The sequence below is a fragment of the Mycobacterium kansasii ATCC 12478 genome (assembly GCF_000157895.3).
Taxonomy (GTDB): domain Bacteria; phylum Actinomycetota; class Actinomycetes; order Mycobacteriales; family Mycobacteriaceae; genus Mycobacterium; species Mycobacterium kansasii.
In genome coordinates this window covers 2,705,482-3,165,625 of record NC_022663.1, presented here as the reverse complement: position 1 = coordinate 3,165,625, position 460,144 = coordinate 2,705,482, and the positions used below count along the sequence as shown (strand labels likewise).

Annotated in this window: 421 protein-coding genes, 8 tRNA genes, 1 other RNA gene and 15 pseudogenes (2 of these 445 running past the window's edge); 222 read left to right on the top strand and 223 right to left on the bottom strand. The window is 67.0% G+C overall.

Features of this window, described 5'->3' with window-relative positions; translation table 11 throughout:
* The 6 genes from eccA to espM all read right to left on the bottom strand — a co-directional run.
* Positions 1–1,244 carry the 5' portion of a type VII secretion AAA-ATPase EccA gene (eccA, locus tag MKAN_RS13820; protein ID WP_023368923.1) on the bottom strand. It extends 478 nt beyond the left edge of the window, so 1,244 of the gene's 1,722 nt are visible here — the first part of the coding sequence; it begins with the start codon at positions 1,242–1,244; its stop codon lies beyond the left edge, outside the window.
* A 3-nt stretch (positions 1,245–1,247) separates the two neighbouring features.
* On the bottom strand, positions 1,248–1,790 hold the full coding sequence (locus tag MKAN_RS13815) for a secretion protein EspH (RefSeq protein WP_023368922.1): 543 nt from the start codon (positions 1,788–1,790) through the stop codon (positions 1,248–1,250).
* A gap of 38 nt (positions 1,791–1,828) precedes the next feature.
* Entirely contained in the window at positions 1,829–2,680 is an 852-nt protein-coding gene (locus MKAN_RS13810; protein ID WP_036395102.1) for an ESX secretion-associated protein EspG, read from the bottom strand.
* A gap of 1 nt (position 2,681) precedes the next feature.
* On the bottom strand, positions 2,682–2,993 hold the full coding sequence (locus tag MKAN_RS13805; RefSeq protein ID WP_023368918.1) for an ESX-1 secretion-associated protein: 312 nt from the start codon (positions 2,991–2,993) through the stop codon (positions 2,682–2,684).
* Between the two features lie 77 nt (positions 2,994–3,070).
* The gene (locus MKAN_RS13800) at positions 3,071–4,375 is read right to left on the bottom strand and encodes an EspA/EspE family type VII secretion system effector (RefSeq protein ID WP_023368917.1); all 1,305 of its coding nucleotides are present in this window, start codon (positions 4,373–4,375) and stop codon (positions 3,071–3,073) included.
* Between the two features lie 233 nt (positions 4,376–4,608).
* Complete coding sequence (gene espM, locus MKAN_RS13795; protein ID WP_023368916.1) at positions 4,609–5,712, bottom strand: ESX-1 type VII secretion system transcriptional regulator EspM; 1,104 nt, start codon at positions 5,710–5,712, stop codon at positions 4,609–4,611.
* Positions 5,713–6,179: 467 nt separating this feature from the next.
* On the opposite strand from espM, the gene MKAN_RS13790 reads away from it, so the two are divergent.
* Positions 6,180–6,467, top strand: a complete 288-nt coding sequence (locus tag MKAN_RS13790; protein WP_023368915.1) for a WhiB family transcriptional regulator — start codon at positions 6,180–6,182, stop codon at positions 6,465–6,467.
* A gap of 240 nt (positions 6,468–6,707) precedes the next feature.
* Positions 6,708–7,127: an SRPBCC family protein gene (locus tag MKAN_RS13785; protein ID WP_023368914.1), complete on the top strand. Its 420-nt coding sequence runs from the start codon at positions 6,708–6,710 to the stop codon at positions 7,125–7,127.
* Positions 7,128–7,139: 12 nt separating this feature from the next.
* Here the strand turns inward: MKAN_RS13785 and MKAN_RS13780 are convergent, their stop codons facing one another.
* Positions 7,140–8,183 carry a MinD/ParA family ATP-binding protein gene (locus MKAN_RS13780; protein ID WP_080674075.1) on the bottom strand — a complete coding sequence of 348 codons (1,044 nt, stop codon included), beginning with the start codon at positions 8,181–8,183 and terminating at the stop codon, positions 7,140–7,142.
* Positions 8,184–9,386: 1,203 nt separating this feature from the next.
* On the opposite strand from MKAN_RS13780, the gene gltB reads away from it, so the two are divergent.
* On the top strand, positions 9,387–13,982 hold the full coding sequence (gltB, locus tag MKAN_RS13770) for a glutamate synthase large subunit (protein ID WP_023368911.1): 4,596 nt from the start codon (positions 9,387–9,389) through the stop codon (positions 13,980–13,982).
* Positions 13,975–15,441 carry a glutamate synthase subunit beta gene (locus MKAN_RS13765; protein WP_023368910.1) on the top strand — a complete coding sequence of 489 codons (1,467 nt, stop codon included), beginning with the start codon at positions 13,975–13,977 and terminating at the stop codon, positions 15,439–15,441. Before gltB ends, MKAN_RS13765 begins: the two co-directional genes overlap by 8 nt.
* Before the next feature lie 350 nt (positions 15,442–15,791).
* Here the strand turns inward: MKAN_RS13765 and MKAN_RS13760 are convergent, their stop codons facing one another.
* Positions 15,792–16,655, bottom strand: a complete 864-nt coding sequence (locus tag MKAN_RS13760; protein WP_023368909.1) for an LLM class F420-dependent oxidoreductase — start codon at positions 16,653–16,655, stop codon at positions 15,792–15,794.
* Between the two features lie 51 nt (positions 16,656–16,706).
* On the opposite strand from MKAN_RS13760, the gene MKAN_RS13755 reads away from it, so the two are divergent.
* Positions 16,707–17,138: a hypothetical protein gene (locus MKAN_RS13755; protein WP_023368908.1), complete on the top strand. Its 432-nt coding sequence runs from the start codon at positions 16,707–16,709 to the stop codon at positions 17,136–17,138.
* A complete protein-coding gene (locus MKAN_RS13750) occupies positions 17,139–18,146 on the top strand; it encodes a PHP domain-containing protein (protein WP_023368907.1) in 1,008 nt (335 codons plus the stop codon).
* Here the strand turns inward: MKAN_RS13750 and dinB are convergent.
* Both dinB and MKAN_RS13740 read right to left on the bottom strand, forming a co-directional pair.
* Positions 18,135–19,337 (bottom strand): DNA polymerase IV, encoded by a 1,203-nt coding sequence (gene dinB, locus MKAN_RS13745; RefSeq protein ID WP_023368906.1) that lies wholly within the window; start codon positions 19,335–19,337, stop codon positions 18,135–18,137. The genes MKAN_RS13750 and dinB overlap by 12 nt on opposite strands.
* 148 nt (positions 19,338–19,485) lie before the next feature.
* Complete coding sequence (locus MKAN_RS13740) at positions 19,486–20,133, bottom strand: TetR/AcrR family transcriptional regulator (RefSeq protein WP_023368905.1); 648 nt, start codon at positions 20,131–20,133, stop codon at positions 19,486–19,488.
* Positions 20,134–20,209: 76 nt separating this feature from the next.
* Here MKAN_RS13740 and MKAN_RS13735 point away from each other — a divergent pair, with 76 nt between their 5' ends.
* A complete protein-coding gene (locus MKAN_RS13735) occupies positions 20,210–21,679 on the top strand; it encodes a flavin-containing monooxygenase (protein ID WP_023368904.1) in 1,470 nt (489 codons plus the stop codon).
* 4 nt (positions 21,680–21,683) lie between these two features.
* On the opposite strand, the gene rraA is transcribed toward MKAN_RS13735, so the two are convergent.
* From rraA to MKAN_RS31155, 9 genes are all read right to left on the bottom strand, one after another.
* On the bottom strand, positions 21,684–22,166 hold the full coding sequence (gene rraA, locus MKAN_RS13730) for a ribonuclease E activity regulator RraA (RefSeq protein WP_023368903.1): 483 nt from the start codon (positions 22,164–22,166) through the stop codon (positions 21,684–21,686).
* 4 nt (positions 22,167–22,170) lie between these two features.
* Positions 22,171–22,599, bottom strand: a complete 429-nt coding sequence (locus MKAN_RS32585) for an Rv3852 family protein (RefSeq protein WP_036395106.1) — start codon at positions 22,597–22,599, stop codon at positions 22,171–22,173.
* 123 nt (positions 22,600–22,722) lie between these two features.
* The gene (locus MKAN_RS32745) at positions 22,723–23,067 is read right to left on the bottom strand and encodes a hypothetical protein (RefSeq protein ID WP_023368901.1); all 345 of its coding nucleotides are present in this window, start codon (positions 23,065–23,067) and stop codon (positions 22,723–22,725) included.
* A gap of 15 nt (positions 23,068–23,082) precedes the next feature.
* Positions 23,083–23,739 (bottom strand): DUF6474 family protein, encoded by a 657-nt coding sequence (locus tag MKAN_RS13715; RefSeq protein WP_023368900.1) that lies wholly within the window; start codon positions 23,737–23,739, stop codon positions 23,083–23,085.
* A 111-nt stretch (positions 23,740–23,850) separates the two neighbouring features.
* On the bottom strand, positions 23,851–24,249 hold the full coding sequence (locus tag MKAN_RS13710) for a hypothetical protein (RefSeq protein WP_036395231.1): 399 nt from the start codon (positions 24,247–24,249) through the stop codon (positions 23,851–23,853).
* A gap of 471 nt (positions 24,250–24,720) precedes the next feature.
* Complete coding sequence (locus tag MKAN_RS13705; RefSeq protein WP_023368898.1) at positions 24,721–25,416, bottom strand: TMEM165/GDT1 family protein; 696 nt, start codon at positions 25,414–25,416, stop codon at positions 24,721–24,723.
* Positions 25,417–25,668: 252 nt separating this feature from the next.
* A complete protein-coding gene (locus MKAN_RS13700) occupies positions 25,669–26,202 on the bottom strand; it encodes a hypothetical protein (protein WP_023368897.1) in 534 nt (177 codons plus the stop codon).
* A gap of 224 nt (positions 26,203–26,426) precedes the next feature.
* Positions 26,427–27,050 (bottom strand): superoxide dismutase, encoded by a 624-nt coding sequence (locus MKAN_RS13695; protein WP_023368896.1) that lies wholly within the window; start codon positions 27,048–27,050, stop codon positions 26,427–26,429.
* Between the two features lie 189 nt (positions 27,051–27,239).
* A complete protein-coding gene (locus tag MKAN_RS31155) occupies positions 27,240–27,395 on the bottom strand; it encodes a hypothetical protein (protein WP_023368895.1) in 156 nt (51 codons plus the stop codon).
* Positions 27,396–28,014: 619 nt separating this feature from the next.
* On the opposite strand from MKAN_RS31155, the gene MKAN_RS13690 reads away from it, so the two are divergent.
* On the top strand, positions 28,015–29,061 hold the full coding sequence (locus MKAN_RS13690) for a DUF4328 domain-containing protein (protein WP_023368894.1): 1,047 nt from the start codon (positions 28,015–28,017) through the stop codon (positions 29,059–29,061).
* A 5-nt stretch (positions 29,062–29,066) separates the two neighbouring features.
* Positions 29,067–29,891, top strand: a complete 825-nt coding sequence (locus tag MKAN_RS13685) for a glycerophosphodiester phosphodiesterase (protein ID WP_036395233.1) — start codon at positions 29,067–29,069, stop codon at positions 29,889–29,891.
* On the opposite strand, the gene MKAN_RS13680 is transcribed toward MKAN_RS13685, so the two are convergent.
* From MKAN_RS13680 to MKAN_RS13670, 3 genes are all read right to left on the bottom strand, one after another.
* Entirely contained in the window at positions 29,888–30,433 is a 546-nt protein-coding gene (locus MKAN_RS13680) for a ferritin (RefSeq protein WP_023368892.1), read from the bottom strand. The genes MKAN_RS13685 and MKAN_RS13680 overlap by 4 nt on opposite strands.
* 201 nt (positions 30,434–30,634) lie before the next feature.
* Complete coding sequence (locus MKAN_RS13675; RefSeq protein WP_036395110.1) at positions 30,635–31,873, bottom strand: LCP family protein; 1,239 nt, start codon at positions 31,871–31,873, stop codon at positions 30,635–30,637.
* 52 nt (positions 31,874–31,925) lie between these two features.
* Entirely contained in the window at positions 31,926–32,732 is an 807-nt protein-coding gene (locus MKAN_RS13670; RefSeq protein ID WP_023368890.1) for a DUF2470 domain-containing protein, read from the bottom strand.
* An 89-nt stretch (positions 32,733–32,821) separates the two neighbouring features.
* Here MKAN_RS13670 and pheA point away from each other — a divergent pair, with 89 nt between their 5' ends.
* Both pheA and MKAN_RS13660 read left to right on the top strand, forming a co-directional pair.
* Entirely contained in the window at positions 32,822–33,778 is a 957-nt protein-coding gene (pheA, locus tag MKAN_RS13665; protein ID WP_023368889.1) for a prephenate dehydratase, read from the top strand.
* Positions 33,775–34,473 (top strand): histidine phosphatase family protein, encoded by a 699-nt coding sequence (locus MKAN_RS13660; RefSeq protein ID WP_023368888.1) that lies wholly within the window; start codon positions 33,775–33,777, stop codon positions 34,471–34,473. Before pheA ends, MKAN_RS13660 begins: the two co-directional genes overlap by 4 nt.
* Here the strand turns inward: MKAN_RS13660 and MKAN_RS32005 are convergent.
* The 3 genes and pseudogenes from MKAN_RS32005 to MKAN_RS13650 form a co-directional block, all read right to left on the bottom strand.
* Positions 34,450–34,665 carry a hypothetical protein gene (locus MKAN_RS32005; RefSeq protein WP_080674073.1) on the bottom strand — a complete coding sequence of 72 codons (216 nt, stop codon included), beginning with the start codon at positions 34,663–34,665 and terminating at the stop codon, positions 34,450–34,452. The two genes, MKAN_RS13660 and MKAN_RS32005, sit on opposite strands and share 24 nt — an antisense overlap.
* Positions 34,662–35,081: pseudogene (locus MKAN_RS13655) on the bottom strand (metallopeptidase family protein). The gene MKAN_RS32005 and the pseudogene MKAN_RS13655 overlap by 4 nt, the downstream one beginning before the upstream one ends.
* Positions 35,082–35,084: 3 nt before the next feature.
* The gene (locus MKAN_RS13650) at positions 35,085–36,473 is read right to left on the bottom strand and encodes a septum formation family protein (protein ID WP_099185024.1); all 1,389 of its coding nucleotides are present in this window, start codon (positions 36,471–36,473) and stop codon (positions 35,085–35,087) included.
* 119 nt (positions 36,474–36,592) lie between these two features.
* On the opposite strand from MKAN_RS13650, the gene serS reads away from it, so the two are divergent.
* Positions 36,593–37,855 (top strand): serine--tRNA ligase, encoded by a 1,263-nt coding sequence (gene serS, locus MKAN_RS13645; RefSeq protein WP_023368885.1) that lies wholly within the window; start codon positions 36,593–36,595, stop codon positions 37,853–37,855.
* A gap of 8 nt (positions 37,856–37,863) precedes the next feature.
* On the opposite strand, the gene MKAN_RS13640 is transcribed toward serS, so the two are convergent.
* A complete protein-coding gene (locus MKAN_RS13640; protein WP_023368884.1) occupies positions 37,864–38,343 on the bottom strand; it encodes a DUF2834 domain-containing protein in 480 nt (159 codons plus the stop codon).
* Positions 38,344–38,411: 68 nt separating this feature from the next.
* Here MKAN_RS13640 and MKAN_RS13635 point away from each other — a divergent pair, with 68 nt between their 5' ends.
* Positions 38,412–39,038 carry a TetR/AcrR family transcriptional regulator gene (locus tag MKAN_RS13635; protein ID WP_023368883.1) on the top strand — a complete coding sequence of 209 codons (627 nt, stop codon included), beginning with the start codon at positions 38,412–38,414 and terminating at the stop codon, positions 39,036–39,038.
* Positions 39,039–39,087: 49 nt separating this feature from the next.
* Positions 39,088–40,644 (top strand): phytoene desaturase family protein, encoded by a 1,557-nt coding sequence (locus MKAN_RS13630; RefSeq protein WP_023368882.1) that lies wholly within the window; start codon positions 39,088–39,090, stop codon positions 40,642–40,644.
* A gap of 69 nt (positions 40,645–40,713) precedes the next feature.
* On the opposite strand, the gene MKAN_RS13625 is transcribed toward MKAN_RS13630, so the two are convergent.
* From MKAN_RS13625 to MKAN_RS13615, 3 genes are all read right to left on the bottom strand, one after another.
* Positions 40,714–41,046, bottom strand: a complete 333-nt coding sequence (locus MKAN_RS13625; RefSeq protein ID WP_023368881.1) for a hypothetical protein — start codon at positions 41,044–41,046, stop codon at positions 40,714–40,716.
* The gene (locus tag MKAN_RS13620; protein WP_023368880.1) at positions 41,043–42,593 is read right to left on the bottom strand and encodes an MBL fold metallo-hydrolase; all 1,551 of its coding nucleotides are present in this window, start codon (positions 42,591–42,593) and stop codon (positions 41,043–41,045) included. Before MKAN_RS13620 ends, MKAN_RS13625 begins: the two co-directional genes overlap by 4 nt.
* 72 nt (positions 42,594–42,665) lie before the next feature.
* Positions 42,666–43,400: an aminoglycoside phosphotransferase APH(3') gene (locus tag MKAN_RS13615; RefSeq protein WP_023368879.1), complete on the bottom strand. Its 735-nt coding sequence runs from the start codon at positions 43,398–43,400 to the stop codon at positions 42,666–42,668.
* Between the two features lie 93 nt (positions 43,401–43,493).
* Between MKAN_RS13615 and MKAN_RS13610 the strand changes: the two genes are divergently transcribed.
* The 7 genes and pseudogenes from MKAN_RS13610 to MKAN_RS13580 all read left to right on the top strand — a co-directional run bounded on the left by MKAN_RS13610 (position 43,494) and on the right by MKAN_RS13580 (position 49,263).
* Positions 43,494–44,273, top strand: a complete 780-nt coding sequence (locus MKAN_RS13610; RefSeq protein ID WP_023368878.1) for a lysophospholipid acyltransferase family protein — start codon at positions 43,494–43,496, stop codon at positions 44,271–44,273.
* Positions 44,274–44,276: 3 nt separating this feature from the next.
* On the top strand, positions 44,277–45,032 hold the full coding sequence (locus MKAN_RS13605) for a lysophospholipid acyltransferase family protein (protein WP_023368877.1): 756 nt from the start codon (positions 44,277–44,279) through the stop codon (positions 45,030–45,032).
* A gap of 22 nt (positions 45,033–45,054) precedes the next feature.
* Positions 45,055–45,828, top strand: a pseudogene (locus MKAN_RS13600) (lysophospholipid acyltransferase family protein); the annotation flags it as partial.
* Between the two features lie 74 nt (positions 45,829–45,902).
* Positions 45,903–46,730, top strand: a complete 828-nt coding sequence (locus MKAN_RS13595) for a Cof-type HAD-IIB family hydrolase (RefSeq protein ID WP_036395118.1) — start codon at positions 45,903–45,905, stop codon at positions 46,728–46,730.
* Between the two features lie 121 nt (positions 46,731–46,851).
* Positions 46,852–47,610 (top strand): hypothetical protein, encoded by a 759-nt coding sequence (locus tag MKAN_RS13590; RefSeq protein WP_023368874.1) that lies wholly within the window; start codon positions 46,852–46,854, stop codon positions 47,608–47,610.
* Positions 47,607–48,773: a glutathionylspermidine synthase family protein gene (locus tag MKAN_RS13585; protein ID WP_023368873.1), complete on the top strand. Its 1,167-nt coding sequence runs from the start codon at positions 47,607–47,609 to the stop codon at positions 48,771–48,773. Before MKAN_RS13590 ends, MKAN_RS13585 begins: the two co-directional genes overlap by 4 nt.
* Positions 48,774–48,807: 34 nt before the next feature.
* A complete protein-coding gene (locus MKAN_RS13580) occupies positions 48,808–49,263 on the top strand; it encodes a DUF350 domain-containing protein (protein ID WP_023368872.1) in 456 nt (151 codons plus the stop codon).
* A 32-nt stretch (positions 49,264–49,295) separates the two neighbouring features.
* On the opposite strand, the gene MKAN_RS13575 is transcribed toward MKAN_RS13580, so the two are convergent.
* From MKAN_RS13575 to MKAN_RS13555, 4 genes are all read right to left on the bottom strand, one after another.
* A complete protein-coding gene (locus MKAN_RS13575) occupies positions 49,296–50,618 on the bottom strand; it encodes an MFS transporter (protein WP_023368871.1) in 1,323 nt (440 codons plus the stop codon).
* 26 nt (positions 50,619–50,644) lie between these two features.
* Positions 50,645–52,588, bottom strand: a complete 1,944-nt coding sequence (locus MKAN_RS32000; protein ID WP_063477161.1) for a spermine/spermidine synthase domain-containing protein — start codon at positions 52,586–52,588, stop codon at positions 50,645–50,647.
* Positions 52,589–52,609: 21 nt separating this feature from the next.
* Complete coding sequence (locus MKAN_RS13560) at positions 52,610–54,250, bottom strand: LGFP repeat-containing protein (RefSeq protein WP_178131776.1); 1,641 nt, start codon at positions 54,248–54,250, stop codon at positions 52,610–52,612.
* Between the two features lie 174 nt (positions 54,251–54,424).
* Entirely contained in the window at positions 54,425–55,372 is a 948-nt protein-coding gene (locus tag MKAN_RS13555) for an exported repetitive protein (RefSeq protein WP_023368869.1), read from the bottom strand.
* Between the two features lie 265 nt (positions 55,373–55,637).
* Here MKAN_RS13555 and glf point away from each other — a divergent pair, with 265 nt between their 5' ends.
* From glf to MKAN_RS13500, 11 genes are all read left to right on the top strand, one after another.
* Entirely contained in the window at positions 55,638–56,834 is a 1,197-nt protein-coding gene (glf, locus tag MKAN_RS13550) for a UDP-galactopyranose mutase (RefSeq protein WP_023368868.1), read from the top strand.
* Complete coding sequence (locus MKAN_RS13545; RefSeq protein WP_023368867.1) at positions 56,831–58,729, top strand: glycosyltransferase; 1,899 nt, start codon at positions 56,831–56,833, stop codon at positions 58,727–58,729. The genes glf and MKAN_RS13545 overlap by 4 nt, the downstream gene beginning before the upstream one ends.
* Positions 58,722–59,285 carry a phosphatase PAP2 family protein gene (locus MKAN_RS13540; protein ID WP_023368866.1) on the top strand — a complete coding sequence of 188 codons (564 nt, stop codon included), beginning with the start codon at positions 58,722–58,724 and terminating at the stop codon, positions 59,283–59,285. The genes MKAN_RS13545 and MKAN_RS13540 overlap by 8 nt, the downstream gene beginning before the upstream one ends.
* Positions 59,278–60,186 (top strand): decaprenyl-phosphate phosphoribosyltransferase, encoded by a 909-nt coding sequence (locus MKAN_RS13535; RefSeq protein WP_023368865.1) that lies wholly within the window; start codon positions 59,278–59,280, stop codon positions 60,184–60,186. The genes MKAN_RS13540 and MKAN_RS13535 overlap by 8 nt, the downstream gene beginning before the upstream one ends.
* On the top strand, positions 60,161–62,152 hold the full coding sequence (gene aftB / locus MKAN_RS13530) for a terminal beta-(1->2)-arabinofuranosyltransferase (RefSeq protein WP_036395121.1): 1,992 nt from the start codon (positions 60,161–60,163) through the stop codon (positions 62,150–62,152). Before MKAN_RS13535 ends, aftB begins: the two co-directional genes overlap by 26 nt.
* Positions 62,153–62,535: 383 nt before the next feature.
* The gene (gene ag85A, locus MKAN_RS13525; RefSeq protein WP_023368863.1) at positions 62,536–63,567 is read left to right on the top strand and encodes a diacylglycerol acyltransferase/mycolyltransferase Ag85A; all 1,032 of its coding nucleotides are present in this window, start codon (positions 62,536–62,538) and stop codon (positions 63,565–63,567) included.
* A gap of 207 nt (positions 63,568–63,774) precedes the next feature.
* Entirely contained in the window at positions 63,775–64,680 is a 906-nt protein-coding gene (locus MKAN_RS13520; protein ID WP_036395239.1) for an esterase family protein, read from the top strand.
* A 229-nt stretch (positions 64,681–64,909) separates the two neighbouring features.
* Positions 64,910–65,926: a carboxylesterase Culp6 gene (gene culp6 / locus MKAN_RS13515; protein WP_023368861.1), complete on the top strand. Its 1,017-nt coding sequence runs from the start codon at positions 64,910–64,912 to the stop codon at positions 65,924–65,926.
* Between the two features lie 350 nt (positions 65,927–66,276).
* The gene (gene fadD32, locus MKAN_RS13510; RefSeq protein WP_023368860.1) at positions 66,277–68,166 is read left to right on the top strand and encodes a long-chain-fatty-acid--AMP ligase FadD32; all 1,890 of its coding nucleotides are present in this window, start codon (positions 66,277–66,279) and stop codon (positions 68,164–68,166) included.
* Positions 68,167–68,189: 23 nt separating this feature from the next.
* Positions 68,190–73,523: a polyketide synthase Pks13 gene (pks13, locus tag MKAN_RS13505; protein ID WP_023368859.1), complete on the top strand. Its 5,334-nt coding sequence runs from the start codon at positions 68,190–68,192 to the stop codon at positions 73,521–73,523.
* The gene (locus MKAN_RS13500; RefSeq protein ID WP_023368858.1) at positions 73,524–75,077 is read left to right on the top strand and encodes an acyl-CoA carboxylase subunit beta; all 1,554 of its coding nucleotides are present in this window, start codon (positions 73,524–73,526) and stop codon (positions 75,075–75,077) included. It abuts the gene before it with no gap.
* A gap of 145 nt (positions 75,078–75,222) precedes the next feature.
* Here the strand turns inward: MKAN_RS13500 and MKAN_RS13495 are convergent, their stop codons facing one another.
* The 4 genes from MKAN_RS13495 to MKAN_RS13480 all read right to left on the bottom strand — a co-directional run bounded on the left by MKAN_RS13495 (position 75,223) and on the right by MKAN_RS13480 (position 78,468).
* Positions 75,223–77,001: an acyl-CoA dehydrogenase family protein gene (locus MKAN_RS13495; RefSeq protein ID WP_023368857.1), complete on the bottom strand. Its 1,779-nt coding sequence runs from the start codon at positions 76,999–77,001 to the stop codon at positions 75,223–75,225.
* 118 nt (positions 77,002–77,119) lie between these two features.
* Complete coding sequence (locus MKAN_RS13490; protein WP_133163483.1) at positions 77,120–77,461, bottom strand: hypothetical protein; 342 nt, start codon at positions 77,459–77,461, stop codon at positions 77,120–77,122.
* A 43-nt stretch (positions 77,462–77,504) separates the two neighbouring features.
* Positions 77,505–77,972 (bottom strand): hypothetical protein, encoded by a 468-nt coding sequence (locus MKAN_RS13485; protein WP_036395240.1) that lies wholly within the window; start codon positions 77,970–77,972, stop codon positions 77,505–77,507.
* A 109-nt stretch (positions 77,973–78,081) separates the two neighbouring features.
* Positions 78,082–78,468, bottom strand: coding sequence for a hypothetical protein (locus MKAN_RS13480; protein ID WP_230589289.1), 387 nt, complete (start codon positions 78,466–78,468; stop codon positions 78,082–78,084).
* On the opposite strand from MKAN_RS13480, the gene MKAN_RS31995 reads away from it, so the two are divergent.
* A complete protein-coding gene (locus MKAN_RS31995; RefSeq protein ID WP_023368853.1) occupies positions 78,467–78,706 on the top strand; it encodes a hypothetical protein in 240 nt (79 codons plus the stop codon). The genes MKAN_RS13480 and MKAN_RS31995 overlap by 2 nt on opposite strands.
* Positions 78,707–78,821: 115 nt before the next feature.
* On the top strand, positions 78,822–80,282 hold the full coding sequence (locus tag MKAN_RS13475; protein WP_023368852.1) for an arylsulfotransferase family protein: 1,461 nt from the start codon (positions 78,822–78,824) through the stop codon (positions 80,280–80,282).
* 124 nt (positions 80,283–80,406) lie between these two features.
* On the opposite strand, the gene embB is transcribed toward MKAN_RS13475, so the two are convergent.
* From embB to MKAN_RS13385, 18 genes are all read right to left on the bottom strand, one after another.
* Positions 80,407–83,634 carry an arabinosyltransferase EmbB gene (gene embB, locus MKAN_RS13470; protein WP_023368851.1) on the bottom strand — a complete coding sequence of 1,076 codons (3,228 nt, stop codon included), beginning with the start codon at positions 83,632–83,634 and terminating at the stop codon, positions 80,407–80,409.
* Complete coding sequence (locus MKAN_RS13465; RefSeq protein WP_023368850.1) at positions 83,631–86,900, bottom strand: arabinosyltransferase domain-containing protein; 3,270 nt, start codon at positions 86,898–86,900, stop codon at positions 83,631–83,633. The genes embB and MKAN_RS13465 overlap by 4 nt, the downstream gene beginning before the upstream one ends.
* Positions 86,901–87,088: 188 nt before the next feature.
* Positions 87,089–88,039 carry a glycosyltransferase family 2 protein gene (locus tag MKAN_RS13460; protein ID WP_023368849.1) on the bottom strand — a complete coding sequence of 317 codons (951 nt, stop codon included), beginning with the start codon at positions 88,037–88,039 and terminating at the stop codon, positions 87,089–87,091.
* A 570-nt stretch (positions 88,040–88,609) separates the two neighbouring features.
* Positions 88,610–91,882: an arabinosyltransferase domain-containing protein gene (locus MKAN_RS13455; RefSeq protein ID WP_023368848.1), complete on the bottom strand. Its 3,273-nt coding sequence runs from the start codon at positions 91,880–91,882 to the stop codon at positions 88,610–88,612.
* Positions 91,882–93,837, bottom strand: coding sequence for a galactan 5-O-arabinofuranosyltransferase (locus MKAN_RS13450; protein WP_023368847.1), 1,956 nt, complete (start codon positions 93,835–93,837; stop codon positions 91,882–91,884). Before MKAN_RS13450 ends, MKAN_RS13455 begins: the two co-directional genes overlap by 1 nt.
* Before the next feature lie 2 nt (positions 93,838–93,839).
* On the bottom strand, positions 93,840–94,604 hold the full coding sequence (locus MKAN_RS13445; protein ID WP_023368846.1) for a decaprenylphospho-beta-D-erythro-pentofuranosid-2-ulose 2-reductase: 765 nt from the start codon (positions 94,602–94,604) through the stop codon (positions 93,840–93,842).
* Entirely contained in the window at positions 94,605–95,987 is a 1,383-nt protein-coding gene (locus MKAN_RS13440) for a decaprenylphosphoryl-beta-D-ribose oxidase (protein WP_023368845.1), read from the bottom strand.
* Between the two features lie 138 nt (positions 95,988–96,125).
* Complete coding sequence (locus MKAN_RS13435; RefSeq protein ID WP_089025174.1) at positions 96,126–96,491, bottom strand: GtrA family protein; 366 nt, start codon at positions 96,489–96,491, stop codon at positions 96,126–96,128.
* Positions 96,492–96,627: 136 nt separating this feature from the next.
* The gene (locus tag MKAN_RS13430) at positions 96,628–97,113 is read right to left on the bottom strand and encodes a GreA/GreB family elongation factor (RefSeq protein WP_023368843.1); all 486 of its coding nucleotides are present in this window, start codon (positions 97,111–97,113) and stop codon (positions 96,628–96,630) included.
* A 190-nt stretch (positions 97,114–97,303) separates the two neighbouring features.
* Complete coding sequence (locus MKAN_RS13425; RefSeq protein WP_023368842.1) at positions 97,304–98,440, bottom strand: SPFH domain-containing protein; 1,137 nt, start codon at positions 98,438–98,440, stop codon at positions 97,304–97,306.
* Positions 98,441–98,472: 32 nt separating this feature from the next.
* The gene (locus MKAN_RS13420; RefSeq protein WP_036395243.1) at positions 98,473–98,706 is read right to left on the bottom strand and encodes an NfeD family protein; all 234 of its coding nucleotides are present in this window, start codon (positions 98,704–98,706) and stop codon (positions 98,473–98,475) included.
* Positions 98,707–99,028: 322 nt separating this feature from the next.
* Positions 99,029–99,574: a hypothetical protein gene (locus tag MKAN_RS13415; RefSeq protein WP_023368840.1), complete on the bottom strand. Its 546-nt coding sequence runs from the start codon at positions 99,572–99,574 to the stop codon at positions 99,029–99,031.
* A 193-nt stretch (positions 99,575–99,767) separates the two neighbouring features.
* The gene (locus MKAN_RS13410) at positions 99,768–101,819 is read right to left on the bottom strand and encodes a spermidine synthase (RefSeq protein WP_023368839.1); all 2,052 of its coding nucleotides are present in this window, start codon (positions 101,817–101,819) and stop codon (positions 99,768–99,770) included.
* 78 nt (positions 101,820–101,897) lie between these two features.
* Positions 101,898–102,740 carry a galactan export ABC transporter permease subunit Wzm/RfbD gene (wzm, locus tag MKAN_RS13405; RefSeq protein WP_023368838.1) on the bottom strand — a complete coding sequence of 281 codons (843 nt, stop codon included), beginning with the start codon at positions 102,738–102,740 and terminating at the stop codon, positions 101,898–101,900.
* Positions 102,737–103,645 carry a galactofuranosyltransferase GlfT1 gene (gene glfT1, locus MKAN_RS13400; RefSeq protein ID WP_023368837.1) on the bottom strand — a complete coding sequence of 303 codons (909 nt, stop codon included), beginning with the start codon at positions 103,643–103,645 and terminating at the stop codon, positions 102,737–102,739. Before glfT1 ends, wzm begins: the two co-directional genes overlap by 4 nt.
* Entirely contained in the window at positions 103,638–104,480 is an 843-nt protein-coding gene (gene wzt, locus MKAN_RS13395) for a galactan export ABC transporter ATP-binding subunit Wzt/RfbE (protein WP_023368836.1), read from the bottom strand. Before wzt ends, glfT1 begins: the two co-directional genes overlap by 8 nt.
* A 3-nt stretch (positions 104,481–104,483) precedes the next feature.
* Positions 104,484–105,005: a bacterial proteasome activator family protein gene (locus MKAN_RS13390; RefSeq protein WP_023368835.1), complete on the bottom strand. Its 522-nt coding sequence runs from the start codon at positions 105,003–105,005 to the stop codon at positions 104,484–104,486.
* 16 nt (positions 105,006–105,021) lie between these two features.
* On the bottom strand, positions 105,022–106,992 hold the full coding sequence (locus MKAN_RS13385) for a DUF6541 family protein (protein ID WP_023368834.1): 1,971 nt from the start codon (positions 106,990–106,992) through the stop codon (positions 105,022–105,024).
* A gap of 119 nt (positions 106,993–107,111) precedes the next feature.
* On the opposite strand from MKAN_RS13385, the gene MKAN_RS13380 reads away from it, so the two are divergent.
* Positions 107,112–108,308, top strand: a complete 1,197-nt coding sequence (locus tag MKAN_RS13380) for a cysteine desulfurase-like protein (protein ID WP_023368833.1) — start codon at positions 107,112–107,114, stop codon at positions 108,306–108,308.
* Between the two features lie 79 nt (positions 108,309–108,387).
* On the opposite strand, the gene MKAN_RS13375 is transcribed toward MKAN_RS13380, so the two are convergent.
* Positions 108,388–109,359, bottom strand: a complete 972-nt coding sequence (locus MKAN_RS13375) for an NAD(P)H-quinone oxidoreductase (RefSeq protein WP_036445773.1) — start codon at positions 109,357–109,359, stop codon at positions 108,388–108,390.
* Between the two features lie 33 nt (positions 109,360–109,392).
* On the opposite strand from MKAN_RS13375, the gene MKAN_RS13370 reads away from it, so the two are divergent.
* Positions 109,393–109,479, top strand: a tRNA-Ser gene (locus MKAN_RS13370).
* 78 nt (positions 109,480–109,557) lie between these two features.
* On the opposite strand, the gene MKAN_RS13365 is transcribed toward MKAN_RS13370, so the two are convergent.
* Together MKAN_RS13365 and MKAN_RS13360 are read right to left on the bottom strand one after the other, a co-directional pair.
* Positions 109,558–110,343: an enoyl-CoA hydratase/isomerase family protein gene (locus MKAN_RS13365; protein ID WP_023368831.1), complete on the bottom strand. Its 786-nt coding sequence runs from the start codon at positions 110,341–110,343 to the stop codon at positions 109,558–109,560.
* Positions 110,340–111,605, bottom strand: coding sequence for a CaiB/BaiF CoA transferase family protein (locus MKAN_RS13360; protein WP_023368830.1), 1,266 nt, complete (start codon positions 111,603–111,605; stop codon positions 110,340–110,342). Before MKAN_RS13360 ends, MKAN_RS13365 begins: the two co-directional genes overlap by 4 nt.
* A gap of 82 nt (positions 111,606–111,687) precedes the next feature.
* Between MKAN_RS13360 and MKAN_RS13355 the strand changes: the two genes are divergently transcribed.
* Entirely contained in the window at positions 111,688–113,580 is a 1,893-nt protein-coding gene (locus MKAN_RS13355; protein WP_023368829.1) for a helix-turn-helix domain-containing protein, read from the top strand.
* Positions 113,581–113,605: 25 nt separating this feature from the next.
* On the opposite strand, the gene MKAN_RS13350 is transcribed toward MKAN_RS13355, so the two are convergent.
* The 4 genes from MKAN_RS13350 to MKAN_RS13335 are packed head-to-tail and all read right to left on the bottom strand — an operon-like array spanning position 113,606 to position 117,109.
* Positions 113,606–114,712, bottom strand: a complete 1,107-nt coding sequence (locus MKAN_RS13350) for an Rv2629 family ribosome hibernation factor (protein ID WP_036445783.1) — start codon at positions 114,710–114,712, stop codon at positions 113,606–113,608.
* Positions 114,713–114,759: 47 nt separating this feature from the next.
* A complete protein-coding gene (locus MKAN_RS13345; RefSeq protein ID WP_023368827.1) occupies positions 114,760–114,960 on the bottom strand; it encodes a hypothetical protein in 201 nt (66 codons plus the stop codon).
* 29 nt (positions 114,961–114,989) lie between these two features.
* Positions 114,990–116,225 (bottom strand): lipase LipE, encoded by a 1,236-nt coding sequence (gene lipE / locus MKAN_RS13340; protein WP_023368826.1) that lies wholly within the window; start codon positions 116,223–116,225, stop codon positions 114,990–114,992.
* A 59-nt stretch (positions 116,226–116,284) separates the two neighbouring features.
* Entirely contained in the window at positions 116,285–117,109 is an 825-nt protein-coding gene (locus tag MKAN_RS13335) for a crotonase/enoyl-CoA hydratase family protein (protein WP_023368825.1), read from the bottom strand.
* Positions 117,110–117,132: 23 nt separating this feature from the next.
* Here MKAN_RS13335 and MKAN_RS13330 point away from each other — a divergent pair, with 23 nt between their 5' ends.
* On the top strand, positions 117,133–117,717 hold the full coding sequence (locus MKAN_RS13330) for a TIGR03086 family metal-binding protein (RefSeq protein WP_023368824.1): 585 nt from the start codon (positions 117,133–117,135) through the stop codon (positions 117,715–117,717).
* A 3-nt stretch (positions 117,718–117,720) separates the two neighbouring features.
* Here the strand turns inward: MKAN_RS13330 and MKAN_RS13325 are convergent, their stop codons facing one another.
* Complete coding sequence (locus MKAN_RS13325; protein ID WP_042312308.1) at positions 117,721–118,833, bottom strand: pyridoxal phosphate-dependent aminotransferase; 1,113 nt, start codon at positions 118,831–118,833, stop codon at positions 117,721–117,723.
* Between the two features lie 83 nt (positions 118,834–118,916).
* Between MKAN_RS13325 and MKAN_RS13320 the strand changes: the two genes are divergently transcribed.
* Together MKAN_RS13320 and MKAN_RS13315 are read left to right on the top strand one after the other, a co-directional pair.
* Positions 118,917–119,005, top strand: a tRNA-Ser gene (locus MKAN_RS13320).
* Between the two features lie 33 nt (positions 119,006–119,038).
* Positions 119,039–119,111: transfer RNA gene (locus MKAN_RS13315), tRNA-Arg, on the top strand.
* A 123-nt stretch (positions 119,112–119,234) separates the two neighbouring features.
* Here the strand turns inward: MKAN_RS13315 and MKAN_RS13310 are convergent.
* From MKAN_RS13310 to MKAN_RS13300, 3 genes are all read right to left on the bottom strand, one after another.
* Complete coding sequence (locus MKAN_RS13310; protein WP_023368822.1) at positions 119,235–120,554, bottom strand: serpin family protein; 1,320 nt, start codon at positions 120,552–120,554, stop codon at positions 119,235–119,237.
* A 311-nt stretch (positions 120,555–120,865) separates the two neighbouring features.
* Complete coding sequence (locus tag MKAN_RS13305) at positions 120,866–121,381, bottom strand: ester cyclase (RefSeq protein WP_023368821.1); 516 nt, start codon at positions 121,379–121,381, stop codon at positions 120,866–120,868.
* A gap of 511 nt (positions 121,382–121,892) precedes the next feature.
* Positions 121,893–122,891: a phosphotransferase family protein gene (locus tag MKAN_RS13300; RefSeq protein WP_042313646.1), complete on the bottom strand. Its 999-nt coding sequence runs from the start codon at positions 122,889–122,891 to the stop codon at positions 121,893–121,895.
* Positions 122,892–122,941: 50 nt separating this feature from the next.
* Between MKAN_RS13300 and MKAN_RS13295 the strand changes: the two genes are divergently transcribed.
* Positions 122,942–123,328 carry a nuclear transport factor 2 family protein gene (locus tag MKAN_RS13295; protein WP_023368819.1) on the top strand — a complete coding sequence of 129 codons (387 nt, stop codon included), beginning with the start codon at positions 122,942–122,944 and terminating at the stop codon, positions 123,326–123,328.
* Here MKAN_RS13295 and MKAN_RS13290 read toward each other — a convergent pair.
* Positions 123,325–123,672 (bottom strand): nuclear transport factor 2 family protein, encoded by a 348-nt coding sequence (locus tag MKAN_RS13290; RefSeq protein ID WP_023368818.1) that lies wholly within the window; start codon positions 123,670–123,672, stop codon positions 123,325–123,327. The two genes, MKAN_RS13295 and MKAN_RS13290, sit on opposite strands and share 4 nt — an antisense overlap.
* 107 nt (positions 123,673–123,779) lie before the next feature.
* Between MKAN_RS13290 and MKAN_RS13285 the strand changes: the two genes are divergently transcribed.
* The gene (locus tag MKAN_RS13285) at positions 123,780–124,724 is read left to right on the top strand and encodes a class I SAM-dependent methyltransferase (protein ID WP_023368817.1); all 945 of its coding nucleotides are present in this window, start codon (positions 123,780–123,782) and stop codon (positions 124,722–124,724) included.
* A 291-nt stretch (positions 124,725–125,015) separates the two neighbouring features.
* Here MKAN_RS13285 and MKAN_RS13280 read toward each other — a convergent pair whose 3' ends face one another.
* The gene (locus MKAN_RS13280; protein ID WP_023368816.1) at positions 125,016–125,840 is read right to left on the bottom strand and encodes a glycoside hydrolase family 25 domain-containing protein; all 825 of its coding nucleotides are present in this window, start codon (positions 125,838–125,840) and stop codon (positions 125,016–125,018) included.
* Positions 125,841–125,914: 74 nt separating this feature from the next.
* On the opposite strand from MKAN_RS13280, the gene MKAN_RS13275 reads away from it, so the two are divergent.
* The 5 genes from MKAN_RS13275 to MKAN_RS13265 all read left to right on the top strand — a co-directional run bounded on the left by MKAN_RS13275 (position 125,915) and on the right by MKAN_RS13265 (position 129,202).
* Complete coding sequence (locus tag MKAN_RS13275) at positions 125,915–126,328, top strand: MmcQ/YjbR family DNA-binding protein (protein WP_023368815.1); 414 nt, start codon at positions 125,915–125,917, stop codon at positions 126,326–126,328.
* Positions 126,329–126,442: 114 nt separating this feature from the next.
* The gene (locus MKAN_RS29670; protein ID WP_063473083.1) at positions 126,443–126,694 is read left to right on the top strand and encodes a hypothetical protein; all 252 of its coding nucleotides are present in this window, start codon (positions 126,443–126,445) and stop codon (positions 126,692–126,694) included.
* An 11-nt stretch (positions 126,695–126,705) separates the two neighbouring features.
* Positions 126,706–126,861 (top strand): DUF6131 family protein, encoded by a 156-nt coding sequence (locus MKAN_RS31140; RefSeq protein ID WP_023368814.1) that lies wholly within the window; start codon positions 126,706–126,708, stop codon positions 126,859–126,861.
* A 153-nt stretch (positions 126,862–127,014) separates the two neighbouring features.
* Positions 127,015–127,719 carry a two-component system response regulator TcrX gene (gene tcrX, locus MKAN_RS13270; RefSeq protein ID WP_023368813.1) on the top strand — a complete coding sequence of 235 codons (705 nt, stop codon included), beginning with the start codon at positions 127,015–127,017 and terminating at the stop codon, positions 127,717–127,719.
* Complete coding sequence (locus MKAN_RS13265; protein WP_036445768.1) at positions 127,697–129,202, top strand: sensor histidine kinase; 1,506 nt, start codon at positions 127,697–127,699, stop codon at positions 129,200–129,202. Before tcrX ends, MKAN_RS13265 begins: the two co-directional genes overlap by 23 nt.
* A gap of 21 nt (positions 129,203–129,223) precedes the next feature.
* Here the strand turns inward: MKAN_RS13265 and MKAN_RS13260 are convergent, their stop codons facing one another.
* Complete coding sequence (locus MKAN_RS13260; RefSeq protein WP_036445780.1) at positions 129,224–129,709, bottom strand: lipoprotein LpqH; 486 nt, start codon at positions 129,707–129,709, stop codon at positions 129,224–129,226.
* Positions 129,710–129,878: 169 nt separating this feature from the next.
* Between MKAN_RS13260 and MKAN_RS13255 the strand changes: the two genes are divergently transcribed.
* A complete protein-coding gene (locus tag MKAN_RS13255; RefSeq protein WP_036445766.1) occupies positions 129,879–131,759 on the top strand; it encodes an alkyl/aryl-sulfatase in 1,881 nt (626 codons plus the stop codon).
* 483 nt (positions 131,760–132,242) lie between these two features.
* Here MKAN_RS13255 and MKAN_RS13250 read toward each other — a convergent pair whose 3' ends face one another.
* Genes MKAN_RS13250 through MKAN_RS13235 form a run of 4 tightly spaced genes read right to left on the bottom strand, consistent with a single transcriptional unit; the run spans position 132,243 to position 136,356 of the window.
* A complete protein-coding gene (locus tag MKAN_RS13250) occupies positions 132,243–133,214 on the bottom strand; it encodes an NADPH:quinone oxidoreductase family protein (RefSeq protein WP_023368809.1) in 972 nt (323 codons plus the stop codon).
* 13 nt (positions 133,215–133,227) lie between these two features.
* On the bottom strand, positions 133,228–134,535 hold the full coding sequence (locus tag MKAN_RS13245; RefSeq protein ID WP_023368808.1) for an acyl-CoA dehydrogenase family protein: 1,308 nt from the start codon (positions 134,533–134,535) through the stop codon (positions 133,228–133,230).
* A gap of 17 nt (positions 134,536–134,552) precedes the next feature.
* Positions 134,553–135,317: an SDR family NAD(P)-dependent oxidoreductase gene (locus tag MKAN_RS13240; protein ID WP_023368807.1), complete on the bottom strand. Its 765-nt coding sequence runs from the start codon at positions 135,315–135,317 to the stop codon at positions 134,553–134,555.
* Between the two features lies 1 nt (position 135,318).
* Positions 135,319–136,356: a phosphotransferase family protein gene (locus tag MKAN_RS13235; protein ID WP_023368806.1), complete on the bottom strand. Its 1,038-nt coding sequence runs from the start codon at positions 136,354–136,356 to the stop codon at positions 135,319–135,321.
* Positions 136,357–136,441: 85 nt separating this feature from the next.
* On the opposite strand from MKAN_RS13235, the gene MKAN_RS13230 reads away from it, so the two are divergent.
* Both MKAN_RS13230 and MKAN_RS13225 read left to right on the top strand, forming a co-directional pair.
* The gene (locus MKAN_RS13230) at positions 136,442–137,080 is read left to right on the top strand and encodes a histidine phosphatase family protein (protein ID WP_023368805.1); all 639 of its coding nucleotides are present in this window, start codon (positions 136,442–136,444) and stop codon (positions 137,078–137,080) included.
* Positions 137,081–137,117: 37 nt separating this feature from the next.
* Positions 137,118–138,170, top strand: coding sequence for a phosphotransferase family protein (locus MKAN_RS13225; protein ID WP_023368804.1), 1,053 nt, complete (start codon positions 137,118–137,120; stop codon positions 138,168–138,170).
* A gap of 105 nt (positions 138,171–138,275) precedes the next feature.
* On the opposite strand, the gene MKAN_RS13220 is transcribed toward MKAN_RS13225, so the two are convergent.
* The gene (locus tag MKAN_RS13220; RefSeq protein ID WP_036445764.1) at positions 138,276–138,635 is read right to left on the bottom strand and encodes a LapA family protein; all 360 of its coding nucleotides are present in this window, start codon (positions 138,633–138,635) and stop codon (positions 138,276–138,278) included.
* A 107-nt stretch (positions 138,636–138,742) separates the two neighbouring features.
* Here MKAN_RS13220 and MKAN_RS13215 point away from each other — a divergent pair, with 107 nt between their 5' ends.
* From MKAN_RS13215 to MKAN_RS13195, 5 genes are read left to right on the top strand one after another with little or no spacing between them, the layout of a single operon-like run.
* The gene (locus MKAN_RS13215) at positions 138,743–139,690 is read left to right on the top strand and encodes an ABC transporter substrate-binding protein (protein WP_023368802.1); all 948 of its coding nucleotides are present in this window, start codon (positions 138,743–138,745) and stop codon (positions 139,688–139,690) included.
* Positions 139,687–140,781, top strand: a complete 1,095-nt coding sequence (locus MKAN_RS13210; RefSeq protein WP_023368801.1) for an ABC transporter ATP-binding protein — start codon at positions 139,687–139,689, stop codon at positions 140,779–140,781. The genes MKAN_RS13215 and MKAN_RS13210 overlap by 4 nt, the downstream gene beginning before the upstream one ends.
* Before the next feature lie 3 nt (positions 140,782–140,784).
* Positions 140,785–141,465: an ABC transporter permease gene (locus tag MKAN_RS13205; protein ID WP_023368800.1), complete on the top strand. Its 681-nt coding sequence runs from the start codon at positions 140,785–140,787 to the stop codon at positions 141,463–141,465.
* Positions 141,462–142,217: an ABC transporter permease gene (locus tag MKAN_RS13200; RefSeq protein ID WP_023368799.1), complete on the top strand. Its 756-nt coding sequence runs from the start codon at positions 141,462–141,464 to the stop codon at positions 142,215–142,217. The genes MKAN_RS13205 and MKAN_RS13200 overlap by 4 nt, the downstream gene beginning before the upstream one ends.
* Before the next feature lie 4 nt (positions 142,218–142,221).
* Positions 142,222–142,821 (top strand): putative glycolipid-binding domain-containing protein, encoded by a 600-nt coding sequence (locus MKAN_RS13195; RefSeq protein WP_023368798.1) that lies wholly within the window; start codon positions 142,222–142,224, stop codon positions 142,819–142,821.
* Here the strand turns inward: MKAN_RS13195 and MKAN_RS13190 are convergent.
* On the bottom strand, positions 142,784–143,728 hold the full coding sequence (locus MKAN_RS13190; protein WP_036445779.1) for a prephenate dehydrogenase: 945 nt from the start codon (positions 143,726–143,728) through the stop codon (positions 142,784–142,786). The genes MKAN_RS13195 and MKAN_RS13190 overlap by 38 nt on opposite strands.
* 131 nt (positions 143,729–143,859) lie before the next feature.
* Here MKAN_RS13190 and MKAN_RS13185 point away from each other — a divergent pair, with 131 nt between their 5' ends.
* The 3 genes from MKAN_RS13185 (at position 143,860) to MKAN_RS13175 (ending at position 144,971) form a co-directional block, all read left to right on the top strand.
* Positions 143,860–144,381: a tRNA adenosine deaminase-associated protein gene (locus MKAN_RS13185; protein ID WP_023368796.1), complete on the top strand. Its 522-nt coding sequence runs from the start codon at positions 143,860–143,862 to the stop codon at positions 144,379–144,381.
* Between the two features lie 15 nt (positions 144,382–144,396).
* Positions 144,397–144,855, top strand: coding sequence for a nucleoside deaminase (locus tag MKAN_RS13180; protein ID WP_023368795.1), 459 nt, complete (start codon positions 144,397–144,399; stop codon positions 144,853–144,855).
* 29 nt (positions 144,856–144,884) lie between these two features.
* Positions 144,885–144,971, top strand: a tRNA-Ser gene (locus MKAN_RS13175).
* A gap of 243 nt (positions 144,972–145,214) precedes the next feature.
* On the opposite strand, the gene MKAN_RS13170 is transcribed toward MKAN_RS13175, so the two are convergent.
* The 3 genes from MKAN_RS13170 to MKAN_RS13160 form a co-directional block, all read right to left on the bottom strand.
* On the bottom strand, positions 145,215–145,577 hold the full coding sequence (locus MKAN_RS13170; RefSeq protein ID WP_023368794.1) for a hypothetical protein: 363 nt from the start codon (positions 145,575–145,577) through the stop codon (positions 145,215–145,217).
* A 34-nt stretch (positions 145,578–145,611) separates the two neighbouring features.
* Positions 145,612–146,019 carry a YbjQ family protein gene (locus MKAN_RS13165; RefSeq protein ID WP_023368793.1) on the bottom strand — a complete coding sequence of 136 codons (408 nt, stop codon included), beginning with the start codon at positions 146,017–146,019 and terminating at the stop codon, positions 145,612–145,614.
* A gap of 78 nt (positions 146,020–146,097) precedes the next feature.
* A complete protein-coding gene (locus MKAN_RS13160; RefSeq protein WP_225722896.1) occupies positions 146,098–146,634 on the bottom strand; it encodes an NINE protein in 537 nt (178 codons plus the stop codon).
* A 104-nt stretch (positions 146,635–146,738) separates the two neighbouring features.
* On the opposite strand from MKAN_RS13160, the gene MKAN_RS13155 reads away from it, so the two are divergent.
* From MKAN_RS13155 to MKAN_RS13145, 3 genes are read left to right on the top strand one after another with little or no spacing between them, the layout of a single operon-like run.
* Entirely contained in the window at positions 146,739–148,010 is a 1,272-nt protein-coding gene (locus MKAN_RS13155; protein ID WP_023368791.1) for a sulfotransferase family protein, read from the top strand.
* Positions 148,011–148,032: 22 nt separating this feature from the next.
* Positions 148,033–149,265: an MBL fold metallo-hydrolase gene (locus tag MKAN_RS13150; RefSeq protein WP_023368790.1), complete on the top strand. Its 1,233-nt coding sequence runs from the start codon at positions 148,033–148,035 to the stop codon at positions 149,263–149,265.
* Positions 149,262–150,011 (top strand): SDR family NAD(P)-dependent oxidoreductase, encoded by a 750-nt coding sequence (locus MKAN_RS13145; RefSeq protein ID WP_023368789.1) that lies wholly within the window; start codon positions 149,262–149,264, stop codon positions 150,009–150,011. Before MKAN_RS13150 ends, MKAN_RS13145 begins: the two co-directional genes overlap by 4 nt.
* A gap of 84 nt (positions 150,012–150,095) precedes the next feature.
* Here MKAN_RS13145 and MKAN_RS13140 read toward each other — a convergent pair whose 3' ends face one another.
* Positions 150,096–150,482: a hypothetical protein gene (locus MKAN_RS13140; RefSeq protein WP_023368788.1), complete on the bottom strand. Its 387-nt coding sequence runs from the start codon at positions 150,480–150,482 to the stop codon at positions 150,096–150,098.
* A gap of 413 nt (positions 150,483–150,895) precedes the next feature.
* Between MKAN_RS13140 and MKAN_RS13135 the strand changes: the two genes are divergently transcribed.
* The 9 genes and pseudogenes from MKAN_RS13135 to eccE form a co-directional block, all read left to right on the top strand.
* Positions 150,896–151,231 (top strand): PE family protein, encoded by a 336-nt coding sequence (locus tag MKAN_RS13135; protein WP_023368787.1) that lies wholly within the window; start codon positions 150,896–150,898, stop codon positions 151,229–151,231.
* A gap of 91 nt (positions 151,232–151,322) precedes the next feature.
* The gene (locus tag MKAN_RS13130; protein ID WP_036445778.1) at positions 151,323–151,694 is read left to right on the top strand and encodes a DUF2237 family protein; all 372 of its coding nucleotides are present in this window, start codon (positions 151,323–151,325) and stop codon (positions 151,692–151,694) included.
* 284 nt (positions 151,695–151,978) lie between these two features.
* Positions 151,979–153,490, top strand: coding sequence for a flavin-containing monooxygenase (locus MKAN_RS13125; RefSeq protein ID WP_036445777.1), 1,512 nt, complete (start codon positions 151,979–151,981; stop codon positions 153,488–153,490).
* Positions 153,491–153,541: 51 nt separating this feature from the next.
* Positions 153,542–154,891 carry a WS/DGAT/MGAT family O-acyltransferase gene (locus MKAN_RS13120; RefSeq protein WP_099185022.1) on the top strand — a complete coding sequence of 450 codons (1,350 nt, stop codon included), beginning with the start codon at positions 153,542–153,544 and terminating at the stop codon, positions 154,889–154,891.
* 282 nt (positions 154,892–155,173) lie between these two features.
* Entirely contained in the window at positions 155,174–155,488 is a 315-nt protein-coding gene (locus tag MKAN_RS13115; protein ID WP_023368783.1) for a PE family protein, read from the top strand.
* A complete protein-coding gene (locus MKAN_RS13110; protein ID WP_023368782.1) occupies positions 155,485–156,747 on the top strand; it encodes a PPE family protein in 1,263 nt (420 codons plus the stop codon). The genes MKAN_RS13115 and MKAN_RS13110 overlap by 4 nt, the downstream gene beginning before the upstream one ends.
* A 59-nt stretch (positions 156,748–156,806) precedes the next feature.
* Positions 156,807–157,100: a type VII secretion system protein EsxG gene (gene esxG, locus MKAN_RS13105; RefSeq protein WP_036448340.1), complete on the top strand. Its 294-nt coding sequence runs from the start codon at positions 156,807–156,809 to the stop codon at positions 157,098–157,100.
* A 39-nt stretch (positions 157,101–157,139) separates the two neighbouring features.
* A complete protein-coding gene (locus MKAN_RS13100) occupies positions 157,140–157,427 on the top strand; it encodes a WXG100 family type VII secretion target (protein ID WP_023368780.1) in 288 nt (95 codons plus the stop codon).
* A 22-nt stretch (positions 157,428–157,449) separates the two neighbouring features.
* Positions 157,450–158,436, top strand: a pseudogene (gene eccE / locus MKAN_RS29665) (type VII secretion protein EccE); the annotation flags it as partial.
* 22 nt (positions 158,437–158,458) lie between these two features.
* On the opposite strand, the gene MKAN_RS31990 reads toward eccE, so the two are convergent.
* Entirely contained in the window at positions 158,459–159,475 is a 1,017-nt protein-coding gene (locus tag MKAN_RS31990; protein WP_023368778.1) for an AraC family transcriptional regulator, read from the bottom strand.
* A gap of 257 nt (positions 159,476–159,732) precedes the next feature.
* Between MKAN_RS31990 and MKAN_RS13085 the strand changes: the two genes are divergently transcribed.
* On the top strand, positions 159,733–161,535 hold the full coding sequence (locus MKAN_RS13085) for an AMP-dependent synthetase/ligase (RefSeq protein WP_023368777.1): 1,803 nt from the start codon (positions 159,733–159,735) through the stop codon (positions 161,533–161,535).
* A 28-nt stretch (positions 161,536–161,563) separates the two neighbouring features.
* Here MKAN_RS13085 and MKAN_RS13080 read toward each other — a convergent pair whose 3' ends face one another.
* From MKAN_RS13080 to MKAN_RS13065, 4 genes are all read right to left on the bottom strand, one after another.
* A complete protein-coding gene (locus tag MKAN_RS13080; protein WP_023368776.1) occupies positions 161,564–162,073 on the bottom strand; it encodes an adenosine-specific kinase in 510 nt (169 codons plus the stop codon).
* Entirely contained in the window at positions 162,070–163,986 is a 1,917-nt protein-coding gene (locus tag MKAN_RS13075; protein WP_023368775.1) for an ABC transporter ATP-binding protein/permease, read from the bottom strand. Before MKAN_RS13075 ends, MKAN_RS13080 begins: the two co-directional genes overlap by 4 nt.
* Positions 163,987–164,060: 74 nt before the next feature.
* Positions 164,061–165,974: an ABC transporter ATP-binding protein/permease gene (locus MKAN_RS13070; protein ID WP_023368774.1), complete on the bottom strand. Its 1,914-nt coding sequence runs from the start codon at positions 165,972–165,974 to the stop codon at positions 164,061–164,063.
* Positions 165,975–166,014: 40 nt separating this feature from the next.
* The gene (locus MKAN_RS13065; RefSeq protein WP_023368773.1) at positions 166,015–167,085 is read right to left on the bottom strand and encodes a serine hydrolase domain-containing protein; all 1,071 of its coding nucleotides are present in this window, start codon (positions 167,083–167,085) and stop codon (positions 166,015–166,017) included.
* 275 nt (positions 167,086–167,360) lie between these two features.
* On the opposite strand from MKAN_RS13065, the gene MKAN_RS13060 reads away from it, so the two are divergent.
* Positions 167,361–168,932 (top strand): succinic semialdehyde dehydrogenase, encoded by a 1,572-nt coding sequence (locus tag MKAN_RS13060; RefSeq protein WP_023368772.1) that lies wholly within the window; start codon positions 167,361–167,363, stop codon positions 168,930–168,932.
* A gap of 263 nt (positions 168,933–169,195) precedes the next feature.
* Positions 169,196–169,534, top strand: a complete 339-nt coding sequence (locus MKAN_RS13055; RefSeq protein ID WP_160937888.1) for a DUF732 domain-containing protein — start codon at positions 169,196–169,198, stop codon at positions 169,532–169,534.
* A gap of 219 nt (positions 169,535–169,753) precedes the next feature.
* On the opposite strand, the gene MKAN_RS13050 is transcribed toward MKAN_RS13055, so the two are convergent.
* Positions 169,754–170,101, bottom strand: a complete 348-nt coding sequence (locus MKAN_RS13050) for a hypothetical protein (RefSeq protein ID WP_023368770.1) — start codon at positions 170,099–170,101, stop codon at positions 169,754–169,756.
* A gap of 198 nt (positions 170,102–170,299) precedes the next feature.
* On the bottom strand, positions 170,300–171,106 hold the full coding sequence (locus MKAN_RS13045; protein WP_023368769.1) for a lysophospholipid acyltransferase family protein: 807 nt from the start codon (positions 171,104–171,106) through the stop codon (positions 170,300–170,302).
* 176 nt (positions 171,107–171,282) lie between these two features.
* On the opposite strand from MKAN_RS13045, the gene MKAN_RS13040 reads away from it, so the two are divergent.
* Positions 171,283–172,359 carry an SDR family oxidoreductase gene (locus tag MKAN_RS13040; protein WP_023368768.1) on the top strand — a complete coding sequence of 359 codons (1,077 nt, stop codon included), beginning with the start codon at positions 171,283–171,285 and terminating at the stop codon, positions 172,357–172,359.
* 91 nt (positions 172,360–172,450) lie between these two features.
* Here MKAN_RS13040 and MKAN_RS13035 read toward each other — a convergent pair whose 3' ends face one another.
* Positions 172,451–173,212, bottom strand: coding sequence for a cysteine hydrolase family protein (locus MKAN_RS13035; RefSeq protein WP_198036511.1), 762 nt, complete (start codon positions 173,210–173,212; stop codon positions 172,451–172,453).
* A gap of 208 nt (positions 173,213–173,420) precedes the next feature.
* On the opposite strand from MKAN_RS13035, the gene MKAN_RS13030 reads away from it, so the two are divergent.
* From MKAN_RS13030 to MKAN_RS13020, 3 genes are read left to right on the top strand one after another with little or no spacing between them, the layout of a single operon-like run.
* On the top strand, positions 173,421–174,782 hold the full coding sequence (locus tag MKAN_RS13030; protein WP_023368766.1) for a WS/DGAT/MGAT family O-acyltransferase: 1,362 nt from the start codon (positions 173,421–173,423) through the stop codon (positions 174,780–174,782).
* Positions 174,783–174,793: 11 nt separating this feature from the next.
* On the top strand, positions 174,794–175,279 hold the full coding sequence (locus tag MKAN_RS13025; RefSeq protein ID WP_023368765.1) for an NUDIX hydrolase: 486 nt from the start codon (positions 174,794–174,796) through the stop codon (positions 175,277–175,279).
* Positions 175,280–175,296: 17 nt separating this feature from the next.
* A complete protein-coding gene (locus tag MKAN_RS13020) occupies positions 175,297–176,202 on the top strand; it encodes a haloalkane dehalogenase (protein ID WP_036445753.1) in 906 nt (301 codons plus the stop codon).
* On the opposite strand, the gene MKAN_RS13015 is transcribed toward MKAN_RS13020, so the two are convergent.
* Positions 176,175–177,257: a DUF2330 domain-containing protein gene (locus tag MKAN_RS13015; protein WP_042313638.1), complete on the bottom strand. Its 1,083-nt coding sequence runs from the start codon at positions 177,255–177,257 to the stop codon at positions 176,175–176,177. The genes MKAN_RS13020 and MKAN_RS13015 overlap by 28 nt on opposite strands.
* 80 nt (positions 177,258–177,337) lie before the next feature.
* On the opposite strand from MKAN_RS13015, the gene MKAN_RS13010 reads away from it, so the two are divergent.
* Both MKAN_RS13010 and MKAN_RS13005 read left to right on the top strand, forming a co-directional pair.
* Positions 177,338–178,582: a cytochrome P450 gene (locus tag MKAN_RS13010; RefSeq protein WP_036445746.1), complete on the top strand. Its 1,245-nt coding sequence runs from the start codon at positions 177,338–177,340 to the stop codon at positions 178,580–178,582.
* 173 nt (positions 178,583–178,755) lie between these two features.
* Positions 178,756–180,075: pseudogene (locus MKAN_RS13005) on the top strand (13E12 repeat family protein).
* A 48-nt stretch (positions 180,076–180,123) separates the two neighbouring features.
* Here the strand turns inward: MKAN_RS13005 and MKAN_RS13000 are convergent.
* From MKAN_RS13000 to MKAN_RS12990, 3 genes are all read right to left on the bottom strand, one after another.
* Positions 180,124–180,579, bottom strand: a complete 456-nt coding sequence (locus MKAN_RS13000) for a hypothetical protein (RefSeq protein WP_023368758.1) — start codon at positions 180,577–180,579, stop codon at positions 180,124–180,126.
* 469 nt (positions 180,580–181,048) lie between these two features.
* The gene (locus MKAN_RS12995) at positions 181,049–182,614 is read right to left on the bottom strand and encodes an FAD-dependent monooxygenase (RefSeq protein WP_023368757.1); all 1,566 of its coding nucleotides are present in this window, start codon (positions 182,612–182,614) and stop codon (positions 181,049–181,051) included.
* A 17-nt stretch (positions 182,615–182,631) separates the two neighbouring features.
* A complete protein-coding gene (locus MKAN_RS12990; RefSeq protein WP_023368756.1) occupies positions 182,632–183,747 on the bottom strand; it encodes an ATP-dependent DNA ligase in 1,116 nt (371 codons plus the stop codon).
* Positions 183,748–183,784: 37 nt separating this feature from the next.
* Between MKAN_RS12990 and ligD the strand changes: the two genes are divergently transcribed.
* Positions 183,785–184,822, top strand: coding sequence for a non-homologous end-joining DNA ligase (gene ligD, locus MKAN_RS12985; RefSeq protein WP_023368755.1), 1,038 nt, complete (start codon positions 183,785–183,787; stop codon positions 184,820–184,822).
* Between the two features lie 82 nt (positions 184,823–184,904).
* Here ligD and MKAN_RS12980 read toward each other — a convergent pair whose 3' ends face one another.
* From MKAN_RS12980 to MKAN_RS12965, 5 genes are all read right to left on the bottom strand, one after another.
* Entirely contained in the window at positions 184,905–185,759 is an 855-nt protein-coding gene (locus MKAN_RS12980) for a hypothetical protein (protein ID WP_129111827.1), read from the bottom strand.
* Between the two features lie 146 nt (positions 185,760–185,905).
* The gene (locus MKAN_RS30470; protein WP_129111826.1) at positions 185,906–186,574 is read right to left on the bottom strand and encodes a hypothetical protein; all 669 of its coding nucleotides are present in this window, start codon (positions 186,572–186,574) and stop codon (positions 185,906–185,908) included.
* Positions 186,574–187,389, bottom strand: coding sequence for a TIGR04255 family protein (locus tag MKAN_RS12975; RefSeq protein ID WP_023368753.1), 816 nt, complete (start codon positions 187,387–187,389; stop codon positions 186,574–186,576). The genes MKAN_RS30470 and MKAN_RS12975 overlap by 1 nt, the downstream gene beginning before the upstream one ends.
* Before the next feature lie 158 nt (positions 187,390–187,547).
* Complete coding sequence (locus MKAN_RS12970) at positions 187,548–188,720, bottom strand: zinc-binding dehydrogenase (protein WP_023368752.1); 1,173 nt, start codon at positions 188,718–188,720, stop codon at positions 187,548–187,550.
* A 101-nt stretch (positions 188,721–188,821) separates the two neighbouring features.
* Positions 188,822–191,161, bottom strand: a complete 2,340-nt coding sequence (locus MKAN_RS12965) for a radical SAM protein (RefSeq protein ID WP_225722893.1) — start codon at positions 191,159–191,161, stop codon at positions 188,822–188,824.
* 156 nt (positions 191,162–191,317) lie between these two features.
* Here MKAN_RS12965 and MKAN_RS31305 point away from each other — a divergent pair.
* Positions 191,318–191,608 (top strand): annotated as a pseudogene (locus MKAN_RS31305) (DUF427 domain-containing protein); the annotation flags it as partial.
* Complete coding sequence (locus MKAN_RS32740; protein WP_042313632.1) at positions 191,585–191,977, top strand: hypothetical protein; 393 nt, start codon at positions 191,585–191,587, stop codon at positions 191,975–191,977. The pseudogene MKAN_RS31305 and the gene MKAN_RS32740, both read left to right, overlap by 24 nt.
* Positions 191,978–191,986: 9 nt before the next feature.
* Here the strand turns inward: MKAN_RS32740 and MKAN_RS12950 are convergent, their stop codons facing one another.
* Together MKAN_RS12950 and MKAN_RS12945 are read right to left on the bottom strand one after the other, a co-directional pair.
* Complete coding sequence (locus MKAN_RS12950) at positions 191,987–192,865, bottom strand: cytochrome c biogenesis CcdA family protein (protein ID WP_023368750.1); 879 nt, start codon at positions 192,863–192,865, stop codon at positions 191,987–191,989.
* On the bottom strand, positions 192,862–193,398 hold the full coding sequence (locus tag MKAN_RS12945) for a protein disulfide oxidoreductase (protein ID WP_023368749.1): 537 nt from the start codon (positions 193,396–193,398) through the stop codon (positions 192,862–192,864). The genes MKAN_RS12950 and MKAN_RS12945 overlap by 4 nt, the downstream gene beginning before the upstream one ends.
* Positions 193,399–193,666: 268 nt before the next feature.
* Between MKAN_RS12945 and MKAN_RS12940 the strand changes: the two genes are divergently transcribed.
* Complete coding sequence (locus tag MKAN_RS12940; protein WP_036394409.1) at positions 193,667–194,512, top strand: patatin-like phospholipase family protein; 846 nt, start codon at positions 193,667–193,669, stop codon at positions 194,510–194,512.
* 111 nt (positions 194,513–194,623) lie between these two features.
* Here MKAN_RS12940 and MKAN_RS12935 read toward each other — a convergent pair whose 3' ends face one another.
* Entirely contained in the window at positions 194,624–195,208 is a 585-nt protein-coding gene (locus MKAN_RS12935) for a hypothetical protein (RefSeq protein ID WP_023368747.1), read from the bottom strand.
* A 238-nt stretch (positions 195,209–195,446) separates the two neighbouring features.
* On the opposite strand from MKAN_RS12935, the gene MKAN_RS12930 reads away from it, so the two are divergent.
* On the top strand, positions 195,447–197,114 hold the full coding sequence (locus MKAN_RS12930; RefSeq protein WP_225722892.1) for a multicopper oxidase family protein: 1,668 nt from the start codon (positions 195,447–195,449) through the stop codon (positions 197,112–197,114).
* 2 nt (positions 197,115–197,116) lie between these two features.
* Positions 197,117–197,854, top strand: coding sequence for a hypothetical protein (locus MKAN_RS12925; protein WP_225722891.1), 738 nt, complete (start codon positions 197,117–197,119; stop codon positions 197,852–197,854).
* A 159-nt stretch (positions 197,855–198,013) separates the two neighbouring features.
* Here the strand turns inward: MKAN_RS12925 and MKAN_RS12920 are convergent, their stop codons facing one another.
* Entirely contained in the window at positions 198,014–198,454 is a 441-nt protein-coding gene (locus MKAN_RS12920) for an MPT63 family protein (RefSeq protein ID WP_232336971.1), read from the bottom strand.
* Between MKAN_RS12920 and MKAN_RS32580 the strand changes: the two genes are divergently transcribed.
* Positions 198,405–198,536 (top strand): hypothetical protein, encoded by a 132-nt coding sequence (locus MKAN_RS32580; RefSeq protein ID WP_257789002.1) that lies wholly within the window; start codon positions 198,405–198,407, stop codon positions 198,534–198,536. The genes MKAN_RS12920 and MKAN_RS32580 overlap by 50 nt on opposite strands.
* A 109-nt stretch (positions 198,537–198,645) precedes the next feature.
* On the opposite strand, the gene MKAN_RS12915 is transcribed toward MKAN_RS32580, so the two are convergent.
* The 3 genes from MKAN_RS12915 to MKAN_RS12905 form a co-directional block, all read right to left on the bottom strand.
* On the bottom strand, positions 198,646–199,380 hold the full coding sequence (locus MKAN_RS12915) for a Crp/Fnr family transcriptional regulator (RefSeq protein WP_023368743.1): 735 nt from the start codon (positions 199,378–199,380) through the stop codon (positions 198,646–198,648).
* 247 nt (positions 199,381–199,627) lie between these two features.
* On the bottom strand, positions 199,628–200,206 hold the full coding sequence (locus tag MKAN_RS12910; RefSeq protein ID WP_023368742.1) for a peroxidase-related enzyme: 579 nt from the start codon (positions 200,204–200,206) through the stop codon (positions 199,628–199,630).
* The gene (locus MKAN_RS12905; protein ID WP_023368741.1) at positions 200,203–200,514 is read right to left on the bottom strand and encodes a hypothetical protein; all 312 of its coding nucleotides are present in this window, start codon (positions 200,512–200,514) and stop codon (positions 200,203–200,205) included. Before MKAN_RS12905 ends, MKAN_RS12910 begins: the two co-directional genes overlap by 4 nt.
* A gap of 132 nt (positions 200,515–200,646) precedes the next feature.
* Here MKAN_RS12905 and MKAN_RS31135 point away from each other — a divergent pair, with 132 nt between their 5' ends.
* On the top strand, positions 200,647–200,790 hold the full coding sequence (locus MKAN_RS31135; protein WP_165800753.1) for a hypothetical protein: 144 nt from the start codon (positions 200,647–200,649) through the stop codon (positions 200,788–200,790).
* A 74-nt stretch (positions 200,791–200,864) separates the two neighbouring features.
* On the opposite strand, the gene MKAN_RS12900 is transcribed toward MKAN_RS31135, so the two are convergent.
* The 9 genes from MKAN_RS12900 to MKAN_RS12860 all read right to left on the bottom strand — a co-directional run bounded on the left by MKAN_RS12900 (position 200,865) and on the right by MKAN_RS12860 (position 211,937).
* Entirely contained in the window at positions 200,865–201,842 is a 978-nt protein-coding gene (locus MKAN_RS12900; RefSeq protein ID WP_036394411.1) for an SDR family NAD(P)-dependent oxidoreductase, read from the bottom strand.
* 57 nt (positions 201,843–201,899) lie between these two features.
* A complete protein-coding gene (locus MKAN_RS12895) occupies positions 201,900–202,619 on the bottom strand; it encodes a cutinase family protein (protein ID WP_023368738.1) in 720 nt (239 codons plus the stop codon).
* 65 nt (positions 202,620–202,684) lie between these two features.
* Positions 202,685–202,858 carry a CsbD family protein gene (locus MKAN_RS12890; protein WP_023368737.1) on the bottom strand — a complete coding sequence of 58 codons (174 nt, stop codon included), beginning with the start codon at positions 202,856–202,858 and terminating at the stop codon, positions 202,685–202,687.
* A gap of 105 nt (positions 202,859–202,963) precedes the next feature.
* A complete protein-coding gene (locus MKAN_RS12885) occupies positions 202,964–204,577 on the bottom strand; it encodes a PPE family protein (protein ID WP_023368736.1) in 1,614 nt (537 codons plus the stop codon).
* Positions 204,578–204,604: 27 nt separating this feature from the next.
* Positions 204,605–206,407 carry a PPE family protein gene (locus tag MKAN_RS12880; RefSeq protein ID WP_023368735.1) on the bottom strand — a complete coding sequence of 601 codons (1,803 nt, stop codon included), beginning with the start codon at positions 206,405–206,407 and terminating at the stop codon, positions 204,605–204,607.
* Between the two features lie 28 nt (positions 206,408–206,435).
* Positions 206,436–208,265, bottom strand: coding sequence for a PPE family protein (locus MKAN_RS12875; RefSeq protein WP_023368734.1), 1,830 nt, complete (start codon positions 208,263–208,265; stop codon positions 206,436–206,438).
* A 69-nt stretch (positions 208,266–208,334) separates the two neighbouring features.
* Positions 208,335–209,396, bottom strand: coding sequence for an NAD(P)H-dependent amine dehydrogenase family protein (locus MKAN_RS12870; protein ID WP_036394414.1), 1,062 nt, complete (start codon positions 209,394–209,396; stop codon positions 208,335–208,337).
* A 94-nt stretch (positions 209,397–209,490) separates the two neighbouring features.
* Positions 209,491–210,621: a hypothetical protein gene (locus MKAN_RS12865; RefSeq protein WP_023368732.1), complete on the bottom strand. Its 1,131-nt coding sequence runs from the start codon at positions 210,619–210,621 to the stop codon at positions 209,491–209,493.
* Positions 210,618–211,937, bottom strand: coding sequence for a hypothetical protein (locus MKAN_RS12860; protein WP_023368731.1), 1,320 nt, complete (start codon positions 211,935–211,937; stop codon positions 210,618–210,620). The genes MKAN_RS12865 and MKAN_RS12860 overlap by 4 nt, the downstream gene beginning before the upstream one ends.
* An 84-nt stretch (positions 211,938–212,021) precedes the next feature.
* Here MKAN_RS12860 and MKAN_RS12855 point away from each other — a divergent pair, with 84 nt between their 5' ends.
* Complete coding sequence (locus MKAN_RS12855; protein WP_023368730.1) at positions 212,022–212,441, top strand: hypothetical protein; 420 nt, start codon at positions 212,022–212,024, stop codon at positions 212,439–212,441.
* 3 nt (positions 212,442–212,444) lie between these two features.
* On the opposite strand, the gene MKAN_RS12850 is transcribed toward MKAN_RS12855, so the two are convergent.
* The 3 genes from MKAN_RS12850 to MKAN_RS12840 all read right to left on the bottom strand — a co-directional run bounded on the left by MKAN_RS12850 (position 212,445) and on the right by MKAN_RS12840 (position 216,069).
* Positions 212,445–213,830: a CHAT domain-containing protein gene (locus MKAN_RS12850; RefSeq protein WP_023368729.1), complete on the bottom strand. Its 1,386-nt coding sequence runs from the start codon at positions 213,828–213,830 to the stop codon at positions 212,445–212,447.
* Positions 213,827–215,569: a hypothetical protein gene (locus MKAN_RS12845; RefSeq protein WP_036394516.1), complete on the bottom strand. Its 1,743-nt coding sequence runs from the start codon at positions 215,567–215,569 to the stop codon at positions 213,827–213,829. Before MKAN_RS12845 ends, MKAN_RS12850 begins: the two co-directional genes overlap by 4 nt.
* Positions 215,570–215,631: 62 nt before the next feature.
* A complete protein-coding gene (locus MKAN_RS12840; RefSeq protein ID WP_080674234.1) occupies positions 215,632–216,069 on the bottom strand; it encodes a lipoprotein LpqH in 438 nt (145 codons plus the stop codon).
* Positions 216,070–216,248: 179 nt separating this feature from the next.
* Here MKAN_RS12840 and MKAN_RS12835 point away from each other — a divergent pair, with 179 nt between their 5' ends.
* Positions 216,249–216,977, top strand: coding sequence for an enoyl-CoA hydratase/isomerase family protein (locus tag MKAN_RS12835; RefSeq protein ID WP_023368726.1), 729 nt, complete (start codon positions 216,249–216,251; stop codon positions 216,975–216,977).
* 1 nt (position 216,978) lies between these two features.
* On the opposite strand, the gene lucA is transcribed toward MKAN_RS12835, so the two are convergent.
* Together lucA and MKAN_RS12825 are read right to left on the bottom strand one after the other, a co-directional pair.
* Positions 216,979–217,839 (bottom strand): lipid uptake coordinator LucA, encoded by an 861-nt coding sequence (lucA, locus tag MKAN_RS12830; RefSeq protein ID WP_023368725.1) that lies wholly within the window; start codon positions 217,837–217,839, stop codon positions 216,979–216,981.
* A 90-nt stretch (positions 217,840–217,929) separates the two neighbouring features.
* A tRNA-Ser gene (locus MKAN_RS12825) sits at positions 217,930–218,018 on the bottom strand.
* A gap of 77 nt (positions 218,019–218,095) precedes the next feature.
* Between MKAN_RS12825 and ffs the strand changes: the two genes are divergently transcribed.
* The 3 genes from ffs (at position 218,096) to MKAN_RS12815 (ending at position 221,508) form a co-directional block, all read left to right on the top strand.
* An RNA gene (gene ffs / locus MKAN_RS29660) (signal recognition particle sRNA small type) lies at positions 218,096–218,192 on the top strand.
* 87 nt (positions 218,193–218,279) lie between these two features.
* Positions 218,280–219,557 (top strand): aspartate aminotransferase type Ic, encoded by a 1,278-nt coding sequence (locus tag MKAN_RS12820; protein ID WP_099185017.1) that lies wholly within the window; start codon positions 218,280–218,282, stop codon positions 219,555–219,557.
* Positions 219,558–219,711: 154 nt separating this feature from the next.
* Positions 219,712–221,508 (top strand): DNA polymerase III subunits gamma/tau, encoded by a 1,797-nt coding sequence (locus MKAN_RS12815; protein WP_023368723.1) that lies wholly within the window; start codon positions 219,712–219,714, stop codon positions 221,506–221,508.
* Positions 221,509–221,520: 12 nt separating this feature from the next.
* Here MKAN_RS12815 and MKAN_RS12810 read toward each other — a convergent pair whose 3' ends face one another.
* Together MKAN_RS12810 and MKAN_RS12805 are read right to left on the bottom strand one after the other, a co-directional pair.
* Entirely contained in the window at positions 221,521–222,834 is a 1,314-nt protein-coding gene (locus MKAN_RS12810) for a class I SAM-dependent methyltransferase (protein ID WP_023368722.1), read from the bottom strand.
* Positions 222,831–224,207, bottom strand: a complete 1,377-nt coding sequence (locus MKAN_RS12805; RefSeq protein ID WP_178131775.1) for an FAD-binding oxidoreductase — start codon at positions 224,205–224,207, stop codon at positions 222,831–222,833. Before MKAN_RS12805 ends, MKAN_RS12810 begins: the two co-directional genes overlap by 4 nt.
* Positions 224,208–224,288: 81 nt before the next feature.
* On the opposite strand from MKAN_RS12805, the gene MKAN_RS12800 reads away from it, so the two are divergent.
* The gene (locus MKAN_RS12800; protein WP_036394416.1) at positions 224,289–224,726 is read left to right on the top strand and encodes an SRPBCC family protein; all 438 of its coding nucleotides are present in this window, start codon (positions 224,289–224,291) and stop codon (positions 224,724–224,726) included.
* On the opposite strand, the gene MKAN_RS12795 is transcribed toward MKAN_RS12800, so the two are convergent.
* Positions 224,723–225,490 (bottom strand): Rv3717 family N-acetylmuramoyl-L-alanine amidase, encoded by a 768-nt coding sequence (locus MKAN_RS12795; protein WP_023368719.1) that lies wholly within the window; start codon positions 225,488–225,490, stop codon positions 224,723–224,725. The genes MKAN_RS12800 and MKAN_RS12795 overlap by 4 nt on opposite strands.
* Before the next feature lie 98 nt (positions 225,491–225,588).
* On the opposite strand from MKAN_RS12795, the gene MKAN_RS12790 reads away from it, so the two are divergent.
* The 3 genes from MKAN_RS12790 to MKAN_RS12780 all read left to right on the top strand — a co-directional run bounded on the left by MKAN_RS12790 (position 225,589) and on the right by MKAN_RS12780 (position 227,611).
* On the top strand, positions 225,589–226,032 hold the full coding sequence (locus tag MKAN_RS12790) for a YbaB/EbfC family nucleoid-associated protein (protein ID WP_023368718.1): 444 nt from the start codon (positions 225,589–225,591) through the stop codon (positions 226,030–226,032).
* A gap of 11 nt (positions 226,033–226,043) precedes the next feature.
* Positions 226,044–226,655, top strand: coding sequence for a recombination mediator RecR (gene recR / locus MKAN_RS12785; RefSeq protein WP_023368717.1), 612 nt, complete (start codon positions 226,044–226,046; stop codon positions 226,653–226,655).
* 110 nt (positions 226,656–226,765) lie between these two features.
* Positions 226,766–227,611 (top strand): hypothetical protein, encoded by an 846-nt coding sequence (locus MKAN_RS12780; RefSeq protein WP_023368716.1) that lies wholly within the window; start codon positions 226,766–226,768, stop codon positions 227,609–227,611.
* Here MKAN_RS12780 and MKAN_RS12775 read toward each other — a convergent pair.
* Entirely contained in the window at positions 227,608–228,315 is a 708-nt protein-coding gene (locus tag MKAN_RS12775; RefSeq protein ID WP_023368715.1) for a type 1 glutamine amidotransferase, read from the bottom strand. The genes MKAN_RS12780 and MKAN_RS12775 overlap by 4 nt on opposite strands.
* Positions 228,308–229,537 carry a Mur ligase family protein gene (locus MKAN_RS12770; protein WP_023368714.1) on the bottom strand — a complete coding sequence of 410 codons (1,230 nt, stop codon included), beginning with the start codon at positions 229,535–229,537 and terminating at the stop codon, positions 228,308–228,310. The genes MKAN_RS12775 and MKAN_RS12770 overlap by 8 nt, the downstream gene beginning before the upstream one ends.
* 72 nt (positions 229,538–229,609) lie before the next feature.
* Between MKAN_RS12770 and MKAN_RS12765 the strand changes: the two genes are divergently transcribed.
* The 4 genes from MKAN_RS12765 to MKAN_RS12750 all read left to right on the top strand — a co-directional run bounded on the left by MKAN_RS12765 (position 229,610) and on the right by MKAN_RS12750 (position 233,177).
* Complete coding sequence (locus MKAN_RS12765; RefSeq protein ID WP_023368713.1) at positions 229,610–230,599, top strand: DEDDh family exonuclease; 990 nt, start codon at positions 229,610–229,612, stop codon at positions 230,597–230,599.
* Between the two features lie 42 nt (positions 230,600–230,641).
* On the top strand, positions 230,642–231,091 hold the full coding sequence (locus MKAN_RS12760; protein ID WP_036394418.1) for a hypothetical protein: 450 nt from the start codon (positions 230,642–230,644) through the stop codon (positions 231,089–231,091).
* The gene (locus MKAN_RS12755) at positions 231,092–231,655 is read left to right on the top strand and encodes a TetR/AcrR family transcriptional regulator (protein ID WP_023368711.1); all 564 of its coding nucleotides are present in this window, start codon (positions 231,092–231,094) and stop codon (positions 231,653–231,655) included.
* A 154-nt stretch (positions 231,656–231,809) separates the two neighbouring features.
* Complete coding sequence (locus MKAN_RS12750) at positions 231,810–233,177, top strand: PE family protein (protein WP_023368710.1); 1,368 nt, start codon at positions 231,810–231,812, stop codon at positions 233,175–233,177.
* Between the two features lie 42 nt (positions 233,178–233,219).
* Here the strand turns inward: MKAN_RS12750 and leuA are convergent, their stop codons facing one another.
* Positions 233,220–235,022: a 2-isopropylmalate synthase gene (leuA, locus tag MKAN_RS12745; RefSeq protein ID WP_036394421.1), complete on the bottom strand. Its 1,803-nt coding sequence runs from the start codon at positions 235,020–235,022 to the stop codon at positions 233,220–233,222.
* A gap of 437 nt (positions 235,023–235,459) precedes the next feature.
* On the opposite strand from leuA, the gene MKAN_RS12740 reads away from it, so the two are divergent.
* The 12 genes from MKAN_RS12740 (at position 235,460) to egtE (ending at position 247,956) form a co-directional block, all read left to right on the top strand.
* On the top strand, positions 235,460–236,725 hold the full coding sequence (locus tag MKAN_RS12740; RefSeq protein WP_023368708.1) for an aspartate kinase: 1,266 nt from the start codon (positions 235,460–235,462) through the stop codon (positions 236,723–236,725).
* A complete protein-coding gene (locus tag MKAN_RS12735) occupies positions 236,726–237,769 on the top strand; it encodes an aspartate-semialdehyde dehydrogenase (protein WP_023368707.1) in 1,044 nt (347 codons plus the stop codon).
* 1 nt (position 237,770) lies between these two features.
* On the top strand, positions 237,771–238,928 hold the full coding sequence (locus MKAN_RS12730; RefSeq protein WP_023368706.1) for a DUF4185 domain-containing protein: 1,158 nt from the start codon (positions 237,771–237,773) through the stop codon (positions 238,926–238,928).
* Positions 238,929–239,101: 173 nt separating this feature from the next.
* Entirely contained in the window at positions 239,102–239,470 is a 369-nt protein-coding gene (locus MKAN_RS12725; RefSeq protein ID WP_307726942.1) for a hypothetical protein, read from the top strand.
* 120 nt (positions 239,471–239,590) lie between these two features.
* The gene (locus MKAN_RS12720; protein WP_036445721.1) at positions 239,591–240,094 is read left to right on the top strand and encodes a hypothetical protein; all 504 of its coding nucleotides are present in this window, start codon (positions 239,591–239,593) and stop codon (positions 240,092–240,094) included.
* A 212-nt stretch (positions 240,095–240,306) separates the two neighbouring features.
* A complete protein-coding gene (locus tag MKAN_RS12715; RefSeq protein WP_023368703.1) occupies positions 240,307–241,764 on the top strand; it encodes a catalase in 1,458 nt (485 codons plus the stop codon).
* A 4-nt stretch (positions 241,765–241,768) separates the two neighbouring features.
* Complete coding sequence (locus MKAN_RS12710) at positions 241,769–242,434, top strand: sensor domain-containing protein (RefSeq protein ID WP_023368702.1); 666 nt, start codon at positions 241,769–241,771, stop codon at positions 242,432–242,434.
* 132 nt (positions 242,435–242,566) lie between these two features.
* Entirely contained in the window at positions 242,567–243,856 is a 1,290-nt protein-coding gene (gene egtA, locus MKAN_RS12705) for an ergothioneine biosynthesis glutamate--cysteine ligase EgtA (RefSeq protein WP_023368701.1), read from the top strand.
* Positions 243,853–245,160: an ergothioneine biosynthesis protein EgtB gene (gene egtB / locus MKAN_RS12700; RefSeq protein ID WP_023368700.1), complete on the top strand. Its 1,308-nt coding sequence runs from the start codon at positions 243,853–243,855 to the stop codon at positions 245,158–245,160. Before egtA ends, egtB begins: the two co-directional genes overlap by 4 nt.
* On the top strand, positions 245,160–245,858 hold the full coding sequence (gene egtC, locus MKAN_RS12695; protein WP_023368699.1) for an ergothioneine biosynthesis protein EgtC: 699 nt from the start codon (positions 245,160–245,162) through the stop codon (positions 245,856–245,858). The genes egtB and egtC overlap by 1 nt, the downstream gene beginning before the upstream one ends.
* Positions 245,858–246,823 (top strand): L-histidine N(alpha)-methyltransferase, encoded by a 966-nt coding sequence (gene egtD / locus MKAN_RS12690; protein WP_023368698.1) that lies wholly within the window; start codon positions 245,858–245,860, stop codon positions 246,821–246,823. Before egtC ends, egtD begins: the two co-directional genes overlap by 1 nt.
* Entirely contained in the window at positions 246,820–247,956 is a 1,137-nt protein-coding gene (gene egtE, locus MKAN_RS12685) for an ergothioneine biosynthesis PLP-dependent enzyme EgtE (RefSeq protein ID WP_023368697.1), read from the top strand. Before egtD ends, egtE begins: the two co-directional genes overlap by 4 nt.
* A 78-nt stretch (positions 247,957–248,034) precedes the next feature.
* Here egtE and MKAN_RS12680 read toward each other — a convergent pair whose 3' ends face one another.
* The 3 genes from MKAN_RS12680 to MKAN_RS12670 all read right to left on the bottom strand — a co-directional run bounded on the left by MKAN_RS12680 (position 248,035) and on the right by MKAN_RS12670 (position 252,151).
* Positions 248,035–249,810, bottom strand: a complete 1,776-nt coding sequence (locus MKAN_RS12680) for an IS1634 family transposase (protein WP_225722800.1) — start codon at positions 249,808–249,810, stop codon at positions 248,035–248,037.
* Positions 249,811–249,966: 156 nt separating this feature from the next.
* Positions 249,967–250,656 (bottom strand): class I SAM-dependent methyltransferase, encoded by a 690-nt coding sequence (locus MKAN_RS12675; protein WP_023368696.1) that lies wholly within the window; start codon positions 250,654–250,656, stop codon positions 249,967–249,969.
* Between the two features lie 10 nt (positions 250,657–250,666).
* On the bottom strand, positions 250,667–252,151 hold the full coding sequence (locus MKAN_RS12670) for a glutamate-cysteine ligase family protein (protein WP_023368695.1): 1,485 nt from the start codon (positions 252,149–252,151) through the stop codon (positions 250,667–250,669).
* A gap of 126 nt (positions 252,152–252,277) precedes the next feature.
* Between MKAN_RS12670 and glpK the strand changes: the two genes are divergently transcribed.
* Complete coding sequence (glpK, locus tag MKAN_RS12665) at positions 252,278–253,804, top strand: glycerol kinase GlpK (RefSeq protein ID WP_036394523.1); 1,527 nt, start codon at positions 252,278–252,280, stop codon at positions 253,802–253,804.
* A gap of 75 nt (positions 253,805–253,879) precedes the next feature.
* On the opposite strand, the gene MKAN_RS12660 is transcribed toward glpK, so the two are convergent.
* Positions 253,880–254,590, bottom strand: coding sequence for a PadR family transcriptional regulator (locus MKAN_RS12660; RefSeq protein ID WP_023368693.1), 711 nt, complete (start codon positions 254,588–254,590; stop codon positions 253,880–253,882).
* A 134-nt stretch (positions 254,591–254,724) separates the two neighbouring features.
* On the opposite strand from MKAN_RS12660, the gene MKAN_RS12655 reads away from it, so the two are divergent.
* On the top strand, positions 254,725–255,096 hold the full coding sequence (locus tag MKAN_RS12655) for a hypothetical protein (protein WP_023368692.1): 372 nt from the start codon (positions 254,725–254,727) through the stop codon (positions 255,094–255,096).
* Here the strand turns inward: MKAN_RS12655 and MKAN_RS12650 are convergent, their stop codons facing one another.
* Entirely contained in the window at positions 255,097–256,074 is a 978-nt protein-coding gene (locus MKAN_RS12650) for an RDD family protein (RefSeq protein WP_023368691.1), read from the bottom strand.
* A gap of 63 nt (positions 256,075–256,137) precedes the next feature.
* Here MKAN_RS12650 and MKAN_RS12645 point away from each other — a divergent pair, with 63 nt between their 5' ends.
* The gene (locus tag MKAN_RS12645) at positions 256,138–257,130 is read left to right on the top strand and encodes a stage II sporulation protein M (RefSeq protein ID WP_023368690.1); all 993 of its coding nucleotides are present in this window, start codon (positions 256,138–256,140) and stop codon (positions 257,128–257,130) included.
* Between the two features lie 75 nt (positions 257,131–257,205).
* Here MKAN_RS12645 and MKAN_RS12640 read toward each other — a convergent pair whose 3' ends face one another.
* From MKAN_RS12640 to MKAN_RS12620, 5 genes are all read right to left on the bottom strand, one after another.
* Positions 257,206–258,528 carry a DUF58 domain-containing protein gene (locus tag MKAN_RS12640; RefSeq protein ID WP_023368689.1) on the bottom strand — a complete coding sequence of 441 codons (1,323 nt, stop codon included), beginning with the start codon at positions 258,526–258,528 and terminating at the stop codon, positions 257,206–257,208.
* Positions 258,529–258,589: 61 nt separating this feature from the next.
* Complete coding sequence (locus MKAN_RS12635) at positions 258,590–259,663, bottom strand: AAA family ATPase (protein WP_371877845.1); 1,074 nt, start codon at positions 259,661–259,663, stop codon at positions 258,590–258,592.
* Positions 259,567–260,691 (bottom strand): DUF4350 domain-containing protein, encoded by a 1,125-nt coding sequence (locus MKAN_RS12630; RefSeq protein WP_036394424.1) that lies wholly within the window; start codon positions 260,689–260,691, stop codon positions 259,567–259,569. The genes MKAN_RS12635 and MKAN_RS12630 overlap by 97 nt, the downstream gene beginning before the upstream one ends.
* On the bottom strand, positions 260,691–261,341 hold the full coding sequence (locus MKAN_RS12625; RefSeq protein ID WP_023368686.1) for a DUF4129 domain-containing protein: 651 nt from the start codon (positions 261,339–261,341) through the stop codon (positions 260,691–260,693). The genes MKAN_RS12630 and MKAN_RS12625 overlap by 1 nt, the downstream gene beginning before the upstream one ends.
* 24 nt (positions 261,342–261,365) lie before the next feature.
* Positions 261,366–262,799: a DUF3824 domain-containing protein gene (locus tag MKAN_RS12620; protein ID WP_023368685.1), complete on the bottom strand. Its 1,434-nt coding sequence runs from the start codon at positions 262,797–262,799 to the stop codon at positions 261,366–261,368.
* On the opposite strand from MKAN_RS12620, the gene MKAN_RS12615 reads away from it, so the two are divergent.
* Entirely contained in the window at positions 262,798–263,262 is a 465-nt protein-coding gene (locus MKAN_RS12615) for a GatB/YqeY domain-containing protein (protein ID WP_023368684.1), read from the top strand. The two genes, MKAN_RS12620 and MKAN_RS12615, sit on opposite strands and share 2 nt — an antisense overlap.
* A 60-nt stretch (positions 263,263–263,322) precedes the next feature.
* On the opposite strand, the gene nrfD is transcribed toward MKAN_RS12615, so the two are convergent.
* From nrfD to MKAN_RS12580, 6 genes are all read right to left on the bottom strand, one after another.
* Complete coding sequence (gene nrfD, locus MKAN_RS12610) at positions 263,323–264,279, bottom strand: NrfD/PsrC family molybdoenzyme membrane anchor subunit (protein WP_023368683.1); 957 nt, start codon at positions 264,277–264,279, stop codon at positions 263,323–263,325.
* Entirely contained in the window at positions 264,276–265,157 is an 882-nt protein-coding gene (locus tag MKAN_RS12605; protein WP_023368682.1) for a 4Fe-4S dicluster domain-containing protein, read from the bottom strand. The genes nrfD and MKAN_RS12605 overlap by 4 nt, the downstream gene beginning before the upstream one ends.
* The gene (fdh, locus tag MKAN_RS12600) at positions 265,154–268,411 is read right to left on the bottom strand and encodes a formate dehydrogenase (protein ID WP_103799528.1); all 3,258 of its coding nucleotides are present in this window, start codon (positions 268,409–268,411) and stop codon (positions 265,154–265,156) included. Before fdh ends, MKAN_RS12605 begins: the two co-directional genes overlap by 4 nt.
* A 68-nt stretch (positions 268,412–268,479) precedes the next feature.
* Entirely contained in the window at positions 268,480–270,159 is a 1,680-nt protein-coding gene (locus MKAN_RS12590; RefSeq protein WP_023368679.1) for a selenocysteine-specific translation elongation factor, read from the bottom strand.
* Complete coding sequence (gene selA / locus MKAN_RS12585; RefSeq protein WP_023368678.1) at positions 270,147–271,436, bottom strand: L-seryl-tRNA(Sec) selenium transferase; 1,290 nt, start codon at positions 271,434–271,436, stop codon at positions 270,147–270,149. Before selA ends, MKAN_RS12590 begins: the two co-directional genes overlap by 13 nt.
* A gap of 17 nt (positions 271,437–271,453) precedes the next feature.
* A tRNA-Sec gene (locus MKAN_RS12580) sits at positions 271,454–271,548 on the bottom strand.
* A 28-nt stretch (positions 271,549–271,576) separates the two neighbouring features.
* Between MKAN_RS12580 and selD the strand changes: the two genes are divergently transcribed.
* On the top strand, positions 271,577–272,578 hold the full coding sequence (selD, locus tag MKAN_RS12575) for a selenide, water dikinase SelD (protein ID WP_036394527.1): 1,002 nt from the start codon (positions 271,577–271,579) through the stop codon (positions 272,576–272,578).
* Positions 272,579–272,658: 80 nt separating this feature from the next.
* Here the strand turns inward: selD and MKAN_RS12570 are convergent, their stop codons facing one another.
* Positions 272,659–272,931, bottom strand: coding sequence for a WhiB family transcriptional regulator (locus tag MKAN_RS12570; RefSeq protein WP_036394428.1), 273 nt, complete (start codon positions 272,929–272,931; stop codon positions 272,659–272,661).
* A gap of 96 nt (positions 272,932–273,027) precedes the next feature.
* Between MKAN_RS12570 and MKAN_RS12565 the strand changes: the two genes are divergently transcribed.
* Positions 273,028–273,222 (top strand): hypothetical protein, encoded by a 195-nt coding sequence (locus MKAN_RS12565; protein WP_122503183.1) that lies wholly within the window; start codon positions 273,028–273,030, stop codon positions 273,220–273,222.
* 151 nt (positions 273,223–273,373) lie between these two features.
* Here the strand turns inward: MKAN_RS12565 and MKAN_RS12560 are convergent, their stop codons facing one another.
* The 3 genes from MKAN_RS12560 to MKAN_RS12550 all read right to left on the bottom strand — a co-directional run bounded on the left by MKAN_RS12560 (position 273,374) and on the right by MKAN_RS12550 (position 275,909).
* On the bottom strand, positions 273,374–274,228 hold the full coding sequence (locus MKAN_RS12560; RefSeq protein WP_042312272.1) for a metal-dependent hydrolase: 855 nt from the start codon (positions 274,226–274,228) through the stop codon (positions 273,374–273,376).
* 247 nt (positions 274,229–274,475) lie between these two features.
* A complete protein-coding gene (locus MKAN_RS12555; protein WP_129111823.1) occupies positions 274,476–275,135 on the bottom strand; it encodes a hypothetical protein in 660 nt (219 codons plus the stop codon).
* Positions 275,136–275,609: 474 nt separating this feature from the next.
* Positions 275,610–275,909 (bottom strand): GlsB/YeaQ/YmgE family stress response membrane protein, encoded by a 300-nt coding sequence (locus tag MKAN_RS12550; RefSeq protein ID WP_023368672.1) that lies wholly within the window; start codon positions 275,907–275,909, stop codon positions 275,610–275,612.
* Between the two features lie 164 nt (positions 275,910–276,073).
* On the opposite strand from MKAN_RS12550, the gene MKAN_RS12545 reads away from it, so the two are divergent.
* The 10 genes from MKAN_RS12545 to MKAN_RS12505 all read left to right on the top strand — a co-directional run bounded on the left by MKAN_RS12545 (position 276,074) and on the right by MKAN_RS12505 (position 283,729).
* A complete protein-coding gene (locus MKAN_RS12545) occupies positions 276,074–277,060 on the top strand; it encodes an LLM class F420-dependent oxidoreductase (RefSeq protein ID WP_023368671.1) in 987 nt (328 codons plus the stop codon).
* 33 nt (positions 277,061–277,093) lie between these two features.
* On the top strand, positions 277,094–278,026 hold the full coding sequence (locus tag MKAN_RS12540) for an SRPBCC family protein (RefSeq protein WP_042313625.1): 933 nt from the start codon (positions 277,094–277,096) through the stop codon (positions 278,024–278,026).
* A complete protein-coding gene (locus MKAN_RS12535) occupies positions 278,026–279,195 on the top strand; it encodes a zinc-dependent alcohol dehydrogenase (protein WP_023368669.1) in 1,170 nt (389 codons plus the stop codon). Before MKAN_RS12540 ends, MKAN_RS12535 begins: the two co-directional genes overlap by 1 nt.
* 12 nt (positions 279,196–279,207) lie before the next feature.
* Positions 279,208–279,759: a type 1 glutamine amidotransferase domain-containing protein gene (locus MKAN_RS12530; RefSeq protein WP_023368668.1), complete on the top strand. Its 552-nt coding sequence runs from the start codon at positions 279,208–279,210 to the stop codon at positions 279,757–279,759.
* 111 nt (positions 279,760–279,870) lie between these two features.
* Positions 279,871–280,563 (top strand): HemK2/MTQ2 family protein methyltransferase, encoded by a 693-nt coding sequence (locus MKAN_RS12525; RefSeq protein WP_023368667.1) that lies wholly within the window; start codon positions 279,871–279,873, stop codon positions 280,561–280,563.
* An 83-nt stretch (positions 280,564–280,646) separates the two neighbouring features.
* Positions 280,647–280,850, top strand: a complete 204-nt coding sequence (locus MKAN_RS29655; RefSeq protein ID WP_225722940.1) for a CDGSH iron-sulfur domain-containing protein — start codon at positions 280,647–280,649, stop codon at positions 280,848–280,850.
* A gap of 162 nt (positions 280,851–281,012) precedes the next feature.
* The gene (locus MKAN_RS12520) at positions 281,013–282,389 is read left to right on the top strand and encodes an HNH endonuclease signature motif containing protein (protein ID WP_080674232.1); all 1,377 of its coding nucleotides are present in this window, start codon (positions 281,013–281,015) and stop codon (positions 282,387–282,389) included.
* Positions 282,373–282,552 carry a hypothetical protein gene (locus tag MKAN_RS12515; protein ID WP_023368664.1) on the top strand — a complete coding sequence of 60 codons (180 nt, stop codon included), beginning with the start codon at positions 282,373–282,375 and terminating at the stop codon, positions 282,550–282,552. Before MKAN_RS12520 ends, MKAN_RS12515 begins: the two co-directional genes overlap by 17 nt.
* Complete coding sequence (locus MKAN_RS12510) at positions 282,549–282,737, top strand: hypothetical protein (protein ID WP_023368663.1); 189 nt, start codon at positions 282,549–282,551, stop codon at positions 282,735–282,737. Before MKAN_RS12515 ends, MKAN_RS12510 begins: the two co-directional genes overlap by 4 nt.
* A complete protein-coding gene (locus MKAN_RS12505) occupies positions 282,734–283,729 on the top strand; it encodes a tyrosine-type recombinase/integrase (protein ID WP_023368662.1) in 996 nt (331 codons plus the stop codon). The genes MKAN_RS12510 and MKAN_RS12505 overlap by 4 nt, the downstream gene beginning before the upstream one ends.
* A gap of 305 nt (positions 283,730–284,034) precedes the next feature.
* On the opposite strand, the gene MKAN_RS12500 is transcribed toward MKAN_RS12505, so the two are convergent.
* The 10 genes and pseudogenes from MKAN_RS12500 to MKAN_RS12455 all read right to left on the bottom strand — a co-directional run bounded on the left by MKAN_RS12500 (position 284,035) and on the right by MKAN_RS12455 (position 291,473).
* On the bottom strand, positions 284,035–285,486 hold the full coding sequence (locus MKAN_RS12500; RefSeq protein ID WP_036394533.1) for a phage major capsid protein: 1,452 nt from the start codon (positions 285,484–285,486) through the stop codon (positions 284,035–284,037).
* Between the two features lie 5 nt (positions 285,487–285,491).
* A complete protein-coding gene (locus MKAN_RS12495; RefSeq protein ID WP_023368660.1) occupies positions 285,492–286,022 on the bottom strand; it encodes an HK97 family phage prohead protease in 531 nt (176 codons plus the stop codon).
* 285 nt (positions 286,023–286,307) lie between these two features.
* Positions 286,308–286,832 (bottom strand): hypothetical protein, encoded by a 525-nt coding sequence (locus MKAN_RS12490; protein ID WP_023368659.1) that lies wholly within the window; start codon positions 286,830–286,832, stop codon positions 286,308–286,310.
* Complete coding sequence (locus tag MKAN_RS12485; RefSeq protein ID WP_023368658.1) at positions 286,829–287,071, bottom strand: hypothetical protein; 243 nt, start codon at positions 287,069–287,071, stop codon at positions 286,829–286,831. The genes MKAN_RS12490 and MKAN_RS12485 overlap by 4 nt, the downstream gene beginning before the upstream one ends.
* A complete protein-coding gene (locus MKAN_RS12480; RefSeq protein ID WP_023368657.1) occupies positions 287,068–287,439 on the bottom strand; it encodes a hypothetical protein in 372 nt (123 codons plus the stop codon). The genes MKAN_RS12485 and MKAN_RS12480 overlap by 4 nt, the downstream gene beginning before the upstream one ends.
* Complete coding sequence (locus MKAN_RS31985) at positions 287,436–288,842, bottom strand: hypothetical protein (RefSeq protein WP_023368656.1); 1,407 nt, start codon at positions 288,840–288,842, stop codon at positions 287,436–287,438. The genes MKAN_RS12480 and MKAN_RS31985 overlap by 4 nt, the downstream gene beginning before the upstream one ends.
* Positions 288,842–289,225 carry a hypothetical protein gene (locus MKAN_RS30465; RefSeq protein WP_080692191.1) on the bottom strand — a complete coding sequence of 128 codons (384 nt, stop codon included), beginning with the start codon at positions 289,223–289,225 and terminating at the stop codon, positions 288,842–288,844. Before MKAN_RS30465 ends, MKAN_RS31985 begins: the two co-directional genes overlap by 1 nt.
* 67 nt (positions 289,226–289,292) lie before the next feature.
* Positions 289,293–289,493, bottom strand: a pseudogene (locus tag MKAN_RS12465) (hypothetical protein); the annotation flags it as partial.
* Positions 289,494–289,557: 64 nt separating this feature from the next.
* Positions 289,558–290,070, bottom strand: a complete 513-nt coding sequence (locus MKAN_RS12460) for a hypothetical protein (protein ID WP_023368653.1) — start codon at positions 290,068–290,070, stop codon at positions 289,558–289,560.
* Complete coding sequence (locus MKAN_RS12455) at positions 290,067–291,473, bottom strand: recombinase family protein (protein WP_023368652.1); 1,407 nt, start codon at positions 291,471–291,473, stop codon at positions 290,067–290,069. Before MKAN_RS12455 ends, MKAN_RS12460 begins: the two co-directional genes overlap by 4 nt.
* 18 nt (positions 291,474–291,491) lie before the next feature.
* Here MKAN_RS12455 and MKAN_RS12450 point away from each other — a divergent pair.
* Positions 291,492–291,857 (top strand): annotated as a pseudogene (locus tag MKAN_RS12450) (hypothetical protein); the annotation flags it as partial.
* Between the two features lie 10 nt (positions 291,858–291,867).
* Here the strand turns inward: MKAN_RS12450 and MKAN_RS12445 are convergent.
* Positions 291,868–292,920, bottom strand: a complete 1,053-nt coding sequence (locus MKAN_RS12445; RefSeq protein ID WP_023368650.1) for an iron-containing redox enzyme family protein — start codon at positions 292,918–292,920, stop codon at positions 291,868–291,870.
* A gap of 317 nt (positions 292,921–293,237) precedes the next feature.
* Here MKAN_RS12445 and MKAN_RS12440 point away from each other — a divergent pair, with 317 nt between their 5' ends.
* Positions 293,238–294,299, top strand: coding sequence for a lysophospholipid acyltransferase family protein (locus MKAN_RS12440; RefSeq protein WP_023368649.1), 1,062 nt, complete (start codon positions 293,238–293,240; stop codon positions 294,297–294,299).
* Positions 294,300–294,307: 8 nt separating this feature from the next.
* Here MKAN_RS12440 and MKAN_RS12435 read toward each other — a convergent pair whose 3' ends face one another.
* Genes MKAN_RS12435 through MKAN_RS12415 form a run of 5 tightly spaced genes read right to left on the bottom strand, consistent with a single transcriptional unit; the run spans position 294,308 to position 298,886 of the window.
* Positions 294,308–296,512 carry a SpoIIE family protein phosphatase gene (locus MKAN_RS12435; protein ID WP_023368648.1) on the bottom strand — a complete coding sequence of 735 codons (2,205 nt, stop codon included), beginning with the start codon at positions 296,510–296,512 and terminating at the stop codon, positions 294,308–294,310.
* Positions 296,509–297,135, bottom strand: coding sequence for a SpoIIE family protein phosphatase (locus MKAN_RS12430; RefSeq protein ID WP_023368647.1), 627 nt, complete (start codon positions 297,133–297,135; stop codon positions 296,509–296,511). Before MKAN_RS12430 ends, MKAN_RS12435 begins: the two co-directional genes overlap by 4 nt.
* Complete coding sequence (locus MKAN_RS12425; protein WP_023368646.1) at positions 297,125–297,538, bottom strand: anti-sigma regulatory factor; 414 nt, start codon at positions 297,536–297,538, stop codon at positions 297,125–297,127. The genes MKAN_RS12430 and MKAN_RS12425 overlap by 11 nt, the downstream gene beginning before the upstream one ends.
* Positions 297,528–297,917: an STAS domain-containing protein gene (locus tag MKAN_RS12420; RefSeq protein WP_023368645.1), complete on the bottom strand. Its 390-nt coding sequence runs from the start codon at positions 297,915–297,917 to the stop codon at positions 297,528–297,530. Before MKAN_RS12420 ends, MKAN_RS12425 begins: the two co-directional genes overlap by 11 nt.
* Positions 297,918–297,947: 30 nt before the next feature.
* Complete coding sequence (locus MKAN_RS12415) at positions 297,948–298,886, bottom strand: STAS domain-containing protein (RefSeq protein WP_080674068.1); 939 nt, start codon at positions 298,884–298,886, stop codon at positions 297,948–297,950.
* Between the two features lie 161 nt (positions 298,887–299,047).
* Between MKAN_RS12415 and MKAN_RS12410 the strand changes: the two genes are divergently transcribed.
* From MKAN_RS12410 to MKAN_RS12395, 4 genes are all read left to right on the top strand, one after another.
* Complete coding sequence (locus MKAN_RS12410; RefSeq protein WP_036394434.1) at positions 299,048–299,416, top strand: STAS domain-containing protein; 369 nt, start codon at positions 299,048–299,050, stop codon at positions 299,414–299,416.
* Between the two features lie 258 nt (positions 299,417–299,674).
* Complete coding sequence (locus MKAN_RS12405; RefSeq protein WP_023368642.1) at positions 299,675–300,073, top strand: heme-binding protein; 399 nt, start codon at positions 299,675–299,677, stop codon at positions 300,071–300,073.
* Positions 300,074–300,198: 125 nt separating this feature from the next.
* A complete protein-coding gene (locus MKAN_RS12400) occupies positions 300,199–300,708 on the top strand; it encodes a DUF6328 family protein (protein WP_036394548.1) in 510 nt (169 codons plus the stop codon).
* A gap of 87 nt (positions 300,709–300,795) precedes the next feature.
* Positions 300,796–301,851, top strand: coding sequence for a DNA topoisomerase IB (locus tag MKAN_RS12395; RefSeq protein WP_023368640.1), 1,056 nt, complete (start codon positions 300,796–300,798; stop codon positions 301,849–301,851).
* 10 nt (positions 301,852–301,861) lie between these two features.
* Here the strand turns inward: MKAN_RS12395 and MKAN_RS12390 are convergent, their stop codons facing one another.
* The 5 genes from MKAN_RS12390 to MKAN_RS12370 form a co-directional block, all read right to left on the bottom strand.
* Entirely contained in the window at positions 301,862–302,914 is a 1,053-nt protein-coding gene (locus MKAN_RS12390) for a helix-turn-helix transcriptional regulator (RefSeq protein WP_023368639.1), read from the bottom strand.
* 31 nt (positions 302,915–302,945) lie between these two features.
* Positions 302,946–304,163: a glycosyltransferase gene (locus MKAN_RS12385; RefSeq protein WP_023368638.1), complete on the bottom strand. Its 1,218-nt coding sequence runs from the start codon at positions 304,161–304,163 to the stop codon at positions 302,946–302,948.
* A gap of 140 nt (positions 304,164–304,303) precedes the next feature.
* Positions 304,304–306,145 carry a CheR family methyltransferase gene (locus tag MKAN_RS12380; RefSeq protein ID WP_023368637.1) on the bottom strand — a complete coding sequence of 614 codons (1,842 nt, stop codon included), beginning with the start codon at positions 306,143–306,145 and terminating at the stop codon, positions 304,304–304,306.
* A 58-nt stretch (positions 306,146–306,203) separates the two neighbouring features.
* A complete protein-coding gene (locus tag MKAN_RS12375) occupies positions 306,204–306,962 on the bottom strand; it encodes an STAS domain-containing protein (RefSeq protein ID WP_036394550.1) in 759 nt (252 codons plus the stop codon).
* Positions 306,955–307,977: a chemotaxis protein CheB gene (locus MKAN_RS12370; RefSeq protein ID WP_023368635.1), complete on the bottom strand. Its 1,023-nt coding sequence runs from the start codon at positions 307,975–307,977 to the stop codon at positions 306,955–306,957. Before MKAN_RS12370 ends, MKAN_RS12375 begins: the two co-directional genes overlap by 8 nt.
* A gap of 170 nt (positions 307,978–308,147) precedes the next feature.
* Between MKAN_RS12370 and MKAN_RS32735 the strand changes: the two are divergent.
* Positions 308,148–308,435, top strand: a pseudogene (locus tag MKAN_RS32735) (glycosyltransferase family 1 protein); the annotation flags it as partial.
* Positions 308,436–308,467: 32 nt separating this feature from the next.
* On the opposite strand, the gene MKAN_RS12360 reads toward MKAN_RS32735, so the two are convergent.
* Entirely contained in the window at positions 308,468–309,358 is an 891-nt protein-coding gene (locus MKAN_RS12360) for a glycosyltransferase family 2 protein (protein WP_036394552.1), read from the bottom strand.
* 102 nt (positions 309,359–309,460) lie between these two features.
* On the opposite strand from MKAN_RS12360, the pseudogene MKAN_RS12355 reads away from it, so the two are divergent.
* The 6 genes and pseudogenes from MKAN_RS12355 to MKAN_RS12330 form a co-directional block, all read left to right on the top strand.
* Positions 309,461–309,712: pseudogene (locus tag MKAN_RS12355) on the top strand (hypothetical protein); the annotation flags it as partial.
* 8 nt (positions 309,713–309,720) lie between these two features.
* Positions 309,721–311,361: a carbamoyltransferase family protein gene (locus MKAN_RS12350; protein ID WP_023368631.1), complete on the top strand. Its 1,641-nt coding sequence runs from the start codon at positions 309,721–309,723 to the stop codon at positions 311,359–311,361.
* Positions 311,358–311,774 carry a hypothetical protein gene (locus tag MKAN_RS31980; protein ID WP_023368630.1) on the top strand — a complete coding sequence of 139 codons (417 nt, stop codon included), beginning with the start codon at positions 311,358–311,360 and terminating at the stop codon, positions 311,772–311,774. Before MKAN_RS12350 ends, MKAN_RS31980 begins: the two co-directional genes overlap by 4 nt.
* On the top strand, positions 311,771–312,802 hold the full coding sequence (locus MKAN_RS12340; RefSeq protein WP_023368629.1) for a glycosyltransferase family 9 protein: 1,032 nt from the start codon (positions 311,771–311,773) through the stop codon (positions 312,800–312,802). The genes MKAN_RS31980 and MKAN_RS12340 overlap by 4 nt, the downstream gene beginning before the upstream one ends.
* Positions 312,799–313,105, top strand: a pseudogene (locus MKAN_RS12335) (SIS domain-containing protein); the annotation flags it as partial. The gene MKAN_RS12340 and the pseudogene MKAN_RS12335, both read left to right, overlap by 4 nt.
* 140 nt (positions 313,106–313,245) lie before the next feature.
* Positions 313,246–314,091: an SDR family NAD(P)-dependent oxidoreductase gene (locus MKAN_RS12330; RefSeq protein WP_023368627.1), complete on the top strand. Its 846-nt coding sequence runs from the start codon at positions 313,246–313,248 to the stop codon at positions 314,089–314,091.
* Between the two features lie 77 nt (positions 314,092–314,168).
* Here MKAN_RS12330 and MKAN_RS12325 read toward each other — a convergent pair whose 3' ends face one another.
* Complete coding sequence (locus MKAN_RS12325) at positions 314,169–314,912, bottom strand: cutinase family protein (protein WP_036394439.1); 744 nt, start codon at positions 314,910–314,912, stop codon at positions 314,169–314,171.
* A gap of 197 nt (positions 314,913–315,109) precedes the next feature.
* Here MKAN_RS12325 and MKAN_RS12320 point away from each other — a divergent pair, with 197 nt between their 5' ends.
* Positions 315,110–316,066, top strand: coding sequence for an esterase family protein (locus MKAN_RS12320; RefSeq protein WP_023368625.1), 957 nt, complete (start codon positions 315,110–315,112; stop codon positions 316,064–316,066).
* A 5-nt stretch (positions 316,067–316,071) separates the two neighbouring features.
* On the opposite strand, the gene MKAN_RS12315 is transcribed toward MKAN_RS12320, so the two are convergent.
* Positions 316,072–316,644: a hypothetical protein gene (locus MKAN_RS12315; protein WP_023368624.1), complete on the bottom strand. Its 573-nt coding sequence runs from the start codon at positions 316,642–316,644 to the stop codon at positions 316,072–316,074.
* A gap of 235 nt (positions 316,645–316,879) precedes the next feature.
* Here MKAN_RS12315 and MKAN_RS12310 point away from each other — a divergent pair, with 235 nt between their 5' ends.
* Positions 316,880–317,872 (top strand): acyl-CoA dehydrogenase family protein, encoded by a 993-nt coding sequence (locus MKAN_RS12310; RefSeq protein ID WP_023368623.1) that lies wholly within the window; start codon positions 316,880–316,882, stop codon positions 317,870–317,872.
* Between the two features lie 13 nt (positions 317,873–317,885).
* Positions 317,886–318,668, top strand: coding sequence for an endonuclease/exonuclease/phosphatase family protein (locus tag MKAN_RS12305; protein WP_023368622.1), 783 nt, complete (start codon positions 317,886–317,888; stop codon positions 318,666–318,668).
* Positions 318,669–318,879: 211 nt separating this feature from the next.
* On the opposite strand, the gene MKAN_RS31130 is transcribed toward MKAN_RS12305, so the two are convergent.
* The gene (locus tag MKAN_RS31130) at positions 318,880–319,041 is read right to left on the bottom strand and encodes a hypothetical protein (RefSeq protein WP_023368621.1); all 162 of its coding nucleotides are present in this window, start codon (positions 319,039–319,041) and stop codon (positions 318,880–318,882) included.
* Positions 319,042–319,104: 63 nt separating this feature from the next.
* Positions 319,105–319,644, bottom strand: a complete 540-nt coding sequence (locus MKAN_RS12300) for a cysteine hydrolase family protein (protein WP_036394564.1) — start codon at positions 319,642–319,644, stop codon at positions 319,105–319,107.
* 225 nt (positions 319,645–319,869) lie between these two features.
* On the opposite strand from MKAN_RS12300, the gene MKAN_RS12295 reads away from it, so the two are divergent.
* From MKAN_RS12295 to MKAN_RS12275, 5 genes are all read left to right on the top strand, one after another.
* Positions 319,870–320,139 (top strand): hypothetical protein, encoded by a 270-nt coding sequence (locus MKAN_RS12295; RefSeq protein ID WP_063476932.1) that lies wholly within the window; start codon positions 319,870–319,872, stop codon positions 320,137–320,139.
* A 159-nt stretch (positions 320,140–320,298) separates the two neighbouring features.
* Positions 320,299–320,601, top strand: coding sequence for a DUF4193 domain-containing protein (locus MKAN_RS12290; RefSeq protein ID WP_023368618.1), 303 nt, complete (start codon positions 320,299–320,301; stop codon positions 320,599–320,601).
* A gap of 50 nt (positions 320,602–320,651) precedes the next feature.
* On the top strand, positions 320,652–322,076 hold the full coding sequence (locus tag MKAN_RS12285; RefSeq protein ID WP_023368617.1) for a cytochrome P450: 1,425 nt from the start codon (positions 320,652–320,654) through the stop codon (positions 322,074–322,076).
* 32 nt (positions 322,077–322,108) lie between these two features.
* Complete coding sequence (locus MKAN_RS12280) at positions 322,109–322,336, top strand: DUF4190 domain-containing protein (RefSeq protein ID WP_023368616.1); 228 nt, start codon at positions 322,109–322,111, stop codon at positions 322,334–322,336.
* Between the two features lie 129 nt (positions 322,337–322,465).
* On the top strand, positions 322,466–323,158 hold the full coding sequence (locus MKAN_RS12275) for an SDR family oxidoreductase (RefSeq protein WP_023368615.1): 693 nt from the start codon (positions 322,466–322,468) through the stop codon (positions 323,156–323,158).
* Positions 323,159–323,187: 29 nt separating this feature from the next.
* Here MKAN_RS12275 and MKAN_RS12270 read toward each other — a convergent pair.
* From MKAN_RS12270 to ponA2, 4 genes are all read right to left on the bottom strand, one after another.
* Positions 323,188–323,261: transfer RNA gene (locus tag MKAN_RS12270), tRNA-Pro, on the bottom strand.
* A 54-nt stretch (positions 323,262–323,315) separates the two neighbouring features.
* Positions 323,316–324,425 (bottom strand): L-cysteine desulfhydrase Cds1, encoded by a 1,110-nt coding sequence (gene cds1, locus MKAN_RS12265; protein WP_023368614.1) that lies wholly within the window; start codon positions 324,423–324,425, stop codon positions 323,316–323,318.
* Positions 324,422–325,378 carry a metallophosphoesterase gene (locus MKAN_RS12260; RefSeq protein ID WP_023368613.1) on the bottom strand — a complete coding sequence of 319 codons (957 nt, stop codon included), beginning with the start codon at positions 325,376–325,378 and terminating at the stop codon, positions 324,422–324,424. The genes cds1 and MKAN_RS12260 overlap by 4 nt, the downstream gene beginning before the upstream one ends.
* A 68-nt stretch (positions 325,379–325,446) precedes the next feature.
* The gene (gene ponA2, locus MKAN_RS12255; protein WP_023368612.1) at positions 325,447–327,861 is read right to left on the bottom strand and encodes a transglycosylase/D,D-transpeptidase PonA2; all 2,415 of its coding nucleotides are present in this window, start codon (positions 327,859–327,861) and stop codon (positions 325,447–325,449) included.
* Positions 327,862–328,222: 361 nt separating this feature from the next.
* Between ponA2 and MKAN_RS12250 the strand changes: the two genes are divergently transcribed.
* Positions 328,223–328,573, top strand: coding sequence for a WhiB family transcriptional regulator (locus MKAN_RS12250; protein WP_023368611.1), 351 nt, complete (start codon positions 328,223–328,225; stop codon positions 328,571–328,573).
* A 373-nt stretch (positions 328,574–328,946) separates the two neighbouring features.
* On the opposite strand, the gene bagB is transcribed toward MKAN_RS12250, so the two are convergent.
* Positions 328,947–330,107, bottom strand: coding sequence for an ATPase BagB (bagB, locus tag MKAN_RS12245; RefSeq protein ID WP_023368610.1), 1,161 nt, complete (start codon positions 330,105–330,107; stop codon positions 328,947–328,949).
* Entirely contained in the window at positions 330,104–331,129 is a 1,026-nt protein-coding gene (gene bagA / locus MKAN_RS12240; protein ID WP_023368609.1) for an ATPase BagA, read from the bottom strand. The genes bagB and bagA overlap by 4 nt, the downstream gene beginning before the upstream one ends.
* Positions 331,130–331,205: 76 nt before the next feature.
* Here bagA and MKAN_RS30460 point away from each other — a divergent pair, with 76 nt between their 5' ends.
* Genes MKAN_RS30460 through MKAN_RS12230 form a run of 3 tightly spaced genes read left to right on the top strand, consistent with a single transcriptional unit; the run spans position 331,206 to position 332,614 of the window.
* The gene (locus MKAN_RS30460) at positions 331,206–331,367 is read left to right on the top strand and encodes a Sp36 family protein (protein WP_023368608.1); all 162 of its coding nucleotides are present in this window, start codon (positions 331,206–331,208) and stop codon (positions 331,365–331,367) included.
* Positions 331,367–331,822 carry a RidA family protein gene (locus MKAN_RS12235; protein WP_023368607.1) on the top strand — a complete coding sequence of 152 codons (456 nt, stop codon included), beginning with the start codon at positions 331,367–331,369 and terminating at the stop codon, positions 331,820–331,822. Before MKAN_RS30460 ends, MKAN_RS12235 begins: the two co-directional genes overlap by 1 nt.
* A 6-nt stretch (positions 331,823–331,828) precedes the next feature.
* Positions 331,829–332,614, top strand: a complete 786-nt coding sequence (locus tag MKAN_RS12230) for an MBL fold metallo-hydrolase (RefSeq protein WP_023368606.1) — start codon at positions 331,829–331,831, stop codon at positions 332,612–332,614.
* A gap of 58 nt (positions 332,615–332,672) precedes the next feature.
* Here MKAN_RS12230 and crp read toward each other — a convergent pair whose 3' ends face one another.
* On the bottom strand, positions 332,673–333,347 hold the full coding sequence (gene crp / locus MKAN_RS12225) for a cAMP-activated global transcriptional regulator CRP (protein WP_023368605.1): 675 nt from the start codon (positions 333,345–333,347) through the stop codon (positions 332,673–332,675).
* A 98-nt stretch (positions 333,348–333,445) separates the two neighbouring features.
* Positions 333,446–333,793, bottom strand: coding sequence for a hypothetical protein (locus tag MKAN_RS12220; protein ID WP_036394441.1), 348 nt, complete (start codon positions 333,791–333,793; stop codon positions 333,446–333,448).
* A gap of 173 nt (positions 333,794–333,966) precedes the next feature.
* Between MKAN_RS12220 and nth the strand changes: the two genes are divergently transcribed.
* From nth to marP, 4 genes are read left to right on the top strand one after another with little or no spacing between them, the layout of a single operon-like run.
* Positions 333,967–334,647 carry an endonuclease III gene (gene nth / locus MKAN_RS12215; protein WP_103797849.1) on the top strand — a complete coding sequence of 227 codons (681 nt, stop codon included), beginning with the start codon at positions 333,967–333,969 and terminating at the stop codon, positions 334,645–334,647.
* Between the two features lie 8 nt (positions 334,648–334,655).
* Entirely contained in the window at positions 334,656–335,294 is a 639-nt protein-coding gene (locus tag MKAN_RS12210) for a TlpA family protein disulfide reductase (protein ID WP_036394569.1), read from the top strand.
* A gap of 55 nt (positions 335,295–335,349) precedes the next feature.
* Entirely contained in the window at positions 335,350–336,114 is a 765-nt protein-coding gene (locus MKAN_RS12205; protein WP_023368601.1) for an NUDIX hydrolase, read from the top strand.
* Positions 336,115–336,128: 14 nt separating this feature from the next.
* Complete coding sequence (marP, locus tag MKAN_RS12200) at positions 336,129–337,322, top strand: acid resistance serine protease MarP (RefSeq protein ID WP_099185007.1); 1,194 nt, start codon at positions 336,129–336,131, stop codon at positions 337,320–337,322.
* Here marP and MKAN_RS12195 read toward each other — a convergent pair.
* Both MKAN_RS12195 and MKAN_RS12190 read right to left on the bottom strand, forming a co-directional pair.
* Positions 337,315–338,283: an alpha/beta fold hydrolase gene (locus MKAN_RS12195; protein WP_023368599.1), complete on the bottom strand. Its 969-nt coding sequence runs from the start codon at positions 338,281–338,283 to the stop codon at positions 337,315–337,317. The genes marP and MKAN_RS12195 overlap by 8 nt on opposite strands.
* Positions 338,284–338,802 carry a phage holin family protein gene (locus MKAN_RS12190; RefSeq protein ID WP_023368598.1) on the bottom strand — a complete coding sequence of 173 codons (519 nt, stop codon included), beginning with the start codon at positions 338,800–338,802 and terminating at the stop codon, positions 338,284–338,286. It abuts the gene before it with no gap.
* A gap of 248 nt (positions 338,803–339,050) precedes the next feature.
* Here MKAN_RS12190 and MKAN_RS12185 point away from each other — a divergent pair, with 248 nt between their 5' ends.
* Together MKAN_RS12185 and MKAN_RS12180 are read left to right on the top strand one after the other, a co-directional pair.
* The gene (locus tag MKAN_RS12185) at positions 339,051–339,749 is read left to right on the top strand and encodes a chymotrypsin family serine protease (RefSeq protein WP_023368597.1); all 699 of its coding nucleotides are present in this window, start codon (positions 339,051–339,053) and stop codon (positions 339,747–339,749) included.
* A 791-nt stretch (positions 339,750–340,540) separates the two neighbouring features.
* Positions 340,541–345,019 carry a non-ribosomal peptide synthetase gene (locus MKAN_RS12180; RefSeq protein WP_023368595.1) on the top strand — a complete coding sequence of 1,493 codons (4,479 nt, stop codon included), beginning with the start codon at positions 340,541–340,543 and terminating at the stop codon, positions 345,017–345,019.
* Positions 345,020–345,062: 43 nt separating this feature from the next.
* Here the strand turns inward: MKAN_RS12180 and acs are convergent, their stop codons facing one another.
* Together acs and MKAN_RS12170 are read right to left on the bottom strand one after the other, a co-directional pair.
* Complete coding sequence (gene acs, locus MKAN_RS12175) at positions 345,063–347,009, bottom strand: acetate--CoA ligase (protein ID WP_023368594.1); 1,947 nt, start codon at positions 347,007–347,009, stop codon at positions 345,063–345,065.
* Positions 347,010–347,068: 59 nt separating this feature from the next.
* Positions 347,069–347,557, bottom strand: a complete 489-nt coding sequence (locus MKAN_RS12170; RefSeq protein ID WP_036394572.1) for a DUF4232 domain-containing protein — start codon at positions 347,555–347,557, stop codon at positions 347,069–347,071.
* Between the two features lie 555 nt (positions 347,558–348,112).
* On the opposite strand from MKAN_RS12170, the gene MKAN_RS12160 reads away from it, so the two are divergent.
* From MKAN_RS12160 to MKAN_RS12140, 5 genes are read left to right on the top strand one after another with little or no spacing between them, the layout of a single operon-like run.
* On the top strand, positions 348,113–349,732 hold the full coding sequence (locus MKAN_RS12160; protein WP_023368591.1) for a peptide ABC transporter substrate-binding protein: 1,620 nt from the start codon (positions 348,113–348,115) through the stop codon (positions 349,730–349,732).
* A gap of 1 nt (position 349,733) precedes the next feature.
* Positions 349,734–350,660, top strand: a complete 927-nt coding sequence (locus MKAN_RS12155; RefSeq protein WP_023368590.1) for an ABC transporter permease — start codon at positions 349,734–349,736, stop codon at positions 350,658–350,660.
* On the top strand, positions 350,653–351,516 hold the full coding sequence (locus tag MKAN_RS12150; RefSeq protein ID WP_023368589.1) for an ABC transporter permease: 864 nt from the start codon (positions 350,653–350,655) through the stop codon (positions 351,514–351,516). The genes MKAN_RS12155 and MKAN_RS12150 overlap by 8 nt, the downstream gene beginning before the upstream one ends.
* Complete coding sequence (locus MKAN_RS12145) at positions 351,513–353,141, top strand: dipeptide ABC transporter ATP-binding protein (protein ID WP_036394573.1); 1,629 nt, start codon at positions 351,513–351,515, stop codon at positions 353,139–353,141. The genes MKAN_RS12150 and MKAN_RS12145 overlap by 4 nt, the downstream gene beginning before the upstream one ends.
* 11 nt (positions 353,142–353,152) lie before the next feature.
* Complete coding sequence (locus MKAN_RS12140) at positions 353,153–353,911, top strand: Fic family protein (protein ID WP_023368587.1); 759 nt, start codon at positions 353,153–353,155, stop codon at positions 353,909–353,911.
* 485 nt (positions 353,912–354,396) lie between these two features.
* On the opposite strand, the gene MKAN_RS12135 is transcribed toward MKAN_RS12140, so the two are convergent.
* Positions 354,397–355,254: an HAD-IB family hydrolase gene (locus MKAN_RS12135; RefSeq protein WP_023368586.1), complete on the bottom strand. Its 858-nt coding sequence runs from the start codon at positions 355,252–355,254 to the stop codon at positions 354,397–354,399.
* 503 nt (positions 355,255–355,757) lie between these two features.
* On the opposite strand from MKAN_RS12135, the gene ssd reads away from it, so the two are divergent.
* The 7 genes from ssd (at position 355,758) to MKAN_RS12100 (ending at position 360,221) form a co-directional block, all read left to right on the top strand.
* Positions 355,758–356,801 (top strand): septum site-determining protein Ssd, encoded by a 1,044-nt coding sequence (gene ssd, locus MKAN_RS12130; RefSeq protein WP_023368585.1) that lies wholly within the window; start codon positions 355,758–355,760, stop codon positions 356,799–356,801.
* Positions 356,798–357,964: a TadA family conjugal transfer-associated ATPase gene (locus MKAN_RS12125; protein WP_023368584.1), complete on the top strand. Its 1,167-nt coding sequence runs from the start codon at positions 356,798–356,800 to the stop codon at positions 357,962–357,964. Before ssd ends, MKAN_RS12125 begins: the two co-directional genes overlap by 4 nt.
* Complete coding sequence (locus MKAN_RS12120) at positions 357,961–358,758, top strand: type II secretion system F family protein (protein WP_023368583.1); 798 nt, start codon at positions 357,961–357,963, stop codon at positions 358,756–358,758. Before MKAN_RS12125 ends, MKAN_RS12120 begins: the two co-directional genes overlap by 4 nt.
* Positions 358,755–359,345: a type II secretion system F family protein gene (locus MKAN_RS12115; protein WP_023368582.1), complete on the top strand. Its 591-nt coding sequence runs from the start codon at positions 358,755–358,757 to the stop codon at positions 359,343–359,345. Before MKAN_RS12120 ends, MKAN_RS12115 begins: the two co-directional genes overlap by 4 nt.
* A 21-nt stretch (positions 359,346–359,366) precedes the next feature.
* Positions 359,367–359,570, top strand: coding sequence for a DUF4244 domain-containing protein (locus MKAN_RS12110; RefSeq protein WP_036394444.1), 204 nt, complete (start codon positions 359,367–359,369; stop codon positions 359,568–359,570).
* A 74-nt stretch (positions 359,571–359,644) separates the two neighbouring features.
* On the top strand, positions 359,645–359,893 hold the full coding sequence (locus MKAN_RS30455; protein WP_080674230.1) for a TadE family type IV pilus minor pilin: 249 nt from the start codon (positions 359,645–359,647) through the stop codon (positions 359,891–359,893).
* Positions 359,865–360,221 (top strand): Rv3654c family TadE-like protein, encoded by a 357-nt coding sequence (locus tag MKAN_RS12100; protein WP_023368580.1) that lies wholly within the window; start codon positions 359,865–359,867, stop codon positions 360,219–360,221. The genes MKAN_RS30455 and MKAN_RS12100 overlap by 29 nt, the downstream gene beginning before the upstream one ends.
* Positions 360,222–360,250: 29 nt before the next feature.
* On the opposite strand, the gene MKAN_RS12095 is transcribed toward MKAN_RS12100, so the two are convergent.
* A complete protein-coding gene (locus tag MKAN_RS12095) occupies positions 360,251–362,191 on the bottom strand; it encodes a PE family protein (RefSeq protein ID WP_023368579.1) in 1,941 nt (646 codons plus the stop codon).
* 1,611 nt (positions 362,192–363,802) lie between these two features.
* Here MKAN_RS12095 and MKAN_RS12085 point away from each other — a divergent pair.
* The 3 genes from MKAN_RS12085 to MKAN_RS12075 all read left to right on the top strand — a co-directional run bounded on the left by MKAN_RS12085 (position 363,803) and on the right by MKAN_RS12075 (position 366,055).
* Complete coding sequence (locus MKAN_RS12085; RefSeq protein WP_023368577.1) at positions 363,803–364,975, top strand: EspA/EspE family type VII secretion system effector; 1,173 nt, start codon at positions 363,803–363,805, stop codon at positions 364,973–364,975.
* A 72-nt stretch (positions 364,976–365,047) separates the two neighbouring features.
* Positions 365,048–365,359, top strand: coding sequence for an ESX-1 secretion-associated protein (locus tag MKAN_RS12080; protein ID WP_023368576.1), 312 nt, complete (start codon positions 365,048–365,050; stop codon positions 365,357–365,359).
* 123 nt (positions 365,360–365,482) lie between these two features.
* A complete protein-coding gene (locus MKAN_RS12075; protein WP_023368575.1) occupies positions 365,483–366,055 on the top strand; it encodes a hypothetical protein in 573 nt (190 codons plus the stop codon).
* 127 nt (positions 366,056–366,182) lie between these two features.
* On the opposite strand, the gene MKAN_RS12070 is transcribed toward MKAN_RS12075, so the two are convergent.
* From MKAN_RS12070 to MKAN_RS12050, 5 genes are all read right to left on the bottom strand, one after another.
* The gene (locus tag MKAN_RS12070; RefSeq protein WP_023368574.1) at positions 366,183–367,835 is read right to left on the bottom strand and encodes a PE family protein; all 1,653 of its coding nucleotides are present in this window, start codon (positions 367,833–367,835) and stop codon (positions 366,183–366,185) included.
* A 175-nt stretch (positions 367,836–368,010) separates the two neighbouring features.
* Positions 368,011–369,048: a PAS domain-containing protein gene (locus MKAN_RS12065; protein ID WP_023368573.1), complete on the bottom strand. Its 1,038-nt coding sequence runs from the start codon at positions 369,046–369,048 to the stop codon at positions 368,011–368,013.
* A gap of 124 nt (positions 369,049–369,172) precedes the next feature.
* Complete coding sequence (locus MKAN_RS12060; protein ID WP_023368572.1) at positions 369,173–370,492, bottom strand: PE family protein; 1,320 nt, start codon at positions 370,490–370,492, stop codon at positions 369,173–369,175.
* Positions 370,493–370,735: 243 nt separating this feature from the next.
* Entirely contained in the window at positions 370,736–371,314 is a 579-nt protein-coding gene (locus MKAN_RS32575) for a hypothetical protein (RefSeq protein WP_023368571.1), read from the bottom strand.
* A gap of 178 nt (positions 371,315–371,492) precedes the next feature.
* Complete coding sequence (locus MKAN_RS12050; RefSeq protein WP_023368570.1) at positions 371,493–373,817, bottom strand: DEAD/DEAH box helicase; 2,325 nt, start codon at positions 373,815–373,817, stop codon at positions 371,493–371,495.
* A 249-nt stretch (positions 373,818–374,066) separates the two neighbouring features.
* On the opposite strand from MKAN_RS12050, the gene cspA reads away from it, so the two are divergent.
* The 3 genes from cspA (at position 374,067) to topA (ending at position 378,083) form a co-directional block, all read left to right on the top strand.
* On the top strand, positions 374,067–374,270 hold the full coding sequence (gene cspA / locus MKAN_RS12045) for a cold shock protein CspA (RefSeq protein WP_007772268.1): 204 nt from the start codon (positions 374,067–374,069) through the stop codon (positions 374,268–374,270).
* 244 nt (positions 374,271–374,514) lie between these two features.
* Positions 374,515–375,093 carry a hypothetical protein gene (locus tag MKAN_RS12040; RefSeq protein ID WP_023368569.1) on the top strand — a complete coding sequence of 193 codons (579 nt, stop codon included), beginning with the start codon at positions 374,515–374,517 and terminating at the stop codon, positions 375,091–375,093.
* A 194-nt stretch (positions 375,094–375,287) separates the two neighbouring features.
* Positions 375,288–378,083, top strand: coding sequence for a type I DNA topoisomerase (gene topA / locus MKAN_RS12035; protein WP_023368568.1), 2,796 nt, complete (start codon positions 375,288–375,290; stop codon positions 378,081–378,083).
* A gap of 31 nt (positions 378,084–378,114) precedes the next feature.
* Here topA and MKAN_RS12030 read toward each other — a convergent pair whose 3' ends face one another.
* On the bottom strand, positions 378,115–379,746 hold the full coding sequence (locus MKAN_RS12030; RefSeq protein WP_023368567.1) for an adenylate/guanylate cyclase domain-containing protein: 1,632 nt from the start codon (positions 379,744–379,746) through the stop codon (positions 378,115–378,117).
* Between the two features lie 124 nt (positions 379,747–379,870).
* Here MKAN_RS12030 and MKAN_RS12025 point away from each other — a divergent pair, with 124 nt between their 5' ends.
* Entirely contained in the window at positions 379,871–381,085 is a 1,215-nt protein-coding gene (locus MKAN_RS12025; RefSeq protein ID WP_099185006.1) for a DNA polymerase III subunit delta', read from the top strand.
* Between the two features lie 56 nt (positions 381,086–381,141).
* Positions 381,142–381,217: transfer RNA gene (locus MKAN_RS12020), tRNA-Thr, on the top strand.
* Between the two features lie 7 nt (positions 381,218–381,224).
* Here the strand turns inward: MKAN_RS12020 and MKAN_RS12015 are convergent.
* Both MKAN_RS12015 and MKAN_RS12010 read right to left on the bottom strand, forming a co-directional pair.
* Positions 381,225–381,515 carry a CDGP domain-containing protein gene (locus MKAN_RS12015; protein WP_036394577.1) on the bottom strand — a complete coding sequence of 97 codons (291 nt, stop codon included), beginning with the start codon at positions 381,513–381,515 and terminating at the stop codon, positions 381,225–381,227.
* Positions 381,516–381,668: 153 nt separating this feature from the next.
* Complete coding sequence (locus tag MKAN_RS12010) at positions 381,669–383,474, bottom strand: hypothetical protein (RefSeq protein WP_023368564.1); 1,806 nt, start codon at positions 383,472–383,474, stop codon at positions 381,669–381,671.
* Here MKAN_RS12010 and MKAN_RS12005 point away from each other — a divergent pair.
* A complete protein-coding gene (locus tag MKAN_RS12005; protein ID WP_023368563.1) occupies positions 383,440–384,375 on the top strand; it encodes an NAD-dependent epimerase/dehydratase family protein in 936 nt (311 codons plus the stop codon). The two genes, MKAN_RS12010 and MKAN_RS12005, sit on opposite strands and share 35 nt — an antisense overlap.
* Before the next feature lie 42 nt (positions 384,376–384,417).
* Here the strand turns inward: MKAN_RS12005 and MKAN_RS33230 are convergent, their stop codons facing one another.
* The 7 genes and pseudogenes from MKAN_RS33230 to MKAN_RS11975 all read right to left on the bottom strand — a co-directional run bounded on the left by MKAN_RS33230 (position 384,418) and on the right by MKAN_RS11975 (position 393,517).
* Positions 384,418–384,861, bottom strand: a complete 444-nt coding sequence (locus MKAN_RS33230) for a hypothetical protein (protein ID WP_153044993.1) — start codon at positions 384,859–384,861, stop codon at positions 384,418–384,420.
* 153 nt (positions 384,862–385,014) lie between these two features.
* Positions 385,015–386,669 (bottom strand): annotated as a pseudogene (locus MKAN_RS12000) (PE family protein); the annotation flags it as partial.
* A gap of 127 nt (positions 386,670–386,796) precedes the next feature.
* Positions 386,797–389,697: an ATP-binding protein gene (locus MKAN_RS11995; protein WP_036394449.1), complete on the bottom strand. Its 2,901-nt coding sequence runs from the start codon at positions 389,695–389,697 to the stop codon at positions 386,797–386,799.
* A gap of 224 nt (positions 389,698–389,921) precedes the next feature.
* Complete coding sequence (locus MKAN_RS11990) at positions 389,922–390,260, bottom strand: DUF2304 domain-containing protein (protein ID WP_023368557.1); 339 nt, start codon at positions 390,258–390,260, stop codon at positions 389,922–389,924.
* Positions 390,257–390,952, bottom strand: a complete 696-nt coding sequence (locus MKAN_RS11985) for a glycosyltransferase family 2 protein (protein WP_023368556.1) — start codon at positions 390,950–390,952, stop codon at positions 390,257–390,259. Before MKAN_RS11985 ends, MKAN_RS11990 begins: the two co-directional genes overlap by 4 nt.
* Positions 390,953–390,987: 35 nt before the next feature.
* Positions 390,988–392,270, bottom strand: a pseudogene (locus MKAN_RS11980) (hypothetical protein).
* A 77-nt stretch (positions 392,271–392,347) separates the two neighbouring features.
* On the bottom strand, positions 392,348–393,517 hold the full coding sequence (locus tag MKAN_RS11975; protein WP_036394451.1) for a PPE family protein: 1,170 nt from the start codon (positions 393,515–393,517) through the stop codon (positions 392,348–392,350).
* Between the two features lie 280 nt (positions 393,518–393,797).
* Between MKAN_RS11975 and MKAN_RS11970 the strand changes: the two genes are divergently transcribed.
* The gene (locus MKAN_RS11970; RefSeq protein WP_023368552.1) at positions 393,798–394,865 is read left to right on the top strand and encodes a DUF475 domain-containing protein; all 1,068 of its coding nucleotides are present in this window, start codon (positions 393,798–393,800) and stop codon (positions 394,863–394,865) included.
* 9 nt (positions 394,866–394,874) lie between these two features.
* On the opposite strand, the gene MKAN_RS11965 is transcribed toward MKAN_RS11970, so the two are convergent.
* Positions 394,875–395,363 carry an inorganic diphosphatase gene (locus MKAN_RS11965; RefSeq protein WP_023368551.1) on the bottom strand — a complete coding sequence of 163 codons (489 nt, stop codon included), beginning with the start codon at positions 395,361–395,363 and terminating at the stop codon, positions 394,875–394,877.
* Positions 395,364–395,567: 204 nt separating this feature from the next.
* Here MKAN_RS11965 and dacB point away from each other — a divergent pair, with 204 nt between their 5' ends.
* The 4 genes and pseudogenes from dacB to hpt all read left to right on the top strand — a co-directional run bounded on the left by dacB (position 395,568) and on the right by hpt (position 399,687).
* The gene (dacB, locus tag MKAN_RS11960) at positions 395,568–396,953 is read left to right on the top strand and encodes a D-alanyl-D-alanine carboxypeptidase/D-alanyl-D-alanine endopeptidase (RefSeq protein WP_023368550.1); all 1,386 of its coding nucleotides are present in this window, start codon (positions 395,568–395,570) and stop codon (positions 396,951–396,953) included.
* Positions 396,950–398,011, top strand: coding sequence for a zinc-dependent metalloprotease (locus MKAN_RS11955; RefSeq protein ID WP_036394584.1), 1,062 nt, complete (start codon positions 396,950–396,952; stop codon positions 398,009–398,011). Before dacB ends, MKAN_RS11955 begins: the two co-directional genes overlap by 4 nt.
* Positions 397,990–399,051, top strand: coding sequence for a tRNA lysidine(34) synthetase TilS (tilS, locus tag MKAN_RS11950; protein ID WP_023368548.1), 1,062 nt, complete (start codon positions 397,990–397,992; stop codon positions 399,049–399,051). The genes MKAN_RS11955 and tilS overlap by 22 nt, the downstream gene beginning before the upstream one ends.
* Positions 399,048–399,687 (top strand): annotated as a pseudogene (gene hpt, locus MKAN_RS11945) (hypoxanthine phosphoribosyltransferase). The gene tilS and the pseudogene hpt overlap by 4 nt, the downstream one beginning before the upstream one ends.
* Before the next feature lie 3 nt (positions 399,688–399,690).
* On the opposite strand, the gene MKAN_RS11940 reads toward hpt, so the two are convergent.
* From MKAN_RS11940 to MKAN_RS11930, 3 genes are all read right to left on the bottom strand, one after another.
* Positions 399,691–400,440 (bottom strand): SIMPL domain-containing protein, encoded by a 750-nt coding sequence (locus MKAN_RS11940; RefSeq protein WP_023368546.1) that lies wholly within the window; start codon positions 400,438–400,440, stop codon positions 399,691–399,693.
* Between the two features lie 61 nt (positions 400,441–400,501).
* Positions 400,502–401,656 carry a PPE family protein gene (locus MKAN_RS11935; RefSeq protein ID WP_023368545.1) on the bottom strand — a complete coding sequence of 385 codons (1,155 nt, stop codon included), beginning with the start codon at positions 401,654–401,656 and terminating at the stop codon, positions 400,502–400,504.
* Between the two features lie 15 nt (positions 401,657–401,671).
* On the bottom strand, positions 401,672–401,971 hold the full coding sequence (locus tag MKAN_RS11930; protein ID WP_023368544.1) for a PE family protein: 300 nt from the start codon (positions 401,969–401,971) through the stop codon (positions 401,672–401,674).
* A gap of 409 nt (positions 401,972–402,380) precedes the next feature.
* On the opposite strand from MKAN_RS11930, the gene MKAN_RS11925 reads away from it, so the two are divergent.
* The 3 genes from MKAN_RS11925 (at position 402,381) to MKAN_RS11915 (ending at position 404,638) form a co-directional block, all read left to right on the top strand.
* Positions 402,381–402,605, top strand: a complete 225-nt coding sequence (locus tag MKAN_RS11925) for a hypothetical protein (protein WP_129111818.1) — start codon at positions 402,381–402,383, stop codon at positions 402,603–402,605.
* A gap of 481 nt (positions 402,606–403,086) precedes the next feature.
* Positions 403,087–403,386: a PE family protein gene (locus MKAN_RS11920; RefSeq protein ID WP_023368542.1), complete on the top strand. Its 300-nt coding sequence runs from the start codon at positions 403,087–403,089 to the stop codon at positions 403,384–403,386.
* 13 nt (positions 403,387–403,399) lie between these two features.
* Positions 403,400–404,638 (top strand): PPE family protein, encoded by a 1,239-nt coding sequence (locus MKAN_RS11915; RefSeq protein ID WP_023368541.1) that lies wholly within the window; start codon positions 403,400–403,402, stop codon positions 404,636–404,638.
* Positions 404,639–405,126: 488 nt separating this feature from the next.
* Here the strand turns inward: MKAN_RS11915 and MKAN_RS11910 are convergent, their stop codons facing one another.
* Positions 405,127–406,671: an adenylate/guanylate cyclase domain-containing protein gene (locus MKAN_RS11910; RefSeq protein WP_036445295.1), complete on the bottom strand. Its 1,545-nt coding sequence runs from the start codon at positions 406,669–406,671 to the stop codon at positions 405,127–405,129.
* A 569-nt stretch (positions 406,672–407,240) separates the two neighbouring features.
* A complete protein-coding gene (locus MKAN_RS11905) occupies positions 407,241–407,591 on the bottom strand; it encodes a hypothetical protein (protein WP_023368539.1) in 351 nt (116 codons plus the stop codon).
* Between the two features lie 199 nt (positions 407,592–407,790).
* On the opposite strand from MKAN_RS11905, the pseudogene MKAN_RS30450 reads away from it, so the two are divergent.
* The 4 genes and pseudogenes from MKAN_RS30450 to MKAN_RS11885 form a co-directional block, all read left to right on the top strand.
* Positions 407,791–408,087, top strand: a pseudogene (locus MKAN_RS30450) (PE family protein); the annotation flags it as partial.
* Between the two features lie 605 nt (positions 408,088–408,692).
* On the top strand, positions 408,693–409,859 hold the full coding sequence (locus MKAN_RS32570; protein ID WP_023368537.1) for a PPE family protein: 1,167 nt from the start codon (positions 408,693–408,695) through the stop codon (positions 409,857–409,859).
* A gap of 74 nt (positions 409,860–409,933) precedes the next feature.
* Positions 409,934–410,230 carry a WXG100 family type VII secretion target gene (locus MKAN_RS11890; RefSeq protein WP_036394594.1) on the top strand — a complete coding sequence of 99 codons (297 nt, stop codon included), beginning with the start codon at positions 409,934–409,936 and terminating at the stop codon, positions 410,228–410,230.
* A 28-nt stretch (positions 410,231–410,258) separates the two neighbouring features.
* Positions 410,259–410,543, top strand: a complete 285-nt coding sequence (locus MKAN_RS11885) for a WXG100 family type VII secretion target (protein WP_023368535.1) — start codon at positions 410,259–410,261, stop codon at positions 410,541–410,543.
* Here MKAN_RS11885 and MKAN_RS11880 read toward each other — a convergent pair.
* Genes MKAN_RS11880 through MKAN_RS11870 form a run of 3 tightly spaced genes read right to left on the bottom strand, consistent with a single transcriptional unit; the run spans position 410,540 to position 413,711 of the window.
* A complete protein-coding gene (locus tag MKAN_RS11880) occupies positions 410,540–411,559 on the bottom strand; it encodes a zinc-binding dehydrogenase (RefSeq protein ID WP_023368534.1) in 1,020 nt (339 codons plus the stop codon). The genes MKAN_RS11885 and MKAN_RS11880 overlap by 4 nt on opposite strands.
* Positions 411,559–412,749, bottom strand: coding sequence for an LLM class flavin-dependent oxidoreductase (locus MKAN_RS11875; protein ID WP_023368533.1), 1,191 nt, complete (start codon positions 412,747–412,749; stop codon positions 411,559–411,561). The genes MKAN_RS11880 and MKAN_RS11875 overlap by 1 nt, the downstream gene beginning before the upstream one ends.
* Entirely contained in the window at positions 412,746–413,711 is a 966-nt protein-coding gene (locus tag MKAN_RS11870) for an alpha/beta fold hydrolase (RefSeq protein ID WP_023368532.1), read from the bottom strand. Before MKAN_RS11870 ends, MKAN_RS11875 begins: the two co-directional genes overlap by 4 nt.
* Positions 413,712–413,896: 185 nt before the next feature.
* Between MKAN_RS11870 and MKAN_RS11865 the strand changes: the two genes are divergently transcribed.
* From MKAN_RS11865 to MKAN_RS11770, 20 genes are all read left to right on the top strand, one after another.
* Positions 413,897–414,310 carry a VOC family protein gene (locus MKAN_RS11865; protein WP_036394595.1) on the top strand — a complete coding sequence of 138 codons (414 nt, stop codon included), beginning with the start codon at positions 413,897–413,899 and terminating at the stop codon, positions 414,308–414,310.
* A 605-nt stretch (positions 414,311–414,915) separates the two neighbouring features.
* Complete coding sequence (gene ftsH / locus MKAN_RS11860; protein WP_023368530.1) at positions 414,916–417,156, top strand: ATP-dependent zinc metalloprotease FtsH; 2,241 nt, start codon at positions 414,916–414,918, stop codon at positions 417,154–417,156.
* A gap of 17 nt (positions 417,157–417,173) precedes the next feature.
* A complete protein-coding gene (gene folE / locus MKAN_RS11855; protein WP_023368529.1) occupies positions 417,174–417,782 on the top strand; it encodes a GTP cyclohydrolase I FolE in 609 nt (202 codons plus the stop codon).
* Positions 417,779–418,621: a dihydropteroate synthase gene (folP, locus tag MKAN_RS11850; protein WP_023368528.1), complete on the top strand. Its 843-nt coding sequence runs from the start codon at positions 417,779–417,781 to the stop codon at positions 418,619–418,621. Before folE ends, folP begins: the two co-directional genes overlap by 4 nt.
* Positions 418,614–419,015: a dihydroneopterin aldolase gene (gene folB, locus MKAN_RS11845; protein WP_023368527.1), complete on the top strand. Its 402-nt coding sequence runs from the start codon at positions 418,614–418,616 to the stop codon at positions 419,013–419,015. Before folP ends, folB begins: the two co-directional genes overlap by 8 nt.
* On the top strand, positions 419,012–419,539 hold the full coding sequence (gene folK, locus MKAN_RS11840) for a 2-amino-4-hydroxy-6-hydroxymethyldihydropteridine diphosphokinase (RefSeq protein WP_023368526.1): 528 nt from the start codon (positions 419,012–419,014) through the stop codon (positions 419,537–419,539). Before folB ends, folK begins: the two co-directional genes overlap by 4 nt.
* Positions 419,539–420,015, top strand: a complete 477-nt coding sequence (locus MKAN_RS11835) for a DUF3180 domain-containing protein (RefSeq protein WP_023368525.1) — start codon at positions 419,539–419,541, stop codon at positions 420,013–420,015. Before folK ends, MKAN_RS11835 begins: the two co-directional genes overlap by 1 nt.
* Before the next feature lie 110 nt (positions 420,016–420,125).
* The gene (locus tag MKAN_RS11830; RefSeq protein ID WP_023368524.1) at positions 420,126–421,490 is read left to right on the top strand and encodes a DUF6779 domain-containing protein; all 1,365 of its coding nucleotides are present in this window, start codon (positions 420,126–420,128) and stop codon (positions 421,488–421,490) included.
* Between the two features lie 83 nt (positions 421,491–421,573).
* Positions 421,574–422,485 carry a Rossmann-like and DUF2520 domain-containing protein gene (locus MKAN_RS11825; RefSeq protein ID WP_023368523.1) on the top strand — a complete coding sequence of 304 codons (912 nt, stop codon included), beginning with the start codon at positions 421,574–421,576 and terminating at the stop codon, positions 422,483–422,485.
* Positions 422,482–423,420: a pantoate--beta-alanine ligase gene (gene panC / locus MKAN_RS11820; protein WP_023368522.1), complete on the top strand. Its 939-nt coding sequence runs from the start codon at positions 422,482–422,484 to the stop codon at positions 423,418–423,420. The genes MKAN_RS11825 and panC overlap by 4 nt, the downstream gene beginning before the upstream one ends.
* Positions 423,420–423,839, top strand: coding sequence for an aspartate 1-decarboxylase (panD, locus tag MKAN_RS11815; protein WP_023368521.1), 420 nt, complete (start codon positions 423,420–423,422; stop codon positions 423,837–423,839). Before panC ends, panD begins: the two co-directional genes overlap by 1 nt.
* Before the next feature lie 2 nt (positions 423,840–423,841).
* Complete coding sequence (locus MKAN_RS11810; RefSeq protein ID WP_023368520.1) at positions 423,842–424,660, top strand: type III pantothenate kinase; 819 nt, start codon at positions 423,842–423,844, stop codon at positions 424,658–424,660.
* 106 nt (positions 424,661–424,766) lie between these two features.
* The gene (gene lysS, locus MKAN_RS11805; protein ID WP_023368519.1) at positions 424,767–426,266 is read left to right on the top strand and encodes a lysine--tRNA ligase; all 1,500 of its coding nucleotides are present in this window, start codon (positions 424,767–424,769) and stop codon (positions 426,264–426,266) included.
* Between the two features lie 115 nt (positions 426,267–426,381).
* Positions 426,382–426,720 carry a histone-like nucleoid-structuring protein Lsr2 gene (gene lsr2, locus MKAN_RS11800; protein ID WP_023368518.1) on the top strand — a complete coding sequence of 113 codons (339 nt, stop codon included), beginning with the start codon at positions 426,382–426,384 and terminating at the stop codon, positions 426,718–426,720.
* Between the two features lie 300 nt (positions 426,721–427,020).
* Positions 427,021–429,567 (top strand): ATP-dependent protease ATP-binding subunit ClpC, encoded by a 2,547-nt coding sequence (gene clpC1 / locus MKAN_RS11795; RefSeq protein WP_023368516.1) that lies wholly within the window; start codon positions 427,021–427,023, stop codon positions 429,565–429,567.
* Positions 429,568–429,759: 192 nt separating this feature from the next.
* Entirely contained in the window at positions 429,760–431,361 is a 1,602-nt protein-coding gene (locus tag MKAN_RS11790) for a PE family protein (RefSeq protein ID WP_023368515.1), read from the top strand.
* A gap of 161 nt (positions 431,362–431,522) precedes the next feature.
* Positions 431,523–433,118: a PE family protein gene (locus MKAN_RS11785; RefSeq protein ID WP_023368514.1), complete on the top strand. Its 1,596-nt coding sequence runs from the start codon at positions 431,523–431,525 to the stop codon at positions 433,116–433,118.
* Between the two features lie 496 nt (positions 433,119–433,614).
* On the top strand, positions 433,615–433,824 hold the full coding sequence (locus tag MKAN_RS11780) for a CbtB domain-containing protein (protein ID WP_023368513.1): 210 nt from the start codon (positions 433,615–433,617) through the stop codon (positions 433,822–433,824).
* A 15-nt stretch (positions 433,825–433,839) separates the two neighbouring features.
* Positions 433,840–434,631 (top strand): CbtA family protein, encoded by a 792-nt coding sequence (locus MKAN_RS11775; RefSeq protein ID WP_023368512.1) that lies wholly within the window; start codon positions 433,840–433,842, stop codon positions 434,629–434,631.
* Positions 434,632–434,638: 7 nt separating this feature from the next.
* The gene (locus tag MKAN_RS11770) at positions 434,639–435,190 is read left to right on the top strand and encodes a histidine phosphatase family protein (protein WP_036394597.1); all 552 of its coding nucleotides are present in this window, start codon (positions 434,639–434,641) and stop codon (positions 435,188–435,190) included.
* A gap of 4 nt (positions 435,191–435,194) precedes the next feature.
* Here MKAN_RS11770 and MKAN_RS11765 read toward each other — a convergent pair whose 3' ends face one another.
* The gene (locus MKAN_RS11765; protein WP_371686089.1) at positions 435,195–436,550 is read right to left on the bottom strand and encodes a serine hydrolase; all 1,356 of its coding nucleotides are present in this window, start codon (positions 436,548–436,550) and stop codon (positions 435,195–435,197) included.
* Positions 436,534–436,851: a mycobilin-forming heme oxygenase MhuD gene (mhuD, locus tag MKAN_RS11760; RefSeq protein ID WP_023368509.1), complete on the bottom strand. Its 318-nt coding sequence runs from the start codon at positions 436,849–436,851 to the stop codon at positions 436,534–436,536. Before mhuD ends, MKAN_RS11765 begins: the two co-directional genes overlap by 17 nt.
* Before the next feature lie 14 nt (positions 436,852–436,865).
* Between mhuD and MKAN_RS11755 the strand changes: the two genes are divergently transcribed.
* Positions 436,866–437,642, top strand: a complete 777-nt coding sequence (locus MKAN_RS11755; RefSeq protein WP_023368508.1) for an alpha/beta fold hydrolase — start codon at positions 436,866–436,868, stop codon at positions 437,640–437,642.
* 285 nt (positions 437,643–437,927) lie between these two features.
* Positions 437,928–438,251 (top strand): helix-turn-helix transcriptional regulator, encoded by a 324-nt coding sequence (locus MKAN_RS11750; RefSeq protein WP_042313601.1) that lies wholly within the window; start codon positions 437,928–437,930, stop codon positions 438,249–438,251.
* Positions 438,252–438,289: 38 nt separating this feature from the next.
* On the opposite strand, the gene MKAN_RS28790 is transcribed toward MKAN_RS11750, so the two are convergent.
* From MKAN_RS28790 to MKAN_RS11715, 6 genes are all read right to left on the bottom strand, one after another.
* On the bottom strand, positions 438,290–439,060 hold the full coding sequence (locus MKAN_RS28790) for a hypothetical protein (RefSeq protein ID WP_023368506.1): 771 nt from the start codon (positions 439,058–439,060) through the stop codon (positions 438,290–438,292).
* A 428-nt stretch (positions 439,061–439,488) separates the two neighbouring features.
* Positions 439,489–440,103 (bottom strand): carbonic anhydrase, encoded by a 615-nt coding sequence (locus MKAN_RS11735; RefSeq protein ID WP_023368504.1) that lies wholly within the window; start codon positions 440,101–440,103, stop codon positions 439,489–439,491.
* Between the two features lie 55 nt (positions 440,104–440,158).
* The gene (locus tag MKAN_RS11730) at positions 440,159–440,482 is read right to left on the bottom strand and encodes a P-II family nitrogen regulator (protein WP_023368503.1); all 324 of its coding nucleotides are present in this window, start codon (positions 440,480–440,482) and stop codon (positions 440,159–440,161) included.
* Positions 440,464–443,070 carry a DUF2309 domain-containing protein gene (locus tag MKAN_RS11725; RefSeq protein WP_023368502.1) on the bottom strand — a complete coding sequence of 869 codons (2,607 nt, stop codon included), beginning with the start codon at positions 443,068–443,070 and terminating at the stop codon, positions 440,464–440,466. The genes MKAN_RS11730 and MKAN_RS11725 overlap by 19 nt, the downstream gene beginning before the upstream one ends.
* Complete coding sequence (locus tag MKAN_RS11720; RefSeq protein ID WP_023368501.1) at positions 443,067–444,635, bottom strand: proton-conducting transporter transmembrane domain-containing protein; 1,569 nt, start codon at positions 444,633–444,635, stop codon at positions 443,067–443,069. The genes MKAN_RS11725 and MKAN_RS11720 overlap by 4 nt, the downstream gene beginning before the upstream one ends.
* Before the next feature lie 378 nt (positions 444,636–445,013).
* Positions 445,014–445,925 carry an HhH-GPD family protein gene (locus tag MKAN_RS11715; RefSeq protein WP_036394469.1) on the bottom strand — a complete coding sequence of 304 codons (912 nt, stop codon included), beginning with the start codon at positions 445,923–445,925 and terminating at the stop codon, positions 445,014–445,016.
* Between MKAN_RS11715 and MKAN_RS11710 the strand changes: the two genes are divergently transcribed.
* The gene (locus MKAN_RS11710; protein WP_023368498.1) at positions 445,924–446,547 is read left to right on the top strand and encodes a carbonic anhydrase; all 624 of its coding nucleotides are present in this window, start codon (positions 445,924–445,926) and stop codon (positions 446,545–446,547) included. The genes MKAN_RS11715 and MKAN_RS11710 overlap by 2 nt on opposite strands.
* Before the next feature lie 119 nt (positions 446,548–446,666).
* Positions 446,667–447,461, top strand: a complete 795-nt coding sequence (locus MKAN_RS31960; RefSeq protein WP_099185004.1) for a hypothetical protein — start codon at positions 446,667–446,669, stop codon at positions 447,459–447,461.
* Positions 447,462–447,522: 61 nt separating this feature from the next.
* Here MKAN_RS31960 and disA read toward each other — a convergent pair whose 3' ends face one another.
* The 3 genes from disA to MKAN_RS11690 are packed head-to-tail and all read right to left on the bottom strand — an operon-like array spanning position 447,523 to position 450,639.
* Positions 447,523–448,599 carry a DNA integrity scanning diadenylate cyclase DisA gene (disA, locus tag MKAN_RS11700; RefSeq protein WP_023368496.1) on the bottom strand — a complete coding sequence of 359 codons (1,077 nt, stop codon included), beginning with the start codon at positions 448,597–448,599 and terminating at the stop codon, positions 447,523–447,525.
* Between the two features lie 20 nt (positions 448,600–448,619).
* Entirely contained in the window at positions 448,620–450,023 is a 1,404-nt protein-coding gene (radA, locus tag MKAN_RS11695; RefSeq protein ID WP_036394472.1) for a DNA repair protein RadA, read from the bottom strand.
* Positions 450,024–450,081: 58 nt separating this feature from the next.
* Complete coding sequence (locus tag MKAN_RS11690; protein WP_023368494.1) at positions 450,082–450,639, bottom strand: copper chaperone PCu(A)C domain-containing protein; 558 nt, start codon at positions 450,637–450,639, stop codon at positions 450,082–450,084.
* A gap of 402 nt (positions 450,640–451,041) precedes the next feature.
* On the opposite strand from MKAN_RS11690, the gene carD reads away from it, so the two are divergent.
* The 6 genes from carD (at position 451,042) to MKAN_RS31955 (ending at position 455,583) form a co-directional block, all read left to right on the top strand.
* Positions 451,042–451,530 carry an RNA polymerase-binding transcription factor CarD gene (carD, locus tag MKAN_RS11685; protein WP_007166539.1) on the top strand — a complete coding sequence of 163 codons (489 nt, stop codon included), beginning with the start codon at positions 451,042–451,044 and terminating at the stop codon, positions 451,528–451,530.
* Positions 451,531–451,547: 17 nt separating this feature from the next.
* Positions 451,548–452,228 carry a 2-C-methyl-D-erythritol 4-phosphate cytidylyltransferase gene (gene ispD, locus MKAN_RS11680; RefSeq protein ID WP_023368493.1) on the top strand — a complete coding sequence of 227 codons (681 nt, stop codon included), beginning with the start codon at positions 451,548–451,550 and terminating at the stop codon, positions 452,226–452,228.
* The gene (ispF, locus tag MKAN_RS11675) at positions 452,225–452,722 is read left to right on the top strand and encodes a 2-C-methyl-D-erythritol 2,4-cyclodiphosphate synthase (RefSeq protein ID WP_023368492.1); all 498 of its coding nucleotides are present in this window, start codon (positions 452,225–452,227) and stop codon (positions 452,720–452,722) included. Before ispD ends, ispF begins: the two co-directional genes overlap by 4 nt.
* Before the next feature lie 43 nt (positions 452,723–452,765).
* Positions 452,766–454,172 (top strand): cysteine--tRNA ligase, encoded by a 1,407-nt coding sequence (cysS, locus tag MKAN_RS11670; RefSeq protein WP_023368491.1) that lies wholly within the window; start codon positions 452,766–452,768, stop codon positions 454,170–454,172.
* Positions 454,173–455,105 (top strand): 23S rRNA (guanosine(2251)-2'-O)-methyltransferase RlmB, encoded by a 933-nt coding sequence (rlmB, locus tag MKAN_RS11665; RefSeq protein ID WP_023368490.1) that lies wholly within the window; start codon positions 454,173–454,175, stop codon positions 455,103–455,105.
* A gap of 322 nt (positions 455,106–455,427) precedes the next feature.
* Positions 455,428–455,583 (top strand): LuxR C-terminal-related transcriptional regulator, encoded by a 156-nt coding sequence (locus tag MKAN_RS31955; protein ID WP_225722888.1) that lies wholly within the window; start codon positions 455,428–455,430, stop codon positions 455,581–455,583.
* Positions 455,584–455,731: 148 nt separating this feature from the next.
* Here MKAN_RS31955 and MKAN_RS11660 read toward each other — a convergent pair whose 3' ends face one another.
* The 5 genes and pseudogenes from MKAN_RS11660 to MKAN_RS11640 form a co-directional block, all read right to left on the bottom strand.
* Positions 455,732–457,219, bottom strand: coding sequence for a PE family protein (locus MKAN_RS11660; RefSeq protein WP_023368488.1), 1,488 nt, complete (start codon positions 457,217–457,219; stop codon positions 455,732–455,734).
* A 295-nt stretch (positions 457,220–457,514) separates the two neighbouring features.
* Positions 457,515–457,949: a VOC family protein gene (locus MKAN_RS11655; protein ID WP_023368487.1), complete on the bottom strand. Its 435-nt coding sequence runs from the start codon at positions 457,947–457,949 to the stop codon at positions 457,515–457,517.
* Between the two features lie 10 nt (positions 457,950–457,959).
* Positions 457,960–458,419: pseudogene (locus MKAN_RS11650) on the bottom strand (helix-turn-helix domain-containing protein).
* Between the two features lie 39 nt (positions 458,420–458,458).
* Complete coding sequence (locus MKAN_RS11645) at positions 458,459–459,700, bottom strand: SLC13 family permease (RefSeq protein ID WP_023368485.1); 1,242 nt, start codon at positions 459,698–459,700, stop codon at positions 458,459–458,461.
* A gap of 13 nt (positions 459,701–459,713) precedes the next feature.
* On the bottom strand, positions 459,714–460,144 hold the 3' portion of the coding sequence (locus MKAN_RS11640; RefSeq protein WP_023368484.1) for an MBL fold metallo-hydrolase. The gene runs 490 nt beyond the window's last position; 431 of the gene's 921 nt are visible here — the last part of the coding sequence; the start codon falls outside the window, past its right edge; the stop codon is at positions 459,714–459,716.

Here is a 460,144-nt window from a genome sequence, read left to right as displayed (position 1 = left end):
TGCCCGAACGGGTCGGTGCGCCCATCCCGCTCCTGCACCAGTGCGTAGGCCTCGTCGATGAACAGCACGCCGCCCAGGGCCTGATCGATCGTCTTGGCGGTCTTGACTGCGGACTGCCCTTCGTATTCGGCGACGAAGTCCTTGCGCGAAGTCTCGACTAGCTTGGGTTCGGCGATCACGCCCAAACCGGCCAGAATGTTGGCCACCACCCGGGCGATCGTGGTCTTGCCGGTACCGGGCGGCCCGGTGAAGATCATGTGCTTGCTGGGCTGGGCGACCTTCATCCCCTTGGCGGCCCGAACCCGGGCCATCATGGTCGCCGCGCGGTACCGCTCGATCTGGGCCTTGACGCGGGTGAGTCCGATTTGGCGGTCCAGCTCGGCCTGGGCTTCGGCCAGCAGCCGCTCGCGGCCGGTGTTGTCGGTCACTACGCTGCCCGGATCCCACGGGTCGGCGCGGGAGGCGATCTGCTCGGCCGTCGTCGTCTTCAAACGATACGATGAATCCTTCAGCGCCGCTGACACTTTCGGATCCGGATGGGTTGTCTGCAACCATTCCAGCAGCGCCACCGCGGCGTCTTCGTTGCCCTGGGAGCGACGTGCCATGGCCAGATACCAGGCGATGGCGCGTGCGCATGCTTCACCGGCCGGCGAGTCGTTGGCTTCGGTGAGGCGGCGTTCGGCTTCGGTGAACAAGCCCAGGTTCGCCGCAGCCACACCGTGCGCCACCCCGGCGGCCCCGGCCAAGAACTTGTCCGGCCATTTGGCGCCGCTTTTGACTTCGTCGATCACATCGGTCCACCGCTCGGCGGCGCCGTAGATCACGGCTTTGAGCCATGACACCAGATGTTCGGACCCGGCGACGGCGCTGGCCTCGATGGCCTCCATGGCGTCGGCGTAATTGCCTTGGGCCGCTTCGGATGCGGCGAAACCCATGGTGATGGCCAGTGGCGATGCGACGGGGTAGGTGATATCTCCGTACAGGCCGCCGATGGGCACTCTGGCGCCCAGGGTGCTCATCGAGATCTGCGCCGAACCCGCCAATCGGCCGAAGTTCCGGCGTGAATACCAGGCCCGGAACAGTGTTACCCGGTCCAGGTCACCGCATCTGATCCGGCCGACCCACGCGTCGCACGCCGACTCGTCGTCAATGGTGATTTCGGTGAACAGGTCCAGCGACCGTGCCTCTGACAACGGCAGCATGCCGACGGCACTTTCGAACAGACCGGCCAGGCGATCAGTCATGTATCACCGTTCGTTGTACCGAGAGGTGTAATCGACCTCATAGCGAGTGGCGAACACCTCGGCTTCGGCCGCGGCGGCTTCTTCGGGTGTCGGCAAATTCAGCGTCATCCCCACGAACTCGCGAAGCAGGGCATTCGCCTCCTCTCCGTCGCCCGCCAATTCATTCATGCTCTCCATCATGAAGGTGTGCTGGGCTGCCCGGGCCTTCTGCCGGGCCAGGTCGGCGATGACGAAGATCTCCTCGGCAAGCCCTGATTCGGTCATGCGCGACGCTTTGTCAGTCACCGTGATCTTCTGGATGATGCCGCCCATCATCGCCGTGACCGACACGCTGCCCTGCGGGTTGGTCACCGTGAACGATTCGATCTCGGACTCTTCTTCCTTCTCGGTCAGCCCGTGCAGGGCGTCCAGGTCGGCTCCGGTGTCCGCCGGCTCGGACGGCGCGTACTCATCGAGCGCGTCGAGTGAGGATTCCTCGGCGGCGCCGGCGGTGAAATCCAGGGCGTCGAAATCGTCGCTGACGTAGTCGTTCCCGGGCAGGTCCACTATGGCTCCCTTTCTGACTCGTGACGGAGATTGAGCAGTCAGCCTCGGGCGGAGGCTTGGGTGTGATCCGAGGCGTGATCTAACCAGGAGCCCGCGGGGAGAAGCTCCACCAGGGCGTCCAACGCGAGCTGCAGGTTCTGCGGCGTGCCCGGGAGAAAGCTGCCGTACAGTTCACCGCTGACGATGCGGGGAAGTGAGACCACCCTGCCGTGCGCCGAGTCGAGAACACCGGCGGCTGCCTTGGTGTGCGTCGTCGTGCCCCCCGGATGGCGTTGGCTCGCGACGATTTCCACCCAGCTGTCCGGATTGCTCACGATCTCGGTGTAGATGCGGGCCGCGGTCGGCGCCAAGCCGTACCGGGTCAGCTGAGCAGCGGTGGTGCACTCGGCCAGTTCGCTCGCGATGCCCGTCAGCGGTTCCACGCTCGCGGGGTCCGCCGTACCCAGCACAGCGGTCACCATGCCAGCCAGGCCGACCTGCGGAGCCACCAGCTGTAGCACCAGCAGGTCCCCGTTGCGCACCGCGATGACATGGCGATCGTCCTTGCGGCACACCACAAATCGCACCATGACGCCGCCGACATCGCGGCGCCACCAGCGAGCTTCGAGGGTGCGGTCCGGCCGGCTCAGGGTGTCCACCATCGAGGCGACCGTCGGATGCGGGTAGCCGTTGTGGTCCAACACGCCTTGCGCGGTGAGGTCACGCCGCACCTGGTCCCAGACGATTTCCCGCAGATCGTCTTGCGGGATGTTCGGCCGGATGCCCAGCGCCACTGGGAAATCGACCAGGTGCAACCGGTCCGCGAGTACCAGCATGCCATCGATGGTGACCTCGACGCCGACGACGTCGTCGACGAGGCCCGCGCGGCCGGTAGCGAGCGGACCGGTCATATCAACCGAAGATCTTGTCGATGACGCCGGCCAGACCTTGGTCGGAATTGAGGTAAGCCCCGGCCGCCGAGATCAGATTGTTGGCTAGCCCGCTGGTGACCCCTTGCAGGCCCGTGCCGGTGCTGTTGCGGGTCGTCTCGAACTCTTGCAGCGTGTCGTTGAATTTCGACGTGAACGAACCGTGGGTGATTTGGACTCGCTGGCTGACTCCACCGACCACGGAGGTGGCCGATTTGAGTTGGCCGGCGATTTCGTTCTGCATACCCGCCAGTACCTTCAGGAAGGACGGTACGACGCCGAGTATTCCAGTCATGGGGTGGACCTTTCCGCTACGTTCTTCTTTTTACTCGCTATGGCTTTGGTGCGCTTGGCTTTCATGTGGCAGGCGCATCAAACCAGCCCACTCGGCGCGGGCCTGGGCGGAGGACCCTGCCGCTGCTGGCCGCCGGCGGCTCCGGCGTCGATCGGCGCGCGCTCGGCACCGGCTCCAGCGGCCGCGCCTTCCTCGTCTTCTTCCCTCTTGTCGCTGACGAGGGTGGCCTGTTGCTGCTGGCCGCCCTGCTGGGCCTGCGAGGAGATCATCTGCGCCTGTTGGCCGGCCATGCTGCCGAGCTGACCCGGCCCACCGCCGGCTGCCACCAGGTGTTGCAGCTGACCCATCGTTGCCGTGAGCGAACTGACGTTCGGCAGTTGGGCAAACGACATCAGGTCGCTGAAGCTGAGACTGGGCAGGCCCGCGAAGCCGCCCAAGAAATCGGGCAGGGCGGCCAACTCCGTCCACGTCGGCAACTTGCCGAGGTTGCCGATTCCCGGGATCAAGTCGCCCAGGCTCGGTAAGCCGGGGAACAAGTTGGGGATGCTGGGCAGCCCGGGCAGGTTCGGGAATCCGGGGATTGGCAAGCCGGGGAAGCTCGGCAGACCGGGCAGACCGGGCAGGTTGGGCAAGCCGAAGTCGGGCAGGCCCGGGATGGACGGCCACTCGAACTCGGGCAGACCCGGAATCGGCAAGTTGAAGTCCGGTATGCCCGGGACGGGCGGCCACTTGAAGTCCGGCAGGCCCGGGATGTTGGGAAGGCCCGGGATCGGGATGTCGGGCAGCTTCGGCGGCCACAGGCCGTCGATGATGTCGGGGATGCTGGGGAGAGGCAGACCCGGGAATTTGGGCAGGGTCGTCAACATCTCGATGAGCCTGCCGAGCAGACCCTTCAGGTTGGTCACATTCATCAGCGTCATGATCGTCAGGTACAGCAGTGCACCGCCGACGGTAGCCATGGCAATGCCGGACATCGGGAGTGCGAGCTCCCACGACCACAGCCAACCCAGCAGCGGAACCTTTTCCAGCCCCTTGCAGACCTTGTAGACGCCGTCGATCATCTTCTTCATCGCCCGCAGGACGTCGCGCGTGTTGGACACGTACTTGGCCTGGTTCGAAATCATGTTGCCGGTCAAAGAGTCGATGTCACCCATCACCTTTGCGCGAAGTTGCTGCGCAATGTTCTGGTTCAAATAGGCGTCGGCGGCTTGGCCGATCCAGTTGGTGCCCGGAATGGCGAGCCCGATCTTGTCGCTGATTTGCTTGAACAGCGTCGCGCCCGAGTTGAAGACATCACCTGGGTCAGGTATGCCCTCGCCGAGCAAGAGCAACTGGCCCCAAATGAAGTTACTGGTGTTCTTGCAAAGGTCGCTGCCCTTCATTTACGTCTTTCCTCACACTCGCTGATCCTGTGCACTGACTTTTGTGCACCTTTACACCGCACGTTGAGCTTAGCAGCGCTGTGGTGGCGGTAGATGCACGAATTTTTTGGTGAGCCGGGCGATTTCGCGCGCGGCGCGCGACGCGACCGCATAACCGGCCGACCGGGCGACGGTGCCGTTCCCCGGACGATTGAACTCGAGCGCTCCATTGTGTTACGGCCCCCGGAGTCGACTCAATTGATTTGACGGATAAGCGCTTCGATTGCCTCGGCGGCTTCGGCTGGCAAAGCTTCCTCGGCTTCGGCGCGGACAATCATTTCTTCTGCCACTCCGGCTGCCTGTGCAGTTTCGGAAGCGGAAAGATTGGCCCGCCGGCGCGCGGCATATAAACGCTGCGCCAGCGTGGCCCCCGGGGCGGTGGCCCCCAGCGTCATCAATTTGTCGTGGTAACGGCGCACCGCGCCCAGTGCCCTGATCAGTTCGGGGGTAATACGACTGATGCGAGTCGCCTGTACGGCGATGGCCTCGAGTTGGCGCAAATCGGCGAGGATCGGCGCTGCCCGCTCGGTGAACTCGGGGTCCTCGGGCGGCGGTAACGCGGCGATGGCCAGGCTGCAGGTATCGATGGCCGCCGCCACCGCCTGCGCGATCAACGATGCCGGGCCCTCGGCGGGCTCCGCCTCGGCATCTGCCTCGGAGGCCGATATCGCCGGCTGGCCGGCGGGCTCGCCCTGGCGGATCCGGGCGATGGTCCCGGGCGGCCATTGCAGCACTTCCTCGAGCTTGGCCCGGGTCCGTTCCCGCGGCCAGCTACGGCCTTTCTCGAAGGCGATCAATGCGCCCGCATTGATGATCCCGTCGGCTGCAAGGCTGCGCTGACTGATGTCGAGCTCACGCCGTCTTGCCGCCGCGGCCGCACCGGCGCGGACCACGCCGGGATCGGGTTCGCTGGACTGGCCATCCGACTGGTCCGCCGGTCGTTGTTCACGGCGCTGCTCTTCAGGCGAATTCGACGGCCTGACGACTTCGAACGTCAACGCCTTGCCTCCAGTGGGATCGCCGAACCGGACGATGGTCTTGTCGCTGACGGTCACAGATCCTTTGCGTCGTCCGTCGACGAACATACCGCTCGGGCTGCTGCCGAGGATGCGCCACGGTCCATCTTCGGACACTGCGCGCAGATGTGCCTGCGAAACGTCCGGATCATCAATCTGGACGCCGGCTCGGGGTGTGCGACCGATGGTCACGACATCCCGGTCGGGGGCGATCGCGTGCGACGGTTCGCCGCTGTGGGCGGCCAGCAGAGCCGGCCCGACAGGTGAATCGGCGTTGGGCATCTGCGTCGCTTCCTCGCTCTTCCGGGGCTCGTCTGGCTGACGGGTACTGGTGCGGGCAGCAGGACACGCCTTCCGCCGACCACCATCCTAACCGTTGCGCCCTTCCAACGCTACGCTTTCGCTACGTTTTTCGGACCATGGCCGCAGGGGGTCGGCGCCGGGTACTGCTGCAGCGGAACCGCGGTAAACGCTACGGTTCCACCCCGCAGAAGTATTGCAAGCCGTAACGGTTTGCGCAATGGGTTAGCGCGGTTTGGATGTCGGCCTGCCGTCGGGATCACCCCGCCTTCCGAACGTAAGGCCAGTTGGGGGCACTAATCGGCGACTTCCGGAGGAACCGCTCGGGGTAGCCGTAGCGCGCTTCGGCGGGGACCGCCCGGTCCAACTGTTGCACTGCAACGGTTAGTGCTATACGCTACTGCTCGGGAGGCGACCGACCTGCAACGCTTTAAGAGGAGCGCAACGATATGACCGCAACGGCTCTGTACGAGGTCCCGCTGGGCGTCTGCACGCAGGACCCCGACCGCTGGACAACGACACCCGACAACGAGGCCAAGGCGATGTGCCGGGCCTGCCCGCGGCGCTGGGCGTGCGCCCGGGACGCCGTCGAATCCCCTGGCGCGGAAGGTCTTTGGGCCGGTGTGGTAATTCCTGAGTCGGGCCGGGCCCGGGCGTTCGCGCTGGGCCAGCTGCGGTCGCTGGCTGAGCGCAACGGTTACCCCGTGCGCGAGCGGGTGGTCGCCCAATCGGCATAAGACTGCCGCGATCCGAGCCGCTGCTTCGAGGGGTCTGCGGTGCGGTGGGCGGTCAGTTGTTGCCACACGTAGACAGCGCGAGAAATCGAAAGATTTCTCGCGCTGTTTTCGTTATGCGCTGCCCGCCGGCAAGCGGCAAAGACGGCCGCCCTGACCGTGATTCGACCGCCTACCGTTCCGGGCCACCCGGAGTCATCCGGCTCGTCGGTGCGATGATGCCGGTCGAAAGGGAGGTGGCGGATGCGGTACATACGTGAGGAAATCGTGCACGCGCCGGCTGCACGGGTATGGGAATTGCTCGTCGACGTCGAGGGTTGGCCGGCCTGGACGAAGTCCATGCGCGAGATCGAGCGCCTGGAAACCGGTCCATTGGCCGTGGGCAGCCGGTACCGGGTGACCCAGCCGAAAGGTCGACCGATGGTGTGGACGGTCACCAAACTGCAGCCGATGCGCACGTTCACCTGGGTGGCAACCCAGCCCGGTCTTTCGGTCGAGGCGGTGCATCGCATCGACGAAGACGGGGACGGGGTGCGCACCACGCTCGAATTGATCATGACCGGACCATTGGCGTGGTTGGCCGGCCGCACCGCGGGTTCGCGGGTTCGGTCGTATGTCGACATGGAAAGCGACGGCCTGAAGCGGGCAGCCGAGTCGGGCTGAGCCCGCCGGCGGTCAGTGCGCCGGCGTCGCCGCCTCGGGGCGGGGGGCTCGGCGCTCGGCGGGTCCCGATGCGAAATACTCCACGATGATCGCCGCGATCTGCAGCAATTTCAGCCGCGTCGCCGGCGCCAGCTCGTGGCGCACGTCGATGACGCCGCCTGGCCGCAGATGTGGATCGAAGGGCACCTCGACCACCCGCTGCCCGTGCTCGACGAACTCGCGGGCAAGCACCGAGCGGGTGCGTTTGTCGGAATGGCCATCGGAGTCGTTGAGCACCACGACGCTGCGCCGCAACAGATCCGTCAGCCTGCGGTCCGATAGCCACTCCATGGTCTTGGCCGCAGCGGAGGCGCCGTCCGCCCACGGCGAGGACACCACTATCAGCGCATCGAGGTCGCGCAGCACTTCCTGGGTCAGTGGGGCGTCCATCGTCGAACCGCAGTCGATCACCGAGATCGCGAAATGGCGGTCCAGCCGCAGCACGGCCTCCCGGTAGATCGCAGGGTCGAGCACCCTGCGCGCCCCGGCCATAGGTTCGCCGGGTAGCACATGCAGGCCCACGGAGTTACGGCCCAGCCGAGCGACTATGTCGGCGAACGACGGCAGGTCTTTGGCTGCGGTCAGATCCCAGAACGACCCATGTGCGGCCGGATCGATCCTGCTGCTCAACCGGCCGAAGGCGGTATCGGCGTCGATCGCCACCACGCGGTCCGGCTGCCGCAGTTCGGCGAAAATGGATCCGATGCTGGCCGCGACCGAGGTCTTGCCGACGCCGCCCTTGCCCAGGACGCCGACCTTGTGGCTACCGCGTAGGGCGGTTCGTATGGCGGCTTCGAAATCGGCTGCCTCGCGTTGCGCGGCGGACGGTCCGGGATTGACCAGGCCGAAGGACACCACCCGAACGAGGCGTCGCCAGCCGTGGTCGGCGGGTCCACCCCGGGAACCGGTTGCCGGTATGACGGCGCGCTCGGCCCGAACCCTCGGTGGAATCGGGACATCGGATGGTGCGGATTGCGGCGGCTTCCGCGCCGGATCAGGCGGCGCGAGCGGGCGCATCGGCTGGTGCGGCGGTGTCGCGGATTGCGGTATGTCCGGTCGTGGCTGAGCCGGTCCCGTAAGGCGCGTGGGTTGGACTGGAGCCGGCGGTGGCGGCGCCGTCGGGCCATCTGCGAGCGCCGGGGGATGCGGTGGCTGAGATGTCGATGGGCGCGGCGCGGGTGGGTGGGGTCCGGAACCGCGAGAAGCAGCCGGCGGCTGCATGGGCGCCGGGGGATGCGGTGGCTGAGATGTCGGTGGGCGCGGCGCGGATGGATGGGGCCCGGAAACGCGAGAAGCAGCCGGCTGCGGGGGCGCCGGGGGATGCGGTGGCTGAGATGTCGGTGGGCGCGGCGGGGCGGCTGGATGCGGCCCAGACGCGCGAGGAGGAGCCACCGAGGCCCGCGAGGGCGCCGAATGCGGAACTCCGGACTGCGAACCGGTCTGGCTGCTGCCGGATGCGGCGGCGGGCCGAGCCGGCCGCATCCGGTCCCGGAGGAATTCGTCGCGCTCGTTCATAAGCTCCTCAGTCGAGTCGGACTACCAACGCCGGACACCGACCAGTATCCGTCCTAGTATCGAGCACCGGTCCGGCTGGCTCACCTGCTGGACCAGGCTCGTTCTCGCCCGGCCTGTCACGGCCGGTTTTAGACTCCTATTAGTATTGTGCAAACTCGACGGCGAGCCGCGCAGTCACTGCCGCAGCGCTTTCCTCGGGCCGTCGACGCCTGACCCCGCAATTTCCGCAACATGGCTGCCATGCTTTATCAGCGAGCGTGTTACCGGTGTGACGGCTGTGCGAGCGCCTAACCATGGCGGTTGTGAGTGCTGGCCGGCCTCGCCAGCAAATTGGTCTAAGTAGTTACTGTGGCCACCGGCAGCACTTCGGAGACGGGCGACGGTACGGGTTCGCGGTCCCAAAACGGCAGGTGAGGATGTCGTCGGAGGCCGGTCCCGCGGCACCTACGGCACGGCCGGCGGGCGGGTTACCATTGAGGAAGTTGGCATGTCAGGCGGGTATTGTCATATCGTTTTACGACTTGTCGAGATCGGTACCGGGGCACCGTTCAGCGCTGCACGGACGAATCCCCGGCCTGATCATTCCGCTGGACGGACAGCCTATCGACAAGACCGGAGGGGTCAACGCCCGCAACGTCACGGCATGGCGCCGTCGGAGCTGCTGGTTAGGCCGCGCAGGAAAGTCTGCTGAAGGGTTAGGTGGGTATGGCGCCCAAGCGCGTCGGGCTATACAACCCCGCATTCGAACACGATTCGTGCGGGGTAGCCATGGTCGTCGACATGCACGGCCGGCGTAGCCGCGACATTGTGGACAAGGCGATTACTGCGCTGCTCAACCTCGAACATCGCGGTGCCGCCGGCGCCGAGCCGCGCAGCGGCGACGGCGCGGGCATCCTCATTCAGGTGCCGGACGCGTTCCTGCGAGAAGTCGTCGACTTCGAGTTGCCGGCTCCGGGTAGTTACGCCACCGGTATTGCCTTCTTGCCGCAGTCGTCCAAGGATGCTTCAGCTGCCTGCGCTGCGGTGGAGAAGATCGCCGAGGCCGAGGGCTTGCACGTGCTGGGCTGGCGGAACGTGCCCACCGACGACTCGTCCCTGGGTGCCCTGTCCCGCGACGCGATGCCCACCTTCCGTCAGGTTTTCATGGCGGGTGCCTCCGGCATGACGCTGGAGCGCCGTGCCTACGTAATTCGCAAGCGTGCCGAGCATGAACTCGGCACCAAAGGCCCCGGCCAGGACGGTCCCGGCCGGGAGACCGTCTACTTTCCCAGCCTGTCCGGCCAGACCTTCGTCTACAAGGGCATGCTCACCACGCCGCAGCTCAAGGCGTTCTACCTCGATCTGCAGGACGACCGGCTGACCAGCGCCCTGGGTATCGTGCACTCGCGGTTCTCCACCAACACCTTCCCGTCCTGGCCGCTGGCGCATCCGTTCCGGCGCATCGCCCACAACGGCGAGATCAACACCGTCACCGGCAACGAGAACTGGATGCGCGCCCGCGAGGCGTTGGTCAAAACCGACATTTTCGGGTCGGAAGCCGACGTGCAGAAGCTGTTTCCCATCTGCACCCCCGGTGCTTCGGACACCGCCCGCTTCGATGAGGTCCTGGAGCTGCTGCATCTGGGTGGCCGGAGCCTGGCCCACGCGGTGCTCATGATGATTCCCGAGGCTTGGGAACGCCACGAGAGCATGGACCCCGCGCGCCGGGCGTTCTACCAGTACCACGCTTCGTTGATGGAGCCGTGGGATGGCCCGGCGTCGATGACGTTCACCGACGGCACCGTCGTGGGCGCGGTGCTGGACCGCAACGGCCTGCGACCGTCGCGGATCTGGGTTACCGACGACGGCCTGGTGGTGATGGCCTCCGAGGCTGGCGTGCTGGATCTCGACCCGTCGACGGTGGTCCGCCGGATGCGGTTGCAGCCGGGCCGGATGTTCCTGGTCGACACCGCGCAAGGCCGCATCGTCTCCGACGAGGAGATCAAGGCCGAACTGGCAGCCGAGCATCCCTATCAGGAATGGCTGGACCGCAACCTGGTTCCGCTGGACGCATTACCGGCGGGCAAATACCTGCGGATGCCCCACGATCGGCTGGTGGTGCGGCAGTTGACCTTCGGTTACACCTACGAGGAACTGAACCTGCTGGTGGCGCCCATGGTCCGGACCGGTGCGGAGCCGATCGGTTCGATGGGCACCGATACGCCGATCGCCGTGCTGTCCCGGCGTCCCCGGATGCTGTACGACTACTTCCATCAATTGTTCGCCCAGGTAACCAACCCACCGCTGGACGCCATCCGTGAGGAGGTGGTGACCAGCCTGCAGGGCACCACCGGCGGCGAGCGGGACTTGCTGAACCCGGACGAGAACTCCTGTCACCAGATCGTGCTGCCGCAGCCGATCCTGCGTAACTACGAGCTGGCCAAGCTGATCAACCTCGACCCGGACACCGAGGTCAACGGACGTCCACACGGCATGCGGTCCAAGGTCATTCGGTGTCTGTACCCGGTTGCCGAGGGTGGTGCCGGACTGGCGGCCGCACTGGCCGAGGTGCGTGCTCAGGCGTCGGCGGCGATCGCTGACGGTGCGCGAGTCATCATTTTGTCCGATCGCAACTCCGACGAGAAGCTGGCGCCGATACCGTCGCTGCTCGCCGTCGCCGGGGTGCACCACCACCTCGTGCGCGAACGGACCCGCACCCATGTGGGCCTGGTGGTGGAATCCGGTGACGCCCGCGAGGTTCACCACATGGCGATGCTGCTGGGCTGCGGGGCCGCCGCGGTAAACCCCTACCTGGCCTTCGAGTCGATCGAAGACATGCTCGACCGGGGCGCCCTGGAAGGCCTCGGGGACGGTATCGACCGTAAGAAGGCGCTCAACAACTACATCAAGGCCGCGGGCAAGGGCGTGCTGAAAGTGATGTCCAAGATGGGCATTTCGACGCTGGCGTCCTACACCGGCGCGCAATTGTTCCAGGCTGTCGGCATCTCCGAGGACGTGCTCGACGAGTACTTCACCGGGCTGACCTGCCCCACCGGCGGCATCACGCTGGACGACATCGCCGCAGACGTTGCCAGTCGCCACTCGCTGGCCTACCTGGACCGGCCGGACGAACGGGCACACCGCGAGCTCGAAGTGGGCGGGGAGTACCAGTGGCGCCGGGAAGGCGAGTACCACCTGTTCAACCCCGAGACCGTGTTCAAGCTGCAGCACGCCACCCGGACCGGGCAATTCAAGATTTTCAAGGAGTACACCCGGCTGGTCGACGACCAGAGCGAGCGGATGGCGTCATTGCGTGGTCTGCTCAAGTTCCGCGCGGGCGTGCGGCCCCCGGTGCCGCTGGAGGAGGTCGAGCCCGCCAGCGAGATCGTCAAGCGCTTCGCGACGGGGGCGATGAGCTACGGCTCGATCTCCGCGGAGGCGCACGAGACGCTGGCGATCGCGATGAACCGGCTGGGTGCCCGCTCCAACAGCGGTGAAGGCGGCGAGGACGTCCGCCGTTTCGAGCGCGATGCCAACGGGGATTGGCGCCGCAGCGCCATCAAGCAGGTCGCCTCGGCCCGCTTCGGTGTCACCTCGCACTATCTGACCAACTGCACCGACATCCAGATCAAGATGGCCCAGGGCGCCAAACCCGGTGAGGGCGGCCAGCTTCCGGGTCACAAGGTTTACCCGTGGGTGGCCGACGTCCGGCATTCCACGCCAGGGGTGGGCCTCATTTCACCGCCGCCGCATCACGACATCTACTCCATCGAGGATCTGGCGCAGCTGATCTATGACCTGAAGAACGCCAACCCGTCCGCGCGGGTGCACGTCAAGCTGGTCTCCGAAAACGGCGTCGGCACCGTGGCCGCGGGTGTCTCCAAGGCGCACGCCGACGTGGTCCTGATCTCGGGGCACGACGGCGGTACCGGGGCGACCCCGCTGACGTCGATGAAGCATGCCGGCGCGCCGTGGGAATTGGGCCTGGCCGAGACACAGCAGACGTTGCTGCTCAACGGATTACGCGACCGGATCGTGGTCCAGGTGGACGGCCAGCTCAAGACCGGTCGTGACGTGATGATCGCGGCGTTGCTCGGCGCCGAGGAATTCGGCTTTTCCACCGCGCCGCTGGTGGTGGCCGGCTGCATCATGATGCGGGTGTGCCATCTGGACACCTGCCCGGTCGGCGTGGCCACCCAGAACCCGGTACTGCGGGAACGGTTCACCGGCAAGGCCGAATTCGTGGAGAACTTCTTCATGTTCATCGCCGAAGAAGTGCGGGAATACATGGCGCAGTTGGGCTTCCGCACCTTCAACGAGGCCGTCGGCCAGGTCGGATCGCTGGACACCACCCTGGCGCGGGCCCACTGGAAGGCGCACCGCCTGGATCTGACGCCGGTATTGCATGAGCCCGAGTCGGCGTTCATGAACCAGGACCTGTACTGCAGTTCGCGACAGGATCACGGCCTGGACAAGGCGCTCGATCAGCAGCTGATCGTGATGAGCCGCGAGGCGCTGGATTCCGGTTCACCCGTTCGTTTTTCGACCACTATCAGCAACGTCAACCGCACGGTGGGCACCATGCTCGGCCACGAGGTGACGAAAGCCTATGGTGGCCAAGGCTTGCCGGACGGCACCATCGACATCACATTCGAAGGGTCGGCCGGTAACAGCTTTGGTGCGTTTGTGCCCAAGGGGATCACATTGCGCATCTACGGCGACGCCAACGACTACGTTGGCAAGGGACTGTCCGGTGGCCGGATCGTGGTGCGGCCGTCGGACAACGCGCCGCCGGACTATGTCGCCGAAGACAACATCATCGGGGGCAACGTAATCCTGTTCGGCGCCACCAGCGGCGAGGTCTTCCTGCGCGGCGTGGTCGGTGAACGGTTCGCGGTCCGCAATTCCGGTGCGCATGCCGTGGTCGAGGGCGTGGGCGATCACGGGTGCGAGTACATGACCGGCGGCCGGGTCGTCATCCTGGGTCGTACCGGCCGCAACTTCGCCGCCGGTATGTCGGGCGGGATCGCCTATGTCTACGATCCGCACGGCGAGCTACCCGACAACCTGAACACCGAGATGGTCGACGTCGAAACGCTCGACACCGATGATGCGGACTTCCTGCAGGGCATCATCGCGGCGCACGTCGATGCCACCGATTCCCCGGTCGGCCAGCGCATTCTGGCTGACTGGCATGGGCAGCAGCGGCATTTCGTCAAGGTCATGCCCCGCGACTACAAACGGGTGTTGCAAGCCATCACCGAGGCCGAACGCGACGGAGTGGATGTGGACAAGGCGATCATGGCGGCTGCGCATGGCTGACCCGACCGGCTTCCTCAAGTACACACACCGGAAATTGCCGAAGCGGCGACCTGTTCCACTGCGCCTGCGCGACTGGAAAGAGGTGTACGAGGAGTTCGACAACGAGACGTTGCGTCAGCAGGCGACCCGATGCATGGACTGTGGTATTCCCTTCTGCCACAACGGCTGTCCGCTGGGCAACTTGATCCCGGAATGGAATGACCTGGTGCGCCAGGGTCGTTGGCGCGACGCGATCGAACGGCTGCACGCCACCAACAACTTTCCGGACTTCACCGGTCGGCTGTGTCCGGCGCCGTGCGAGCCGGCGTGCGTGCTCGGGATCAACCAGGATCCCGTGACCATCAAGCAGATCGAGCTGCAGATCATCGACAATGCCTTCGAGGAAGGCTTCGTTGAGCCACTGCCGCCACACACGCTGACCGGCAAGACGGTTGCCGTCGTCGGTTCGGGCCCGGCCGGCCTGGCCGCCGCTCAGCAGCTCACCCGTGCTGGCCACACAGTGACCGTCTTCGAGCGCGAGGACCGGATCGGCGGCCTGCTGCGCTACGGCATCCCCGAGTTCAAGATGGAAAAGCGTGTCCTCGATCGGCGGCTGGAGCAGATGCGGGCCGAGGGGACCGAGTTCCGTGCCGGCGTCAATGTCGGGGTCGACATCACCGCCGAGCAGCTGCGCGCCGAGTTCGACGCGGTGGTGCTGGCCGGTGGCGCCACCGCCTGGCGCGAGCTGCCCGTTCCCGGCCGTGATCTCGATGGCGTCCACCAGGCGATGGAATACCTGCCGTGGGCCAATCGGGTCCAAGAGGGTGATGACGTCCTGGGACCCGATGGGCAGCCGCCGATTACCGCCAAGGGCAAGAAGGTCGTCATCATCGGCGGTGGCGACACCGGGGCCGACTGCCTGGGTACCGCGCATCGCCAAGGCGCGGTCAACGTCCACCAGTTCGAGATCATGGCGCGCCCGCCGGACAGCCGGGCACCCTCGACCCCGTGGCCGACCTACCCGCTGATGTATCGGGTCTCGGCGGCCCATGAAGAGGGCGGCGAGCGGGTGTTCTCGGTCAACACCGAGGAATTCGTCGGTGACGACGGGCACGTGACGGCGCTCAAGGCGCACGAGGTGGTCATGCAGGACGGCAAGTTCGTCAAGGTCGAAGGATCGGACTTCGAACTGGAGGCGGATCTGGTTTTGCTGGCGATGGGATTCGTCGGTCCGGAAAAGCCCGGTCTGCTCAACGACCTCGGGGTGGAGTTCACCGACCGCGGAAACGTGGCGCGCGGCGACGACTACGAAACATCGGTTCCGGGTGTATTCGTGGCCGGTGACATGGGCCGGGGCCAGTCGTTGATCGTGTGGGCGATTGCCGAAGGCCGGGCCGCAGCCGCCGGTGTGGACCGCTATCTGATGGGCGCCACCGCGCTTCCGGCCCCGATCAAGCCGACCGCTGCGCCGCTTCAATAGTCACACCAGCAACACCAGAAACACGCCGTTGATTGCTCGGCGCGTCGCTCGCTGTTTGCCAGACGGCGGGTGTCTAATGGGGCTCTGTGGGCTCCGTCACAGCGATGCGTTGTGGAGTTCCGCCCGAGTTGTCCGATCGCAGGGAGTGTCGCTGTGCGTAGCAACCCAGTACCCCGGTCACGGGTGGGGCGAATCGCCTGGTCGTGGTTTCGTCACCCGGTAAAGAGTCACGAGTTTCCCGCCAGGAACGAGCGTCTGGTCACCGCCGAAGAGTTGCTCCGCTTCGCGATGTGATCGCCAGCTGGTTGCCCCGCTCGGGCGCAACGAGTTTGCTCAACGATATCGAATTGTTATCTGGGCCCGGATTGCGAAAGCAGCCCCGATTCCCGGATCGCCTCCGCCAGCGGCTGGAGGACCGCGGGGTCGTGGGGTGGGGCGATATAGACGATTCCAAGGTCTAGACCTTCGGGTGCCAGTGCTGCCGCGGCGTCGACGACCTGCTGGTAGTTGCGTTCCGGGTCCAAGCGCAGGTGGGCCGAACACGTGATCTCGTCCGGATCGCGACCGATGTCGGCGCAATGTGCGGCCAGCACGTCGCGCTTGCGGGCGAACTCCTCGGGCGGACCGCCGACGAAGTTCCAGTGCTGGGCATAGCGAGCGGTGATCCGCAGTGTCCGTTTTTCTCCGCTGCCACCGATACAGATCGGTGGGTGCGGCCGCTGCGGACCCTTGGGTTCGTTGCGGGCGTCCTTGAGCTGGTAGTACTTGCCGTCGAAGTTGGTGGTCTCCTGGCTGAGCAGGCCGGTGAGGACCGCGCACGCTTCCTCGAACCTGTCGAAGCGTTCTTTGATGGTGCCCAGCTCGATACCGTAGGCGCCCGATTCTTCCTCGTTCCAACCGGCGCCGATGCCCAATTCGAGGCGTCCGTTGGAGATGATGTCCAGGGCGGCGGCCATATTGGCCAGCACCGCCGGGTGCCGATAATGGATGCCGGTGACCAGGGTGCCCAGCCGCAGCCTCCTGGTGGCCTGCGCGAGTGCGGTCAGAGTCGTCCAGCCTTCCAGGCACGGGCCGCTCGGGTCGGAAAAGATCGGGTAAAAGTGATCGAAGGTCCAGCCGGATTCGTAGACGTCGATGTCGTCGGCTTCCTGCCAGACCGCCAGCATCTGTGCCCACGTGGTGTTTTGCGGTGAGGTCTTGAATGCGAATCGCATGAAGCCGACGGTAGTCCAGCGTCCGAAAGCGCAACTACACTCAAGGCAACGATGTGCTACGCCCCGGGAATCGACACCAAACTCACCCTGCTGGCGGCCGGACTGATCTTCCTGCTGGCGCTTGTTCTCGGGGTGTGGAAGTACCGGCAGATCATGGTCTCCGATGACCGCCGGGCGCATGTTTACGTTGATATCGCTCACCGGGCGGCGCTGCTCTACGCGTTTGCGACGCTGTTGATCGCGGTCTTCGTCGAGCTCAGCGCCTGGCCGGCGTGGCTCAACCTGACGGCAGCGATGGTGGTGGTGTTCTTTTTCGTCGCCGCGATCGGCAGTTACATCTGGCATGGGGCCCGGCGCGACACCGAAAACCAATTCGATCCTCCGGCACCGGGAACCCGGCTGGGCATGACCTTGCTCATTCTCGGCGAAATAGGCGGATTCGCAGTGGTTTTCGCCGGGTTCATCGCGGGGCAGTCGAGTTAGATGGATCCGGTAACCGCGCTGCGCCAGATCGCCTACTACAAGGACCGAAGCCGGCATGACCCGAGGCGCGTCATGGCGTATCGCAACGCCGCCGACCTCATCGAGAAGCTGGACGACGCCGCGCTCGAGCGGCACGGTCAGGCCAACAGCTGGCAGTCGCTGCCGGGCATCGGGCCGAAAACCGCCAAGGTCATCGACCAGGCCTGGTCCGGCCGAGAACCCGACCTTCTCATCGAATTACGTTCTGCCGCTGAGGATCTCGGTGGGGGAACGGTGCGCGCCGCGCTGCGGGGCGATTTGCACCTGCATTCGAACTGGTCGGACGGGTCGGTGCCGATCGAGGAGATGATGGCCACTGCGGCCGACCTGGGCCATGAATACTGTGCGCTGACCGACCATTCGCCGCGGCTGACGATTGCCAACGGCCTGTCCCCGGAGCGATTGCGCAAGCAACTCGACGTCATTGACCAGCTGCGCGATAACTTCGCCCCGATGCGCATCCTCACCGGAATCGAGGTCGACATCCTGGAAGACGGCACCCTCGACCAAGAGCCGGAGCTGCTGGACCGGCTCGACATCGTGGTGGCCAGCGTGCACTCGAAGCTGGCGATGGATGCGGCCGCGATGACCCGGCGGATGGTCCGCGCAGTCTGCAACGGCCACGTCGACGTATTGGGCCACTGCACGGGCCGGCTGGTCTCCGGCAACCGCGGTATCCGGCCCGAATCGAAGTTCGACGCCGAGGCGGTGTTCACCGCCTGCCGCGACCACGGCACCGCGGTAGAGATCAACTCCCGCCCCGAGCGTCGGGACCCGCCGACGCGCCTGCTCAACCTCGCCCTGGAGATCGGTTGCCTGTTCAGCATCGACACCGACGCCCACGCGCCCGGCCAGCTGGACTTCCTTGGCTACGGTGCGCAACGTGCCCTCGATGCCGGTGTTCCGGTCGACCGCGTCATCAACGCCTGGCCGGCCGAGCGGCTGCTGGAGTGGGTGTCAGTCCGGTAGCCGCGGCATCTCCACGCCCGGATCGCGGCCGATCAACACCGCGCGGGTCAGCGCGGATTTGCCGAAGCGGCGCCGGATCTGGTCCACCGCCTGGTCGAGTACGTCCGGCGGCTCGCCGTCAAACGGCAGCATCAGCTGCTGGGCGCCGCTGCGGTCGATACCGGAGACCGCGAAGCCGACCAGGGTCAGTCCCCGCGTGGCGATGTCCGGCGCGGCCGCCGCGACCAGCCGCCGGGCGGCGGCCAGGATCGGCTGCGTCGACGCAGTCGCCCACGGCAGCGTGTGTGACCGGGTGGCGCGGCTGAAGTCGTCGAATCGCAGGCGCAACACCACGGTTCGGCCGGTGCGTCCGGCGGCGCGCATCCGGCCGGTGATCCGGTCGACCAGGGTGACCACCACCGCGTCAATCTCGGCGGGCGACATGCTGCTGCCGGCTCGTCCGAGCGCTCGTTGGGCTCCCACCGAGCGGCGCCGCACGCCGACGGTCACCCGGCGGCGGTCGATATTGCGCGACAAGGCATATAGTTGTCGGCCCATCGCGTCGCCGACCATCGAGGCCAGCGTGGACTCGCTGAGCTCGGCGACGTCGGCGACCGTATGAATGCCGTGGGCGTGCAGTTTGTCGGCGGTCACCGCGCCCACGCCCCACAACCGGCGCACCGGCAGCGGATGCAGAAATGCGAGTTCCTGATCCGGCGGCACCAGGAGCAATCCGTCGGGTTTGGCCTCCTGGCTGGCGACCTTGGCGAGGAACTTCGTCCGTGCCACTCCGACGGTGATGGGCAGGCCGACCTGATCGCGTACGTCGGCGCGCAGCCGTGCCGCGATCTCGACCGGGGTTCCGCAGAGCCGGCGCAGCCCGCCGACATCGAGGAATGCCTCGTCCACCGAGAGCGGTTCCACCACCGGTGTGCAATGCCGAAACACCGCGAACACCGCCTCGCTGGCCCGGGTGTAGGCGCTCATCCGCGGCGGCACCACCACGGCACGTGGACATAACCGGCGCGCCTGAACGCCACCCATGGCGGTGCGCACACCGTAGGCCTTGGCCTCATAGCTGGCCGCCAGCACGACTCCGCCGCCGACGATCACCGGGCGGCCCCGCAATGCGGGGTCGTCACGCTGCTCGACGGAGGCGTAGAACGAATCCAGGTCCGCGTGCAGGATAGAAGCCTCACAGCGCACGAACATATGCTCGCAGCCGGGTATGACAGCCGAAGGTGCTGCGGCCGGCACGCAGGCCGCGTCGAGTGGCCGGGCCTGCCTCGGGTCGAACCCGCCGCGGCATTCATCACGCGATCACAACCGGAACCGATTACGCCACGATTGACCGCCGGGATTAATGCCCCTCGCCGTAGATGCTGCTGACCCAGATGTGCACCAGCGTGTCCAGCACGTGCGCCTCCGGTACGCAGGGCTGTTCGGCGGCGAAGGACGCGAATAGCGTCCGTTCGTTCATCAGATTGAGCGCGGTGGCCAGTTCCAGGGCGGGCACGGTGACCGGGGCGGCGCCGCGGTCGCGTTCGGTCTCGATCACCTCGGCGGTGTAGGAGATCCACTTCTGCATGAACGTCGACCACAGGTGCCGGACCTCGGCGCTGGTTGCCCGAGCGGCCTGACCGGCCCGGGTGACCGCCTTATGCGAACCGAATGTCTCGAAGAAAACGTTGATCCCGGTACGCCACATGGTGTCGCGGTCGGCGTCCGGGGCCTGGATCAGGTTTTCCAGCGCGGTGTCGGCCTCGGTGACCACACGGTCCAGCAGCGTCAACAGCACCGCTTCCTTGGATGGGAAATAGAAGTAGAACGTCGGCCGCGATATTCCTGCCCCCTTGGCCAGGTCGTCGACCGAGATGTCGGCCAGGGGACGATCTTTCAGCAGCTTTTCAGCGGTCACCAGGATGGCCAGTTCTCGATCGTCTCCGGATGGCCGCGCGGTGCGCCGGCCGCGATGCAGCGACGCCTGACCGGTCGGGGAAGTGGCCACGACCCGCAGCTTACCGCGTGTCGATAGTTTCGACACTACGTTGACGCATTCAACATCGCGTTGATAGCGTGGTTCCATGACCGAGCATCTTGACGTCGTCGTCGTGGGGGCGGGTATTTCCGGCGTGAGCGCGGCCTGGCATCTGCAGGACCGCTGCCCCACCAAGAGCTACGCCATCCTGGAAAAGCGGTCCGCCATGGGCGGCACCTGGGACCTGTTTCGCTATCCCGGCATTCGCTCCGATTCCGATATGCACACCCTGGGCTTCAGGTTCCGCCCCTGGACCGAGCGTCAGGCCATTGCCGACGGCAAGCCGATTCTCGAATACGTCAAGGGCACCGCGGCCATGTACGGCATCGACGAGCACATCCGGTTCAACCAGAAAGTCGTCAGCGCCGACTGGTCGACGGCCGAAAACCGCTGGACGGTCAACATCGACAGCAACGGCACCCGCAGCCAGCTCACCTGCTCGTTCCTGTTTCTGTGCAGCGGCTATTACAACTACGAACAAGGCTATTCGCCGAAATTTCCCGGCGCGGCGGACTTCGCCGGTGCCATCATCCATCCGCAGCACTGGCCCGAGGACCTCGACTACGAGGGCAAGAACATCGTCGTGATCGGAAGTGGCGCCACGGCCGTCACTCTCGTTCCGGCACTGGCGGATTCGGGTGCCAACCACGTCACGATGCTGCAACGTTCGCCGACCTACATTGTCTCCCAACCGGACAGTGACAGCATCGCCGACAGGCTCAACCGGTGGCTGCCGGAAAACCTGGCCTACTTCGCGGTTCGGTGGAAGAACGTATTGCGCCAGGCGGCGGTGTACGGGGCCTGCCAGAAGTGGCCGCGGCGGATGCGGAAGATGTTCATGGGCTTGGCTGCGCGCCAACTGCCCGAAGGTTATGACGTACGCAAGCACTTTGGCCCGCACTACAATCCGTGGGACCAGCGGTTGTGCCTGGTGCCCAACGGCGACCTGTTCCGTGGCATTCGCCACGGGAAGGTCGAGGTGGTCACCGACACCATCGATCGGTTCACCCCGTCCGGAATCCGGCTGAATTCCGGACGTGAACTTCCGGCCGACATCATCGTCACCGCAACGGGGTTGAACCTACAACTCTTCGGCGGGGCGACCGCCTCCGTCGACGGAGAACCGGTGGATCTCACCAAGACGATGGCCTACAAGGGCATGATGCTGTCCGGGATTCCCAATATGGCGTACACGGTCGGCTACACCAATGCCTCGTGGACACTGAAGGCCGACCTGGTGTCGGAGTTCGTGTGCCGTGTGCTGAACTACATGGACGCCAATGGATTTGACACTGTGATGGCCGAACATCCGGGTTCGGATGTCGAGGAACGGCCGTTCATGGAGTTCACTCCCGGCTACGTGCTGCGCTCGATCGACGAACTGCCGAAGCAGGGCTCGCGAAAGCCGTGGCGGCTCAACCAGAACTATCTGCGCGACATCCATCTGATCAGGCGGGGCAAGATCGACGACGAAGGGCTGCGCTTCTCCAAAAAGCGTGCGCCCGTGCGGGTTTAGGCTTTCACGGAGCGACGACGACAATGCCGTCGTCGTCGCTGTAGAGGACTTCGCCCGGCACGAATGTCACGCCACCCACGGTGACGTCGACGTCGCGTTCCCCGGCGCCGGTCTTGGTGCTCTTACGGGGATTGGTGCCCAGCGCCTTGATGCCGATGTCGATGCCGCGCAGTGTGACCGAATCGCGTACCGCGCCGTGTACCACCAGACCCGCCCAGCCGTTGGATCGGGCCAATTCGGCGATCACGTCGCCGACCAGTGCGGTGTGTAACGAGCCGGCGCCGTCGATAACCAGCACGCCGCCGGCCCCCGGCTGAGAGAGCACGGATTTCAGCAGGGCGTTGTCTTGAAAGCAGCGCACCGTGCTGATCGGCCCGGCGAACTCCGCGCGCCCGCCGAACTGGCGGAATTGGAGGTCGCAGCTGCGCACGTCGGGACCGATATCGTCGACCAGATCGGCCGTCGGCCGAAACGACATGTTGCGCATCGACCTAGCGGCGGCGCAGCTGCCGGACCAGCAGCATCGCCAGCAGGCTTAGCGCGACGGCGACCAGCAGTGGAACGGTGAAGTTGTTCGACGCCGGCTCCTGGTCCCGGGAAAGTGGGTCATTAGCCCGGTCGACAGCTGACTTCGCTTGTGCTGCAGCATCTTTGGCGCCAGCGGCAAGTTCGCCATTGGATTTCGCGTGCTGCTCGAGACCGGGTGGCTGGGCGGCCATTGCGGCGGCCGCGGGTTCCGGGTTGCCGGCGGGCGCCTTCTTGGCGGGGGCTTTTTTGGCCGGCGCTTTTTTGGCCGGCGTTTTCTTTGCGGGCGTTTTCTTTGCGGGGGCTTTCGCGGCCTTCTTGGCGGGCTGCTTCTTGGCCGGTGGCCTCGGTGTGCCGTCGGGTTCGCCGACGGGTCGATCCTGCGGGTCTGCCATGCGGCCGCTCCTTTGCAGCTTCTCTGTTTGCTTGGGGTCGCTCATTGGGTCGCGAAGCACTCGGGTCCCATCATGCCAGGACCCGGTAGGCCGCCATCTCGGCTACCTGGGCTCGTGGGCAGGCTAGGGGCGGCGCCGCAGCGCCCACAGTGCTCCGGCGGCCACCGCGGCTATCGCGCCGACCGCGAAAGGCCAGGTAGGAATGTCGGCGTCGGTGTTGTCCCGGGCTACCGTCACCGGGTAGCTGTCGCGCCGGTGTGGCCGCCCGGTCACGGCCGGGCCGACCATCTCCGGCTCGGCGGTAGGCCACCCGGTGCCCGGATGCTGGATACCGGTCAGGCTCACCCGGGTCGTGCCCGCGGCTGCGCGGACGGGGTCACCGCTGGCGCCATCCACGGTCAGGGGCGCGGCGATCGTCAGGGCGACCAGCAGCAGGGCCGACCACGCGACACCGAGAAGCTGCTTCATGATCGCCGGCGCATTTCAGGTCAGCCCCAGCCGGGCCATCAGGTCGGCCTCGATGCCATCGAGCTGTGAGGAGATCGCGGTGTGGGCGGCCCGGCGCCGTTGCGCAGGCATGTTCTCCGCGGCTGTGATGGCCGCTGAGAGCTCGGCGAGCCGTTCGGTGATGGCCGCGACGAATTGTTTGGTCTCCGCGTCCTTCGGCTTCTTTTCCTGGACCATCCGCAGCGACTGCTCCGACCCGGCGATCCTGGCCGACAGCCGGGCGCCGTGCCCGGAGAATTGTCCAACCTGTGCCAGTGGAACCCCGAGTTGGTCGGCGCGACGCTGGTCGATCAGCCCGCGCACGGCAATGGCGGCCCGGTATATCACCGGCGCCAATATCGGGGCCAACAGCCGCGACACCGTCAGTGTCCGGCGGATTCGGGTGGGCGACAGCAACTTACCCTCGCGTGCCGCTTTGAGCTGGGTCTCGGCGACCTTCAGTGCCGCACGATCGCTGTCCCGCTGCGCCTTGAGCTGGGCCTTGAGGGCCTTGTCCGCCGCCTTGCGCTCGTACTTGAGGCGACGCGCCGCGTTTTTCGCCGACAGCTTGGCCTCGAGCTTGGCGCGGGCCTTGATCGCGCGGGCTTCGGCGCGACGGATCGCCCGACTCTTTCGCTTGCGGAACAGGCCCATTCCCGGCCGCCTCCCGGTTCTCGTGGACTTTCGCGGTGCGTGCGCGATCGTTGGGCCAACCCTAATCCGCGTCGGGCGTGGGCAACCCGTCAGGTCGGTGGCAGCCGGCTGTTACGCGTCGAGCCGTTCCGCGCGGCGCAGTTCGTCGATTCGGTCGACGATCTCTTGCTGCGCCTGCGCCGACAATCCATGGGAGCGCTCCGCGATGCGGCGCACGCCGTCGTCCCGCATCGCGGCCAGCCACTGCAATTCCTTGTCGATTTTCGCGTAGTAGTCGTCGTCGGTGAAGTAGGCCGCCCGGATGCGGAAGAAGTTGGCAAGGGCGGCCATAGTCGCCGACGACGGGTTGGTGCGGTTGCCCGAGCGTAGCTGGGACAGGTAGGGAGCCGACATCGTGATGCCCTCCGCCTTGAGCGCGGCGATCACCTCCGCGGAGGTGTGCGGCCCGCGTCCGGGTGGATACACCGTGTCGAACAGACGGTTCAGGCGGGCAGCGAACGTCGTGCTCATCGATATGACCTCCACCGGTCTGCAAGATCGAACGATTACCTATCTTTATTTGCTGATCATGGTAGCGACAGTTATGTCCACAACCAAGTGCAAACCTGAGCGGATTGCGTGTGGGCGTGTTGGAGGCGCGATCAGGATGCCCCCGACGAGGGTCCAACCGATTCGGTCAGGTGTCCACAGAATGAACGGATTTCACAGGCTATCCGCAGAATACATCGCATGGGGGCGCTCGGCGAGCCATCGGGCCGGTCGTCCGGGAGAGGTGTACGGGCACCTCGACAGGTGATTGCATTCAATGTCGGGCAACCAACACCTAACGGCGCAGTGCTCGGCCGCTCCTTTGCTGTCGATGTCCATCGCGGGGCGGGGCACACACCGGCGGCGTCGCCGCCGGTCCACCGGGGCTGCCCGCAAGCGGTCGTCGGCATCGCCGAACCGTATGAGGTCCGGGAGGTGCCGTTCAGCAAAGGCTCAACCGGGCTGGGCGGACCTCGTGGCCAGCGCGGAGGCATTGCGGCGGCGCCGAAGAGTTTGCGCCGTAACCCCGGCCGCCGCGACGATCGCCACCGCCGCCGTCACGCCGATGGCGACCGAGCGCCACCCGAATGCGCCGTCGAACAGCATCCACAAGCCGAACAGCAGGAACAACAGGCCGGCCAGAACATGCAGCAGCTGCTCGGGGAGCCGCTGGTGCAGCAGTAGTCCCGCACCGATCGCCAGGCCGTCGGCCAAGATCATGCCCAGGGTGGAGCCGACCCACACACCGACCCAGTCGTGATCGCTGGCCAGGGTCACCGTCGCCAGCGTCGTCTTGTCGCTGAGTTCGGCCAGCACGAACGATGACACCACGGTGAGCAGCGCGAACCGTGGGTGGGGCGGGTTCGCGGGCTTGTCGTCACCGGCCGCGCCTTCTCGCCAGGCCCACACCGCGAAAAGCAGGAACGCGATCGCGCCCGCGAAAGCTATCGGCCGCGCCGGGAGCGTGGCGCCCAGGAAGTGGCCGATCGCCACCGAGACCCCATGCACCGTGAAAGACGCGATCGCCACGCCGGCAATCACCACCCACCAGCGGAACCGCAGCGCATAGGTCATGGTGACGAGTTGGGATCTGTCGCCGAGTTCGGCGACGAAAACCACCCCGAGACTTAAAAGTGTGGCTGCGAGCATGTGGGACGACCTTTCGACACGTGGTCGATGACGCAACGGTCATCGAACATCGGTCGAAGGTCTCGCCCACCGTCTGCTCGACGGTTCGCCGGCCGGGTTTTCACCAGTATGTCGACCCGACGATTCGGGGCTACTCCCCTTCGCTAACGAACCCCAGGTTAGCGGCCGGTTTCCGGGTGCGCCAGGGCGACGACGGAGTTCGGCCAGTCGCATTCTCGGATTCGCGGCCCGAAACTATGGTTTCGAATTGGCTTATGCGGCAAGCAGCATCGCCAGGATTGCGGTGTCGGGATGGCTGATCGGGTCGACGCCGACACGACTCACCATTGACGTGATGGTGCCGTCCGCTTCGGCTTCCACCCAGGCGGCCCGGTGCTCCAGACCCAGATGCGGCAACCCGGGCAGCAGGACACAGCCCGACGCCGCGCCGGTGCATTCCGGCAGCGACGGCGTGGTTTCCGAGGGCGGATGCAACATCAGCAATGCCGGGGGCTGATGATCGGCGAAATATCCGGGTCGGATGGCGGATTCGCCGAACACCGTGCCCTCGGCCAGCACCAGACCTACGGTTCCGGGCGCGGGTTCGTCGGGCAATTCTTCGCGGGCACCGAATACGGTTGTCGTGGAAAGCAGTCCGGGCCACGACGCGACCCGGACGGCGACCATCAGCAGCTGCGCCCATTCTTTGGTCGAATCAGGCCAGCGTCCAGAGATGACAAACCCTTTCAGGGCACCACGAGAATGAAAGGGAGCAACCCCTATCGGTCTATCTGACCCAGCATTCATGCCGCCCTCCGAGATGCCTCCATCCGAAATAACCGCGCTGGTAGCTCGAACAACCGTCTAGTTTCAATAATCAAGCATGCGCGGGGATTTGGCGCTGCGCAACCCGACACGGCTAACCCCTCGCCACGTTCGCGTTGTCATCGAGATGTCGCGATATCGAAACCGGCCAAAGACCTGGGCGCCGCGCAATACTGCGCGGCGCCCAGGCGCTGAAAATGCTGGAGTCAGCCGAAGATCAGGCCCTGCGTTTTCGAAGTGGCCGCCTCGTAGCGCGCCTGCACGTCGGCCCAGTTCACGACATTCCAGAATGCTTTGGCGAAGTCGACCTTGACATTCTTGTACTGGAGGTAGAAAGCGTGTTCCCACATGTCGAGCAGCAGTAACGGAATGATTCCGAGTGGAAAGTTCGTCTGGTGGTCGTAGACCTGGAATATCAGCAGCTTGTTGCCGAGAGTGTCCCAGCCCAGCGCCGCCCAGCCCGACCCCTGCACCGTGGTGGCGGCGGCGTGGAATTGGGCACGAAACTTGTCGAAGGACCCGAACGCCTCGTCGATGGCCGCGGCGAGTTCGCCGGTCGGCTTGTCGCCTCCGTTGGGAGAAAGGTTCTTCCACCAGATCGTGTGGTTGACGTGGCCGGCGAGGTTGAAGGCCAAGTTCTTCTCGTTCAGCAAGATCGCCGAGTGGTCTTCCTTGGCGCGCGCCTCTTCGAGTTTGGCGACCGCATCGTTGGCGCCCTTGACGTAGGTGGCGTGGTGCTTACTGTGGTGAAGTTCGTTGATCTGACCCGAGATGTGTGGTTCCAGCGCCCCGTAGTCCCAATCCAGATCGGGCAAAGCGTATTCGGCCACGGCGTTCCCTCCTTCAATCGTCTGACACGTCATTCGCGTGGGTTCCGCCACGCGGCGGGCTGACGTAGTCAACCCTGCTGCATGTCAACCCTGCTGCATGACCGCGCGTGCCGCAAGAACAGCCCCCATCATCCGGAACGGCTCGAGCAGTTCCTTGAATTACTCAGGGCATACCCGGGAGGCGGGAACTTAATACACAACCAGGAGGACCAGCACCGCGAGCAGCGCGAGCGCGATCAGTCCGGCACGAAGGGCGGCGATGACATACGCGTGGTTCCAGGCGGGCGAGCCCGGGCGCGATTTCGACGGTGGCGTCGACCCCGGACCGTAGGAGTGTGTCGCCATCAAACGCCTTCCACCTGCATGGTCATCCCGCCTCAGTGAGGTGAGTCACAATGAACATCGCGTCGGAGATCATAACGCCTGGTGCACAGGTTGAAAAATTCCGCGACGAGCAGCCCCGGCGGTGCCGCCGTGTGACGGCGATGTGAGGGCTTGACCGCTCCTGCGGGCCGTCGAAACGGCTGCCCGCGGCCCGTGGGTGAGTCGGGCCGGACAACCTCTGACGGTTCGTCACCGCAGTGCCGGCAAGTCGCGGAACCGGACGACGGCGGTGCTTCGCCCGACGGAGCCCCGAACTTCGCTCGTGATGCCGCAGGGCTGTCGATCGACACGTCCCGGGAGCGCCAGGTTATCCACAGTTCGACGCGAACCGGGCCGATAGAGGCGGCATCGGGATGGACCGCCGGCTGTGGATAAAGCTGTGGAAACTGTGGATAGGTCGCGGCCGGGCCATAGTAGCTGTCCAGGTTCTGTCCAGGTTCCGTCCAGGGTCGCGCAGACTGCCCCGTCGAGGGCCCGGCCCGCCGCGGTCCCGCTCTGTCCCGGAGACGGAAGGTGCTTCCCCGGTCCGGGTTTGACGCCGTGCTGTGCCGTGGTGTCGGCAGGCTATTAGGCTGGTCCGGTGATCCAGGTGTGCTCCCAATGCGGCACTCGGTGGAACGTCCGCGATCGTCAGCGGGCGTGGTGTCCACGTTGCCGGGGAACCCTGATGGCGCCGCTGGCCGACCCGTCGGCGGGTGACCCGCGGTGGCGTTCGCCGGTGGGCTCTCAGCCGGCACCTCACCTCATGCAGCGCATCCCGGCGCGGCTCCCACCCGGGTTTCGATGGATCGCGGTACGCCCGGGCGCCCCGCCGCCACCGCGGAGCTGGAGACGATTCCGCGGGCCCACGCCGCGCTATGCCGTGATGCCGCGTTGGGGTCTGGCGGACCGACTCCCTTCGACCGCACCTTCGCCCGCGCTGATACCGGAAAAGTCCGGGCCGGCCGCACCGACGGTGCGGTCCGTGCTGTTCGCCACGATCGTGGTGCTCGGCATCGCCGCACTGGTCTATTCGGTGCGATACGTGCTGCTCATCGTCAACCGCAGCCTATTGCTGAACTCCCTGGTGGCTGGCGCCGCGCTGTGGCTGGGGGTGCTGGCCAGCATTGCCGCGCTCGTCGCGATGATCGGCTGTTTCGTCGTGCTGATTCGCTGGCTGATCGCTCGTCGGGCCGCCGCCTTCGGGCATCATGGCCTGCCCGAGCACCGCTCGTCGCGGCAGTTATGGGCCGGCTGTCTGCTGCCGTTGGCCAACGTGTTCTGGGCGCCGGTGTACGTCATCGAACTGGCGGTGGTCGAAGACCACTACCAGCGGCTGCGCCGGCCCATCGTGGTGTGGTGGATCACCTGGGCGGTCAGCAACGCGGTATCGCTGTTCGCCATCGCTACCAGCTTTGCCGGCGACGCCCAGGGTATCGCCAACAACACGGTCATGACGGTCGTTGCCTACGCGTTGGCGGCAGCCGCCGTGGCCGCTGCCGGGAGGGTGTTCGAAGGGTTCGAGCGCAAACCGGTCGAACGGCCGGCGCACCGGTGGCTGGTGGTGCGCCCGGATGGCCCACCCCCGCAACCCGCCCCGGCAGCTGCCGGTGCAGTTGAGCTGCAAGGGCAAGAACCGGCAGCATAATGGGCATGACCTGGGCCGACGAGGTGATCGCCGGGCACCCGTTTGTGGTTGCCCACCGCGGCGCGTCCGCTGCTCGACCGGAACACACGCTGGCCGCGTACGACCTGGCGCTCAAGGAGGGGGCCGACGGCGTGGAATGTGACGTGCGGCTAACCCGTGACGGCCACCTCGTCTGTGTGCACGACCGGCGCCTGGACCGGACCTCGACCGGAGTCGGGCTGGTCAGCACGATGACATTGGCCGAGCTACGCGAGCTGGAATACGGCGCCTGGCACGAAAGCTGGCGTCCGGACGGCACCCACGGTGACACCAGCCTGCTGACCCTGGACGCGCTGGTTGCGCTGGTACTGGACTGGAACCGGCCCGTGAAGATCTTCATCGAGACCAAGCACCCGGTCCGATACGGTTCGCTGGTCGAAAACAAGGTGCTGGCACTTCTGCACCGCTTCGGCATCGCCGCGCCCGCCTCCGCCGACCGGTCGCGCGCCGTCGTGATGTCGTTCTCGGCCGCGGCGGTCTGGCGGATCCGGCGGGTCGCGCCGCTGTTGCCGACGGTGTTGCTCGGCAGGACTGGACGGTACCTCGCCAGCAGCGCGGCCACCGCCGTCGGGGCGACCGCGGTGGGACCGTCGCTGCCGGCGTTGAAGGACTACCCGCAACTCGTCGACCGTGCGGCCGCCCAGGGACGGGCGGTTTACTGCTGGAACGTCGACGAATACGACGACGTCGAATTCTGCCGTGAGGTCGGGGTGGCGTGGATGGCCACTCACCACCCCGCCCGCACGAAGGCCTGGCTACAGCAGGGGCGCGCCGGCCAGGCCGGCGGCTAGAGGCTACCGCCGGCGGCGCGCGGGGCGCCCGAGGCGGATGGCGCCCGGCCCACCTCGCGGGCGACGAAGTTCTCGAGCTCGAACAGGTTGGATCCGGCCCGGTCGGCAATCCGCAGCAGGGTGGACATCAGCGACATCTCTTCAACCTGTTCCTGCAGGAACCACTGCATGAACTGCTCGCCGAGGAAGTCGCCCTCGTCGCGGGCCACCGCCGCCAGCCGGCTGACCTGGTCGGTGACGGCACGCTCCTGGTCGAGCGCCAGCGCCAGCGCGTCACGCGGTTTGTCGAACTGGTTTCGGACGGTGTCGACGCCCGGTATTTCGACGCGAAGGCCGCGCTCGAGCAGGTGTTGCACCAGCATCATCGCGTGATTGCGCTCTTCGACGGCCTGGCCATAGAAATGCTTCGCCAATTGCGGCAAGTCCTCGCTGTCGAAATAGACCGCGATCGCAATATATTGCTGCGCGGTGGTGAATTCGTTGAAGATTTGCTCCTGCATTAACGCATGGAATTTCGTCTTGTGTCCGTCGTAGTCAGTCATGAGGCTAGGTTAATGCAGGTAGAGCCCGGTCCGCAACGAAGGCATCACTTAGTGAGGAAAGCGTTTCCTAAGTGCTCCGAGGCCGTCAATAACGCCCTTTATCAGGCCAGGTTTGCCTAACAAAAATAATCCCGGCAGCCGTTATTGCGGGTGGCCGTCGCACGAACTATGCGCGACATCTCTCGAGTCCTCGTGAAGTCGCTATGGTTGCCCTTCGATCGCGGAAGCCGGCACCGGAGCATCCGCAGCGAGCGCATCGAACAATTCCCGGGCCGCGTCGTGATTCCATACCACCACCGAGCCGACGTCGCTGTCGGTGAACTCGCCGATCGGAACCGTCAGCGCGGTGGTGTGTCCGTGCAGCGCCCATCCCAGGCGGGCCAGGTCGAAGACATGGGTGTCCTGGTCGACGGTCAGCGCCCCGGCGGCTGCGTGCGGCACCGCGTACCAACGCCATGGGTTGAGCCATACCGCGGGGCTGGCGGCGCGGTGCAGCAGCGCTGCCATGAACTGGCGTTGGTTGAGCATGCGGTCCAGATCGGCCCGCGGTGTCGCGCGGGACCGGACGTAACCCAACGCCCGTCGGCCGTCCAGGTGTTGACAGCCGGCCGGCAGGTCGACACCGGCCAATGGATCGCGGATCGGGTCGCTCAGGCACACGCTGACCCCGCCCAGCGCGTCGACCAGTTCGACGAAGCCGCCGAACCCAACCTCGGCGTAATGGTCGACGCGCAAGCCGGTGGCCTGTTCAACCGTCAGCACCAGTAAGGGCGCGCCACCCGTCACGAACGCGGCGTTGATCTTGTCGCGACCGTGACCGGGTATCGGCACCGAGGAGTCGCGCGGTATCGACACCAATGTCGTCGGGATGCTCGACCCGAACTCCGGCACGTGCACCAGCAGGATGGTGTCGGTGCGCCCGGTGCCGATGTCGCCGCCGGTGGCGAGGTTCTGCTGTTGCTCGGCGGTGAGGTCCTGGCGGCTGTCGGAACCGACGAGCAGCCAGTTCGTGCCGCGGCCGCCTGCCGGTCGGTCGGTGTAGTCGCTGAACACCGGCTCGCGCCGCAGCGACGTGTCCAGCCACAGCGCGCCACCGAGGATGCCCGCCCCGGCCAGTAACAGAACGACCAGCACACTGAATGCCACGATCCTGCCCCAGCGCCGCCTGACCCGGTTGCGGCGCGCCTTCGGCGCTACCGGCCGCGGGGGCCGCGTCGACGCGGCGGGACCGCGCTGACGTCTGAGCCGGACTGGCCGGACTGTCGGGGATGGCGGGGGGTCAGTCGTCGCTGGTGCGAGTTCGGGTTCGGGCCGGGGTCTGCCCGGTTGCCGCGGTGGCGGGTTTTCACGACGGATGACCTGTGACGGCTCCGGCTGCCCCGGCCGTTGATGCGTCGGTCTTCGGGGTCTTCCGGGCTCCGGTGATCGATCGCCGTTCACCTGGACAACGTACGTGGCCGGACCCGGCAATGCAGCCGGCCGCGACGGCGTGCTACGAAGCGCGGCGCCGCCGGGCGCGCAAGCCGTTGACGAAGGGGCATCCCATCAACACCCGGATGGCCTGCGCGAGCCCGTTCATGTCGTCCACCGGGCGATGGAACGGCAGCCGGACGTCACGGTCGCCGTCGTCGTCCTCGACCCGAAATTGCACACCGTACCGGTCGAGGCCGAGGGGACGGATCGGTCCGCGCCGCCATTGGGCCGGCAGTCGGGAGACCAATCGGGCGACGACGTCGCCATGGACGGTCGCCAGGTGCCACAGCAACGTGGATTCGATCTCGCAGAACGGATCCGGCAGGGCGGTCAGCAGGTCCGCGACACTGACTGGCGAGGCTCCGGTGGTATCGGTCACGACCACCGATTCGGTCTCCAGCCGCAGCAATGCGTACCGGTTCTGCTGCCGGAGGGCGGGTCCGGATCGGGGAGTCTCGACCTGTAGCAGGGCCGGGTGTGGGTTCTCGGTGGCGATCGTGTCCAGCACCGAGCTAACCGCTCCCCATGGGACCCGCTGAAGGCGGCCGCGGATCCACACCAGCGATCGGACCGGCTCCCGGACCGGCAGCGGGGCGTAGTCGGTGAGCTCGAGCAGGGCCTGAGATCCGCAGCCGGGCCCGTAACCGGCCCCGGCGGCGCGGTCAGCGGGAATCGCCACGGCGAAGGAACCGTCGGACATCAAGTGGTGCAGCGGCGCGGCTATCGGTTGGTCGGGCTCTACCGCCAGCAGGCCCGCGCCGGCCCGCGCGCAAATAGTGCGAATACGCTCGGCGGTCGTGGGCGTCGGGCTGGTGATCGGAAACATCGCGGCGACTCCTTGAGATTAGGTAAGGCTAACTTAAGTCACTTGCCTCGTTCGTCGCAAGGACCCGATGCGCCACTAGTGTTGTCAGCGTGGTCTGCATCGCCTACCTCGGTCCGGAAGGGACGTTCACCGAGGCGGCGCTGCTGCAGATAACGGCCGCCGGGCTGATACCCGGCCGGGAAGCGGAGCTAACGGACTTGGCGCAGCGGCTGCCGGTCGAAAGCACGCCCGCCGCGCTGGATGCTGTCCGGAACGGCACGGCGGATTTCGCCTGCGTGCCCATCGAGAACTCGATCGACGGGTCGCTGGCGCCGACTTTGGACAGCCTGGCCATCGGTTCGCCCCTGCAGGTGTTCGCCGAGACCACCCTCGACGTGGCCTTCAGCATCGTCGTGCGGCCCGGCCGCAGTGCCGCCGAGGTACGTACGCTGGCCGCTTTTCCGGTGGCGGCGGCACAGGTACGGCAATGGCTCCGCGCGCATCTGCCCGGCGTCGAGATGTGCCCGGCGTATTCGAATGCCGACGCGGCCCGTCAGGTGGCCGATGGCCGAGTCGACGCGGCCGTGACGTCGCCGCTGGCGGCCGCCCACTGGGAGTTGGCGCCGCTGGCCGACGGTGTCGTCGACGAATCCAGCGCCCGGACCCGTTTTGTGTTGATCGGCCGGCCGGCCCGACCGCCGGCGCGCACGGGAGCCGATCGCACCTCGGCGGTGTTGCGGATCGACAACGTGCCCGGCGCACTGGTGGAGGCGCTGACCGAGTTCGGCATGCGCGGCATCGACCTCACCCGGATCGAATCCCGGCCCACCCGCACCGAATTGGGCACCTACGTGTTCTTCGTGGACTGCGTCGGCCATATCGACGACGATGCCGTCGCCGAGGCACTCAAGGCGTTGCACCGTCGTTGTGCTGATGTGCGATACCTGGGTTCCTGGCCGACGGGACAGGCGGTCGGCATGCAGCCGCCGCCACTCGACGATGCATCGATCTGGCTGGCTCGGCTCCGGGAGGGCCAGCCGGACGAGGGCCGGGAGCCGGGGCGATGAGCGGTCGTCTGGTGCTGCTGCGGCATGGCCAGTCCCACGGCAACGTCGAGCGCCGGCTCGACACTCGGCCACCGGGCACGGCGTTGACGCCCCTGGGACGCGAACAAGCCCGCGGGTTCGCGCTCGGCGGCCCTGCCCGGCCGGTCTTGCTTGCGCACTCGGTAGCGGTCCGTGCGTCGGAAACGGCCGAGGTGATTGCCGCCGCGCTGGACTTGTCGCCGCTGCGGCTCGACGGCATCCACGAGGTCCAGGTGGGGGAGCTGGAGAATCGCAACGACGACGAGGCCGTCGCCGAATTCAACGCCATCTACGACCGTTGGCATCGCGGTGAACTGCATGTGCCGCTGCCCGGTGGTGAGTCCGGCGAAGACGTCTTGGACCGTTACGTGCCGGTGCTCACCGAACTACGGATGCGCTACCTGGACGACGCCACCTGGGACGGTGACATCGTGGTCGTCAGCCATGGCGCGGCAATCCGGCTGACGTCGGCGGTGCTGGCCGGAGTCGACGGCACCTTCGTGCTCGACAACCATTTGGGCAATGCCGAATGCGTGGTGCTGGCCCCGATCACCGACGGGCGCTGGAGCTGTGTGCAGTGGGGAACCCTCAAGCCGCCGTTCTACCCCGACCTCACCCAAGGCCCGCCCACGCCGGTGATCGACGCGGTGACGTCAAGCACTGACCCGATGGGGTGATCCGGCCTCTCCGTTAGGTGCGTCAGCGCATCGGCAGCCGACCGCGTCGCAGTCGATGACGAACGTGTGCACCGATATCTCGGGCCCGTCGCAGTCGGTTTCGGTGCATTCGGTCCGGCCCAGAGCATGACGAATGATCGTGCCGTGGCAGTGATAGACGCCTGTCCGGCAGTCGCGACAGACTGTGCTCATGAAGCGTTCTTAGCACCAGGGCCGGACAAATCCGGGATGCCGCGCCCGTCACCGGCCGGGTTCGGTCAGCCCCACCCCAGTTCGTCCAGCCGGGCATCGTCGATGCCGAAGTGGTGGGCGATCTCGTGGATCACCGTGATCGCCACCTGGTCGACGACTTCGTCGGCGGATTCGCAGACATCCAACAGGGCGTCGCGGTAGATGGTGATCGCGTCCGGCAGTGCTCCGGCGTAATCGGAGTCGCGCTCGGTCAGCGCGACCCCCTCGTACAAGCCCAGCAGGTCGTGGTCGTCGGGGTGGCGGTCGGCGACCAAGATGACCACGTTGTCCATCGCGGCTGCCAGTTCGGACGGGATGAGGTCGAGTGCGTCGGAAACCAGTTCGTCGAACCGCTGCGGGTCCATCCGCACCGCCACGGGCTAACCTTCCGGCGCGGGCTCGGCGGGTGCGGGGGCTTCCGGTGCCGGGGCCCCCGGCGGCGCCCCGCCCTCGGCCGGCGGGGGCTGGGTAGCCGGGGCAGCGGGTGCCTGGGTGGTGGCCGGCGCGGCGGGTGCTTGGGTGGTGGCCGGAGCTGCCGGCGCGCGAGACGGTGTCACCACCGGCTGTTGATTGGGCAGGTGCTGGTTGCCCGGCGGCGTGACCGGGATCTCCTGGACCGGAGCCGCGGGTTGTGGGGCCGGCACCTGCACCGGGATCGGCGGCAGGGTGAGTCGCTCCTCGGGAATGTCGGGCGGCGGTATCGGGGGCTGGCCGTTGATCAGCAGCGGTCCCTTGGCGCTGTTCACCAACGTGGCCCAGCCCCCGTTGCCCAGCGTCGCACCGATGCTGCACGCGACCTCACGGCTCCCCGCCGACCAACTGGACAGCGACAGCGTCGGGTAGATCAGCGTCAACGTGGTGGTCCGCAACTTGACGGGCGCCAGGTAGGCGTCCGTCATCCGGGTGCAGTTGTCCTTGATATACGCGTCCTGCTCGGGTTCGGCGGGCAGCGCGTTCGGGAACTTCTCGGCGAGGTTGACCGTGCCGGTCACCTCCATCGCGTGCGGGGCCGTGCAATCGACCGGAACATCGACCGGTTGGTTGGTGTTCGAGTCGATGGCCAGGCAGGTGCCGGCCGGCCAGACCTTGGACTGGTCGAGATCGGCAACCTTGCCTTTGAACAGGGCCTGCTGATTGTTGGGGCCGGGCAGCTGCAGGCCGCACAACATGCGGCGCTCGCCGGCTTGTCGCCAGGCCCGGTCACCGGACCACAGCATGCTGATGGTGAACTTGCTGTTCGGATCGAACTTGGTGCCGAGGTAGCGGCGTACCGCGGCCTCGCACTGCTCCTGGCTGATTTGCTGGATGCGTGCCGGCGACGGGGGAGCGGCGTTGGGCCCGTACTCCGAACCGGGGAAGGTCCGCATGTCGATGGACTCGGCCACTTCGAACCGGTGGTCGTCGGAGCAGCTGACGATGGTCGCGGCCTCCGGCATGGCGTCGGGCCAGGTCAGGCAGTCGCCGCCGATGGCTCGATTGAAGGCGGCGTTGTTCTTGGCGCCGGTGCTGGGCACCGGATTGTTGTCGATGTAGCCGGCAAGGCGCCCGGGACCGGTGGTCACCGCGGGAATCGCGGTGACCAGCCCGGCGATCAACAGGGCACCCAGAGCGGTGAGCAGCAGCGCCCGCCGGGTCGCGGACGCCTGCAGAGCACGGGGCCAGCGAAAGCCCGCCCCCGGCGGCTCCGCTTGGGCCGGGGCGGCTTCGCCGTGCGGTGAGCTTTCAGCTTCGCTGTCTGGTGGCGGTTGCTTCTCGGGCGCGTCCAACATCCGTTCCATTCTGACAGGGCCAACCCAGTCGGGTGACCAATGTTGCTGATGTGAGACCAGAGCCGATGCCCGGACAGCTGGCGCCATCGGGCTGTGCGGTCAAAAGTAGTCTTGCGCCCGTGATCGACCTGAAGCTGCTCCGGGAAGACCCCGACGCCGTGCGCCGCTCCCAACTCAGTCGCGGCGAAGACCCGTCGCTGGTGGACGCGCTGTTGACAGCCGACGCCGCGCGGCGCAGAACGATCGCGGCCGCGGATGCGCTGCGCGCCGAACAGAAGGCCGCAAGTAAGAGTGTGGGCGGCGCGTCACCGGACGAGCGGCCCGCGCTGCTGCAGCGCGCGAAAGACCTTGCCGAACAGGTCAAGACCGCCGAAGCGAACCAAACCGAGACCGAGGCGGCGTTCACCGCGGCGCACCTGGCGATCCCCAATGTCGTGCTGGACGGCGTTCCCGCCGGTGGCGAAGACGACTACGCCGTGCTCGACGTCGTCGGCGAGCCGGTGGAGCTGGCCGACCCGAAGGATCATCTGGAACTTGGTGAGGCGCTGGGTCTCATCGACATGCAACGCGGTGCCAAAGTGTCCGGATCGCGGTTCTACTTCCTGACCGGGCGGGGTGCGCTGCTGCAGTTGGGGCTGCTGCAGCTGGCGCTGCGGCTGGCCGTCGACAACGGCTTCATCCCGATGATTCCGCCGGTGCTGGTGCGCCCGGAGGTGATGGCGGGCACCGGATTCCTGGGCGCCCATGCCGAGGAGGTGTACCGGTTGGAGGCCGACGACCTCTACCTGGTGGGCACCTCGGAAGTGCCGCTGGCCGGCTACCATTCGGGCGAGATTCTGGACCTGGCCGCCGGGCCGCTGCGTTACGCGGGGTGGTCGTCGTGCTTCCGGCGCGAGGCCGGCAGCTACGGCAAGGACACCCGCGGCATCATTCGAGTGCACCAGTTCGACAAGGTGGAGGGCTTCATCTACTGCACACCCGGCGACGCTGAGGCCGAACATCAGCGGCTATTGGGCTGGCAGCGCGAGATGCTGGCCCTGATCGAGGTGCCGTATCGGGTCATCGACGTGGCCGCGGGCGATCTCGGCTCGTCGGCGGCGCGCAAGTTCGACTGCGAGGCGTGGGTTCCGACTCAGGGCGCCTACCGCGAGCTGACCTCGACGTCCAACTGCACTACTTTTCAGGCGCGCCGCCTGGCGATTCGCTACCGCGACGCCGACGGCAAGCCGCGGATCGCGGCGACGCTCAACGGCACGCTGGGCACCACCCGCTGGCTGGTCGCCATACTGGAGAACCACCAGCAGCCCGACGGCAGCGTGCGGGTGCCCGCGGCGCTGGTCCCGTTTGTCGGTACCGAGGTGCTCGAACCTCGCTGCGTCTAGGCGTTGGGCTAGGCGTTGATGGTATGGCGCGATCGTTCGTGCCGGCGCTGGCGTTCGATGGTGGCGAAGTAGCAGGCGAGCGGGAAGGCGAAGCTGGTGAAGAAACTGGCCACAAAGAACAGCCACGGACGTTTCAGACCTCGCCGATAGCCGTCGACGATGGTAAACACCGGTAGCAGAACGACATTCGCGATCAGGTAGTCCTGATTGCCGGAGCCCGCCGCCGGGTTTGCGAATTGCAGCCGAAGGAAGTTCGGGTAGCTGCCCGGTCCTGAGACCAGGTTGCCTTGACCGTGTGCGTCGAGCATGAAGTGGATGTTGAAGTACCAGCCCAACACGATCGAGGCGATGCCGGCGGTGTAATACACGCATTCCAGCGGCGACAGCCAGGCCCCGCCCGCCGGTTTCGCGTAGACCTTGGGGTTCGACGCCACGATCCAAGCGACGACGGCAAGCCCGAGTAGCGCGTGGACAACCAGCGATACCATGGCCGCAGTCTCATCGCACCGGAAAGTTTTGTCAATATTGTCATAATGATCCTTGGTACGTTACTGCCATGGTCCGGCCAGCTCAGACGGCGCGCAGCGAACGCACCCGGGAGGCGTTGCGTCAAGCCGCGCTGGTGCGATTTCTGGCCCAGGGCGTGGCGGACACCTCGGCCGAACAGATCGCGGCGGACGCCGGGGTATCGCTGCGGACGTTCTACCGCCACTTCCACTCCAAGCACGATTTGTTGTTTGCCGACTACACCGGGCTGCACTGGTTTCGCACGGCCCTGGACGCCAGGCCGGCCGACGAGCCGATCATCGATTCCGTGCGGGCGGCCGTCTTCGCGTTTCCCTATGACGTGGAAGCGGTGACCAAAATCGCCGCGTTGCGGGGTGAGGAACTCGACCCCGGGCGCATCGTCCGGCATATTCGTGACGTCCAGGCCGACTTCGCCGAGGCAATCGCCGGGCAGCTGCAACGCCGTAGCTGCGTGGTTGACCCGACTCCGGACCAGCGGTTGCGGGTGGCGGTGACGGCGAGGTGTATCGCCGCGGCCGTGTTCGGCGCGATGGAGGTGTGGATGCTCGCTGATGAGCGGTCGCTCGGTGAGTTGGCGCGGATGTGTCATACGGCCCTGGAATCGCTGCGGGCCGGGATCACCGAGGCGTGGGTTCCCGGCCAAGTTTCGTCATAATTGACAAAAAATCGCATCCATGCCAGCGTGCCTTGCGGGAGGCAGGAGCATGTCTGATTACGACGCCATAGTCATCGGCGCCGGGCACAACGGGCTGACCGCGGCGGTGCTGCTGCAGCGGGCGGGGCTGCGAACGGTGTGCCTGGAGGCCAAGCGCTACGCCGGCGGGATGGCCGCCACCGTCGAGCTGTTCGACGGGTACAGGTTCGAGATCGCCGGCTCGGTGCAGTTCCCCACGTCGGCGGCGGTGGTGAGCGAATTGGGCCTCGATACCTTGCCGACGGTCGACCTGGACGTGATGTCGGTGGCGCTGCGCGGTATCGGCGACGATCCACTGGTCCAGTACACCGACCCGGTGAAGATGTTCGCTCACCTCAACGAGGTACACGGAGCGGATGCGGTCACCGGAATGGCGGGGCTGCTGGCGTGGAGCCAGGCGCCGACGCGGGCGCTGGGACGCTTCGAGGCTGGTACCCTGCCGAAGACCTTCGACGAGATGTATGCCTGCGCCACAAACGAATTCGAGCGCTCATCCATCGACGACATGCTGTTCGGGTCGGTCACCGACGTGCTGGACCGCTACCTGCCGGACCGCGAAAAGCACGCCGCCTTGCGCGGCTCCATGACGGTGCTGGCCGTCAACACCATCTACCGCGGGCCGGCCACGCCGGGCAGCGCCGCCGCACTGGCCTTCGGACTCGGCATCCCCGACGGCGACTTCGTGCAGATGAAGAAGCTGTGCGGCGGCATCGGGGCGCTGACCGCGCATCTGTGCCGGCTGTTGGAGAGCCACGGTGGCGAGGTCCGGTTGCGATCCAAGGTGGCCGAGATCCGGGTCGAGGGCGGCCGGGTGAGCGGCGTGCGCACGGAGACAGGCGACATACTGAGCGCCCCGATCGTGGTCTCGGCCATCGCGCCGGACGTCACGGTCGAGGAGCTGATCGATCCTGCGGCGCTGCCCGCCGACATCCGGGAAAGATACGCGCGCATCGATCACCGCGGCAGCTACCTGCAGATGCACTTCGCTCTGGACGAGACTCCCAGTTTTGCCGCGCCGTACCAGGCGCTCAATGACCCGGCCATGCAGGCATCGATCGGCATCTTCTGCACCCCGGAGGAGGTGCAGCAGCAGTGGGAGGAGTGCCGTCGCGGAATTGTGCCGGCCGACCCGACCGTCGTGCTGCAGATTCCGTCACTGCACGATCCGCAGCTGGCTCCGGAGGGCAAGCACGCCGCGTCGGCGTTTGCCATGTGGTTCCCGATCGAGGGCGGGGCGGATTACGGTCAGGCCAAGGTCGACATGGGTCAGCGGGTGATCGACAAGATCACCCGCCTGGCACCGAATTTCGCCGGCAGCATCACCAGGCATACCACCTTCACGCCCAAGCACATGGGGGTGATGTTCGGCGCGCCCGGCGGCGACTACTGCCACGGGCTGTTGCATCCCAACCAGATCGGCCAAAACCGACCGGGGCCGAAAGGCTATATCGGGCAGCCTATTCCGATCGACGGGCTGTACCTGGGCAGCGCGGGATGCCACGGCGGCCCCGGAATCACGTTCATCCCGGGCTTCAACGCCGGCCGTGCGGCGCTGGCGGGCTGGTAACTCGCCGAAGGTGCTCTCAGCGCGAAAAAATCGCGAAAATCTCGCGGTGGCTTCACGTTCGGCGAGGGGTTAACCGCGCTGTCCGAGCAGCTCGTCCAGCAGTGCGACGAAATCGTCCGGGCGCCCGGGCGTGAAGGCAGGTTTCCACCGCGCCCCCGGTATGTCCAGGGTGATCAACGTCGACTTGAGCGGCCGGTTGACGTCCAGCGGTAGCCAGCGCTGCAGGTCCGAGCTGCCCCAGATACGGAACCGGTGGGTGAGCAGGCCCAGGGGCTCGGCCTTGTAGCCGCGGATGTCGTCTAACGCGATGACCTTGGCCGTGCCAGACGGAAAGTGGTACCGGCGCAACGTGAGCGCGGCACGGTCCAGCTGAACCACGCCGTCGTCGTAGAACTGCATCATGTTTTCGAACTCCGCAACTGGTGGCCGCGGGTGGTCAGGCAGCGTCCGTCGTCCAGCCGCCATTGCCACCCGTGCAGGTTGCAGGTCAACGTGTTGCCTTCCACCACACCGAATTTCGAAAGATCGGCTTTCAGATGGGGGCAGCGCCGTTGAATCTCCCAGCCGTCCAGGGTGATCGATGCGCTGTCGTCGTGAGTCTCGGCGAACCAGCCGTCGGCGTAGGTGATCCGCTCGTCGGTAAGACACTTGAAGAACGTGTAGAGGTATTCGTTGTAGCCGCCGACTCGCCAGGCCCGAAACCGGGTCGACAAGAAGATGGTGTTGACCCAGTCGGGTTCCCGGTCGCGCAGTACGGTGCGCACCAGCTCCGGCGCGATCGCGAACCCGTAGCGCGCCTTTTCGTCGGGAATGCGTTCGCGCACCGTCCGTTTCGGAAAGTCCAAGACGACGGTCTCGGGCCCCAGGACCAGTTCCACCGGGTAGCCGATGCCGTCGCAGATCTGGTCGCTCTGCATCATGATCGGTTCGAACAGCGCGCGCAGCGGTTCCAGCAGCGGCTCACCGCCGGCGGAGGCCCACCTTGCCCGTTCGGCCGCGACGACCGGCGCCATCCGTTCGGCATAGTCGGCGATGTACTTCGCCTTGCCGGTGGTGAAAATGGCTTCGACATCTTCGACGGGCAGTGGATGCTTCAGCGAATTCAGCTCCGCGCCGGCAAAATCCGCGACCGATCCCGGAATCATCAGCAGGCCGCGATCGTGGCCGTGGGTGCGCATCTGGTCCAAGAACACCATCTGGTCGGGGAAGATGTTGGCCGAGTCGCTGCCGTCGTCGTTGAGGTGGCGCAATTCGGGGTCCAAGAAGCACGGTGGTCCGGCCGACGGAATCACCCAGGTAGCCCCGACCTGCGCGATGTACTGGCGAGCCCGGTCCATCCCGCGCTGCCGCTTCTGGGTGCCGAAAGCTTCCTTGGCGCGCACCGGCATGTCGTAGACCATCGGGTACCAGATGGCGCCCGAATACTGCAGCATGTGCACGTCGATCGGGCCGAACTCCGATGCGAGCACGTCCAAATCGATCGGACGGGCATCGTTCATGTTGAATGCCGTCGTCTCGCCATCGGAAACCACCAGTGCCGAGTCCCCGATCGGACCGTCGGCCGGGGCTCGCAGCGCGATGATCATGATGTCCAGTTCGCCCTTGGGCCCGCTGAGCCGGTGCTTTACCGAGTCGGTGGTGTCGAAGAAACGGTGAAACCCTAACTTCTCCAGCTCATTTCGCAGATCGGGCACCGGAAAGTCGGGCAGCAGCACCACCGCGTCCTTGTTGACGTTGGCCCGCAGGTTCTCCGCGTCGAAATGGTCCTTGTGGAGGTGGGAGACGTACAGATAGTCACAGTCGCCCACGGCGCCCCAGTCCAGTGCGCTGTTGTCGGGAAACGGGAACCAGGAAGTGAAGTAAGCCGGATTGAGCCATGGGTCGCACAGAATGCTGCCCGCGTGGGTCTGGATCAGAAAGCCGGCGTGGCCGACGCTGGTGACCTGCACAAATACCTTTCCGTGCCGCTCAGAGGAGATGTACCTGCTGCGCGCCTGGGGGCGCGAAATGCAGCATCGAGCTTAGCTTGCGTCGAAATCTTCGGTCTGCCACAACCGTCGGTAGTAATCCAGGCGCGGCGGGTCCGGCTCGACTCCGTAGGCTTCGAAGAACATCGTGTCCCAGCCCCGCCCGGGGTAGTTCCAGCCCAGCGACAGCGTCGCCACCGCGAGGTCGGCCCACCGATCGGCCACGCCCATGGCGTCGACGTCGACATGTCCGCAGCACCGGCCGTGCTCATCGATCAGCGTGTTGGGCGAACACGCGTCGCCGTGACAGACCACCACCCGATCGACCGGCGGGGGGTCGCCGAGCTTTGCCCGCCAGGCCGGCGAAAGCCGAGCCAACCGGCCGGCCGCCGACCAATCGAACGGACACGACGAGACCGGCAGCGTGTCGTGCAGTGTGCGCAACCCCTCAGCAATCGCCCGCACCGCCACGTCAGGTGCCGCCAGCCAGCGAGGGTGCACAGCCGAAACACCGGGCAGCCCACCGGTGCGCAGCCATGCCCGGTCCCCGTCGAGGCCGAAACCCAATACCGATGGCACCGGGGTGTACTGCGCCGCCCAGCGCAACCGCCGCGCTTCGTCGGCGAAGTCGACCGTGCCCACTCCGGCTACCTTGACGAATTCGGTGCCGGGACCGATCCGGAAGGTGACGCCGCCGAGTTCATTGGTCCAGACTGCGCGTACACGCCGGCCGGCAGCAAATCTGCGGACAACCGCAGGCACGGAAGGCGGTGACGTCGGGAAAGACATGGGAAGGGAAGGCCGCCTCTCTTTGCCCCTCTTTTCCGGGCCTCTCATTTCCGGCTTCAGCCCTGGCGGCCCGGAGCACTAGGCTGGACAGCTGTGGAGCCGGTATACGGGACTATCATTCAGCTTGCCCGCTTGACCTGGCGCATCCAGGGTCTCCGGATCACCGTCAGCGGTGTGGAGAATGTACCGGCCAGCGGTGGCGCAGTCGTCGCGATCAACCACACGGGATACCTCGACTTCACCTTCGCAGGTTTGCCCGCTTATCAGCAGGGCCTCGGGCGCAAGGTGCGGTTCATGGCCAAACAGGAAGTCTTCGACCACAAGGTCACCGGTCCGATCATGCGTCGGCTGCGCCACATCCCGGTAGACCGGCAGGAGGGCGCCGCCTCTTACGAGGCGGCGGTCCGGATGCTCAAAGATGGTGAGCTGGTCGGCGTCTATCCAGAGGCCACGATCAGCCGCAGTTTCGAGATCAAGGAATTCAAGTCGGGTGCCGCGCGGATGGCGGTTGAGGCCGGCGTGCCGATCGTTCCCCACATCGTGTGGGGCGCACAACGGATCTGGACGAAGGGCCACCCCAAAAAACTGTTGCGTCCGAAGGTGCCGATCGCCGTCGTCGTCGGCGAACCGATCGAACCGACACTGGGCACCGCCGAACTGAACAGGTTGCTGCACTCGCGGATGCAGCATTTGCTGGAACGGGCGCAGAAGCTGTACGGACCACATCCGGCCGGTGAGTTCTGGGTACCGCACCGGCTGGGCGGCGGTGCGCCATCGCTGGCTGAGGCGGCCCGGATGGATGCGCAGGAGGCGGCGGAGAAGGCGGCTCGCCGTGCGCAGCGCGCCGATCCGGCCGGGGCCGCGGAGCAGTGACCCATGGCCGAGCCGACCTACCGCACCCTGGAGATCCTGGCCAAGTTGCTGGTGCTGGCGACCGGAACCCGGATCACCTATCTCGGTGTGGAAAACGTGCCCGCGCGGGGCGGCGCCGTGGTCGTTGTCAACCACACCAGCTATGTCGACTGGCTGCCGGCCGCACTGGCCATGAATCGTCGGCGGCGCCGGATGCGATACATGATCAAAGCCGAGATGCAGCGGGTGAAGGCGGTCAATTTCTTGATCAAGCGCACCCGGACTATCCCGGTGGACCGGGGTGCCGGTGCCGGCGCTTACGCGGTGGCGGTACAGCGGCTTCGGGAAGGTGAACTGGTCGGCGTCTATCCGGAGGCGACGATCAGCCGCAGCTTCGAGCTCAAAGAGTTCAAGTCCGGGGCCGCCCGGATGGCGCTCGAGGCAGACGTGCCGATTGTTCCCGTTATTGTTTGGGGTGCCCAGCGGATCTGGACCAAAGGCCATCCCCGCCGCATTGGACGCACCAAGGTGCCGGTCATTGTGCAGGTGGGACCGCCGTTTCCGGCCCGCGGCGATATCGCGCAGACCGATGCTGCTCTGCGGGAGGCGATGACCGGGCTGCTGCACCAGGTGCAGGAAGGGTATCGCCATCCGCCCGGTGCGCACTGGGTGCCGCGCCGACTCGGTGGCGGTGCGCCGACGCCGGCCGAGGCGGCTCAGTTGGATGCTGACGAGGCGGCGGCGAAAGCCGCCGGCCGTACACCGCATCAGTCGCGCTAGCGGTGGAAGGAGAACATAAGAAATGGCAGAGCCATTTTTCCGCATGATGGAGTTTCTTGTCCCATCGATTGTCGCGGCCAACGGAAACAAGATCACCTACTACGGCCTGGAGAACATTCCTGAGCGTGGCGGCGCCTTGATCGCCCTCAACCACACCAGTTATGTGGACTGGATTCCCGCCTCGATCGCCGCCAAGCTGCGCAGGCGACGGCTGCGGTTCATGATCAAGGCCGAAATGCAGGAGGTGAAAGCGGTCAACTACGTGATCAAGCACACCCAGCTGATCCCGGTGGACCGCTCGGAGGGAGCCAACGCCTATGCGGTGGCGGTGCAGCGGCTACGCGAAGGTGAACTGGTCGGACTGCACCCGGAGGCGACCATCAGCCGCAGCCTGGAACTGCGGGAGTTCAAGACCGGGGCGGCGCGGATGGCGCTCGACGCGCAGGTGCCGATCGTTCCCATGATCGTCTGGGGCGCGCACCGGATCTGGCCCAAAGATCATCCGCGAAACCTGTTGCGTAACAAGGTTCCGATCACCGTCTCGATCGGGCCGGCGTTGCGGCCGCAGGGCGACGTGGAAACGCTCATCGCCACGCTGCGCCAAGCGATGGAATCGATGTTGTACTGGGTGCAGGAGCAGTATCCGCATCCGCCGGGCGAGTACTGGGTGCCCCGGCGGCTCGGTGGCAGTGCGCCGAGTCCGGAGGAGTCGACGGCCTTCCGCATTGCCGAACTGGCTGAGCGAGCGCGACAGCGTGAACAGGCCCGCATGACATCGCCGAGTCGCAGCAGAATTGCCGAACTGGCCCAGCGGGCGCGCCGGCGCGGGCATCACGGCGTGACCGCGCCCAGTCACAAAGGCGTACCGCGCTGACGACGCCGCCGGGCCCGCCGACGCTGATCGCATGCGACGTCGACGGCACCCTGCTCAACGACGAGGAAACGGTCACCGCGCGCACCCGTGCGGCGGTGCGCGCCGCGGTCGCCGGCGGAGCGACGTTCATCCTGGCCACCGGGCGGCCGCCGCGGTGGGTGCGGCCGGTTGTCGACGCACTCGGTTTTGCGCCCATGGCGGTGTGCGCCAACGGCGCGGTCATCTATGACCCCGCCACCGACCGGGTGGTGTCGGCGCACACCCTCTCAGTGGATGCCCTGGCCGCCCTGGCCGAGATCGCCCGGCGGGTCATCCCCGGTTCCGGGCTGGCCGTCGAGCGCATCGGCGATCGCGCGCACGACACGGCGACACCACAGTTCGTCAGTTCGCCGGGCTACGAGCATGCCTGGCTGAACCCGGACCACACCCAGGTGTCGATCGAAGATCTACTCAGCGCGCCGGCGATCAAGCTGCTGATCCGCAAGACCGGCGCCACCAGCGCGGAGATGGTGGCGCAGTTGGCCAAACATGTCGGGTCCGAAGGTGAGATCACCTATTCGACCAACAACGGGCTTGTCGAGGTGGTCCCGCGGGGCATCAGCAAGGCCACCGGTGTGCAGGAGATCGGCCGGCCGCTGGGGATTGCCGACGCGGGCGTGGTGGCTTTCGGCGACATGCCCAACGACGTGCCGATGCTGCTGCGGGCCGGCCTGGGGGTGGCGATGGGCAATGCGCATCCCGACGCCCGGGCCGCCGCCAACGAGGTCACCGCTGCCAACAACGACGACGGCGTCGCGCGGGTGCTGGAGCGCTGGTGGTCCTGATCCGGACGGCACCGCTGATGTGGAAGACTGCCCGCGTGCCGGCGTACCAGCCTGATACTGGCCGCCTGGGCGGAAAGTGTGTCGCCACGCCGGGCCAGTTACCCGGACCGGAGGAGCGCTAGTGGGGTCGGAACCAAACCCACCCGTAGGTAGCCGACCCGACGACGACCAGAACGAGCCAGCCGGGCGGCGCGAGGACGGGCAACCGGCGCCGGAGGACGAGCCCGCCGGGGCTGCCGAGCGGTCCGACGAGGCGCGGCCGGTGGCGGAGAACGAGCCCGTCGCCGCTACCGGGTCGGACGAGACGCCGCGCGCGCCGGACGTCGAATCGGCAGGGGACGCACCGGTCAGGCGCCGGGCCGGCGGCAGCATCCAGTACCAGGACGCGGAAACGACGCGGCCGCGTCCCCCGACGCCCGCCGAGCTGCGGGCGCGGCGGAAGTACGAGGACAAGCAGCGCGAGCTCGAAGAGGCTCGGCGCGAGGCGGAGGCCAAGCGCGCCAAGCAAAAACGCGTTCTGATGGGTGCCGCGGCCGCCGTCGGGGTAGTGGGTCTGGTGGCCGGCCTCGGGTACTGGTTGCTGACTCCGGAGCATGTCACCGCCCAGTGCGTCCAGGACGACCCGAATGGTCAACCGGTGATAGTCCCCGACAGCTACTGCACGGGCCACACCGCGGGTCTCAACGGCTTCTTCTTCTACGGCGGCCACCAATACCGGTACTACTACGGCAGTTCCGGGACGGTGGGTCAACGGCCCAGCGGGGGCACCACGGTGGCGCCGAAGGGTGCCACGATCACCACGAAGTCCGGCACCACCATTTCGCGTGGCGGGCTCGGCGGCAGCGGCGGCAAGGGCGGCGGCGGGAGCAGCGGCTCGTGAAGCGCGGCAGGACACAGCCGCGTCCCAACTGGCGCTCGATCGTCGAATCGCAAGGCCTGGTTTACGGCACGCCGGCGCGCGATGCGTCCGGTGCCGACCGACCGTACTGGGACGAATCGGTGTACTACGAGTTCGACATGGACGAGATCCTGGCGTTGGAAGCCGACGTCGAACTGCTGCACTCGATGTGCCTCAACGCCGTCGAGCAGGTGGTCCTGATGGAGCGATACGCCGATTTTGGTCTGCCCGAATGGAGTTGGCCATTCATCGCCGAATCGTGGCGGCGCTCCGACCCACATGTGTACGGCCGCTTCGACTTACGTTACGACGGACGCCGGCCGGCCGTGCTGCTCGAATACAACGCCGACACCCCGACCACACTGCTCGAGGCCGCAATCCTGCAGTGGTACTGGCTCAAGGACAAGTTCCCCGGCGACGACCAGTGGAACTCGTTGCACGAACAGCTCGTCGACCGCTGGAAGGCGGTCGCCGATCTGTTGCCCGGCAACGAACTGCACTTCACCTGGTCCGGCGTGGAAGCAACCGGCGAAGACCAGATCACGACGACGTACCTGCAGGAAACCGCGGCGGAAGCCGGTTTCCAGACCGTCGGCTTGATGATCGAGGACGTCGGCTGGGATGCCGCCCTGCGGCGATTCGTCGATCTGGAAGAGGCGCCGATCGAGGCCATCTTCAAACTGCATCCCTGGGAATGGGTGCTCGATGACGAGTTCGGCCAGCACGTGGTATCCAGCCTGCCGCAGACGATGTGGATAGAACCGCTGTGGAAGGCGCTGCTGTCCAACAAGGCGATCCTGGCGGTGTTGTGGCAGATGTATCCCGGGCACCCGAACCTGCTGCCCGCCTACCTCGACGACCCGCATGAACTCACCGAATACGTTCGCAAACCCAAGCTGGGCCGTGAAGGCGCCAACATCACTATCGTCGGCGCCGGCATGGAGACCGCCACCGGCGGTGTCTACGGCGAAGAGGGCTTCGTCTACCAATTGCTCGATCCGCTACCGGAATTCGACGATATGCGCCCCGCGTTGGGCGCATGGATCGTCGGTGACTCGTCGGCTGGTCTCGGTATTCGTGAGACCGCCGGACTGGTCACCGACGATGGCGCTGCGTTTGTCCCACACCGGATTCCGCTGAAATGAACCTTGCCGCTGAACTGAACGGAGCTGATCTGCTGTGACGACAACCATCGAGGCGCTGCATCCGGACTACTGGAGTTGGCTCGGCCGCGGGGTCAGTGCCGTCGTCTTGTATTCGATTCTGGGCCTGCTGCTGATGATCATCGGGTTTCATGCGATCGACTTCACGACGCCCGGGCCGCTGCGCAAGATGGTTCGCGCCGGAAAACCCAACGCCATCATCGTGGCCGCCGCAGGAATGGTCAGCATGGCGCTGATCGTGGTGCTGGCGATCTACTCGTCGTCGGGGAGGCTGGCCGAGGGGCTGCTGGCGTCGGCGACCTTCGGCATCGTGGGCATCGCCGCGCAGGTGGTGATGATGCGGATCGCGACCCTGGTCATCGGCATCGACATGGACACGTTGTTCCAGGCCGACGACTACAGCTACGAGTGTCTTATCGTGGCCGCGGCGCAGTTCGCGTTGGGCATCGTGGTTGCGGTGGCGATTCTTTGACGGGTCGGGCCGACGGGGTCCGGGTTGCCCGATCAGCCGACGAAGGTCGCAGTGGTGAGCTTCCGGCCGCCGTGCCAGCCGAAGACGGTGCGCTTAAGCCGGTAGGTGGCTGCTGACACAATCCCGCCCGCCTCTCTGGTGCAGCGCCCGGGATCACCGGATTTACTCCACCGGCCGCTCACTCGCCGCCATGAGACCAGCAGCAGGGCTGCGATCACGGCGGTCGAGACGGTCGTGATGATGGCGATGGTCGGCACCGGCAGGAAGTCGGCGGCCAGTCCCCACAGGCCGCTGCCGACCGCGAAAGCTACCGACAAGATGAGCGCGAATGTCGCGACGTGCTGATCCCGCTCCGACTCGTGGACCGACGATTGGATCTCGGCGTTGATCAACGTGCCTATCGATGCGACCCCGAAACCGAACGAGACCATCAAGAACGCGGCGCTGACCATGTCATCCAACACCGACGCCGCAGTCGCGGACCCCAGCATCAAGGCTAGCGGCGCCGACACCAGGACACGGACTCCGATGCCATGCGCCGCTGCCCTCGTCGTCACAAACTGCAGCACACCTCCGGCGCTGTACAGGTCGAACAACAGGCCTACATGAGCGACGCCGCCGTCGATACCTTCGACTGCGAGCACGGGCGTTACCGCGACGATCGGCGCCAGCATCAGCTGCAGGGCGGCCAGCAGCCCAAACAAGAGCCGGACCCGGTGATCGATCTCCCTATCGGCCGGACGCGGAGGAGTCTCGGTCTGCTGCGGCGCCGGGATGTCGTCCGGATCTGATCTTGGGAAGGTCAGAGCCACCGAGCCGCCGACTGCGAAGACGGCCGCGATCATCAAGGTGGCAGGCTCCAAACCCAGCACGTGTGCGACCAGGCCGATGCCTGCGGTACCGATCAGGATGGCCACCACGCGGACGGCCTCGTAAGGCCCGAGCTGTCGATACAGCTCATTACTATCGCGACCACGCCGCAGCTGCGAGTACCAGGCCGGGTAGATCACGCCCAAGACCACGCCGACGACGACGGTAGGCAGGAGTAGCCAGAGGTACGCGTGCAGTGGTGTCAACAGCGCCATCACCATGATGACCGCCGCCGATATCAGCCCACTCGCCACGATCACGGTGCGCCCCGACAGCGGGGCGCGGCGGATCGTCAACCAATAGGACGCAATCGCGAACGCCAACGTATACGCGGTGTCGAGCAGTCCGGTGAGAAACGCAGAATTGGTGAAGGCGAAGCCGGCGTAGCGCCACATCGTCGCAAACGCTGCGGTAGCAGCCGCGATCAATCCGCGGGCCAGCAACGGTCGAGCCAGTCCGATCGCCCTGCTGCCAGCTCCGATCACGACACCGCACTTTAGACCGAACTTAGTCAGCGGAACTTGGGGTTGGAGAAAGTCCGCAGCGCCTTGGGTGCAACGGTGCACCCCACGAGCGAGCCGGCATCGATGGTGCGTGGGCGGTAGGCCAACCCCGGCAATCGTTTCGCCATCAGAGCGACGGGATCTTGGTAAACAGGTCCGGACATCCCACACAAGAACGCCCATTCGTGCTCATCGCTACCGAAATAGACTACCGCACAAAAGGTTTCATGAAAGCGCCGCCACGACCGGCGTAACGAGTCGTTGCGCCACAGGGTTGGGCAGCCGGCCTGGGAAACGACAACCCCACCGATAGCCCGGCACATCCGCAGGAAATCGGCGTCGTACAGACGGTTGTGCTGAGCTGGCACGCCACCCTCGTCGGGGAGGTCAACCACGACGATGTCGTAGGCTTGGGTGGACCGCTCCACGAACTCCCATCCGTCGCGGTAATGCACGGTGATCGGGCCTAAACCGCTTTCGGCCCGGTGCAATTCGCTGACCGTGTAGCCGTAGGGCAGATGCTCGGCGCAGAGCCGAACGGCATCGCGATCGATGTCGACGTGATCGACATGCGTTGCCCCGGCCGCGACGGCCAGCTGACTCACCACGCCTTCGCCGGAGCCGATGACCAGCACCCGCTCGATCTTGTCTGCCAGCAGCATTGCCGGGACCAGCAACGCCTCGTGATACACGAGCTGGCTGAACTCGGTGCTCTGCCGTTCGCCGCCGCTGAACAATGCGACACCCTGCGCCGTTCGCCCGATCACCAATTCCTGGAACTCGGTACGCACATCGCAGATGACTTCGTCGACCTGCCAATGTCGGCTCAGTCCCGGCGCCAGCTCCTCGACGATCGCACGGGCTGCGCCGGGTCCGGTGCCGTTCATGAAATACGTTGGCAGCGGGGGAAATCCATTGAATTCCACCGACGCGTAGCTCGCGGCGTACGCCCCGGCGTCCTCGATCTGGACACCATCACCGGCGCGCAGCGTCACCGGAAGGGCATAGCTGCGGTACAGCACGTCGTCGCCGTCGCAGGTCGGTCCGGCCACCACGGCATCGGCGGCAGGGTCGCCGTCACGATCGGTCCGCAGGCGATATCGGATGTATTCGTTCTCGGTCTCGGCAAGACCGCCGTAACGGCCGATGTCGAGGTACACCCAACGCCGGCCGTCGGTACCGGTTCGCACCGAGACCACCTCGGCGGCAATGATGCCCGCCGAACCGACGAGCAACCGGCCCGGCTCTACCACGAGCCGGGGACGATCGGCGCCGAAATAGCGCGTCAGCGCCGAAGTAATGGCGTCAGCAAGGACCGGCAGCTGCGGCGCAACCGTCGCATACGGGACCGGGAAACCACCCCCGGCGTTGACCTCCAACGCGCCCCCAAGCTGTTCGAAAATGTCGGCACAACAACGTATCCCAAGATCCCACGCTGCGGGGTCGAGTTGTTGGGAACCGACGTGGAAGGCGATGGCGACCGGGCGCAATCCCAGTCGCCGGGCACGCGTCAGCAGGCCCGCGGCCGCGTCCGGAGCGCACCCGAATTTGTGCCCGAACGGCGTTACCGACGACGGAAACGCCGGCGCGATACGGCATTCCACGCTGGCTCCGGGAGCATGCTCGGCGATCGCCGCCAAACCCTCATGGGTGTCGAACACGAACCGCCGCACCCCGCTGGCATACGCATGGCCGACCGCGGCCGGCTTCTTGATGGTGTTGCCGAACGCCAGCCGGCTACCGTCGATACCGGCCAACCGGCACGCGTCGATCTCGCCGACCGAAGCAACATCAAATTCGGCGCCTTCGCCCGCGAGCAGGCGCAGCACAGGTTCGCCCGGATTCGCTTTGACCGCATAGCGAATCGAAGCCTCCGGCAGGGCGGCTCGCAGCGCCTGAAGGTTGTCGCGCACCCGCGCCAGATCGATCGTCAGATATGGCGTCTCGCGCACACGACGCAGAGTAGCCGGACCTCAGTTCACCGGATGGGTTGGGAGCGAGAAGTGTTCGGGAGGTACCGTGGGGCCGCTCGGGGGTTGGGTCGACAGCGGTGTTGTGATCCCGTCGACGACCTCGGTGATGTTGCCGGTGAGCCGTTCGAAGTTCAACACTCCGTGCTGGAAGTTCTGCGTGATCCGCAGCGGCTCCTGTATCTCTGCGCTGGTCGGCAGGCCAAGCGGCCCGCGTTCGTAGCTCAGCGAAGCCCAGGCGTCGTAAATCGCACCGGTGACCGGCTGCGCGCCGGTTTCGGGTGACCAGTACATCGCTCCCTTGGCGAAGGTTACGTACCGCGCCGCCCCGGCCGCCTCGGCCTCCGGCGAGGTCGGTGCGCCCAGCACGCTGTTCATCCCGCCCAGCGCCTGCCAGCGTTCGTAGATCACGCCGCCCTCCAGCGCTTTCAGCAACTCCTCGGGGGGATCGTTGAAATGTGCGGCGATGTCGCGGATTTCATCCATCAGGGCGTAACCGGCATTGCCCGGGCAGTCGGTGTTGCCGACGTCGCGGTGGGTGAAGATGGCCGGCAGCCGCGCTATCGCGCCTGCCGGAAAGGTGGTGTAGGAGCTGCCGGCAGACTCCAGTTCCACGGTGCCCTTGGGGTCCACGTCGTCCATGCCCAGCCGCCAGCCGAGCAGCCGCCCGACGGCGCGCAGTTGCAGCGGCGTCGGCGCCACGTCGTCGAAATTGCCGATCATCGCCACGCCCCAGGTGTCGCGGTTGAATCCGCCGGTATGGAATGCCTCGACCGGTTTGGTGAGGCCCCCGGCGCTGCCCTCGAACACCTGGCCGTACTTGTCGACGAGCGCGTTGTAGGCGATGTCGCACCAGCCCAGCGTCTTGCTGTGATACGTGTAGATCGCCTTGACGATTCCGGCCGACTCCAGGGGCGAATAGTCGTTGCTGCCGGCGGTGTGGTGGACCACCGCGGCACGAACCGCCCGGTCGTATTGCGGGCTGCCGCAGCGTAGTGATTCGTCGGCTCCCCATTCGGCACGGCTGATGATGGGGGGCGCCTGGCCGGGCATGGTGACCCCGGTCGGTGGTGTCCATTGCGTTCGGGCCGGCGCCTGCGGTGGCGAGATGAGGATCGCGGAGATGTTCTGCCCGAACGGCTGCTCCTTGGTGGCCGGACGATAGCCCAGCTCGGCCGGGTTCGCTTCGGCAGTAACCGGCGCCTGGGTCACCGGCGCATCGACCGGGCGGGTGACCGCGATCTGGACCGTCGTGGTGCTGCCGACGAACACCGGATCGGTGCTGCGTGGCCCCGCACCGGCGTCAGCCGGATCCGGGCCCGGTGCATCGGGTGCCGCGGTTTCATACTCGGCCTGGTACCACGGCCCCCACGACCCGTCGGGGCGCTTGGCGCGCACGCGCGTCGAGGTGCCGGCCAGGTCACCGGTCAGTGCGACCAGTGAAAACGGTGTGTCCTGAGTCAGTTCACGCACCGTGACGCCGCCGCCGAGGCCGATCAGCGGCTTCTCCACCAGCTGGGTGTCCTGCGCCGGAGGTCGCTCATGGGTGCTGTGCGGAGGACGGTTGAGCACCCACGAGACGATGACCACCGTGGCCGCGACAGCGGTGACCAGCATTGTCGGGGCACGGCTGCGGGACGCCACCAGGTGATGTTACTTGTGTGTCTAATGTTTCACATGAGGCGACACGGTATTTCCGTGAAAACCTGTCGACGACACCGCAGAGTGATGACGTGCTGGGCGGTCTCCCGTCCGGGGCTACTCTGCGGTGTCGTCAGGTGACAGGTCCCGAGGTTTTTCTTGTGGGCTGCCGGGCCGTCAGGCGATCGGCGTGGTCGGCGCTGCCGGTGGTGCCACCACCGGTGCGGCGGCCGCCGGCACTGCTGGCGGAACCGCGGCGGGCAGGCCGGCGGCGGGTGCGCCAGCCGCAGGTGCCGCCGCGCCGCCGTTCTGGATGGCCTGCATGATGGACGGCATCAGTACGCCTTTCAACAGGTCGATGGCCTGCCCTGCGCCCAGCTGATTGGCTGCCTGCATCACGTCGTTGAGGAGCCCGCCACCGCCGCTGCTGCCGCCGAGACCACCGCCGCCGGTGCCGATCGGGCTGGTGGCCGGCCCGTAGCCGGTACCCGGTCCGTAGCCCAACGACGGGTCTCCCAGGATCGGGTAGGTTCCGTCGGCCCCCGGGTCCAGGCTGGCGGGCGTCGTGATGGGAATCTCGTTGGCGCCGCCGAGTGCCGGGTCGAGCCCCGTGGGGCTGGTCAGACCCGGTGTGGCTCCGGTGGGGCTGGTCAGCGCGGGATTCACCGCTGTCCCCGGCGTCGGTGGCGGCAACGTGGTACCCGGCAGGGCCAGCGATCCCGGCGTCGACGGCGTCAAACCCGTCGGACTGGTCAGGCCCGGGCTGGTGAGACCCGGGCTGGTGAGACCCGGACTGGTCAGCCCCGGGCTGGTGAGGCCAGGGCTGGTCAGGCCCGGACTGGTCAGGCCAGGACTGGTCAGGTCGGTGCCGGCGGCACTGCCGCCGGTCAGGCTCGGCACCGGCGGCAGGTTGATGCCGAACTGCGAAAGCCCTTGCGACAGGGCCGACATCAGCTCGCCGGGCAAATCGGCCACGCTTGCCGCCCGGACAAACTCGTGGTGCTCGGGCGGTTTGCTTCCCGCGGTCGATTCGTAAACGAGAAAGTATGCACAAGGACTCGCAACTGCCAGGGCCGCGACTGCGCTCATGGTGGTCGAGAGCTTGCGTCGGCGTCGATTCGGCACGGAAGTCTCCTCAATCTGGACTATTTATCGCGTCGGCTCCCTCCCCGTCGTCGACGGAAGGAAACCCACAAGGTCGATGGTACGAGTGAGGTTTGTGTGACTAGAGTGGCTATATCGAATCGTGAGGCAATCGCACCAAAGGTGCGATGTTGGGCTGGCGACCGACATGAGAACCTGCGCACTTGCCCAAAACCTGCGAGAACCCTCACTCGGGCGAGCCGCCAAGTCGGGTTTTGGCAGCGGGGTCGGATAACCTAGGCAACCGATGACCGCACGTTTCGACCTTTTCGTCGTCGGTTCCGGATTCTTCGGCCTGACGATCGCCGAGCGCGTGGCTACCCAACTCGGCAAGCGGGTGCTCGTTGTCGAGCGACGCCCGCACATCGGCGGCAACGCCTATTCCGAGCCGGAGCCACAGACCGGGATCGAGGTTCACAAGTACGGCGCGCACCTGTTCCACACCTCCAATAAGAAGGTGTGGGACTACGTGCGGCGGTTCACCGACTTCACCGATTACCGGCATCGGGTGTTCGCGATGCACAACGGGCAGGCCTACCAGTTCCCGATGGGTCTGGGCCTGGTGTCGCAGTTCTTCGGCAGATACTTCAGCCCGGCCGAAGCGCGCCGGCTGATCGCCGAACAGGCATCCGAAATCCACACCGCCGACGCGCAGAACCTCGAGGAGAAGGCCATCTCGCTGATCGGTCGGCCGCTCTACGAGGCATTCGTCAAGGGCTACACCGCCAAGCAATGGCAGACCGACCCCGCTGAGTTGCCGGCTGCCGTCATTAATCGGCTGCCGGTGCGCTACACCTTCGACAACCGGTACTTCAGCGACACCTATGAGGGCCTGCCGGTCGACGGCTACACGGCGTGGCTACAGAACATGGCCGCCGACGACCGCATCGAGGTCAGGTTGGACACCGACTGGTTCGACGTTCGCGACGCACTGCGCGCGGCCAGCCCGGATGCCCCGGTCGTTTATACCGGTCCGATCGACCGCTACTTCGATTACGCCGAGGGCCGGCTGGGCTGGCGCACCTTGGACTTCGAGGTGGAAGTGCTAGGCGACTGCGGTGATTTTCAGGGCACGCCGGTGATGAACTACAACGACCTCGACGTCCCGTACACCCGTATCCACGAGTTCCGGCACTTCCACCCCGAGCGCGATTACCCGACGGACAAGACGGTGATCATGCGCGAATACTCCCGGTTCGCCGACGACGACGACGAGCCCTACTATCCGATCAACACCGAGGCCGACCGCGCCCTGTTGGCCGCCTACCGGACCAGGGCGAAGTCCGAGACCGCGTCATCGAAGGTCCTGTTCGGCGGTCGCTTGGGCACCTACCAATATCTGGATATGCATATGGCCATTGCCAGCGCTTTGAGCATGTACGAAAACGTTCTCGCGCCGCACCTACGCGACGGCGCCGAACTGGACGGAGGCGTGCGGCAATGACCGCCGAAAGCCTGCTGTCCCGCATCATCCTGCCGCGACCGGGCGAACCGCTCGACGTGCGCAAGCTGTACCTCGAGGAGTCGACCACCAACGCGCGGCGCGCGCACGCCACGAGCCGGACCTCGCTGCAGATCGGCCCCGAGTCAGAGGTGTCGTTCGCCACGTATTTCAATGCGTTTCCGGCCAGCTACTGGCGACGCTGGTCGATCTGCACGTCCGTGGTGCTGCGCGTCGAGCTCATCGGTGCGGGGCGCCTCGACGTCTACCGAACCAAGGCCACCGGTGCCCGCATCTTCGTCGAGGGCCGGGCGTTCGCCGGCGCTTCGGACCAGCCGCAGGTCGTCGAGGTCGAGGTGGGGCTGCAACCGTTCGAGGACGGCGGCTGGATCTGGTTCGACATCACCACCGACACCGCGGTCACCCTGCTCAACGGTGGCTGGTACGCGCCCATCCCCGCCCCGGGTACCGCCAACATCGCGGTCGGCATCCCCACCTTCAACCGCCCCGCGGACTGCGCCAACGCGCTGGCCGAACTCACCGCAGACCCGCTGGTTGACCAGGTGATCGGCGCGGTGATCGTGCCCGACCAAGGCACCCGCAAAGTGCGCGACCATCCGGACTTCTCCGCCGCCGCGGCACGACTGGGCAATCGGCTCTCCCTCCACGACCAGCCCAACCTGGGCGGTTCCGGCGGCTACAGCCGGGTGATGTACGAAGCGCTGAAAAACACCGACTGCCAGCAGATCCTGTTCATGGACGACGACATCCGCATCGAGCCGGACTCCATTCTGCGGGTGCTGGCCATGCACCGCTTCGCCAAGAGCCCGATGCTGGTCGGCGGGCAGATGCTCAACCTGCAGGAGCCCTCGCACCTGCACATCATGGGCGAAGTCGTCAACCGATCGAACTTCATGTGGACCGCCGCCCCGCACGCCGAATACGACCACGACTTCGCCGAATACCCGCTGGGCGACAAAGAGGACAAGAGCAAGCTGCTGCACCGGCGCATCGACGTCGACTACAACGGCTGGTGGACGTGCATGATCCCGCGGCAGGTGGCCGAGGAGCTGGGCCAGCCGCTGCCGTTGTTCATCAAATGGGACGACGCCGACTACGGTCTCCGCGCGGCCGAACACGGCTACCCCACGGTCACGCTGCCCGGCGCGGCGATCTGGCACATGGCCTGGAGCGACAAAGACGACGCCATCGACTGGCAGGCCTACTTCCACCTGCGCAACCGACTGGTGGTGGCCGCGATGCACTGGAACGGTGACGTTACCGGCCTGGTGCGCAGCCACCTCAAAGCAACCCTGAAACACCTTGCCTGCCTGGAATATTCGACAGTGGCGATCCAGAACAAGGCCATCGACGACTTCCTCGCCGGCCCCGAACACATCTTCTCCATCCTGGAATCGGCACTGCCGGACGTGCATCGCATCCGCAAGGCCTACCCCGACGCCGTCGTGCTGCCCGCCGCCAGTGAGCTGCCTCCGCCGTTGCACAAGAACAAGGTGATGAAGCCGCCGGTGAACCCCGTCACCATTGGTTACCGGCTGGCCCGGGGCATCGTGCACAATCTCACGACCGCCGACCCGGCCCACCATGAGCGCCCCGAGTACAACGTGCCCACCCAGGACGCCCGCTGGTTCCGGTTGTGCACGGTCGACGGGGTCACGGTCACGACGGCCGACGGGTGCGGAGTGGTCTACCGGCAGCGCGATCGGGCCAAGATGTTCGCCCTGCTGTGGCAATCGCTGCGCCGCCAACGTCAACTGACCCGCCGCTTCGACGAGATGCGCAAGGTCTACCGCGCCGCGTTGCCGGTACTGTCCAGCAAGCAGAAGTGGGAGACGGTGCTCTTCACGGTGGAAAACCAAGAGCGCCGACATGCCTGAAGCCCGTCCGCTGGGGGCGCCGGCGCGCGGCGAAGTCGCCGCAATTGTGGCCGTACAGTCAGCGCTGAATGGGCGACCGGAGGCGCTGACCATTGCGCAGGGCCTTTCCTACTTCGGCGAACACAGCATCGGCTGGCTGGCGGCTTCGGCGCTCGGCGCGGTTCTTTCCCCGCGGCGGCGCCGGGATTGGCTGGTCGCCGGCGCCGGCGCCTTCGCCGCCCACGCGGCGGCGGTATTGGTCAAACGGGTGGTCCGGCGCAAACGCCCCCATCATCCGGCCGTCGCCGTAAACGTCGGCACGCCAAGCCAATTGAGCTTCCCGTCGGCGCACGCGACCTCTACGACGGCCGCGGCCATCCTGATGAGCAGGGCCGCCGGCCTGCCCATCGGGCTTGGCGCGGCGGTGCTGGTGCCACCGATGGCCCTGTCCCGAATACTGCTGGGGGTGCATTACCCCAGCGACGTCGCCGCCGGTGTGGCGCTCGGCGCCGCCGTCGCGGCCGTTGCGGTGCGACTCGACGTCGGCCTGCAAGGGGGTGTGTCTATATATGAGTGAAGACGTGGTGACCGGCCCTCCGGCCAACCTGGTTGTCGGCGTCGTCAAGGCGATGCGCCCGCGGCAGTGGGTGAAAAACGTCCTGGTGCTGGCCGCGCCGCTCGCCGCGGCGGGCCGCGGCGTCCGATACGACTATGCCGAGGTGCTGACCAAGGTTTCGGTCGCATTCGTGGTGTTCAGCCTGGCCGCCTCGGCGATCTACCTGATCAACGACGTGCGCGATGTGGAGGCTGATCGCGAGCACCCCACCAAGAGGTTCCGCCCGATCGCGGCCGGCGTGGTGCCCGAATGGCTGGCCTACGCGGTAGCGGCGGTGCTGGGGGTGGCCTCGCTGGCCATTGCCTGGTGGCTGACCCCCAGCCTGGCCGTGGTGATGGCCGTTTACCTGGCCATGCAACTTGGGTATTGCTACGGCCTCAAGCACCAAGCGGTGATCGACATTTGCATCGTGTCGTCGGCGTATCTGATCCGCGCCATCGCCGGCGGCGCGGCGGCCGACATCCCGCTGTCCCAGTGGTTCTTGCTGACGGCCGCGTTCGGGTCGCTGTTCATGGTGGCCGGCAAACGCTACGCCGAGTTGCAGCTGGCCGAGCGTACCGGTGCGGCGATTCGCAAGTCGCTGGAAAGCTATACCAGCACCTATCTTCGATTCGTCTGGACGCTCTCGGCCACCGCCGTGGTGGTGTCCTACGGGTTGTGGGCGTTCGAACGCGACCGTTACTCGGGATCGTGGTATGCGGTGTCGATGGTCCCGTTCACCATCGCGATCCTGCGCTACGCCGTGGACGTCGACGGGGGGCTGGCCGGGGAGCCCGAAGACATCGCACTGCGCGACCGGGTATTGCAGTTGCTGGCGCTGGCGTGGATAGGAACAGTTGGGGCCGCTGTTGCCTTCGGCTAGTTCGAGATTCAAGGCCCTGCGGGCCAGCGCGCTGGCCCGCAGGCCCGCAGTCCGGCGGGCCAGGTGGCCGGTTTTTCCCTATGAGCCGGTGGTCCGGATCAGTCTATGGGTCAGCGTGGCAGTGGTCTGCATGCTGTTCGGCTGGGGTGCGTGGCAACGACGCTGGATCGCCGACGACGGGCTGATCGTGCTGCGCACGGTGCGCAACCTGCTGGCCGGCAACGGGCCGGTGTTCAACATGGGCGAGCGCGTGGAGGCCAATACGTCGACGGTGTGGACGTACTTGCTGTACGTGGCCAGCTGGGTAGGCGGGCCGATGCGGCTGGAATATGTGGCGCTGGCCGTGGCCCTGATGCTGTCGTTGCTGGGGGCGGCGCTGCTCATGCTGGGTACCGGGCGGTTGTATGCGCCCAGCCTGCGCGGCCGCCGGGCGATCATGTTGCCGGCCGGCGCGCTGGTCTACATCGCGGTGCCGCCGGCGCGAGACTTCGCAACGTCAGGGCTGGAAAGCGGACTGGTGCTGACCTATCTGGGCCTGCTGTGGTGGATGATGGTGTGCTGGGCGCAGCCGCTGCGGGTCCGTCCCCACGGCCGGGTGTTCATAGGTGCGCTGGCGTTCGTCGCGGGATGCAGCGTCCTGGTCCGGCCGGAGCTGGCGCTGATGGGCGGCCTGGCCTTGATCATGATGCTGGTCGCGGCGCGGACCTGGCGCCGCCGGGTGCTGATCGTGGTGGCCGGCGGCTTCCTGCCGGTCGCCTACCAGATCTTCCGGATGGGCTACTACGCGTTATTGGTGCCCGGTACCGCGCTGGCCAAGGACGCCGCCGGCGACAAGTGGTCGCAGGGCATGATCTATCTCTCGAATTTCAACCGGCCCTACGCCCTATGGGTGCCGATCGTGCTTTTGGTGCCGCTTGGCCTGGTTCTGATGCTGGCTCGTCGTAGGCCGTCGTTCCTGCGTCCGATGGTGGCGCCCGACTACGGGCGGGTGGCCCGGGCGGTACAGAGCCCGGCGGCGGTGGTGGCCTTCATGATCGGCAGCGGCCTGCTGCAGGCGCTGTACTGGATCCGGCAAGGCGGCGATTTCATGCACGGCCGCGTGTTGCTGGCGCCGCTCTTCTGCTTGCTGGCTCCGGTGGCGGTAATTCCGGTGCTACTGCCCGATGGCAAGGACTTCTCCAAGGAGACTGGTTACTGGCTGGCCGGTGGGGTCAGCATCCTCTGGCTGGGTGTGGCGGGCTGGTCGCTGTGGGCAGCGAACTCGCCGGGCATGGGCGACGACGCCACGCACGTCACCTATACCGGCATCGTCGACGAGCGCCGCTTCTACGCGCAGGCCACCGGACACGCCCATCCGCTGACCGCCGCCGACTACCTCGATTACCCGCGGATGGCCGCCGTGCTGACCGCGCTTGACAACACCCCCGAAGGCGCTCTGCTGCTGCCGTCGGGCAACTACAACCAGTGGGATCTGGTGCCGATGATCCCGCCGGGAACCGCTCCCGGTATCCCGGCGACCCAAAAGCCGCAACACGCGGTGTTTTTCACCAATTTGGGGATGCTGGGCATGAACGTGGGACTCGATGTCAGAGTGATCGACCAGATCGGGCTGGCAAACCCGCTGGCCCAACACACCGAGCGGTTGAAGCACGGCCGGATCGGCCACGACAAGAACCTGTTCCCCGACTGGGTGATCGCCGACGGCCCGTGGGTGAAGTGGTATCCCGGTGTTCCGGGATACCTCGACCCCGCGTGGGTCGCTCAGGCGGAGGCGGCCCTGAAATGCCCCGCGACCCAGGCGGTGCTGAACTCGGTGCGTGCGCCGTTGACCCTGCGCCGTTTTGTGTCCAACGTGGTGCACTCCTTCGAGTTCACCCGGTACCGGATCGACCGGGTGCCGCTCAACGAACTCATCAGGTGCGGACTCGAGGTGCCCGACGTGTCGCCGGCCCCGGCTCGGGAGTGATTCGGGCTCAGTGATCCGGCCCGAATGCCGGGCCGGGCGGGCCGTGCCGCGAAGAATTTCGGCCCAATTGCGATCAGGCGTCCGCGACGCGCGTCCCGCGGTGTGAGGCGAGACTGACAGCAACATCACATTTGAGCCGTCACCAGCGGCCACCGAACCCCGGGCACATGCGGAAACGAGATCTCGGACCGTCGCATCCGGTGCAAAAATCACCCGGAATCGCGGCCCGGTAACGCTTTCGGCGCGGTGCTCGATGAGAGAACCGACCCCAAGTTGTGGTTGACTACACGGGCACTGCGACGCCGAGCGCGCGCAGTCTGACGTAGTTGAGGATGCGCCCTATCACCGGATGCGCCTAAAAGATTGAGGATGAGGAAGCAAGGATGAAGCTTGTTGACAGGTTTCGTGGCGCCGTGACGGGTATGCCGCGCCGACTCATGGTGGGAGCCGTTGGTGCGGCCCTGCTGTTGGGTCTGGTCGGTGTCGTTGACGTCACTGGCGGTTCGGCGACCGCGAGTGCCTTCTCGCGGCCGGGCCTGCCGGTGGAATACCTGCAGGTGCCCTCGGCGGCCATGGGTCGCGACATCAAGGTCCAGTTCCAGAGCGGTGGGGCGAACTCGCCCGCGCTGTACCTGCTTGACGGTATGCGCGCTCAGGAAGACTTCAACGGCTGGGACATCAACACCCCGGCGTTCGAGTGGTACTACCAGTCGGGCATCTCGGTGGTCATGCCGGTCGGCGGGCAGTCAAGCTTCTACTCCGACTGGTACAACCCGGCCTGCGGTAAGGCCGGCTGCACCACCTACAAGTGGGAGACCTTCCTGACCAGCGAGTTGCCGCAGTACCTGTCGGCCAACCGCCAGGTCAAGCCGACCGGCAGCGCTGCGGTGGGTCTGTCGATGGCCGGCTCGTCGGCGTTGATCCTGGCCGCGTACCACCCGGCGCAGTTCATCTACGCCGGATCGCTGTCGGCGCTGCTCGACCCGTCGCAGGCGATGGGGCCGTCGCTGATCGGCCTGGCCATGGGTGACGCGGGCGGCTACAAGGCCTCCGACATGTGGGGTCCGAAGGATGACCCGGCGTGGCAGCGCAACGACCCGACGCTGCAGGTGGGCAAGCTCGTCGCCAACAACACCCGCATCTGGGTGTACTGCGGCAACGGCAAGCCGTCGGACCTGGGTGGCGACAACCTGCCCGCCAAGTTCCTCGAGGGCTTCGTGCGGACCAGCAACTTGAAGTTCCAGACCGCCTACAACGCGGCCGGTGGGCACAACGCCGTGTGGAACTTCGACGACAACGGCACGCACAGCTGGGAGTACTGGGGTGCGCAGCTCAACGCCATGAAGCCGGACCTGCAGCACACGCTGGGCGCGACACCCGGCGGCGGCGGCAACGGCACCACGCAGGGCACCTAGACGCCCTGGGCGCCGCAACGGCGTCCGAGAACCCGCATTCGACGGCGGCGACCCTTCGGGGTCGCCGCCGTTGGTTATTTCTTGCGTTATCTCCCCTTTATCCCCTTGTGTGCGGTGTGGTTAGCTACCTTGCGGGCCGGGGCATGCCTCGAACCCGCCGCACGGTCGGGCGCTGCGGGCACGCAGCGATACACGATGGAGGTGGACATGAGGGGTCTGTCGGTGTTGCTACGGCTGCTCTGCGTTGCGGTGCTGTCGATCGGGTTGGGCGGTGTCACCGCGGCTGCAGGATCGTCGGGCACGGCCAAAGCCGCCCCCTACGAGACCCTGATGGTGCCGTCGGGCGCCATGGGCCGCGACATCCCGGTCGCGTTCCTGGGCGGCGGCCCCCACGCGGTGTACTTGCTGGATGCCTTCAACGCCGGCCCGGACGTGAGCAACTGGGTCACCGCCGGTAACGCGATGAACACCCTGGCCGGCAAGGGAATCTCGGTGGTCGCCCCGGCCGGCGGTGCCTACAGCATGTACACCAACTGGGAACAGGACGGTAGCAAGCAGTGGGAAACCTTCCTGTCCAGTGAGCTTCCCGATTGGCTGGCGGCCAACAAAGGCCTGGCACCCGGCGGTCACGCCGCCGTGGGCGCATCTCAGGGCGGCTATGGCGCGATGGCGCTGGCCGCGTTCCACCCGGACCGATTCGGCTTCGCCGGATCGCTCTCCGGGTTCCTGTACCCGTCGAGCACCACCACCAACGGCGCGATCCTCGCCGGGCTCCAGGAGTTCGGCGGTGTGGACGGCAACGGCATGTGGGGTGCCCCACAGTTGGGCCGGTGGAAGTGGCACGACCCGTGCGTGCATGTAGCTCTGCTGGCGCAGAACAACACCCGGGTGTGGGTATGGAGTCCGACCAACCTGGGCGCCAGTGATCCTGCCGCCATGATCGGTCAGGCCGGTGCGGCGATGGGTGACAGTAGGTCGTTCTACCAGCAATATCGCAACGTCGGCGGGCACAACGGTCACTTCGACTTCCCGGGCGGCGGCGACAACGGCTGGGGCTCGTGGTCGGCACAGCTGGGCGCCATGTCCGGCGATATCGTCGGCGCGATCCGCTAGCAGCCGGCGGGAGGATCCACGCAGCCTGCCCCGCGCACGCGCGGCGAAGACATCGTCCGGGCCGGAACTTCGTCACCAGCCGGTACCGTGTATGGGGTGCAGTAGAGGGCGGCGGCACCGTGTGCCGACGCGGTGTGGTGACTTCGAGCGGCTCGGGCGGCGAGCATGCGCGACACCGCCACCGGCCGCACGCTGTACTCAGACTCACCGACGCTGCTAGCAGGAGAACATGGCTACCAACTCCCGGCGCAGAAGACGCCGCCAACGAATCCTCGCCTGGGTTGCGGCCGGAGCCCTGGCGTCGGTCGTCGCCCTGGTCATCGTCGCCGGCGTGGTCATGTTGCGCCGCCAGGAAGCACCGCCCAGCGCAGTACCGCCCGGGGTGCTGACCCCGGGTCCCACCACCTCTCACCCACGCAAACCCCGGCCCGCCTTCCAGGATGCGTCTTGCCCGGACGTGCAGTTGATTGCCGTACCCGGCACCTGGGAGTCGTCACCGCAGGACAACCCGCTTAACCCGGTGCAGTTCCCGAAGGCGTTGCTACTCAATGTGACCGGGCCGATCTCCCAGCAGTTCCCCGGATCGCGGGTGCAGACGTACACGGTTCCCTACACCGCACAATTCCACAATCCGCTCAGTTCCGACGGTCAGATCTCCTACAACCAAAGCCGGGCGGAGGGCACCCGCGCGATGGTGCAGGCCATGACGGACATGACCAACAAGTGCCCGTTGACCAGCTATGTGGTGGTCGGGTTCTCGCAGGGGGCGGTGATTGCCGGCGATGTCGCCAGCGATATCGGCAACGGCCGGGGACCGGTCGATGACGACCTGGTACTGGGCGTGACGCTGATCGCCGATGGCCGTCGCCAGCCGGGGGTGGGCAACGACATCCCGCCCAGCCCGCCGGGTGAGGGCGCCGAGGTCACCCTGCATGAGGTGCCGGTGCTGTCCGGGCTCGGCTTGACGATGACGGGTGCACGCCCGGGCGGCTTCGGCGCGCTCGACAGTCGCACCAACGAGATCTGTGCCCAGGGCGATCTGATTTGCGCCGCGCCGCAGGAGGCGTTCAGTCCTGCCAACCTGCCGACTACCCTCAACACGTTGGCCGGGGGGGCCGGTCAACCGGTCCACGCGATGTACGCCACCCCCGAATTCTGGAACTCCGACGGGCAGCCTGCTACGCAATGGACGTTGAACTGGGCCCATGACCTCATCGACAAGGCGCCGCATCCCAAACACGGCTGAGATGTGACGGGTGGCCCGACCACCGCGGGGGGAGACGGGCCCAGGCACCGCAGCACCCGGGTGCTTGCAGATTGGGGCAGCGGGACACAGCCGCCAGTGCCCTGATCGTAATGGGATCAGCGGTACCTTGTGATTTGGTCTGACGCCTCGCGGCCCTTAACATTAAGAGAAATTTAAGAGCATGTGGATGACCCTGTGGGGTCGTAGCTGGCAACGATCGGCGCGCCCGCCAGTGTGCGCGCCGCTCGAGGGCTGGCTCGCGCACGGATGTAACTCGTCGGCGGAGCCGACCAAGATGTAAACCCTGTCGGCGTAGCCGACCAAGCAGTGTTGTGACAGGAGAGGGCGGCATGGCGTACCACAACCCGTTCATCGTGAATGGACGAATCCGGTTCCCGGAGAACACCAATCTGGTGCGTCACGTCGAAAAATGGGCGAAGGTGCGTGGCGACAAGCTGGCCTACCGGTTCCTGGACTTCTCCACCGAGCGGGACGGCATCGAACGCGACATCCTGTGGTCGGAGTTCAGCGCGCGCAACCGCGCCGTCGGCGCCCGGCTGCAGCAGGTCACCCAGCCGGGCGACCGTATCGCCATCCTGTGCCCACAGAACCTGGACTACCTGATCTCCTTCTTCGGCGCGCTGTACTCCGGCCGGATCGCGGTGCCGTTGTTCGACCCGGCCGAGCCGGGCCACGTCGGCCGGTTGCACGCGGTACTCGACGACTGCACCCCGTCGACCATTCTGACCACGAGCGACTCCGCCGAGGGTGTACGCAAGTTCATCCGCAGCCGCTCGGCCAAGGAGCGGCCCCGGGTGATCGCCGTCGACGCGGTTCCCACAGAGGTCGCCGCGACGTGGCAGGAGCCCGACGCCAACGAGTCGACCACGGCCTACCTGCAGTACACCTCCGGATCGACCCGCACCCCGACCGGCGTGCAGATCACCCATCTGAACCTGCCGACCAATGTGCTGCAGGTGCTCAATGCCCTGGAAGGGCAAGAAGGCGACCGCGGTGTCAGCTGGCTGCCGTTCTTCCACGACATGGGCCTGATCACCGTGCTGCTGACGTCGGTACTGGGCCACAGCTTCACGTTCATGACCCCGGCCGCGTTCGTGCGGCGGCCCGGCCGCTGGATTCGCGAACTCGCTCGTAAGCCCGGCGAAACCGGGGGCACATTCTCCGCCGCACCGAACTTTGCCTTCGAGCATGCGGCGGTGCGGGGTCTGCCCCGCGACGACGAACCACCATTAGACCTGAGCAACGTCAAGGGCATCCTCAACGGCAGCGAACCGGTGTCGCCGGCGTCGATGCGCAAATTCTTCAATGCCTTCGCGCCGTACGGTCTGCCCGAGACTGCGGTCAAGCCCTCCTACGGTCTGGCAGAGGCGACGCTGTTCGTCTCGACCACCGCGCCCAACGAGCCGCCGACCGTCATCCACGTCGACCGCGACGAGCTGAACAAGCAGCGTTTCGTCGAGGTGCCCGCCGACTCGCCGAACGCCGTCGCGCAGGTTTCGGCCGGCAAGGTCGGCGTCGACGAATGGGCCGTGATCGTCGACCCAGACACCGCCAGTGAGTTGCCGGACGGGCAAATCGGCGAAATCTGGCTGCACGGTAACAACCTGGGCATCGGCTACTGGGGCAAGGAAGAAGAATCCGCTCAGATATTCCGCAACATCCTGAAGTCGCGGATCAGCGAGTCGCACGCCGAGGGAGCCCCCGACGACGGACTGTGGGTACGCACCGGCGACTACGGCACCTACTTCAAGGGACACCTCTATATAGCGGGCCGGATCAAGGACCTGGTCATCATCGACGGCCGGAACCACTACCCGCAGGACCTGGAGTTCACCGCGCAGGAGTCGAACAAGGCCTTGCGCGTCGGCTACGTGGCCGCCTTCTCGGTGCCCGCCAACCAGCTGCCGCAGAAGGTGTTCGACGACCCGCACGCCGGGCTGAAGTTCGACCCCGAGGACACCTCCGAGCAGCTGGTGATTGTTGCCGAACGCGCTGCCGGTACGCACAAGCTGGAATACCAGCCCATCGCCGACGACATCCGTGCCGCCATCGCAGTCGGACATGGCGTGACCGTGCGGGACCTGCTGCTGGTGTCGGCCGGCACGATTCCCCGGACCTCCAGCGGCAAGATCGGACGGCGCGCGTGCCGCGCTGCCTACCTCGACGGCAGCCTGCGCAGCGGCGTCGGTTCCCCGACGGCGTTCGCCACCGAATCCTGAGCCCCAGAACCACAAAGGTAGCCATGGCTGACATAGACGTATCCCAGGCGAACGACCCGGAGAAGCCGCCCGCCGGCGGGACTGAGATGACGGTCCCTGAGATGCGGCAGTGGCTGCGCAACTGGGTGGGCAAGGCGGTCGGGAAGTCGCCGGACTCGATCGACGAATCGGTGCCGATGGTGGAGTTGGGCTTGTCGTCGCGCGATGCTGTGGCGATGGCGGCCGATATCGAAGATCTGACCGGCGTCACGCTGTCGGTTGCGGTGGCGTTCCAGCATCCGACCATCGAGTCGCTGGCCACCCGGATCATCGAGGGCGAACCCGAAACGGCTGATGACGGCGTCGACGTCACCGACTGGACCCGCAACGGCCCCGCCGAGCGGGTGGACATCGCGATCGTGGGCCTGTCCACCCGGCTGCCCGGCGACATGAACACTCCCGACGAAACCTGGCAGGCGCTGCTGGAAGGCCGCGACGCCATCACCGACCTGCCCGAGGGCCGCTGGACGGAGTTCCTCGAGGAGCCCCGGCTGGCCGAGCGGGTCAAGGCGGCGCGCACCCGCGGCGGCTATCTGAAGGACATCAAGGGTTTCGACTCGGAGTTCTTCGCGGTGGCCAAGACGGAGGCCGACAACATCGACCCGCAGCAGCGGATGGCGCTGGAGCTGACCTGGGAGGCGCTCGAACACGCTCGCATCCCGGCGTCGAGCCTGCGCGGCGGGGCCGTCGGCGTGTACGTCGGTGTCTCCAACAACGACTACAGCTTCCTGGCGGTATCCGACCCGACGGTCGCCCACCCGTACGCGATCACCGGCACCGCAACCTCGATCATCGCCAACCGGGTGTCCTACTTCTACGACTTCCGCGGGCCGTCGGTCGCGGTCGACACCGCATGCTCGAGCTCGCTGGTGGCCACCCATCAGGCGGTGCAGGCCCTGCGCAACGGCGAATGCGACGTGGCGGTGGCCGGCGGGGTCAACGCGCTGATCACCCCCGTGGTGACGCTGGGTTTCGACGAGATCGGGCAGGTGCTGGCCCCCGACGGGCGGATCAAGTCGTTCTCCTCCGACGCCGACGGCTACACCCGCTCCGAGGGCGGCGGCATGCTGGTGCTCAAGCGCGTCGACGACGCCCGCCGCGACGGCGACCAGATCCTGGCCGTGATCGCCGGCAGCGCTGTGAATCACGACGGCCGGTCCAACGGCCTGATCGCGCCCAACCAGGACGCCCAGGCCGACGTGCTGCGCCGGGCCTACAAGGACGCCGGGATCGACCCGCGCACCGTCGACTACGTCGAGGCGCACGGCACCGGCACCGTCCTCGGTGACCCGATCGAGGCCGAGGCGCTGGGCCGGGTCGTCGGCAAGGGCCGGCCCGCCGACCGTCCGGCGCTGCTGGGCGCGGTGAAAACCAATGTGGGACACCTGGAGTCGGCCGCGGGTGCGGCCAGCATGGCCAAGGTGGTGTTGGCCCTGCAGCATGACAAGCTGCCGCCGTCGATCAATTTCGCCGGGCCCAGCCCCTACATCGACTTCGACGCCATGCGGCTGAAGGTGATCGACACGGTGACCGACTGGCCGCGCTACGGCGGCTACGCGGTGGCCGGGGTGTCGAGCTTCGGCTTCGGCGGCGCCAACGCGCACGTGGTCGTGCGTGAGGTCTTGCCGCGTGACGTGGTGGAGAAGGAGGCGCGGGAACCCGAGCCCGAGCCGGCGGCGCCCGCCGAGGTGGCACCGTCCGATGCGCCCGCGCTGGAAGGCCACGCGCTGCGGTTCGACGACTTCGGCAATATCATCACCGACGCCCCCTCGGGAAGTGGCGCGGCCGAAGACGAAGAGCCCGAACTGCCGGGCGTCACCGAAGAAGCGCTGCGGCTCAAGCAGGCCGCGCTGGAAGAGCTTGCGACACAAGAGGTTAGCCCGCCTTTGATCCCGCTGGCCGTGTCGGCGTTCCTGACCTCGCGTAAGAAGGCCGCCGCCGCCGAGCTGGCCGACTGGATGGAAAGCCCCGCGGGCCAGGCGTCGTCGCTGGAGTCGATCGGGCGGTCGTTGTCGCGACGCAACCACGGCCGCTCCCGCGCGGTGGTGCTGGCCCACAATCACGAGGAAGCGATCAAGGGGCTGCGGGCAATTGCCGCCGGCAAGCAGGCGCCGAATGTGTTCAGCGTCGACGGGCCGGTGACCAACGGCCCGGTGTGGGTGCTGGCCGGGTTCGGCGCGCAGCACCGCAAGATGGGCAAGAGCCTGTACCTGCGCAATCCGGTGTTCGCCGAGTGGATCGAAAAGGTCGACGCGCTGGTCCAGGACGAGCTGGGATATTCGGTGCTCGAGCTGATCCTGGACGACTCGCAGGACTACGGGATCGAGACCACCCAGGTCACCATCTTCGCGATCCAGATCGCCCTGGGTGAGCTGCTCAAGCATCATGGCGCCAAGCCGGCCGCGGTGGTCGGGCAGTCGCTGGGCGAGGCGGCGTCGGCGTACTTCGCCGGCGGCCTGTCGCTGCGCGACGCCACCCGCACCATCTGCTCCCGCTCGCATCTGATGGGCGAGGGCGAGGCGATGCTGTTCGGCGAGTACATCCGGTTGATGGCGCTGGTGGAGTACTCCGCTGACGAGATCAAGACGGTGTTTAAGGAGTCTGAGGCCTTTCCCGATCTGGAGGTGTGCGTCTACGCCGCACCCACCCAGACGGTCATCGGCGGCCCGCCTGAGCAGGTGGACGCGATCATCGCCCGCGCCGAAGCCGAGGGCAAGTTCGCCCGCAAGTTCCAGACCAAGGGCGCCAGCCACACTCAGCAGATGGATCCGCTGCTCGGTGAGCTGTCCGCCGAGCTGCAGGGCATCAAGGCGATGAGTCCGACCTGCGGGATCTTCTCGACGGTGCACGAGGGCAGCTACATCAAGCCGGGCAGCGAGCCCGTCCACGACGTCGAGTACTGGAAGAAGGGGCTGCGGCATTCCGTCTACTTCACCCACGGAATCCGCAACGCCGTCGACAGCGGGCACACCACGTTCCTGGAATTGGCGCCCAACCCGGTCGCGCTGATGCAGGTTGGTTTGACCACGGCCGCCGCCGGTCTGCATGACGCCCAGCTGATCCCGACGCTGGCCCGCAAGCAGGACGAGGTCGAGTCGATGATCTCGACCATGGCCCAGCTCTACGTGTACGGCCACGACCTGGACATCTGGACGCTCTTCAGCCGTGCCACGGGCCCCGAAGATTTCGCCGACATCCCGCCGACCCGGTTCAAGCGCAAGGAGCACTGGCTCGACGCGCACTTCTCCGGCGACGCCTCGGTGATCATGCCGGGCAACCATGTCGCGCTGCCGGACGGCCGCCACGTGTGGGAGTACGCGCCGCGAAACGGCCAGACCGACCTCGCGGCGTTGGTGAGAGCCGCTGCGGCCCAAGTGCTTTCCGACGCTCAGCTGACGGCCGCCGAGCAGCGTGCGGTGCCCGGCGAGGGCGCCCGGCTGGTGACGACGATGACGCGGCATCCCGGTGGCGCGTCGGTTCAGGTGCACGCCCGCATCGACGAGTCGTTCACGCTGGTCTACGACGCCTTGGTGGCGCGGTCCGGCTCGGAGTCGGTGTTGCCTGCCGCCGTCGGGGCCGGCACGGCGATCGCGGCCGCGGCGCCGGTGGTGCCGCAGGTGCCTCAAGCGCCCGAGGAGCCGGAGGCCGACACGCTGACCGACAGCCTGACCACCCGCTATCTGCCCTCCGACGTGGGCAGGTGGTCGCCGGATTCCGGTGAGACCATCGCGGATCGGCTGGGCCTGATCGTCGGGTCGGCGATGGGCTACGAGCCCGAGGACCTGCCGTGGGAGGTGCCGCTGATCGAGCTCGGGCTCGACTCACTGATGGCGGTACGGATCAAGAACCGCGTCGAATACGACTTCGACCTGCCGCCGATTCAGTTGACGGCGGTGCGTGACGCCAACCTCTACAACGTCGAGAAGCTGATCGAGTACGCCGTCGAGCACCGCGACGAGGTGACGCAGCTCAGCGAGTACCAGAAGACGCAGACCGCCGAGGAGATCGCCCGGGCGCAGGCCGAATTGCTCAGTGGTGCAACGGTTTCGACGGTGACTGCGCCGGCGCCCGACCCGCAGGCCGAACCGGAAACCCAAGCACCGCCGGGATCGGAGGTTCCTGTCCCGCCGCCGCCGACGGATCCGGCGGGCCCGTCGGGTCCCTCGGGTAACGGGCAGCCGAACCTCAAAGGTGCCGCGGAGGCGCTGAACTCCGAGGCCGTCGCCAAGGCGCTCAACGCCGACGTGCCGCCGCGTGATGCGGCCGAGCGGGTCACCTTTGCCACCTGGGCGATCGTCACCGGCAAATCACCGGGCGGCATTTTCAACCCGCTGCCCAAGCTGGACGATGCCGCCGCCGCCAAGATGGCCCAACGGCTTGCCGAGCGTGCCGAAGGCCCGATCACCGCCGAGGACGTGCTGATGTCGGCCAACATCGAGGAGCTGGCCGACAAGGTGCGCGCTTACCTGGAGGCCGGCACGATCGACGGGTTTGTCCGTACGCTGCGGGCCCGGCCGGAGGGCAGCACCAAGCCGCCGGTGTTCGTGTTCCATCCGGCCGGCGGCTCGACCGTGGTGTACGAGCCGTTGCTCAACCGGCTGCCGGCGGACACCCCGATGTACGGCTTCGAGCGGGTCGAGGGGACCATCGAAGAGCGTGCCGCGCAGTATGTTCCGAAGCTGGTCGAGATGCAGGGCGACGGGCCCTACATTCTGGTCGGCTGGTCGCTGGGCGGGGTGCTGGCCTACGCCTGCGCGATCGGGCTCAAGCGGCTGGGCAAGGACGTCGCGTTCGTCGGCCTGATCGATGCCGTGCGGGCCGGCGAGGAGATCCCGCAGACCAAGGAGGAGATCCGCAAGCGCTGGGACCGCTACGCCCGCTTCGCCGAGAAGACGTTCAACGTCACCATCCCGGCGATCCCGTACGAGCAGCTCGAGGAACTCGACGACGAGGGCCAGGTCCGGTTCGTGCTCGACGCCGTGCGGGAGTCCGGCGTGCAGATCCCGGCCGGGATCATCGAGCACCAGCGCACGTCGTACCTGGACAACCGCGCGATCGACACCGCGCAGATCCAGCCCTACGACGGGCATGTCACCCTCTACATGGCCGACCGATACCATGACGACGCGATCATGTTCGAGCCGCGCTATGCCGTTCGCCAGCCGGACGGCGGTTGGGGCGAGTACGTCTCCGACCTCGAGGTCGTGCCGATCGGTGGTGAGCACATCCAGGCCATCGACGAGCCGATCATCGCCAAGGTGGGCGAGCACATGAGCCGCGCGTTAGGCAACGTCGAGGCTGAACAGAGGGCCCCCTAAGTGAGCACGAAGACCACCGCCGAGCTGCTGGCCGAACTACGCGAAAAGCTGGAGCTTGCCAAGGAGCCCGGCGGTGAGAAGGCCGCCGCCAAGCGCGACAAGAAGGGCATTCCCAGTGCCCGCGCCCGCGTGTATGACCTGGTGGACCCGGGCACCTTCTTCGAGATCGGGGCGTTGTGCCGCACTCCGGGCGACCCCAACGCGCTCTACGGCGACGGGGTGGTCACCGGGCACGGCCTGATCGACGGCCGCCCGGTCGGGGTGTTCTCGCATGACCAGACGGTGTTCGGCGGCACGGTCGGGGAGATGTTCGGCCGCAAGGTGGCCCGGTTGATGGAGTGGTGCGCGATGGTCGGTTGCCCGATCGTCGGCATCCAGGACTCCGGCGGCGCCCGCATCCAGGACGCGGTCACCTCGCTGGCGTGGTACGCCGAGCTGGGCCAACGTCACGAGGCACTGTCCGGGGTGGTGCCGCAGATCTCCCTTATCTTCGGCAAGTGCGCCGGGGGAGCGGTCTATTCGCCGATCCAGGACGACCTGCTGGTCTCGGTGCGTGACCAGGGCTACTTCTTCGTCACCGGACCCGACGTGATCCGTGAGGTCACCGGCGAGGACGTCACCCTCGACGAACTCGGCGGCTCCGACGCGCAGGCCCGCTACGGCAACATCCACCACGTGGTGAACTCCGAAGCCGAGGCGTTCCAGTACGTGCGCGACTTCCTGTCGTTTTTGCCGTCCAACTGCTTCGGCAAGCCGCCGGCCATCAATCCCGGGCTGGAACCGGAGATCACCCCGACCGACCTGGAACTCGACTCGATCGTGCCGGACTCCGACAACGCGGCCTACGACATGCACGAGATCCTGCTGCGCATCTTCGACGACGGCGACTTCCTGGACGTCGCCGCCCAGCACGGGCCGGCCATCATCACCGGGTACGCCCGAGTCGACGGGCGACCGGTGGGCGTGATCGCCAACCAGCCCATGCACATGTCCGGGGCCATCGACAACGAGGCTTCCGACAAGGCGGCGCGGTTCATCAGGTTCTGTGATTCGTTCCAGATCCCGCTGGTGTTCGTGGTGGACACCCCCGGATTTCTGCCGGGCGCCGAAGAGGAGAAGCGGGGCATCATCAAGCGCGGCGGCCGGTTCCTGTACTCCGTGGTCGAAGCCGACGTGCCGAAGGTGACCATCACGGTCCGCAAGTCCTACGGCGGCGCGTACGCAGTGATGGGTTCCAGGCAGCTGACCGCCGACTTTAACTTCGCCTGGCCCACCGCGCGCATTGCGGTGATCGGTGCCGAGGGGGCGGCGCAACTGCTGATGAAACGCTTCCCGGACCCCAATGCGCCCGAAGCGCAGGCAATTCGGAAGTCGTTCATCGAGAACTACAATCTCAACATGGCGATTCCATGGATCGCCGCCGAACGCGGGTTCATCGACGCGGTCATCGACCCGCACGAAACCCGGCTGCTGCTGCGCCGGTCGATGCACATACTGCGAGACAAGCAGCAATGGCAACGCTTGGGCCGCAAGCACGGGCTAATCCCGGTCTAGTTCTAGTGCCGAGCAGACGCAGAATCGCCCAATTTCCGCCGAAATTGGGCGATTCTGCGTCTGCTCGTGCAGGGGGGCCGCGGCGATGGTTCGCCGACAGTGAATCCGGCGACGCGACACACACGCCGAATGAGCGTCGGCCAGTTCACAACCGATGCGTGAAGGCACCGTCAACCAGTTGGTCGAAGCGCTGCAGCGCTTCGTCGGATTCGGTGTCAATCCCGCGCAGCGGGCTGCGATCGGCCAGATAGCGCTGCGCGTATAGCCGGGCGACGAGCGCCTTGCGATCGGCTCCGCGGGTTTCTCGCTCCCACGCCGCCTGCTCGGTGAGCAACGCCCCGGCATAGACATCGCCCATGAATTGGGCCAGCGGGAACAGCCGCGCCTCGGCCACCTCCCGGTCGAGCTTCGTCCAGGCCGTGATCGCCGCGTCGAGGTCCTCGATGCGCCGCGATACCAGGCGCGTGGTCTCGTCGTCGTCGGACACCGACACCGCATCGCGCATGCGGGCCAGCAGCGGCTCGTGCGCCCGCGACTGTTCCATGCCGCGGCGCACGTCCAGACACAGGATGTTGTCGGAACCCTCCCAGATCGTGTTCACCTGCGCGTCGCGCAAAATCCTTGCTACCGGCCAGGTTTCGATGTAGCCGTTGCCGCCGTGCAGCTCGACCGCGTCGGACGCGGCGGTTATCCCGAGCCGGCACACCCGCAGCTTGGTCACCGGCACCGCGATACGTTGCCGAATCGCCTGGGGCTGACGGTGGTTAGGGGCTCCGGTGCCGTCGAAAATCAGCGCCAGCGCGGCTTCGACGTCGACGATCATCTCGGCCAGCTTGCGCCGGATCAACGGTTTGTCGACCAACGCCTCGCCGAACGCGCGCCGCTGGCGCGTATAGCACAGGGACTCGACCAGGGCACGGCGCGCGTTGCCGACGGCGAACGAGGCGGTGCCCAGCCGTAACTTGTTGGTCAGTTCCATCATCCGGCCAAGGCCCTTGCCGTCGGCCGGCCCGGAGTCAGCCTGAGGTTCGCCGGACAGCAGAAAGGCTTCGGCGTCGACGAACTCGATCTCGCCGGAGGCGACCGAGCGGGTACCGAGCTTGTCCTTCAGCCGCCGGACGCGCACGCCATTGCGGGAGCCGTCCCGCCGTGTCCGCAACACCAGGAAGGAAGCCACCCCCCGGGTCGAGTCGGGGGCGCCTTCGGGTTTGGCCAGCACCACGAACGCCTCACCGGCGCAATTGGAGGCAAACCATTTGAAGCCGTTCAGCAGCCAGGCGTCGCCACAGCGTGTCGCTGTGGTTTCCAGTGCGCCCAGGTCCGAGCCGCCGGTGCGCTCGGTCATCAGTTGCGCCGCCTCGCCGTCCCACTCGCCGGAGTTGAGTTTTCCCAGGACGTAGTCGCGTACGTCGGGGGGCGCGTAGGCCGTCACCAGTGACCGCACCATGTTGCCGCCGGTGCCCAGCGCGCAGGCCATCCCGATGTCGGCTTGGTTGAGCAGATAGTTGGAAGCAAACAGTGGCAGCGACGGGCTCACGCCGGCCTGCTTGGAGTCGTCGCGCAAGGCTTGCTGGGCGTCCAGAATGGCCCGCTTGGACCGGGTGAACGATTCCGGCATCACCACCCGGCTGATGTCATGGCCCCACCGGTCGTAGCGTTCCAGCTGCGGGGGATTGCGGTCGGTCTCCTCGGCCCAACGCGTCACCGGGCCGCCCATCAGCTCACCGATGCGGATCAGATGAGGCTCGGCGAGCCCCAATTCGTCGGGCTGCAGGTAGTACGCCATGCTGAACTGCAGCGTGGGATCGGTGAGGTACCAGTTGAGACCGGTGGCGCCCTGGTAGTTCTCGGTGCGGTAGCGCCCGGCTTTTTCCGGTGTCGAGAACGGCAGCCGGTCCACGGCCTCCAGTAGGTATTCGCTCATCCCGCGACCCTATTACATAGGTTTTATATATGTCTATACTTCCGGGACGCGGCTCCGCCCCGGCCGGCAGCTTCAGTGGCGATAAACACCCTGCGCCACAACGGAATCCAGAGCAGCGCTAATGCGCGGGCTCGACCAGGGTGAGTCGCGGACCCGCCACTGCGTAGGCGAACCGCACGGGCGTCCCGTCGTTCAGGCTTCGTTGTAGCACCGCCAGCCAGGTGGCAAACTGGGGATCGTCGCGTTCCAGCAGATAGATGGCCGCGCGGCGGCCGAAGTGCACACCTACCGGCTTGTCCGGCTGAGTAGTGTCCAGCCTGACCACGACGTCTTCTTGCACCGCCGATGATCCGCCGTCAGGGCTCGACGGCGCGGTCGTGCTGCTTCCGTTGGCGCTCCCCGTGGGCGTCCCACTGGGCACAGCGCATCCGACCGCGGTGAGGACCACCGCCGTCGCCACCAGGCCTGCGATCGAGCGCGCTGCCGCGAGATACCGGGCCCGTTCACGCGGCGCGCGGCAGATCCGGCCTTGCCGTTGCCGCATGCTGGGTCGGCCGGCTGGGGGTCGGCGCCCAGCCGACGTAGGTCAGATACAGCCCGACCAGCGCAAAAACCAGACACAAGCTCACCCACACGCCCTGCGCGCCGATCATGGCGTCGGCGACCGATACGAAAGCCTTGGGAAAGGCCAACAGCAACAGCCCGCGCAACGTGACGAGCCAGCCCAGCAGGGACACGATGATCGCCGCGGTACCGCGCCAGCACTGGTGACTGGCCACCATCACCAAGCCGAACAGCAAGACGAAAGCCCCGGTCACCCAGGTCCAGAGCGAATTCGCCTCGAATTGTGCCAGCAGGTTCGCCATATCGGAGGCACGCACCACCGCCGTCACGTCGACGATCACCAGGAAAGGACCGAGCACCCGGGAGAACATCCGGGTTCGGGTCTGCGAATCAGATGAGACGTTCATGGCCATACCTCCATCCGACGCCATTGACGAATCACCTTGAATCGCATCACGCGACGGCCTGCCGCGATAGGGACCGAAGTCCCCGCTGGTTTGCGAGCGGCTGCCTCGCCTACATGGGCACCAGGAACTCGGAGGTATAGAACTCGGCGGGGTCTTGGGAATTGCTGTTGGGACGTTCGACAATTACCCACACCCCGGTCGTACCCTGCCGCACCGTGTCCTGAATGGTCACCGTCCCAGTCCCGCCCGCATCGAGGTCCAGACCGGTGAAAGCGGTGCCCGGGGCCCCGGGACCGCACGGGGCTGTAGATGGGCGAGGCGCCTGTATCAGGCCGACGTCGTAATGCATCCCCGGCTCCGCGGGGTTGACCAGGTGTACCTCGGCGACCACCCGCGAGCCCGCGCGGTGGATGAGCGCGGAGCCGGTACCTGTAGGCGGAGAAACCGCCGGCAACCTGGGCGCGACCGAGGTGCGGCTGTAGTCGCATTGCCGCATGGCCGCTCCCAACGCCACCCTGGTGGCGCTGCTCGAGCCGGGATTGGCCGCCGCTGTGGCGACCGTGATCGCCGCCGCCGGGCAAGTCACCAAAGTGATTGCTGCCGTAAAGGTCATATTTCGTGTCAGCCTGCGCATGGCCCCCACCGTTCTTTCCCCGCGGTTTGCCCGACCCGCACTTGATATTGACCGGATCAGCGAGGGCGAAACCTCGCCAGGCTTTGCCGGCTGGGGCTGACGAATCAGGCTGCCCGCTCATCGCATCTGGTGTATAACCACAGCGACCGGCCGCCGGAAGTAGCGCTCTCGGAGGAGTGTGACGTCAAGGTGATGTACACGTCGAAACGAGTTCGATGACAAGCGAATTGCGGATCTCGCGGCGACAACTCGGTGTCGCGACGGGCGGCATTCTCGCGGGCGGGCTGATCGCCGTCGGTACCCGCGGGCACAAGTCCGCTAACCCCGCGGCATCGGCCGTCTCGCCGCAATCGCTGGGGTACACGATCAATGTCGACCAGCCCGGCGGTGCGCCCGGCTACGTATTCTTTGTCTCCGGAACCACGGCGGCGCATCTCGGGAACGTGTCGCGCCCCTGTGTGCTCGTCGTCGCCGACAAAGCCGGACACGTGGTGTGGCAGCGCGAACTTCCGGCCGGTGAGACTGCCGGCAACCTCCGGGTCCAGCGCTACCGGGGAAAGCCGGTGCTCACGTGGTGGCAGGGCCGCAAGCAATCGGGCCACGGGCTCGGCGCCAGCTATATCGCCGATGAACATTACAACGTGATCAGTACCCTGACGCCCGGCGGCGAGTTGTCGTCGGACATGCACGAATTTCGGCTCACCCCGGACGGCCGCGCCCTGATCACGTCCTACCCGGAGGTCGCGGCCGACCTGACGGCCATCGGCGGACCCAGGGACGGCAGGGTCTACAACTGCACCGCCTCGGTGGTCGACGTGGCCACGAAACAGACGCTGTTCCAGTGGGATGCGTTGAGCCACATCCCGATCAGCGACTCGCCGGCAAGATGCACCGCCGGTCAAACGTTCGACGCGTACCACATGAACTCGATAGCGATGGACCCGGCGGGCAACCTGGTGATCAGCATGCGCGCCCTCTCCACGGTCTTCAATGTCGATTACCGCACCGGCGCCATCAACTGGCGACTGGGTGGTAAGCGGTCCACGTTCGCCCTCGGCGACGGCGTTGAATTCGCCTACCAGCACGACGTGGAGATGCCCGATGCCGCCACGGTCACGTTGTTCGACAACCACTACGAGGGCAGCCGGGGGCACATGGGCGATGGTTCCGTGCCGACCAGCCTGAAATGGATCCACCTGGATGTCGCCGCCGGCCGGGCGAGCCTGGTCCGGGCGCAGCGCCATCCGGGCGATCTCAGCGTGGGGGCCATGGGTAACCTGCAACAGCTTCCGGGTGGCAACACCTTCTCCGGGTGGGGCACCGCCGAACACATCTCCGAGTTCACCGCGGGTGGAGAGATGGTGTTCGACGCCAGCTTGCCCGGCGGCACCTATCGGGCGTTCCTCGACGAGTGGACCGGCGATCCCGTCGAACCCCCGCAACTGACCTTCGCCGGCGATACCGCACACGCGGTGTGGAACGGCGCCACCAGGGTGAACCGGTGGCGGTTACTGTCCGGCCCGGAAAGCAACACCATGACGCCTCGGACCACCGTCGCCTGGTCCGGCTACGACACATCGATCCCGCAGATTGGGAATTCCGGCAGCTACTCCCAACTCGAGGCGCTGGCTGCCGACGGGGCCGTCGTCGGCAGGAGTGTGCTGATCGCGCGGTGAGGGAAGGCTGCGACGAGACTGCGCGTATGTCGCCGACACTGTGACCACCGCATGCGTAGACTGGCTAGCTCTTTCCTAGCCCTGGCCCGGCGGCCTCGAACCCGCGATGAACGCAGACTCCAACTCAGGGGCCGATCCGGATCTTGCCCGGCGACCACAATCCGCTGCGGGTCGCGGTGCCCAGGTCGAGTTGTGCGGGCGGGGCATCGACCAGGGTGTCGAATTTGCGCAATGATCCCCAGTCGCGGGCCCAGTCGCGCGACAGATAAGTCGCCATCACATGGGCGCGCAGCAGCAGGTCGGTGATGCCAAGCAGCCCGCCGTTGACGCCGTCTTCCCAGGTGTCGGTGTCCAGCTTCTTGGCGTTGTAGTCCGGTGTGATGCGGAATTTCGGAATTTCGGTGACGCCGTTGACGTGCAGCATCGGCTGCTGACACGGGAACGCGAGCCCGACCGCCCAATCCAGCAGCACCGGTTGGGTGGAGCCGACGTATTCCTGCAACGACCGCAGGTCCGGCACCCGCGGCGGGGTCACCGCGATCCAGTCCTCCGGGGTCAGGGACAGGTCCTCGGCGACCACCCGGACGGCGACGGCGTCGGCGGGCATCTTGTCGCGGGCGAACCGCAGATTTCGCCAGGCTTTGGGTTGTTCCCCGTAGAGGTCGTCGGGCACCAGTCGTCCGGCGGGTACCAGCGCGCCCGGCCCGGGCCGAGCGTATTCCAGCACCACCGTCTGGCCGGGGGTGTAGCCATGCAGGACGCTGTGCCCGGCGATCTTGCCGGCGGCGGTCACCGCCACCAGCGGATGTCCGTCGTCCGGCGTGGGCAGCAGATACCACGCCGAGGCGAGTTTGCTCTGCCGCTGCGCCCCGGTGGTGTAGGTGCCGGCCAGCGGAACCCGCGCCGGATCGAGCTGGTAGGGCAGCGGCACCGTCGATCCATTGATGCCCGCCGTCTTGAGTTTGGTGGGGGCATCCCAGTCGTAGTCGGTGCCGGGCTGGTTGGGTTTCATCACGATCGCCTCGGCGACGGTGTGCTCCGGCACGCCGTTGGGGGTGAAGCCCGTCGGGTTGGTGCCGCCCAGCGGCCCCAGCGGGCCGTAATCGCCGGGCAGTGCCGTCATGAAGCCGTAGTTGGGGTCTGGTTCGACGAGCACGTCGTCGGCCAGGCCGCAGCCGCCGACGAACGCCCGCAGGTTGGACCAGCCGTTGGAGTAGGTGGGGTACTGGCGCACGATCCCGGCGACCATCGACGCAACGAACACCACCGCCATGAAGCCGGCTGCCAGCGGGACCGGCGCTTGAGAAGGCCAGGTGAGTGCTCGGGTCAGGCGGCCTTCACCGCTGCCCCGGGGTGCGAAATGCAGCCAGGCCGCGTACACCGCGGCAATGGCGAACAGCGCGAAAAAGATTGTGCTGACCGTGATTCCGGCGATCTTGGGCATCGCGCTGTTGAACGGCACGCCGTAGCTGGAGACGTACCACCAACCGTTGGTGGTGGCCCAGCACAATGCCAGCATGAACAACACCGCCGCCAGGAACGCCATCCGGTTGCGTGACCAGCGCAGCACCGACGGCGATACCAATACCGTCGTCAGCGCCGCCATCGCCGCCCCCACCGCGGCGAACAGCCCGAAGTGGTGCACCCACTTGGTCGGGGTGAACATCAAGAAGAACATGGTGGCGAAGATGACGCCCATCAACCGCCACGCCGGCCCCCGCGCCACGCCGGGAATTCGCTTGCGCCGCAACATGATAAATACCGCAGTGAATAGGCAAAGAGCGGTGATCAGGAAGCCGAAGCGGCGCGACAGCGAACCGTCGACGGTGGGCAGGATGAGATAGTAGTAACGCAGGTTCTCGGTGTACCAGGCTTGACTGGGACCGATTTTGCCGCGAACCCTGGTGGCTTCCAACACCGTTGACAGCGTCTGATCGGCGAACACGACGGTCAGGATGATGGTGCCGGCGGCCAGCATCGGCGACAGCAACGGCAACGTGCCCACCAGGCGGTGGCGTTTCACGAAGATCCGCAGGATCGGGCGGCCGCCGGCCACCAGCGCGGCCACCGCGATCAAGCCGGTGGGCTGCACACCGAGCGTGAACGCGGCGGCGATGATCGCCAGCGCCGCCGGGGTGAGCCGGCTGTAGCGCATCGACCGCTCGATCAGCACGTAGGTGACCAGCGAGCCCAGCGCGATGATGCCTTCGGGGCGCAGGCCGTTGTTGAACGGCATCCACGCGGTCAGCAGGACCGTGGCCGCTGCCCAGTTGGCGGCTTTGCTGGAGGTCACCGCCGGCCCCAGGCGGGGCAGCACCTCACGGGAGAGCAGCAGCCAGCACACCAGCCCGGCGAACAGGTCTGGCAGCCGCATCCAGATGCTGGCGTCGCTGACATGGGTCATCAGCGCCAGCAGGTTGTAGTACCAGCCGAACGGGTCCTCCGGGCTGCCGAACCAGCGGAAGTAGTTGGACATGTAGCCGGCGCGGTCGGCCACTCGGGCCATGCCCAGGATGTAGCCGTCGTCGGAGGAGTTGGCGCCGATGACGTGCCAGAGCAGGAACGCGAAGATCACCACGCCATCGAGCAGGGTGAAGGTGCGCCAGTTCTGCGGAATCCACCGGCGCATGCGGTGGCCATCCAGCCGGTCTAGGCGCCACAGCGCGACGAGTGCGACGACGGTGGCCACGATCGCGCCGACCATCGCCAGCAGTTTCAGCGTGGTTGGGGTGGTGGAGAAGCGCGTGTCGATGGTCGCCGAAAGCTTTAGCCCGGGTGGCGCGGGTCCGGTGAGGTCGGTGAACACCCCGACAATCTGGGGGCGCAGGTTGGGGTCGGGGAAGCCGCCGCGCAATGGTTGCCCGGCGGGATCCTTGAGGCCGACGAACGTGGCGAACGTTCCGGCGTGCGTCGAGGTGACCTCGATGCTTGAGCATCCGGGCGCATTTGCGCCGCCGACCACCTGGTCACGCGGCACGGACAGGATCACCACGTTGCGATCGGTGACGTCGACCCGCTGACTGCTGACGACGACGAACATCGCCTGCAGGTTGGCGTCCTTGCCCTGCTTGGGTGCGGTGCCCAGCACCACCCCGCCCTGCGGCGGCAGGCCGCGCACCACCTCACACGGAACGGTGGCGGTCAGGTCGACCGGCGTCAGCGTGATCAACGGCGCCGTAACGCTATTGAGTTGTCCGTTTTGCGGCCAGTTGAGCATCGCGGTGGTCTGCACGACGGGCAGCAACGGCGTCGCGACCGACAATACGAAGCCGACCAGGCCAGCAATCGTCGCCACCCAGCGGGTCACCCGCACGTCACGGCTGGCTGTGGTCATGCTCATGGCCACCGTCATGGGAGCGCCCTAATCGGTCCTTGCCGGCTCCAGCCGGGCACGGTCACCACGCCTTGTTGGATGACGGCATCCGGTGCCTGATCGGCCGGCACCAGCCGGTAGTACTGCTCCACCGTTCCCCAGTCGCGATACCAGTCGCCGCGCAGGTACGTCGAGATCGTCGAGGTCCGCAGCAGCGCCTGGGTGAACAGGAACGGGCCGCCGGTGGAGCTGGACTGCCACAGGTTCGACGACACCGCCGTCTGTTTATGGTCGGGCATGATCCGGTATTGCGGAAGTTCGGCCACGCCAAGGTGTTCGGAGAACGGCCGCTGGCAGGGGAAGTTGGCGGCGGTCGCGATATCCATCAACACCGGTGTCCGGGAGCCGATCAGCTGCTGCAGCGTTTCCAGCACCGGGACCCGCGGCGGGGTGAAGGCGAACCATTGCTCGGGGCTCAGGTTGGGGTCATAGGCGACAATGCGCGCCACGTCGGCCTCCGGCGGGGCCCAGGTCAGCGGGAACCGCAAGTTGCGCCACGCCGGTTGCGGCCCGAGGTCGATCGGGAACACCTGCCCGAGCGGCTGGATGCCGCCGTCGGGCCGGGTGACTCCCCACTGCAGTTTCAAAGACTGGCCGTAGACGAAGTCGCCGTCCTCTTTGTAAGACCAGATGGCCCCGGCGGCCGAGATCACGACCAGCGGCCGGTCCGCGCTGCGGGCAGGCAGTTGATACCAGGCCGAGGTGGCCGTGGCGGCCAGAGTGTTCTCGCCGTAGCTGCCCATCACCGGGGTACGAGCGGGGTCCAGCCCGAACGGCAACGCCGCGTGCGACCCGTTGACCCCGACCGGACCCTTGCCACCGGCGGTGCCGGCGGAGTCGGTGATGGCGGCGTTGGGTTTGTTGGGCGATGCGTCGGAGTTGACCACTCCTGGTTTGCTGACCACCGGGTCGGACTTCAGGTCCTCACCCACGCCCTCGGGCTTGAAGCCGACCGGGTTGACGCCGCCGAGCGGTCCGTCGGATCCGAAGGTCTGACCCGGAACGGGTTGCAGCATGCCAGCATTGGGATCGGGTTCGGCCAGCACGTCGTCGGCCATGGCGCAGCTGCTGGGCGACAGCCCGGATTCCAGCGCCGCCAGGTTGGCCTTGGCGGTGGTGTACATCGGGTAGCGGAACACCGCGCCCTTGGCCAGCGAGCCGACTTCGCCCAGCACCATGATCACCGCAACCACCAGCAACGGGGTTGAGGCCAGGATCCGGTTGCGCCGGTTGTCCTTGACCTCGGTGTGTCCGGCGTAGTCCATCCGGAAGTGGTACCAGGCGGCCAGCAGGCCGGTCAGCACTGACAGCGCCAGGAACATCGACGTCACCGGGTGGCTGGCGATGACCGGCTGGATGTCGTACCACGGCACCCCGTAGTTGCCGACATAGAACCAGCCGTTGATGCCCGAGGTGGCCCACGCCAGCACGAACAGCAACGCGGTGATGTAGAGCGTGAGGTTTCGCCGGCTGTGCAGCCCGATCCGCGCCACGGTGAACGCGGTGACCGCCCCCAGGGCGCCCGCCAGGCTGGCGAACGCGCCGAACTGGATGGCCCATTTGGTCGGGGTGAACGTCAACAGCAGCAGGCCGACGGCCGTCGTGCCGATCAGCCGCCAGGCCGGGCCGCTGGCCAGCCCCGGCACCCGGCCGCGCCGCAGCAGCACGAACAGCATTCCGAACAGGCACAGCAACATCACCAGCACGGCGAATCGCCGCGACATCGACCCGTCCGCATTGGACTCGACCGTGAGGAAGTAGTAGCGCAGGAAGTCCTGGTACCACGCGATCGTGGGCCCGACCTTGTACTTGATCCGCGCCGACTCGGCGACCGTCGCCAGCGTCTGACTGCGGAACACCACCACGGTGATCAGCGACAGTGATGCCGCCAGCACTGCCAGCGGCGCCAGGAGGCCGTCGGTGGCCCGGCGCCGCCGGATGATTTGGGCGATGGCGCGGGCGCCGGTGAGCAGCGGGGCCAGCGCTATCAGGCCCTGCGGCGCCAGCGTGGCGGTCAGCATTGCGACGATGATGGCGAGCGCACCCGGCGCCAGGTGCCGTTGCGCGATCGAGCGTTCCACCAGCACCCAGGTGACCAGCACGCCCAGTGCGATCAGCGGCTCGGGTCGCAGGCCGTTGTTGAACGGCAGCCACGCGGCCAGGAACACCGCGCCCGCGGTCAGCACCGCCGCGCGGTTGGACGCCAGGCCGCCCTTGCCCGGTCCCAGCCGCCGCAGCGCGAAGTGACTGATCAGCAGCCAACAGCCGATCCCGGCCAGCGTGGCCGGCAGCCGCATCCATACGCCGGCGGTGCTCACCGACGCCAGCCGGGCCAGCACCCCGAGATACCAGTCGAACGGCGCCTCGGTCGTGCCGAAGTAGCGGTAGTAGTTGGCGACGTAGCCGGCCTTGGGCGCGATGCGGGCGATGGTCAGGTTGTAGCCGTCGTCGGACGAAGTGGCGCCGATGATGTGCCAGAGCAGCAGTGTGGCGATCACCCCGGCGTCGGCAAGCCAGATTGCCCAGCCGGGGCGGCGTCGGGAGAGCCGCACACCGCCCCGGCTCTGGCGATCCAGGACCGTCAAAGCCAGGATCGCGGCCGCGACCGCCAGCGCGCCCAGGGTCATCGCGATTGCCTTGACGGCGGTGGGGTTGGTGATAAATCGGGTGTCGACGTCGACGCGGGCCGACAGGCCGGTCTGGGCGGGCACCTTCAGGTCGGTGAAGATCCCCCCGACCTGGGGCTTCTTTTCGGCGGGCAGAGTTCCTGCGGCGCCGGGAATGCCGACGAAGTCGGCGTGCGCACCGCCGGCGTCGGCCCACAGATGAAGCACGCTGCAGCGTCCCTCGGCGATCGCCGAGCGCAATGCCACCGCGGCCACCGTGTCGCGGAAGGCGACGACGACCGTGTCCTTGTCGGCCCGGACGAATAGCCCATGTTTACCGGTGTCCACGCCGCCGGCCGGCAGGGTCGACAGCACCAGGCCGCCGGTGGCGGGCAGGGTGGCGATCGCCGGGCACGGGACCGAGATGTCGAGTGCCCGCGGTGCCCCGGATACCAATGGGGCGGTGATCTGGGCGACGTGACCATCCGGCGTGCTGCCCTGCGGCCATAGGATGGTCGCCGTCGTCTGCTTCACCGGCAGCAGCGGAACCAGGGCGCACAACAGCAGTCCGGCGATTCCCGAGACGACGGCTACTAGGCGGGCGATCCGGTGAGATCGCTCATTACCGTCGAGGGGCACGAGGGTCGATCGTAGGCGACGAGGCTGAGTGGCTTTGAGATGCGGGGCCGGACAGCGTGGGGGGTTATTGCGACCGGGTCTGCGTCAGGTGCGTGAAGCCGGCGCCGAGAGAGCGGCGATGCGGGCGCAGTCTCAGCGCAGTCAGCGCGGGCTCGGCCGGTGGGGTGCTGCGGTCCGCCACACTGCGGCTACCTCGTCGGGAACCGGGCTGGCGGCCCAGACCTGCGAAAACTCCTGCCTAGGGCCAGGAGGAGCCGTCTCAAATGCGCAGGTATCCGGGCCGCTCCGGAAAGCAGCGTGCTCCCGCTGTATAGCTTTGATAGGGAAAGCTGTCGATTCTCGGCATCGTACGAGAGCCTTATCGCGTGAACCGGAAAATATCCCAATAGAAGAATCGCGGTAACTATCGGCGCCATACGGCTTCTGATTCCGTGGAGCCGCGTCGTCCTGCCGTAGCGCGTCGCATACCGGTAGAAATCTCGTGGCGAGCTCTCCACTCGGCGCCCCGAGAGTCCCGCGACGAGGGTGGGATCGTAGGCGATCGGCAGGTTGTTTTCGACCAATGTCAGCGCCAGGTCGATATCCTCGTGAAGTAGGTTCTCGGTATCCAGATGTGTTAGCTGCCGGACCTCTTTCCAGGCCGAGGCGCGAATGGCCATATTGGATCCGTAGAGAAACCCTTCGTCCCGTGCATTGCGGTGCAGCATTTGGCGTGTTTTGTCGTCGAGCCAAAGGATGAACCTCTGCAAGGGCATGTCGTAATAGAAGACCGGGCCGGTGACCGCTGCGATATCAGGGTCCTGGAAGCAGCGCCGAATAGTTTGAACCCAATCGGGGCTGATACAGGAGTCGGCATCGATGCGGCCAATCACATCATGCGAAGCATTGTCGAAGCCATGGTTACGCGTCGGAGTAATGCCCTGATGGTCGTTTTGATGGAGCAGACGTATGTCGATATGCGGGTTCTCCGCTTGATAGCGGTACACGATCGACGCGGTCTCGTCGACCGAGTTGTTGTTGACGACGATGATCTCTTCCGGTAACGAGCTTTGGTTGATACACGACTCCAGGCAATTGCCGATAAACCCGCCCTCGTTGTAGGCCGGAATAACGATCGTCACGGACGGCTGTTGCGACACGCTGCTGCCCCTTCATCTCTTCGAGGCGCAATCAGTGGGCCTCCATGTCTGCCGGAATGCGGCCCGTGCGGGAATTCAGAGATTTGACCAGATTTCTCTGACGACTCCGGGCACGATCCGCTATTTGGTTTGTTTGAAGACGGCGAGGTAGGAACACCACAGCCCGCATCCACGACCCCCGCCGGGAATCTGAGGTCGGGTGCGCCACCCGAGGGTGTCGCCCGGTTGCCATCGGTTGGACACTAGCCGCAGTACCGTCAACGTACATTGACATAGTAGTCAAACACGGTTGACAAATTCTAGACCCGGGACATGGTTGGGTCGACCACGAGCCGACCGGGACATGGGTCGGCTTGGCGGCGGCGACGGCATTTGGTGACCCGGCACGAGCCTCGGCGCGCCAGAGCGTGGAAGTCTCCCAAGGATTGCGGGGACAAATCCAGCCGTCGCTCAGAAAATCGGGGTCCGGAACCGGTCGCCGAAACGGGTTGGGTGTCCTGGGACGCCTGGTGGAGTAGTGGATCTAGTCGGTGGACCGGGCCCCAACACTCAAGAGGTCAACCGCCACCGCTACCCCTTGCGCATCGGCGCGGGATTCCACAGCCCGCTACGGGTCACCGTGCCCAGCTGTAAGCGTGCCGGTTCGGCGTCGGGGTAGTAGGGGGTCAGCCGCTGCAGCGAGCCCCAGTCCCGGAACCAGTCGTCCTTGAGATAGCTGGCCACCGTCGTCGCGCGCAGCAGCAACTCGGTGATGCCCAGGGGGCCGCCGCCGTTCTTGTCCATGACGGGAGAATTGGCCTCGGCGCCGAACCGGTCCGGCAGGATCCGCCATGTCGGTGTCTCGACAACGCCGTTTTGATGGCCGAACGGTCGCTGGCACGGGAATGCCAGCCCGACCAGCCAGTCCAGGAACACCGGATCCTTGGAGCCCACCACGTCCTGTAACGTGCGCAGCCGCGGAATCCGCGGCGGTGTCAAGGCGATCCAGTGCTGCGGAGCCAGGTCCTCGTCGTCGGCCACCAGGCGAATCTGGGTGGCGCTGTCGGGAATGGCCGACAGCGGCGCGCGTAGGTTACGCCAGGCGGGCACCGCGCCGACATCGGCAAAGCTCATCGAGCCGCCGGGGCGTCCGGACGCCGCTTGGTCGTCGGTGGCCCATTGCACCTGGACTTCACGGGGGTCGAAGCGGCCGGCTGCCGAAACGACCAGCAGCGGTGTCTTATTACGTTCCTCCTTGGGGGGCAGGCGATACCAGCCCGACCGAAGTAGGGCGGGCACCTGGACGCCGGCCCGCCAGCTACCCAGCACCGGGGTGCGGGCGGGATCGAGGTTGAACGGCAGCCGCGCTCGGGAGCCGTTGATCCCCGGTGCGGCGGTAGTGCCGCCTTCGGTACCGGCCTCGGTGCCGGTGACCAGTCCGTCGTCGTTGATGAAGCTGCGGTCGCCCGGACGTTCCATTACCGGGTCGGCGGAGACATCAGCGGGAATTCCGTTGGGCGTAAACGCTTCTGACAGTCCGGCCCCCAGAGCGTCGGCAACCGGAGCGCTCACTGGCGGCAGCATGCCGGCCTCGGGATCGAGCTCCACCAATACGTCTTCGGCCAGCCCGCACGTCTTGCCGGTGACAGCTTGCAGGTTGGACCGGCCGACGGACCACGCCGGGTACTGGGAAATCATCCCCAGAGTCAGCGACGCGACCTCCATGGTCACCAGCAGCCACGTCGCAATTGCCAACGGGGACTGGACTATCCGGGCCAGCCGCGCCCCAATCCGGGTCTTGGGCGGCCCGTCGTCGGTGTCGACGAAGTTAAACCACGCCGCCACCACCAGTACCACGACCGAGAGCTCGAGCAGCGCGGTGGTGAGCGACCAGCGCCACTTCGGGAATGAATTCGACCACGGCACACCGAAATTGGAGACATACCACCAGCCGTTGACACTGGCGAAGGACAGCGCCATCACGAAGATCACCACGGCGGCAAACACGGTGCGGTTGCGTCGGGACCGCATCGCCGCCCCGGTCACCGCGACCGCGGCCAGCGCCCCCAGTGAGCCCGCCAGCCCGGCGAACACCCCGAAGTGGTGGGTCCATTTCGTCGGGGTGAACATCATGGCCAGGAACGAGATGATGGTGATCCCGATGATGCGGCGGCTGGGGCCGGCGGCCGTGCCCGGGATTCGTCCTTTGCGCAACGACATTGCCACCGCGACGGCGAGGGCGACGACCAGCGCCAGCACCGCGAAGCGGCGGGCCACCGACCCGTCGGGGCTGGCCATGAACAGCCGCTCGTATCGGATGTGTTCGTCAAACCACTTGAGGCTCGGGCCGACGGCACGCTTGAGCAGGCTGGCCTGTGTCTCGCCGGCAAACGTCTGGTCGCGGAAGATCAGGATCGCGGTAACGGTGGCGGCGGCGAGCAACGGCGCCAGCAGCGGCAGCGCGCCGAACTGTTTATAGCGCCGGTGCAGGATGGTCCGCAGCGGCCCGATCGCGACCAGCAGCGCACCGATGGAGGCGATGCCGGTCGGCCCGGAGAACAGCGTCAGCGCACCGAGGATGCAGGCGATCGCCACCGGCAGCAGCCGGCTGGTGGCCACCGCGCGCTCCACCGAACACCAGGTCAGCAGGATGCCCAGGGCGATGATCGGCTCCGGCCGCAGGCCGTTGTTCAGCGGCAGCCACACCGCCAGGAACATGCCCGCCGCCGTCCACGCCGCAGCGCGGCTGTGTTTGACGGCGTGGCCGAGACGGGGGATGACCTCGCGGCTGATCAACCACCAGCACGTCAGGGCCATCGCCAGGGTGGGCAGCCGCATCCAGACGCTGGCGGTACTGACGTGCGCCCACATTGCCAGCAGGTCGTAGTACCAGCCGAAGGGCGCCTCGGGTGTGCCGAACCAGCGGTAATAGTTCGCCATATAGCCGGCGTGTTCGGACACCCGGGCCATGGTCAGGATGTAGCCGTCATCGGAGGTGTTGGCGCCGACGAAGTGCCACCACACCAGCACTGCGATGACCAGGGCGTCCAGCCCGCCGATCGACCACCAGCGCTGCGGCAGGATGCGCCGGTGGCGGGTGCCGTCGGCGGTGTCGAGGACGTGCAGTGCCACCAGGGCGACGGCGGTCGACAACAGGCCGAGGATCATCGCGGCCATCTTCAGCGGGGTGGGGCTGCTGCTGTAGCGGGTGTCGACGGTCGCCGAGAAGCTCAGGCCCGGCGGTGTCGGCCCGGACAGATCGGTGAACACCCCGACGATCTGCGGCCGAAAGTCGTAGCCGCCGCGCTCGCCGCGCAGCGGTTCGCCGGGATGTTCGGCGTTGGGACCCTGTTTGAGCCCCACAAATTCGGCGGCGACCTTGTCGGCGTGGGCGGTAAACGTCAACTGCTGACATGCGGGGCTCAGCACCTGGCTCAGCGGAGCGCTGACCACCGGGACATTGCGCACCACCAGTACCAGGTCGTCGTTGGCGCGCTGGATGAGCAGCCCGCGGTCGACGGCGTTGGGGGCCTGCTTGGGCACCGTCGACAACAGCACGGTCTTGCCGGTGTTCTGCGGCCCGGCCAGTCCGGCGGCGGCCCGGCACGGGACGGTGATGTTGAGTTCGGTGGCCACATAGCCGATCAGCGGCGCCTCGACGCTGGTTAGGGTGCCGCTTTGCGGCCACTTCAGTTGCGCGGTGGTCTGCTCGACCGGCAGTAGCGGGGTGGCCAGCGCCAGGATGGTCCCGAGCAGGCCCGCGACGGCGGCGACGAACCGAGCGATCCGGTAGTTTGCTCCCGCGTCGCTCACGGAGGTAGATGGTAATTGTTGCAGCGCGCCCGGTGCGGTTTCGGTGGCCATCAGGCACCCGCCGCCGGTTTGCGAATGGCCAGGACGAAGGGACCTATGGTGTCGACGCTGAAACGCGGATCGGCGAAGATGGCGGACTTCAATTCCACGGTGTAGCGACGCACGTTGGGCTGATTGGGGTAGACGTCTTCGGCCAGCCGCAGGGTGTAGGTATTACCCGTGCCGCGGCGCATCAGGAACACCGTCGGCGCCGGCCAGGGCAGCTTGTCCAGGGCTGCGATGAACTCGCCGGCGGTCCTGAGCTTGGCCCAGCTTTCGATATGGGCGGCCCGCTTGTCGAACTGCGCCAGCGGGTTGGCGTAGTGCGACGTCAATCCCTGGAACCCCCAATAGGGGTAGTACGACAGGAAGCTGTAGTCGGCGGTAAGCACCACCAGCTGATCGCGCGGTTTGCCGGTGACTTTTCGGATGGCGGCGTCGACCGCCGGGTAGTACTTCTCGGAGCCGGGCGGGCGCCGGTCACCGCGCTGGCCGTGGCCGTCGGTGTCGGTGTAGGCGACGGTCAGGTCGGGCCGCAGCACGTCGGGAATGTCCTGGCTGAACGCGATGGCGCCGGCCAGTCCGATCGCGCCGGCCACCGGGAGCACGGTGCGCCGCCTTACGGCCAGCGCCTGTGCCGCCTCCACGAAGCCGAACACTCCCGCCGCGGCCAGTAGCACGGTCAACGTCGGCTGCAGCCGAAACGACAGCAGCGTGGTGCGCGCCAGCGTGGTCAGCATCGACAGCAGCGACCACAGGTAGACGGCCAGCACGCCGATGGCCAGCGCGCCGGCCCGGGTCGACGACCGCGCGCGGATCACCAGCCACAGGGTGCCCAGCAGGCACAGCGCGCCCAGCAGCGAGAACTGCAGCATCGGGAAGGTCAGTTCGGCGCCGTCGGCCGGCAGGTAATGCTGGGCACTGCCGGTGTTGCTGACCGGGTCGCGGGCCGCCCGCAGCAGATACGGCAGCCAGGTGCTGGATGCGATGGCCGCCGCGATGACGGCTATGACGGTCAGCCGGCGCAGCGGGTCCAGGGCGGCCTTTCTGCTGTGTCGCCACCGGGACCCGGCCAGCAGCAGCGCCATCAGCGCGACAGTGAATGCGCTGTAGGCGAATAGCAGTGTGTACCAGGTCGCCGCGAAGCCCAGGAAGACGCCGGCGCCGACGACGGCGGCCCAACCGGCCGTCGTGGTCGCCAAGGCGGGTGTGACTGTGGCGTCACGCTCGGCTTCGGGTGTGACTGTGGCGTCACGCTCGCGGCGGCGATCGCCGGCGCGCAGGCCCGACCAGGTCAACACCAGCAGCGGCGGCAGCAGCACGGTGATCATCGCGGCGTACGGCTCCGGCGAGCTGTAGGCCAGCGTCACCGCCGCCGTGGCGATGGTGACCAGCAGCGCGTACTCGAAGCGGATCAGCCGCCACCACAGCACCAGCGCGACCGCCACCGCGATAGTGATCGAGGTGATGGCCCACGGCTTGAACATCTCCCAGGCCGTCGTGCCGGTCAGGGCGGCGGCCCGCCCGCCGATCCAGAACCAGCCCGGCGGGTAGAACGGCGGCAGCCCCACGTAGGTCATGTCGCGCAGGGCAGGGCTGTCGGCGAGCCGGGTCAGGTACTCGGTGCGGAACTGCTGGTCGACCGAGATGCCGAATAGGTACAGCTTGGTGGCCCCCAGCGGCATGCCCAACGTCACCACGGTGAACGCTGACACCAGCACCAGCCCGCCCAGCTGCGCCAGCCGGCGAAACCGTGCGGAGCGCCACACCCAGCCGACGGCGAGCAGCCCGGCCAGACAGCCGACCTGGCCGACGGTGGTCAGCGCATGCAGCTGGTTGGACGAGGGGAAAGCCGGCCACTCCACCCGCGAAATAGCGTTCAGCGCTACCACCGCCACCACGACAGCGACCAACACCGCGACGGCCATCTGGCCAATAGTGGCCAGCGCGTTGCGGGCGGCCGGCATGCTCAGATGGGCAGCTTGCGGAAGATGCTTCTCGGGATGTGTCGCAACACCATCATCACGTAACGGAATGCTGCTGGCGCCCAAACCAATTCCTTACCTTTTGCGGCCGCGCTCACCGCGAGGTTGGCGACGTACTCCTTGTCGACGGTCAGCGGAGCTTCCTTGATATGCGCGCTCATTCGGGTACGGACCTGGCCCGGCCGGATCACCAGAACCCGAACCCCGTACTCGCGCAATGCCTCTGACAATCCAAGGTAGAAGCCGTCCAGGCCGGCCTTGGTGGAGCCGTAGACGAAGTTGGACCGGCGCACCCGTTCGCCGGCCACGGTGCTCATTGCGATGATCTGGCCGAAGCCCTGGGCGCGCATTTTCTCGGCCAGCAGCACGCCCACCGAAACCGCCGCGGTGTAGTTGATCTCGGCGATCTGCACCGCCTTGCGCTGGTTCTGCCACAGCTCTTCGGCGTCCCCGAGCAGGCCGAAAGCGACGATGGCCACGTCTATGTCACCATCGGCAAAGCACTGTTCGATCACCTTCGGGTGGCTTTCGGTGTCCACCGCGTCGAAGTCGACGAGTTCCACCGACCGCGCGCCGGCGGCCTTCATCGCAGCGACCGCGTCGTCGCGGCCCGGGTCGTCGGGCAGGCAGGCCAGCACGATGCGGGCCGGGGCGTTGCGCAGGTAGCGCTCGCAGATGGCCAGCCCGATTTCGGACGTGCCGCCCAGCAGCAGGATGGACTGGGGGTTCCCCACGGCATCAAGCACCATTTAGAGCAGCTCCAAACGTCGGGCCATGTCGGAGGCGAACACCCGCAGCGGGTCGACCTTGCGGCGCACGGCAATCCATTCGTCGATGCGCGGATACATGGCGTGGAAGGTTTCGGCGGTGGTGCGGGAATCCTTGGCGGTGTAGAGCCGGCCGCCGAATTCCAGTACCCGGCGGTCGAGTTCGCTGACGAACTCGTTCAGGCCCGCCTTGATCGGGAAGTCGACGCAGATGTTCCAGCCCGGGATCGGAAAGCTCAGCGGTGCCCGGTTGCCGGGGCCGAATAACTTGAACACGTTGAGAAACGAGTAGTGGCCGCTGGCCTGGATGTCGCGGATGATCTTCTTGAACTCGTCGACCGCCTCGGTGGGAATCACGAACTGGTACTGCAGAAAACCCGCCGGACCGTAGGCGCGGTTCCATTCACCGAACATGTCCAGCGGGTGGTAGAACTGCGTCAGGTTCTGGATCTTGCCGCGGTAGGTTCCGGACTTGCGGTACCACAGCTCGCCGATCGGCCCGAAGGTGTACTTGTTGGCCAGCCCGTTGGGGAACACGTCGGGGAACGTAAGTAGTTGGGGCGCATCGAATTTCAGCGGACTGCGCCGCAGCTTGTCGGGCAGCTGGTCGAGTTTGGCCAAACAGCCCCGAGACACCGCCGCCCGGCCCAGCTTCGGGGGGGCGCTGATCGCGTCGAACCAGGCGCTGGAATAGGTGTAGCCGGCTTCGCTGCCGTCGCTGTGCAGGGCGATGGTCTCGTCCAGGGTGGCGGTGACGTCACCGTCGGCGATGAAGTACGCGGTCTCGGTCGGTGTCATCTCGATGGTGGCGCGCAGGATGATGCCGGTCAGCCCGTTGCCGCCGACGGTGGCCCAGAACAACTCGGCCTCGTCACCGTCCGGGGTGAGCCGCCGGAGTTCGCCGTTCGCGAGCAGCAGGTCCATCGACCGCACATGGTTGCCGAAGCTGCCCGCGCTGTGGTGGTTCTTGCCGTGGATGTCGCAGGCGATCGCGCCGCCGACGGTGACTTGCCGGGTACCGGGCAGCACCGGCACCCACAGCCCGAAGGGCAGGGCCGCCTTCATCAGCTGGTCGAGGTTGACGCCGGCGTCGACGTCGGCCAGTTTGGTGTCGGCGCTGATGGAGTGGATGTTGTTCAGCCCGCTCATGTCGATCACCAGGCCGCCGCCGTTTTGCGCGTTGTCGCCGTAGGAGCGGCCCAGGCCGCGGGCGATCACACCCCGGGTGCCGGAGTCGGCCGCCCGGGCCACCGCCTTGGCGATCACCTCGGGATCGGGCGTGCGCAGCACGTCGGCCACCGAGGGCGCGGTGCGGCCCCACCCGGTCAGCCGGGTGGGGGTGGCGAAACTGGCGTTGCTCGACATCGTCAAAGAGGGTACCGCCTCCGGCGGTGACGCCGCGGGACGCCGACGCCCGGCAGCGGAGGTAGCTCGATCGAGTGTGCAATGCCGACCATCGATCCGGCCCCGCCGGCGAAGCCCGACGATCCGGCCGCAGTCCGCTCAGCGGATCCGGAAGATCACCGCTCGCTGCACGACGAAGTTGATCACCGTGGCGGTGCCCTGCGCGATCACGAACGCGACGGGGATCGCCCACCCCCGGTAGTGCAACAGCGCCAGGCACAGATGGTTGAGCCCGACCTGCACGGCGAAGGTGACCCCGTAAAGGCCCATGACCGCGGCGAACCGCGCCCTGCTCGGCGAGGCCTGGAAGGTCCATCGGCGGTTGATCAGGTAGGCGGTGATGGTGCCGACCACGACGCTGATGAACTTCGACAGGTCAACCTGCAGGCCCACCCCTTTGTACAGCGCGACGTAGACGCTGAAGTCGACGATCGCCGCGAAACCGCCGGTGACGACGAAACGCACCATCTGGGTCGTCAGATGCAGGTGCTGATGGTGCTCGCGCGTCGGCGCGGCCTCAGGCTCGGGCGGGATCATCGGGGGGAAGTCTAGCCGGGCCGGCCCGCGCCTCGGGTGCCTTCCGTTTCCGCGCGTCAGCCGATCAGGAGGGCAACTTCATCGCGATCAGCTCGACCTGACTGGGCCCCCGGGGGGTGGAGTAGGTGACGGTGTCGCCGGGTTGACGCCCGGCGAGCGCCTGACCGAGCGGGCTGTTGGCGGTCAGCGTTTCCGCTTCGTGGCCTTCAGGGCTCTCTTCGATGATGGAGATCACATGCATGGTGACGACCTCACCGTCGGGAAACCGCAACGTCACCTCGGTGCCACCGGGCAGAGTGTCGGACCCGGCGTCGCGCAGCGGCCCGGACTTGAGCCGCCGGTCCAGTTCGTTGATCCGGTCCGCGAGGACGGCCAGCTCGTCGGCGCGCTGGATCGCCTCGGCGGCGTCCCCGTGGTCACCGACCATGCCTCGGTCATTCTTCACCTCGATCTCGAGGCGGTCGTGGCGTTGCCGCAGCCTGGCCAGCTCGGCGGCGAGGTGATCGCGTGCCGCTTCCGCCAGCCCCGTTGATTGGACTTCCTCGCTCACGTCCGCAGACCTTTCGCCCCAGGTTGCCGGTAGGTGCCGTGCGCCGATTGCACATCGGAATCGCGGCGTTTCAGTGTTACACCACCAACGCCCGGCCGTCACTGATATTCGCCAAGCGGATATAGCCGGTTATTCGCGCCGTTAACCATCGGGCGGCTCTGCGGCCCGGTGCGACGTGCCGATCACGTGGCTACGCACCCTCTTTGGCGCCGCTGGTGAGCGGCGACACCACGTTTTCCGAGTCCTCGTCATAGTCCAGTGTTCCGCCGCGCAGCGCGTCGAAGATGGCCACACCCTGCGAAACCAGCCCGGCGGCCACCTGGCTGAGCCCTTCGGCGCCGTTGAGCACGGTCAGATTCGCCCCGGCCAGACCTCGGGCGGCCTTCTCCACGATCACCGGCAGCTGGTCGATGAGCATCCGGTCCAGCGCCACCCGATTGTGCGACGCCGCCGCTTCGGCCTGGATCTTCATTTTCTCCGCATCGGCGACGGCCAGGATCCGGACCCGTTCGGCTTCGGCCTCCGCCGGCTTGACCACCTCGGCGACCAGTTCCTGCTGGCGCAGTTCGGCGGCGCGCTGGGCCAATTCGGTGCGCATTTCCAGCACCTCTCGCTGGGCCTGGGCCTCGGCCAGTGGACCGGCCTGCGCGGCCTCTGCTTGCGCCTTGTCGATCTCGGCCTTGTATTGCGCCTTGACGACGGCGGTTTGCCGGGCGAACTCGGCCTGCTTGCGCTGCGATTCCTGCTCGGCTTCGGCGGCCGCCTGGTTGGCCTTTGCTTGAGCGATCTGGGCCTGCTGCTGGATCGCGGCGTTATGCGGCGCTGACATCGCATCGATGTAGCCGAGTCCGTCGTCGTCGATGGACTGGATTTGCAAGGCGTCGACGGTCAGGCCGATCCGGGCCATCTCTTCCTTGGAGCCGTCGAGCACCTCGGTAGCCAGCTTCTGGCGTTCGCGGATGATCTCCTCGACGGTCATAGAGCCGATGATCGAGCGCAGGTGACCGGCGAAGATCCGACCGGTGAGCACCGACATCTGGTCCTGCTCGGACAGGAACCGTTGCGCGGCAGCGATGATGCTCTCGGTGTCGTTGCCCACCTTGAACGCGATCACGGCCCGGACGTTGAGCGTGATGCCCTGCTGGGTGACGCACTTTTCGGCGACCTCGGACTCGCACATGGCCAACGTCAGGAAGGCGGCCTTACGGAAGAAGGGGACGACGAAGGCGCCGTGGCCGGTGACGACCCGGAAGGGGACGTTGCCCTTGACCTTTCCGCCGGAGATCAGCATCGCCTCGTCGGGAGCGGGCACCTTGTAACCGAGCATCGTTGGACTCCTCACACTTTCGCGGTTGGTTTCTATGAGAAAAGTTCGGTTGTCACCATCTCGGTCCAGGGCTCGACGATGACCGTTCTCGCGCCCCGAACCCCAACCACCAGTACGTTGGTGCCCTTCGGCAACGGTTCGTCAGAGCGGGCCAGGAATGCCTCCCTGGTGCCCCGCACCGAAAGTATGACCTCGCCGGGACCGTCTGCGCCCCTGGTCGCCACGATCAACGTCCCGACGCAACCGATCACCGAGGCGTCGCTCACGAAGGCATCCTGCTCCTTCAAGGGGCACGGCGTCGAGTATTGCCGGCCGCGGGCGATAAACCGCTGCCCATATCGGTCATCGCGTGATACCTGGTCGAGCGATTCGATCGGAGCACCCGCGCACCAGTATCGACTTCGCTACCGATCCGGCGGCCCCGGTATCGTGATCGGGTCGGGAACCGTTGCCGCCCTTGATTACTCAGTTCTGCTACGGTTGACTGTCGGGCACCGAAGGCCCGTGCTGCCTTTCGAGGTCCGCGGCCCGGGGCAGGCTGCGCGCGGTAGCCGGGCCACCATCGCCGGTGACTCGGACGGGTAGCCGTCAGGAACCGGGTCCGGCAATCTCGAGGCCGACCACCCGGGCCGGATAGCGGGTGAGGTCGTAGGCGGGGGCTGCGCCGGACACCACATCCGGCATGTCGCCGGCCGGCCGGCCTTCCAGGCGCGGGGTGACCGTCCAGCTACCGAACGTGATCGGAGCCGTGGCAATGCGCGAGCCGTTCGGATCGGCCACCTGCTGCTGATACAGCACGACGCGCCAGCTGAGCTGATGCGGATCCGTCGCGATGGCGTACGGGCGCACCAGCCGCCACGTCGTCACCAACCAGGCGGCATCCTGAGGCGGAAACTGCAGTTGCAGGTTCAGCGTGCCCCCGGTGCCGGTGTCGGTCGACGACACCTCGTCAGGCGCCGACGCGACGACGGCACGTACTTGGCCGGCTGACTCGGCGGCGGCGAATTCCGACGGCAGATCGGCCAGGAACGCATCGAGCGTCGGTGCCGCGGACGCTGTCGGGCAGCCACCGAAGACGAGACCGAAAGCGGCGACGACGACCGCGGCGAGAACCTTCGTAACAGGTATATCCATCGGTTGCGTTCCTCGCGTCGTATCCGCAAACAGTGACCTTAATCGATGTCCGTGGCTGAAATTTGGGAATTGTCAGCCGAATCCGGGTTCACTCGGAGCATCCCGTCGCGCGGTACTGCATCGCCAGCACCGGTGTCGGCATCGCTTCTGGCCCAATGCATCTCACCATAGTTGCGGTGCCAGGCGGCCGGGGTCAGACGGTGACCAGCGCCCCGTCCCGTTTCGGGGTCAGCACGAACGCGAGCAGGTAGAGCACCCCGACGACGATCAGCAGATTGCGGTAGCCGGTGACCAGGGCGCCATATTCGAGGCAGCCCCCGAGAATGGAACCCAGCAGGTTGATGGCGAACGCCGACTGTGCGTGCTCGGTGGCGGCGAAGCGTTTGGCAAAGGCGATGTTGGCCAGGTAAATCGGCAGGAACCCGACCACGCAGGCCACCAGCAGTCGTGGCCAGAACGGCCAACTCAGCAACCAGGCCGGGTCGATCACATACGCCATCGCCAGGGACGCGACGATGGTCCACCACACCACGGGAAGCGGTGGAGTGCGGAATTTCCGGGTGGTCTCGACGGCCGCCAGGACGATCACCAGCACGCAGGCGAAGACCAGTGCATTCACCAGCCAGGTGGTGCCGAACAGCAGCGCGAAGGTAGCGATGTTCTTGGTCTCCAGCAGCAGGAACGCGGCGCCCATGAAGAAGAGGTCGAAGTAGGGCCGCATCGATCGAAACGACCCGCCCAGCAGCCGGATCGCGAGCAGCGTGATCAGCATGATTCCGGCCAGCGCCCACAGATACATGGCCGGGATCGCGCCGCCCTTGTAGTAGAGGAACGGGCGGTCGTCGGTGGCGGGTGCGACGACCTCGCGAGGCGGTGCGTACGGCACAGCGCACTTCTGATTGGCCGCATCGACCGCGACGGTGATCACCGCACGGTGACTGGCCGTCTGGTCGACGCATGGCCGATGTCCGAACGCAGCGGCCGCCGTCTCGGCCAGCCGGTCGATGAGCCAGGGCTGGCGATAGGCGTTGTACATCGCGAAGACACCGCTCGGCTTGAGGTGCTCGTAGGCCGTCCGTAGCGCGCGATCGGTGAACAGGAACGATTCCAGGCGAATCTGCGAGGCGCCGTTGACCAGAGCCAGCGAGTCCGGCAGCGCGAACAGGATCAGGTCGTAGGTGGCCTCGGTCGATTGCAGGAAGGCGCGGCCGTCGTTGATGTGCACGGTGACGCGCGGGTCCGCGTAAGCCCGGTCGGGGTTGCGCCTGACGCCGATCTGCACGAGCCGCGGGTCGATGTCCACCGCGTCGACGTGCTTGGCCCCCTTGGACAATGCAATGGCGACATCGGACCCCGACCCCGCCCCGACGACGAGCACGTTATCCAGGCGCAGCGTGTTCGTCCGCTCATAGGGCAGGCGGTACTGCTGGTATGTGGGAGCGGACTGGGTGAGAATCCAGTCCGCGGGCGCCATCACCTGGTGCGGGATGCCGTTGACCGAGATCGCCACCAGCGCCGCGCCGTCCCATGACCGGTGCCCCCAGGTCTGCACCTTGTAGTACGGCGACCAGGAGACGCCGGGGGTGATCGACTCCGCCAGCAGGACCAGGATCAGCCCGGCTCCCGAGATCGCGGTGACCACTTTGAATCCGCGCCGGTTCAGCACCACCAGCATGACGGCGGCGATCGTCCCCCACACCACCGACGGCGCCCGCAGGAATGACAGCAGCGTGAACATGCCGATGCCGAGCAGGGAGCCGATCAAGTCCCAGCGATAGGACGTGAGCGCGTCGAGTTGCCCGAAGCAGCGGCCGACCACCTCGCCCGGTCCGGCCATCAGCGCCGCCACGACGACGAAGACCGCCGGCAGCACGATCCAGGGTGGTAGGCCGCTGGGGCTGGCCGACGTGAAGTAGATGATGTCGCTGCCGCCGCGGTTCAATCTGATCGGAAACAGATGCACGGCGAGCACCAGCAGCATCAGCAGCACGCTGGACAGTGGCAGGATCGACCAGGATTTCCGGGAGATCAAGAAGCCCATGCCAATTCCCAGAAACGAGCCGAGCAACACGAAGTTGGTGAAGTAGGACAGATGCAGCACGTTCGATCCCAGCCAGCGGATCAGGACGAGCTCGATGAACAGGATCGCCGAGCTGCCCAGCACCAATCGCCCGATGACGGAGCGGGCGCCGCGCGTCGGTTGCATGAGCCGGGTCGAGGTCCGGACCCGCAGCCAGGAACTCACCGCCGCATCATGACACGGCAACCGTGGCTGCGGTGTCGCGACGACGAACAGCCGGCCACCCGTTCACCCGTCCGTGAGCTACACCCAGTACGGCACCCGGGCGCGATACTGGCGCATGGCAATTGCTGCCAGTACCCACCCGACGGCGGTCAGGATCAGCACCACCACCCAGTGCCGCAGCTCCTGGTGCGCACCCAGTAGCGGCGCCCGCACGATGTCGAGGTAATGCAGCAGCGGGTTGAGTTCGACGATGTGCGACCACCGTCCGGCGCCCTGCTGGCGCAGCGTGTCGTCGTTCCAGATGATCGGCGTCATGAAGAACAGCAGCTGCACCACCGAGAACAGCAGCGGGCCGATGTCGCGGTAGCGGGTCGCCAGGATGCCGAAACACAGCGACACCCATACACAATTGAGCACGATCAGCCCCAGCGCGGGAACCACCGACAGGTCCGCCCACGACCACGGCTTGGGAAAGATGATCGCGACCACCAGATAGATCACGATGTTGTGCGCGAACAAGATCATCTGCCGCCACACCAGCCGGTATACGTGCACGCTCAACGGCGTCGGCAGTTGCTTGATCAGCCCCTCGTTGGAGACGAATACGTCGGCGCCGTCCAGGATGGCGGCGTTGATCAGATTCCAGATGATCAGCCCGAGCGTCACGTAGGGTAGGTGCTCCGACAGCTCGAGATGAAACAGCTTGGAATACAGCCCGCCCATCGCCACCGCGGTGGTGCCGGTGGCGATGGTGATCCAAAACGGCCCCAGAACCGAGCGGCGGTACCGCTGCTTGATGTCCTGCCAGCCCAGGTGCAGCCACAGCTCATGACGGCGGAACCCGTCGACCAGATCGGCCCGGGCCCGGGCGAGTGTCCGCGACTGCGCTTTGAAACTGGCCTGAGCGTCGATGAACGTCATGTCGAACCTCCCGGCCGCCCGAACCTCTCGCGACGGCCCAAGCGCCGCAACCGAATCCACTCCAGCAGACCGCCTGGGTCGCGGCGGGTCACCAAAAAGAACCAGCCGAACCGCAGCCACTCCTGGGGCAGGAGCTTACGCAGACCCGGTTGCGACAACACGTAGCCGCGGTTGCGGTAGGTGAAGAACCGCTTGCCCGGGTCGTCGGGGTATTGGGTGTGCATGCGGCCACCCAGGATCGGCTTGAACTCCTCGGACCCGCACGGGTGCAGGTATGTCGCGTTCAGGCAGGTGCCGAACGGCAGACCGGACCGAGCCAGCCGGCGGTGCATCTCCACCTCGTCGCCGCGGATGAACAGCCGCAGGTCCGGCACGCCGATCGCCTCGCACGTGGCGGCCCGAAACAGTGCCCCGTTGAACAGCGACGCGATCCCGGGCAGCAGTTCCTGTCCCTCCTCGGTGCGTAATTCGCTTGCGCGCCTGCGCCATACCAGTCCGCGACGCAACGGAAACGCCAGCCGCTGCGGGTCATCGGAATTGCAGACCACCGGCGACACCTCGGCCAAGCCGTACTTTTCGGCGCACGCCAGCAGTGTCGCCAGCACCCCGGTGCCCTGCGGGTGTCCGTCGTCGTCGGCCAGCCACACCCAATCGGCGCCCAGCGCCAGCGCATGCAGCATCCCGAGCGCGAAACCGCCTGCGCCGCCGAGGTTTCGGCGCGAACCGAGGTAGGTGGTGGGGATCGGTTGGGCCGCAACCAAATCCCGGACCCGGGCGTCGGCGTCGTTGTCGACAACGATCAGGTGATCCGGCGCCCGGGTCTGGGTGCTCAGCACATTCAGCGACGTGGCAAGTTCGTCGAGGCGCCGGTGGGTGACCACGACGGCAACGACGAACTCACTCATCCCCGGACGCTTGTTGCGCCAGCGGCTGTTGCGTCATGCCGGTGTTCGCCGTCTCGGCCAGCACGTCGTGCACGTGCCGGGCCGCGTCCTCGCCCTCGTAGGCGCGCACCACGTCTTCGATGCCGCCGGTGAGCTTGATGACGCCGTGGTCGATCCACATCGCGGTCTTGCACAGCCGGGCCAGAAATTCGTTGGAATGGCTTGCGAACACCAGGATTCCGGAACGGTCGACCAGGCTCTGCAACCGCGACTGGGCCTTCTTCAGGAATTCGGCGTCCACCGCGCCGATGCCTTCGTCCAGCAACAGGATCTCGGGGTCGATGCTGGTCACCACGCCCATCGCCAGCCGCACCCGCATTCCGGTCGAATAGGTGCGCAGCGGCATTGACAGGTATTCGCCCAACTCGGTGAACTCGGCTATCTCGTCCACCTTGGCCTGCATCTGCTTGCGGGTCTGTCCCAGGAACAGGCCGCGGATGATGATGTTTTCGTAGCCGGAGATCTCGGGGTCCATGCCGATGCCCAGATCGAAGACCGGCGCCACCCGGCCGGTGACCTTGGCCCAGCCGCGCGTGGGTTCGTAAATGCCGGAAAGCAGGCGCAGCAGAGTCGATTTCCCGGCCCCGTTGTGGCCGACCAGGCCCACCCGGTCGCCGAGTTCGAGCGACATGGTGATGTCCCGCAACGCCTCGATGACGACGACGTTGGAGCTGTTGCGGCCGATCGCACCGCCGGCCTTGCCCAGGAAGGCCTTCTTCAGGGAACGCGACTTGGCGTCGAAGATGGGAAACTCCACCCACGCATCGCGCGTCTCGATGTGCGGAGCCTTGGACACGGTCTACAGGTACTGGCCGTGGCCGTGGCCGGGCTTGCCCATGCCGGGGGGCAGCGCGCCCTGGCGCATCTGCTCCAGCTGCGCGCGGGCGGCCATCTGCTGGGCGAACAGCGCGGTCTGGATGCCGTGGAACAGACCTTCCAGCCAGCCGACCAACTGTGCCTGCGCGATGCGCAGCTCGGCGTCCGAAGGCGCGGCGTCCTCGCTGAACGGCAGCGTCAGCCGGTCGAGTTCCTCGCGCAGTTCCGGCGCCAGGCCGTCCTCGAGCTCGCGGATGCTGGTGGCGTGGATATCACGAAGCCGGTTGCGGCTGGCCTCGTCCAGCGGCGCGGCGCGGACCTCCTCGAGCAGTTGCTTGATCATCGTGCCTATTCGCATCACCTTGGCCGGCTGTTCGACGAGGTCGGTCAGCGACCGCTCGTCGGAGTCGTCTTCGGTTATCGCCATGAACCGCGGTTCGCCACCGATGATCTCGACGCCCTCGACATCTTGGTCGTCGTTGCCGGTAGTCAATCCAGTCACCATCCCTCTTACGTGTCGACTAGGAGTGCGTCGTCGAGCTCTGCCCGCGCCACTCGTAAATCCGGGCTCCGCCGTTGTCGTAAATCTTCTTCCACGACGGCGATTTCTCCAGAGAGACTAGTCCGTCGGGAACGGCGAACCCCCTGACCGTCGGGCTGCTGGTCAGGATGTAGCGGATATTGAGCGCCTTGATGGACTCCAGCACCCGCGGATCGGTATCGCCATTGCGCGCGTAGGCCCAGAAGATGAACCGGTGGTAGCCGGGCCCCTGCTGCACGGGGTAGTCGTAGTGGGTCCACAGCGGGTGCAGGCCTGCCACGGCATACATCCACGCGGTGCCGTCGGTGTTGGCATTGCCGATCAGGGTGTCGCGCGCGCCGGGCAGGGTCGCCAGGTAGGCCATGGCGTCGAGGTCGCGTTGGTCGATCATCACCGAGTCGTACTTGTCGCCGAACAGGAAGCGGTGCCGCGGAAAGTAATGCCAGGCACTGGCCAGGCAGATCCCCGCCAGCAGCGCAGCGGTGACCGAGGTCCAGAACGGCTGCGGCAGCGTCTTGAAGCGCTGGGTCAGTCGTTTCGCCCCGGCCACCGCCAGCATGACGATCGTGAACAAGGCGACGCCGGCCATCAGCATCAGCAGCAGCGTGGTGGCTGCCGCGATCCGGCGCGGGTCGTTGTAGAAGAATTCGCCGAGCCCGCCGGCCACCGCTCCGATCGGGCCGCCCAGCGGGGTGCCGGCATTGACGTTCATCACGACCAGCAGCAACCACACCGCCAGCGGCCACCAGATCTTCTTGACCAGCAGCATGAACCCGCCGACGGCGGCCAGCAGGATCAGCCCGTACTGGACCGGGAAGTCGTTGAGGTGGCGGGAGTGCTGGAAAACGGCGTCGAACAGGCCACGTTTCTTGCTCAGGTAGGTGAGGAAGGAGTGCCCGGCGATGATGTCTTCCTGCTGCTGGACGCTGAGGAACTGCGGCAGCATGATCAGCCCGGAAATCACCGCCACGCCGGCCAGGGTCAGCAGATCGGCCAACCGGCCGCGGACCGGATGCCACAAGGCATCGAACAGCCACCAGGCCGACACCAACAGCACGACGACAAGGCCACCGCTGATGTGCACCGACAGCACACCCACGAACGCCAGCACGGCCACCGGGATGCGGTCGCGGTGGCGCAACGTCGAGGTGATCAGCGCCATGGTGGGCACCGCGACCCCGTACGCCGCGAGGTTGGGCATCGCGGCGGTGTCGAACTCGACGTAGGGCACGGCGGTGAACGACGCCGACAACGCCGCAGCGGTGGCCGCCGCGCCCGCGGTGCGCCACTCGGTGGTGTGGGTGCGAACCGCTCGCCAGGTCAGCACCGCCGCGCTCACCGGAAACAGCCAGATCGCCGCGGCCAGCGAGTTCAGCGTGTAACCGGTGGTGGCCGCGGCGCCGGTGAGCTGGCAGAACACCGCTGCCAGCGCGTGGAACACCGACGGGTAGTACAGCAGCGCGTGGGTTTCGACGTTGCGCAGCTCGCCCATGTGGGTGGGCGACGCCTGGCCGGTGTCGAGGATGAAGCGCACGGTGTTGGCGTGCCACACCGCGTCCCAGGTACTCGGGATGGACTGCCAGTGCGGGATCCCGCGATAGGCCGCCCAGCCGATGAACAGCACCCCCAACAGCACCCCGGCCGCGACCGTCAGCGCGGGACCGCGACCGACCGCCCGCGCCTCGGCGTCGCGGTCCCGAAAGCGGCCCGACAAGAGCTGAAGGCCGATGGCCACCGCGGCCACGACAGCCAGGGCCACCAGCGCCGTCCAGCCGTTCCACGGAATGCCCAGCGCGCCATAGGGGAGGATCGCCACGGCGATGACGCCGTACGTCAGCGGCGGGCCCACCGCAATGGCGGTGGGCCAGTTCAGCTGAGCGATGCGTGCGACGATTGCCCCGGGCGCGATCAGCAAGACCAATGCGATCAGCGTTCCGAACCACAAGCTCACTGGACTAGTATGGCTGGCCGGGTGTCCTGGCTCGGGAAGCCGTAACGGCTGAAACGCCGATGGGGCGCCCACGACCGTCACCAATTTGCAGATATAGCGAGAGCATTAGGGTGGCTGGCATGCCATATGACGTCGCCCGGGTGCGGGGGTTGCACCCGTCGCTGGGTGACGGATGGGTGCACTTCGACGCGACGGCCGGCATGCTGATTCCCGATTCCGTCGCCACCACGGTGTCGACGGCATTTCGCAGGTCTGCCGCCAGCACGGCGGGGGCGCACCCCTCGGCGAGGCGCAGCGCCGCCGTGCTGGATGCCGCGCGTGAGGCGGTGGCCGATCTGGTCAACGGCGATCCGGGCGGCGTCGTGCTGGGCGCCGATCGCGCGGTGCTGTTGTCGTCGTTGGCCGAGGCGTCGTCCTCGCGCGCCGGCCTGGGCTACGAGGTCATCGTCAGCCGCCTCGACGACGAGGCCAACATCGCGCCGTGGCTGCGGGCGGCACACCGCTACGGCGCCAAGGTCAAGTGGGCCGAGGTCGACATCGAGACCGGTGAGCTGCCGACGTGGCAGTGGGAGAGCCTGATCAGCAAGTCGACCCGACTGGTCGCGGTCACCTCGGCGTCGGGGACGCTGGGCGCAATCACCGACCTGCGGGCGATGACCAAGCTGGTCCACGACGTCGGCGGTCTGGTGGTGGTCGACCACTCCGCTGCCGCCCCATACCGGCTGATCGACATCAAGGAAACCGAGGCCGACGTGGTGGCGGTGAACGCCGTCGGCTGGGGCGGGCCGCCGGTCGGGGCGATGGTTTTCCGTGAGCCGGCGCTGATGAACACCTTCGCCTCCGTGTCGACGAATCCTTATGCCACCGGTCCGGCGCGGCTGGAGATCGGCGGGCACCAGTTCGGTCTGCTGGCCGGCGTGGTCGCCAGCATCGAATACCTCGCCTCCCTGGACGAGTCGGCTCGCGGGACTCGCCGCGAACGCCTGTCGGTGTCGATGCATTCCGCGTCGGCCTACCTGAACCGGATCTTCGATTACCTGATGGTGTCGTTGCGGTCGTTGCCGCTGGTGATCCTGATCGGCCGCCCGGAAGCGCGGATACCGGTGCTGAGCTTCGCATTTCACGACGTGCCGGCCGATCGGGTGGTACAGCGGTTGGCGGACAACGGAATTCTGGCGATCGCCAATGCCAATTCCCGGGTGCTCGACGTGCTCGGAGCCAACGACGTGGGCGGCGCGGTGACAGTCGGGCTGGCCCACTATTCGACGACGGCCGAAGTCGACCAGCTGGTGCGCGCGCTGGCTTCGCTGGGTTAAGGGTCGGGTTGGCCACTCGCGACCGTAACGCCAGGGCGAAATTTCGGCGCCGGTATCGCCGTGGCGTTACGCTCGCGGGTCAGATGGTCAGCAGGATCTTGCCGTACGTCTTGCCCGACAGCATCAGTTGATGCGCCTGCGCCGCCTGTTGGATGGGCAGCCGGGTGCCGATGACCGGCCGAACTCGCTCGTTGGCGATCATCGGCCAGACCGAGGCCGTCACCGCCTGAGCGATGGCGCTCTTGCCGTTCGGACCGGTCACCGGCCGGGCCCGCAGCGTGGTGCCGATGATCCGGGCCCTTTTGGTGAGCAACTTGCCCAGGTTGAGCTCCGCCTTGACGCCGCCCTGCATGCCGATGACGACGAGCTGCCCGTCGACGGCCAGGGCGTCGATATTGCGGTCCAGGTAGGCCGCGCCCATGATGTCGAGGATCACGTCGGCCCCGGGGCCCTCCTGTTTGAGGCGAGCGACGAAGTCCTCGTCGTGATAGTTGATGGTGATCTGCGCCCCGAGGCCGCGACAGAGTTCCAGCTTTTCCGGCGTCCCGGCGGTGACCGCCACCCGGGCGCCCAACGCGCGAGCCACCTGGATCGCGTGGGTGCCGATGCCGCTGGCGCCGCCGTGGATCAGCAGCAGCTGACCCGGGGCCAGGTGGGCTGTCATCACCAGGTTCGACCACACCGTGCAGGCGACTTCGGGCAGTGCCGCGGCGTCGACGAGGCCGACGTTCGGGGGCAGCGGCATCACCTGGCCGGCCGGGACGGCGACGTATTCGGCGTAGCCACCGCCGGCCAGCAACGCGCAAACCTCTTGTCCCGCAGACCAATCCGTCACATCGGCACCCACCGAGGCGACCGTGCCGCTGACCTCCATACCGATGATCTCGCTGGCTCCGGGCGGCGGCGGGTATTTTCCGGCGGCCTGCAGCACGTCGGCGCGGTTGACACCGGCCGCGGCGACCTTGACCAGCACCTCGCCCGGGCCTGCCGCGACATCGGGGACTTCCCGCCAAACCAGTTGCTCCGCCGATTCGGCGACGATGGCACGCATGAGGGCCACGCTACAACCGCTACCCTAAGCAGCGGTGGCGTGGCAGAGCGGCCTAATGCACTCGCCTTGAAAGCGAGAGACGGCTAAAACCGTCCGGGGGTTCAAATCCCTCCGCCACCGCCGTTTGCGGGGTGGTTTCCGAATTTGGCGCCAGGAGCTCCGGGCCGTTCGGCGGCGGGGGGACTGACATGGCGGTTCCTAGCTCGCGGTGGTATTTACGGCGGATTCGTCGGAGCGGGAACGTTCCTCGGTGAAGCGGACGACGGCTTCCCGGACGTGTCCCGACACGAATGAGCGCGCCATCTCCTCGGCGTCGCGCTCGATCTGTGCGGCGTCGAGGGTGGGTTTGACCAGTTCCCGCGCGCGCAGCAGGGCTGGGAAGCAGTGGTTGGCCACGGATTCGGCGATGCGGCCAACGGTGTCGAGCGGCACGTCGGTGACCAGGTCGTCGATCAGCCCGGTGCGCAGCGCGTTCGCCGCGTCCATCGGGCGGCCGGTCAGCATCATCCATTGGGCGGTCGCATCGCCGACGATGGTGGTCAGCCTGCGCAGCGTGATGCCGTCGGGGACAACCCCCAGCGCGCCGAACGGCAGCTGGAACGTGCTCCGGGCAGTCGCGATCCGGTTGTCCGCCGCCAGAGCCAGCTCGACCCCGCCGCCCGCCGCGAGGCCGTCGACGGCGGCGATCGTCGGGATCCGGCACGTGGCGACGGCGGCCAATGCCCCGACGACGATCCGGCAGTACGCGGTCGCGGCGTCGAGATCAGTGGTGGCTGCCAGCACGTCGGCGAGGTCGGCCCCCGCGGAGAAGTAGCCGCCGGCCCCCCGCAGCGCGATCAGCCGGACCCCGTCGGTATCGGCGAGCTCCGGGACCAGTTCAGCGATCGCGGTCCACATTGCTGCGGTCAGGGCGTTGCGCTTCTTCGGGCGCGAGACGGTCACCGTGGCCAGCGGACCGTCGATCTTCCACGGGACCTCACTCATCGGGTGACCTCGACCAGCTCGCTGTGCGTGAGCAGCACACCGTCGGCGACCAGACCGGCGATCTCGCTCTCGGACACTCCGAATTCGCGCAGGATCTCTCGGCTGTGTTCGCCGAGTAGGGGCGGCGCCAGCCGCACGGAGCACGGCTGGCCGTCGATGTGCAGGGGGCCACGGACGAGGTGCACGGTGCCGAGGCTGGGGTGGTCGACGCTGTCGACGGCGTCGACCGCGTGCACCTGCGGGTCGGCAAACACGCCCGCCATGTCGTGGACCGGCCCGGTCGGGATGCCGGCTTCACGCAGCAGGCGGACCCAGTGTCCCGAGTCCGCCGTGGCCAGAGCCCCGGCGATGACGGCGTCGAGTTCCTCGCGATGGCGCAGCCGGCTCGGGCTGTCGCAGAACCGCGGATCGTTGATCAGATCCTCGCGGCCGACCAGCCCGCAGAGCCGCTCGAAGTGGGCCTGTGTACCAGCGGCGATGTTGATCGCGTGGTCGGCGGTCTGGAACACGCCGCACGGTGCCAGAACCGGATGGGAGTTCCCGACGCGTTCGGGGACGGTGCCGTTGGACAGGTAATTCTGCGCCTGGAAGGTCAGGACCGCCAGGACGCTCTCGAGCATGGAGGTGCCGACGGTGCGGGTCGTGACACCCCGGGCACGCCCGGCGAGCGCCGCCGCAACGCCGACGGCGGCAAACATCCCGGTGAGGAGGTCGACGATCGGCAGGCCCACCCGCACCCCGTCACGGGACGGCTCGCCGGTAAGCGACATCAGGCCGCCCATGCCCTGGATGATCTGGTCGAAGCAGGGTTCGCGGTGCAGCGGTCCGCGGCTGCCGAACCCGGTGACACTGGCGACGACGGCGTCCGGTGCGTGCTGGTCGAGCCAGTCGGCGTCGAGGCCGATGTCCGCCAGGATGCCGGGACGGAAGTTCTCCACGATCACGTCGACGTGCTCGGCCAGCCGGCGCAGCACGGCCCTGCCGTCTTCCGAACGGAGATCGAGGGAGATGGAGCGCTTGTTGCGGTTGACCGAGACGTGGTAGAGGCTGGTGCCCCGATCGTGCGGCCCCCAGTGTCGGATCATGTCGCCGCCGGTTGGCTCGACCTTGATGATGTCGGCGCCGAGGTCGCCGAGGAGCGTGGTGCAGAACGGACCCGACAGCGCCCGAGTCAGGTCGAGGATGCGGATGCCCTCGAGCGGAAGGCACTTGGCGGGACCGGTCGCCGAAGGAGCTTGGCCATGCGAACTGTCATGCGTCATGAGGCACAAACCTACGGCGGCCATGATGCCTGCAATATAGTTTGTAAACTATTAACCGGTGGATCCTGATAGGTTCAAACACATGTCCAGGATCGTGGCGGACATCGCTGCACTTCTGCATTCCTGCCGGGCCGGAGCCGCGCCGAGCGACTCCACGCGGGCGATCGCACGGCTGGCCGACAGCTTGACGCAGGCAGGTGAACAGCCGGACCTCTCCTCGTTGCAGGCACCGATCGAAGGCATCCGGTCCGACTACGCCGGTTACTTGCGCCGGGAGACCGAGCTGTACCGACTGTTGCAGACAGCGCAGCGGCTGCTGGGCACCGCTGCTCTGGAGGAATTGCTCGGCGTCATCGTCGAGGCAACCCGTGATCTGATCGGCAGCCAGGTGGCCCATCTCAACCTCGTGGATCGCGACGAGCAGTTGTCGACCATCCGCGCAACCACTGGCGCCCGCACGGAGACGTTTCGTCTTCAGCACACGCCCGCCGGAGCGGGATTCACCGGACTTGTGCTGCGTCTTCGGAGCCCCTACGTCACGAAGGATTACCTGAGCGACCCTGCCATCGAACATGATCCGTCCGGAGACGCCTCGGTTCGAGCAGACCATCTCGTCACGATGGCCGGAGCGCCGATGCTCGACAACGCGGAGCCGCTCGGAGTGCTCATGGTGAGCTGGCGGCGGCCCGTCACCGTCACCGACGAGCAAGTCGACCTGCTGACATCGCTGGCTTCGCTGGCAGCCGTGGCCGTCGCGGCAGTCCGACGTCACGAAGAGGCACGCCGGTCCCGCATCGCGCTCGAGGACGCGAACGAGAACTTCAGACGGGCGAACTCTCAGCTCGAATGGGGTGCCCAGGCTCATGACCGGCTGCTGACCCTGCTGCTACCCGGAACTCGGATCGACGCGGTCGCCGAAACCGTGAACGAACTTCTGGAAGCGAAGGCCGCCGTCCTCGACCCGCAAGGCCTGCCCCTCGCCGCGGCGCCTCTCGCGTGGCGGCCCGTGATAGCTCGCGGCGACCTCGACGGAATCGCTGCCGGCAGCCGGGCCGTGCACGTCACAGGTGAGGACGGGGCACCGCTGTGGGCGGCTCCTGCCCACAGCGGCGGCGAGCCGCTCGCGGTGCTGGTCGTCGAACGCGATGATCTCCTCGAGATGGAACACCTGCTATTGGAGCGCGCGGCGACCGCGACCGCCCTGCTACTGGCCACCAGGCATGCCATCTCCGAGGCCCAGTTCCGCTCGTCTGCCGACCTGGTCACCGACCTGGTCCGCGGTCGACGGCTCGACAATGTGGACCGAGAGGCTGCGGGCCTGGGCCTTGAACTCAGCAAGCCGAACGTCGTGCTCGTCACTTCGACGCTGACCGATCGCCGACGCCAGACCCGCTCACTGTTTCGCGGACATGCTGACCGGGTCGGCGGGCTTTCCGGCGAGATAGACGGCCACCTCGTCGCCATCCTTCCGCTGGCCGACCCACACGCCGCAGCAACCGATGTCGCCACCGCCCTCCACGAGGCCGGACTGCTCGTAGCGGTTGGCGCCTCGGGTCCCGCTACCCGACCGAGCGACATCGAGCACCACTACGCGACAGCACTGGACTGCGCAACGGCCCAGGACAAGCTGACCGGACACGGCCCGGCCACCATCGAAACCCTCGGCTTCGTAGGACTACTGCTGGCCAACCCCGACCGCGCCCGCCTGAGCGACTTCGTGCACCGCCGCGTGGGTGCACTGGAAGAGCACGACACCGATCGTCACACGAGTCTCATCCCGACCCTCGAGGCCTACCTGGACCGAGACCGCAGCATCCGGGCGGCGGCCCGACATCTCCATGTCCACACCAACACCGTCCAGCAGCGATTGCAACGGATCGAAACGTTGCTCGATGTCGATCTGCACACCACCAACTCGGCAACCGAACTCCACCTGGCGCTGCGCTTACGGCGCCTGCTGCCAACGATGTCGTGAACCCAGATAACCCGGACACCGCGATTCAGTGCAGCGTCGGCGCATACCGAAGCACCGCGGCAACCCCGTCGGCCGGAGCCATCCGCTCGTCGGTGCGTACCAGCGAGGCCCCGACCGAGATCGCCAGCAGCGGCAGCGCCTCGTCGGCTCGCAGCGTTTTCGCCGGTGCGGCCCCCTGCTCGGAAAGCACGTCCGCGTCGGGGGCAACGGTGGTCAGTCCCTCGTCGGTGACCACCGTGGCGTCTCCGATGTCGCCGACGATCAGCGTGTCGACCGCCCCCTGCCGCAATGCCGAACAGACGGCGCCCAGCCCCTCGGCGGCACGTCCGGACTGCCGGCCGATTTCGGCGCCGAAACGTTCGGCCGCGTCGTCGATCGCTTTGAGCCGGCGCCGGACGAACCAGGACTCGATGGCGCGCTGGACCTCGTCGAGGTCGTATCCGCTGTGGCGCGCACCGACCTTGAGCGGCACCGCCCGGCCGAGCACCCGCTCCGGCAGGGCCGCCAGCAGGTCCGAGCGCGACCGGACCTCGCCGACGACGAAGAACGCCTCGACGCCCGTCTCGTCGACCAGCTCGGTGACGCGGTCGGCGACGGCGCGCACGTTCTTGCGCGCGGCCTCGTCGGTGCGCAACTGCGGGTCGCCATATCCCGCCGTTTCGGCGCCGGCGGCTTTGTGGACGGGATAGCCGCCCCCGTCGACGGTTTCCGAGCGCAGGGTGCCGTCGCTGCGGACGGTGATGTCGGCACCGGCGTGGTCGACCTCGACCAGCACGTAGTTGGGTGGGTCGAAGCCGTGTTCAACGATGGGAACGATGTAGGGCAGTTCGGAGACTCGCACCACCGGGGCTGCGGTGGGGTGCAACAGATGCTCGTTGACCACCACCCCCGTCGCGCCGGCGATCACCGCGCGCCCGCTTCGGCCGATCGGTGGGCGCAGATCCAGCACGGCCTGCTCGATATCGGCGGTCACCGAGTCGGCCACGCCCTGCTCCTCGAGCTGTTCACGCAACCCACGCCATTTGAGCTCCAGCTGGTCGGCGGCGTCGTGCGTGTCGTGTGAGTCCTCGAAATAGATCGACGCGAAGGGTCCTGGCGTATCCAGCAATTGGCGAAAGCGGTCGGATTGCATACCTTTCGGGTTGCCGGACCGGTCGGCGAGCAAACCCGACAAACCCGCTAAGCCCGGTCCCCGTCGGTCTGGTCGAAGAATCGCCAGTCACCGTCGATATCGACTTCCATCCGCCAGCCGAGCTCGGTTTTGTCGGCCTTCCCCTCGAACTCCGTATCGACGAACCACGCATGTGCGTCGTCAGCGTTGCCGATGTCCTTGGTGGCCACAACTTCGCCGTGTGGGTTGATCACTCGGTAGGTAGACATGCCGGCAGGGTTCCCGCCGTGCGGTGAGGTCAATCCGACGGGATCTCGGCGGTGATGGTGTTGAGCAGCGCGCCGTATCGGCCCGCCTCGGGGTCTTTGCCGGGCTTTCCGCTGCTGATCACGGCGGCGGCCAGGCGGCGCTGCGGATCGGCCCAGACGGCGATGTTGACCAGGCCGAGATGGCCGAAAGCGGCCGGCGCGTTGCGCCCGAACGGGCCGAACCGCGTCGAACCCAGCATGTATCCGGTGCCCCAGCGCAGCGGCATCAGACCCGTGGCGACGTCGGGCCGCAGGCGCCGGCATTCCCTGACCGCGTTGCGTACGGTGTCGGGCCGCATGATGCGTACCCCGTCGAGTTCGCCGCCGCGGCGCAGGATCTCCATGAAGCGCGACAGCTCGTCGGCGGTCGAGACGGTGTTGGACGACGGGACGATGGTGCTCAGAAACAGCGGCTGGTTGGTGTAGGGGATGATCTCGTGCACGGTTCCGCCGATGGCCTTGCGGAAGGCCGCCGCAATCACCGGGGGCAACGGCCGCCCGGTGGCATGGCTCGGGGCGACCAGCGGGAGGTCCTGCTTGGCGACGCCGAAGTTGGTCCACCGAAAGCCCAGTGGGTCGAGAATTTCGGTGGCCAGGATGTCGCGGATTTCCTTGCCGGTGGTTCGCCAGATGATCTCGCGCATCAGCGGACCCCAGGTCAGCGCGTGGTACATGTGGACCAGCCCGGGCCGGTAGAGCGGCCGCAATTCGCCGAGCTTCTGCAGGGCGTACTCGTGGTCGTCGGCTTTGGTCACGTCGGGCCGCGGGCCGGTGGGAAACGGCACACCGGCGCTGTGGGTCAGCACATGGCGGATCGTGGTCCGGTCCTTGCCGTGGCTGGTGTAAGTGGGCAGGTACTCGCAAACGCGGTCGTCGAGAGAGAAATGGCCCCGCTCGGCGAGCATGTGCACCACCGTCGCGGTGATGGCCTTGGCCGACGAGTAGGCGCAGAACGGTGTGTCGGTGGTGACCGGGACTTTCTCCGCGTCGGGCGGGTCGGTCGGCGCGTTGCCCCAGCCGTGGCCGATCGCCCGGTTGAGCACCACGCGGCCGTTGTGCCGTAGGCACACCTGGATAGCGGGATGCATTCCGGCCCGATACCAGTGCCGGGCGGCCTGCCAGATCCGTTCGATGGCCGCGCTGTCGATGTCGGCGTGGTCTTCGTCGGCGATCGCGGTGACGGCGTCCAGGTCGGCCGGGACGCGGACCTTGCCGTCGGGGGTCATCTCTGCCATCTTCGCGAGGGTACGGGGCGTTATCTCGCCGCTGTACCAGGCGGCAGGGCTTACTCCCCGGTGAACTGCGGCGGGCGTTTGGCGAAGATCGCCGAGATGCCCTCGGTCAGGTCTTTCGACGGCAGGAACGCGGCGTTCCAGGCGGCGACATAGCGCAGGCTCTCCGAGACGGCTGAAATGCGTTGCTGGTCAAGCACATCCTTGATGCCGTGCACGGTCAGCGGCGGGTTGGCGGCGATCTCGGCGGCTGTGGCGTGCGCCGCGGCCAGCGTGGCGTCGGCATCCGCGTAGACGTCGTTGACCAAGCCGATCTTCTCGGCGCGGGCGGCGTCGATGTCGCGGCCCGTCAGCGCCAGTTCGCGAAGGTGGCCATCGTTGAGGATCAGCGGCAGCCGGGCGAGGCTACCGACATCGGCGACGATGGCCAGTTTGACCTCGCGCACCGAAAACTTGGCGTCGGCGCTGGCGTAGCGGATGTCCACCGCCGAGATCAGGTCGACGCCGCCGCCGATGCACCAGCCGTGCACCGAGGCGATGGTGGGGGTGCGGCAGTCGGCGACGGCGCTGATCGCGTTCTGCATGCGCTTGATCTCGGCGTGGAACTCCGCGCGCGGGCCCGCCAGGGCGTCGCCGGACAGCAGCGGGGTGAACGAACCGCCCATCGCCGGGACGTCCAGGCCGTAGCTGAAGTTCTTGCCCGACCCGGTGATGACGATGGCGCGCACCTCACGGTCGGCGTCGAGGGACGCGAACACCTCCGGCATCTCCGACCAGAACGCGGGGCCCATCGCATTGCCTTTGCCCGGCCCGATCAGGGTCACCTGCGCGACCCGGTCCTTGATTTCGACGGTGACGGATTCGTATGTTTCGCCCATGCCGAGACCGTAGCGTGGCGGGTATGTCCTCCGATTTGCGACCCGGACCAGATTCTCCACCGACCGACGAGCTGCAAAGCGCCGAGGCCTCACTCGGGGTTCTGCAGCAGGTGCTGCACACGATCGCCGCCGACGACAGGGCCAAGCAGACGCCGTGCACGGAGTATGACGTCAAGGGCCTGACCGGGCATCTGCTCAACTCGATCATGGTTCTCGGCGGCATGGTCGGCGCGGAATTCTCCATGCGTGAGGACACCGACTCGGTGGAGCGCCTGGTGATCGGCGCCGCTCGGCCGGCGCTGGATGCCTGGCACCGCCACGGCCTGGACGGTGAGGTCTCGCTGGGTCCGGGCTCGATGTCGGCCAGGGTGGCCGTGTCTGTCTTTTCGATCGAATTCCTGGTCCACGCCTGGGATTACGCGACCGCAGTGGGCAGCGACGTGCGGGTGGCCGATTCGTTGGCCGAGTACGTGCTGGAGCTGGCGCGCACCCTGATTAAGCCGCATGAACGCAGCGCCGCCGGGTTCGACGCCCCGGTCGAGCTTCCCGACCACGCCAGTGCACTGGATCGGCTGGTCGCGTTCACCGGCCGCAACCCGGCCCGATAGCGGTCACCGAGGCCGAGGCCTGCCTTGCGCCTTTGCGGTGGCAGGCGTTCGTGGTGTCCCATCCTCGGCGGCGATCCAGCTGCACGCGAATCGCAGCAGGGCGTCGTTTTCGCCCGGTGCACCTATGGTGACCCGGACGCCGTCGGTGCTCATGGGGCGGACCACGATGCGAGCGTCGGCGGCCCGTTCGAAAAAGTCACGGGTGCGCGCTCCCAGCGGTAGCCAGACGAAGTTGGCCTGCGGCGCGGGTAGGTCGAACCCGGCATCGCGCAGCGCCGCGACAACCCGAACGCGCTCGGCGACCACCGCATCGGTGCGGGCCAGCAGCTCGTCGGCGGCATTCAGCGAGGCAATGGCCGCCGCTTGGGCGATGCTCGACACGGTGAACGGCACGTAGACCTTGTCCAGCGCGACGATCACGTCCGGGTGGCCGATCGCGTACCCGACGCGCAAACCGGCCAGCCCGTACGCTTTCGAGAAGGTTCGCATCACCACGACGTTGTCATGGGAGCGGACCAACTCCAGGCTGTCGGGGGCCATGCCGTCGCGGACGTATTCCACGTAGGCCTCGTCGATCGCGATCACGATGCGCGCCGGAACCGCCTTGACGAAATCGGCGAGCACATCCGGAGGAACAACGGTCGACGTCGGATTGTTCGGATTGCAGACGAAGATCAGCCGGGTGCGGTCGGTGACCGTGGCGAGCATCGCGTCGAGGTCGAACGTGTGATTGGTCAACGGCACGGGGACGGCGGTCGCGCCCGCGACCGCAACCTGCGGCGGGTAGAGCTCGAAGCTGCGCCAGCCGAAGATGACCTCGTCGCCCACCGAGGCGACGATTTGAACGAGCTGCTGGCACAGGCTGACCGAACCGCACCCGACGGCGATGTGCTCGGGGCCGAAGCCCACGTGCTTGGCCAGTGCCGCCTTGAGCTCGACGCAGCCGTTGTCGGGGTAGCGGTTGATCGAGGCGGCAGCCGCTTCGATGGCTGCGCGGACGCTGGGTAGCGGGCCGAACACGGTCTCGTTACTGGCCAATTTGATCGCCCCGGGCACCGTCTTGCCGGGAACATAGACCGGCAGCCCGTCCAGCACGGGTCGCAGACGGGCAGGCACGTCGACAGCATATGTTGCAGCTGTGTACGCTAAGCGTCCGGCGGCTCCGGGTTCCCGGCATCGGGTACCCTCAGGAAGTCCATGGAGGCGTGCCAGAGCGGCCGAATGGGGCTCACTGCTAATGAGTTGTCCCCCTTCAAGGGGACCGGAGGTTCAAATCCTCTCGCCTCCGCTGGATCCTTCCGAGGAACACAACTGAAGACAAGCGCCCGTAGCTCAACGGATAGAGCATCTGACTACGGATCAGAAGGTTGGGAGTTCGAATCTCTTCGGGCGCGCTCGCAATAGTCATCTCATCGCGGGTGAGCCCGCTTGTCGCGTTTCCGGTGAGCATGCTCGAAACCCGCCTGGGCTCGGGCCCGTCAGACATCTCGTCTTCCGGCTACCGCGTCGCGTACCGCTCAGCGCGGATCCATCACCTGGCCCGCGAAGACCACGGCGCCGGTCTTGTCGACAATGGCAAATAGGAACGGGTGATCGACCGTGACCTCCTCGACCGGACCAAACCCTCCGCCGATCACCGTCGAAACGGCTGCGGCTTCCGTACCGAACTCGTCGATCCCGACGAAGGCCTTCTGCAGTACGTGTGTGATCTTCAGCTGTTCGTCAGTGGTGATGTGGGAGAAGTCCCCCTGCTTCTCGTCGAATGCGCGCGGCATCCCCATCGCTGCCAGGGTCTCCTTGAATTCCTCGGGTCCCCAGCTGATACGAAACTTGGGCAAACTGAGGTCGACTGGCCCCTGCACGAAGGCCAAGTCGCGGAACCAAGCGTCGTCCATGCTGTTGCGAACCGCCTGGAGCTGTCCCTCCGCCGGCAAGACGATCAGCATGTTGAGGTCTTCGCCCACGTATGGGAGTTCCACCGCCTGAAAATTCGACGCGGCCACGTAGCGCAGCACCCTCGCCTTGTGCATCATCGGCACGGTCACCGCTGATTGAGGAGTCACGCGGAAGCTGCCATCGGCGGTACGTTCTTTCGGAAATGGGCTCTCCCAGCTCGCCTTGAGGTAGGCCGCGTTCAGCAACACCATGCGGGTCAAGTCGTCTATCGCGCCGGGCGGGATCAGGTCTTTGATCTGCCCTTTGGTCGCGTCGCTGGCGAAGTTGTCGATGGTGACTCGCTCGCCGTCGGGGTTGCCCTTGAAGTCGCCGAGGTGCGCGCCGGCATCGTATTGGGTAGCCAGGATGTCGAGGAACGGCGCGCGAACCGTCAGGCCACGCTGCAGCCAGACCGCGTCGACCATCGCCAGCTCGATACTCCGCGGATCCTCGGCGGAGATTGCCGCGCGGTTGCGCGAACGCAGATCGAGCAGCAGCTGATTCATGGCACGGTAGTAGCTGTCATTGCCGAACGGATCGCGCAGAACGGTTTTCATTTGGGCCGCCGTGTCACCGGCGGCGCCGGCATAGGCCATCGACAAGGCGACACTGAGGCTCAGCGGAGAGAAGACCAGGTTCTTTGCACTGGCCGCCGACATGCGCCGGAACACGTCCAGCCCGAAACCGTTGGTGGCGTTGACAAAACGCTGCTCATCCGCCGGAGCTACGTCTGGCGTGTTGTCGTACGGAAGGCTGGACCGCGTGACGGGCGCGGGTGTCGGTCCCGGTGTGGACTGTGCACGATTTCGGTCGCCCCCGCAGCCGAGAGCACTTGCGAAAACAACGGCAGCAGCAATCATGCCGTGGAATCCGACGCGGAACGAACGGGTTAGGGGATTCACGGCGACCAGTATGCGCGCCTCGCGACGCGGATACTCGATAAATCCAGCGCATCGCGGATGCGCTCGGCTCTGGCAGTCACGGTGAGCCGCGTAGCAGGCGGTGTGGCGGTACAACACTCGGGGTCTGGAGGCCGAGTGTCGGGCTCAGGCTGATCCGGTCGAAGAACGCCAGCTTGACGCGGTGGAGATACGTATTGCAGATGCGGCTGGGGGCCGACGACGCAATAGGTGGTTGCCAACGTGCTTGGTGACGTGCCTCGGGCTTCGACACGGAAAGCGTGCAGGCGGGCCCGCCCGAAAGATATTCCGGCCTACCGCCCGATGCGACGACGCAGCCTGGTGATTGCGTTGAACCCACGGGTGACCAGGCGGTCGGCGCGGGTACCCAACATCGGTAGCATCCCGATCTGACGAGCAAATCCGGCGCCGTCGTAGTAGACCGTATTGCTGGCCACCCGGCCGTCGGGTGCCAGCCGGATGACGTCGCATCCGAGAATCTCGACTCGGCGGCCGGTCGCTTCGATGCCCTGAAAAGGCGAGCCCGTGAACGATCCGCCGCCCTTCCACTGGACCACGACCTGGCCTGTGCCGTCATCGACGACATTCTCTATCACCAGCCGCCAATCCGGGACCGCTGCAAAAAGTCCCTTGAACCATTGTGTCAAGGCCGTTGCCCCGCGCACGGTTTCGCCGGTGGCGAGGAAGTGATCGACCGAGTCGTCGCTCCAGAAGTCTTGTGCATGGGAGAAATCACGTTCGTCGAACACACGGTGAAACACCTCCCGAACCCACTCTGCGTTTGTGGTGCCGGGTTGCAGCGCAGTCATGTGTGGCCTCCTTCAGCGGCCGCTGGGACGATCGTCGCCGCTGCCCCGACAATAGACCCGGCCATGAGGCTGATAGGGGTGTTTGAATCACGGCCGACGGTACGTGCCACCGTCATATGTCGGGATGTCGTCGCGCTCTGCGGTGTCGATGTCGGGCTCGTCCCACTTCAGTGCTAGGGGCGGCGGGTAAGTAACGGTTCGCGCGGATCCGGCGCTGCCTGAACGGGGTCAGGGTTTCATTCTGCGCTGAGGGCGACGAAATCGCGGCTTGGACTCAATTGGTCGCAGACTGGACGCACTGGATGCAGACTCGTACGTCAAGCGCCCGGGAAACGACGGGTCGGCTCGGCTGATCGCCAGGCGGCCAGTCCGGTGACGCCGACATGGCCGTGAAGTTTGCGCAGGTTGCCAGCAGCAGCCATTCACCGCGGGCCTGATCGAGCCCGCGAAGCAACAGTTTGCTCGGTGTTTTGCAGGGTCTGAATTTGGCCGAAACCGGGTTCGACGATCGCTAGTGCCGCGATTCGACGATGTTCAACGCCCGCTCGAACAGGTGCACGGTGGCCGCATGCAGTTGATCACCGACTTCCTTTTCGGCCTTGCCCGCGCAGGCGCGGGCCAGCGTGCCCTCGATCACGATGCCGAGCTTGAAGCAGGCCAGCACGGTGTACCAGGTGATATGCGACAGGTCGCGGGTGGTGTTGGCGGCATACCGGTGCAGCAGGTCGTCGGTACTGGCCAGCCCGCTTTGGCCACCCAACGCGTGGCTGAACACGCTCGACCCGTCGGGCTGGCGCCAGGTCGCCAGCAGCCAGCCCAGGTCCAGCAGTGGGTCGCCGATCGTGCACATTTCCCAGTCGACGATGGCGACCACGTCCGGCCCGGTCCACGAGAACATGACGTTGGCCGCGTGGTAGTCGCCGTGCATGATGCCGGGTGTCCACGTCGTCGGCCGATGACGCTCCAGCCACGTTGATACCTGCTCGATTCCCGGGATCTGCGGCCCGGGATAGCCGTCGTACTGCTGATACGACTCCAGCTCGGAAAGCCAGCGCGGCACTTGGCGTTCCAGGAAGCCTTCCGGTTTGCCGAAGTCGGCGAGCCCGACGGCGACATGGTCCACCGCGCCCAGCCTGGCCAGCGCATCGGCCATCGACAGGCCCATCCCGTACCGCACCTGCACGTCGCCCGCGTGCAGCGGCGGGAGCCCTTCACCGGCGTTGAAACCCTCGACGGGCTCCATCAGGTAGAAGACCGCGTCACCGAGCACACCGGGGTCGTCGCAGGTGGCGATCAGGCGCGGATGCGGGACGTCGGAGCCGGCCAGCGCGGCGAGAACCTGGGTTTCCCGCAGGATCACCGTGTTGCTGCGTGGACGCAGGTGTCGCGGACCGCGCCGCAGCACATACGGCCGGCCGGACCTGTTGAATCGCAGCATGACGTTTTGCGTTCCGCCGGTTACCGCGGAGAGGTCCTCCAATGGACCCTCGCCGAGCCCCCGCTCGGACATCCATGCGGCCACCGCTTCCAGGTCCACCTGTAAAAACCTACTCTGGTGCAATGACGTCGCCGGTACTCCAGCGTTGGATCGAGATCGTCGATTCCGGGCGCATCGATGGTCTCGACAGGTTGCTCGCCGAGGACGCGGTCTTCTTCTCGCCCGCGGTCTTCAGGCCGCAGGAAGGGCGGGCGCAGGTCGTCGCCTATCTGACTGCAGCGTTGAAGTTGTTCGGCGACTCCGGTTTTCACTACGTCGAGCAGTGGCACAGTGAACGCTCGGCCATTCTCGAGTTCGAAGCCGACGTGGCAGGCATCTACGTCAACGGAATCGACATGCTCCATTGGAACGACCACGGCCAGATCGTCTCGGTCAAGGTGATGATTCGCCCGGTGAAGGCGCTTCAGGCCATCATCCCGAAAATGGCCGAACTGCTGGGGCAGTCCTAAGACTTGGCGCGCAGGCTGTATCGAACCGTCTGAGCCCGGATCATGCCGTCGGCGAATACGAACGTGTCGACGCCGTCGTCGACCCGGTGGTGCCCCGCATCGGCGGTCCACTCCAAGAACAGCACGTCGCCTTCGAAGATCTGAGTTTTCAAGTTCCAAGCCGCGTCGGGCAGATCGTCGAGCAACCTGACGAACACCTGCCGGATGGCGTCCTTGCCGCGCGCAACGCCGGATGAGGTGAGCACCACGGAGTCGTCGGCGTAGTCGGCGACGATCTCGTCGAGGTCACCGGTGGCCAGCGCCCGACCGTGGTGGGCGAATACTTCCTGGGGCGTGCGAGTCATAGCGAGCGATCGTAGCCCGCACCCGCTGGAAGAATGGCTCGCGAAACCGACTTTCGACATGACCTTTTTATCCGACTTTATCCGACTTTATCCGACGAGGTGTGGGGATGCCGCGAACTGACAATGATTCCTGGGACATCACCGAGAGCGTGGGAGCCACCGCCCTGGGCGTGGCGGCCGCTCGGGCCGCCGAGACCGAAAGCGAAAACCCGCTCATCAGGGATCCGTTCGCGCGGGTATTCGTCGATGCGGCGGGCGAGGGGATCTGGTCGGCGTTCGCTGATCCCCGGCTGCTTGCCCAGGTGGCCGATAGCGAGCCGGGGGTGCGGTCGCGGGTTCGGGCGATGGTTGACTTCATGGCCACCCGTACGGCATTTTTCGACGAGTTTTTTCTCGGCGCGGCCGACGCCGGTGTGCGGCAGGTGGTGATTCTGGCAGCTGGACTGGATGCCCGCGCCTGGCGGCTGCCCTGGCCCGGCGGCACCGTCGTCTACGAGCTGGACCAGCCGAAGGTGCTGGACTTCAAGACGGCCACATTGCGCCGGCACGGCGCGCGCCCGACGGCTGAATTGGTGAACGTCCCGATCGACCTACGGCAAGACTGGCCAACGGCATTGCAGGAGGCCGGATTTGATGCTTCCAAGCCGTGTGCCTGGTCGGCGGAGGGATTGCTGCGCTATCTGCCTGCCACGGCCCAGGACCTCCTGTTCGACCGCATCGATGCGCAGAGTACGGCCGGTAGTTGGCTTGCCTGCAACGTGCCCGCCGCGGGCTTCCTCGACCCCGATTTGGTGCGACGCCAGCGTGAGGATATGCAACGCATTCGAGCCGCGGCGGCCCGGCTGGTCAAGGTCGAGGCGACCGATCTCGACGATCTCTGGTACGCCGAGGAACGCACCGCTGTGGCCGACTGGCTAGTCGAACGTGGCTGGCAGGTGTCGGCGCAAACCATGACGGAGGTGTTGGCCCGCTACGGCCGCAGCGTGCCCAGTGACCTCGAAGATTCCATGCCGCCGACGCTTTTCGTGTCCGCACAGCGACCAGCAGCCTGATCGCAAATTGGCCGGCTCCGCGCGACTCGTGGCGTTAGCTTGCGGCCACCGCCCGCTGGCACATATGAGTTCATCGAATGCCCGATTTGGGCCGGCGGGGCCGGCGCTGTCGGGCCTCCCGCCGGAAACTCGGGCAATGTTGGCGTCAACGGCGTCGGCGGGTTGCTGTTCGGCAGCTCAGGGTAGCGGCTCCGCGGCGTCCGGCCGCACCGGCGTTCCGCCGGGCGCCCGGCCCGAAGATGCGGTAAGCGTAAGTCCCGCAACAGCTTTCGGCTCGGCTGACCGGGTCGCCTACCCCGCGAGCATACCCTCCATGTCGTCCTTGATGGCCGCGATCGCGTCGACGGGGGTGAGGTTTTGGCCCTGGCTGTTCTGACCGAGTTGTGGCCAGCCGGCGCCGTTGGGCCCGCGCAGTTGATCCCAGATCTCGCGAACCTTGGTCAGCAGCTCGGCTTGCTCCTCGTCGGTGAGCGCCATCAGCGGTCCTCCGTTCACTGTGATGCCGCAGGCCGCGGCAAATTGCCGTGGTGTCAGTCCGTCAGCTGAGTTCATGTCGCAGCGGCCGAAAGGCGGGCAGCCCTGCGGCAGATTCGGGCTGTAACCGGAGCCGTCGGTGTACTGGTGGGCGACCTGGCCCGGCAGGTGGGGGTTGGATCCATAGCCGGCGGCGATCACCCGCAGACCCGGCGGGCGCACCCGCCACATATTCCAGAAGTCATAAGCGTTGGCATAGCCGATAATTCGCCTGGGTGAACCGGCGTAATCGGCCAGGTTCCAATACAACTGATTGATCCACGCCGATCCGTCGCCCGGCGGGTTGCCGCCGGACTCGACATCGAGCATCAAGGCGACGCGTCGGTGCAAGCCGCCTGCGGCATCGATCATGGCACGCACGGTATTGGCGTTGGCCAGCCAATTGGGGCGGACGTAGGTGTAGACGATCCCGAATGTCATTCGCCCGCTGTCCAATGCGCCGCGCATCCACGCATAGTTTCGGGCGAAGTTGTGATCGCGATAGGTGCCGTCGGAAACGCGGATGGAAAGCACCCGGTAGGGATATGAGTCGTCAACCGGCACTTGATATTCGGACACGTCGGCGAACAATGTATCAGGCACGGCCCCCCAATCCGCGTTTACCGCAAGGCTTGTCGCCTATGGTACAGATCCGGTTAACGGGTATAGTCCCGGTCATGGCTGACCGACCTGCCACGGTTGACGACGTGCACCGGATCGCCGCGTCGATGCCACACGTCAACCGGGTGGTCGGGCCGCAGGGTAACCCCATCTACCAGGTGGGCGGCAAGTCGTTCGTGTACTTTCGCACCCCGCGGCCGGACGCGACCGACCCGGACACCGGTGAGCGCTACACCGACGTCATCATCCTGTGGGTGGAGTCCGAGGCCGACAAGCTGGCCCTGACCCAGGATCCGGCGTCACCGTTTTTCACCACCCCCCACTTCGACGGACATTTGTCGGTGCTCGTGCGGGCCAGTCGATTGGCGGAAATCAGCACCACCGAACTGGCCGAACTGATCCAGGACGCCTGGCTGTCACGTGCCTCGAAGAGGCGCGCGGCACAGTGGCTCGCCGCCCAAAACCGGTAGTTTGCCGGCCCGCGGAAATTCTGACCCCTAATTCGATTGGGGTTCGCCTCGGCACGATGTTTGAACATGGGTGCAACGGGTATGTCAGGGTGTGCGGGATTTTCTCGAAACACAATGGAGGTCACCATGCGTGGGCGCGGAGTTGTCGGGGCGATTGTGCTCGTGTGGTTACTCATCGGAGTCTTCGCGACGTGGCAGCGAGGTTACTTCAAAGGTGAGCAAACAAGTTGCGCTTCAGCGGGAACCGTTGCGGTGACGGTGATCGCGGGCCCCCTGAATTACCTGGGTGTCAACCCGAAAGTAACAAATTGCCATTTGCCGCAGCCCAGCTCAATGCAGCCGGGCGATCACATCCCCTCAATGTAAAGGAAGTCGCCATGATCGTCGTCGGTGCCATCTTGCTCATTCTCGGATTCGTGTTCGGCATCCATTTGCTGACGGTGCTCGGGATCATCTTGCTGGTGATCGGAGCCGTGCTCTGGGCTCTGGGCTCCATGGGTCGCCCGGTCGCCGGCCGGCGGTACTGGTACTAGCGCCCGGCGCCCAAGGTCGTGTGGCCCGCCAGTGCTCACGGCGGTCACGCGACCTTTCACAGCTTGCGCATAGCAACGGCATAGCGTCGGCCCAGTGCGGCGCGGATACTGGGAATCGTGACGAGCCCGCGAACTCCGGTCGAGCGAGTCGTCATGTCCCGCGCCGACGGACAACCGATCAGTGTCCTGGTCGTTGACGACGAACCCGTTCTCGCCGAAATGGTTTCGATGGCGTTGCGCTATGAGGGCTGGAATATCACCACGGCGCAAGACGGCGCATCGGCGATCGCAGCGGCCCGCGCCGCGCGGCCCGACGTCGTCGTACTCGACGTGATGCTGCCCGACATGAGCGGCCTGGAGGTACTGCACAAGTTACGTAGGGAGAACCCCCGCCTGCCGGTGCTGCTGTTGACGGCCAAGGATGCGGTGGAAGACCGCATCGCCGGGCTGACCGCCGGCGGCGACGACTATGTCACCAAACCGTTCAGCATCGAGGAGGTCGTGCTGCGGCTGCGCGCGCTGCTGCGCCGCACCGGCGTCACCACCGTCGACAGCGGTGCCCAACTTGTGGTGGGAGATCTGGTGCTCGACGAGGACAGTCACGAGGTGGCTCGCGCCGGCGAACCGATCTCCTTGACCTCCACCGAGTTTGAGCTGCTGCGCTTCATGATGCGCAATTCCAAGCGGGTACTGAGCAAGGCCCAGATCCTGGACCGGGTATGGAGCTACGACTTCGGCGGCCGGTCCAACATCGTCGAGTTGTACATTTCCTACCTGCGCAAAAAAATCGACAACGGTCGCGCACCCATGATCCACACGCTGCGCGGCGCGGGCTATGTCCTCAAGCCGGCCCGTTAACGCCCGGCGGCCCTGGTCTTTACGCCTGCGACTCCTGGTCGGACAGGTCGTGGTTCTAGTACTGGTCTGTATCGGAATCGCCGCGGCAACCGAACTGGCCCTGCGCCACCATTTGCTGAAGCAGCTCGATGGCCAGCTCAGCGGGGCCTCGTATCGTTCGTCGCTGCTGTACCCCGAACCGCCACGCCGGCACGAACCTCGTTATGTGCGGACCGGTCCCGGTCCCAAATTTCTGGACGCGCCCGGCCAGCCGGCCGGATTGGTCGCGGCGGTGGTCAGCAACGGCAAGACGATCGACGCCGGCTATCTGACCGGCAGCGGTGCCCGGGCCGCGCTCAGCGACAAGGCCCAGGCGCAGCTGGCCGCGATCGCGGGCAGCCGCATCCCGGTGACCCTGAACCTCGACGGCCTGGGTCGCTACCGGGTGGTCGCGGCCCCGAGCCGTAACCGCACCGACGTCATCGTCACGGGCCTGTCGATGTCGGGCATCGACGCCACGATGTTGCGGATGCTGGTCATGTTCGGCATCGTCACCGCGGTCGCGTTGCTCGCCGCGACCACCGCCGGGGCGATGATCATCCGGAGGGCGCTGGCGCCGCTGCGGCGCGTCGCCCAAACCGCGACCGAAGTCGTCGATTTGCCGTTGGATCGGGGCGAAGTCGCGTTGCCGGTCCGGGTGTCCGACACCGACGCGAACCCCTACACCGAGGTGGGTCAACTCGGGTCGGCCCTGAACCGGATGCTCGACCACATCGCCGCCGCACTGTCGACGCGGCAGGCGAGCGAAACCCGGGTGCGCCAGTTCGTCGCCGACGCCAGTCACGAGCTGCGCACCCCGCTGGCCGCGATTCGCGGCTATACCGAACTCGCGCAACGCATGAGCGACGACCGTGAAGCGGTGGCTCACGCCATGAGCCGGGTGGCTTCGGAGACCGAGCGGATAACCCGTCTCGTCGAGGACCTGTTGCTACTGGCCCGCCTGGACTCCGGACGGCCGCTGGAACGCGAACCGGTGGACCTGTCGCACTTGGCGGTTGACGCGGTCAGCGACGCACACATTGCGGGCCCGGATCACAAGTGGGAACTCGACCTGCCGCCGGAGCCCGTGGTGGTCACCGGTGACGTCGCGCGGTTGCATCAGGTGGTAACCAACCTGCTTGCCAACGCCCGCATCCACACCGGCCCCGGCACGGTGGTGACGACCCGGTTGAGTGTCGAGCCGGCGCATGCCCTGCTGCAGGTGGTCGACAACGGCCCGGGCATTCCGGTGGGACTTCAGTCGGAGGTATTCGAGCGGTTCGCTCGCGGGGATACCTCTCGTTCCCGCAAGGGCGGCAGCACCGGATTGGGTTTGGCGATCGTGTCTGCCGTTGTCAAGGCCCACAACGGGACCATCACCGTCAACAGCTCGCCCGGACATACCGAGTTCGCGGTGCGGTTGCCACTCGACGGGTGGCAACCGCCCGCATCACCACACGGTTGAATGCCGCGCCCTTCCGGGCTGCTAGGGGCAGGTGACGTCGATTTCGAACGGCTTGTTCACCGGCTGCATCGGGTTGGCCATGTCGACGCCGGTCGCCGTGCCGGTGATCTTGTAGGTGTTGCCGCTCTTGCTCGCCTCGGCTTTGCCCTGGCCGGTGCCGGAGGTGTATCCGAGGGTCACGCCGTTGACGTTGCCCAGGCCGACCGACTTCACCTCGGGTGGGTTGGCGTCGGTGAGCACGGCGGCGATGCCGGTGGCTGCCCCACCGATCGCGATGTTGACGTTGCCGGCCGCCGTCGTGCAGACGACCGAGCCGGTCACGTGCTGGTCCTGACCGTCGATGATGACCTTCGTGCCCGAGGCCCCGCCACCGCCACCGGTGCTTGTCGAGGTGGCGGCGCTGCTGGAGCTTCCGCCGCTACTGGTCGATTTGTTGCTCGAACATCCAGAAAGGCCCGCGGCCAGAATAGCCGCTCCGGCAACCGCCACCGTCAGTCCACGCTTCACCTGTGCTCCTTTGCCGTCGTAGCGATCCACTGGCTTTGAGGACCGCCCCGGCAGTATGCAAGTTAACCGGACGAAGGTCTAGGGCCCTAAGCAACTATTTCTATCCTCTATATTTCCTGTTAGTCACTTGAGAGGATCTTCCGGGGACCGCTGCGTTAATGGCAATGTATTGCCGGTGAACGTCAAACCCCCTTCTGCGGCCATCGAGTCCGCCCATCGCGAATATGTTCCCCCGAGCGATGACCCAACCGACTTTGACAATGCCGATCGCGGATTCATTGCGGCATTGTCCCCGTGCGTCATCAAGTCGGCCGACGGCCGCGTGGTTTGGGACAACGACGCGTATTCATTCCTCAGCGGACCCGCGCCTACATCGGTGCATCCCAGCCTGTGGCGGCAATCGAGACTGGCCGCCAAACAAGGCTTGTTCGAAGTGGTGCCCGGTATCTACCAGGTCCGTGGCTTCGACATTTCCAATATCAGCTTCGTCGAGGGCGATACCGGCACCATCGTCATCGATCCGTTGGTCTCCACCGAGGTCGCCGCCGCGGCGCTGGATTTGTATCGCACCCACCGCGGCGGTGACCGCCCCGTCGTCGCGGTGATCTACACCCACAGCCACGTCGATCATTTCGGGGGCGTGCTGGGCGTCACGACACAGGCCGACGTCGACGCCGGCAAGGTCTCGGTGCTGGCCCCGGAAGGTTTCACCGCGCACGCAGTCCAGGAGAACATCTACGCCGGCGGCGCCATGATGCGACGCGCCGGCTACATGTATGGCTCCTACTTGCCGCGCGGCCCCCGGGGGCAGGTCGGCTGCGGTCTGGGGCAGACACTTTCGACCGGTGAGGTGTCGCTCATCGTGCCGACCGTCGACATCAGGCAGACCGGCGAGATACACACCATCGACGGGGTGGAGATCGAGTTCCAGATGGCGCCGGGCAGCGAAGCCCCCGCCGAAATGCACTTCTATTTCCCGCGCTTCCGCGCGCTGTGCATGGCCGAGAACGCCACCCACAACCTGCACAACCTGCTGACGTTGCGGGGGGCGCTGGTGCGCGACCCGCGCGCCTGGTCGGGCTATCTCACCGAGGCGATCGAGACGTTTGCCGATCGCGCCGACGTCGTGTTCGCCTCGCACCACTGGCCAACTTGGGGGCACGACAACATCGTCGAGTACTTGTCGCAGCAACGCGACATGTATTCCTATCTGCACGACCAGACGCTGCGGCTGCTGAACCAGGGGTACACGGGTGTCGAGATCGCCGAAATGTTCCAGATGCCGCCGGCGCTGGACCGGGCGTGGCATACCCACGGCTACTACGGGTCGGTCAGCCACAATGTGAAGGCGATCTACCAGCGCTACATGGGCTGGTTCGACGGCAACCCGGGCAGGTTGTGGCCCTACCCGCCGGAAGCCATCGCTCCCCGTTACGTCGAGGCGATGGGAGGCATCGACCGGGTCGTCGAGCTGGCCGACAAAGCCATTGCTGATGGCGACTTCCGTTGGGCGGCAACCCTTCTCGATCATGCCGTGTTCACCGACAGCAACCACGCCGCGGCCCGGCAACGCTACGCCGACACATTGGAACAGCTCGCCTACGGTGCGGAGAATGCGACCTGGCGTAACTTCTTTTTGTCGGGGGCGACGGAGCTGCGGGATGGCAACCTCGGCACGTCGGGGCAGGCGCCGTCGTCGACGTTCTTCGACCAGCTGACCCTGGACCAGATCTTCGATGTGGTGGCCATCAGCATCAACGGCCCGCGTGCCTGGGACCTGGATCTTGCGATCGACTTCAGCTTCGCCGAGCCGGCCGAAAATTATCGGTTGACCCTGCGCAACGGTGTGCTGATCCATCGCAAGGTCGCCGCCGACCCGGCGACGGCGAACGCGACCGTGACGGTAGGCAACAAGGTTCGGCTAGTTACGGCGGCGCTGGGCGACATCAGCTCACCGGGTTTCGAGGTGTCCGGCGACGAGTCGGTGCTGCAGACCTTCCTGAGCGTCCTCGATCAGCCCAACCCGGCTTTCAACATCGTGACGCCGTAGCCCGCACCCGGCCGGCCCTGATCGCTGGAGGCGCTGGTCCCACCGCATAGCGACGACCATGCGTCCGCGGGAGGGTTCACCGAGATTGTCGACTGTGAGCTGGTGGCGTCGACTGTGAGCTGGTGGCGTCGACTGTGAGCTGGTGGCGTCGACTGTGAGCTGGTGGCGTCGACTGTGCCGTCAGGGCGGCCCCCGCGCAAATGTTCCGCCCTACATACACACTCAAAGCCGTCACCGCACACTCGACACCCTCATTGCACACTGGATACGTCGGCATGACGGCCGACTCGGTAAGCACGTGAGACATCCCCCGGACTCCTGCCATCGCACGAGGTTTAAGCGAGATGCGGCCGAAACGAACGCCAACCGGGATGGTCCAAGGCCGCGCTCGCGGACATCGTTGACCAGCAGCCTTCGTGAATTGTCAGTGAGGCGCGCGGACGGCCGTCGAAACCTACTGTGGCACTGCCGAACCCGGCAACGTCAGGCGACGTCGATGACCACTTTGCCCAGGACTTTGCGCTCGGCCACATAGCGCAGGGCCGCGGCGGTGTCGGCCAACGGAAAACGTGCGCCGATGTAGGGCCGGACCGTGCCGGCGGCGAACAGCTGCGCCAACTCGTCGAGGTCCCGGGCGGCCTCGGCGGGGTGGTCACTGGCAAAGGTGCGTATCTCCATGCCGCGCACGGTGATGCCCTTGAGCAGCACGAGGTTGAGCGGGATCGCCGGGATGGTGCCGGCGGCGTAGCCGAGGGTGATGAATGTTCCGCCGCGGGCCAGGCCACGCAATGCCGGCTCCGAGTAGCGGCCTCCCACGGGGTCGATCACCAGGCGCGCACTGTCGTCGGTGAGTGCTCGGATGCGGGTTTTCAGGTCCTCGTGGTCGTAGTCGACGGTCGCCTGCGCGCCCCGCTGCGCGCACAACTCCAGCTTGTCCGGGCTGGAGGCGGCGGCCAGCACACGGGCGCCCATGGCGACCGCCAGATCGACGGCGGCAAGACCCACGCCCCCGGCGGCGCCCAGCACCACCACCCAATCCCCTTCCGACACCTGCCCAACCGAGCGCAACGCGTGATACGCGGTGCGGTAGGTGACCCCGAACGCGGCGGCCGAAGCCAGGTCGGCGTCGTCGGGAACGAGCGTCGCCGAGGCCGCGTCCAGGAGCGCCCGCTCGGCGAACGCGCCGACGGCCGTGGTCCCGAAAACCCGCTGCCCGGGAGCAAACGGCGCTCCCGCACCGGCGGTCAGCACCTCGCCGGCGAGCTCGCTGCCCGGTGTGAACGGCACCGGGATCCGGATCTGGTACTTGCCCGCGATCAACAGCACATCGGGAAAGTTGACCGCGGCGGCGTGCACCCGCACCAGGAGCTGGCCGGGCCCCGGGACGGGGTCGGGAACGTCGCAGACAACCAGGTCCTCGGGCGGACCGTACGCACGGCAGACGACCGCACGCATCAACGGGCGGCGGTCACGACGAAGAGGGAAGGGCGGGAACGTGATCCACGAGGTCGCCATATTTGGCTCGGGCGGCCTCGCGGCGGACGTCCAGCATTTCGCTGGGCCGCTCGGCGTCTTCGGCGTCGTAGTTCTTCAGCAGCAGCCGGGCCAGGTTGACCTTGTGTGCTTCGGTGGGCCCGTCGGCCAGGCCGAGGGCCACCCCGCCGAGCAGGACGTTGACCAGCGGCAGCTGATCGGTGGTGCCCAACGCGCCGTGCACCTGGATGGCGCGTAGCCCAATCGATTTGAGCACTTGCGACGCGAGGATCTTGCAGGCACCGATCTCGGCTCGCGCCGCATGCTCGCCGGCGGTGTCGATCAGCCAGGCCGCATGCAGCACGGCCAGCCGGAACGGCATCAGCTCGGTGTAGGAGTCGGCGATGAACGCTTGCACCAGCTGCTTGTCGGCCAACGAACTACCCTGTGTGAAGCGGCTTTTCGCCCGGCGTGCCATCATCTCGATGGCGCGTTGCGCCATCCCGATCGAGCGCATCGCGTGATGCAACCGGCCACCGGCCAGTCGGGTCTGCAGGATCATGAAGCCCTGTCCGGGTTCGCCAAGCAGCGCGTCCGGTCCCACCCGCACGGCGTCGTATCGCACCAGCGAATGTCCGGGCTCGTGCGGTAACGCGCCCACCAGGTGATGGTTGGCCTCGATGGTCAGCCCCGCGGTTCCGGCCGGGACCAGGAATGTCGAGGCGCCGCGATGCACGGCCACGTCGGGATCGGTGATGGCGACCACGATGAAGAATGATGCGACGGATGCGTTGGACGAGAAGTACTTTCGCCCGGTGATCACCCAACCGTCACCGTCACGGACGGCACGGGTGGTGAACACCCGCGGGTCGGCGCCGCCTTGAGGTTCGGTCATGGAGAAGCAGGAAAAGATCTCACCGGAAAGCAGGCCCTGCAGATAGCGGTCCTTCTGCTCCTGGGTGCCGAAGCGCGCGATGATTTCGGCGTTGCCGGTGTCGGGTGCCTGGGTGCCGAACACTATCGGCGCCCACGGGCTGCGGCCAAGGATCTCGTTGATCAGCGTCAGCTTCACCGCACCGAAGCCCTGCCCACCCAGTTCTGGACTCAAATGCGGCGCCCACAATCCCTGGTCGCGAACCTGCTGCTTGAGCGGATCGACGATACGCCGGCGTTGGTCGTCGAGTGGCAGGAACTCGCAGCCCGGGAACAGCACTTCGAGGGGTTCCACCTCGTCGCGCACGAATCCGCGAATCCAGTCGAGCTTCTTCTCGAATTCCGGTTCGGTGGAGAAGTCCCAAGGCACGCGAATGCTCCTATCTCTCAGGGGATTCCACCGTCGGCCCGGACAACTGAGCCGGTGGTGAAACTGGACGCGTCGGACGCGAGAAACAGAGCGGCGCCGACGATCTCGGGTGGATTTCCGGCCCTGCGCAACGAAAGGTGTCCGAACGGATTCTGGCTTGCCTGCTCCAGATTCCAGGCCTTGCTGATATCGGTCAGAAACGGTCCGGCCATCAGCGTGTTGACCCGCACCGTAGGCCCGAACGCCCGGGCGAAACCTTCCGTCATCGCATTGAGTCCCGCCTTGGCCGCAGCGTAGGGGATGATGTCCGCGCCCGGCCGCAGCGAACCGGTGGAGCTGACGTTGATTATCGACCCGCGTCCGGCCGCCACCATCCGTTCGCCTACCAGTGCCGACAACCGGAACGGCCCTTTGAGGTTGAGGTTGACGACGGCGTCGAACAGCTTCTCGGTGACGTCGGTGAGCTTGTCGTACAGCGGCGACATGCCGGCATTGTTGATCAGCGTGTCGACCCTGCCGAACCGTTCGTAGGCGGCCGCGACCAGCCCGTCGAGCTGATCCCAGCGTCCTACGTGCACTTGGTGAGCCATCGCGGTGCGACCGGTCTCGGCTTCGATCTCGGCGGCGGTGGCCACGCAGTTGTCCAGGTTGCGGCTGGCGATCACCACGTCGGCACCGCAGCGGGCGACGGCGAAGGCCATTTCGCGGCCCAATCCGCGGCTGCCGCCGGTGATCAGCACCACCTGGCCGGTGAGGTCGAAAAGCTGATCCGCATAACCCATTTCAGCGGGCCTTGGCGAGTTCGGCCGCGGTGGCGATGAGCTGGGGGACCATCGTCGCGAAGGTTTCGGTGACCTTGGGATCCACCTGGTGCGGTCCGGGCCGAACCGCGGCCGCATACGTCTTCTCCAGCACGATCCCGAGTTTCCAGTTGGCCAGCACCAGGTAGTAGTCGATGTGCTCGGTGGACAGCCCGCTGACCGCCTCGTAGTGCGCCAGCAGCTCACTGCGCCTGGGCATGCCGCGCATGTCGAGATAGAACCCGTCGGCGCGCGGCTCCTCGCCGTCGTAGCCCAGCAGCGCCCAGGCCAGGTCCAGCAGCGGATCGCCCACCGTCGTCATCTCCCAGTCCACGATCGCGGCCAGCCGGGCCGGCGCGCCGTGCGCGAACATGACGTTGGCGAATTGATAGTCGCCGTGCATGATGCCCGGCGTGTAGTGCGCGGGGCGGTTGCGGCGCAGCCAGTCGGCGGCCTCCTGCAGGCCGGGTAATTCGCGCACCTGATAGGCGGCCAGGAAACCCAGCCAGCGATCGACCTGCCGTTCATGGAAACCCTCCGGACGGCCGAACCCGTCGAGACCCTGCGCGCGCCAATCCACCCGGCCCAGCTTGGCGGCACCCTCGACGAGCTGGAACGCCAGCCCGCGCCGGGCATCGAGGTCGGTGTCGAACGGCGCCTGCCACCCGCCGTCCATCGGGCTCCACCCGTCGATGGCCCGCATCACGTAGAACGGCATGCCCAGCACCGAAGCGGTCTCGTCGGCGCCGATCAACTCGGCATGCGGCACATCGGTGCCCGACAGCGCCCGCACCAGCCGGATTTCCCGCAGCAACCCGTCGACCCGGGCCGCGTCCGCCCGGGGTCCGGGCATCCGCAGCACCATGCGTTGATCGCCGCGCCGAATCAGGTACAGCGTGTTCTGGGATCCGCCGCTCAGCTGCTCGAGTTCCGGTTCCGCACCACCGCCCGGGGCGCCGTTCGTATCGAGCCAACGACCGATCACGCCGGCGTCCAGCTGCGTTCCGCTGGCAGTCGTCATTGGCTGCACACCCGCTCTCGGCTCGGAGAATTACATTCTCAAGCGGCATGGTAGCGCCGGACAAGCCGCATGTAAGGCTTGGCCCATGCAACTGCTTCTGGTCCGTCATGCTTTGCCGCTGCGCAGCGAACACGGCGAAGGTTCGGATCCGGACCTGTCGGAGACCGGCATAGCCCAGGTGGCGCGGCTACCCGAGGCGCTGGCCAGGTTCCCCATCTCGCGGGTGGTGAGCAGCCCACAGCGCCGCGCCATCCAGACCGCGGAACCGGTCGCGGCGGCGCTCGACCTGTCGGTCGACATCGACGACCGATTCGCCGAATATGACCGCGACCTTCCCGTGTACATCCCTGTCGAGCAGATCCGTGAAGAAAACCCGCAGGAATGGGCGCGCATGGCTCAGGGGCAGCTGCCCAGCGCCGTCGACGAGGATGCCTTCCGCGCGCGGGTCCGCGCGGCTGTCGACCACGTGGTCGTCAGCGCCGATCCGGACGAGACCGTCGCGGCGTTCAGCCACGGCGGGGTGATCAACGTGGTGCTGCACGAGATCCTGGGAACGGCACGCCTATTGTCATTCCCCATCGACTACGCCTCGGTGACTCGGCTGTTGTTCTCCAGGTCCGGTCAGGCGACGGTGGTGACTGTCAATGCGACCGAACATGTGTGGGACCTATTGCCCCGGAACCGGCGCCTGCTCGGCGGCGATGCGGGCCGTCGCACGGGCTGAAAGGGAGCCGGGCCGCCGACGGTGGTAAACAAGTTCGGTGACCTCGGTTCACGGACTCGACGGCCTCGACCTGGCCGCACTGGACGGATATCTGCGTTCGCTCGGCGTCGAGCGCGACGGTGAGTTATGCGGTGAGTTGATCTCCGGCGGTCGTTCCAACCTCACCTTCCGGGTCTACGACGACGCGACGAGTTGGCTGGTGCGGCGCCCACCGCTGCACGGGCTGACGCCGTCGGCCCACGACATGGTCCGCGAGTACCGGGTAGTCGCCGCACTGCAGGACACGCCGGTGCCGGTGGCGCGCACCATCGCCCTGTGCGAGGACGACTCGGTGATGGGCGCCCCTTTCCAGATCGTCGAATTCGTTGCCGGACAGGTGGTGCGCCGGCGCGCTCAACTCGAAGCGTTCGGCAGTCGGGTCATCGACCGCTGTGTCGACGCGCTGATCCGGGTGCTCGTCGACTTGCACGGCATCGACCCGAACGCGGTCGGGCTCGCCGATTTCGGTAGACCTGACGGCTACCTGGAACGGCAGGTGCGCCGCTGGGGTTCGCAGTGGGACCTGGTGCGGCTGCCCGACGACCGCCGTGACAATGACGTCGCCAGACTGCATTCGGCTCTGCGGCAAGCGATTCCGAAGCAAAGCCGAACCTCGATCGTGCACGGTGACTACCGGATCGACAACACGATTCTGGATGCCGACGACCCGGCGACGGTGCGCGCGGTGGTGGACTGGGAGCTGTCGACACTGGGGGACCCGCTGTCCGACGCGGCCCTGATGTGCGTCTACCGCGATCCCGCGCTGGATCTGATCGTCAACGCGCAGGCTGCCTGGACGTCGCCGCTGCTGCCGACGGCTGACGAGTTGGCCGACCGGTATTCGCTGGTCTCCGGGATGTCGCTGGGGCATTGGGAGTTCTACATGGCGCTGGGCTACTTCAAGCTGGCCATCATCGCGGCCGGCATCGATTTCCGCAGGCGCATGTCCGAGCTCGCCGATGGCCAAGCCGATTCCGGCGACGACGCGCCCGACGTGGTATCGCCGCTGATCTCCCGCGGCCTGGCCGAGATCACCAAGCCGATGTCCTGACCGCTCGGGTTGAGTGTGCGGCGGTGACTTCGGCTGTGACCCGACGGCGGGAAGGTCACGCGATCGAGCCGCCCGGCTTGCCCACTCAAAGCCCAGGACGCACGCTCAACGGGGCGGCGGGCCGGCGGAGCGCAATGCCTGTGTGTGGGATTTCTTGGCGACACGACGCAGCTGAATGATCCGCGCGGTGCCGACCGCCACGGTCAGCAACCCACCCCCGACGGCGGCCAGCAGAATGGCCACCCCGAGCGGCAGGCTCCAATGCCAGCCCAAGAAGGTGAAGGGGGTGGAGGCGGTGTTCTGCGCGATGAAGACCAGCAACAGGATCAGGATCAAGAAGCCGGCGATCAACGACGACCACAGGGCGCCGGCTCGGGTCAGTGTGGACGCCGGGTCCTTGGCGGTCACACGAGGTCTGGGAGCCGAGGGCGGCTGTTCACGCGGGCCTGAGGGGTTGCTGGTCATAATGTCATCTTCTTCCCATCCCGCCCGGAATGAAACCAAGCTACGCGGAAAACGCGCATGAGGCGGGATTGCGGCACCCTGATCGTGCTCAAGATAGTGTCACCGGCATGGGGATGCTGCGGCGCACGCGTCGCGCGACACTTGCCGCGGCGGTCTGCCTGGTGACGGCATGCCCGGTGGCGGCGTGCGGCAACGCCGACCCGTTCGGGTCGTCAAATGGCACCATCAAGTCGATCGTCGTCGGCTCCGGCGACTTCCCGGAATCGCAGATCGTCGCGGAAATCTATGCGCAGGCGTTGCAGGCCAACGGTTTCGACGTCGGGCGGCGACTGGGTATCGGCAGCCGCGAAACCTACATACCGGCGCTCAAAGACCATTCCATCGACCTGGTACCGGAGTACATCGGCAACCTGCTGCTGTACTTTCAGCCAGACTCCACGGCGACCATGCTGGATGCGGTCGAATTGGAGCTCTACAAGCGGTTGCCCGGCGATCTGTCGATCTTGACGCCGTCACCGGCCTCCGATACCGACACCGTCACCGTCACCAAGGTGACCGCCACCAAATGGAACCTGACGACCATCGCCGATCTCGCGGCGCATTCTGCCGAGGTGAAGTTTGCGGCGCCGTCGGTATTCCAGACCCGGCCGGCCGGGCTGCCCGGCCTGCGCCAGAAGTACGGACTCGACATCGCGCCAGCCAATTTCATGACCATCAACGACGGCGGCGGCGCGGTGACCGTGCGGGCGCTGGTCGACGGGACCGTCACCGCCGCCAACATCTTCAGCACCTCGCCGGCGATCCGGCAGAACAACCTGGTGGTCCTGGCGGACCCGGAACACAACTTCTTGGCCGGCAACATTGTGCCGCTGGTCAATTCGCAGAAGAAATCGGATCGCCTCAAGGATGTCCTGGACGCGGTTTCGGCGAAGCTGACGACCGAAGGCATGGCCGAACTCAATGCCGCGGTGTCGGGCAACGACGGCGTAGATCCCGACCAGGCGGCACGGAAATGGTTGCGCGACAACGGCTTCGACCACCCCATCCAGCCATGATCAGCTTCGACGAAGTCGCCAAGGTGTACGCCGACGGCACCACCGCCCTGGACCGGTTGAGCCTCGAAGTCCCTCAAGGCAGGCTTACCGTCTTCGTCGGCCCGTCCGGCTGCGGCAAGACCACCGCACTGCGGATGATCAACCGGATGGTCGAGCCGACCTCGGGCACCGTCACCGTCAACGGCACCGACGTGGCAGGCGTCAACCCGGTGCGGTTGCGGCTCGGCATCGGCTACGTCATCCAGAACGCGGGATTGATGCCGCACCAACGGGTAATCGACAACGTCGCGACGGTGCCCGTGCTCAAGGGACAGTCGCGCCGGGCCGCCCGCAAAGCCGCCTATCAGGTGCTCGAGCGGGTCGGGCTGAGTCCCAGGGTCGCCACCCGTTACCCGGCGCAGCTCTCCGGCGGCGAGCAACAGCGCGTCGGAGTGGCACGCGCGCTCGCGGCCGACCCGCCGATCCTGTTGATGGACGAGCCGTTCTCGGCCGTCGACCCCGTGGTCCGCCACGACCTACAGAATGAAATCCTGCGCCTGCAAAGCGAATTGCACAAAACCGTCGTCTTCGTCACACACGACATCGACGAGGCGTTCAAACTCGGCGACGTGGTGGCGGTGTTCGCGCCCGGCGGCCGCCTGCAGCAGTGCGACGAGCCGGCCAAGCTACTTTCACGCCCGGCCAACGATTTCGTGTCGAAATTCATCGGTCTCGGCCGCGGCTATCGGTTGCTGCAGCTCATCGACGGCGCCGGACTTCCGCTGCACGACATCACCTGCGTGACCGCAAACACCGTGCACGACAAGCCACTGCCGGATGGCTGGGAGCTGGTGGTCGACGACGGCCGCGCGCCGTTGGGCTGGATAGACGCCGACGGTCTGCGCCGCCACCGAAACGGCGCGGCGTTGCCGGATGTCATGACGGTCGTCGGCTCGGTGTTCCGCCCCCACGGAAACCTCAGCCAGGCGCTTGATGCGGCGCTGTCGTCGCCGTCGTCGATGGGTGTCGCCGTCGACGGTGGCGGCAAGGTGATCGGCGCCGTACTGGCCGACGACGTGCTGGCCGCGGTGACACGTCGACGGCAGGGCTGAGGCGTGCGTTATCTGCTGACCCACCTCGACACCGCCTGGGTGCTGACCGTGATCCACCTGCGGCTGTCGCTGATTCCGGTGCTGATCGGGATGGCGATCGCGGTGCCCCTGGGGTTGGCGGTGCAACACGCGCCGGTGCTGCGGCGATTGACCACGGCAGCGGCCAGCATTGTGTTCACCATCCCGTCGCTGGCGCTGTTCGTGGCGTTGCCGCTGATCATCAAAACGCGCATCCTCGATGAGGCCAACGTCATCGTCGCGCTGACCGCCTATACGACGGCACTGTTAGTGCGGACCGTGCTCGAGGCGCTGGATGCCGTGCCGGCACCGGTGCGGGACGCGGCCGTCGCGGTCGGCTACTCACCGATCCGCCGAATGATCAAAGTCGAACTGCCGCTGTCGATCCCGGTATTGGTAGCGGGGCTGCGGGTGGTCGTCGTGACCAACATCGCGATGGTTTCGGTGGGCTCGGTGATCGGCATCGGCGGCCTGGGCACCTGGTTCACGGCGGGTTACCAGACCGACAAGAGCGACCAGATCGTGGCCGGCATCATCGCGATGTTCGCCCTGGCCGTCGTCATCGACATGCTGCTCAGCCTGGCCGGCCGGCTGGCCACGCCGTGGGAGCGCGCGTCAGCCAGCCGTCGCCGGATCAGATCCAGCATCGTCGGCGGTAGCCGATGAAAGCGACGAACTTCCTCGAGCAAACGTGGTCCTACATCTCCACGGCGGCCAACTGGACCGGACCAGACGGGCTGGCTGCGCGGACCCTGGAGCACCTGGAATACACCGCGCTGGCCGTGGCCGCCGCGGCGGTGATCGCCGTCCCGATCGGAATGCTCATCGGGCACACCGGACGCGGCCAGGTGCTGGTGGTCGGCGTGGTCAACGGGTTGCGCGCGTTGCCGACCCTGGGTGTGCTCCTGCTGGGGGTGCTGGTGTTCGGGCTGGGCATCGGCCCGCCGATCGCGGCCCTGATGCTGCTGGGCATTCCGTCGCTGCTGGCCGGCACGTATGCGGGCATCGCCGGAGTCGACCCGCTGGTAGTCGATGCCGCACGGGCGATGGGGATGACGGAACCGCGGGTGCTGCTGCGTGTCGAGCTGCCCAATGCGATGCCGCTGCTGCTCGGCGGGCTGCGCAGCGCGACACTGCAAGTGGTCGCCACCGCGACGGTGGCCGCCTACGCCAGTCTGGGCGGGCTGGGCCGCTACCTGATCGACGGGATCAAGGAGCGCCAGTTCCACATCGCACTGGTCGGTGCGGTGATGGTGGCCGCGCTGGCGTTGCTCCTCGACGGGGTGCTGGCCTTGGCGGTATGGGCGTCTGCGCCGGGAACCGGTCGCCTGCGTAAGCCTGTAGCCAGGCCAAATCGCGAAATTGACGTCTCAGTTAGCTCCAATTCCGCCGCGGTTGCCGGACACGTCCTACGGTAGGAGTGTGAACTCCGCTCCCTCTGATCCGGCCCGGCGCGTCTGGTCGGCGATGTTGACTTGGCGCGCCCAGGACGTCTCACGCATGGAATCGGTACGAATCCAGGTGTCCGGCAAGCGAATCAGGGCCAACGGCCGCATCGTGGCGGCGGCCACCGCAACAAATCCGGCCTTCGGTGCCTACTACGACTTGCAGACCGACGAGTCCGGCGCCACCAAGCGGTTCGGGCTGACCGTCACGCTGGCCGAGCGGGAACGGCAGCTTGCTATCGCCCGCGACGAGGAGAACATGTGGCTGGTGACCGACCACCAGGGCGAGCGGCGCGCGGCGTACAACGGTGCGCTCGACGTCGACTTGGTGTTCAGCCCGTTCTTCAACGCCCTGCCGATCCGCCGCCTGGGTATCCACGAGAAGGCCGAGTCGCTGGCCTTGCCGATGGTCTATGTCAACGTCCCCGAGATGACCGTCGACGCGGCCACCGTCAGCTACACCAGCGAGGGACGTCTGGACGCGATCAAGCTCCGGTCACCGGTCGCCGATACCAGCGTGACCGTCGACGCCGAAGGGTTCATTGTGGACTATCCAGGATTGGCAGAGCGGATCTGATCACCCCGCCCGCCCGGCCCGCGGCGGCCAGTTGCTCGCGCCATCTCTCGGCGCCGATCACCACCGTGACGATGTCGGACCGCGGGAAGCTTTCGTAGCGGGTGCGTGCGGCGTTGCCGGCGTCGACCAGGTCGGCCACCGAGCCGTGGCCGGCCAGCGAATCGCGGGCGCGGCCCAGCAACTCGATGACCCGGTCGGTGACCGGCACCAATTGGCCGGTATTGGCTTCACACATCGCGCGCACCAGGTCCGGGGCGGTGCCGGCGACTCGGGTTGCGTCCCGGAAAGAACCCGCGGCCAGCGCAAAAGCCAGCGGGACCTCGCTGGCGGTGACCGCCAGCGCCTCGGCAAGCAGATGCGGCAGATGGGAGATGGCGGCCGCGGCGGCGTCGTGCTCGTCGGATTTGGCGGGCACCACCACCGCCCCGCAGTCCAGTGCCAACGTCATCACCATCGACCACACCTGAGGATCGACATGGTCGTCCACGGCGATCACCCAGGGGGCTCGGGTGAACAGCCCCCCATGGCCGGCCACCCAGCCCGAGTGGGCGGTGCCCGTCATCGGGTGACCGCCCACAAAGCGGGCCTGCAGACCGGCGGCGGCGACCTCTTCGAGCACCGCGCATTTGACGCTGGTGACGTCGGTCAGCGGACAGTTGGGGGCCGACTCACGGATGTGGGCGAGCATGTTGGGCAATGCCGGCATCGGAACCGCCAGCACGATCAACGCTTCGACGTCCGCGGCCCGAGTCAGCGTCGCGGAAAGATCGGTGCTGGCGTCGAATCCTTCGGCCCGGGCGCCGTGGGCTCCCTCCACCGACCGGTTGTAGCCGAAAACCTCGCGGCCGGCCGCTGCCGTTGCTCGCATGATCGAGCCGCCGATCAGCCCCAGCCCGAGTACGCACACGGGTGTCGTCTGCACAGTCCCAAGGTTGGCACACTTGTCCGGTCGGTGCCTGGTTCCATCTGATGCTGGCCACCGGTGTCGCAGCGGGGCCGTCTGGTCACGGGCCTGGTCAGCGACTAGCGTAAGCGGCCATGGGAGCACAACGGGCCTCCGCGCCGGGCCCGTCCGCCGACGCGCCGGACGGTTTCGGCGTTGCCGTCGTGCGTGAAGAGGGCAAATGGCGCTGCGCGGCGATGGGTCGGAAAGCGCTGACCAGCCTGGCGGCCGCCGAGACGGAACTGCGGGAACTGCGCAGCTCCGGTGCCGTCTTCGGGCTGCTCGACATCGACGACGAGTTCTTCATCATCCTGCGCCCTGCACCCTCGGGGACGCGTCTGCTGCTGTCGGACGCCACCGCGGCACTGGACTACGACATCGCCGCCGAGGCATTGGACAGCCTGGACGCCGAGATCGATCCCGACGACCTCGAGGACGCCGAGCCGTTCGAGGAGGGCGACCTCGGCCTGCTGGCCGACATCGGCCTGCCCGAAGCGGTGCTCGGGGTCATCCTCGACGAGACCGACCTCTACGCCGACGAGCAGCTCGGGCGCATCGCCCGGGAGATGGGCTTCGCCGAGCAACTGTCGGCGCTGATCGACCGCCTCGGTCGGTGACCGCTGACCGCGTCGGTGGCCGCTGACGAAGAGCTGATCCGTGCCGCGTTGGCGGTCGCCGCGACGGCGGGTCCGCGTGATGTGCCCATCGGCGCGGTCGTCGTGGGCGCTGACGGAACAGAACTTTCCCGTGCGGTCAATGCCCGTGAGGCGCTGGGCGATCCGACCGCGCACGCCGAGATCCTCGCCCTGCGCGCGGCGGCGGCCGTGCTCGGTGACGGCTGGCGGCTGGAGGGGACGACGCTGGCAGTCACCGTGGAACCGTGCACCATGTGCGCGGGTGCGCTGGTGCTGGCGCGGGTCGCTCGCCTGGTGTTCGGCGCCTGGGAACCCAAGACGGGAGCGGTCGGGTCGCTATGGGATGTGGTCCGCGACCGCCGGCTCAACCATCGGCCGCAGGTGCGGGGCGGAGTGCTCGCCGCGGACTGCGCCGCACCGCTGGAGGGGTTTTTCGCCCGCCAGCGATTGGGGTGACCGGCCACCCGTTCGGTAAGCTGCTCGACGGTGGCGTGTCCGAGCGGCCTAAGGAGCACGCCTCGAAAGCGTGTGACGGCTAACACCGTCCGAGGGTTCAAATCCCTCCGCCACCGCCCTTACCGTTCAGGTATCAGCAGGTCAAGGCATATCTGGGTGGTTGCTGGCGCACTATCCTGACGAGCGAAACGGGTCACAATGGCCACACCAGCATCACCGAGCTGGCACGCATGCGAGTCGGAAAAGCGCTATCACGGGTGATAGCGCTTTCAACAATCGCCTGTGGTCAGCTGCGCCCCGGTCCGTCATCAATGCGTCAGGGTAGCCAAATCGCTGACGCAGCGGCCATGCCGCCGCGACTAGCCGCCACTCACCAGTAGCGGAAGCGAGATCGCTCCGGCACCGCCGGTCACCACGATCACCCAGCGGCCGTCGACCGGTAGCGTCACCTCGATGCCGAAGATCGCGAAGCCGACCTCGGCGGCGGTGGCGGCCTCGGGCAGCTCGAAGGGCAGGTGCAGCGGCTCGCCGTCGGTGGGAGGCCAGATCTCGACATCGACTCGCCGGTCCGGGTTACCGGTCTCGGTCTGCGTCAGCACCACGAGCAGAAACTGCGCCAACCGGTCGGCGTCGAGGGCATAGCGGAACAAGACGCCGCCGGAGACGTTGAGCTTGTTGTCCACCGCCGACGCTGCTTCGGCCAGGAAGGCCCCCACGATCATCCCGCCGAACCTATCGCCGCCGTCTCGGCCGGTCTCAGCCCGCGCCGTAGGGCTGCGGTTGCTGGGGCTGCGGCTGCGGCCCGCCGTAACCGAGCTGCGAGGCGGTGTAACGGGCGGCGTCGGTGACCGGCACGGCCTGCACCGCGGTGCCGTAGGCGCAGATCTCGGTCCACACGTCACCCAGTTCGGTGGTGTCGAATCGCATCCCGATGATCGCGTTACCGCCCTTGTTGCGCGCCTCGTTCATCAGCCGGACCATCGCCTCGTTGCGGCTCTCGGCCAGATTCTTGGTCATGCCCTGCAGCTCCCCGCCGAACATCGACTTGAAGCCGGCACCTATCTGCGAGAAGGCATTTCGTGATCGCACGGTGAGTCCGAAGACCTCTCCACAGACGCGTTGGATCTCCCAGCCGGGAATGTCATTGGTAGTGACAACGAGCACCGCACAACCTTTCCTGCCGAAATGAGCGCCGGCCTGGCCTCCGGTGCAGGGTACCGTTTCGTCGCCGCGCCTGGCGCTTCAGCGCAGCTTTCGGCCGTATTCGTCGGTCACGCTGCCGGTGAACATCATGATCGCGTCGACAAAGGTCCAGACCACAACACCAACCAAGATCGGGAAACCGACGAAGCAGAACATGGTCAGGACGATGCCGAGCAGGCCAAGGCTCAGCTGTGTGACGGCTATCGGAATCGATCCGATGTAGAAACGGCCGATGCCGAGGAAGCCGAAGAACAGCTGCAAGAGTCCGGCAGTCACAGCAGACTTGTCGGACAAAGGCACGCCGCTGGCGGCATCGTGCCCATAAGGCGCGTACGGGTTCCCCGCCGGGTGGTAGCCGGGGAAACCGGGGTAGGGGTAAGCCGGGTTGGCGGGCTGCGGCTGACCCGGATAGCCCCACTGGGAAGGAACATGGGGATTCGGCGGTGGTCCGTAGCCATGCGGCTGTTCGCCCCAAGGCGGCCCGCTGGATGGGTCTCGAGGTTGGTTCGGTATCGACATCACTGCCCCCCATTTCCTATCGCGGACCTCAAAGCTACCGGGCGGCCGGGCACGCACCGCCGCATGCTGGTCGACCTGCCTGTGCTACGGCGGCGCAGCACCGGCTACCGTCTGAGGCACATATCGATCGACTCCGATCGACGCGTGGGAGTGGGGACCCGGTGGACCTTACGGGCGGTGACACCCAGGACATCGACTTCGACGATCTGACGTCACCCACGCTGAGCGATGTCCAGCGCCAGGTGCTGAACTTCACCGAGTCGCGGCCCGTCGAACTCGACATCGACCGGATGCTGGCCGAAGCGATCGACCAGGCAGGAGCCGACGACCTGGACGACACCGACGGCTTCGGCGACCGGCTGGCCGCGCACGTGGCGGCCATCGACGGCGACACCGGCCTGACCCAGCTCACCCGCGGCACCTTGCGGCAACGAGTGATTCGACTGCTGCGCAACCGCTTGTCGTTGACCGACCTGATCAAGCGGTATCCCGAGATCGAATCGATCCCGATCGAGAAGCCCTTCATCGTGGTCGGGATGCCGCGATCGGGCACCACCCACCTGGTCAACCTCATCGCCGCCGATCCACGCCGGCGCGCACTGCCGTACTGGGAAAGCCAGGAACCCATCCCGGCCCGCGGCCAGGGCCCCGACATCTTCGGAGTAGACCCTCGCTACGCCCGAGCCAAGCACGAGCATGACGCACTCATGGTCACCGCGCCGGTGGTGGCCGCCATGCATGACCGCTTCCCCGAGGCCATCGAAGAGGAGGTGGAGCTCCTCGACCTGGATATGGCCTCCTATGTCTTGGAATGGCATGCGCGAGTGCCTGATTGGCGCGACTACTATCTGGGACTCGACCAACACCGTCATTACGCCTACCTGAAAAAAGTGTTGCGGGCATTGACGTTCTTGCGAGGCCCCCGCACCTGGGTGCTCAAGAGCCCGCAGCATTGCGAGCAACTGGGCCCCATGATGGCGACCTTCCCCGACGCGACCGTCGTTTTCACCCACCGCGACCCCGTCGCGGTGATCCAGTCGGCGGTCACCATGATGGCCTACTCGGACCGGCTGCGCCGCAACAGCATCGACGCCGACTGGCTGCTGGACTACTGGACTGACCGAGTGCACCGGCTGCTGCGCGCCTGCGTGCGCGACCGCGCCCTGGTGCCGCCCGAGCGCAGCATCGACGTCGGCTTCCACCGGCTCAACGGCAACGAAATGCCCTTGCTCGCAGAACTTTACCGGCGCGGTGGAGTCGAATTGACTCCCGAGGTACGCGGACGCTTTCAGCAGTACCTGGGCGGCAATCCGCGCGGCAAGCACGGACGAATCCGCTACGACCTGCACCGCCACTTCGGCATCTCGGCCGAGCGCCTGCGCGAACGGTTCGGCTTCTATATCGACAGATTCGACGTCCACGCCGAGTCCTGACCCGACGAAGGAGAACGCAGCGATGTTCGAACCGGTTTATCTCAGCCGGCCCGGCGCCGACGAGATTCGCCCGGCGGCCGCCGAACGGGCCGAGGAGTTCGCGCCGGGTCTGTGGTGCTCGCCGGGCCTGTCGAATGCCTACTTGCTGACCACCGGGGACGGCCGGGTGATAGTCAACACCGGCATGGGTTTCGAGGGGCCGGTGCACCGCGCCAACTTCGATGCCGTCGACAACTCGCCGGTACGCTACATCATCCTCACCCAGGGTCACGTCGACCATGTCGGCGGTCTGGACAGCGTCCGTGATCCCGATACTGTCGTTGTCGCGCAAGAGAATTGGACCCTATGGCGCGACGACAACGAACGCCTCATCCGGTACCGGGCCAGCCGCAGCGCCTTCGCCTTCAAAGACACGCTGATGACCGGCATCGAAGCGATTCAACGCCGCCTGGGCACCACCCGCCTGCCCGCGCAGAGCGTCCCGGCCGTCGATCTGGACTTCGAGGACAGCCTCGCGCTGGAGGTCGGTGGCCGGCGGATCGAACTGCTGGCGGTTCCGGGCGGAGAAACCACCGACTCACTCGTGGTGTGGCTGCCTGACGAACGAATATGCCTGTGCGGCAACACCTTCGGCCCGGTGTTCGGGCACGTGCCCAACCTCGTCACCATACGCGGTGACCGCTACCGAGACGCCCTGACAGCCATCTCCTCGATCGAGCGGGTCCGCGACCTGCAACCCGAACTCCTGGTGACCGGTCACTTCGCGCCCATCACCGGCGCCGAACGCATCAATGCCGAGCTGACCCGGCTGCGCAACGCCATCCAGTACATCCACGACCAGACCGTTGCCGGGATGAACGCCGGAAAGGACGTCGCGACGCTGATGCGTGAGATCAGCGTGCCGCCGGAATACGACGTGGGCCAAGGCTACGGAAAGGTCGCCTGGGACGTGCGGGCGATCTGGGAGAACTACTCGGGCTGGTTTCATCATCGCTCGACGACCGAGCTCTACCCTGTCGGCTTCGACGCCGTCGCGGCAGACGTGGTCGAACTGGCCGGCGCCGACACCCTCCTGGATAGGGCGCGCGCGCACCTGGCCGCCGGCCGGCCGGTGCACGCCATCCACCTCGCCGAGTTGGTGCCCGACGATCAGGCGCGCGCAGTGCTCAGACAAGCCCACCAGACACTGCTGGCCGAGAGTACGAACTTCTGGGAAAGCGCATGGCTCAAGCATCAGATAGCGAGCAACTCATGACCGCGCGGGTGAGTTTCGACTTCACCGGGACCACCGCCCTGATCACCGGCGGCACCAGCGGAATCGGACACGCGATCGCGACGCTGTTCCGCGATGCCGGGGCCGAGGTCGCGGTCACCGGAACCAGGCCGGCCGCGGCCGAGTACGAGACAGACCTGTCGGGCATGACGTATCACCGGCTGCACCTGGTCGATGCCGATTCGGTGGACCAGCTGGCTCAGCGTTTCCCCCGACTGGACGTGCTGGTCAACAACGCCGGCGCGAACTTCCCCGGCGGGCTCGACGAAACCAAGCCGGATGGGTTCGACACGTCGGTGACTCTCAACCTGACCGGTCCCTACCGATTAACCGTGGGACTTCGCCGCGCATTGAAGGCGTCGACGGCGTCCGGGGGTGCCAGCGTGGTCAACATGGCATCCATGTCCGCGCTGCGAGCGGTGCCGCTGGTACCCGGCTACGGCGCCGCCAAGGCGGGGATCATCTCGATCACCAGGAATCTCGCGGTCAAGTGGGCCCCGATGGGAATCCGGGTGAACGCGGTGGCACCGGGCACCATCGATACCCCGATGACCGCACCGATGCACATCGCACCCGAGTTGGTGGCGGCGGAATTGGCTCATATTCCGTTGCGACGTTTCGGATCGGTCAGCGAGATCGCGCCCATAGTCGCCTTCTTGTGCACCGAGCACAGCAGCTACACCACCGGCGCCGTCTTCGTCGTCGACGGCGCCTCGGACTGCGTCTGATTGTCGATGCAGCCGGCCGGCGAGGCGCGGCCGCCGGAGCAGTCGCTCACCGGCACCGAGCTGCGCTGAGCGCCCCGTGTCGGCCTAGAAGCCGAACGACGGTGGCATCTCGCTGACCAGTACCGGGAGCGAGATCGCTCCGGTGTCGGCGGTCACGACCAACACCCAACGGCCGTCGACGGGCAAGCGCAGCTGGATCTCGAAGAAGGCGAACCCGGGAAACTCGGCGACCGCCGCTTCGGGCACTTCGAACTGCAGGCGTATCGCCTCGGCATCCGCGGGAGGCCTTGCCTCGATGTTGAGCTGGCGGTCGTCGGAACTGCCCGGCTCCGACTGCGTGAGCACCACCAAGACAAACCGGGCCAACCGGTCCGGACCGACCGCAAATCGCGACAGCACGCCGCCCTGCACGTTGAGTTTGTTGTCCACCACGGCGGCGGCGTCGGCCAGGAAGGCACCCGTAAGTATCACGCCGCTGAACCTAACACGCAGCCAGTGAACCCGAGGGGCCAATCTGGCCCTTGACGGCGATCGCCCATGTCGGTGCCGGCCCCGTTGGCCCGCGAAATTTTTTGGGGTGCAGGTGAACCGAAACGGTGCTAAGACCGTGGATTATGCGGAGGTTGGGCGCAGACGTGCGGCACGCCGCCACGAACGTTATCCGGCCCCCGCCGCTTTCGAGGGCCGCTTTCGAGGGCGGCTTTCGAGCCGTGGCGATGCCAAGGCTCACCGAACAGTGGGCCACGGAGTTGTTAGGCAGGGCCGATTTTCGAGATTTGCATATGAAAACTATTCCTTAGTACTACTATCGCTACTGACATCGTTTAAAGCCCCGGTTACCTCGTCGCTGACCACCACTGACTGGCGCTATACAGGAGAAACACATGCAGTCGATGTCTATCGATCCGGCAGCCGCCGACATCGGTGCGCAGGTTGCCGACAACGCCTCCCAAGGACTGCAGGCCGGTGCGACGGCATCGACCCCGCTGACCTCGCTGCTGCCCGCAGGTGCCGACGAAGTCTCGGCCCAGGCGGTGGCCGCGTTCACGGCGGAGGCCGCTCAGCTGCTGGCTCTCAATCAAGCGGCGCAAGAAGAGCTGCGCCGGGCCGGAGAGGCCTTCGCCGACATCGCGCGGATGTACACCGATGTCGACACCACCGCGGCCACCAGCCTGACCGGCGTGGGACTGCTGCCCGGCTTCCGGATGGCGGCCGGGTAGCCGCAGCACGGCATACCGGTCGCGGCTTCGCGGATCCACGGCCGGAAAGCGCGATACTGGGCAGGTGTCTGAACGCCAGCCTGACCGCAACGTGCTCGGCGGCTCCCTGCAACCGTGCGGTACCGACCCGCTGACCGGCTTCTATCGAGACGGCTGCTGTTCCACCGGGCCAGAAGACCTGGGCCGGCACACCATCTGCGCCGTCGTGACCGCCGAATTCCTCGAGCATCAGCGCTCGATCGGCAACGACCTGTCGACGCCCGTTCCCGAGTACCGCTTTCCCGGGCTGCTGCCGGGCGATCGCTGGTGTGTGACCGCGATGAATTGGCTACGGGCCCACCATGATGGCTGCGCCGCTCCAGTGGTACTGGCCGCCACCCACGAGCGCACCCTCGAGGTGGTCGCGCTCGAGACGCTGAAAGAGCACTCCGTCGACGTGCCCGACGACCTGACCGACTTGTAGCGCGCTTCCGGCCGCTGCGCTTGTCGGGCCGTGTCCAGATTGCCGCCAGGGTTGTGGCCGCTTGAATCCAATGCCTTGCCGGCCGGCAACGTCGTTACCGTGGCACCGAGGCCTTGTGTCGATGTGGTCCAGACCACAAACGCCTGTCCTCAAGTGTCAAAATATTGTCCCCTGCTGTCAAGACGCGACGCTGCGATGTGCGGCAAGGTGTGTTCGACGGTTCAGCCACCTCCCCTCGGACGGTGAGGTCCGCGGGGCAGATCCCATCCGAACAGGACACCCACATGGAATCCAGCAGCATCGAGCACGTCGACGTGTTGATAGTTGGTGCCGGTATCTCGGGCATCGGCGCTGCTTACTACCTGCGGACAATGCAGCCGGCCAAGACGTTCGCCATCGTGGAGGCCCGCGGCGATATCGGCGGGACATGGGACCTGTTCCGGTATCCGGGAATTCGGTCGGACTCCGATCTGCACACGTTCAGCTACGAGTTCAAGGCGTGGGAGAACGACAAGGCAATCGCCAGTTCGGACGCCATCATGTCCTACCTTCGCCAGGCGGTGGCCGAGAACGGCATCGGAACGGCGATCCGGTTCGGGCACAAGGTGATCGAGGCGGCCTGGTCCAGCCGTGACGCACGCTGGCTAGTGCAGATCGAGCGCTTGCGCGATGGTCAGGCTTGCGGCGAACGGGTGACCATGAGTTGCGGATGGTTCTTCTGCGCCAGCGGCTACTACCGCTACGACGCGGGCTATACGCCGGAATTTCCCGGCCGGCAACGGTTTAGCGGGCAGATCGTGCACCCCCAGCACTGGCCCGAAGACCTGGACTACCGCGGTAAGCGGGTGGTGATCATCGGCAGCGGCGCAACCGCGGTCACCCTGGTGCCGGCCATGGCCGAGTCCGCCGGACACGTGACCATGTTGCAGCGTTCGCCGACCTACGTGGTCCCGGTGCCGTCGAAGGACCGCATCGCCAACACCTTGCCCAAGCTGGTCGGCCGCGACCGTGCCTACGCCCTCACCCGCAAGAAGAACGTCGCCAAGCAGCGACTCGTCTGGCGGTTCTGCCAGCAGTATCCGCAGGCCGCCCGGCGGCTGATCCGTCACCTCAACGCACGGCAATTGCCGGCCGGGTATCCGGTCGACGAGCACTTCCGGCCGGCGTACAACCCGTGGGACCAACGGCTGTGCGCAGTGCCCGACGCCGATATGTTCCGGGCCATCCGCGAGGGCCGGGCTTCGGTGGTCACCGAACGGATCGACACCTTCACCGAGCGCGGGATCCGCCTGGCGTCCGGCCGGGAGCTGGAGGCCGACATCGTGGTCACCGCAACGGGTTTGAACCTGTTGGCGTTCGGCGGGATCAAGCTCTCGGTGGACGGCACCGCCGTCGACGTCTCGGAAAAGGTGGCGTTCAAGAGCTTTCTGCTCAGCGACGTCCCCAACTTCGCCTACATGTTCGGCTACACCAACTCGTCGTGGACGCTCAAGGTCGGGCTGGTATGTGAGCACTTCTGCCGGCTGCTGGCCCACATGGACGCCAACGGACACGATGTCTGCTGCCCGCAGGTGCCCGGGGCAATGTCGACCCGGCCGTTCCTGGACTTGTCCGCCGGCTACGTCCGGCGGGCGGTGGCCCAGTTCCCGCACCAGGGCACCGAAGGACCATGGCAGGTCTGCATGGACTACCAGGCGGACCGAAAAATGTTGCGCGAGGGCCCGGTCGACGATGACCACCTGCGCTTCACCACGTCGGCCGGCGCCGACACGTCCGAGTTGGCCTTGACGGGCTGACCGGCCGCTAACCGGCCCAGGGGCCATGAGGGGAGTACACGTATGGAACTGATGTCACCGGTCGACGCGTTGTTTCTGGCCGCGGAGTCGCGCGAGCATCCGCTGCACGTCGGGGCGCTGCAGCTGTTTCAGCCGCCTGCGGGCGCCGGCCGGGCATTCGTGCGCGAGACCCACCGGACGATGCTCGAATGCCAAGACATAGCACCGCTTTTCCGCAAGCGGCCGAGTTCCTTGCATGGCTCGATCGCCAACGTTGGCTGGTCCACCGACAACGACGTCGACCTCGGCTACCACGTGCGACGCTCCGCCTTGCCGGCGCCGGGCCGGGTGCGCGAGCTGTTGGAGCTCACCTCGAGGCTGCACGCCAACCTCCTCGATCGCCATCGGCCGCTGTGGGAAACACACGTGATCGAAGGCCTCAAGGATGGGCGGTTTGCGATCTACTCGAAGATGCATCACGCGCTGATCGACGGCGTATCCGGACTCACCCTGATGCGGCAGTCACTTTCGGCCGATCGCGACGACGCCGACTTCCGGGCGGCGTGGTCACCCGCGCCCATGCGCTCGCCTCGCGGCCGGCAGCGCCCCGGGCGGTTGCACCGGCTCGGTGGAATGCTGGCATCCGTTGGTGGGCTTGCCCCGTCGACGCTTCGGTTGGCCCGTTCCGCGTTGCTGGAACAGCAGCTGACATTGCCCTTCGGGACGCCGCGCACCATGCTCAATGTCGCCGTCGGCGGAGCGCGGCGCTGCGCGGCCCAGTCCTGGGAGTTGGACCGGGTCAAGTCGGTCAAAGACGCTGCCGGAGTGAGCCTTAACGACGTCGTGCTGGCGATGTGCGCCGGCGCGCTGCGGGCCTACCTCGATGACAACGACGCGCTGCCGGAGGCGCCGCTGGTGGCGATGGTGCCGGTAAGCCTTCGCAACGATCACGACTCGGTGGGTGGAAATATGGTCGGGGCGGTGTTGTGCAACCTGGCTACCCACCTCGACGACCCGGCCGACCGTCTGGACGTCATTCATGCGTCGATGCGCGACAACAAGAAAGTCCTGTCACAGCTGCCTCGGGCGCAAGCGATGGCGCTGTCACTGCTGCTGTTGAGCCCGGCCGCGCTCAATACCCTGCCCGGCCTGACCAAGATGACTCCGCCGCCGTTCAACGTGTGCATCTCGAACGTGCCCGGCGTGCGCGAGCCGCGATACTGCAACGGCGCCAAAATGGTCGGCAACTACCCGATGTCCCTCGTGCTCGACGGTCAAGCGCTCAACATCACTTTGACCAGTACCGCCGACAGTCTGGACTTCGGACTCGTGGGCTGCCGCCGCAGCGTCCCGCACCTGCAGCGGGTGCTCGGACACCTGGAGACCTCGCTGAAGGAACTGGAGCGCGCAGTCGGCCTCTGACAACCCTGGCCAGCCCCGAAACTTCCGTCACTGCGACACAACGAATTTCGCTTACCCACGGGCAATTGCCGTCCGGTCGGGCCTGTTCCGACGAGAACCGCGCGAGCGGGCGGCCCGTTGCCGGCCCCACCGGCCGTGCAGCCGAAGAATCAATTTGACGTGCGCGAAACCTACGACACCGTAGCCTATTTCAACAGTTGACAAGGGTTATAGTTCGTGAGATTTATATTCGGTCGTATGTGCCGCGCCGGTAGATCAGGCGCCTCGGAAGGAGTATCGGTAATGACGCTGCGAGTGGTGCCCGAAGGTCTGGCGGCGGCCAGCGCGGCGGTGGAGGCGTTGACGGCTCGGCTCGCGGCCGCGCAGGCGGCCGCCGCACCGTTGATCACCGCGGTAGTACCGCCGGCGGCGGATCCGGTGTCGCTGCAAACCGCGGCGGGGTTCAGCGGTCAGGGCGTCGAGCACGCGGCGATCGTGGCGGAAGGGGTCGAAGAACTCGGCCGGTCCGGTGTCGGTGTCGGTGAGGCCGGCGTCAGTTACGCGGTTGGTGACGCCGCAGCGGCGGCCACGTACCTGGCGTCCGGCGGTTTGCAGTGACGGCTCCGGTCTGGATCGCCTCTCCACCGGAGGTGCATTCGTCGTTGCTGAGCAGCGGTCCGGGCCCCGGGCCGCTGCTCGTGGCCGCCGCATCCTGGACGTCGATCAGCGCCGAATACGCTTCGGTGGCAGAAGAACTCACGGCATTGCTGGGCGGGGTTCAGATCGGGGCGTGGCGGGGGCCGAGCGCCGAAGTATTTGCGGCAGCACACGTCCCCTACCTGGCATGGCTGTTGCGGGCCAGCGCCGACAGCGCCGGGGTGGCCGCCCAGCACGAGGTGGCGGCGACCGCCTATACCGGCGCGCTGGCGGCGATGCCGACATTGCCGGAGTTGGCTGCCAACCACGCCGTACACGCGGTATTGCTGGCGACGAATTTCTTCGGCATCAATACGATCCCGATCGCTCTCAATGAGGGCGACTATCTGCGGATGTGGATCCAGGCTGCCACCGCGATGAGCATCTACCACGCGGCTGTCGACACGGCGTTGGCGTCGGTGCCGCATGCCACGCCCGCCCCGCCGCTGGTCAAGCCCGGCGTCGGCAGCGCCGGCGACGCCGCTGCCACATCGGTCCAATCCGCCGTGGGGGATATCCCGTGGAACTTGATTTGGGCGCTCCTGAAGGAGGTTGCCGAGGCGTATCTGGCCTTCAATGTGTGGGTTTTGAAGGAAGACGCGCTGTTCCTGCAGGACCCGATCGGCAATTTGTGGCAGATGCTCAATGCGTTTTGGACCAATCCGTTCAACGCGCTGCTGCAATGGGGTCCGATGATCTTCGCGCTGGGCTATACCGCGGCCGAAGGCGGAGCGCCGGCAACGACACTGGCGACGGGGCTGATTACCGGGGCGACCAGCGCGCTGCTGGCCGCGCTGCCGCCGGCGCTGGTTCCGGCTGCCACCGCGCTGATGAACGCTGCCGGACTGCCGGTGGCGGCGGCTCCGGCCGTGGTGGGCGCGGTTGCCGCCGGCTCCGTGACGCCCGAACTCGGCACCGCTGCCGTGCCGCCGCCGATCCGATTGGTTTCGGCCGTCGCGACCGCTCCCGCAACGGCGCCGGCCGGCCTGGGTTACTCGGCCCGGGGCGCTGCAGCGTTGGGATTCCCCGGGACCGCCGGCAAGGAGGCCGCCGGAGAGCCAGGCGGTTTGACCAGGTTGGGTGACCAGGAGTCAGGCGATGTGGCAAGGGCCCCGATGCTGCCGGCTACCTGGGACCCGAGTCGGGCGGGGGAGGCGATCATGGCCGGGTGCGTCAGCTAACGACGCGATAGCCGGCCGCGTAACGACCCAAAGTAACCGCACTCACGAAAAGGATGACCATGAGTTTGTTGGATGCCCATATTCCGCAGTTGGTGGCGTCGCAGTCGGCGTTTACGACCAAGGCGGCGTTGATGCGGCACACGATCGGGCAGGCCGAGCAGTCGGCGATGTCGGCGCAGGCGTTTCATCAGGGCGAGTCGGCGGCGGCGTTCCAGGGCGCGCACGCCCGCTTTGTGGAGGCCGCCACCAAGGTCAACGCCTTGTTGGATATCGCGCAGGCCAACCTGGGCGACGCGGCGGGCACCTATGTGGCCGCCGATGCCGCCGCCGCGTCCACCTACACCGGCTTCTGAGCCACACCCTGTCACCCGCAAACCTCGAAAGGACTTGTGATGTCGCAGATCATGTACAACTACCCGGCCATGCTCGGCCATGCCGGGGACATGTCCGGCTATGCCGGCACCCTGCACAGCCTGGGCGCCGATGTCGCCAACGAGCAGGCCGCGCTGTCGAATGCCTGGCAGGGTGACACCGGGATGACCTACCAGGGCTGGCAGACCCACTGGAACCAGGCCATGGCGGACCTGATGCGGGCCTATCAGTCGATGGCCAGCACGCACGAATCCAACACTTTGGCCATGAACGCTCGCGACGCGGCCGAGGCCGCCAAGTGGGGGTAACTGGCCGTAATCCGTTGCGGTGATGGTGGACACGGTTAACCGGCTGCGGCGGGCAGTCCGGCCGAGTGCCGGACGGATCATGCTGGCGTCGTTGGCTGTGGTGCCCGCAGTGATGGCCTGCCCGTGGCGGTCGGCGCGCGACCAGTGGGTTCTTGGCGTCGCTGCCATGGTGGTGGTCGTGGTATTCGGTTGGTGGCGTGGACTTCACCTGACACAGATCGTGCGCCGCCGCCTGCTGATGACTCGTCGCCGCCGACGGCCGGAACCCTGGACATCCTTCGACGTCAAGGCAACCGTGTTACTTCGGGTACGGCGACTAAACGCCGAGGCGCCGGGGCTTCCGTTGCCCCTGATCGCCCGGTATCTCAACCGCTACGGCATCCGTGCCGACAAAATCCGAATTACCTCCCACCACAAAGCAACCGGTGTGCGGGAGACCTGGATAGGGCTGACGGTGTCGGCTGCCGACAACCTGGCTGCGCTGCAGGCTCGCTGCGCACGCATCCCGCTGCCGCAGGCCACTGTGGTCGCGGCGCGCCGCCTCGCTAGCCAGCTGCGGGAGCTGGGGTGGGCGGCAGGCATAGTCGGACCCGACGACGTTCCGCCGTTGGCCGCCAGGTCGGCGCGCGAGACCTGGCATGCGGTTGTCCGCGAGATGCCGCACGCCACTGCGGATTATGTCGCGGCGTATCGGATCGACGTCGACCCGATGCTGGCCGACACCCTGGCCGCGGTCTGGACGTATCCGACGTGCGAGACCTGGGCGGCGCTGGAAATCGCCGGCGATGCAAGCAACCCGACGTTGGCCGCCGCGTGCGCCTTTCGTGGCGGCGCCAAGCCCGGTAGCGCCCCGCCGCTGGCCGGCTTGGTTGCGCAACACGGTAACCACCGCGCGGCGCTGATAGCGTTGAATCCGTTGTCGACACGGCGGCTCGACGGCCACACCAGGCTGACCGGGGACCTCCTCGGCCGGCTGAAATGGCCCACATCGATGAATCCGATGGCCGACAACCGATCCGCGCGGGAGCCGCTCAGGCCCGCGCGAATGCCGGTAAGCGGGTCCGGTTTCGGTAGGCTGCCGGCCCCGCCCCGAACCAGCGTTTGCAGGAGCGCGTCAACACGCTCTGCTCGGCATAGCCCAATTCCGTGGTTAGGTGCGACAAGCTGATACCCGTCGTGCGCAGGTAGCGGTCGGCGGTGTCTTTGCGGACCTGGTCGACCAGCACCGCGAAGGTAGTGCCTTCGTGGGCAAGCCTGCGCTGCAACGTTTTCGGATGCAGGTGGAATTGCTCGGCCACCAAGTCGAGGGTCGCCGCCCCGGTGGGCAGCAGTTGGCGAACGATGGCGCGTACCGATTCCACAATCCCGGCGCCCAGTGGGGTGATGCTGCTCAGGTAGTCGACCACTGCGCGGTGGGCGACGTCGTCTCGGTTCAACGGCCGGCTCAGGTCCGCGGTGCGCACGGTGAATCCGCTCCTGCGTTCGGCGAAGTACGGCGTGCAGCCGAAATACTGCGCGTAGTCGGCCGGTGCGGTAACGGGGTCGTGGGATACGTGCACCGCCAGCGGGGCGTAGTCGGCGCCCATCAGCAGGCGTAACACCCCGAGCGAGACGCCCAACGCCAGTTCCAGCGTCTGCGGACAGGGAATCGCTTCGTCGAGGAGGAACTGGATTCCGATGAATGACCGCTGTGCATCGGCCGACGAGGTGATCTGTATGCGGATAACCGGGCTGTACGCCGACATGAAGGTGTTGAAGATCGACAGGGCGTCGGCCACCGTCGCGGCAGTTCGAGCGGCCACGCCCACCGGCCCCAGGATCTCGATACTCTGTCGCCGGGCCAACCTGCGCCCGAAATCCGGTGTGGCCGTTGCCTCTGCGGCCGATTCCATTGCCCTGATCGCCGCTCGGAATGGTATGAACGCGTCGTAGTTGCCTACATCTCGGTCCCGGATACCCACTGCCCGCAGCAGGCTCGCCGGGTCACCGCCCAACTCGGCGACCAGCTTCGGGTAGTTGGACAACCCGGTCCCACGCACCACGGACATGCCGTTGACCCTCAGCGGACGGCGCCGCTGTGTCAAGTGCCCGAGAATCCAAGACGCTGACGGGCCATGTGGAAGCAAACTGCGCAGGCGGCTAGCGTCGGTGGATAATGCTTCGACCGGACTTGCCGGCGGCAATCGGCAGAGCCCAGGAGGTGTTTCATCGAAAATCCATCCACGCCCGGGGAGACCGCCCCGTCGGGCGACTGTAACCCATAAAGTCGAATCCAATCGCGACCAGCTGCAAGGGACCCCAGACCATGCGTGAATTCAATGTTGCCGCCGATTTCACCGTCGCCGACACCGACCACATCGCCGGCAGTGTGTACGCACATGAGCGCGACGACCCCGATCACGTGATCTTCCAGCGCCTGGTCAACGGCGTGTGGACCGACGTGACCTGTGCAGAGGCCGCTCAGCAGATCCGTACCACGGCACTGGGTTTGATCGCCGAGAACGTGAATGCCGGTGATCGAGTCGCGATTTTGTCGGCCACCCGCTACGAGTGGGTGATCCTTGACTACGCGATCCTTTCGGTGGGCGCGGTCACCGTCCCGATCTACGACACCTCCTCGGCCGAGCAGGTGCGCTGGGTACTGGAGGATTCCGGGGCCGTGCTGGCGATCGCCGAGACCGACGCCCACGCCCAGGTGATCAAGGAACTCAGCGACGAGCTGCCGAGCCTGCGCAAAATTTTGCAGCTCGAGTCGAGCGGCCCGACGGCCCTCGACGAGCTGGCCGAGGCCGGCAGGGCAGTGGATGTCGGCCAACTCGACCAACGGCTGGCGTCGTTGCGGGCTGCCGACCCCGCGACGCTGATTTACACCTCGGGCACGACGGGCCGCCCGAAGGGCTGCCAGCTGACCCACTCGAATCTGCTGTACGAGGCGCGCGGCGCGGCGTCGTGCTTTCCGACGCTGCTGCGCAAGGGTGAACGGCTGCTGGTCTTCCTGCCGCTGGCGCATGTGCTGGCGCGTTCACTGTCCATGTCGGCATTCGCCAACAAGGTCACGATCGGCTACACCAGCGATATCAAGAACCTGGTGTCCACGTTGGCCGTGTTCCAGCCAACGGTGGTGGTGTCGGTGCCCCGGGTATTCGAAAAGGTCTATAACACAGCTGAATTGAAGGCCCAGGATAGCGGCAGGGGCAAGATCTTCGACGCCGCCGCTCGCACCGCGATCGAATGGAGCACGGCCCTGGACACAGGCGGTCCGCGTTTGCTGTTGCGGGCCAAACACGCGCTGTTCGACCGGCTGGTGTACGGCAAGCTACGCGCTGCGCTCGGCGGCAACTGCCATGCCGCGGTATCCGGGGGAGCGCCGTTGGGCAAACGGCTGTGCCACTTCTACCGCGGTGTCGGGGTGACCATCTACGAGGGCTACGGGCTCACCGAGACCAGTGCCGCGATCACCGTGAACCGGATCGGCGAAGAGCGGGTCGGCACGGTCGGCAAGTTGTTGCCCGGCAACAGCATGGCGATCGCCAATGACGGCGAGGTGCTGGTGCGCGGCGGCGTGGTGTTCACCGGCTACTGGCATAACGAGAAGGCCACTGCCGAGGCGATCGTCAACGGGTGGTTCCACACCGGGGACCTCGGGTCGGTCGACGCCGACGGCTTCTTGTCGATCGTCGGCCGCAAGAAGGAGATCATCGTGACCGCCGGCGGCAAGAACGTCGCGCCGGCTGTCCTCGAAGACCAGTTGCGCGCGCACCCGCTGGTCAGCCAGGCCATGGTGGTCGGGGACAACAGGCCGTACGTGGCCGCGCTGATAGCGATCGACCCGGAAGGGTTCGACGTGTGGAAGCAGCACCACGGTAAGGACGCGACGGCGTCGGTGGCCGATCTGGTCGACGACTCCGATCTGGCCGGCGAGATCGACCAGGCGGTCAAGCAAGCCAATCAGGCTGTTTCCCAAGCCGAATCGATCCGGCGGTTTCGCATTCTGCCGGTCGACTTCACGGTCTTGACCGGTGAGCTGACACCGACGCTGAAGGTGAAACGCAATGTGGTGGCGCAACGTTTCGCCGCCGAGATCGAGTCCTTGTACAGCAAGCGCTGACCGGAGCGGCTCAACTATCTGACCGCAGTCAGAGCTTGTAACCGATGGCGCGCAGTAGCTCGCGCCGCTCGGTGACGTCACCGTCGGTCTCCACCCCGAGGGGTGGTTGACCGTCGACCACGGCCGCGATGCCCCGCCCGCGCTCCGTCACCGCGACCACGACTTCAACGGGATTGGCCGTGGCGCAGTGAATCGTGCAGACCTCGGGCACCGCTTTCACCGGATTGAGGACGCTGACCGGGAAGCCTTCGCGCAGGAAGATCACGAAGCAGTGTCCGGCCGCGATCGCCAGGGCGGTGTTGGTCGCGAGCTCTACCAACGCGGCGTCGTTACCGCTGCGTCGAACCAATCGCGGCCCGGACGCCTCGCAGAACGCCAGCCCGAACCGTAGTGCTGAACTCACCCCCACCAGCGCCTCGTGGAGGTCATCGACCGTCTTGATGAAATGCGCCTGGCCGATCACGACGTTGACGTCATCGGGCTTGTCGACGGATACCACATCCCAGGACAGCGACGTCGTGGAGACAAACCCGGTCATGTACTCATGCTGCCACGCTCGCCGACCTTCCCCACCCGCCAGGCCCCACCGCCCAATAGGGCCAGCTGTTGCTCGTGATGTGGTTCGACGGTGTTGCGGTGGCTGACCGATACCACCACGGTCTCCGGCAGTTCGGTGCGGAGCAATTGGTACAGCGAATATTCGAGTCCCGGGTCGAGCGCCGACGTTGCCTCGTCGAGGAACACCGCCCTGGGCCTGGTGAGCAGGATGCGCGCAAACGCGATCCGTTGCTGTTCGCCGGGGGAGAGCACCTTGGCCCAGTCCTGAACCTGATCCAGCCGGTCGCGCAGGTGAGCCAGCGCCACTTTGGCCAACACGTCGCGCAGTCTGCGGTCGGCGATGTCGCCCTCGGCGGCCGGGTAGGACACCACGGCACGCAAATTGCCCAGAGGCACATATGGCAACTGGCTCAAGAACATGGTCGCGTTGTCTTGGCTGGGACGTCGCAACGTCCCGGATGTGAACGGCCACAGCTGGGCGAGGCTGCGCAGCAGCGTGGTCTTGCCCGACCCGGACCGGCCGACGATCACCATGGAGTCGCCCGGAGCGAGTCTCATGCTGAGCCGCTCCACCAATTGCAGGCCGTCCGGGGTGCGCACCTCGACCTCGTCCAATTCGACCGAGCCGTCGACGCTGGGCGCGGTGTGCAGTTTCGGCAATGCACGGGTTTTGGCGTTGGAGTCGACCAGCCCGTGCACCCGAAGGATGGATGCGCGGTAGCTGGCGAACAGGTCATAGGCGTTGCGGAAGAACGACAGCGAATCGTGAACCGTGCCGAATGCCTGCGTGGATTGCATGACGTAGCCGAGTTTGAACGAGCCCGCGAACAAATGCGGCGCCTGAATCAGGAACGGCAGCAGCCCGATCGGCTGGCTCACCGCCACATTGAACCCGGTGAAGGCCACGCTGCGCCGCAGATAGCCGCGATAGTTCGTGATCACCCCGGCGAATCGTCCGTTCAGTTCCACACTTTCGGCTCGCTCTCCGCGGTAGAAGCCGACTGCCTCGCCGGCGTCGCGCAACCGCACCAGGGCGTAGCGGAAGACCGCGTTGAGCTTTTCGTTGCGGAAGCTCAACCGGATCAGCGGGCGTCCGATCCAGAAGGCGACCACGGTGGCGAACGTGATGTAGGCGATGACTATCCAGAACAGCGCCCGCGGAATCTGCAGACTTGCGACGGTGATCGGGAATGAAAGGTCCCACAGGATCGCGGCGAAGGACACCACCGACACCGCCGCCTGCACCGCGCCGAACAACAGGGTTTTGGCAGTCCCGTTCGCGGGGATGTTCGCCATGCCGCCCGAGCATGCGGTGAAAGCGTCGATGTCTTGCTGGATCCGCTGGTCGGGATTGTCGATGGGGTGGTCGATGAACTGTCCGCGATAGTAGGCGCGGTCACCCAGCCAGTCGCCCATCAAACGGTGCGTGAGCCAGACCCGCCACCGGATGATGAATTCCTGCATCAGAAACTGGTCGACCACCGCGCGCGTGGTGTAGATGACCGCCAGGACGGCAAAGGTCGCGATGGCCATCCAGAAGCCGTGGATGCCGGAATTGCGGACCCGCATGTTGCCGCTGGCGGCCCCCTCGAACGCCACCTGCAGCGCGGTGTATAGGTCGTTGCTGTAGTAGCTCAGCAGAATGTTGATCCGCACCGCGACCATCACCAGCATCAGCAGTAGGGCCAGCCGGCCCCACACCGGAATACTGTCGTGGCCTTTGAAGTAGCCCCCGGTCACCTCCCAGAACTGCCGGCCCCATGTGGTGTAGCGGGCGATGAGCGTACCGACGGCCAACAGGCCCGCGCCGCTGATCGTCCAGGCTTCGGCAAGCCACCACAACGACCCGGCAACCTCGTTGCTCCAGTCGATCGACGGCGTGAAGGTATCCATGGTGAACGCTCCTGTGCCATGGCGTCGTGGCGACGCTATGTCGTGAAGCTACCGCGATTTGAAAAGCGGCCCGCTCACATTGAGGCCACCGGTTCGCCGATGCGGCTCAGACGCCACGGGCCGTTGCCCAACAATTCCAGTTCCTGGTGATGATGCGGTTCGACGGTGCTGCGGTGGCTGGCGCTGACCACGATGCAGTCGGGTAGCTCTCTTCGCAACAAGTCATAGAGCGCGAACTCCAGTCCCTCGTCGAGAGCCGAGGTGGCTTCGTCGAGGAACACCGCCTTGGGTCTGGTCACCAGGACGCGGGCGAACGCGATGCGTTGCTGCTCGCCGGGCGAGAGCACCTTGGCCCAGTCCTCGACGTCGTCGAGCCGGCTGACGAGGTTGGGCAAGGTGACTTTGGCCAGGGCGTCGCGCAGCGTCAGGTCGTCGATCTCACCCTCCATCGCCGGGTAGCTCACGCCGGCGCGCAAGTTGCCCAGCGGAAGATAGGGCAGCTGCGGGACGAACATGACGCCGTCGCGGCCGTCCGGATAGCGCAGCGTGCCCGAGGCATACGGCCAGAGCCCGGCCAGCGTGCGCAGCAGCGACGTCTTGCCGCAACCGGACTTGCCGGTGATGACCAGTGCGTCCCCGGGCACGAGCCGCACATTGAGCGGCTCGATCAATTGCGTGCCGGTCGGTGAGCGGACCTCGACGTCGTCGAGTTCTATCGCGATATCGCCGGTGGCGGCGGTGCGCAGTTCAGGCAGCCTGCGCGCCCTGGCGTTGGCTTCGGCCAGCCCGTTGAGGCGCATGATCGCGGCCCGATAGCTGGCGAACCGGTCATAGGCGTTGCGGAAGAACGACAGTGAATCCTCGATCTGGCCGAACGCGCCGGCGGATTGGATCACGTCGCCGAGCTTGATGCTGCCCGCGAACAGTCGCGGCGCTTGCACGATGAACGGCAGCGGGTTGATGGTCTGGCTCATCGTGACGTTCCAGCCGAGGAAGCCGATCGTGCGTCGCACGTAGCGGCGGTAGTTGGCAATCGTATCGGCGAACCGGATCGCGAGCTGGGAACGCTCCACGCGTTCGCCGCGGTAGAACCCGATCGCCTCGGCGGCGTCGCGCAACCGCACCAGCGCATACCGGAAGGCGGCGTTGAACAGCTCGTTGCGGAAGCTGAACCGGATGAGCGGGTGACCGATCCAGAAGGCGACCACCGTGGCCATCGAGACGTAGGCGAACAAGACCCAGAACAGCGCCTTCGGAATGTCGATCCCGAAGACGGTCAATGTGCCGGACAGCCGCCACAAGATCGCGGCAAAAGATACCACCGAGACAACCGATCGGACCGCGCCGAACAGCAACGTGGCCGACGTCCCGACCGACGGGCTGTTGGGCGCCCCACCGACACCAGCGGTGAAGATGTCGATGTCCTGCTGGATTCGCTGGTCGGGGTTGTCGATCGTGGTGTCCAGGAACCGGCCCCGATAGTAAGCCCGCCCGCCGAGCCAGTCCGCGGTCAGCCGGTCGGTGAGCCATACCCGCCATCGGATCAAAAACCGTTGCGTGACATACAAATCCGTCATCACCTGGATCACCTGCAGGGTGGCAATGACGCAGAAGGTCCAGATGGCCACCCAAAAGCCGTGGATGCCCGAGTCCCGCACCGCGTCATTGCCGGCGGCGGCACCCTGGAACGCGGCCTGAAGCGCCGAATAAAGGTCGTTGCTGTAGTAGGTGAACAACACCGTCAGCCGCACCGAAGTGATGACCGACAGCAGCAGCGCGCCGAACAAGCCCCAGACCGGGACGCTATGCCGGCCCGTGTAGTACTCGCCGGTGATACGCCAGAACTGGCTGCCCCAGCGGGTGAACCGGACGACCAGCACCGCGACGACGAGCAGGCATGCCCCGCTGACCGCCCAGGCCTGAAGGATCCACAGCAACGACGCGACCAGCTCGTGGCCCCAGTTGATGGAGGGGGTGAACTTTTCCACGGAGGCTCTCCTTCTTCCGTGTGCGGACGCGCACCTGCTGCTATGCGGGTGGCTTCGGCCAGGAGTGAGCGGGGCTGACGATGTTCGCGATCTTGGTGAAGAAGTTCCACACCCCGAGAACCTCGACATTCGAGTTGACGAGCATGAGCATGGTCGTGCCCTCGGCGGGGAGGTGGTAGACGTATGACTGGTAGCCGGGGATGTTCCCGTTGTGGCCTATCCAGGCGTTTTGGTTTTCGAGTCCGAACCCGTACAGCGTGCCGGTTCCTTCCGACGGCGCGAGCAGGAATTCGAGGCGTTGGGCCTGTGCGGCCTTCGAGAGCAACCCGCCTTCCGCCACATTGCGCGCCCAGATGCGCATGTCGTCGAGCGTCGAGACCATGGCTCCCGCTGCCCACCCCCACGACGGGTTGAAGTCGGTGGCGTCTTGGATCTGGCCGCCCGGACGCCTGGTGTAGCCGTGCGCATGCGGCGAGGGAATCTCGGCGCCGACCGGCAACACGGTGTGCTGCATGTTGAGCGGTTGCGTGATGTGCTCGCGGATGAAGTCGGTCAACGATTGGCGGGCGACCTTCTGGACCACCATGCCGAGCAGCACCGTATTAGTGTTGCTGTAGTCGAATTGCGCTCCGGGCGGAAAGGCCGGCGGATGGCTGGCAGCGATCTGGATCAGCTCTTCCGGCGTGCGTTGGCGCCCCTCTTCTCCCGGTTTCGGCGGCGCCGTCTCGGTCGAGTAGTCGAAGAGCCCCGAGCGCATTTGGCCCAGTTGGCGCAGCGTGATCACGTCCCCGTTGGGAATTCCCGGCACATACTTGCCGATCGGATCGTCGAGTCCGACCTTGCCCTGGTCCACCAACTGCAGAATTGCGGTGGTCGTAAAGGTCTTGGTGACGCTGCCGATGCGCATGTGCATATCGGTGGCCATCGGCGCGCCGGTAGTGGTGTCACTCAGGCCGAACGCCCGCACGTAGGGCGCCTCACCGGGCTTCCAGACGCCGATGAGCGCACCCGGTACGGACGCCTCAGCCATCCCGGCCGGAATGACCTGGTCGAGCCGCAGGGTCCAGCCCTTGGGTTGGACACCCGCGTGGCCGCAGCCAGGAAGTGCCATCAGCAGAACCGCCGCCAGGATCCGCCACCGCCGTCGCTGTGGCGGCCCGCCACCCGATCCGAGTCGCGGAATGGTTTTCGACAGCTTTCGAGGTCGTCGGCGAGCGGAGCGCGTCAACTTATCCACGGAGGCTCTCCTTCTTCCGTGGCCACATCGGCGACACTAGTTACCAGCTGTGCGTGACGGTATCGCAGTTGCAGCTCATCGGCCCGTGTCCCGCGACCACTTCGCGGGTAGTCGAATCATGAACCCCCGATGCCGCGAGGAGTGCCACGATGACCGCAATGCCCGACCTGAAGACAACGAAAGTCACGCCGTTGCTGCAGGCGCTGAGCCGGCGGGTCAACGCCGCCGACGGTGACCGTCGCCGCGACGTCACTAACGCGATGACCGGACAGCCGCTCGCCGGCGTACCGCAATGCACCCCCGAGGACGTCGTCGCTGCGGCCGGCCGCGCCCGTGCTGTCCAACGTGCCTGGTCGCAACGCCCGCTGGCCGAGCGCACCGAGGTCCTGCTGCGTTTTCACGACCTGGTGCTGCGGCATCAGGACGAGATCCTCGACATCATCCAGTTGGAGAGCGGCAAGGCCCGCGCCCATGCCTTCGAAGAGGTCGCCGACGTATGCCTGACCGCCCGCTACTACGCCCACACCGCCGAAAAGTACCTGTGCCCCAAGCGCCGCCAAGGGGTGCTGCTGGCCCTGACCGAGGTGTGGGAACACCGGCTGCCGAAGGGCGTGGTCGGGATCATTTCGCCGTGGAACTATCCGCTAACCCTGGGGATCAGCGATGCGCTGCCGGCGATCGTCGCCGGTAATGCCGTATTGGCCAAGCCCGATAGCCAGACGCCGTTCTCGGCCCTCTGGGCGGTGCGGCTGCTCGAAGAGGCGGGCATGCCGCAGGGGCTGGTGCAGAGTGTCACGGGATCAGGATCGGAGCTGGGCGCACCGATCATCGAGCAGTCCGACTACGTGATGTTCACCGGTTCCACCGACACCGGCCGCACGGTCGCCGCCCAGGCGGGCAAGCGGCTGATCGACTGCTCGATGGAACTGGGCGGCAAGAACGCGCTGCTGGTCCTCGACGACGCCGATGTCGGCAAGGCCGCGGTCGGTGCGGTACGGGCGGCATTCTCCAACGCGGGCCAGTTATGTATCTCGGTGGAACGCATCTACGTACCCGACGCCCTGTGGGACGAGTTCACCGAACGCTTCGTGGCCGCCACCACGGCAATCAAACTGTCTGCCGCACTTGACTATTCAGCTGACATGGGTTCGCTGATCAGCCAAACACAGCTCGACACCGTAAGCCACCACGTCGACGACGCGGTGAACCACGGCGCGACCGTGCTCGCCGGCGGCAGGCCGCGTCCCGACATCGGCCCCTATTTCTACGAGCCGACCATTCTCAGCGGCGTGCGCGAGGGCATGGCGGCGTTCGCCGACGAGACCTTCGGCCCGGTCGTCTCGCTGTATCGCGTGCACAGCGAGCAGGAAGCCGTGGAAAAGGCGAACGACAGTCTGTACGGCTTGAACTTCAGCGTGTGGACCTCCGATCCCAAGCGCGGACGTGCCGTGGCCACCCGATTGCAGGCCGGAACGGTCAACATCAACGAGGGGTACGCCGCCGCGTGGGCATCTGTCGACGCGCCGATGGGCGGCATGAAGGCCTCGGGGCTGGGGCGTCGTCACGGCGCGCAGGGAATCCTGAAATACACCGAACCGCAAACCATCGCCATCGAACGCGGGCTGCCGGTCGGCGTGCCGTCCTGGATGCGCGCCGACCACTACGCACGCCTCATGAGCGGCGGGTTGCGGGTGCTGCGCCGGCTACCGGGCGTCAAATAGCTGGTTCCCGACGGTTCCCGACGGTTCCCGACGGTTCCCGACGGTTCCCGAGGGGACCGGACAGGGCACCGGACGCTCAAGGCCGGCATCACCCGGAATAAATTCGCGCGCAGCAGCGATGTATAGATCAAGCGAATCGTTGCGGCGTTGACTACTCACGGTGTGTTCGGGTTTTGAAGGCGATTTTGTTCAAATTCCGGGTACCCCTACCGGTATTAGCGGCGTACGATTCGAGTTAAGTACCCCTCATGAATGGAAAGACCATGGTTAAGTTCTCAATGCTGGCTGCTGCCGGGTTGGCTGTCGGGGCCATTGTGGCAGGTGCAGGAGCTGGCGCGGGGCCGGCGTACGCCGACTCCACCGCTGACTCCACTTTCATCCAGCAGCTCGACAAGGCCGGAATCCCCTACGTGAACCCCTACTTGGCGATCGGTCGGGCCACAGCCATGTGTCTGTACCTGAACCAGGGACACACCGAGGCGGAGGCATTGCTGTTCACGGCTCAGACCGACCGTGCCAACGCCACGTCATTACAGGACACCCAGTTCGCTCAGCTTGCCGAGAGTATTTACTGCCCGAACGAGCTTTCCTCGGCCCACTAGAGAATTCTGTGACTTTGCAATAGTTACCTGGGTTTCGTATTCGCGGAACCAAGGTAACTATTGCTTATGCAGACATTGCCCGCTCGGCGATTGTGGACGGGCTTCGCCGTGCGGTTGATCCGGCATCGGGCGGGTACCGAATTGGCGCCATTGCGTCACGGCTGACCGGTCGGGTGGCTGACCTTTCGGCTGCTACCCGACCGGAATGCGCTCCGTAATTCAGCGGTGCCCGGGCGCGTTCGGATTGCAGTCGATGCGGTCCGGGACGTAGCAGTCCGGAATGATCCAGTCGCTGAGCGGATCATTCGGGTTGACGCGCACCGAACCCTTCGGCAATTCCGGAGCCTTGCCCGGTTCCAGGGTGAACGAATTGGAGAAAATGGCCGGCATGTCCCTGGCCAGTCGGAGCAACGCCCCGCCCTGCCGTACGCAGATGAGCCCAACGGCGGGTGGCTGTTTGGCCGGGTCCGGCATCGCCTCCGAGCTTGGCCACACCAGGTTGCACAGATCCTGGGCACTCAGGATGTGGTAGGGCGGATCGTCGGCTTGCGCCGGCGGACTACCCATGAACCCGGCGCTGGCGAACCCTATCCCAACGGCTGCTATTGCGAGTCCTCGACGCATTAGCGCCCCCTCACCAATCGTGGGTCAACTAGTGTGACACGGGCGAATAGTAACGCCGTCGCGGCTCGGTTTGAAAGAAAAGTTCTCAAGTTGAGGACTTTTGTCCCCTCGAATACTGTTCCGGGGCCGGCCGGCAATCGATCAGCCCAGTAAGGGGACTCGGCGCCGGTGGCCCAGTTCGTCGAGCGCGGCTTGCATCACCGAACGCACACTGGCGTCGACCTCCGCCGCCTCGGCGTCCTCGCCGAATTGGGCGGCGACGTCGATCGGCTCCAGCACCTGGTAGATGATTTTGGCGGGCAGCGGCATATTGGCCGGGAAGAACACCGTCAAGCCGAACGGTAGGCCGATGGTGACCGGCAGGATCTCGATGCGAATTCGTTTGAACCCCAAGTGCTTTGCCAGCCAGTTGCCGCGGGTGACGAAGAGTTGGGTCTCCTGGCCCCCGATGGAGACCGCGGGCACGATCGGTACGCCGGCCTGCATGGCCGTCCTGACGTATCCGGTGCGACCGCCGAAGTCGATGACGTTCTGCGCCAACGTCGGCCGGAATGCGTCGTAGTCACCGCCGGGAAATGCCAGCACGACCGCACCCGAACGCAACGCCTTGACCGCGTTGTCCCGACTGGCGTGAATGACGCCGAGGCGGCCCAGCGCCGCGCGGAACGGGGTGAAGAAAACCCCATAGTGGGCAAGGGTGTACAGCGGACGCCCGTAGCCGAACCTGCCGTAGAAGGCGGGCGCAAGCACGTTCCAGTCGGGCGTCAACACCCCGCCGGAGTGGTTGGACACCAGCAGAACGCCACCGGTCGGGGGAAACGATTCCAGGCCGCGCACTTCGGCGCGGAACCAGCGCTTGATGAGCGGGGTGACCGTGCCGATCAACGCCTTGGTGAAGGCCGGATCCCACTTGGCCATCTCGGAGTCATCAATCTCCTTGCCGTTCACGTCTTCTGCCCATCAGTAGTCGAAGTGCCGGTGACTCGATTATCCTCCCGCCCCGGTGCTCTGACCGAGGACCAATGGCTGCGGTTGCGAGGTCTAAAGTCCCCCGTCGGCAACTCCGCGAATCGGTAGCGTCTGGTCTAAACCACGACATCGCACAAGCGGGCAGGAGTGTGGCGATGACCGTATTGATGACCGGGTTCCCCGGCTTTCTCGGCAGTGCGTTACTACCGCGCATCCTCAAACGCACGGACAGCACGGCAATCTGTCTCGTGCAGTCCAAATTCGCCACGCTGGCCAAGTGCCGCGTGGCCGAACTCAGCGCTGCCGAACCGTCGGTGAGCGGGCGGATCGAGCTGGTCGAGGGCGACATCACCCAACCCGGGCTCGGACTCGCCGCGGGCGCACTGAGCGAAGTCACCGAGGCGTGGCATCTGGCCGCCGCATACGATCTGGCGGTCGCTCGCGAGGCGGCGGTCCGGATCAACGTCGACGGCACCCGCAACGTCCTTGACGCACTTGATCAGTGTCCCAGCCTGACCCGGTTGCACTACTTCAGCACCTGCTACGTCAGCGGACGTTACGCCGGCCCGTTCGGCGAGGACGACCTGGAAGTGGGTGCGCCGTTCAACAACTATTACGAGGAGACCAAGCATCTCGCCGAGGCGGACGTGAGATGGCGGATGTCGGCCGGAATGCCGGCGACCATCTATCGGCCCTCGATCGTGGTCGGTGACAGCCGAACGGGTGAGACGCAGAAGTTCGACGGGCCCTACTTCGTCATGCAGTGGCTGTTGCGGCAGCCCCGGCACGCGATCCTGCCGGTGGCGGGAGATCCCACCATGACGCGGGTGAACGTGGTCCCGCGTGACTTCGTCGTTGACGCGGTGAGTTATTTGAGTGGGCTGGCCATTTCCGAGGGCCGCACCTATCACCTGGCCGATCCCCAACCACTCACGGTCGAGGAGATGACCGACGTGCTGGCCCGGGTGACCGGCCGGCAGCTGGTCAAGATTCCGCTACCCCGCAAGCTGGCGAAGGGCTCGTTGGCGCATGTTCCCGGGCTCTACCGGTTGCTGCGGATCCCGCCCGAGGCGGTCGACTATTTCGCCCATCCCACTTTCTATTTGACCGACCATTGCCGCGCCGACCTCGCCGACGGCCCGGTCGGGCCCCCGCCGTTCACCGGCTACGTCGACCGGCTCGTGGATTTCATGCGCCGCCACCCGGAAGTCGGCTCTGCGGCGATGTTCTGACGGCGCGGCGCCCCCTGTGCGGGCCTTGGAATGATCAGCCTTGCGGCAGGGACGGCCAAGTCGCTGCCGTTGTCTTGAGCGATCCGGTGATCTAGCTGTAGCTGAGCGCCCGATGCAGCGCGGCACTGCCGGTGACAAATCCAAAGCACTGCTTCACGTTGTAAAGCGTTGCCTCCCAGCAATATTGCGGCGAACTGGTTGCCGTGCAGTCGGTGACCAGGATGCAGTCGTAGCCAAGGAAGTTGGCGTCCTGCAGTGTGGTCATCACGCACTGATCAGTGTTGACACCACCGAACAGCAGTGTGGTCAGGCCGAGATTTCGCAGGATGCTGTCTAATGCAGTGTCCCAGAAGCCACTCATCCGGTATTTGTCCACGCGTATGTCGGCCGCTGCCGGCTGAAGTTCGTCGACGATCGCGGCAGCCCAACTGTCGCGTTGTAGAACACGTGCGCCGGCGTGCGGCAGCGGATCACCAATGCCGACGCCTGTGCCGGCTGGGTTGAAGGCATGCAACAGCGATGGACTCAGATTCAGCCGGTCCGGCCGATTGCCCCAGTTCACCCATACGACTGGCACACCGGAGTCCCGCAATGCGGGCAGCAGGCTACGGAGGGGACTGATGGGTTTGCGGACCGGCGCGATGTCAACGCCAATGTGGTCGAGCCAGCCACCTTTTGCGCAGAAATCGTTCTGCATATCGATGACCACAATCCCGGTTCGGGAAAGATCGATCAACAGGTTCTGCGGTTCGGCGGCCAGCCGGACGGGGCGCGGATGGGGTGTGTTGCGGACGGTGTCAACGAGATCTTCCGAGACCCGCCATGCTGTCGCCGCCACCGCGCCCAGCGGCACTAGTTCTGCGCCCATTCCATCTCCTCACGTCGAGCACAGACCGTGGTGCGTAAGGTCTACCAGAACCTCGGGTGACCCGCATCCGCAAACCACTTTGCGGTTCAACTGGGACGATGACCACGAGCACGTCTGCTGGATAACCGCCCGTTGCGGCCCTAGGGCGGTGCTGAACAGGCGACAAAGTTGTTCAACGCGCTTTAATTGGTGCATGGAATTGATGATGCCCAACGACTCGATGTTCCTGTTCGCCGAATCGCGGGAGCATCCCATGCACGTGGGCGGCCTGTCGTTGTTCGAGCCGCCGCAGGGGGCGGGTCCGGAGTTCGTGCGGCAGTTCTACGACGCTCTGGTTGCCAACGAGGAATTCCAGCCCACGTTCCGTAAACACCCCGCGACGATCGGGGGTGGAATCGCCCGTTTGGCATGGGCTTACGACGACGAGGTCGACATGGACTACCACGTCCGCCGCTCCGCCCTGCCGTCGCCGGGGCGGGTACGCGACCTGCTGGAGCTGACCTCGAGGCTGCACACCAGCCTGCTCGACCGGCATCGCCCGCTGTGGGAACTGTATGTGGTGGAGGGGCTCAACGACGGCCGGTTCGCGATGTACACCAAGATGCACCATGCCCTGATCGACGGTGTCTCCGCAATGAAGCTGATGCAGCGCACCCTGTCGGCCGATCCGGACGACACCCAGGTACGCGCGATGTGGAACCTGCCCCGGGCGTCGCGCCCGCCGTCCGGCGCATCGTCGTCGCCGCTGAGCTCGCTGTTCAAGCTGGCGGGATCGGTTGTGGGACTTGGCCCTTCGACCTTCAAGCTGGCTCGTGCCGCCCTGTTCCAGCAGCAGCTGACGCTGCCGTTCGCGGCGCCGCACACCATGTTCAACGTCAAGATCGGCGGAGCGCGCCGGTGCGCCGCGCAATCCTGGTCGCTGGAGCGCGTCAAGGCCGTCAAGCAGGCAGCCGGGGTCACCGTCAACGACGCCGTCCTGGCGATGTGCGCCGGCGCGCTGCGGTATTACCTGATCGAACAGGACGCGTTGCCCGGCACTCCGCTGATCGCGATGGTCCCGGTGAGCCTGCGCTCCAAAGACGATTCCGACGGCGGCGGCAACAAGGTCGGCAGCCTACTGTGCAACCTGGGCACTCATGTGGAGGATCCCGCGGAGCGGATCAAGATCATCAGCGAGTCGATGCGCGCCAACAAGAAGGTGCTCGCCGAGTTGCCGCAACTGCAGGTGCTCGCGCTGTCCGCGCTACACATGGCGCCGTTGACGTTGGCGGGTATACCGGGCTTCCTGTCGACGGTGCCGCCGCCGTTCAACATCGTCATCTCCAACGTGCCGGGCGGCACCGAGCCGCTGTACTACGGCGGCGCCCGGCTCGACGGCAGCTACCCGATGTCCAACATCCCCGACGGCCAAGCGCTGAACATCACCCTGGTGAACAACGCGGGCAATCTCGACTTCGGACTGGTCGGTTGCCGTCGCAGCGTGCCGCACCTGCAGCGGCTGCTGCTCCACCTGGAATCGTCGCTGAAGGATCTGGAGCAGGCCGTCGGAGTCTGAGGATCACCCGGATGCCCAGACTCAGCGCCGGTTTGCTGCTGTATCGAGCTCCGGCCGGCGTCGTCGACGTCCTCATCGCGCATCCCGGTGGCCCGTTCTGGGCGCGCAAAGACGATGGGGCATGGTCGATTCCGAAAGGTGAATACCCCGACGGCGAAGACCCCTGGCCGGCGGCCCGGCGGGAGTTCACCGAGGAGCTGGGGTTACCGGTTCCCGACGGGCCGCGAATAGACCTGGGCGTGGTGAAACAACCGAGCGGCAAAGTGGTCACCGTCTTCGCCGTCGAAGCCGACCTCGACGTCACCGACGTGCGCAGCAATACCTTCGAGCTGGAGTGGCCGAAGGGGTCCGGCACGGTGCGGTCGTTCCCGGAGGTCGACCGGGTCGGCTGGTTTCCGGTGGCGCTGGCGCGTACCAAGCTGCTCAAGGGGCAGCGGACGTTCCTGGATCGGCTGATGGCACAGCCGTCGGTGGCGGGCTTAAGCGAGGGTTCGTGACGGCGTATGGTCGCATGATGCAGACCTTGCGCACACCCGATGAGCGGTTCGACGACCTCCCTGACTTTCCTTACGCGCCAAGGTATTGCGAGTTGCCCGACGACGAGGGCGGGACGCTGCGGGTGGCCTGGGTGCAAGACGGGCCGGACCGCGCCGACCCCGTGCTGATGCTGCATGGTGAGCCGTCGTGGTCCTATCTGTATCGCAAGATGATTCCGGTCCTGGCCGCCGCGGGCCATCGTGTCATCTGCCCGGACCTGGTCGGTTTCGGCCGTTCGGATAAGCCGACCCGTCGCGAAGACCACAGCTATGCGCGTCACGTCGAGTGGATGCGTGCCCTGGCTTTCGACGTGCTGGACCTGCGCAACGTCACGCTGGTCGGACAGGACTGGGGCGGCCTGATCGGATTGCGGCTGGCCGCCGAACATCCCGAGCGCTTCGCGCGGCTGGTAGTTGCCAACACCGGACTGCCCAACGGGGATCAGCCGATGGCCGAGATCTGGTGGCGTTTCCGGGAAGCGATCCAGACCGCGCCGAAGCTGGACATCGGCTGGTTCGTGCAGGGGGGATGCCGGCGGCAGATGAGCGACACGGTGCGTGCCGGCTATGATGCTCCATTTCCCGACGACGCCTACTGCGCCGGCCCGCGCGCCATGCCCGGCTTGGTGCCAACCTCTCCGGACGACCCGGCGGCAGCGGCGAACAAGACGGCCTGGACGAAACTGTGTGTGAGTCCGACGCCCATGCTGGTGGCGTTCAGCGACAGCGACCCCATCACCGGTCCGATGGCCGAGATCTTCAAGCGTGAAATGCGCGGTGCGCAGGGCGTCGATCACCCGGTGGTGCGCGGCGCCGGACATTTCCTGCAAGAGGACGCCGGCGAAGAGCTGGCCGACTACATCGTGAAATTTCTGCGCCGCTGACCAAGCCCGCGTCGCCGGAGGACCACGAACAAAACCACCGCCGTCGCCAGGACGACCACGAGGAATCCGACGAACAGGATCACCACGATCGGGATGGCGACATTGTCGTAGACGACGACCACTTGCCGGTAAGCGTCGTCGTTGGCTGCGTTGCCGAACGTGAAATCCGAAGAGATTTGCGACGTTTGGTACACGTCGACCTGCGTCTTGGTCAGATATGACCCGTGGTTGCCGGCCAGTTCCCGCAGCACCGGGTCCCGAACCTGGCCGGCGACCGTGCCCGCGAACTGGACCTGGGTGAATTGCCTGGATCTGTCGGCATCCGTGCGTTGCTGGCGATGCTCGGACAGGGTGTAGACGACGACGTGCTGTGGGTCCAGCGCGGCCACGGAGAGCCGCATCGGATAAACCAATTGCGGTGCAGGGAAGGTCATCCGCACCGGATCGAGTCCGCCCACAATTGGCGCCGTGCTCGTCAGCCGGATCGCGACGAACGCCCAGCCGTCGCGCACATAGGGATCGAGTGCCGCTGCCACCGCCGGCCGGATGGCATAGCCGTTGCCGGCCAGCCAGTTCTGCAGGCCGGCCAGGTCGCCGCCGGCCAGGGTGGTGGCCTCCAGTGGTCCGAGGCGTACCTGGCTGACGACATCCGGGGCGTGGGCTGTCGCGGCCCCTTCGCGCGGTGCAGAGCCGACCATCCCTATCCCGAGGATCCAGCGGCGCTTGTGCTGGACCTGTGGGGCCGTCAACGCGTCCAACTCCACGAAGGTTGCCTTGTCCGCCGCGGCGACGGAGGCCGGGGCGGGGGTAGGTACCACCAGGGCGACGTTATCGGTGGTGGCGTCCATTGCGAGCTGCATGACGATGGTCTCGGTTGCCCCGTCCCAATGCACCAGTGCCACTTCATGGTTCATGGTGGCCCGGGCACCACCCGGAGCGATTGCCGCGCCGCATGCGCAGGCACGGCCCGGCGCGGCCAGCACCGTGGTGGCCATGGTTACCGAAAGCAGCAACCCGATAACGAATACCAACCGGCAGAAGCGCGGCACCGCCATGTCGCAGATGCTACGCGGCAGCGTGGCCGCGGCCATCTACTTTGACCGGGGCACACTCGACGCGCGGGCACAATGTCAGCATGACGACACGGCCCATGGAGCCCACCGAATACGCCGAACCGCAGGCATTGCTGCTGCAACTGCTGGACCCGGCGATCCGGGCCAACCCATATCCGGTGTGCGCGCAGCTTCGTGAGCACGGGCCGCTGCAGCTGCCGGAGGCCAACTTTGTACTTTTCTCGAGCTATCACGACTGCGACGAGGTGCTGCGGCACCCGTCGTCGAGCAGCGACCGGTCCAAGTCGACGATCGCCCGGCGGCAGGCGCAGAATGCCCCGGCTCCGGACCCCGAAATCCCACCCGGATTCTTGTTTCTCGATCCACCCGATCACACCCGACTGCGCAAGCTGGTCAGTAAGGCCTTCGCTCCGAAGGTGGTGAACGCACTGCGACCCGACATCGGTGCGCTGGTGGACGGCTTGCTGGGCGGGATCGCCGAGAAGGGCCGTTTCGACGTGGTCGGCGACTTCGCCTATCCACTGCCGGTGGCGGTGATCTGCCGGCTGCTCGGGGTGCCGCTGGAAGACGAGCCACAGTTCAGCCGGGCATCGGCATTGCTGGCGCAGTCGCTGGACCCCTTTCTCACCTTCACCGGCCAGCATTCCGAGGACTTCTCCGACCGGCTGGCGGCCGGCACCTGGCTACGCGAGTATCTGCGCGGGCTGATCGCAAGGCGGCGGTCGCAGCCGGGCGACGATTTGATGTCCGGCCTTATCGCGGTAGAGGAGTCCGGCGATCAGTTGACCCAGGAGGAGATCGTGTCCACCTGCATGCTGCTGCTGGTCGCCGGACACGAGACCACGGTGAACTTGATCGGCAACGCCATCTTGGCGATGCTGCGAGACCGTCGGCACTGGGTTGCGCTGGGAGCCGACGCTGCCCGGGCACCGGCGGTCATCGAGGAGACCATGCGCTACGACCCGCCGGTGCAACTGGTCGGCCGAATTGCCGGCGATGACATGGCGATTGGGGACATCTCGGTCGCTAAGGGTGACACGATGATGTTGCTGCTGGCCGCGGCGCATCGCGATCCCGCCGAGTACGACCGACCAGACACCTTCGACCCGGATCGTGTGCCCTTGCGGCACTTGGGTTTTGGCTATGGAGCGCATTACTGCCTGGGCGCCCCGCTGGCGCGGTTGGAAGCCGGTGTGGCGTTGTCGGCGATCACCGCGCGATTCCCCGACGCCAGGTTGGCCGGTGAGCCACAGTACAAAACGAACGTTACGCTTCGCGGGTTGCAGACGTTGTCCGTCGTGATCTAGTCAGTCGTCGAGCCGTTGGGTGCGGGTCTGGTCACTTTGGGTGATGTGGGTCGGCGCCCGCTTTGGCACCAGCACAGCGGGTGGCTGTTCGCCACGAGTGAACATGTGAAATCGGTTGTTTGGCAGTCACTTTCTGCCGGTTTCCTGTCGGTGTCGGTCGATAGATTGCGGGTATGGGCTCGGGCGGTGTCGTGGATCGGCAGACAGTTACGGCGGTCTTTGATGCACTCGACGGCGCGGTGGATAGGTTGGTGGGTCTGGACTTTGATGCGTTGACGACTCCGGAGTGGTTGGTGCTGCTGGGGCGCTGTGAAAAGGTGCGCCGACGCCTGCCGGTGGCTGAGCACCAGCTGATCAACAACCTGGCCCGCCAGGCCAGCGCCGAAGAACTAGGCGGCAAGCTGTCGCATGCCATCGCCGAGTGGGCGCTGACCAGCCGCACCGAGGCCAGCCGGCGCAGCAACGCCGCCGCCGATCTGGGGCCGCGGCGCGGATTGACCGGGGAACCGATCGCCCCGGTACTGGCCGGGGCCGCCGCCGCCCAATGCGACGGCACGATCGGCGCCGAGCACATCGCGGTGATCCGACGCTTTTGCCGGCAGTTGCCGGGCTGGGTCGATCAAGCCACCCGCGAGCGCGCCGAAGCTCAGCTGGCCCGCCAAGGCGGCCAGGTTCGCCCCGAACAACTATCCGGGCTGGCCGCCACGATCGCTGATTGCCTCAACCCCGACGGCACCTACCGCGACGAGGACCGGGCGCGGCGGCGCGCTCTGATGTTGGGCAGCCAGCAAGCCGATGGCATGTCGGAGCTGCGCGCGCTGATCACCCCGAGCGGCGCGCCACCCTGGAAGCGGTGCTGGCCAAGCTGGCCGCCCCGGGCATGTGCAACCCCGAATCCGAAACCCCCGGTGTGGACGGCAGTCCCAGTCAGGCCGCCATCGACACCGACACCCGCTCAGCGGCCCAACGCTCTCATGACGGGCTGCTGGCCGGGCTGCGCGCCCTGCTGGCGTCCGGAGAGTTGGGTCAGCACAACGGCTTACCCGCGACGATCATCGTGACCACCACGCTGGCCGAACTGGAAGCCGCTGCCGGACAAGGACTCACCGGCGGCGGCACCCTGCTGCCGATGAGCGATGTGATTCGGCTGGCCCGCCACGCCCGCCACTATCTGGCGGTTTTCGACGGCGGCAAGGCATTGGCGCTGTATCACAGCAAACGGCTGGCCGCGCCGGGGCAGCGAATCGATCCACCACGTCATCCCCTACGCCCAATCCCCCAGCACCGACGTCAACCGACTCACCTTCGCCTGCGGCGGCCACCACCCGTTAGCCGACAAAGGCTGGAGCACCCGCAAAAACACCCACGGCGACACCGAATGGACACCCCCACCCCACCTCGACTCGTCTGGATCAACGGGCCAACCCCGCACCAACATGCATCACCCCGAAAAACTGCTCCACGCAGACGAAGACGACGAACACGATACGTAACCCCGGTAGCCCGCAAGACTTCCCACGCTTAGCCGACCAGCGGTCGGCCTAGCCGCTGTCCTCGTTCGCAGCCTTTTCGCCCTCCCCACCGGGAGGAGTCTGGGGGGCCACAATGATGGAGATCGGTATTGGTGTGGAGATCTCGAATTTGCCTTGCTCGTCATAGTAGGCGCCGATGGTGTACTCACCCGCGGTCTCGATCGGGAAGGAGAGTTCTTGGGTAAAGCACCGGTACTTCGATGCCTTATCGTCGTCGTCCGGCCAGTGCCAACTGGCTTTGAGGGTTCCGCGCGGCACCCCGGCGGGGTCCTTGCACACGACGTGCAGTTCCGGGTCGTAGTCCCCGCCTGCTTTCGCATGCACCACCAGAACTACGGGTACTTTTGCCCAGAGCGGCATTTGGTCGACCTGAAACCAGGTCATCGGGATGCGCGTCGCATTGATCGCGCCGTATTCGTCTAGCGTGGCGGTGCCGGCAACGAACAATGACGATACGTGCAGCATCTCGACATCTTAAGGGCGCCGAATAGCTGAATCCGGACGTTCGAATTTGCGGGCGCGCCGCGCAGGGCTGCGCCCGGGGACGCGGTGTAGCGATAAAGGCGGATCTCGCACCGCCGGAACTGCCCGCCCAGAGGGTCGGGCGATCGAGCGTTGCTACACCGCGTCTCGGGACTTGACCTCCGATCTAGTCGGCCCGAGAGCCGACACGGTGCTTACGAATCGATGTCGTCGACCACAAAGACAGCCCACGCGTATGCGGCGTCCACCTCGTGGAAAAGGGCTTCATGGCTCATCAGGTATCTCCTTATCGCGATTCACCTGCCGTGCGGAAAATGCCCAGCCTTGCAACGATGCCCTATTCCGGCGACATGCGTTGTCCCCTGATCGGGGGTTCCTTACGACGAATTCCGGGTAGCGCGAACGGCGGACAAACGGGGTCCCCCATCCGGGGGATCGGCGGTTGTTGAGATCAGGTCAAGGTGACGCCGAACCAGCGGTTGAGCTCGCCGTCGAGGTCGGCGATGTTAGGTGTGGGCGCCGCGGACGCCCAGGCCACATAACCGTCCGGACGCACCAGCAGCGCCGTTGCCGGCACGTCTCCGACGGGGCGTCCCGCGGCGACGGTGATCCGGCTCGCAATGCCGGCCGCCGCTTCCTCCACCACGCCTTGCCCGGTGAGGTCCACCAGCAACGGCCTCCCGTCGCGTGCGAGCTCGGCAACGCGGGTGGTTCCGCGCGAGTTGGCGACGGCAAAATCCGGTACCCACCGCCCGACGAGGGGATGGTCATCCGGACCCGCGGCATAGCGAATATCGGCGCCCGACACCAGGTCACCGAGGTAACGAACCACATCGGGCTGCGCCAGCATTTCGGCAAAGATTTCCCGTAACGCAGTGACTTCGGCCCCGGGCCGGATGAGGGCCAGCTGGGCGCGACTGTACATGATCACCCGCTCGGCGGCGGGCCGCCGCTCGGCCTCGTAGGTGTCGAGTAGCTCGGGGCCGACCCGGCCGTCGAGCACCGCGGCCAGCTTCCAGCCGAGGTTCATCGCATCCTGCAAACCCAAATTGAGGCCTGGTCCCCCGAGCGGGGGCTGGACGTGCGCGGCATCGCCGACCAGCAGGACCCGGCCGGCGCGGTATTGCGATGCGATCCTTGAGTTCACGCCGCGGTAACGCCGCAAATCCGGTGGTGCGCCGGTGGATTCGGGCTGGAGCGGTACAGCCGCCCCCAGCACGCGTTTGATGCTGGCCTCCTGCTCGGCAACGGACATGGGCTCGGTGTCGCTGTCGGTGGCGTCGGGTTGTTGGCGCGGCGCGCTATCCAACTCGATGGTGAATGCTCCCGGCCGGTCTGTCAGTTGCAGGCCCCACCCGAAGATGCCGTGGGCGGTGCGAAAGTACTGCCTGGCCGGGACGGCACCGAATCCCGGTACGTTCAGCGCCCCGTTCACCGGATCCACCCAGTCAAGCGGCGGCAGCACCCCGAACGTCACATGTTCGATCACGTCGTACGACGACATCCCGGGAAAGTCGATGCCGGCCAGCTTGCGGGTGATACTCGAGCCGCCGTCGGCGCCGATCAGGTATTCGGCCGACAGCTCATAGGGGCCGTCCGGGGCGGCGACGTTGATGGTGACGCCGTCGTCGCCCTGATCGAAGCCGGTCAACGCGTGACCCCAGCGAAAGTCGACGCCGTATTTCTGGGCGGCGGTTACCAGCACCTCGATGAGCTTGGGTTGTTCCACCCGAAGCGTGTACAGCTGGTGGTTAGGCACCTGCGCGAAACTGAATGCGAAGCCGGCGAAAAATGAGCCGGGGGCGGGTTGCGGGGGTTCATCCGTCCCGGTCAGAGTGCTGTACAGGCCGCGGTGGTCGAAGATCCGGACCCCTTGGCCGACAATGCCCGCCGCGCGAGGTTGGCGGTTAGGGCCGGGACTGCCGTCCAATACCACCGGCCGGATCCCGGCCAGTCCCAGTTCGCAGGCCAGCATCAGCCCGTTCGGGCCGGCTCCGGCGATGACGACCTGGACCACGGGGTGAGGGTACCCAGCTAGCCGTCGCCTCGGCCAGGTCCGAGGCCGGCGACAATGTCGTCCAGGTGGAACGACACCGGCTGCTCGAGTTGGGCGTAGGTGCACGAGCGTGGATCGCGGTCGGGCCGCCACCGGTTGAACTGGGCGGTGTGGCGAAACCGCGCGCCTTCCATGTGGTCGTAGCGGACTTCGACGACCCGCTCCGGCCGCAGCGGCACGAAGGACAGGTCTTTGCCGGCGTTCCAGCGGGAGAATTCGTTCTTGCGCGGGGTGCGTTCGCCGGCTTCGTGGGCCGCCCAGTTCCAGGGGTGGTTGTCGAAAGTCGTTACCAGCGGCTGTAATTCGTCGAAGAGCCGCCGTCGCTGCGCCATCGGGAAGGCTCCGATCACACCCACCGAAGCGAGTTGGCCGTCCTGCTGGTAGAGCCCCAGCAACAGCGAGCCGACCGCCCCATCTTCCGGGCCGCTGGACTTGTGCACCCGGTAACCGGCCACCACGCAGTCGGCGGTCCGTTCATGTTTGATCTTGAACATGACGCGCTTGTCGGGCTGGTAGGTGATGGTGAGCGGCTTGGCGATGACGCCGTCGAGACCCGCGCCCTCGAACTCGTCGAACCAGCGCTGCGCGGTTGCCAGGTCGGTGGTGGCCGGGGTGACGTGAATCGACGGGCCCGAAGCGGCTCCCGAAACAGCTCCCGAAACAGTTAACGCGTCGACCAGCGCCGCCCGGCGCTCGCTGAACGGACGGGTGGTGTAGTCGTCGTCACCGAGAGCCAGCAGGTCGAACGCGATGAACGACGCCGGCGTGTGCTCGGCGAGCATGCGTACCCGCGAATCGGCCGGGTGGATGCGCTGTTGCAGCGCCTCGAAGTCCAGGCCGTGGTCGGTGGCGATGACGATTTCGCCGTCGACGACGCAGCGCGCCGGCAGTTCGGCCTTGATTGCCGCGACCAGTTCGGGGAAGTAGCGGGTCATCGGCCGCTCGTTGCGGCTGCCCAGCTCGACCTCGTCGCCGTCGCGAAAACAGATGGACCGGAAGCCGTCCCATTTCGGCTCGTACGACGCGTCCGCCGGAATGGTCTTGACGGATTTGGCCAGCATCGGCGAAACGGGCGGCATGACGGGCAGGTCCATGGGTTCATTGTGTCGTGCGGCATGCTGGAGTCCAGCTATGACTGCTGCAGCAGACGAAGTCGACGTCGACGGCATCCGGGTGCGGCTGACCAATCCGGACAAGGTGTACTTTCCGCAACTCGGGTCCGGCGGCACCAAGCGCCGGCTCGTCGAGTACTACCTCGCCGTGGGCCGGGGTCCGATGCTGGCAACCCTGCGCGACCGGCCCACGCATCTGCAGCGCTTCCCGGACGGCATCGACGGCGAGGAGATCTATCAGAAACGGGTGCCCCAGCACCATCCCGACTACCTGCAGACCTGCCGGGTGACCTTCCCGTCGGGACGCACCGCCGATGCGCTGAAAGTCACCCACCCCGCGGCGATCGTGTGGGCCGCGCAGATGGCTACCGTGACGCTGCATCCCTGGCAGGTTCGCTGTCCCGACACCGAGCACCCCGACGAATTGCGCATCGATCTGGATCCGCAGCCCGGCACCGGTTTCGCCCAGGCCCGTTCCGTTGCCGTCGACGTGCTGCGGCCGCTGCTCGACGAACTCGGGTTGGTCGGCTACCCGAAGACTTCCGGGGGACGCGGAGTGCACGTGTTTTTCCGGATCGCCACCGACTGGGACTTCATCCAGGTGCGCCGGGCGGGCATCGCGCTGGCCCGTGAATTGGAGCGGCGCACACCGGACACGGTCACGACGTCCTGGTGGAAAGAACAGCGGGGCGCGCGAATCTTCGTCGACTTCAACCAGAATGCCCGCGACCGCACCATGGCGTCGGCGTATTCGGTGCGCCCTACTCCGATTGCCACCGTTTCGACACCGTTGACCTGGGAGGAGCTGGCCGGTGCGGATCCCGACGACTACACCATCGCCACGGTGCCCGATCTGGTGGCGGGTCGTGAGGACCCGTGGGCCGGCATGGACGATGTGGCTCAATCGATTACGCCGTTGCTGGACCTCGCAGCTGCCGACGACGAACGCGGGCTGGGTGACCTGCCCTATCCGCCGAACTATCCGAAAATGCCGGGCGAGCCGAAACGGGTGCAGCCGAGCCGGGATACCGATCTGAAACGGGACACCAAGGGGTAATGGGATTTCGTCTTCGTGCGCCGAGATCCGGCCATGTCTAGTTGGTGGCGATCTGCCAGGCTTCCGCTGGATCTGCTCGCTATTAGGCCATTGGCTTGCGTGAGTCGGACAAGTAGTCGAGATCCAAGCTTTCGGTTTTCAGGACCCGCGAAAGTGGAAAGTCATCGATCGCCGCCAACTCAGCCGTTACGGAGTCTACGAAGCTAGTGAGCCCCTTTGACCGCGCAGCTGCCTCGCATTGTCGGGCCCAAATCTCGGCGAGGTAGTGCCAAGCGAAGTACCGCTCGACCTGACTGCGATCGGCCTTGGCGAGGTAGGTCGCATACTTGTTGATCTGAGTCTTCAGATTCGCCTCTGTCGGGGCCGCGAGGTCACCCGGTGGCTGTCCGATGTCATCGAGGTCTGAAGGGACCACGTCGGCCTCAAGAATGATGACGAGGGTCAGTTCGTGCGGCGGACGCCTCCAATCCTCACACTGCACCCTGATTGAGTGAACACTGGCAAGTGCCTGTCCGAGCGGTGATTGTTCCTTGCGCGCCTTAGCTTTTAGAGCCTCTCTGAGCGGATGCAGGCACTTTACTACTTCGTCTGGGAATGCGAAGCGTCCATAACGGCGGGAGACCGGGAATGCAAACACGCGGACCTCATCGTCTGATTCAACGCCTGCGACGCGCTCGCATGAGACGAGAGCGGTCTTCGCGACAGTGGTGATGCCGTCGAGGTCGACGAAAAAATCTGGGCCGAATCTCGGTACGGCCACGTACTGGGTACGTTCTCCCGATGCTGCCTCACGCGCATCGTCGGCATCCGCTAACTGCACAAGCGGCGCAATCTGAATGCGCTCCCGGTGAGGCAGCGATGCGTCGCATGGTTGGCTGACGACGACAGCGCCATGCGTCGTTCGAACCAATTGTGGTGACCAGTTGTGATCGAACACAAACGTGTTGGCGTTACGGAAGACATCGCCCTGTCGCCAATCGCGGCACGATGTGGCTAACTCGGGCGCCGGGCATTGCGCTAGTTGGTCCGAATTAACCTCTGTCGATCGAAGTAGTGTCAGAAACCGCCCGATACCCCACACCGCTACGGCCCGACTTCACCCGCCGGTTTGCGCAGGGGTTCGCGGGTAGCATTCACGAGGCGTTCCGGACCAAACGGAGCGCCCCAAGTTGGTCCGGTGGAATGCCCTCGACGTAGACGGTCGACAACGCTCAACCCGTCTCGTTCAACTTGAAGTAATCGGGCACGTACTACCTCTGGCCTTGGGTCGTCCGGCATCTCGGACTCAAGACCACGGATGATCGCAGCAAAGGCGCGCAATCGGCGGGCATTCGACTCGTTGAGTCGTCCACCGTTAGCCCACATATGAACGGCGCGCCGAGAGACGCCGAAGATCTTTCCCATCTGGTCCCAGGTGAGCCCAGAGTGCGCTTTGATCCATGCGACCTCTTCGCGGTCGCCTCGAGACTCAGCGCCAAGTACGCGCGTGGCGGCTGGGGCGGATTTCGGCTTGATTGCCGCGGCGAATTCTCCACGGCCAGTGCAGTTTACAACCGCAAGCACCCGGATCGCACCGTAATTGCCGCCGATCGAAGTCCCCGCGAGCCCACCAAACGCTGCAAGGCCAGCCATGAGGAGGGAAGCGCCCGCTTTTCCTGCGCACGGAAATATCGGCGGCGCGACGGTGCCAAATTTGCTGAACTGATACTGGGCAACCTGAACGCGGTAATTGCCAACACTTGCTGTGGCCATCACAACTCACCCCCAAAAGCGACGAGGAAGTCCTCTGTCACTGCCCACCGGAAGAACTGATAAGCCCGTAGCGCCAGGGCGCGCACATCTTCGAAGATATCCGCGCCCTGTTGCGAGCCGGGTGTGAACTCTCGGAACGAATCCATGTCGAGCAGCCATGTCGGGTAGTCGTACGCGGGCACCGCATTGTCGATGCTTGTGTTGGCCGGCAGCATGCCCCAGCGCGCCATAAAGGACGCCCCATCCGACAACCGATAGCGCGCTTCAGTGATATTCGAAAGCAGCGCGAATTCCTCACCTTGGGAGACTGAAATTCCCAGCACCTCGGTTCGCAACAGTTCGGGCAGTCGGGTCAGGAGGTCTCGCCTGGTGAGTTGGTTGACGTACCGAACCCCAAGACGATCGATGTAGGGTACGGTCACCTGCTCATTCACGGCCTTCCATGCGTCAACGAGCCGCTGAGCAAAGTCCCTGAGTCGAACATAATGAGTGGTGTCGACACTGAGGAAGGTGCCACAGAAGGTAATCTGCCAGTCGCGATCGCCGCTGCTGAGACGCCACAGTCGAGTGGTAGTGGGATCTTCACTGAGGCCATCAGGGGTGATGATCAATGTCGTTTCCTGGCCGACATCCATCAATGGGTACTGGTCCGCGAGAGCATCAGCAATGCGCGTGGCTACGGCGTCCTCGTTGGTCGAGAATCGCGTGAGGTGCGGAAACCTGATCTGAGCGATGGCGCGAACAAGCGGAGCCGACTGCAGTGGGACATTGATGTCAGGCTCTGCGAAGGCGAAGGGATGAGCGGCGGTCGCCATGCTTCACACTGTACTTCACACCCATGACGAGTATGACAATCGAAAGACGAGGCGACGACCCACCTGAGATGGGACGTTGCTGGGAGATCCTCCATCTTGTTTTCGACTCCGCCCCAGAACTAGCCGGCTGGGGGGGCCACACCGAACTCACACCGCGGTCAACCAACGGGTTGTGGGCTCGCGGCGCTGCTCTTGGGGTCGATCAGGATTTTCGCGTGCGCCTCGGGGTCGCCCAGCGCGTCGAATGCGGCCTCGACACCGGCCAGCCCGACGGTCCCGGTGATCAGCGGATCGGCGTTGACCTTGCCGTCGGCGAGCATGTGCAGCGTGTCCCGGAACTCGAGCGGGGTGTAGCCGAGCACGAACCGCAGGTCGATTTCTTTGTTGATCGCCATCGCCGGGCGGATGTGGTCGGCGCCCATGCAGACCCCGACCACGACGACGCGGGAAAACAGCGGCGCGCTCGCGATGATGCCGTCGATAATGCCTGGGACACCGACGCATTCGAAGATGACCGGATGTTTGGGCGTGGCGGCACCGGCCGCTTCGGCGACGCGCCACACGTGCCACCACGGCAGCCGCAGTCGGTGCAGCCTTTCGATCGTGCCGACCGCCAGATCGAACGCATCGAGGATGCCCTGCAAGTGCTTGCGGCTTGCGTCCGTCGCATAGGGGGAGTCCTGCGCCGGGTCGACGACGGCGTCGGCGCCGCAGGCGGTGGCCAGCGCGCGCCGGCCCGGGGAGAAGTCGCTCGCGATCACGGTGCGTACGCCGTGCGCCTTGAGCATGCAGATCACCGCGAGTCCGATGGGACCGCAGCCGATCACGATCGCGACGTCACGTTTGCTGACGTCGCCGCGCCGGACGGCGTGCCAGCCGACGGCCATCGGCTCGGTCAGCGCGGCGATCTCGGGCGGCAGGCCGTTGGGGACGGGAAAGGTCAGCGACTGCTCGACGAGCAGTTGCTCGGCGTAAGCGCCGGGTGCCATTGTCGACAGCCCGATCCCGTGCACCTCGTTGCCGCGTCGCAGCAGTGGCATGGCGACAACCGGGGTGCCGGGCCGGGGGGCCTTGCGGGTGCCGGGACCGTAGTCGACCACCTCGCCGCAGAACTCGTGTCCGAACACCACGTGCTCGTTGGAGCGCATGAATGCGTGGTAGCCCGATTCGTCCATCACGTCGGCGAGTTCGTCGCAATGGAATCGGGCATGCAGGTCCGATCCGCAGATGCCACACCTGCGGACATCGATCAGCAGCTGGCCTTTGGCCGGCTTTGGGGCGGGCTGTTCGACCACTTCGAGGTTCGCGTTGTGGCAGGTTACCGCTCTCATCCTGAGACAGCCCTTCCGGTCAGGTTGATGTCCTTGTCGGGCCAACGTAAGCCTCGACGAACCGGCCTGTCACCCCCCAGGGCGTCATCACCCGAGCTCGATCACGCCTTTTCCGCGATCATCAGCATGTATCCGAGTCGTCCGGCTTCGACCTCGGCGCGCGCCAGTGCGGTGAACGCGCGGGCCGTTTCAGGCTGGATACCGTTGTCGGCCAGCATCTTTGGCGAGGCCATGGCCAGGGTGGTGAGCCGCGCGTCGATGCGGTCGATCATTTCCAGCAGGCTCTGGTCGTGGGACTCGACGTGGCGGACGCGCAGCCCGGACCGGTCGAGGATTTCGGTGTAGTCGGCAACCGATCGGGCGTCGGCGATGCAGGCCACCCACGCGCCGAGCGTGGTCAGCTCCTGCGGCAGGCCGTCATCGGTGATGGTCACATCCGTGATGCCGGCCAAGCCTCCCGGACGCAGCACCCGGGCGAACTGGCGGGCCGCGGCGGCCTTGTCTGGGAACGTGCACAGCGCGCATTCACACACCAGAGCGTCAAAAGTATTGCCTGGCAGGGGAAGTTCTTCGACGTCGCCGTAATGCAGGTGCACGCGCTGGTGCAGGCCGGCCTGCCCGACGGCCGCCCGGGCGTGTGTCACATTGGTTTCGCTGAGCTCGACTGCGTCGACGGCCACGCGGTATTCCTCGGCGAGTAGCCGAGCGGTGGCGCCCCGCCCGGCAGCGACGTCGGCAACCCGCTTGCCTGGCCGCAGCCCAAGCTGATCCGCCAGCCTGCGGGTCAGCGCCGCACCGCCCGGATGATAGGAGTCGCCGAGCAGCAAGGAGACGATGTCACCGGAATAGGCCTCGGCGCAGCAGGCTTTGATTCGTTGCGGCGGAAGCGTGATGGGCGCGGGGTGCTTGGGGGACGGGTGTTTTCGGTCGAGCGCCTGCTTGGACCCGCGTGGGGAGTCGGCCAGCAGGCCGGCCAGCGGCGCGGCGTTGGGCACCATATCGAGAACCGCCACCCCGGTGAGCTGCTCGCGGACCTGCTCGCGGTAGCCCACCGAGTTGTAGGCGCAGAACGGGATCAGCCGCCCGTCCGGAGTAAGTTGCTGCACACAGCATTTCATCAGTTGTTTGACATTGAGGGTGTAGGGGTCCTGGAAGTCTTGGATGACGATGGCGAACACCCGATCGGTGAGATTGGCGAGCGCCTCGGGCAGGTTGATGCCGCAGGCGTTGGCGCAATCGAGCGCTGCTGCCGCCTTCTGCAACTGTTCGATCGTGGTGTCGGTGCCCAGCACGGCCGACGCCGACCACAACTTCTCCAGAGCCTCGCGGATCGCCAGGTCCGGGATCACCCGGTTGGACACGTAGTCGAGGTAATCCTGCACGTCGAGCAGCCGTGGAATCGGCACCACATGTTCGCCGTCGGTGAGCAGATAGGTGATCGAGCGACAGGTGGGAAAACAACACGGAACCGGGAAGAAATCGTCGGCGCGGAACCAGTCGGGAAGCTGGGCCGCGATGCCGTGCACGATATCGGAATTGGTCAGCCGGGTCAGAGGGTCGAACTGCAGGTGCCGGCCGGCGTGGGTGACCGGCTGGAATACCACCGACTGCACCGCGCGTTGGCCCATACCGTGCCGGATGACGGCGCCGAGTTCGTGATCGTTGATCCCGCGCTCGACGGCGGCTACCAACGTCACGGTCAGGCCCGCCGCTGCGCAGTTGTCCAGCGCGCGGGCCTTGATATCCCGCAGATCACGGCCCCGGATCTGGCGGTGGGTTGCTTCTTCGAGCCCGTCGAACTGCAGGTAGATGTGCACCGGGCGACCCGGTTGGTTGCGCTGCGCGAGGCTGGCGACGAACCGTCGATCCGATGCGAGGCGAATGCCGTTGGTGTTGATGATGACGGTCTTGATCGGACGGGCCTGGGCGGCGTCGACGAACTCGAGAATCTGCTTGTGGATCGTCGGCTCGCCGCCGGAGAACATCACGACTTCGGGCTCGCCTTCGGCGGCGACGAGTGCATCGAGCATCTTCTCGCATTGCGACACGGTGAGCGCGTAGCCGTCGGGCTGGTGACCGGAGTCGGCGAAACAGATCGGGCAGTCCAGGTTGCAGTGCGTGTTGACTTCGATCAAGCCGAGGCAGGCGTGCTGTTTGTGGTCCGGGCACAGGCCGCAGTCGCTGGGACAGCCGTCGCGGACCTCGGTCTGAAACTGCAGCGGAATGGTGCCGGGCTTGTTGAATCGTGTTGACTCCACGTACATCTGAGCGTCCCCGTACACCAGAGCCTCGAACTCGCCATGGTCGCGGCACCGCTTGCGCAGATAGACCTTGCCGCCGCGGACGTTGACCTGGGCGTCGATCACCACCTTGCATACCGGGCAGATGCTCCTGGTGTATTCGAGAAATACCTCGTCGCGATCCCGCTTTATTGTCGTCACTGGTGCCCCGTTTCCCATCGGCCCGGTAAACCGGGGTAGCTCATCACGTCGGATAGCGTGCCGACGCGCAACTGTCATCAGAACTACAGTTCGGCTGCGCGCCGCACCGCAATAGCGTGCAATAGCGGCAAGGATGATTGCAGGAGGTTGACCGGAATGATTCGTGCCGTGTGGAACGGGGCGGTGCTGGCCGAGGCGCCGCAGACCATCCGCCTGGAGGGCAATGACTACTTCCCGCCGGAGTCGCTGCGGCGCGAGCACCTCGTCGACAGTCGGACCAAGTCGATATGCCCGTGGAAGGGCCTGGCGCACTACTACACCGTATCGGTTAACGGCGATGTGAATCCGGACGCCGCCTGGTACTACCCGCGTCCCAGTCCGTTGGCACGCCGGATCAAGAACCACGTCGCATTCTGGAACGGTGTGCGCGTGGAAGGCGAGCCCGAAGAAGCTCCTGCGCCACCCCCCTCGGAGGAGGGTAACCGGCTGCCGATCTGGCGCATCGGCATCACCGGCGGTTTAGTCGGGATCCTGTGCTGCGTCGGTCCCACCGTCCTCGCGATGTTCGGAATCATCAGTGGGGCAACGGCATTGGCGTGGGCAAACAATCTGTACGGCAACTATGCGTGGTGGTTCCGGCTGAGTGGGCTCGGTGTCCTCGCGCTGCTGGCGTGGATCGCGCTGCGGCGACGAAATCAGTGCAGCCTCGGCGGCGTGCGCCGGTTGCGGTGGCGGCTGGCGACCATGCTGGCAATCGCGGCCGGCACTTACGCGGTGTTGTATGGGGTGACGACCTGGCTGGAACGGTTCGCCTGATCCGCGACATCAGTCACGCAGTGTGCTGCTGCTACCAGATACGCTGCGGCGAGCCAGTATTCGCCATCCCGCGGCGGCCGCGCTGAGCGCTGCGAGGACGCCGAGCATGGGCCATACCCCGAGCGCGTCGACGTGGCGGACCGCCCAGCTCTGCACCGTGCCGGCGGCTGCGATGACCGGATCATCCGCGCTGGCGCCGGAAAAATAGAGGGAAATCTCGTAATAGCCGTAATACGTCACGTAGAGCCCGGTGAGCAGCAGCAGTGCGCCGGCGATGCGCCCGACATAGGGCAGGATGCGGCGAAGCCCGCCGGTTGCCGAAGATCCGACGAAGGCCACGGTCAGTGCGGCCACCCCGACAGTGATGGCCATGCCACTGGCGTAGACCAGAAATGCCAGCACGCCGGTGACCGTCGAGCCGTGCCGAAACGTCGTGCTGATCAAGGCCAGAAACGGCCCGATGGTGCACGACAGTGAGGCCACCGCGTAGGCGACACCGTAGCCGTACATCGAGCGCAGGCGTGCCGTCGGCGCCCCGCCGGCGAGCTTCGGCGTCATCACCGCGATATCCTTGCCGGCCAGCAGCCAGATCGCCGATGCGATCAGCACGACACCGATGACCACCGTGGCAACCGGAAGATATTTCTGCACCGAGGCGATCAGCGGCGAAATCAGCAGGCCGAACACGCCGAATACGGTGAGGAAGCCGGCCGACATGACCAGTGTCGCCGATCCGGCACGCGCTAACGCCATAGGGCGCGAGGTGGTTTGGCTACCACCGGCAATCACCAATCCCAGATAGCCCGGCAGCAGGGCGAATCCGCACGGATTCAGCGCAGCCACCAGCCCGGCTCCCAGCGCGAAGCCCAGCGGCGCGGTGTCGATCATTGGCCGGCCAGGGCGGCTACCCGATTGGTCAGCTCGAGCTGCGTCAGGGGACCCTCGACGACGTCGATGTGGCCGGCCGCGCCGACGAACGCGAATGCCGGCTGCGCCACCACCCCGAACCTCGCCCAAATCGCAGCATCGCTGTCGGCCAACTGTGGGAAGGCGCTGAGCTGGTAGCGGGCGACGAATTGCCGCATGGCCGGCAGTTGGTCTTGCGCGGCCACCCCCACGAAGGCCACCGACGGATGCTCGGCAGCCACCTCGGCCACCGTCGGGGCCTCCCGCTCACAAACCGGGCACCACGGGGCCCAAAACCACAGCACCGCAGGCTTGCCCGAAAGGCTTGCGCCCGAGAATGGCCGTCCATCGACGGTGGACGCGGTGAACTGGAGCTGCGTTGGCACCGGCGCATGGGAGCCGGCCGGACCGGATGCGGCACCCGCGGGCATCGTGGGCGCCGCCGTCGAGGCCGAGCCGCAACCGGCCACGGTGACGACCAGCGCGGCAAGCGGGGCGAGCAGGCGCCCGGTCATGACGCGACGGGACCGCCGAGTGAGCGCTGCCGGTCCGAGGGCTGGTCGACCAGCCGCCGGCCGGCGGCGCGCCCAAGTGGTCACGCGGGACGAAAGATTGCTACTCATCACCCGGCCAGCACAGCCGAAAGGCTCGACGCGAGCCACCCGTTGGTCAGCATGCTGACAGTCATCCCCATGGTCGCCAAGGCTCGATCGCGTCAGGTAGATCCAGGTCCGGCCCCTTCCAGCTGCTGGAGATGTCATTGGGCGTGCTATTAGGTGAACTATGACGACAGCGTTTGTGCTCTCCGGCGGCGGGAGCCTCGGGTCTATTCAGGTGGGGATGCTCCTCGGTTTGGCCGAGAGCGGAATCGCCCCGGAACTGATCGTCGGCACGTCCGTCGGAGCCGTCAATGGCGGTTGGGTGGCGTCGCGTGCCGATGTCGAGGGGATCCGCGCGCTGGCCGACCTGTGGCGGTCGCTGTCGAGACAAGACGTGTTCCCCACCCGACCGATCGTGGGGCTGCTGGGCTTTCTGGGGCTGCGCTCCAACCTGGTCCCCAACCACGGCCTGCGGCGGCTTCTCAAGGACCATCTGCAATTTCCCCGGCTTCAGGATGCGCCGGTACCGCTGCATGTGGTGGCCACCGACGTGCTTTCATGCCACGACGTCCTGCTTTCGTCGGGAGACGCGGTCGACGCGATCACGGCCAGCGCCGCCATTCCAGCCGTCTTTCCACCGGTGAACATCGACGGGCGCGAACTGATGGACGGGGGTGTGGTGAACAACACCCCGCTGTCGCACGCCGTCGCGCTCGGCGCCGATCTGATCTGGGTGCTGCCTACCGGCTACCCGTGTGCGCTGCCCAAAGCACCACGGGGGGCGCTGGCGATGGCGATACACGCCTTGACCCTCGCCATCAACCAGCGCCTGGCCCTCGATGTCGCCCGCTATGAGAAATCAGTCGACCTGCGCGTCGTTCCACCGCTGTGCCCGCTCGGCGTTTCACCAATCGACTTCTCGCACACCACCCGGCTCATCGAGCGATCCCATGACAGTACCCGCGAGTGGCTGGCGTCGAGCCGGCCCACCGTTGGTCAGGCGGACTTGCTTGCGCCGCACCGGCATTGACCGCCGGTAGCCCGAGAATGCCGGCCGGGATCGCGCACCGGCTCGAAAACTGTTGTCGCCAAGGGGTTCACCCGCCCTCGAAGGCGAACCCCGTCGCAAGGCTGGGCGGCGCTAGACCGCCGGTTCGTATGGCCGGCGCGGCCATGTCGGACTGCGCTCCGGATCGGAGTCGCGGGTCACGTCGGTACGGGCCTCGTCGCGGGCGTTGGCAGGAAGAGAGGTGTCGGTGCACCACCAGGCATCACAGAGTTTGGCCCACCATTGCGGCACGGGTAGCGGTGACGCGCCGCAGGTGACCACCCCGTAGCTATCCGGCTCGCCGGGAGGTCCGGGTGTCGACGTCACGTATTGATCCACCATTGCGGCGACATTGTTGTCGACGTCGATCTCGCAATGCACATTTCCCGAATACGGCGATGGGATGCTCACTTGCATACCAGCTTTCGTCGCATCGGCCAGCATGGTGTTGGTGCTGAATTCGCGGCCCGTTGCGCTCAACGGGGCCGTAGCGGTGTAGGTGTCGTTGACCATGTAGATCGCCCGGGCGCTCGAAATCGGGGCATCCACCTTCACGATGTAGGTGACGTTGTGCGGGTTGTGCGGGTCGGCCTGTGCGGCCGCGGGGGTCAGCAGCCAGCCGATGGCAGCGCCCGTCACAGCGGCGATCACCGCCCAGCTGCGCGTGGTGGGGATCATGACGGCAGACAATACGCTCCCGCCCGCCATGTCGGCCAGGTTTTTCCGGTCGTTGCCGCAGCGTTGCCGACGAGGTCCGGCGGCTGTCCGGGTGCGCGAGTTCTTTCAACCGAATAGTCATGTGGATGACACTCTTGCTATTCCGCTTCTGGCCCGGATAACGATCTAAAAGAACGGCTTCTGCATACCGCTTGGGTGGGTTACGCTCTGCGGACTTCCACGACGACAAGGATCCGCAATGGCATCTGCATCCCTCCGGCGTCGCCTGCAGCGAAATCCTTTGGACCGCAGGACATTTCTGGCCGCGATGGCCGTCACGGCCGGCGCGGGTCTGATCAGGAGTGCCGGTCCGGCGCGAGCCGGCGCCGAAGAGCTTCGTGATTTGCCCGAGGTGTCCAGCGAGAACGGTGTCTTGGACTACACCTTGGAGGTCGTGACCAACCCGGTAGAGCTGGGTGGTCGCCAATTGACTTTAGAGACGTACAACGGCCAGTTTCCCGGACCTATTCTGCGGATACGGCAGGGGGACAACCTACGAATTCTGCTCAAGAACCGCATCGTTCCGGTGGGCATTCCCACAAACAACGTGTTCATGGTCCCGTACTGCGCGTCCAAGTCCAACGACCCCCGCTTCGACACCCGACGAGCCTGCCTCCACGATTTCTGGAATAGGTGGGAGCGCAGGGCGACCATCCTGCAGGAGCTGGTCGACACGAACCTGCACACCCACGGGCTGCAGGTGTCTCCGGAGGATCCCGGGGACAACGTGGGACTTCAGCTGGGCCCGCTGCAAGACCACCAGTACAGCTACAACATCGCCGCCAACCAGCCGACCGGACTGCATTGGTATCACCCCCATTTCCACACCGCCACCGCCCATCAGCTGTGGAACGGGCTGTCCGGCCCCATCATCGTCGAGGGCGACATTGACGCGATACCCGAGATTGCCGAAATGCGAGAGCGAACCATCGTCGTCAACGAGATGTGGATCGCCGACGACAGCGCCGAGGTGCCGTTCGCCGTGGTGGTTCCGATGGCGGGTCACGCGCCGTTTGAATCCATACCCGCGGTGCCGTCGTCCATGTACTACCCCCTCAACGGCCAGTTGCTACCGGACGTCAGCATCAAACCGGGTGAGGCGCAGCGCTGGCGGTTTCTCAACGCGTGTCCGCATCGGTCGATCTGGCTACACGTCGAGGGCCACACCTTGCACCAAATCGCCACGGACGGAACCCCTTACCACACCCCGAGACCCCGGCCGAACATCATGCTGGCTGCCGGCAACCGGGCCGAGTTCATCATCAAAGGGCGCGAGCCCGGCCGCTACCGGATCTACGCCGCCGCCTATGACCAAGGCCATCCCGGTGGCCCACGCCCCGCAATGCCGTTGGGCACCTTGGTGGTCAACGGGAACCAGGTCACCAGCCGGATGCCAACGACTCTGGTGGATCCGCCGCAGATGCCGAACCTGCCGATCGCGCGGCGCCGCACCATGGTGTTCTCCGGAGACATCACCGGCCGGACCGGCATGGGAGTGCAATTCCTCATCGACGGAAAGGAATTCGACCACCAGCGGATTGACACCGAGGTCGAGGCGGGCACCATCGAAGAGTGGACGCTGATCAATGAGGACGTCTTTCAGCATCCGATTCATATCCATGTCAACCCGTTTCAGGTCGTCGACATCCACGGCATCCCATCCGGCGACACCAGCTGGCAGACCGAACCGGATGTGTGGTGGGACACCTTCCGGCTACCCCCGTTCGGCCGATACACCCTGCGCATGTATTTCCGCCCCGACGTGACCGGCATGACTGTTTATCACTGCCACATCCTGCCGCACGAAGACAGAGGGATGATGGGCCTGCTCATGATCGATCCGCCCGGACAGCATGCGATGGAGTGACCATGCACCGCCCACTTGTTATCGCAGTTGTGCTTTCGACATTGTCGGCCGTCGGCCTGGCAACCGCCGACCCCTCGATGCAACCCATGGAGAGCGAAGGCCGCTACACCTTCAACCAGCAGCATCGGGACAATCTCAGTTGGTGGAACCGCACCTGGGTACCGCAGCTGGTCCCCAAGGGCGCACTGCTTGAAGTGCAACTCCCCAGCGACCCGATCCACTGGATTCCCTACGGCGAACCGGACTGTCAGCCGAGTCCGGGCTGGGACTGGGCGGAAATCAGCGGTTCGTGGTACCCGGATGGGCCGCCACGGCACCAGCGGGTAGCCGTGGAACTCGAAGGTCAGCACACCGTTCCCAACCAGAACCGCTACCGGGAGTCGGCAAACCCATACGAACTGCCGGGCGTATATATACCCTTCGACAAACGGGTGGACGGCAGCTCGACCATCACGATCTTCGACTACCACCTGCTGCCCGGACCCTCCGACGATTATTGGGCCGGAAGGGGTTTGGCAACAATCTGCCTGCGGCCGGACCCGATCCCCGACGACGTCAGAGTGCTGGGCTTTCCGCCGGACACGCCGCCCACCTACGTGCTGACGCTTGTCGTCGGCGTGCGGCAGGCCTCCTACGGGGGCGGTCTGCCCCCGACCCCGCTCCCCTTACCGCCGATGGTCAGCCTCGAGCCGGACGGGCCGGCGGCGCCGACCGAGCCCGGCGCCGAGGAGCATGGCTAGCGTTCCTGCGGCACGTGGCGACAAGCCACCGGACCGGGCAGGGGCGTGTCGGCTCAGCTGGGCGCAGGGCCGGTCGGATGCGGCCCAGGAAGCGCCGTGGGCCCGCTGATGGACGTCGTAGTCGAACGGGAGCCTTCAGGCTCCCGTTGCGATGTCGGTTTATGGCCCCCAAATCATGAGGTCTTCCATCCCGTTGTTCATCGTGACGGTGGTGGGCGAAGGGCCGGTGACGTCGAAGTGGATTTTTCCGGTTGATTGCGCGCCTTCGGGAATAGTGGCCCCACTGATGTTGGACGGCGAAGAGACAAACCACAGAACGCGGTAAGCCGCTTGGTCGGGAGCGACTGCGTTGAACTGCGAAATGGCGGGAGTGACGCTGCCCCGAATCGCCTTGACGGTGGCCGTCGCTTCCCAAAGCTTGCCGGCCACCTGGTAGCCCGGCGTTTCATCGCTGCTGGGCTGGAGGTTGCTGACCTTCCAGCTGAGCACGACCTGACCGACGGTGTCGGTCATCGTCAGTTCGCTGCCAAGTTTGCCGACCATGGGATAGGTGGCTGACGCGATCGGTGCGCTGGCGACCCCAGCAGTTGCCACGACCATGGTTGCGATTGCCGCCTGTATCAACGTGGTGATTTTCATGGTGCTCTCCTCGGTGGTTGGAGCGACGATGGTTTATATCTAAATCGCCTTTTGCGCATAAGACCACCGTTTTCAAGGATTGTTATCCGGCGCCACCAGCATCTCGGTGTCGGAACAGCGGTACTGCATGAATGGTCAGCCCGATCCGAAAGTCATTGCGTGCGAGCTCGCAACCCACCCTCGTCGATGATCTCGATGACGGCATAACCGACCCGGATCAACTGGTCGCGTTCAAAGTCCTTGATCACCTTGTTAATTGACGGACGCTGCACCCCGAGCATGGCTGCGATAGTGCGCTGGGCCAGCTCGACGCGGGCCTCGACGGCCTCGTCGAGCAGCAGCTGCGCCAGTTGAGCCGACAGCGGCCGGCCAAGCAACCCGATCAGTCTCGCCTGACTGGTCGACACTCGTTGCGCCACGCTCGACAGCCAACGCCGGGAAATCGCGGGGTGGGTGGCCAGCAGCCGATCGAACGCCTGCCGATCCAGAAACAGGCAGCTGGAATCGGTGAGCGCCCTTGCGGTGTAGGGCGGCGGCATGTCGAGCAGCAGCGGGATGTCGCCGTCGACATCACCTGGACGGAGCACATCGACCACCACACGCCGCCGCCCGGAGCCGACCGCGAGCTCGATCCGTCCCTGCCGCACAATGCACACCCCGCCGGCAGCGCGGTCGGCCAGAAAGACGACAGCTCCCGGGGAAAAGTCTCTGGCTTGCAGGTTTTCGGCCAGAGCCGACACGTCGCTTGGGTGCAGTGGCGCCGACGCTCCGCGGCCCACGCACCGTGCCACCCAGGCCGCGTGCCGGACCTGCGCCTCCGAGACCCGCTGGGCACCGCCCAGCGCTTGCACGAGATGTCTGAGCGGACTTGCCGGGTGGTCTGACATCGCGCCTCCTTCATGCACCGCCGATCATGTCACCCGGCCGGCGATCCTGACCGCACGGGGGCTGGCGGGATCCCGGCCGAACCTTGGTGACGTCAATGGGTCCCGGCGGACCGGCCACGCACTCACGCGGTCACCGCGCGGCTTGCGGCTCGCCCGGGTCGGTTGGTAATCACCTGCACCCCAACTGTATTCGCGCAGACTCGCCAGCCTTGCCGTGGCAGCGGTGAAGCAAGAACAGCGAGTTGGCTCAGCGGTAGCCCACCCTTAGCAGAACGCGAGCGTTGAAAACACGACCGGAGGCTGTCGGTAGCGCGAAGTCGAGACCGTCGGCCACCCGATTGATCGTGTTGAACAACGCGCAGATCTCGATCGCGTCGCGGATGGCCTCGGGACTTACCCCGGCATCGAGGACCGCGCGCACATCCGACGATCGGACTTCATCGGGTGTGCGGGTTAGCTTTTCCAGCAGGCCCAGGGTCGCCCGCACCCGGTCGTCGACCGCGGCGGTACGCCAATTCCTCAGCACCGCAACGGTTGTAGCGGGATCGAGGACAGCTGAAGCGACCGCCTCGTGGGTGATGGCGCAGAATTGGCAACGGTTTTGCTCCGAGACAAAGGCCGCGAACAGCTCGCGCTCCCCGACGGTCCACGGCGACGGGCCCCGCAGCAGCGCCTGAGCCAGTGCGAAGAACGGCTTGCCGAAGAACCGCGGACGGTAATGGCGCACCTTGATGATGTCGGGTACGTCGCGGCCGGTCGCGGCCCGTAACGCCGCGAACGCCAGGCGGGTGGCGAACCGGCCACGCGCGACGCTCTGCAGCCTCACCGCAACGCCTCGTTGAGGGCGGACATACCCGCGTGCAGGCGGCTGTCACCCGCGCCGAGCGACGCGGCGATGGTCACCTCGAATATCTGCTCCTCGGAATAGCCTGCCCCGCGCATCCGCTCGATGTCGCCGTCCAGCACGCGGTAGGCATGCCGGCGCAGCTTGCCCATATACGCCGTCAACGGCTCGGGCAGGTCATCGCCGTGGTAGGCGGCCCGCCGAAGGGCCGGATCCGTGTCGGCCGGGGCCTCGAGAACAGCCCGGCGGAGTTTCTCCCGCAGACGTGGGTATCGGCCGCTGATCGACACCGCGCACCCCTTTGTTCGTGGGCTGGTTGTGGGCGCCTGTGTGGCCGACCTTAGCCGGGGTGATCCCGCTACGGGTGCTGTTCGGCTACGGGACGCGCGCATGCCGGGGGTCCGCCTGTCACCATGGAGTACGTGACCACCGCGATTGTGGTGACGGTGCTGGCGCTGGTAGGCCTCGGCATCGTGATCAACGAACTTCTCCGGCTACGCACGTGGCTGAAGAATTCGCCCGCCCCGCCGCCGGAGGGGGACGACACAGAGCCCCCTGGCGGTTGACAGGTTGATTCGCGTCGAGATCGCCGCCAGCGTCGTGGACCGGCCGGCAGGCTCGAGTGATCGATGCCACCGGCTCAGGCCCGCAGGGCGGCGACCGTATCGGCCAATGTCGTGCGCGGATCCCGATAGGTGATGCCGAGTTCGTGCTCGGAGGGTGAGTCGTCGGACTCCGGCATCTGGGTGTAGTACTGCATCCCGGCGGCGGTGAACGGGTTGTCGAACGGCAGGTACGGACCGGCCAGGTCCAGCAGTGTCCCCGCGACGCGCAACACGGTGTCGGGAACCGGGACGCTCACCATCGGAGTCTCGGCTACCTGGCCGAGCATCTCGGCCAACTCCGCCACCGGAATCCGGTGTCCGCCCACCATGTAGCGACGGGGCCCACGCCCCGGCTCCAGCAGTGCGGCATGCACCGCGGCCACATCGCGGACGTCGATCACCAACCACGCCGCTCGCCGGCCGGGGATGGTGTGCATCTGCAGCGCCGCTTTGACTCCTTCGCCGGCCTCACCGAATTGGTCCCCGACGGGCGGCCCGAGAACCATGCCCGGATAGGTGATGTTCACCGGCGCGCCGGCGTCCTGGAGGCCGCGCGCATAGATTTCGACCTGCGCCTTGGAGGTCCCGTAGCCGTCGGTGCCACCGACGACGGGCAGGTCGGCGGTCAGCGTCTCCAAGTCGGGATGAAAGAGCGCCGTGAAACTGGATACGTGCACGATGGGATCCAGCCCCAGTTGGACGGCCTGCCCGAGGACGTTGCGGGCGCCCTCCATGTTGGTGCTCAGCATCTGCGGGGTCTGGCGCGGATCGGTGGCAACCAGCGCGGCACTGTGTACGACGGCGTCGCATCCGGTCAGCGCCTCACGTACCGAGTCGCGGTCCTTGATGTCTGCGACCACGAAGTCCGATACGTCGACACCCAATTTGGCGACTGTTGTCTGCAGCTTCGCCGGATTTCGGGCCAGGAAGCGGACCGAATGTCCGGCATCGGCAATGGCCTTGGCGGTCCAGCCGCCGACGAACCCCGTACCTCCGGTTACCAGAACATGCATGGTGCGATTCTGCACGTTGGGCGGACCGACGTGCGGCCGGGGCGGGCCTAGTTTTTTCTAGAGGTGACGCGCCGCGAAATCCGCGCCCTGAGTTGTCATGCCGTTCATCGCATATGAGACGTGCGCCACCGGATCGTTGCCGCCGCCGCAAACGGCGTCGCCGTTGGCGCACAACTCGATGGTCTTGGGCCGATACAGCGGCCCGATGGTGATCGGCGGAGCACCGTACCGAGCCAGGAATTGATCCGACGGTGTTCCGAAAAGAGTAACCGCGGCAACGTGATTGGCGATCTCGGCCGGCATCGGCGCGGGCACCGCGGCCGCGGGGACGCCGGGCGGCACGGCAGCGGAGGTGACGTAGCCGGCCACGGCCGCGCCCTGGGAGTATCCGCCCAGGATCTCCCGGGTGCCGGGACAGTTGGCCGCCATGGATTCGATGTGCGCACTGGCGTCGCGAACCCCGTCGATGACCGTTAGCGGGAAATCACTGCTGGAAAAGTCGGTGCTGGCCGCATAGTTGATCGCATAGACCTCAAGTGACCTGGAACCGATCTGCGGGCGCAGCGCCTCGACGAAAGACGCTCCGATGCTGCCGATGCCCGGCGGTTCGCCGGTGCCGCGGGCGAACAACACCTCGACGTCGGGGCATGGCTCAGCAGACGCTGCCGGGAGCTGGGCTGCCGGATTCAACGCGGCACACGCGCCGACCGCGGCGGCGGCGCCGACTCCCAGCCGCCGCGCCCGGACCAATTTTTCCGCTAGCCAGCGATGACCCATCGCGGTCCCTCTCTTTTCGTTTGGTTCCGTTGGGTTTCCCGTACGGCCCGCAGGTCGAAGACCGCCTATTTCCGGAAGGCGTCCTTGACCTTCTCGCCCGCATCTTTGAGGCTGGCCTTCGCCTGGTCGACCCGGCCTTCCTCCCTGGTGTCCTTGTTGCCGGTGGCCTTGCCGATCGCCTCTTTGGCGCGCCCACCCAAGTCCTCGATTTTGTTCTTCAGCTTGTCCTCTGCACTCATTGTCCCCGCATACCCGGTAATGGGCGAGGGTGAAACCTCCGCTGCAGACGGCGGCGTTGGCGGGCATCAGGCAGGGCTGGCGGCCTGGATCCTGGACGTGACCCGTCAGCGGAAGAAACCCGACTGCCCGGACCCGGTGTTGAAGCCGCCCGAACTGGTGTCTCCCGTGTTATGCAGGCCCGAATTCTGGCCGCCGTCACCGGAATTCACCCAGCCTGAGTTCCGGCCGCCGTCTCCGGAGTTGAACAGGCCCGAGTTGGACCAACCGCTGCCCGAGTTGAATGCCCCGGTGTTGTTGCCGCCGAAGTTGGCGAATCCGGAGTTGAGCCCGCCCGAGTTGAAGAAACCCGTGTTGAAGTTGGTGCCGGAGTTGCCGATTCCCGATTGGGCCGTGCCCGAGTTGAAGAAGCCCGAGTTGCCGGTCCCGGTGTTGCCGAAGCCCGAGTTCGACACCGATTGGTTGACAGCACTTCCGATGCCGCTGTTGAAGCTGCCCGCGTTGAACAGGCCGGTGTTGGAGTCACCGGAGTTGCCGAGGCCGGTGTTGATGAATCCGGCGTTGAAGTCGCCGGTGTTGAGCACGCCCGAGTTGAAGTGACCCGTGTTGTGGTTGCCGGAGTTGAAGCTGCCCGCGTTGAACTCACCCGCATTGGCAAATCCCGTGTTGTGTTGTCCGGTGTTGCCGAAGCCGGTGTTGACCCCGGCGCCGACGCTCGAGTTGCCGATCCCGGTGTTTCTTTCTCCCGAATTGCTGATGCCGGTTCCGAGCTGGCCGGAGTTGAAGAGCCCGGTGTTGGTGTCACCGGAATTGGCGATCCCGAAGTTGCCGCTGCCCGAATTGAAGAAGCCGACGTTGCCGCTGCCGGAGTTGCCGAAGCCGACGTTGCCGGCGCCCGAGTTCAGCCCGCCGACACCGATCTGGTTGGTGCCGGTGAGCCCGTTGCCGACGTTGCCGTTGCCGCCGGCACCTGCAAGCCCGGCGTTTCCAAAACCCACGTTGTGGTCGCCGAAGTTGCCGCTGCCCACGTTGAAGTTCGAACTAACCCCCAGGACGTGGTTTCCGTTCCCGCTGCCCACGTTTGCGTTGCCGAAGTTGCCGCTGCCAAGGTTGGCGTTGCCGGTGTTGCCGCTGCCCACGTTTGCGTTGCCGATGTTGCCGCTGCCGAGATTGTGGTTGCCGATGTTGCCGCTGCCGAGATTGTGGCTGCCGATGTTGCCGATGCCCAACTGCGCGGCGACGGCCGCCGCCCCGGCACGGTAGTCGGCCATGGCCGCGACATCCTGAGCCCACATCCGCTCGTAGTGGGCTTCGGTGGCCGCGATAGCCGGGGCGTGTTGCCCGAACAGGTTGGTAAGCACCAGCGACACCAGTCGGGTTCGGTTGGCAGCCACCAGCGTTGGGGGTACCGACGCAGACCGGGCGGCTTCGTAGCCGGCGGCCGTCGCTAGGGCTTGTTCGGCTGCCCGCTGGGCGTGAGCCGCCGACGCGCTGAGCCAATCTGCGTACGGCACGGCGGCCGCGGACATGGCTGCTGCTGCTGATCCGAGCCAGGATTGACCGGCCAACGTGCCGATAACGGAGCCGAAAGAGCGTGCCGCCGTGTCTAATTCACTGGCCAGCCGGTCCCAGGCCGCCGCTGCGGCCAGCATCGGGCCAGTCCCCGCACCGGCGAAGATCCGTGCCGAATTGACCTCCGGCGCCAACATCGAGAAACTCATTGTCCGTGTTCCCTTCCGCCCGCACCGTCAGCGGAAGAAACCCGACTGCCCGGTGCCGGTGTTGAAGCCACCCGAGCTGTTGCCACCGGTGTTATGCAAGCCCGAGTTGCTGCCGGTGTCACCGGAATTGAAAAAACCGGAGCTCAACGCGCCGCTGCCCGAGTTGAAGAAGCCGGTGACACCAAAGCCCGCGCCCGCGTTGAAGAACCCGGTGGCACGGCCGCCGCCACCGCGATTCCAGAAGCCGGAGTCCAGGCCCAGGCCGCTGACATTGCCTATGCCGGAGCTGTTTACGCCGTCGTTGAAGAACCCCGAGCTGCCGGCGCCCGAATTGCCGAAGCCCGAGCTGGGCCCGGGCTGGTCCGCCGAGCTGCCCAGCCCGGTGTTCAGCTCGCCCGCGTTGAACAGGCCGGTGTTGATGCCGCCGGAGTTGGCCAGGCCCGTGTTCAACGGGCCCGAATTGAAGTAGCCGGTGTTGATGAAGCCCGAGTTGAAGCCGCCGGTGTTGTGGTTGCCGGAGTTGAAGCTGCCGGCGTTGAAGGAGCCCCCGTTCGCGAAGCCGGTGTTGTGGTAGCCGCCGTTTCCGAAACCGGTGTTGACCCCGCCGAATGCGCCGGAACCCGAGTTCGCGATGCCGGTGTTGGTGTCTCCGGAGTTCCACAGCCCCGTGTCGACCTGGCCCGAATTCGCGATGCCGTAGTTGCTGAGCCCGGAGTTGGCGATGCCGACGTTTCCGCTGCCGGAGTTGAAGAACCCGATGTTGCCGGTGCCCGAGTTGAACAACCCGATGTTGCCACTGCCCGAATTCAGCCAGCCGGTAAGGTTGATGCCGCGCTGGTCGTCGCCGGTGAGCCCGATGCCGATGTTCCCGTTGCCGGTGTTGCCGAAGCCGATGTTGTTGTTGCCGCTGTTGCCCAGTCCCCAGTTGCGGTCGCCGGTGTTGCCGTAGCCGGTGTTGACGTTGCCGTTGTTGCCGGACCCCACGTTTTGGCTGCCGTTGTTGCCGTTGCCGAAGTTCTGACTGCCCAGGTTTCCGTTGCCGACGTTGGCGTTACCCGCGCTGCTTCCCGCGCCCGAATTGCCGAACCCGACGTTGTAACTGCCGTTGTTCCCGCTACCCACGTTGAAGTTGGCCTGCACGGCGTCGAGGAAGTTGCCGTTGCCGCTGCCGAGGTTGGAGTTGCCGAAGTTGCCGCTGCCCAGGTTGGTGTTGCCGAAGTTGCCGCTGCCGAGGTTGGTGTTGCCGATATTGCCGCTGCCCAGGTTGAAGTCACCCGTGTTGCCGCTGCCCATGTTGAGCGAGCCGATGTTGCCGAGGCCGAGGTTGATCTGTGGCAACTGCGCGGCTACGGCCGAAGCCAGCGCGTGATAGCCCGACATCGCTGCCGCATCCTGAGCCCACATCTGCTCGTAGCAGGCTTCGATGGCCGCGATCGCCGGCGCGTTTTGCCCGAACACGTTGGACCACACCAGCGACACCAGCCGGCTGCGGTTGGCAGCGACCAGCATCGGATGGACGGTTGCCGCCCGTGCGGCTTCATAGCCGGCGGCGGCAATCCGGCCTCGACCGGCCGCCTCCGCTGCCGCCGTCGCGGCCGTAGTGAGCCAGGCCGTGTACGGCGTTGCCGCCGCGGCCATCGCCGCGGCCGCAGGGCCGTGCCAGGATTGACCGGCCAGTTCGGCGGTTACTGATCCGAATGAGCTTGCCGCTGCGGACAATTCATTGGCCAGCCGGTCCCAGGCCGCCGCTGCGCTCAGCATCGGAGCCGTCCCCGCACCGGCAAAGATCCGCGCCGAATTGAGTTCCGGGGGCAACATCGAAAAGTTCATCCCCAAGACCCCTTTCCGGCAGGATCCGTCAGCGGAAGAAGCCCGACGTTCCCGGGTCGCTGTTGAAGCCACCCGAGCTGGTGCCGCCCGAATTGTTCAGCCCCGAGTTGCCGCCGGCGGCACCGGAATTGAAGAAACCCGAGTTGAACCCGCCGCTGCCCGAGTTGAACATGCCCGAGTTCACCCCGGCCGAACCTGAGTTGAACAAGCCCGTGTTGCCGAAGCCCGAATTCCACAGGCCGGTATTCCGGTCGCCCCAGTTGAAGAAGCCAGTGTTGAAGGTGACCGGCGAATTCCCGATGCCCGAGCTGTCGGCGCCGGTGTTGAAGAAGCCCGAGTTGCCGATTCCGCTGTTGCCGAAACCTGAGTTCAGCACCGGCTGGTCGACCGTACTGCCCACACCGGTGTTGTAGCCGCCGGAGTTGAACAGGCCGGTGTTCTGGCCCCCCGCGTTGGCGTAACCCGTATTGACGTTGCCGGAGTTGAAGCATCCCGTGTTGAGGAAACCGGAATTGAAGCTGCCCGTGCTGTGATTGCCGCCGTTGAACGAGCCCGCGTTGAAGTCGCCGGCGTTGGCGAATCCCGTGTTGTGTTCCCCGGTGTTTCCGAAGCCGGTGTTGGACCCGGCAAGCGGGCCGGCGCCCGAGTTTCCGATACCGGTGTTCCTGAAGCCGGAGTTCCCGATACCGGTGTCGAGGAGGCCCGAGTTGGCGAGCCCGGTGCTGGTGTCACCCGAGTTGCCGATACCGAAATTGCCGCTGCCCGAGTTGAAGAAGCCGACGTTGTTGCTGCCGGAATTGCCGAATCCGATGTTGCCGCTGCCGGAATTCAGGCCGCCGATACCGATCTGGTTGCTGCCGGTGAGCCCGATGCCGATGTTCCCGTTTCCGGTGTTGCCGAAGCCGACGTTGTTGCTGCCGCTATTGCCCAGTCCCCAGTTGGCCTCGCCGGTATTGCCGTAGCCCACATTGGCGTTGCCGTTGTTGCCCGAGCCGACGTTGTCGTTGCCCGTGTTGCCGCTGCCGAGGTTGTGGCTGCCGAGGTTCCCGTTGCCGACATTGCCGTTGCCTGCGGTGCTCGACGGCCCGGCGTTTCCGAAGCCGACGTTGAAATCGCCGAGGTTCCCGCCGCCCACGTTGAAACTGGACTTGATTCCCAGAAGCACGCTTCCGTTTCCGCTGCCCAGGTTGGTGTTGCCGACGTTGCCGCTGCCGAGGTTGCCGTCACCGGTGTTGCCGCTGCCTCCGTTGGCATTGCCGGTGTTGCCGCTGCCGGCGTTGCCGTTGCCGATGTTGCCGTTGCCGATGTTGAGGTTGCCGAGGTTGCCGATGCCGAAGTTGATCTGCGGCAGCGCCTGGTGGGCCAGCTGCGCGGCCGCCGCGGAAACCTGTGCGTGATAGCCCGACATGGCCGTGACATCCTGGGCCCACATCTGCTCGTAGTTGGCTTCGGCGGCCGCGATCGCGGGGGTGTTCTGCCCGAACAGGTTGGACAGCGCCAGCGACACCAGCTGGCCGCGGTTAGTCGCGACCAGCACCGGATGCACGGTGGCTGCGCGCGCGGCTTCGTAGCCGGCGACCGCTTCGCGCGCCTGCTCGGCCGCGCGCTGAGCGTGGGCCGCGGCCAGGGTGAGCCAGCTTGTGTACGGGGCGGCCCCGGCGGCCATGGCCGTTGCTGCGCGGCCGAGCCAGGATTGACCGGCCAGGGTGGCGGTGGCCGAGTTGAACGAGCTTGCCGCTGTGGCTAATTCGTCGGCAAGCCGGCCCCAGGCCGCTGCTGCGGTCAGCGTCGGGCCCGAACCCGCGCCGGCGAACATGCGCGCCGAATTGACCTCCGGTGGCAGCACCGAAAAGTTCATCCCCGAGACCCTTTCCGCCCAGAACTCTACGATCGTGGCCGGTGCCGGGGAGCCGGATCGCGCTATTTGCTATTTGCTGCGCGGCACGCCCCCGCGGGGCAGTGTCAGGAGAAGGTCGTTGTAAGTGGCGATGCCGGGCGCCGCGGCGACGACGGCCGGGATCGCGTTGACCACGGGCATCGCCGTCATGATGTGGCCGAGCACCATGAAGTCGGCGATCGTCTCGGCCTGGAAGTAGGGCGGCGGCAGGAAGCCGATCTTGGTGGTGACGGTCGGTTGCCCGTCGACCTGGATGACCCAGCCGTCCTGGTCGATCTTCCAGTCGGGCTCGAGGGTTTGTCCCTTGCGCCAGCGGACATTGAGCTCGACGACCGTGGTGCCGTCCAGCACGCCCTGCCAGCTGGCGTGGACACCCGCGACGCATCCCGCCGGGATGGTCCACGATCCGAGATCAAGGTCGGCCGTGGTTTGGGCGTACTCGGCCACGCAGCGCACGTCGTCGAGTTCGACCCCCAGCGCGTCGGCGACCAACCGGACCGCTTCGCCGAAGACGGCCGTCCCGTGCGCGGTCATCGCGGGCAAGTCCGGGTGGTCGATCGGCTGGCCGAAGCCGACCGGCTTTTCCGTTGCGGGGGAGTCGTAGAACGTGGTGTCCGCGGCCTCGTTGACGGTGATCTTGTCGATGCGGTCGCAGACCATCGCGGACACGATGGCCAACAGCTCGGCAAAGCCGGGGCTGACGCCGGAGCCGAAGATCGTCGAGCGGCCCCGCCGGCACGCGTCCAGAATACGGTCGCGGTCTGCGCCCAGGTTGTGCCCGGTGATAAAGGCCGCGGTGGTCACCACATTGACGCCGGCAGACAGGATGCGCACCAGTTCGTCGACGTTCTTCCACATCGGGTTGTAGACCACGCAGTCCGGCTCGAGGCCCAGCAGTGCGTCGACGTCGTTGGTGGCGGCCACACCCAGCGGGTCGATGCCGCACAGTTCGCCGGCGTCACGTCCGACCTTGTCGGGGGACCAGGCATAACACCCCGCCAGTTCCAGGGCCGGGTTCGCGGCGATCGCCCGCAGCGCGCTCTTGCCGACATTCCCGGTGGTCCATTGCACGACCCGATAAGTTCTTGGCACTCGCTCAGCATAGGGACGCGGCCGGGCCCGGCGACAGTGAATCTGGCGACGCGACGCGCGCCGGTGGAAGCGCGTCGTGAGATTCACAGTCGGCTCAATACGCTGACTCGCTGGCCAGAATTTCGGCGAGGAAGGCGTTGGCCGGCGGTCGGTCCAACCGCGCCCGCACCCAGTGGCGGACCCGATCGCGAGTGTGTCGCGACTCTTCGATGTCGGCGCCGATCACCACCGATGTCTGCGGCCAATCATGGTTCCAGGCAGCAGCTTCCGCCATCGCGTGCTGGTGCGCATCGGCGAGCTCGAGGGTGGCCCGGCCGCCGGCGTCTAGGGCCCCGGCGCCGCTGACCTCCCCGGAGTGCACCCGTACCGGGACGCCGGTGGGCGCATCCGGCCCGACGACGGCCGCGCGTATCACCGCGACAACGCCCGGACCCGCCGGCTCGACACTCCAGTCGACGGTGTCCTCGGCCGCATCGAAGATTCCGGGCGGCACCGCACCCCAGTTGATCGACGCCACGCCCCGGCCGATCGACGCCGCACCCCGCGGAGCCGCATCGGTGCCGGCAGCCAGCGCGTAGTCGTCGCGGCGGCCGCTCGGAAGCGTCGCGATGACTGCCGAATCATCAACTGCCGCAGACAGTTCCGCCCAGTCACTGCCGTCGATGCCCGCCACGTCGGCGAGCCGGGCGGCGGCGCCCACCAGTTCGAGGACACGTCGATCGTCGGTGCGCAGGTGGGAAAGCAACGTGGCTGGGTGCGGTGCCAGCAGCGCAGCCACGTCCGAATCCAAAGTGTCGTCGGTGAAGAAAACCTGCGCGCCCGCCGTCAGCAACGCCACCTCGGCGTCGAGCAGCGCCCGGTCCAGTCCGGCGATGCCGTCGCGCTGACTGGCGGGCCACCAGCGCCGCAGCCAGTGGCCCAACGCCAGCCTGCGCAGCGGGGTCGTCGACCCCGACACCACGTCGACACCGGTGAGCTCGAGGTCACCGTCCGGATGCGTGGTCAGCGCCGATGCCAGTGCTACATGACCGGTCTCGCCGACCACCCGCCACAGCCAGTCGGCGCGCGACACGTCGGTGAAGGCGATGTGGGTCGCGGTGTCGTCGGGCGGGTCGTCGATGGTCCACGACAACACCGCGCCACTGACTTCCAGCACCGCGGTGAGCGGTGCCGCCCGCTGAGCCGGGCCCGTCGTCCACAAGCCGGATTCGGCGACCAATCTCATCCCGCCACCTGCAGTTCCAGCATTGACTTGATCCGTTGCCGGTGGTCGAGGCTGACCGACCGGGCGACGCCTTCCAGCAGGGACCGCACGTCGTCGACGTCATCGCAGGGCTCCTGCCAAACGTCACGTCCGTGCAACCGGGCCCACAGCCGGCTCAGGTAGGGCTGCGGGTAGGCGGCAAGGTCGTCGACCACCTGACGCTGCCGCGGGTGGATCGGTCCGCCTTCGGCGAGGTAGCGCCGGGCGTGCAGGACATACGCCTCCTTACGCAACCTGGACTGGATCTGCGCGGCCAGTGCGTAGCGGTTGGTCGTCGACCGGTCCAGGGGCGCGAGCTCGACCGCGACCTCGATGCCGGCCACCAGCGTTGCCTGCTTGTCCTCGGCCAGCAGTCCCCACGGGGCACAGGCCCGGTCCACCTCCTCGGCGCACAACAGCGGCACATCGGGCAGCGCGTCGCGATCCAGGGCACGTCGCAGTGTGGCACGTACCCGATCCACCACCGTCCGGTCCAGTGGGCGGTCGCTGTCCGAGCCGCCGATGACCTGTGGGCTTCGTTGCGGTGCAACGGAACTCAGTCCCAACGTCACGATCGACCACGGCAGCTGAGCATCGTCGACGCGGGCCAGCGCGCCCAGGTTGTACGGGGTGGCATCGGAGATCAGGGCCCACCAGACGCGCTGGCGGGCGGCGGCTGCGCTGTGACCGGTGGCGGCACCCAGCACGGTGCCCAACCCGGCCAGGAACGGCTCGACCACGATGTCGCCGGCGCGTATGTCCCGCCAGCTGCGGTCGAGTTGCGCAGTCAGGGCCGCGACCACCGTGGGGTTCGACACGTATTCGTTGAGCACCTCGATGGCGGTGCGGTCCCGGCCCCGATGCACCTGGTGCAGCACTGCGGCCGCGGTCTCACGATCGTCCGGTGCGGGTGGTCCTTTCGTCACCGCCAGCTCGAAACAGACCGGGAAGTACAGCTCCTGGGCATTTCCGCTGCGAATCCGCAGCCGGCGCCGCTCTAGTTTGAGTACCTCGAACCATGCTGCCGTGCACCGTAATTCGGGACCGCAACCGACGATCAGGTCGCTCATTGCCGTGGCCGTGCCGGGGTCGACGACCGGGGCCGAATACTGGGGATTAGAGCGCAACCGCAGCACCAGCGGATCGATGATGCGTTTGACGGTGCGGCTCAACGGGCCGCCGTCATCGCTGCTGAGCACCTCGACACCGGGACCGATTGCGCGCCACGCCCGGTCGATCACTGCCCGGCGGGGGTGACCCACCGCGACGGCCGTCGCCACCCGCGGATCCGCGCTCATCTCGACAGGATAGGGGTATGTGCGGCCAGAGTGATAACCCGAAAGTTGGGTTCGGTAGCCGATCGCATGCCAGAGCCTGGTGGCATGAACACGTCGAAGCTGCCGGCCGTCATCGCCGAGATCGCGCTGATCGCAACCACCCTGCTGTACCTGGTGTTTCACTGGTCGTGGCTCGCCCTCACCGGTGTTGCTCTGGCCGCGGCGACGGCGGTGTTCGTCGGCCGGCTCGCCCGCGGCTCCCGCCCGGCATCAGCAGACAGCCGTACCGTCGGGGTGGGCACCGTGCGCGCGGTCGGCGTCGGGGAGCGCCAGATCTGGATCGAGGTGGCCAGCGTGCACGGCGACACATTCATCGGCCGACTGGTGCGCGACGACGACTCCGACGAATCGGCGTTGCGTCCCGGCCTGGTCGTCCTGGTGGCGTTCGATCCCGCTGACCGCGAAGCGCTTTCGCTGCCCGACGACGTGCTGGCCGTCCGCGCTCGCGGGCTGAGCGTTGCGTGACCGTCAGCGCGCGCCGTCCACCGCGAAAGTGACCAGGGCTGCCCAATACAGCGGGCTGGCGGTGACGTCTCCGGCCCGCCAGCGTCGCATCTGGTCGCGCTGCCACCGATTGACGGCGCATCCGGCGTCGACGTTCTCGTGGGCCCGGTCCACGGCGGCGACGACTTCGGCCATTGGGTCGGCCATCGGGTCGGCCATCGGGTCGACCAGATCGTCACCGGCGGTCCCGAATTGGCGATAGGCGGCCGTGGTGGGAAGCGACCACAGGGTGGCCGTCACCAGCTGTGCCCCACCGAGAATCATCGCCGCCACCAGGCCGGTAGCCTCGTCGAACCGGTAGTCGCCGCCCGACGCGCAGGCCAGCAGCGCCACCCGTGGCGGTATCGGCAACCGCAGGACCATCAGATCCGACGCGGTCAGTGGCCGGTGCTCGCCGACCGCGTCGGCATCGCCGGCGATCTCCGCCCGACAGGCCAGGTGCAGCGCGGCCCGGTCGGCCCGGCCCAGATCACTGTCGGCCGAACTCGCGTGCCCGACATACACGAGTCGACTCGGGCTTCGCGCCAGCAAGCCGGCTAGCCACCTGCGGTCGGCATCGCTGCGGCGGAACAACTCGACCGCCGCGTCGACCGCCGGCAGTACCGCGCGGCGGTGCATCAGCTCGGCAAAGTGCCGTGCCAGCGCAGTGTGCTCCGACGGGCGGCCGAGCACCGATCCCAGCGCGGAGTCGGGCCGCTGCCCGGGGACGCGGGGATCCAGTACCAGCACCGGCGGACCGTCATGCCGGGCGTCCCAGCCGGCCGGTGCCCGCGGCGCATTGACGATGTTCTGCGGCACCGCCAACAGCACGTCGACCAGCTCCATCAGCCGGTAGCCGTCGGTGTGCGCCGTGATATCGGCCAGCTGCCACGGGATGCGGGCGGCGGCCCGGCCGCTGGCGGTGATGGCCTCCTGCCGGGCCCGTACCAGCTCTTCCTTGCTGGGCCCGGATTTCGGCACCGCGAGCAGACCCCAGGGCACGCGTGCCAGACGGGCGCTGGGGGCGACGAACAGCACCGGGCGCGGCGACGACACGCACTCCGTCAGCAGCTGCCATCCCGGTGCGCCGATCAGCAGTACACCGAGGATGTAGGCGAGCGTCAGTTCGGCATCCGGCGTCGCGAACGGACCTGTGGCCAGTGCCCGTTCGATGGCATCGCGCCGGCTCTCCGAGCCGCGCGGCTCCGGCAGTGCGTCGGTGAGTTCGTCCAGAGCCGCCAGCAGAATCGGCTCTTCCACCACCCAGGCAACGGTTTTCGACGGCTGGCCGACGATCCGCAAGCTGGCGTAGGTGGCGATCCCGACGTCGGCGTATCGCAGGACCAGAGTCAGCCGGCCCGAATCGCTCATGGCCAGGTCGACCAGGCGGGTTCGGCGGCAGTGACGGCGCGACCATATCGCTGAAACGCCAGTGCGCGATAGTGACCCAGGATCGGCTCGGCATCCGGCTCCATCCGCAACGGCGGCAACGGCCCAAGCCGGGTCAGCGAGTTACCGGTTGGCGCCGGTGGACCCCCTGCAGCGAGGGCCGGCTCCGGCTCGGTGTCGGCCAACGCCGTTGCAGTGGTGGTCGACGCCCACTCGCCCATTGCCGGACGCTCCGGCGCCGCGTTGAAAGTGCCTCTGGCGCTGTGGTATTCGACCAGCTCGCTGACCAGTCTGTTGTTGTCCCATTCCCAGGCGACGGCGAAGGCGCCGGCCAGCATGGGTGCCGAGACATGGGCTGCCCACCGGGCTCTCGCGTCTGCGTCGGCGATCGAATAGCGCACCGAGTCGACCGCCAGCGCCGCGGGCACCTTGAGCTCGGCGGCCTGCTCGAGCTTGGTCATCGCGCGCCAGTATTGCGGGGTGCCGACCTCGCCCTGCAAGATGCCGAGCCCGTCGGCCTGCCGCGCCTCGGTCTCCTGCAATGTCTCCTCCGGGTCACCGGAGCTGTCGAAGCCCAGGTCCGCCAGCGCATCTGCCCGCCACACGGTGCCCAGGTGGTTGTCGAGTTGAGCGTACTGCAGCCAACTGCTGCGTGGTGAGGAGTCGAGCAGCTCGCGTGCCTGCGCGATCATCTCGACCGCTTCGCCGAAGCGGCTGCAGAAAATCGGTATCCAGCTGCGTTGCAGCAGAATACGGTGCAGGTGCAGCGGCTTAGCCAGTTCGCGCCAATGCCGTTCGGCGTGCTCCCAGCATTCGTCCGCGGCTTGTAATGCGCCGCTTGCCAACCGGGTAAAGCCAAGGTACAGCCAGCACCGGGCAACGTCGTGCGCCCGCGCATACCGGGCGATGACCGGATGCGCTTGCGAGACCAAGCGCTCGGTCGTCACGTGATCGCCGACCAGCCAGCTGGCCGCGGCAAGCTCCAATTGCGTTCTGGCCGAGGCTAACTCCCATCCGTTCGCCGCTGCCCGGGCGCCCGCCCGGCGCAGCCACGGCTCGGCCTCCGACAGGCGCCCGGTCTCGACGCAGAATCTGCCGTATGCGGTGGCCCCGCGCACCCACAGATAGTCGGCATACTCGTCGCCGGGGCCGCCCGGCCGGTTCAAGGTGTCAAGTACCTGCTCCCACAAGTGCAGCGATCTGGGATGCAGGTCGTCGTCACAGAGTGCATCGGCGCACATGATGCAGGCGTGGGTGAGCAGGGATGCGGCCTCGCCGGCAAGGTCGGGAAAGGCGTCGCCGGAGTCCGTGACCAACGCCGCCAACTCCGCCAGTTCCGTCCGGGCACCGTCGTGGTCGCCGCGCGCCGCGGCCAGGCCGGTGTGCAGCAACTGGGCGCGCCGCGAATAGCGGCAGACCATCCGCGCGATCTCGGCGTCGGACATCCGCACCTGACCGGCGGCCTCGGGCATGGTGCCGGCCAGAATCCCGGCGTAGCTGGCCACACAGTCGCGGATCCGCCGAATGCATTCGTCCACACCGTCATTCGCGGTCCGGGTCAGGTAGATCTCGCCGAGCTGCGCGAAAACCTCCAGCATGAGGTCGTCTCGATCGGCCTGCTCGATCCGCGGCATCAGGGACAGCAGCAGCTGCCGGGCACCCTCCTCGTCGGCGGCGAACGCCAGGCGCCGGGCGCGTTCGAGCTCGTCGGAAATCGACACGGCTGCATCATAAGTCCGGCCGGCGGACATGGAGGCACGTCCGCCGGCCGGGAGCTGCCGCACTAGCCGCACGTCACCTTGATGTTGAAGTCCTTGGTGATCATTCCGGCCATCGGGTTCTTCAAGTCGGCGCCCTGCGCCTGGCCGGTGATGGTGTAGGTCTTGCCGTCCACCGCGACCTTGGCCGAGCCCACCTTGGCGCCCATGTTGTCGCTGACGGACAAGGCGTTGCCGTCGACGACCAATGCCAGCGATTCGATCCGCGGAGACGCCTCGTCGGTCATCACCACCGCCAGCGCCTGCTGGCCACCGGCGGAGCCGCTGCCGATGTTGATCTTGCCGCCCTGCTTGACGCAGGTCACCGAGGCGGGGTTCAGGCCGGGAAGATCGGTGCCGCCCACCTGGACCTGGGTCCCGCCGCCGCCGGTGGAGACGCTCGATGCCGGGCTGGCCGTGTGGCCGCCACTGGAGCAGCCCACCAGGGCCGCGGCGCAGCCGATGGTTCCAATCGCAGCCGCGATGACACGTTTCACTGGAGTTCCTTCCCTCATGCGCCGCCCCGACGGCGGCGGCATGGCACCAAGTAGAAATCCGATCGGCTGCTACCGATCCCAACTATCCCCAACTATCGAAGGGACCCGGAAGCACGGCCGCCCATCCGTGGTGATGGAGTGTCAGTGTGATCGACATCCAGACCCTGGAAACCGTGCACGTGTTGACGCTCTCATCGGGGCGGGTGAACGCCCTCGACGTCGAGCTGCTCGGCGAGCTGACCGACGCCATCCGCCGGTCGCAGGGCCCGTTGGTGGTCACCGGCGCCGGCCGGGTGTTCTGTGCCGGCGTGGACCTCAATCGCGTGCTGGACGGCGGCGCCGGCTACACCGATCGACTGATTCCGGCACTGTCGGAGGCGTTCGAGGCGCTGTTCAGCTACCCGGGGCCGACGGTAGCCGCCATCAACGGCGCCGCCATTGCGGGCGGATGTGTGCTGGCCTGCGCGTGCGACCGGCGATTGATCAGTCCGGATGCCCAGATCGGGGCGTCCGAGGTGCGCGTCGGCGTGCCGTTCCCGGTCGCTGCGCTGGAGGTGATGCGCTATGCCTGCGGCGACCGCGCCGAGGAGGTGCTGCTGGGTGGCGGCACGTTCCTCGGGAGCGAGGCCGTCGCACGGGGACTTGCGCACGCCGTCGTCGACGAGGGCGTCCTCGAGGCGGCTGTCGCGGAGGCAGCGAGCCTTGGCGACATTCCGGCCGAGGCATACCGGCACACCAAAATCCAACTGCGGGCGCCCACGGTGGTGCGAATGCGCGAATCCGGCGACATCGACGACGGCATCCGCCGGCGCTGGGGTGCCGAGCAGACCCGGCAGGGGATCGCCGACTACCTGGAGCGTCTTCGCCGGCGCTGAGCTAATCCTCGACCGTGACCCCGCCGCGGGTGCGGGTGCGCCGGCGGCGGTGGGACGTCTTGCCGGTCGGGCGGCGGTTACGTATCGCGCTCCGCGGCTCCTCGGCGGCTTCAGTCTCTTCGGGCTCTTTGGTCTCTTCAGTCTCTTCGAGCTCTTCGGGCTCTTTGGTCTCTTCAGTCTCTTCGGTCGCGGGTGCTTCTTCGGCCGTTACCTCCGGCTCAACCTCAGCCGTAGGTTCCGGGGTTTCCGGCTCGGCCGGCTCATCTTCGGTTGCTGGGGTTTCGGCTTCGGTCGTTTCAGCGGCCTCGGCCTCTTCTTCGGCCTCGCCTTCTTCGGCCTCGCCTTCTTCGGTCTCGGCCTCTTCGGTCTCAGCTGGCTTCTTGCGGCGAATGCGCCGCTGCTTGGTCGCTTTCGGCTTGAGCGGTTTCGGTGGCGGCGGCGGCAATTCCGCGACAAACGACAGGTAGAACGCGAAGAACCCGAGCACCCCGATGGCGGCGGCGGCCCCATAGATCCCGAACAACCACTGTCCCGCGGAGTCCAGACTGAGCCAGATCTCGCTGATCGCGGTGCCGATGATCAACACGCCTGCCAGCACATGGGCAACGATCGACCAGGTTCTTATCGACAGCGCGAGCTGCGGGGTGCCGAGTTCCGGCTTGCGAGTGCGCAACAGGGTGAACACCACCGGCAGTGCGGCCAGGCCGATCAGCGCGCCCGCCACGATCCGCAGCGTCGTTCCCAATGCGTGCGAGGTCTCGCCCATCAGCTCGAACCAGCGGGGCAACACGAAATAGAAGTAGAGGAGGCCGGCGGCGATCGAAAACGACGCGTGCCAAACGACGGCCCACTTGCGGCGCATATGCCTCCTCATACTGGTTGGCACTGGTCAGCTTAACGTTGCCCCACAAGCTGGCCGGCCCACACGGTGTGTGTCCGCGCTGCGGACTCATGGCGGAGGATGCGGGATTTGAACCCGCGAGGGCTATTAACCCAACCCGCGTTCCAGGCGAGCGCCATAGGCCACTAGGCGAATCCTCCGCCGACATGGTAGCCGCTGGACGGGCCGGGTGTCCTGCGGCCGCCGTCGAGCGCGTCAGCCGGGGTACTAGACTCGCCGTTGGACCCCGCGCGGCGTCTATCCTGTGAACTCCCCCAGGGCCGGAAGGCAGCAAGGGTCAACGGGCTCTGTCGGGTGCGCGGGGTCCCCTCTGGTCAGGGGTGACGCAACCCGATCAAGACCTGCCGCATGACCCACGGTGTCACGGTTTTCAGGGTGTTTGATGGCGAAAGGGCCGCATGGTGTCGTTCGATTCCCTCAACCGTGACGAGTTGGCAGCGCTGCATGACCGCCATCAGCAGGCCTACGCGGAGCTGCAGGCCAAGAACCTGGCGCTGGATCTGACCCGGGGCAAACCGTCCGCCGCGCAACTCGACCTGTCCAACCAGCTGCTGAGCCTGCCCGGAGACGATTATCGCGACCCGGAGGGCGTCGACACCCGCAACTACGGCGGCCTGCACGGCCTGCCGGCCCTGCGAGCCATCTTCGGTGAGCTGCTCGGAATGCCGGTGCAGAACCTGATCGCGGGAAACAACTCCAGCCTGGAGTTGATGCATGACGTGGTCGCGTTCTCGATGCTCTACGGCGGCGTCGATTCGCCTCGGCCGTGGAAAGACGAACCGAGCGTCAAGTTCCTGTGTCCGGTTCCCGGGTATGACCGGCACTTCGCCATCACCGAGACGATGGGTGTCGAAATGATCCCGGTCCCGATCCTCGACGACGGCCCCGACGTCGACCTGATCGAAGAATTGGTCGCCGCCGATGCCGCGATCAAGGGCATGTGGACGGTGCCGGTGTTCGGCAACCCCACCGGTGTCACCTATTCCTGGGAAACCGTTCGCCGGCTGGCCCTGATGCGCACGGCGGCGCCCGACTTCCGCTTGTTCTGGGACAACGCCTACGCGGTGCACACCCTCACCCATGACTTCATCCGCCAGGTCGACGTGTTGGGACTGGCCGCCAAGGCCGGCAACCCGCACCGGCCGTACGTCTTCGCGTCCACGTCGAAGATCACCTTCGCCGGAGCTGGTGTCAGCTTCTTCGGCGGGTCGCTGGGCAACATCGCATGGTATCTGCAATATGCCGGGAAGAAATCGATCGGCCCGGACAAGGTCAACCAGCTACGGCATCTGCGGTTTTTCGGCGACGCCGACGGTGTGCGCCTGCACATGCTGCGCCACCAGCAGATACTGGCGCCCAAGTTCGAGTTGGCGCTGGAGATCCTGGATCAGCGGCTCCGGGATTCCAAGATCGCGTCCTGGACGGAGCCCAAGGGCGGCTATTTCATCAGCCTCGACGTGCTGCCGGGAACGGCCCGACGCACCGTGGCGTTGGCCAAGGACGCCGGAATCGCGGTCACCGAAGCGGGTGCGTCGTTCCCGTATCGAAAGGATCCCGACGACAAGAACATCCGGATCGCGCCCACGTTCCCGTCGCTTCCCGACCTGCGCAACGCGGTCGACGGGCTGGCTACCTGCGCATTGCTGGCTGCCACCGAGGCGCTGTTGGCTCGCAGCTAGCGCAACGTTGTCGACGGTGCGCTCAGGGCTTCCGCTGTGCGTCCATGGCGGCCATGACAGCGAAAATCCCGCCCGGTGTGCACCCTCGATGCCGTGAAAGCACACTCGATGCCCAGCCGGGCGCTAGTCACCCAAGCTGAGTAGCCTGCTGACCGTGGCTCTCTACCGCAAGTATCGACCGGCAACCTTCGCCGAGGTGGTGGGGCAGGAACACGTCACCGAACCGCTGTCCATCGCCCTGGAAGCCGGCCGGATCAACCACGCGTACCTGTTCTCCGGGCCGCGCGGGTGCGGTAAGACGTCGTCAGCGCGCATTCTGGCGCGCTCCTTGAACTGTGCGCAGGGCCCGACGGCCACGCCGTGCGGCGTCTGTGAGTCCTGCCTGGCGCTGGCGCCCAACGCGCCCGGCAGCATCGACGTGGTCGAGCTCGACGCGGCCAGTCACGGCGGCGTGGACGACACCCGAGAGCTACGCGACCGCGCGTTCTACGCGCCGGCGCAATCGCGGTACCGGGTGTTCATCGTCGACGAGGCGCACATGGTGACCACCGCCGGTTTCAATGCGCTGCTCAAGATCGTCGAGGAGCCTCCCGAGCACCTGATCTTCATCTTCGCCACCACCGAACCGGAAAAGGTGTTGCCCACCATTCGGTCGCGCACCCATCACTACCCGTTCCGGTTGCTGCCGCCGCGCACCATGCGCGGGCTGATCGGGCGAATCTGTGAGCAAGAGGGCGTCGTCATCGACGATGCGGTGTACCCGCTGGTGATCCGGGCCGGCGGCGGCTCCCCGCGAGACACGCTGTCGGTGCTGGACCAGTTGGTGGCCGGCTCCGAAGGCGATCACGTGACCTACCGCCGAGCGCTGGGGCTGCTGGGCGCCACCGATGTGGCGTTGATCGACGACGCGGTCGACGCACTGGCCGCGGGCGACGCGGCGGCACTGTTCGGGGCGGTCGAATCGGTGATCGACGCCGGACATGACCCGCGCCGTTTCGCCACCGATCTGCTGGAGCGATTCCGCGATCTCCTTGTCCTGCAAGCGGTTCCGGACGCGGTATCGCGTGGCGTGGTGGATGCCCCGGAAGACGTGCTGGACCGGATGCGGGATCAGGCGGCCCGCATCGGGCCGGCGACCCTGACCCGCTACGCCGAGGTGGTTCAGGCCGGTCTGGGCGAGATGCGCGGCGCGACCGCGCCGCGCCTGCTCCTGGAAGTGATTTGCGCGCGGCTGCTTCTGCCGTCGGCCAGTGACGCCGAATCCGCGTTGCTCCAACGTGTCGAGCGGATCGAAACTCGGTTGGCCATGTCGCTTCCGGCCGCTGCAGAGACACCGGACACTGCGATGCCGCCGCGGGGTCAAGCGGACACCGCGGCCCCGCCGCGGGCAACGCCCGCGCGCCCGGCGGATTCTGCGGCACCGCCGCGGGGTCAAGCGGACACCGCGCGCCGTCCGGCAGCGCTCGAGCCGGCTCCCGAACCAGCCGCGGCGCCAAGCGAACTCAACGCAGCCGCCGTTCGTACCATGTGGCCGACGGTGCGCGACAAGGTGCGCCAGCGCAGCCGCACCACCGAGGTGATGCTGGCGGGGGCCACCGTTCGCGCGCTGGAGGGCGACACGCTGGTACTGACCCACGATTCGGCGCCGCTGGCCCGGCGCTTGTCCGAACAGCGCAATGCCGACGTCATCGCCGAGGCACTCAAAGACGCACTGGGGGTCGCCTGGCGAGTGCGCTGCGAGGTGGGCGGACCCGAGCCCGTCGCGGCCTCGGTGCCCGCAAAAGCGGAAGAGGTTGTGCCAGAAATTGATTCAGCTCAGCCCAGGGAAGACGAAGAGGAAAGTATGCTCGCGGAAGCCAGCCGCAATAACCCCTCGGAGCCGCGCCGCGACCCCGAAGAGGCGGCACTCGAGCTGCTGCGCAGCGAACTGGGTGCCCGCCCTATCGACTAGCGACTGATCACGCTAAGGAGTCCACCAGGGCCGCAGCGGCAGGTCGTCCTCGCCCCACGGGTCCACATTGGCGGCCAGCACGTGATGCAGCTGAATGTTGTTGTGTTCGAACGCCACTCGCGATGCAGCCATGTACAGACCCCATACTTTGGCGGTGGGCAGTCCGACCTCGGCGACGGCCTCCTCCCAGTGGTCGACGAGGTTGCGGCACCAGTCGCGCAGCGTCATCGCGTAGTGATGCCGGAAGTTCTCCTCGTGCAGCACCTCGAAACCGGCGTTCTGGATGTCGGTGATGATGCGTCCCGAGCCCGCCAGTTCCCCGTCGGGGAAGACGTAGCGGTCGGTGAACCCGCCCGCGAATGGGGCCGACTTGTTGTCGTGACGGGTGATGCAGTGGTTGAGCAGCAGGCCGCCGGTGCGCAACTTCGACTTGAGGAAGCCGAAGTAGGCGGGATAGTTCCGGACGCCGATGTGCTCGGTGAGGCCGATCGAGGAGACCGCGTCGAATCCGGTCTCGGTCACGTCGCGGTAGTCGCAGTGCCGCACTTCGGCAACGTCGGTGAGGCCGTCGTCTTGGATCGCTTGTTGCGCCCACTTGGCCTGCTCGGCGGACAGCGTGGCGCCCAACACATGGACCCCTCGCCGTGCTGCGTAACGCACCATGCCGCCCCAGCCGCACCCTACGTCGAGCAGCCGGTCGCCCGGTTGTAGCCGCAGCTTCTCGAAGATCAGCCGGTATTTGTTCTCCTGAGCCTCTTCCAGCGTCGCGTCGGCGTTCGGGTAGACCGCGCAGGTGTAGGTCATCGACGGGCCGAGCACCCATTCGTAGAAGGTGTTGGAGACGTCGTAGTGGTGGTGGATGGCTTCGGCGTCACGGGACCTGCTGTGCAGCAGGCCTTCGGCCAGCCGGCGCCACCGGGGCGGCGCCTCCTGCGGCGGCGGCGCGACCGGCAGCAGGTTCTCCACACCGATCGAGCGCACGACATTGGCCAGCACCCGCGGCGACGGCCGCTTGAATTGCACCCGGTCGGTCAGCGCTTTGAGCAGCTGATACGGGTCGCCGGGATGGACGCCCCGAGTCTGCAGGTCACCCGATACGTAGGCGCGGGCCAGACCCAGTTCACCCGGGGCCGTCGCCAGGTAGGTGATGCCGCGTGGTGACGTGAGTTCCAGACCCAGCGCCGCGTCGGCACGTCCGGCAGTGCTGCCGTCATAGGCGGCGAACTTGAGCGGCTGCTGTCCGGGAGCGGTGAAAATCGCCAGGATTTCGGCCATGGTCAGCTTGCCCCCCGCTGTGGGACGGCTGGCCTCCTTGATCGTTGTCATCGTCGTTGTACCGCCTTTGCGTAGAGGTCGAGTAGACGCGAGTCCGGGTCGTAGATCTTTTTCTCGGTGCTGTAAGACTCCCCGCCGTAGAGCTCGTCAAACTCCTCGCGGGTGTAGTAGCTGTCGGAGTAAAGCGACTTGTGGCCGTCGAGTTCGCTCACCTTCGCCTCGATCGCCCGGTTCGTCGCGCCCTCGGTGGCACCTACCGGCACCGATGACCAGAACCCGATATTGACGTAGGTGCGATCCGGCTGGATCGGGTACAGCGGCCACCCGCTCGGGTGGCGTAGCCGCAATGGGCACACCCAGATTGGTGTGATCGGCACATTGCCTAGGAACCATTCCAGGAATTCGCCGGTGCGCCCGATGGGCACCTCGACGTCTTGCACGACCCGCTCGCGCGCCGGACGTCCCCTGCGCTTCTCGATCCGGTCGGCGATTCCGAAGCGCTGATCGACCGCCACCAGCTTCCAGTAGACGCTGCTGCGCCGGTAGCGGCGCGGCCACCAGCGCCGCAGCCGGGGGTTCTGCGCGCCGAACGCGCGGGAACACCAGAACCAGTCGGTGTCCCAGCGCCAGAAGTAGTCGTGGATGGTCAACCGGTCCTCTCTGACTCCGGTCCCATGCCGGATGGACCGGTAGTAGATGTCTTGTCCGGTGTAGTCGCTGACTGGGCCCGGAGTCGTCGTCCGCACGCCCACGCACAGGTAGCTCTCGTCGGCGCCGAAGACTACTCCGTCGAGGTAATCCACCGGGACTCCGTCGAGTCCGTGGGTGTCGACAATGCGTTCCATCGCCGCGATCATCTCGGCCAATGAGTGGAATCGGATGTGCCGCAACGCCACAAAGGGTTTGACCGGCTCCAGCTCGATTCGCAGGCGGGTCGAATATCCCAGTGTCCCATAGGAATTCGGAAATGTGCGGTACAGGTCGGCGTGCTGGTCGGGGGATGCGGTGAGCAATTCGCCGGCGCCGGTGAGAATGTCCATTTCCAGCACCGACTCGTGCGGCAGGCCATTGCGAAACGATGCCGACTCGATGCCCAGGCCGGTGACCGCCCCGCCGAGGGTGATGGTCTTCAGTTGCGGAACTACCAGCGGCGACAGGCCGTAACGCAACGTCGCCGCGACCAGGTCCTCGTACGTGCACATGCCTGCCACGTCGGCGGTGCGGGCATCGGGATCCACACCGATGACGCCGGTCAGTCCGGAGGTATCCAGGCCGGGGGCATCGCGTTTGGTGCGGGCGCGGAACAGATTTGAGGTGGGCTTGGCCAACCGGACGGTGGCGGTTGCCGGAATGCAACGATAGCTCGCCAGCAATCGCTCGACGCCCGATGTGTAGGTGGACAGCGCAGATTCACGGGCGGGCATCACATATATCGTAGTCACCGACCACGGCCCCTGCATCCGCGCGCGGGCTCGATACGGATAGTGGCAAAGGAGTTGCGCCTGATGGCACAGGTGAGCGCAGCCAGCACGATCTTGATCAATGCTGAGCCCGCGGCCGCACTCGACGCAGTGGCCGATTACCGGAACGTCCGCCCGAAAATCCTCTCTCCGCAGTACAGCGAGTACGAGGTGCTCGAGGGCGGCCAGGGGCAGGGCACGGTCGCGAAGTGGCGGCTGCAGGCGACCAAATCCCGAGTGCGCAATGTACAGGTCAGCGTTGACGTCGCGGGCCACACGGTGATCGAGAAGGACGCGAACTCGTCCATGATCACCAATTGGACGGTGGCTCCCGCGGGACCGGGCTGCAGCGTCACCGTCAAGACCGCCTGGAACGGCGCCGGGGGCGTCAAGGGCTTCTTCGAAAAGACGTTTGCGCCGCTGGGCTTGAAGCGGATTCAGGGCGAGGTACTGGCCAACCTGAAGAAGCAGCTGGAGGGCTAACGCGCCTGGCTTTGGGCGGCCAGGAAACCTGCGATGCCGCGGACCAGCGCGTTGGCGTACTTTTGCCGGCCCTCGGCGGATTCGATCAGCGCCGAGTCCGCCGGGTTCTTCATGTTGCCCAGCTCGACCAGGATCGACGGATACTGCGCCAGGTTCAGGCCCGCCAGGTCGGAACGTCCGTACAGGCCGTCCTGGCCGATGTAGTTGGCCGGTGGAATGCCCGAGGCCTGAAGCTGGTCTCGCATCACCTTGGCGAACTGCACCGAGGGTCCGGCCTGGGTCGCATTCAGTGGCGGCGCGGAGTAGTTGACGTGGAAGCCGCGGCCGGTGGCCGGCCCGCCGTCGGCGTGCAGGCTGACGACCGCGTTGGGGCGCAGGGCGTTGGCCATGTTGGCCCGCTCGTCGACGCACGGCCCCAGCGCGTTGTCGTTGCCGCGCGACATGGCGGTGCGCACCCCCAGCGCGTTGAGCGCGGCCCGGAGCCGCAGCGCCGTGTCCCAGGTGAAGGTGTGTTCCGGATAGCCGCTGTTGGTCGACGTTCCGCTGGCTTGGCAATCCTTGGTGCCACCGCGACCCGTGGGTACCTGGCGCCCGATCGACGCGTCGTTGGCCCCGTTGTGGCCGGGGTCGATGAATACGACCATGCCGGCGACAGTGGCGGGGGCGGCAGTCGCCCTCGGTGGCGACCAGGCCCCGGTGAGTATTCCGATGACCCCGCTGAGCAGGAAGGCGATCCCGACACGCAGGCCTACTCGTACGTCCACTGCGCAAAGCTAACGTGGCGCGGTCTAGGCTGAATGTTTCGAATCGCCCGACAACCGCAGGCGAAACCAACTCGAGACCAAGATGCGAGGGGACTGTCATGCAACCTGGAGGCGATATGTCGGCACTGCTGGCCCAGGCGCAGCAGATGCAGCAGAAGCTACTGGAAGCCCAGCACCAACTGGCCAACTCTGAGGTGCACGGCCAAGCCGGTGGTGGCTTGGTCCAGGTTCGTGTCAAAGGCAGCGGCGAGGTGATCGGTGTGACGATCGACCCCAAGGTCGTCGACCCCAACGACATCGAGACCTTGCAGGACCTGATCGTCGGTGCGATGCGCGATGCGTCGCAGCAGGTGACGAAGATGGCGCAGGAACGGCTGGGAGCATTGGCCGGGGCGATGCGCCCGCCGGCGCCGCCGGGGGCGCCGGGTATGCCCGGTGCGCCGGGGGCGCCAGGTATGCCGGGTATGCCCGGTGCACCGGGGGCGCCAGGTATGCCGGGTATGCCCGGTGCGCCGGGGGCGCCAGGTATGCCGGGGGTCTGACCCGCACCGACATGTTCGAGGGGCCTGTCCAGGATCTGATCGACGAGCTCGGTAGGTTGCCGGGTATCGGACCCAAGAGCGCGCAGCGCATCGCGTTTCACCTCTTGTCGGTCGAGCCGTCGGACATCGACCGGCTGACCGCCGTGCTGGGCCGGGTGCGCGACGGCGTGCGGTTCTGTGCCGTGTGCGGCAACGTCTCCGATGGCGAACGTTGCCGCATCTGCGCTGATCCACGCCGCGACGGCTCCCTGGTATGCGTCGTCGAGGAGCCCAAGGACATCCAAGCCGTCGAGCGCACTCGCGAATTCCGCGGCCGCTACCACGTCTTGGGTGGTGCGCTTGATCCACTGTCCGGGATCGGTCCCGAGCAGTTGCGGATCCGCGAGCTGCTGAGCCGCATCGGTGAGCGGGTCGACGACGTCGACATCACCGAGGTGATCATCGCCACCGACCCCAACACCGAGGGCGAGGCCACCGCCACCTACCTGGTGCGGATGCTGCGCGACATCCCCGGACTGACCGTGACGCGCATCGCGTCGGGGTTGCCGATGGGCGGCGACCTGGAGTTCGCCGATGAGCTGACCCTCGGCCGCGCGCTGACCGGCCGCCGCGTGCTCGCTTGATTTCGCCGTGATTTCGCCGAGCCTGTAATTTTGCAGGCCGCTACTCGCACTTTCTCTGCAGGTTTACCGGCTCGGTGAGTTGTCGGCTCCCGCTGCCAGCATTTCGAGCCATGACGGCGATTTTCATCGGCAGCGAAGCTGTCTCGTCCAGCAAAGTGACCCGGCATGAGCTGCAACGGTGGTACCGGCGGGTGTATCCAGGTGTCTACGCCCCCCAGCAGCACAACATGTCACTGCGCGACCGGACTATCGGGGCATGGCTATGGTCGGGACGCCGAGCGGTCATTGCCGGTGTAGCCGCATCCGCACTGCACGGCGCGCAATGGATCGACGATGACGTGGCCATCGAGTTGATCTGGTGCAACATCAGGCCCCCGCGGGGGCTCGTCGCTCGCGACGAAGTTCTCGCCGATGACGAGATCACCCGGGTGGTGGGCCTGCCGGTGACCACGTTGGCGCGGACGGCATATGACCTCGGTCGGCATCTGCGACGCGGGCAGGCCGTGGCGCGCCTCGACGCACTCATGCGAGCGACGCCGTTCTCAACCGAAGATGTGCTGCTGTTGGCCAAACGCTATCCAGGTGCGCGTGGTGTCCGGCGACTGCAGGCGGTGCTGCCCCTCGTCGACGCCGGCGCGGCGTCCCCCAGGGAAACCTGGCTGCGACTCCTGCTGATCGATGCCGGATTTCCCACGCCCAGCACGCAGTTACCGGTGCAGAAGGATTGGCGGCTGATCGCAATGCTGGATATGGGCTGGGAGAAATACCAGGTGGCGGCCGAATATGACGGTGACCAACACCGCACCGATCGCCGGCGGTACGCGCACGACCAACGGCGACTGCGCACGCTCGCGCAGCTGGGTTGGCTGGTTATCCGGGTGATCGCCGAAGACAGGTCGGAAGAGGTAATCGCCCGGGTGCGCAACGCACTGCTGGCCAGGGGTTGGCGGCCCTAGCGAGCCGCCAACCGCTCGCGGCGCAGCAGGTCCACCTCAGGGAGCTCCAGCGGCTGTAGCGAACCCACCACCGTACTGAGCAACAGATCGGCGAGCTCGGGGTTGCGGGCCAGACACGGACCGTGCATATAGGTCGCTACCACGCTGCCCTGAACCACGCCGTCGAAGCCGTCACCGGCTCGGTTGCCGGCACCCTTGACCACCGCCCCCAACGGCGACGCCGCGGGGCCCAGGACGGTGCCGCCCCGGTGGTTTTCGAAGCCGGTCAACGGCTGCGTCAAACCGGTCAGCAATGGCGTGCTGACCAGCTCGCCGATGGTGCGCGCCTGCTGCGGCGAGGTGGTCGCATCCAGCAGGCCGACGCCGTCGACCCGTTCTCCCGACGAGGTTTCATACCAGTGTCCGAGCACCTGAACCGCCGCGCAGATGGCCAATACCGGGGCGCCCCGGGCGGCCGCGCGCTGCAGGCCCGGGTACTGAATCAGGTGTCGGGTCGCCAGTCGCTGCGCGTAGTCCTCGGCGCCGCCCAGCGTGTAGAGGTCCAACGACTCCGGTACCGGATCGGCCAGGGTGATCTCGACGATCTCGGCGGGGATGCCTCGCATGAGCAACCGCTGCCGCAGCACCACGGCGTTGCCGCCATCGCCGTACGTTCCCATCACGTCGGGCAACACCAGCCCGATGCGGACATGCGAGTCAGTCATGACGTGCCAACGCTCGCTGCAGCTGGAGAAATGCGGTGTAGTTGGCGACGACCTCCACCCGCCCGGGCGGGCACGACGCGATGGCCGCCAGGGTGTCGCGCACAAGAGTGTGCTGTACGCCTGCGTACCCCAGGCGCACCGCCAGGTCGGTGCCGCGTTCGCCGGCCGCCACCACAGCAGTCTCCTCGAAGTGTTCGAAGCGCACATCCCACAACCAAGACAGGTCCTCGCCGTCGGGCACCTGCCCGTTGACCGCGATGACTACCCCGGCGGCCTGCTTGTCCACCATCGACAGGGCTTCCTGCCAGCCGGCCGGGTTCTTGGCCAGCAGGATCCGCGCTTCATGCGGCCCGACCATGACGGTCCGGTAGCGACCGGCGACCTCGTCGACTTCGGCTACCGCGGCGACCGCCGAAGCCGGATCGGCGCCCACTGCGACGGCAGCGGCGACCGCCTGGGCGGCATTGCCGCGATTCACGGCGCCCGGCAGCGCCAGCCGCATGGGAAGGGCGAGCCCGTCGGGGCCGTAGAGCGTGTCGTCGTCGAACCACCAGTGCGGGCTGGGCCGCTTGAAGTCGGCGCCGGTGGAATACCAGTGGCCTTGTTCCCGGACGATGACCTCACCGCTGCGTGGGCAGCTCACCGAGTCGTTCGACCAGGAGCCACCCGCGGCGACCCAGACCACCCTGGGACTGTCGTAGGCGGCCGAGGTCATCAGCACGTCGTCACAGTTGGCGACGACGACGGCTGCTGGCTGGCGGGCCAGACCGGCCCGCAGCGTGCGTTCGATCACGTTGATCTCGCCGACCCGATCCAGCTGATCCCGCGACAAGTTGAGCAAGACGATCACGGCGGGTTGCACCGCATCGGAGACGTGCGGCACGTGCATTTCGTCGACTTCGAGCACCGCCAGCTCGGCGCGACGATCCGCGGCCAGCGCGGCCACCAGGCCGGCGTCCATGTTGGCGCCCTCGGCGTTGGTCGCGACCGCACCCAACGTGCCTAATGCGGCCGCAGTCATCCGGGTGGTTGTCGACTTGCCATTGGTGCCGGTGACCACCACCGTGCGCCGTCCCACCGCGAGCTGCCGCAGCACCGAGCGGTCCAGCGTCATCGCGACCAGGCCGCCGATCATCGCGCCGGCTCCGCGCCCGGTGACGCGCGATGCCCAACGCGCGCTCGCGCCTGCGGCGAGGGCCAGTCGTGCCCGGGTCGTTACCACCCGGGAAGTTTAAAGGCCGACACGACGACCGACGACCCCGGTGATGTCGGTTCCACATGCCATCCTCATCGGGTGAGCCACACCTGGGGAAGGCCGGCCAGCCACCCGAGCGAGGGCTGGGCCGTCATCGACGTCGAGACCTCGGGCTTCCGTCCCGGTCAGGCCCGCATCATCAGCATCGCGGTGCTCGGCCTGGACGCGGATGGCAGGGTGGAGCAATCCTTGGTCAGCCTGCTCAATCCGGGGGTGGATCCGGGGTCCACTCACATCCACGGGTTGACGGCCGGCATGCTCGAAGATCAACCACAGTTCGCCGACATCGTCGGTGATGTTGTTGAGCTGCTGCGTGGTCGCACGCTGGTGGCACACAATGTCGCATTCGACTATGCGTTCCTGGCCGCCGAGGCTGAGATGGCCGGGGCCGAGTTGCCGGTAGACACCGTCATGTGCACGGTCGAGTTGAGCCGGCGGCTGGAGCTCGGCGTTGACAATCTTCGACTGGAGACGCTCGCCGCGCATTGGGGGGTGATCCAGGAACGGCCGCACGACGCGTTCGACGATGCGCGGGTATTGACCGGTGTGCTGGCCGCGGCGCTCGAACGTGCGCGGGAACGCGAAGTCTGGCTGCCCGTCCATCCGGTGACCAGGCGTCGCTGGCCCAATGGGCGGGTGACCCATGACGAGCTGCGCCCGCTGAAGGCACTGGCCTCTCGAATGTCCTGCCCCTATCTCAACCCCGGCCGATACGTTTCGGGACGGCCGCTGGTGCAGGGCATGCGGGTGGCCTTGGCAGCCGAGGTAGCCCGGACCCATGAGGAACTGGTTGAGCGCATCCTGCATGCCGGGTTGGCCTATAGCGATGACGTCGACCGCGAGACATCACTGGTGGTCTGCAATGAAATCGCTCCCCAGCAGGGCAAGGGCTATCACGCTCTGCAGCTGGGGGTGCCGGTGCTTCCGGACGCGGAATTCATGCTGGGCGTGGGCTCCGTCGTCGGCGGCACCAGCATGGAGGAATTCACTGACACCACCATGGTCGACCAGCAGTTCGCTCTCTTCTGAGGCCTCGTTGCATCACTACAGCTGTAGTGGTACCGTCGTCGCATGATTTCCACTACAGAAGTAGTGCACCAGTCGCGCTGGTGGAACACTTACCGCAGGCGCGGTTATTTCTTCAGGCCTACCGCGATGCTGACCATTTCCCTCGGCGTCGCCCTGCACCTGTATCGGGTGATCTTCGGAGATGAGCTGACCTTGCGATACGTGGCGACTGTGACCACCGACCGGATCCTGCTCGTCCCGATGACGTATGCGGCGATTACCGGCATCCTGATGTGGCACCGGATGCAATTTGCCAATAAGCGGCATCGGGCGTTCTTCACCGCATCGCTGATCTATATCGCTGGCAGCGTGCCGCTGCACGTCTACATGTCCTATGTAGTCAAGGACCTCTCAATCGTCACGTGGTTTCCCATGTGGTTCAGCTACCTGTTGCTGATCGTCGTCTACCCGGCGTTTCTGACGATGTTCTGGCGGCTGCGCTACAAAAGCTGAATGCCCGCTAACCCGGAACGCCGCGGGCAGATCCTCGACACCGCAATCGGCATACTCGCCGATGTCGGCGTCGGCGGTCTGACCCATCGCCACGTCGATGAACGGGCCAGCCTGCCGGCCGGCACCACGTCGAACTACTTTCGGACGCGCCAGGCCCTGCTCGAGGCCACGGCCGCCCGTACTGTCGATCTGCATTGGCGGCGCGTCGAGGCGTTGCGGGCCGCAATCGGACCACTGACCCCGGATGGCGTCAAGGCTCTCCTGACCCGAATGCTGGCCGAGCCCGATGACCAGGCTCGCCGGTACACGCTGGCCCGGTTCGAACTGTTCATGGAAGGCACGCGACGACCCGAGCTGCAGCCGTTTCTCAAGGATCTGCAGGCCGCCGCGGTGCAGTCCGCCACGCTCATCTTCGAGGCGGCGGGCTTGTGCCCAACGGGCCAACAGATGGACGAGCTGAGCCGCCTGCTCAACGGTTACCTGTTCAGCCGGCTCACCATGCCGGGCGCCGATGATCCGGCCGGCTTGGTCGAGCGACTGGTCGGCTCGCTGATCGGGCGCTAGCTGGTCTTGGTCCGCTTCCAGTTATGGCTGCACATGAATTAGATATGAAGTCGCGATCGGCCGGGGCAATTGCGTTCTTTTTGCAATAACTTCGCATTGCAATACTTACCGAGCTCAGTTGTTATTCGGTGTTGCACCGGATTGGAGTGTCGGCATGTCGTACTTGGTGGTCGGTCCGGAACTGCTTGCCTCGGCGGCGACCGATTTGACGCGCATCGAACAGGCAATCGGCGCGGCCAATGTGGCAGCACTGCCCCACACGAGCGAGCTGTTGGCCGCCGGCGCGGACGAAGTGTCCACGGCCGTGGCGGCGCTGTTTTCCGGTCATGCCCGGGTTTATCAGGCCGTGAGCGCCCAGGCTACAGCGTTTCATGACCGCTTTGTGCAGGCCATCAACGGGGCGGGAGTGTCCTATGCCGGCGCAGAGGCCGCCAATGTGCAGCAAACCCTGCTCGATGCGATCAATGCACCTGTTCAGACATTACTGGGCAGGCCCCTGATCGGTGACGGTGTCCACGGCTCGGCGCCGGGGCAAGCCGGCGGCCCGGGTGGGCTGCTGTACGGCAATGGCGGTAACGGGGCGGCGGGCATGACCCCCGGGGTGGCTGGTGGCGCCGGTGGCGTTGCGGGGTTGATCGGCAATGGCGGCGGGGGCGGGGCCGGCGGGCCCGGCGCGGCCGGCGGTGCGGGTGGTGCCGGGGGCTGGTTGTTCGGCGACGGCGGTGCCGGTGGTAACGGTGGGGCGGCCGTTGTTGCCGGCGGTAACGGTGGTAGTGGCGGTGTTGGCGGCAGCGCGGGGCTATGGGGAAATGGCGGGGCGGGCGGGCTCGGCGGCAACGGCGCGGCTGGCATGTCAGGTGTCAATCCCCCGACCGAACCGGCCCCACCAGGTGACCCAGGCCAAAACGGGGGACCCATCGGCGGCGACGGTGACCCCGGCGACAGCGGAACGGTATTCGGCCAGGACGGCGGTCAGGGTGGGCGCGGGGGTAACGGCACTTCCCGGGGTGGTGCCGGCGGTAGCGGCGGCAACGGCGCGGACGGCGCGCCGGGGACCGCGGGCGGACACGGTGGTGCCGGGGGTGCCGGTGGCCGCGGCGGACTGCTGGTCGGCGACGGCGGCGCCGGCGGGGCGGGCGGCATCGGTGCCGACGGCGGTGCGGGCGACTCGGGCGGCGCCGGCGCCAAGGGCGGCGACGGCGGCACCGGTAATCTCTTCAACCAGGGCAGCGCCGGCGGCCGGGCGGGCGACGGCGGTGATGGCGGTGATGGCGGTGCCGGCGGTGCCGGCGGCAACGGCGGTGATGGCGGTGCCGGCGGAGCGGGTGGACCGTTCGGTCAGCCGGGGAGCCACGGCGCGGGCGGTGCCGCGGGTGCCGGAGCTGCCGGCGGTTCCGGGGGTGCCGCGGGTGAACCTGGTCGGGTCGGTATCGGTAGAATAATTGGCCCCGAGGGTGACCCCGGAGCTCCGGGCGACCCCGGCGAGCACGGCGCTAACGGCACGCCCGGGGCTTCCAGCTGATTCGTCCAGCTCATGGTCTTCTGCCGCCTTAGCGGCAGCGAGTCAGCGAGATGCCCGGTTGATTGCCGACACCACGGCACGCAGCGACGCGGTGGTGATCGACGGCGCAATGCCCACACCCCAGACGGTCCGGCCCCCCACCGAAGCCTCGACATACGCCGCGGCCTGAGCATCGTCGCCGGCGCTCATCGCGTGTTCGGAGTAATCGAGCACGGCGACGTCGAACCCGACGTCACCCAGCGCGTGGACGAAAGCGGCCAGCGGTCCGTTGCCGGTGCCGGTCACCTCGGTCTCCACCCCATCGATCTTGACCGTGGCGGTGATGCTGGTGGTGCCGCTTTCTTCCTCGACGACATCGATGTGCTGCTTTACCCGCTCCAGCGGCCGCACCGGGGCCAGATACTCCTGCGCGAACGCGTCCCACATCTCCTTGGGCGAGACCTCGCCGCCCTCACCCTCGCTGATCTTCTGAATCACCTGCGAGAACTCGATCTGCAGCCTTCGTGGCAAGACCAGCCCGTGGTCGGCCTTCATGATGTAGGCCACCCCGCCCTTGCCGGACTGTGAATTGACGCGGATCACCGCCTCGTAGGTCCGGCCGACATCACGCGGGTCGATCGGCAGATAGGGAACTTGCCACAGCATGTCGTCAACGTCGGTGTCGGCGGCGTCGGCGTCGAACTTCATTGCGTCGAGGCCCTTGTTGATGGCGTCCTGGTGGCTGCCGGAGAACGCGGTGTAGACCAGGTCGCCGCCGTAGGGGTGCCGCTCGTGCACCGGCAGCTGGTTGCAGTACTCCACCGTGCGCCGGATCTCGTCGATGTTGGAGAAGTCGATCTGTGGGTCCACGCCGCGGGAGAACAGGTTCAGCCCCAACGTCACCAGGCAGACGTTGCCGGTGCGCTCGCCGTTGCCGAACAGGCAGCCCTCGATCCGGTCGGCGCCGGCCTGGTAGCCCAATTCGGCTGCGGCGACGGCTGTTCCGCGGTCGTTGTGCGGATGCAGGCTCAGAATGACGGAGTCGCGGTTGGCCAGGTTGTGGCTCATCCACTCGATCGAGTCGGCGTAGACGTTGGGTGTGGCCATCTCGACGGTGGCGGGCAGGTTGAAGATGATCGGGTTGTCCGGCGTCGGCCGGATGATTTCGCCGACGGCGTCGCAGACCTGTTTGGCGTATTCGAGCTCGGTGCCGGTGTAGGACTCCGGCGAGTACTCGAAACGCCATTGCGTGCCGGGATATTTGGCTGCCTCTTCGACGCACTTGCGGGCGCCGTCGACGGCGATGGCCTGCACCGCGGCCCGGTCGGCTTTGAACACCACCCGGCGCTGCAGGATCGACGTCGAGTTGTAGAAATGCACGATCGCCTTGGCGGCACCCTGACACGCCTCGAAGGTGCGCTCGATCAGTTCGGGACGGCATTGGGTCAGCACCTGGATGGTGACGTCGTCGGGAATGGCGCCCTGCTCGATGATCTCGCGGACGAAGTCGAAGTCGGTCTGGCTGGCCGACGGGAACCCGACCTCGATCTCCTTGTAGCCCATGCGGACCAGCAGGTCGAACATGCGGCGCTTGCGGGCCGGGCTCATCGGGTCGATCAGCGCCTGGTTGCCGTCGCGCAGATCCACTGCGCACCACAACGGGGCGTGGGTGATGACGCGGTCCGGCCAACTGCGATCGGCGAGGCGGATGGGCTCGACTTCTTCGGCGAAGGGCCGGTACCGGTGGACCGGCATCGAGGTTCCCCGCTGCGGATTCCACGCGGGCTGGCCGGGTCGCGGTGGGCCGGAAGGTTTGATGACGGTTCGGGCCGATCGATACGCGTCGGGTGTATCAGGATTGGTCACGGTAGTTGCTCCGGGGTTGTGAGAAGGAACCTCAGACCGGCGCAGTCGCGAACGTCCCGCGACGGGAAGCCGGTCTGGATCAGACCCCGTCGCGGCGTCCGAGGAGGAGCACCCGCTGCACGTTGTGCACTCTACCGCTACCGGCCGGCTCACCAAAACCGGTCGCATCGACTGACGCCGAGTGTGCGCTGACGGCCTCGAGCGTGCGCCGCGGGCGGTGAAATTGCGGAAGTTCCGCCCTGGGTTCGCGCTCGAAAGGGTCGGTTCACGCTCGACCCCGTGGCCTCACGCTCGACGCCGTGGGCTCACCTTCGAAGCCGTCGGCTCACACCCGACGGGCCCGGGTCGCCCGCGGGCATCGCCCATAAAATTGAGATGCGCGTCCACGTATCCTGTTGTGGACTCAGACCCGGGCCAATCAAGACAGGAAAAGATCAGTGGCGCTCGTCGTGCAGAAGTACGGCGGATCCTCGGTGGCCGATGCCGACCGGATTCGCCGGGTCGCCGAACGCATCGTCGAGACCAGGAAGCAGGGCAACGACGTAGTGGTCGTCGTCTCCGCGATGGGCGACACCACCGACGACCTGCTGGACCTGGCCCAGCAGGTGTGTCCGGTCCCGCCGCCGCGCGAGCTCGACATGCTGCTGACCGCCGGTGAGCGCATCTCCAACGCGCTGGTGGCCATGGCGATCGAATCGCTGGGCGCCCAGGCCCGGTCGTTCACCGGTTCGCAGGCCGGGGTGATCACCACCGGCACGCACGGCAACGCCAAGATCATCGACGTCACCCCGGGGCGGGTGCGGGCCGCGCTCGACGAAGGCCGCATCGTTCTGGTCGCCGGATTCCAAGGCGTCAGCCAGGACACCCGCGACGTCACCACCCTGGGCCGCGGCGGCTCGGACACCACCGCGGTCGCCCTGGCGGCCGCGCTGCGCGCCGACGTCTGTGAGATCTACACCGACGTCGACGGCATCTTCACCGCCGATCCGCGAATCGTGCACAACGCGCGCAAGCTGGACACGGTCACGTTCGAAGAGATGCTCGAGATGGCGGCCTGCGGCGCCAAGGTACTGATGCTGCGCTGTGTGGAATACGCCCGCCGCTACAACATTCCGGTGCACGTCCGCTCGTCGTATTCGGACAGGCCGGGCACCGTCGTCGTCGGATCGATCAAGGACGTACCCATGGAAGACCCCATCCTGACCGGAGTCGCGCACGACCGCAGCGAAGCCAAGGTGACCATTGTCGGGCTGCCCGACATCCCCGGATATGCGGCCAAGGTGTTCCGCGCCATCGCCGACGCCGAGGTGAACATCGACATGGTGCTGCAGAACGTGTCCAAGATCGAGGATGGCAAGACCGACATCACCTTCACCTGCTCGCGTGACGTCGGGCCGACCGCGGTGGCCAAGCTGGACTCGCTCAAAGACGAGATCGGCTTCGCCCAGGTGCTCTACGACGATCACATCGGCAAGCTGTCGCTGATCGGGGCGGGCATGCGCAGCCATCCCGGGGTGACAGCGACGTTCTGTGAGGCGCTGGCCGCGGTCGGGGTGAACATCGATCTGATCTCCACGTCGGAGATCCGCATCTCGGTGCTATGCCGAGACACCGAGCTGGACAAGGCGGTGGTGGCGCTGCACGAGGCGTTCGGCCTCGGCGGCGACGAGGAAGCCACCGTGTACGCCGGGACGGGACGTTAGATGGTTTCAATAGGAGTAGTCGGCGCCACCGGTCAGGTGGGGCAAGTGATGCGCACGCTGCTCGACGAGCGTGATTTCCCGGCTGAATCCGTCCGGTTCTTCGCGTCGGCCCGCTCCCAGGGCCGCAAGCTGGCTTTCCGCGGCCAGGAGATCGAGGTCGAAGACGCCACGACGGCGGACCCGAGCGGCCTGGACATCGCCCTGTTTTCCGCCGGCGCCGCGATGTCGCGGGTGCAGGCGCCGCGGTTCGCAGCCGCGGGCGTGACGGTGATCGACAATTCGTCGGCGTGGCGCAAAGACCCCGACGTGCCGTTGGTGGTCTCGGAGGTCAACTTCGAGCGGGACGTGCGCGGGGCGGGGGCCCCCAAGAAGGGCATTATCGCCAACCCGAACTGCACCACCATGGCCGCGATGCCGGTGCTCAAGGTGCTGCACGACGAGGCGCAGCTGGTCCGCGTGGTGGCCTCGACCTATCAAGCGGTCTCCGGCAGCGGCCTGGCCGGGGTGGCCGAGCTGGCCGCCCAGGCCCGCGCGGTGATCGACGACGCCGAGCAGCTTGTGCACGACGGTGCCGCTCTCGATTTTCCGGCGCCGCAGAAGTACGTCGCGCCGATCGCGTTCAACGTGGTGCCGCTGGCCGGGTCGCTGGTGGATGACGACTCCGGGGAGACCGACGAGGACCAGAAGCTGCGGTTCGAGAGCCGCAAGATCCTGGACATTCCCGACCTGGCGGTCAGCGGTACCTGCGTGCGGGTGCCGGTGTTCACCGGCCACTGCTTGTCCATCAACGCCGAGTTCGCCCGGCCGCTTTCGCCCGAGCAGGCCCGTCGGTTGCTTGACGGCGCACCCGGCGTCAAGGTGGTCGACGTGCCGACGCCGCTGGCGGCCGCCGGGGTTGACGAGTCGCTTGTTGGCCGCATCCGCAACGACCCCGGGGTACCGGGCGGGCGCGGTTTGGCGCTGTTCATTGCGGGGGACAACCTGCGCAAGGGTGCGGCGCTGAACACCATCCAGATCGCCGAGCTGCTGGCCGCCGACTTGTGATATGCGGGTGAGCTCCGCCTGGGTCGTGCGGTGCTCGCTATTGGTCGTATCTTTTCTTGTCCCGCAATGGTTTTGGGTTGCCCACGCCGATCCGCCGGCGCCGGTGCCCGAGCCGATCCTGCCGCCGCTGGCACCCGGTCAGGTGCTGCGGATCGGTCCGACGGCCGGCACCGGAACTCCCACCGGGGACTACGGCATCGGCGCCACCGATCTGTGTGAGTTCGTGGAATTCCCCAGCCAGCTGCTGCAGGTGTGCGGCGACAGCTTTGCCGGGCAGGGTGTGGGGCTCGGCGGCTGGTATTCGCCGATTGCGCTGCATGTCGATACCGCATCCGTCGACGACCCGGCCGGGGTGCGCTACACCGGTGTCACCGGCGTAACGAAACCACTGCTGGCCGACCCGACGCCGCCGGGGGATTCGCAGCTGCCCGCCGGGGTGGTGCAGATCAACCGGCAAAACTATCTGCTGGTCGCGACGACCAAGGATCTGGTGCCGCAGACAACTCGGCTGGTGAAGGCCGAACCGGCGCGCGGCGGCTGGCAGACCGTTCCAGGGTCCCGGCGCGACGCGTCCTACCAGCGCTGGGGGCAGACACAGATCAGCGGGTACTACGACCCTGTTCCCACGCCCGACTCTCCCACCGGGTGGGTGTACATCGTGGCCAACAGCTTCACCCGCTGGCTACCGGTGGTGCTGTACCGGGCCACGCCTGAAGCGTTCACCGACCGGTCCCGCTGGCAGGGCTGGGCCGTCGGGCCCGGAGGCGGCTGGAACAAGCCGCCGACCCCGCTGTGGCCCGACCAGGTCGGCGAGATGAGCATCCGGCAGATCGAGGGCAAGACGGTGCTGTCGTATTTCAACGCCAGTAACGGCGACATGGAGGTCCGGGTGGCCGACGATCCGACGTCGCTCGGTACCGCTCCGGTGACTACCGTGGTGCAACACGAGGAGGAGTGGCCCGAGCCGGCCGATAGCCTGCCGCCGCCCTACGACAATCGGCTGGCGCAGCCGTATGGCGGCTACATCTCGCCCGGATCCACGCTCGATGAGCTGCGCATATTTGTCAGCCAGTGGAATAACGCAGATCCACGTGCCGGCGCGCCCTATCGGGTGATCCAGTTTGCGGTCAATCCGTTCAAGCCGGGGTCGGAGTCCTAACCGATCAGCGGACACCCAAACAGTGCCTGGCTGGGCGTGTTGGCGCCCAAATAGGGACTTTGCCCTCTAAGGGGCCTCCAAAAGGCCTCACGGGTGCCGTGCCGTCGGTCCAGGATGGCTCACAGCTACTACCTAAGTTGCGCATAGCCGCCACCACTGTTTGCCCCGGCATCATGCGTCTCATGAGCGAAACACCTGAAATACCGACAGCGCCGACGTCGACCGCCGTGGCACCCCCACCACCGCCGGCGGTGCCACCGGCGCCCCATCAGACCCCCAAGGTCTTCAAAGCCGCGGCGTGGGTGGTCATCGTCGCCGGAATCGTGTTCATCGTCGCGGTGATCTTCTTCACCGGCTTCCGGCTCGGCATGCAAAGCGGTCACGGCGGCTACGGCCACCACCGCCATCACAAGCCTCACGCGATGATGCACCGGATGGGAGGTCCCAATGGTGGCGTCCCGGCGGTGAGCCCGAGCACAGGACCCGGCGGTCCGACGCAGGTGCCGACCTCGGTTGCGCCGGCCACCACACCCGGTCGTTAGGAACTTCGACACCAGGCCCGGTGCTCACTCGAGCACCGGGTCTCATGAGTTTGTGATCAATCCGGTGTCGTATCGCCGTAACCCTTTGCGGTTGTCGCGGGGCTGAGCAATATTCGAGTGATGAGCGAAACACCAGAGCCCGCACCCCCACCGCCCCCACCGCCCCCGCCGTCCCCGCCGCCGGCCGTAGCCACCGCTGCACCACCGCCCCCGCCGAGGGAAAAGCCGCCCAGGCTCTACCAGGCCGCGGCCTGGGTGGTGATCGTTGCCGGCGTCATCTTCATCGCCTGGTCGATCCTTGTCGCCGGCGCCCTGGTTTTCGGATACGGCAAGTGTTATCACCACCGCCACCACCATCACGGCATGTTCATGCCGGCCGGTCCGGGTGGCCCCGGCCCGGGGCAGGGATGGCAGTTCGGATTCCCCGGACCCCCGCCTCCTGGCATGGGCCCCGGCATGGGCCCCGGAATGGGCCCCGGAATGGGCCCGGGCATGGGCCCCGGGTTCCCCGGGGGTCCGGGTGGTCCGGGCGGCCCGGGCGGTCCGGGTGCCGGCCAGATGGGTCCCGGGGCACCGCAGACACCCAGCAGCCCCAGCCCCACCACGGCGCCGTCGCGGCCATAACTGGTTCAGCGAAGAAGCGCATACTGGGTTGTGTGACCAACGTGGCGCGGGACAACCGGCCCGGCGTCTCGTCGCGGGATGCCGGGCCGTGCTGTAGCAGGTCGAAAGTCCTTCGCGCCCAGCATGATCCGCCCTAGTGCCGTCGCCAAACGTACTACCTTGCAAACCAATAAGTTTCGCTGAACCAGCCCAGTCGACGAGGAGGCACCGATATGACGGAGCGCTACACCACCACTGACGCGGGCAGTCCCGCTCCCAGCGACGACCAGTCACTGACCGTCGGCCCCGACGGCCCCATACTGCTGCAGGACCACTATCTGATCGAGCAGATGGCCATGTTCAACCGGGAACGCATCCCGGAACGTCAGCCGCACGCCAAAGGCGGCGGCGCGTTCGGTCACTTCGAAGTGACCAACGACGTCAGCCGGTACACCAGAGCGGCGGTGTTCCAGCCCGGCACCAAAACCGAGACACTGGTCCGGTTTTCCACCGTTGCCGGCGAGCGCGGCAGCCCGGACACCTGGCGGGATCCGCGCGGTTTCGCCGTGAAGTTCTACACGTCGGAGGGCAACTTCGACATGGTCGGCAACAACACCCCGATCTTCTTCATTCGCGATCCACTGAAGTTCCAGCACTTCATCCGGTCCCAAAAGCGCCGGGCGGCAAACAACCTGCGCGACCACAACATGCAGTGGGACTTCTGGACCCTCTCACCCGAGTCGGCGCATCAGGTGACCTGGCTGATGGGAGATCGCGGTATCCCGAAGACCTGGCGGCACATGAACGGTTACGGCAGCCACACCTACAGCTGGATCAACCACGCCGGCGAAATCTTTTGGGTGAAGTACCATTTCATCACCGACCAGGGCATCGACTTCCTGACGCAGGAGGACGCCGACCGACTGGCCGGTGAGGACGCCGACTACCACCAACGGGATCTCTACGACGTGATCGAGCGGGGCGAATTCCCCAGCTGGACACTCAAGGTGCAGATCATGCCGTTCGAGGACGCCAAGACCTACCGGTTCAACCCCTTCGATCTGACCAAGGTGTGGCCGCATCGCGACTACCCCCTGATCGACGTCGGCAAACTGACGTTGGACCGCAACGTCACCGACTATCACACCGAGATGGAACAGGCCGCGTTCGAACCCAACAACATCGTGCCCGGCACCGGATTGAGCCCGGACAAGATGCTGTTGGCGCGCGGGTTCTCCTACTCCGATGCACACCGGGCCCGACTGGGCACCAATTACAAGCAGATTCCGGTCAATTCGCCGAAGGTGGAGGTCAACAGCTACTCCAAGGACGGTGCGATGCGGATCAAGAACATCACTGATCCGGTCTATGCGCCCAACTCCTACGGCGGCCCGCAGGCTGATCCCGCGCGCGCCGCCGAGGTGCGCTGGATGGCTGATGGCCAGATGGTACGTGCCGCATACACTTTGCGTTCCGATGACGACGACTGGGGACAGGCCGGCACCCTGGTCCGCGACGTGCTCGACGATGCGGCCCGGGAACGCTTGGCTCACAACATCATTGGGCATGCGTCCAAAGGTGTGCAGGAGCCGGTGCTGTCACGGGTGTTCGAGTACTGGCGCAACGTGGACTCCGATCTGGGCAAGAAGGTGGAAGAGGGCGTGCGGGCCCGGCTTCATGACAAGGCCTGAACGGATGCGGATCGCGGTGCCGAGCCTGGCCCTCGCGGGCTGGGCAGCGGGCTGGGTGGCAGCTGCTACGGCTCCCATAGCTCCGGTTGCGGAGGCTCACCCGTCCGAGCCGGGGGTGGTGAACTACGCGGTCCTGGGCCGGGGATCGGTCGGCAACATCGTCGGCGCGCCGATGGGCTGGGAGTCGGTGTTCACCGAGCCGTTCCAGGCGTATGCGGTCGACCTCCCGGTGTGCAACAACTGGGCCGACATCGGGCTACCGGAGGTGTACAACGACCCCGACCTGGCGTCGTTCAACGGGGCCATCACCCAGACATCGGCCACCGACCAAACCCACTACGTCAAGCAGGCGGTGGGGGTGTTCGCCAGCAACGACGCCGCGGGCCGGGCGTTTCACCGGGTCGTGGACCGAACCGTGGGCTGCTCGGGGCAAACCACCGCGATGCACCTGGACAACGGGACCACGCAGGTGTGGTCGTTCGACGGCGGGCCGCCTACCGCAACCGACTCGGCGTGGACCAAGCAGGAAGCCGGCACCGACCGGCGGTGCTTCGATCAAACCAGGCTGCGCGAAAATGTGTTGCTGCAAGCCAAGGTCTGCCAGTCCGGCAACGGCGGGCCCGCGGTCAACGTGCTGGCCGGGGCAATGCAGAACATCCTGGGCCAGTAACCACCCGCGAATGTGGGTACTCGTCTGACCCGGGCACCGAGAACGTGCGGGAATATGTCGGGGCTCTCTGGAAGATGAGATGGTGGCGGCTATCGTTCTCGATAGCTGCGCAGGCCCCGGAGGAATCGTGATATGACGTTTGCCCCCAGCACTGCCGCGGCAGCGCAGCTGGACAGCGCCGGTGACGGCGATAGCGAAATCGCCTCGTTGGAAGCCGCGGGGGAGTACGTCGCCGACAGCTGCCTCGTCGACGGCCCGCTCGGGCGGGTGGGGCTGGAGCTGGAAGCGCACTGCTATGACCCCGCGGATCCGTTTCGCCGGCCCGGCTGGGACGAGATCACCGACGTTCTGGACTGGGTGAGCCCGCTGCCCGGCGGCAGCGCGGTCAGCGTCGAACCCGGCGGCGCGGTGGAACTGTCGGGTCCGCCGTGCGACGGCGTGGTGGCGGCCATCGACGCGATGAACCGTGACCAGGCCGTGCTGCGCCCGGCCTTCGCCGACGCCGGCCTGGGCCTGGTGTTCCTCGGTGCCGACCCGCTGCGGCCGACGAAGCGGATCAACCCGGGCCCGCGCTATCGGGCGATGGAACAGTTCTTCGCCGCCAGTGACTCCGGGGCAGCCGGGGCGGCGATGATGACGGCGACCGCCTCCATCCAGGTCAATGTCGATGCCGGGCCGCAGGCCGACTGGGCGTCGCGGGTGCGGCTGGCCCACGCCCTGGGGCCGACGATGATCGCGATCGCCGCCAATTCCCCGATGCTCGGTGGCGAGTTCTCCGGTTGGCGGTCCACCCGGCAGCGGGTGTGGGGCCAGATGGATGCGGCGCGATGCGGGCCGATCCTGGGCGCCAGCGGGGACGAACCCGCCACCGATTGGGCGCGTTACGCGCTGAAGGCGCCGGTGATGCTGGTGCACAACCCCGACGCCGTGGCGGTGACCCACTACGTGCCCTTCGCCGATTGGGCCGACGGCACGGTGCTGCTGGGTGATCGCCGGCCGACCACCGCCGACCTGGACTATCACCTGACGACGCTGTTCCCGCCGGTGCGTCCCCGGCAATGGCTGGAGATCCGCTACCTGGACAGCGTGCCCGACACGTTCTGGCCCGCCCTGGCATTCATGGTGGTGACCCTGCTCGACGACCCGGCCGCGGCCGAGCTGGCCGCGGAGGCCGTCGAACCGGTGGCCACCGCCTGGGATACCGCTGCCCGCGTCGGCCTGGAAGACCGGCGGCTCTACGCGGCGGCCAACCGATGCGTGACCGTCGCCGCCGAGCGGGCGCCTACGCGGATCGCCGACGCCATGCAGGTGTTGATCGCCAATGTCGAGCAGGGCCGCTGCTGCGGTGACGACTTCGCCGACCGGGTCGTCGAATCCGGGATCGCGCCGGCGGTGGCGCGGTTGGCGCGAGGGGAAGCGTGACCACACGAGAAAGGCTGGCCCGGGATCTGGAGCGGGCCCGGACGCTGACGTTGCGGCTGGTCGATTTCGACGACGCGGAGCTGTGCCGCCAATACGACCCGCTGATGAGCCCGCTGGTGTGGGACTTGGCGCACATCGGTCAGCAGGAGGAGTTGTGGCTGCTGCGCGGCGGCGACCCGGATCGCCCCGGGATGTTGCCGCCGGCGGTCGAGGGTCTCTACGACGCATTCCAGCACTCGCGCGCCAGCCGGGTCGAGCTGCCGTTGCTGTCCCCGGAACAGGCGCGAACCTTCTGCCGCGCCGTGCGCTCCGCGGCCCTGGACGCGCTGGACGCCCTGCCCGACGCGCCAGCAGGCCGGCCCGACGAAGCCGGCTTTGCCTTCGGCATGGTGGCCAGCCACGAATACCAGCACACCGAGACCATGCTGCAGGCGCTGAACCTGCGTCCCGGCGCGCCGCTGCTGCGGGAGACATCCGTGCTGCCCGCCGGCCGGCCGGGCGTGGCCGGGACGTCGGTGCTGGTGCCCGGCGGGCCGTTCGTGCTGGGCGTGGACGCCGAGACCGAGCCGTACTCGCTGGACAACGAACGGCCCGCCCACGTCGTCGACGTGCCGGCCTTCCGGATCGGCCGGGTTCCGGTCACCAATGGCGAATGGCGACAGTTCGTCGACGGCGGTGGCTACACCCAAGCGCGGTGGTGGTCCGATCGCGGATGGCAATACCGCCTCAGCGCCGGCCTGACCGCCCCGCAGTTCTGGAATTCCGACGGGCGAACCCGCACCCGGTTCGGCTACCACGAAGACCTTCCGCCCGACGAGCCGGTGCAACATGTCACCTACTTCGAAGCCGAGGCCTACGCCGCCTGGGCCGGTGCCCGGCTGCCGACCGAGGTGGAGTGGGAGAAGGCGTGCGTATGGGATCCGGTGACCGAGTCTCGGCGCCGCTACCCGTGGGGCGCGCAGCAGCCGTCGGACAGGCACGCCAACCTCGGTGCCGCGGCGCTGCGCCCGGCGCCGGTCGGCGCCTACCCCGCCGGGGCCTCGGCGTATGGCGCCGAGCAGCTGCTCGGCGATGTCTGGGAGTGGACCAGCTCGCCGCTGCGGCCGTGGCCCGGATTTGTCCCGATGATCTACGACCGGTACTCCCAACCGTTCTTCGACGGCGACTACCGGGTGCTGCGCGGCGGATCCTGGGCCGTCGAGCCGGCGATCCTGCGGCCCAGCTTCCGCAACTGGGATCACCCGTACCGCCGGCAGATCTTCTCCGGCGTCCGGCTGGCCTGGGACGTTGAGGACCCGTCCTGATGTGTCGTCATCTGGGTTGGCTGGGCACCGAGGTGACCCTGTCCGCACTGGTCCTGGAGCCGCCGCAGAGCCTGCTGGTGCAGTCGTATGCGCCGCGCCGGCAAAAGCACGGCCTGATGAATGCCGACGGTTGGGGCGTCGGCTTTTTCGACGCGGGGGTGCCGCGGCGGTGGCGCAGCGCGTCGCCGTTGTGGGGCGACACGTCGTTCGTGTCGGTCGCGCCGGCGTTGCGCAGTCACTGCGTGGTGGCCGCGGTGCGCTCGGCCACCGTCGGGATGCCGATCGAGATCAGCGCCACCGCACCGTTTACCGACGGAGAGTGGCTGCTGTCGCACAACGGCGTGGTCGACCGCGCCGTGCTGCCGCTGACCTCGTTGTCCGAATCGGTCTGTGACAGCGCGATATTGGCCGCCACCATCTTCGAGCGCGGCCTGGACGAACTGGCCGGAACGATCGCCCAGATCGGTACCGCCGACCCGCTCGCCCGGCTCAACATCATGGCCGCCAACGGATCTCGGTTGCTGGCCACCACCTGGAACGAGACGTTGTCCATGCTGCAACGGCCCGACGGGGTGGTGCTGGCCAGCGAACCCTATGACGACGACGACGATTGGACCGACGTGCCGGACCGCCACCTGGTGGAGGTCACCGTCGACGGGGTCACGTTGACCACCTTGGACGCTACGAAAGGACCTTGATGACGCTGTCGCTGTCCAACCATCTGTCCGAGGACTCGGCCTACCTCGCCTTATGCCGCGACGTATTCGACGGTCTGCAGATGACGCCAAAGTCCTTGCCGCCCAAGTGGTTCTATGATTCGGTGGGCAGCGATCTGTTCGACCAGATCACCCGGTTGCCGGAGTACTACCCGACCCGCGCCGAGGCCGGTATCCTGCGCGCTCACTCCGCCGACATCGCCGCCGCCAGCGAGGCCGACACCCTGGTCGAACTCGGCAGCGGCACCTCGGAAAAGACCCGGATGTTGTTGAACGCGTTGCGCGATCGTGGTTCGCTGCGTAGATTCGTGCCGTTCGACGTCGACGCCGGCGTCCTGTCGTCGGCCGCGAAAGCTCTCAAGAGCGAGTACCAGGGCATCGAAATACATGCTGTGTGTGGTGATTTCGAGGAACACCTGGCCGAGATTCCCGACGGCGGCCGACGGTTGTTCGTGTTCCTCGGCTCGACGATCGGCAACCTGACACCCGGCCCGCGCGCGGAATTCCTGGCGACCCTGGCCGGCGTGATGCAGCCTGGCGACAGCCTGCTGTTGGGCACCGACCTGGTCAAGGACCCCGAGCGGTTGGTCCGGGCCTACGACGACGCCGCCGGCGTGACGGCCCGGTTCAACCGCAACGTCCTCGCGGTGATCAACCGCGAACTGGACGCCGATTTCGTCCTCGACGCCTACCGGCACGTCGCGCGCTGGAACACCGCCGAGGAGCGGATCGAGATGTGGCTCCGGGCCGACCGCCGGCAACGGGTGCGGGTGGGCGCACTCGAGCTGACTGTGGAGTTCGCCCCCGGCGAGGAGTTGCTGACCGAGGTGTCGTGCAAGTTCCGGCCGGACGGCGTCGCGGCCGAGTTGGTCGCGGCGGGGCTGCGTCGCACCCGGTGGTGGACTGACGACGGCGGTGATTTCGGCTTGTCGCTGGCCGTGAAGTGAGCACCCTGGCGAAGCGGTGGCGGGCGGCCCGCCCGCCGGTCGCGGGCCTGCACCTGGACAGCGCCGCCTGCTCGCGGCAAAGCTTCGCGGTCTTGAACGCCACCGCCCGGCATGCGCTGCACGAGTCCGAGGTCGGCGGCTATGTCGCCGCCGAGGCCGCCACCGCCGTGCTCGACGCGGGACGGGCCGCCGTGGCGACCCTGTGCGGCATGCCCGACGCGGACGTGGTGTTCACCACCGGCTCGCTGCACGCGCTGGATCTGCTGTTGGGCAGCTGGCCCGCACGAGGCGGGACGCTGGCCTGCCTGCCCGGCGAATACGGCCCCAACCTGGCGGTGATGGACGCCCACGGGTTTGAGGTGCGGTTCCTGCCGACCCTCGACGACGGCCGGCTCGCGCTCGACGATGCGGCGTTCGACCTGGAGGAGAATCCGCCCGACCTGGTGCATCTGACTCCGGTCGGTAGCCACCGCGGCACGGTGCAGCCGCTGGCGATGATGGCCAGGCTCTGCCGTGAGCTGGGGCTGCCGCTGGTTGTCGACGCCGCTCAGGCGCTGGGCCAGGTGGACTGCGCGGTGGGCGCCGACGTCGCCTATTCGTCGTCTCGCAAATGGCTCGCCGGGCCGCGCGGTGTCGGAGTGTTGGCCGTGCGCTCGGAGTTGATGGAACGGCTGACTCCACGGCTGCCGCTCCCGGAGTGGGCCCCGGCGCTGTCAGTGGCGCAGCGCCTGCAGCTCGGTGAGGCCAATGTGGCAGCGCGCGTGGGCTTTTCAGTAGCGGTCGGCGAACACCTAAGCTGCGGGCCGGAACTGATCAGGGCGCGCCTGACCGAGCTCGGCGGTATTGCCCGGACCCTGCTGGCAGACGTGGACGGCTGGGTGGTGGTCGAACCGGTCGACGAACCCAGCGCCATCACCACGCTGGCCGCGGTCGACGGCTCCGATCCCGCGGCAGTGCGGGCCTGGCTGCTCACGGAGCGGGGAATCGTGACGACCTGCGCCGATGTGGGGCGAGCGCCGCAGGAACTGACGGCGCCGGTACTGCGGATCTCACCGCACGTGGACACCACCACCGACGACCTGGAGGCCTTTGCCGAGGCGCTGATCGCCGGCACCGCGGCAACTTCGGTCTAGACCGAAGTTGCGACCGTCTGGATAGGTGATTCGGGCTTTGACGTGGGGTTTTGTTGGTTTTGGGTGTTTTAGGTCTGACTACGCCGCGATGGTGAGGGGGATGGTGGCCTTGATGAGGTCGAAGGCGCGGCGTTGGTCGTGGGTGGGTTCGGTGAGAGTCTCGATTTCGATGTTGGTGTCCTGGTAGCGGATTCGGTTGCGGGTCAAGGTGGCCAGGTGATCGAGCAGAGCGCGGAAGCTGCGCAGTGGAGTGGCGTCGGTGGTTTGGTGGCGAGATGCTTTGGTGTGCGCATGTGGTGAGCGTTGTGCGGGTGCGACGGGGTTGTCGCGGGTTGGTGGGTGTTCGTCGGTGTAGGTCAGCGGCGCCCAGGCTTTGCGTAAGTGCCAGGTCACATAGCAGGCCAGCAGGCAGATCAGTACGTGGGCTTTGACGCGCTCAGACAGCCGGTGGTGGATGGGGCGTAGGTCGAGGTCGTCGGTTTTGATGCTGCGGAAGTCGCGTTCGACATAGGCCAGGTTCTTATACCCGGTGACCACCGCGGGGGCGTCGAGGTCGGTGGCGGGCACCGAGGTGCGCAGGACGTAGATGCCGTCGAGGGCGGCTTCGGCGGTGATGGCTGCGTGGTCGCGTTCATAGGCGAAGCTGGTGTCTGTGATGGTGCGGTGAAAGTGCTTGCTTACCTTGTATTTGTTGACGATCTGCCCGACAGCTTCGCCGATCTTGCCGGCCCCGGCCAGGCTGCCGCGCTCGACCCGTTCGGCGATACGCGCTAGGGCGGTCTCGGTGGCGGCCAGCAGTTCGTTGCGTTTGCGGGCCCGTTCAGCGGCCAGGGCGGGGTTGCGGCAGGCGATCAGCCGTTCGTGTGGGTAGTCGGGGTGGGTGATCTCGGCCAGGTCGTGGGTATCGAACAGGCTCATCTGCAGCGGCCCGTCGTCGGCGGCCAGTTTGGCAATCGCTGGAGCGCGCAGCGCGGTGATCCACCCGAAATCGGTTCCGGTGTCGTTGAGTTCTTTGATCGCGGCGATGCGAGCGGCGGTGATCATGCCGCGATCGCCGACTAGCACCAGCCGATCCAGCCCGAAGCCGGTGCGGATGACCTCCACGATGTCGGTGAAGGCGACCGGATCGGCGGTATCACCGGCAAAGACCCGCACCGCCACCGGCCGGCCGGCAGGGTCGGTGAGCACCCCGTATTCGATTTGCGGTAAGCCCTTTTTGCGGTCGCGGGAATAGCCGCGCTTGGCCAGCTGGCAATGCCGGCCCGTCACCCACGATGAGGTCAGGTCAAACAACGCCATCCGTGACGGATTGGCTTCTGGACCAAGGTGTTTAGCGGCGAGCCTCTTTTCGATGCCGTCTTGGCGGTCGCTGAGCCAGTCCATCGCCGCATAGATCTCGTCGGTGGAAGCGCCGGCGATCTGCAGGTCCGCGCCCAGGGTGCAATCGGCCCAGCGCGACAGCGTCGAGAGCTTGGATGCCGGATGGATCACCCGCGAGACGATCAGCCCGTAGACCAGATCGCGGGACCGACACGGCGACCCCAGCAGCGCGGGCAGTCCCAGCTGGCGGGCCATCGCCGCGACCGCGGCCACATGCCCATGCGGCAACGCGCGTAGCACCGTCACCTCCTGACCAGCGGGCACCAGGCTGTGTCCCTTCAGCGTCGCCTCCAGCGCGGCGATCGCCGCCTCGGGCAACATCGACAAGTTGGCCACGGTCTCGTTGCGCACCTTGGGCCCGTCGCGGAAGGTGCGGCGCAACAGCACCGACTGATAGACGCGCTGTTTGCCCTGCTTATCCACATGCGTCTTTTTAACTCTGACTACGTGAGCTTTGCCCTGGTTGCGCGGCATACGAAGCATCATAGCCTGATTCCGCCGATCAGATACGAATGACACGCACATATTCGTGACTACATATCAGCACGAGACAACAGCCCATAGCGCCAGCTCAGAACACTAATCCCCAGTCAGAACCCGTCGTAACTTCCGTCTAGACCGCGTGACGGGTCAGCCGGCCTTGTGCGCGCTCAGTAGATAGGCCGGCAGCATCATCCGGCCCTTCTCGTCGCGCGGGTGCGGCGGCATCTCAAACGGCGCTCCGGGTACCTGCGGCACATTGGCATGGATGAACGCGGGCCGGATCTCATCGATCTCCCAGTACTTGCTTACCGCGTCCCGCAATTCGTCCTCGTCGACCTCGTTGGGTCTGGCCTCGAATTCGGCCGGGAACGCCCCCTTGGCGAATACCAGCACGTAGTAACAGGCGCCCGGCGCCGCCGCGCGATGCACCGAGCGCAGGTAGCCGTCGCGATCCTCCACCGGCAGCGAATGAAACAGCGTGGAGTCCAGCACCGTGGCAAAGCGGCCTTCGGAGCGGGCCGGATAGCCGGCGAAGTCGGTGATGTCGGCCTGCACGAAGCTGGCTGTGCTCAGCCCCCGCTCCTGGGCGGCCCTGGTCGCTGCCGCGACGGCCGTCGGAGTGATATCGATGCCCACCACGGTGTAGCCCTCCGCTGCCAGCGCCAGCGACAATTCGGCGAACCCGCATCCGGCGTCGAGCACATCGCTGCGGACTTTCCCGGCCGCGATCAACGCCGCCAATTCCGGCTGCGGCTCACCGATATTCCACGGTGGCGGGCCCTCGAACACGCCCTGTTCCCGGTAGGCGCCGTCCCAGTCCATTACCTCAGAAGTCATGTCTCCCAACCTACTCACCCCAGGTGTGCACCGGCTCGTTGGCGTGCATGTGCTTGCAGTAGCGGCGCAGCATCTCGGCCAATGCCGCGCGCCGGTTCATCCCGCCGTCCTCCAGCCCGCGCACCGTGGCGACTTGCCAGGTGGCGCCGTTGCGGCCGACGCTGGCCCGGCCCTCGATGACCCCCAGGAACCGGTCGCGCACCTCGGCGTCGACACCCCACCGCCGCAGTCCATCGTGAGCCATCGGCAGCAACGTGGTCAACACCAACTCCCGCGTCGGCACCTCGCCCAGGCCCGGCCAGTGCATTGGGGCGTCGATGCCGTGGCGGGCTGCTGCGAAGAAATTCGCTTGTGCCGCAGCGAAACTCATTCGAGTCCAGGGCGGTTGCTCGGCTTCGGCCAGGCTGCGCAGCGCGCCGTAATAGAACGCCGAATTGGCCAGCATGTCCAGAACGGTCGGTCCGGCCGGCAAGACCCGGTTCTCCAGCCGCAGGTGCGGCCGTCCTTCCCCGGCCACCTCCGAGACGTCGTACACCGGCCGGTTCCACCGGTACACCGTGCCGTTGTGCAGGCGCAATTCGGCCAGCTGCGGGATCCGTCCGGCCGCCAGCTCGGCGACCGGATCCTCGTCGGACACCTCCGGCAGCAGCGACGGGAAGTAGCGGACGTTCTCCTTGAACAGGTCCAGGATGGAGTCGATCCACCGCTCGCCGAACCACACCCGCGGCCGCACACCCTGGGACTTCAGTTCCTCGGGCCGGGTGTCGGTGGATTGCGCGAACAGTTCGATCCGGGTTTCGGCCCACAGCTGGTGTCCGAAGAAGTAGGGGGAGTTGGCGCCCAGCGCAAGCTGTGGGCCGGCCAGCATCTGGGCCGCGTTCCAGTGGGCGGCGAAATCACCCGGAGCCAGCTGCAGATGCAATTGCATACTGGTGCAGGCTGACTCGGGCGCAATGGAGGCAGCCTGCCAGCTCAACGGCTCCGGGCCGGAGATATTGATGGGGATGTCCTCGCCGCGGGCGTCGAAGATCGATTCGTTGAGCGCGACGTAGCGGGTGGATTCGCTCATCCAGCCCTCGCTCAGATGCTCGGGCATCAGCGTGGGCAGGATGCCGATCATCACGATGTGGGCGCCGTCGGAACCGGCCTTTCGCTCGGCGTCGTTGAGACTGGCCCGCACGTCCCGTTCCAGGTCCAGGCCGGTACGCCCGGACAGCAGTCGCGGCGGCACATTGAATTCGATGTTGTAGGCGCCCAATTCGGTCTGGTAGGCCGGATCGCCGATCGCGTCCAGTACAGACCGATTCGTCATGGCGGGCTGGTAGTCGCCGTCGACAAGGTTGCATTCGATTTCCATCCCGGTGAGCGGCTGGTCGGAATCGAAGCTGCACTGGGAAAGCATCGTCTCGAAGACGTCGAGACAGACTTGCACCTTGCGCCGGTATTCCCGCCGGTGTGTGCGGTCATACGTGGTGCGCTTGACCTCTTCGCCCACAACGCCGATGCAACCGGTTTAGCGCCTGCCGCGCAAGTGCGACCCGGGTAGGCGTCGATGCTTACCCTTTCGTGGCCCATCATGGACGATTAACCCGAGTGTTCGACGTCACGTTTAGGAGTGCAGTTGGCCGAGTTCTCAGAGTTCGTAGCCGCCATCGATCAGGGCACCACCAGCACCCGCTGCATGATCTTCGATCACCGGGGCGCCGAGGTGGCCCGTCACCAGCTCGAGCACGAGCAGATCCTGCCCCGCGCCGGGTGGGTCGAGCACAATCCGGTGGAGATCTGGGAGCGCACCGCCTCGGTGCTGATGTCGGTGCTCAACGTGGCGGATCTGTCGTCCAAAGATATTGCGGCCCTGGGTATTACCAATCAGCGAGAGACGACGCTGGTGTGGAACAAGCACACCGGCCGGCCGTACTACAACGCGATCGTCTGGCAGGACACTCGCACCGACCGGATCGCGGCGGCGCTGGAGCGCGACGGCCGCGGTGAGGTGATCCGCCGCAAGGCCGGGTTGCCGCCGGCGACCTACTTCTCCGGCGGGAAGTTGCAGTGGATCCTGGATAACGTCGACGGGGTGCGCGACGCCGCAGAACGCGGCGATGCGTTGTTCGGCACCCCGGACACCTGGGTGTTGTGGAATCTGACCGGCGGGCCGCGCGGCGGGGTGCACGTCACCGACGTGACCAACGCGAGCCGGACCATGCTGATGAACTTGGAGACGCTGGACTGGGACGACGAACTGCTGTCGTTCTTCAACATTCCACGCGCGATGCTGCCGGCCGTCGAGCCGTCGTCACCGCTGCAGCCGTACGGTGTCACGCTCGACACCGGGCCGGTGGGCGGCGAGGTGCCGATCACCGGTGTGCTCGGTGACCAGCATGCGGCCATGGTCGGTCAGGTGTGCCTGGACGCGGGAGAGGCCAAGAATACCTACGGCACCGGCAATTTCCTGCTGCTCAACACCGGCGAGACGATCGTACGATCCCAGAACGGCCTGCTGACCACGGTGTGTTACCAGTTCGGCGACGCCAAACCCGTTTACGCGCTTGAGGGTTCGATCGCGGTCACCGGTTCGGCGGTGCAATGGCTGCGTGATCAGCTCGGCATCATCAGCGGTGCCGCACAAAGCGAGTCGCTGGCTCGTCAGGTTCCCGACAACGGCGGGGTGTATTTTGTGCCGGCGTTCTCCGGATTGTTCGCTCCCTATTGGCGATCCGATGCCCGCGGCGCGATCGTGGGGTTGTCGCGATTCAACACCAATGCGCATCTGGCTCGCGCGACGCTGGAGGCCATCTGCTACCAGAGCCGGGACGTGGTCGATGCCATGGAAGCCGATTCCGGTGTGCGCCTTGAGATTTTGAAGGTCGACGGCGGAATCACCAGCAACAACTTGTGCATGCAGATCCAGGCCGACGTGCTGGGCGTGGACGTGGTGCGTCCGGTCGTCGCCGAAACCACCGCGCTGGGCGCGGCCTATGCGGCGGGTTTGGCGGTGGGGTTCTGGGCGGACCCGTCGGACCTGCGGGCCAATTGGCAGGAGGACAAGCGCTGGACGCCGCAGTGGACCGACGAGCAGCGCGCCGCCGGCTACGCGGGCTGGCGCAAGGCAGTGCAGCGAACCCTGGATTGGGTCGACGTGTCCTAAGTCGTCCTGAGTCTGTCCTGCGGTCATGGTCGTTGGGGGTGTCCGGCGATTCGGGACTCGCCGCGCGCCGGGTGGTCAGTCCTCGCCGAGAATGCCGTAGATCTCGCGGCGCGCGTTGTTGAGGATGTCGACGATGCGTTGCTGCTGCTCGGCGCCGGCGGCATGCGCTGCTTGCATGACCGCGCCGAACAGCTGGCCCATGGCCCGGCGCAATTCGAGGTGTCCGGGCGCGACGCCGTCGGCGATCTCCTCCCACGGCGGGGTGTCGATCTTCTCGGCGGCCGCCCGGCCCTCGTCGGTCAGCTCGAAGAGCTTCTTGCTGCCGTCGGACGCGCCGGCGGTGATAAGGCCCTCGTCGTCGAGTAGCTGCAACGTCGGGTACACGGAGCCGGGACTGGGGCGCCACAGATCGTTGCTGCGCTCGGCGATCTGCTGGATCATCTCGTAGCCGTGCATCGGCCGCTCGCTCAGCAGCACCAGGATGGCCGACCGGATGTCGCCGCGACGGCCACGACCGCGTCCGCCGCGGCGCCATCCGCCGCGCGGGCCGCCGGGGCCGAAGCCGAAGCCGAAACCGAACCCCGGGCCGAAACCGGGGCCGAACCCCAGCGGTCCGTCGTGGTCACCGGCATGGTCGCGCAGGTTTGCGAAGAATTCACGTCGAGCCTGACGCCTGGCGCTGTGTAGCGCGCGCCGTTGTGTGGGCGGCAGGCCCGGGCCGGGGCCGAAGCCGAACCCGGGCCGAGCGCCGAATGGCCCGCCGGGCGCAGTGAAGAGATTGTCCATGTCTGGTCCTTATCTGTGTGTCGAAAACGCGGCCGAAAGCTGCGTCGATACGATCACGATATATCGTGACAGAACGCGATGCAACGGCTAACACGGGGTTTGCGGTTGTCCTCGCCCGGGTAGCCACTTGGGTCATGGACGGCAGAAATCGCCTGACGGAGACGCGTCCCAGCGGCGTGGCCGCTCCGACGCGGGGCAGCGGGCAGGCCCGCCTATGGATCACCTGGGTGCTCGCCCTGCTGACCGTGCCGGGTGCCGCGATCGTGATGTTGTTCGCTCTCGGCGCGGTGATGAGCACCGATGCCTGCAGCGAAAGCCGCTGCCCCAATCTGGGCGCCGGGATCGATTTCGGCGTCTTGTTCTACGGCGCGCCGGTAGTGGCCCTGTTGGTCGTCGTCGTCTCGGTGTTCACCGCCAAGCTCCGGTTCGGCATCGCGGTGCCGCTGGTCGGTGTGGCGCTATTGGTTGCCGACGTCGCCATCCTGGCCGCGACGGTCGCGCAGTAGCTAGCTCGGCGGGGAGAAGCCGCCGGGCGGCGGGGTTTGCGGCGGTGCGTCGGGCTCCGGCCACGGAATCGCCTGTGGTTGCGCGTACATCGGTGGCTGGGCGGGCGACGGCTGGGCGGGCCACGGCTGGGCGGGCGATGGCTGGGCGGGCCATGGCTGGGCGGGCGGTGGCTGGGCGGGCCACGGCGCCGCAGCGTACGGCCCCTGGGTCCCCATCGGCGGCACAGCCGGGCTCATCGGCGGACGCAGCCGTGCCAACTCGCGGCGGTGCCGTTCGGCAAGCACCGCGGCGAGCACCAGCTGCGGCGGAACACCCGGCGGGGGCGGCGGTGCGACCCGGGACAACACCTCGCCGGCGATCCGGTACGCCATCTGCTCACGTAACCGCGGATCCAATTGCGATGCCCGGGAAAGGAATTGGCGCGCGAGTTCGGCCTGGCCGGCGGTGAGCCCGGACAGCTGCAGCGACGCCGCCCACCACGCCAGCGACGGCGGCATGGCCGGCGGCGGCCCCAGGCGCGGAGCGCGCTCGCTGACGACGATGGTGCCGGCGAACATGTCGCCGACGCGCTTGCCTTTCGGCGACACCATGCTGCAGATCACGGCCGGGCTGCCCAGCAGCATCCAGATCTCCACCACCGACGCCAACGCGCGAAACAGCGCCTGGCGGAAGCGTTCCGGGCCCCCGTCGTCGGATACCACGCGCAGGCCCATCACGATCTTGCCGACCGACCGGCCCCGGGTCGCGGTCTCGATGGCCACCGGGTAGCCGACGAACGCCAGCACCGTGAACATGATCAGGAACGCAATGGTCAACGCCTCGTCCAACTGGCTCAACGCGGTCGCCCACAGCATCAGTCCGAGCAGGTAGCCGATGAAGATCACGGTCATGTCGATGATCGCACTCACCGCACGCACCGGCAGCTGGGCGATCTGCACGTCGAGCACCACGGCGTCCCCGGTCACCACCTCCGACATACCCCGGAACGCTACAGGTTTGCGGACGGCTACCTGTCGCACTCGGTTGGGTACGCTGCGCAGGTGGACGTCGACGCGTTCTTGCTGACCCACCGCGGCACCTGGGATCGCCTCGACCAGTTGGTCAAAAAGCGTCGCTCGCTGAGCGGTGCCGAGATCGACGAGCTCGTCGAGCTGTACCAGCGCGTGTCCACGCACCTGTCGATGCTGCGGTCCGTGTCCTCGGACTCGCTGCTGGTCGGCCGGCTGTCAAGCCTGGTCGCCCGGGCGCGGGCCGCGGTCACCGGCGCGCATGCGCCGCTGACAAGTACCTTCGTCCGGTTCTGGACGGTGTCCTTCCCGGTCGTCGCCTACCGCGCCGGGCGCTGGTGGTTGGCTACGGCGGTGGCGTTCTTCGCCGTCGTGGTGCTCATTGCGTTCTGGGTGGCCGGCAGTCCCGAAGTGCAGTCCGTCATCGGCACTCCGACCGAGATCAACGAATTGGTCAACCATGACGTCGAGTCGTATTACAGCGAGCACCCGGCGACGTCGTTCGCGCTGCAGGTCTGGGTGAACAATTCCTGGGTGGCCGCCAAGTGCATCGCGATGTCGGTCGTGTTGGGCCTGCCGATACCGCTGGTGCTCTTCCAGAACGCGGCTAACGTCGGAGTGATTGCCGGTCTGATGTTCGCGGCGGGCAGGGGCGGCCTGCTGCTGGGGCTGCTGATTCCGCACGGGCTGCTCGAGCTGACGGCGGTGTTCCTGGCCGCCGCTACCGGGATGCGGCTGGGCTGGTCGGTGATCGCGCCCGGTGACCGGCCGCGCGGACAAGTCCTGGCCGAGCGGGGCCGCGGCGTGGTGTCGGTGGCCGTGGGCCTGGTGGGGGTGTTGCTGGTGTCCGGGCTGATCGAAGCGATGGTGACGCCGTCACCGTTGCCGACCTTCGTCCGCATCGCCATCGGCCTCCTCGCCGAGGCCGCGTTCGTGTCCTACATCGTGTACTTCGGTCGTCGCGCCGCCAAGGCCGGGGAGACCGGCGACATCGAGGACGCTCCCGACGTGGTGCCCACCAGCTGATCCCGGGCCCGCGACAGTCAATCTGGCGACGCGACACACCGCGCGGGCGTTGCGCCGTTCACATTCGCGGCCGAACTACAGCCGGCCGGTCGCTTTCATCGCCAAATAACGATCAGCAAGCGCCGGCGCGATGTCGGAGGGCGGCGCGTCGACGACGTCCACGCCGCTGTGGCGCAGTCGCGACGCGATCGCCCGACGGTCGTTGCGGGCGCGTTCGGCGGCCGCCGCGTCGTAGACCGCTGCCGCATCGGAACGCCCGATGGCCAGTTCGTCGACGCGCGGATCGGCGACGGCGGCCACCACCACATGGTGTTTGGCCGACAGCTGCGGCAGCACCGGCAGCAGACCCTCTTCCAGGGCGGTGGCGTTGAGGTCGGTCAACAGCACCACCAGCGACCGGCGCCGGGTCCGCCGCAGAATCGCGGAAATCATCGCCCGCCAATCTGATTCGACGAGCGCCGGCTGCAGCGGCGCCATCGCGTCGACCAATTGGGCCAGCAGTTCGGTGCGCGACGCCCCGAACACGGCCGCCCGGCTCACCCGGTCGTGGGCCAGGAAGTCGACGTGGTCGCCGGCCCGCGACGCCAGCGCCGCCAATAACAGCGCGGCATCCATCGACCAGTCCAGCCGGGGCCATCCGGCGGGATCGGCGGCCGTGGGGTCGACACCGACCCGGCCCGCCGCCATCCGCCCGGTGTCGAGCACCAGCACCACCCGCCGGTCCCGCTCGGGCCGCCAGGTGCGCACCATCACGTCGGAGCGACGGGCCGTCGCGCGCCAGTCGATCGAGCGGACGTCGTCGCCGACGACATATTCGCGCAGCGAGTCGAACTCGGTGCCCTGCCCGCGGATCAGCGTGGGCAGCAACCCGTCGATCTCGCGCAGCTTGGCCAGCCGCGACGGCAGGTGCTTGCGCGACAGAAACGGCGGCAGCACCCGTACCTTGCCCGGCACCGGCTGCGAACGCTGCCGGCCCGCCAAGCCCAGCGGTCCGAGCGATCTGGCGGTGACCACGGCCGCGCGCTGGTCGCCGCGGCGGACCGGCCGCAGCTGGGTCGTTAGCTGCTGACGCTCGCCGCCGCCGATGTTGACCTGGTGGCTGCGCGGTTCGCCGCGGGCGCTGGGCGGCCAGGCGTCGCGGATATGGCCTCGGAACCGGCGCCGGCCCCCGTTGTGGATGGACAGGCCGGCGTCCGCGGGCTGGCCCAGCCGGATCGAGCTGTCGGGGGAGCGGGTGAAGCATAATTTGCGGGGGCTGGCCGCCGCCACGATGTCGACGACCACGGCCGTCATCAACACCGCCAGCAGGATCACGAAAGCCCTTGCCGGCCAGGGGGCCAACGCGATCGGCAGGACGCAGATCAGCGCCAGCAGTCCGGTGCGTCCGGTAAGGATCATCGGCGCCGCTCTCCCCCGCAAGCGGGTGGTACCCACACTGCATCGTCACCGGCGCGGATCACTAGCGGGGCACCGGGACCGACGCCAGCATCCCGTCCAGCACGCCGTCGGGCGTGGCCCCTTCGAGCTCGGCTTCCGGACGCAACATGATCCGGTGCCGCAGCGTGGGGCGCGCCATGGCCTTCACGTCGTCGGGAGTGACGTAGTTGCGTCCGGACAACCACGCCCACGACCGGGCGGTGCCCAGCAGCGCGGTCGCCCCGCGGGGTGACACCCCGAGCTGCAGCGCGGGGGAGGAGCGGGTGGCTCCGACGATGTCGACGATGTAGCCCAGGACCTCGTCGGCGATCAGCACCTGACGAACCGCCTCGCGCCCGGCGGCCAGCTCGGCAGACCCGGCCACCGGCCTGATCGCCGACAGATCGCGCGGGTCGAAGCCGTGTGCGTGCCGGCCCAGGATGGCGATCTCGGAGTCGCGGGCCGGCAGCGTGACGTTGAGTTTCATCAGGAAACGGTCGAGTTGGGCCTCGGGCAGTTGATATGTGCCCTCGTATTCGATCGGGTTCTGCGTGGCCGCCACGATGAACGGGTCCGGCAGCAGTTTCGCCTGGCCTTCGACGCTGACCTGACGCTCCTCCATGGCCTCGAGCAGCGCGGCCTGCGTTTTGGGCGGCGTGCGGTTGATCTCGTCGGCGAGCAGCAGATTGGTGAACACCGGGCCCGGCCGGAAGGTGAATTCGGCGCTGTGCGAGTCGTAGACCAGTGAACCGGTGACGTCGCCGGGCATCAGGTCGGGGGTGAACTGCACCCGCTTGAACTCCAGCCGCAGCGCGGCGGCCATGGCCCGAACCATCAGCGTCTTCGCCACTCCCGGAACGCCTTCCAGTAGCACGTGGCCGCGGCACAGTAGCGCGATCACCAGGCCGCTGATCACACCGTCCTGTCCGACGACGGCCTTGCCGATCTCGGCACGTAACCCCAGCAATGCTTCGCGTGCCGAGTCCGCGGGCGCGGATTGGGTGGTGGGAGCGGGTTGTGTCACGAGTGGGTGACCTGCCTTTCGATGTCGTCGAGCGCGCGGGCGAGGTGTAGTAGGTCCTGGTCGGTGGCCGGTGGTGGGCCGTACAGGTGATATCGAATGAACTCCGGGTCGGCCCCGCTGCGCCGGGCCACGGTCAGCACCACCGCCGGCGGGTCGGTGCCCGGGCTGATACCGAGCCGCGGCAGCAGCCGCTGCAGCGTGGCGGTGCGCAGCGCGTCGGCGGCGCGATCGCGGGCCCGCCGGGACCGGTACAGCCGGCCACGGCCCTCGACCGTCTCCGATGCGCGGACCACCACGGGTAGCTCTTCGGCCACCAGCGGGCCCAGCCGGCGGCCCTTCCAGAGCGCCGCCAACAGGACCACCAGCCACAGCTGCCAGACGACCCACATCACGTTTGCCGGGATCAGGTCGGAGAGCGAACCGGGCTCCGACGTCTGTCCCTCGACGCGGTGCGGCGCATACCAGACCAGCCGCGGCCGGTCGCCCGCGAGGTTCATCGCCAGCGCGGCGTTGCCCTCTTCGAGCAGGCCACCGTTGGTCATGAAGTCGCTACTACCCACCACCGTGACGGTTCGCCCGGCATCGCGATAGCGGACCAATGCGCCGCCGTAACAGCTGACCACCTCCAGGTCGTCCCTGGGCTGGTAGGCATCGCTGGGTCCGAAATGCACCTTCCCGGCCCGATTAGCTTCTCGCAGCGAGCATTTCGGTTGGGACGCGAATTGCTCGGCGGCCGTGATACGCAGCTTCGGGGTAAGCGCTCGGCGGGCTCGCGCGGTGGGTTCGACCACCAGCAGGTCACCGGGGGCTTGTGCCAGCCGTTCCAGAAGTGCGCTGTCGGTCAGGTAGTGAGTCTGCGCCACCAGCAGCAGCGAGTCGGCGCGGGCCGAGCGTTCGACGTCGGCGACGGTATTGGCGACGACGACCTCGACGCCGCCTTCGCGCAGCAACGTCACCAGCGCATGGGCGCCCGAGGAGTTGGTGGCCGCGGGATCCATCATGCCGCCGGGCCGCGGCGCGGTCAGGTAGGTGCCGACGGCGGCGACGAGGACGATGGCCGTCAGCGCGAGCACCATGCCACGCCACGGCCGCCGTCGCCGGGTGATACCCGGTGCCGGCATCACCGGACCTGCGCCCAGGAATCGGGTGCGGCGGGGCGTTCCACCGCCGACGAGGCATGAGCGCGTGATCGCAGGTGGTCGTCGAGGTCGGCGATCAGCTGGTAGGAATCTTGAGTTCCGGGCCGCTCGCCGTAGGTGACGTCGTTGAAAGCCGTTGCGGCCCGGACCAATTCGCCTGCCAGGTGAGGCAGGGCCGCGCCCGCGTCGGTGGCCAGCTCGTTGGCGGTGCGTCCGGGGGCCGGGTTCAGCACGCCGGTCTCTTCCAGCTCGCGCGCGACCGCGCGCAGCCGATGCCGGATGGCCGCGGCCCAATTACCTTGGGCCGCAAACGCTTCAGCCGTGGCTCTATGCTGGGCCGCGGTGAGTTGGCCGGCGTCGAACAGCTGGTAATCACCGCCGCGGTTGGTGCGCATGGTGCGTCGGGCGATGTGGACGGCGACGATCACAGCGATCACCGCCAGGATGAACAGCACCGTCAGGGTGAACCAGCCACCGGATACCGAAGCGCCCTTCTCCAACAGCCGGTACAACTGCTCGTTGAGCCAGTCGCTGAAAGCCGTCGACAGCGATGGCTTGGGATAGATCGGTTTGTCGAGCTCATGCTGCGCTGCCTGGTGGGCGGCATCGCGGTCGATGTCGATGGAAGGCATCGTCAGTCAGTCCTCACCGGTCGATTAGTAAGGCCGCGTGAGCCACAGGTTGTCGGTGGACTCCACTGCGGCGGGCCCACCGGCGGCACCGGTCTGCAGGACCAGGTCGAAGGCTTCGGCGCGCATGCGGCGATCGGTGTACAGCAGCACGACAACTCCGGCGGTGAACGGTGCGGTGATGATCTGGCTGATCGCTGAGCCGACGGCCGACAGCGTCGTGCCGACGAGCAGCATACCGATGGAGCCTTCCGACGCGGTGACGCCCAACAAGATCTGGCTCGCGATGCTGAAGGGGGCCGCGACCGCACCGCCGACCAGTCCCACGACCAGAGCCGTCAGCAACCGGATACCCAGGACCCGCCAGAACCCGCCGCGGACCAGCCGGAACGATCTGATGACCGCGTCGACCAGCGGCAGTCGCTCCAACACGATCAGCACCGGCGCGAACACCAACATGGTGTACAGGTAGGCCAGCAGCAACCCGACCAGCAGCAGCAACGGGATGCCGACCAGGACCGCCGCAGCACCGTTGACCGCGGCCGCAACCCCGACCAGGATGACCACCACCAGTCCCCCGAGCGCCACCATCCCGGCGGCTTCCAGCAAGGCCAGCCCGATCAGTGCCAGCACGCGCCCGCGGACCCGGGCCCACGCTTCACCGATGGTGATGGGAGATCCGAAGACCGCGCGCCCCACCACGACGGTGAGGATTCCGCTCAGCAGCATGCCGCCCAGCCAGGTGACCAGACCGCTGGCCGCCACCGAACCCATCCAGGCGCCGAAGACGCCCAGGCTCAGCTCGGTCGACGGCTGGTTTTCCAGCTGGTTGAGGGCCGTCAACGGTCCGACCGTGGCGATCAACGTGATGACCTGCATGATCACCACGACGATCGCGGTCAGTCCCAGCGTCGCCTTCGGGTTGGTGCGGATGTAGCCGGCCGCGCCGTTGTAAATGTCGCTCAAGGTCAACGGCCGCAGCGGGATGATCCCGGGTTTGACCGCTCCGGGAACCAGCGGCGGGCCATATCCCGGTGGCGGGGGACCATATCCGGGCGAAGCGCCGTAGCCCGGTGGCGGGGGACCATATCCGGGCGGAGCGCCGTAGCCCGGTGGCGGGGGACCGTAACCCGGTGGCATGCCGTAACCAGGTGGCACACCGTAACCGGGCGGCGGGCCGTATCCGGGCGGTGGGGCGCCGAAGCCCGGCGTCTGCGATGGTGGCGGCGGATAGCCGGCGCCCAATGGTGGGTACCCGGCCGGTATGTACCCGGGGGTCTCGGCCGGCGGGTCAACCGGATAACTCGGCGGCAGCGTACTCACCGGATGCGGCGGCTGTCGTCGTTGGTCATGGGCTCCATCCTGTCGGCGGTCGGCGCATTTCTCAATGCAGGCATGACTTCCGGTCTTGGTGTCGGGTTCGGCAGCCTCCGAAAACAACGCGCGTAGCGTCTCTGCCATGGCGGAACTCAAATCGCGGCTTCGGGCCGACCTGACCGAAGCGATGAAAACGCAGGATAAGTTGCGAACCGCGACCTTACGCATGGTGCTGGCCGCAATCCAGACCGAGGAAGTATCGGGCAAGCAAGCCAAAGAGCTCTCCGACGACGAGGTGCTCAAGGTGCTGGCCAGAGAATCCCGTAAACGTGGCGAGGCGGCCGAGATCTACACCCAGAACGGGCGTGGTGAGCTGGCCGCCAACGAGCATGCGGAAGCCCGGATCATCGACGAGTATCTGCCCACGCCGCTCACCGAGGCAGAATTGGCCGACGTCGCCGACACCGCCATCGCCCAGGTGGCCGAACAGCTAGGGCATCGGCCCGGCATGAAGCAGATGGGCATGGTCATGAAGTTCGCCACCGAGATCGCCGAGGGCAAAGCCGACGGGGCCCGCCTGTCGGCGGCGGTCAAAGAGCGGCTGTAGCGGCTTTCACCGAGATTCATCTCAGCGCGACGTCCACTCGCGCAAAGTCAGCAGCGCTGATCAGTTGCCGGAATCAAGCCTTTCGCGTTGCGGCACCACCACGTATTTCGGATCTCGGGTGGATTCCACGCCGGCCTCGAACACCCCGAACCGCTGCAGCGCACTGCCGGTGAGCAGTGCCAGCCCGCACAGCTTCGCGGCGTACCGGCTCCGGCCTGCCGCCACCGTGCCCAGCGCCCCGCCGACCGTCAGGTACTCCGCCCACCTGCGCAGCCGGTGCGGCTTTCCCGTCGTGTACGCCTCGGCGGCCAGACCCAGCCGGTGCTCCAACAGCCGCGACGCCGCGATCTCCAGCCCGGCCCCCACGACCGCGAGTCGCCGCGCCGGACCGGCCTCGGCCACGGGCGCCAGCACCATGCCCCAGCCGCCGCCGCTGGCTGCGGCCGAGCCCGTGAAGACGAACGGCAGATAGGGGTGCGCCTCGTGCCAGGCGGGGACGGCGGTCTGCGACAGCAACACCGCGGTGTAGGAGGCGACCCCGGGTGCGACGGCCGCCGCCGAGAGTCCGGCCGGTCGTGCCAACCAGCGCACGAGCGCTCCGACCCAGGTGCGCCGCAGCGCCGGCGGCATGAGCTCGGCGGCCCCGGCCAGCCCGGCGCCCGGCCCGTAGGCGGTCAGAATCCAGGTGCCGACACTCATCGGCGAAGTCGGCTTGGCCACCCGCAACATGTGGTGGAACCGCTCGGGGCGGCCGAGGTCGGCGACGAGGAAGTACATGCTGGCCAGGAGGCTGGCCAGAGCCCCGACTCGGCTCACCCGGCACAGCGCCGGGCGCCCGGTCAGATCGGCGCCGGCGGCCAGGAGCGCCGAACCCGCCGACAGGCCACCGGAGAACAGGTACGCCGCGATCTTCCACTCCCACACCGGTGGTTTGAGCACCGGACGCCCGTAATACGAGCGGAACTCCGCTCGGGGCACGGCGAGCTGTTCCCGCCCGCCGGCCGCCCCCCTGGTCATAGCCGGCTCCCGACGAACGCCGACACCGCGGCGGCGACCAGCGCCGACGCGGCCATCCCGGCGTAGCGCCACATGGCCGGCAGGTCCCGGGTGGGCACCACCGGATCCGGCGGCAATCCGTAGACCTCGGGCTGGTCCAAGAGCAGGAAGAACGCGCCGTCGCCGCCCACGCCGTCGTCAGGATCGTGACCGTACAACCGCGCCCCGGTTACGCCGCGCTCATGCAGTTGCTCGACCCGGCGGGCGGCGCGCTCACGCAGTTCGTCGAGCGGCCCGAACTGGATGGAGTCGGTGGGGCAGGCCTTGGCGCACGCCGGTTCCAGCCCATCGTGCAGCCGGTCGTAGCACAGCGTGCACTTCCACGCCCGCCCGTCGCCCTCGCGGCGGTCGATCACCCCGTATGGGCAGCCGGACACGCAATACCCGCAGCCGTTGCAAATGTCTTGCTGCACAACCACGGTGCCAAACTCGGTGCGGAACAACGCACCCGTCGGGCACACGTCCAGACACCCGGCATGCGTGCAGTGCTTACACACGTCGGAGCTCATCAGCCAGCGAAAGTCGCTGCGCGACTCCGGATCCGACACGGCCCCGGGGCGCTCGAACTTCGGGATGCCGAGATCGGTAGGCGGTTGCTCGATGAACGCGACGTGCCGCCAGGTGTTGGCGCTGAGCATGCCGGTGTTGTCGAACGACATTCCCAGCAGGTCGAAGCCGTCGTCGGGCACCCGGTTCCACTCCTTGCAGGCCACCTCGCAGGCCTTACAGCCGATGCACACCGAGGTGTCGGTGAAGAACCCGACTCGTGCTGGGTGCTCCTCATGCCCGGCATCGCCGGCCGGATCACTCAGCGGACCATAGAAACTGTTGCGGTTCAAGGTGTTTCCTCGCTATGGGTGTCCAGTCGGGTGCCGGTCGCCGGGGTGACGCCGGCCCGGCGGCGGTATTCGGCGATGTAGGCCAGCAGCTCCGGTCCGCGGGGCCGTCGTCCCGGTTGGACGTCACAGGTGCAGACCTTGCTCTCCTGGATGAAGACATTGGGGTCCAACACCACCCCGAACAGGTCGTTGACCACGTCGCCGTCGACCAGCCCGCTGTAACCCCAGTGGTAGGGCATCCAAATCTGTTGCACCACATGGTCTTCGATACGAAGTGGCTTCATCCGCTCGGTCACCAGCACCCTCGCATCCACCGCGGTGCGGCTGGTGACCACATGGGCCCAGTCCATATGCGTGAGCCCTCGGATGCGCGCCAATTCCGGTGACACCTCGACGAATAACGCGGGCTGCAGCTCCGACAGGTAGGGCAGCTGACGGCTCATCCCGCCCGCCGTGTGGTGCTCGGTCAGCCGTGCGGCGGTGAAGACGAACGGGAACACCTCACCGTGGGCCTCCGGCGGCGCCGGGTTCGACGGATTGTCGTTGCGGCCGTAGACGATTCGAGTTGGGTTGCCCTGCTGCTTGTACAGCGCATTGCGCACCGGGGACTCGTGCGGTTCGTAATGGGTAGGCAGCGGACCGTCGGCCAGGCCGCTGGGCGCGAACAGCCAGGCCTTGCCGTCGGCCTGCATGACGAACGCGTCGTCGCCGCGCAACGCCTCGACACCCACCGCGCCTTCGGGCGGGCGGTAGTCCGGCGGCTTGGTCTTCTCGAAATCGGGCACATCGAGACCCGTCCACTCGCCCTTGGCGCCCTTGGTTTCGTCCCACCAGATGAGCTTCTTGCGCTCGCTCCACGGCCGCCCCCGGGGGTCGGCCGACGCCCGGTTGTAGAGCACCCGGCGGTTCAGGGGCCAGGTCCAGCCCCACTGCGAGGTGTCCCGCCGGGCCGCCTGGTTGACCTCGTCGGCGTACACACCGCTGTAAATCCAGCAGCCGCAGGCGGTACTGCCGTCGGCCTTCAACTCGGTATAGCCATTGAGGGCCCGGCCTGCCCGGCCGGTCGTCAGGTCGATGCCGTTGATGCGGCGCAACACGTCCTCACCCGAAGGCTCGTCACCCTCCATCGCGTAGTCCCAGAACAGGTCCAGCAGCGGCCGGTCGCGCTCGTCGGTCGAGCCGCCCAGCTTGTCCCGCAGCCGCCGGCCCAGGTGGTAGAAGAACCACAGCTCCGAGCGGGCGTCACCGGGCGGGTCGACGGCCTTCTCCCGCCACTGCAGCATCCGTTGGGTCTGGGTGAACGTGCCGGCCTTCTCCACATGTGAGGCCGCCGGGAAGAAGAACACCTCCGTCCGGCAAGTCTGCGGGGTGATCTCACCGGTCTCGACCTCGGGGGCGTCCTTCCAGAAGGTGGCGCTTTCGATCATCACCAGGTCGCGTACCACCAGCCAGTCCAGGTTGGCCATGCCGAGCCGCTGCAGCCGTCCGTGGGCCGACCCGACAGCCGGGTTCTGGCCCAGCAGGAAGTAGCCGAACACCGTCCCGTCGACCATGTCCATGACGGTGCGGTAGGTGCCGTGGTCGCCGTTGATCCGCGGCAGATAGTCGAAGCAGTAGTCGTTGTCGGCGGTGGCGTGCTCGCCCCAGTACTCCTTGAGCAGCGACACCATATAGGCGTCGGCGTTGTGCCAGAAGCCCTTCTGATTCTGGCTCTTGATCCGGTCGAGGTAGTCGGCCAGGGTGGCCTGGCCGGCGTGCGGCATGGCCAGGTAACCGGGCAGCAGGTTGAACAGTGTCGGCACATCCGTGGAGCCCTGGATACTGGCATGCCCGCGGAGCGCGAACACCCCGCCGCCGGGCCGGCCGATGTTGCCCAGCAGCAGCTGGATGATCGAGCCGGCGCGGATGAACTGCGCGCCCATGGTGTGCTGGGTCCAGCCCACGCTGTACACCAGCGCCGTGGTGCGCTCCCGGCCGGAATTTTCCGTCCATGCCCGCGCGACCTGTAGGAAGGTGTCGGCCGGCACGCCGCAGACCCGCTCCACCATCTCCGGGGTGTAGCGGGCGTAGTGCCGCTTGAGGATCTGGTAGACGCAGCGCGGATGCTGCAGCGTCGGGTCGGCCGGGATCGGACCGGCACCACCCTCCACCGCCGGCCCGCCGGAGCCGAGCTGATCGGGCGCGGCGCGCTGTTTGTCGTCGGCCCCGCCGCGACCGCCGTGATGTGTCGACTCGTAATGCCAGGTCGCCGGGTCGTACGAGGCGGTGTCGGGATCGTAGCCGCTGAACAGACCGTCGAGATCCTCGGTGTCCCGGTAGTTTTCGTCGACCAGGAACGAGGCGTTGGTGTAGGCCGTGACGTATTCGCGGAAGTCCAGCCCGTTGGACAGGATGTAGTTGATCACCCCGCCGAGGAACGCGATGTCACTGCCGGCGCGCAACGCCACATGGCGGTCGGCCAGGGCGCTGGTGCGGGTGAACCGCGGGTCGATGTGGATGACCTCGGTGCCGCGGGCCTTGGCTTCGATCACCCACTGGAACCCGACCGGATGGGCCTCGGCCATGTTCGAGCCCATGATGACGATGAAGTCGGAGTTGACCAGGTCCTGCTGGTAGTCCGTCGCTCCGCCGCGACCGAAGGAGGCTCCCAGACCGGGAACCGTGGCGCTGTGTCAAATACGGGCCTGATTCTCGATCTGCAGCGCGCCCAGGGCCGTGAAGAGCTTCTTGATCAGGTAGTTCTCTTCATTGTCCAGGGTGGCGCCGCCGAGGCTGGCGATGCCCATGGTGCGGCGCAGCGTGTTGCGGTCGGCGTCGAAGTCCTGCCAGCCCTTGCGACGGGCGTCGAGCACCCGGTCGGCGACCATGTCCATCGCGGTGTCCAGGTCGAGTTCCTGCCACTCGGTGGCGTAGGGGGCGCGGTAGCGCACGACGGTTTCGCGCTGCGGCCCGGTGACCAGCTGGGTGCTGGCAGATCCCTTGGGGCACAAGCGTCCTCGGGAAATGGGGCTATCCGGATTGCCCTCGATCTGGATGACCTTCTCGTCTTTGACGTACACCTTCTGGGCGCAGCCCACCGCGCAGAACGGACACACCGAGTGCGCGATGTGGTCGGCCTCGGCGGTGCGTGGCGTCAGCGCGACCGAGCGAGCCGACTGTGCGGCCTTGCCGCGGCCCAGCGGGTCGGACCCGGTGAGCTGGCGGTAGACCGGCCACGACTGGATCAACTTCGCGAGCTTGCTTTCCGGGTCCATTGTTTGATCAAACCCCGTGACATAGGTGAGCAGCAACCGGACCCGCGGACTTGGCGCGCCCGGTGTGCTCACAGCACCGTCCTGGTGCCGTCCGCATCGCGGCGGGTAATCCTCAGCGCGTCAAGCTGTTCGAGCAACGGGACCGCCACCCGGCGCGTGGTGCCCAGGGCGCGCCGGGCGTCGCTCACGGTGAACGGCTGCGGCAGTGCCGCCAGGATGGCGGCCGCCCGCGCGAACGCGTCGGGTCCGAGCACGACGCCGTCGCCAACCCGGGTAAGCCGGCCGGCGCGCACCGCCGCGGCGAGTTCCCTTGCGCCTAGCCGTAACTCGGCTAATTCGTCGGCCTCCGGCGCCCGGAACGGCTCGGCGGCCAGCCATTCCTCCACCGTGCGCACCGCCTTATCGACGCGCGGGGGCAGGCCCGCACCGGGCGACCGGACCAGGCCGTCGGCCACTTCCAGGCCGGTGCCGTCGAGCAGCTCGGACACCAGTTCGGCGGTCGGCAGCCCCACCCGCTGTCGCAGCGCCTCCAGCGGCATGCCCGCCGCAATGTCGTGCTCGGCCGCCCAGCGCTGCACCGTCATGACCGCAAGCTCGCGTCGCCCGGCCCACCACTGCGGATCCACCACCCAATCCCCCACGCGGTGGCCGGTAGCCCGCAGCCCCATCGCGCGTAACTGCGCCGCGGGTGCGCAGTCAGGCGGACGCACCCGGCCGGTCGCCAGCTCCTCGCCCCGGGCCCGCGCCGCACCGCGGCGGCGCAACTCCGGCGGCCGCACATCGAGCACCTCGATCCCGGCCGCGATCCGGTGTTCCCCGGGATCGCGCAGCAACCCGACGTCGCCGACCCGCAGCGGCAACGGCCCGGCCAGCCGCAGCCGGGCCCCGGCCGTCCCCAGCGCGCGCACCTGCACCGGCACCGCCGCCGACCCGATGTGCAGCACCAGCTGGCGGTGCAGCGGGCCCGCCGACCACAGGGCCACGTCGATCTCCGCGGTATCCAGCCAGGCACCCGGCGTCCGAACGGTGTCGCCGCGGGCCAGCTGCCGGCGGTCCACCCCCCGCAGGTTCAGCGCCACCCGCGCCACCGCGGCCACCTCGTCGACGGCGCGGCCCAGCGACTGCAGGCCGCGGACGGTGACGCGCCGTCCGGCGTGCTCGAGTTCGTCGCCCACCCGGATGGTGCCGGCACTCAGCGTCCCGGTGACGACGGTGCCCGCGCCGCGCACGGTGAAGCAGCGGTCGACCCACAGCCGCACGTCGCCGTCGCGGTCCGGCTGCGGCAGCCGTTGCACCAGTGTCAGGAGGCCGCTGCGGACCTGATCGAGGTCGGTGCCGAGTACGACCGGCGCGCCAGCCAACCGCTGGCGCACCTGCGCGATGGCGGGAGCCGGGTCCGCCAGATCTGCCTTGCTGACGACGACCAGCACATGCCTAACCCGCAGCGCGTCCAACGCCGCAAGGTGCTCGTCGGACTGCGGCATCCAGCCCTCGGTGGCGGCGACCACGAACATGACGGCCGGAACCGGGCCCACGCCGGCCAGCATCGTGGGAACGAACCGTTCATGGCCCGGCACGTCGACGAACGCCAGCCGGCGTCCGTCGACGTCGGTCCAGGCGAAGCCCAGGTCGATGGTCAGGCCCCGGCGCTGCTCTTCGGCCAGGCGGTCCGGCCACATCCCGGTGAGCCGATGGACCAGCGTCGACTTGCCGTGGTCGACGTGTCCCGCGGTGGCTATGACGAACATGCCCGCACCGCCGCCAGCAGCAGGTCGTCCTCCTCCGGTGCCACCGTGCGCAGATCCAGCAGGCACCGGCCGCCCTCCACCCGGCCGACGATCGGCGGGCTGCCGGTACGCAGCTTTGCGGCGTAGGACTCGGGCAGGCTCAGCCCTGCGCTGGGCAGCCGCACACCCGGGGCCCCGCCGCCACCGACGGCCGCCACGCAGTCCACCGCTTCGGCTCCGGGCAGCTGCTCGGCGAGCCGTTCCGCGCGGGTGCGCAGCTGCGTTACGTCCGCGGCCAGCGCCTGGGCTACCGGGGGTGGCGGACCCGCCACGGTCGCTTCCAGCGCGGCTAGGGTGAGTTTGTCCACCCGCAGGGCTCTGGCGGCCGGGTGCCGGCGCAGCCGCTCGATCAGCTCGGCGTCACCGAACAGCAGGCCGGCCTGCGGGCCGCCGAGCAGTTTGTCGCCACTGGCGGTGACCAGGTTGGCGCCGTCGCGCAGGGTGGTTGTCGCGTCCGGTTCGTCGGGCAGCACCGGATGCGGTGCCAGCAGTCCGGAGCCGATGTCGACCACCAGCGGCGCGTCCAGCTGCGCCAGCTCCGCGACACTGACCGCCGAGGTGAACCCGGTGACGCAGAAGTTGGACGGATGCACCTTGAGCACAAACCCGGTGTCGGGCCCGATCGCCTCGGCGTAGTCGCGCAGGCTGGTGCGGTTGGTGGTGCCGACCTCGCGCAGCCGCGCGCCGGTGGACGCCAGCAGCTCGGGAATGCGGAATCCGTCGCCGATCTCGACCAGCTCGCCGCGGCTGAGCACGATTTCCCTGCCGCTCTGGCCCCCGGTGAGCGTGAGCGCCGTCAGCAGCAGCGCGGCGGCATTGTTGTTGACCACATGCACCCCGCCGGCGGTCGGCACCGCCCGAGCCAGCGCGCCCAGCGCACCCCGGCCGCGGCGCGCGCGACGACCGGTTGTCAGGTCGAATTCGACGTCGGTGGTGCCGCTGGCACTGACCATCGCATCCACCGCGGCCTGCGACAACGGTGCCCGGCCCAGGTTGGTGTGCACGACGACACCGGTGGCGTTGACGATCGCCCGCATGCTGGTTGCGCTGGCCGGGAGTGCGGCGACGGCGTCCTCGGCCACCCGCTCCGGATCGATCCGGCCGGCGCGGGCCCGCTGCTGAGCCTGCGCGATCACCGATTTCACCAGGGTTCGGCCCAGCACCTGTTGCGCCTCGGCGAGACGGGGATCGGCGAGCAGCGCGTCGGTGCGGGGAATGCGTCGTCTCGGATCACTCATGTCTGGACCCGGGGAGGTGGCGGAGGCGGACGGGAATCGAACCCGCCAGCGGCAGCATCTGTCGCTCGACGGTTTTGAAGACCGCGCCGGTCACCAGACCGGAGACGCCTCCCTGGGCCATGGCGACAATTATGGACGCCATGCCCTACCGATTGACTCAGTACGCGCACGGTGGCGGCTGCGCGTGCAAGATCCCGCCCGGCGAGCTGGAGGACGTGGTGGGCCGGTTGGGGGCAGCCGCGCCGCACGAGCCGGCCGGTGAGCTGCTGGTCGGGCTGGACAGCGGCGACGACGCCGCCGCGGTGGTGATCGAGGGCGGCACGGCCTTGATAGTGACGACCGACTTTTTCACCCCGGTGGTCGACGACCCCTACGACTGGGGCCGAATCGCCGCCGCCAACGCGCTGTCCGATGTGTACGCGATGGGCGGGCGGCCGGTGGTCGCCGTCAATCTGCTGGGGTGGCCGCGCGATGTGCTGCCCCTCGAGCTGGCCGCCGAGACGCTGCGCGGCGGGCTGGACGTGTGCTCGCTCGCGGGCTGCCATCTGGCAGGTGGACACAGCGTCGACGACCCCGAGCCCAAATACGGGCTCGCGGTCACCGGAATCGCCGACCCAAACAGGTTGCTGCGCAACGATTCCGGCAAGCCGGGCACCCCGCTGTCGCTGACCAAGCCGCTCGGGATCGGCGTCCTGAACAGCCGGCACAAAGCCACCGGCGAGCGGTTCGCGGACGCCGTGGCGGCGATGACCACGCTAAACGCCGAAGCGGCGGCGGCCGCGTTGGCGGCCGGCATCGAATGTGCCACGGACGTAACCGGTTTCGGGTTGCTGGGGCACTTGCACAAGCTGGCCAGGGCCAGCGGGGTGACCGCGGTGATCGACTCGGCCGCGGTGCCGTACCTGGACGGCGCGCGCGCAGCCCTGGCCGCCGGCTACGTCAGCGGCGGCACCCGGCGCAATCTCGCGTGGGTGGCCCCGCACGTCGACCTGTCGGCGGTGAGCCAGCAGGAGGCGCTCCTGCTGGCCGACGCGCAGACCTCGGGCGGACTGCTGATCGCGGGCGAGATTCCGGGCGCACCCGTTATCGGCGAGTTGGTGCCCCGCGAGGAGCACACGATTGTGGTGCGCGGGACGGCTTAGAACTCGTTGGGCAATCAGGTTGGGGCGTTCCTGCCGCCGCCGGCGAGCTGGCTCGGGCTCGACTGTTCGGCCAGTGGCTCCTATGACCGGCCGTCGGCTGCGCGCTTCTTTCGACGGCGACGATCGCGTTCGGACAATCCTCCCCAGATGCCGTAGCGCTCATCGTTGGCCAGCGCGTACTCCAAGCATCGACGTTTGACCTCGCAAACGTTGCAAATACGTTTGGCGTTGCGAGTACTGCCGCCCTTATCGGGGAAAAAGGTATCCGGGTCGGTCTGGGCGCACAGGGCATACAAATGCCATTGCTGACCACCCAATTCCTCATCGGACATGTCAGGCGTGGGGGCATTCATGCTCACTGATCCCTAACGTCGGTGGGACAATTCCACAAAAGCGGTGGATTTCGGTCCGGTGTAATCCACACGTGGTGGAATAACGAGTTATGTTGAATGCTAGGCGATTTGGTGTTGTTGGACTATTTCGGCGCCGTCGCATTCGGCGGCGATGACCACCCGCGGTTTGGCGCATATCTCCACGACATCGGCGGGTATTTGATCTCCTCTGGTGGTTTGCGCCGCAACGAGTCGGGGTTCACGATCCTGCCGCTGCGTTCTCGCTCCGAAGCGGCTGCACCCCGGCGCTGACATTCTCTGTGCTGACGGCATCGTCGGCGGCAGAGCTCAACGAACTAGTCTTGAGGCGAATTGGGGAAGTGCCGGGCGATTATTGCCCCAGCGGAGATGCGGGCACGCTACGACGTCGAGTATTGCAGGCCCGGGCACGACCGGCACGACGCTACTTGAGGTGGTCGAGAAGTAGGCCATTTGGGCCAAAGTATTCGTCTCGCCATTTCTGCAAGATTTCCGTGTGGTCGACATCGTCAGGGTGAAATCCAACCCGGCAATAGATTTTTACTTTTGGGACGATGCCCTCGAAGAAGGGAATCCGCGGTAGGGACACTATGCTGCGTAGGGTGTCGATCGGGTGCCGCCAGGCCCACGGATCGGTAGCGATTGAGACGAGGAAAAATATGAGGGGCACCCATAAGAGGGCGAGCATGCCAGCCATTGAGAGAATTCGCATCCGCTCGCTGCCGCCCACGTATCGGTAAACGTCGAATGCAACGGCCTTATGCTCCATCTCTTCAATTGCATGCCAGTTCAGCATTGCTCGCACCTCCGGGTCGCTTAGTCGTTCTTGCAGCCAAGGAGTAGTCAATGCCTTTTCGCCCAGCACCGCGGTAAGGTGCTCTACAGCTGCCGTATTTGCTAGCGCCAGTTTTGCGACCGTATTCGGAATGCGATACAGGTTGTCCTTCATCCGATTGACGAACCGGGTGCCCAGCGCATCGAGCAGCCTGGTTACCCAGTACCCCATCCGGACCAGCTCAACGTTCAGGTTGCGGTGCTGCATCCCGTGGTTCATTTCCTGTCCGATGAAGCCGGCAACTTGATTCTTCAATACCGGATCGGTGATCTGATTTCGGTAACGGCGAACTGCCAGAATAAAGGACTCCTCTCCCGATGGAAAACCACCGGACATGAGCGCAACAAGGTGGCTCATCGCAATGTCGCCGGCCACGAAATGTCGCTTGGATGGCGCTGCGTTGTGAAAGGAAAATGCGATGCGTCGAGTCCTTATCGCGCGCATCACAGCTGATTGCGGCCGGCTGTAGTCCTTCTTGGTCCTCACGATTAATCAACCTGTCTCTGCGACTTGGCGAATTATTGTCGCGCGTTCCCTGTGACGGGTCTCGAAAGGCGCGCGGCGGTAAGGTATCCGACTCGGACGCCGCGGCATCCGGACCACATGCTGGACGGCCCTTTTCGGTGGTGCCGATGCGAATCCCGAAATCGGAGACGACGCCAGTCGCGGTGCGTTTTTCGGGAAGACCCGCTTAGTTATCATCAGGGTCATTGGGATCATACGGAGGTAAATTAGCCCATCGTGGAAGCCCGTCTGGCCACATCATTCCAACCGGCGGCGGGGCATTATTATTATTATTATTATTGCCTAATTCGGCGCCAATATCGGCCGTAGCAATATCCACGTTATCTGTGGCGAGGTCACTGGCAATGATGTTTTCCGGAATTTCTTGAACGTCGACGCCCACTTGATTTGTCAAATCACCGCCCACAGCGCTGGTCGTATCGGAGTTTGAAATGACGATGGGATCACTGGCGGTGTCGCCGTTGTTTGCGCCGGTGCCTTCAGAACTGTCGATATTGCTGCTATTGCCAGAGTTGGTGTTGTCGCCCTGGGCGATCCCGGAGTTTCCCGCGGTGCAGGTGTCGAGTTTGAACCCGTGGTTGGCCGTTAGGGTGATGGCGAGTCTGCCGACGGTGACCGTAGGGCCGTTGGTGGTCGCGGTGCTGGCGTCAAGGACTCCGGTAACTCCGCCGGTTATTGCCAATGCTCCCAAAGCCAGGCCGGCGGCGCGTGTGCCACGCCGCGACTTGGTGAGACGGACGTGGCCCGGTGCCGAATCGGATCCCCTGGCGTGGGCCTTGTTCTGCGGTTGGGGCGCCCGGTCGTTGGAATATTCGAACACGCTCAAAGAAGGCTTCCTCTCGGTAATTCGCAGCGGATGGCAGCATCACTGAAATCGGGGTTGCGCGGATGTCCGCGACGTTCTTAGTTGGGCTCGCTGCCTAGCTCGTGGCCCGCGGGGAGCCACTAGAACGCGCACTGGGGCATCACCACACCCATGAGTACCGCTCGAACCGGCACCGCAACTCCATTCCAAGCCCGCTGCCTCCGTATGAGTTGTTAAACCGTTACCTCCCAGCGCAATACGCAACACATGCCAAATAAATCTGGTTGATCATAAGTGCGCGAGCAATGAGATCTCCATCCCCCGAACGTGCTACAGCTTGTCCCCCGATCAGGGGACATACGCGGGCTCGAGCGAAGTCGTTCCTGGCCGAGCCCCATTGGTGCCGGCTGGGGGCGTCATGAGGGAACGAAGTGGGAGATGCTTCGGCAGGTCACCGATGGCACAAAGCGACCAAGCCGAGGCCCCGCTGAGCTGCTACAGGCCGGCGCGCGGACCGGTACGAGCAGACGTGCCGCGCCGGCCGGTAAGCCCGAGGTAGGCGGCGATGAGCAAGACCGCCACGACGATACCGACCAGGAACGGGATGAACTCGAAGCCCCCGTTCTGATTCGAGTATCCGAACTTGTAGGAAATCCAGGTTCCCAGGAACGACCCGACGGCCCCCAATACCACGGTCATGATGACGCCGATGTTCTGCTTGCCCGGCATGACCAGGCGGGCGAGCGCGCCCACGATGAGACCGACCACGATGGCCCCGATGATTGTTCCGATCATTGTCCGCTCCTTTGCGGTTGAGGCGGGCCGTTGCCCGCTCCTGCGCTCGGTCTACCCGTTTTGGCGCCGCGGCAAGCCGCCGCGAGCGGAACGCCGGGGCGGGTTTTGGGGGCGATTTTTCGCCGCGGCGTTACGTGGGCTTGTAGCCGGGTACCCCACCGCGTATGACGAATTTCGGCTATACGTTGATGACCGAGCAGAGCGGGCCGAAAGACCTTGTGCAGTACGCCGTTTCGGCCGAGCAGCGGGGCTTCGACTTTTTGGTCTGCAGCGACCACTTCTCGCCCTGGCTGACGTCGCAAGGACACGCGCCCAACGCCTGGGCGGTGCTGGGCGCGGTGGCTCATGCCACCGAACGGGTCGACCTGTACTCCTACGTGACCTGTCCCACGATGCGGTATCACCCCGCGATCGTCGCGCAGCAGGCCGCGACCGTGCAGATCCTGTCCGACGGGCGGTTCACGCTCGGACTGGGTAGCGGCGAAAACCTCAACGAGCACATCGTCGGCCGGGGCTGGCCGGCGGTCGAACGTCGTCAGGACATGTTGCGCGAGGCGGTCAAGATCATCCGCGAACTGTTCGGCGGCCGGCTGGTGAACTGGCGTGGCGACTATTTCCAGGTCGATTCGGCGCGCCTGTGGGACCTACCGGACGTGCCGGTAGGCGTCGGGGTGGCGATCGGCGGACCCAAGGCGGTCGACAAATTCGCCAAACTTGCCGACCACCTGATCGCGGTGGAGCCCGACGGCGACCTGGTCGACTCGTGGCACGCGGCACGCCAGGTTGCCAACGGGACCGGCGCCGGAAGGGTGGTCGGCCAGCTACCGGTGTGCTGGGATCCTGACCGCGACGCCGCCGTCGAACGGGCACACGACCAGTTCCGCTGGTTTGGCGGCGGCTGGGCGGTCAACGCGGACTTGCCGACGCCGGCCGGTTTTGCCGCGGCGACGCAGTTCGTGCGTCCGGAGGACGTCGCCGAGAACATCCCGTGTGGGCCGGATCTGGACGCCATCGTCGAATCTGTGCGGCCTTATTGGGAAGCCGGTTTCACCGATATCGCCCTCGTGCAGATCGGCGGACAGCATCAGGACGAGTTCCTCAAGGAGGCCGCCGAACCGTTGCTTCACAAGCTGCGGGCGGCCGCTTCCTGACACCACAAGACAGCACAAGGCAAGGAAATGACGATGAAAGACGCCTCGGCGAGCGCAGCGGCCACGCTGGCCCGCGGCCTTGGCGGGGCCAGCCTGGGGCTTGGCCTCGCCGAAGTGCTGGCCCCCGGGAAAGTAGCCGTGCTCGCGGGCGTGGCCGACACGGACCGGTCGCGCTGGGTCATCCGCGCCTTGGGAATACGCGAATGCGGCCACGCCGCGGCGTTATTGCTCGGCTCGCCGAAACTGGTGTGGACCAGGGTGGCCGGCGACGTGGTGGACGTCGCGGTGTTCGGGGCGGGTGTGCTCAGCCGTGGCCGGGGAGCACGGGCGCGCAGCGCCGTTGCCGCCGTCGCGCTGACCGGAATCGCCGGGGCCGACCTCTACGCCGCGATGCGCGCCGCCAGCGACGGAGGCCACCGGCATGGCAACGGCCCGAAGCATCGGTCGCTGCGGGCCGCGGTGACGGTGCGCCGTCCGCCGGAGGACGTGTACCGGTTCTGGCGTGACCTGGAGAACCTGCCCAGCTTCATGCACCACCTGCGATCGGTCACCGCCGGCGACGGCGGGCGGTCGCATTGGGCCGTCAACGCGCCGGTAGGCCAGCCCGTGCAGTGGGATGCGCAGATCGTCGAGGATGCGCCCAACAAGCGGATTGCGTGGCAATCGGCGCGTGATTCCGGGGTAAGGCACGGGGGCAGCATCGAATTCACGCCGACGGCCGCGGGCGACGGCACCGAGGTCCGAGTCACTATCGGCTACCACATACCGGGCGGAGTGCTCGGCAAGTCGGTTGCGACGCTGTTGGGCGAGTCACCGGAACAGCAGGTCAACGACGACCTTCGGCGGTTCCAGCAGATCCTGGAAACCGGGCAGGTGCTGTATTCCGACGGGTCGCCGGAAGGCACGTCAGCGATGCGCCAGATGCATCAACAGCCCGCGCGACCGGTGAGCGAAGGAGCGCGCTGATGAAAGCCACCGTCTGGGCCGGACGCAATAGCGTTGAGGTGCAATCGGTTCCGGATCCCGAGATCCGCAACGACCGCGATATCATCGTGCGGGTCACCTCCACCGCCATCTGTGGTTCGGACCTGCACATCTACGACGGCTATATCCCCACGGTCAAGCACGGAGACGTGCTGGGGCACGAGTTCATGGGTGAAGTGGTCGAGGCCGGAAAGGCGGTGTCCAACTTGGCCGTCGGCGACCGGGTGGTGGTGCCCTTCCCGATCGCGTGCGGAGCGTGCTCGGCGTGTGAGTGCGACCTGTACTCGCTGTGTGAGAATTCCAATCCCAACGCAGGAATGGCCGAGAAGTTGTTGGGTCATTCGCCCGCAGGGCTTTTCGGGTATTCGCACATGTTGGGCGGGTTTGCCGGTGGACAGGCCGAATACGCGCGGGTGCCGTTCGCCGATGTGGGGCCGCTGAAGATCGACGACGATCTGACCGATGACCAGGTGTTGTTCTTGTCGGATATTCTGCCCACCGGCTACATGGGCGCCGAGATGTGCGGCATCACACCCGGTGACGTCGTCGCGGTATGGGGTGCCGGTCCGGTGGGCCTATTCGCGGTCGCCAGCGCCTACTTGCTTGGCGCGGCCAAAGTGATTGCCATTGACCGGGTCCCGTATCGGCTGGAGTTGGCTGGCCGGCTGGGTGCGACACTCCTCAACTTCGCCGAGACCTCGGTGCTGGAGGAGCTTCGGGACATCACCGCCGGGCGGGGACCGGACCACTGCATCGACGCGGTGGGTATGGAGGCCCGCAACGGCTCTCGAGTGGTGGACGCCTACGACCGCGTCAAGCAGGCCGCGCGGTTGGAAACCGAACGGCCGCACGCACTTCGGGAAGCGGTGATGAGTTGCCGCAACGGCGGGACCGTCTCGGTCATCGGGGTGTATGGCGGTGTCATGGACAAATTCCCCATCGGCGCGGTCATGAACCGCTCGCTGACCATCAAGACCGGCCAGTGCCACGTACAACGCTACATGCGGCCGCTGTTGGACCGGGTCTGCAGCGGCGAGATCGACCCCACGATGATCATCAGCCACCATCTACGACTCGACCAGGCTCCACACGGCTACGAGATCTTCAAACACAAGCGGGACGGCTGCACCAAAGTCGTCTTGAACCCATAAAGGAGCATTGCGATGTCGAACGAGTTGCAAGGCAAAAGGATCGCCATCCTGGCTGCCGATGGCGTGGAAAAGGTCGAACTGGAGCAACCGCGCGCGGCGTTGCTACAGGCCGGTGCTCAGGTGGAGGTCGTGTCGTTGCGGGGCGGCGAAATTCAGGCGCGGGAACATGATCTCGATCCGGCCGGCAGGTTCGCGGTGGACCGCGTGGTTGCGCAGGTGTCGGTGGGCGAATTCGACGGGCTGGTATTGCCCGGTGGGACCGTGAACCCCGACAAGCTACGTTCCGACAGCGCTGCGGTGTCCTTCGTCCGTGACTTCGTGGAGTCCGGAAAGCCGGTTGCCGCAATCTGTCACGGACCCTGGACGTTGGTCGAGGCAGGGGTGGTGAAAGGACGGACGCTGACCTCCTATCCCAGCATTCGCACCGACTTGCGCAACGCCGGCGCCAACGTCGTCGACGACGAAGTTGTCGTGGACGGTAATTTGATCACCAGTCGCTCACCGTCGGACCTTCCGACGTTCTGCTCGACGATTGTCAATCAATTGGCGCAGGCCGCGGGGTAGCGATCGTCCCCGATCAGCCCCCGATCAGCCGGGTTTGGTTTCAAGCAGCGGTTTGCGGGCATTAGTACTATCACGCCGTGATCGCCACGGCGGTGCCCCGAAAGGCCAACCTTGACGACCACCTACCCAGCCTTGGATGGCGCCTTGGTCGCCGACATGGTGTACCAGCCACAATTCGATTCCCGTTTGCTCGTCGACACGATGAGGCGGACCGGCCTGATTCCGCGCCGCAGGGTGCTCGACCTGTGTACCGGCAGCGGCTTCGTCGCGATCGCTGCCGCTGAAATGGGCTGTGCCAGCGTCACCGCGTTCGACATCTGCCCGCATGCCGTGCGCTGCTCCCGCGACAACGTCGCCGACGCGGGAGTGGACGTCGACGTCCGTCAAGGCTCCTGGACACGGGCTTTCGACTGCGCGCCGTTCGAGGTGATCGTGTCCAACCCGCCGTACGTCCCCGCTCCGCCCGTCGACGACTCCGACGCGATTTCGCCGGCGGCCGGTCCGTCATGGGCCTGGAATGCCGGACCTGACGGGCGCCTGGTGCTCGATCCGCTGTGCAAGTCGGCGGCAAAGCTGTTGTGCGACGGGGGATCCCTGCTGCTGGTGCAGTCGGCTCTGGCAGGCGTGCAACGGTCTCTGGATTTTCTGCTATCCACCGGTCTGGATGCCGAAGTCGTTGCCTCTCAGCGGATTCCGTTCGGTCCGGTGTTGTCGGCGCGGGCGCCATGGCTGGAGGAGACCGGGCGGGTACCCTGCGGCTGTCGCGACGAGGAACTCGTGGTGATCCGGGCGGACAAGTCATGACCACCACTCGGGTTCAGGTGGTGCCCAACGGTCCGATACTGGTGTCCGGTCCGGTGCGCATCGAGACACCCGGCGGCGGTGTCGTGGCATCGGACCGCTTCATGGTGGCCATCTGCACCTGCCGGCGCAGCAAGGAATACCCCTTGTGCGATACGAGCCACCGCAGGTGCCGGCCTCAGCGGTCTGAGCGGTCTGAGCGGTCTGAGCGGTCTGAGCGGTCTCAGCGGAAGGCTCGAACGGATCAAACGCCGTCGTCTGGCGCTGGTTCAGGTGGTGCCGGGAATTAGCGCGCGCCGGTGACCCGGCTGGTGACCGGCCACACCTTGTTGCGGCGTCCCACCGCCAGCGGCAAGCGCGGATTCGCGTGGGGCAGTGTGGCAGCAAATTGCGTTCAGAAGTATTCCGGGCGTCCCCAGCCCGACGGCGGGTGGTCGTTCGGGTGTGGCATAATCGAATGTAGGTTCGACTCCCGCGCTGAGGTGATCGCGCACTGCGATGATTGGTTCGAGCGGCGTTGCCCGTCGAAGACGGCGGAGTCGGCGCAGTTGGTGGAGCGAATCTGTGCGGCCACGCGCGCGGAGAACCGGGCCGCGGCCGCCCAGTTGGTCGCGATCGGTGAGTTGTTTGCCTATCGGCTCTCGCGGTGTTCAGAAACCGAGGATTGGGCGGTGGACACCATGGAGGCGGTGGCCGCCGAAGTGGCTGCGGCGTTGCGGATCAGCCAGGGCCTGGCGGCCAGCCGGTTGCGCTATGCCCGCGTCATGCGCGAGCGGCTCCCGCAGGTGGCCGAGGTGTTCAAAGCCGGCGAGATCGACTATCTGGCTTTTCAGACACTGGCCTACCGCACCGATCTGATCGAGGATTCGGCGGTGCTTGCCGCCGTGGATGGCGAATTGTTCGTCAAACTGCCGCGCTGGCCGTCGATGAGTCGGGGCCGGTTGGGCGCGCAGGTCGACAAGATCGTTGCGAACGCCGACGCCGATGCGCTGCGGCGGCGCACGAAGCAACAGCGCGATCGCGAGATCTGCATCGACGAGGTCCAAGGCGGCATCTCGCTGATCCGCGGGCGCCTGCTGTCCCCGCACGCTCATGCGTTGGAGCAGCGACTCGATGCCCTCGCCAACACGGTATGTCCGCGGGACCCGCGCAGCCGGCACCAGCGCCGCGCTGACGCTTTGGGGGCGCTGGCCGCCGGGGCCGATCGGTTGGGTTGTCGTTGCGGGCATCGCGAGTGTGCGGCCGGCACGCGGCCCGCCGCAACGCCGGTGGTGATCCACGTGATCGCCGAGTCGGCCGCCGTCGCTGGCAGTGGCTCGATCACCGCATCCGAAATGGGCGCCGACGGGCTCATCACCGCCGAACTCATCGCCGAATTGGCCGTGTCGGCCAAATTGGTGCCGCTGACCCACCCCGGCGATGCTGCGCCCGAGCCGGGCTATGTGCCGTCGAAGGCGCTGGCCGATTTTGTGCGGTGCCGCGATTTGACGTGCCGCTGGCCCGGCTGTGACCGCCCGGCATCGCGTTGTGACCTCGACCATACGATTCCGGTTAGCCAGGGCGGGCCCACGCATGCGTCAAATCTCAAGTGCTACTGCCGAACTCACCACCGAACGGCTAAAGAACCGTTTAGTGAGAGGCACGGCCATGACCGCCACACCCACCACCAACAACGACCCGCAGGGCGTCGGTTCGCCCGACATCCCCGTGCCTCCTGGCGCGGTGTTCGCCGACCTATGGGAAGACGCCACCACCAACCGCCCCTATCGGCGGATCACCGGCGAAGTCCGCAGCATCACCGGGAACACCAACGTGCTGGTGTGGGTTGAGGCCATCCAATACGGCGATGGCAGCCTTGACCAGTCCGCGATCGACCGCCCCTCGGTGCAAATCGAGGCCAACCAAGAAGCCCTGAGTAGCCGGCAGGCACGTGAGCTGGCCGCCGCGCTGCTGACCGCCGCCGACGAGTTAGACGGGTGGGCCAAGCGATGAGCGGCGTCACCATCGACTTCGTCGAAGAATCCGGCGACGGTACCCGGCGCATCATCGTGTGGGGCCACGACCACGGCGACAACCTTGACTCCGATCAGGCGCGTCAGCTCGCGGCCGAACTGCTTGCCGCGGCCCACACCCTGCTCGACGACGACGCCAACCGGGAAACGGATGGGGTGAAGTGAACACCGTCAACCGCGTCCGGATAACCCGCGCCCGCGCCAAGAGGCTCGGCTTGACATTCACCCAACGCGGCACCGTGTATACCCTGCGCGACGCCGATGACATCACCCTTGCCGTCGGGCCGCTGGCCACGGTGGACGCCTACCTGATTGGGCGCATGCAACCCAAACGGCCCGGCCCGCGCCCCACCACCCACGCGCCCGAAGCGTGGCGCCGCGACGTGGACGACTACCTGATATGCCTGGCCGCCGGCGGCCAGCGGAAATCAACAATCCGGCTCCGCAGGGCCAACCTCTGCGTGGCCGCACGAGGCCTGGGATGCCCACCCGGCGAGGTCACCGCCGAGCAGCTAGTGAACTGGCTGGGCAAACAGCAACACCTATCCCAGGAAGCCCGCAAGAGCTACCGCACCACCTTGCGCGGATTCTTCGTCTGGCTCTACGAAATGGGACGTGTACCGGTCTATATCGGGGACGCGCTGCCCGTGGTGCGCGTCCCCAAGGCCCCGCCGCGGCCGGCCAGCGACGAGGCCTGGCAGGCGGCACTGGCCAACGCTGACCGGCGTACCGAGCTGATGCTGCGCCTAGCCGGTGAGGCGGGGCTGCGGCGCGCCGAGATAGCCCAGGTGCACACCGCTGACCTGATGGACGGCGGCGCGCTGCTGGTACACGGAAAAGGCGGAAAGAACCGGGTAGTACCAATCAGCACCTACCTGGTTGCCCTCATCCGTCAAGCCCCCGCGGGGTGGTTGTTCCCCAACACCCCCGACCGGCATCTAACCCCCGAACACGTCGGCAAAATCATCTCGCGGGCGCTGCCGGACAATTGGACAGCCCACACCCTGCGTCACCGCATGGCATCGCGCGCCTTCCGCGGGTCGCGCAACATCCGCGCAGTGCAGGCGCTGCTAGGCCATGAGTCGATCCTGACCACGCAACGATATGTCGCGATCTGTGATGACGAGATCTGGGCAGCGGCAGCCTACGCGTGGTAAAGCGCGTTTCCTAGATACCCAAACCTGCGGAGCCAGTCTTTTTACGGTCAACCCTGAAAAGTCTTTTTACGGTCAACCCTGAAAAGAGACCAGGCAACTGGCGAAAACTTGCCAGTTGACATGTTTTCGCCCCACCAGTGACGTGACTTAGACGAGCGGTAACGTAACTCGCGTTATTACGGGATAGATCGGGGCGACTTTAAGGGTCGCCAGCAGGCTCGAACTTTTTCGCGATCGTGCCCCGCCCCCCCAATGCCGGACCGGGGTCGAGTCGGTGGGAGTTCGCCGCGCCAGGGAAGAACTCACTAGGCGCTCGTCGGCACGTTCAGCAGCCGGAACGCATTATCGACCAGCACATCCGAACCGACCCGCATCCACAACCAAGCGCCGCGCTCCCCGGTCGGGCGCCGATTAGCCCCAACTAGATGTGGGATCAGTTCAAGGCTTGAGCCGGTGCGCATCGTGATAGCAAACTGACTGAAATCGCCGTACAGGAGGACGTGATTGGTCTCGGTTGCCGCGGTGTTGAGGCTGCCGTCCATATTCGAATTCTCATAGATGTTGCGGCCCAGCAACTTCGGCGGACTTGTGCTCAGCTCTGGGAACCTCAGCGCTCCGTTTGTGGTCTCGAACTGGCGAATCGTGTTGAGGATAGACAAGTTCGCGTTCCATGATGCGCGGGGCTGAAAGCGCGGCGGCAGCATGCTCTGCACCTTGTAAATGTCGGATGCGGCCAGGGCTTCCGACCCGTCGCCGGTGACCACCGACGAGCCGCCGGCCAACGCCGAGATGATGCCAGTCGGCTGGCCGGTCCCGCTGCCCGTCGTGAACGCGGTCGCTAACAGCTGGTCAGCACCGTCCTGCAGCAGGCGGCCCAGCTCCTGCATCAGCGTCGTTGCATCGCCTTGCAATTCGACGCTGAACGGGACGAACACCGACGCTTTGCAGCTGGGAATTGCGGGCTGCGTCAGCGTGGGGCTGGCATCGGCCGCCTCCGACGACTCCGGGAGCCATTCAGCCACAACACCTTCCGACGTGACACCGTGCCAAACGTCGGAAACCGTCTGAATCACACGGGAAATCTTCATCAGCGGATTGTTCGAGCCGTCAGACGACAGCAACACCGTGGGGTCCAGCTCGAAGGGCACAAGAAACCCGCCCGCAGCGTCGGTCAATGACATTGCCCGCTGCTCAGCTTGCAACGCGGTCACACGCCGAAACGCTTCACCCTCGGCCGGGGTGAATTGCAAATGCCCGCGCTGCGGATCGAGCACCAACTTGGAGAACGCTTCCCGGTATTTCTCACAGCCGGTTTCGGCGATCCAACGGGCCGCCCACGAGCGCGCCGGAGCCGGACCCGAACCCACCAGCCGCTCCGCAACCTCAGCGCCGCCAGCGGCCAACAACCCGGCCTTGTGGCTGCGCTCAATGGTGCGCATTGCGCTGTCACGCTGCCGATCCGGGGCCGGGCGGTCCTCGTCATACTGCGACCGCTGCTCGCCGTTGAGGGTGTGCATACCGTTGGCGCCGCCCTCAGTCCGAAGCTCACCCGATTGCAGACCGCGGACCATCGCAGCCAGGTCGGTGGCGTGCCGGCGGTCGCGCTGCGCCTGGCGCTCGCGGAGCTGCTCAGCGTGAAGCGTCAACGCTTGGAAACGTTCGGCGGCCGGGCCGGTCAAGTCGCCGTCGGTGCTGTCGAGTAACTGCTGGGCAGCCGCGCGGCACTGCTCCACCGTCGTGAAATCAATCTCGGTCATTTTTTTCACCAATCGAGTAGTTGAATGCGGGCCAAGGCCACGCTCCGGGGAATAACAAGTTGCTCAGACCGCACACCGGCAATCTCGGCGGACGGATAGGCCGGGATACCAGTCAAGGAGACCTCAAGCAGCGCGGCTTCCACACGGACCACGACACCGTTCTCGCGGCGATCCCGGATCGGCCGGAAACCAACGCTGAACGAATCGACAACGCCAGCACGAACGTTCGCCAAAGCCTCATCTCCGTCGCGGGTATTCGCGATCTCGAACGCCGCGAACAACCCGAACCGTTCCTCGCGCAGCTCGACAGCACGGCCCACCGGGTAACGGGTCCGGGAATCGTGGGACACCAACAACTTCAACTTGTGGCCGCGCTCAGCGATGCTGCGCTGAAAGGCCCCAGGCGCGAACCGTTCCCGGTATTCGCCGTCGAAGTCGCGCACGGTGATTTCCTCGCCGTAGGGCACGACGGTGCCGAACACGGTGCGGCCAGTGCCGGATCGTAATTCGGCGTTGCGGTAAAGGATGCTAGTCAACGGAAGTCACCTTGGTAGACACGTGCGGAAATCGCTTGTCGTGTGCATGGTGACCCGTGTCCGAGTTGGCCGCCCTCCGGCAGGCTCCCGGCGCTTCGGAGATACCGAGCTGAGATAAGTCTACACGGGCGGCAGCGATTTCGGCGTCAGTTGGCACACACGCAGCGATTTCGGCGTCAGTTGGAATGAATTCGCACTCATCAATCATGAAGGGGCTCCACTCATTTTGAGCACATGCATGCGATTGCACCGCAGCGGTGTCCCGTCGGGCAACGGTCATGATCGTCACCCCGCCCCCGGGGTGTCAGGCCGGTTCAGTGTCCGCGCGACCCGCTCAAGTCCGGCCAGGCCGCCGGGCGTGGCGAGTGTCGAGCCGGCTGCCATGTAGGCCAGTGCTGCCGCGGCGCCGATGAGAGCTGTTGCCCGGCCAGCCTCCTCAGCTTCACAAAGGACGGAGTTTGCACCGTCCGAGTCGTTGTGCTGACGGTAGCGAAAAAACATTGCGGCCCGCTTGATGTCCCGGCCGTGGGCACGCTGGTCTGTACCGGGGGCTTCATCGGTGGCGTGGGTGGCCATATCCAACGCAAGTTCGCCGAGCGCTCGGATGCCCTCGGGCGTTCCGATTGTGTTGCCGTCCTCGGCAATCGCGGTGTCAGCGACGGCCCACAGTAGGGCTGATAACCGGCGGTCGGCTTCGGCGGTGCGGATGATTTTGGTTACGCCTGCAACGTCTTGGCGGATGTGGTGCGCGATAAGTGCTGCGGCCCGGGCGAAGTCGAGCCGGGTTGGAGTTTGGTCGTTGCTGGTCATGCTGGCTTCCTTTCGGTGGTGACGACGAAGCTGCCCGGTTTTCTCGGGCAACGGCCTACGGTGTCGGCTGTGGGTATCCAGTGCCGGCCGTCGCAGACTGGGCAGACGACGTTGATCAAGCGGCGGCCGTCGGCGAGGGTGCGGCGTTGGCGGATGGTGGCGGACACGGCATCGTCGCCGGTTCGCTTGGCGTAGCGGATAAGTTCGGTTGCGGCGCGTGCGGAGGGGTGGTTAGTCATTGCAACTCCGTTCTCTGGCCGGTGAGGATCGCCACCAGATCGGCCACGGTGCACGTAACCCACTGGGCCATAGGATCGGACACCCCACGGCGCTTGTGGACGACTAGGCCGACGAGAGCGTCATCGTTGCCCGCTTCGAATTGGGCCTCACGAATCCAGCCAGGCAAGTCGAGCCGCGCGCAGTCCTTGACTTCGAGGACGACGCGCTGCCCGTGCAGCCTGACGCCGCTGATGTCGCCGCGGTCTCGGCTTCCGTTGCGGGCACGTCTTTCAACCCTGTCGTCGGCCAAGGCTTCGGACAGGGCGGCCGCGATGGCGCTTTCAAACCGGGTGCCGGCGGCCCTGGCGCTGCGGCGGGTGCGGCTCATTGGTCCCGCCGTTCGGTGCTGATGGTTGTTGCGCCGAGCTGGTCGGTGACTACCGAAATGGCGTCGGAATCGGTGTCGTCGTCGGCTTCTAGTGTTGACCGGTTCCCACCGGTTCCCACCGGTTCCGAACCGGTCGAGTGGTGACCGGTTCCCGGTTCCCTCCCTATAGGGGAACCGGAACCGGAACCGGTCGCGGAACCACTCGAATCAGAACCGGGTCGGGAACCGGTCAAAACGGCTTCATAGCGACACGCACCACGCTTTCCAGGCGTCTCACGCAACCGGCCGCAAGCAACCAATTCATCGACACACTCATCTATTCGCGTGTTCCGTAGACCCGCACCGGCGAGCCGAAGCTGAGCACGCAGCGCCCGTTTCGAGGCGACAGCATGGTCCGGCGATTCGGCGATGGCCGCGAACACCGTTTCCCGGTCAGCGTCACCGGGGCTGCTCTCGGGCGTGTCCTCGTCGGCCTTCGGCGCGAAGAACCGCAGCGACAGGTCCGGTCCGCGCGTCTGCGAGTCATCGACTACCAGCGTGCCGACGAACGTCTTTCCGGCCGACTTGGTTGGTCTGCCGTGGGCACGCAGGCAACCGGGCCGGTCCTTCGTGACGAACACGTACGAGACACCGCGCATCCCCCGGCCCATCGGTGCCGCGTTCTCCAACAGGATGCGCGAACCGTCGAGGACGTTGCCTTTATGCACGGAGCCGTAAGCGTCCCGGCGCGAGCCGTCGGCGCCCATCGGCATGTGGTCACACGACAAGACGGCGGCACCGGCACGGATGAACGGTGTCACCAACCGGCGACGAAACAGCGACAGTCCTTCGACTGCCTTCGTTTCGGCGCTGTGCAATGACATGCCTTCGTTCACGCCGTCATGGACGACGAGTGCCGGCACCGGGTCGAGCAGCGGGGCCAGCCATTCGGCGCGTACTGGGCGTGCTGGGGCCACGAACCGCAGTCGCGACAGAATCACGGTCGGGTCCACACCGAGCACGCGTAGCCGTTCGACGGTGCTCCCGGCGTCAGACTCCTCGAAATGGATATAGACGACGTACGCACCGGTTGCGAGCTCCGCAGCGGCACATGCCAACGCGAACCACGATTTACCGGACTCGGTTTCACCGAGCACGGCGTGTTCCCTGCCGGGATAGATGAGCCGCAGCCCGTCGCTGCGGGTTATGCCGAGAGACGGTTGCGGCCGCTCGATTTCGCCACGCAGGTACGGGCCAAGGTCCACCGGCGACCAGGTGGTCGGTTCGTCGGTGTCGGTGTGCGTGCCGCCCGGCGGTTCCTCCGGTGGCGGCACATCGGCATACGGGTCATCGGTCAGCAGCGAGCCGTCCCGGTCGAGCCATTGAGCCTCGGGATAGTCACGGCCATAAGGGAAGTCGGCCATTACGCAACCTCGCCCGATGTGCGCCGATGCACCGCCACAGCCAGGGCACGCTGGCCGATGCGCCACATGCCCCTACAGGTGCGGTAATCGGCCAGGCCGGGATACCCGTGCGCGTCCAGGTGTTCGATGGCGGCAACCGCCCCCCCGGCCTGTACGTCGGTGACCGGGGCGGGCTCGCAACGGCGGCAACCGACGTGCGGGTCTGCGTAGTGACCGCAGTCCAGCATTGCCGTCGACCGGCGTTGATACCGGGCCGCCCACTGATAGGCGGTAGGCTGGCGAGTGCTGGTGGCTATGGTGGCGGCCGGTTCGGTGTGGCGGGCGTCCTGGTGGTGCGGGGCGCCGCCCCCTTCTCCAGGATGCCCTGAACCGTTAGGCGGCATGGTCGTCACCGCCGTCCAGCTCGGCCAGGCGCTCGGCGACGACGGCCTTGCGGTCGGGTGCGGGTGTCCGCACCGGGCGCAGCAGCTCGGCCAGGCGGGTGCGCTGCTCGTCGGTCAGCGGCGGCGCTGCGGCCAGGGTGCGGGTTATGTACGACTCGACGTTAGCGGCCGCCAAATCCCGCTGGGCGGCGAGGTAATCGGGGTCGTCGGCTGGGCGTGAGCGGGATAGTGCGGCTACGCGGCCGCGGTGGCGGTAGATGGTGGACACTCTCGACTCCTGTGGGCATGGCTATGCCTCCGGAGTCGACCCGGCTCACAACACAGCGTAGCTGCTACCGACCTCCGCTGTGGGGTAGTTCGCCTGGCGTGTCGCAGGCGGCTTCTACGGCGTCCATCGTCAGCGCTACAGCGCCGTGGAGCTGGAACGAGATTCCATGAGGGAACACTTTCACCAGCGCGCCGATCAGCACGGGGTCACCGGCAGCCAGCAGCTCGCACACTCGCTGCAGGTCGTTGTTTCGTACCCGCACCGGCTGTCGGGTACACGCGCGGTCGGCAACAACCTCGGAGTATTGCGGGCACACGAACTCGAAGTGCAGCCGGGTCCAGCCGTCGCGCCGGGTGCCGGGCTGGATGCGGGAACGGTTGGGGTCCATGCCGACACCGGCGCGGGGTTGGTCGGTATCGGCGAGGTATGTCGCTATCGCCGGGGCTTGTGGTAGCCATCCCTGGTCGTCGTCGGCCCAAATAATCGGTGCAACAAGGTCGCAGTGCTCATGTTCTATACGGCCGTCGCCTTTGCGCCCGTGATCGCAGACGATGGCGATATCGGGGTGCTCGGTCATCGCCAGTTCACCTGCACCCGGTCAGGATTGAACACCTTGCCGCCCTTACCTACTGGCATCACAACGATTACAGCCAACACATCCAAAACAGCGCGGAAACGGTCGGCCGATAGCTGCGCGATAGCATCTGCGACTTGCGGTGTGCCCAAGGGTATTCCGTCGAACACTCGAAGCCGTTCCTGGTCGCGTTGGCGGTCTTGCAGTGCCGTGATTTTGGTGTTGATGATGTCGGTGGCGATTTTGGCTTGCTGGCCGGTGAGCAGCCCTTGGCCCCGTTCGACACCGATGTTATCCAGCTCGCTGTAGAGCGTTTCGAGCTCCAACCGGATCACTTCGGCTTCGGCCTGGTCGTGCAGCTCGGCCTTGAGCAAGTTGATAGCGTCAGGCATCGCCAACCGTCCTGACACCAGTGTGTACAGCAGCGGTTCGATATGGGTGGCGCGGATGCTGTTGCCCCGGCAGCGTTTACAGGTGTAGGCGATGGCCGGGGAGCCGGTCGAGGTTTTTTGCGTCGTCCACATCCCCGACAGGTGATGATCGCACTTGCCGCACAACAGGATTCCAGTCAGCTTGTGGCGGCGCACACTCTTGCGCCCGGGCGCGCGGCCGGGCGCGTCCAGCACAGCTTGAGCAGCCCAAAACGTCGCCTCATCCACCAGCGGCGTCCAGCTGCCTTTGCCGACAACGTCGTCTTTGGTGGCGCGGTGCGGGTCGGCCTGGTAAGTGCGCAACCCGGCGTTGCGGGGCTTGCGTAAGAAATTCGACAGCTGCGGCTGGGTCCATCGCTTGCCGTTGATGGTGCGCACCCCGGTGGCGTCCCATTCTTTGCAGATGTCGCCGAACGACGCACCGGCCAGAATCGCGGCGTAAGCCTGCTTGACCAGCGGGGCCGTGGCCGGGTCGGGCTCAGGCCCGTTGGGGCCTGCCAGGTAGCCGAACGCGTGTTTCCACCGGGGCCTCCCCATCTCGGCGGCCTGGCGGCCGGCGCGACGCTGCCGATCTGACTTGTGCTCGATTTCGTGGCGGGCCACTGCACCTTTGAGCCGGGCCGTAAGCCGGCCCTGGGCGGTGGACAGGTCGACGTCGCCGGACACGGTGGCCAGCGCCAGCTTGCGTGTGTCGGCGAGGTCCATGAACCGCTCCAATTCGATCGGGCGGCGGTGCAGCCGGTCCAAGTCCCACGCCACCACCGCACCAATCTGCCCGTCGGTGATGTCGGCCAACATCTTCTCGTAGGCGGGCCGGCGCTTGCCGTTTGATGCGCCGACATCGTTGTCGACGTACTCGATGGGCGTCCATTTGCGCTGTTTACATAGCCTCACGCAGTCCTCGCGCTGGCGCGCGACGCCGAGCTGTTGCCCGGACGGATCGGACGAAATTCGGAGGTACACCGCAGCCCGCATAAGGTGTAGTGTACTTCACACGTTCGGTACCACCATTTGGTCAAGACTTTTTGGGGCTGGCGCGAACAGCAGTTGCCCGATGGAACTCTGATCTTGACCTCCCCGGCTGGGCGCACCCATGTCACCACCCCGGGCAGCGCCCTGCTATTCCCGAATTTGTGCGCACCCACCGGCGAGCTTCCCGAGCACACCCAGTTACCGACCGATCACTGCGGTGAGCGGACCGCCATGATGCCCAAACGACGCCGCACCCGCGCCCAGGAACGTGCTCAGCGCATCACCCACGAACGCCAACGCAACCGCAACGCCCGCACCACCCCACCACCCGACCACACCACCCGAACGGGACCCGCCCCACCCGACGACGAACCCCCGCCCTTCTAAGCGGGAGGGCCTACATCTCGTCCAACGGCCGGCGCAGTGAGGTCGCACCGGCCTGCCACGACCGCATCAGGTGGTCGGCCAATCGGTTTTCGAGGAACTCGAACGCTCGCATCCCGAACACGATGTCCTGGTCGAGGTGCGGTTCTCGCGCGGCGAGGTCGCCCACCACGTCGATGCGGACCACCTGTTCGTGTACCGCGTCCGCTTCCACGTGTTCGCGGTAGAAGGCGACACATTCCTCGGGTGCCTCCATCCGGCGCAGTGCCTCGACCATCCGCCGAGAACCCGGTGGCGACGTGATCTCCGTCGCCGCGAAGTGCCCGATCGCGGCGCCCCGCAACCTCCGGTGCAGCCCGAACAGCGACATGATGTTGACCACCGCCAGTGATTCGGCGGGAACCATGCCGAGATAGCCCAGGTAGGTCGAATCGAGTCCGGCCGCGTCCAGGAGGTCGGCGAAAAGCTGCTGGTGCACCCGCGGGCCGTAACCGGCACCGTATTCGTCGAACTCGACGGCGACGAATGCCGCCTTGGCCTGACCGGTCAGACGCGGAATTGCCCAGGCATGCGGATCACCCTCTTTGAGGTGATACAGCGATCTGTGTGCAAAATATTCACGCATCTGGCTCCACGTGCCGGTGTCGCGCAGGTAATACGACGGCCCGCTGCCGTCGACGGGCTCTATCGAGAGCTTGTCCATTTCGGCCACCGCGGTGTCGTCCGACTCGATGGGGCCGACATCACGGCGCACGCCCGTCAGGAACGCCCGCTCGAGTTCGGCACGTAGGTGCAGCAGTGCGGGATTCCACTCCCAAGTCGGATCCACTCCCGAAAAACCGCGGTAATGCAGCTCGTAGCACATATATAGGGCCAGCTGCAGATCGTGGCCGTAGGGATCGACGTCGCCCACGGAGGCGCCGATGCGGGTGAACTGGTCGCGGGGCGCCGGTCCGGTCAAGGCGCGGCGCACGGCGATCGACAGTGGTCCGTGCGCGGCCGGTAAGGACGGCTCGACGGTAGATGAGCGTTGCTGCTCGACGGGCCGGAAGGTTGTACGGGTCACGCCCTTGAGTACCCCGGATCCGGTAACTCAACCTGCCGCGATTCAACCGGGATTCGGCCGTAGACGCCGCGGCCGGCTAATGCGATTTTGACGGCCTGGACAGATTAGCCGCGATGCCGCCACGTGAATTGTGCTCTGGCAAGCCGTGATCTGACCGAGATCGCCCCGAATAATTTTTGTCCAAGCCCATGTCTTTTATTGCCGATATCCGAGGACTAAACTCCTTGCATGCGCTGCGGGGGCGGCGCCGACCGGGGTCTAACACAAGGCCCATTTCAAATCCATTCCAGACACTGAGCGTGCCGGGGGGTTCGTCTATGCCCGCGAGGACCAACGTCATTGCATTGCAACCGAATCGACAACGTTTAGCGGCGCGGAACCACGCCAGCCGACAAACCAATCGACAAACGGCATTGCGGCCCGCGTCGGCGCCGTCCAATTCCAAGACCACTGACCAGCGGGCAGCGGCCGTCATCCGAGACCTCGATCAGAAGCGCGCTTTCGGCGCCGGGGTGCCCGCGGCCCAGGCGCCGGCCAACGAGCTCGCCGAACGGGTCACCGCCGCTGCGCAATTCCTGCGGAAGCGACTGACCGGAGACTACCGTGTCGACGAGTTCGGCTTCGACCCCCACTTCACCGACGCCCTGGTACGGCCGTTGCTGCGGTTTTTCTCACGGTCGTGGTTCCGGGTCGAGGTCAGCGGGATCGAGAACCTGCCCGACAAGGGCGCGGCACTGGTGGTGTCCAACCACGGCGGCGTGCTGCCGGTCGATGCGCTGATGATTTCGACGGCGGTCCACGAACACCATCCCGCGCACCGGAACCTGCGAGCGCTGGCCGCCGATCTGTGCTTCGACCTGCCGGTCATCGGCGAGGTTGCCCGCAAGGCCGGCCACACGCTGGCCTGCCCGACCGACGCTCATCGCCTGCTGGCGGCCGGCGAACTTGCCGCGGTGTTCCCCGAGGGCTACAAGGGATTGGGCAAGTGCTTCCGGGACCGCTACAAGCTGCGGCGGTTCGGCCGCGGAGGGTTTGTGTCGGCCGCGGTGCGCGCCAAAGCGCCGATCATCCCGTGTGCGGTGGTGGGCTCGGAGGAGATCTATCCGATGTTGGGCGATGTCAAGCCGCTGGCCAGGCTGCTGGGCCTGCCGTACTTCCCGATCACCCCGTTGTTCCCCTGGGCCGGACCGGCGGGCCTGATACCGCTGCCGTCGAAGTGGCACATCGCTTTCGGCCAGCCGATCGGCACCGCCGACTACGATCGCGCCGACGCCGACGACCCCAACGTCACGTTCGAATTGACCGACCACGTACGGGAGACGATCCAGCAGATGCTGTATGGCCTATTGATCCGCCGCCGCAACGTCTTCTTCGGCTGAGGCTTCGGCTAACCGGGCAGTCGAAATGTCATATCGATGGCGGTTCCGCCGGGGCTGTTGTCGATTTCCACTGCGTCGCTGATCGCGTTGATCAGCATCAGGCCCCGACCGCCGTTGCCCGGATCGGCCGCTGGTATCTTCCACGATCCGGAGTCGACGACACGCGCATGCACCGTTCCGTCGACGGCTCTCACATCGACCAGCATGGTCCCGATGCGGTGCCCGCGGTATGCGTGCTCGATGCAATTGGTGCACGCCTCGTTGATCACCAGCACGATGTCGCCGGCCCGTTCGTCGGAGACGTCGGCGGCTCGCAGCCACCACCCCAGCTGGCGCCGGATGCCGGCCAATTGATCTGGGGTAGCGCTGGTCTCGATGCGAAGGGGCCCGTGTGGATGCCGGTATGCCACCATCGCGACGTCGTCGTCGTATCCGGCCGCCGGCGCCAGCTGGCCCAGGACGGCATCGGCGACGCCATCGATCGGCAACATCATCGACGCTGCCAAAACCTCGGCGACGCGTCGCAGGCCTTCGTCGATCGACTCGTACTTGCGCTCGACCAGGCCGTCGGTGAACAGCATCAGCGTCGAGCCGGGCAGCAATTCCTGGGAAGCCTCCGGGCGCGGCTGCGTTCGCCGGACCGCCAGCGGCACCGACCGGGCATCGGTCAACAACGTGGTCCCGCGGCCCGGCTCGGCAAGCACCGCGGGCATATGCCCGGCGTTGCTGTAGTCGAGGATCCCGGATTTGGTGTCCAGGATGGCCAGAAACACCGTCGTGCAGTAGGCATCCGGAATGAGTGACGCGGCCGCGTCGAGTTGTTCGAGCAACAGTGCGGGTTGCGCGCCGGTGAGTAGCAGCGCGCGCGCCGAGCTGCGCAGCTGGCCCATGATCGCGGCGGCCGGCAACCCGCGGCCCACGCAGTCGCCGACGACGATGCCGATGCGGTGGTCGTCGAGGGCCAGCACGTCGTACCAGTCGCCGCCGATCTCCAAGGGCGGCACGGCGGGTTCGTAACGGACGGCGAAGCCCGGCGGCGGCTTCACCGGCGGCAGCATGGCCCGCTGCAGGGTCAACGATGTCTCACGCGCGCTCTCGAATTGCCGGACATGGCCGATGGCCAGGCTGAGGTGACCGATGAGCACCGTGACCAGCAGCCGATCGTCGGCGGTCACCCAGCGCGGCACCCGCAGCTCCAGCCACAACGCGACGTCGGCGGCGCCCGACAGCACCGCGACCAGTCCGCGGGCCTTGCCCGGAGTGTCCGGCCACTCGATCGTTCGCGCCGTCAGCGGCAGTTGTTGACGCGCATCCGAAAACGTCTGGCGCAGCAGCGGATCCATTCTGCGCCAGGATTTTTCAGACGGCTCCCCGGCGACCTGGACGGTCGGTTCACCGTCGCTGGGCGGCCATATAACGGCAACCACGCGTTGCACGTCGACGGCGCTGCGGCATTCGTCGAGGGTGATCGACAGCACCTCGGCCATGCTCTTGGCCACACCGACCGACGTCGCCAGCCGCATCACCGCGCTTTCCCTTGCGGCGAAAGCTCTTTCGGCGGTGATGTCGCGAACCGTGCCCACGTACACGTCGCGATCCGCGACGGCGCCCCGAACGGCGTTGATGCTGACCGTCACCCAGACCAGATGGCCGTCGCGATGCCGGATCGGCGTCTCGTACTCGGCGAAGCCGTCCCGCCGAACCCGCTGCTGTTGCTGGGCCGCGCTTTTCTTGTCGAGCAGCCACGGATGCGGCCAGCGGTACGGCAAGCCTTCCGGGGGATAGCCGATGATCTCGGCGAACGCGCTGTTCATCTCGATCACGGCACCGTCGTGGTCGGCGACGAAGAAGCCTTCCTGCAACGAGTTCACCAGCGCGTTGCGGAACGTGTCGCGGTGGGCCAGATCCTCGGCCCGGGCCCGCTCTTGTTCGTAACGCCTGGTGCCGTCGAGGAATCCGCGGGTGGCGATGTCGAGGGCGGCCAGGGTCTGCAGCAGGAACTCCAGGGCGATCGGCCGGCCCGCCGCGGCGTCTGGCGAGAGCTCCTCGAGCAACCGGAAATGGTTTTCGATGATGTCGAGCATGCTGATGCGTTCCGCCAAGGCCCGGCGTCCGAGCTCATGGCCCACGGCCAGGCTGTCCTCGTCGCGCTTGTCCAGGTAAGTACGCAGCGCGGCGAAATAGTGGGCGTGGAAGTCGTCGGTGTAGGTCATGTCGAGATGCCCCGGTGACGCGCGGCCAGCACCATCGCGTCGTCAGTGTCCTTGGCGTGCTTGACCAGTATCTGCTCGGCGATGGCGGTGGCGGAAGCGGCGAAGTCGATGTGGTCCAGGTGATCGCCGGTGATGCCGTCGCTGGCGACGACCAGCAGGTCACCGACGCGGATCGGCACCACCTTGGCCGGCGTGACCTCCGGCACCCGGTAGCCGACGATGCCGGCGGTCAGCCGCACGCTGGAACTGATCCGGACACCGCTGATCGCCTTGGCGACCAGGTTGGCCGCCACGTTTCCCACTCCCGTCCAGCACAGCCCCCCGGCGGGGAAGTCGATCCTGGCCAGGGTCATCGCGACCCCCCGGGTGCCGGACAGCATGCGGTGGCAGAGCTGGATCAACACCTCGAGACGTTCGTCGCGTGCGTCGTTGAGCACGTCGACCGCGATCTGCGCGGCACGGGCGGCCTCCGGGCCGTGTCCGAGTCCGTCCAGGACACCGAACAGCGCGGTGTCGTCATCGATCTGGACTGCGATCGGCAGGTCACCGCAGGTGTGCTCGCCCGGTCGCGGCCGGCCCGCGACCGCCCACTCGATCGGCCCGAACCGGCCGTTATCGCGCACGGGGCGGAACCCATTTCCACATTTCGACGGTCGTTCCGCGGCCCACCGCCGACTCCACGATCAGCCGGTCCATCAGGCGCCGCGCGCCCGGCAAACCCATGCCCAGCCCGCGGCCGGTGGAGTAGCCGTCCTCCATCGCGCGATCGATATCCGCGATGCCCGGACCGTCGTCTTCGGCGCGCACCACCAACGCCTTGCGGCCCTCGCGGTCGGCCACCGCGACCCGGACCTCGCCGCGTCCGGCGTAGCTGGTGATGTTGCGGGCGATTTCGGAGATCGCGGTGGCGATCATGGTGACGTCGGTCAGCGAGAACCCCAGCTCGCTGGCGAGCTGATGCCCGGCGTGGCGGGCAGCCACGATGTCGTCGGGGTGGTCCACCTCGACGACGATGTCATCCCGCACCGTCGGGCCCGATCATCGGCTTTTCCAGGCCCAGCGTGCGGTTCAGCAGCGCCAAGCCCTCTTCCAGGTCCAGTGCGGTGTGCATATCGTCGAAGGCCAGCCCCAGCTGCACCATCGCGAAGGCCACCTCCGGCCGCAGGCCGACGATCACCGTCTCCGCGCCCCGCAGCCGGATCATCCGGGCGATCGTCTGCAGGGACCGCGCAGCAAACGAATCCAAAACCTCGACGGCGGTGACGTCGACGATGATGCCCTGGGCGCGGAATTCGGTGACGCGGTCCATCAGCCGCTGGCGGAAGAGTTCGGTTTCGGAGTCGGTGAGCGCGGAGCGCACCGTCGCAATGAGAATCGGTCCCAGTTTGAGAATCGGTACTGGCACGGGCTGCCTTTTGATGAGTGCCTACCCGGTCTAGTCGCCGGTGCGGGTGACTTCGTAGCCCAGCAACCGCTCGGCTTCCTCGATGCCGCCCTGCAGGTCGCCGACGGCGTTCATCTTCGACAGGTCCAGCCCGATAGTGACCAGCGTCAAAGCGATTTCGGAGGACAGGCCGGTGATGATCACACTCGCGCCCATCAACCCGGAGGCGTCCACCGTTTGCACCAGGTGGTTGGCCACCGTCGAGTCGATGGTGGGCACCCCGGTGATGTCGATGACCACGACCTTGGCCCGGTTGGCCCGGATGGCGCGCAGCAGTTGCTCGGTGACCTGGCGGGCGCGCTGGCTGTCCAGCACACCGATGATCGGCAGGATCAGCAGCTGCTCGCGCACCTGCAGAACCGGCGTCGACAGCTCGCGGATGGCCTCCTGCTGCTGGCGGATGATGCGCTCGCGCTCCTGCACGAAGCTGACCGCCACGGTGTTGGCGATCCGGTTGGCCGCCGGTTCGTAGGCGTCGAGCACTTGGTTGAGCATCTCGAAGTCGGTTTGGTATTTCTCGAACAGCGACCGCGCGAGCACGTCGCGCAGCAACAGCACGATGCCGACGACCTCGTCGGTCTCCACGCCCCGGGGAATGATGCGTTCCGAAAGGTCGCGAGCGTAGTCCTGCAGCGCCTCGACGCTGCCCGTCTCGAGCACCTCGACGTAGTTGTCGTAGACGGCGGTTGCCTCGGAGAAGATCTCCTCCGGCGTCATCGCCGTGAGCAGCTCTGCCTCGGTGATCCGGCGCGCCCACTCCTCGCGTAACCCGGTCCGGTTCTGTCGCAGGTGCTGGACCAGCTGTGGCAGCAAACCGTCGCTGGAGACGCCGAGGGTCTGCGGGATGGCGTTGGTGTTCGAAGTGTTCGAAGTGTTCGCAGTGTTCGCAGTGTTCGAAGTGGTGGTGAGCTCCATCGGCAAGTCTGACATCTGGCCTCCCCAAGTGCCGTGTCGCGCCCCGAGGGGCGCTGCTCATATGGCGAGACTAGCCTGGGGCGCACCGCCTGACGCGTCAAGGTCTTCTTCTTCTCGCAGTTCGGGCTGCGGGTTAGGCTTGCAGTACCCCCACGGCTTTGGACAAAGGACCGCCATTGTCAACTCCTGATTCGATCACCGCCGAGGTCACCGACCACGACGGTGTCGCCGTGCTCAGTATCGGTGGCGAAATCGACCTGGTCACCGCTCCAGCACTCGAAGAGGCCATCGGTGGCGTGGTCGCGGACAATCCCTCGGCGCTGATCATCGATCTGTCCGGGGTCGAGTTCCTCGGCTCGGTGGGACTCAAGATCCTCGCGGCGACCTACGAAAAACTCGGGAGCGCGGCCCAGTTCGGGGTGGTCGCACGCGGCCCGGCGACCCGACGGCCGATTCACCTGACCGGTCTGGACAAAACCTTCGCGCTGTACCCGACGCTGGACGAGGCATTGACCGGTGTGCGGGACGGCAAACTGAACCGCTGACACATCACGTTTTCGTCACGATCGCGATAACGCCGATAATGATCGCCTAAGAACTCGCCTTCCCTTCTGAGAATTTGGCCGTTCCTTAACACCACGGGCCACACCAGTGCGCTGCTGTCACGGCCGTGACGGCTCGCGCCGCCGTTGCGCGTTCGTCCTGAGCGAACGCCGCCCGGCGACCGCTTTTCCTTCCGCTACTTTGGCTTTCGGGGATTCGGGAGCCTCCATGATCAGTTTGCTCATGCGAAGGAACACGTCATGAAATTCAACAGTATCGTCGCGCGTCGGCGCGTTGCCGGCCTCAGCGCCGGCTGCCTGCTCGGGGGACTGGCCATCGGTATCGCCGGTGCGCCGGCGGCTGCGGCCGCACCCGATTGCAGTCCGGAAGGCGTCCACGCCACCGTTTCGTCGGTGACCGGTTCGGCGCAGCAGTACCTCGCCACGCATCCGGGTGCCAACCAGGTGGTCATGGCCGCCTACGGGCAGCCGCGCGGGGAGGCGGCCAGCAACATTCGCAACTATTTCACCGCGCACCCCAACGAGTACTACGACCTGCGCGGGATTCTGGCGCCGATCGGTGACACCGAGCGCCAGTGCAATGTGACGGCCCTGCCGCCGCATCTGGAGTCGGCCTACCACGAGTTCATGGCGGGCTGACCCAGCCGGCCCCAAAAGCCCGTAACGACCCGCCCCGACGACGCGGCGGGTCGTTCGGCTTCGACGGGGCAAGCCGGTGGAAAAAACCCGCCGTCCGGGTCTCGTCGAATGCGATGATCACCGGCATGGATGTCAAGCATCCGGAACAGGACCCGCATTGGGACCAGCGCAGGCGCGGAGAGACCGAACTCCAACGGCTTGACCGCAATTGGAACAGCCTGTTGCAGGAGCTGCGGGTGGTCCAGACCGGTGTTCAACTGCTCACCGGGTTCCTGCTGACGCTGCCGTTCCAGCAGCGCTTCGACACGTTGACCCTGCACGGTGTGTATCTGGCCACGGTGGGATGTTCGGTGGCCGCGACGGTGCTGCTGATCGCCCCGGTGGGTATGCACCGGCTGCTATTCCGGCGGCACCGCCTGGTGGTGCTGGTGTCGGCGGCGCACCGGTGCGCCTACGCCGGCTTGGTGCTGCTCGGGCTGGCCTTGACCGGGGTGACGGTCATCATCTTCGACGCGGTGTCCGGGGCAACCGCCGGCATCATCGCCGGGGCCTGCGCTTTGGCGCTGTTCGCGGTTTTCTGGGTGCTGGTTCCGCTGTTGTTGCGCACCCGAGACGTGCGCCTGCCGGACTACTGACCGGCCGACCCTCGGTGTGAGCCGCTGTCCGGGCGGGTAATTCCCGGTTGAGCGACAGGTCTATGCGGCAATTCGAGAGGAGCGCCGATGCGGCTGCGGCGGAGCGTCCTGAGCAAGCCCGGGATCGCCCGTAAACGGCGGGGTAAGGGCTTCGCCTACTACGGCCCGGACGGCGAGTTGCTGACCGACGGCCAGACCCTGCAGCGAATCAAGGACCTGGTGATCCCGCCGGCATGGCAGAAGGTGTGGATAGCGCCGTATCCCAACGGGCACATTCAGGCGGTCGGCACCGATGCGGCCGGACGTCGTCAGTACCTCTACCACCAGGCCTGGCAGCAGGAGCGTGCCGAGGAGAAGTTCGACCGCGTGCTGGAGCTGTCCAAAGAGCTGCCGGAGTTGCGGCGCCGGATCGCGGAAGACCTCGGCGGCCGTGGCCTGACCCGCGACCGGGTGCTGGCGTTGGCGCTGCACCTGCTGGATCTGGGGTATTTCCGGGCCGGCGGTGAGCAGTATGCGGACGACAACGACTCCTACGGGATCGCCACCCTGCGCTGCGAACACGTGACGGTGCGCCGCGACGCGGTCGCCTTCGACTACCCCGCCAAGAGCGGGGTACGGCGCACCCTGGAGATCGACGACCCCGAAGTCGCCCGCGCGGTGCGTTCGCTGACCCGCCGAAAGCCGGCATCGGAGCGACTCCTGGTGTGCCGCAACGGTCCTGGATGGGCAGACATTCGTGCCGACGACCTCAATGCGCGCTTCAAGGAGTTGGTCGGCAACGACTACACCGTCAAGGACTTGCGGACCTGGCACGGCACCGTGCTGGCGGCCGCGGCGTTCGCCGACGCGGACCCGCCGGTGTCGCAACGCGTGACCAAGCGGGTCGAGGCCGCCGTGATGCGCGAAGTCGCCGAGGAACTGGGCAACACCGCGGCGGTGGCACGCGGCTCCTACATCGATCCCCGGGTGGTCACCGGTTACGAGCAACGCATGACGATTGCCGCGGCGGTCCGCCGTGCGCGCCGCGCCCGCCGGCCCGCTGCCGCGCAGCAGATCCTGGAAAAGGCCACGCGGCTGCTGGTGCAACGAATTGCCAAGGGGCAAAGCGCATCCGGGTCGCGGCCGTTGGCCAGAACGGCGTGATCCGGCGGTGCTACCCGCCGGTGGTGCGTTTGAGCGCGGTGTGCGGACTTTCGCCGTAGGCCTGGCGATAGAGCACGGCGAACCGGCCGGTGTGGGCGAAGCCCCAGCGCTGCGCGATTTCGCTGACCGTGGTGATCGAGCGGTCGCCGGAGATCAGGTCCTGATGGGCTCGATGCAGCCGGATCCGGCGGAGGTACTCGGTGGGAGTGGTGTCGAGCTGCTGGCGGAACAGGTACTGCACCGCCCGCGGCGTCAGATGGACCACGGCCGCCACATCCTTGACCCCGATGTTCATCGCGGCGTGGCGATGAATGAACGACATCGCGGTTTGTAGGGCCTTGGGGACCGATGGGTCGTTGGGCGAGGACGTTCCCGCGGTGACGTTGGACGGAAAGCACTCGAGTAGCGCGGCGGCCAGCAGCCGGGCGGCCGCGGTGACCAGCAGCGGGTGCCGTGCCGTGTCGGCGGAGGCGAAGCTGGTGGTGACGTAGTCGAATGCGTCCCGCCACATGCGGGCCGCCACCGGGGTACGCGGCCGGGAACTGAGGAACTCGACCTGCTGCGGCATCGGCGTGTGTGAGCCCGCGCCGACCTGCTGGAGCAGGTCGGCGTCGATGCTGACGACGGTGAACCGGACGCTGTTCAGCCGCAACAGGCGCGGAAATCCGTCGACGGCCAGCATCGGAGTGTCTGTGTCCGCAGAGCCGTTGCCGACCGCGATCAACGAGCCCGAGCGCGGCTGGATCACCACGAAGCGGTCGCTCGTGCGGATTTCGCAGTCGACTCGGCCCTGGATCGTCACGTCGTCGACGGTGAGGTGCTCAGCCGCATACCGGCGGTGGGTGACGGTCGCTCCCCTGGCGAACTCGGTGATTCGCCAGCCTGGGTGATAGGCGTTGGTGAAGAATCTCTGGGCGGCAACCGGGTCGGCGGTGTGGAAGTGCGTGTGGCGCACCGCGGCAGGGCCGTCCTGTTGTTCCGTGCGATCCTTGCTGTCGAGGCTGGTCGCGTCGCGCAGCTGCGGACGGGCACGGCACCGTGTGTCCTCGGTAACACTTGTCATGGTTGACAATGATGGTAGTTGATTTGCGTAGCTATCGGGCGTTTGCCACGGGTTGCCGCTCGTCCAGCGAGCTCACCTGGCGATAGATGTTCAGCGCGTCGAACGCGATGCGCTCCCAGGTGAACCGCGACTCTGCACGCAACCGCCCCGCGGCTCCCATGCCCGCACACTGAAAGCTTTGTTCTTGAAGGATTTTCAATGCGATTGCCAATTCTCTGGGGTTGTCGGGCGGTACCAGTAATCCGGTGACCGAGTGCACCACGGTGTCGGCCAGGGCGCCGGTGGAGACCGCCACCACGGCGACGCCGCTGGCCATGGCCTGCAACGCGGCGGCGGCCCGCGGCGCCTGCCGCGGCGTGCACGCGACCACGTCCGCCGATCGCAGCAGGGCCGGCAGTTCGCCGGCCGCGACCGGGCCGGCGACGCGGACCCGGTTACTCACCCGCAGCTCGGCGGCGAGGTTTTCGAGGGCGCGCCGAGCTTGACGGTGGCGGGAGCCGGCCGGGGCGCTTTCGGCGATGACGAGTTCCGCCGCGGGAATCTTGGGCAGGGCGCAGATCGTGGTGTCGAAGCCGCTGTCCGGCGAGGGATCTGGTGCGACGCAGACAATGCGATGCAAGTCGGTACGGGCGAGTGCGGGACCCACGGGAGTGAAGCGGTCGACGTCGACCCCGGCCGACAAGACCGACAACCGCGCACGGCTGCGGCGCAGCCTGGCCAGCGCGCTGACGTCGTCGCTACTGCCCGCGGTGACCCAGGTCGCGTTGCGGGCCAACAGCGGTTCGAGCCGGGCGCGTTCGGAGCCATCGGGATGGCGACCGGCTCGGTCCGGCTGCGTCAGGGTGGTCAGGCCATAGAAGCTCTGCACCGTTGGCAGGCCTTGACGTTTCGCCGCCAGCTGGGCGGCCAGGCCCCCCAGCCATCCGAGGGCATGAACGACGTCGGGCGGATCCGACGACCACACAGCGGCCAGTTCGGCGGCCCAGTCGCCCAGATAGGGCAACACCTGTGCCGGGGGAATCGCCGCGACCGGGCCGGCGGCTACCGCAACGGTCCGGTAGCCGTGCTCGGTCGCGGTATCTGAGGTCGTGGTTTCCGGGATGGTGGCCCGGCGGCGTACGAAGGCGGTGACATCGTGCCCGTGCGTCGCCAACGCGGCGCACAGCTGCCCGCAGTCGTCGCCGACGGCCCCCTCGGGGCCGCATTGTTCAGCGACGACGTCGTCACCGCAGACGATCGCGATCTTCATTCGGCATCCTCCGAACCTCGCGACTCCCTTCCCGCGTTTCTTGGGGCGCTCCGCGACGCGCGGAGACTACCCGCTATGCCGGGGGTGAAACCGCCGCCGAGGTTCTTTTCGCATTCCGGCCTGACCGCGCGGCGCGGCGGTCAGCCGACGACCTCCATCAGCAACAGCGCCCCGCCGACGAGGTCTCCGGCCGACCGGAAGGATGTGCAGGTGACTCGCACCTGGGCCGGGCGGCCGCGCCGGTTGACCGCATCGAGCACCGTCTCACCGAAACTGTCGGGGTCCACGAACGCGTTGCCGATCAACGGCCGCAGGTTCTCCATCGGCAGCCCGATATCCAGCGAGGTCAACGCTGAGCCCGTCACCTCGTCGGCGCGAAATCCCCACAGGTCTTCGCTGCCGCGGTTCCACACCACCACCCGCATCTCCCGGTCCACCACCACCATGCCCAGCCGGACCGAGTTGATCAGCGAGTGCAGTAGATTCGTCACGTCGTCCAGCTCGAGAGTGCGTTCCCGCAGGGCGTCGTTGATGGTGTGCAGCTCGTCGTTGGTGCACTGCAGCTCCTCGTTCATGGTTTCGAGTTCTTCATTGGTGGACTGCAGTTCTTCGTTGGTGGTCTCGAGCTCTTCCACCGTCGACTGCAGTTCCTCGTTGGTGGTCTCCAGCTCCTCGTTGGTCGACTGCAGCTCCTCATACGCCGTCTCCAGCTGCCGGTTGGTCGCGACGACCTTGTCGAGCAGCGCGCGGGTCGCGGTGACGTCGAAGAACACGATCGAGACCCCGAGCAGGCCGTTCCGGCTGTCGATGAGCGGGTTGACGTGGATCTCGAACCACACCGTGTCGGCGCCCGGCCGCTGCCATTTGACGTCCTGAATCCGCGCCGGACGGCGCTCCACCTTGGCCTGCTCGAGGTAGGCGCGCAGCTCGACGGGCCGGTAGGACACTTCCAGATCGCGCAGCAGCCGCCCGATGTCGCGGGCCGACAGGCCGAAAACCGTCTCGGCCTGCTGGTTGATCATGGCAACGGTGTCCTCCCCGGTGACCACGATCTGGGCCACCGGCCCGGCGCGAAACGCCAAGTCCCGCAACGTCGTCAGGCCCGGCGAGTCGCCCTGGCGGTCGTACAGCGCCGCCGCCGGGCCGTAGCGGTCGACGCTGTCGTGCGGCCCGGCGGCCTTGCGGAAGATCCGGTTCTTGAGGTTCAGCGGGGTGAAGCGATCACCGTGGCTGAGCAGCATCTCGGCGTGCCCGAGGAACAGGGTGCCCTGCGGTGCCAGCGCGAAATGCAAGCGGCTCAGCACGTTTCGCTGGGTTTCGGCGTTGAGGTACATCAGCGTGTTGCGGCAGACCAGCAGGTCGACGCGGGAGATCGGGGCGTCCTTGACCAGGTCGTTGCGGCCGAAGATGACGGCGCGACGCAGATCCTTGCGAAACACGTAGCGGCCGCTGACCTGTTCGAAGTAGCGGGCCAACAGATCCGGCGGCACCGGCTCGACCGCCTTGGCGTCGTAGGCGGCCATGCGTGCCTCGGCGAGCGCATCTTCGTCGATGTCGGTGGCGTAGATCTTGACCCGTTGCCGGAACCCGTCGGCGCCCAGCGCCTCGGCCAACAACATGGCCAGGGTGTAGGCCTCCGGGCCGGACGCGCATCCGGCGCTCCACACCCGGACCGGGTCATCGGGACCGCGCTCGGCCAGCATCCGCGGAATCACGTCGGCCCTGACGAAATCCCAGGACTCCTGGTCGCGGAAGAAGGCGGTCACGTTGATCAGGATGGTGTTGAACAGGGCGGCGAATTCGTCGGAACTGGCCTGCAGGACGTCCAGGTAGTCGTCGAAGCCGGAGTAGCCGGCCTGATCCATCCGGTGCCGGACCCGGCGCATCAGCGAGGTGCGCTTGTACCCGGTGAAGTCGAAGCCGCGGGAATCCCGCATATAGCGCAACAAGGCCTCGAAGGACTCGTCGGTTGTGGCGTTCATGGCTGTGACGTCCGCATTCACTGAGGGGGTCCGACGGGCTCGAACACTACTCGCGCCGTCAAAACCCGTTTTCGGGGCCAACCAGTGCCCATACGGTCTTGCCGGACGAGGTCGGCATGCTGCCCCACGCCCGGCACAGCGCCGCGACGATGGCCAGGCCGGACAACATTTCGGCGCCGCGCCCGGCGTCTTCGTGTCGCACCGCGGGACGATGGCTGTTGTCCTCCACCGCAACGGTGACGGTGTCGCGGTAGTTCTCCAGCACCAATACCGGTGCGCTGTCGGTGTGCGCCAGCACGTTTTCCACCAGCACCGTGGCCACCGTGGCGGCAGCGGCCGCGAGATCACTTCTGGCCCATGCGGTCAGCCACGCCTGGATCAGTGAGCGAGCCACCCGGACGCTGACCGCGGTGGCCGGAAGCTGGGCGCGGCTCCGCCGCCGGCCGTGCAGCGAAACAGCGGCCACCGCTCTGAGCGCCGACTCTCTGGTCGGATGCGCCGGCACGTATCGCGCCACCCCGACGCTGGTGATCACCCGCCGGGTCCGGGGGTCCTGGCAGGCGAGCAGGATGGGCACGTCCGGCCAGCTGCTGACGTGCCAGCGGGCACTGGTGAACACCGACCAGGCGGAGGCCGACGGCACCGACAGGCGGTTCGCGTCGACGATCACCGCGCGCGGTTCTTCCAGCGCCGCCTTGATGACGGCGTCGCGCAACTCGCGATAGGTCAGGCTGTCGAGCACCCCCTCGAGCACCAGGACCACCGCGTCGTCCAGGTGCTCGACGTCGACCACCACGTGCCGGTTGTGCTCAGTCATCGTCATCACCCGGGTCGCCCCGGTGGGAAACGCCCGCCGACAGTCGCTGGCCGAGGACAGCCAGCGCCCGCTCGGTCTCCTCGGCCTGAGCCAGGTAGCGCTGAAGAAGCGGACCGCGACCGGCCTTGGCGGCCAGATGCCGCGCCAGTCGCGCCTTCTCCTGCAGGCTGCGCAGCGCCACCCACAGCGTGCCCTCGATCTCGCCGTCGCGGGCGGCCAGCAGGGCGTCGGCCGACCAGGCGTGGCCGACGTGGCAGCGATAGTTGCCGTCGCCGATCAAGACCAGTGATCCGTGGCAGTCCGGGCAGGTGTAGCCCGACGCGGCGCCCAATTCCCGGGTGTCGAAGTCGGTGGAGAAAGGAGCGGCCATGGCGATGCGGTTCTCGAGCTCCAGCGCGGCGTCCGGCTCCATGGTGGGCTCCTTGCTCTGCCGGTGCGACAGCTCTTTGAGTACTGCGCCGATGTCGGCGGCCGCGGCCTCGCGGTCCAGTACGCCGGCATGTCGGGCATTGGTCGGCATCGACGGAAACAGGGCATCCCCGGCGGTTTGACCGATGGTGGTGCCGCTGCGGGAGCGGATCGCCGCGAGACCCAGCACGCCGTCGTCGAGCACACCGGACAACAGCACCCCGATGGCGCGCGGCCCGAAGGCCAGCGCCGCCGAACGAAACAATGCGTTGATCGCGGGGCGGTGCCCGTTTTCGGTCGGTCCGTGCGACAGCACCACCCGGTGGTCACTGACCAGCAGATGACGATCCGGCGTGGCCACGTAGATGCGTCCCGGCTGCAGCGCAGCGCCGTGCTCGGCGGGCACGGCCGGCAGGGGACCACTGCGATCCAGGATCCGCGCCAGCACGCTGGGTGCGCCCGGCGGCAGGTGCAGGGTCACCAGGTAGGCGTACGGCAGGTCCGGCGACAGGCCGGCCGCGAGACTGCGCAGCGCTTGGACACCGCCGGCCGAGGCGCCGACTGCCACCACGCCGCGCAGCTTGCCGTGTTCGCCGGTTTCCTGCATGACCGCCCCTGAATACCCACTTCAAGGTTAGGTAACCGCCTTGGCGGTGGGTAGGTCAGACGCGGAAGCGGGGACCGCGAAATCGTCGCGAAAAAGCCGTTTAGCGAATCGCCCTGAGGGTATTTGGCTCGCCATGTCGCGGCGTGACGTCAAAGCGGTGCTGGTGGCATGTGCACGGGTCCCGGACGCAGGCGTTCGTGGCGGGCCGGCATCGGTACCTGGTCCCGCTGGCCGGCGATGGTGATGCCGAAGGCCGCGGCCTGGCGGGCCGGTCGTGGCCCAATGCGGAACAGGTCACGCTCGAGGAACTGGGCCGGCACGACATCGACGTCCTGGTGCTGCAGAACCCGCACGAGGCCGCGCTGTGTGCCAGGTGGACGGGCCGCGGTGCCGGCCGCGACGTGCCCGCGGTGTACGTCGAGCACGACGCCCCCGCGGCCGCGCGCCGAGCGCAGCCGCCAGGTCCGGGTGATTCCGATGCCGTTACCGCTCACCGGCTTTCGAGTAGCCGCAGCGACCGCTCGACCGGCTCGGGCAGTCGGCGCCGCTCCCGCAGCGCCTTCGGCAGCGCACCGAGCGCCTCGAATAACGCTGCGGCGTGGGCGGTGTCGTGCGTTGCGGCCCAGGCCAGGTCGGCGGAGGCGCGGATGCACCGGTCTACCGGCCGGCGCAGGCATGCGGTGAGCATCTCGTTGCGCAGCACGCGGGCGTGCTGGACGCGGTTCGGTTTTCGCGCCGCGGACGGTTGGTGGTATGACACCAGCGCACGGCAGAAGCACAGATCCCAACCCTGCGCGGCCAGATCCCAGGCCAGTAGCGCCTCTTCGCCCCGGAAGTGCAGCAGCGGGCTGAATCCGCCGGCCGCCTGGAACGCCGCCCTGCGTACCAGCGCCGAGCACGCCTGGAAACCCAGAATGGACGGCCCGGGCAACGCCGCGCGGCGACCCAGCGGACTGTTCGCGAGTTCGTCGACCAGCGGGTCGTCACGGTGCTGCGGCCAGACGACGGTACGGCCGGCCAGCAGCGCCACGGTGGGGTACCCGTCGAACAGCACCTCGGCGAACTCGACCGCCTCGGGCGCCCACCAGGAATCGTCGTCGCAGAACGCGACAAACGGTGTGTCGCAGTATGCCACACCGATGTTGCGAGCCACCGCGCCCTGGTTGCGGGTCAGCGGTATGACGATCAACCGGCCGCCGGAGCGGGCCGCGATCCGGCCGGCGGTCGCCACAGAGTGGTCATGAGATGCGTTGTCGACCACGACGATCGGGCAGCGGGTGGTGTCCAGCAGACGTTCCAGGACGGTGCACAGCTCGTCGGCCCGATCACGCGTCGCGACGACGAAAGAAGTCCGGGGCCGGCTTGCAGAGGGGACCGCCATGTCCGAGTCCACTACCCCGGAATCGTGCTGGCAAAACACGTTTCATCATCGAATTCCCGGGTACCAGACGCGGGTGTCTGGAATGTCGCGTGTTTTTTGGTCACCGAGCTGACCGTGCTCGAGGTCGCCGAGCTGATTCGTGCGCTGGCCGACAGCGGCTCGACGATCGAATTCGGCCCGCCGGCCGTCGACGACCCGCCGCGCCGCTGCCCCGACATCACGCTGGCACGGCGACGGCTGGGCTGGTGGCCGCGCGTCGACCACCGCACCGGGCTGAGCCGGACGCTGCAGTGGTTGCGGATGACGCCCGACCACTCGCGGCGGGTCCCGGCTCGCGAACCGCTGGCGACATAGGAGGTCCGGTGCGAATCCTGGGTATCAATGCGGTATTTCACGATCCGGCCGCGGCTCTCGTGGTCGACGGGCAGGTGGTGGCGGCCGCCGAGGAAGAGCGGTTCTCCCGGCGTAGACACGGCAAGCCGGCGGTGCCCTTCTCCACCTGGGAGCTTCCCGTGGCGGCCATCCGGTGGTGCCTGGATCACGCCGGTCTGCACCCGGCGCAGATCGACGCGGTCGGCTATTCCTACGACCCGGCGCTGATGTACGAGGAACCGCTCGACCCGGCCGGCCTGGACCGGGACTGGGAGCACTTGCGCACGCTGTATGCACTGCGCGCGCCGCGGTTCTTGGCATCCGCCGTGCCCGGGCTCAATCCGGAAGTGGTGCAGCATGTTCGCCATCACGTCGCACACGCGGCATCGACGGCGCTGGCCTCGCCGCACCCGGACACCGCGGTGCTGGTGGTCGACGGTCGCGGCGAGCGAACCTCGATGCTGGCCGGGGTGTACCGCGACCACAAGCTCGACGTGCTGGTGTCGCAGCGGCTGCCCGACTCGCTGGGGCTGCTCTACGAAAGTCTCACCGAGCACCTGGGTTTCGCGCACTCCAGCGACGAGTACCAGGTGATTGCGATGGCCTCCTACGGCCGGCCCAGGTTCCTCGGAGAGCTGCGCGACCGGGTGTACGCCTGCGCCGACGGCGGGTTCCGCACCAAGCCCATCGAGTGGGAGGAGTTGGCGCCGCGGCGCGCCGCTCACGCCGAGGGTCTGGACCCGGTGCACGCCGACCTGGCCTGCAGCGTGCAGCGCGTCGTCGAGGAGGTGTTGCTGGACCTGGTCGGCTGGCTGCGCGACCGTACCGACGGCGATGCACTATGCCTGGCCGGCGGCGTGGCACTCAATTGCGTTGCCAATACCCGCATTTACGCGGAATCCGGCTTCGACCGGGTGTGGGTACAGCCCGCCGCCGGTGACTCCGGCACCGCGCTGGGCGCCGCGCTGGCGCTGGCGGCCGCCTACGGCGAGCCGATCGTACCGATGCCGACGGCGCAACTGGGCCGCGGCTGGTCGGACGCGCAGATCCGGGCCACCCTCGACAGCGCTGCCGTCACGTATGAAGAGCCACAAGATATTTCGGCCGCCGTCGGCGACGCGCTGGCCGCGAACCAGCTGGTCGGCTGGTTCCAGGGCCGCGCCGAGTTCGGTCCGCGGGCCCTGGGCGGGCGCTCACTGTTGGCCGATCCCCGTGATCCCGCCAACCTGGAACGACTCAACTCGGTCAAGGGCCGCGAACAGTTCCGGCCGGTGGCGCCGATGGTTCTCGCCGAACGTGCCGCCGAAATCTTCTGCCGCGGCCCGCTGCCCAGTCCCTACCTGCTGTTCGTGCACGACGTCGTCGAGGCGTGGCGCGACCGCATCCCCGCGGTCACCCACGTCGACGGCACCGCACGCGTCCAGACCGTCGACAAGGCCGCCGATCCGCGGCTGCACGCGACGATCAGCCGGTTCGCCCAGCGCACCGGGGTGCCCGTGCTGGTCAATACCAGCTTCAACACCGCGGGACGGCCGATGGTGGACACCCCGCGGGATGCGCTCGAGGTGTTCGGCAGTTCCCCGATCGACGTGCTGGCCATCGGCCGCTATCTGGTCAGGCGCCGCCGATGAGGTCCGGCTACGCGATCGTCGCGCCCGCCGTCGGCCGAGAGTCCCTGCAGCACTTGATCATTGCGCTGACCCACGGGGCGGGTCCGGCACCTGCGGAAGTGGTGGTGTCGGACGACCGGCTGGGTCCGGCCACCGCCCTGGAAGTGGGCCGCGGCCTTCCGTTGCGGGTGCTGGCCGCCAGGCGTGCGCTGCGGCGGCTGCGGAAACGCGGGCTGCTGCTCGCCGTCGTGACCAACCAGTCCGGGGTGGCCCGCGGGCTGATCAGCAGCGACCAGCTGGCCGCCGACGCCGACGCGGTACTGATGCCCACCGCGCGCACCCTGCCGGACGAGATCGACCGCGCGCAGGCCCGCGCCCGGGTGGCCGCGACCCTGGACGAGGCCGCATCGGTGGTGCTGCGGGGGTGCCGATGAATACCCGCGCGAATACCGCGATCGTGGCCCGGCTCGACGGCGCCGGCGACGTGCTGATCACCGGCCCCGCGGTGCGGGCCGTGGCCGCCTACCACGACCGGGTCGTGATGCTGGTCGGGCCACGCGGCCGCGATGCCGCCGAACTGCTGGTCGGGGTCGACGAGATCGTGCAATGGCAGGCCCCGTGGGTGGATTTCGACTCGCCCGAGCTGACCGCCGCCCACGCGGATGGGTTGGTCAAACAGCTGCGCGACATCGCGCCCGCCCGCTTGTACATCTTCACGTCGTTCCACCAGTCGCCGCTGCCGCTGGCGTTGCTGGCCAAGATGGCGTCGGTGCCTTGGGTCGGCGCGATCAGCACCGACTACCCCGGCGCGCTGCTGGATCTGCGACACCAGGCGCCCAGCGGAGTCCCCGAGCCGCAGCGGGCGCTGTCGCTGACCGACGCGGCCGGTTGTCCACTGCCCCCCGGCGACGACGGCGCGCTGCGGATCCGGGCGCTTGATCCGCTGCCGAGCCGGCTGTCGGCCCGGATCGGGCCGGACCCCTTCGTGGCGTTCCATCCCGGCGCCGCCGTGCCGGCGCGGCAACCGAGCCAGGACCGTAGCGCGGCCATGGTGGCGGCGCTGGCCGAAGCCGGGTACCGCGTGGTCGTCACCGGTGGTCCCGGCGAGGCCGCGCTGGCCGCCGCGGTGGCCGGCGATGCGGCCGTCGACCTCGGTGGCCGGACCAGCCTGGCGGAGCTGGCGGCGGTGTTCGCGGCGGCGCGCGTGGTCGTGGCACCCAATACCGGGCCGGCGCACCTAGCTGCCGCCGTGGGTACTCCGGTGGTGTCGTTGTTCGCGCCCGTCGTCCCGGCCGCACAGTGGCGTCCCTATGGCCGGCGGGTCAGTGTGCTCGGCGATCAGTCCGCACCGTGTCGCGCCAGCCGCGCCGGGGCCTGCTCGGTGCCCGGCCATCCCTGCCTGGACGGAATCAAAGACGCCGAACTGCTGGCCGCGGTGCGGTGGAGAGGAGGACCGCCGTGATCGAAGTGCACTTCGATGCGCTGCGGGATGCGGTGGGCCGGACCAGCTCGCAGGCGCCTGCGCCGGTGCGGGCGGCAGCTGGCAGCGGTGCTGAACGGCGGCGGCCGGCTACTGGCGTGCGGCAACGGCGGCAGCGCCGCCGAGGCCCAGCACCTGACGGCCGAACTCGTCGGGCGCTTTCGCGACGAGCGTATTCCGTTGTCGGCCATAGCCTTACATGCGGACACTTCGGCGGTGACGGCCGTCGCCAACGGCTACGGCGAAGAGGAGATGTTCGCCCGGGGTTTGCGGGCCCACGCCAAGCGCCGACGGCGGACAGGCGGATCTGAGCGCTGGGAAACGGCGCGCCGCAGGGGTTCTGAAACCGATGTTTAGCCGCGGTTTCACCGGGTAGGACCTGGGCTGGGGGATGCCGGCGTTCGGGACCGGCAAGCGTGGAGGACATGGAATTGACTGATGACAGGGTCGTACCGATTCGCCCGGCTGCACACAATGACCCACGCGGGCGTGCTCGAAAATCGCACCAGCGCGGCGAAAACTCGCCCGGGGGGTTGGCCCTGGTCACCGGTGCCAGCAACGACGTGGGCTTCGCCTTTGCCAGACAGTTCGCCCGGCGCGGATACGACCTGATCGTCACCGACTCCTGCGACGAGATCCACACCGCCGCGGCCGCTCTCAGCGGGCTGGGTACCAACGTTCAGCCGATCCAGGTCGACGCGCGGCTCGCCGAGCGGCCCGACGTGTTGTACCGGCGCGTGCGGGCCGCCCGGCAACCCGTGGTGGCGGCCGCGCTGAACTCACCGGTCGACGGTTACGACCTGGACGACAGCCTGGAAAACGTGCTGCAGGAGATGGTGGCCGGCATCGGTCAGACCATGCGGCTGGCTCGGCTGCTGGCCGAGGAGATGGTCGTGCACGGCCGCGGCGGCATCATCTTGACCGTGTCGCCGGCCGGCGCCGCATCGGACCAATCGGACCACTCGGACCACCAGGTCGCGGTGTACCGGGCCAGCGCGGCTTTTCTCAGAGAGTTCGCCCAGACGCTGCAAGACGAGTTGGGCCAGAGCGGGGTGCGGGTCACCACGATGCTGCCGGAACCGGTCGGTCCCGGCGGTTCCCGGATGCACCGCGCACTGGCCAGGGTGGATGTGGCGCTCGACCATCTCAGCCAGCTGGCCGGCGCCGCGTGGCATCCGCGCATCCTGGCGGAACTGGCGCGCCGGCTGATCCGCGATGACGTGAAATGGCTTGTACGCCAAATCATGTCGCTGTCCGGGGAAGCGGTGTGACGCGGTGGGTGCTGTCGGGTGATGGGGCACATTCGGCGCACCCACCGCGTCACCGGGGTGGAACGGGAAGCCGTGTGTCAGTTGCCGAAGCCGCCGCCTGGAGACGCGACGGTCATAGGTCCGCCGGGACCCGCGCCCAGGCGGCTGGCGGCGAAGTCGACGCCCTTGCCGATCATGCCGCCGTCGTCGGCGTAGGTGTTGTGCGCGGCGAAGTTCATGCCGTCGGAGCACACCGGGTCTTCGGGGGCGCAGACCTTGATGGTCTTGCCCTGGTAGGCCGGGCCGATGTTGACCGGCGGCTCACCGAGGAAGTTCATGGCCCGAACATTGGGTGGTCCGAACAGCACGACGGCGGCGACGTGGTTGGCGACATCGGGTGCCAGCGGTTTGGGCACGGTCGCCGGGTCGACCCCGTCCGGCACCGCCGGGGAGGTGACGAAGCCCATCACGGCCGCGCCCTGGGAGTAACCGCCGAGCACCATTTTGGTGTTGGGGCAGCCGCCGGCGGTGGAGACGACGTGCGCGCCGGCGTCGCGGATGCCGTCGACGCCGGTATCCCACTGGTCGCTGGCGGGGTAGTTGACCGCGTAGACGCCCATCGAGCGGGCGCCCAGACGGGAGCGCAGGCCGTCGACGAAGGCCTGTCCGGTGGGACCGACACCGGGTGGTTCGCCGGTGCCGCGGGCGAACACCACCTCGACGTCGGGGCAAGACCGGGCGTAGGCGGAGGGGATGGCAGTAGCCGGCAGGACAGTAGCGCTGAGGACCCATGCGGCGGCTGCCGCGGGACCGACGTGACGAACAATACGAGAGGCATTCATGCCGCAGGAAGTGCCCTCCCGCCCGCATCCCCAAACCCCGAATTTTTTCGGCGCCTCGGATCGGCTCGGCCACCGTCGTTTCCGGCGGTTGAAACCCTGCGGCGCGGGGTACCCGCAACCCGGTTTGGTCGGTAGGGCGCGGCTTGGCCCGGCACCTGAGCGAGCGAACAACAATCCTCCGATGAAAGGAGCCGGGAATGGGCACCAAGAACAATCGGGACAATCGTTGGAAGCGTCGATTAACCGTCGCCGCGCTCACGACCGCGGCGCTGCCGTGGCTGGTGGGTGTGGTCGGGGGCGAACCGAAGGCGCGGGCGGCCGCGCCCGAATTTCTGCAGGTGCCGTCGGCGGGCATGGGCCACAACATCACCGTGGAGTTCCAATCCGGTGGAGCCCCGGCCGTTTATCTGCTCGACGGCCTGCGCGCCCGCGACGACCGCAGCGGCTGGGACATCGAGACCAACGCCTTCGACGAATACGCCGGCTCCGGCATCTCGGTGGTGGCGCCGGTGGGCGGGCGTTCCAGCTTCTACTCCGACTGGTACGGATCGGCCAACGGTCAGACCTACAAGTGGGAAACCTTCCTGACCAGCGAACTGCCCGGTTACCTGGCGAGCAGGGGCGTGCGTTCCACCCGCAATGCGGTGGTCGGCGTCTCCATGTCCGGGTCGTCGGCGATGATCCTGGCGGCCTACCACCCGCAGCAGTTCGCCTATGCCGCGTCGCTGTCGGCCTACATGACGCCCTCCAGCGGCAACGGCCCGACGCTGATCGGCTTGGCGATGGGCAACGAAGGCGGGTTCAACCCCCAGGACATGTGGGGGCCGACGGGCGGTCCCGGTTGGCAGCGCAACGATCCTACCGTGCAGGCCGGACGACTGGCCGGCAACAACACCCGGCTGTGGGTGTACAGCGGCAACGGCACTCCCTCCGAAATCGGCCAGGGCAGCATCCCGGGACAGGTCATCGAACAGGTCGTGTTGCAAAGCAATGATGCGTTCAAAAACGCCTACACTGCCGCCGGCGGCCACAACGCCGTGTTCAACCTCGACAACAACGGCGTGCACAGCTGGGGCTACTGGGGAGCCCAGCTGGCTGCGATGAAGCCGGACATGCAACGGACGCTGGGCGCCGGTGGCGGCGGGCAGACGTGACGCTCTCAGCCACGTAAGCCGAGCCGGCCGGCCAGCATCAGGAATGCGGCCGCGAAATCGTTGTCGTCGGTGGCTTTCTCGATGTGGTCCCAGTCCAGCTGTTCGCGCACCGCGCGGGCGGCCGGGATCAGGTCGGCGAAGTTGCAGTGATGCTCGGTCAGGGCGCGTAACTTTTGGGTGAAGACCGTCGTAGGCGGCAATACCGGCATCGAAATGGCAAGCACCACACGCTCTTCGGCGTCGTCGAGGTCCGCCGGCCCCACCGGCTCACCGTTGACCCGGTGCAGCACGTCGACGACCCACTCGCCGTTGTGCGCCTTGAGTAGCCAGTCTTCCGGTGGGCGTTCGATAAGGAAACCGGCATCGGCGAGCGTGGTGGCCGCGGCCGGCGCGTCGGCGTCGGCGACCACGATGTCGACGTCGTGGCTGGGTTCGGGGGCGCCGTAGGCCCACAATGCGTAGCTGCCGGCCAACGCGAAGCGCGGCCCGTGTTCCTTGAGGGCTGACGCGGCATGGCGTAACGATTCCCGTAGCCCGGGGTACGGCCCGCCGCCTGAGCACCCACCGGCGACGGCCATGGCGGCCGTCCAATCGGGCGCCGTATCGGGCGGCCTGGGCGAATTAGTCATCGTGGATACGGCATACCCTGCCGGAGTCGTCGGCAACCCGGCCCACCATGACTGTCGCGGACTATCGGGCAGTCGTTTAATCGCCCGCCGAAATCGGGTATCAGCAACGTATGTCACCCATGGCGCCGAGTTGCTACGCACGGGCCGTGGTGGTGACTTTCGTTCGTGACGGACGGGTGCGCGCGTGACGGCCGGGCTGGTGGAGCATTGGCTGGAGTCGGGGCGGCTGGAGTTGCCGCTGCCGGCCTCTGGGCGCACCGCCGAACGCTGGCAACGCCTGGCGCAGCTGGCCGAAGAGGACATCGCGGCGGCCCGCATCGCCGAAGCCCATGTCGACGCCGGTGCCATTCTCAACGAGTTGGGCGGTAAGCCGCCGCAAGCAGGCCAGCTGTGGGGCGTGTGGGTGGCCGAGTCCGCCGACGCGGTGCTGCGGGCCAGCCGCATCGCCGGCGACGAGTATGTCCTCAACGGCATCAAGGTGTGGTGTTCGGGTGCCGGATTTTGCACACACGCGCTGGTTACCGCGGTCCTAGATGACGACAAACGGGGCCTGTTCGCGGTGACCGTCACCGACCCCATCGTCAAACCCTTGCCGAGCACCTGGTGGAACCCCGGGATGGCCGGCAGCGACACCCGATCGGTGCAGTTCAGCAACGTCCATGCGATTGCGGTGGGGGAACCCGACGCCTACCCGAACCGGCCCGGCTTCTGGCACGCCGCGATCGGGGTGGCGGCGTGCTGGCTGGGCGGCGCCCGCCGGGTCGCCGACCCGCTGTACCGCTGCGCCGGAAGCCAGTCGGCCGACGCCTACGCGCTGGCGCATCTCGGCGCGGTGGACGCCGCGCTCGCCGCTGGAGAAGCGGTGCTGGCCAGCGCCGCGGAGCGGATCGATGGCGATCCGTTCGATCGGTCCGGCACCGCGCAATTGCTGGCTCGCCGTGCCCGCGCCATCGTGGAACACGCGGTCGACGAGGCCATCACTCGAACCGGCCGCGCCCTGGGGCCGGGACCGCTGTGTGAGGACGGTCGACACGCGCAGCGCGTCGCCGACCTGACCATCTACATCCGACAAAGCCACGCCGAGCGCGACCTGGCCGAACTCGGGCGCCTGGCCGGGCAACACCATTGCGGGCCGCGGCGCCGGGCAAAGGCGCCCGAGCCGCGGCCATGCCGTTAGCCGACCGATAGTCATGCGGGTGGCGACCTTCAACATCCTGCACGGCCGCACGGTGGGCGATGGGGTGGAGGTGCAGCGGTTGTGTGACTGCGTGCGCCGTATCGACCCCGACGTGTTGGCGTTGCAGGAAGTGGACTGCGACCAACCGCGATCGGGCCGGGCCGACCTCACCGCGGCGGCTGCCGAAGCCATGGGCGCGGTGGCACATCGGTTTGTGGCCGCGATCTCGGGCACGCCCGGGGCAACGTGGATGGCCGCCACCGGCGATGAACAGCCCGGGACCGCGGCCTACGGCATCGCGCTGCTGTCGCGCTTCCCCGCGGCCAGCTGGCAGGTGGTGCGATTGCCCCGTATTCCGGCGCGCTTCCCGATGTACCTGCCGGGGCCCGACAAAGTGATGATCGTCGACGAGGAGCCGCGGGCGGCCGTCATCGCGCGCCTGCGCACCCCGTTGGGCACGCTCACGGTGGCCAACACGCATTTGTCCTTCGTGCCCGGCTGGAACCGGTGGCAGCTACGGCGCCTCGCTCACGACGTGCGCGGCTTTCCCTGGCCGCGGCTGCTGACCGGGGACCTAAACCTGACTCCGGCCGCGGTGCGCCGATGGTCGCGGATGCGGCCGTTGGCAACGGCCGCGACATTTCCGGCATCCGCCCCCGACCGGCAACTCGACCATATCCTGACCGACGATCCCGGTCTTCGCGTCGGCGCGGCGTCGGCCGAGCTGATGCCGATCTCGGATCATCGGGCGCTGCTGGTGGATCTGGACCGGGCCTCGAAAACGGTGTTGATCTAGTCACGGCGGGGTCCCGGCGCCCGTCGAAAACACATGTTTCACATGGGTCCCAGGCCCAAGTAGTGCGCAATGTGTGCCCACCTGATAGCGACAACTAGGCCCGACGCCGCACCGAGGTTGTCGCTCACAGCTGGGCAAAACGAGACAGCACAAACCGGCGGTGACTGATGTGGCTGATGAGAAAGTCGATGTTTCCTACAGCGTCGACGGGTCAGTCCTCTTGACTGCGCGCCTCCGCGCCGGTTTCCCCGCTGCCGAAGTCGTCGTCGGCGGAGCCGAGTCCGACGTAGCTTCCTTCGTCGTCGCGCGACTTGGCGATATGCGGGTCGAACTCCACGTCGGACTCGGCCTTCTCGGACTGACGTCGTGTCATATGGCTGCCTCTCGGGTAATAGCTAGAGCGCCCACATTCCCCGGTTGGGCCGATTGCAAACCCTCACCGCAGACAGCGCTCCGCGGGCAGCAAGGTGGCGCTCATATTGCGTTTCATCATCTTCAGCGCGGCGGCTCCGAGTTCCTCGTCGATGTGCGCGACGGCATCGGGTGGGACGACGACCTCGTAGTGGCGCAGGTAGCCGTCGAGCGCGCTATAGAGGATGCACTGCTCGGTGACTTGGCCGGTGAGCACGATGCGCCGGGTCTTCAGCCGATCCAGCAGATACTCCAGTGCGGTGGCATAGAACACGCTGTGGCGCACCTTGGTGATGATCCGGCAGCCGGCTTTCGGCACCAGCGGTTTGACCAGGTCAGGACGCTCGCCGTCCAGCGCGGCCGAAATGATGGCACGATGGTCGGCGGTGAAGTCGCCGTGGTTGTCGTTGACATAGATCAGATCGACGCCGCGGTTGTGTTCGGCGTCGCCGACCAACCCGACCAGCGGATCGATGATGGCCGCGACGTTGGCCGCCAGCTGTTCGGCGTCGGGATGGCGGTAGTCGTTGAACATGTCGATGACCAGCAAGGCGGTATCACTCACCGACCAGTGATACCCCGGCAAGTGGCCGGCCATTCGGTTTGGGGGCCACGGGACGCCGGGTAACCACTGGCAGTGACCTCACAGCTACCCGGCAGAGCGGTTACAGATTGGATGGAGTGGAAATAGTTTCCATAGGCTATTGTGATGGTCACACCGATACGGCTGGGAGTGAGCATGCTTGACACCGGAATTAGCGTCGTTTGTTCTCACCGCACGACGCGGCCAGTGGCCGGCGAGCGCGGTGCCAACGTCCCCGGTTTGGTGGCCGCAGGTCTCTGGGCAGTCGGCCTCGTCGCCGGCTTGGTGCTGCTGGCAACCGGGCATGAGGTGGTGGCCGCGGTGATCCTGGTGGTGGCCGTCATGTCGCCCTGGTTCGGGCTGGCGGTCTCGCGCAGCCGAATTCCGGCATCTGGATCCGGAGAGCCCGAAACCATGCCCAACGGCTGGCACGGGATGAAATCCCGGCTCGCTGAGTCGGCCTCCTTGGAGGGTTGACCACCCCCTGAAAGCCGCTGCAGGCCGCTGAAAGCCGCTGAAAGCTTCGACGATTTCTTTCTGTTGACAGGTGTGGCCGATATCCGAACGGGGTATTGACTCTGCCACGAGGTGACCACAGCACGTGTAACCCGGTCACTGCGCAGAAAGGAACGCACCATGCCGACCGCTAGCGATTACGATGCACGCCGCGTGTCCGACGCCGAGACCGCGGACGGTTCGGTGCTGCGCGAACTGACACCGGCGTTGCCCAAATTGTCCACGGCGATCGTCGACGACGATCCGAACGAGGCGCCATTGTTCGAACTGCCGGGTGCGGATCTTTCCGGCGAAGAACTATCGGTAACGGTGATTCCCCAGCGCGCCGACGAATTCACTTGCTCGCGTTGTTTCTTGGTGCAGCACCGCAGCCGGTTGCGCAGTTCGGCCGGCGAGCTTCCGGTGTGCGCCGACTGTGTGTGACCGGCCCCCGCCGGCCGGCCTTGACCTAGCCGGCGGCGCCGTGTTGTGTCGTGGGCGTGGCTGTTTCGCCTGATTCGGAGCCCGAGTTGGCCGGCTCACCGGACGTGATACGCCGGCCACCCGGGCTGCCGGCCCCCCGGCCGTTTCGTACGGCTTTTGCGGCGGCGTATGCGGTTGCCTATCTGGTGGGTGGGGAGCGCCGGATGCTGCGGCTGATCCGCCGCTACGGCCCGATCATGACGATGCCGATCCTCACCTTGGGCGACGTAGCGATCGTGTCCGATCCGGCGCTGGTGAAGGAGGTTTTCACCGCTCCCGCCGACGTCCTGCTCGGCGGCGAGGGCGTGGGTCCCGCGGCGGCGATCTACGGGTCGGGGTCGATGTTCGTGCAGGAGGAGCCGGAGCATCTGCGGCGCCGCAAACTCCTGACACCGCCGTTACACGGGGCCGCCCTCAACGGTTACGTCCCGATCATCGAAGACTCCACCCGTGCGGCGATGCGCAGTTGGCCCGTCGACCGTCCGTTCGCGCTGCTGCCGGCGGCGCGGGCGCTGATGCTGGACGTGATCGTCAAAGTCGTTTTCGGCGTGCAGGATCCCGACGAGGTGCGACGACTCGGCCGGCCGTTCGAACGTCTGCTGAACCTCGGTGTCTCAGAGCAGCTGACGGTTCGCTACGCACTTCGTCGCTTGGGCACGTTACGCGTGTGGCCGTCGCGGGCCCGGGCCTTCCGGGAGATCGACGACGTCGTCCTGCCGCTGATCGCCCGACGGCGCAATGACCCGGGCTTGACCGAGCAACGCGACATCCTGGCGCTGCTGATGTGCGCGCGCGGCGACGACGGTGAATGGTTGTCCGACAGCGAGATTCGCGACGATTTGATCACCTTGATGTTGGCCGGCCACGAAACCACCGCGACCACGCTGGCATGGGTATTCGATCTCTTGCTGCACCATCCCGAGGCGCTGCGGCGAGTGCGCGCCGAAGCCGTCAGCGGCGCGGAGGATTTCACCACCGCGGTGATCAACGAGACGCTGCGGGTACGGCCGCCCGCACCCCTCACGGCACGCGTTGCCGCGCAACCGTTTCGCATCGGCGACTATCTGGTGGATGCCGGAACGCGCATTGTCGTCCACATCATCGCCATCAACCGCAACCCCGGCGTCTATGACCATCCCAACGAGTTCCGGCCCGAGCGATTCCTCGGGGTGCGCCCGCAAACCTACGCCTGGGTGCCCTTCGGTGGGGGCGTGAAACGTTGTCTGGGCGCGGCCTTTTCGATGCGCGAGCTGGTCACCGTGTTGCACGTGCTGTTGCGTGAGGGGGAGTTCAGCGCCGTCGACGACCGGCCCGAGCGCATCGTGCGGCGCTCCATCATGCTGGCGCCCCGCCACGGCACCAGAGTGCGGTTCCGGCCTCGGCTCCAAGAATCCTTTGAGAATCTTCCAAGCGCCGGCTCGGATGCTCATCGCTAGCGACATGGTCCAACGCGAAGGGGATAGCCGATATGACCACCTACCAGCGGGTGCCGGAGCGCGAGTCCAACATGTACGCTCCGGCGGCCTTCGCGTTCGCCGTGGGCGGCGCGGTGGTGTTGAGCGTCATCTGCGCTATCGCCGCGCTCGCACAGGTCAAGGCAACCGGCGAAGGCCGCGGCGAAGCGATCGCAGGCCTGGTGATTTCGGCCGGCTGGATCGTTTTGTTTGCGGCGCTGACCCATTGGCATGTCATTTAGCCCGCGCGCATCTTTGTAGCAATCTCCAGTGGTAGCACCCCGAGCGGACCGCGTTAGCTTGGTTCTGCGGGAATCACCACGCGGCCCGGGCCGGCTTGACGGTCCCATGACGATTGGAAAAGGGGAACCATGCGGATCGTCGTGATCGGTGGCACGGGTGTGCTGGGGTCGAAAGTGGTCGACAAGCTGCGGGAGCACCACCACGACGCGGTTGCGGCGTCGCCCAGCACCGGCGTCAACACCCTGACTGGGGCAGGCCTCGACGAGGCTCTGCGGGGGGCCAACGTCGTTGTCGACGTGTCGAACTCACCGTCCTTCGACGACGATCCCGTGATGGAGTTCTTCACGACATCGACCACCAATCTCGTGGCCGCCGCTCGTGCCGCCGGCGTCGGGCACTACGTCGCGGTGTCGATCGTCGGGTGCGATCAGCTGCCCGAAAGCGGGTACCTGCGGGCGAAGGTCGCCCAGGAGAAGCTCATCGAGGAATCGGAGCTGCCCTACTCGATCGTGCGCGCCACCCAGTTCGCGGAGTTCACCGACGCCATCGCGGCGTCGATGACCGTCGGCGACGAAGTGCGCGTCCCGGATGCGCTGATCCAGCCCATCGCCGCCGCCGACCTCGCCGCCGAGGTGGCCCGGGTGGCCGAAGGCAAACCGTTGGGCGGCATCGAGAATGTCGGCGGGCCGGACAAGATCTCGTTCGAGCAGATGGCCCGCGACGTCCTGGCGCGACAAGGCCAGACCAAGAGCGTCGTCGTCGATCCCGAAGTCGGGTACTTCGGAACGCCGCTGGCCCGGAACAGCCTGGTCACCGCATAGGCGTCGAAGCGGTGCCTGTGATCACAAGGTCGGGGTGGCGGGATTTGAACCCACGGCCTCTTCGTCCCGAACGAAGCGCGCTACCAAGCTGCGCCACACCCCGCTTGAAGCCACGACAGCCTATCGCACCGGGCCGTCGGCTCGCCAAACTGCCGGCTCAAGGGTTCCAGGTGCAGGAGCGTTCGAACTCGGCCAGGGCCGCCGCCGGACCGCTGGGATCGAGCCCCTGCGCACTCACCCAGTCGTCGTCGAAGTAGGTGTCGGCGTAGCGGTCACCGCTGTCGGCGAGCAATGTGACCACCGAACCGCTGCGGCCGTCGGAGACCATCTCGGCGAGCAAGCCGAACGCGCCCCATAGATTGGTGCCCGTGGACGGCCCCACCCGGCGTCCCAGCACGGTACTGACGTGGCGGGCGGCCGCGATCGACGCGGCGTCGGGAACCGACACCATGCGGTCGACCACGCTGGGCAGAAACGACGGTTCGACCCGCGGCCGGCCGATGCCCTCGATCCGCGACGACGCGGACATCACGACGTCGGACCGACCTTCGGCGTAGGCGGGGAAGAACGCCGAATTCTCCGGGTCCACGACGCACAGCCGGGTCGCGTGCCGCCGGTAGCGGATGTAGCGCCCGATCGTCGCGCAGGTTCCGCCGGTTCCGGCACCGACCACGATCCAGTCCGGGACGGGGTGTTTCTCTTCGAGCAGCTGTGCGTAGATCGACTCTGCGATGTTGTTGTTGCCACGCCAGTCGGTGGCGCGCTCGGCATTGGTGAACTGGTCCAGGTAGTGCCCGCCGGTCTCGGCCGCGACGCGTTCCGCCTCGGCGTAGACCTGACTCGAGTTTTCGACGAAATGGCAACGGCCGCCTTGTGCTTCGATCAGTGCGACCTTCGCCGCGCTGGTCGCCGCCGGCATCACCGCGACGAACGGCAGGCCCAGCAGGGACGCGAAGTAGGCCTCCGACACCGCCGTCGAACCCGACGACGCCTCGACCACCGTCGTGTTCTCCCCGATCCAGCCATTGCACAGCGCATACAGGAACAACGACCGCGCCAGCCGGTGTTTGAGGCTGCCGGTGATGTGTGTCGTCTCGTCCTTCAGGTACAGCGCGACGTCAGCGTCGGCACACCAGGCCGACGGCAGCGGGTAACGCAACAGGTGGGTGTCGGCGCTGCGCCGGGCGTCGGCCTCGATCAGCCTGATCGCGTTGTCCGTCCAGCTGCGGGACAGGCTGCGGACCGCGATGCGGGTCCGATCGCTCACCGCACCGAGACGCTCGGCTGCGAACGGCCCAGGTTCGTGCTCGAGTCCCGGCCGCCCATGGGGCTGGCGATCAACGTCAACAGGGTGGCTTCGGGCCGGCAGCTAAACCGCACCGGCGCAAACGGTGACGTCCCGATCCCGGCGGAGACATGCAGCCGCATGTTCGGGCCCCACTGTGAGGCCCCCTTGGCCCGCGACCGGTCCAACCCGCAGTTGGTGACCAGGGCCCCGTAGAACGGCAGGCACAGCTGTCCGCCGTGGGTGTGGCCGGCCATCACCAGCTGATAGCCGTCGGCGGCGAAGCGGTCCAGCACCCGAGGCTCCGGTGAATGGGTCAATCCCAGCCGCAGATTTGCGACCGGGCTTGCCGGGCCCGCGATCGTGTCATAGCGGTCCCGGTCGATGTGGGGATCGTCCACGCCGGCCGCGGCGACGTGCAGCCCCGCCACCTCGAACTCGCGACGGTTATGGGTCAGGTCGAGCCAGCCGCGCTCGGTGAACGCCGCCCGCAGATCCTGCCACGGCAACGGTTCGCCGTGGACGCGGTGCCCCGGGTTGATCAGGTAGTTGGCGGGGTTCTTCAGGCGTGGCCCGAAGTAGTCGTTGCTGCCGAAGACGAAGACGCCCGGCCGGTGCAGCAGGTCACCCAGGGCCTGCACCACCGCCGGCACCGCCTTGGGATGGGCCAGATTATCGCCGGTGTTGACCACCAGGTCGGGCTCCCAGCTGGACAGCTCGCGCAACCAGGCCTGTTTACGTCGCTGGTCGGGCCGCATATGCAGGTCGCTGATATGCAGGACCCGCAGCGGTGTGGAGCCCGGACTCAGCACGGGCATGGTGATCTCGCGTAGCACGAACGCGTTGCGTTCGATGAGCGCGGCGTAACCGATCCCGGTGACGATCGAGCCGAGCGCGACGGCACCGGTGCGTAACAGGACGGGCGAAACAGCCATGCAGGCAGCCTACTGCCGGTCGGCGACTGTTTGTTCGTCTCTTACGTCACTGATGCTCGCCGCAGCGCCTACGGAGGCGGTGGCGGAGCCAGCAGTGGAATGGTGATCGGCGGCAGCCCGGGGATCTCGATGACCTGCGAACCGACCGGGACCGGCGGCGCGTCCTCCGGCGGCGGCGGTGGTGGCGGCGGGATGCCGTTGCTGATCTGAATCGTGACGATCGAACCCGGAATGGTCTGGCCGCTGGGCGATGTACCGACCACTTCGCCGTACTTTGCGGTGCTGTTGACCGCGTTGGGCTGATCGGCAACCTGGAAGCCCGCATCCTTGAGACGCATCCGCGCCTGATCCACGTCCAGCCCCGCCACGCTGGGTACCCGGGAAGCCGCGGAACCCTCGACGTACCGCGGATCGGTGGGCGGCAAGTGCACCTCGCCGAAGTTGTTGGCGATCGGCTTCATGGCGGTGAACCAGGTCCGGGCCGGCTCGTTGCCGCCGTACAGGTCCCCGTTGCCGCAGTGGCGCAGCGGTCCGGAACACAGATCGGTCGGCGACGTCGAGTCGTCGTAGATGTAGTTGGCCGCCGCATAGCGGTTGGTGAAGCCCACGAATCCGGCGGACCGGTGTGCCTCGGTGGTGCCGGTCTTGCCCGACATCGGCAGGTCCCAGCCTGCGGCGCCGGCCGAACCGGCTGCCGTGCCGCTGCCCACGGCGTCCTTGCTCATCGCGTTGGCAAGGGTGTTGGCCAGACCTTCGGGCACCACCTGTTCGCAGGTTTCGGTGGTGACGGAAACCTGGTTGCCGTTGCGGTCGATCAGCTTGTCGATCGGGTTCGGCGGGCACCACACGCCGCCGGAGGCCAGCGTGGCCGCGACGTTAGACAGCTCCAGCGCGTTGACCTCGATCGGACCCAGGGTGAACGACCCGATGTTCTGGCGTTTGACGAAGTCGGCCAGGCTCTCGTTGCTGTCGGGGTTGTAGTCGCGCGCGGTGCCGGGATTGGCGTAGGACCGCAGGCCGAGCTTGATGGCCATGTCGACGGTACGGCTCACTCCGACCTGCGAGATCAGCTTGGCGAAGGCGGTATTGGGGGAGGTGGCCAGCGCGTCGGTCACATTCATCGATCCGCGGTAATTGCCGGCGTTGATCACGCACCAGGTGTCCTTGGGGCAGCCTTTGGCTCCGCCGCTGCCCAGGCCCTTGGCCTGGAATCGAGGTGGCACGTCCAGCTGGGCGTTGATGCCCATACCCATGTCGAGCGCGGCCGCCGTCGTGAAGATCTTGAAAATGGATCCTGCGCCGTCGCCGACGAGTGAGAACGGCTGGGGCCGCATGGTTTCACCGGCTTCGGTGTCCAGGCCGTACTTGCGGTTGCTGGCCATCGCCAGCACCTTGTGTGAGTCCTTGCCCGGTGCGATGACGCTCATCACGCTGGAGATGCCGGCCAGGTTCGGGGGAGCGAATTTGTCGACCGCCGCCTTGACCGGGACCTGTACGTCGGGGTCCAACGTGGTGCGGATGAGGTAGCCGCCCTTGGCCAGCTGGTCTTTGCTGATCCCCGCGCGGGAGAGGTACTCCTGGACGTAGTCGCAGAAGAAGGCGCGGTCACCGGCGGCGATACAGCCGCGGGGTAACTCGTTGGGTTGCGGCAACACTCCCAGTGGCTGCGCCTTGGCGGCACGCAGTGCGTCGGCCTCTTGCGGGATGTTCTCGATCATGGTGTCGAGGACCAGGTTGCGTCGGGTCAGCGCGCCCTCCGGGTTGGTGTAGGGGTTCAGCGCGCTGGTCGACTGCACCATGCCCGCCAGCAGCGCCGCCTGCTGCCAGTTCAGATCCGAGGCGTTGATGCCGAAATAGGTCTGCGCCGCGTCCTGCACGCCGAACGAGTTGTTGCCGAACGACACGAGGTTCAGGTAGCGGGTCAGGATCTCCGGTTTGGTGAACGTCTTGTCCAGGGTGAGCGCCATCCGGATCTCGCGCAGCTTGCGCGCCGGGGTGGTCTCGACGGCGGCCCGCTTTTCGGCGTCGGTTTGGGCGGTGACCAGCAGCTGGTAGTTCTTGACGTACTGCTGCTCGATGGTGGAACCGCCGCGAGTGTCGAGGTCCCCGGAGGCGTAGCCGGCGAGCCCGGTGAGGGTGCCTTTCCAGTCGACGCCGTTGTGGTCGGCGAAGCGCTTGTCTTCGATGGAGACGATCGCCAGCTTCATGGTGTTGGCGATCTTGTCGGAGGGCACCTCGAACCGGCGCTGCGAGTACAGCCACGCGATGGTGTTGCCCTTGGCGTCGACCATCGTCGACACGGCCGGAACCTCCCCCTGGAGGAGTTGAGCCGAGCCGTTCGCCACTACCTCAGAAGCGCGATTGGACATCAGCCCGAGCCCGCCTGCGAAGGGGAACATCAGTGCCGTGGCCACGACGCTGGCCAACACACAACACCCCGCGAGCTTCAGCAGGGTAAGCGCCACCGGGGGGCGATCGGACATGCGTACTACAGTAGCGGCCCCCTGTCACGCCCCCGCGCCGTGAGACTGAAAAAAATTCTTAGGAAAGCGGTGACGGCGGCGCCGTCGGCGCCTCGGCGCTTATTTTGCGCGTGCGTCACAGGTCAGGGACCTAATCGGGGACCGAGGGGGTGCTTTTCCCCCGGCCGGTCGGCAGAAGTCGGGACGCGCGTCCCAAAAAAAGCGTTATCAGACTGTTGCGCAATTGCCACCTGACCACCTAACTTATAAGCGCAGTGAGATTCAGGTAACACCGATGTGCACAGTGTGTCTTAGGTCGCAACATCGGCTGGTACCCGAGGAGGGCGGCCGCGATTCGCGGCCGGGAGGAAGGGATCAGCTCGTGTCAGGAACACGTCCGGCCGCTCGAAGGACAAACCTCACGTCGGCGCAAAACCTTCTCCGCAGTGCCGATGCGGAGGAACGGATCAACTGGGTATCAAAAGCGCTGTGCAGGGCGACGGACCCTGACGAACTGTTCGTCCGTGGAGCCGCACAGCGCAAAGCCGCGGTGATCTGCCGTCACTGTCCGGTGATGCAGGAATGTGCGGCCGACGCACTTGACAACAAGGTCGAGTTCGGGGTGTGGGGTGGCATGACTGAGCGTCAGCGCCGGGCACTGCTCAAACAACATCCTGAGGTGGTCTCGTGGTCGGACTACCTCGACAAGCGCAAGCGTCGCAGCGTCGGCTAAGGCTCTCGGATAGGGGTGCAAGCGAGCCGGCCGGCTCCACGTCCCTCATTACGATTTTGTTACTGAGTCGGCGTCGCTGGCTCTAATTGCCTTGTGTCCAATAGGAACTGGCGTATGCACAATAGCGCGGTTTTCTCACTGTATCGTTGTTCGGCGCGGTGAGGGCCGGTTTCGTGAATCTTCGACGCCGAGTGTGAGTTGTCGGAGTCGAGCGTGTGGCTGGGGCGGAAAAATCCGGCGTGACCGCGCCCAGGATTCACAGTCGTCGCCCTCAGCACACGCTCGATGCCGCCCGGGCGGAATCGCGGCTAGCGGCCCGTCCCCCGCAGGCTGGCCGCTTCATCGCCGACTCGGGGCTGGATTGGCCGGTTCCTCAGCGGCCCGCTGCGCGGGCCGCTTCGTCGCCGACGGGGGCGATCTGGTCGGCGAGCGCACGCAGCGCATCCAGGTCGGAGACGTCGAACGGCAGCGACGGGACCCCGACGACAGGCACGTGTGGATTGGCCCCGGTGAACCGGGACAGCAGCCGGATCTCTCGCTTGGCCGTCTGCCCGCGGTCGGCATGGATCCGCAGCACCGCTGCCGCCAGCGATGCCGCCTCCGACTCGCTGTGCTCCTCCTCCAACGTTTCGGTCGCGTCGATAGCCCGTTCGACGGGTAGTGCGCACAGCATCGGGTGAGTGCGGTTCAACACCAGGCCCGCCAGCGGCATGCCTTCTTGGGTCAGCCGGTCGACGAAGAACGACGCCTCACGCAGCGCATCGGGTTCGGCCGCAGACACCACCACGAACTGGGTACCGCGCCGTTTCAGCAACGCATAGGTTCGGTCAGCCTTCTCCCGGAAACCCCCGAATGTGGCGTCCAGTGATTGCACGAATGTGGCGGCATCGCTCAGCATCTTCGAACCGAGCACAGTAGACATCGCCTTCATGGCCAAACCCATGACGCCGGTGACCAACCGGCCGATACCCCGGCCCGGAGCCAGCAGCAGCCGCCACAACCGGCTATCCATGAAGCTGCCCAAGCGTTTTGGCGCGTCCAGAAAGTCCAGCGCGTTGCGCGACGGCGGAGTGTCCACCACGACCAGATCCCAGCGATCCTGCGCCAGAAGCTGACCCAGCTTCTCCATGGCCATGTACTCCTGGGTGCCGGCAAGCGATGTGGCGACGGTCTGGTAGAACTGGTTGTCCAGAATCGATTGTGCGCGTTCGGATCCGGAGTATTGGACCACCATCTCGTCGAACGTGCGCCGCATGTCGAGCATCATCCCGTGCAGCTCGCCGGGCACCTCCGGAGCCAGTGGCACTCGCTGCGGTGTGTTACCCAGGTCGTCGATGCCCAGGGCCTGGGCCAGTCGCTTGGCCGGGTCGATCGTCAGGACGACGACGGTGCGGCCATATTCAGCGGCGCGCAAGGCAATTGCCGCGGCAGTGGTGGTCTTGCCCACACCGCCGGCTCCGCAGCATACAATAACGCGATTGGACGTATCGGCCAGGATCGCGGCCATGTCAAGGGGTTTCGGTACAGTGCTCATCGAACCCCCTGCTGCGCAAGCGATTCCGAAAGTTCGTACAAGCTGCCCAAGTCGACACCATCGGAAATCGTGGGCAATTCCAGCCGTGGAACATGCAGGGCGTCGAGTTGTTGCGCGGTTTCGGCGCGTGCACTGATTCGGCTGGCGTGCTGGATCGTCTCGGTCAGCAGACCGGCGAAATCCGTTGCGGCCAGCTCGATTCCGGCCATTGCCAAACCGGACCGCACCGAGTCGGCGTCGACATCTCCCTCGGCTGCCTTCGCGAGGTCCTCGGCACTCAGGTAGGCCGGAATATTGCGGTTGACGATGACGCTGCCGATCGGCAATTGCATCTCGGCGAGCTCCTCGATCGCTTCCAGGGTTTCCTGCATTGGCAGCGCTTCCAGCAGCGTCACCAGATGGATAGCGGTCTGATCGGAGTGCAGCAACCTCACCACCCCTTCGGCTTGCGAATGCACCGGCCCGCCCTTGGCCAGATCGGAGACCGCCTTGGTGACGTCCAGGAAGCGCGCGATACGGCCCGTCGGCGGTGCGTCGACCACGATCGCGTCATACACCGGGTTCTTGGTCCCCTTGTTGAGGCGGACCACCGTTTCCTTGATCTTGCCCGTGAGCAACACGTCGCGAAGGCCGGGCGCGATCGTCGTCGCAAACTCGATCGCCCCGACACGTCGCATTGCCCGGCCCGCGATGCCCAGGTTGTAGAACATGTCGAGGTATTCCAGGAACGCCGCCTCGATATCGATTGCCAGTGCGTTCACCTGCCCGCCGCGTTCGGCGGTCGCGATTTTGACCTCTTGATAGGGCAACGGCGGGACATCGAAGAGTTGCGCAATCCCTTGGCGCCCTTCGACTTCGATGAGCAGGACCTTGCGGCCTCCGGCTGCCAGCGTCAGCGCCAGTGCGGCCGCGATGGTGGACTTCCCGGTGCCGCCTTTGCCGGTCACAAAGTGCAAGCGGGCCTTCGACAGGCGCGACGGCCAGCCGACGGGATGACCGTCGTTAGGTGTGTTCGCCACCATCGCATGCTAGCCCTACCGCCTCGCCCGGCCGCCGGGTTGGCCGGAGCTCGTCAACGACGGCGGATAAGCTGCCGTCATGACCCAACCCTCCGCATGGGAGTACGCGACGGTTCCGCTGCTCACGCACGCCACCAAACAAATCCTCGACCAGTGGGGAGCCGACGGCTGGGAGCTGGTCGCGGTGTTGCCGGGGCCAACCGGCGAGCAGCACGTCGCCTACCTGAAGCGCCCGAAGTGATGGACGCTAAATCCCGGCTCGCGCAACTAGGCCTCACGCTTCCGGAGATGGTGGCGCCGCTGGCGGCCTACGTGCCGGCGGTGCGCACCGGCAACCTCGTCTACACCTCGGGGCAGCTGCCCTTCGAGGCCGGAAAGCTGGCGTGTACGGGCAAGGTGGGCGCAGACATCACGCCGGAGGAAGCCAAGGCCGCGGCCCGCATTTGCGCGCTCAACGCGCTGGCGGCGGTGGATTCGCTCGTCGGCCTGGACTCGGTGACACGGGTGGTCAAGGTGGTCGGGTTCGTCGCCTCCGCACCGGGCTTTCACGGTCAGCCCAGCATCATCAACGGAGCCTCGGACCTGCTCGCCGAGGTCTTCGGCGACAACGGCGCGCATGCGCGTTCGGCCGTCGGCGTGTCCGAGCTGCCGCTGGGCGCACCCGTCGAAGTCGAGCTGATCGTGGAGGTCGGCTAGGCGACCGTGACCGAGTCGCTGACCCACCCCGCGTACGGCCGGTTGCGGCCGGTCACCGACACGGCATCGGTGCTGGTGGCCGACAACCCCGGCCTGATGACACTGGAGGGCACCAATACCTGGGTGCTGTGCGGACCGGGCAGCGACGAGCTGGTCATCGTCGATCCGGGGCCGGGCGACGACGAGCACATCGCCCGGATCGCCGCGCTGGGCCGCGTCGCGCTGGTGCTGATCAGCCATCGCCACGGCGACCATACCGACGGCATCGACAAGCTGGTCGAGCTGACCGGGGCACCGGTACGCGCGGCGAATCCGCAATTCCAGCGTGGCGACGGGGTGACGCTGAGCGACGGGGAAGTGATCGAGGCTGCCGGGCTGGCGATCACGGTGCTGGCCACCCCGGGTCACACCGCCGACTCGCTGTCGTTCCTGCTCGAGGATGCCGTCCTGACCGCCGACAGCGTGCTGGGCCGCGGCACCACCGTTCTGGACAAGGACGACGGCAGCCTGACCGACTACCTGGAATCGCTGCACCGGCTGCGCGGATTGGGTCAGCGGACCGTCCTGCCCGGGCACGGGCCGGAATTGACTGACGTCGCGGCCGTCGCGCAGGGGTACCTTGCGCACCGAAAGGAGCGGCTCGAGCAGGTGCGCTGCGCGCTGCGGGAACTCGGCGACGATGCCACCACCCGTCAGGTCGTCGAACACGTCTATGTCGACGTCGACGAGAAGCTCTGGGATGCGGCCGAATGGTCGGTGCAGGCGCAACTGGACTATCTGCGCCGAAACTGAAAATTTGCAGCCAAAGCGCGAGTGGAGGCCTGCAGAATTACAGGCTCGGCAGAGGAAACTACCGAGCCCGGCGGGCCAGCCGTTCAGAATCCGAGATCAGCACGCTCTTGCCCTCCAACCGGATCCAGCCGCGGTGCGCGAAGTCGGCCAGCGCCTTGTTCACCGTCTCCCGGGAAGCGCCGACCAGCTGTGCGATCTCCTCCTGAGTGAGGTCGTGGGTGACCCGCATCGCGCCGCCCTCCTGGGTGCCGAAACGCTGGGCAAGCTGCAGCAGCTGCTTGGCCACCCGGCCGGGCACGTCGGTGAAGATGAGGTCGGCCAGATTGTTGTTGGTGCGCCGCAACCGGCGCGCCAGGACGCGCAGCAGCTGCTCGGCGATTTCCGGACGATCGGCGATCCACGCCCGCAGCGCGTCGCGGTCCATCGAGACCGCCCGCACCTCGGTGATCGTGGTCGCGCTGGATGTCCGCGGCCCGGGGTCGAAAATCGACAGCTCGCCGAACATGTCGGACGGGCCCATGATGGTCAGCAGGTTCTCCCGGCCGTCGGGCGAGCGGCGCCCGATTTTCACCTTGCCCGAGATGATGATGTACAGCCGATCGCCCGGCTCACCTTCAGCGAAAACCGTGTGTCCGCGGGGGAAGTCAACGGGCTGCAGCTGCTTGGTCAGTGCCGCGACCGCGCTGGGCTCAACCCCTTGGAAGATTCCTGCCCTTGCCAGGATCTCGTCCACGTTGCCTCTTCAGCTTTCCAACGAAGTGATACGGGCAGGCCGGCCCTCTTGACCAGCGCCGGTGTACAGGTTAGGCCAATCGGTACGACGTGCCAACGCTACACACGATTGATGTGTCGAGTCGCCTTAACCCGGGAATGGATGTGTCGAGGGGCAGCACGGTAGGGATCGGCGTGATACTTGCCGGTGAGGGCCCTGGTGGCGGGGGCCTCGGTCAGGGCCGGCGCCTCGCGTCGATGCAGATAAGCCAGCGCCTCCGGCATGCCATCACGGGCTAGCCGGTGCACATCGGCGGCCTGAGCCTGCTCGAGAAACTCGGCAACGTCCGAGGCGGTCACGGTATCGCAGGAAAGCGTCTGTTCCAGCCGACCGAGGCCGAGGGTCGTCAGCATCAGCAACGCCGGAACGCACGCCACCAGCAACCACGACACATGGAGAGTAAACATCGCCTTGAATCAACACGAGGTCTCGGTCAGATCACGAAATCAGTACTCTGTCGTAGGTGACAGCGGCAAAGTCGTCCGGGCCAACCCGGCCCAAACCAGCCACGCTCGCCACCGACGTCGCCAAGCGCTGGTCCGCCGAAACCCGCACCGCCTTGGTGCGCCGGGCCAGGCGGATGAATCGTCAACTGGGACAAGCCTTTCCGCATGTGTACTGCGAATTGGACTTCACCAATCCGCTCGAACTGGCGCTGGCGACCATCCTTTCGGCGCAGAGCACCGACAAACGGGTGAACCTGACGACGCCGGCGTTGTTCGCGAAATATCGGACTGCGCTCGACTATGCCAAAGCGGACCGCACCGAGCTGGAAAACCTCATTCGCCCCACCGGTTTCTTCCGTAACAAGGCCAACGCGTTGATCGGCCTCGGGCAAGCTCTGGTCGAGCGGTTCGACGGCGAGGTGCCCGCCACCATGGCGGAACTTGTGACGCTGCCGGGAATCGGCCGCAAGACCGCCAACGTCATTCTCGGCAATGCGTTCGGCATCCCCGGAATCACCGTCGACACCCACTTCGGGCGGTTGGTGCGGCGCTGGCACTGGACCGCCGAAACCGACCCGGTGAAGGTGGAGCATGCGGTCGGCGAACTGATCGAACGCAAGGAGTGGACCGTGCTCAGCCACCGGGTGATCTTCCACGGCCGCCGGGTATGCCACGCCCGCAAGCCCGCGTGCGGTGTCTGCGTGCTCGCCAAAGACTGCCCCTCCTTCGGCCTCGGCCCCACCGAGCCGCTGCTGGCCGCACCTCTTGTCCAGGGCCCCGAAACCGAGCATCTGCTGGCCCTCGCCGGCCTGTGACATCGCGACTGTCCTCGAGAACCCGCTGGACCGTCGCGGTCCTGGCGGTGGTCGCCACCCTCATCGTGGCGCTGGTCGTCCAACTGCGTGACGACTCCCCAAGCACCGCAACCCCACAGGCGCCGGCGGCGCGAGACCACCGGGATGCCGACACCGCCGCGGCGCTGGCCGGGCCGCGGCGGCGCGCCAACCTGCCGCCCTGCCCGGCCGCCGGTGCCGGCTCGGGCTCACCGGCACTGACCGGCGTGGTGGTGGAATGCGCGGCCGACGGTTCCGCCGTCGACGTGGCCCGGGCGCTGGCCGGGCGGCGGGTGCTGCTCAATCTATGGGCGTACTGGTGCGGGGAGTGCATAGCCGAACTGCCCGCGATGGCCGAATATCAACAACGGGTCGGGCCCGAAGTCATGGTGGTGACGGTTCATCAGGACGAGAATGAGACGGCCGCGTTGCTGCGGTTGGCCGATCTGGGTGTTCGGTTGCCGACCCTGCAGGACGGCCGCCGTAAAGTGGCGGCAGCATTGCGGGTGGCGAATGTGATGCCCGCGACAGTGCTCTTGCGGCCGGACGGTAGCGTGGCCCAGACCCTGCCGCGCGCTTTCGCCAGCGCCGAGGAGATAGCGGCTGCGGTCGGAGACAAGGCGTGGTGAGCGGTTGGAGAGAAGGCGGGCAGGTGCACCCGACCAGCCCGACAAGGAGGCGCCGGTGAACGCTGGGGTTGCCCTGACGCCCGAGGTCGGCCCGTCCTGGCTGCGCCCACTGGTCGACAACGTGGACCGGGTGCCCGACGCGGTCCGGCGGCGGTTGCCGGCCGACATGCTGGCCATGGTGACGGCGGCCCGGGCGACCGCATCCCTGCGTCGCAACGAACGCGAAGCGGCCGTTCTGGTGCTGTTCTCCGGTCCCGAGTCCGGGCGGGCCGACGGCGGCGTTCCCGACGACGCCGACCTGCTGTTGACGGTGCGGGCGTCGACCTTGCGTCACCATGCCGGTCAGGCGGCATTCCCCGGCGGCGCATCCGATCCCGGAGACCAGGGTCCGGTGGCCACCGCCTTCCGGGAAGCCCATGAGGAGACCGGACTCGACCCGGCCAAGCTCCACCCACTGGCCACCATGGAACGCACCTTCATCGCTCCGTCGCGATTCCACGTCGTCCCGGTGCTGGCGTATTCCCCCGATCCCGGACCGGTGCACGTCGTCAACGAGGCGGAGACGGCCATGGTGACGCGGGTTCCGGTGCGCGCCTTCGTCAATCCGGAAAACCGGCTGATGGTGTACCGGCGGACGTTGAGTCGGCGGTGGGCCGGGCCGGCGTTTCTGCTCAACCACATGCTGGTCTGGGGGTTCACCGGCCAGGTGATTTCGGCGGTGCTCGACGTTGCAGGGTGGGCCAGGCCCTGGGACACCAGCGATGTCCGCGAACTGGACGACGCGATGGCGCTGGTCGGTGAGCAGGGTGGACTGCGATGAACTCGATGAATGCCATGACCCCGTCACAATGGCTCGATATCGCGGTGTTGGCGGTCGCCTTCATCGCGGCGATCTCGGGCTGGCGGTCCGGTGCGCTGGGCTCGATGCTGTCGTTTGCCGGTGTGCTGCTGGGCGCGATTGCCGGCGTCCTGCTGGCGCCCCACATCGTCGCCCACATCGCTGCCCCCCGGGCCAAGCTGTTCACCGCGCTGTTTCTGATCCTCGGACTGGTCGTGGTCGGCGAAGTCGCAGGTGTGGTGCTGGGACGGGCCGTGCGCGGGGCGATCCGCAATCGGCCGGTCCGGGTGATCGACTCGGTCATCGGGGTGGCGGTGCAGCTGGTCGTGGTGCTGACGGCGGCGTGGCTGCTGGCGACGCCGCTGACCCAGTCGAAGGATCAGCCGGAGTTGGCGGCGGCGGTTCGCGGGTCACGGGTGCTCGCCGAGGTCAACGAGGTGGCACCCACCTGGCTCAAGACGGTGCCCAAGCGGCTTTCGGCGCTGCTGAACACCTCGGGCCTGCCGCAGGTGCTGGAGCCGTTCAGCCGCACCCCGGTCATTCCGGTCGCCTCGCCCGATCCCGCGCTGGCCGACAACCCGGTGGTGACGGCCACCGCGCCGAGCGTGCTCAAGATCCGCAGCCTGGCCCCCAGCTGCCAGAAGGTGCTGGAGGGCAGCGGCTTCGTGGTTGCCCCCGAGCGCGTGATGACCAACGCTCACGTGGTCGCCGGGTCCAACAGTGTGCAGGTCTACGCGAGCGGCAAGCCCCTGGACGCGACCGTGGTGTCCTACGACCCTTCGGTCGACATCGCGATCCTGGCCGTCCCGCACCTGCCGCCGGCGCCGCTGGTGTTCGCCCAAGAAGAAGCCAGAACGGGCACCAGCGTTGTGGTGCTGGGCTACCCCGGCGGCGGCAACTTCACCGCGACGCCGGCCCGGATTCGCGAGGCCATCAAACTCAGTGGTCCCGACATCTACCGCAACCCCCAGCCGGTCACCCGCGACGTCTACACCATCAGGGCCAACGTGGAGCAGGGCGACTCGGGTGGACCGTTGATCGACCTCAACGGTCAGGTGCTCGGCGTGGTGTTCGGCGCGGCCGTCGACGACCCGGACACCGGGTTCGTGCTGACCGCCGGTGAGGTGGCCAGTCAGCTGGAAAAGATCGGGGCCACCCAGCGCGTCGGCACCGGGGCGTGCGTCAGCTGAGCCGGTGCACCTGATCGAGGAACCGTGCCAGCTGCCGGTTGACCTCCTCGGGTGCTTCTTCGTGGCTGAAATGTCCGGCGCCGGCGACGGATACGTAGCGTCCGTGCGGCGCGTAACGGTGGGTGCGCTCGACCGGATCGGCCAGGACGTAGGGATCGGCGTCACCGCGTAGGTGCAGCAACGGCACGCCGAGTTGCCGACGCATCGACTTCATGAAGCGCCGGCCTTCGCCGCGCAGCTGACTGCGCACGGCCCAACGCTGGTACTCCAGTGCCGAGTGCGCGGCAGCAGGAATCCGGATGGCCTGCCGCAGATAGCCGATCGTCTGCGAAAAGTCTTCGGAGGCAACCCATTTGGCGCTGCTACGAATGCGTACCAGGCGCTCGATTTCGGCCGCGTCATCCCGGGTCAGCAGGCGCTCGGGCCACAGCGGCACTTGGTAGCGCAGCAATGTCGGCAACAGTGCGCGGCCCTGGTCTCGCCTGGTCAGGGTGGATCGGCGCAGCGCGGCCGGATGCGGTGAGCTGATCAGCGCGATGGACCGCACCAGCCGGGAGTGCAGCAGCGCGGTGGTCCAGCAGGCGAGCCCGCCGTCGGCATGACCGACCAGCGTGGCCGACGAGTGTCCCAGCGCGCGGATCAATCCGGCCGTGTCACCGGCCAGGGTCCAGCCGTCGTAGCCGCGGGGCGGTTTGTCGCTGCCGCCGTAGCCGCGCAGGTCGACCGCGACCACCCGGGCACTCGTGAGCCCGCGCAGCTGGTGACGCCACGACCACCAGAACGAACCGAATCCGTGCAACAGGATCACCAGGGGCCGTGCCATCGCCGGTATGGCCGGCTCCGCCGCGTCCGGGTCGGCCGGAATGGCCTCGACGACGTGGAACCGGATGCCGTTGGCGTGCACGTCCAGATGCCGCCATGGCCCGTCGATGCGGGTCATCGACGGATCTGGTGCCGGCACTTACCAACCCGACGGATCGGTGGGCGTCGTGCCCTCGGGTGCCGCCGGGCGGGTCACGGCCGGGGTCTTGTCGTGGCCCGGCATGAGCGCGGTGCGGGTCTCCTTGACCGACTCGATGGTCTGCTGTGGTCCCCGGATTCGTCGGACCTTGAGGAAACCCAACAGTGCGAGCACGACGGTGGTCACCACCATGAGGGCGAAGACGATCAGGAACGCCACCCAGCGCCACAGCCAGGAGTCGAGCAGCTCGGCAAGGAAGAAGAACAGGAAGAAGGTCGAGTAGAACAGCACCACCAGCGCGGCGATGAAGAACACGCTGCCGGTCAGACCCCTCTTGACGTCGCGAGTGATCTCGGCTCGGGCCAGTTCGACCTCGGCCCGTACCAGCGTCGACATCTGGGTCGTCGCGTCTTTGATCAGGTCGCCGATCGACGGTTCACCGGGCCGGGCGTGCGGATCGGCCAACGGAATCGTGGTCAGCGTGCTGGGCACACCGGTCTGGCGATCAGGTTTGCTCACAGACGATCCTCTCGCGTTGACGGGCCACGGTTTCGCGGTAGTCGCGGTTTATGTTGCCATGCGCTTCGGTGCCGGACGAGGCCAGCCGAAGACCGTGAGTTTCCGGGCGGTTTCAACCTATTAAATTGACGGTCAGGGGCCACCTCTAACGGCATCGGACGTAATCTGACGATCATCTACACTGGCGCATCTGTCCTTGATGTCCGGTGATGTCCGGAAGAAGTCCCACCACCGACGGGAGTACCACTTTGCAGACGGCGCACCGCTGCTTCACCGCGGCGACCGTGGCCGTGGTCCTGGCTGTCGGGTTTCTTCCCGCGGGCACCGCGGCTGCCGACGACAAGGTTCCGTTGGGTGGCGGTGCGGGCATCGTCGTCAACGGGGGGACGTTGTGCACGTTGACGACCATCGGCCACGACAAGAACGGCGACCTCATCGGATTCAGCTCCGCGCACTGCGGTGGTCCGGGCGCGCCCGTCGCCGCCGAGGGTGCGGAAGCGAAAGGCATCGTGGGCACCATGGTGGCCGGCAACGACACCCTCGACTACGCGGTGATCAAGTTCGATCCGGCCAAGGTGACGCCGGTGGCCGACTTCAACGGCTTTGCGATCAACGGCATCGGTCCCGATCCGACGTTCGGCCAGATCGCCTGCAAACAAGGACGATCCACGGGCAACTCGTGCGGGGTCACCTGGGGTCCGGGGCAGGACCCGGGCACCATCGTGATGCAGGTCTGCGGCGGCCCCGGGGATTCCGGGGCGCCGGTGACGGTGGACAACCTGCTGGTCGGGATGATCCACGGAGCGTTCAGCGAGAACCTGCCCGGCTGCGTCACCAAGTACATTCCGCTGCACACGCCGGCGGTGGTGATGTCGATCAACGCGGACCTGGCCGACATCAACGCCAAGAACCGGCCGGGATCGGACTTCGTCCCGATCGGGGGCTGAGCTATTTTGCGGCTTGACGGCCGCTGTTTTGATGACCCGGATTCCGCCGCTTCCGAACGGGTGTGGGTTCCGGAACGACAATAGGGTCTTTTCCGCCTGGCTTCAGGCAGAAAAGACCCTACCGGTGTGTCGACGAGGTCAGTCGATAACGGTTTCGGCGTGGAAAGCCGGAGCCGTGTAGGCGCCCTCGGTTTCGCAGAACAGCAGTTCGTGTGCCATGTGGTTGCTCTCCTTCAGTCAAGGTGAAGAACTGTCGACGGCTCTTCCCATCCTCTGGCGCAGAGTTTGCCAGTTGTCGGGAAACGGAACCTCCCCTGAACGGTTGCCGATTAGGGGGAATGTCTACCCAACCGGTTGGAGGACTCGATGTCCCCCGATCGGGGGACATGCCAGGGCCGCGACCGCCGTCGTTTCGGCCGCTCGTGAAGCACCTTCGCTGAGCCCGGAGTCATCGCAGGCCCGGCGAAAGCGGAGTCCACCCAGCGCGCGCCCGAGCCGTCAATGCGAATGAAGCGGTTCCGCGGCTAAACTTCTATCGCGGCGATGTCGGGCGTGCCGAGCACACTTGTTGCATCCATGAATTTGGAGCACATTCGGATATGTCGGTTGCGATGATCTAGGTGGAAAGCAAATGGCATGGGTCTGGGTCATTTCCGGGGCTCTTCGCGGGACATGCCCTGCGTTGATTCGTCGAAACAGTCGGCCAGCGGAAAGATTAGGTGTCGCATGTCGGTCGACGCCGGGAAGCGGAGCGATCGCCAGTTGGCCATTCGGCGACATGCCGGTACCTGATGCCTGAGTCCACCGGCCTGCAGAACGGCATGCCGGCTGGTGAGCAGTCGCTCGCGCTAACCCGTGGGCAGCTTGACATATGGCTTTCGCAGGAGACGAATGGCTCGGGAATACCGTGGCAGGCGAGCCTTTTCGTGGTGATCGGTGGCGTCGTCGAGCCAAGCCTGGTCCAGCGCGCGGTCCGGCAGGCGGTCGCCGAGTGTGAGCCGCTGCGAGCCGGAATTTTCGAGGTGGATGGACATGTGTATCAGAAGCTTGCGGACTATCCAGCTGCCGCGGTCCCCTTCTTCGACCTGAGCGGTTCGCGGGATCCGGTTCTGGAAACGTACAAGCTGGCCTCGTCAATGCAGCGCGAGCCCATGCCGTGGACCGGGCCATTATTCCGATTTGCGTTATTCCGTACAAGTCCGAATCAATTTTACTTGTTTGTCTGTCTGCATCATATAGCTGTTGACGGATTTAGCTCTGTGATGTTCGTCAGTCGAATTGCGACGATCTACTCGGCCGTCGCGTCCGGGGTAGCGACTCCGGAATGCTCTTTCGGTACGCTGCGCGATCTTGTCAGTACCGAATTAGAGTACGAGGCGTCCAGAAGGTATCGAGAGGACCAGCGGTTCTGGAAAGAGAACCTTCCGCCAGACCGCCAGCCGGTGAACTATCGGTGCGCGGATGCCGGTGACGGGGACGATGATTACTTCGCGTCGGCGCCGGTGGCATTGGACGCTCAGGCCGTGCAGAGAATCGACGATCTGTCTGAGACGTTAGGCGTCAGCCGACGGTCGGTCATCGCGGCGGTGTGTGGACTCCTGGTACAGAGCTGGGACCACGGCGGACCCGAGGTAGTACTCGATTTCCCGGTAGCCAGACGCACCAGCGAAAAGTTGAAGACGATTCCGGGGATGATTGCCGGGGTGGTTCCGCTGAGGTTGATGACACCGCCAAGCTCTTCCGTTGCCGAACTGTGCATCCAGGCGGATTCACAGATACGCCAGGTCGTTCGGCATCAACGGTTCCCGGTGCAAACCCTCGGCGGCCCGCTTCGTGGAGTTGCGCTGAATTTCTTTCCGTCCACGACGGTCCCGCAGTTCGGTGATGCGCCGGCTTCGCTGGTGTACACCAACTTCGGCCGTGGGGACCGGTTCGGGTTGTTCTTCATGAATGAGGGCAACCGGCTGTTTCTCAGCACCGCGGGTTCCGGCGCGCCGTCGCCAGATTTTGCGGGCGCCGCTATGGCCGACAGGCTGGCGCGGCTTTTCACGCTCATCGCCGCCGACCCGCGCCGGCGGTTGTCATCGATCGATCTGCTCGACCAATGCGCGGACCGTCACATTCACGCCTGGAGCAATCGTGCTGCGCTGACGATCCCGGCTGCTCCCAGTCCCTCGATTCCAGCGCTGTTTGCCGCCCAAGCGGCGCGGACAGCGGATGCCGTCGCCGTCACATCCGCGGACTGTGTATTGACCTACCGGCAACTCGACACGGCCAGCAACCGACTTGCGTCTCGGTTAGCCGGCCTCGGGATAGGCCCCGGTGATGTGGTGGCGGTGCTGCTGCCACGCAGTGGCCGCGCCATCGTGGCAATCCTGGCGGTCCTCAAAGCGGGAGCCGCCTACCTGCCGATCGACCCGGATCACCCCCGCTCCCGCGTCGCTTTCCTGCTCGAGGACACCACACCACTGGCCGTTCTGACCGCTGGTGACCTGACCACGCTTGTGGACAGCCATGACGTCGCGGTCATCGACGTCGACGCCCCTGCTGTCGGCGCCGGCACCCGAACTCCGCTCCCGGCGCCTGACTCTGACGAAATCGCCTATGTGCTTTACACTTCCGGCACTACGGGGACGCCCAAAGGGGTGGCGATCACCCATCGCAACATCGTCCAGCTCGTCACCTCGGCTACGCCACTCAGCGCCCAAGCCGAACCCACGGTGACGCAATGTCATTCCTATGCTTTCGATTTTTCGGTGTGGGAAATCTGGAGCGCACTGTTACACGGCGGGCGCCTGCTGGTGGTAGGTGAAGACGTAGCCCGCTCCCCCAACGACTTTCACGCTCTGCTGGTGGCCGAAAGTGTCACCGTGCTAACCCAGACGCCCTCAGCCGTCGCGGCCTTGTCGACGGACGGGCTGACCGGTACGACACTTGTGGTTGGCGGTGAACCGTGCACCGCCGAAGTTGTGGACCGCTGGGCGCCCGACCGGGTGATGGTTAATGCCTACGGCCCAACCGAATCCGCGGTCTGTGTCTCCATCAGCACACCACTGACTGCCGGTTCAGGGGTGGCGCCCATCGGACGGCCGCTGCCGGGGACCGCGCTGTTTGTATTGGACCCGTGGTTACGGCAAGTGCCCATCGGGGTGGTGGGGGAAATATATGTTGCGGGAAGCCAAGTGGGGCTCGGGTATTGGCGGCGCCCCGGGTTGACGGGGTCACGGTTCGTGGCGTGCCCATTCGGCGGGACGTCAGCGCCGGGAAGCCGTATGTACCGCACCGGCGATCTGGCTTGTTGGGGCGCTGATGGTCAACTGCACTACAAGGGTCGCTCTGACGAACAGGTAAAGATCCGCGGCTACCGCATCGAGCCTGCCGAGATCGCCACTGCGCTCGCGCAGTCACCCGGAGTGGAGCATGCGGTCGTCATCGCACGCGAAGACCGTGTCGGCGAGAAACGGCTGGTGGGCTATATCACCGGCGCGGCCGACCCGAACGTGGTCCGCGCCGGGCTGAAAGACCGCCTGCCCCAGTACATGGTTCCGGCAGCCATCATGACGCTCAGGCAGTTGCCGGTAACTGTGAACGGGAAACTCGACGTTGCCGCGCTGCCCATCCCCGACTACACCGCTCCCGGGTACCAGGCGCCGACGACACCGGTGGAGGAAATCGTGGCCGGAATCTACGCGGGGGTCCTCGGCCTGGAACGCGTCGGCACTGACCAGTCATTCTTCGACCTGGGCGGTGATTCGTTGCTGGCGATGCGAGTGGTTGCCGCAGTCAACACCGCTCTGGGCGCAGACCTGTCCGTGCGGGTGCTGTTCGATGCCCCGACCGTCGCCGAACTGACGCCGCATATCGGGGCCGGATCGGCTGCGTCGCTGCGTCTGGTGGCGGTCGAGCGGCCCGAGAAGGTGCCCTTATCCCTTGCCCAGCACCGCATGTGGACCGTCATCCAGGCGCAGGGCCCGTCGGCTGTGTTCAACATCCCCTGGGTGTCCGAGTTACACGGCCCGCTCAACATGGAGGCGTTGCGACGGGCGTTAGCCGATGTGGTGAGTCGCCACGAACCCTTGCGCACCGTTTATCCCGCCGTAGCCGGCATACCGCATCAAGTCGTATTGCCGGTCGAACAGGCGCGCTTGTGCTGGAAAGTCGTCGACGCCACCGCGTGGACGCCGGATCGGCTCCGCGAAGTTGTTGCCGCCCAGGCCTGCCACCACTTTGACATCGCCACTGAGATGCCGCTACGAACCCGGCTGTATCGCTTGGCTGACGACCAACACGTGTTTGTTCTCGTGCTGCACCATATCGCCGCTGACGGCTGGTCTCTGGCCCCGCTGGCGGCCGATCTCAGCCTGGCCTATAGCAGTCGATGTGCCGGGCAGATCCCCTCCTGGGAACCGTTGCCTATCCAATACATCGATTTCGCCCTGTGGCAACGCGCATACCTGGGTGATCCGCAGGATCCCGACAGCATGATCGCCGCGGACCTTCGCTACTGGGAGAAAACGCTTGCGGGTATGCCCCCGCCTCTCGAGTTGTCGCCGGCCCAACCCGGCGCCACTTCCTACGACAATCGCGGTGACACGATCGCAGTGCAGTGGCCGGCCGCATTGCACCGCCAGATCACGCAAGTGGCCCGAGAGCACCGCGCCACCAACTTCATGGTCGTCCAGGCGGGCTTGACCGCCCTGCTGGCCCTACTTACCGGCCGCAGCGACATCGTTATGGGTGTCGTGGTCGCCGGTCGCGGCCACCCGAGGCTCGATGATTTGGTCGGCATCTTCGTCAACATCATGTTGCTGCGCACCGAGGTGACCGGTGACCTCGACTTCGCACACTTGCTGGACCAGGTTCGTATGCGCGGCCTGGAAGCGTTCGGCCACCAGGACATGCCCTATGGAGTTCTCGTCGACCGGATCAACGCCGCGCGCTCGACACCGCCGGGACCGCTGACTCAAGTCCTGCTGGCATGGCAGAACAACAAACCCGCCGAGCTCGTATTGGGCGAGTTGGACATCACCCCGGTTTCGGTGCACACGAAAACCGCGCGAATGAATTTCTTGTTGTCGCTTACCGAACAATTCACCGACACCGGTGAGCCCGCCGGGATCAGCGGGGTGGTTGAATATCGCACCGCCCTCTTCAGCCCTACCGTTATCGAAACCATCATCGAGCAGTTGGAAATGCTGTTGACGCTGGTGACGGCCCACCCACAGCGACGGTTGTCGGCAATCACCGAACTCGGCCTCGCATCCCGCTAAGGCGGCGGCAGCTTTGGTGGCCAACGCTTCGCGAAGCCAGGAGCTATTTCGCGGCCCGGATCGCGTCGAACACGCCGGGGTCCAGCAGCGTCGACGTGTCACCCAGTTCCCGGTTTTCGGCGACGTCGCGCAGCAGCCGGCGCATGATTTTGCCGCTACGGGTCTTCGGGAGTTCGGGCACCACATGGACCTCACGGGGCCGGGCGATCGGCGAGATCTCCCGGGCCACTTCGGAGCGCAATTCTTCGACGGTCCCGTCGTGCGGCTGGTAGTTGGCCCGGAGCACGACGAACGCGCAGATGGCCTGGGTGGTGGTCTCGTCGGTAACCCCGACCACGGCCGCCTCGGCCACCCCGGAATGACCGACGAGCGCCGATTCCACCTCGGCGGTGGAGATGCGGTGCCCGGACACGTTCATCACGTCGTCGATTCGGCCCAGGATCCAGATCGCGCCGTCGGGATCGATGCGCGCGCCGTCCCCGGCGAAGTAATAGCCCTTGTCGGCGAATTTCGACCAGTAGGCGTAGTGGTAGCGCGCGGGATCACCCCAGATGCCGCGCAGCATCGACGGCCAGGGCTGGTCCAGGACGAGATAACCGGTGACATGCTCGTCGCTTTCGGTGTCCGGGCCCAGCGGATCGCCGTGGTCATCGACGATCTTGGCTGAGACGCCGGGCAGCGGCGTCATCGCCGACCCGGGTTTGGCCGCGGCGACTCCGGGCAGCGGCGAGATCATCGACGAGCCGGTCTCGGTCTGCCACCAGGTGTCCACGACCGGTGTGCGTCCGGCGCCGATCACTTCGCGGTACCAGCGCCACGCCTCGGGGTTGATCGGTTCGCCGACCGACCCGAGCAGCCGCAGGCTGGACAGGTCGTGCGAGTCGGGGATCTCGCGGCCCCATTTCATGAACGTCCGGATCAATGTCGGGGCGGTGTAATAGATTGTGACACCGTATCTTTCGATGAGCTGGAAGTGCCTGTGCTCGTCGGGTGTGTTGGGGGTGCCCTCGTAGAGCACCTCGGTGACCCCGGCGGACAGCGGTCCGTAGACGCCGTAGGTGTGGCCGGTGACCCAGCCGATGTCGGCGGTGCACCAGAACACGTCGGTCTGCGGCTTGACGTCGAAAATTGTGTGCATCGTGTAGCAGCTCTGGGTCAGATATCCGCCGCTGGTATGCAGGATGCCCTTGGGTTTGCCGGTGGTGCCCGACGTGTAGAGCAGGAACAGTGGCTGCTCGGAGTCGAACGCTTCCGGCGTGTGTTGGGCTGCGGCCCGGTCTACGACGTCGTGCCACCACAGGTCGCGATCGTCGTTCCACGCGACGTCAACTCCGGTGCGCCGCACCACCACAACGTGTTCGATCGGGCTGTCGGGGTCGTTGACCGCCTCGTCGGCGGCGTCTTTGAGCGGCATCGGCTTGCCGCGCCGGTACTGTCCGTCGGTGGTGATCAGCACCTTGGCCTGGGCATCGGCGATCCGGGCGCGCAGTGCGTGTGCGGTGAAGCCGCCGAAGACGACGGTGTGCATGATGCCCAACCGGGCGCAGGCGAGCATGGCGATCACGGCCTCGGGGACCAACGGCATGTAGATGGCGACCCGGTCGCCGGCGACCAGGCCGAGGCCGGTGAGCGCGTTTGCCGCCTTGCACACCTGGGTCAGCAGATCCGAATACGTCAGGGTGCGGCGGTGATCGGTGGGCTCGCCCTCCCAGTGGATGGCGACTCGATCACCGTGGCCGGCTTCGACGTGGCGGTCCAGGCAGTTGTAGGCGACGTTGAGTTTGCCGCCGACGAACCATTTGGCGAAAGGTGCGTCCGACCAGTCCAGCACCTCGGTGAACGGGGTCGCCCAGGACAGCCGGTCGGCCTGCTTGGCCCAAAAGCCAAGGCGGTCTTCCGCGGCCTCGCGGTACAAGTCCTCGCGGGCGTTCGCCTGTTCGACGAAGTGTTGCGGCGGCGGGTAGGCGGACGGGACTTCAGTCTCGGTCACTCTGTCGAGCCTAGCCCTGCGCGAATGTGGCCCGCGCGGCCGAGGCTGTCCGGCTAAGGCTAAGCGGACTCACCGGATTGCGGTGCTGCCTCGGTGATGGGGTGCACCTGCAATTGGCAGGCGTCGATGGTGGCCGGCACGGTGAACACCACCGGGGTGTCGGGAAGGTTGACGAGCAGGTCGGTGTAAGTGGGGCATCGGTTGCCGCCGGCATCGAAGGCGATACTCTCCACGACGGTCTGCGCCTGTTGCGACAGCGACACGGTGATCGTGGGCGGCACCGTGACACTGGCCGGCAAGCCGCCCATGTACCCGCGCAGTGTGGGCTGGGCGTGAATGAGGGGCCCGCCGGCGCCCGAGTCGACGCCGGGGTAGCCGGTCAGCGTGCACGGCACCGCGCCGCCGGCAAGGCTGAATATCAGGTTCAGCGCACGGTGGCCCACGGCGGCCTGGGTCGGGGAGGCGGTCACGGCGATGCGCTCCGCCCGGCACGGCGTCGGTTCGTCGTTGCTGTCAACCGGCGCGGCCCACGCGGCTGGGCCCGGCATGGTCCCGGACCAACTCGTTGCGGCCATCGCGAAGGCGGCGATCACTCGGCGGGCACATCGCCGCGTCGGGTGCCCCTGAGGTGCATGCACGACGGTGATTATCCGGGAAAGGTACCCCGATTACCTCAAATCACGAGATTCGGTGGCCGGCCCGCCCGCCGCGTCGCTTGCCGATCACTTTCAGTGGCTGGCTCGTCGGCCATCGGTGCGGTGAGAAGCCCTGTGCCCGAATCTAATTCCGCGCCGCGGGACCCCTCGGACGTTCTCGGACCGGCACAGGCCAGGCGTCCGAAGATCGCCAGCACACCCAAAGTCAGCAGCACCGCGCCGACCACCATCAGCGTGGTACCCGACGATCGGCCCCGGTTTGGCGACGAGGGTTGGGGCGGCCGTCGAACACCGGGCTGCGGACGACCGCGCGATCGTTGCTTCAGCCAGCTCCTCCCGGCTCATTGGACGTCAAACCCGAGGGGACGGCAGCTCTTGGCGCAAACCCAGCCCTCGGTGCCCGGGCCCCGCATGATTGGCGGGGCCGCACGCTTTAGGGTCGCTGTCATGTTGCGCGCCGCGCTGGCCTGGCTGGCCACAGTAGCCTCGGTGCTGCTGCTGGCCGCCGGTGTGACGGCGTGCGGCGGCGGCCTGCTGAGCCCCGATGTGGTGTTGGTCAACGGCGGGGAGCCGCCCAACCCGCTGATCCCGACCGGCACCAACGACAGCAACGGCGGGCGCATCCTCGATCGGCTGTTCGCCGGCCTGATGTCCTACGACGCCACCGGCAAGCCCTCACCGGAGGTTGCCCAGTCCATCGAAACCACCGACAACGTCAACTACCGAATCGTCCTCAAACCCGGCTGGAAGTTCACCGACGGCTCACCGGTGACGGCCCACTCGTTCGTCGACGCCTGGAATTACGGCGCCTTGGCCACCAACGCCCAACTGCAGCAGCAGTTTTTCAGCCCCATCGAGGGATACGACGAGGTGGCCGCCGGCGACGCGAAGCGGACCACCATGTCCGGGCTGCGGGTGGTCAACGACCTCGAGTTCAGCGTGCGGCTCAAGGCGCCGACTGTCGACTTCGTGTTGCGACTAGGCCACAGCTCGTTCTATCCACTGCCCAACACTGCATTTCGGGATATGGCGGCGTTCGGCCGCGATCCGATCGGCAACGGCCCGTACAAGTTGGACAACGGTGCCGATGGTCCGGCATGGGAACACAACGTCAAGATCGATCTGGTGCCCAACCCCGACTATCACGGCAACCGGCAACCGCGAAACAAGGGTCTGCGGTTCGAGTTCTATGCCAACCTCGACACCGCCTATTCGGACCTGTTGTCCGGCAATCTCGATGTGCTGGACACGATTCCATCGAGCGCCCTGACCGTCTACCGGCGCGACCTGGGTGACCATGCCACCAGCGGGCCCGCTGCGGTCAACCAGTCCCTGGACACGCCGTTGCGGCTGCCGCACTTCGGCGGCGAGGAGGGCCGGCTGCGCCGGTTGGCGTTGTCGGCGGCCATCAACCGTCCGCAGATCTGTCAGCAAATCTTCAATGGAACCCGCAGCCCGGCACGCGATTTCACCGCCCGCTCACTGCCGGGATTCGACCCGAATATCCCGGGTAACGAGGTGTTGGATTTCAATCCCGGACGGGCCCGCCAACTTTGGGCCCAAGCCGACGCAATGTCGCCGTGGAGTGGCCGATACGCCATCGCCTACAACGCCGACAGCGGCCACCAGGAGTGGGTCGACGCGGTGGCCAACAGCATCAAGAACGTGTTGGGCATCGACGCCGTCGGCGCGCCGCAGCCAACGTTCGCGAGCTTCCGCACCCAGATCACCAACCGCACCATCAACTCCGCATTCCGCGCCGGCTGGCAAGGGGACTATCCCTCGATGATCGAGTTTCTCGCGCCGCTGCACACCACCGGCGCCGGCTCCAATGACGTCGGCTACTCCAGTGGCGAATTCGACGCGGCGCTGGCCAGAGCCGAAGCCGCGCCCACCCTGCGCGAGGCCGACCTGCTGGTCAACGACGCACAGCGAATCTTGTTCCGCGACATGCCCGTTGTTCCGTTGTGGGACAATATCGCCGTAGTGGGGTGGTCGACCGAGGTTAGCAATGTGCACGTCACCTGGAACGGTCTGCCCGACTACGAGAACATCGTCAAGGCCTGAAATGGGTTGGTACCTGGTGCGGCGGATCGCGGCGATGGTGCCGGTGTTCCTCGGCGCGACGCTGCTGATCTACGCCATGGTGTTCCTGCTGCCGGGTGACCCGTTGGCCGCGATGGCCGGTGACCGGCCATTGACTCCCGCCGTGGCCGCGCAGCTGCGCGCCCGCTATCACCTCGACGATCCGTTCCTGGTGCAGTACCTGCGCTACCTGGGCGGTCTGCTGCATGGCGATTTGGGCCGCGCCTATTCCGGTCTTCCGGTCAGTTCCGTTCTGGCGCATGCTTTTCCGGTAACCATCAGATTGGCGTTGATCGCACTGGTGGTGGAGGCGGTGCTGGGTATCGGCTTCGGCGTGATCGCGGGTCTGCGCCAAGGCGGGCTGTTCGACGCCTCGGTGCTGATCACCGGGCTGATCATCATCGCGGTCCCGATATTCGTGCTCGGTTTTCTGGCGCAGTTCCTGTTCGGCGTGAAGCTGGGGCTGGCGCCGGTGACGGTAGGGGGGCGGGCGACCTTCGGCCGGCTGTTGTTGCCCGGGATCGTGTTGGGGGCGGTGTCTTTCGCCTATGTGGTGCGGCTGACCCGTTCGGCGGTGGCCGCCAACGCCGACGCCGATTACGTTCGCACCGCCACCGCCAAGGGGTTGTCGCGGCCACGGGTGGTGGCGGTGCACATCCTGCGCAACTCGCTGATCCCGGTGGTGACGTTCCTCGGCGCGGACCTGGGTGCGCTGATGGGCGGAGCCATTGTGACCGAAGGCATCTTCAACATCCACGGCGTCGGCGGCGTGCTGTATCAGGCGGTCACCCGACAGGAAGCACCCACGGTGGTGTCGATCGTGACCGTGCTGGTGGTCGTCTATCTGATCACCAATCTGGCGGTCGACCTGCTGTACGCCGCACTGGACCCGCGGATCCGATATGGCTGAGCCCGGCCAGTTTTGGCTCGACAGCTGGCGCCGGCTGCGCCGGCGGCCGAAGTTCGTCGTCGCCGCGGCCCTGATCCTGCTCATTCTCGTCGTTGCGGCGTTTCCGGGTTTGTTCACCGGCGCCGACCCGACCTACGCCGATCCCAGTCAGAGCATGCTTGCGCCCTCGGCCGCGCACTGGTTCGGCACCGATCTGCAGGGCCACGACATCTACGCGCGCACCGTCTACGGAGCGCGGGCATCGGTGATGGTGGGACTGGGCGCCACCTTCGCGGTATTCGGCGTGGGCACCGCGCTGGGTGCGCTGGCCGGCTTCTACGGCGGCTGGCTGGACGCGGTGATCTCGCGGATCACCGATGTGTTCTTCGGATTGCCGTTGCTGCTGGCCGCGATCGTGCTCATGCAGGTCATGCATCACCGCACGGTGTGGACGGTGATAGCCATCCTGGCCCTGTTCGGCTGGCCCCAAATCGCGCGAGTGGCCCGCGGTTCGGTGCTCGAGGTGCGCGACAGCGATTATGTGCTCGCAGCCAAAGCCTTGGGGCTGAGCAGGTTTCAGATCCTGCTGCGCCATGCGCTGCCCAACGCCGTCGGTCCGGTGATCGCGGTGGCCACCGTCGCGTTGGGCGTCTTCATTGTCACCGAGGCCACGCTGTCCTACCTCGGGGTCGGGTTGCCGACGTCGGTGGTGTCGTGGGGCGGCGACATCAATGTCGCGCAGATGCGGCTGCGGGCGGGTTCGCCCATCCTGTTCTATCCGGCCGGTGCACTGGGGATGACCGTGCTGGCTTTCATGATGATGGGTGACGCGCTGCGGGACGCCCTGGACCCGGCCTCGCGAGCGTGGCGGGCATGAGCGCCGGTGCGCCGCCGTTGCTGTCGGTCGAGGGCTTGGAGGTCAGGTTCGGCGCGGACGAGCCGGTGCTGCGCGGCATCGACTTGACGGTCCTTCGCGGTCAAACCGTGGCGGTGGTAGGCGAATCGGGATCGGGCAAGTCCACTGTGGCCGCGGCAATCCTGGGGCTGCTGGCTCCCGGTGGGCGAATCATCGCCGGCCGCATCGTCTTCGACGGGCGCGACCTCACGTCGTCCGACCGGCGGCTCATGCGGAGCATCCGCGGACGGGAGATCGGCTATGTGCCCCAGGACCCGATGACCAATCTCAACCCGGTCTGGAGGGTCGGCTTCCAGGTGCGGGAGGCGTTGCGCGCCAACACCTCCGGCCGCGACGTACGACGGCGGGCGGTGGAGCTGCTCGGCGAGGCCGGCATGCCGGATCCGGGCAGGCAAGCTCACCGCTATCCGCACCAGTTGTCCGGCGGCATGTGCCAGCGGGCATTGATCGCCATCGGGCTGGCGGGGCGACCGCGGCTGCTGATCGCCGACGAGCCGACGTCGGCGCTCGACGTGACCGTGCAGCGTCAGGTCCTCGACCATCTGCAGCACCTCACCGACGAACTGGGCACCGCATTGCTGCTGATCACTCACGATCTGGCGCTGGCGGCCGAGCGGGCCGAGTCCGTGGTGGTCGTCAACCGCGGCGTGGTGGCGGAATCCGGTGCAGCACAAGAGCTGCTGCGTGACCCGCAGCACGAGTACACCAGGCGGCTGGTGGCCGCCGCTCCGTCGCTGACGGCGCGACGGCCGGCACCGAACCGGCCGCAGCTGCGGCCGCCCGGACAAGACGATGACATTGTCGTCGTCTCGGAGCTGACCAAGACCTACCCCCAGGTGCGGGGCGTGCCCTGGCGGCGGGCGGAGTTCCGTGCCGTCGACTCGGTGTCGTTTCGGCTGCGGCGGGGAAGCACGTTGGCAGTCGTCGGCGAATCCGGATCCGGCAAATCCACCCTGGCGCGCATGGTGCTCGGTCTGCTGCAGCCGACGTCGGGCACCGTGGTTTTCGACGGCGCGGACATCGACGGGCTGGACCGGGCCCGCGCGTTCGCATTTCGCCGGCGGGTGCAGCCGGTGTTCCAGAACCCCTACAGCAGCCTGGATCCCCGGTATTCGGTGTTTCGCAGCATCGAGGAACCGTTGCGCATCCATCGGGTCGGGGACCGCAGCAGCCGCCGGCAGGCGGTGCGCGAGTTGGTCGACCAGGTGGCACTGCCGTCGTCGCTACTGGACCGGCTGCCACGTGAGCTGTCGGGTGGTCAGCGCCAACGGGTCGCGATCGCCCGGGCGTTAGCCCTGCGGCCCGAGGTGCTGGTGTGCGACGAGGCGGTCTCGGCACTCGACGTGCTGGTACAGGCCCAGATCCTGGATCTGCTGGCTCAGCTGCAAGCTGACCTGGGCTTGACCTACCTGTTCATCAGCCACGATCTGGCCGTCATCCGGCAAATCTCCGACGACGTGCTGGTGATGCGCGCCGGCCGGGCGGTCGAGCACGCCACCACCGAAGAGGTCTTCGCCCGGCCACGCCACGAATACACCCGGCAGTTGTTGGAGGCCATTCCCGGGGCCGGGGCGGCGTCCCGTTAGGTTGGGAACCTGTGACGGGCGACCCGCTGGCTGCGTTGATGGAGTTGCCCGGCGTCACCGACGCCAGCGACCGTGCCCGCGCGGCGCTGGGCCGTGCCCACCGGCACCGGGCCAACCTTCGGGGGTGGCCGGTGACCGCCGCGGAGGCGGCGCTGCGGGCGGCGCGGGCTTCCGCGGTGCTCGACGGGAGTCCGGCGCGGTTGGACGACCTGGCCGAGGCCGGTACGGCCGGCGATCCCGTGTTCGGGGGAGCGCTGCGGGTGGCGCAGGCGCTGGAGGGCGGCGGCGGCCAGCTGGTCGTTGTGTGGCAGAAGGCGCCGCTGCAGGCACTGGCCCGCCTGCACACATTGGCGGCCGCCGGCCTGGTCGACGACGACATGTTGGGCCGTCCACGGGCCGACTCCGCGATCGGGCCTCGCCTGGAGTTGCTCGCAGACGTGATGACTCGGCCCACGCGGGCGTCGGCGCCGGTGGTCGCCTCGGTCGCGCATGGAGAACTGTTGACGCTCAAGCCCTTTGGCCATGCCGATGGCGTGGTGGCGCGCGCGGTGTCGCGGCTGGTGACGATCGCTACGGGCCTGGACCCGCACGGACTCGGGGTGCCGGAGGTGAGTTGGATGCGGCAACCCGCGCGCTACCGTGACACCGCGCGGAGATTTGCCGAGGGCACGCCCGACGGTGTGGCGGCCTGGCTCGTGCTGTGTTGCCGGGCGCTGACGGCTGGGGCGCAAGAGGCACTATCGATCGCCGACGCATTGCCACGCAGATAGCTGGCGGAACTACAAAAGCAAATTGTTCGCAGAAATGCGAAGCGGGCGGCGACCGAAGGATTCGAATCGCCGCCCGCCAACACGGTTCTCGGTTACCAAGCGTGCATTTCGGGGCTGCGTGGGTTGGCCTCGGCGCTTTTGCGACACTTCCGGCTGCAGCCCCACCCAAAGGACCGTCGCTACCATCTGCACTTCGCAATTACGCAGGCCCGCAACACTTCTGCCATTATCGCGGCTATGACTCCGCGTGGGTGCCGGGAACCGTGCTGGGCGCCCGGGTCGGGAGAACGAACCTTCTCTTCCGGATCGACCTTGGCCTCACCGGGCTTCCGTGACTCCATTTGTACTACTAGACCCTGACCACAGCAAGGCCTAATTGCGTGAAAATTCCGTGACAACCTTTGATTGTGGCCCAAGGCGTTTGCTACCGAGACGATTGGTGAAACTGGGACACCAGTGCCGCATCGTCGCGGGGGTGCGAGCGGTTACAAAGCGAAGCGGCGCAGCAGCGCGTAGCTGACTGCTCCCGCGGCCAGCGCACTGACTCCCACCGCGGCAGTGGTGGCGATCGCCGCGCCCGACGGTGCCGGGATCCGGTCGCGCAGGGAGACCGGCCGGGAGAATGACAACACCTGCCAACCGCGCTCGATGGCTAGTCTTCGTAAGCCGCGATCGGGGTTGACCACCGAGGGGTGGCCCACGGCCTCGAGCATCGGCAGGTCGGTGATCGAGTCGGAGTAGGCGTAGCAGTGTTCCAGCGGGTAGCCCTCGCGGGAGGCCAACTCGCGGATCGCCTGCACCTTGCCCTCGCCGTAGCAGTAGAACGCGACCTCACCGGTGTACTTACCGTCTACCACCACCATCCGGGTGGCCATCGCGTGAGTGGCACCCAGCGCGCGGGCGATCGGCGCCACGATCTCCTCACCCGAGGCGGAGACCACCACGACGTCACGGCCGCACAGCTTGTGGGCGGCGATGAGGTCGGCGGCTTCGGCGAAGACCAGGGGAGTGACGATGTCGTGCAGCGTCTCGTTGACGATCGACTTCACCTGTTCCACGTCCCAACCGGTGCACATGTTGGTCATGTGGACACGCATCCGGTCCATCTGGTCGTGGTCGGCGCCGGAGAGCAGGAAGATGAACTGCGCATAGCTGGACTTGAGCACGGCACGGCGGTTCAGCAGCCCCTGCGCGAAGAAGGGTTTGCTGAACGCCAGTGTGCTGGACTTTGCGATGATGGTCTTGTCCAGGTCGAAAAAAGCGGCGGTGCGTACCTGTGGGGGCGGCGCGCCGGCTGACCGGGGTGAGGTTTGCTGGTGGGCAGCCGGGTCGGGGACGGTCACCAATCAAGCATAGGTTGGCGCCCGGCACGCCGTGATCTTGTGTCGGAAGGGCTCAATGACCACAAGTGTTGTCACTTTGGCCGCCACGTTTACACGGCTCAGGCCGTATTTTTTCGCTTGTGCAATTACTTGCGTGAATGCCATCTGGCATGTGTATAGTAAGCATTACTCGGCCTAGAGCCGAGGGTGCATCAGCCCGACCCCCCGGGGCTGAAGCACGACGACCTCCGCCTCCTCCCCCCCTGGCGGGGGTCGTCCCTTTTCTGGGGAAAATCTACCTAACGCAGCGTTGAGCCCGGCTCGCTACACGTTGCGGAGATCTTCGCGAAGCCTGGCCATCCGAGTCCTCCGAGTCCTCCGAGTTCGATGCGTGAGCCGGCGGCCACGGTAATTTTGCACAGCTGCGTCTCTATCCACAGATTGCACTGTGGGACTGGTGTCCAACACCGGCGGCCCCGCAGGGTAGGGGAGTGACCCAAACCCTTGGTCCCGGAGTGTTGGCGATGATGACCGCCGGTGAACTGCGCGACGAGTTGGACCGGATCGCCGCAGCCGTGGGTGTGCGGGTCGTTCACAGCGGTTCGGTGACCAGAAAGACCTGGTCCGCGGCGGCCGCAGTGGTGCTCGACCAAGCGGCGGCCGAGCGGTGTGGCCGGATTGCCCTGCCGCGGCGTGCCCACGTCTCGGTGCTGACCGGCAGCGAACCTGTCACCGCGACCTGGACGGTGGCCATCGCCGTCGGCGCCGAGCGGGTGCTGCGGATGCCCGACCAAGAAAACGAACTGATCCGCGAACTCGCCGACGCCGCCGCATCGGCGCGCGACGAGGGCATCCGCGGGAAAGTCGTCGCCGTCATCGGAGGCTGTGGGGGTGCCGGGGCCTCGCTGTTCGCGGTCGCGCTGGCCCACAGTGCTGCCCAGGCACTGCTGGTGGACCTCGATCCGTGGGGAGGCGGCATCGATCTGCTGGTCGGCGGCGAATCAGCACCCGGCGTGCGCTGGCCCGACCTGGCTTTACAGGGTGGCCGGCTGCATTGGTCGGCCGTATCTGAGGCCTTGCCGCGACATCGGGGGATCAGCATGCTCTCGGGCACCCGGCGCGGTTGCGAGTTGGACGCCGCACCGGTGGAAGCGGTCGTCGATGCCGGCCGGCGCGGCGGAGTCACCGTGGTCTGCGACCTGCCCCGCCGGGTGACCGACGCGAGCCACGCCGCATTGGACTGCGCCGACCTCGTTGTCCTGGTCTGCCCCAGCGATGTCCGGGCCTGCGCGGCCACCGCCGCGATCGTTCCGGTGCTGACCGCGATCAACCCCAACCTGGGGCTGGTCGTGCGCGGGCCGTCACCCGGGGGGTTGCGAGCAGCGGAGGTCGCCGACATCGCCGGCGTCCCCCTGCTGGCGTCGATGAGAGCCCAGCCGCGTCTCGCCGGGCAATTGGAACACGGTGGCCTTCGATTGCGACGGCGATCGACGCTGGCCGCGGCGGCCCGGCGGGTCCTGGCGGCGTTGGGGCATCCACAGGGCGGGCTGAACGGCCGGGCCGCGTGACCGGATCGCTGATCGAAAGGGTGCGCGAGCGGCTGGCCACCGAGGCCGCGCCGCTGCGTCCCAACGTCGTCGCCGCGGCGATCCGCGCCGAATCCGGCGGGATGCTCGGTGACACCGAGGTGCTCGCCAATATTCGGGTGTTGCAGACCGAACTGACCGGTGCCGGCATTCTCGAGCCCCTGCTATGCGCCGACGCCACCACCGATGTCCTGGTCACGGCGCCCGACGCGGTGTGGGTTGACGATGGAAACGGCTTGCGGCGTAGTGAGATTCGGTTCACCGACGAGGCGGCGGTGCGCCGATTGGCGCAACGGCTGGCGCTGGCCGCGGGTCGCCGGCTCGACGACGCGCAGCCATGGGTGGACGGGCAGCTGAGCGGGATCGGCGCCGCCGGGTTGACGGTACGGCTGCACGCGGTGCTGCCGCCCGTGGCGGTCGAGGGCACCTGCTTGTCCCTGCGGGTGCTGCGGCCCACCACGCAGGATCTGCCGGCGCTGGCCGCCGCTGGCGCGATCGCGCCGCAGGCCGCCGATCTGGTCGCCCAGATCCTCGCCGCACGCCTGGCGTTCCTGGTGTCCGGGGGCACCGGCGCCGGAAAGACAACCCTGCTGGCTGCCATGTTGGGCGCCGTCTCCGGCGCCGAGCGGATCGTCTGTGTCGAAGACGCCGCCGAGCTGGCTCCCCGGCATCCGCACCTGGTCAAGCTCGTCGCCCGATGCGCGAACGTCGAAGGTGCCGGTGAGGTCACGATGCGCCAACTCGTCCGGCAGGCACTTCGGATGCGGCCCGACCGCATCGTCGTCGGCGAGGTCAGGGGAGCCGAGGTGGTGGACCTGCTGGCCGCCTTGAACACCGGCCACGACGGAGGCGCAGGCACCCTGCATGCCAACAACCCCGGCGAGGTTCCCGTCCGGTTGGAGGCGTTGGGCGCGCTCGGCGGCCTGGACCGTGCGGCGTTGCATAGCCAGCTCGCCGCGGCGGTCCAGGTGCTGCTGCACGTCACGCGCGATCAGGCGGGTCGACGCCGGCTGTCTGAGATCGCCATACTGCGCCGAACCGACAGCGGCCTGGTCGAGGCGGTGCCGGCATGGCATGCCGAATGCGGAATGACCGACGGCGCGGCCGAATTGCGCAGCTTGTTACAAAGCCGGATGGCAGCATGAACGGCCTCGCGGTGGCGTCGCTGACACTGGCTTCGGCGCTTGTGGTCGCGCCGTCGTCGCCGCGGCGGTGGCAGGTCTTACGTCCCCATCGTCGACAAGATCCGCTGCGAGCACGGTGGGTTCTCTGGGTTGGCGGCGGTGCCCTTGTGGGCGCCGTCGTGGTGTTGCCGTTGACGACCGTCTTGGCTGTCGCGGTGGTGGGCACCACGGCGACCCAGCGTTACCGCCGACGACGTTGCGGTCGGCGCGCCATCAGGGAAGCGAAGTCGCTGGAAGCAGCCTTTGATGTGCTGGTCGGCGAATTGCGGGTGGGCATCCATCCAGTGCAGGCGTTCGGCACCGCCGCCGACGAAACCGATGGTGCGGTTGCCGCATCCATGCGCGCCGTGGCGGCACGCGCCCGACTGGGTGCGGACGTCACGGGCGGCCTACGCGCGGTAGCCCGGATGTCGGCTCTGCCCACGCACTGGGAACGACTCGCCGGGTACTGGCAACTTGCCAGCGATCATGGCCTGGCCATCGCCACCTTGATGCGCGCTGCCCAAAGCGACATTGTTGAGCGGCAACGTTTTTCGGCAAGCGTGGCATCGGGGTTAGCCGGCGCGCGCGCCACCGCGAATATTCTGTCCGGCCTGCCCCTGCTCGGGGTGTTGCTTGGTCAGCTGATCGGGGCGCGACCGGTGAGCTTCCTGCTCAACGGGCATGCGGGCGGATGGCTGTTGGTGATTGGTGTTGCGCTGGTCTGCGCGGGACTGTTGTGGTCGGACCGGATTACCGATCGAGTGGCGCCATGAGTACCGCGGCAGTGTTGCTGGCCGCGGCATTGTTGGCCGGAGTGGGCCCGACGGTGGTTCGGGCCCGCGCAGGGATGCCGTCTCGCGCGCCTCGGGTGCCGTCGCGGCCGGCTCAAGACCGGGATCCGCTGGCCTTCTCGTCCAGCCTGGACGTGCTGGCGGTGTGCCTGGCCGCGGGCATGGCGGTGTCGGCCGCCGCGGCGGCGACGGCCCCCTCGGCGCCGCCGCGACTGGCGCAGCTGTTGTCCCGCGCCGCCGACTTGTTGGCGTTAGGGGCCGACCCGTCGGTCGCCTGGTCGCTACCGCCGGATTGGCCGCCCGGCTCCGCCGACGCGCATCTCGATGCGCTGCTGCGGTTGGCGCGGCGTTCGGCGTCCTCGGGTGCCGCGCTGGCCGACGGCGTCGCCGCACTGGCCGCGCAGTCCCGACACGATGCCACGCACACGGCCACCGCCGCCGCCCAACGCGCCGGGGTACTGATCGCCGGTCCGCTGGGGCTGTGCTTTCTGCCGGCGTTCGTGTGCCTGGGTCTTGTCCCCGTGGTGGCCGGGTTGGCCGGAAAAGTACTTGACTCGGGTCTGATGTGAAGTCGCAACGAAAGGAATACATTGGTGGCCAACATATTTCACGCGATCTCGGCACGCATTTCGCTGCTGGTGACCGACGAGTCCGGCATGTCCACCGTCGAGTACGCCATCGGGACCGTCGCCGCGGCCGCATTCGGCGCGATCCTCTACAGCGTTGTCACCGGCGACTCGGTGGTCTCTGCGCTGAACCACATCATCGGTCGCGCGCTCAGCACCAAGGCTTAGCGTCGAGTGCCGGGTCGAGCACTGTCGAAGCGGCTCTGGCCATCGCCACCTTGGTCGTGGTGCTGGTGCTTTGCATGGCCGGTCTCACGGCGGTGTCCATGCAGTTGCGCTGTATCGACGCCGCCCGCGAGGCCGCTCGACTGGCCGCGCGCGGGGACCAACGTTCGGCTGTCGACGTTGCTCGGCGAATCGCTCCGCCGGCGGCGCAGATCGAGCTGCGCCGGGACGGCGAATTCCTTGTCGCGTCGGTTGTCGCTCGGTCAAAGCTATTGCCTACCTTGGATATTGCGGCCAATGCGGTGGCGGCTGCGGAGCCGCGATGACGGTGGCTCGGCCACCGTGCTCGCGGTCGCGATGGTGGGCGTGCTGCTGTGGGTCACCGGGGCGGGCGCCTATCTGGGCTCGGTGGCGGTGGCTCGGCATCGTGCGCAGGCGGTCGCCGATCTGGCCGCGCTGGCGGCGGCCGCGCGGTTACCGGATGGCGGCCCGGTGGCTTGCGCGCGGGCAACGGCCGTGGCGCAGGCGATGGGGGTGGGCGATGCCGGCTGCGCGGTACGGGACCTCGATGTGGTGGTCACTGTCGAGGTTCCGGTGGCTTTCGCCGGCGTGGCGCGGGCCGCCGCACGGGCGGGGCCGGCCGGCAGCAAGTGAGTCGCAGTGCGGCGCAGACTGTTGAACCGCTACGTCAACCCGTCCATGCCGTTGGCGCCGAACAGTTCGCCGCCGGCTCCGCCGGTGCCGGCAAGGCCCATCTGGGTGCCCGTACCGGCGTTGCCGCCGTTGCCGCCGCTACCGATCAGCCGGGCATTACCGCCGTTACCACCGTTGCCGCCGGTGCTGCCCGTGGTCAACGTGCCGCCACCGGCTCCGCCGTCGCCGCCATTGCCGATCAGCCCGCCATCACCGCCCGACCCGCCGTCGCCGCCGATGCCGATCGTATTTTCAGCGAATCCGCCCGACCCCCCGGCGCCACCGACACCCCCCAAGCCGAGGAGGATGCCGGCGTCGCCGCCGGCTCCGCCGGCGCCGCCGTAGGTGCCGCTGGCGCCGCCCTCCCCGCCGGCGCCGCCGTCGCCCTGAAGTATGCCCGCGTGGCCGCCGGCGCCGCCGACCCCGCCGTTGGTACGGCCGGCACCGCCGATGCCCCCGGCACCGCCGTCGCCAAACAATCCGGCCGCCCCGCCCGCGCCACCGTCCCCGCCGTCAGCCGGCTGACCGTCACCCCCGTTGCCGCCGGCGCCGCCGGCGCCATAGAGGAGCCCGGCGCGTCCGCCGGCGCCGCCCTTCCCGCCGTTGATGCCTCCAGCTCCGCCGATGCCACCGGCCCCGCCACCGCCGACTAGGCCGGCCGCCCCGCCAGTCCCGCCGGCGCCGCCGTTGCCGGACAGCCCGGCCCCGCCGTTGCCGCCGTTGCCGCCGTTGCCGAAGAGTCCGGCAGACCCGCCGGTGCCGCCGTTGCCGCCGTCGAGGTCACCGGAGCCACCATGACCGCCGGCACCGCCGGAGCCGAAGAGTGTCGTGGCGTGGCCGCCCGCGCCGCCGGTGCCGCCGTGGTCGCCGCCGGCCCCGCCATTACCGCCGGTCCCACCGACACTGAAGAGCCCGGCGGCTCCGCCGTCGCCGCCGTGGCCGCCGTCAACCCAGAGACCGGTCCCGCCTGTCCCTCCGGTGCCGCCCGCGCCGGACAGCAGGCCGGCAGCCCCGCCCGTGCCGCCGATCCCGCCGGAGGTATGGCCGGTGCCGCCGTGACCGCCAGCACCGCCGGTTCCGGACAGCAGTCCGGCCCGGCCGCCAGCACCGCCATTTCCGGCAGCAGCGCTCACCCCGAGGCCACCGTCCCCGCCGGCACCGCCGGCACCGACCAGCCCGCCAGCCCCACCGGTCCCCCCGGCACCGCCGACGTCAGTGCGACTGACGCCGCCGATGCCGCCGGCGCCGCCATTGCCGAACAAACCGCCCACGCCGCCGCCCCCGCCGACGCCGCCGGCGGTCACGCCGGTTCCGCCTGCTCCGCCGGCACCGCCGGAACCGTACAGCCAGCCGCCGGCGCCGCCCGCTCCGCCGGCACCCCCGGGCCCGCCCGGTGGGCCGTCGACACCGGCCCCGCCTGCACCGCCGGCCCCGCCGTTGCCGAACAGGCCGGCTGCCCCGCCGTTGCCGCCGTTGTGGCCGGGTGCGCCGGACCCGCCGGCCCCGCCGTTGCCGAACAAGAGGCCGCCGGGCCCGCCGTCTTGCCCGGTCCCCGGGGCGCCGTTGGCCCCGTTGCCGATAAGCGGACGCCCCGTCAGTGCCTGGGTGGAAGCGTTGAGCGTATTCAGCAGATTTTGCAGCGGTGACGCACTGGCGGCCTCGGTGCCGGCATAGCAATACGCAGCCGACGACAAGGCGTGGACGAACTGCTCGTGAAAGGTCGCGATTCGAGCGCTCAGCGTCTGATATGTGCGGGCGTGTCCGCCGAATATCTCGGCGATGGCCACCGATACCTCGTCGGCTCCCGCTGCTGCGACTCTGGTGGTGGCCGCTGTCGCCGCGGCGTTGGCGGCGCTGATTGCCGAGTTGATACTTGCCAAGTCAGTGGCGGCCGCTGCCATCGACTCCGGGGCCGTGGACACAAACGACAACTCAGACCTCCTGATACGGCATGTCCGGCGACGGCGCGAGGGTTGCGGTCGTCCCAGACGATCGGCATCGAGCCCACCGTATCGTTGCGCCGAAGGGGCGTCGGCGGCTTCGGCGAGATCCCCGCCGTATGCCGCTACATCGCGGTGGCCGCCCGTTTATGTAGACCCGTTGACACCGTTCTGGCCGAGCAGCAGTCCGCCGCCACCGCCGGCGCCGGGGCTGCTGGGCGGGGTGCCCGTGCCGCCGTTGCCGATGTGGTTCACCAGGGCGGGCGCCTACCCGGGCTCGGTGGCGGTGGCTCGGCATCGTGCGCAGGCGGTCGCCGATCTGGCCGCGCTGGCGGCGGCCGCGCGGCTACCGGATGGCGGCCCGGCGGCCTGCGCGCGGGCAACGGCCGTGGCGCAGGCGACGGGGGTGGCGATGCCGTTGCGCGGTACGGGACCTCGACGTGGTGGTCACCGTCGAGGTTCCGGTGGCTTTCGCCGGCGTGGCGCGGGCCGGCGCACGGGCGGGGCCGGCCGACACGCAGTGAGTTCCCGATTCCGTGATGATCATCCTCGAGAAGATGCGCCCACTTGTCACGATCATTGCCCAACATGCGCGTTGCCCACGTGCAACGGATCACCGCAACATTGCCCGTCCACCCGGGGCGTGGCTGGTCGTTTCCGACCTCGACGCGACGTTTCACGTTGCACGTCCGGCGTCTTAAATCCCTCGCCCGATTCGACTACTCGAGCGAAGTCTTGGGACATGCTGCACAGATGCGGTCTTCCTATGGAAACAATTGCTAGCAGAATGCATGTGCAGTCGTCGATTTGATCTTGATGCGCTGGGTACGCGGCCGGCGTCGTTAGCAACGGGGCCAGGTGACGCCACCGGAAGTGTCCGCGTCCTCGGTTCGGGGGGTGCAATCGTCGCTGGTCAACCGCATATTCACCGAGTGCGAGGCGCGCATGCTGCACCACCGGCAGCGGGCCGATAAGAGTCGGGCGCACCCGATAAGTTTCTGTGCAGACGTAATTGACTCCTTCGGTTTGCAAGTATTCCGGGCAGTGGCTAGCAGTAGGGGTGGATAAAATTCTGCGCGGTCGTAACTATTCACTGTCAGATCGCCGCCCAATAGTATTGGGCGGCGGGTCGACTGGGTTCAAAAAAAATCGAGATGAGATCAGTCGAGTTTCCAATCGCGCCTGACATGAGCAGAGCAATTAGTTGCGTTAACAGATTAGCTTCGCCGGGTCGCGCACCCGAGCGCCCCAGCACTTTGGCGTGTACGCAGACCGGCCGTGGACCCGTCGTTGCCAAACCGAACGACAAGCCATATCCACTCTGGCGCAACGGATTTGGCGACCACCGAGGCACATCGCGAGGCACCGCTCCGAGCGCGGGCCACCTACGAGACTACTGCCCGGTGTCACCCAGCGACGAGGGCAGGCGTCAGTGTGCCAGCTGTGATGACGGAAAGTAGAGCGTGGTTTCTCCCATTATAAGCAATAATGACCGTTGACACGTGGTCCCGATCACAGGTATATAACTGGCAGACGTACTGGGCGCTATCACCCAGCTGGCCAATCGATCGGAAATCGACGAAGATCGGACGGGTACCAGACATGAGCAGAGCCTTCATCATTGATCCAACAATCGGTTTCATCGACGGTATGTACGTCCTTCTTGGGATTGGCGTTCCCGACGACGGCGGCATAATCAACTCCGCGCTATCGTTCTTTGCAAAGGCCCTTGATGATTTGGGGTCGGCGTTTCCGGGTGACAGCTGGCAAGGTTCGGCCGCCGAGAACTACGCGGGCAAGAATAAGGATCAGCTGAACTTTTTCCAGCAGCTAGCGGAACTGGACCGTGAGCTTCAGCAGTTGATCGCGGACCAGGCCAACGCGGTCGAGAAGACACGCGACGTACTGGCCGGGGTACGGAAGGGCCTTGAGTTCGTGCGTCCGGTGGCGGTGGACCTGACCTACATCCCGCTTGTCGGGTGGGCGATGTCGGCCTCCTTCCAAGCGCCGATTTGCGCTGCGGGGATGGCCGTGGTGGGTGGTGCACTCGCCTACTTGACAGTTGAGACGCTGATTCACACCGCTCAGCTTCTCGGCCTGTTAGCCAAGTTGGCGAGCCTGTTGGCTTCTGTGGTGGTGGACATCGTGTCGGATGTGGTGGACATCATCGACGACATCCTGGTGGATGTATGGGACTTCATCACGAACCCGATCGGCTTCCTCGAGAACCTTTTGGGCGACCTCGCGCAGTGGGCGTATGCATTGTTGTCGAAATGGGGGTCGACGCTGGAGTCGTTCTTCATGGGCGTGCCTGGTTTAGCAGGAATGAGCGGCGGCTTGTCCCAGCTAACTGGCTTCTTCAGCTCGCCTACGGCATCCGGATCCGCCGGTTTAGCGAGCTTGGACAGCTTGGCGGGTGCCGGATTGCCTGGTCTGCCCGGCGTTGGTGCCGGCCTCGGGGGCTTGCCCAACGGGCTCGGGGGCTTAACCAACGTCGCTCAGCTGCGTTCGGCCGCCGATCGCCAGGATGTGCGTCCCCATGATGACGCTTCGGCCAAGCCGCTTTCGGAACAGCTCGGCGCACAGCAGCAGTCGCCCGCTGCGCAGGGCCCCCAAGGGCTGGGCGGCATGCATCCCGCTGCGGGGTCGGCGAAGGGCGCGCCGGGGAAGAAGTACGCGGAAGGCGCGGCGGCGGGGACAGACGGTGAGGAGCGCGCGCCAGTCGAAGCCGGAGTCGGCGGTGGTCAACTGGTGTCGGCGCGACGCGTCGTTTGACGCCGTTAACAAGCGAAATCCTGATTGACAACTAGCGCATAGGCGCAACGGCAAGCGAAGGGTGCGTGATCAATGACGAACATTCTCAAAGTCCAGCCCGAATTGCTCGATGTTCTCGCGTCACATCAACACAACGCGGCAGCAAGTGCGTCCTCGGGAGTCGCCGCTACCGCTGGATTAGCAGAGTCAGTGGCGATCAGCCACGGATCGTATTGCAAGCAGTTCAACGACACGTTGAAGATGTATGAGAGTGCGCACAACGCCTTCGGCTCGTCCTTGCACGCTGCCGGTATCGCGCTGGCAAAAAATCTGCGAACTGCTGCGCGTGCATACCTGGATGCCGATGAAACCTGGCGTCAAGCCATCGAGTCGTTGAATTTCTGACCAAATTCCTTGCACCCCGGCGCCCTCATTTTTCCCTGAAACAGGACACCGGTTCGGGCTCGTCGGCACCGCTCGCAATCCCCACTACGGCTGATTGGCGGGCGGTTGGGAAGGGATACCAGAGTGGACTTGTGCAAGAACGACTTTGACGACGATGATTTCGACACCGTGGACAGTGGGGGCGACCCTGGGGCCTACGGGGTTGCGCCTCCGACTATTGACCCGACCGTTTGCTTCCCGTCGACGGCGTCCCCGGACCGCAGGACCGGCGTGAACGACGCGCACGGTCGGGCCGAAGACGTCGCGCCGGAAGATATCGCCACTTTCATCGTGACTAACCCGGAACGAACCATATCGGTGTCGGCCTTGATGGACGGCCGGATTGACGATATCCAGCTGTCAACCAGGGTAGCGTCCATGAGCGAAACGCGGCTCGCCTCGGAGATCCTTATGATCGCCGACCTGGCTCGACAGAAGGCGCAAGCGGCTCAATACACGTTCATCCTTGACAGGATGGCCCAGCTGGCCGACGGGGATGGACAGCACGCTGCACAGTTACGGGAATCCGTTAGTACTTTGTGGAATTTGCCGACGCCAGAACAAGCAGCAGCAGCAGAAGCTGAAGCGTTTGCGACCCACTACCAACGCGATTGCCCGGAACAATCCGACGGAGATGATGACTGGGGCTTCGCGTAACTCAGACTAAGCGCAAGTCCCGGGAACGCGTGCGTCGGCAGCTTCGGTGAGATTCTCTGCGCGGTATGCCGCCGGGCTGACCGGGTGCGTACCGAATATGGCCCGAGTACTAGACCCTACTTAGACCCTACGTGGACCCGCCGACACCGTTCTGGCCGAGCAGCAGTCCGCCGGTACCGCCGGCGCCGGGCCCGCCAGCGGTGGTGCCGGTGCCGGCGTTGCCGCCGTTACCGCCGTTGCCGATCAGCCGGGCGTCACCACCGTCGCCGCCATTGCCGCCGGTGCTCCCCGCCGCCGAGGTGATCCCACCAGCCCCGCCATTTCCGCCGTTGCCGATCAGCCCGGCGTTGCCGCCAACCCCGCCGGCCCCGCCGTGGCCCGGAACGCTGAAGCCGCCGAACCCGCCGGTTCCGCCGCCTCCGCCGTTGCCGAACAGGATGCCGGCCTTGCCGCCGGATCCACCTGCGCCGCCGTCGAGACCGGCTGCGCCGCCGTCACCACCGTCGCCGCCGCTGCCCCAAAGCAGGCTGATCCCACCGGCCCCACCGACTCCGCCCGTGTTGTGACCGACTCCACCGTCACCGCCTCGACCACCGGCGCCGAACAGCCCGGCCGCACCGCCGGCCCCGCCGTCCCCGCCGGTGGCGGGTTGTCCGTTGCCGCCGTCACCGCCGGCCCCGCCGGCGCCGTAGAACAGACCCCCTCGACCGCCCGCCCCACCGGTGGCACCATTGGTGCCGCCGGTCCCGCCATGCCCGCCAAGGCCGCCGTCGCCGAAGAGCCCGCCGGCCCCGCCCGCGCCGCCTACGCCACCATCCCTGACCAGGCCCGTTCCGCCGCCACCGCCAGCGCCGGCGTCGCCGAGGAGACCGGCGGCGCCGCCCGCCCCGCCGACACCCCCGTCCAGGCCTCCGTTGCCACCCCAACCGCCCACGCCGCCGGACCCGTAGAACATCCCGCCGGTTCCGCCCGCCCCGCCCTTACCGCCGACGGCATCGTCAGCCTGCCCGCCGTCACCGCCGGCGCCACCTGTGCCGAGCAACCCACCGCTGCCACCGCCACCGCCGGCACCGGCGATGTGGTGAGCGCTCACACCGCCCGCGCCGCCCCTGCCGCCCGAGCCGAGCACTCCGGCCGCACCTCCCGCTCCGCCGGCGCCGCCGTTGCCGTCCAGTGAGCCCCCGCCGGTCCCCCCGTTGCCGCCGTTGCCGAACAACCCTCCGGCTCCGCCGGCACCGCCCGCCCCTCCGTTGCCGCCCGGCAGCCCGAAACCGCCGACACCACCGGCGCCGCCGACGCCGAACAGCCCGGCTGCCCCGCCGTTACCGCCGTCGTGGCCGGGCGCGCCGGACCCACCGGAGCCGCCGTTGCCGATCAACAACCCTCCGGGCCCGCCGTCTTGGCCGGTACCGGGCGCCCCGTTGATACCGTTGCCGAACAGCGGGCGGCCCAACAGCGCCTGGGCAGGCGAGTTGACGATATTCAGCAGACTCTGACCGGCATCGGCTTCCATGCCGGCATATGACGCCGCAGCGGCCGCCAAGGTTTGGGCAAACCGGCTATGGAACTTCGCCGCTTGTGCGCTCAGCACCTGATAGGTCTCGCCGTGCGATCCGAATAATGCGGCGACGGCAACCGACACCTCGTCCTCGGCTGCGGCCAGCAACCCAGTGGTCCGGGCCGCTGCAGCGGCGTTCGCGGCGCACAGGGACGAACCGAGATGCGACACCTCGGCTGCGGCCGCCGCGAGCATCTCCGGAGCCGCGTTCACGAACGACATTCCGTGCCTCCCTTGAAGATCCGAAATGTAGGGTATCGGGCACGGATCGCGGCCGGATCATTTTGACGTCCAGAACCAAAGACGTTGTCCCGTTTGGCAATAAGAACTCGAACGTGGCTGCCGTTTCGATGGTCCAGGGCTCGTGCAGGCCGGATCGCCAACACCTTGGTGACGGTCAGGTCGAGTCGGGTACGGCCGTCGGCAATCCGGCGTCGGCGAGTTCGGCAGCGGTGGGCAACCGCAACGAGATCAGTCCGGCGAACGTCTCCGGCTCCAGTTCTATCCGGTTGACCGTGACGTGCACCGGCACCCAATCGGTGTCGTTGCCGGGAAGCCGCAGCACGCCGCTGGTGGCTCCGTTAGCGAATTCCTTTGTCATCGCGGCGATGAGCTCCTGGTCGTCGGGATGCACGCGCGGCTTGTCGGGCTCGTTGACCCGCCAGTCGTAGAACGGGCACGGTTCGTCGAGCCACTTCAACAGGGTCCAGGTGTTCAGGTCGACCAGCGCCCGGTGGACCCCGGCCTGCGCGAGTCCGTCGAGAATCTTCTGTGCCAGGTCGTCGACCGGCACCAGGGGGCCTTTGAGTTCGGCCCGCCAGTTAATCGCTCGCGCGACCAGGTGCTCGCGGCCGTCCGGCCCCGGCTCCAGCGCGCTGCGCGCGGTGAAACCCAACCTGATCGGGTTTCCTTGCCAATCCGTGAGATCCCAAGTACTGCACAGTGTTTGGCCAGGCTCAGGCTTGACCACCATGGCCAGCACCCGGGTTTCGTTCGGACTGAGTTCGCGCGACGGCAAGTCCTCGGCGAAAGCCCTGCCGTAGGTGACCTCGACGTCGGGATTCTTGCCACTGTTGATCAGCGACTCGCGGGTGTCGGTGGCCACCCCCAGGGTCAGGTCCCATTTCAGCGGGCCCGGGATAGGTCGCTCCGGCGGTTCCGCACCGGCGGGACCGATCCACACCTGCACACCGTGCACCCGACCGTCCGACATCACGACGGGTTCGGTGCAGATGACACGATCGCTCTTGGGCGTAATGCTGCTGAGGCTCTGACCGGTCTGCAGCGACTCGGTGATCGCCGTGCGGACGGCCGAGAGATGGGGACTGCGGCGCAGGAACGTGGTGATCGGAACAAGATTCTTGAGCTGACGCCCCTGGGCGACGACGGCCGGTTCGTCCCCCAGCGTTTCCACGAGCAGCCAGTCGTGGGTCATACGCGCAGTCTACTGACCGCGCATCCAAATACCGCGCCGGGTAGCCGTTGACCGCCGGAATCTTGTTGCGGCGACGGCAGATACGTGCGCCAACGATGGGTCTTGGCCAGGCGCCCGGCGCCGTTCAGGGCAGTCCGTTCAGTCCGTCCAGGCCGATCAGTGTTCCGCCGGTGCCGGCCTTGCCGCCGGTGCCGTTACTGCCAACCCCCACACTGGCGCCGCCATTGCCGCCATTGCCGCCGTTTCCGATCAGCTGCGCGCTGCCGCCATTGCCGCCGTTGCCGCCGTCGAACTCGCTATCGGCGCCTGCCCCGCCGTTGCCGCCGTTGCCGACCAGGCCGGCGTTACCGCCGTTACCGCCGTTGCCGCCGTTGTCGGTGGCGCTGACGCTGCCGTTGCCGCCGTCGCCGCCGCTGCCGAAGAACATCCCGCCGTTGCCGCCGTTGCCGCCGTTCGCGCCGGTGACGCCGCCGATGGTCCCGCCGCCGTCGCCGCCCGACCCGCCGTTGCCGGCGAGCATGCCCGCATTACCGCCCGCGCCTCCGTTCCCGCCGTTGGCGATCTCCGGGGTGGTGCCGCCGGTGCCGCCGGCTCCGCCGTTGCCGACCAACAGTGCGGTGCCGCCGGCGCCGCCGGTCCCGCCGTTGGGGCCGCCGCCACCGGTGCCGCCGGCCCCGCCGGTAGCGAACAGCCCGCCGGTTCCCCCGACGCCACCGGTACCGCCGGTGTCACCCAACCCGCCGGTGCCGCCGGCGCCGCCATTGCCGAACAGCAGTCCGCCCTGGCCGCCGATACCGCCGGTACCCGCGCCGAAGCCGCCCGCCCCGCCGGCGCCGCCGGTACCGAAGAGCAGCCCGCCGGCCCCGCCCATTCCGCCGGTGCCACCGTCAACGTTGGTTGACGAATATCCGCCGGCGCCGCCGGCGCCGCCGGTGCCGAACAGCAACCCGCCGGCCCCGCCGTTGCCGCCGGGCAATCCGGTACCGCTGCCGGACATTCCGCCGGAGCCGCCGGCTCCGCCGTTGCCGATCAGCCACCCGGCGTCACCGCCGTTTTGACCCGTGCCCGGCGCTCCGTTGGCTCCATTGCCGATCAGTGGCCGTCCGGTGAGGTTCTGCACCGGCGCGTTGATCGCGTTGAGCAGCTGTTGTAGCGGCGACACGTTGGCGGCCTCGGCGCTCGCATAGGACGCCGCGCCCATGCCGAGGGCCCGGACGAATTGCTGATGAAAAGCCTGCGCTTGGGCGCTGAGGGTTTGATAGCTCTGGGCGTGGGCGCCGAAAAATGCTGCAATGGCCGCCGACACCTCGTCCTCGGCTGCGGCCAACAGGTTGGTGGTCGGCGTGGCCGCGGCCGCGGTGGCGGCGCCGATCGTCGAGCCGATGGTCGCCAGATCCGATGCCGCCGCCGCAACTGTGTCCGGCGCCGCGATGACAAATGACATCAGACATCCTTCCGCGGTTTCATGACGGCCCTGGTAGCCGGGACGTCCGACGTGAACGCATCGTATGCCGTTCCCCGACGCCGGTTCGGCGGATTGAACGGGTTGATTGCGCTTTCTGGTGTGCCGCGGCGCGACGGTATCGCCGTGTCACCAGGCGCCGCCGGCCGAGGTTGCCGACCCTGGGGTTTGCCCGGCACCGCTGCGGGCGCGGCTCGGTGGTAGCTCATGATTTGCACACCTTGCTCACATGCGGGTAGCTTCAGTTGCACGTGTGCACTGTCGGGACGGGTTTGACCCAGCTCGCGCCACGCTTGGCACATCTTCGGCCGCGGGGACGTGCAGATCGGTGGAGGTCGACCGTCGAGGGGTCGGTCGCCATCCGCCGGATATCCCCTTGATTCCCAAGTAGCTCGCACGACGCCGTTCGTCGGCCTGCGAGACTACCAATTCCGTTGAGCGCCAATCCGATTGGGGATTGATCCCGTCGGCGCCCAGCACGATGCCGCCCGGGCCGCCGGTGCCTCCGTTGCCGAAAAACACGCCGCCCTGGCCGCCGGTACCGCCGGGCCCGGCGAATCCGGCGGCCGGGGCCGCCCCGCCGGCCCCGCCGATGCCGCCGTTTCCCAGCAAGAGGGCGTCGCCGCCGGTTCCGCCGACGCCGCCGTGGACGTTGCGACTCCGCCCTCCCCGCCGACACCGGCGTTGGATACCAGCAGACCCCCGGTACCGCCGTGCCCGCCGTTGCCGCCGGCCAATTCCCCGAACCCGCCATCCCCGCCCGGCTGCGGCCAGCGCCTCGGGTGCGGCAATCACCAGCGACATGAGTACCTTGCAGTGCGCGGTGGGCGTCGATGCGATCGGTATGCGCACCGTAGCGCGGGCCCGGCGAGCGGTTCTGCAGCACCGGCACGACCACCGGCACCGGCGGCACGTGCGGCCTGCTCGGCCTCAACGGCCTGGCATGGCCGGACGGGACATCCGGCCGCCGTACACCGGGTATTTAGCGACCCTCAGCAACCAACTCCGCGAGCACCAGCCGCAGCACCCGGACTGCGCCCGCCTTGTCCAGTGGATCGTTGCCGTTGCCGCACTTGGGAGACTGCACACACGACGGGCATCCGCTGGGGCATTCGCAGGCTTCGATGGCCGCGGCGGTGGCACCCAACCAGGTGCGTGCCCGACGGAAGCCGCGTTCGGCGAATCCGGCTCCGCCCGGATAACCGTCGTAGACAAAGACACTCGGCAGCCCCTCCGGGCCGATCGCGCTGGAGATGCCACCGATATCGCCGCGGTCGCAACTGGCCATTAACGGCAGCAACCCAATGGCCGCATGTTCGGCGGCGTGCAATGAACCCGGAATCCGTGGCGTGTCAATTCCGTTGCTAGCCAGGGCATCCGGAGTGATCGTGTACATCACCGCGGTGGTGGGCAGCACCTGTTCCGGCATGTCCAACTCGACGAAGTCGATCACCTCTCCATTGAGCAGGCGGCGCAGATACCCGATGACCTGATGGGTGACGGTGACCGGCACCAGGCCCAGAGTGACGGCGCCGAACACCGACCGCTCGCCCGGACCGCTGACCGTGATATCGGTGATTTCGCGCGCGAATGTCGCATACCCCGGATCCTCGGCATGGACGAAGGCGATCCCTTCCTCGAAGTCCAGCGAGTCGACGACATAGCTTTCGCCCTGGTGCAGATACACCGCCCCCGGGTGGACGCAAGTCGGTGCCCGGCCCGTGTCAACGCTGCCCAGTAGCCGCCCGGTGTCGGACTCAACGATGACGATCTGGCCGCCGATCGAGCCCCGAATGTCCACCGCCGCATGCGGTTCCACCCCTGGGGCCGGGAAGTACTTGTCGCCCCGCCGGCGCAGCAGCCCGTCGTCGACCAGTCCTTGCGCCACCGCCACGGCGTCCATCGACCGGACCTCGGCCTGGTCGAGCGGCAATTCGACTGCGGCGCAGAGCAATTGCGGACCCAGAAGATAGGGGTTGCCCGGGTCGATCACCACCCGCTCGACCGGCTTGCCCAGCAGCGCGGCCGGGTGGTGAACCAGATAGGTATCCAACGGATCGTCGCGGGCGACCAGTACCACCAGCGCACCCTGACCGCGCCGTCCGGACCGGCCGGCCTGCTGCCAGAACGACGCGACGGTCCCGGGGAAGCCGGCCAGCACCACCGCGTCCAGCCCGGCGATGTCGACACCCAACTCCAATGCGTTGGTGGTGGCCAGCCCCCGCAACCGGCCCTCGGCCAGCGCGTGCTCCAAAGCGGTGCGGTCCTCGGCTAGATATCCCGCCCGATACGACGCCACCAGGCCGGACAACTCCGGGGCGACGTCGTCGAGCCGCGCCCGGGCGCCCAGCGCGGTCAGCTCCGCGGCGCGCCGCGACCGAACGAACGTCAGGGTTTGTGCTCCCTCGGCGATCAGGTCGGCCATCACCCGCGCCGCCTCGGCGCCCGCCGACCGCCGTACCGGGGCGCCGTTCTCACCGGTCAAATCCGTCCGCAACGCAGGCTCCCACAACGCCACCGTGCGCGCCCCCTGGGGCGACCCGTCGTCAACCACCTCCGCGACCGGCTGGCCGATGAGTTCAGCGGCGGTCGCGCCCGGGGAATCCGTTGTCGCGCTGGCGAATATCACCGTCGGGCCGCAACCCGGCTCGGCTGAGTACCGGGCGCACAGCCGTAATAGCCGGCGCAGCACCATCGCCACATTCGAGCCGAAAACTCCACGGTAGTAATGACATTCGTCGACCACCAGGAAACGAAGCCCGCGCAGCAGCACCGCCCAGCGGGCATGGTTGCGCAGTATCGACAGGTGGACCATGTCCGGATTGGAGAACAGCCAGCGCGATCGTTCGCGGGCGAAGCGGCGCACCTCGGCGGGACTGTCGCCGTCGTAGGCGGTGGGGGCGACGTCGTCAAGCGGGACGGCGGCGGTCAACGCATGGGCCGCGCGCAACTGGTCGTGCCCCAGCGCTTTGGTGGGCGACAGGTACAACACCCGAGCGCGCGGATCCGTCGCCAGCGCGTTGAGCACCGGCAGCTGATAGGCCAGCGACTTTCCCGACGCCGTGCCGGTGCTCACCACCACGTGCCGGCCGTCGTGCGCCAGTTCGGCGGCCTCGAGCTGGTGCGACCACGGCACGGTGATGCCGCGCTCGACGAACGCGCGAACCACGTTGGCAGCGGCCCATTCCGGCCAACCGGTTGGTCGGCCAGGCCGCGGCGGCAGCTCGGCGACATGGCGCAGCGGAGACTCGCCGGACGGCGTACCGGCGAGCGCGGCGGCAAGCAGCTCGCTGCCGAAACTCGGCATTTACGCACCCTTCGAGAACTCGTCCACGACACAAGTCTGTCGCCGACGCGCCGAACATGATTGACTGATTGCGGTCGCAGCTTCTGTGTTCGTGTCAAACTTTCGCAGGATCGACGTTGCGGCCGCGGTTCCTGCGAGGTTATCGGTCGGGTTAAGTTCCGGCGACTCAGCGAGGTATGGCGGTCGCAGCTTGGCCCGGGGCACCGAGAGGCGGTGCACCGCACCCAGAAGAAAAGGAAAGATCGAGAAATGCCACAGGGAACTGTGAAGTGGTTCAACGCGGAGAAGGGGTTCGGCTTCATCGCCCCCGAAGATGGTTCCGCGGATGTGTTTGTCCACTACACGGAGATCCAGGGTTCGGGCTTCCGCACCCTCGAAGAGAACCAGAAGGTCGAGTTCGAAATCGGCCACAGCCCTAAGGGCCCCCAGGCCACCGGAGTCCGCTCCCTCTGATCCGAGCGGTTCTGACGAACCCCCCGGCGCAGCCCGCACAGCGGGTCGGGCCGGGGGGTTTCGTTACCTCAGATGCAACCAGGTCGCGCCAGCAAGCGGAGAAGCTTCCCCAGAACCCAGGGCCGAAATTGGGGGCTGCTGTGTCTGCTCGGCGAGCTCGGCCGGGGCCGAGCGGCGCTGCACCCGGCCGCCGCGCCGGATGCGCAGCAGCCACGAATCGACTCGCTGGCCTACTGTCGGTGGCGTGAGCCAGCTTTCCTTCTTCGCCGCGGAGTCCGTGCCGCCCGCGGTGGACGATCTTTCCGGAGTGCTGGCGGCCTCGGGCCAGATCGTCATAGTCGGCACGGGTGCCCGGCTGTCGGTGGTCGTGAGCGAACTGTGGCGAGCCGTCGCTCTCGCCGAAATGATGCGCGACGCCGGCCTAGTTGCTGAAATCGCCCGTACCGACGAGGACACCCCCCTGGTGCGCACCGCCGCGGATCCGACGCTGCGTCCGATCGCGGCCGCCTGGACCCGCGGTGCGGTCAAGACGGTGCCCCCGCGATGGCTGCCCGGACCGCGGGAGCTGCGGACGTGGACGCTGGCGGCCGGCAGCCCGGAAGCCGACCGCTATTTGCTGGGCCTCGATCCGCACGCTCCCGACACCTATTCGCCGCTGGCGTCGGCGCTGATGCGGGTCGGCATCGCGCCTACCCTGATCGGCACCCGAGGCGCCCGGCCGGCGTTGCGGATCAGCGGCCGGCGCAGGCTATCGCGCCTGGTAGAGAACGTGGGGGAACCTCCGGACAGCCCCGATGCGTTGGCTCAGTGGCCACGGGTCTGAGAGCCCGCCGGCGTGGGTCTCTCGGGTAGCCGGTTTGCGCAGGCGCGCCCAAGGGTGCGAAATTGTCAGGTGCCCACGGGCGAGGGGACGGCGGCGTACCGGAATTTCACCTGAGATTCAGTGCCGGTCTGGCACTCTTCCTACCGGAGGCGGTTCCGCGGGGAGCCAGGATCAGAGATGGAGTGTAAGCGCAGTTGGCTGAGCCGAGATCGAAGCGCCGTGACAGCGGCAATGGGGGCGGCCGGCGACTTGTCATTGTCGAGTCGCCCACCAAGGCGCGCAAATTGGCCGGCTACCTGGGGCCCAGATACATCGTCGAGTCGTCTCGAGGCCACATCCGCGACCTGCCTCGGGCGGCCGCCGACGTGCCCGCCAAGTACAAGTCGGAGCCGTGGGCCCGGCTCGGGGTCAACGTCGACGCCGACTTCGAACCGCTCTACATCATCAGCCCGGAGAAGAAGAGCACCGTCAGCGAACTGAAGGGCCTGCTCAAAGACGTCGACGAACTCTATCTGGCCACCGATGGTGACCGTGAGGGTGAAGCGATCGCCTGGCATCTGCTGGAAACCCTGAAGCCGCGCATACCGGTCAAGCGGATGGTCTTCCACGAGATCACCGAGCCGGCCATCCTCGAGGCCGCCGCCAACCCCCGCGAGCTGGACATCGACCTGGTCGATGCGCAGGAAACCCGTCGCATCATGGACCGGCTCTACGGCTACGAGGTCAGCCCGGTGCTGTGGAAGAAGGTCGCGCCCAAGCTGTCGGCGGGCCGGGTGCAGTCGGTGGCGACACGCATCATCGTCCAGCGCGAGCGCGACCGGATGGCCTTCCGCAGCGCGTCGTATTGGGACATCGTTGCCACGCTCGACGCCAGCGTGTCCGACCCGAAGGCCCAGCCGCCCACCTTCGCCGCCCGGCTGACCAGTGTGGCCGGCCGACGGGTGGCCATCGGGCGGGACTTCGACTCGCTGGGCGCCCTGCGCAAGGGCGCTTCCCCTTCGCCGGAGGTCACCGTCCTGGACGAAGCGACCGCGACCGCCTTGGCCGCGCGCCTGCACGGCGCCCGGCTCACGGTTGCGTCGGCGGAGGAGAAGCCCTACACCCGCCGGCCGTATCCGCCGTTCATGACGTCGACGCTGCAGCAGGAGGCGGGCCGTAAGCTGCGGTTTTCTGCCGAGCGGACGATGAGCATCGCGCAGCGGCTCTACGAGAACGGCTACATCACCTATATGCGTACCGACTCCACGACGCTGTCGGAGTCGGCGATCAATGCCGCGCGTACCCAGGCGCGGCAGCTCTACGGCGAGGAGTATGTGGCCGCGGCACCGCGCCAGTACACCCGCAAGGTGAAGAACGCCCAGGAGGCGCACGAGGCGATTCGGCCCGCCGGCGAGACGTTCGCGACGCCGGACGCGGTGCGCCGCGAGCTCGACAGCGACGAGTTCCGGCTGTACGAGCTCGTCTGGCAGCGCACGGTGGCCTCGCAGATGGCCGACGCCCGCGGCACCACCTTGAGCCTGCGCATCGCCGGGACCGCCGGCGACCAGGATGTGGTGTTCTCCGCCAGCGGCCGCACGCTGACCTTCCCGGGCTTCCTCAAGGCTTACGTGGAGACCGTGGACGAATTGGTCGGCGGTGAGGCCGACGACGCCGAGCGGCGACTACCCCACCTGACTCCCGGTCAACGGCTGGACGCCATCGAACTCACCCCGGATGGGCACGCCACCAACCCGCCGCCGCGCTACACCGAGGCGTCTTTGGTCAAAGCGCTCGAAGAGCTGGGTATCGGGCGCCCGTCGACGTATTCGTCGATCATCAAGACCATCCAGGACCGCGGCTACGTGCACAAGAAGGGTAGCGCCCTGGTGCCGTCGTGGGTGGCCTTTGCCGTAACCGGTTTGCTGGAGCAGCATTTCGGTCGCCTGGTCGACTACGACTTCACCGCGGCGATGGAAGACGAGCTCGACGCGATCGCCGCTGGTACCGAGCGACGCACCAACTGGCTCAACAACTTCTACTTCGGTGGTGAGCACGGCGTGGCCGATTCGGTGGCCCGCTCCGGGGGTTTGAAGAAACTCGTCGGCATCAACCTCGAAGGCATCGATGCGCGAGAAGTCAACTCCATCAAGCTGTTCGACGACGCCATAGGACGTCCCGTCTACGTTCGGGTGGGCAAGAACGGTCCGTACCTGGAACGCACGGTAACCGGCGACAATGGTGAGCCGGCACCGCAGCGCGCCAACCTCGACGACTCGCTCACGCCCGACGAGCTGACCCTCGAAATAGCCGAACAGCTTTTCGCCACCCCGCAAGAGGGACGCGTGCTGGGTGTCGATCCGCAGACCGGCCACGAGATCGTCGCCAAGGACGGGCGTTACGGGCCGTACGTGACCGAGGTTCTTCCCGAACCGGCGGCCGAGTCCGGTGAGCCCGCGAAGAAGGCGAAGAAGTCCACCGCTGCCAAACCCCGCACCGGCTCGCTGCTGCGCAGCATGGACCTTCAGACGGTCACGCTCGAGGATGCGCTGAAACTGCTGTCGCTGCCCCGCGTCGTGGGCGTGGATCCCGACTCGGGTGAGGAGATCACCGCGCAGAACGGACGGTATGGCCCATACCTCAAGCGCGGCAAGGATTCTCGTTCGTTGGCGACCGAAGATCAGATCTTCACCATCACCCTCGACGAAGCGCTGAAGATCTACGCTCAGCCGAAACGCCTTGGGCGGCAAAGTGCGTCGGCTCCGCCACTACGTGAACTGGGCACCGATCCGGCGTCGGGCAATCCGATGGTGATCAAGGACGGGCGGTTCGGGCCCTACGTCACCGACGGTGAGACCAACGCTAGCCTGCGCAAGGGTGACGACGTCGCGACGATCACCGACCAGCGCGCCGCCGAACTGCTGGCCGACCGACGGGCCCGCGGCCCGGTCAAGCGGACCGCCAAGAAGACCACCCGCAAGGCACCTGCCAGGAAGGCCGTCAAGCGGTCTTAGCCGGATTCGCCAGCCTGTCGAATCGAGGGCTTCAGCTGCCCATCTCGCTGGAAACCTCTTCAGGCGCAGCAAGATTCAGCGGCCGGGCCAGCTGGGTGGGTGCGGCGCGCCCCCGCAACTCGACGACTTCGGCGACATCCCAGCACAACGCCTCGGCATCGAGCGCGCCGCTGACCGCGATGGCAGACGCCAGCACGTGGCCGGCTTCGAGCTTGGCCAGTTCGGTGAGCCGCGCGGCCTCGTTGACCGGGTCGCCGATCACGGTGTACTCAAAGCGCGCTTGCGCGCCGATGTGGCCGGCGATGGCCCGTCCGGCCGACACCCCGATTCCGAACTCGGCCGATCCCAGCACCGGGATGAGTGCGTCGTGTAGTTCCCGAGCGGCGCATAACGCGGCACCGGCACCGTCGGGGTGTTCGATCGGTGCGCCGAAGATCGCCAGCGCGGCATCGCCCTGGAATTTGTTGACGAACCCGCCGTGCCGGCCGACGGTATCGACCACCACCCGGAAGAACTCGTTGAGCAGGTGGACCACCTCGGCTGGAGGTCGCGTGGCCGCCAGCTGGGTGGAGCCCACCAGGTCCACGAACAACACCGCCACGTCGCGTTCCTGACCGCCCAACTCGGTGCCGCGCTCGATGGCGCGGCGGGCCACGTCTTCGCCGACATAGCGACCGAACAGGTCACGCAGCCGCTGCCGCTCGGACAGGTCCCGGACCATGTCGTTGAAGCCGGCCTGCAGCAAGCCCAGCTCGCTGGCGTCATAGATCTGCATGTGGGCGTTGTAGTTGCCGCGCTGTACCTCGGAGAGGGCCCAGCGCAGCTGGCGCAGCGGATCGGCGATCGACATGGCCACCAGCAGGGTGCTGACGAACCCGATGCCCAGCGCCGCCAACGCCAGCAACAGGATGGGATCGAACAGCTTCTCCGGTGCGGTGTGCAGCAACGCTATCTTGTCGGAGACCACCGCCAGCACGATCGCCAGCAGCGGCACCGCGGTGGACAGCACCCAGGCCAGCATCAAGCGCAGGATGACGCCGGGTGTCCGCAGGTTTTCCGGCACGCCGCTGCGCAGCGCGGCCACCGCGACGGGCCGCAGGACCCGCTCGGACTGCAGGTAGCCGATGATCGCGGTCGCGGTGGCCCCCAGGGCCGTGGCGACCGCGACGACGGGCGCGGCGTAGCGGGCCACCGACCAGCTGGCGACGATGAAGACCGCACTTCCGATGGCCCACACCACGAGGCTGACCACGGTCCGGTAGAAGGGCATCCGTAATACGCGCCTGCGGGCCAGCTCGGTGGCGGCCGGATCAGCCTCGGCGAGAAGGTTGTCGCGGCGCTGCCATCGGAAAACCGGTACCAGCAGTTTGAAGTTCGCCGCGACCCCGGCGAAAAACACGACATGCGCCGAAAGTACGAAGATGACCAGGTTGAGGCGCGGCAGGTCCTGCAGCTGGATCCGGTCACCGGGCGGCAGGCCGTAGCGGAGGAAGCCGAGGACGAACAGCGCCCCGATGATGTCGGACTGCAGCATGCTCAGCGAAAACACCGGCCACGGGGTGCGCACCACCCACCGGGCGAACGCGCTAATCCGCCCGGGCAATGCTGCCACGGTAGCCACGAGCCCACCGTATCCGGCGGTGGTGACTGGCCGGAAACTCACGGCGGTCCCGGCACGTGGTCGCTGACCGGCCGAAGCGCAGAAAGGTAACGGGATGGTCGCGAAACGGCGGCCAATCGGTCTCTGTCGGCGCGGACCAATCCGGGACTAATAATGTGCACCAATGATGTCCGGGGTGTTTACGCGGCTGGTAGGCCAGGACGCGGTGAAAAACGAGCTGACCGCCGCCGCCAGGTCGGCTCGTGGTGACAACAGTCACAGCGGCCCCGGCGACGGAACTATGACACACGCATGGCTGATCACCGGTCCGCCGGGTTCTGGCCGCTCGGTGGCGGCCCTGTGCTTCGCCGCGGCGCTGCAGTGCACCGCCGATCCCGAGGACGGGGATCCCGGATGCGGACGCTGCCGGGCCTGCACGACGACGATGGCCGGCACCCACGCCGACGTCCGACGTGTCATTCCCGAGGGCCTGTCCATCGGCGTCGACGAGATGCGGGCCATTGTGCAGATCGCGTCCCGGAAGCCGACCACCGGACACCGCCAGATCGTGCTGATCGAGGATGCCGATCGGCTTACCGAAGGTGCCGCCAACGCGCTACTCAAGGTGGTCGAGGAGCCACCGGCATCGACGGTCTTCCTGCTGTGCGCGCCCTCGGTGGACCCCGAAGACATCGCGGTCACGCTGCGATCCCGGTGTCGGCATGTCGCGCTGGTGACGCCCTCGACCGCGGCGATCGCCCAGGTGCTGGCCGACAGCGACGGTCTGGACACCGACACCGCGGCCTGGGCGGCGTCGGTCAGCGGCGGTCATGTGGGACGGGCCCGGCGGCTGGCCACCGACCCGGAGGCCCGGCAGCGACGGGAGCGGGCGCTGGGGCTGGCGCGCGACGCCGTGACGCCGTCGCGCGCCTACGCCGCTGCCGAGGAGTTGGTCGCCGCCGCCGAGGCCGAAGCGCTGGTGCTGACCGCGGACCGGGCCGAGGCCGAGACGGAGGAGCTGCGCACGGCGCTGGGGGCGGGCGGCACGGGTAAGGGGACCGCCGGGGCGATGCGCGGCGCCACGGGCGCCATCAAAGAGCTGGAACGACGCCAGAAATCCCGTCACACCCGCGCCTCGCGGGATGCGCTGGACCGGGCGCTGATCGACCTGGCGGGCTATTTCAGGGATGCGTTGCTGGTGTCGGCGAATGCGGCCACGGTAGCTGCCAATCACCCGGACATGGCCGACCGGGCCGCGGCGCTGGCCGCGCATGCCACACCCGATCGGCTGTTGCGTTGCATCGAGGCCGTGTTGGCCTGCCGCGAAGCGCTGGCGATCAACGTCAAACCCAAGTTCGCAGTCGACGCCCTGGTGGCCACCATCGGCCAGGAGCTTGGGTGATTTTGCCCGCCTGCCGTAGACTCGTGCCGCCCGGCGCGATGGCGCCAGCGGGTACAGCCGCCTTAGCTCAGTCGGTAGAGCGATTCACTCGTAATGAATAGGTCGGGGGTTCGATTCCCCCAGGCGGCTCCAACGAAGCTCAGTCGTCGATGTGCATCGGTGGGTCAGCGAAGGCGAAATCCGCTGGGTGCTGGTCAGCGCCCATCACATCGCAGTGCTTGTCGGGCACGAGGTAGGAACTGGCGCCGTGGGGCACCCAGTTGGCAAATGTCACGCAACGTTGCCAGGTGCCGTCCGGCTGGATGGGCCCATCGCACTTGTTGATCACGCCGATTCCTCCGTACTGGCAGCCGGCATTGGCTGGCGGCGCGACAGCGAGCAGCCCTCCGGCCATCGCTGCGGCGTCCAGGCTGGCGATGAATGCGGCCATCCGCCGCGGCAGCGTCATCTTGACTGCAGTCATTGCGAATCCCCTTCGGACTACCGCACCTCAATCATTACACCGCGGCGAGCTGGAGAATGGCTTCCCGCTCCGGCTCGCAACGTCACGCTGGGCGCGTCGGCGTGAATTCGCGCACCGGGATCACATCGGCGCCAGGTAACCCACCGGACCCGACGCGATGCACAGCGACAGCGCCGTGGTGTTGGCCCGCACCGTGATCGCATCCCCGGCGCCGGGCAGCCGGGCGTAGACGCGGTTGAGGCCGGGATGCACCGGGACCTTCCGCTCGGGTCCGTCGGACAGTGACAGCGTCATCGATCCGTCGCTGTTGGCCAGGTAGTTGAGTTCGACGGTCCAGTCGGCGGGCAGCAGCGGGCCGTCGAGGACCAGCCGAGTCGGCTGGTCCGGTTGGGTGAAGTAGCCGCAGCGCGGCTGCGGGCCGGGAACAATGGTGCGGACCCAGGTCACTCGCGCGTCGACCAGACTGCCGGAACTATTGAACATACGCAATCGCGTTGTCGCAGTTTCGAATTCGGGCCGGTCGCGCAGTAGCGCGAACATGTGGCTGGCCAGGTTCTCCGGCCAGGCCACCCGCTGCAGCACCAGCGGGTCGACTTCCTGATCCAGCAGCGGCGCATTCGAATCAGCATGTGCCGCAGCCAGACTTGCCTTCGCGTTCTGCAGGTACGCCTTGGTCGGATTGTCGCGCCAACTGGTCAGGAATGTCGACGTCGAATACAGACAGCTGGCCAGGAACAGCGCCGTCAGGCCGGTCGTCACGGCAGCGCGCATCAGTGACGCGTCCAGCCACCGTGACGGCCGGTTGGGCGCAGTGCACGCGACAGCGCCCAGCAGCGCCAGCACGACCACGAGATCCGGCAAATACCTTAGTGTTTGGGCTAATTCGAGCGCGGTGAACCGTGACGAGCGCATCAGATAAACGGGAACCTGGCATGCGACGGTGTAGCCTGCCGCGGTCAACCAGACCGGACCGATGCGCCGCTTGCGGATCAACGAAAGCCCAAGCACGCCAAGCAACACCAACCAGCCGAGGGTCATCACCGCCGGCGGTGGCGTGCCCCACGGCGACGCCGGCGCCCAGCGATCCCAGTGCCAGGGCCCGCCGGCCAGGCCCGGCACGATGCCGTGGGTGATCGAGCGGCACAGCAGATTCCACGTCATCGAAAGGTCCGAGCTCCACCGTTTCTGGTTGACCACCACCAGATACAGCGCCACCCAGGCGGCGGTCAGCGCCAGCGAGGCCGTCCATAACCGCAAGCCCGCCCGCCATACCGTCCGCAGCGACCTCGGGTCGCCGCCGACGTGACACCACAGGGCGGCCACCGCAAAAGCGACAAACGGGATGACCGCGGCCTTCTCGAAGAACAGCAGACCGACGAGGTAAACCAGTACGCCGGTCACCGCGTATCGCGGGTTGCCGGTGCGGATCAGCAGGACCGCGTCGGCGCACACCCAGGCCAACGCCGCCAGCATCGGCAACGAGTTCAGCGCCGCCGCCCACCATGCGAACCCGGGCACGCCCAGCGGGGTGAACAACGCGAACGTCAAGGGAATCAACAGAACCGGACGCCAGCCCAGGATCACCTGCAGCGCCCGCAGCAATGCCAGCGACGCCAGCAGCTGCAGCACCACCAGGCTGATCGCCGGACCGGTCCAGACCAGTGGCGCCGCCCGGATGATCGCACCGCCAACCAGGAAAGCACCCGGCATCACGTGTCCGTCATGGTCGTCGAACAGATACGACGGCGACAACAGGCCCTGGGTGCCGGCCTTCCCCACCAGGATCAGATCGTCCCAGTAGAAGTAACCCCCGAATGCCAGAACCGCGCGAACGCCCAGTTGAACTGCGATGAGTAACGCGGCCGCCAACGCCACTCTGTATGGTGGGCCGGTGCGCGCACTCGTCACCGGGGCAGCCGGTTTCATCGGATCGACGCTAGTCGACCGTCTGCTCGCCGACGGTCACACGGTAATCGGGCTGGACAATTTCGCGACCGGCCGGGCCACCAACCTCGAGCACCTCGCCGAGCACCCCGCACACACTTTCGTCGAGGCCGACATCGTGACCGCCGATTTGCAGGCCATCCTCGACCAGCACCGGCCCGAGGTGGTGTTTCACCTGGCGGCGCAGATAGACGTCCGGCATTCGGTGGCCGACCCGCAATTCGACGCCGAGGTGAACGTGATCGGCACGGTGCGGCTGGCGGAAGCGGCACGCCGCACCCGGGTCCGCAAGGTCGTGCACACCTCCTCGGGCGGATCCATCTACGGCGTCCCGCCGGTGTACCCGACTGGTGAGGACGCCCCGACTGATCCCGCTTCGCCGTACGCCGCGGGCAAGGTGGCCGGGGAGATCTACCTGAACACCTTCCGGCATCTGTACGGCCTGGACTGTTCGCACATCGCACCGGCCAATGTCTACGGACCCCGCCAGGATCCGCACGGTGAAGCGGGCGTGGTGGCGATCTTCGCCCAGGCGCTGCTGTCGGGTAAGCCCACCAAGGTGTTCGGCGACGGCGGAAAAACCCGCGACTACGTGTACGTCGACGACGTGGTGGACGCCTTCGTCAAGGCATCCGGGGAAGCGGGCGGTGGGCAGCGTTTCAACGTCGGCACCGGCGTCGAAACCTCCGACCGCCAACTGCATTCGGCGGTCGCCGCGGCGGTCGGGGGACCCGACGACCCGGAGTTCCACCCGGATCGCCTCGGCGACCTGCAGCGGTCCTGCCTCGACATCGGCTTGGCCGAGCGGGTTTTGGGTTGGCGGCCCCGGGTGGAGCTGGCCGAGGGCGTGCGTCGCACGGTGGAGTACTTCCGGCACGCGTAACTCGGGGATCAGCTACCCGCCGCCGCCCAGCGCCACACCACGTCACCCGTCGGCGCCAGGTGCCCCGGGTGCCCCAATCGCCGCGCCGCGACCGCCGGTACCACCCTCGCCACCGCCGGCCAGGCCGCCGCTGAGACCACCGTCCCCGCCGTTGCCGCCGAAGCCGAACAGGATGCCGGCATCGCCGCCGTCGCCGCCGCGACCGCCGGCAACCGAATTGGTTCCGGCCGCACCCCACCCACCGTTGCCGCCGTTACCGATCAACAACCCAGCGTTGCCGCCGTCGCCGCCGCGGCCCTGGGACCGCCCGAACCCGCCGTAACCCCCGTTGCCGCCGTCGCCGAACAGGCCCCGTGCGTGGCCGCCGTCGCCGCCGTTGCCGCCCGTCCCGCCGTTGGAAGTGCCGCCTTGCCCGCCGGCGCCGCCGCTGCCGGCCAGCATCCCGCCGGCTCCGCCGTCACCGCCCCTACCCGCACTGGTGGGCACGATCTTGCTGGCGCGGATGTCACCACCGGCCCCACCGGCCCCACCCTGGCCGAACCACCCGCCAGCGCTTCCTCCCGTGCCGCCCGCGCCGGCTACTCCCTCGGTGGCAATGCCGCCGGCTCCGCCGCCGCCAGCGTTGCCGGCGAAGCTCCCGCCGGAGCCACCAGCGCCGCCGTCGCCGCCGCGCGTAAGTCCGCTGCCGCCGGCGCCGCCTGCACCACCGTTGCCGAGCAGGCCGGCGGCTCCGCCGTCGCCGCCCGCTCCGCCGAACTTGTCGGTGTTCTCACCTGGAGCGGGGAGGCTGATGTCCCTGGTAGCGCCGGCGCCGCCGTGACCGCCGTCGCCGCCGTTGCCCAGCAGCTGCCCGCCTGTGCCGCCGTGGCCGCCGTCGCCGCCGCGCGCGGGTCCATTGCTTCCGGCGCCGCCGACACCACCGGCGCCGCCTGCACCACCGTTGCCGAGCAGGCCAGCGGCTCCGCCGTTGCCGCCGGCCCCGCCGAACTTGTCGGTATTTTCACCGTCGGCGGGTTTGAGAATCTCACCCACACCGCCGGCCCCGCCGTGGCCGCCGTCGCCGCCGTTGCCCAGCAGCCGCCCCCGGCGCCGCCGTGGCCGCCGGCGCCACCGCGTGCCACGCCGTCGCCGCCGGCGCCCCCGGTGCCGCCGCTACCGAACACGCCCGCGGCGCCGCCGTTACCGCCGTCGCCGCCGAACTTGTCCCAATTGCCTCCGCGGTAGGGGTCGAGGTAGCTGGTCCCGCCGGCGCCGCCGTCTCCGCCGCCGCCGAACAGCCCTCGTGCGCTCCCGCCATGCCCGCCCGCCCCCGCCGTTCCGGCGTTGCTGGTGCCACCGTGACCGCCGTCGCCGCCATCTCCGAACAGGAGTCCGCCTGCCCCACCGTCAGCGCCGAGTCCGGCGCGGTTGGAGGCGAACCCGCCCGCTCCGCCGAGCCCGCCGTTGCCGATCAGGCCGGCGGCGCCGCCAACACCACCGTTGCCGCCCCAGTGGCTGCCGACCCCGCCGGCGCCCCCCGGCCCGCCGTCGCCAATCATGCCGGCAGCGCCACCGTTGCCGCCGTTGCCACTGAAGGCAGACGCGATGGCGCCGGCGCCGCCGGCCCCGCCATTGCCGAACAGCAGCCCGCCGGCGCCGCCATTGCCCCCGGGTCCGCCAATGTTGGCGGCGAGTCCACCTGGCCCGCCGGCCCCGCCATGACCGAACAACAGCCCGCCATTTCCACCGTTGCCGCCGGCCCCACTATCCCCGCCGGCTCCACCAATCCCGCCGCGTCCGCCATTGCCGATCAGCCCGGCGGACCCCCCGTTTCCGCCGGGCAAGCCGCGCGTCCGCGAATTGACGCTGACAGTCCCGCCGGAGCCGCCGTTGCCGCCGTTGCCGATCAATAGCCCGCCATCGCCGCCGTTCTGACCGGTGCCCGGGGCGCCGTCGGCACCATTGCCGATCAACGGGCGGCCCAACAACGCCAGGGTGGGCGCGTTGATCGCGTTAAGCAGCTGCTGCCCGGCGCTGGTGACATCGGTGATCGCATAGGCGCTCGCGCTGGCCTGCAGGGTGCGCACAAACTGGTCGTGAAATGCCGCCGCCTCAGCGCTGAAGGCCTGGTATGTCGCAGCGTGGTCACCGAACAACGCCGCCAGCGCCGTCGACACCTCATCGACAGCGGGCGCCAGCACCGACAATGTCGGGCCTGCGGCCGCGGCATTCGCCTGGGCTAGGGCAGAGCCGACTCTCGACAGATCACCGGCTGCGGCAGCCACCACATCCGGTGCGGCGATGACAAACGACATGGGTCCTCCTAGGGCATGCGGCGCGCGCGGGCGCCGGCTGCTGGCCCTAGGGTGCCTGGAGGGTGTGCGGCAGGCCTTGACGAATCATGAAATGCGCTTGTGCGGACCGTTTGGCCTGGTCAGCGCGTCATGCCGGGGGAGTGACGAACCGGTGCAGGCTCGACCGAGCCCGAGCCACCATCGCGGCGCTGTCGCTGACTGAGACACGGTGTGCTTCGAATCGGTTGGCGCCCAAACGGTCGACCAGCGTCTCCAATTGTTCGTCGCGCAACGGCGACGGCATGCCAGCCTTGATAAACGCGCAGTGGAGGAAGGCGGCGTCGTCGTCAGCGCCCAATCGGAGCAGCAGCCGGGTGATGTATCGCAGCGCCGCCCCTTGTTCGAACCAGTCACCGACCCGGTCCCAGTGGTCGAGCACCTCGATGAACATACGCGCCGCCTCGATGGGATCGCCGTGTACGGCGCGGGTCGCTGCGGCCGACATCAATGCGGTGCCGCTGTGCCAGAAGTTCTGCACCGCCGCAGCCAGCTCTGCCGCCTGGTCGAACAGGGCTGTCGCGCGCACCGGCTCCGATCTCTTAAGCAGGTAGCCAAGCGAGAAATAGGCCATCGACCGCGCTGTCGGGTTGCCGGTGCTGTCGGCGAGCGTCACCGCCTCCTGCGCAGCGGGTAGCCCGTAGTCCGGTTTGCCCAGCGCGCCCGAACAGATCGCAACCTCATACAGCGTCCACACCAGCCGGATCGGGTCGGCATCGGCGCGGGCGCGGGTCACCTCGCCTTCCCAGTAATCCAGGGCCCACTGCGAATCGCCCTCAAAGAAGGTGACGTCGGCCAGCACGTCTGCCGGGTAGGCCACCCGTGCGGTACCGGGGCCGGGCACCTGCCTCTGGGCGAGCTCCGCCAGGGACCGCGCGTGAGCATAGTCGCCGTGGGCCCAGGCGCCGCGTGCCGCCACCCCGACGGCCGTGGCGAACAACGGATGCTCGGGGCGGGTGACCGTGATCAGGCGTTCGGCCCACTCGGCCATTTCGTAGCCAATGCGTAGCCCGAGAAGCTCGGGTAATGCCGCGACCAGACGAAGGGCAAGGTCGGTGTCGGTGTCGGCCATCGCGCGCTCGAACGCGGCGCGAAGGTTGTCGTAATCCGGCATCATCCGCTCGACCCAGTCCTGCTCCTGGCTATCGTGCAGTCCGGTTGCGGCGCGCTCGGCCAGTTCGGTGTAGTAGGTCGCATGCCGGGCGGCGTATGTGTCGGTGAGTCCGGCCTCGCGCAGGTGCTCGCGGCCGAAGGCCCGAAGGGTTTCCAGGATGCCGTAGCGAGTCCGGCCGGTGACGCTGCGCACCACCACCATCGACTTGTCGACCAAACCGGCGAGCAGGTCTAGCGTGTCCTCTGCGACGTCGCCGTCGGAGCCGCACACGCCGTGCGCGGCATCCAGGTCGAAGCTCCCGGCGAAGACGGAGAGCCGCAGAAACAGTGCTTGTTCAGCCTGGGTGAGTAGCTGATACGACCAGTCGATTGCGGCGGACATGCTTTGCTGGCGCGGCAGGCTGCCCCGCGCGCCGCCGCGCAACACACCAAGAGTGTCCAGACGCCGTATGACGTCGGTGCTGCTCATCATCCGCATGCGGGCCGCCGCCAGCTCCACTGCCAGCGGTAGACAATCCACCAGCCGGCAGATCTCCGCGACCGCGCCCTCCGGCTGATCTTGGAGATGAAAATCCGGCCGGCCCGCTCGGGCTCGGTCAGCAAACAAGCGGGTGGCATCGTCGACGGTCAGCGGTGGAACGACCACAATCCGTTCGCCATCGATCGCAAGTGGCTGGCGACTGGTCGTCAGCACCGCCACTTTCGGGCAGTGCTGGATGATCCGCGCCAGCAGTTGGGCGACCGCTTCGACGACATGCTCGCAGTTGTCGGCGACCAGAAGCACTTCGCGGGCCCGCAGGTATTCGATCACCGATTCTTCGATGCCCAACCCCTGCTGTTGCTGCAGATGCAAGGCTGTGGCAATGGTGTGGCTGACCGCTGCGCCATGCTCTAGCGGCGCCAGTTCGCAGATGGCTACACCATCACTGAAACGGTCTTGCTCGCGCCGCGCGACCTCCAACGCAAGCCGGGTCTTGCCGACGCCGCCGACGCCGGTCAACGTCACCAGCGGACCTTCGGCCATTGACTCGATCACGCGCGCCACTTCGTGTGTGTGGCCGACGAAGCTGGTCGTTCGCCGCAGCAGCGCCGAATGCGGCCGATCGGGGACCACCAGGTGGGGCGTCGGCGCGCGACCTGGCGATTGCTCGTCGCCGGAAAGTATTTGCTGGTGCACCTGGTCCAGCGATGCGCCGGGATCGACGCCAAGCTCGTCGGCAAGTCGCTGCCGCATCTGCCGGTAGGTGTCCAGTGCATCCGCCTGTCGGCCACTGCGGTACTGGGCCAGCATCAGCTGTCCGGCCAGGCGCTCATCGAGCGGGTGGGCGGCATGCGCCGCGGTGAGTTCCACCAGCACCTCGCTGTGGCGTCCCACGCGGAGTGCGACGTCGTTGCGGTCCAACACCACCGACAGCCGCTCGCCTAACAGAGTGCTGCGCAGGCTATTGATCCATGGTGTGTCCAGCGCGGGAAACGGCTCGCCACGCCAGATGCCCAGGGCGCGTTCGAACAGGTCTGCGGCTTGCAGCGGATCCTGGCAGCCCCGAGCTTGACGTACCACATGCCGGAACCGGTGCAGGTCCACCGACATGGCGTCGGTTTGCAGCACATATCCGCCCGACTCGCGGGCAAGCGCCACGCCCCGGGTATCCGAAAACAGATTCCGCAGTCGAGACACATACCCGGCCAACGAGTTTCGAGCGTGGTGCGGCGGATGATCCGACCACACGTGATCAACCAAGTGGTCTACCGCAATCGGGTGGTTGACGTCGACCAGCAACGCGACCAGTACGCACCGCTGCCGCGCATGACCGATGTCGAGCCGCTGCCCGTCGACGTGCACCGCGACGTCGCCGAGCAAACAGAACTCGACTGACATTCAGTGCACCTTCTCCCCGTGCCCGCGGCGTACCTGCACTGGGCAACATCAGGGCGGACGCCGGCAACTCCCGGTGACTTCAACACGAAGTCGAAGAGCCCGCGAAACACCTGGACTTGAGCCGCAATGTACACCCAGCAGGGCGGCGACGCCGAAGAATTGACGAGGCCGTTAGGCGAGGCTGAACCCGCCGTACTGCTGAATCCGCCGGTGCTGCGTCGCAGTCACGCCTGCGGCGCTTGAGCGCCCTCGAGCGCGACTGCCCGGGCCAACCGTGCGTAGCGCAACTCCAGGTCCTTGAACCGCATATAGGTGCTCAGAGTGGTGAAACTGAACGCCATGATCAGCGCGTAGAGCATCAGGTCGGTGCCGCGGCGCACCCCGAACCAGTGTGCGACCACGGTGGTGTCGTCCGGCCGCAGCACCGCGTAGACGCCGCCCAGCACGAACAATACGTACCCCACCTTGACCCACGCCCGCGAGCGCGCGCTGCGGCGCGATCGCAGCAGATACACCAGCAGGACGACGATCGACCCGATCAGCAGCACCTGGATCCAGTTCAACGCCGTATCCTTCCTCGCAAGAACCCGTCGAAAATGATGTTGACGCCGTTGAGCAGTGGCTGGCCCTTGGACTTCGAATACTCGGTGTAGAGCACTTCGACGGGCTCTTCGGCTACCCGCCAATGGTTTTCAGCGATCAACATGATGAATTCGGTGGCGTGGCTCATGCCGCTCATGGTGAAATTCAGGCCGTCGGCGACCGTCTTGTTGAACACCCGCAGCCCGTTGTTGGTATCGGTCAGGCCGAGCCGCCGTCCTCGTCGGCTCAGCCGTGCCGCGGTCTGCAGCACGAGTCGCTTCAGCAGCGGTGGACGGTTGGTGACGGATCCGCCGAACCGCGTCCCGATCACCACGTCCACGTCACCGGCGGACAGCCGGTCGATCATGGCGGCCACGTCCTTGACGCGGTGCTGGCCGTCGGCGTCGAACGTGGCGAACACCTGAGCGCCGGGCTGGCTGCGGGCGTACTCGACGCCGGTCTGGATGGCTGCGCCCTGGCCCAGGTTGACCGGATGGCGCACCAGGTGGGCGCCGGCCCTCAGGGCGATGTCCCCGGTGCCATCGGTGCTGCCGTCGTCGACGCAGACGACGTGGTCGAAGACGGACCGCACATCGGCAATTACGTCGCCGATCACAGCGGCTTCGTTGAAGGCGGGGATGACGATCCAGACGTCGGAGTAATGCGAGGTCATTTAAGTCCACAAGTTACACGTTGGGCCTGCACTGATCATCGGCTACGCGCCAGCGCCGCCAGATGAACGCCGATGCCCATCAGCGGGCCGCACAACAATGCGACGACCGTGCGGGTCTCCAGCGGCACCGGCAACAACAGCAGCAAGCCGGAAGGCACCGTCGCGCCGACCCAGCCCAGGGAATACGCCCGGTGCAGCGCGGCCGCTACGGCGGCGGCGCCAGTGAGCGTCAGCATCGCGATCGCCACCGCGGCGGCCGTCAGCCAGGCCAGCAGCGCGCCGCTGGCCTGGTATTGCGGCCCGAACAGGGCGCGCAGCAGCCACGGGCCGACCAGACCGGACGCCAGCACCCCTACGGCACCGATCCCGCCGATCACCGCCGCCGGCGACAGCAGCGCCCGAACCCGGTGGGTGCTTTCGTCGACGAAATGGGCGATGAGATTTCCCTGCATCGCCGTCAGCGGCACCAGCAGCGGGGCTCGGGTCAACGTCACCGCCAGGATGACGACGCCGCCGCGGGCGCCCAGCTCGTCGGAGGTCAGCTTCAGCAGCACCGGAAAACCCATCACCAGGATCGCGCTGGCACCTGCGGCGGTGATCGAATGAGCTGCGCCCCGCAGGAACGTGGCGGTGCTGCCGGGTGTGAGCAAGCGTGCGGCAACGCGCGTGGTCGGCGACGCCGCCAGCATGATCAGCCAGGCCACCGAGCCGGCCACGGTGGCCCACAGGAAGCCGACCAGACCCCATCCGACGACGAACGTGCCCGCGGCCACCGCAACCCGGATGACCGCGTCGGTCACCATCAACGCCCCGTATTGGGTCCACCGGTTCATCCCGGCCAGCATGCCCATCAGCGTGGCGTGCAGGCAGAATCCGGCCAGGCCGACGCTGAGCAGTCCCACCGACAGCCACCGCGCCTCGACGAACATCCGCCCGCTCCACAGCGGCGCGCTCCCGGCGATCACGACGGCTGCGGCGACGCCGACGAGTGCGGCGGCCCGCAGCGGATGAATACGACTGCCGTCCGGCAATACGTCCAGGTACTGCATCGACCGGACTTCCCGGGTGGTTTCTTGCAGCAATCCGAAGGCGGCCCCGGCGACCAGCCCGAAAGCGCCCCAGAACACCCCGAAGACCGAGAAACCACTCGGAGCGAGATTGCGGGCGGCCAAGTAGATCACCGCGTAGCCGCACAGCCCGGTGACGGCGGTGGCGATGCCGACCCGCGCGACGCTGCCGCGGGTGATCGGCCCCCGGGGGCGGGGGCCGTGCTCGCGGTACCGCCGACGTCGGTCACCGTGGCCGCATTAACGGCCAACCGACCCGATGCGTGCCACGTTCGCACATACTAGGCGGGCCGGGCGCCCCGGTTCGTGAGGCCGGTTAAGCCCGGCCTTATCCGATCCCGGTACGCGGGATCACACTCGGGCGCGCCTGCACCACATGCGGGTTAGCACCGCCGCGGCCCATCATCCCGCCGGGCATCCCCGCCCCCGCACCACCGGCACCCATCGGCATCGGCATCATCGGCATCCCACCACCGGTCCCGGCTGCCTGCGCCAGCTCCGCCGCCGTGGGCACCCCACCCAACCCCGCCATCGCCGCACTCGACATCCCCTTGGGCATCGACCCCTCCCACGTCGGCGGCACCGACATCGCCCCCACCAACCGCGCCTTACCCAACTCCGCGCCAATACCCGCACCCACCCCCGCGCCACCGCCGAGGCCCTTCATCGGATTGACATCACCGACAAACTTCGGCGCATCAGCCAGACCCTCCCACGCCGCCGCCCCCGCCAACCCCGCGGTACCCGCATTGGCCGTGCCGCCCAACTGCATCAGCGGCCCGAGCATCATGCTGGCCGGCTGCGCCGCAACCTGCGCCACCTGCATCACCGACGACACCGGCACCGCCGAGGCCAACGACTGCACCCCGCTCACCACCCCCGGAACCCCCGCCAGCGCACCCTGCAACGCCGGCGACACCGCCCCCGTCGCCGCCGCGCTCACCTGGGCCGCGACCTGCCCAGCCAACCCCGCCAAATCCAACGGCGGCACACCAAACGGCATCAACTCCGCAGCCGCCGCCCCCGCCCCCGCGTCATAGCCCACCATCGCCCCCACATCCTGAGCCCACATCTCCACATAATCGAACTCAGTAGCCGCAATCGCCGGCGTGTTCTGACCCAAGAAATTGGTCGCCACCAACGCCCCCAACAACACCCGATTCGCCGCCACCGCCGCCGGATGCACCGTCGCCGCCACCGCCGACTCAAACGCCGTCGCCGCCACCACCGCCGAGGCCGCCGCCGTCTCCGCCTGCACCGCCGCCGCGCTCAACCACCCCACATACGGCGCCGCCGCCGCCGCCATCGACACCGACGCCGGACCCGCCCACGGCCCACCCGTCAACCCCGCAATCACCGCATCAAACGACGACGCCGACCCCGCCAACTCCGCAGCCAGACCCGCCCACGCCGACGCCGCCGCAAACAACGGCCCCGCCCCAGCACCAGCAAAGATCCGCGCCGAATTGATCTCCGGCGGCAACCACGCAAAATCCATCACATTCTTCTCATCGTCTCGAGGGCCGCAGGGGACCCGGTTCCGGGTGACATGGCCAAACTGTTGACAAGGGATGCTCCTTCACAAAGTTGCGGCGCCGTGGTCGCTCAGCATGTCCACGAGAGCTTGCGACCAGGCCGCGGGGTCGAGGACAAGCCTGTCAGGGATTGATTGAGTGGCTGTTGGGTAAAAATGAAATGGGCGGCCAGTCGGTATCTGCGCCGCCATCGTGAAGCCGATATCCGGCCGCAGCATTCCGGGCGGCGCTCGGAAGGGAACCATGACAACGATCCGCATTTTCGGATTGTCGCTGCTGTTCACCACGGGTGCGCTGGCCATCGGCTACTGGCACGGCGGGCCGACTGCGCTGTTCTTGCTGGTGGTGCTGGCGGTGCTGGAGGTGTCGCTGTCCTTCGACAACGCCATCATCAATGCCGCGATCCTGAAGCAGATGAGCCGGTTCTGGCAGCAAATGTTCCTGACTGTCGGGATTCTGATCGCGGTGTTCGGGATGCGGTTGGTGTTTCCGTTGGCCATCGTGTGGGTTACCGCCGGGCTGGACCCGGTACATGCGATGGACCTGGCGCTCAATCCGCCGCCCAACGGCGCACTGGAGTTTCCGGACGGCTCGCCCAGCTACGAAAAGCTGATCAAAGCCGCCCATCCACAGATTGCGGCATTCGGCGGAATGTTCTTGCTGATGTTGTTCCTGGACTTCGTTTTTCACGACCGGGACATCAAGTGGCTGAAGTGGATCGAAGCGCCGTTCGCCCGCGTCGGCCGGCTCGGGCAGGTGCCGGTGGTGGTGGCGTGTGTTGCGCTGGTCCTCGTCGGCACGGAGTTGACGCACTCGGGCGACGAACGGGCGAACGTGCTGATAGCCGGGCTACTTGGTCTGGTCATCTACCTCGTCGTCAACGGTTTGAGCCGGGCGTTTCGCCCCCCGGAAGCAGCAGCCGACGTCGGGGGAGCGGGGGCCGTCGGCAAAGCCGGCTTCACGCTCTTCCTCTATCTCGAGGTGCTCGATGCGTCTTTTTCCTTCGACGGTGTCACCGGAGCCTTCGCGATCACCAGCGACCCGATCATCATTGCGCTGGGCCTCGGCCTGGTGGGCGCCATGTTCGTCCGGTCGATCACCATCTATCTGGTCCGCCAAGAGACCCTGGACCGGTACGTATATCTCGAGCACGGCGCGCATTGGGCGATCGGGGCTCTCGCGGTGATCATGCTGATATCCGTCAACCACCGCTTACAGTTGCCGGAGTGGATCACCGCCTCGATCGGGGTGGTATTCATCGCGGCCGCCGTCACCAACAGCGTGCTGCGCAATCGGCGAATCGCCAGGTGATGCGCGAAATCAGTGCCCGCTGGCCTGGAATCGCTCCACCGAGCGCTGCACCTCGGCTTCGGCTTCCTTGCGGCCCACCCAGTCGGCGGCCTTGACGAACTTGCCCGGCTCCAGGTCCTTGTAGTGCACGAAGAAGTGCTTGATCGCGTCCAATTCGAAGGCCGGAACGTTCTCGAGGTCCTGGATGTGGTCCCAGCGGTGGTCGTCGGCCGGGACGCACAGCACCTTGTCGTCGCCGCCCTTCTCGTCGACCATGCGGAACATTCCGACCGGCCGGGCCGCCACCAGCACCCCCGGGAACACCGCCTCGGGCAGCAGCACCATCGCGTCCAGCGGGTCGCCGTCCTCACCGAGGGTGTCCTCGATGAAGCCGTAGTCTGCCGGGTAGGCCATCGGGGTGTAGAGGTAGCGGTCCAGGCGGATCCGGCCCGTCTCGTGGTCGATCTCGTACTTGTTGCGCTGGCCCTTGGGAATTTCGATGGTCACGTCGAATTGCACCGCGTGGCTCCTTTGGATAAACGAGTGGATAAGCGTGGATAAGCAAGGCCCGGGAGAGGCTTGAGTAGGTCCAATGCCGTCGCGGCTACACCCTAGTCCAGCGATACCGCGGCGCTGCCCCGTGGCCGGTTCGGCACAATGGGACACGGAAAGGACCGGAAAGGACCGGAAAGACCGGAAAGGGCGCTGTAAGGCAGGAGAGTCATGGGTCCCAAACGTTGGCGAAAGACCACCCACGTGTTCGTCGGGGTGGCCGTGCTGGCGTTTGTCGCTGCCGTGGTAGCGGCCGCGGCGTTCTTCACGACCGGTAGTCACGGAGCCGGTGCGCGCCCGCCGGTCCCGCCGCCGCGCCCGCCCACGGTCAAGCCGGGGGTGACTCCGGTTGTCGACACGGCTCCGGCGCCCAGCGCAGCGGGGGTGGCCGCGGCGCTGGCGCAGGCCGCGGCGGACCCCAACCTGGGCAGGCTGGGCGGCCGGGTCACCGACGCCTTGACCGGCCAGGAGCTGTGGCGCCAGCTTGACGACATGCCGTTGATCCCGGCGTCGACCAATAAGGTGCTGACCGCGACGGCGGCATTGCTCACCCTGGACCGACAGGCTCGGGTCAGCACTCGCGTGGTGGCCGGCACCCGCGACAGCCTGGGGCCGGTGGTGCTGGTGGGCGCGGGGGACCCGACGCTGTCGGCCGCGCCACCGGGTGTCGACACCTGGTACCGAGGCGCGGCGCGCATCAGTGACCTCGTCGAACAGATCCGCCGCAGCGGCATGACACCGACAGCCGTGCAAGTCGACATCTCCGCGTTCACCGGCCCGACCATGGCACCGGGCTGGGACCCGGCCGACGTCGACAACGGGGACATCGCCCCGATCGAGGCGGCCATGATCGACGCCGGCCGGATCCAGCCCACCACCGTCAACTCCCGGCGGTCGCGCACCCCGGCGCTGGACGCCGGACGGGAGCTGGCCGAAGCCTTGGGCCTGGACCCGGCGGCGGTGACGATCGCCTCGGCACCGGCCGGCGCGCGGCAGCTGGCCGTGGTGCAGTCGGCGCCGTTGATCCAACGGCTGTCCCAAATGATGAACGCCTCCGACAACGTGATGGCCGAATGCATCGCCCGTGAGGTGGCCGCCGCCATCAACCGTCCGCAGAGCTTCACCGGTGCGGTCGACGCGGTGATCACCCGGCTCAACAGCGCACACATCGACACCACCGGCGCCGCGCTGGCCGATTCCAGCGGATTGTCGGTCAATGACCGGCTCACGGCCCGCACCCTCGACGGGGCCATGCAGGCCGCGGCGGGACCGGACCAGCCGGCGTTGCGCCCGTTGCTGGATCTGCTGCCGATTGCCGGTGGCAGCGGCACGCTGGGCGAGCGCTTTCTCGACCGGGCCACCAACCTGGGCCCGGCCGGCTGGTTGCGGGCCAAAACCGGCTCGTTGACGGCCATCAACTCGCTGGTCGGGGTGCTCACCGACAGCAGCGGACGGGTGCTGACATTTGCGTTCCTGTCCAACGATGCCGGGCCGAACGGGCGCAACGCGATGGACGCCCTGGCGACCAAACTGTGGTTCTGCGGGTGCACGACGTGACAGCACCCTCGGAGCTGACCCTGGGCAACACCGTCGATTGGCGCTTCGCGGCCACAGTGGGGGAGCGGCTGGCCCGCCCGGGCCCGCCGTCCACCGAATACACCCGCCGCCAGGTGATCGGCGAGCTGATGCGGGCGGCGGAGAAGGCAGAACCGCCGGTGCGCGACGTGACCGGGCTGATCACCGCAGGTGCGGTGCCGCCGGCGCGCGTCCTGGACCGGCCGGCATGGGTTCGGGCGGCCGCCGAATCGATGCGGGCGATGACCAACGGCACCGACAAGCCCCGGGGTTTTCTCACCGGCCGGATCACCGGCGCCCAGACCGGGGCGGTGCTGGCGTTCGTGGCTTCGGGCATCCTCGGCCAGTACGACCCGTTCGCCGCCGCCGACGGCGCCGGAATAGGCGGCCTGCTACTGGTGTATCCCAACGTCATCGCGGTCGAGCGGCAACTGCGGGTCGACCCTTCGGATTTCCGGCTGTGGGTGTGTCTGCATGAGGTCACGCACCGGGTGCAATTCACCGCCAACCCCTGGCTGGCCGGCTACATGCAGGAAGCGCTGGGTCTGCTCACCCGGGAACCGGCCGATGATCTCGGCCAGGTGGTGAGCCGGCTGGCGGACTTCGTCCGCAACCGCGGCGACTCGTCCGACGATTCCGGCGGCCACGTGTCCGGCATTCTGGGCGTGGTGCGCGCCGTGCAGTCCGAGGCGCAACGCCGGGCCCTGGATCAGCTGTTGGTGCTCGGCACGCTGCTGGAAGGCCACGCCGAGCATGTGATGGACGCGGTGGGGCCGGTGGTGGTGCCGTCGGTGGCCACCATCCGCCGCCGCTTCGACGAACGACGTCAGCGCAAGCAACCGCCGCTGCAGCGGCTGCTGCGGGCCCTGCTGGGCTTCGACGCCAAGCTCAGTCAGTACACCCGCGGCAAGGCGTTCGTCGACGAGGTGGTGAGCCGGGTCGGGATGAAGCGATTCAACACGATCTGGACGGGTCCGCAGACACTGCCCCTGCCGGCCGAGATCGAAAACCCGCAGCGATGGATCGACCGGGTGCTGTAGCGCAGCTGCGCAGGGCTGTCGAGAAATTCGTCGCCCAATACCTCGGCTCCGCCGAGCATTTCGGCTCCCCCGAGCATTTCGGCTCCGCCGGGCATTTCGGCTCCGCTGAGCATTTCGGCTCCGCCGGGCATTTCGGCTCCGCCGAGCGGTGGTGCGTCGGGCTGTCCGGCGGCCCGGACTCGTTGGCGCTCACTGCTGTTGCGGCACAACTGCGGCCCACCACCGCACTGATCGTCGACCACGGGTTGCAGCTGGGTTCGGCTGCGGTCGCCGAAACTGCACGGGCACAAGCTATTTCGCTTGGTTGCGATGACGCGCAGGTGATTTGCGTTCAGGTCGGCACTGCGGGCGGTTTGGAGGCGGCGGCCCGAGCCGCCCGTTACGCCGCGCTTCAGGCCCATCGCGACGGTCCAGTCTTGTTGGGGCACACGCTCGATGACCAAGCCGAGACGGTGCTGCTGGGGCTCGGCCGAGGTTCGGGGCCGCGGTCGATCGCCGGCATGCGCCCCTACGACCCGCCGTGGTGCCGGCCGCTGCTGGGGGTGCGTCGTGACGTGACGCAGGCCGCCTGCCGGGAGCTGGGCCTGACCGCTTGGCAGGATCCGCACAACACCGACCGGCGCTTCACCCGGACAAGGCTGCGCCAGGAGGTGCTGCCGCTGCTGGAGGACGTCCTGGGCGGGGGCGTGGCCGAGGCGCTGGCCCGCACCGCGACCGCGTTGCGCGAGGACACCGACCTGATCGACACCATCGCGGCCCGGGCGCTGACCGCCGCGGCAGCCGGTTCGGGGCTGGACACCGCGGCGCTCACCGCGCTGCCGGGCCCGGTGCGACGCCGGGTGATCCGCCGCTGGCTGCTGGCCGGCGGCGCGACCGGGCTGACCGACAAGCAGATCCGCGGCGTCGACGCGCTGGTCACCGACTGGCATGGCCAGGGTGGCGTGGCGGTCGGGTCGGCATCTCGGGGTCAGCGATTGTTCGCGGGACGACGTGACTGCGTGCTGTCCTTGCGGCTCGAGCCTGTCGGGAAACCGATTTGACGCCTGCGTTGGTTGTCGGTCGGTCGACGTCGCTACGCTGTGGTCGTGGCTGAGACCTTCCCGGGGCAGATAGCGGAGCTATACCCGGGGGATATCAAGTCCGTGCTGCTCACCGAGGAGCAGATTAAGCGCCGCATCGCCGAGCTCGCCGCCCAGATCGGCGACGACTATCGCGACGTGTCCACGGCGACCGGCCAGGATCTGTTGTTGGTCACCGTGCTGAAGGGCGCGGTGCTCTTTGTCACGGACCTGGCGCGTGCGATTCCGTTACCCACCCAGTTCGAATTCATGGCGGTGAGTTCCTATGGGTCCTCGACGTCGTCGTCGGGAGTGGTGCGCATCCTCAAGGACCTCGACCGCGACATCCACGACCGTGATGTGCTGATCGTCGAGGACGTCGTCGACTCGGGTTTGACGCTTTCCTGGCTGTTGCGCAACCTCAAGAGCCGGCATCCGAGGTCGCTGCGGGTGTGCACGCTGCTGCGTAAGCCTGATGCGCTGGGAGCCAACGTCGATATCGCCTACGTCGGCTTCGACATTCCCAACGACTTCGTGGTGGGTTACGGCCTGGACTACGACGAGCGCTACCGCGACCTGTCATACATCGGGACGTTGGACCCCCGGGTCTATCAGTAGCACTTAGTCCAGTTCCCACACCGCGGTCACCGAGAAGCTGACCGTCTGCTGACCGGGTTCGATGGGCACCGGGGTCGCCGCGCGCGGCGGCGCCGGCGGGGCGGTCCTCGTCGGCGCGGTGGAACCGGACCCCTCCGAGATCGACAGCACTTTGCCCAGGCGCAGCCCCGACAACTGCGCGTATTGCTGGGCACGGTTTTTGGCGTCGTCGAAGGCGCGGGCCCGCGCATCCTTCACCAGCTGTGAGTCGTCGGCGATGGAATAGCTGACCGAACTGATCCGGGTGGCGTCACCGCCCGTGGTGACGATCAGGGCCAGCAGCCGCGATGCGGCGTCGGTGGGGTGAATCTTGACCTCGATCGCGTTGTCGGCGCGGTAGCTGGTGATCGTGGCGGTTCCGCCCGGCTCCGCGCTGCTGTATTGCGGTTGCAGGCTGACCTCGGTGGTGCGAATATCCTTGCGGTCCACCCCGGCCCCCAGCAGCGCATTGATCACCGCCTGCTGGCGGTCGTTGGTCTGGTTCATGGCGCTGGTGACGTCGGCTGCGGTGAACTCGATTGCGACGTCGGCGGTCAACGTGTCCGGAACCCCTTGCACCTGCCCCGACCCGAAGACGGTCACCTGACGCGGATTGGCTCCGGGCGGCGACGCATTGTGGGAATCGCACCCTGACAGCGACGCGGCGACCAGTCCCGCGACGGCCAGGGCAACCGCCTTGCGGACGACCCGTGGGGCGCTTTGTGTGAACGGCATGCGCTAGCCTAGCGCCGCTTCGGCGCCGGGAAGCGAAATCCGCGCCGTCGCTTCGGCTCTGCTAACCGCCGGCGGGCGTTCGAGGGATGAACCTTGTCCGGGCCATCGGCGCGGCACCCGCGCGGGCGACCCCGGTTCCGGCCAGGCTGGACATTGCCATTTGGACCCACGGCGTACCGGAGTCTGGATCGGCCGCGACCGCGCCGGGCAACAGGTCGGCGTCGGGAAGGATTGCCGGGGCTTTCACGGCCCAACTTGGCGGTACCGACAGCCGTCCGATCGAGTCCGCGCTGCCCAAGGCCGCGCTGACCTGATGTGCCGGGGCGGTGATGGGCATCATGTGGGTCGCCGCGGCGGCACCACCCATCGCGGCCTTGGCCAGCGCCTTGGTTGCAATCTTTTGCATCATGCTGCCCATGTTCATCCCGTCCATGACGGAGAGGGAAAAGATGGTTGGTTCGAACGCCACCTTGCCCCCCAGTAGTCCCCACTCGGTCGTCTTCCGCATCGCACTCGCGGCGTCGGTTATAGCGGTCCACACTTTCGACCAAGTGCCGGAGCCGGCCGGGGAAGCGAGTGCGTGCAGTGCCGAGGGTGTCAGCTCGTGCAGCCGCGCCACCTGCTGAAGTACCTCGCCCGAGGCGTGTGCGGTGCCGACCGCCCGCGCGGCGAACTGGCCCACGAGTCCGCCCGGATCGGTGGTCGGCGCCGGCGCAGTGAACGGTGTCAGACGTGAAGCGGCCGCCGACGCTTCGGCATAGGCGTACATGGCGGCGGCGTCCTGCGCCCACATCCTGCCGTAATCCGCTTCGTTGAGCATGATCAGCGGGGTGTTCTGGCCGAAGAAGTTGGTAGCGACCAGCACATGGTGCACGAGCCGGTTGGTCAGGACTTCTGCCAGCGGCACCGTCATCAGGTGCGCGATCTCGTAAGCGGCTGCGAACAACCGCGCGTGCTGTCCAGCCCGTTCGGCTTCTGCAGCGCTCGCCGTCAACCACGCCACGAAATGCGTGGCTGCTGCCGTCATCTTTGTCGCCGACGGTCCTCGCCACGACATGGCCAGGTTGGCGAGCATCGTTGCATACGTGCCGGCCGCATCGTAGAAATTGGCGGCCATCTCATCCCAGGCGACTGCGGCCGCATGCAGCGAGCCGGCGCCTGGGCCGGCCCACATCCGGCCGGAGTTGACCTCCGGCGGCAATAGCGCGTAATCCATTGTGGCACTGCTCTTCTACGCTAGACCGACTCTATTCGTGGCCTCAACGACGGTGTACGAATCCCCACAAGCCGCCAGCGTCGCGACAAACGCCTCGTGAATCGCGATGGCCCGGGTGTAGACCGCCTGAAACGCCTTCGCGTGTGCCGCGAAATGCATCGCTGTCAACGCCGAAACCTCGTCGCCCGCAGGCGGAATCACATTCATCGTGGCAGCGGCTGCGGCCGCGTTACGGGAGATCATCGACGAGCCGAGCGTTTGCAGCTTGGTTGCCGCTGACTGCAGCATTTCCGGCTCTGTAGTGAGAATCGACATCAGGAAACTAAACCTCCGCGACTTATCAAGGCGTGTAGTTGAATGGACATCGGCGGCTACGGTGCCGTCAAGCCCGATTGGCCATACCCTGCCGAGCGCCCTTGGGGTACAGGTATGTTGGTGCGACTTCGTTGTCGGAGAGTGACGCTTTCGTCCGAAAGTCGTTGTGAGCGAACCGCTGAACTAGACCGCCGCCGGTGCGGAGATTTCGGCGTCGACGTGCTGGCCTAGGGGCCGTGGATGGTGTTGTCGTTCGACCTCGCACAAGTGTTTCGCACGGCCGGGCCGTTTGGTACGGAGCGCATACCCATGCCTCCTGGACTAGTGCGAGCTCATTGGCGACCGTCGGGAGGGGGACCTATCGTGAGCCCGATCACAACGATGCTGGAGGCGAAGGTAGCACTGGGACATGATTTTTGTCAACCGTAGTTGCCCAATGATTCGGATGGCTGCGCCGGGCGAGCCGCTCGCTCGCCGGCCCGGCGACGGCGGCAAGCGCTTGGGTCGCTTCGCGGACCCGGACTGCACATTGAGCAAAAATTTCCAGCAGCAAATTTCTGATCCCGCATTCCCGCCAAAACCCGCGCTGTTAAAGGCGACCGTATCGGTGCACCGGACCGGCTCTGTCCGCTGACACCGGTCGCCGGGTGCCAACCCGCAGTGCCGGTGTCTCCGCGGCCATTACTCGTCACCGTGGTCGGGTCACCTTTGATTGGTTCCGGGGTGGCGTGGTGAGGCGGATAGCCGTGTTGCCAGCGAGTGTGGCGCATCTGTTGTGGATCTGAGGCTCGATAACGCGCTAGTCGGACGGTCAATGGCGGCGTGGATGCGCTGTCCGAACCAATTACCATATCGCGCTTGAAGGCTTCGCCCCGAACTTCATATCAAACTCTAATCATATTTGATTCAGATATGTTTCATAGAATAATTCCAACTGCCCTGCGTGTTTGCCCCAGCAAATGAATTGTTATCGACACAGCAGTGAACAGGCTGGGTGAAACCTGTGTTGTTCCTATCTGACTGGCCTACCGTGTCGTGCGATGTGCTTCAGCGATGAGCGGCGTCACCGTCCGTGAAAGTCGTTGACGCAAAGTGATATTGGGGAAGGGATATTCATGTCGATCATGCTCGCGCAGCCGGACATGCTGGCTGCAACCGCTACGGAACTGCAATCCATCAACTTTGCGGTCCGTGCCGGGAATGCCGCTGCGGCAGGCCCCACCACCGGGGTGCTTCCGGCGGCAGCCGATCTGGTGTCGCTGCTGACCGCCACGCAGTTTGCCACGCATGCACAGATGTATCAGCAGATCAGCGCCCAGGCCGTAGCCGTGCAGGAGCAGTTGGCGACCACCCTGGGCATCAGCGCCGGCTCGTATGCGGCTACCGAGGCCGCCAACGCAGCCACCATCGGCTAGGAGACCGACAGTCATGGACTTTGCACAGTTACCACCGGAGATCAACTCCGCGCTGATGTATTCCGGGCCCGGCTCGGGGCCGATGCTGGCTGCGGCGGCTGCGTGGGATGCCCTGGCTGCCGAACTGCAATCCACCGCGTCCTCTTACGATGCGCTTGTCACCGCGCTGACCGACGGGCCGTGGCAGGGGCCGTCGGCGGCGTCCATGGTGGCCGCCGCGATGCCGCAGGTGGCATGGCTGAGGAGCACCGCCGCCCAGGCCGAGCAGGCGGGTGGCCAGGCCGTGGCCGCCGCGACCGCCTACGAGGCGGCGTTCATGGCGACGGTGCCGCCGGCAGAGGTCGCGGCCAACCGGGCCCTGATGATGGCGTTGCTGGCCACCAACTTTCTCGGACAGAACACCGCGGCGATCGCGGCCACGGAGGCGCAATACGCCGAAATGTGGGCCCAGGACGCGGCCGCGATGTACGGCTATGCCGGCGCATCGGCGCAAGCCACGACGTTGACGCCGTTCAGCCCGGCGCTCCCCACCGTCAACTTGGCCGGGGTGGTCGCCCAGGCCAACGCGGTGGCGCAGGCGGTGAGCACCTCGGCGCCGGCGCAAGGGATGACCCAGATCACCAACTCGCTGTTGCAGATGGCCGGTCTGACGAACGAAGCGCCCTGGCTCAGCAATCCGTTGGCGGCACTCGGCCTGGTTGGGCACACCTGGAACTCCAACGGCGACGGGATCGTCGTGGCCGGTTTGTTCGGCGATGTGGTTGAGGGCTTGACCGGTTCGGCAACGGTGGACGGCAGCTTGCCCATGGACGTGTTCAATAGGTGGGTCTCTCCGGCTCGGCTCGTGGTCACCCAGATGAAGGACTACTTCGGCCTCGCGCACGACCTGCCGAAGTGGGCCAGTGAGGGCGCCGAATCCGCCGCCAAGGCGGCCAAGGGAGCAATCGAGGCATTGCCTGCCGCCCTGCCGAGTGCGGGGCTGGGCGGGATAGCGGGAGCCGTCGGCAAGGCGGCGTCGGTCGGCGGATTGTCGGTGCCCGCTTCCTGGGCCAACACGGTCGGGCCGGCCAACCCCATCGTGACGATCAGCAACCTCGGTGCCGCGGCGGCCGCGGAACCCGCCGCAAGCGCGTTCGGCGGCATGCCGGTGATGCCTGGTTCTGGCGTCGGCCGCGGCATGGCAGCCCACTTCGCTGCTCCCCGGTACGGATTCAAGCCGACCGTGGTGCCACAGCCGCCGGCCGGGGGATGACGGCTGGCCCCGGATAACAGAACCGGCGAAGGGCCCGGGCAGCGGATCGTCGGGCGTCCGATCGGAAGGCACTTCTTCCGGCTCACTGGGGTAGCTCACCCAGCTGCGGCGCGCCTGGTGCTCGGGCTGCCGTTGACCGGGAAAAGACGCGTCGCGCAAGCGATTTCGAAAGCGGCGGGCAGGTCCTTGCGCGGCGTCGTTGTTCGTTGTCGGGGCGTTGGTCCCGATTTGCTTGCGCGCCTTGAGATGCCGGCATGATTTCAGGTTTCCGGAAGTCGTGCAGATGGGCGGGCTTGTCGGCGTAGGTCAACATCTGACTCCAGCGATAACGCCGAATACGAGGCGGCGGATCTGGCGCGTTGTCATAGCTCGCGCCAAAGCGTATCGAGCAAATCTGTGAAGGTTCGGCACCGCCCTTTCCGGGAGCCGCCGGCGGTAGTTAGCAAACGGTAGTGGGCGAAACCGTATTGCGGCTCAACGCAACTCGGCTATCTTCGACCGGTGGCCGCGGAGAACCGGGCCATCCCGCGCAATATCCACGGTGTCCGCTTCGCCATCACCGCCACTGCGCGATCCGACCGGCGCATCGTGGAGCGAGGGCCGGGGGTGGGCATTGACACCAATTGCGCCTCGGCCGATCCGGCCCGCGCGCCGTGACGCTCGACCGCCAGGAGTTGCCAAGCGCCGGGAACGCCGCGCAGCTCCACGCTGCCACGGTCCTCGAAGCCGGTGCCGGAACCGACGACCAGGTCACGGACCGTGCAGGAGACCAGGATATCGCCCGCCTCTGCGTGCCCGAGGATCCGCGCCGCGATGTGTACCGCAATCCCCCCGATGTCGCAGTCCAGCAATTCGCACTCGCCGGTGTGGATGCCTATGCGGATCTCGATGCCCAGCGTCTCAGCGCCAGCGCGCAATGCTTCCGCGCAACGGATGGCCTGTGTCGGGCCGTCGAACGTGGTGAGATGCCCATCGCCGGTGCTCTTGACCACCGTGCCACCGAATCGCTCGGTGAGTTCGGCAGTGATCTCACCGAAGCGTTGGAGCACCGCCCGCCACCGCTCGTCGCCCATGGCCGCGGCATGTTCGGTCGAGGCGACGATGTCGGTGAACAGCACCGTTCGCAGGGCACGATGCGATTGCGCCGGTGCGGTATGGCTGCCGGTGAGCAGTTCCTCAATCTCGGTCGCGACCCTGTCCGGTTCGGTGAACCACGGCGCGTGGTCCGCGCCCTCGAGCTCGACCAGGCGCGCGCCGGGGATGTGATCGGCGAGGTACCGGCCCGACTGCACCGGCACTCCGGGGTCGTCGCGGGCATGGAGAACGAGTGTCGGCACGGTGATCGTCGGCAGGATCGGCCTGACATCGATCCGGAATCCCGCTTCGGCCGTCGCCCGCGCCATCGCCGGGCTGGCGCACATGCGCTCCAACGTTCCGAGCTGGCGCATGGACCGGATCGACGAAATGACGCACTTGAGTGCCGCCCCGCTGCCCCATGCCGACCGGATCGCGCGGCCGAATTCCTGGGACCGGGCGATCCATTCCAGCGACGGCACGTAGTCCTCACCCAGCTCGCGTACGACGCGCGCCCGCAGCTCCGCCGGGTCGCACTCGAGGTCATCCCAGCCCTGGGTGGCGCTGTATGACGTCGTACCGGTGAGGATCAACGCCCGCGTTCGTTCCGGTCGTGTCGCGGCGAACAGGATTGCGGCCGGGCCGCCCTCACTCACACCGATGAGGGCGGCCTTGCCGAAGCCGGCGGCATCCATGACGGCCTCAATCTCGGCTGCTCGTTCGTCGAGCGTGCGAACTCTTGGGACGGGATCCGACAGCCCCACCCCGGCCTTGTCGAACAACAGGATCCGGGCGAACGTGCCCAGCTTCTCCATCAGGGAACCGAATTCGGGCATCGTCCAATACAGCTCGACGTGGCTGGCGAACGACCCGGCCCAGACCAGCTCGACCGGCCCGTCGCCGAATACCTGATATGCCAGGCTGAGATCACCGCAGGATGCATACGACGTTTCCGCCACGGCGTCGAGCGTAATTGGCACGGGCGCTAGGCGTGGCGGATCCCGCTGCCCGATACTGCTTGCGGCCGGTTCTGACGACACGTGCGCGTGGATAGCTGAATTGAATCGACAGCAAGCTGCTGCCCGCCACAGTACGCTTGCATCAAATAGTGTTGTCGGCAAAGGCATTTCGGGGTTCACAACTGCGGCGAGTTCATGTGCTGCCGGGTCCTGCGAGAACGGACGGTGCGATCCAAGTCGGAGACGACGACAGCACGCCGGATCGTGCCGACGGTTAGGAGCGTAAGGCGTCAACCGGACTGTAAGCGGTTCGGAGTGGCGCGACCAACTCACGAAAGCCCGTGAGCGTCAATGACTCCGCAACCGTCCAGGTGACCGGGCCGAGCGGTCACGTCGGTGGTCGCTGGCCGCCGGGTCGATGACTATCGGACCTCGGCCGCGCGCGGCGTGCCCGCATGCGCAGGGCAGGTTGCGACCCGCATGCCAACGTCGCCAAGGCATCGGCGCGGTGCGGATCCAGCGTTCGATTGCAAGGAGAGCGGACTGCCCGGCCAGCCCGTCGAAAACTGTTAGGTGCGCGGCGGCTCTGCCGTCGGATTGGGTGCCAGCACTCGCTGTCGGGTCGTAACCCGGAACGGGTCCAGCGATTGCGACCCATCCAAGGCCTCTTGCACATCTTCGGGAGTGATGAGGCCCAGTTCCATTTGGAGCCACGTGGCGCTGAGGCCGAACGCATGCGCCGCGCGCCTGGCTTCCTCGGCGTCCGGGAAGTCCTCGGCGTTCGCGCGCCCACTCCCCCCATACCACCGGCCTTTGGTCACACCGCAGGCATCGCGCAACTGCTCGACGGTGATGTCACGGTTCAGCGTTGCTTCAAGCAGGCGCTTGAGCCCCCACCCGGCAGCGTTGGTCCTCGGCACGGGTCAAGAGTAGCCCGATGCCAATAGACGGTCAAAGCATCCTCGTCAGAGAGTCGTGAGTCAGATATGAGAACTCTAGATCCAGGACTAGACAAAGATTCATGATTTATGACACAGTATCCGCCACGGGGATGACCCAGCCAATATGGGTACTAGCTGTGCCGGACTTCGGCACCGCGGTAGGAGGAGGAGAAACCACATGTCTTTTGTGATCACGCTGCCGGAAATGCTGATGGCGGCGGTTGGGCGCCTGGAAGCGATCGGCTCGGCCGTCAGTACGGCCAACGTGACCGCGGCGCTTCCCATCGCCGGGGTGATCCCGGCGGCTGCCGACGAGGTGTCGATGGTGACGGCGGCGAGCTTCACCGCTTACGGCCAGTTGTACCAGGCGATCAGCGCTGAGGCCCACCTGATCCATGAGCAATTCGTCAAAGCCTTGGGACTGAGCGCCAATTCGTATGCAGCAACCGAGGCCGCCAATGCGACCCACGCCGGCGGCGGGTCAACGTCCGGTGTACCCATGCAACCGGTACCAGTCGGCCCCTCGCCTAGCAGTCCGGCGCCCGCCACCCCCGCGCCCAAGAGCCCGGCGCCCCGGATGGCGCCCACCCCGGCGCCCACCCGTCCGTCACCTACCAGTCCGGCGCCTCGCCAGCCACCCCCGAGCCCGATGCTTACTCGCCCGGCGCCCGACCGCCCGTCACCAACCAGCCCAGCGCCCCGCCCGGCGCCCGATCGAATGCCTGCCCGCCCGATGCCCGATCGGATGCCCACCCACTCGACGCCCGCCGAGCCTGCCAGCACAACGCCATATCGCGAGGGTTATGGCGGCTACGGCCACGGCGCTTACGGCGGCTACGGCCAGGGCGGCTACGGCGGCCACGGCCAGGGCGGCTACAGCCACGGCGCCTACGGCGGCCACGGTGGCTACGGCGGCTACAGCCACGGCGCCTACGGGGGCTACGGCGCTCACCATGCCACCCATGGCGGTTACGGCCATCACTCGGGGGCGTATGGCCGCGATAGCTACGCCGGGGCTCACTAGCGCGCCCGTCGTCACGACCACAACCAATTAGAACCAATCAAAAGGAGGGATTAGCAATGGACTTCGGTGCCTTACCCCCGGAAATCAACTCGGGGCTCATGTATGCAGGACCAGGGTCAGGGTCGATGCTGGCCGCCGCGGCGGCCTGGGATGGCCTGGCTGGCGAGTTGCGCTCCGCTGCGACGGGCTACGGCTCGGTGATTGCCGAACTTGCCGACGCGGGATGGCAGGGCCCTTCCTCGGCGGCCATGGCCGCCGCCGCCGCACCGTATGTGGGCTGGATGCACTCCACCGCCGCGCAGGCCGAGCAGGCGGGAATGCAGGCGACCGTGGCGGCGGCCGCGCACGAAGCGGCGTTTGCGGCCACGGTGCCACCGCCGGTGATTGCGGCCAACCGGGCGTTGCTGGCGTCGCTGGTCGCGACGAATTTCCTGGGAATCAATACCCCGGCGATCATGGCCACGGAGGCGCACTACGCCGAGATGTGGGCGCAGGACGCCGCCGCAATGTATGCCTACGCCGGCGCGGCAGCAGCGGCGACCATGCTGACCCCGATGTCCGTGGCGCCAGCCACGACCAACGTGGCCGGTGTGCTCAGCAGCGCGATCGCAGCCGGCGAGGTTGCCGTCAACAACCTGCAAGGCGCCGTCCAGGGCCTGGCCAGTCAAGCGGCCAACACGCTGGCGACGATTCCGTCGTCGCTGAGTAGCAGCTTCCAAACGGGAATCAGCCAACTTGTGGGCCTCTTGGGCGGCACCCTCGGCCAGGGCGCCGGGCAGGGTGCGGGCATGACCACACCCGGTCTGCAACAGCCGGCGGCACCCAGCCCGGCTCCGGCGATGCCGATGCACACGCCAACGCCGGTCCCTCGACCAGCGATGCCAATTCCCACCGTGCCGATGCGGGTGCCCGAGACGCCGGCGCTACCGCCGACGCGCGTGCCGGAAATGCTGACCCCGGGCCGGACCGCGGTGCCGTTGTCGGCGGGTATGGGTCAGGCCGGCTCGGTGGGCAGTTTGTCGGTGCCGCCGAGTTGGGCCGCGTCCGCCCCGGAAGCGGCGACGGCCCCGGCGGCTATGGCCACGCCGATCACCGGCGCAGGCGCGGCAGCGCCGATGACGGCCCGGGGCATCCCCGCGGAAACGGTGCGCTTCATGCAGCCACGAGAGTTCGGCGTCGCCATGCCGGCTCTGGCTGTGTTGCCGCGCAGCGTGGTCGGCTGAGGAGAGGGGGAGACGCTCTGGACTAACCGGTGATCCATTCCAGATTCGACGATTCTTCACAGGAGGCATTCATCATGACCACACGATTCATGACCGACCCGCACGCGATGCGGGATATGGCGGGCCGGTTCCAGGTGCACGCCCAGACCGTGGAAGACGAGGCCCGCCGGATGTGGGCGTCCTCGCAGAACATCTCGGGAGCGGGCTGGGCCGGCACGGCAGAGGCGAGTTCCTACGACACCATGGGCCAGATGCATCAGGCGTTCCGCAACATCGTCACGATGCTGCACGGGGTGCGCGACGGACTGGTTCGCGACGCCGGCAATTACGAGCAGCAAGAGCAAGCATCCCAGCAGATCCTCGGCAGTTGAGCCGATTCCACGACAGGAGAACACCGACATGACAATCAGCTACCAGTTCGGCGATGTCGACGCCCACGGCGCCACCATCCGCGCACAGGCCGCCTCGCTGGAAGCCGAGCACCAGGCCATCGTTCGCGACGTCCTTGCGGCCGGAGACTTTTGGGGCGGCGCCGGGTCGTCGGCCTGCCAGGAATTCATCACCCAATTGGGCCGCAACTTCCAGGTCATCTACGAGCAGGCCAATACTCACGGCGCCAATGTGCAAGCGGCCGGTGCCAATATGGCGCAGACCGACGGCGCGGTCGGTTCCAGCTGGGCCTAAGCCTCGGGCGTGACCAGAATCTTGCAGTGCCGTTCGGGGTCGGCGAGGTCGTCGAAGGCCGCGCCGACCCCGTCGAGGCCGACCTCCCCGGTGATCAGCGGGCTGACGTCGATATCGCCCTCGGCGATCGCACGCAGCGACTCGGCGAACTCGTCCGGGCCATAGGCGAGCACGAATTGGATATTGATCTCCTTGGCGATCGCGAAGAACGGATGCATGGTGTCGGCCTGCATGCACACTCCTGCGACGACCAGCCGTGTGCCCGGCCGGGCCCGCCGCAACGCGTCGTCGATGATCCCGGGGACGCCGATCGCCTCGAAAACCACTGCAGCCTTGACGGTGTCGAATGGCGAGCCCTGCGCCGGGTCCACCGTCCGATGCGCGCCCATCGTCGTGGCCAGTTCCCGTCGTTTCGACGAAAAATCCGATGCCACAATGGTTTCGACACCACGCAGGTGAAGTGCCGCGATAATCGACATGCCGATCGGACCGCAACCGAGCACGAGGGCCGTTTCGCCGGGCACAATGCCCGACTTGTTGACCGCGTGCAGCCCCACCGCCATGGGTTCGGCGAGGGCCGCATGTTTGGGGTTCAGGTCACGGGGAATGGGCAGCAGCAGCGGGGCCGAAAGTAGCATCCGTTCGGCATAGCCGCCGATTGTGTCGTTGCTGTAGATAATTGGCTCGAAACCCTTGGCCGACAGCAACACCGGAATCGACGTGACCAACGTTCCGGGCGGATGGGTTTCGGTATCGGGGCCCGCTTCGAGTATCTCGGCGCTGAATTCGTGGCCCATGAAGACGTCACTTTTCAGGTCGACATCACGCCGACCGGCACCACGTGTCATCTCATCGGTAAGCGCCAGCATCTCCTCGCCGTGCGCGGCGAAATGCAGGTCAGAACCGCAGATTCCGCATGCCAGCACCTTGACCAGCACCTGGCCCGGGCCGGGCGCCGGTTCGGGCACGTCGTCCCGGTATACCATTCGCCCATTGCGTAACACCGAGGCGCGCATCAGCTCTCACCATGCTGGTGCTCGGCCACGTGCTCGTTGATGGCCTTGACGACGGCTTGGCCCGCGCGGCCGATCAAGTCCTCACGTTTGCCCTTGGCCCACTCGTGCGAGGCGCGGGACGCTTCGAGCTGACCCTTGAAATACGGAATCACCTTGCGGGCGAACAGTTCGTAGGAGTGGAAGGTCGCCTTGGGTGCGGCCCAGTCGTGGCCGAGCAACAGCAGGGTTCCGAAGCCTCCCGACCGGTCCAGCAGGTCCTCGATATGGGCGATCGCGTCCTCAGGTGTGCCGATGCAGCAATTGCCCTTGGCTGCATACTCTTCGACGAACTCCCGGCTGGAAAGTGTTCCCTCCACGGTATTGGATAGCGGGACAAACCCCGCTGCGCCAAAATATTTCGAGAAATCAGGCAACCCGTAGACGCAGTCGTCGTAGGCCTGGTCCCGGGTGTCCGCCAAATGCATGATGGACAGCACCCGCCAGTCGCGGCGATCGGGCTCGTCCCGTCCGACTTTGGCGGCCTGCTCGCACACCACTCCCCAGGTGTTCTCCAGTGCCGCATACCCGCCGGGCACCGACATCGACAGCGACAGCAGCGACGTGCCCAGCGCTCCGGCCAGCCTTGGTCCGGACGGCGAAATCATTGCCGCCGTTGAGATCTCAGGGTACGGCCAGGTGTACGGCCGGATGTGCAGCTGCGCCTCACGCAGGGTGAACCAGTCGGAATGGCGGTCGATGCGCTCACTCGGCCCGGCGCGGAATAGCGCCAGAATCGCCTCCAGCGACTCCTGCATCATCCGGCGCTGATCGATCGGATCGATACCCATCATGTAGGCGTCCGACGGCAGCGCGCCGGGGCCCGTGCCGAACATGACCCGGCCCCGGGTCAGGTGATCGAGCAGTACCCAGCGGTCGGCCACCATCAACGGGTGGTGGTAGGGCAGCGAGACCACCCCGGTACCCAACCGGATGTGCTTGGTCCGTTCGGCCGCCGCCGCGATGAAGATCTCCGGGCAGGCGATCAGCTCGTAGCCACCGGAATGGTGTTCACCGAACCAGGCTTCGTCGTAACCCAGGCGGTCCAGCGCGACGACGCGCTCCATGTCGTATTCCAAAGCGACCGTTGGGGATTGGCCGGTCGGGTGAAACGGCGTGATGAAGACCCCGAAACGCAGCGGAACTCCCGTCACCAGTCCACCCCCTCGAGGAACTCGAGCAGTATCGCGTTCACCTCGTCGGGCCGCTGTTGCTGCAACCAGTGCCCGGCACCGTCGATCAGCACCTCGCGGTAGGGACCGGCGATCACCTCCGACGCGCGGTCGGTGCGGGTGAAGGACAGGACCGGGTCGGCCGTCCCGGCGACGAACAACGACGGCACCGCAATTTTGACGTCGGCGAGCTCGGCGGTGGTCTCCCAGTTGCGGTCGAAATTGCGATACCAGTTGAGCCCGCCGGTAAACCCGGTGCGAGTGAACTCGCTGATGTAGTGGTCCAGTTCGTCCTGGCTGATCCAGTCCGGCAGCCCATCCGGTTCCGGAAGGCGGTCGATGAAGCCCTCGGGTCCGGGCGCCAGCATGCGCAATGCCGCGCCCTGGTCGCCCGGTGGCCGTAAACCGCCGATCATCCGGCGGATCGTGCGGGCCGGATCCCCGTTGAGCTCCGCATCGGCTACACCCGGCTGCTGGAAGTAAAGGATGTAGAAGAAGTTCTCTCCGAACGTCTTGCGAAACGCCTCAGTGGGCGGCACCTGGGCGCGGGGCAACGGTGGAACGCTCAATGCGGCGACACCGGCGACCCGGTCGGGGTGCAGCAGCGGCGCATTCCACACCACGACCGCGCCCCAGTCGTGACCCACCCAGACAGCGCGTTCGGCGCCGACGTCGTCGAGCAGCCCCACCAGGTCGGCCGTCAACTGGTGAATGTCGTAGGCCTCGATCGCTTCGGGACGTGACGAGCCTCCGTACCCACGTTGATCCGGAGCGAGCACGTGGTAGCCGGCGTCGGCCAGGGCCGGGATCTGGTGGCGCCAGGAGTAGGCGAGTTCGGGAAATCCGTGGGCCAGAATGACCACGGGTGCGCCGCGGTCTCCGGCCTCGACCACCCGCAGCTGCACACCATTGGTGTCTACTAACCGTTCGGTTGATTGAGCCACCGTCTCACCAAATCACAACGGCACCGGGCCGGGAAGGGCCCATTCGGGTAAGGCTTCGCCGACTGTGAAGCTGGCGTGAAAATCCGGCCAGAATCTCGCAGCAGTTACACGTTGGGTGCACGAGTCGGCACGTCAGGCGAAATCGCAGACTGGAAATCGTGACCCGCGTCGCGCATCATCGGCTGATGCGGCTGGACCACGTAGTGCTGTGGACAAAAGACGTGCGGGCGGCGATGGATTTCTACACCACGGTGGTCGGGCTGATGCCGGTGCGGTTCGACGAGTTCGAGGCGGGAGAAGCGCCGTTTCCGAGTGTGCGGGTGTGCGAGGACGCCATCATCGACCTCATTGCCGTGGAAAATGCGGCCGGTACCGAGTCGATGACAAGGGTCGCCGGCAGCGCGGGATATCCGGTCAACCACGTCTGCATCGCAATGTCGAAGGCCGAGTACGACGCACTGGACCGACGTCTACAGGCAGCCGGCGTCGACACCGGCGCGCGGCTGAACCGAAGCTTCGGCGCCCGGGGCTGGGCGCCGCAGGGCTACTACTTCGCTGATCCGGACGGCAACGTGATCGAGGCGCGCTACTACGAGTAGCCGGTGCGGATCCGCGCGAGCAAGCGCGGTCTGGTGGCCGGAGTCAGGCAACTGGTCGCTGGCCCTGGCGCCGGTGTGACCAACATCTGGGCCGTGTTCGGGATCTCACCGGGAACGTCGGTCGTTGTCTGGGCGGTACCGTGGCGACCCGCTGCGCCCAGCTGCGCTGGGCTTGCGATCGCCACGGGAACGATGGTGGCGACCCGCTGCGCCCAGCTGCGCTGGGCTTGCGATCGCCACGGGAACGATGGTGGCGACCCGCTGCGCCCAGCTGCGCTGGGCTTGCGATCGCCACGGGAACGATGGTGGCGACCCGCTGCGCCCAGCTCGGAACCAACTGCGCTGGGCTTGCGATCGCCACGGGAACGATGGTGGCGACCCGCTGCGCCCAGCGTGGAACCAACCGAGCTGGGCTTGCGATCGCCACGGGAACGATGGTGGCGACCCGCTGCGCCCAGCTGCGCTGGGCTTGCGATCGCCACGGGAACGATGGTGGCGAGCCGCTGCGCCCAGCTGCGCTGGGCTTGCGATCGCCACGGGGCGGTAACCTTGACATTTCCAGCTGCGTGAATCCGGAAGGACCTGGCCGACACGGCCGATGATCGATGAACCGAAAAAACGTGATCCGCACCCTCACGGCGATCGCCGTCGTGGTGCTGCTGGGCTGGTCGTTCTTCTATTTCAGTGACGACACCCGCGGTTACAAGCCCGTCGACACCTCGGTGGCGGTGGCTCAGATCAACAGCGACAACGTCAAGAGCGCGCAGATCGATGACCGTGAGCAGCAGCTGCGGCTGACCCTGAAGAAGGGCAACAACGACACCGACGGATCCGACAAGGTCATCACCAAATACCCCACCGGCTACGCCGTCGACCTGTTCAACGCGCTGACCGCGAAGAACGCCAAGGTCAGCACCGTCGTCAACCAGGGCAGCATCCTGGGTGAGCTGCTGGTCTATGTACTTCCCCTGCTGCTGCTGGTGGGGCTGTTCGTGATGTTCTCCCGCATGCAGGGTGGCGCACGGATGGGCTTCGGGTTCGGCAAATCGCGGGCCAAGATGCTCAACAAGGACATGCCCAAGACGACGTTCGCCGACGTTGCCGGAGTCGACGAGGCCGTCGAGGAGCTCTACGAGATCAAGGATTTCCTGCAGAACCCCGGCCGCTACCAGGCGCTGGGCGCCAAGATCCCCAGGGGTGTGCTGCTGTACGGTCCGCCCGGAACGGGCAAGACGCTGCTGGCCCGCGCCGTCGCGGGTGAGGCTGGAGTGCCGTTCTTCACCATCTCCGGCTCGGACTTCGTCGAGATGTTCGTCGGTGTCGGCGCCTCGCGCGTCAGGGACCTGTTCGATCAGGCCAAACAGAACAACCCCTGCATCATCTTCGTCGACGAGATCGACGCGGTGGGCCGCCAGCGCGGCGCCGGCCTGGGCGGCGGCCACGACGAGCGCGAGCAGACGCTCAACCAGCTCCTGGTCGAGATGGACGGCTTCGACCCGCGTGCCGGCGTCATTCTGATCGCGGCCACCAACCGGCCCGACATCCTGGACCCGGCGCTGCTGCGGCCCGGCCGCTTCGACCGGCAGATCCCGGTGACCAACCCGGACCTGGCGGGTCGCCGTGCGGTGCTACAAGTGCATTCCAAGGGCAAGCCGATCGGCCCGGACGCCGACCTGGACGGGCTGGCCAAACGGACCGTCGGCATGACCGGCGCCGACCTGGCCAACGTCATCAACGAGGCGGCGCTGCTGACCGCCCGGGAGAACGGCACCGTCATCACCGGTCCCGCCTTGGAGGAGGCGGTGGACCGGGTGATCGGCGGCCCACGCCGCAAAGGGCGGATCATCAGCGAGCACGAGAAGAAGATCACCGCCTATCACGAGGGCGGACACACCCTGGCGGCCTGGGCGATGCCCGACATCGACCCGGTCTACAAGGTGACCATCCTGGCCCGCGGGCGCACCGGTGGTCACGCGGTCGCGGTGCCCGAGGAGGACAAGGGCCTTAGGACCCGCTCCGAGATGATCGCTCAGCTGGTGTTCGCGATGGGCGGTCGTGCTGCCGAGGAACTCGTATTCCGCGAGCCGACCACCGGCGCGGTGTCCGACATCGAGCAGGCGACCAAGGTGGCCCGCGCGATGGTCACCGAGTACGGCATGAGCGCGCGCCTCGGGGCGGTCAAGTACGGCACCGAGCACGGCGACCCGTTCCTGGGCCGCTCGATGGGCACCCAGTCCGACTACTCCCACGAGGTCGCCCGCGAAATCGACGAGGAAGTGCGCAAGCTCATCGAGGCGGCGCACACCGAGGCGTGGGAGATCCTCACCGAATACCGCGACGTGCTCGACACGCTGGCGGGTGAGCTGCTGGAAAAGGAAACCCTGCACCGGCCCGAGCTGGAGGCGATCTTCGCCAACGTCGAAAAGCGGCCCCGGCTCACCGTGTTCGACGACTTCGGCGGCCGGATTCCCTCGGACAAGCCGCCCATCAAGACACCCGGTGAGCTCGCCATGGAACGCGGCGAGCCATGGCCGCCGCCATTGAAAGAGCCGGCGTTCAAGGAAGCCATCGCGCGGGCTACCCGCGCAGCTGAAGCAGCACAGGCTGCCCAGTCAGGAGCCGGCGGCGCCAACGGTTTGGACCGGGACAGATCCGCCTACCAGCCCGACTACGGTGCACCGGCCGACTGGCACGCTCCAGGATGGCCGCCACCACCGTCGTCGCCCAGCCGGCCGCAGCCGGCGCCTGGTTATCGCCTGCCGGAAAAATCCGAACCGGACTCCGACGAGCCGTCCGACCAGCAGAATAAAGACGTCAGCCGGTCCAATCCGTCGGCGCACGGCTGACGAAACGGAGGATTCCCATGACGCAGCTGGATTCCCGCCCCACGTCCTCCCTCCCGCGGGCTTTCGACCAGCCGCGCGCCGAAGCCGCCGTTCGTGAATTGCTGTGCGCCATCGGCGAGGACCCGGACCGGGGCGGTTTACGGGACACTCCGGCACGCGTCGCCCGCGCCTACAAGGAGATCTTCGCCGGGCTCTACACCGATCCCGACGCGGTGCTCAACGCCATGTTCGACGAAGACCACGACGAGCTGGTACTGGTGAAGCAGATACCGATGTACTCCACGTGCGAACACCATCTGGTGTCGTTCCACGGTGTGGCCCACGTCGGCTATATCCCGGGCGAGGACGGCCGGGTGACCGGGCTGTCCAAGATCGCCCGGCTGGTAGACCTGTATGCCAAGCGGCCGCAGGTGCAGGAGCGGCTGACCAGCCAGATCGCCGACGCGCTGGTGAAGAAGCTGGAACCCAGGGGGGTCATCGTCGTCGTCGAGGCCGAGCATCTGTGCATGGCGATGCGCGGGGTCCGCAAGCCCGGTGCGATCACGACGACGTCAGCGGTACGCGGCCAGTTCAAGACCAATGCCGCTTCTCGAGCCGAAGCGCTCGATCTCATCCTTCGTAAGTGAGCCCGGCGCCTGTGCAGGTCATGGGTGTCGTCAACGTCACCGACGACTCGTTCTCGGACGGCGGGCGTTACCTCGATGCCGGCGGTGCCGTCGAGCACGGTCTGGCGCTGGTTGCGGACGGCGCACACATCGTCGACGTCGGTGGTGAGTCCACTCGGCCCGGCGCGGCCCGCGTCGACCCGGGTGTCGAGACGGCCCGCGTCGTACCGGTGGTCAAAGGACTTGTCGCACAAGGCGTTACGGTCAGTATCGACACCATGCATGCCGACGTCGCGCGCTCGGCGCTGGAAAACGGCGCGCAGCTGGTCAACGACGTGTCGGGCGGCCGGGCCGATCCGGCGATGGCGCCGTTGGTGGCCGAAGCCGGGGTGGTGTGGGTGCTGATGCACTGGCGGCCGGTGTCGGCGGCCAACCCGCACCAGGTGCCCCAATACGGCGACGTGGTGGCGCAAGTGCGCGCCGAGCTGCTGGCGGCCGTTGACGACGCGGTAGCCGCCGGCGTCGATCCGGCGAAACTGGTGATCGATCCGGGGCTTGGATTCGCCAAGACGGGACAACACAATTGGGCACTTCTTCATGCCCTGCCGGAGTTGGTCGCCACCGGTTTTCCCGTGTTGCTGGGTGCGTCGCGCAAGCGCTTTCTCGGTAGCCTGCTCGCCGGACCCGACGGCGCCACCCGCCCGCCTGCCGGGCGCGAGACGGCCACGGCGGTGATTTCGGCGCTGGCGGCCCTGCACGGGGCCTGGGGCGTGCGGGTACACGATGTGCGGGCAACGGTCGACGCCCTCAAGGTGGTCGAAGCATGGCAGCGAGTTGAAGGGACCGGGCGCGATGGCTGACCGAATTGAGCTGCGCGGCTTGATTGTCCACGGTCGACACGGCGTCTACGACCACGAGCGGGTGGCCGGGCAGCGCTTCATCGTCGACATCACCATGTGGATCGATCTGGTCGACGCCGCCCGCAGCGACGATTTGGCCGACACCTACGACTACATCGGGCTGGCGCAGCGGGCCAGCGAGATCGTCGGCGGGACACCGCGCAACCTGATCGAAACGGTCGGCGCCGAGATCGCCGACGAGGTGATGGAAGACCAGCGCGTGCACGCCGTCGAGGTGGTGGTGCACAAGCCGCAGGCCCCCATCCCGCTGCCGTTCGCCGACATAGCGGTGGTGACCCGGCGGTCGCGGCGTGGCGGCCGCGGTTCGGTGGTATCCGCGGGCGGGGCGGTATGACGCGGGTAGTGCTGTCGATCGGCTCGAACCTCGGTGACCGCCTCGCGCATCTTCGGTCGGTCGTCGACGGGCTCGGTGATGCGCTTGTCGCCGCGTCCCGGGTGTACGAGACCGACCCGTGGGGCGGCATCGAGCAGGATCCGTTTCTCAATGCGGTGCTGATTGCCGACGACCCGGATCGTGACTGCCACGCGTGGCTGTGCCGGGCTCACGAGTTCGAGCGGGCCGCGGGCCGGATGCGCGACGAGCGGTGGGGTCCGCGAACGCTGGACGTCGACCTGGTCACCTGCGCCGAGATCACCCCGTCCGGCCGGGTGGACGTGCTCTCCGACGACAGCGATCTGCGGCTGCCGCATCCGCTGGCACACCTGCGGCCCTTCGTGATGATCCCGTGGCTGGACGTCGATCCGGCGGCCGAAGTGCCGCTGCCGGACGGTCCGCGACCCGTCGCCGAGCTGCTGGCCGAGCTGGAGCCCGCCGATCGGGCGAGTGTCCGGTTGACGCCCCTGACCTTGGGTAACTGATGGGCCCCACCCGCAAACGCGATCTGATGGCCGCGGTGATCGCGGCTGCGGTGGTGGGTTATCCGCTGGTCATCGCGCTGTTCCGGTGGTTTCCGCAAATCACGGTGTGGACCGGGCTGTCGCTGCTCGGCGTCGCGATCGCCGAGGCGCTGTGGGCTCGCTACGTCCGCACCAAAATCGGTGACGGCGAGATCGGCGACGGGCCCGGCCGGCTGCACCCGCTCGCGGTGGCCCGCAGTCTGATGGTCGCCAAGGCGTCGGCGTGGGTCGGCGCCCTGGTGCTGGGCTGGTGGATCGGGGTGCTGGTGTACCTGTTGCCGCGGCGGTCATGGCAGCGGGTGGCCGTCGAGGACACCACCGGAACCGTCGTGGCGGCCGGCAGCGCACTGGCGTTGGTGGTTGCCGCGCTGTGGCTGCAACATTGCTGCAAGTCTCCGCCGGATCCCACCGAGGGCGGCGAGGGGGCCGAAACCTAACCGGTTGCTCGCCATCGCTCGCCGACGTTGCTGGCGGCCTCGTCGAATCGGCTGAAGAATCGCCGGACCGGCGCGACACGCGGACGGCGCCGCCCGGGTACAGTCAGGCCATGACCGTTCTGTCCCGCGGCGCCCGGGTCCGGCGCGGCGGCCGCAGGCCGGGTTGGGTGCTCTTGACGACGTTGCTGGTCCTCGCGATTGCGGCCAGTTCGGCACTGGTTTTCACCAACCGGGTGGAACTACTCAAGCTCGCGGTAATCCTGGCGCTGTGGGCTGCCGTCGCCGGTGCTTTCGTGTCGGTGCTGTACCGCCGCCAAGCCGATGCGGAGCAGGCACGGGCACGCGATCTGAAGCTGGTTTACGACTTGCAGTTGGATCGCGAAATCTCGGCTCGCCGCGAGTACGAGCTGACGGTGGAGTCGCACTTGCGGCGTGAGCTGGCCGCCGAACTGCGCGCTGCGGCCGCCGACGAGGTGGCCGCGCTACGAGCGGAACTGACCGCGTTGCGGACCAGTCTGGAGATCCTGTTCGACACGGACTTCGAACACCGTCCGGCGCTGGAGCCCATGGACAAGACGGGGGCAACAGAGGCGCGCCGTTCACGTGCGGTGGCCGATCGGGTCCAGAATGGGCGGGGCCCGTCTGCCGACTGGGTATCCATCGACCGGGTCGCGGTGGTTCGCCCGGGTGAAGCGGTCAACCGTGCCGAGGAAGCGATCATCGACGTGCCCGAGGTGGGAATGCCCCCATACGACGACCGGGATGTTTCGCCAGCGGGACCATTGCCGCCGTCCGCCGAGCCCGCCGGAACGAAACACTCCGCCGAGCGGGTCGGGCTGCCCTATGAAACCGCGCCGGCTCCGCCCGGTCCGCGGGATGAGCCTCGTCACCGGCCACCGCCGGCTCCGCCGCCACAGCCGGAGCCGTCATCGTGGGAACCTGTCGCCGCCGATGGACAGTGGTTACCGCCCGGGGCGCCCGGCAGCCACTGGGCGCCCGGGGAACCCGCCGCCGCGCCAACTGCCCAGCCGGCGGGCCGCCGACGGCGTTACCGGCATACCAGACCGGAAGAAGATCAGGGGGACATCAGCCTGGGCCACGTCGAGGTGCCCGGAGATTACGGTGGTCGCCGATCACGATCTCGCCATTCGACTGAGTACCGCGACCATGGTGTGGGGAGCCTGGGAGCCGCCTCGAGAGCGGACGGTCCAAGTCCGGTTGTTGCTCCGCCTCCCTCCGCCGTCCCACCTCCGCCTACACCGGTACCTGAGCGGCCCACTGCCCCGCCGCCGCCTCGCCTGGCCGCGCCGCCGCCTCCGGAACCGGCTGCCCGCCATCGCAGCCCGGAGCCGGAGCCCGCGGTGGGAGCACATGGCTCCGACGCGCAAACCGGTGGTCAGTCGGTCGCGGACCTGCTGGCCCGGCTGCAGGTCCAGCCGTCGGGCGGCGGGCGGCGTCGCCGCCGCAGCGGCTGATCGACTACAGTTCTAGTGACCGTCCGGTACCCGCTCAGTCAAGGGACTGGAACGAACGAAAGAAACTTGTGAGGTCGTCTGCGATGGTGCAGTTCGACGGATTGCGCCCGGCCAGGCTCAAAGTGGGGATCATCTCCGCCGGCCGGGTAGGCACCGCGTTAGGAGTGGCGCTGGAGCGCGCCGACCACGTCGTGGTGGCATGCAGCGCCGTCTCCCATGCGTCGCTGCAACGGGCCGGGCGCCGGCTGCCCGATACGCCGGTATTGCCACCGCCGGACGTCGCTGCCGCGGCCGAGCTGCTGCTGTTGACGGTGCCCGACAGCGAGCTGGCGGGTTTGGTGTCCGGCTTGGCGGCCACCTCGGCGATCCGGCCCGGGACACTTGTGGCGCACACCTCCGGCGCCAACGGGGTCGGGATCCTGGCACCGCTGACCCGGCAGGGCTGCATACCGCTGGCCATTCACCCGGCGATGACGTTCACCGGGTCCGACGAGGACATCAGCCGGCTGCCGGATACCTGCTTCGGGATCACTGCGGCCGACGGCGTCGGCTATGCGATTGCCCAATCGCTGGTGCTGGAAATGGGCGGGGAGCCGTTCAGTGTCCGCGAGGACGCCCGCATCCTCTACCATGCGGCGCTGGCCCACGCGAGCAACCACATCGTGACGGTCCTTGCCGACGCTCTCGAGGCGTTGCGTGCCGGGCTGCGCGGCGACGAACTGCTGGGCCAGCAGTGCGTCGACGACCAGCCCGGGGGAATCGCCGAACGCATCGTCGGACCGCTGGCCCGCGCGGCGCTGGAGAACACGCTGCAGCGTGGGCAGGCCGCGCTGACCGGGCCGATCGCGCGTGGTGATGCGGCCGCGGTCGCCGGGCATCTGGCAGCGCTGACCGGCGTCGACCCACAACTGGCCCACGCCTATCGGGTGAACGCGTTGCGGACCGCGCAGCGGGCGCATGCTCCCGAGGACGTCGTCGAGGTGTTGGCGCGATGAAAGTCAGCTTCAACCCCGGCGAACTCAACCGGTACTCGGCGCCGCGTGAGGTCAGCGACGTCTGCCGGGCGCTGCGGCACACCGGCCGGCGAGTGATGTTGGTGCCCACGATGGGCGCGCTGCACGACGGCCATCTTGCGCTGGTGCGGGCGGCCAAGAGGACGCCCGGATCGGTGGTGGTGGTGTCGATATTCGTCAACCCGCTGCAATTCGGCGCCGGCGAGGATCTCGACGCCTACCCCCGCACCCTCGAGGACGACATGGCGCAGCTGCGTGCCGAAGGGGTGGAGATCGTGTTCGCGCCGACGGCCGCGGCGATGTACCCCGACGGGATGCGCACCACCGTGCAACCCGGGCCGCTGGGCGCCGACCTGGAAGGGATCGCGCGGCCGGGCCATTTCGCCGGGGTGCTGACCGTGGTGCTCAAACTGCTGCAGATCGTCCGGCCCGACCGGGCCTATTTCGGCGAGAAGGACTACCAGCAGCTGGTGCTCATCCGGCAGCTGGTCGCGGACCTGAACGTCGACGTGCAGGTGGTCGGGGTGCCGACCGTGCGTGAGGCCGACGGGCTGGCGATGTCGTCGCGCAACCGCTACCTGGAACCTGCCCAGCGGGAAGCGGCTGTGGCGTTGTCGGCGGCGCTGACGGCCGGGGCACATGCGGCTGCATCGTCCGGCGCCGGTGCCCGTGCCGCGGTGGACGCGGCTCGCGCGGTGCTCGACGCCACGCCTGGGATCGCGGTCGACTATGTGGAGTTGCGTGACACCGGGCTCGGCCCGGCGCCCGTCAGCGGATCAGCCCGGCTGCTGGTCGCGGCGCGCGTCGGCGCCACCAGGCTGCTGGACAACGTGGAAATCCAGATCCGAAATTTCGCCGGCACCCTCGGGCCGGACGAGTCGCGGGCTGACTATGCCCAATCACCTTGGAGGAATTGATGTTACGGACAATGCTGAAGTCGAAGATCCACCGTGCGACGGTGACGCAGGCGGACTTGCATTACGTCGGGTCGGTGACCATCGACGCCGATTTGATGGAGGCCGCCGATTTGCTCGAGGGTGAACAGGTGACCATCGTCGACATCGACAACGGGGCCCGCCTCGTCACGTATGCGATCACCGGTGAGCGCGGCAGCGGCGTCATCGGGATCAACGGTGCGGCGGCTCACCTCGTGCACCCGGGCGACCTTGTGATCTTGATCGCCTACGGGACCATGTCGGATGCCGAGGCGCGTGCCTACAAACCGCGGATCGTGTTCGTCGACGCCCGGAACAAACAGATCGACCTGGGCAGCGATCCGGCCTATGTCCCCGACAACGCCGCCGAGCTGATGAACCCTCGGATGGGTGCACGGTAGCCGTGCTGCTGGCAATCGACGTCCGCAACACCCACACCGTCGTCGGCCTGCTGTCCGGAGCCAAGCAGCACGCAAAGGTGGTGCAGCAGTGGCGGATACGCACCGAATCCGAAGTCACGGCCGACGAATTGGCGCTCACCATCGACGGTCTGATCGGCGACGACTCCGAGCGGCTCACCGGCGCGGCCGGTCTGTCCACGGTCCCGTCGGTGCTGCACGAGGTGCGGATCATGCTCGACCAGTACTGGCCGTCGGTCCCGCACGTGCTGATCGAACCGGGGGTGCGCACCGGTATCCCGCTGTTGGTCGACAACCCCAAAGAAGTGGGCGCCGACCGGATAGTGAATTGCCTGGCGGCGCATCACAAGTTCGGTAAGGCCGCCATCGTCGTCGATTTCGGATCGTCGATCTGCGTTGACGTGGTGTCGGCCAAGGGCGAATTCCTCGGCGGTGCCATCGCACCCGGCGTGCAGGTGTCTTCCGACGCCGCGGCCGCCCGCTCGGCGGCTCTGCGCCGCGTCGAGCTGACTCGGCCGCGTTCGGTCGTCGGCAAGAACACCGTCGAATGCATGCAGGCTGGCGCGGTGTTCGGCTTCGCCGGGCTGGTCGACGGCTTGGTCGGACGCATCCGCGAAGACGTCAAGGGTTTCTCCGCCACCGACGATGTCGCGGTCGTGGCGACCGGGCACACCGCACCGCTGCTGCTGCCGGAACTGCATACCGTCGACCACTACGACCAGTACCTGACCCTGCACGGGCTGCGGCTCGTCTTCGAACGAAACCGCGACGCCCAAGGGGGCCGGTTGAAGAGCGCGCGCTAGAACCCGCAGCGAGTCTGCGTACAGCGCGCGCCGCGAGCCGGCAGTCACACCGTCAGCGCAGGCTCACTGCCGTGAGCGCAGACTCGACCCCTTAAGCTGGCACGTCGTGGACTCGGCCGAGACAGAGATTCCCGAGCAGTTCCGGATCCGTCGGGACAAGCGTGCTCGGCTATTGGCAGAAGGGCATGACCCCTACCCCGTTGCCATCGAACGCACCCATACCTTGGCCGAGGTCCGCGCCGCCCACCCAGACCTGCCCGTCGACACCACGACCGACGACATCGTCGGTGTCGCGGGCCGGGTAGTCTTCGCCCGCAACACCGGAAAACTGTGCTTTGCGACACTCCAGGACGGCGACGGCACCCGGCTACAGGTGATGATCAGCTTCGACAAGGTCGGCCGGGAAGCGCTCGACGCGTGGAAGGCCGATGTCGATCTGGGCGACATCGTGTACGTGCATGGCACGGTGATCAGTTCACGGCGAGGCGAATTGTCGGTTCTCGCCGACTCCTGGCGGATGGCCGCCAAGTCGCTGCGGCCGCTGCCCGTCGCGCACAAGGAGATGAGCGAGGAGGCGCGGGTACGGCAGCGCTATGTCGACCTGATCGTCCGTCCGCAGGCGCGGGGGGTAGCCCGGCAGCGGATTGCGGTCATCCGAGCGATACGGAATGCGCTGGAACGCCGGGGGTTCGTCGAGGTGGAGACGCCCATGTTGCAGACGCTGGCCGGCGGCGCGGCCGCCCGGCCGTTCGTCACCCATTCCAACGCTCTCGACATGGACCTCTACCTTCGTATCGCGCCGGAACTGTTCCTCAAGCGTTGCATAGTCGGCGGCTTCGACAGGGTCTTTGAACTAAATCGGGTGTTCCGAAACGAAGGCGCCGATTCTACACATTCCCCGGAATTCTCGATGTTGGAGACCTACCAGACCTATGGAACCTATGACGATTCCGCAGTGGTCACCCGGGAGCTTATTCAAGAGGTAGCCGACGAGGCGATCGGCACCCGACAACTTCCGATGCCCGACGGCAGTGTCTACGACATCGACGGAGAATGGGCGACAATCCACATGTATTCCTCCCTGTCGGCGGCACTCGGCGAAGAGATCACACCGCAGACCTCGGTCGATCGGTTACGTGAGATCGCGCGCCGACTGGATGAAGAGATTCTGGACAAGGGTGGCTACCGTCACGGCAAACTCGTCGAGGAACTCTGGGAGCACACCGTGGGCAACACGTTGACCGCACCCACATTTGTGAAGGATTTTCCGGTAGAGACAACGCCATTGACCCGCCAGCATCGCAGTATCGCCGGGGTAACCGAGAAGTGGGACCTCTACCTGCACGGAGTCGAACTGGCCACCGGGTACTCTGAATTAAACGATCCGGTGGTACAGCGGGATAGACTCGCTGACCAGGCCCGCGCCGCGGCCGCGGGCGACGACGAGGCGATGTTGCTCGACGAGGATTTTCTGGCAGCCCTGGAGTACGGGATGCCGCCGTGCACCGGAACGGGAATGGGTATCGATCGGTTGTTGATGGCTTTGACCGGGCTGTCAATTAGGGAGACAGTTTTGTTCCCGATTGTTCGACCGCACTCCAACTGAACTGCCCGCCGATGTGTCCAGATTGTGCATTTCACGTTCTTATGGCAGATTAGTGACCGGGGAGTCTATCCATCCTGCACGGTAACTGCACGGGAAGAAACGCGAGGGTAAGCCAATGGCGAAGAAAGTAACCGTCACCTTGGTCGACGATTTCGACGGTTCCGGCGCCGCCGACGAAACGGTCGAATTCGGGCTTGACGGGGTGACCTATGAGATTGACCTTTCTTCTAAGAATGCCGCGAAACTGCGCGGCGACTTGAAGCAATGGGTTGAGGCCGGCCGTCGTGTCGGCGGACGCCGGCGCGGGCGTTCCGGCTCCGGCCGCGGCCGCGGCGCGATCGACCGCGAACAAAGTGCCGCGATCCGGGAATGGGCGCGTCGCAATGGACACAACGTGTCGACTCGTGGTCGCATCCCGGCCGACGTCATCGACGCGTTCCACGCCGCAACTTAGCAATCGCTCACACCGGCGCCCAGGCTCCCGCTTGGGCGCCGGTGCTGTGTCGCTTTCGCTGGTGGCGAACTCGCCGCCGGTCGGCACCGGAAACATAGCGGCGATTCTCCTCGTTGATGTGGTGCGGTTCTGAAATAAGAGGTGTAACGCGGACAGAGGTCCGCGCCCCGGAGCCGCTAGGCACCGCAAGGTTATGAACCCTGGCGGGCCGACCATTACAGTGGACAGCAGGTACGCGGGGCCGAGCCGGACCGGCTCGGGGCCGACCAAAGTACCGATGAGGAGAGCAGGTAACCGCCGATGTTCGAACGATTTACCGACCGTGCCCGCCGGGTCGTCGTCTTGGCGCAAGAAGAGGCCCGGATGCTGAACCACAACTACATCGGCACCGAGCACATTCTGTTGGGTCTTATCCATGAAGGCGAGGGCGTAGCCGCCAAGTCGCTGGAGTCGCTGGGTATCTCGCTGGAAGGGGTCCGCAGCCAGGTCGAAGAAATCATCGGCCAGGGGCAGCAGGCGCCGTCCGGGCACATCCCGTTTACTCCGCGGGCCAAGAAGGTTCTCGAGCTGAGCTTGCGCGAGGCGCTGCAACTGGGCCACAACTACATCGGCACCGAGCACATTCTGCTGGGCCTCATCCGCGAGGGTGAGGGTGTGGCGGCTCAGGTTCTGGTGAAGCTGGGCGCCGAGTTGACCCGGGTGCGTCAGCAGGTGATCCAGTTGCTGTCCGGCTACCAGGGCAAGGAAGCCGCCGAGGCAGGTACCGGTGGCCGGGGTGGCGAATCTGGCACACCGTCCACCTCGCTGGTGCTCGACCAGTTCGGCCGCAACCTGACGGCGGCCGCCATGGAGGGCAAGCTGGACCCGGTCATCGGCCGCGAGAAGGAAATCGAGCGGGTGATGCAGGTGCTGAGTCGGCGCACCAAGAACAACCCGGTGCTGATCGGCGAGCCCGGTGTCGGCAAGACGGCCGTCGTCGAAGGCCTCGCCCAGGCCATCGTGCACGGCCAGGTCCCCGAGACGCTCAAGGACAAGCAGCTCTACACCCTGGACCTGGGGTCGTTGGTGGCGGGCTCGCGCTACCGCGGTGACTTCGAGGAGCGCCTCAAGAAGGTGCTCAAGGAGATCAACACCCGTGGCGACATCATCCTGTTCATCGACGAGCTGCACACCCTGGTGGGTGCCGGCGCCGCCGAGGGCGCCATCGACGCGGCCAGCATTCTGAAGCCGAAGCTCGCGCGTGGTGAACTTCAGACGATCGGCGCCACCACACTCGACGAGTACCGCAAGTACATCGAGAAGGACGCCGCCTTGGAGCGCCGCTTCCAGCCGGTGCAGGTCGGCGAGCCGACGGTGGAGCACACCATCGAGATCCTCAAGGGTCTGCGCGACCGCTACGAGGCCCACCACCGGGTGTCCATCACCGACAGCGCGATGGTGGCGGCGGCGACGTTGGCCGACCGATACATCAACGACCGGTTCCTGCCGGATAAGGCGATCGACCTGATCGATGAGGCGGGGGCCCGGATGCGGATCCGCCGGATGACCGCGCCGCCGGACTTGCGCGAGTTCGACGAGAAGATCGCCGAGGCGCGCCGGGAGAAGGAATCGGCGATCGACGCCCAGGACTTCGAGAAGGCCGCCAGCCTGCGTGACCGGGAGAAGACCCTGGTCGCACAGCGCGCCGAGCGCGAAAAGCAGTGGCGTTCGGGTGATCTCGACGTGGTCGCCGAGGTCGACGACGAGCAGATCGCCGAGGTGCTGGGCAACTGGACCGGCATCCCGGTGTTCAAGCTCACCGAGGCCGAGACCACCCGCCTGCTGCGGATGGAGGACGAGCTGCACAAGCGGATCATCGGCCAGGAGGACGCGGTCAAGGCCGTCTCCAAGGCGATCCGCCGCACCCGCGCCGGGTTGAAGGACCCCAAGCGCCCGTCGGGCTCGTTCATCTTCGCCGGCCCGTCCGGCGTCGGTAAGACCGAGCTGTCCAAGGCGTTGGCCAACTTCTTATTCGGCGACGACGATGCGCTCATCCAGATCGACATGGGCGAGTTCCACGACCGGTTCACCGCGTCGCGGCTGTTCGGCGCCCCGCCGGGATATGTCGGCTACGAGGAGGGCGGCCAGCTCACCGAGAAGGTGCGGCGCAAGCCGTTCTCGGTGGTCTTGTTCGACGAGATCGAGAAGGCGCACCAGGAGATCTATAACAGCCTGTTGCAGGTGCTCGAGGACGGCCGGCTCACCGACGGTCAGGGCCGCACGGTGGACTTCAAGAACACCGTGCTGATCTTCACGTCGAACTTGGGGACATCCGACATTTCTAAGCCAGTCGGCCTCGGGTTCACCAAGGGTGGCGGTGAGAACGACTACGAGCGGATGAAGCAGAAGGTCAACGACGAGCTCAAGAAGCACTTCCGTCCGGAGTTCCTCAACCGCATCGACGACATCATCGTCTTCCACCAGCTGACTCGTGACGAGATCATCCAGATGGTCGACTTGATGATCAGCCGGGTCGCCGGCCAGCTCAAGAGCAAGGACATGGCGCTGGAGCTGACCGACAAGGCCAAGTCGCTGCTGGCCAAGCGCGGCTTCGACCCCGTGCTGGGTGCCCGTCCGCTGCGACGCACCATCCAGCGCGAGATCGAGGACCAGCTGTCGGAAAAGATCCTTTTCGAGGAGGTCGGGCCGGGGCAGGTCGTCACGGTCGACGTGGACAACTGGGACGGCGAAGGCGCCGGCGAGGACGCGGTGTTCACCTTCACCGGCGCCCGCAAGCCGCCGGCCGAGCCGGATCTGGCCAAGGCCGGAGCGCACAGCGCAGACGGCTCAGCGTCGGCCGGGCAGTAGTCCGGAAACGCGCGTAACGGGCGGTTATTGAGTTTGCTCAAACCGCCCGTTTGCCGTCTGCTGGGCAGCCCCATGGTGGTGGTGGGTGGGGTGTGGTGGAAAGCGGGGTGTGATTGGTGGGGTCGCGATACGATTTGTTCTTCTGATCGCTTCGGTGGTGAGCGGTGAGAGTTGTGTCGCAGGGAGGACGTTGTGCCGTTTGTGGTGGCGGCCCCAGAGATGTTGGCGGTGGCGGCGACCGATTTGGCGGGTATCGGCTCGGCGTTGAGCGCTGCGAATGCGGCGGTGGTGGCTTCGACGACGGGGGTGGTGGCCGCGGGTGCCGATGAGGTGTCGGCGGCTGTGGCGTCGTTGTTTTCTGAGCATGGGCAGGCTTATCAGGTGCTTTGTGCTCGTGCGGCGGTGTTTCATGAGCAGTTTGTGCAGGTGTTGACCGGTGCCGGGGGCGCGTATGCCGGGGCTGAGGGGGCTAATGCCTCGCCGTTGCAGACGTTGGGACAAGACGTGTTGGGGGCGGTTAATGCGCCCAGTCAGGCGTTGTTGGGGCGTCCGCTGATTGGCGACGGCGCTAACGGGACGGCGGGGAATCCGAACGGCGCGCCCGGCGGGTTGTTGTTCGGGAACGGCGGCAACGGTTTTTCGGCGACGGCTGCCGGGGTGGCCGGTGGTGCCGGTGGCGCTGCGGGGTTGATCGGTAATGGCGGGGCTGGTGGGGCCGGTGGGGCCGGTGCGGCCGGCGGTGCCGGCGGTCACGGTGGATGGTTGTTCGGCGCCGGTGGGGCCGGCGGTCACGGTGGAAACGGCATCGCGGGCGGTATGAGTCCCAATGGGGGTAATGGAGGGTCCGGGGGTGCGGGCGGTGCTGCGGGGTGGTGGGGCAGCGGTGGGGCCGGTGGGGACGGTGGGTCCGGCGGGCCAGCCGGCGGCGGCAACGGCGGCAACGGCGGCGACGGGGGTGCCGGAGGAGTGGGCGGGCTGTTGTATGGCGACGGTGGTGCCGGTGGGGCCGGTGGCGCTGCGGTGGCCGCCAGTGGTAACGGCGGCCTCGGGGGTGCCGGCGGCAACGCCGGGTTGTGGGGTAACGGTGGTGGCGGCGGGGCCGGCGGGAGCGGCGCGCTCGGCGCGGCCGGTGTCAACCCCGCGACTCTTCCGGCGCAGGCCGGAGCCAACGGCGCCGACAATGCTTCTGGCGTCGGCGGCACCGGTAAGGCCGGCCACGACGGCACCGAGTTCGGGCAGACCGGCGGCACCGGCGGTGGCGGCGGCCTCGGCGGCGTCAGTGGCGGCGCTGGTGGCCCGGGCGGCACCGGTGGTCCGGGGGCGCCCGGCAGTGCGGGCGGCGCCGGCGGTACCGGGGGTGCGGGCGGTCGTGGCGGGCTGCTGGTCGGTGACGGTGGTGACGGCGGGACCGGCGGCGTCGGCGGTGGCGGCGGCATGGGCGCCATCGGCGGCACCGGAGGCACCGGCGGGGCCGGCGGCGATGGGCTCGGCAGGGGCGCCAACAACGGCGGCAATGGCGGCAATGGGGGAGCCGGTGGGACCGGCGGCACCGGCGGCGACGGCGGAAACGGCGGCGCGGGCGGCACGGGCGGCGCGAGCGGACTGCTGGGCCACGGAGGTGCGACCGGGCATGGTGGCGACGGCGGGGCCGGGGGGCAGGGCGGTAAGGGCGGCACCGGCGGTGGAGGTGGCGACGGCGGAATCGCCACCTTCGGCGGTCACGATGGCGATCCGGGCCATCCGGGCGGCCCCGGACAAGACGGTGCCAACGGTGCGGACGGCCAACCCGGCTGATTAGGGTTGACGAAATCGGGGATCGGTCGACGAAGACTATCCCGATGGTGGTGGGTGGGGTGTGGTGGAAAGCGGGGTGTGATTGGTGGGGTCGCGATACGATTTGTTCTTCTGATCGCTTCGGTGGTGAGCGGTGAGAGTTGTGTCGCAGGGAGGACGTTGTGCCGTTTGTGGTGGCGGCCCCAGAGATGTTGGCGGTGGCGGCGACCGATTTGGCGGGTATCGGCTCGGCGTTGAGCGCTGCGAATGCGGCGGTGGTGGCTTCGACGACGGGGGTGGTGGCCGCGGGTGCCGATGAGGTGTCGGCGGCTGTGGCGTCGTTGTTTTCTGAGCATGGGCAGGCTTATCAGGTGCTTTGTGCTCGTGCGGCGGTGTTTCATGAGCAGTTTGTGCAGGTGTTGACCGGTGCCGGGGGCGCGTATGCCGGGGCTGAGGGGGCTAATGCCTCGCCGTTGCAGACGTTGGGACAAGACGTGTTGGGGGCGGTTAATGCGCCCAGTCAGGCGTTGTTGGGGCGTCCGCTGATTGGCGACGGCGCTAACGGGACGGCGGGGAATCCGAACGGCGCGCCCGGCGGGTTGTTGTTCGGGAACGGCGGCAACGGTTTTTCGGCGACGGCTGCCGGGGTGGCCGGTGGTGCCGGTGGCGCTGCGGGGTTGATCGGTAATGGCGGGGCTGGTGGGGCCGGTGGGGCCGGTGCGGCCGGCGGTGCCGGCGGTCACGGTGGATGGTTGTTCGGCGCCGGTGGGGCCGGCGGTCACGGTGGAAACGGCATCGCGGGCGGTATGAGTCCCAATGGGGGTAATGGAGGGTCCGGGGGTGCGGGCGGTGCTGCGGGGTGGTGGGGCAGCGGTGGGGCCGGTGGGGACGGTGGGTCCGGCGGGCCAGCCGGCAGCGGTTTGTTCGGCGGCAACGGCGGCAACGGGGGTGCCGGAGGAGTGGGCGGGCTGTTGTATGGCGACGGTGGTGCCGGTGGGGCCGGTGGCGCTGCGGCGGCCGCCAGTGGTAACGGCGGCCTCGGGGGTGCCGGCGGCAACGCCGGGTTGTGGGGTAACGGTGGTGGCGGCGGGGCCGGCGGGAGCGGCGCGCTCGGCGCGGCCGGTGTCAACCCCGCGACTCTTCCGGCGCAGGCCGGAGCCAACGGCGCCGACAATGCTTCTGGCGTCGGCGGCACCGGTAAGGCCGGCCACGACGGCACCGAGTTCGGGCAGACCGGCGGCACCGGCGGTGGCGGCGGCCTCGGCGGCGTCAGTGGCGGCACTGGTGGCCCGGGCGGCACCGGTGGTCCGGGGGCGCCCGGCAGTGCGGGCGGCGCCGGCGGTACCGGGGGTGCGGGCGGTCGTGGCGGGCTGCTGGTCGGTGACGGTGGTGACGGCGGGACCGGCGGCGTCGGCGGTGGCGGCGGCATGGGCGCCATCGGCGGCACCGGAGGCACCGGCGGCGTCGGCGGCCTCGGTCTTCGCGTTCAGGGTGGCGACGGTGGTACTGGCGGCGTCGGCGGCGTCGGCGGCACCGGCGGCACCGGCGGCGACGGCGGAAACGGCGGCGCGGGCGGCACGGGCGGACTGTTCGGTCGCGCAGGCAGCCCCGGCCTCGGTGGTTCGGGCGGTGCCGGAGGCCTGGGCGGTGACGGTGGTACCGGCGGTGCGGGCGGCGACGGTGGGCGCGGAATCCCTGGCGGCAACCCTGGCGACCCCGGCGGACCAGGTGACGCCGGACAAGGCGGTGCCGAGGGCGCGCACGGCCAGCCGGGCTGATTTGGCGGCCACCTCGGGTCCGCATTGGCTTGAGAGCGACTGCGCTATCCAGCCGGAATTCTTCGTCCAGGAATTCTACGTGTAGCGAGCGTCCTCATACAGAAGCTGGGTGGGTTCGATTTCGTCGGTGAGGACGAGATGGTGGCCTCCGGTTGCTGACCGGCGATGGCCGCACCAACACCGCGAACCATGGTGCCGGTGTCTGCCTTCGCCGCAGGGCGACCTCGGTTGCGGTGCGAACCGCACACCCAACGGCACACCGATCGGATAGATCCGTACCGGGCGTTTTGACCGAATCATGTGAGTAGAAACCGAGATCGTCGGGAGCCGCCTATTAACCCACGATGCGGTCGGCACGGTTTAGACTGACCGGTGTCGACGACGGCGGCGGAATCTGGTGAGAGTCCAGAACGGTCGCGCCACTGTGCACAGTCAGACCCGTTGCCCGTCACCAGCACTCAACGTGGGACGCGAGATCCCCAGAAGGAGTTCACCCGTGGCTAATTCCCAGGCAACCCCTGCTCGGCCGGTTGATGTTTCAGCAGCCGGCGCCGCGCTGTGGTTGGCGGCCACCACCGTCCTGGCGTTGCTGGCCATCTACTTCGTCGGCTTCGACCAGGGCGCGGTGTCGCTGTTCGGCAGCGACTCGCACGTGCACGAGTTCTTCCACGACGCAAGGCACCTGCTCGGCTTCCCCTGCCACTGAGCTGCCGCCGACACCATGGAGAAGCGTCTGATAGCGCGCGGACTCCTGGCCGGCGCCGTGGGCGCTGTCCTGGCTTTTGCGTTCTCGCGGGTGTTCGCCGAGCCCATCGTGGGCCGCGCAATCGACTACGAGGACGGCCGCACCGAAGCGGCGCACGCTCAGGGCGTGCACGAGCACGGCGCCGAATTGCTCAGCCGCGGCGTGCAGGGCAACGCCGGATTGGGTTTCGGCGTCCTGATTTTCGGCATCGCCATGGGCGCGTTGTTCGCCGTCCTGTTCTGCGTTGCTTACCAACGGGTCGCAAGCGTTGGGCCGCAACAGCTTTCGATGCGCCTGGCCGCCGGTGCCGGTATCGCGGTGTATCTGGTGCCGTTTGTGAAGTATCCGCCCAACCCGCCTGCCGTGGGCCAGGCGGACACGATCGGCTCGCGCACCCTGTGGTACCTGGTCATGGTGCTGGCGTCGGTGGTGCTGGCACTGGCCGCCGTGTGGTTGGGTGGCCGGTTGGCTCCGCGGCTGGGTGCGTGGAACGCCGGGCTAGCCGCCGTCGGTGCCTACATAGCGGCGACTGCGGTGGTCATGCTGGTGTTGCCGACCTTCGACGAGACACCCGGGCCGATGCGCGACGCCGCCGGAACGATCACCTATCCCGGTTTCCCGGCCGACGTTCTCTACGAATTCAGGCTCGCGTCGCTGGGCACCCAGGTGGTGCTGTGGGCGACCATCGGAGTGGTCTTTTCGATGCTGGCGCGGCGGTTGCTGGATGCAGCGGCCGGGACGCGACGGGCGGCGAGCATCGCGGCGTGACCCGCCAGTGAGCCACATCGCCAGGCTGACATTGGTGTCGCACGCGATGACCGATGCCATGGCGGTCGGGCGGTTCCCGGCTGACGAGCCGCTCAACGACGCCGGCCGTCGCCAGGCCGAAACCGCTGGGCCCATCGAGATCAGGGCGGGAGTGCCCGGCGTTACCCAACTGGCCGCACCCGAGCGGCGGACCCGGCAAACGGCTCAGCTGCTAGGACTACGGCCCGCGACGGAGCCGCTGCTGGCCGACCTCGATTGCGGATGTTGGCGGGGCGCCGACCTCGAGCACGTTGACGACCATCAGCTTCGGGCGTGGCTGACCGAACCCGCCGAGGCACCGCACGGCGGCGAGTCCATCGTCAACCTGATCGACCGGGTGGCCGGATGGCTGGCGTCGTTGGCCGGCAACACCGTGGCGGTGACCCATCCGGCGGTGATCCGAGCAGCCGTCCTGGTGGCTCTGGATGGTCCACCGAATTCGTTCTGGCGCATCGATATAGCCCCGGTCACCCGAACCGTCATGCACTACCGCGGGCATCGGTGGACGCTACGGTTGTAGCGACCTATCGCGGACCCACCAATGCGAAGACCTGCTTGGCGACCTCCAGCATCCATCCGGTCACCGTCGGTCCGTGATCGCGGGGCCAGTTCAGCTGGAAACTCACCACCCACGGCTGGCCGGTCTTGTCCTCTGCATACCAGCTGAAGGTCAGGTCCCCCGGCAGGCCACCGGCCTTCGCGCCGATGTAGGGCCATTCAGTGCGATCCAGTTGGATACCCGCAACTGCAGACAGGATCTGCCTCACCGGGGCGGCCGGACCAACCGCATCGCCCTGCAGCGCCAGGTGCACCCGGCAGATGTCCTCGGCGCTGCCGTACCACTCCGCGCCGTACGTGGAGGCGGGAGTGTGGGCGCGCGTTGGATCAGGTTGGTAGGGCGTGGCATTGGCCTGCTGCAGTAACTGAGCGCGGACTTGCTGGGATGCGTGCTTCCATTGGTCGCGCACATCCGGTTGACCCCAGCCGACGGAGAACAGCTCGTACATTGTGGGAAACGGTGTCATGCTGGCCGGATCGTGATGGCCGGCGGTGGCCAGCGCCTCCTCGATAGCGTGGGTGCCCAGCCGCTCGATCAGCAAGTCGGTGGCCATGTTGTCGCTGGTGGCGATCATCTTCTCGGCGGCGGTGCGAACCGAAACATGCGCCCCGGGCGGCAGTTCCAGGCCCGACGAGCCCACCGCTTTGCTCTTGGCAGTCACGGTGAGCATTTCGTCCCAGGACACCGTGCCGTCTTTAACCGCGTCCGCCAGGGCGTGCAACACGTACAATTTGAAAATCGAAGCAAGCGGCAAGGATTCGCGAGTATTGGTGCCCGCTACCGGGTCGCAGTTGCCGTTGGTCACCTTGGCGACTTGGTACGAATAGCGGGCACCGGTTCGGCTCAACACGGCGTCGACGTCGCGCCACGAGCTGACCGACGGTGGCTGGGTCTCGAGATCGAACCGGTCGACCTGGCCCTGGTCGTCGGTATGGATCCGAATGTCTTGCCGCGCACCGTAAGACGAGACGAGATGCAGCGTGGCCACACTGGCGCCGATGGCTACGCCCTCGACGGTGAACGGGCGGTCCCACCACAGCTCTGCCATGGTGTGCTCGACGGAGCCGATTTGCCCGGGCGTCGCCAGGGTGCCGACGCCCACCGGGCCGATCGGCCAATCCGAGTTGAGCATGTCCACCGTCTGCTGGGCGCGCAGGCCGGGTGGTGTTCTGGTGTCGATGCGGCGCCCTGGATCCGCTGCGTTAGCGGTTGGGGTGGGCGAGTGCGCGCAACCGGGAGCCAGGGTGACCACTAATGCGGCAGCGGCGCCCAACGCCAACGCACGGCGCGGCGCCGCCTGCCGACTATTTCGCTTCGCCAGTCCCGGCAACGTCGAGTACAACCTCGAATTCCAGCAGCGAAGCGCCTGTCGCCACGGGGTTCGCCCGGTGGCCGGCGTGGGCTTCGATGGCCGGCCCGTTCGCCCAGGCCTGGAATGCTTCATCAGACTCCCAGTGTGTCACCACGAAGTAGCGGTCTTCGCCCTTGACCGGACGTAACAGCTGAAAGCCGAGGAAACCGGGAGAATTCTCCACCGCATGCGCGCGGTGGGCGAAACGCTTCTCCAGTTCGGGGCCAGCGCCGGCAGGCACCTCGATTGCGTTGATCTTCACCACTGGCATGTCGCTAGGTTACCGTGCCCCGCATGCCGGCCGATCTGTTGACCCATCGCGGAGGGCGAGGTGAACCGCTGGTCCTGGTACACGGGTTGATGGGCCGGGGTAGCACGTGGTCACGGCAGCTGCCCTGGCTGACCCGGTTGGGCAGTGTCTATACCTACGACGCGCCGTGGCATCGAGGCCGTGACGTCGACGATCCGTACCCGATCAGCACCGAACGCTTCGTGATCGACCTGGGTGACGCGGTTGCTCCGCTGGGCGTGGCGGCGCGACTGGTCGGGCATTCGATGGGTGCTTTGCATTCGTGGTGTTTGGCCGCGCAACGTCCGGATTTGGTTTCGGCGTTGGTGGTCGAGGACATGGCACCGGACTTCGTCGGCCGCACCACCGGTCCATGGGAGCCGTGGCTGCATGCGCTTCCGGTCGAATTCGCCTCTGCGGAACAGGTTTTCGCCGAGTTCGGCCCGGTCGCCGGTCAGTACTTTCTGGAGGCCTTCGACCGCACCGCCACCGGTTGGCGGCTGCACGGAAATACCGCACGGTGGATCGAGATCGCCGCCGAGTGGGGCACCCGCGACTACTGGGCACAGTGGCGGGCGGTGCAGGCCCCGGCACTGCTGATCGAGGCCGGCAACTCGGTCACACCGCCCGGGCAGATGCGCGAGATGGCTGAAAGAGACTGTCCGACGACGTATCTGAAGGTCCCGGAAGCAGGTCATCTGGTACACGATGAAGCGCCGCTGGTGTATCGCCACGCGGTCGAATCCTTTTTCGCTGACCTCGGTGCCGGCTGAGCCGACGGCGACGGAGATAGTGTCTGCTCAAGCGAGCCAAGGCCGATGATCCGGCGGCCCGCCGTCGGGAGCCAACGAACCCAGCGCAGTGGTTTGACCGACTCCCCGCGAGCCTCGACGGAAACTCGCCCAGCGCCCGCCGCCCGCGACGACCGCCGCGGAATCGACCGATCCAGCAGCACTCCGCCGCCCTTACCCGTTCGGGACCTGGCGACCCGAGCCGCTAACCCCACCGTCGATTAACGAAGCGGTTTACGCGAATTTTAAATGTCCTATAATGAGGCAATGGACGCTGCGGAAAAGCGGAGCGCGGCCGCCCAACCTGCTGTCGAAGCTCCAGACCGAACTTGGACCTTCCTGACGAACCATGCCCATGTGTTGCTGTGCGTGTCGAGCGGCGAGCCCCTGACAGCTCGCGAGCTGGCGCTGCGAATCGGCATCACCGAGCGTTCTGTGCAGGCGATATTGACCGACCTGACCGAGGAGGGCTACCTCATCAAGTCCAAGGTTGGTCGTCGCAACGTGTACGAGCTCAATCCGCAGGGTCGGCTACGTCACCCACTCGAAGCCAGCCATACCGTGGGTGAGCTCGTAACGGCTTTGTCCTGAACGCCGTGGCTTGAGCGGTTGACCGTCGCGCCGGCGCGTCATGCCGACCTGCGGGTAAGGCGTCGGGCACGATCATTCCGTCTCGTTTCGGCGCCTGTGAGCTGATGCCGTGCTGCCCGCTTGGGTTGGGGTAGCCCGGCCAGACGGCGCCATGACTGGATCGCCTCGGAGGTGACCAGGGCGTATCGGATCGGCGAGTCAATTCCGGTACCGAGCATGTGGGCGCGCAGGGCGCTGCCGGTGATGGCGTCCAGTGTCGCTTGGCGGCGATCTTCGACAAGCTCGGTCGACTGGTGTGTCGCCTGCAGGGCATAGAACCCGGCGGGATTCGACGCGGGGACGAAGGCACTGGCTTCGCCCATCGCAATGTCGTACGCGGTACGCCAACGGGTGAGTGACGGCCTAGTGCCGTGCGCAACGCGCCGGTGCAGTTCGGCGATATCGGCGATCGCCTTGATTGTGGTGATTTTGGCGTATCGGACGAGCCCCCAGGTCGGGCTGGTCAACAGCTCGGCCACCCAGGCATGGACGACCCGCCGGGAAACCCCGGCGGTTCCCACCGTCTGCCAGCCCAGGTCAAGGGCGATAATGCTGTTTTCGGGCGTCAGGTAACCGCCCGGACCGGCCAGCAGGTCATTGCACGATTGGACGAACGCGGCCAACGGGCGGGCCGAGCACGCGGGGTAGTCGGTGATCTTCGAGTCGCCGTTGATGTATGAGATGACGTTCATTGCGCAGCCGGCGCCCGTTCCGGGCTGGTGAGGGCCTTTGGCCAACCTCAACGGGTTGGTGATGCGGTCGAGATTCATTTGCCCTGCCTCCGGTGTTCGCCACTCCTCTAATGCGAAAGGTATATACGCGAAGTATTTTTCATCAATGGAATTTCATATGAGTTTGCTATGAGTGGGGAGGTGGGCGGCCGGTAAGACGGGCCGTCGCCAGCGGCGCCAGCGGCCTGTCCACCTCTGCGGTGAAGGTGCCGAACTGATCGGTGTCGATCCCCTTCGTGGCGAAGACATGTGCGCGCCAAGCGTGTCGGCGACCGGCCGGCGCCACCTGGCGCTCTTTGCCGTGCATGGTGCCCCTGGCGATCACTGCCCGGCATAGTTGCCCGTCCGCACGCGAGCCACCGCAACTTCGGCGGCGTCACCGCACCCGTGGCGGCGGACCATGCCTAACCCTCCTCGACGGAGGTGTTGGCCCGCCGCGACCTCGCGGCGGGCCAACACCCCAGGAATTAGACGCACTCCAAAAGCGCCGAGTCGCAGTCGTCGACCTGGCCGAATGTCGCGCAGACGCGTAACCGGCCATCCTCGGCATTGCTGACCAGACAGACGATCGCCGACTCTCCGCTGTCGACGGCCTTGGCGATCACCGCCGACTTGTGCAGCAGCGAGACACCGGTGTGCACCACGTGGGCGGCCGACAGCTTGTCGGCACTGCTGATGTCGGCGTCCTGCCGGGCGAGCGACGATACCGCCTGTTCGACGACCGCCCGAGCCGCGCCCTCCGGAAAACTCACGTTTTCCCAGGCCCGTAGCGCGGTCTCCATGGCGGCACAGTGTTCATGGCCGAGAACGACGATCAGCGGTGTCTTGAGTGTGCCGACGGCGTACTCGACGGTGGCCAGCACGCCGGTGTCGATGACGTGTCCCCAGGTGCTGATGTCGATGAGTGAGCCCCAGCTTTGACCGAGCACCACTTCGCTCGCCGTGTCTGCATCTGCGCAGCGGAAGACCACCGCGATGGGCGAGTGGTCCTTGGCGCCGGCCTTCTGCTTCGACCGCAGGGTGGCGTAGAAACGTTGGTTTCCGGCTTGCAGGCGCTGCCAGGTGATTGACGGGTTGGACATGATGATTCCCTTTCTTGGTGGGGTCTAGCGGGGTCTTGATGGGGTCTAGCGGGGTTTAGCTGAAGTACTCGGGTCGGCTGACGTAGGTGTCGGTGACGAACATGACCCCGGGCGAGCCGTCGAGCAGGCGGCGCAGTCCGGCAATCAATGCCTCGGATTTGGCGTCCGGGACAACTGTGATGAGCAGCTCGAGCGCCGCCTGTTGGTTGAAGAGCAGCCGGCCCTGGTGGTAGCCGTGATGGCCGAGCCCCGAGACGCCGGACACGCTGGTGAATCCGGTGGCGCCGGCGCTGTGGAACTGCTCCCGGACCGCGGGTGCGTGTTCTCCGGCAACGACCACTTCGATCTTGGTCATCTTGGTCAAGCCGTTGGTTGGCATGGCATTACCTCCTGGTCGGTCGGGTAGTGGTCTTCGGCGGTTGTTGTGGTCTCCCAGCGCCGCCAACCGCCGCGGGTCCAGCGCTGCCAGTCGTCGTCGGGGCCTTCCCGGGCGACCAGGCACACCCAGTCGTTGCCGAACAGGTGCTGCAGGACGGGGTTGCGCTCGACGACCATGTCGATGCGCTGCAACGGCGCTTGCACGACGGTCAGCAGGCGCATGGGCTCGTGCCCGAACGACCGGCCGTCGGTAAGTGACTGTCGGGGCAGGCCCAGCTGTAGGTCGCCGCCGTGTCCGGCGAGCACACCCACGCCGCCGACCACGTTGTGGATGGTCTTGGTTCCGGCTCCGAACATGTCCGGCGCCACCGTGGAGAAGTAGTACTGGCAGTTGATCCACTGAGCCACCACCATGGGTGCGGTGAGGATGGTTTCCAGCGCGCCGCCCTCGGCGTCGACGTCGGCTTCGTAGGAGTGCAGGAACACCCGTCGCCGCAAGTCGATGCCGCGGGTGAGGGCGCGCGGGGCGACGACGAAGGCCGCATTACCGGCCAGGCCCCACTCCGGAAAGACCTGCGCCCAGTCGACCGACCGGTTCGCGACGTGGCGCGACGCACGCGCGGGGTCGGGATCGGCAGGGCCACCGGGAAGCCCGGAGCAGCGCTCGGCGGCCAGTTCGGCGCCGGCGATCCGGAGATCCGCGGCAAGTCGGCGCACGTCCGGTAGATGGCTGTCGGGAATCAGGTGCTGGTCCAACACGGTGACGCGGTCGGTGGCGGTGTCGTGCTGAGCCGCCACGAACCAGGTGTCGTCGGGAATGGCGATCCCCAGGGTGCCCAATTCGGCCCGGACATCGGCGTCGTTGAGGATCGCGGCGGCGGTGCGGGCGTTGGGGCCGCCGGCCTGCCCGCCGCAGGCCCCACAGTCCAGGGCGGCCTGGTACGGGTTGTTCTCGGTGACGCTGCCGTGCCCGCACAGGACCACCAGCCGGGCGAATTGCTTCGTGAGGCCCATGGTGGTGAGTGCGACTTGTGCGTAAAGGGCGCGGTGGGCCAGTGCGACGGTGTCGTTGATCGAAAGCACGGAAGGGGCCGGGGGTGCCAGCCGGTCCCGCAGGCGGCGCCGTAGTTCGCCACTGGCCATTGGGCTCAGCGTTTTGGCCGCTGCCCATGGACCGGCGGCCCAGCCTGCCGCCTCGGCCAACGCGAACGGGGCGATCAGCGCCTGCTTGGCGGCATGAAATGCCGCCTCGGCGCCGGCCATGAGCAGGCTGCCGTTGCGCAGCCGCTGCGCCGCATCGGCGGCCGACGGCAGCGGCCTTTCGACAACCTCATGCTCTGGGCGGATCAGCACCGGGCAAAGGTCGTTGGGTGTTCCGCCGAGCAGGCCGGTGAACCTGATGGCGACGGCGAAGAAGCCGGCGAATCCGAAAGTCTGGTATTCGCCGAGGGATTCGATGTGGCGGCGCAGCCCTTCGGATCGGGTGTCGATGCAGCATACGATCTGGGCGGCCGCGCGCCCGGTGCTTGGCGCGGCAGAGTTTTCCGCCAGGGCGCGTAGGAGTGCGTCGCGATAGTGCGTTTCATAGGCCTGCTGCCAGACCAGCTGCCGGGCCGTAACCGGCAACGCCGACAAAACCCTTGCGGCAGCGCCCAAGTCGGTGTCGCTTACCTCGTCGAGCCCCCATGCCCGGGCCAGCGCGCCGGCCCGCTCGCGGGCTGAGGGTATGCGCGGCCGGCTAGCCGCCACCGGCTCGTCTGGCGCGCTGGAACGGTTGTGCGACAGCAGGATTGATTCGTACGTCAGCCGCATGGCCAGGTAGTCCAATAGATCCACGCCGGTGGCGCGCTCGGCAGACCAGCGGACATGGGCGGCCCAGCCCGGAAGTCGTGTCAAGTGCGCTTGCAAATAGGTGATGCGGTCGTCGTCGGTCACCCCCAACAGGTCCAGGGCCTGCAGCGCGGCGTCGTCGGCTCGGATGGGCAACGCGCGCAACACGGCCCGCACCCGTCGGCTCAGCTTGTGGTCGGCAGGGGCCAGCATCCGCCATGCGTGGTAGAAGCCCTTGTCGTGGTCGGGCATCGGCCAGCCCGCAGCGGTCGATCCAAAGAAAGCCGCGCACCATTTGGCGGCCTTGGCGTCGACCTGCTCGGCCACTGTTGGGGCCGCCTGCTCGCTACGAGTCATGTTGCGGCGCAACGGCTTGGGAGCCACGCTGCCGTGCAGCAAGTCGCCGCGCAACAGTTGCGCAGGTGTCACCGCGCACGTCCCCATCCGGACGGGCTGGCCGTCCAGCAAGGTGGGGTAGCGCAGCCGCAGCGTCGACTCGAGGTCGGCGTCGGTGATCCGGCCGGCGCGGTACAGGTCGCGGAAGGTCGTCTCGGACAGCACGCCGGGGCTGCCGTAGAGGTCGCCGGCCCGGCGCACCGCCTGCTCGAAGGGCATCGACTCCAGCCCGGCCAGCGGATTGACCGCGATGAAGGTCTCCAGCGGGTAGTGGGTCGGTATCACGCGGGCGGCCAGGTTCACGTCGCTGCGTAACTGTGCGCGGCGGGTTTGGATCGAGACGGTGTCGGCCACGATGGTCACTGGAGTGCTCCTGTCAGTTGGGTGTTCGGGGTCTGTTGTGGACGGGTTGCCGGGACATGGCCGGCGACAAGCGCTTTGGCGTACAAAGCGCGCTGCAGTCGGCCGAACCAGCCGTTGGCCGGGGCCCTGGGCAGCAGGGTCAGTGTGGCCAGGATGACCGCCACTGCGACAATGCCGGCAGTCGAGGCGGACGGTACGGTGACCGGGGGCAGATCAGGAGCCAGGAATCCGGTCACGGCGCCCACCAGCGCGACATATCCGATGGCCGCCGCGAGCAGTGCGACCGCTCCGATGAGAGCGGCCCGGGCGCCCGGGCTGCGTGCCAACCAGCCCGTCAGCGCCGCCGCGGCCGTCGCCCAGGTGAACACCAGCAGCACCTGGGCCGAGCCGTGCTCGGCGTTCGGCAATCGCACGATGCTGCTGGCCACATACAGCGCGGCGGCCGGCAGCAGGAGCGCCGCGGCGTGGACCGCCGCCCACCGGGCCGGGGTCAGCGCCGGCGCCGTTGGCCGAGCTGCCTTTTGGCGTCGCTTGGCTATCGCCGAGCCGGAGGACAGGAACAGGGTGGCCTTGTAGAAGCCGTGGCCCACCAGGTGGAATACCGCGGCTGCGGATAGGCCCAGCCCGCAGGTCAGGATCATGAAGCCCATCTGGGCCATCGTCGAATACACCAGCGAGCCCTTGATGTCGGATTTGGTGAGCATCACGACGCCGCCGTAGAGCATGCTGAGCGTTCCGGCGGTGAAGGCCAGGCCCATGGCGGCGGCCGATCCGCTGACTATCGGGCTCAGCCGCACCAGCAGCACGCCGCCGGCATTGACGACACCGGCGTGCAGGAGCGCCGAGACGGGCGTGGGCGCAGCGAGGGTGGCCGGCAGCCAGCGATGAAAGGGGATCTGCGCCGATCGCGACAGAGCTGCCACCACGATCAAACCCGCTGCCACCGGCAGGGCCGGTGACGAGCCGTTGTATACGGCGGGTCCGAGGTCGGACAGGCTGACGTTGCCCCGCTGCGCGGTGATCACACCGACCGCAGCCCACAGCGCCAGATCGCCCAGCAGGAACGCTGTCGCCGTCCGCAGCACGCCGTCGCGGGCGGCGGGCAGCTCCCAGTAGGTGGCCTGCAGCAGACATAGCGCGGTGCCGGCCAAGGTCCACGAGACGGCCAGACCGATCAGAGTTCCCGAGGTCATGAGGCCGGCGGAAGCCGCCGTGAGCAGGCCGGTACCGGCGGTGAACCACCCCGATCGCCGGTCACCGGCAAGGTAGCGCAGCGCGAAAACCTGTACGACCGTGCTCACGCCGTATACCAACACCAGCAGCAGCGCGCTGAGCCGGTTAGCTCCCAGCTCGGCGATCAGGGTGCCGCGTGCTGACCGCACGGTGGCCGAGATGGGGCCGTCGACCGCTACGTGCAGCGCTATCAGCAATGCGGAAACCAAGCCCGCGCCGGCGGCCGCGGCGCCCAATTGGCCGACGAGGCGCGGATGCCGCGAACCGGCCAGGAGCGCGCTCAGCGATGCGAGCAGGGGCAACGTCAAGGCACCGACGAGGACGGCGTTCACCGGCGCTCACCGCCAGTCCCGGCCGCGGTACGTGTGGAGTTCATGCGAAGCAAACTACGCGATGTATATTACGTCTGTCAAACATCATGAAATAAAATTCATGTCTTGCGGTACGCACGAGTGGGCCTCGCCACGCCGGAACGGCCGGGCGCATCGTGCCAGGTGAACACCGACCGTAGTGCCACATGTTCGTTGCCCACGCCGTCGTTGTCCGGGTTCGCCGACATGCGTAACCCGTTGTGCTGCTGTGTTATTCAGCGTTCAGGAGGCGCAGTGGCAACTGGGCGGTTCGGCAACCGGCACCGAGTTCGATGTCCTCGGACCACCTCGTCGGACAGCGGTGCCGCCGGCGCCCACGGCCAATCCGGCTGAAGCGAGCTACTCCTCGCCTGCCAGCGCGAACCGTCCGTCGGGAGTACGGGTCACCAGACCGTCGACAAGCAACGAATCCAGCGCCCGGTCGCGCTGCGCGACATCGGTCAGCCATGCCACGTCGAGCTCGGCACGGCTGACCGGAGAATCGTTGCCGCGCAATACATCTAGCAGCCGCCCGCGGACCTGCCGGTCGGTGCCCGCATATGTCTGCACGCGCCGCGCCGGACCGGTCGCGGCCGGATACCCGGCGGTCCGCCATGCGCAGTCACTAAGCGGGCACGAACCACAGCGCGGGGCGCGGGCCGTGCACACCGTCGCACCGAGTTCCATGAGCGCTACCGAAAAATGTTTTGCTACAGCACTATTCGGCAGCAGCGCCAAGACGTCGGCATGATCGCGCGCGGCCGACGACGCGCCGGCATCGGCGCGCCCGTGCACCGCTCGGGCCACTACCCGGCGCACGTTGGTGTCCACCACCGGCACTCGCTGGCCGTAGGCAAAACACGCCACAGCTCGCGCGGTGTAGCTACCGACACCCGGCAGCTTCACCAGGGTTTCGACGTCGTCGGGGACCACGTCACCGTGGTCCCGCGCGATGATGGTGGCGCATTCGTGTAACCGCTTCGCCCGGCGCGGGTAGCCCAGCTTCCCCCAGGCCCGCAGCACGTCGGCGGCAGTCGCCGCGGCGGTGGCCGACGCGGTGGGCCAGCGCCGCACCCAGTCCGGCCAGATCGACAGCACCCGCGACACCGGAGTCTGCTGCAGCATGAACTCGCTGACCAGGATCTGCCATGCGCCGACGTCCGGCCGGCGCCAGGGCAGGTCGCGACGGGATCGCTCGTACCAAGCGAGAAGATTGGCGGATGGTATGTGCTGCGGAGCGGTCACCGGCTGGTACGGCAGAATGCGTGACATGCCCAACACCAACCCGGTAACCGCGTGGAAAGCACTCAAAGAGGGTAACGAGCGATTCGTCGCCGGCAAGCCCGAGCATCCCAGCCAAAGCGTGGAGCATCGCGCCAGCCTCGCCGCGGGGCAGCAGCCGACTGCAGTGATCTTCGGCTGCGCTGACAGCCGGGTGGCCGCGGAGATCATTTTCGACCAGGGCCTCGGCGACATGTTCGTGGTCCGCACGGCCGGGCACGTCATCGACTCGGCGGTGCTGGGTTCCATCGAGTATGCGGTGACCGTGCTCAACGTCCCGCTTGTGGTCGTCCTCGGCCACGACAGCTGTGGTGCGGTGAATGCAGCCCTGACGGCACTGGACAGCGGAGCTCTGCCGGAGGGCTATGTGCGCGATGTGGTGGAGCGGGTGGCTCCATCGATCTTGTTGGGCCGCCGCGACGGCCTGAAGCGCGTCGACGAGTTCGAGCAGCGGCACATCCGCGAGACGGTGGCGCAGCTGATGGCGCGTTCAGCGGCCATATCGAAGCGCGTGGCCGCAGGCGCGCTGGCGATCGTGGGTGTGACCTACCAGCTTTCCGACGGCCGGGCGGTTTTGCGCGATCACGTCGGTGACATCGGCGAGGAAGGCTGACATTCTGCGGCCGCCAACACGGCCTCTAACACGGCCCGCACTCGAAAGGGCCCAGCTAACCGCGCGACACGCCGAGGCAGGTCAAACAAGTCGGCGTGACCTGGGCCTACGGTGTAAATGTGCTGGATCTGGAACCGCGTGGCCCGCTACCTACCGAGATCTACTGGCGGCGCAGGGGACTGGCCCTGGGTATCGCGGTCGTGGTGATCGGAATCGCGGTGGCTGCCGTCGTCGCCTTCGTCGGTAACACCGCCGGCGCCAAACCCGTCAATGCCGAGAAGCCGGGCTCCGCGCAAAGCCATCCGGGCTCCAACGCACCCGAGGCGCCGCAACCGGCCGGGCAAAGCGCCGCCAACACGCCGGCGGCTCCGCAGGGGCAAAATCCCGAGATGCCGACTCCCACCGCCGCGGTGCAGCCCCCGCCGGTGCTGAAAGAGGGGGATGACTGCCCGGATTCCACGCTCGCCGTCAAGGGACTGACCAACGCGCCCCAGTACTACATCGGCGACCAGCCGAAATTCACGATGGTCGTCACCAACATCGGGCTGGTGGCCTGCAAACGCGACGTCGGGGCCGCGGTGCTGGCGGCATACGTCTACTCGCTGGATAACAAGCGGTTGTGGTCCAACCTGGACTGCGCACCCTCCAACGAAACCCTGGTCAAGATGTTCACTCCCGGGGAGCAGGTGACAACTGCGGTGACCTGGACCGGGATGGGGTCTGCGCCGCATTGTCCATTGCCGCGGCCGGCGATCGGCCCCGGTACATACAACCTCGTCGTGCAGCTGGGCAACCTCCGGTCGCTTCCGGTTCCCTTCGTCTTGAACCAGCCGCCGCAGCCGCCCGGTCCGCCGCCGGCTCCGGGTCCGGCCGTGGCACCGCCGCCTGAGGCCCCGCCCGCTCAGGGCGGTTAACTTGCTGGTCGGCTCACTGGTCGGCTCACTGGTCGGCTCACTGGTCGGCTCACTGGTCGGCTCACTGGTCGGCAATAGTCGACTCGGCCAGCTGCGACAACCCCTCGCGCACATGGCGGGCCCACATCGCGCCGATGCCGTCGACAGATTGCAGATCGCCGGCGCTGGCGGCCAATAGACCCTGCAGGGTTCCGAAGGAACGCACCAGCAGATCGGCATGGGCGAATTGCAGTCGCGGGATGACCGCCATCGCGCGGTAGCCCCGCGGGCTCAGCGCGGAGTCCTGTGCCTCCGCGGTGGTGGGATAGCCGAAAACCTTTGCCAGCACGGTGAAGTCGAGCAGCTCGGTGTCCGAGAGTGCGTCCAGCTCATCCAGGGTGGCGTCGATTTGGGCCTTGGTCGGGGGTTCGGGGTTGGCGTGGTAGTCGCGGACAATCAGCTCCCGGGCGATATCGTTGCCGCCGAGCAGCTCCTCGAGCTGCAGCCGCAGCTGACGGCCGTCGGTGCCGAGTTCCACTGCGTCATAGTCGATCACCAGGCCGATTCGCCGGACCAACTCGAGCCGTTGTACCACCGTCATCACGTCGCGCAGTGTGACAAAGTCTTCGATCTCGGCCCGGGAGAGTTGCCGGCTGACTTCGTCGAGCCTGGCCTTGTATCGTTCCAGCGTCGCGATCGCCTGATTGGCTCGGGACAGGATGGTCGCCGAGTCGGTCAGCACGTGCCGGTCTCCGCCGACATATACCGTCACGATGTTCATCGAGTGGCTCACGGAGATCACCGGGTAGCCGGTCTGGATCGCCGACCGTTCCGCCGAGCGGTGGCGCGTCCCGGATTCGTCGGTCGGTATCGACGGATCCGGTACCAATTGCACGTTGGCCCGCACAATGCGGCTGCAGTCGGTGGAGAGCACCACGGCGCCGTCCATCTTGCACAGCTCACGCAGCCGGGTGGGGGCATAGCGGACATCGAGGGAGAAACCGCCGTCGCAGATCGCCTCGACATTCTCGTCATAGCCGAGCACGATCAGCGCGCCGGTGCGGCCGCGCAGGATGCGTTCCAGGCCGTCCCGGAGCCCGGTGCCGGGCGCCAGGCGGGCGACGGCCTCGCGCAGGGTCGGACGTGTCACAGCCTGCATTCTGCTATGTGCGGGGCCGGTTAGTGGTGAGTGTCCAGATGACACACCTTTGCGGGGGCGCTGCTGCGATGATCGGCAATGTCGATCATGTGCTCGAGAGCGGCGGCGATAGTGGGCGCGCGGAGCGCCCGCAGACCCGCCGGCACCTCCTCGCGGCCGGGCGGGATCAATGCGATGTTGAATCCCAGGCGTTCTGCCTCGGCCAGCCGTCGGTCCATGCCGCTGACCGGCCGCAGGTCGCCGGCCAGTCCGACCTCGCCGATCATCACTGCGGTGGTGGGCAGCGGCAGGTTCGCGTACGCCGATGCCAGCGCGATCGCAACCGCCAGATCGGCCGACGGATCGGTCAATCGCATCCCCCCCACCGTGGACAGATAGATGTCGTTGACAGCGATGGTCAGCCGGGCGTGCTTTTCCAGCACAGCGGTGATCATTGCCGCCCGGGCGTGGTCGATCCCGCTGACGGCCCGTCGCGGCGAACCGCTGACCGGAGTGGCCAGCAACGCCTGGACCTCCCCGATGAGGGGGCGCTTTCCGTCGAGTGTCACGGTGATGGCAGTGCCGGGCACGGGAGCGGAACGTTGATCGAGAAACAGGTTCGACGGGTCGGCGATACCTTCAATCCCTTTGTCGTGCAACAGGAAACAGCCCACCTCGTCGGCGGCGCCGAAGCGGTTTTTGACGCCCCGGACCATCCGTAACCCGCCGTTGCGGTCGCCTTCGAAATGCAGCACCACGTCGACGAGATGCTCCAGGGACCGCGGTCCGGCTATCGACCCTTCCTTGGTGACGTGACCGACCAGGATCAGCCCGAACCCGTGGGCCTTCGCGGCCGCGGTCAGGGCGGCGGTCACGGCGCGCACCTGGGTCACGCCGCCCGCGACGCCGTCGGCCTCGCTGGTGGACATCGTCTGCACCGAGTCGACGATGACCAGCGCCGCCTGCACGGTCTCGATGTGGTCCAATACCGCGTGCACGTCGGACTCGGCGGCCAGATATACCTGCTCGCCTTTGCAGCCGATCCGGTCGGCGCGCAGCCGGATCTGCCCGGCGGACTCTTCACCGGAGATGTACAGGGCGCGCTGCCCCGACTGCGCCCAGCGATGGGCGACCTCGAGCAGCAACGTCGATTTGCCCACACCGGGTTCACCGGCCAGCAGCGTCACCGACCCCGGCACCACGCCGCCGCCCAGCACCCGGTCGAGCTCGTCGATGCCGGTCGGGCGGTGCCGGCTCAGGTTGGGCCGGACCGAACTGATCGGGACGGCGTGCGATGCCGGCACGCGGCCTCTACCGCCGACTCCGCTGAGTACGGATACCTGTTCGACGGTGCCCCAGCTGCCGCATTCCAGGCACCGCCCCACCCACTTTGCGGTGCGGTGGCGACAATCCGAGCAGCGGAATTGCGAACGCGCATTAGTCACGCGGTGACCGTATCGACCGGGTACGACAACCCCGTCGTTGCAGACTGCGCGGTGGTCGTTAGTGCCGGGCTGGAGCGGTTGCCTGCTCGTGCGGCTGGGCCAGCGGCGCCGCTATCGGCACCATGACCGTGCCCTGGCCGGCCTTCTCGAAGTTGAAGGTGAAGCTGTAGGTCAAACCGTTCGTGATGGGTTTGGTCAAGACGACGCTCGCGCGGGCCGCCTGATTCGATCCCAGCGGGCCCGGCGCGACGAGCTGGCCATCCGGCGTACCGACAAACAGCATCCCGCCCGCCGGCAGCCGTGCGTCACCGGTCATCGTCACGGTGCCGATGTCGCTGCCGATGCTCACCAAACGATCCGCCACATCCGGGGATTGGTTGACGGCTACCAGCACCAAGTCCACTTTCCTACCGGGCTCCAGAAAGTCACCGTGGCGCTGCAGGGCTTGAATCCTGATGTCTCGCAGCGCCACATTGTTGATGGTGATCCGGTTGCCGTTGACGGCGGGCTCCTGGTTCGCGGTCTGCGAGATCTGGCCGGTTCCGCAAGCGCTCACCAGTGCGGCAATCAGTGCGACCAGGCCCACCAGGGTGAGGCGGATCTTGAAGCGGTTCACTCAATGCCTCCTGCTGGGTTCGGAGCTTGGCAGGTCGCATGACGGCCTGCTGACTGCGATTCGACTATGCACAGTAGTAGGTTGCTGCCGCCGACGGTAGCGCATGGGCGCTCGATCGGCGGGCGGGTGGCCGCGACGGTCAATTTGGCGGGGGCGCTTCGCCGCTGCGTCTGCATTCGCCGGCTCCCGTCCGCCCCCGCGTGGCCTGCCGATCTGGCGGCCGTCCGATGGTTGTGCGGGCGTTGCTGGCCATCTCGCCCCCGGGTTCCGGTCTCTGGGATGCACGTCTTGCATCGCCTGTCAACCCCCAATCTCCAGCTGCGGTGCCCCTGACCTGCACCGTTGATCCGCACGTGTCAGGGAGGCGTGTTAGCATGGAGTGACGAAAGGGGCTCAAATCAGATGATCTTCAAGGTCGGTGACACCGTCGTCTATCCACACCACGGTGCTGCGTTAGTAGAGGCGATCGAAACCCGAACCATCAAAGGGGAACAAAAAGAGTATCTCGTCTTGAAAGTGGCGCAGGGCGACCTGACTGTTCGTGTGCCGGCTGACAATGCTGAGTACGTTGGGGTCCGCGACGTCGTCGGCCAAGAAGGCCTTGACAAGGTTTTCCAGGTGTTGCGTGCCCCGCACACCGAAGAGCCCACCAACTGGTCACGCCGTTACAAGGCCAACCTCGAAAAGCTGGCTTCCGGCGACGTGAACAAGGTCGCCGAGGTGGTGCGTGACCTGTGGCGCCGCGACCAGGAGCGGGGTTTGTCCGCGGGCGAGAAGCGGATGCTGGCCAAGGCTCGGCAGATTCTGGTCGGGGAACTGGCGCTGGCTGAGAGCACTGACGACGCCAAAGCGGAGACCATCCTCGACGAGGTTCTGGCCGCCGCGTCCTGAACACCCCGAGACTCTAGGTGACTGGAGGCAACGGCCCCGTAGTCGCCATTGTTCCGGCCGCGGGTTCCGGTGAGCGCCTGGCTGTCGGAGTACCCAAGGCGTTTTATCAACTCGACGGGCAGACCCTGGTCGAGCGCGCCGTCGAGGGCCTGCTGGAATCCAAGGTCGTCGACAATGTCGTCGTAGCGGTCCCGTCGGACCGCACCGACGAAGCAAAGCTGATCCTCGGGCATAAGGCCATGATCGTTGCCGGTGGCGCCAACCGTACCGAGACCGTGCGCCTGGCGCTCTCCGCGCTGGTGACTTCGGAGCCGTCGTTTGTGCTGGTGCATGACGCAGCGCGGGCGTTGACGCCACCTTCTTTGGTCGCGCGAGTGGTCAACGCATTGCGGGCCGGCCACGTCGCCGTGGTGCCCGCGCTACCACTTACCGACACCATCAAGGCCGTCGACGCAAACGGGATGGTCTTGGGCACCCCGGAACGGGCGGGCCTCCGGGCGGTGCAGACCCCGCAGGGGTTCGCCGGCGATCTGCTGCGCCGCGCCTACCAGCACGCGGACACCGCCGACTTCACCGACGACGCATCACTGGTCGAGCACATCGGCGGCCAGGTTCAGGTGGTCGAGGGCGACCCGTTGGCGTTCAAGATCACCAACCGTCTGGATCTGTTGTTGGCCCAGGCGGTAGTGCGCGGGTGAACGGGCTGCCGCGGGTGGGTTTGGGTGTCGACGTGCACCCGATCGAGCCCGGACGCCCATGTTGGCTGGTGGGCCTGCTGTTCCCGAGCGCCGACGGCTGCGCCGGCCACTCCGACGGTGACGTCGCGGCGCATGCGTTGTGTGACGCCGTGCTGTCGGCTGCCGGGCTGGGCGACATCGGCGACGTGTTCGGAGTCGACGATCCGCGCTGGGCGGGTGTCAGCGGGGCCGCCATGCTGCGTCATGTCGTCGAGCTGATCACGCGGCACGGCTTTCGGGTTGGTAATGCGGCCGTGCAGGTGGTCGCCAACCGGCCCAAGATCGGTTGGCGCCGTCTCGAGGCGCAGGCGGTCATGTCGCGTCTGCTCAATGCGCCGGTGTCGGTGTCAGCCACCACCACCGACGGGCTCGGCCTGACCGGGCGGGGCGAGGGCCGGGCCGCCATCGCGACGGCATTGGTGATTTCGCTGCGCGACCCGTTCCCAGCCCAGTAGGGCCGGACGGCCGTTGCGATTGTAGGCAGTAAGCTGGCACGTCGTGACCGATCGCGCCCGCTTGCGGCTCCATGACACGGCGGCCGGCGCCGTGCGCGATTTTGTTCCGCTGCGCGACGGACACGTTTCGATCTACCTGTGCGGCGCCACCGTGCAAGGCCTGCCGCATATCGGGCACGTCCGCAGCGGGGTGGCATTCGACATCTTGCGGCGCTGGCTGATCGCACGCGGCTTCGACGTCGCGTTTATCCGCAACGTGACCGATATCGACGACAAGATCTTGAACAAGGCCGCCGCCGCCGGCCGACCGTGGTGGGAGTGGGCGGCAACCTACGAACGGGCGTTCACCGCCGCCTACGACGCCCTGGATGTGATGCCGCCCTCCGCTGAACCGCGAGCCACCGGGCACATCACCCAGATGATCGAATTGATGGAACGTCTGATCGAAACCGGCCATGCCTATACGGGCGACGGGGACGTTTACTTCGACGTGCTCAGCTACCCGAATTACGGCCAGCTGTCCGGGCACAAGATCGACGACGTCCACCAGGGCGAAGGGGTGGCCGCGGGCAAACGCGACCAGCGCGACTTCACTCTGTGGAAGGGTGAAAAACCCGGAGAGCCGTCCTGGCCGACGCCCTGGGGCCGCGGCCGTCCCGGCTGGCACCTGGAATGCTCGGCAATGGCCCGTACCTACTTGGGGTCTGAGTTCGATATCCATTGCGGTGGAATGGATTTGATCTTCCCGCATCACGAGAACGAGATCGCGCAGAGCCGCGCCGCCGGCGACGGGTTCGCCCGCTACTGGCTGCACAACGGCTGGGTGACGATGGGCGGGGAAAAAATGAGCAAGTCGTTGGGCAATGTGCTGGCCATACCGGCGATGTTGCAGCGGGTCCGGCCGCCCGAGCTGCGTTACTACCTGGGCAGCGCGCACTACCGGTCAATGCTCGAGTTTTCCGACACCGCCCTCCAGGACGCCGTCAATGCCTATGTCGGAGTGGAGGATTTCCTGCACCGGGTGCGCAGCCGGGTGGGTGCCGTCCTGCCCGGCGAATGGACGCCGCGATTCGCCGAAGCGCTCGACGACGATCTGTCGGTTCCGATCGCGCTGGCCGAAATTCACCACGCCCGTGCGGAAGGCAACCGGGCACTCGACGCCGGCGACCATGAAGGCGCATTGCGAAGTGCCGGTTCGATCCGCACGATGATGGGCATCCTGGGCTGCGACCCGCTCGATGAACGCTGGGAATCGCGTGACGAGACGACGGCTGCCCTGGCAGCTGTCGACGTGCTGGTACATGCCGAGCTGGAAAACCGCGAGAAGGCGCGTGAGCAGCGTAACTGGGCGCTGGCCGACCAGATTCGGGATCGCCTCAAGAACGCCGGCATCGAGGTCACCGATACCGCAGACGGGCCACAGTGGACGCTGGGCGGTGACGGCAAGTAGATGGCCGGAAACTCGCAGCGCCGGGGAGCGGTACGCAAGTCCGGCACCAAGAAGGGCGCTCCTGTCGGGTCGGGCGGGCAGCGCCGTCGGGGTCTGGAGGGCCGCGGTCCGACCCCGCCGGCCCATATGCGGCCCAACCATCCCGCCGCTAAGCGGGCCAAGGCGGCGCCGCGCCGTCCGGTACGGAGTCGGATCGACGAAGCCGAGACGGTGCTTGGTCGTAACCCCGTGCTGGAATGCCTGCGCGCCGGTGTTCCGGCTACCGCCCTCTACGTCGCGCTCGGCGCCGAAGCCGACGAGCGGGTAACCGAATCCGTTGCCCGGGCGGCTGATTCGGGGATCTCGATCCTTGAGGTACCGCGCGCCGACCTGGACCGGATGACGGCCAACCACCTGCATCAGGGCATCGCGTTGCAGGTGCCGCCGTATCACTACGCTCACCCTGACGATCTGCTGGCGGCCGCCATGGACACGCCGCCAGCGCTATTGGTGGCGCTGGACAACATCTCCGACCCGCGCAACCTCGGCGCGATCGTGCGTTCGGTGGCGGCCTTCGGTGGCCATGGTGTGCTGATCCCGCAGCGCAGATCGGCGTCGGTGACGGCGGTCGCATGGCGTACCAGCGCGGGCGCGGCCGCCCGTATTCCGGTGGCTCGGGCGACCAATCTCACCAGGACACTCAAGGATTGGGCCGACCGCGGGCTGCGGGTGATTGGGCTCGATGCCGCCGGTGAAACCGCGGTCGACGACCTCGACGGTAGTGACCCGCTGGTGGTGGTCGTCGGCTCCGAGGGCAAAGGGCTGTCGCGGCTGGTGCGGCAGAACTGTGACGAGGTGGTGTCCATCCCGATGGCCGGGCGTGCCGAGTCGCTGAACGCCTCGGTGGCCGCCGGCGTGGTGCTCGCCGAAATCGCCCGCCAGCGCCGGACTTAACACGGCGAGCAGACATAGAATCGCCCAAATCCCATGGAATACTGCGATTTTGCGTCTGCTCGCCAATAGGCGCCGGCGTTCTACTTTGCGCTGGCCGAGGCGTCGCGGCTGCCGAGGCCGTTGCGTTGCATGCGGAGGCTCTGCTGGCCGGCGCCGGGGAAGGCCTACCGGCGGCCTCGGCAACGTATCGGGGGATCGGCGATCGGGCCGCGGCCGCCGACACGGCCGCGCAGGCCTCGGTCGCGTTCACCGAGGCCAGCACCATCGACGCGGGCTGTACGCCGCGGCGTTGGCGAGGGAATTGGCCGATGAATGTGGTGGTTTGTGCACGCCCGTGCTGCGGACCCCGGCGGGCCTCAAGCTGTCGCGCCGGCAGCGCGACGTTATCGAAGTCGTCGCCGGCCTGTCGAATCGTCAGATCGCCGAGACGCTGGTGATGTCGGTGCGCACCGTAGAGGGCCACGTCTACCGGGCCTAACAGCGGGTGGGGGCCAAGTCAGGCGAGGAACGGCACGTGGTGCGACGCAACAGCACAGATACGCCCTAGGGATTCGGGGCGTTGCGTTCCCTTGCTCGCGGGCGCCGAGATGACCGGCCTCGCAACGGGATACGGCCGCCGCGCGCGGTCAGGTCAAGCCATTGAGTCCGTTCTGGCCCAGCAGCCGTCCGCCCGCGCCGCCGGCGCCACCCGCACCCGGAGTTTTGGCGAACCCGCCGTTACCGCCGTTACCGCCGTTACCGATGAGATTGGCACTGCCGCCATTACCGCCCTGGCCGCCGACCGTCGGCGCAATCGACACCGCATTTCCGCCGGCGCCGCCGTTACCGCCGCTGCCGATGAACAACGCCATTCCACCGAACCCGCCATTACCGCCGGAGGTGTTGCCGTCTCCACCGGCGCCACCGGGGCCACCGGAGCCGATGAGTCCGCCGAACCCGCCGGACCCGCCGGGCCCACCGATATCGCCGAAACCGCCTGCGCCGCCGGCTCCGCCGGAACTGAAGAGACCGCCACTGCCGCCGCTACCGCCGAACCCGCCGAGTTGACTCGGACCGGCCCCGCCGGTGCCGCCGGTACCACCGGGGCTGAAGATGCCGCCGACGCCGCCGCTGCCGCCGCTGCCTCCATCGGCGGTCACGCTGGTTCCGCCGTTCCCGCCGGTCCCGGCGGAGCCGAACAGCCCGCCGCTGCCGCCGGTCCCGCCATTGCCGCCGTTGCCGTTGGTGCTGAATCCGCCGGCGCCGCCGGGGCCGGCCGTGCCGAACAGACCAGCGGCGCCGCCTTGGCCGCCGGTACCTCCGCGGCTGCTGCCCTCGCCGCCCGCGCCGCCGGCGCCGCCGCCGCCGAACAGGCCGCCGGCACCGCCCTGCCCGCCCGTTCCACCATGGTCGTTGACACCGATTCCGCCGGTGCCGCCCGCGCCGGCGGCGCCGAACAGCAAGCCGCCGCGGCCGCCCATTCCGCCGGCGCCCCCGTCGGTGATTCCCTGCCCGCCCGTGCCGCCGGCGCCGCCGCCACCGAACAGACCGGCGTTACCGCCCTGACCGCCGGTTCCGCCTACACCCGAATCGGAAGCAGCGCCCGCCCCGCCCGCTCCGCCGTAGCCGAACAGCAACCCGCCGGCTCCGCCTCTGCCGCCGGGTTGGCTGGTGCCGCTCTTGCCGGACCCGCCGGCGCCGCCGTTGCCGAGCAAGATGCCCCCGGGCGCGCCGTTTTGGCCGGTCTCCGGTGCGCCATTGGCGCCGTTGCCGATCAGCGGGCGTCCCAGGACGGCCTGGGTGGGAGCGTTGATCACGCCCAGGATGTCCTGTCCCAGGGTCTGCAGGGCGGCGTTTGCGTTTTCTGCGGCGGCGTATGAAGCCGCGCCGGCGCTCAGTGCCTGGACAAACTGATCATGAAATACCGCCGCCTGAGCAGTCAGCGCCTGAAACGCCCGGGCATGCCCGGAAAACAGTGCCGCAACCGCGGCCGACACCTCGTCGGCGGCCGCGGCGGATATCCCGGTGGTGGGGACCACCGCCGCCGCATTGGCCGTCGCAAGCGCCGAGCCGATTCTGGCCACATCGTCGGCCGCCGCTGCGACCATCTCCGGAATCGTGATCAGAAACGACATCCGACACCTCGTCAATAGCTATCGCCGGGAGCTACTACGAGACAGACCCCGCAGCACGCCTCACCGTATCGCGTGGGCGGCGCCCGTTCGGAGTAATCCGATCAGCCCGTGGCGATCCCACAGCGGGCGGGTCGTCTCGCCCGGGACAGCGGATGTTGTCGAACATCGTGCTGTTCGCCAACCCGCCGGGCACCCGAGATCTGTTGGGCCGCAATGGTCGCCGACCAGCGCCATGCGCGGACGATTGTCGAGATGCACCCGCTGCGGCTCCATCAGCTGAACGCGGGGCAGTCGGCTAGCTGGCCCAGGCCGACATGTCCGTCAACTGGGTCAGTCGGATGCTGTTGCCCGACGGATCGCGAAAGCCGGAGTCGATGCCGTACGGCCGCTGTTCGGGCGGCTCGGTGAACTCGACGCCACGAGCCGTTAGCTCCTCGTAACTGGCCTGGCAGTCGTCGGTGGTGAGAAATACGGTGCCGGCGAAGCCTTTTGCCGTGAGATCGAGGACTTGTAGGCGGGTGGCCTCATCCAGCATCGGCGGGCCGGGAACGTCCATCAAGACGATTGACACGTCTTCTTGACCGGGCGGTCCGACGGTCAGCCAGCGGAAGCCGCCGAGTTCCGGCAGCGACACATCTTGGCGCACTTCCATGCCGACCTTCTCGGTCCAGAATTTCAGTGCTTCGTCCTGGTCGTGTACCCAAAGCTGGGCGCTTGCGATTTTCAACATGTAGAAGACGCTAGGTGGTCACCGCGCCCGGCGTCTTCTCCCCGTGTGCTGTCTTGGGGCACGACCCGGGTGTCGGCCGGCGGCCGAGTATGTGCCCGCAAGATGCAGTGCGGCACTCGGGCGTGCAGCGCCGCCGGTGGCAGGCTGGCGCGGTAGGCGGCCGGCGGCTTGCCGTACACCCGGGCGAAGCTGCTGGTGAAGGAGCCGACGCTCTGCAGACCGACCATGACGCAGACCTCCGCGATGGACCTGTCGGTGTAGCGCAGCAGCGCCGCGGCCCGCTCCAGCCGCCGGGTCTGCAGGTACGCGCGGGGAGATTCCCCGAATGTCCGGGTGAACATGCGGCTGAAGTGAGCGCGTGACAGCCCGGCCGCCGCGGCCATGTCATCGACGGTGATCTGTTCGGCGTAGCGTGCGTCGACGAAATCCTTGGCGCGCAGTAGGTATCTGGCCGGACGAGGCTGCGGCATGCCGTCCAGTATGGCGTGTCGGCGGAATCGGCACAGAAATCAGACGCCGAGCAGTTGCACGCTCGCCCACAGCGCAAGCACCGCCGCCAGCAGCGCGGTGGGTACCGTGCAGAGCCCCAGACGGGTGTATTCGCCGACGCCGGCCTCGACGTGGTGACTGCGTAGCACCCGTCGCCACAGCAGGTTGGACAGTGAGCCGACGTAGGTCAGGTTGGGGCCGATGTTGACCCCGATCAGCACTGCCAGCACCGCGGCCGGCCCGCTGGCCGAGACCAGCGGCAGCAATACCAGGGTCGCCGGAAGGTTGTTGACCATGTTGGCAAGCGCGGCGGCCACCGCCGCGATACCGAGCAGCGCCGGCAGCCCGGAACCCGACGGCAGCACCGTACTCATGGCGGTACTCACTCCGTTGAGCATCACCGCCTGCACGACGACGCCCAGCGCCAGCACGAAGACCAGGAACGCCACGTTGGCCGAGCGCACGATCTCCGTCACCGACGTGTGCCTGCGGCCGAGGCTGCGCAGCGCCAGTAGCGACGCGCCGGCCAATGCGGCCCACGTCGGCGCCACCCCCGCCGCCTCGGCGATCACGAACCCTGCCAGAGTCAGCGCCACGACCACCAACACGAATACCGGCGGCCGCGGCGGCGGCCCGAGTTGCTCGGGGTCCGGCGCAACGCGCAGGTCCCGGGCGAAGAACCACCGGAACACCGCGTAGACCGCCGTCACCGCGGCCAGCCACGGCAGCCCCATCACCAGCGTGAATTTGATGAACGAGATCCTGGCGACGTGGTAGGCGAGCAGATTGGTCAGGTTCGACACCGGAAGCAGCAGCGACGCGGCATTGGCCAGGTGCGCGGTGGCGTAGGCGTAGGGGCGCACCGGCGGTCGCAGCCGCCGCACGACGGCCAGCACCACCGGTGTCAGCAACACCACGGTGGCATCCAGGCTGAGCACCGCGGTGATGACTGCGGCAATGACGAACACGTGCCGCAGCAGACCGCCCGACCCGGTGCTGGCGCGCGCCATCGCCGCACCGGCGGCCTCGAACAGGCCCTCGTCGTCGCACAGCTTGGCCAGTACCAGTACGGCGCCCAGGAATGCGGCCACCCGTGCCAGCCCGGCAACCTGGGCGGCCGCCTGCTGTGGTGAAATCGCGCCGATCCCGATCAGGATGACGGCCGCGGGAACTGCTGCCAGCGCCTCGGGCCAACCGCGTGGACGGGCGACCGCGAAACCCAGGACGACAGCAAGCAGCAACAGCGCAAAGACGAGAGTCAACGCGCAAAGCTCTTCACTGCCAAGGGTCCTCGCGCTGCCACACCGTCGGCAGCTGTAGCGAGATGCCGTCCACGGTGGCCAGCTCGTCCAGGATGCGCATCGACACGTCCAGGTCGTCAGCCGCATACGGTATGGCGCGCAACGGTTTTGACAGAGGACGGAAGAAGTCGTCCCAGTGGACCAGGATCACCCGGCGGGCGCCGACGGCGCGCACCACCTCGGTCCAGTAGTCGACCAGATAGGGCCGCGGTTGCAGGCCCAGCTGGCCGACACCGAGGTAGACAACATCGGCCCGGTACCCGTCCAGTGCGCCCCTGACGAAACCGGCGCTGCCCTGGATCAACAGCCGCCGACCAGACGGGCGGTGGTGCACCAGGGTCGACCACGCTTCACCGCAGCGATAGGCCGACGCCCGCACCGGCGGCACCACGGGTGCGCCGATCA

Bases quoted from the DNA above. Each gene is read 5' to 3' on its own strand.
- MKAN_RS13125 (WP_036445777.1), top strand. From the start codon at position 151,979: ATGGAATCCAGCAGCATCGAGCACGTCGACGTGTTGATAGTTGGTGCC.
- panC (WP_023368522.1), top strand. From the start codon at position 422,482: ATGAAAGTCAGCTTCAACCCCGGCGAACTCAACCGGTACTCGGCGCCG.
- lsr2 (WP_023368518.1), top strand. From the start codon at position 426,382: ATGGCGAAGAAAGTAACCGTCACCTTGGTCGACGATTTCGACGGTTCC.
- MKAN_RS13790 (WP_023368915.1), top strand. From the start codon at position 6,180: ATGACCGCAACGGCTCTGTACGAGGTCCCGCTGGGCGTCTGCACGCAG.
- MKAN_RS12305 (WP_023368622.1), top strand. From the start codon at position 317,886: ATGCGGGTGGCGACCTTCAACATCCTGCACGGCCGCACGGTGGGCGAT.
- MKAN_RS12715 (WP_023368703.1), top strand. From the start codon at position 240,307: ATGACGGAGCGCTACACCACCACTGACGCGGGCAGTCCCGCTCCCAGC.
- MKAN_RS32005 (WP_080674073.1), bottom strand. From the start codon at position 34,665: ATGAGCACAGTCTGTCGCGACTGCCGGACAGGCGTCTATCACTGCCAC.
- MKAN_RS12150 (WP_023368589.1), top strand. From the start codon at position 350,653: ATGGCTGAGCCCGGCCAGTTTTGGCTCGACAGCTGGCGCCGGCTGCGC.
- MKAN_RS12455 (WP_023368652.1), bottom strand. From the start codon at position 291,473: ATGCGGGCTGCGGTGTACCTCCGAATTTCGTCCGATCCGTCCGGGCAA.
- espM (WP_023368916.1), bottom strand. From the start codon at position 5,712: ATGCCCAACGCCGATTCACCTGTCGGGCCGGCTCTGCTGGCCGCCCAC.
- MKAN_RS13800 (WP_023368917.1), bottom strand. From the start codon at position 4,375: ATGAAGGGCAGCGACCTTTGCAAGAACACCAGTAACTTCATTTGGGGC.
- MKAN_RS12320 (WP_023368625.1), top strand. From the start codon at position 315,110: ATGGGCACCAAGAACAATCGGGACAATCGTTGGAAGCGTCGATTAACC.
- MKAN_RS12100 (WP_023368580.1), top strand. From the start codon at position 359,865: ATGCGGTGGCGGCTGCGGAGCCGCGATGACGGTGGCTCGGCCACCGTG.
- MKAN_RS12380 (WP_023368637.1), bottom strand. From the start codon at position 306,145: ATGAACGCCACAACCGACGAGTCCTTCGAGGCCTTGTTGCGCTATATG.
- MKAN_RS13495 (WP_023368857.1), bottom strand. From the start codon at position 77,001: ATGAGCGAATACCTACTGGAGGCCGTGGACCGGCTGCCGTTCTCGACA.
- MKAN_RS31985 (WP_023368656.1), bottom strand. From the start codon at position 288,842: ATGGCCGACTTCCCTTATGGCCGTGACTATCCCGAGGCTCAATGGCTC.
- MKAN_RS12800 (WP_036394416.1), top strand. From the start codon at position 224,289: ATGGCACAGGTGAGCGCAGCCAGCACGATCTTGATCAATGCTGAGCCC.
- MKAN_RS12485 (WP_023368658.1), bottom strand. From the start codon at position 287,071: ATGACTAACCACCCCTCCGCACGCGCCGCAACCGAACTTATCCGCTAC.
- MKAN_RS13605 (WP_023368877.1), top strand. From the start codon at position 44,277: ATGGCCGAGCCGACCTACCGCACCCTGGAGATCCTGGCCAAGTTGCTG.
- MKAN_RS11915 (WP_023368541.1), top strand. From the start codon at position 403,400: ATGGACTTTGCACAGTTACCACCGGAGATCAACTCCGCGCTGATGTAT.
- MKAN_RS13440 (WP_023368845.1), bottom strand. From the start codon at position 95,987: ATGTCGAGCAACGCCAGTTTCGCCACCCCCACCCGGCTGACCGGGTGG.
- MKAN_RS13350 (WP_036445783.1), bottom strand. From the start codon at position 114,712: ATGCAATCCGACCGCTTTCGCCAATTGCTGGATACGCCAGGACCCTTC.
- MKAN_RS13230 (WP_023368805.1), top strand. From the start codon at position 136,442: ATGCAACTGCTTCTGGTCCGTCATGCTTTGCCGCTGCGCAGCGAACAC.
- MKAN_RS31990 (WP_023368778.1), bottom strand. From the start codon at position 159,475: ATGTCCGTGGTGCGTGGGACCGGGTTGTCCAACTACCCGAAGCTGGTC.
- MKAN_RS12760 (WP_036394418.1), top strand. From the start codon at position 230,642: ATGATTTCCACTACAGAAGTAGTGCACCAGTCGCGCTGGTGGAACACT.
- MKAN_RS12120 (WP_023368583.1), top strand. From the start codon at position 357,961: ATGAACGGCCTCGCGGTGGCGTCGCTGACACTGGCTTCGGCGCTTGTG.
- MKAN_RS13365 (WP_023368831.1), bottom strand. From the start codon at position 110,343: ATGAGTGAGGTCCCGTGGAAGATCGACGGTCCGCTGGCCACGGTGACC.
- MKAN_RS13415 (WP_023368840.1), bottom strand. From the start codon at position 99,574: ATGGATATACCTGTTACGAAGGTTCTCGCCGCGGTCGTCGTCGCCGCT.
- folE (WP_023368529.1), top strand. From the start codon at position 417,174: ATGACGCAGCTGGATTCCCGCCCCACGTCCTCCCTCCCGCGGGCTTTC.
- gltB (WP_023368911.1), top strand. From the start codon at position 9,387: ATGGCGCCCAAGCGCGTCGGGCTATACAACCCCGCATTCGAACACGAT.
- MKAN_RS12920 (WP_232336971.1), bottom strand. From the start codon at position 198,454: ATGGTCGTGGCAACTGCTGGGGTCGCCAGCGCACCGATCGCGTCAGCC.
- fadD32 (WP_023368860.1), top strand. From the start codon at position 66,277: ATGGCGTACCACAACCCGTTCATCGTGAATGGACGAATCCGGTTCCCG.
- MKAN_RS12680 (WP_225722800.1), bottom strand. From the start codon at position 249,810: ATGCCGCGCAACCAGGGCAAAGCTCACGTAGTCAGAGTTAAAAAGACG.
- MKAN_RS12370 (WP_023368635.1), bottom strand. From the start codon at position 307,977: ATGCAGGAAACCGGCGAACACGGCAAGCTGCGCGGCGTGGTGGCAGTC.
- MKAN_RS13780 (WP_080674075.1), bottom strand. From the start codon at position 8,183: ATGCGCCCGCTCGCGCCGCCTGATCCGGCGCGGAAGCCGCCGCAATCC.
- MKAN_RS12565 (WP_122503183.1), top strand. From the start codon at position 273,028: ATGCTAGGCGATTTGGTGTTGTTGGACTATTTCGGCGCCGTCGCATTC.
- MKAN_RS13710 (WP_036395231.1), bottom strand. From the start codon at position 24,249: ATGAGCACGACGTTCGCTGCCCGCCTGAACCGTCTGTTCGACACGGTG.
- MKAN_RS11775 (WP_023368512.1), top strand. From the start codon at position 433,840: ATGGAGAAGCGTCTGATAGCGCGCGGACTCCTGGCCGGCGCCGTGGGC.
- MKAN_RS12850 (WP_023368729.1), bottom strand. From the start codon at position 213,830: ATGAGCGATTCGGGCCGGCTGACTCTGGTCCTGCGATACGCCGACGTC.
- MKAN_RS13275 (WP_023368815.1), top strand. From the start codon at position 125,915: ATGGCTGACCGACCTGCCACGGTTGACGACGTGCACCGGATCGCCGCG.
- MKAN_RS12970 (WP_023368752.1), bottom strand. From the start codon at position 188,720: ATGAGAGCGGTAACCTGCCACAACGCGAACCTCGAAGTGGTCGAACAG.
- MKAN_RS12590 (WP_023368679.1), bottom strand. From the start codon at position 270,159: ATGTTCGTCATAGCCACCGCGGGACACGTCGACCACGGCAAGTCGACG.
- MKAN_RS30470 (WP_129111826.1), bottom strand. From the start codon at position 186,574: ATGGCCACAGCAAGTGTTGGCAATTACCGCGTTCAGGTTGCCCAGTAT.
- egtD (WP_023368698.1), top strand. From the start codon at position 245,858: ATGACGCTGTCGCTGTCCAACCATCTGTCCGAGGACTCGGCCTACCTC.
- MKAN_RS13390 (WP_023368835.1), bottom strand. From the start codon at position 105,005: ATGGTGACTGGATTGACTACCGGCAACGACGACCAAGATGTCGAGGGC.
- MKAN_RS13735 (WP_023368904.1), top strand. From the start codon at position 20,210: ATGACCGAGCATCTTGACGTCGTCGTCGTGGGGGCGGGTATTTCCGGC.
- MKAN_RS13285 (WP_023368817.1), top strand. From the start codon at position 123,780: ATGCCGCGAACTGACAATGATTCCTGGGACATCACCGAGAGCGTGGGA.
- nth (WP_103797849.1), top strand. From the start codon at position 333,967: ATGAATCGTCAACTGGGACAAGCCTTTCCGCATGTGTACTGCGAATTG.
- MKAN_RS11825 (WP_023368523.1), top strand. From the start codon at position 421,574: ATGGTGCAGTTCGACGGATTGCGCCCGGCCAGGCTCAAAGTGGGGATC.
- MKAN_RS12280 (WP_023368616.1), top strand. From the start codon at position 322,109: ATGACCACCTACCAGCGGGTGCCGGAGCGCGAGTCCAACATGTACGCT.
- MKAN_RS11865 (WP_036394595.1), top strand. From the start codon at position 413,897: ATGCGGCTGGACCACGTAGTGCTGTGGACAAAAGACGTGCGGGCGGCG.
- MKAN_RS13520 (WP_036395239.1), top strand. From the start codon at position 63,775: ATGAGGGGTCTGTCGGTGTTGCTACGGCTGCTCTGCGTTGCGGTGCTG.
- MKAN_RS12880 (WP_023368735.1), bottom strand. From the start codon at position 206,407: ATGAACTTTTCGATGTTGCCCCCGGAACTCAATTCGGCGCGGATCTTT.
- MKAN_RS12750 (WP_023368710.1), top strand. From the start codon at position 231,810: ATGTCGTACTTGGTGGTCGGTCCGGAACTGCTTGCCTCGGCGGCGACC.
- MKAN_RS31155 (WP_023368895.1), bottom strand. From the start codon at position 27,395: ATGGCGACACACTCCTACGGTCCGGGGTCGACGCCACCGTCGAAATCG.
- MKAN_RS30455 (WP_080674230.1), top strand. From the start codon at position 359,645: ATGGCCGGTCTCACGGCGGTGTCCATGCAGTTGCGCTGTATCGACGCC.
- MKAN_RS12290 (WP_023368618.1), top strand. From the start codon at position 320,299: ATGCCGACCGCTAGCGATTACGATGCACGCCGCGTGTCCGACGCCGAG.
- MKAN_RS12560 (WP_042312272.1), bottom strand. From the start codon at position 274,228: ATGCGCGCGATAAGGACTCGACGCATCGCATTTTCCTTTCACAACGCA.
- MKAN_RS28790 (WP_023368506.1), bottom strand. From the start codon at position 439,060: ATGAATCTCGACCGCATCACCAACCCGTTGAGGTTGGCCAAAGGCCCT.
- MKAN_RS12900 (WP_036394411.1), bottom strand. From the start codon at position 201,842: ATGCATGTTCTGGTAACCGGAGGTACGGGGTTCGTCGGCGGCTGGACC.
- MKAN_RS13100 (WP_023368780.1), top strand. From the start codon at position 157,140: ATGTCGCAGATCATGTACAACTACCCGGCCATGCTCGGCCATGCCGGG.
- MKAN_RS13015 (WP_042313638.1), bottom strand. From the start codon at position 177,257: ATGGCGGTGCCGCGCTTCTGCCGGTTGGTATTCGTTATCGGGTTGCTG.
- tilS (WP_023368548.1), top strand. From the start codon at position 397,990: ATGGATCGACCGGGTGCTGTAGCGCAGCTGCGCAGGGCTGTCGAGAAA.
- MKAN_RS12895 (WP_023368738.1), bottom strand. From the start codon at position 202,619: ATGGGTCATCGCTGGCTAGCGGAAAAATTGGTCCGGGCGCGGCGGCTG.
- MKAN_RS12725 (WP_307726942.1), top strand. From the start codon at position 239,102: ATGCGTCTCATGAGCGAAACACCTGAAATACCGACAGCGCCGACGTCG.
- MKAN_RS11710 (WP_023368498.1), top strand. From the start codon at position 445,924: ATGCCCAACACCAACCCGGTAACCGCGTGGAAAGCACTCAAAGAGGGT.
- MKAN_RS13145 (WP_023368789.1), top strand. From the start codon at position 149,262: ATGACCGCGCGGGTGAGTTTCGACTTCACCGGGACCACCGCCCTGATC.
- MKAN_RS12810 (WP_023368722.1), bottom strand. From the start codon at position 222,834: ATGACAACGATCAAGGAGGCCAGCCGTCCCACAGCGGGGGGCAAGCTG.
- MKAN_RS11940 (WP_023368546.1), bottom strand. From the start codon at position 400,440: ATGCCGTTCACACAAAGCGCCCCACGGGTCGTCCGCAAGGCGGTTGCC.
- MKAN_RS13635 (WP_023368883.1), top strand. From the start codon at position 38,412: ATGGTCCGGCCAGCTCAGACGGCGCGCAGCGAACGCACCCGGGAGGCG.
- dacB (WP_023368550.1), top strand. From the start codon at position 395,568: ATGGGTCCCAAACGTTGGCGAAAGACCACCCACGTGTTCGTCGGGGTG.
- MKAN_RS13445 (WP_023368846.1), bottom strand. From the start codon at position 94,604: ATGGTGCTTGATGCCGTGGGGAACCCCCAGTCCATCCTGCTGCTGGGC.
- MKAN_RS13805 (WP_023368918.1), bottom strand. From the start codon at position 2,993: ATGACTGGAATACTCGGCGTCGTACCGTCCTTCCTGAAGGTACTGGCG.
- MKAN_RS31140 (WP_023368814.1), top strand. From the start codon at position 126,706: ATGATCGTCGTCGGTGCCATCTTGCTCATTCTCGGATTCGTGTTCGGC.
- ligD (WP_023368755.1), top strand. From the start codon at position 183,785: ATGACTGCTGCAGCAGACGAAGTCGACGTCGACGGCATCCGGGTGCGG.
- MKAN_RS12925 (WP_225722891.1), top strand. From the start codon at position 197,117: ATGCACCGCCCACTTGTTATCGCAGTTGTGCTTTCGACATTGTCGGCC.
- MKAN_RS12915 (WP_023368743.1), bottom strand. From the start codon at position 199,380: ATGTCAGACCACCCGGCAAGTCCGCTCAGACATCTCGTGCAAGCGCTG.
- MKAN_RS31995 (WP_023368853.1), top strand. From the start codon at position 78,467: ATGGCCGCTCCCAACGCCACCCTGGTGGCGCTGCTCGAGCCGGGATTG.
- pks13 (WP_023368859.1), top strand. From the start codon at position 68,190: ATGGCTGACATAGACGTATCCCAGGCGAACGACCCGGAGAAGCCGCCC.
- MKAN_RS12640 (WP_023368689.1), bottom strand. From the start codon at position 258,528: ATGATCCTTACCGGACGCACCGGACTGCTGGCGCTGATCTGCGTCCTG.
- MKAN_RS13755 (WP_023368908.1), top strand. From the start codon at position 16,707: ATGTGCTACGCCCCGGGAATCGACACCAAACTCACCCTGCTGGCGGCC.
- MKAN_RS31130 (WP_023368621.1), bottom strand. From the start codon at position 319,041: ATGACACGACGTCAGTCCGAGAAGGCCGAGTCCGACGTGGAGTTCGAC.
- culp6 (WP_023368861.1), top strand. From the start codon at position 64,910: ATGGCTACCAACTCCCGGCGCAGAAGACGCCGCCAACGAATCCTCGCC.
- MKAN_RS12260 (WP_023368613.1), bottom strand. From the start codon at position 325,378: ATGGCTGTTTCGCCCGTCCTGTTACGCACCGGTGCCGTCGCGCTCGGC.
- MKAN_RS12115 (WP_023368582.1), top strand. From the start codon at position 358,755: ATGAGTACCGCGGCAGTGTTGCTGGCCGCGGCATTGTTGGCCGGAGTG.
- MKAN_RS12790 (WP_023368718.1), top strand. From the start codon at position 225,589: ATGCAACCTGGAGGCGATATGTCGGCACTGCTGGCCCAGGCGCAGCAG.
- MKAN_RS13220 (WP_036445764.1), bottom strand. From the start codon at position 138,635: ATGACCAGCAACCCCTCAGGCCCGCGTGAACAGCCGCCCTCGGCTCCC.
- MKAN_RS13330 (WP_023368824.1), top strand. From the start codon at position 117,133: ATGTCCTCCGATTTGCGACCCGGACCAGATTCTCCACCGACCGACGAG.
- MKAN_RS12975 (WP_023368753.1), bottom strand. From the start codon at position 187,389: ATGGCGACCGCCGCTCATCCCTTCGCCTTCGCAGAGCCTGACATCAAT.
- egtA (WP_023368701.1), top strand. From the start codon at position 242,567: ATGACGTTTGCCCCCAGCACTGCCGCGGCAGCGCAGCTGGACAGCGCC.
- MKAN_RS11970 (WP_023368552.1), top strand. From the start codon at position 393,798: ATGACAACGATCCGCATTTTCGGATTGTCGCTGCTGTTCACCACGGGT.
- MKAN_RS13240 (WP_023368807.1), bottom strand. From the start codon at position 135,317: ATGGGTTATGCGGATCAGCTTTTCGACCTCACCGGCCAGGTGGTGCTG.
- clpC1 (WP_023368516.1), top strand. From the start codon at position 427,021: ATGTTCGAACGATTTACCGACCGTGCCCGCCGGGTCGTCGTCTTGGCG.
- MKAN_RS13210 (WP_023368801.1), top strand. From the start codon at position 139,687: ATGATCAGCTTCGACGAAGTCGCCAAGGTGTACGCCGACGGCACCACC.
- MKAN_RS12875 (WP_023368734.1), bottom strand. From the start codon at position 208,265: ATGAACTTTTCGGTGCTGCCACCGGAGGTCAATTCGGCGCGCATGTTC.
- MKAN_RS11830 (WP_023368524.1), top strand. From the start codon at position 420,126: ATGACCGTTCTGTCCCGCGGCGCCCGGGTCCGGCGCGGCGGCCGCAGG.
- MKAN_RS12145 (WP_036394573.1), top strand. From the start codon at position 351,513: ATGAGCGCCGGTGCGCCGCCGTTGCTGTCGGTCGAGGGCTTGGAGGTC.
- folB (WP_023368527.1), top strand. From the start codon at position 418,614: ATGGCTGACCGAATTGAGCTGCGCGGCTTGATTGTCCACGGTCGACAC.
- MKAN_RS12490 (WP_023368659.1), bottom strand. From the start codon at position 286,832: ATGACCAGCAACGACCAAACTCCAACCCGGCTCGACTTCGCCCGGGCC.
- MKAN_RS12710 (WP_023368702.1), top strand. From the start codon at position 241,769: ATGCGGATCGCGGTGCCGAGCCTGGCCCTCGCGGGCTGGGCAGCGGGC.
- MKAN_RS13345 (WP_023368827.1), bottom strand. From the start codon at position 114,960: ATGTCTACCTACCGAGTGATCAACCCACACGGCGAAGTTGTGGCCACC.
- MKAN_RS12060 (WP_023368572.1), bottom strand. From the start codon at position 370,492: ATGTCATTTGTCATCGCGGCGCCGGACACAGTTGCGGCGGCGGCATCG.
- cspA (WP_007772268.1), top strand. From the start codon at position 374,067: ATGCCACAGGGAACTGTGAAGTGGTTCAACGCGGAGAAGGGGTTCGGC.
- MKAN_RS13810 (WP_036395102.1), bottom strand. From the start codon at position 2,680: ATGACCGGTCCGCTCGCTACCGGCCGCGCGGGCCTCGTCGACGACGTC.
- MKAN_RS12530 (WP_023368668.1), top strand. From the start codon at position 279,208: ATGTCGAACGAGTTGCAAGGCAAAAGGATCGCCATCCTGGCTGCCGAT.
- MKAN_RS12360 (WP_036394552.1), bottom strand. From the start codon at position 309,358: ATGGCGGTCCCCTCTGCAAGCCGGCCCCGGACTTCTTTCGTCGTCGCG.
- MKAN_RS12275 (WP_023368615.1), top strand. From the start codon at position 322,466: ATGCGGATCGTCGTGATCGGTGGCACGGGTGTGCTGGGGTCGAAAGTG.
- MKAN_RS12655 (WP_023368692.1), top strand. From the start codon at position 254,725: ATGGACGGCAGAAATCGCCTGACGGAGACGCGTCCCAGCGGCGTGGCC.
- MKAN_RS32585 (WP_036395106.1), bottom strand. From the start codon at position 22,599: ATGGCAGACCCGCAGGATCGACCCGTCGGCGAACCCGACGGCACACCG.
- lucA (WP_023368725.1), bottom strand. From the start codon at position 217,839: ATGCGCCGCAAGTGGGCCGTCGTTTGGCACGCGTCGTTTTCGATCGCC.
- MKAN_RS13250 (WP_023368809.1), bottom strand. From the start codon at position 133,214: ATGCGTGCGGTCGTCTGCCGTGCGTACGGTCCGCCCGAGGACCTGGTT.
- MKAN_RS13625 (WP_023368881.1), bottom strand. From the start codon at position 41,046: ATGATGCAGTTCTACGACGACGGCGTGGTTCAGCTGGACCGTGCCGCG.
- MKAN_RS13705 (WP_023368898.1), bottom strand. From the start codon at position 25,416: ATGCTCGCAGCCACACTTTTAAGTCTCGGGGTGGTTTTCGTCGCCGAA.
- MKAN_RS31980 (WP_023368630.1), top strand. From the start codon at position 311,358: ATGAGGTCCGGCTACGCGATCGTCGCGCCCGCCGTCGGCCGAGAGTCC.
- MKAN_RS13540 (WP_023368866.1), top strand. From the start codon at position 58,722: ATGCCTGAAGCCCGTCCGCTGGGGGCGCCGGCGCGCGGCGAAGTCGCC.
- MKAN_RS13200 (WP_023368799.1), top strand. From the start codon at position 141,462: ATGAAAGCGACGAACTTCCTCGAGCAAACGTGGTCCTACATCTCCACG.
- MKAN_RS32745 (WP_023368901.1), bottom strand. From the start codon at position 23,067: ATGAAGCAGCTTCTCGGTGTCGCGTGGTCGGCCCTGCTGCTGGTCGCC.
- MKAN_RS13660 (WP_023368888.1), top strand. From the start codon at position 33,775: ATGAGCGGTCGTCTGGTGCTGCTGCGGCATGGCCAGTCCCACGGCAAC.
- MKAN_RS12540 (WP_042313625.1), top strand. From the start codon at position 277,094: ATGAAAGACGCCTCGGCGAGCGCAGCGGCCACGCTGGCCCGCGGCCTT.
- MKAN_RS12805 (WP_178131775.1), bottom strand. From the start codon at position 224,207: ATGCCCGCCCGTGAATCTGCGCTGTCCACCTACACATCGGGCGTCGAG.
- MKAN_RS12405 (WP_023368642.1), top strand. From the start codon at position 299,675: ATGAAATTCAACAGTATCGTCGCGCGTCGGCGCGTTGCCGGCCTCAGC.
- MKAN_RS11730 (WP_023368503.1), bottom strand. From the start codon at position 440,482: ATGCCAACCAACGGCTTGACCAAGATGACCAAGATCGAAGTGGTCGTT.
- MKAN_RS32570 (WP_023368537.1), top strand. From the start codon at position 408,693: ATGGACTTCGGTGCCTTACCCCCGGAAATCAACTCGGGGCTCATGTAT.
- MKAN_RS12990 (WP_023368756.1), bottom strand. From the start codon at position 183,747: ATGGACCTGCCCGTCATGCCGCCCGTTTCGCCGATGCTGGCCAAATCC.
- MKAN_RS13380 (WP_023368833.1), top strand. From the start codon at position 107,112: ATGCCATATGACGTCGCCCGGGTGCGGGGGTTGCACCCGTCGCTGGGT.
- MKAN_RS13020 (WP_036445753.1), top strand. From the start codon at position 175,297: ATGCAGACCTTGCGCACACCCGATGAGCGGTTCGACGACCTCCCTGAC.
- MKAN_RS13615 (WP_023368879.1), bottom strand. From the start codon at position 43,400: ATGTCTTTCCCGACGTCACCGCCTTCCGTGCCTGCGGTTGTCCGCAGA.
- MKAN_RS12620 (WP_023368685.1), bottom strand. From the start codon at position 262,799: ATGGCAGAGACGCTACGCGCGTTGTTTTCGGAGGCTGCCGAACCCGAC.
- MKAN_RS13150 (WP_023368790.1), top strand. From the start codon at position 148,033: ATGTTCGAACCGGTTTATCTCAGCCGGCCCGGCGCCGACGAGATTCGC.
- bagB (WP_023368610.1), bottom strand. From the start codon at position 330,107: ATGAGCACTGTACCGAAACCCCTTGACATGGCCGCGATCCTGGCCGAT.
- bagA (WP_023368609.1), bottom strand. From the start codon at position 331,129: ATGGTGGCGAACACACCTAACGACGGTCATCCCGTCGGCTGGCCGTCG.
- wzm (WP_023368838.1), bottom strand. From the start codon at position 102,740: ATGACGTTCATCGACGCTCAGGCCAGTTTCAAAGCGCAGTCGCGGACA.
- MKAN_RS12010 (WP_023368564.1), bottom strand. From the start codon at position 383,474: ATGAAACCGGCTGCCCCGGTGACGAGTGCGCGCACCGGCCCACCATAC.
- ag85A (WP_023368863.1), top strand. From the start codon at position 62,536: ATGAAGCTTGTTGACAGGTTTCGTGGCGCCGTGACGGGTATGCCGCGC.
- MKAN_RS13715 (WP_023368900.1), bottom strand. From the start codon at position 23,739: ATGGGCCTGTTCCGCAAGCGAAAGAGTCGGGCGATCCGTCGCGCCGAA.
- MKAN_RS12170 (WP_036394572.1), bottom strand. From the start codon at position 347,557: ATGCCGGGCCCAGCCGCGTGGGCCGCGCCGGTTGACAGCAACGACGAA.
- MKAN_RS13065 (WP_023368773.1), bottom strand. From the start codon at position 167,085: ATGGCACTTCCTGGCTGCGGCCACGCGGGTGTCCAACCCAAGGGCTGG.
- MKAN_RS12480 (WP_023368657.1), bottom strand. From the start codon at position 287,439: ATGAGCCGCACCCGCCGCAGCGCCAGGGCCGCCGGCACCCGGTTTGAA.
- MKAN_RS13075 (WP_023368775.1), bottom strand. From the start codon at position 163,986: ATGGATACCTTCACGCCGTCGATCGACTGGAGCAACGAGGTTGCCGGG.
- MKAN_RS12535 (WP_023368669.1), top strand. From the start codon at position 278,026: ATGAAAGCCACCGTCTGGGCCGGACGCAATAGCGTTGAGGTGCAATCG.
- MKAN_RS13295 (WP_023368819.1), top strand. From the start codon at position 122,942: ATGACGTCGCCGGTACTCCAGCGTTGGATCGAGATCGTCGATTCCGGG.
- MKAN_RS11660 (WP_023368488.1), bottom strand. From the start codon at position 457,219: ATGTCGTTTCTGATCACGATTCCGGAGATGGTCGCAGCGGCGGCCGAC.
- MKAN_RS13050 (WP_023368770.1), bottom strand. From the start codon at position 170,101: ATGGGTAGTCCGCCGGCGCAAGCCGACGATCCGCCCTACCACATCCTG.
- MKAN_RS12340 (WP_023368629.1), top strand. From the start codon at position 311,771: ATGAATACCCGCGCGAATACCGCGATCGTGGCCCGGCTCGACGGCGCC.
- ftsH (WP_023368530.1), top strand. From the start codon at position 414,916: ATGAACCGAAAAAACGTGATCCGCACCCTCACGGCGATCGCCGTCGTG.
- MKAN_RS12550 (WP_023368672.1), bottom strand. From the start codon at position 275,909: ATGATCGGAACAATCATCGGGGCCATCGTGGTCGGTCTCATCGTGGGC.
- rlmB (WP_023368490.1), top strand. From the start codon at position 454,173: ATGGCCGGAAACTCGCAGCGCCGGGGAGCGGTACGCAAGTCCGGCACC.
- MKAN_RS12570 (WP_036394428.1), bottom strand. From the start codon at position 272,931: ATGAATGCCCCCACGCCTGACATGTCCGATGAGGAATTGGGTGGTCAG.
- MKAN_RS11715 (WP_036394469.1), bottom strand. From the start codon at position 445,925: ATGTCACGCATTCTGCCGTACCAGCCGGTGACCGCTCCGCAGCACATA.
- MKAN_RS12025 (WP_099185006.1), top strand. From the start codon at position 379,871: ATGTCCGGGGTGTTTACGCGGCTGGTAGGCCAGGACGCGGTGAAAAAC.
- MKAN_RS12890 (WP_023368737.1), bottom strand. From the start codon at position 202,858: ATGAGTGCAGAGGACAAGCTGAAGAACAAAATCGAGGACTTGGGTGGG.
- MKAN_RS12235 (WP_023368607.1), top strand. From the start codon at position 331,367: ATGGACGCTAAATCCCGGCTCGCGCAACTAGGCCTCACGCTTCCGGAG.
- MKAN_RS29670 (WP_063473083.1), top strand. From the start codon at position 126,443: ATGGAGGTCACCATGCGTGGGCGCGGAGTTGTCGGGGCGATTGTGCTC.
- MKAN_RS12080 (WP_023368576.1), top strand. From the start codon at position 365,048: ATGACGAACATTCTCAAAGTCCAGCCCGAATTGCTCGATGTTCTCGCG.
- MKAN_RS13290 (WP_023368818.1), bottom strand. From the start codon at position 123,672: ATGACTCGCACGCCCCAGGAAGTATTCGCCCACCACGGTCGGGCGCTG.
- MKAN_RS30460 (WP_023368608.1), top strand. From the start codon at position 331,206: ATGACCCAACCCTCCGCATGGGAGTACGCGACGGTTCCGCTGCTCACG.
- panD (WP_023368521.1), top strand. From the start codon at position 423,420: ATGTTACGGACAATGCTGAAGTCGAAGATCCACCGTGCGACGGTGACG.
- MKAN_RS11885 (WP_023368535.1), top strand. From the start codon at position 410,259: ATGACAATCAGCTACCAGTTCGGCGATGTCGACGCCCACGGCGCCACC.
- MKAN_RS13630 (WP_023368882.1), top strand. From the start codon at position 39,088: ATGTCTGATTACGACGCCATAGTCATCGGCGCCGGGCACAACGGGCTG.
- MKAN_RS13355 (WP_023368829.1), top strand. From the start codon at position 111,688: ATGTCCAGGATCGTGGCGGACATCGCTGCACTTCTGCATTCCTGCCGG.
- MKAN_RS12735 (WP_023368707.1), top strand. From the start codon at position 236,726: ATGGTTTCAATAGGAGTAGTCGGCGCCACCGGTCAGGTGGGGCAAGTG.
- MKAN_RS11735 (WP_023368504.1), bottom strand. From the start codon at position 440,103: ATGTCCAACCCGTCAATCACCTGGCAGCGCCTGCAAGCCGGAAACCAA.
- MKAN_RS12415 (WP_080674068.1), bottom strand. From the start codon at position 298,886: ATGTCAGACTTGCCGATGGAGCTCACCACCACTTCGAACACTGCGAAC.
- mhuD (WP_023368509.1), bottom strand. From the start codon at position 436,851: ATGCCAGTGGTGAAGATCAACGCAATCGAGGTGCCTGCCGGCGCTGGC.
- MKAN_RS11935 (WP_023368545.1), bottom strand. From the start codon at position 401,656: ATGGATTACGCGCTATTGCCGCCGGAGGTCAACTCCGGCCGGATGTGG.
- MKAN_RS11975 (WP_036394451.1), bottom strand. From the start codon at position 393,517: ATGGATTTTGCGTGGTTGCCGCCGGAGATCAATTCGGCGCGGATCTTT.
- MKAN_RS13360 (WP_023368830.1), bottom strand. From the start codon at position 111,605: ATGACGCATGACAGTTCGCATGGCCAAGCTCCTTCGGCGACCGGTCCC.
- MKAN_RS12065 (WP_023368573.1), bottom strand. From the start codon at position 369,048: ATGACCCACGACTGGCTGCTCGTGGAAACGCTGGGGGACGAACCGGCC.
- rraA (WP_023368903.1), bottom strand. From the start codon at position 22,166: ATGCGCAACATGTCGTTTCGGCCGACGGCCGATCTGGTCGACGATATC.
- MKAN_RS13485 (WP_036395240.1), bottom strand. From the start codon at position 77,972: ATGAACGTCTCATCTGATTCGCAGACCCGAACCCGGATGTTCTCCCGG.
- MKAN_RS12330 (WP_023368627.1), top strand. From the start codon at position 313,246: ATGGAATTGACTGATGACAGGGTCGTACCGATTCGCCCGGCTGCACAC.
- MKAN_RS12650 (WP_023368691.1), bottom strand. From the start codon at position 256,074: ATGTCGGAGGTGGTGACCGGGGACGCCGTGGTGCTCGACGTGCAGATC.
- MKAN_RS12935 (WP_023368747.1), bottom strand. From the start codon at position 195,208: ATGATCCCCACCACGCGCAGCTGGGCGGTGATCGCCGCTGTGACGGGC.
- MKAN_RS12070 (WP_023368574.1), bottom strand. From the start codon at position 367,835: ATGTCGTTCGTGAACGCGGCTCCGGAGATGCTCGCGGCGGCCGCAGCC.
- MKAN_RS13785 (WP_023368914.1), top strand. From the start codon at position 6,708: ATGCGGTACATACGTGAGGAAATCGTGCACGCGCCGGCTGCACGGGTA.
- MKAN_RS12940 (WP_036394409.1), top strand. From the start codon at position 193,667: ATGACGACAGCGTTTGTGCTCTCCGGCGGCGGGAGCCTCGGGTCTATT.
- MKAN_RS13055 (WP_160937888.1), top strand. From the start codon at position 169,196: ATGGTTAAGTTCTCAATGCTGGCTGCTGCCGGGTTGGCTGTCGGGGCC.
- selD (WP_036394527.1), top strand. From the start codon at position 271,577: ATGCCCTACCGATTGACTCAGTACGCGCACGGTGGCGGCTGCGCGTGC.
- MKAN_RS13215 (WP_023368802.1), top strand. From the start codon at position 138,743: ATGGGGATGCTGCGGCGCACGCGTCGCGCGACACTTGCCGCGGCGGTC.
- MKAN_RS13185 (WP_023368796.1), top strand. From the start codon at position 143,860: ATGGGAGCACAACGGGCCTCCGCGCCGGGCCCGTCCGCCGACGCGCCG.
- MKAN_RS11925 (WP_129111818.1), top strand. From the start codon at position 402,381: ATGATTTTTGTCAACCGTAGTTGCCCAATGATTCGGATGGCTGCGCCG.
- MKAN_RS12775 (WP_023368715.1), bottom strand. From the start codon at position 228,315: ATGACTGACTCGCATGTCCGCATCGGGCTGGTGTTGCCCGACGTGATG.
- MKAN_RS12950 (WP_023368750.1), bottom strand. From the start codon at position 192,865: ATGATCGACACCGCGCCGCTGGGCTTCGCGCTGGGAGCCGGGCTGGTG.
- MKAN_RS13010 (WP_036445746.1), top strand. From the start codon at position 177,338: ATGACGACACGGCCCATGGAGCCCACCGAATACGCCGAACCGCAGGCA.
- MKAN_RS12180 (WP_023368595.1), top strand. From the start codon at position 340,541: ATGCCTGAGTCCACCGGCCTGCAGAACGGCATGCCGGCTGGTGAGCAG.
- MKAN_RS11750 (WP_042313601.1), top strand. From the start codon at position 437,928: ATGGACGCTGCGGAAAAGCGGAGCGCGGCCGCCCAACCTGCTGTCGAA.
- MKAN_RS13085 (WP_023368777.1), top strand. From the start codon at position 159,733: ATGCGTGAATTCAATGTTGCCGCCGATTTCACCGTCGCCGACACCGAC.
- MKAN_RS13115 (WP_023368783.1), top strand. From the start codon at position 155,174: ATGACGCTGCGAGTGGTGCCCGAAGGTCTGGCGGCGGCCAGCGCGGCG.
- MKAN_RS13670 (WP_023368890.1), bottom strand. From the start codon at position 32,732: ATGTTTCCGATCACCAGCCCGACGCCCACGACCGCCGAGCGTATTCGC.
- MKAN_RS13760 (WP_023368909.1), bottom strand. From the start codon at position 16,655: ATGCGATTCGCATTCAAGACCTCACCGCAAAACACCACGTGGGCACAG.
- MKAN_RS13650 (WP_099185024.1), bottom strand. From the start codon at position 36,473: ATGTTGGACGCGCCCGAGAAGCAACCGCCACCAGACAGCGAAGCTGAA.
- ponA2 (WP_023368612.1), bottom strand. From the start codon at position 327,861: ATGTCCGATCGCCCCCCGGTGGCGCTTACCCTGCTGAAGCTCGCGGGG.
- MKAN_RS11920 (WP_023368542.1), top strand. From the start codon at position 403,087: ATGTCGATCATGCTCGCGCAGCCGGACATGCTGGCTGCAACCGCTACG.
- selA (WP_023368678.1), bottom strand. From the start codon at position 271,436: ATGAGTGATCCGAGACGACGCATTCCCCGCACCGACGCGCTGCTCGCC.
- MKAN_RS13480 (WP_230589289.1), bottom strand. From the start codon at position 78,468: ATGCGGCAATGCGACTACAGCCGCACCTCGGTCGCGCCCAGGTTGCCG.
- tcrX (WP_023368813.1), top strand. From the start codon at position 127,015: ATGTCCCGCGCCGACGGACAACCGATCAGTGTCCTGGTCGTTGACGAC.
- MKAN_RS12510 (WP_023368663.1), top strand. From the start codon at position 282,549: ATGAGCGGCGTCACCATCGACTTCGTCGAAGAATCCGGCGACGGTACC.
- ssd (WP_023368585.1), top strand. From the start codon at position 355,758: ATGATGACCGCCGGTGAACTGCGCGACGAGTTGGACCGGATCGCCGCA.
- MKAN_RS12630 (WP_036394424.1), bottom strand. From the start codon at position 260,691: ATGCCGGCACCGGGTATCACCCGGCGACGGCGGCCGTGGCGTGGCATG.
- MKAN_RS13685 (WP_036395233.1), top strand. From the start codon at position 29,067: ATGACCTGGGCCGACGAGGTGATCGCCGGGCACCCGTTTGTGGTTGCC.
- MKAN_RS12325 (WP_036394439.1), bottom strand. From the start codon at position 314,912: ATGAATGCCTCTCGTATTGTTCGTCACGTCGGTCCCGCGGCAGCCGCC.
- MKAN_RS12015 (WP_036394577.1), bottom strand. From the start codon at position 381,515: ATGGCCGCATTCATCGCCAGCCTGGACGCCGCAGCGATGGCCGGAGGG.
- MKAN_RS12625 (WP_023368686.1), bottom strand. From the start codon at position 261,341: ATGCCTTCCATCGACATCGACCGCGATGCCGCCCACCAGGCAGCGCAG.
- MKAN_RS13170 (WP_023368794.1), bottom strand. From the start codon at position 145,577: ATGATCGTGGGGGCCTTCCTGGCCGAAGCAGCGTCGGCGGTGGACAAC.
- MKAN_RS12930 (WP_225722892.1), top strand. From the start codon at position 195,447: ATGGCATCTGCATCCCTCCGGCGTCGCCTGCAGCGAAATCCTTTGGAC.
- MKAN_RS13425 (WP_023368842.1), bottom strand. From the start codon at position 98,440: ATGCTCGGTTACAAGGTGCCCGCTCCCGACGAGGCGATGCTGATCTCC.
- MKAN_RS12660 (WP_023368693.1), bottom strand. From the start codon at position 254,590: ATGGACAATCTCTTCACTGCGCCCGGCGGGCCATTCGGCGCTCGGCCC.
- MKAN_RS13060 (WP_023368772.1), top strand. From the start codon at position 167,361: ATGACCGCAATGCCCGACCTGAAGACAACGAAAGTCACGCCGTTGCTG.
- MKAN_RS30465 (WP_080692191.1), bottom strand. From the start codon at position 289,225: ATGCCGCCTAACGGTTCAGGGCATCCTGGAGAAGGGGGCGGCGCCCCG.
- MKAN_RS13455 (WP_023368848.1), bottom strand. From the start codon at position 91,882: ATGGCCACCGAAACCGCACCGGGCGCGCTGCAACAATTACCATCTACC.
- MKAN_RS13680 (WP_023368892.1), bottom strand. From the start codon at position 30,433: ATGACTGACTACGACGGACACAAGACGAAATTCCATGCGTTAATGCAG.
- MKAN_RS12315 (WP_023368624.1), bottom strand. From the start codon at position 316,644: ATGGCCGTCGCCGGTGGGTGCTCAGGCGGCGGGCCGTACCCCGGGCTA.
- MKAN_RS12500 (WP_036394533.1), bottom strand. From the start codon at position 285,486: ATGACCGAGATTGATTTCACGACGGTGGAGCAGTGCCGCGCGGCTGCC.
- MKAN_RS12730 (WP_023368706.1), top strand. From the start codon at position 237,771: ATGCGGGTGAGCTCCGCCTGGGTCGTGCGGTGCTCGCTATTGGTCGTA.
- MKAN_RS12545 (WP_023368671.1), top strand. From the start codon at position 276,074: ATGACGAATTTCGGCTATACGTTGATGACCGAGCAGAGCGGGCCGAAA.
- MKAN_RS12615 (WP_023368684.1), top strand. From the start codon at position 262,798: ATGGCGGAACTCAAATCGCGGCTTCGGGCCGACCTGACCGAAGCGATG.
- MKAN_RS12155 (WP_023368590.1), top strand. From the start codon at position 349,734: ATGGGTTGGTACCTGGTGCGGCGGATCGCGGCGATGGTGCCGGTGTTC.
- MKAN_RS12390 (WP_023368639.1), bottom strand. From the start codon at position 302,914: ATGACAAGTGTTACCGAGGACACACGGTGCCGTGCCCGTCCGCAGCTG.
- MKAN_RS13640 (WP_023368884.1), bottom strand. From the start codon at position 38,343: ATGGTATCGCTGGTTGTCCACGCGCTACTCGGGCTTGCCGTCGTCGCT.
- MKAN_RS12050 (WP_023368570.1), bottom strand. From the start codon at position 373,817: ATGCCGAGTTTCGGCAGCGAGCTGCTTGCCGCCGCGCTCGCCGGTACG.
- MKAN_RS13030 (WP_023368766.1), top strand. From the start codon at position 173,421: ATGGAATTGATGATGCCCAACGACTCGATGTTCCTGTTCGCCGAATCG.
- MKAN_RS13265 (WP_036445768.1), top strand. From the start codon at position 127,697: ATGTCCTCAAGCCGGCCCGTTAACGCCCGGCGGCCCTGGTCTTTACGC.
- MKAN_RS12720 (WP_036445721.1), top strand. From the start codon at position 239,591: ATGAGCGAAACACCAGAGCCCGCACCCCCACCGCCCCCACCGCCCCCG.
- embB (WP_023368851.1), bottom strand. From the start codon at position 83,634: ATGACGGTGGCCATGAGCATGACCACAGCCAGCCGTGACGTGCGGGTG.
- MKAN_RS12220 (WP_036394441.1), bottom strand. From the start codon at position 333,793: ATGTTTACTCTCCATGTGTCGTGGTTGCTGGTGGCGTGCGTTCCGGCG.
- MKAN_RS11985 (WP_023368556.1), bottom strand. From the start codon at position 390,952: ATGACCTCGCATTACTCCGACGTCTGGATCGTCATCCCCGCCTTCAAC.
- MKAN_RS11930 (WP_023368544.1), bottom strand. From the start codon at position 401,971: ATGTCGATTCTCACTACAGAGCCGGAAATGCTGCAGTCAGCGGCAACC.
- MKAN_RS13765 (WP_023368910.1), top strand. From the start codon at position 13,975: ATGGCTGACCCGACCGGCTTCCTCAAGTACACACACCGGAAATTGCCG.
- MKAN_RS11655 (WP_023368487.1), bottom strand. From the start codon at position 457,949: ATGTTGAAAATCGCAAGCGCCCAGCTTTGGGTACACGACCAGGACGAA.
- MKAN_RS13120 (WP_099185022.1), top strand. From the start codon at position 153,542: ATGTCACCGGTCGACGCGTTGTTTCTGGCCGCGGAGTCGCGCGAGCAT.
- MKAN_RS12780 (WP_023368716.1), top strand. From the start codon at position 226,766: ATGACGGCGATTTTCATCGGCAGCGAAGCTGTCTCGTCCAGCAAAGTG.
- MKAN_RS12675 (WP_023368696.1), bottom strand. From the start codon at position 250,656: ATGACTTCTGAGGTAATGGACTGGGACGGCGCCTACCGGGAACAGGGC.
- folK (WP_023368526.1), top strand. From the start codon at position 419,012: ATGACGCGGGTAGTGCTGTCGATCGGCTCGAACCTCGGTGACCGCCTC.
- esxG (WP_036448340.1), top strand. From the start codon at position 156,807: ATGAGTTTGTTGGATGCCCATATTCCGCAGTTGGTGGCGTCGCAGTCG.
- MKAN_RS13305 (WP_023368821.1), bottom strand. From the start codon at position 121,381: ATGACTGCGCTGCAACCCGGCACCACAAACGCAGAGTGGGTTCGGGAG.
- MKAN_RS11890 (WP_036394594.1), top strand. From the start codon at position 409,934: ATGACCACACGATTCATGACCGACCCGCACGCGATGCGGGATATGGCG.
- MKAN_RS12885 (WP_023368736.1), bottom strand. From the start codon at position 204,577: ATGAGTTTCTCGATGTTGGCGCCGGAGGTCAATTCGGCACGGATCTTC.
- MKAN_RS13335 (WP_023368825.1), bottom strand. From the start codon at position 117,109: ATGGGCGAAACATACGAATCCGTCACCGTCGAAATCAAGGACCGGGTC.
- nrfD (WP_023368683.1), bottom strand. From the start codon at position 264,279: ATGACCAGGGGGGCGGCCGGCGGGCGGGAACAGCTCGCCGTGCCCCGA.
- MKAN_RS13040 (WP_023368768.1), top strand. From the start codon at position 171,283: ATGACCGTATTGATGACCGGGTTCCCCGGCTTTCTCGGCAGTGCGTTA.
- MKAN_RS12435 (WP_023368648.1), bottom strand. From the start codon at position 296,512: ATGACCTACACCGACGACTTCCACGCCCACTATTTCGCCGCGCTGCGT.
- MKAN_RS12400 (WP_036394548.1), top strand. From the start codon at position 300,199: ATGGATGTCAAGCATCCGGAACAGGACCCGCATTGGGACCAGCGCAGG.
- MKAN_RS13300 (WP_042313646.1), bottom strand. From the start codon at position 122,891: ATGTCCGAGCGGGGGCTCGGCGAGGGTCCATTGGAGGACCTCTCCGCG.
- lipE (WP_023368826.1), bottom strand. From the start codon at position 116,225: ATGACCCCCGACGGCAAGGTCCGCGTCCCGGCCGACCTGGACGCCGTC.
- MKAN_RS12855 (WP_023368730.1), top strand. From the start codon at position 212,022: ATGAACACGTCGAAGCTGCCGGCCGTCATCGCCGAGATCGCGCTGATC.
- MKAN_RS13545 (WP_023368867.1), top strand. From the start codon at position 56,831: ATGACCGCCGAAAGCCTGCTGTCCCGCATCATCCTGCCGCGACCGGGC.
- dinB (WP_023368906.1), bottom strand. From the start codon at position 19,337: ATGTTCGTGCGCTGTGAGGCTTCTATCCTGCACGCGGACCTGGATTCG.
- egtC (WP_023368699.1), top strand. From the start codon at position 245,160: ATGTGTCGTCATCTGGGTTGGCTGGGCACCGAGGTGACCCTGTCCGCA.
- MKAN_RS12160 (WP_023368591.1), top strand. From the start codon at position 348,113: ATGTTGCGCGCCGCGCTGGCCTGGCTGGCCACAGTAGCCTCGGTGCTG.
- MKAN_RS12375 (WP_036394550.1), bottom strand. From the start codon at position 306,962: ATGACTGAGCACAACCGGCACGTGGTGGTCGACGTCGAGCACCTGGAC.
- recR (WP_023368717.1), top strand. From the start codon at position 226,044: ATGTTCGAGGGGCCTGTCCAGGATCTGATCGACGAGCTCGGTAGGTTG.
- MKAN_RS13025 (WP_023368765.1), top strand. From the start codon at position 174,794: ATGCCCAGACTCAGCGCCGGTTTGCTGCTGTATCGAGCTCCGGCCGGC.
- MKAN_RS13375 (WP_036445773.1), bottom strand. From the start codon at position 109,359: ATGCGTGCCATCGTCGCCGAATCGGCGGAGCAACTGGTTTGGCGGGAA.
- MKAN_RS12460 (WP_023368653.1), bottom strand. From the start codon at position 290,070: ATGACCGAGCACCCCGATATCGCCATCGTCTGCGATCACGGGCGCAAA.
- MKAN_RS13475 (WP_023368852.1), top strand. From the start codon at position 78,822: ATGACAAGCGAATTGCGGATCTCGCGGCGACAACTCGGTGTCGCGACG.
- MKAN_RS13700 (WP_023368897.1), bottom strand. From the start codon at position 26,202: ATGAATGCTGGGTCAGATAGACCGATAGGGGTTGCTCCCTTTCATTCT.
- MKAN_RS13000 (WP_023368758.1), bottom strand. From the start codon at position 180,579: ATGCTGCACGTATCGTCATTGTTCGTTGCCGGCACCGCCACGCTAGAC.
- MKAN_RS32575 (WP_023368571.1), bottom strand. From the start codon at position 371,314: ATGTCGCTGGTGATTGCCGCACCCGAGGCGCTGGCCGCAGCCGGGCGG.
- glf (WP_023368868.1), top strand. From the start codon at position 55,638: ATGACCGCACGTTTCGACCTTTTCGTCGTCGGTTCCGGATTCTTCGGC.
- MKAN_RS13450 (WP_023368847.1), bottom strand. From the start codon at position 93,837: ATGCCGGCCGCCCGCAACGCGCTGGCCACTATTGGCCAGATGGCCGTC.
- MKAN_RS12085 (WP_023368577.1), top strand. From the start codon at position 363,803: ATGAGCAGAGCCTTCATCATTGATCCAACAATCGGTTTCATCGACGGT.
- marP (WP_099185007.1), top strand. From the start codon at position 336,129: ATGACCCCGTCACAATGGCTCGATATCGCGGTGTTGGCGGTCGCCTTC.
- MKAN_RS13235 (WP_023368806.1), bottom strand. From the start codon at position 136,356: ATGACGACTGCCAGCGGAACGCAGCTGGACGCCGGCGTGATCGGTCGT.
- MKAN_RS12860 (WP_023368731.1), bottom strand. From the start codon at position 211,937: ATGAGCGCGGATCCGCGGGTGGCGACGGCCGTCGCGGTGGGTCACCCC.
- MKAN_RS13135 (WP_023368787.1), top strand. From the start codon at position 150,896: ATGCAGTCGATGTCTATCGATCCGGCAGCCGCCGACATCGGTGCGCAG.
- MKAN_RS12945 (WP_023368749.1), bottom strand. From the start codon at position 193,398: ATGACCGGGCGCCTGCTCGCCCCGCTTGCCGCGCTGGTCGTCACCGTG.
- MKAN_RS11835 (WP_023368525.1), top strand. From the start codon at position 419,539: ATGGGCCCCACCCGCAAACGCGATCTGATGGCCGCGGTGATCGCGGCT.
- MKAN_RS13750 (WP_023368907.1), top strand. From the start codon at position 17,139: ATGGATCCGGTAACCGCGCTGCGCCAGATCGCCTACTACAAGGACCGA.
- MKAN_RS12395 (WP_023368640.1), top strand. From the start codon at position 300,796: ATGCGGCTGCGGCGGAGCGTCCTGAGCAAGCCCGGGATCGCCCGTAAA.
- MKAN_RS12865 (WP_023368732.1), bottom strand. From the start codon at position 210,621: ATGAGATTGGTCGCCGAATCCGGCTTGTGGACGACGGGCCCGGCTCAG.
- MKAN_RS12755 (WP_023368711.1), top strand. From the start codon at position 231,092: ATGCCCGCTAACCCGGAACGCCGCGGGCAGATCCTCGACACCGCAATC.
- MKAN_RS11880 (WP_023368534.1), bottom strand. From the start codon at position 411,559: ATGCGCGCCTCGGTGTTACGCAATGGGCGAATGGTATACCGGGACGAC.
- glfT1 (WP_023368837.1), bottom strand. From the start codon at position 103,645: ATGAGTGAGTTCGTCGTTGCCGTCGTGGTCACCCACCGGCGCCTCGAC.
- MKAN_RS12385 (WP_023368638.1), bottom strand. From the start codon at position 304,163: ATGAAGATCGCGATCGTCTGCGGTGACGACGTCGTCGCTGAACAATGC.
- MKAN_RS13535 (WP_023368865.1), top strand. From the start codon at position 59,278: ATGAGTGAAGACGTGGTGACCGGCCCTCCGGCCAACCTGGTTGTCGGC.
- disA (WP_023368496.1), bottom strand. From the start codon at position 448,599: ATGCAGGCTGTGACACGTCCGACCCTGCGCGAGGCCGTCGCCCGCCTG.
- MKAN_RS12440 (WP_023368649.1), top strand. From the start codon at position 293,238: ATGCCCGCGAGGACCAACGTCATTGCATTGCAACCGAATCGACAACGT.
- carD (WP_007166539.1), top strand. From the start codon at position 451,042: ATGATCTTCAAGGTCGGTGACACCGTCGTCTATCCACACCACGGTGCT.
- MKAN_RS11995 (WP_036394449.1), bottom strand. From the start codon at position 389,697: ATGTCAGTCGAGTTCTGTTTGCTCGGCGACGTCGCGGTGCACGTCGAC.
- MKAN_RS13080 (WP_023368776.1), bottom strand. From the start codon at position 162,073: ATGACCGGGTTTGTCTCCACGACGTCGCTGTCCTGGGATGTGGTATCC.